We start from the raw sequence: 380,000 nt of genomic DNA, 5'->3' as shown, positions 1-380,000 counted from the left end.
ACGATGCGGACGCCGTTCAGTTCGAAGTCCACGCGCTGTTTCACACCACCGCCGGTGGAATTGTCGGGGACCGACGCGGCCGAAGTCTGCGGCACTGTTACCTTTTCCATGACCTATAGCTCCGATTTGTCTGACAGCGTATAGGCAGTGGCGCACAGGGACCAGAGGCAAAATGCTCCCACCGGCCCTACCGGCTTGCAAAAGCGGCGGCCGCGTCCCGCACAAGCTGCCGGGGCGGCGGCGCGCACGGCTTTCGTCATAACCTGCGATCGAAGAATTACCGCGGCCGGGCCATCGTTGGGGATTCCCACGGACCGTGCGATGCGCTAGATTCGGTTTTGGTTTTGTTCGCAGCCACCATCCCTGGTCAGAATGGCCCGCCTCATCGACCGTCCCGCCGAACATCAGGCCCGTTCCATCGCCCCCGGCACCGCCGCTCCACGGTGCGAGCATTGCGGGCGTCCGCACGGCCATACGTTGCGCTGCCTGCCGGACGGCCGCTGGCTGTCGCCTGACGGGATCTGGTTCAGCGACGAAGGCGACCCGGCCCCCTGGCCGGACGTGGTCGAGTATGCCGGGGTCCGAACCTCGCGCAGCATCGTCGGGCTGTACCGCCGCCGCGCCGCGGCCATCGAACGGTCCGCCGAGAAGGCGATGGAACGGCGGTGGCTGTGCCGGCGTTGTCATATGGTCACCGCGCGCGACGAGCATCGGCGCGTCACCCGGACCCGGTCCCTGATGCGCCTCGCGCTCGGCGACCTGTTCGAGGGAACCTACACCATCTGAAGGGCTGCTCGGCCCTTTTGGGGAAAGAAAGCCAGACATTCCATGCAGCACGGACATTCGACGCGCCGCGGGGCCGAGCCGCGGCGCACAGTGGGGGACTCCGCCTCGCGCCCCGCGAGGCCGGTCGATCCGGTCGTGATGGCTCTGAACCTGCTGAACGGTCCCCGCACCCGGGCGGCGCTTCTGAAGGCCGTTGAGGAACGGGTCAAGACGGACGCGGAGGAACGCCGCCGCTTCGCCGCCGCCGCCGGACGGGTGCAGGGCGCAACGGGCGAGCAGGCGCTGACCCTGGCGGTCGGCAATTACCTGCGCGACCTGTCCCGCCTTCCCGAGGCCGGGCGCAGCGGCCCCTATCTGTGGCTGGCCGAGACGGTCGCCATCCTGGCCGGCGGCGGGCGTCCGGGACAGCCGGCGTCCCTCCTCCGCGACCCGCGGGCCGAGGCGGAAGCGCTGTTCCGCCCGCGCGGAGCGGCTTCGGCCTGACGGAGGCTCTGGAAAACGGGAAAGGCCCGGCGCCGGAGATCATCCGCTGCCGGGCCGTTCCTTACCGGTCCAAGGGTGCGATCAGGCGATCGTGCCGTCGAACAGGGCCGGCTCGATGGCGTTCATCTTCGCCGTGTTCACCGCCCAGTCGTCGGTCATGATGCCGCCGGTGTCGCCCGAGCCGGGGCTCCAGGCCCAATAGGTGAAGCTGACGCCCTGGTCGCCCGCCGCCAGATCGGACTTGCCGTCGCCGTTGTAGTCGCCGTCCATGTACTTGACCATGGCGTCGAGCCACTGCTTGTCCTGGCTGGTCTCCAGCTTCGTGCCGAACTCGCCGACCAGGACCGGCGCGATGTCCTTCTGGACGATCCAGCCCCAGGCGTCCGTCCAGATGTCCTTCATGTTGTTCGGGTAGGCGGGGTCGTTGAACCAGCCGAAGCCGGCCATCGACGGCGGGTAGTCGTGGACGGAATAGACCAGCTTGTTGTCGATGTTGAAGTCGACCGGGTCGGTCTTCACGCCGTCCAGGTTGCCGCCCCACCAGTAGGTGCCCTCGGAGGAGTTCTCGACGCCCTCGACGATCAGCAGCCAGTTCGGGTTGACCGACTGGACGGCGTTGCCAATGCGCTCCGCCGCGGCCTTCCAGTCGGTGGCCTGGTTGCCGTCGCCCCAGGTGGCCTGGCCGTGCGGCTCGTTGTGCAGGTCGGCGGCGACGACCGACGGGTTGTCGGCGTAGCGCTGGGCCAGCATCTTCCAGTTCTCGATCATCTTCGATTCCGGGTACTGGTCGGTGTACCAGAGCCCGTTCTCATTGGCCGAGGCGCCGTCGCCGGAGCGGTGGTGGTCGAGGATGATCTTCATGCCGGTCTGATCGGCGTAGTCGATGATCTTGTCGAACACCTCGAGGCTGGTCTTGCCCTGAAGCTCCGGGTTCTTCGAATAGTCGATGCCGGTCGGCATGCGGCCGTTGTCCAGCATGGCGTCCGACCAGGGCAGGCGGATGGTGTTGAACCCCTGGTCCTGCATCTGGTCCATGATGTTCTTGTAGCTGTCCTGCCACAGGCCCTGCGGGGCGAAGGCGTAGCCCTCAGCACCGAACCAGTTGACGCCGGTCAGCTTCACGTTGTTGCCGGCGCTGTCGACGATCTGGCTGCCGTCGGTGTGCAGGTAGCCGCCGCTTGACCCGGCGCCGCTGTCCGTCGAAGGCGAGGTCACCGGGGCGGTCGGCGCGGCCGGGGTCGTGCCCGGCGTTGTGCTCGGGGCCGTGGAGGGCGCGGTGGCGGAGCCGGAGGTGAACAGGCCCTTGTCGGCGTCGACCACCAGCGTGCCGTTCCACCACAGGTCGGCCTGCCCCTTGATGACGTCCTTGCCGTCGAGCGCGCCCTTGTCGTAGCTGACCGCGGAGTCGGTCGGGGCGTATTCGTGGCCGTTGATGGTCACGTTGCCGATATGCAGGTTGCGGTCCTGGCCGTTCACCGTGGCGTCGTTGTCGTACTGGACCTGGATCTTGTGCGCCTGATCGGCGGCCAGATCGGTCTTGAAGGAAAAGTCCTTCGACTCCGTGCCGGCCGTGCCCTCGCCGATCGCCTTGCCGTCCGCCAGCACCGTGAAGTGCGCGTTCTGGCCCGCCGCGGCGGTGCCGCGGGCGTTGATGGTGATCGTCGAGGACCCGGTGGCGGCGGAGGCGTCGCTGCCGCCCGTGGCGGCGCTGTCGGCCTCCGGCGCGGCGGCGCTGCCGCCGGAATTGGCCGTATCGGAGGCGACGCCATAGAGCGAGGCCGGGGTCGAGAAGGTCAGCGCCCCGTTCCACCACAGGCCTTCCTGGCCGGCCATGGTCCCGCCGGCGTCGTCATGGCGCTCGTAGCTCGCGTCGGTCGGGCTCAGCGTGTGGCCGTTGATGACGATGGATTTGATGCCCAGGTCACGATTCGATCCGGCGTTCACGTCATCGTTGTCATAAACAACCTGGACTTTGTGCGCCTGACCAGAAGAAACGTCAACGTCGAATGTATAGGCTTTCGGCTCGGCCGAGCCCACCGACGCCTGACCAACATCCTTGCCGTCGATCATCAGACGAAAGTGAGGATTCACAGCGTCCGAAGAGGTGCCATAGGCGTTCACGACGATTTTGGACTTGGTCAAACCAGTGGAGGTCGTCGCCATTTGTCTATTCCATTGCGGTTTCGATGGCTGGACCCTGGCCCTTGGATAGTTAACGAGATACTAACAATTCCTTTAAAATAAATTAACCATTTGTGGCAAATAGGAGCGGCCGGCGGCAGGCTTTGCCTGATGCGGCGGCGCAACAGCAGGCCCGCACTGGCTTTGCGGCGGTGCGCCCCGGCCGTCGCCGCCGCCCGTTCGCAGGTCCGTTCGGCGGCCCTGCCCCAGCCTGGTCACAGGGGGGACGCCAGCCGGTTCACATCCGGGATGCGGCCGTCGTCCCGGTAGGGACAGCGCGGTGCGAGCCGGCGCGGAGTCCCGCCCTTCCGAAGTGTCAACCCGCGGGCGAAGCCGCGCGTGCTACACTGTGCGCCGTGACGGATGGTGGACGATGACGGTCATGAGGATTGTGGTGGCCCTGAGGATGGCGGCTCTGACGGCGGCCCTGGCAATCGCGCTTGCGGGCGCGCCGGGACAGGCGTCGCCGGTGCCCGCCGTGGGGCAGAGCGTGTCGCTGGTGACCACCAGCGGGTCGGCCACCTTCAAGCTGTGCCGCAACTGGGTGTTCACCCACACGTGCCGCGAGTATGGCAACGTCTCGGTGCCCGCGCGCATCGCGGCGGGCGATTCGTTTGAAATCACCTTCGGCAGCAACCCGAAGACGATGTGGTTCCGGGTCAAGGCCGTCCTGCTTCAGGACGGGCGCTGCCTGCTGATCCCCAAGCATGAGGACATGCCCGCCAAGGGCGGGGACGAGCCGGTGGATATGCTGATCGTGGACCCGTGCCGCGTCCTGAGGTGACGGTCCTGCGGTGAAGGCGCCCCCGGTCGCGGGCCGCCTTCCGCAGGACGGCAGCCTCAGCGCAGCGGGATGTTCATCTGGACGCTGAGGCCCGGAGTGGGCGCGTAGTAGACCGGCGGCGGCGGTGCGTAGACCACGCGCGGGGCCGGGGCGTAGTAGACGGGCGGCGGGCGGCGCATCACCACGACCGGCGGGGGCGGCTCGTAGATCACCACGGGGCCGTGGCCGCGGTGGTGATGCTTGTGCTTGTGCTTGCGCCAATGCTTGTGGTCGTCGGCCAGCGCCGGTGCGGCCAGCGCGACGGTCAGCACCAGGCTTCCCAGCGCCACACCCCATCCACGCTTGCCAATTCCACCTTTGCCTGAATGGCCCGCGCCTGAGTGGACGGACATTCCCTGCATCCTTTTTCTGCGATCGATTGACCCGATCCTAACAGCAGATCGTGCGCCCAAGCTCAGGCTCCAACCATCCGGGCTGGGACAAATTTCGGGCACCCCCTATTCCCCGAAGGAGGTGCCCCCTGGCGGAAATGACGGGTCGAAAACCGAACGAACGTCAGAGGTTGCGGCCATTCGATTTGGTGTTCGCAGTCGCCGAAACTGTGTCACACTGTCGCATGGTGAATGGCACCCGGAGCGTCCGTATGGAAAGCCGCCGTAACCAGCCGCAACGTCACATCGTTCTCGCCTCGCACCCGACCGGCGGCGCCAAGCCGCGCTACACCCCGGTCCACTGGGGCGCCCCCACCGCCGCGGAGCGCGGGCCGGTCGTTGCCTCCCTCTCCGACCCGGCGCAGCGCAACGCCATCGGCGCCCACGCCGGCAGCTACGCCGTCTACCGGGCGCTCGCCGTCGCGGCGGGGCAGCTCAGCGCCTACCATGTGCCGGACCTGACCAACACCGCTCCGGCGGAGCCGATCGGCCCGCACCCGCAATGGGGCGACCCGGACAAAATCGTCTCCATCGACCCCTTCGGCCATATGGTCAGCGACGCCTTCGGCGATCATCTGGCGCGCGGCGTCGACGTGCGCCCGACCATCGCCGTGACCAAGGCCCGCATCAAGATGCCGGAGCTGGTGGACGCCATGCGCGCCGGGCGGCTGGCGGCGGACGGCCAGATCCTGCTGCCCAGCGGCGACGCGCGCGTGACCAAGGTCGCCATCGAGCCGGTGTGGTTCCTGCCCGGCATCGCCAAGCGCTTCGGCATCACCGAGAGCGCGCTGCGCCGCGGCCTGTTCGAGCACACCGGCAGCATGTTCCCCGAACTGGTGACCCGCCCCGACCTGAAGGTCTTCCTGCCGCCGATCAACGGGCTGACCGTCTACATCCTGGGCGACGCGGCGGCGCTGACCGATCCGGCGCGCAAGGTCGCCTGCCGGGTGCACGACGAGTGCAACGGGTCGGACGTCTTCGGCTCCGACATCTGCACCTGCCGCCCCTACCTGACCCACGGCGTCGAGGAGTGCATCCGCACCGCGCAGGAGAACGGCGCCGGCCTCGTCATCTACAACCGCAAGGAAGGGCGCGCGCTGGGCGAGGTGACCAAGTTCCTGGTCTACAACGCGCGCAAGCGCCAGCCCGGCGGCGACCGGGCGGAGGCCTATTTCGAGCGCACGGAGTGCGTGGCCGGCGTCCAGGACATGCGCTTCCAGGAGTTGATGCCCGACGTCTTCCACTGGCTGGGGGTCACCCGCATCGACCGCATGGTGTCGATGAGCAACATGAAGTCCGACGCCATCCGCCGCGCCGGCATCGAGATCGTCGAACAGATCCCGATCCCCGACGAGCTGATCCCCGACGACGCCAAGGTGGAGATGGACGCCAAGAAGGCCGCCGGCTACTTCACCCCCGCCGTGCCGACCGCGGAGGAGCTGACCGTCGCCAAGGGCCGGGGGCTGACCGATTGAGCGCCCACGCCGACGATGATGCGGGGTGGCTGCTCTCCGCCGACGCGGTGCGCCAGCGCGCCCACGCGATCCTGGCGAAGGCCGGGCGCGGGGACCTCGCCCATTTCGAGCTTCGCCCGGAGCGGCTGCCCGATGCCGCCGCCCTGGTCGCCACGGTGACGCGGGAGTCCTACCCGGACCTGGACGTCCCCTACCACAGCCGCTGGCGGCATTTCGTGATGGAGGGCGACGACCGCTGGGCGGCGCTTGCCGCCGGACTGGACGTGGATGCGGACGAGGTCGCGCGCATCCGCTTCGACCTCGCGGTGACCAGCGTGCTGCTGGACGCCGGGGCGGGCGACCGCTGGCGCTACCGCGACGCGGCGGGGGTGGAGTTGGCCCGCTCCGAAGGGCTGGCCATCGCCAGCTTCGACCTGTTCCGCGCGGGCGGCTTCGCCGATGATTCGAAGAGAACGCCTCTGCGCGCCGACGCGGCGGCTCTCTCCGCCATGACCGAGACGGCGCTCGCCCGCGGCTTCCAGGCCGGGCCGGACAACCCGCTGGTCGGGCTGGAGGGGCGCGCGGCGCTGCTGCGCCGGTTGGGGAGTGCGCTGACCGCTGCACCCGACCTGTTCGGCACACGGGGGCGGGTCGGCACCCTCTACGACGCGCTGAAGGCGCAGGCCGTGGACGGGACGCTTCCCGCCACCGCCATCCTCGACGCGGTGCTGCGCGGGCTGGGGCCGATCTGGCCGGGCCGGATCGAGCGCGGCGGCGTCAATCTGGGGGATACCTGGAGCCATTCGGCGGTCGGCCTCGTCCCCTTCCACAAGCTGTCGCAATGGCTCAGCTATTCGCTGGTCGAGCCGCTGGAGGGGGCGGGCATCGCCGTCACCGGGCTGGACCGGCTGACCGGCCTGCCGGAATACCGCAACGGCGGGCTGCTGGTGGACAGCGGCGTGCTGGTGCCGAAGCATCCCCGCATCCTGTCCGACGAGCTGGAGGTCGGGGATGAGGCGGTGGTGGAGTGGCGCGCCCTGACCGTCGCCCTGCTCGACCGCCTCGCCGACGAGGTCCGCGCCCGGCTGGGCGTGCCCGCGGAGAGCTTCCCGCTCGCCAAGGTCCTCCAGGGCGGCACCTGGACCGCGGGGCGCCGGATCGCCCGCGAGCGCCGCCCCGGCGGCGGCCCGCCGATCCGCATCCGCAGCGACGGGACCGTCTTCTGATGTGACGTCAACCACCCGAAGGGTCGCCCATGCCCAACCCGACGTTGCCCATCCCGACACTCACCGTCATCGACCACCCTTTGGTCCAGCACAAGCTGACCCTTCTGCGGCGGCGGGAGACCCCCACCGCCCGGTTCCACGAGGTGATGCGGGAGGTGTCGCAGCTGATGGGCTATGAGCTGACGCGCGACCTTCCCCTTGAGGACCGCCCGGTGGAAACGCCGCTGGCCAGCTTCGACGCGCCGCTGCTGACCGGCAAGAAGCTGTGCCTCGTCTCCATCCTGCGGGCCGGGCAAGGGCTGCTGGACGGCATGCGCACGCTGCTGCCGTCGGCCCGCATCGGGCACATCGGCCTCTACCGCGACCAGGAGACGCTGACCCCCGTCGAGTATTTCTTCAAGGTGCCGGAGGACATCGAGGAGCGGCTGGTCATCCTCGTCGATCCCATGCTCGCCACCGGCCACACGGCCGTCGCGGCGGTGCACCGGCTGAAGGACGCGGGTGCGGCCTCGATCAAGCTGGCCGTCCTGGTGGCCGCCCCGGAGGGCTTGCGCAACTTCCACGACGCGCACCCCGACGTGCCGGTCTTCACCGCTGCAGTGGACGAGCGGCTGGACGAGAACGGCTACATCCTGCCCGGCCTGGGCGACGCGGGCGACCGGCTTTACGGCACCCGCTGAGAATCGTTGCCGCCCTTTTGGTCACATGCCACCCTGCCGACCCGTGAGAGCCGCAGCAGGGCTGACGCGCACGGAATGGCATTGCCGTTGCAACGCCTCTGCTGCACATCTGTGCCGAAACAGCAAAGCAGACGGAGGGGGTTCCCATGGGGAAGGTATTCGGCGTGGCGCGGCGCGCCGTCCTGTGCGGTGCGGCGGCGGCCGCCGTCGCGGCGATGGCTCTGCCCGCCTGGGCGCAGTCGAAGGTCAAGGTCGCCGGCATCTACACCGTGCCGATCGAGCAGCAGTGGGTCAGCCGCATCCACACCGCCCTGAAGGCCGCCGAGGCGCGCGGCGACATCGAGTATGTCTGGGCCGAATCGGTCGCCAACACCGACTATGAGCGCGTGATGCGCCAGTACGCCGAGGGCGGCCAGCAGCTCGTCTTCGGCGAGGTCTTCGGCGTCGAGCGCGCAGCCCGCGCCGTCGCCAAGGACTATCCCAAGACCGCCTTCGTCATGGGCTCCAGCTTCAAGCCGCAGGAGCCGAACTTCTCGGTCTTCGACAACTACATCCAGGAGCCGGCCTATCTGACCGGCATGATTGCGGGCGCGGTGTCCAAGTCGAACGTCATCGGCATGGTCGGCGGCTACCCGATCCCCGAGGTGAACCGCCTGATGAACGCCTTCATGGAGGGCGCCAGGGAGGTGAACCCGAACGTGAAGTTCATGGTCAGCTTCATCGGCTCCTGGTTCGACCCGCCGAAGGCCAAGGAAGCCGCCTTCGCCATGATCGACCGCGGCGCCGACGTGATGTACGCCGAGCGCTTCGGCGTGTCCGACGCCGCCAAGGAGCGCAAGGTCCTGGCCATCGGCAACGTCATCAACACCCAGCCGCAGTATCCGGACACCGTGGTCGCCAGCGCGCTCTGGCACATGGAGCCGTCGGTCGACCGCGCCATTGCCGCGGTGAAGGCCGGCAGCTACAAGGCCGAGGATTACGGCCCCTACAGCCAGATGGTCCACAAGGGCTCCAGCCTCGCCCCGCTCGGCACCTTCGAGGGCAAGGTTCCCGCCGACGTGATGGCCAAGGTGAAGGCCCGCGAGCAGGAGATCCTCGACGGCAAGTTCACCGTGAAGGTGAACGACAACGAGCCGAAGTCGACGATGTGATCCACATCTCCTTCTCCCCTCCGGGGAGAAGGTCGGGATGAGGGGGCGGCCGCAGGCCGGACACGCAAGCTCATTGCAGCGCTTGGACGCCCTGACGGGCGCCCCCTCACCCTAACCCTCTCCCCAGGGGGAGAGGGAACGTTGTTTTGCCTCCCGGCACCCCGCGGACATCCATGACATCACCCCCCATCGTCCTCCGCCTCTCCGGCATCACGAAGCGGTTCGGGCCGCTCGTCGCCAACGATTCCATCTCGCTGACGCTCCACAAGGGCGAGGTGCTGGCCTTGCTGGGCGAGAACGGCGCCGGCAAGACGACCCTGATGAACATCCTCTTCGGCCATTACGTCGCCGACGAGGGGAGCATCGAGGCGTTCGGCCAGCCGCTTCCCCCCGGCTCCCCCCGCGCGGCGCTGGCCGCCGGGATCGGCATGGTCCACCAGCACTTCACCCTGGCCGACAACCTGTCGGTGCTCGACAACATCGCCGTGGGCACGGAGTCGCTGTGGCGCCCGCGCTCCGACCGCGCCGCCGCCACGGCGAAGCTGCTCGACCTCGCCCGCCGCTTCGGGCTGGAGGTGCGGCCCGACGCGCTGGTCGGCGACCTGTCGGTGGGCGAGCGGCAGCGCGCCGAGATCCTGAAGGCGCTCTACCGCGACGCCCGCGTCCTGATCCTGGACGAGCCGACCGCGGTGCTGACCCCGCAGGAATCCGCCAGCCTGTTCGACACGCTGCGCCGCCTGACCGCCGACGGGCTGGCCGTGGTCTTCATCAGCCACAAGATGAACGAGGTCTTCGCGGCCAGCGACACCGTCGCCGTGCTGCGCGGCGGGCGCCTCGTCGCCACCCGCAGGACCGCCGAGACCGACCGCGAGGAGCTGGCCGAACTGATGGTCGGGCGCGCCCTGAAGCCGCCCACCCCGACCCCGCTGGAGCCGGGCGAGCCGGTGCTTGCGCTGTCCGGCGTGACCGTCGCCTCCGGCCACGGGCGCCCGCTGCTCGACGCGGTGGACCTGACCGTGCGCCGCCGCCAGATCGTCGGCATCGCCGGCGTGTCGGGCAACGGGCAGACCGCGCTGGCCGAGCTGGTCAGCGGCCTGATCCATCCGGATTCCGGCACCATGGCCCTGAAAGGCGAGCCCGCCAGCAGCGCCGGTCCGGCGGAGATGGTCCGCCGCGGCGTCGCCCGCATCCCGGAGGACCGGCACGCCGCCGGCCTCGTCGGCGCCATGGCGGTGTGGGAGAACCTGATCGCCGAGCGCTACCACGACCCCGCCTTCCAGCGCTTCGGCCTGATCCGCCGGGGGGCCGCCCGCGCCTACGCCGAGGAGGTGATCCAAGCGTTCGACGTGCGCTGTCCGGGTCCGGACGCCCGCACCCAGCTGCTGTCCGGCGGCAACATGCAGAAGCTGATCCTGGGCCGCACGCTGGCCCACGGGCCGGACCTGATCCTGGCGAGCCAGCCGACCCGCGGCCTCGACGTGGGCGCGGTGTCCTACGTCCACGGGCGGCTGCTGGAGGCCCGCGCCGCCGGGGCCGGGGTGCTGCTGATCTCCGAGGATCTGGACGAGATCCTGGCGCTGGCCGACGGCATCACCGTCGCCTATCACGGGCGCCTCACCCCCGTTCTGCCGCACGGCCGCGTGTCGGTCCGCCAGCTCGGCCTGCTGATGGCCGGGCATTGGGAGATTTTGCCGGAGATCGTCGATGCGGCTTGAACCGCGAGAGCATACCCCGCTGGCCGCCCGCCTGCTGGCACCCGTGGCGGCGGTGGCGGCGGCGCTGGCGCTCTGCGCGCTGCTGGTCGCCTGGACCGGCGCGCCGGTGCTGCGCGCCTACGGCCTGCTGCTGGAGGGGGCCGCCGGCTCCCGCTTCGCCCTGACCGAGACGCTGACCCGCGCCACCCCGCTGATCCTCACCGGCCTCGCCGCCGCCGTCGCCTTCCGCGCCAAGCTGTGGAACATCGGGGCGGAGGGGCAGCTCTACATGGGCGCTCTCGCCGCCGTCGTGCTGGGCGGCGGCATGCTGAACCTGCCGGCCTGGCTGCTGCTGCCGACCGTGATGATCGCCGGGGCCGCCGCCGGGGGCGCCACGCTGCTCGGCCCCGCCGTGCTGAAGGTGCGCTTCGGCGTGGACGAGGTGGTGACCACGCTGCTGCTGAACTTCATCGTCCTGCTGCTCGTCTCCATGCTGCTGGAGGGCGCGCTGAAGGACCCCATGGGCATGGGCTGGCCGCAGTCCGCCCCGGTCGTCGAGGCGGCGGAACTGCCCAAGCTGGTCGAGCGGACGCGGCTGCACACCGGCCTGCTGGTCGCGCTGGGCCTGTCGGCCCTGCTCTGGCTGATCGACACCCGGACCATCTGGGGCTACGAGAACCGGGCGGTCGGCGCCAACCCGCGCGCCGCGGCCTTCGCCGGCATGCCGGTGACCCGCGTCATGCTGCGCACCGCCCTGCTGTCCGGCGGGCTGGCCGGGCTGGCCGGGGTGATCGAGGTCTGCGGGCTGAAGGGCTACCTGACGCTCGACCTGTCGCCGGGCTTCGGCTACAGCGGCATCGTCGTCGCCATGCTGGCGCAGCTTCACCCGGTGGGCGTGGTCGGGGCGGCGGTCTTCATCGCCGGCATCTTCGTCGGCGCCGACGCCATGAGCCGCGCCATGCCGGTGCCCAACTACATCGCCGACGTGCTCGTCGCCACCAGCCTGCTCTGCATGCTGGTCGCCGGGCTGCTGACGCGCTACCGGCTGCGGCGGGGGTGAGCGCCATGGAGCTGTTCCAAACGATCCTCGACATCCTGGTCTCCGCCGCCTTCTGGACGGCAGTGCTGCGCATCGCCACCCCCTACATCCTGGGCACGCTGGGCGAACTGCTGTGCGAGCGGGCGGGCGTTCTGAACCTCGGCATCGAGGGCATCATGACGATGGGCGCCATGGCCGGCTGGATGGCCGTCTACCAGGGCGCCGACCTGTGGACCGGCGTGCTGGTGGCGGCACTCTGCGGCGGGCTGATGGGGCTGCTGCACGCCACCCTGACGGTGCCGCTGGGCCTGTCGCAGCATGTGGCGGGCATCGGCGTGACGCTGCTCGGCACCAGCCTGTCCTACTTCGTCTACCGCCTCGTCCTGCCGCAGGCGAGCACCCCGCCCACCGTCGAGCCGTTCCAGCCGTTGGACCTGCCCGGCGCGCTGGCCCAGACGCCGATGACCTACATGGCGCTGATCCTCGTCGCCGTCGTCGCCTACGTCCTCTACCGCACGCCGGTCGGTCTGGCGGTGCGCATGGTCGGCGAGAATCCGGCGGCGGCGGAGGCCCAGGGCCTCAGCGTCACCGCCGTCCGCGTCGGTGCGGTGGTGGCGGGAAGCGCGCTGATGGCGCTGGCCGGGGCCTTCCTCACCCTGTCGGCCTTCAACGCCTTCTTCTTCAACATGGTCAACGGGCGCGGCTGGATCTGCATCGCGCTGGTGGTCTTCGCCTCCTGGCGGCCCGGCAAGGCACTGCTGGGCGCGCTGCTGTTCGCCGCCTTCGACGCGCTGCAATTGCGGCTTCAGCAGGTGGCGGGGGGCGTCCTGCCCTACCAGCTGTTCCTGATGATGCCCTACCTGTTGAGCATCCTGGCGCTGGTGCTGGTGGCGCGCCGCGCCTCCTACCCGCGGGCGCTGATGATCCCGTACCGCAAAGGAGAACGCTGATGTTCGATCTGATCCTGCGCCGCGCCACGCTGCCCGACGGCCGCACCGGCATGGACATCGGCGTCCGCGAGGGCCGCATCGCCGCGGTGGAGAAGGACCTGCCCGGCCCCGCCGGGGAGGAGATCGACGCCACGGGCCGGCTGGTCACGCCGCCTTTCGTCGATTCGCACTTCCACATGGACTCCACGCTCAGCTACGGCCTGCCGCGGGTCAACCGCTCCGGCACGCTGCTGGAGGGCATCGCGCTGTGGGGCGAGCTGAAGCCGCAGCTCGTCCAGGACGCCATCGTCGAGCGGGCGCTGGCCTATTGCGACTGGGCGGTGGCGCGCGGCCTGCTGGCGATCCGCAGCCACGTGGACGTCTGCGACCCGCGCCTGCTGGCCGTGGAATCGCTGCTGGAGGTCAAGCGGCGGGTCGCCCCCTACCTCGACCTGCAGCTCGTCGCCTTCCCGCAGGACGGAGTCCTGCGCTCCCCCGGCGCGATGGACCTGCTGAAGCGCGCCCTCGACATGGGCGTCGACGTGGTGGGCGGCATCCCGCATTTCGAGCGGACGATGGCCGACGGCGCCGCCTCCGTGAGGCTGCTCTGCGAGATCGCGGCGGAGCGCGGGCTGCTGGTGGACATGCATTGCGACGAGTCGGACGACCCGCTGTCCCGCCATGTCGAGACGCTGGCCTACGAGACGCAACGGCTGGGGATGCAGGGGCGGGTGACCGGCTCGCACCTCACCTCCATGCATTCCATGGACAACTACTACGTCTCCAAGCTGATCCCGCTGATGGTCGAGGCCGACCTCGGCGTCATCGCCAACCCGCTGATCAACATCACGCTCCAGGGCCGTCACGACACCTATCCCAAGCGCCGCGGCATGACCCGCGTGCCGGAGCTGATGGGCGCCGGCCTGACGGTGGCGCTGGGCCACGACTGCGTGATGGACCCCTGGTACCCGCTCGGCTCCGGCGACATGCTGGAGGTCGCGCACATGGGCCTGCATGTCGGGCAGATGACCGGCTATGACGGGATGCTCGCCTGCTTCCGCGCGGTGACCGAGGCTCCGGCCAAGCTGCTTCACCTCGACGGCTACGGGCTGGAGGTGGGCTGCCACGCCGATCTGGTGGTGCTCCAGGCCGCCGACCCGGTGGAGGCGATCCGCACCCGCGCCACCCGCCTGTGTGTTCTGCGCCGCGGCGCCGTGGTCAGCCGCTGCGCCCCGGTGGAGGCGCGGCTCGCCCTGCCGGGCCGCCCGGAGTCGGTGTCCTTCACCCTGCCCACGGCGCGGGCCACCTAACGTCCCCCTCCCCTTCGGCGAAATGGGTTGAGAAGCCCCCCGGTCCGCGCGGCCGGGGGGCTTTTTCATGCCCGGCGCCCGCCCCTTCCCACTCCCCGGCATTTGCCGCGAAAGGTCCGGAGCGCGATTAGTTCGCCTAACGCACAAAAGGGCTTGCCAGGCATTTCGCATCTGGTATACGGTATCTCACATCCCATCGCGCTTCGGAAACGGAGTGCAAAACCAACGGTGCGGGCGTGTTTTGAAGAAAACATGACGGCGCCGGAAGGTTTCGGGTCCGGTGTCGGAGCGAATGCTTTCATGAGCGCAACAGTCGATTTCGCACAGCTTGTCATGGCCGCCGGGGACGCGATCGTCGTGTCCGACGCGGAAGGGGCCATTACTCTGTGGAATCCGGCGGCCGAGCGGATGTTCGGCTTCACGGAGGGCGAAGCGCTGGGGCAGTCGCTCGACATCATCATCCCGGAACGCCAGCGCCAGCGCCATTGGGACGGCTACGCCAACACCATGCGCACGGGCCGGACGCGCTACGGCAGCGAGGTGCTGCGCGTCCCGGCCCTGCACAAGGACGGGCACGCCCTGTCCATCGCCTTCACGGTCGCCCTGCTGACCGCGCCGGACGGCACGGTGACCGGAATCGTCGCCATCATCCGCGACGAGAGCAGCCGCTGGGCCGAGGAGCGCAAGCTCCGCCGACGCCTGTCGGAGTTGGAGTCCGCAAGTCCGTAACCCACAACCCATCCCGCCAGTTTGTCCGTGTTGTCCAGTGCTCAACAACGGCATCGCAATAAGTGAGAGGGAGTAAACGAGCCATGAGCAAGCCGCTCGAAGGGATCAAGATCATCGACTTCACCCACGTTCAGGCCGGCCCCGCCTGCACGCAGCTCCTCGCCTGGTACGGCGCGGACGTCATCAAGGTGGAGCGGCCGGGTTCCGGCGACGTCACCCGCAACCAGCTCCGTGACATTCCCGACGCCGACGCGCTCTACTTCACGATGCTGAACAGCAACAAGCGCTCGCTGACGCTGGACACCAAGACCCCGCAGGGCAAGGAAATCCTTGAGAAGCTGATCAAGGAATCCGACGTCCTCGTAGAGAACTTCGGGCCGGGCGCGCTCGACCGCATGGGCTTCACCTGGGAGCGCATCAACGAGCTGAACCCGGGCATGATCGTCGCCTCGGTGAAGGGCTTCAGCGACGGCCACCATTACGAGGACCTGAAGGTCTACGAGAACGTCGCCCAGTGCGCCGGCGGTGCGGCGTCGACCACCGGCTTCTGGGACGGCCCGCCGACCGTCAGCGCCGCCGCGCTGGGCGACAGCAACACCGGCATGCACCTCGCCATCGGCATCCTGACCGCCCTCATGGGCCGTTCGAAGACCGGCAAGGGCCAGAAGGTCGCCGTGTCGATGCAGGACTCGGTCATCAACCTCTGCCGCGTCAAGCTGCGCGACCAGCAGCGTCTCGACCGCGTCGGCTACCTGGAGGAGTACCCGCAGTACCCGCACGGCGAGTTCTCCGACGTGGTTCCGCGCGGCGGCAACGCCGGCGGCGGTGGCCAGCCGGGCTGGGTCCTGAAGTGCAAGGGCGCCGAGACCGATCCGAACGCCTACATCTACTTCACCATCCAGGGCCACGCCTGGGCGCCGATCTGCAAGGCCCTCGGCAAGCCGGAGTGGATCGACGATCCGGCCTACAACACCGCCCTGGCGCGTCAGGACAAGATCTTCGACATCTTCGCCTTCATCGAAGGCTGGCTGGCCGACAAGACGAAGTACGAGGCGGTCGACATCCTGCGCAAGTTCGACATCCCGTGCGCCCCGGTGCTGACCATGAAGGAAATCGCCGATTGCCCGTCGCTCCGCAAGAGCGGCACGATCGTCGAGGTCGATCATAAGGCCCGCGGCAAGTACCTGACGGTCGGCAGCCCGATCAAGTTCTCCGACATGACCGTCGAAGTGACCGGGTCGCCGCTGCTCGGCGAGCACTCCGACGAGGTTCTGGCCAGCCTCGGCTATACCCCGGAACAGATCGCCGAGTTGCACGCCAACAAGGTTGTCTGATCGGGTCCCCGACAGTCTGACGGCATGCCTTATGAAGACGGCGCTCCGAAAGGGGCGCCGTCCTTTTTTGTGCAGGAGCAGGTTTCTTGTCGGACAACGGGGGCTTCACGGATTGCCGCCGGAATCCCGACCCTTACCGCAGCCACTCCCTCACTTCGCGGATGCGCTGGTTGCCCTCCGGCGTGCGGGCGTAGGCCTTGCCGTACTGGGTTTCGTACTCACGCACGAAGCCCTGGCGCAGCAGCCCGTCCAGCACCGGGCGGACGATGGCCGGCTTCAGGTTCGCGGCCTTGGTGATCGTCAGGAACGAGGCCGGCAGAGCCGTCACCTCCGGCCCCGGCGTGGCGCGCAGGGTGTTGAGCGAAGTCCAGTCGACGGAGGTTGGTGAAATCATCGGCTACCCTCGATGCGGCGCGCGGTTGACTCTCTCTCGATACGACCTCAACTTCACTTGAGGTCAAGAGGTTCCGAACCCCAGGGGAGGCCCGGCGATGGCGATTCTCGATCCCGCCGACATCGACAAGGACCTTTCCGTGGGCGAGGTCGCGGAACGCTCCGGTGTGGCAGTGTCCACCATCCACTTCTACGAATCAAAGGGGCTGATCGCGAGCTGGCGGAGCAGCGGCAACCAGCGCCGCTTCCCCCGCGACGTGCTCCGGCGCATCGCCGTCATCAAGGTCGCCCAGCGCCTGGGCGTCCCGCTGGCCACCATCGCGCAGGCGCTGAAGACCCTGCCGGACGGCCGCACGCCCACCGCAGAGGACTGGAAACGCTTGTCCGCGGCCTGGAAAGCGGATCTGGACGAGCGCATCGCCGTGCTCACCAAACTGCGCGACGGGCTGGAGGACTGCATCGGCTGCGGCTGCCTGTCGCTCGGCGAATGCCCGCTGCGCAACCCCTGGGACGAGCTTTCGGAGAACGGTCCCGGCCCGCGCCTGCTCGATCCGCGGTGACCTCCGCGCTGTTTTGCCGCACCGCAGCATGACCTCCTCATCCGGCGCCGTCGCGGCAATAAAAAGGCCGTGCTGTTTCCAGCACGGCCAGTATCCGAGAGGCTCGCATAAAATGCGGAGCAACAACCCGCCCGATACAAAGGGTGATGAACCCTGTGTAAGAAGAATGATGCCCGAGTCTTCGTCGGGACGCAACAAGGGAATCGCGGGTTTCCACATTGCGGAAACAAAGTATTTGGCAAAAAAAAGACCGCGCCGTTGCGGGCGCGGTCAGTTTCTTCAGGGCAGCACTACGTGACAGGAAGGAAAACCGGGGTAACAGCCGCCTCGACCCAATCCGAAGGATTTGCGGATCGGGGCGGATCGCGCCTCCCGGCCGGCGCGAATTCGAATTCCGTTAGAGTGGCCTGGATCAGGCCCAGGCTCAGGCCAGACGATCAGGTGGGAAAGCGCCCGCCGATCTCGGCCGTCACCGCCGCGGCGGTGCGCTTGACCATCTCGCCGAAGGCCACGACGCGGGCGTCGTCCAGGCGCCGGTTGGTGCTCGACAGCGACAGGGCGCCGATGACGCGGGCCTGCTCGTCGTAGATCGCCGCGGCGACGCAGTGAAGGCCGCTGACCCGCTCCTCCTGGTCCACGGCGTAGCCGCGGTCGCGCGTCAGGATCAGCTCCCGGTGCAGCGCTGGGATCGACGACACGGTGGTCCGGGTGAACTGGCGCATGCCGCGCTGGGTCACGATGCTCTGCACCCGCGTGTCGGGCATGCCGGCGAGCAGCGCCTTGCCCACGGCGGAACAGTGCAGCAGCGTGCGGTCGGTGACGGGCAGCGCCGCCTGGGCGACGCGCGGACCGCCGACGCGGTGCAGATAGATGGCCTCGCCGTTCTCCTCGATCGCCAGATTGACGACCTCGCTGGTCTCCTCCATCAGCCGGCGCATGCGCGGGCGGGCGACGTCGAGCAGGCTGCGCGTCTTCAGGAAGCCGGTGCCGGTCATGTAGGCCTGCACCCCGACCGCCCAGCCGCGCTTGCCCTGGTCGAAGCGCACGTAGCGCTCCTCCTGCAGCGTGGTCAGCAGACGGTGCGCCGTGGAGGGCGAGAGATGCGCCGCCTCGGCCACCGCGGTCAGGCTCATCGGGCTGTCCGACTGGCCGAGGATGGTCATGATGCTCAGTGCCCGCGACAGCGACTGCACGAGATTGCCCTTCGCCGCACGGTCCACCGTCTCCGCGCGGCCTTCGGCCCGCGGGGCCGGGGGTGCCATCATCAGCGCTTGCGTCTTCATCGTCCCATCCCTCTCGAAATCGTCCGGCGCTGTTGCATCCGCGCCGTTTGCGTCCTCGGGTGTGGCGGCCCCCGGTTCTCCCTTGCGGGGAGCGGAGGCCGCCGGTTGGCTATGCCGCCGGCTCGATCCGGGCCGCGGCGAACTTGAACTCGGGAATCTTCCCGTAGGGGTCCAGTTTCGGGTTGGTCAGCACGTTGGCCGCCGCCTCGGCGTAGCAGAAGGGCACGAACACCAGCCCGGACGGGACGTTGTAGTCCGACCGCGCCTTCAGCTCGATGGTGCCGCGCCGGGTGGTGACCTTCATCCAGTCGCCGCCCTTGGCGCCCATCCGCCGCAGGTCCGCCGGGCTCATGTAGGCCACCGCCTCCGGCTCCAGATCGTCCAGAACCTGGGCGCGACGGGTCATCGACCCGGTGTGCCAATGCTCCAGCTGGCGCCCGGTGGTCAGGACCATCGGGAACTCGGCGTCCGGCTCCTCGGCCGGCGGGATCACGTCGGCGGGGACCAGACGCCCGCGGCCGGTGGCCGTGGGGAAGCCGTCGCCGAACACGATCTCCTGGCCCGGATCGTCCGCGGACAGGCTGGGGTAGGTGACCGAGCGCTCGCGCTCCAGCCGCTCCCAGGTGATGTTGTCGAGCGACGGCATCGCCCCCTTCATCTCCCGGAACACGTCGCGCGGATGCTCGTAGTTCCAGTCCAGACCCAGGCCGCGGGCCATGGCGTTGACGATCCACAGATCCTGCCGGGCCTCGCCCGGAGGCGGCAGGGCCTGGCGGCCGAGCTGGACCTGACGGTTGGTGTTGGTCACCGTTCCGGTCTTCTCCGGCCAGGCCGAGGCGGGCAGAACCACGTCGGCGTATTTGGCCGTCTCGGTCAGGAACAGGTCCTGCACCACCAGATGGTCGAGCTTGGCGAGCGCGTCGCGGGCGTGCTCCACGTCCGGGTCGGACATGGCCGGGTTCTCGCCCATCACGTACATGCCGTGCAGCGAGCCGGCGTGGATCGCGTCCATGATCTCGACGACCGTCAGGCCGCGCTTGGAGTCCAGCTTGGTGTCCCAGAAATCCTCGTAGAAGGCGTGGACCTCCGGGTCGTCCACCGGGCGGTAGTCCGGGAACATCATCGGGATCAGGCCGGCGTCGGAGGCGCCCTGGACGTTGTTCTGGCCGCGCAGCGGGTGCAGGCCGGTGCCGGGGCGCCCGATCTGGCCGGTGACCAGCGACAGGGCGATCAGGCAGCGCACGTTGTCGGTGCCGTGGGTGTGCTGCGACACGCCCATGCCCCAGAAGATGATCGAGCCCTTGGAGGTGGCGTAGAGGCGCGCGACCTCGCGGAGCTGGTCCGCCGGGATGCCGCAGACCGGCTCCATGGCCTCCGGGGTGTAGCTGGCGATGTGGGTGCGCAGCTCCTCGAAGTCCTGGGTGTGCTCGGCCACATACTGCGCGTCGTACAGCCCCTCGGTGATGATGACGTTCAGCATGGCGTTCAGCATGGGCACGTCGCGGCCCGGCTTGAACTGGAGCATGTGGCTGGCGTGGCGCTTCAGCACCTGCCCGCGCGGGTCCATGATGACCAGCTTGGCGCCGCGCTTGGCCGCGTTCTTGAAGAAGGTCGCGGCGACCGGGTGGTTCTCCGTCGGGTTGGAGCCGATGACGACGATCACCTCGGCGTCCTTGGCCGCCATGAAGGGAGCCGTCACCGCGCCCGACCCGATGCCCTCGATCAGAGCCGCCACCGAGGAGGCGTGGCACAGGCGGGTGCAATGGTCGACGTTGTTGGTGCCGAAGCCGACGCGCACCAGCTTCTGGAACAGGTAGGCTTCCTCGTTGGAGCCCTTGGCCGAACCGAAGCCGGCCAGAGCCGAGCCGCCCCGCTCGTCGCGGATCTTGCGCAGGCCGGCGGTGGCGACCTCCAGGGCCTCCTCCCAGCTCGCCTCGCGGAAATGGGTCAGCGGGTTGAGCGGGTCGATGTCCACGTCGTGCTTGGACACGCCCTCCTTGCGGATCAGCGGCTTGGTCAGACGGTGCGGGTGGTGGATGTAGTCGAAGCCGAAGCGGCCCTTCACGCACAGCCGGTTCTTGTTGGCGGGACCGTCGCGGCCCGTCACCGACAGCAGCTTCTCATCCTTGATGTTGTAGGTGAGCTGGCAGCCGACGCCGCAATAGGGGCAGACGCTGTCGACCTGGCGGTCCGGGGCGGCGGCGAAGACGCCGCTGTTCAGGTCCACCTGGGTCTTCGGCATCAGCGCGCCGGTCGGGCAGGCCTGGACGCACTCGCCGCAGGCGACGCAGGTGCTGTCGCCCATCGGGTCGGCGAAGTCGAAGACGATCGTCTCCTTGTGGCCGCGCAGCGCCATGCCGATCACGTCGTTGACCTGGACCTCGCGGCAGGCGCGGACGCACAGGTTGCACTGGATGCAGGCGTCGAGCTGCACCGCCATGGCCGGGTGGCTGAAGTCGGGCTTCGGCGCGTGCTCACGGCTGGGGAAGCGGCTGTCCGAGACCTCCAGACGGTCGGCCCAGCGCCAGAACTTGCTGTCGGGGTCGTGGGCCTCCTCCCGCTTCGGCTGGTCGGCGACCAGCATCTCGATGACCATCTTGCGGGCGAACTTGGCGTTCTCGCTGGCCGAGCGGACGCGCATGCCCGGCGTCGGATGGCGCACGCAGGAGGCCGACATGGCGCGCTCGCCGTCGATCTCGACCATGCAGGCCCGGCAGTTGCCGTCCGCGCGGTAGCCCGGCTCGTCGGCGTAGCAGAGATGCGGGATCTCGGTGCCCAGGCGGTTGGCGACCTGCCAGATGGTCTCGCCGGCGTGGGCTTCGACGAGTTCGTCGTCGAGGTGGAACAGGATGCGGTCGCTCATATCACCGGACCTCCCCGCGCAGATCGTCGCGGAAGTGCTTCAGCGCACTCTTGAGTGGGTTCATCGCGGCCTGACCCAGGCCGCAGATCGACGCCGTGCTCATCAGCCGGGCGAGTTCCGTCAGGAGCGGCTCGTCCCACACCGGCTGCTTGATGAGCGCCACCGCCTTCTCCGTGCCGACGCGGCAGGGCGTGCACTGGCCGCAGCTCTCGTCCTCGAAGAAGTCCAGCAGGTTGCGCACGACCTTGCGCATGTCGTCCTGGTCCGACAGCACGACCACCGCGGCGGAGCCGATGAAGCAGCCGTGCTGCTCCAGCGTGCCGAAGTCCAGCGGGATGTCGTCCATGCTGGCGGGCAGGATGCCACCCGACGCGCCGCCGGGCAGATAGCCCTTCAGCGTGTGGCCGTCGGCCATGCCGCCGCAATACTCGTCGATCAGCTCGCGGATGGTGACGCCGGCGGGGGCCAGCTTCACGCCCGGCTCCTTCACATGGCCGGAGACGGAGTAGCTGCGCAGACCCTTGCGTCCGTTGCGCCCGTGGCTGCCCCACCAGTCGGCGCCCTTCTCAAGGATGTCCCTGATCCAGAACAGCGTCTCCACGTTGTTGATGAGGGTCGGGCGGCCGAACAGGCCGACGACCGACGGGAAGGGCGGCTTGTGGCGCGGCAGGCCGCGCTTGCCCTCGATGCTCTCCAGCATCGCGGACTCCTCGCCGCAGATGTAGGCCCCGGCGCCGCGCCGCAGATGGATGCGGGTGTGCCCGGCAAGGCCCGCCTGCTCCACGCGGGCGATCTCATGCTCCAGCACCTCGCGGATGTGCGGGTACTCGTCGCGCAGGTAGATGTAGACGTCGGTCGCCTCGACCACCCAGGCGCCGATCAGCATGCCTTCCAGGAAGCGGTGCGGATCGTTCTCCAGATAGTAGCGGTCCTTGAAGGTGCCCGGCTCGCCCTCGTCCCCGTTCACCGCCATCAGGCGGGGGCCGGGCTCGTGGCGGACGAAGCGCCACTTGCGGCCGGTGGGGAAGCCGGCGCCGCCGAGGCCGCGCAGGTTGGCCCCTTCCAGCTTGCCGAGGATGTCGTCCACCGGGACGTTGCCGGTCAGACAGTCGGCGAGCAGGCGGTAGCCGCCCTCCGCCTTGTACTGCTCCAGGCTGACATAGGTGGGGAGCTGCGGGTGCGTCTCGCCGTTCTTGACGGCGGTCACCACGCTCTCGACGGTGGCGTTCTCGTGCAGGGCGTGGCCGATGGCCACCGCCGGGGCGTTGTGGCAGGCGCCCATGCAGGGCGCGCGCACCACCCGGACGTCCGGCCCCATGTCGGCGGCCCTCAGCTCGTCCAGCAGCTTTTCACCGCCGGCCATGCAGCAGGACAGGCTGTCGCAGACCCGGACGGTCACGGGCGGAGGGGCGTCCTCCCCGTCCATCACGATGTCGAAGTGGGCGTAGAAGGACGCCACCTCGTACACCTCCACCAGGGCCAGCCGCATCTCGTGGGCGAGCGCCGCGAGATGGCGGGCGTGCAGCCCGTGGTAAGTGTCCTGCAACAGGTGCAGATGCTCGATCAGCAGGTCCCGCTGCCGGGACCGGTCACCGAGAAGCGCCTGCACCTCCGCCAGGGCCGCCGGATCGACCTGCCGGCCCTTCGGCTGGGGCCGGGTGTTCCGGCGCCCCGAACCGGGATGGATGGCGCGCCTTTTCGTGTCGTCTTTGGCGACGATGGCCGTGTCCATGTCCGCCCTCCCCTCTCGTCTCAGGCTGATTCTTCGTAACGTTGGGATGTCGTGCAGTCTTTTTGGAACCGCCCCCCGGATTTGCCCGGGGGGCTTTGTTTTTATAATTTAGGAAGGCGTTACTGCTTGGGCCCCTTGCGGACGGCGCTGGTGGGGTTGAGGCTGCCGATGTTGCCGCTCTCCGACCCGGCGTTGGGGTCGATCACCGCGTTGATCAGCGTCGGCTTTCCGCTGTCCATCGCGGCGCTGACCGCGCGGTACAGCTCGTCCGGCGTCGTCACGTTGACGCCCTCGCCGCCGAAGGCCTCCATCATCTTGTCGTAGCGCGAGTCCGGAACGAAGACCATCGGCGACGGGTCCGACCCGCCCGTCGGGTTCACGTCCGTCCCCTTGTAGATGCCGTTGTTGTTGAACACCACGATGCACACCGGCAGCTTGTACCGGCAGATCGTCTCCACCTCCATGCCCGAGAAGCCGAAGGCGCTGTCGCCCTCCACCGCCAGGACCGGCTTGCCCGACTCCACCGCCGCGGCCACCGCGAAGCCCATGCCGATGCCCATCACGCCCCAGGTCCCGACGTCCAGGCGCTTGCGCGGCTGGTGCATGTCGATGATCCCGCGCGCCAGGTCCAGCGTGTTCGCCCCCTCGTTCACCAGCAGCGCCTCGGGCCGCTCCTGCACCACCCGGCGCAGCGCGCCCAGCGCTCCGTGGAAGTTCATCGGCGAGGCGTTGCTCATCAGCTTGGGCGCCATCTTGGCGATGTTCGCCTCCTTGCGCGCCGCCACGGCCCCCGTCCACTCCGCCGGCGGCGGCGTCCAGCCCTTCGCCATGCCGGCGGTCAGCGCCGACACGCAGGACCCGATGTCGCCGACCAGCGGCGCCACGATCGCCACGTTGCTGTCCATCTCGCGCGGCTCGATGTCGATCTGGATGAAGGTCTTCGACCCCGGCTCGCCCCAGGTCTTGCCCTTGCCGTGCGACAGCAGCCAGTTCAGACGCGCCCCGACCAGCACCACCACGTCGGCGTCCTTCAGAACCATCGAGCGCGCCGCCCCCGCCGACTGCGGGTGGGTGTCCGGCAGCAGGCCCTTGGCCATGCTCATCGGCAGGAACGGGATGCCGCTCTTCTCGACCAGCTCGCGCACCGCCTCGTCGGCCTGGGCGTAGGCCGCCCCCTTGCCGAGGATGATCAGCGGCCGCTTGGCGCCCTTCAGCACCTCCAGGGCGCGCGCCACCGAGTCCGGCGAGGGCAGCTGCGCCGGAGCGGCGTCGACCACCTTGACCAGCGAGCGCGCGCCCTCGGCGGCGTCCATCACCTGCGAGAACAGCTTGGCCGGCAGGTCGAGGTAGACGCCGCCCGGACGGCCCGACACCGCGGCGCGGATCGCGCGGGCCACGGCGATGCCGATGTCCTGGGCGTGCAGCACGCGGAAGGCCGCCTTGCACAAGGGCTTGGCGATGGCCAGCTGGTCCATCTCCTCGTAGTCGCCCTGCTGGAGGTCGACGATCTCGCGCTCCGAGGAGCCGGAGATCAGGATCATCGGGAAGCAGTTGGTGGTGGCGTTGGCCAGCGCGGTCAGGCCGTTGAGGAAGCCCGGCGCCGAGACGGTCATGCACACGCCCGGCTTCTTGGTCAGGAAGCCGGCGATCGCCGCGGCGTTGCCGGCGTTCTGCTCGTGGCGGAAGGAGATGACCCGCAGCCCCTCGCCCTGGGCCATGCGCAGCAGGTCGGAAATCGGGATGCCCGGCACGACGTAGAGGTTCTCGATGCCGTTGAGCTTGAGGGCATCGATGACGAGCTGGAAACCATCCGTCAGCGCCGGTTCCGCATCGGTGGCGGCCGTGGCTTGGTTGTTGAGGACTGTGACGGCTGACATAAGGGTTACTCCTCCCCGACTCTTATTCGGTTCACGATCGGTCAATCGAGAAAATCGCAGTGCTGTTCGACATGGCGGGCCAGCCCCAGCGTGTGCTCGCGCACCCGCCGCTCGGCGAGGTCGGCGTCGCGCCGGGTCAGGGCGTCGATGATGTCGCGGTGCTCGACGATGGACGTCTCGGCCCGGCCGCCGCGGCGCATGGTGACGCGGCGGATGGCCCGCATGTGGATGAAGAAGCGGTCGGTCAGGTCGGCGATGAGCGTGCAGCCCGAGGCCTGGATGATCGACTGGTGGAAGGCGACGTTGGCGTCGGAATATTCCAGCACGTGGTCGGCCAGCTCGCCTTCGGCGAAGCGGTCGAAGGTCGCGTGCAGGTCGGCCATGCCGCGCTCGTCGGCGCGCTCGACGAAGAGGCGGGCGGCCATGCCCTCCAGCGCGGCGCAGACGGTGATCATCTCGATGATCTCCGCCTTGGTCTTGCGGACCACGAAGATGCCGCGCCGGGGCATGGAGCGGATGAAGCCCTCCTGCTCGAGCAGCGCCATCGCCTCGCGCACCGGGGTGCGGCTGACGCCCAGCGCCTCGCAGAGCTGACGCTCGTCGAGGCGGATCTCGCTCGGCCCGCCGTAGATGTCCATCTGGGTGATGGCCTGGCGCAGCGCCTGGTAGGCCTTGGCCTTGAAGCTCATCCCCTGATCAAGGGGTGCGACCGAGAAACTCATCGTCTGCATGGCTGTTCCCGTCCCTGACTCTTCTTTCCCCTCGCGTGGGAGGGGCCCCCGGCTGAAGGGGTCTGGGCCGCGGTTTCGTTGCCCTGGAGAAGGGAAGCGGCTTGGATTGGTGATACGGTATACCAGATACCACTAGCCCGCAAGCGATTATGTTCGCTCAGCGAACTGTTTCACGAACGCACTGGGAATGGAGGGGAATGTCGCGCCGGGGTTGCGGAGGACCGAAGGGCGGCGAACCCGCCCCCGGCGTGCCCGCTTGCATCCCCCTGGCGTGCGTATGACGCGGGCGTCCCGCCGCCGCCGCCGCCGCCGCCGCCGCCGTCGGTGCGACGGCGCGCGGTCGGAAGGGGACTCCGCCTAGGGAGGATCGCCTCCGGGAGGTTACCCGGCGTTTTCCACCAGGAAGCGCCTGAAGGCCTCCACATCCAGCGGACGGCTGATCAGGAAGCCCTGGATGCGCGTGCAGCGCTGGCGGCGCAGCATGTCCGCCTGCTCCTCCGTCTCCACGCCCTCGGCGATGGTGTCGAAGCCCAGGCTGTCGGCCAGATTCACGATGGTGTTGACGATGGCCGGGTCGGTGGCCGACTGCACGATGTCGCGGACGAAGCTGCGGTCGATCTTGAGCGTGTTGATCGGGAAGCGCTTCAGATAGGCCAGGGAGGAATAGCCGGTTCCGAAATCGTCGATGGACAGGCGGATGCCGATTCCCTTCAGCCCATGCAGGATGGTCACCGCCTTCTCGATGTCGCCGATCATGGCGCCTTCGGTCAGTTCCAGTTCCAGGCGCTCCGGCGGCACGCCGCTGCGCTCCACCACGTCGCGGACGAAATTGACCAGCCGCGCGTCCTGGAACTGGCGCGGCGACAGGTTGACGGAGACCGACGCGATGTCCAGCCCCGCGGCCAGCCAGTCGGCCAGCCGGGTGCAGGCCTCCCGCAGGGTCCAGGCGCCGATCTCCCAGATCAGCCCCGTCTCCTCGGCCAGCGGGATGAACTCCGCCGGGCTGACGAGACCGCGGACCGGGTGGCGCCAGCGGATCAGCGCCTCCGCCCCGATCACCCGGTGGAAGCCGCGGTGCGGCATGTCCACCTTGGGCTGGAAATGCAGTTCGAACTCCTCGCCGGTCGCGGCGGCGCGGCGCAGGTCGCTTTCCAGCCCCAACGTGAAGCCGGTGCGCTCCCGCATGCCCGCCTCGTAGAAGACGAACTTGCATTCCGGGTTGCGCTTGGCGTGGTACATGGCGAGGTCGGCGTTGCGCAGAAGCTGGTCCGCCGTCTCCCCGTCGTCGGGGAAGAAGGCGACGCCGATCGACGCGCCGCAGAAGAGTTCCTGGTTGTGGACGGCGAAGGGCTCGCCCATCGAGTAGAGCACCTTCTCGACCAGCCGGGCGCCGGCGGCGCGGTCCACCGCATCGGGCGCCACGATCAGGAACTCGTCGCCGCCCAGCCGGCCCACCGTGTCGGACACCCGGGTGCAGTTGCGCAGCCGCTTGGCCACCAGTTTCAGCAGGTCGTCGCCGGCATGATGGCCCAGCGTGTCGTTGACCTGCTTGAAGCGGTTGAGGTCCAGGAAGGCCACGGCGACCTTGGTGCGCATGCGCTGGGCGCGGGCGATGGCCTCCTCCAGCCGCTCGCAGACCAGCCAGCGGTTCGGCAGGTCGGTCAGCCGGTCGAAGCTGGCCTGGTAGCGGATCTGGTGTTCCTGATATTTGCGCTGGCTGATGTCGGCGAGCGTCAGCACGTAATGCTCCAGCGCACCGCCCGGCGCGCGCACCGCCGTGACCGAGAGCGAGGCCGCGAAGGCGTCGCCGGAATGGCGGAAACTGGTCACCTCGCCCTGCCAGCGCCCCTCCGTGCGGGCGGTGCGCCAGATGTCGTCGATGAAGGCGCGCTCGTGCGAGCCGGGGGCGAAGATCACCAGCGGACGGTTGAGAAGCGCCTCCCGCTGGAAGTCGGTCATCACCTCGTAGGCCGGGTTGACCGCCTGCACCGACAGGTCGGGGTCCACGATCAGGATGCCGTCGGCCACGCTGTCGAAGACGGTGGCGAGCAGCCGGATCTTCTCCTCGTGCTGCTTGCGCTCGGTGATGTCCTGGACGGTGCCTTCGTAGTAGCGGATGCGGCCCTGCGTGTCGCGCACGCAGCGCGCGTTCTCCGAAATCCAGATGATCGAGCCGTCGTTGCGGAAGACCCGCGCCTCGAAGCTCTGCACGACGTCGCGCTCGGCCATCAGGCGGGCGAAGGCCTCGCGCTTGCCGGGATCGACGTAGAGCTGGCCGGCGATGTCGGTCAGATTGTCGATCAGGTCGCCCGGCGACCGGTAGCCGTAGATCCGCGCCAGCGCCGGGTTGACCCGCAAATAACGCCCGTCCACCGTGGTCTGGTAAATACCTTCGACCGCGTTCTCGAAAATACTTCTGTATTGCTCTTCCGTCTCTTGGCTCATGGACCGGGCCTCATCTGGCGCGAGAGCGTTGGCCTCAGGAAAAAGCATGCGAAGGACCTGAGCGGGCAATTGCGATGAGCGCCTCTTTTGCGCCGCAAAAAAGTAGAAGGCGGATCGCGACGCGCGTCAAGACGGTTCGTTTTATATTTTTCACAATTGCAACAAAAGAGGCATATGACCGCCGCCGCCCGCACGTTGCATCGTCACAGCGCCGGGTGGCGAAAAGGCCACAGAGTCGGTCCGGGGCATCGATTCGGGTCCTGATTCGGACCATCGGCAAACGAAAAGGGCCGGATCGCTCCGGCCCTCGCTGTGCGCGGGATTTCCGCCCTGTAAGAGGCGCCGCCGGCCTCAGTGCCCGTGCGTGCCCGTATTGGCGCCTTCCTTCAGGACGAAGTGGCGCGAGCAGTAGGGGCACTCGACCTTCCCCTCGGCGCCCAGCGTCAGATAGACCAGCGGGTGGCCGAGCGCGCCGCCGCCGCCGTCGCACCCGACGGTCAGGGTTTCGACTTCAATCGTTTCAATTGGCTGCATGGCAGACATCCTCCACTTTGACACACGCGCGCGTTAACGCCATCGTTAAGATGCCCACCGAATGAGGCACGCGCGCGGGGTCGGATCATACCCAACGCGCCGGACGGATCAAGTGATTGGACAGTGATCGACCCCGGGGATTCGGACTCGGGGCACGACCGGAAAGGCCCGTTTCGATTCCATGGTTGCGCACGCCCCTCTGAACGCCGCCGCCCTGCCCGCCGCCTTGCCCGCTTACGCCCTCCCCGCCTACGCCGTGGAGGTGCGCGGCCTCACCAAGACCTACCAGGCCTCTGGAAAGGCCGGCCCGAAACAAGCCCTTAAGGGCATCGACCTCGCGATTCCCCGCGGGGCGGTGTTCGGGCTGCTGGGGCCCAACGGGGCGGGCAAGTCCACGCTGATCAACATCATGGCGGGGCTGGTGAACAAGACCGGCGGCACGGTGTCGATCTGGGGAACCGACATCGACGCCCATCCGCGTCAGGCGCGGGCGTCGATCGGCGTGGTCCCCCAGGAACTGAACATGGACCCTTTTTTCACCCCGCGGGAAATGCTGGAGCTTCAGGCCGGCCTCTACGGCGTGCCGAAGGCCGAGCGCCGGACCGAGGAGCTTCTGGAGGCCGTGGGGCTGCGCGACAAGGCCGACGCCTACGCCCGCTCCCTGTCCGGCGGCATGAAGCGGCGGCTGATGGTGGCGAAGGCGATGGTGCACACCCCGCCCGTCCTGGTGCTGGACGAGCCGACCGCCGGGGTGGACGTGGAACTGCGCATCCAGTTGTGGGAGCATGTGCGCAAGCTGAACCGCGAGGGCTCGACGGTGCTGCTGACCACCCACTATCTGGAGGAGGCGCAGGAACTGTGCGACTCCATCGCCATCATCAACCACGGCGCGGTGGTGGCCTGCGAGCCGACCGCCACGCTGCTGCGCCGGGTGGACGCCAAGGCGCTGACCGTCCTGGTCGACCGTGACCTGGACGCCGTGCCGGCGGAGTTGGCCGCCTTCACCGCCGAACTGGCCGATCCGCGGCGCCTGATCGTGCGCTACCAGCCGAGCCGCCAGCGGGTGGACGGCATCCTGGCCGCGCTGGCCGGGGCGGGGCTGGGGGTCGTCGATCTCAGCACCGAGGAATCGGACCTGGAGGACATCTTCCTGCAATTGACCGGCGGCGCCCACGCCCGCAAGGAGATCGCGCACGATGCGGCGTAGGGCGGGCGGCCGGATGGCGAAACTGATCGTCGGGATCGGCCTTCTGCTGTCGGGCTGCACCGCGGCCTATCAGCCGATGGGCCTTCCCGTGACCCAGCCGGCGCTGACCGACAAGGCGCTGATCGCCGCCGACGGCTTCGAGCTGCCGCTGCGCCGCTGGCTGCCCGAGGACGGGGCGCCGCGCGCGGCGGTGCTGGCCCTGCACGGCTACAACGACTACTCCAACGCCTTCGACGGGGCCGGGCGCAGCCTCGCCGCGCGGGGGATCGCCGTCTACGCCTACGACCAGCGCGGCTTCGGCGCCACGCGGAACACCGGCATCTGGCCGGGCACCGACACGCTGGTGGCCGACCTGAAGACGGCGGTGTCCCAGATCCACGCCCGCCATCCCGGCCTGCCGGTCTATCTGATGGGCGAGAGCATGGGCGGTGCCGTGGTGCTGACAGCGATGACCGGCCCGAATCCTCCCACGGTGAACGGCACGATCCTGGTCGCCCCCGCCGTCTGGGGCCGCGACGCGATGGGCTTCTTCCCGCGGGCGCTGCTCTGGCTCAGCTACAACACGGTGCCGGGCATGGTGGTGCACCCGCCGAAGGAGCTGAAGATCCAGGCGTCCGACAACATCGAGATGCTGCGCGCGCTGGGCCGCGACCCGCTGGTCATCAAGGGCTCGCGCGTCGACACGCTGGATGGGCTGACCGACCTGATGGGCACGGCCCTGGCCGCCTGCGGCCATCTGTCGGTGCCGTCCCTGGTGCTCTACGGCGCCCACGAGGAGGTTCTGCCGAAGACCCCGGTCAACCGCGCGGTCGAGGAGTTCGAATCCGGCGGGCGGCATGTGGTGGCGGTGTATCCCGACGGCTGGCACATGCTGCTGCGCGACCTGAAGGGTCAGGTGGTGGTCAACGACATCGCCGCCTGGATCGAGAATCCCAAGCAGCCCCTGGCGAGCGGCGCCGACCGCAACCGCAGCCTCCTGGCCGCGAAGTAAGCGCGGATGGGCGGCCCCCGGCGGGGCGTGAAAAATGTCGAAAGGAGTGTTTGCACTCGGTCAGGCTTTTCGCTATGGTGCGCCTCCGCTGATGATGGACCCGTAGCTCAGCTGGATAGAGCGCTGCCCTCCGAAGGCAGAGGCCGATGGTTCGAATCCATTCGGGTCCGCCAGCGATTTCAAAGGCTTAGCCGCAATGCGGGCTAGGCCTTTTTCGTTTCATTTCAACTTTAGCAGCCATCATATTTTCGGTGCGTGAGCAGAGAGCTTTGCCGACGCCGTTGACAGAGCCAAGCCCGCCTCTTTCACTTGCATATAGAATAATTTTAGACCAATTTTGTTGAGTGTGGACTGGAGCGAACCACTTTGGCAGGTGGAAAACAAACCAGATGCCACACATCCCTTGCGCCACTGGATGTAGAACCCATGGATGTGGGCCATCGAACCCAGACTGGAGGTAAAGCCCATGGATGTGGGCCTTGAGACCAGGGGGCGAGCCAACAAGGGGCTATCGAGGGTATGCGTACGATGCCTAAGATAGGCCTATGATGTCGTGAACGGGAGGCTCATCCCGTTATCGACCTAGAACCGCAACCTTTAAGGTCTGCGGCGCCGTGGGCCTGAGGGCTCAACATGAGCATTCAGGTTAATGTCCAAGTGAAGGTCGACATTGCTGCAATCATTGCGGCCTTGGCTGTATTCTTCATTTAAGACCAAGGAGAGGCTGGGAAACCGGCCTCTCCTCCATCCCTTGTTAATCTGAAGATTTTTTAAGAACTTTGATTATCTAAGCAGTAGGGCAAAAATGACCCTATACAACTGTTGCGCCGGCTAAGCCAATTCTCGAATCACAGGGGGCGACTCCCGAGCGCCTTCCATCGCTTCGCCACCGGACCGGTCCTCTTTCTTCCCTCCCACCAAAAACGCGGCCGTGACCCCGGTCACCCCTCCCCAGACCACGTGGGCGGCCAGCATCAGGCCGTTGCGGGCGCGTGGATGCTGCGTCGCGGGCGTCAGGATGCGCATCGCCGGAATCCACCCCAGATAGCTGGCGCCCCAGACCGCGAGGCCGTAGCCGATTCCCGTCACCACCGCCGGCCCGCCGACTCGCCGCGCCACCACCGGATACAGCGCTCCGGCGGCGGCGCCGTAGCCGTAATGCAGGGCGAGCGTCAGATCGCGGCGCTCCGGCTCGTCCAGCGCGTCCATCAGCCCGGTCGGGCCGACGACCCGGTCCGTGATGAGGCGCGGCGGCAAGGGGTAACGGTCCTTCTCCGGCAGGGCGCGGAACATCGCGCGCATGGCCGCCGTCATGGCGACGGTGCCGGCCAGTCCGGCGATGGCTCCGGCGACAGAGTGGTTCATGGGAAATGGACCAAAGGTTGTTGTGGGGGGGGGCCACCGGTCAACAGGACCGTGCCTTTCAAGGTTCCTGGCAAGGCCCCCCGGCATCCATGGGCGGTGTCGCATGGCACCGGGGAAACCTCTTGCGCCGCCAAGCGTTGACGGACCAGGGCGTGGCATCAGGCAAGGGGCAGCACATGCGTCGCTTCCTGCGGGACAACGGGCTGTCGGTCGCCTTGTTCGGGCTGTTCCTCGTCTCGATCGTCGGGCAGGTGCTGGCCGGATGGCGGACCCTGGCGGAGGAGCTTCGCCTCCACGCCCAGCCGCCCGTCGGCTTCCTCGACTATCTGACCACCGGCCATTTCCTGTCGGCGACCTTCGAGAACTGGGAGAGCGAGTTCCTCCAGATGTCGGTCTATGTGCTCCTGACCGCCATCCTGGTCCAGAAAGGCTCCTCGGAATCCAAGAAGCCGGGGAAGGCGAATCCGGAGGACGAGGCGCCCGACCGGCGGCGCGACGATCCCGACGCGCCCTGGCCGGTGCACCGGGGCGGCCTGCTGCTGCGGCTCTACTCCCATTCGCTCAGCATCGCGCTGGTCAGCCTGTTCGTGATGTCCTTCGTCCTGCATCTGGCGGGCAGCACGCGGCGGTCGAACGAAGAGGCGGCGTGGCATCACCAGCCCGTCCGGACCATGGGCGAAACCCTCGCCGATCCGGAATTCTGGTACGAGAGCTTCCAGAACTGGCAGAGCGAGTTCCTGTCCATGGGGGTTCTGATCGTGCTCGGCATCTATCTGCGCGAACGCGGCTCCCCCGAATCCAAGCCGGTCGCCGCCCCGAACAGCGAAACCGGCGACTGAGAGTCCGGCCCTCCAAGACCGGCCTTCCGGCGGCGTCGGGCACGCTCGACTCTCGGGCCGCCTTCGGCCATGGTATCGCCCCGAAGGGAAGAGGCCGCACCATGTCCGACGAAAAGACCACCGACACGCTCCAGACCGTCACCGACGCCCCCGCTTCCGCCGGGGACGGCAGCGGCCTGTATCTGGTGGACGGGTCGGGCTTCATCTTCCGGGCCTTCCACGCCCTGCCGATGCTGAACCGCCCGGACGGCACGCCGGTGAACGCGGTGCTGGGCTTCTCCAACATGCTGCTGAAGCTGCTGGCCGACCTGAAGGCGTCCGCGGTGGCGGTGGTCTTCGATTCGAAGCGGCTGAACTTCCGCAACGAGTTCTATCCCGAATACAAGGCCCACCGCCCCGAGCCGCCGGAGGAGCTGAAGCCCCAGTTCGCCCTGATCCGCGAGGCGACGGAGGCCTTCTGCCTGCCCTGCCTGGAGCTGGAGGGCTACGAGGCCGACGACCTGATCGCCACCTACGCGCGGCTGGCCAACGAGGCCGGGCGCGAGGTCACCATCGTGTCGTCCGACAAGGACATGATGCAGCTCGTCCGCCCCGGCGTGCGGATGCTCGACCCGCTGAAGAACAAGCCCATCGGCCCCGACGAGGTGTTCGAGAAGTTCGGCGTCGCCCCGGACAAGGTGGTGGACGTGCAGGCGCTGGCCGGCGACAGCGTGGACAACGTGCCGGGCGTGCCGGGCATCGGCGTGAAGACCGCCGCCCAGCTCATCACCGAATACGGCGACCTGGAATCGCTGCTGGCCCGCGCCGGCGAGATCAAGCAGCCGGCCCGCCGCCAGAAGCTGATCGACTTCGCCGAGCAGGCACGGATTTCCCGCCGCCTCGTCCTGCTGGACGACCACGCCCCGCCGCCAAAGCCGCTGGAGGAGCTGCGCGTCCGCGAGCCCGACCACCAGAAGCTGATCGACTTCCTGCGCGCCCAGGGCTTCCGCACCATCGTCAGCCGCGTCGAGGCGGAGATGCGCAAGGACGGCACCATCGCCGACGGCGCGGTTCCCTCCGCCGCGCCGTCCTCGGCTCCGGCCAAGCCAGCCGCTTCCGCCGGCAGCACCGCCCCGGCGGCGGAGGCCGGCGCGCCGCGCAGCCGCCCCGCCCCGCCCACCGACGTCGAGCAGCGCTACGAACTGGTGCAGGATCTCGACGCGCTGGCCGTCTGGCTGGAGCGCGCCCGGACCACCGGCATCCTGGCCGTGGACACCGAGACCGACTCGCTGACCCCCGCCACGGCGACGCTGGTCGGCATCTCGCTGGCGACGGAGCCGGGGCTGGCCTGCTACATCCCCCTGGCGCATCAGGCCCCCAACGCGGCGGCCAGCGGGGAGCTGTCCTTCGAGACTCCGGAAGCGCCGAAGCAGATACCGGCGGAGGACGCTCTGAAGGCGCTGCGGGACGTGCTGGAGGACCCGGCGATCCTGAAGATCGGGCACAATTTCAAGTTCGACCACCAGCTCTTCGCCCGCCACGGCGTGCGCGTGTCGCCGGTCGACGACAGCATGCTGATCTCCTACGTGCTGGAGGGCGGCGCCCACGGCCACGGCATGGACGAGCTGGCGGAGCTGCATCTCGCCCACACGACCATCCCCTACAAGGAGGTCTGCGGCACCGGGAAGAACCAGATCACCTTCGACCGCGTGCCGCTGGACAAGGCGCTGGCCTACGCGGCGGAGGACGCCGACATCACCCTGCGGCTGTGGCGGGTGCTGAAGCCGCGGCTGGTCGACGAGCGGATGGTCACCGTCTACGAGACGCTGGAACGCCCGCTGGTCCCGGTGATCGCCGACATGGAATCCTGCGGCATCCGGGTGGACCGGGCGGCACTCGCCCGCCTGTCCCAGGACCTCGCCGTACGCATGGCCGAGATCGAGAAGGAGGTGCACCAGCACGCCGGGCGCAGCTTCAACATCGGCTCGCCCAAGCAGCTCGGCGAAATCCTGTTCGACGAGATGAAGCTCGGCACCGGCAAGAAGGGCAAGACCGGCGCCTACTCCACCGATTCCAGCGTGCTGGAGGAGCTGTCGGAGCAGGGCCACGTCATCGCCCAGCGCGTGCTCGACTGGCGGCAGCTGGCCAAGCTGAAGAACACCTACACCGACGCGCTCCAGGCGCAGATCGTCGAGGGGACGGAACGCGTCCACACCGCCTTCGCCATGGCGGCGACCAACACCGGCCGCCTGTCCTCGACCGACCCGAACCTGCAGAACATCCCCGTCCGCACCGAGGAGGGCCGCAAGATCCGCCGCGCCTTCGTGGCGGCGCCGGGGCACCGGCTGATCTCCATCGACTATTCGCAGATCGAGCTGCGGCTGGTCGCCGAGATGGCCGACATCGCCGCGCTGAAACAGGCCTTCCAGGACGGCATCGACATTCACGCGGCCACCGCCAGCCAGGTCTTCGGCGTGCCGCTGGACCAGATGACCTCGGAAATCCGGCGCAAGGCCAAGGCGATCAACTTCGGCATCATCTACGGCATCTCCGGCTTCGGGCTGGGCCGCCAGCTCGGCATCGCGCCGGGCGAGGCCAACACCTTCATCAAGGCCTATTTCGAGCGCTTCCACGAGCTGAAGGTGTGGATGGAGGCGACCAAGGCCTTCGCCCGCCAGAACGGCCATGTGGTGACGCTGTTCGGACGGCGCTGCTACATCCCCGGCATCCACGACAAGAACGCCGCCCGCCGCGCCTTCGCGGAACGGCAGGCGATCAACGCCCCGATCCAGGGCACCGCCGCCGACATCATGAAGCGTGCCATGGCCCGCGTGCCCGGCGCCCTGAAGGAGGCCGGGTTCGACGACGTGCGGATGCTGCTCCAGGTGCACGACGAACTGCTGTTCGAGGCTCCGGAGGATCAGGCCGAACGAGCCGCCGCCCTGGTGCGCTCGGTCATGGAAGGCGCCGCCGCGCTCGGCGTGCCGCTGGTGGCGGAGGCCGGCATCGGCGGCAATTGGGACGAGGCGCATTGAGGAGCGCCGGTCCCTCAAGGGCGAGAGGCGGGCGCGCGCTGGGACGGGACTGCGGCCATTGCGCGCTTGTGCATTCGGCCTAGCCCGTCTAGCTTAATTCCCTATCCAAAATGGGGAAGAACCGGGATATGCCGGCCGGGTTTCGGAGCATCGGACGCAGGCTGGGCCGCGCCGCCGTGATGGCGGGCGGCATGGCCTTGCTTCTGCAGCTTCTCGGCTGGGCCTTCCTGGTTCCGGTGGCCAACGCCGCGACCGGCGAAACGGTGATGATCTGCACGCCGCAGGGCATGGCCTCCATCGCCCTCCCCGACGGCCCGCCCCCCGATTCCCTGGTCCCGGACGGCAAGCCCACGCTGTCCATGGGCGAGGATTGCCCGGTCTGCGGGCTGGTCGTCGGTCTCACCGCGCCGCCGCCGCTTCTGACCGTGGTGCTCCCGGTCTCCGTCGTTGCCCACAGCTCCATCGGGTTGCCCGGCCAGCACATCGCCGCCGGCTGGTTCCTGTCGCGGCTGAAGGCCCGAGCGCCCCCGGCCCTCGTCTGACCGTCCCCGGCAAACGCCTTGTGGTCGCCGCACCCGGCTGTTGAGCCCAGCGGCGCGGCCTGCCCGGCCTTGCCCACCCCATCCCCTACGCCAGCCTCCGCACCGTCCCCCGCCGGTCCCGATCCCTTGCGCCGATCGTCGCGCGGATCGACGACCGGGCGGGGCGGCGAGGCTGCGCCGACCTCCACTCGTCCCCTTCGAGAACGAGCGCCGCCATGATTCGTCTTTCCGCCGCCACGTCCGCGGCGAACGCCCCCCGTTTGTCCAAGCGCCTTCTCGCCTCCACCGCCCTTCTGACGGCGGTCCTCGCCGCTCTCGGCGTGACGGCGGCGGCCCAGACACCGCTGGCCCTGCCCGCCGTCCCGGTCGAGACGGAAACCGCACCAGTCGCCACAGCGCCGGAGACCGGCCTGCTCCGGCCGCTCGGCACCGGCACGCTGGACGCCGCCGAGATCGCCGGCCGCCGCCTCGCCAGCGCGGACGCCGCGGCGCTGCTGCGCAGCCTGCCGGGTGTGTCGCTCTACAGCGCGGGCGGCTTCTCCAGCCTGCCGGCCCTGAACGGTCTGGCCGACGACCGCGTGCGCGTGCAGGTCGACGGCATGCCGATGACCGCCGCCTGCGCCAACCACATGAACGCGCCGCTGTCCTACGCCGACCCCTCGGTCATCGGCGCGATCGAGGCCATCGCCGGCGTCACGCCGGTCAGCAAGGGCGGCGACAGCATCGCCGGAACCGTGTCGGTGACCGGCAAGCCCGCCGTCTACGCCCAGCCCGGCGAGCCCCTCCACGGCGAGGGCAGCCTGTCCACCGTCTACCGGTCGAACGGCAACGGCACCACCCTGTCCGGCACCGCCACCGCGGCGACCGAGCGGTTCAGCCTGCGCTACTCCGGCGCCTGGAGCCGGGCGGACGACTACAAGGACGGCGACGGGGACAAGGTCCGCTCCACCCTCTACAACGTGCAGAACCACGCGCTGTCGGCCAGCGCGCGCAAGGACGGGCACGAGATCACCCTGTCCGGCGGCTACCAGTATTCGCCCTATTCCGGCTTCGCGAACCAGCGCATGGACATGACGCTGAACCGCGGCACCACCCTGAACGGCCGTTACAAGGGTGAATTCGACTGGGGCACGCTGTACGGCCGGGCCTTCTGGCAGCGCACCGTCCATGCCATGAACTTCCTGCACGACAAGGGCGGCGCCGACCGCGGCGGCATGCCGATGAACACGGAGTCGCACGAGATGGGCTACGCCGTCTCGGCCGAGGTGCCGCTGTCGGCGCAGGACACGCTGCGCGTCGGCAACGAGCTGGTCCGCTACCGCATCGACGACTGGTGGCCGCCGGTCGCCGGGGCGGCGATGATGTCGCCGCTGACCTTCGTGAACCTGAACGACGCCCGCCGCGACCGTCTGGGCACCTTCGCGGAGTGGGAGAAGCGCTGGACCCCGGCCTGGACCTCGCTGCTCGGCGTGCGCAACGACGTGGTGTGGATGGACAACGGGCCGGTCCAGCCCTACTCCTGGGCCAACCCGATCAGCATGGGCATGATGGGGATGGGGATGGGGATAGCGAACCCGGACGCGCCGGCCGCCGCGGCCTTCAACCGGCGCGACCGCTCCAAGACCGACGTGAACATGGACGCCACGGCGCTGCTCCGCTTCGCGCCCTCCGCGTCGGAACGCTACGAGCTGGGCTTCGCCCGCAAGACCCGCTCGCCCAACCTCTATGAGCGGTTCGCCTGGGGCACCGGGGGCATGTCCTCCACCATGATCGGCTGGTACGGCGACGCCAACGGCTATGTCGGCAACCCGGATCTCAAGCCGGAAACCGCCTACACGGTCGGCGCCACCGCCGCCTGGCAGGACGCCGAGGCCAAGCGCTGGTCGGTGAAGGTCACGCCCTATTATTCGCACGTCGAGAATTTCATCGACGCCGACCGCATCGGCACCCTGTCGAACGGCTTCGTCCAGCTGCGCTTCGCCAACCACGCGGCGGAGCTGTACGGCATCAACGCCGAGGGCCGCAGCATCGTCCACCAGGACGAGCGGCTGGGCGAGTTCACGGTGGGCGCCGTGGTCAGCTACGTCCGCGGCCGCAACCTCGACACCGGGCGCGACCTCTACCACATCATGCCGCTGAACGGGACGATCGACCTGGGCCACCGGCTGGGCGACTGGAGCAGCGTCCTGGAGTTCCAGATGGTCGGGCGCAAGTTCCTGGTCGATTCCGGGCGGAACGAGCCGGAAACTCCCAGCTACGCCCTGGTCAACCTGCGCACCAGCTACGTCTGGGGCAATCTGCGGGCCGACGTCGGGATCGAGAACCTGTTCGACGCCCACTATTACCTGCCGCTGGGCGGCGTCGATTACGGCGACTTCCGCGCCAGCGGCAACCGCCAGCCGATCGGCGCCCTGGCCGGGATGGGGCGGTCCTTCAACCTCGGCCTGACCATGGCCTTCTGATGGAGGGCGGTTGACGAGGCACCCCCGCCTTGCGCGCGATCCGCCTGCATGAGCGCCCCCAGCCGGCCCGCCGGCCACTGGGGGCGCTCGCCCTGTCCGGGACGCTGCACGCCGGCGTCCTGGCCGTCCTTTTGTCTGCCGCCGGCGCGGCCCCCGGCACGGTCACGGAGGAGACCGGCGCCGTCAGCCTGAACGACACCATAACGCCGGTGATCGAGGTGATGCTGGTGGCCTCCGAGGCGGACAGCGGCCCGCCGCCGGCAGCGGCCACCGAACCGGAGAGCGAACCGCAACAGGACCCTGTGCCGGAACCGGCCACGGAACCCGAGCCGGACGTGGCGCCCGAACCGGTGCCCCCGGTGGCGGAGCCGGCCCCGGAACCCGCGCCGGAGCCGCCCCCTCCTCCGCCACCCAAACCGCTGCCGAAGCCGGCCCCGAAGCCGTCCGTCAAGGCGGCGCCGAAACCGCAGGCGGCCCCCGTTCCGAACCCCTCCCCGACGCCGTCCGCTGAAACCGGAACCGGCCACGCCTCCGCCGCTGCGGTCGAGCCGGTCTCGGCCGGCCGGGGCGCGATGGTGGACTACGGGGCGCAGGTCTGGGCCTGGATCGGGCGGCACAAGCCGGAGAAGGTGGTCGGCGGCGGGCAGGCCACCGTCAAGCTGACCCTCGGTGCTGCGGGCGAGGTGCTCGACGCCTCCATCCTCACGTCGAGCGGCGACACGGCGCTGGACCGGGCGGCCTTGGCGGCGGTGCGCAAGGCCTCCCCCTTCCCCACCCCGCCGCCCGGCCTGACGGCGGAGGACCGCGTGTTTTCCGTGCCCTTCCTGTTCCGGCCGCGGTGACTCCCGCGTGCCGGAAGCGGCGGTCAACCCTGCCCACCCCCACTTCCCGTTTGCGCTTTGCGGCTCCACGTAGGATAAAGCGCCCCAATTCCCGAGATTTCCGACGGCGAGCACCCCCATGGGCTTCAATTGCGGCATCGTCGGCCTGCCGAACGTCGGCAAGTCGACCCTGTTCAACGCGCTGACCGCCACCCAGGCGGCCGAGGCGGCGAACTTCCCCTTCTGCACCAAGGAGCCGAACGTCGGCCGCGTCGGCGTGCCCGACCCGCGGCTGGACAAGCTGGCGGCCATCGCCAAGTCGCAGAAGATCATCCCGACCCAGCTCGAATTCGTCGACATCGCCGGCCTGATCCGCGGCGCCTCGAAGGGTGAGGGGCTGGGCAACCAGTTCCTCGCCAACATCCGCGAGGTGGACGCCATCGTCCACGTCCTGCGCTGCTTCGAGGACGACGACGTCACCCATGTGGAAGGCAACGTCGATCCCCTGCGCGACGCCGAGGTGGTCGAGACGGAGCTGATGCTCGCCGACATGGAGAGCCTGGAGCGCCAGCTCACCAGCCTCCAGAAGAAGGCCAAGGGCGGCGACAAGGACTCCAAGATCAAGGCCGATCTGATGGAGCGCGCGCTGAAGGTCCTCCAGGACGGCAAGCCGGCCCGCGTCGTCGAGGTCAGCGAGGAGGAGAAGCCGGTCTTCAAGCAGTTCATGCTGCTGACCGCCAAGCCCGTCCTCTATGTCTGCAACGTCGAGGAGGCCTCCGCGGCCACCGGCAACAGCCTGACCGTTAAGGTCGCCGAGAAGGCCAAGGCCGAGAACGCCGGCATGGTCGTCATCTCCGCCGCCATCGAGGCGGAGGTCGCCCAGCTCTCCGACGCCGCCGAGAAGCAGGAGTTCCTGGAATCCCTCGGGTTGGAGGAAACCGGCCTCAACAGGCTGATCCGCGCCGGCTTCCAGCTTCTCGACCTCATCACCTTCTTCACCGTCGGCCCGAAGGAGGCCCGCGCCTGGACCGTGCGCCGCGGCGCCAAGGCCCCGGAAGCGGCGGGCGTCATCCACACCGATTTCGAGCGCGGCTTCATCCGGGCCGAGACCATCGACTTCGACAGCTACGTCACGCTGGGCGGCGAGCAGGGCGCCAAGGACAACGGCAAGATGCGCCAGGAAGGCAAGGAATACGTCGTCAACGATGGCGACATCTTCCATTTCCGCTTCAACGTCTGATTGGAATTCCGTCAACCCCTTCTCCTGCCCAAGGGGGAAGGGGTTAACGCCTCCCAATCTTATCACCGTCGAGAAATCCGTTAACTCTTTCGTAAAACTGGAAAAACCGCTTAAATACCCCTGAGATATGGTTAACAAGCCTCGCTTCGGCTGTTAAGTCCACTGGAATGGGCGACAACCGAGGGCTGGACCGGAGGGGACATGGCGGTGAACCAGAACGCGACCATCGCGCCGGGTCCCGGCACCTTCTCCGACCGCGTGCGCGACGCCATCCGGCACGGCGAACTGCGCCTCGCCTTCCAGCCGCAGGCCGACACCCAGAGCGGGCGGCTGACCGGGTTCGAGGCGTTGTCGCGCTGGCGGCTCGACGACGGCACGGTGATCCCGCCCGACGTCTTCATCCCCATGGCGGAAACCAGCGACGCCATCAACATCCTGGGCGAATGGACGGTGCGCCGCGCCTGCGAGACCGCGGCGGGCTGGATGCAGAACGGCGTCGCCGACGTGCCGGTGGCCGTCAACCTGTCGGCGCGGCAGCTGCAGGACCCCGGCTTCGCCCGCACCGTTCTGGGCATCCTCGCCGAAACCGGCCTGCCCGCCGCCAACCTGAAGCTGGAACTGACCGAAACCGCCCTGTTCGAACACAGCGAGTCCTCGCGCGAGGTGCTGACGCAGCTGCGCGGCGCCGGGGTGCGGCTGGTGCTGGACGATTTCGGGACGGGCTACTCCTCGCTGTCCCTGCTGCGCCGCGTCCCGGTGGAGGCGCTGAAGATCGACAAGCACTTCACCCAGGCGATGGTGCAGGACCGCGACGCCGCCGCCATCGTGCGCGCGATCATCGACCTCGCCCACGCGCTGGGGATGCAGGCGATCGCCGAGGGGGTGGAGACCAACGAGGAGCTACTCTACCTGCGCGCCTACCGCTGCGACCGCATCCAGGGCTATCTGCTGGCCAGACCCCTGGACACGGAGCAGGTCCCGGACTTCATCCGGCGGCTCGCCGCGACGCCGACAGGCGGATGACCCGCTCCGTCTCGTCCCATTCGGTCAGTTCCGCGGCCTCGTCGATGGTGGCCCAGCGCGCCTCAAGGGCGTCGTCGGCGCAGACCGCCTCGCCCTCCGGGCTCTCCGCCGCCACCTCGACGATGGTGTAGTGGTAGTGGACGGCCCCCGTGTCGTCGAGGGTCATGGCGTCGACCACCGTGACCACCTCCGTCGGCACGACGTGCAGGCCGGTCTCCTCCAGCACCTCGCGCACCGCCGTTTCGAACACCGTCTCGCCCACCGACTGGGCGCCGCCGGGCAGGCTCCATTGCCCCATCCGCGGCGGACGGCCCCGGCGGATCAGCAGAACCCGGTCGCCGCGCCACACCACGGCGCCCACCCCCACCCAGGGACGGTCGGGGTATTCGCGGCCGGAACGGTCGGCGGGGGGTGTGGTGGACATGGCTGCTCCTCGTTGCGCTTGACCCGACGCTAACCCAGGCGGACAGTCGGATACCAGTGGCCAAGAAGCCGACCGCCCCCGCCACCCTGGACACCGAGCCCCGGACACCGCCATGAAGCTCAACGAGATCCGCACCTTCGTCGCCGTGGCCGAGGCCCAGTCGGTGCAGGAGGCCGCGCACCGGCTGGGGCTGACCCAGTCCGCCGTCTCGCGCCTGATCCAGCGGCTGGAGGCGGAGCTTGGCGTGCCGCTGTTCGATCGCCAGACCAAGCCGCTGGCCCTGACCCGCGACGGCGAGATGGCGCTGGCCCACGCGCACCGGGTGCTGAAGGCGGCGGATGAGCTGTCGGACGCCTTCGCCGGGGCCGCCCAGCCCCAGGGGCTGCTGCGGCTGGGGGTGGCCCACGTGCTGACCGCCATCGCCGCGCACCATCCGCTGGACCGGCTGCGCGCCGCCTTCCCCGGCCTGACCGTGCGCCTGCATTCGGACTGGAGCACGCCGCTGGTCGAGCAGGTGCGCAACGGCACGCTGGACGGCGCGCTGGTGCTGACCCACGACGCCCAGACGCCGCCCGACGACCTGGACGCCGTCTGCATCTCGCGCGAGCCGGTGCGGATCGTCGCCTCCGCCGAACTGGCCGGGCAGCGGGACTGGACCCTGCCGGCGATGAACGCGGTGGGCTGGGTGCTCCAGCCCGAGGGCTGCCAGTACCGGACCGCCATGGGCCGCGCGATGGCGCAGCACGGGCCGGCGCTGAACGTCACGGTGGAGGGGTTCGACCAGTCGCTGCTGCTGTCGCTGGTCGCCCGCGGCGTCGGATTCGGGCTGGCCCCGCTGCGGCTGATCGCCCCGACCCTGCACGCCGCGCAGGTGCGGCCGCTGGAGACGCCGGACTTCGCGCTGACCGTCGCGGTGTGGCTGCTGCGCGGCCGCTTCACCGGGCGCATCGGCCCCGTCTTCGACGTGCTGGAGGACAGCCTGCTGGACCTGCTGCCCCCGGCGGACGAGGCGCCCCTGCCGCTGCCCTGCCATTCCGCGGCCGAATAACCTTCTTTCCCATTGTGAATTTGATGCACGTCCGGGCTGCGCTTATCGTGTGACCCTGAAAAGACGCGGGCCAGCGTTGCCGCACCGGCCACAGCCCGCGCCGAGGGAGGATAAACTTGGACACCAGCAACCGGGCGGGCGGGGCGCCTTCGCCCCGCTCCTGGCGGACGCCGGGATTCGTCATCGCCTGCGGCTGCCTGATCGCCATGCTGGCGTTCGGCCCGCGGTCCAGCATGGGCCTGTTCACCGCCCCCCTGTCGGAGGCGCACGGCTGGGGCCGCGACGTCTTCGCCCTGTCGATCGCCATCCAGAATCTGGTCTGGGGCATCGGCACCCCCTTCGCCGGCGCGCTGTGCGACCGCTACGGCCCGGCGCTGGTCCTGGGGATCAGCGGGATTCTCTACGCGCTGGGGCTGGCGCTGATGCCCTACGCCGACACGCCGCTGATGCTGCATCTCAGCTCCGGCCTGCTGATCGGTCTGGGTCTGGCCGGGGCGTCCTTCGGCATCGTCATCGCCGGCTTCAGCCGCATCGTCCCGCCGGAGAAGCGGAGCTGGTCGATGGGCGTGGCCACCGCCGCCGGCTCGATGGGCCAGTTCCTGTTCGCCCCCACCGGCCAGGCCTTCATCGCCGCCTATGGCTGGCAGACGGCGCTGATCCTGTTCGGCGCCTCGATGATGATGATCCCGGTGCTCGCCTCCTCCTTCGCCGGGGCGGGCGGGGGGAAGAGCGCGCAGGCGGTCACCGGCGCCGACATCGGCTTCGCCGCGACGATCCGGCAGGCCTTCAAGCACCGCAGCTACGTGCTTCTCGTCACCGGCTTCTTCGTCTGCGGCTTCCAACTCGCCTTCATCACCACGCACCTGCCGCCCTACCTGACCGCCGCCGGCATCAGCCCCGGCCTCGCCTCCTGGGCAATGGCGCTGATCGGGCTGTTCAACGTGGTCGGCTCCTACATGTCGGGCGTGCTGGGCGGCAAGATGAGCAAACGCCTGCTGCTCTGCGCCAATTACACGCTGCGCGGCCTGGTCACGGCGATTTTCATCCTGCTGCCGGTCACCCCGGTTTCGGTGATCCTCTACGCCGCGGCGATGGGCCTGCTCTGGCTGTCCACCGTGCCGCCGACCTCCGGCCTCGTCGTCCTGATGTTCGGCACGCGCTATCTCGGCATGCTCTACGGCTTCGCCTTCCTCAGCCATCAGGTGGGCGGATTCCTCGGCGTGTGGCTGGGCGGCGTGCTGTACGAGCGCGTCGGCTCCTACGACGTGGTGTGGTGGGCCAGCGTGGCCCTGGCCCTGGCCGCCGCGGTGGTCAACTGGCCGATCGCCGAGAAGCCCGCCCCCGCCCTGGCGGCGGAAGCGAAGGCCTGAGGCGATGACCGGACCGGCGCCCGCCTCCTCCCCCGGCTTCGGCCACGGCTTCGCGCTGGCGCTCGGCGCGCTGGCGCTGGCCGTCTGGGCGGTGGTGACGGGGGTGGCGCTGAATCAGGCGGCGCTCAACGAGGAGGACGGCGGCACGGTGCTCGCCGTCTTCCCGCCGGGGACCCCGACCGCCGAGGCCTTCACCGCGGTGGTCCGCGCCGGCGGCCAGCCGGTGCGCCAGACCTGGATCCCCTTCGCCTGGGTCGCCCGCAGCGACGGCGACGGCTTCGTCGGGCGCCTCAAGGAGGAAGGGGCGGTCACCGCCTACGGCGAGCTGTCGGTCGGCCCGGCGCTGGGCGGCTGCGCGGTGGTCTCGCTGGACGACAAACGCCCGGTCGGCTTCCAGTTCAAGTGACGTCGGAAACCCGTCATCAAGCTGTAACGGGACCACAGTTCGGCTATTGACAACCCCCGCAAGGAAGAGCAGGCTATCTCTCAGAGCAACACTGGTTGAGGTGAAGACGCGGTGGGCACCGCATCAAGTTGGCCCAAAAGCCAGCTTCTCATCACAGCAAATGTTCCCGTAGCCAGGAGGGTGTGATCGTCATGAGTCCACCTGCGCTTACTTGAGGAAGCCGACCTGTTCGGCCACACATTTCTGAACATTGCCGTTGAGACGGCTCAACCATTGCGGATGTCCTGGCACAGCCGCTGAAACCCCCGCCCCCGCGCGGGGGTTTCGCTTTTTCGGTTCCCGGCGTGCACCTCGTTTCCTCTGCGATCTAAAGAAAAACCCCTCCCCCGCGGGTGCGGGAGAGGGGCGAAGGCTTCGTGTCGCTTCAAACGGGTCCGCAGACCCGGGAGTCACCGCAACAGCGGATCAGTACATGTGCTGACCGCCGTTGATCGACAGGGTCGAGCCGGTGATGAAGCCGGCGTCGTCGCCGACCAGGAACAGCACGCCGCGGGCGATCTCCTCGGCCTTGCCGAGACGGCCGACCGGGATGCGGGCGACGATCTTCTCCAGCACGTTGGGCGGCACCGCGCGCACCATGTCGGTGTCGATGTAGCCCGGCGCGATGGCGTTGACGGTGACGCCCTTGGCCGCACCCTCCTGGGCCAGCGCCTTGGTGAAGCCGTGGATGCCCGACTTGGCGGCGGCGTAGTTCACTTGGCCGTACTGGCCGGCCTGGCCGTTGACCGAGCCGATGTTGACGATGCGGCCGAAGCCGCGCTCGCGCATGCCGTCGATGACGTTGCGGCACAGGTTGAAGCAGGAGGTCAGGTTCGTCGCGATGACGTCGTTCCACTGCTGCGGGGTCATGCGGTGGATCACGCCGTCGCGGGTGATGCCCGCGTTGTTGACCACCACGTCCACCGGCCCGAGTTCGGCGGTGATCTTCGCGATGCCGTCCTTCACGGCGTCGAAGTCCGACACGTCGAACTTGTAGACCGCGATGCCCGTGCGGGCCGAGAATTCCTTCGCCTTCTCATCATTGCCGGCGTAGTTGGCGGCGACGACATAGCCGGCGTCCTTCAACGCGACGGAGATGGCTTCGCCGATACCGCGCGTTCCGCCCGTGACGATTGCAACTCGAGCCATTGGCTCCTCCCCCAAAGCTTGATGTTGGATTCTTTATCGGTTTCTGTAAGCGCACATACGAAACGGGCCGCACCCCGGAGGGAACGGCCCGCTTTTCATCAGCCCCGCTCGACGGTGAGGGCGATGCCCATGCCGCCGCCGATGCACAAGGTGGCGAGGCCCTTCTTGGCGTCGCGCTTCTGCATCTCATAGAGCAGGGTGGTCAGGACGCGGGCGCCGGAAGCGCCGACCGGGTGGCCGAGCGCGATGGCGCCGCCGTTGACGTTGACCTTGGAGGCGTCCCAGCCAAGGTCCTTGTTGACGGCCAGGGCCTGCGCGGCGAAGGCCTCGTTCGCCTCGATCAGGTCCAGGTCCTCGTGCTTCCAGCCGGCCTTCTCCAGCGCGAGGCGGGAGGCCGGGATCGGGCCGGTGCCCATGATCGCCGGATCGACGCCGGCGGTCGCCCAGGAGACGATGCGGGCCAGCGGGGTGAGGCCGCGCTTGGCCGCGTTCTCGGCGGTCATCAGGACGAGCGCGGCGGCGCCGTCGTTGATGCCCGACGCGTTGCCCGCGGTCACCGTGCCCTCCTTGGAGAAGGCCGGGCGCAGCTTGGCCAGCGATTCCGCGGTGGTGCCGTGCTTCGGATACTCGTCGTCGGCGACGATGATGTCGCCCTTGCGGCCCTTGATGGTGACCGGGATGATCTCGTCCTTGAAGCGGCCGGACTTCTGGGCGGCCTCGGCCTTCTGCTGCGAGGCGGCGGCGAAGATGTCCTGCTCCTCGCGGGTCAGCTGCCACTTCTGGGCGACGTTCTCGGCCGTCGTGCCCATGTGGTAGCCCTTGAAGGCGTCCATCAGGCCGTCCTTCAGCATGGTGTCGAGCATCTCGGCGGCGCCCATCTTCACGCCGTTGCGCAGATGCATGACGTGCGGGGCCTGGCTCATGCTCTCCTGGCCGCCGACGACCATGACCTCGGCGTCGCCGTTGCGGATCGCCTGATAGCCGAGCGCCACCGAGCGCAGGCCCGAACCGCAGAGCTGGTTGATGCCGAAGGCGGTGGCGGAGGCCGGGATGCCGGCGTTGACGGCGGCCTGGCGGGCCGGGTTCTGGCCCTGACCGGCGGTCAGGATCTGGCCCAGGATGACCTCGGTCACCTCCGCGGCGTCGGTCTTGGCGCGGCTCAGCGCCTCGCGGATGGCGATCTCACCCAGGTAATGAGCCGGCACGGTGCTGAGCGCCCCGTTGAAGCTTCCGATGGGAGTACGCGCTGCGCTGGCGATCACAACCTCGGTCATGTTGACGCTCCTCAGATTTTGTCAGTTTTATTATCGTGTCAGTGGGCCGCACGGAGTGGGAAAAACCTTATGCGCGGATTTCCCGCAATGCAAGACACCTGACTGGCTGCGGTTATCCTGCCGCACTAAGCCATTCGGCCAGGGGTCGCCAAACGCCTGTTTCGGCACCGGCGCTGACCACCATGCCAATATGACCGAGCGGCGGCCTGATCATTTGCGCGCTGCCGATTGATCTTGCCAAGGCCACGGCGGAGGACGGCGGAACGATGCGGTCGCGCTCCGGGATCAGCGCCAGGACCGGCATCCGCAGCCGCGCCGGCTCCACCGGCAGGCCGGCGACCAGCCATTCGCCGCGCGCCGTGTCGTTGCGGCCGTACCAGCCGGCCAGCGTGTCGCGGGCCACCCCGGCGACCAGCGGCACCCCGTCGTTCAGCCAGTCCTCCAACGACACGAAGGCGAGCGCGGCGCGGCTGTCCGGCTCCATGCGGGCGAACTGCGAGAATTTCTTCAGCGCCAGCAGCGGGTCGAGCTGGGCGAACAGCCCCTGCAGCACGTCCACCGGCAACTCCCCCCAGGCGTCGAGCAGCGGGCCGAAAGGCTGGAAGAAGGTGGCGGCGCGGCGGGCCATGGCCGCGTCCTCGGCGTGGAAGTCCCAGGGGGTGGCGAGCAGGCCGAGCGCCGCGACCTCCTTGGGGCGGCGCTGCGCCAGCGCGGTGGCGAGCAGCCCGCCCATGCAGTAGCCGACCACCGGAACCGGACGGCCCACCGCCTCCACCACCGCGGCCAGGGCCCGCTCCAGCCGCCCGGCGATGTAGTCGGTCAGGCTGTAGCGCCGCTCCCGCGGGCCGGGCGTGCCCCAGTCGATCAGGAAAGGGCGCAAGCCCTGCGCGGCCAGCCAGCGCATCAGGCTTTTGCGCGCCGACAGGTCGAGGATGTAATGGCGGTTGACCAGCGACGGCACGAACAGCACAGGCGTGCCGGTCGCCGGGCCGAGGGCGCCGTAGTCGAGCAGGCGGGACGCCCCTTCCGTCCACAGCACCGGCGGGTCGGGCAGATCGCGGCGGTAGGGGTGGCGGCGGTAGCGCTCGATCCCCGTCAAGGCGAGGGAGAGCTGGCGGCGGACCTCCCGGTCAACCGCCTGGGCGAACGCGTCCGCGTCGGCCGCGGCGATCCGCCGGCGCAGGTCCTCCGCCCGCTCCCGCAGATGCGGCTTCCATGGCAGCGAGCCGTTCCTCAAGTGCGGCAATCCGGCGGAGGAGCTGAGCAGTGTCGCCGCCACCGTCGCCAGATGCAGCGCCAGGGGCCGGGGCCCCAGCCGCGGGGTGGGGCGCGGGGGGATCGTGGCGTTGTCCCCGGTCACGCGGCTCTCCTTGGAAGGACGGCCCTTGGGAGGATGGCCCTTGAGAGGATGGCTGGGACGGGGCCGCCTGGAAGGGGGCCGGCATCGGATTCCAGCCGGTGCCCGGCGGGCTGGCGTAGGCGAAGCCGCCCGGCCCCAGGACGAAGGGCGCCATCGCCGCGGCGCCCTGCGCCATCATCTGGAACAGGCGGGCGGCGGCATCGGCCATCTCGGGATCGGCGGCGCAGGCCGCCCATTGTTCCTGCCACAGGTCGAGGTACCGTTGCGCGAGCGTTTCCAGGGACGGGCTGTCGGATTCGGACGATTCGGCCATGGCCGGGAGTATATGAGGGAGGCGGTGCGCTTGACCAGAGCCGCGAAGGACCGATCGAAAATGTCGCAAATCCTGAATTATCGGGAGGATATCCACCTGCGGTCGCAGCGCTGCGGCACAGCACTGGACAGGGTGCATTCCTTCGAGTAGTCCTTATATCTGGAACATTCCCGCCGCACGACCCTTCTTGAAAGAAACAGCGATGGCCGACAAGGAAGACCAGAAGTCCGCGACGATCACGATCAAGAAGTACGCCAACCGGCGGCTCTACAACACGGCGACCAGCAGCTATGTGACGCTCGACCATCTCTGTCAGATGGTCAAGGACGGCCTCGACTTTGTGGTCTATGACGCGAAGACCGGAGAGGACATTACCCGCTCCGTCCTGACGCAGATCATCGTGGAGGAGGAGAGCAAGGGCCAGAACCTGCTGCCGATCAGCTTCCTGCGCCAGCTTATCGGATTCTACGGCGACAACATGCAGTGGATGGTGCCGCGCTACCTCGAATATTCGATGCAGTCCTTCTCGCGCAACCAGGAGCAGATGCGCGACTATTTCCAGAACACGCTGGGCGGCATGTTCCCCTTCGGCCGGCTGGAGGAGGTCGGCAAGCAGAACATGGCGATGTTCGAACGGGCCATGCGCATGTTCTCGCCCTTCGGCGGCGCCGAGGACGGGCAGCCCGGCGAGCAGGCGATTCCGCCCCGCCCCGCTGCTCCCGGCCCGTCCGCCGCTCCGTCCAAGGGTCCGGCGGCGGTCGGCCACACCTACGAGGAACTGCAGAAGCAGATCGACGACCTGCAGAAGCAGATCGCCAGCATCGCCAAGCCGGCCCGTCCGGCGAAGCCCGAAGGGAAGTGAGCGGCGGCGCCGCCAATCGCATCGACGGCCATCGCATTCACGGCGTTGCAGCGCAGGGCGGGGAAAGTTCCCCGCCCTTTTCTGTTTTTTCGGCACCAGTGGCGCGCCCGGCTGTTTGTTCAACGGAACGGTCAGAGGAGGAACGCCATGAAGACCGAGCTGCAGATGACGATGGAACTGGAGGTTGCGGACATCCAGGACGCCCACCGGTTCGAAGAGAAGCTGCGCGGCTGGCTGCGCCACCAGAGTCAGGTGGTGTCGGTGTCGGCCACCCACAGCGGCGTCGGCAACGACGTCGCGTGGCGGGACGCCCGCCGGGCGGCCTTCGGCTCGCCGTTGCCCAATCCCTTCGCGCCGGGCCGCGGCCGCTGATGTCCGCAGGTTGATCGCCGCCGAGGCGCCCGTCCGGCTCCCCATCGGGACAGGGCGGGCGCACTCCGCCTTGAGAAGGCGCGTCAGCCGCGGAAGATGTGCGGCACCATCGCCGCGTCGGAGCCGACCCGCGGGTCCGCCGATTCACGGACCGACATGCCCAGGCACTTGTCCCCGATGATCCAGCAGTGCAGGAGCGCGTGGACGCCCTCCTCCTCGAAGATCGGCGGGGTTTCCAGCCAGACCCGCCCTCCCGGATACTCGGCGCCGCCGGTGTCCGAGATGGCCCGGCCGTGCGCCGTCATGCGCTGGGCCGCGTCGTCCAGCCCGAACAGGCTGCGCTCCGTCACCGCGTCGCAACCGGCCAGCTCCTCGGGGTCCAGCGCGGCGCGGCACAGGTTGGGATGGCGCGGGTAGAGCGCCCAGAGCGTCGCCAGCAGCCCATGGTTCGACATCGGCCAGCACCACAGCGGCGACAGCATGCTCATGCCGCCCATCCGCAGCTTCTGCAGGAAGGCGTCGTCGGCCAGCCCCTGCCAGGGGTAGATCTTCGCCAGCCAGGAGGCCGCCCGCCCCTCGTCGTCGATGAAGCGCTGGCCGTCCCAGCCCAGGCTCTGCAGCGGCAGTAGATGCGTGGCGATTCCGGCCTCCGCCGCGGTGGCGGCCAGATAGACCAGCTCGCTCTCGCGCATCGGGTCGGGGGTGGCGCAGGCGAGATGGACGAGGCCGCGGCCCGGCATGCCCGCCGCCAGCTCCTCCCAGCGCTCCACCAGCCCTTCGTGCAGGCCGTTGAACTGGTTGGCGTCGCCCATCAGGGCCTCGCGCCAGTTGCGCTGGATGATCGAGGCGGCGAACAGCCCCTCCGGCGTGTCGTAGTTGCAGGCCAGCAGCTTGACCGAATCGCGCCCGTCATAGGCCAGCGTCAGCCGCCCGATCAGCGCGCCGGCCCGCTCGTTCAGCCGGCCCGCGGCCCAATAGTCGTTCCAGGAGGCTTCCAGCAGCCGCGCCACGCCGCCGCGGACCCCCAGCCGGGCCAGCGCCCGCCCGTCCACCGTCGCGCGCAGCGCCTCGCGCAGCATGGTGTGCAGCTCGTCGGCGACGCTCTCGATCAGGTCGATCTGATGCGCGGAGAATTCGTACCGCACATCCTCGCGCCAGAAGGCGCCGGCGTTCATGGCGCGGACGCCGAAGGGGTATTTGCGGAGCCCCGGACGCCAATCCGCACGGGGTTTCATGACTGCTCTGCGCATCGTGTGCTTACCGGGCCGCCGGATTCAATCCATGGTTTTCCCCGCTGCGGCGCGCGCCGCGCGACCGTCCGGGATTCGGTGGGGGCGGATCATTGCGGCGCAAACGCGCCAACACAAGCGCCTTGCACGCCCGTCCCTCCGTTTTTCCACGCTTCCCCTCGCGGATCTCACAGGACGGGTGGGAACGCCCGTCAGTAAGCGCGGCCGGCCAGCCAAGCCGCGATGGCGTTCTCCATCGCCTCGGCGGTCGGATCGCCGTGCGCCGGGCCGCGTCCCACCATGGGAAGCCGGGCCGCCACGGCGATGTCCTCCGCCGGGGCGCCCGTCCCGACGAACAGGTCGCAGCGCCGCAGCAGGGCGCACAGCCCGTCGAAGCCCAGCCGCCCGACCGCGTTCAGGCAGGCGGCCCCCGTCTCCCCGGCGATGCGCGCCGCGGCCCCCCTGGCGGCCTCCTCGCCGACCAGGATCAGGGCGGTGTCGCCCCGCGCGGCGAGGCGGCGGCACAGCTCCGACAGGCTCCCGCTGCCGGCGGACGCGGACAGGCCGACCGCGCAGCGCCAGCGCGCCGCAACGCCCTCGGCCAGAAGCGCGGCGGCGGCCCGCTCGCCGGCGGGGGAGGCCCAGACCTCGGTGGCCGGGTCCGGCTCCCCGCCGGCGAGCGCGGCCAGCAGACCGGCGGGAGTCGTCGCGACGTGGGTCAGGAAGGCGTCGGCGTAATAGCCGCGCACCGGCCGGCCGACCTTGCAACCGAGGCGGAGCGGCGCCCCGCTGTCCTGCATCAGGCGGTTGGCGAAGCTGGCATCCTCGCCCCGGACTGGGTTGATCGTCAGGTCGAAGGCGCCGCTGAACTGCTGGCCGATCTCCTGGCGCACCGCGGTCACCAGCGCGTCGTCGGGCGCCCGCCCCTTCAGAGGCGGCAGGGTGACCCGCTGGTTGACGTAGGGGCAGAGGGCGAGCGCCGCCTCCGCGTCCGGCGTCGCGAAGACGGTGATCCGGGCCAGCGGCAAGGCCCGCCGCAGCTCCCTAAGGAAGCCGGATGCCCGCAGCACGGCGCCGCCCCCGTCCAGCAGGAACACGCCGACGTTCCGGATCAGGTCGCTCGGAAAGGGCGGCGGCTCGCCGGGGACGAGCGTGCGGCGGCGGACGGCGGGGCCGGAGTCCCGCAGCAGAGCCACCGCCGGGGCGGTGGAGGCGCCCCGCGCCGGCGGCACGAAGCCCCAGGTCCCCTCGGCGTCCGGCCGCGCCAGCGGCTCCACCAGGGCATGCTCGGCGCGGGCGACGGTCGCCGCGTCGGTCACCCAGGGGAAGAAATCGCGCAGCGGAAGGGTGCCGCCGCCGACCGACCGACCCGCCGCCTGCAGCGCGTCCCATTGCCGGACCGCGCCGTCGTAGCCGTAATAGACCTCCTTGAACGCGACCTGCTCCCGCGTCGCGTAGGCGAAATGCTGGAAGACCAGCCCGCCCGCCGCCGTCTCCTCGTGCAGGAAGGGGCTGGCCGCACCGAGTTCGACCTCGGATCCATCGGGCTGCGGGCGCACCAGCCGGGGCGGGACATGCGAATGCCAGACATCCCCCGGCCGATACCGCCAAGTGCGCAGCCATTCGTAGGCGCGGTAATTGCCGTATTGGTCCAGCCGGTCGAGGACCAGGGACGGGCCGACGAAGAAATGGCAGAGGTACAGCGCCGCCGTGCGCGACGGCGAATCGAGGAACATCCGGCGCGCACGGGTGATCTGCTCCGCCGTCCACAGCTCGTCCGCATCGACCTGCCAGAGCAGGCATTCCTCGGTCATGGCGGCCAGCGGCGCGGTCACCATCTCCACCTTGCCCTGCCAGAAGACGCCCGGCGGCTTGCGGTAGACCGACACGCGCCCGGGCTCCTCCGCGGCGATGCGGTCGAGATACTCCGAGGTGCCGTCGCTGCTGCGGCCGTCACGGTGAAGGTCCTGCGGGACGCGCCCGCCCCGCTGCGCGCACCAGGAGGAGTCGCGGACCTGCTCCGCCACCCCCTCCACAATGTGCCAACGCCAGGGAAAGGGCAGCTGGCGGAACACCTCCAGGTGATAGCGGATGAAGGGATCGCCGTTCAGCACGATGGTCAGGAAATGAACCGGTAGCATGCCCGCAATCCCGTCCTTCGCCCGTTGATCCGGCCTCGCGCAGTCCGCAGGACCTTGTCGGTTCCGCGGGAGCGGTGTCAAGGAAGCCATGCGATGGCGCGGACCGGCCGCCACCCCTCTTGACGGCGGGGGACCCCGCCCCTACCCTGGCGCCGGTTATGGTTCCCCGCGCCTTCCGGTCGCGGGGCTAAGAGGGAAGCCGGTGAGCCGCCCCGAAGGGGGAGACACGGCAAATCCGGCGCTGCCCCCGCAACTGTGAGCGGTGAGCGGCATCGTCCTTTCCGTGTCACTGGCGCCGCCTGCGGGAACGGGCGCCGGGAAGGCCGGACGGTGCCGCCTTGACCCGCAAGCCAGGAGACCTGCCGTAACCGAACGTACGTCCTCGGGCGGGGTGCCCCGGTGGTCGCTTGCCGATGTCCGGCCCGACGGCCGCCCGTCTTCCGCAAGCCGTCCCTCCGGTGCGCCCATCCAGGGGACCAAGGGGGTTGCGATGCCGGTGCCTGCCAGCAACGACGCCCCTCCCAACGCATGGCAGACTCGGAAAGGGCATAGAGCATGCACATCGAACCCGGCGTCGTCGACGGCGCCAAGATCGCTCTCAGCTACGCGACGGCCGCCGGCGGCTTCGCGATGGCCGGAAAGCTGGCGCACAACGACGTCCGCAACAACGGCGGGGTCGCGCCGCTGGTGCTGCGCAGCCTGATCGCCACCGCGCTGGTCTTCAGCTTCTTCGAGGTGTTCCCCCACCACCCCGTGGGCGTGTCGGAGGTTCACCTGATCCTCGGCTCGACCCTGCTCCTGCTGTTCGGCGCCGGTGCGGCCTCCATCGGCCTCGCCGCCGGCCTGCTGATCCAGGGCCTGTTCTTCGCGCCGTTCGACCTGCCGCAGTACGGCATGAACGTCACCACGCTGCTGGTCCCGCTGTGGGGCATCAGCCTGCTGGCGAAGCGGATCGTCCCCGACGCCACCCCCTATGTCGACCTGAAGTACTCGCAGGCGCTGGCCCTCTCCACCGCCTACCAGGGCGGCATCGTCGCCTGGGTGGCCTTCTGGGCCTTCTACGGCCACGGCTTCACCGCCGAGACCATGACGGAAGTCGCCTCCTTCGGCGCCGCCTACATGACCGTCATCATCGTCGAGCCGCTGGCCGACCTCGCCGTGCTGGCCATCGCCAAGGCGCTGCGCCGCCAGAGCCAGGGGCCGCTGTTCAACGTCCGCCTGCACCAGGGCGCCTGACCGGCCACTTGGACCGGATTGTTCGTGTGAAGGGCGGCGGGGATGACCCGCCGCCCTTTTCCGTTCAGATCACCAGCTCGCCCTTGCGGATCGCCGCGTAGCGGCGGTTCACCGCCCCCCAGTCGACGACGTTCCACCAGGCCGCCAGATAGTCGGCGCGCCGGTTCTGGTACTTCAGGTAATAGGCGTGCTCCCACACGTCGTTGCCCATCAGCACGGGCACGCCCTCCATGGCCGGGGAATCCTGGTTCGGACGGGCGGCGATGGCCAGCTTGCCCGACGACGGGTCGGCGGTGACGAAGACCCACCCGCTGCCGAACTGCCCGGCTCCCGCCGTGTTGAAGCGCGTCTTGAACTCGTCGAAGCCGCCGAAGTCGCGGGTGATGGCGGCCCCCACCTCGCCGTCCGGGGCGCCGCCGGCGTTCGGCCCCATGATGCTCCAGAACATGCTGTGGTTCGCGTGCCCGCCGCCGTTGTTGCGCACCGCCGTGCGGATGCTCTCCGGCAGTTCCGGCACGCGCTTCAGCAGGTCGGCCAGCGGCATCGACTGGAGGTCGCCGTGGTTGGCGAGCGCCTTGTTGAGATTGTCGACGTACGCCTGATGGTGCTTGCCGTGGTGCACGCTCATGGTCGTCGCGTCGATGTGCGGCTCCAGCGCGGCGGGGGCGTAGGGCAGCGGCGGCAGCGTGAAGCCCTTGCCGCCGGGGGTCTGGGCCAGGACGAAGCGCGGCGCCACCGCCAGCACCAGCGCGGCGGCTCCGGCGGACAGCAGAAGTTGGCGGCGATCCAGGCGAACGGACATGAGACCTCCCAATGTGTGTTTCGTGCCGAACAGCGGGGAAGCGACAGCCTCAGTGCGCCCCGCGCCTCACTCAACAGGGCAATGGGCGTACTCACTCGGTACCGGCGTACGGAACGCCGCCCGATTCTCAGATCCGGACTTTTCCCGCCGGCCCGGCGGACGCCGAGCGGGCCAAACCCATCGCCACGCTCCGCAAGCGCCCCAGCCGGAATCGCGAGGGTGCGGCCGCCGGCTTCCGGACCGGAGCGGCCGGAGCCGCTTCCGCCGTCTCGCGGATCCTGCGGGCGCGGCGCTCCCGCAGCAGCAGGCGCATCACCTCCTCCTCCGTGACCGGGCGTCCGGCCTTGGCCGAGGCGAGGCTGGCGGTGTCCTGGAGGGCGGCGACCTCGGCCAGCGTGCCGGTCAGCCCCTTGGCGGCGGCGGTGTCCAGCGCTTCGCGGTGAATGGCGAGAATGAACGGTTTCAGCGCGCGGTCGGGCGTTCCGTGCGGCGGTGTCGGCATGGCGGAAGGGCTCCGGGGATTCGTTCGATCGGGTGAGCCATCATCCAACCGATAACGCCGCGGCGGCAAAGACCCCTACGGATTAGCCCCGCCGCCCCGATTCGGGGAGACCGAAGCCGGACCGGCATCTGTGAAATTCGGAGAAGTTCGGGAAAAACCGGCATCCTGCCGGGAAGGGGAGAGTTGGTGGAGCCAAGGAGGATCGAACTCCTGACCTCTACAATGCCATTGTAGCGCTCTCCCAGCTGAGCTATGGCCCCACTATACTCTCAGACCAACACAAGAGGTGTTGGTGCGCTTGGAGGGACTCGAACCCCCACGGCCTTTCAGCCACTAGGACCTGAACCTAGCGCGTCTACCAATTCCGCCACAAGCGCATCGTCTACTCTTGCATCCCGCGTCTCTTGGGGTGACGCGGGAGCGCTGATATAGCCGTGCCGCCGCCGGGGCTCAAGCGAAATCGACATGGCCCCGTCACTTTTTTGCAGGACCGCGGGAGGTGGGCGGCCCTCCTACTCCGCCGCCCCGGCATGGCGCATCCGCCCGGTGCCGGCGGCCCTCGCCTCGCCGCCCATCCCGGCCAGCGCCTCCGCGGCGCCGCGGGCGATGTGCAGCGTGCGCTGCGGCAGCGGGAAGTCGATTCCCAGCTCGATGAAGCGCGCCTTCATGCGGCCGTTGAACTCCCGCCCGACGTTCCATTGCTGGATGGGCAGCGTCTTGATCCGCGCCTTGATGACCGCGGCCGACTCCTGGAAGGAATCGACCCCCAGCACCTCCAGCGGCTCCAGGATCAGCGGCGCGAAGCGCGGGTCCTTGCGCAGCTCGTCGCCGATGCCGTGCAGCACGGAGACCACGCGGTCGGCGTTCTCGTGATAGGGGATGGCCACGTCGAACACGTAGTAGCTGAAGTCCTTGGTCATGTTCGACACGCTGGTGACCGCGCTGAAGGGGATGGTGTGGACCGTCCCGTCGAAGTCGCGCAGGCGGATCGTGCGGATGTTCATCCCCTCCACCAGGCCGCCCTTGCCGCCGACATTCACCACGTCGCCGACCGAGATGGTGTCCTCGAACAGGATGAACAGGCCGGTGATGACGTCCTTGACCAGGGTCTGCGCGCCGAAGCCGACGGCAAGGCCGACCACGCCGGCGCCGGCCAGCAGCGGCCCGATGTTCAGCCCCAGCTCCGACAGGGTGATCAGGGTGACCAGGGTCAGCAGAACCACCAGCAGGGCGCTGCGCAGCAGCGGCAGCAGGGTGCGCACCCGCGCGCTGCGCTGGATCGCCCGCCCGTTGCGGTCCGTCGTCGCCAGATGGCGCTCGATCAGCCCGTTCGTCACCTCCCACACGGCGAGCGCGATGGCGCCGACCAGCAGGAGCGACAGGCCCGACGCCACGATGCGCAGGCCGATGGCCGTCTGCAGCCAGCCCCAGACGTCCAGCCCCCAGGCGTTCAGCACCACCAGCCCGCCCAGCACGGCCACCGCCCCGTGCAGCAGCCGCGCGGTGGGGGCGACGTAGCGGCGCAGCCGCCCCGCCGCCCAGGCCGAGTGTCCCCGCCGGCGGTCCATGCGCTCCAGAATCGCCGCGGCGGCGCGGGTGATCCCCCGCCCGATCAGCCGCGCGACACCGGCGACCACCAGCGTCACCGCCGTCGCCTGCACCACGAACAGCAGCCCGCCGCTGATCTCCAGCGCCCAGATGCCGAACAAAACGATGATGTAGAGGATGGCGATGGCGTGCCAGACGTCGGCCACGCGGCGGCCGGCGGCGCGCAGCATCCGCCCCGCCCCGGCGGCGCGGCGTCCGGGCGGAACCGGCGACACCACGTCGGACAGCGGCTGCGCCGCCGCGATCCCGCCGCGCAGGCGCGCGGCCACCGCCTCCCGGCTCTGCAGCACCAGCACCGCCAGCATGACGGCGACGACCAGACCGACCAGGGTCACCAGCGCGCTGTAGCTCTGCGCCGGCAGGCCGAGCCGCCGCGCCGCCTCGGCCAGGAACAGGCCGTAGAGCGTGGTGATGGCGATGGTCCGGCACCAGCGCAGCAGCCGCAGGGCCGAGCCGTCGCTCATCGGGATCAGCCGCAGGTTGGGCGAGGCCGGAGCGAGCAGCGCCCGGACGACCAGAAGAACGATCTGCACGAAGATGCTGGCGTTGAGGAAGGTGACGCCGAGGACCCGCACCACCGGCGGCGGGTCGAACAGAGCCAGCACGCCGAAGCCCGCGGCGGCAAAGGCCACGATGGGCGCCAGATCGAACAGCGACCGCACCAGCAGCAGCGGCACCTTGGCGAGGGTCGAATGGATGGGCCGGGCCGCCAGCATGGCGCGCGGGCGCCGCAGCGTGCGGATGGCGATCAGCCGGGCGCCCTGCCCGACCACCACCACCAGCACCAGCTCGGCGGCCAGCCAGCCCCAGGCGGCGCGCTGCGCCGGGTCGGACACCTGCCGCTCCAGCCAATGCAGCCCCTGCGGCGCGTTGAGCAGGGCGTCGCCGGCCAGCGCGGCCTCCTGCCCCAGCCCGTCGAGCCGGGTCGACAGCAGGGTGAGCAGGCGGGTGCCGATCCCGTCCGGTTCCGCCGGTGCCGCGGCGGCCTCCGCCTGCTCCAGGGCGCGGAGCTGGCCGAGCAGGGCGGCACGGCGCTCCGGGTCCTCCAGCGTCTGGCGCAGGCGGGCGATCTCCTCCGGATCGGGAGCCGCCTCGGCCTGGGCCGGCGGGGCGGGCGTCGGGATCTGCGCCGACGCCGGGGTGGCGATGCTCCCAAGCGCGGCGGTCAGCAGGAGAAGGAGGGCGAGAAGGCCGCGCAAGGCGCGGAGGCGGGCGGCGGGAAGCCGTGGGGCACGGTCGTCGGAAGTCATCGTCCTCTGGTGGTTCCGGTTTTCGGGAAAGACCTTTGGAGCGGTCCGGTTCACGGGTCCAACCCAGGCCAACAGCGCCGGGCGCAGTTTGTCTTGCAACGCAGCAACCGCGACATTTTGTCCGGCGGACCGCCCAGCCCGCCGTCCGCGCTTGCGCGACTATCTGATATATTAGTATATATCATGGCGAACACCGGAAGCGCCCGCGCCTTGCCGCGGCGGGCCGCCCGACCCGGCGCCCCCTTTCCAACCGGCCCTGGCCGGCGCCGCCCCCGATCCCATCCGGGGCCGCGAACACCAGCGGAGAACAGCATGTCCGTGAAGGTAGCGATCAACGGTTTTGGCCGCATCGGCCGTCTGGTTCTGCGGGCCATCTACGAGAGCGGCCGCAACGACGTGGAGGTCGTGGCGATCAACGACCTGGCCGACCTCAAGGCCAACGCCCACCTGCTGAAGTACGACAGCGTCCACGGCCGTTTCCCCGGCACCATCGAGACCCGCATCAACGAAGGCGGAGGCGGCGAGCTGATCGTCAACGGCCACTCGATCAAGGTCGTGCAGGAGCGTGATCCGGCCAAGCTGCCGTGGAAGGATCTGGGCATCCAGATCGCCATGGAATGCTCGGGCATCTTCACCAAGCGCGCCGACGCCGCCAAGCATCTGGAGGCGGGTGCCGAGAAGGTGCTGATCTCCGCCCCGGCCACCGACGAGGACATCACGGTGGTCTACGGCGTCAACCACGACCAGCTCAAGGCCGATCACCGCATCGTGTCGAACGCGTCGTGCACCACGAACTGCCTGGCCCCGGTGGCCTTCGTGCTGCACAACCTGATCGGCATCGAGAAGGGCTTCATGACGACGATCCACTCCTACACGGGGGATCAGCGCATCGTCGACACCAACCACAAGGACCTGCACCGCGCCCGCGCCGCGGCGCTGAACATGATCCCGACCTCGACCGGTGCCGCCAAGGCCGTGGGCAAGGTGCTGCCGGAGCTGAAGGGCAAGCTGGACGGCACCGCCATGCGCGTGCCCACCCCGAACGTCTCGGTCGTCGACTTCAAGTTCACCGCCAAGCGCGCCACCTCGGTCGAGGAGATCACCAAGGCGATCGCGGAGGCCGCCAACGGCCCGCTCAAGGGCATCCTGGGCGCCTACACCGAGGATCTGGTCTCCACCGACTTCAACCACGACCCGCACAGCTCGATCTTCGCGCTGAACGAGACCAAGGTCATCGACGGCAACTTCGTCCGCATCATGACCTGGTACGACAACGAGTGGGGCTTCTCCAACCGCATGAGCGACACCGCCGTCGCCATGGCCAACGCCAAGTAAGGGTGGAGCCGCATTGCCCCCACCCTAACCCTCCCCCGCTCTCGGCGGACCGAAGGTCCGCCTGCCGCGTCAGCGCAAACTATGGTTTGCGCGAGAGCTCCGCAGGGGAGGGGACGGACGCCCCTTCGCAGGAATCTCCCTCCCCTGTGTTAGTGGGGGAGGGCCGGGGTGGGGGCAAGACGGCTCCCATCCCCTCAAAAACTGAAATACCAGTTTTCAAAACCCGCTCTTTTGAAAACACCCTTTGAAGGAGCCGTGGCATGCCCCGGACCTCCGACCCGCCGACCGCGCGCATCGCCGCCCTGGAGCGCGACGCCGACGCCCTGCGGCGGGCCTTCCTGACCACGCCGGTCCTCACCCTGGACGACCACGGCCTGCACGCGCGCTTCGAAGCGTTCGGTCGAACCGCCCTCGCCCTCTTCCGGGAAACCGCCCCGCTGGCCGGTGGCGAGCAGGCCATCCAACGCATCGAGGCCGCCTACCACCGCGTCCACGAGGCGCTGCAAGCCGTTGCCACGCTTGCGCTTTCCGACACGGCGGCAGCGACTCCGGGGCACGGGAACGGCCGCGCCGAACCACCACCGCGGGACGTGCGACAGAGTGTCATCCGACGGGGTACGCAGTTCTCCTGACTTGCCTCGCAGCGCTGATATACTAGTATCCACTGCATCGACGGCGCGATCCTTGGACAGGCCCCACGGCCTCCGGACCGGCGCCGCCCCCGCTGGGGATGCGCGGCACGCTCCCCCCTTCCTGCGCCGCAACCGGCAGCCACCACCCCGGACTTTTCATCGACGGCCCAGTCGGACCGCCCCAGGAGTACCGACTATGAACATCAAATCCCGGATCGACCGCATTCCCGGCGGCATGATGATCCTGCCCCTGTTCCTCGGCGCCTGCCTGAACACCTTCGCGCCGAACACGGGCAAGTTCTTCGGGTCCTTCACCAACGGCCTGATCACCGGCACCCTGCCGATCCTGTCCGTCTGGTTCTTCTGCATCGGCGCCAGCATCAGCCTGAAGGCCACCCCGCTGGTCCTGCGCAAGAGCGGCGTGCTCGTCTCCGTGAAGATCCTCACCGCCGCCACCATGGGCATCGTCGCCTCCTGGTTCATCCCGCACGAGGGCGTCAGCTCGGGCTTCTTCACCGGCCTGTCGGTTCTGGCGATCATCGCCGCCATGAACGACACCAACGGCGGCATGTACATGGCGCTGATGCAGCAGTACGGCACCAAGGAGGAATCCGGCGCCTTCTGCCTGATGTGCCTGGAATCCGGCCCCTTCATGACGATGGCGACGCTGGGTCTGGCCGGTCTGGCCGCCTTCCCCTGGCAGACCATGGTCGGCGCCCTGCTGCCTTTCCTGATCGGCTTCGCGCTCGGCAACCTCGACCAGGAGTTCCGCAAGTTCTTCGGCCAAGCCGTGCCGGTGATGGTGCCCTTCTTCGCCTTCGCGCTCGGCAACAACCTGAACTTCGCGGTCATCCTGAACACCGGCCTGCTCGGCATCGTGCTGGGCCTCTCGGTCATCGCCATCACCGGCTTCACGCTGGTCGTCGCCGACCTCCTGCTGGCCAAGGGCAACGGCACCGCCGGCATCGGCGCCGCCTCCACCGCCGGAGCCGCCGTGACGGTCCCGCCGATCATCGCCTCCATCGAGCCGAGCTTCGCGCCGAGCGCCCCGGCCGCCACCGCCCTGGTCGCCACCAGCGTCGTCGTCACCTCGCTGCTCACCCCGATCCTGACCGCCTGGTGGGCCCGCCGGTTCGGCGTCCTCTCCCCGCGCTATCTGGCCGCCCAGAAGGCCGCCCAAGAGAACACCGAAGCGCAGGCCCTTCCGGCCCAGCCCGCCCCCGCCGAGTGACGGCGCCCGGCTGAGCGCCGTCCCACCCCGGACATAAGCCGGAGATTGCGGACCCCGCGATTTCCGGCTTGCACCGCGGCACTGATATACTAATATGCTCCCTCAGGACCGGCCGAGCCGGCGCAACAGGTGCAGCCGCAACAGGTGCAGCCATGGACATGCCGACCACCCCGACGCCCGACGCCAGCAACGACCGCACCGTCGCCCAGCGGAGCGCGGTGAAGCCCTCCCGCGGGCCGGCGCGGGGCGCCTCGACCATGGCGGCGATCCACCGGTCGCTGCGCGCGGAGATCGTGGAGATGCGCCGCAATCCGGGCGAGCCGATCGTCGAGAAGCACATCGCCGAAGCCTTCGGCGTCAGCCGCACCCCGGTGCGCGAGGCGCTGCAACGGCTGGCCGACGAGGGGCTGATCGAGATCTTCCCGCAGGTCGGCACCTTCGTCGCCCGCATCCCGGTCAACGCCCTGCCCGAGGCCATCATCATCCGCACCTCGCTGGAGGGCACCGCCGTCCGTTACGCGGCGCAGCGCGCCACCGGCAGCCAGATCGCCGGCCTGCGCGCCAACCTGCTGCTCCAGCAGGAGACGGTGGAGGACGGCGACCTAAACGCCTTCCACGAGGCCGACGAGCGGTTCCACGCCCTGATCGCCGAGATCGCCGGCTATCCCGGCCTGTGGAGCATGGCGCAGCAGGTCAAGGTGCAGGTCGACCGCTACCGCCGCCTGACCCTGCCGGAGCCGGGGCGCCTCACCCATGTGCTGGCCGAGCACGCGGCGATCGTGGACGCCATCGCCGACGCCGACCCGGCGCTCGCCGCCGACCGCATGGCCGTCCACCTCGACGGCCTGCTGACCTCCATCCCCCAGGCCCAGGGGGCGAACCCGTTCTTCTTCACTGGTCCCTGATTTGGCCCCTGAATTGGCCCCCCACCGGCCCCGAAAAACACAAACGAGGATACCGCCATGAAGATCACCGTCCGGCACGCGTCACACCAGGATGACGTCCGCAACTACGACACCACCAAGCTGCGCGACCATTTCCTCGTCCCGTCCATCTTCGAGGCGGACGACATCGTCCTGACCTACAGCCACATCGACCGCTTCGTGGTCGGCGGCGCCATGCCGGTGTCCGGCCCGCTGAAGCTGGAATCGGCCAAGGCCATCGGCTCGGCCAACTTCCTCGACCGGCGCGAGCTGGGCGCGGTCAACGTCGGCGGCCCCGGCCGCATCACGGTGGACGGCGCGGTGTTCGAGCTGGCCCCGCGCGACTGCCTCTACATCACCATGGGCAGCCTGGACGTCCGTTTCGAGAGCCTGGACCCGGCCAACCCGGCGAAGTTCTACCTGAACAGCGCCCCGGCCCACGCCCGCTTCGAGACGATGAAGATCTCCATCGAGCAGGCCAAGGCCGTGCACATGGGCGATCCGGCCCAGTCGAACGAGCGCACCATCTACCAGATGATCCACCCGGACGTCTGCCGCACCGCGCAGCTCGTGCTCGGCATGACCGTGCTGAAGCCGAACAACATGTGGAACACGATGCCGTGCCACACGCACGACCGCCGCTGCGAGGTCTATTTCTACTTCGACCTGCCGGAGCCGGCCCGCGTCTTCCACTTCATGGGCGAGCCCAGCGAGACGCGCCACATCGTCGTCGCCAACGAGCAGGCGGTGATCTCGCCGAGCTGGTCGATCCACTCCGGCGTCGGCACCCGCAACTACACCTTCATCTGGGCCATGGCCGGCGACAACCAGGACTTCACCGACATGGACTTCATCCCCATGGAAGACCTGCGCTGATCCCCGCGCGCCAAGAATAAGGAGCAAGACAATGGCTCAGGCACATCCCTTCGATCTCACCGGCAAGGTCGCCCTGGTGACCGGCGCCCACACCGGCATCGGCCAGGGCATCGCCCTGGCGCTGGCCCAGGCCGGCGCCGACATCGCCGCGGTGGACATCATCCCCCTGGACGAGACCAGGAGCCTCGTCGAGGCCACCGGCCGCCGCTTCCACGCCATGAAGGCCGACCTGACCAGCATCGCCCCGGTGCAGGGTCTGGTGGAGGAGGCGGTGGCCACGCTCGGCGGGCTGGACATCCTGGTCAACAACGCCGGGATGATCCGCCGCGCCGACGCCGTGGACTTCACCGAGGCCGACTGGGACCTCGTGATGAACATCAACATCAAGACGGTCTTCTTCCTCTGCCAGGCCTTCGGCCGCTACGCCATCGGCCAGGGCCGCAAGGGCAAGATCATCAACATCGCCTCCATGCTGTCCTTCCAGGGCGGCATCCGGGTGCCCTCCTACACCGCCTCCAAGAGCGGCGTGGCCGGCATCACCCGCCTGCTCGCCAACGAATGGGCGGGCAAGGGCATCAACGTGAACGCCATCGCGCCGGGCTACGTCGCCACCAACAACACGGCGGCGATCCGCGCCGACGAGCAGCGCAGCGCGGAGATCCTCGGCCGCATCCCGGCGGGCCGGTGGAGCGTTCCCTCCGACATGGGCGGCCCGGCGGTGTTCCTGGCCTCCGACGCGTCGGACTACGTCCATGGCACCGTCCTGCCGGTGGACGGCGGCTGGCTCGCCCGCTGAGGCGGGGCATCGCGTTCCGCTGACGACGGCCGGGCGCCCGCGATGGCGCCCGGCCTTTTTTCGTGATCGCCTGAGAGCGGGGCGGGGCCCTTGCCTACCGCGGCGGCGCGATCACCGCGACGGCGCCCGGCCGCACGCGGAAGCGCGCCGGGGTGTGGGTGGTGATGTCGCCGTCCGTGTTCACCGGACGGCGGTGGCGGGTGGCGATCTCCACCTCCTGCCCGTACCAGGCGTGGACGTTCTTCCAGTGCCCGTGCCGCCCGCGCCGGAAGTCCGGGTACAGCAGGGGCCACTCCCACCAGCCGCGCAGGTCGATGCTGTAGACGTCCAATTGCCCGTCGTCGGGGGCGGCGTTCTCCTGCACGGTCATGCCGCCGCCGTAATGGCGCCCGTTGCCGACGCCGATCTGCACCGACTTGACGCGGTGCCGCGTCCCGTTGATGCGGATCTCGGCGCGGAACGGCGCCATGCGCCGCGCCACGCGGAAGGCCGCCACGGCGTAGCCGAACACGCCCCAGCGCCGCTTCATCTCGCGCGTCAGCTCACGGGCCAGCTCGACGCTCAGGCCGATGCTGGCGACGTTGAAGAAGGCCACGCCGTTGACCTCGCCCAGGTCGATCCGGCGCACCGGACCGCTGACGGCGAGCTTCGCCGCCTCCCGCAGGTCCAGCGGGATGCCCAGCGTGCGCGCCAGATCGTTCGCCGTGCCCATCGGCAGGATGGCGAGCGGCAGGCCGGTGTCGGCCAGCGCCGGGGCCGCGGCGTTCAGCGTGCCGTCGCCGCCGCCGACGATCACCATGTCCACGGAGCCGGCATGGGCGCGGATCGCCTCGGCGATGTCCTCGCGCTCGCGGCAGTCGGCGCGGATCAGGGCGACGCCCGCCTTCGCGGCCTCCTCCCGGATGTCGTCGAGCGCGCGCTGCCCCTGGCGGGCCTTGCCGTTGACGATCAGCAGCGCGCGGCGCCGGTCGGCGCTCAGCGTCGGCCTCCCACCTCGTCCAGATGCTCCAGCAGGCTGGCCGGGTCCTCGTAGACGCGGAAGGCGCCGGCCCGCTCCAGCTCGTCCTGCCCGTAGCCGCCGGACAGCAGCCCGATGCTGAGCGCGCGGGCGCGCCGCGCCGCCAGGATGTCCCACACGCTGTCGCCGACCACGATGGCCGTTTCGACGGGCACACCGAGACGCTCCGCCGCGGCCAGGAACAGGTCGGGATCGGGCTTGGCGTATTTCACCTGATCGCGAGTCACCACCGGCACCTTCACCGGGTCGACGCCCAGAGCCTCCAGCCCGGAGCGCGCCGTCTCGATCCGCCCGCTGGTGGCGATGGCCCAGGGGATGCCCGCCGCCGTCAGGTGGGACAGCAGCTCCTGCGCGCCGGGCAGCGGGCGGACGCGCCCGGCCAGCCCGCGGAACGCCTCGGCGTGGCGGCGGCGCAGCCGCTCCAGAAGCTCCGGGCTGATGGCGAGGCCGGTCTCGCGCAGCAGCATGTTGGCGAACAGGCCGCCGCTCATGCCGATCTTGCGGTGGATGCGCCAGACCGACAGCTCGATTCCCTCATGGTCCAGCGCCTCCTGCCAGGCCAGCACATGCTGATAGACGCTGTCGATCAGCGTGCCGTCGAGGTCAAACAGGAAAGCCGTGTTGATGCGGTCCATGGCGTGAGTCCCCAAGGCTGAATCCCGCTCCGGCGGAGCCGGCCCCCAGTGAGTTGGTGGCAGCTCCGCTGCGCCGCAACGTCCCCCCGGTGGCAATTCTGCGCCGGCGCCGCGACCGGGATGCTGCGGAACTTCGGAGCCGGTTTCGCGTCAAGCTCATGCTGCCCGACGGGCGGCGCGACGAAACCATGGGCGCAACGGCGGACACAACGGCGGGGAGCGGACGGCCTTGGCACAGCGGGAGGACGCGGACGGAAATCGGCGCTGGTCCATCGACCGGATGACGCTCGGCCTCTGGCTGCTCGGGCTGCTGGCCGCCCTGGCCGTGCTGTGGGGCCTCGGCGCCGCGTCGCCCGTCCTCATCCCGCTGGCCGGGGCCTTCTTCGTGGCGGTCGCCGTGGCGCCGGTCGGGCGCTGGGTGCGCGACCGGGTGCCGCCGCGGCTGGCCCTGCTCGGCCCGCTCGCCGCCATGCTGACGGTGCTGCTGGTGCTGGCCGTCTTCGCCGGGGGCCTGTGGTTCGTCGGCCAGCGCGTGGCCGGCGAGGTGCCGCGCCACGCCGAGGAGCTGCAACGCCTCTGGGAGCAGGCGAACGGCTGGATCGACGGGCTGCGCGAGCAATTTCTCGGCGATTCCGGCGGCAACTCCGGCGGCAACTCCGACAACGGCGGCGGCGGGGCGGAGGCGCTGTCCGGCCTCGTCGCCTCGGTGCTGACGGCGGCGCGGGAGGCCGTCTCGACGCTGGTCATCGTCCTGTTCCTCGCCCTGCTGATGCTGGTGGAGGCACCGGTCTGGCGGGAGAAGATCGTGAAGACGCTGGGGCCGGAGCGCTGCGCCACCACCGTCACCGCGGTCGCCGCCATCGCCCAGCAGTTCCGCCGCTTCCTGCTGGTCAGCACGACGCTGGGCCTCATCACCGGGGCGCTCTACATCGGCTGGCTGTCGCTGTTCGGGATCGACTTCCTGTTCCTGTGGGGCTTCCTGGCCTTCCTGCTGAACTACATCCCGGTGATCGGCTCGGTGACGGCGGGGGCGATGCCCGTGCTGATGGCGCTGGCCCAGGGCGGCTCGACCACCGCCCTGATGGTCGCGGGCGGCCTGCTGGTGATCGAGCAGGTGATGGGCAACTTCATCGGGCCGCGGCTGGAGGGCCGGCAGCTCGCCATCTCGCCGCTGGTGATCGTCAGCTCGCTGCTGCTGTGGAGCTGGCTGTGGGGGGCCGCCGGGACCGTGCTGGCGGTGCCGATGACCGTCCTGATCGCCATCGCGCTCAGCCACATCGACGCGCTGCGCCCCTTCGCCTTCGTGCTCAGCGACAAGAGCGACCGCCGCCGCTTCGAGGCGCGCACGCGGCCCGAGTAACGCAGCGCTGTTTTTTCCGCTGTTTTTCTGGTGCCCCCCTCTCTTGACAGGTTTCCCGGCCCTCCCCACGTCTCCGGGACCTGTGATCCGGGCCCCTCTGGCGACTTAGACGTGGTCGCGATGTCGGATCTCTTCACCTGCTCTTGCGCCGACGGGCGTGACCGCACTTGGAGGGACTGAATGCTCCCATGGACCCGCGATCCCCAGACCTCTCCCACACCCTCCACAGCTTTCCGGCCCCCTCCGGACGCCACCGCCCGCCCGGCGGACGACGCGCCGGGGCGCGACCGGACCATCCCTCAAACCACCGAGAGCACGAGCACCGCCATGGACCAGACCGAACGCCAGATCATTGACGACCTCTTCGCCAAGCTGCGTCAGGCCGAGGCCCAGTCCGGCCCGCGCGACCCGCAGGCCGAAGCCCACATCCGCGACACCATCGCCCGCCAGCCGGGCGCGCCCTACCTGATGGCCCAGGCCATCGTCATGCTGGAGCAGGCGCTGGCCGCCTCGCAGAACCAGAACCAGGAGCTGGAGCGCCAGCTTCAGGAGCGCCCGGCCGCGGCGGCCGGCGGTGGCGGCATCTTCGGCGGCCTGTTCGGCGGCGGCGCCAAGCCGGCCCCGGCCCCGCAGCAGCAGCGCCCCGGCGGCTCGCCCTGGGGTCAGGCGCCCGGCGCCGCCCCGGCCTACGGCGACCCGCGCGTCGCGGCCTACGCCCAGCAGCCGCAGCGGGCCGGCGGCGGCTTCATGGCCGGCGCCATGCAGACCGCCATGGGCGTGGCCGGCGGCATGCTGATCGGCAGCGCGCTGTCCAGCGCCTTCTCCGGCGGCGGCGAGGCCATCGCCCAGGAGGCCCAGGGCGCCGTCGATCAGGTCGCCGAGGAGATTCCCAGCGAAGAGGATTCCTGGGGCGGCTTCGGCGGGGACGAGGAGTTCTGATCCCCGCGGGAACCGGCCGGGCGGCCTCTCCCCACCGCCCGGCCGGTCCCCGGCTTTCCTCCCCGTCTTGAGAGCGGACCGGAAATTATCGTTCGCGGTCCCGTCCGCGACACTTTCCCGACGCCGGACCGCTCCGGCGCTCATCTCCTTGCTTTTTGCAGGCCGGCAAACCATCCGCCTTGCCAGCATTTTCACGCGCATCTAGTTTCCTTCAAGAGAACGCCCCGTCGCCCGCCCACCCGATCAAGAAGGGGCGAAGCACAGGGCAAGGAAAAGCGGACCCGCCGTACCACCGCACGGCGCGCGGAACCCTTCCGCGCGCAACGCCCGAGCTTTGCGCATCGGTGGTTTCCGCTTTTCAAAAAGAAAAAAGATCAGGAGGAAACCGTGCCGCTGTTCGACCATCCCGATTTCGACGACCATGAGCAGGTGGTCTTCTGCTCCGACGCCGCGTCCGGCCTGCGCGCCGTCGTCGCCGTGCACGACACCGCGCTCGGCCCGGCGCTGGGGGGCTGCCGCATGTGGCCCTATGCCAGCGACGAGGAGGCCCTGCGCGACGCGCTGCGCCTGTCGCGCGGCATGACCTACAAGTCGGCCCTGGCCGGCCTGCCGCTGGGCGGCGGCAAGTCGGTCATCATCGGCAACCCGCGCACGGACAAGAGCGAGGCGCTGCTGCGGGCCATGGGGCGCCACGTCGAACGGCTGGGCGGACGCTACATCGTCGCCGAGGATTCCGGCACCGGGGTTCCCGACATCAAGACCATGGCGCTGGAAACCGCCCATGTCTCCGGCGTGGTGGAGAAGGCGATCGCGGGCGGCGGCACGCGCAGCGGCGACCCCTCCCCCTCCACCGCCTACGGCGTCTTCGTCGGGCTTCAGGCCGCGGTGCGCCATCGCCTGAACCGCACCGACCTGGAGGGGCTGACCGTCGCCATCCAGGGCGTGGGCAGCGTCGGCGGGCATCTCGCCCGCTATCTGGCCGAGGCCGGGGCGCGGCTGTGGGTCGCCGACATCGACGAGGCGCAGGCCCGGCGCGTGGCCGACCGCGTGGGCGCCACGCCGGTGTCCCCGGACGCCGTCTTCGATCTGGAGGTGGACGTCTTCGCCCCCTGCGCGCTGGGCGCCGTTCTGAACGACGGCACGATCCCGCGGCTGACCTGCCCGGTCGTCGCGGGAGCGGCCAACAACCAGCTCGCCGAGGCCCGGCACGGGCAGGCGCTGGCCGACCGCGGCATCCTCTACGCCCCCGATTACGTCATCAACGCCGGCGGGGTGATCGATGTGTATTACGAGCGCGCCGGCTACGACCACGGCCGCGTGATGGACCATATCGAGCGGATCGCCGACACGCTGACGGAGATCTTCGCCCGCGCCGACATGGAGCGCAAGCCGACCGCCGCCGTCGCCGACCGCATGGCCCGCCAGCGGGTGGGGCGCGCCCGCTGAATCAGGCTCAACGCCCCGAGGCCAGCACGGGGAAGGCGTCCAGGATGCCGGTCAGCAGGATCTGGACGCCGACACAGAGCAGCAGGAAGGCGAACAGCCGCGTCAGCACGCGGGCGCGGGTGTGGCCGAGCAGCTCCACCAGCCGGTCGGCGGAGCGGTAGGACAGCCAGATCAGCAGCGCGATGGCCAGCGCCGCCGCCGACACGCCGATGAAGAAGTTCGTCAGGCCGGCGGCGTCCGCCGGGCGGGTGGCGCCCAGCGCGATGGCGACGGAGATGGTGCCGGGGCCGGTGGTGAAGGGGATGGTCAGGGGGAAGAAGGCGGACTCCCTCGCGTCCTCCACCGGGGCGGCCTGCTCCTGCTTGCGGGCCTCCTGCGCTTCCGGCGCGCTCAGCAGCGCCCAGGCGCGCTCCGCCACGACGAAGCCGCCGGCGATCCGCAGCGCCGCCAGCGAGATGCCGAAGAAGTTCAGCACATAGGACCCCGCCCACAGGGCCGCCAGCATGACGATGGCGGAATAGACGGCGACCAGCGTGGCGACCTGCACCCGCTCGCCGTGGTTGCGCCCCGCCGTCACCTGGCTGAAGATCAGCGCCATGCCGATGGGGTTGACGATCGAGAACAGCGCCGTGAAGGCGAGAAGAAAGCTTTCGAACATGGGATGGGCCGACCTGTGCCTTGGCGGTTGGCGGGGCTCCCCGCCGTGGTACAGGCCGGCCCGTTCCTTGGCAAGGCGCCACGATTCCAGGACCGGCGCTGTTCAGGCAGGAAACGCCGCTCTTGCCGTTCGACGGGCAAGACGGCCACACTCCCCCCTGCGGGGAAGGCTTCTTGACGTGATGCCGGAGGAGTTGCGATGGGTCGGCGAACACGGCGGTGGGTTCTGGCTCTTCTGATGACCGGGCTGCTTCCGGCCCTGCCCGCGCGGGCGGAAACGCCGGCCCAGTTCCGGGCGGCGGTGTCGCAGATCGCCTACGCCGATCCGGGCACGGGCAAGACGGTGCCGATCCTGCTGCTCTACCCCACGCGCGATCACGTCCAGCCGATCCGGCGGGGTCCCTATCACCTCAACGTCGCCCCAGAGGGCGGGCCGGCGCTGGATTCCGTGCCGCTGGTGATGATGACCCAGGGGCCGGCGCGCAACGGGCTGGCGATGGTCAGCGTCGCCCTGTTCCTGGCGCGGCGCGGGATGATGACCGCCATGGTGACCCACCTCGGCGGCATGGAACCGGACGCGGACCCCCGGGCCGGCAAGGGCGACCGGATCGGCACCGTGCCGCTGTGGCCGGAATTGCCGCTGCAGCTCCGCGCGGCGCTGGACGCCGTGCTCGATTCCTCGCCCATGGGCTTCCGGGTGGACCGGCAGCGCATCGGCGTGCTCGGCTACGCGGCCGGTGGCCATGCGGCGCTGGCGGCGGCGGGCGGGGTCGCCGATCCGGGGCGGCTGGCCCAGGTCTGCGCCACCCATCCCGACGACCGCAGCCTCTGCCCGGCGGGCGCCAAGACCGCCGCCGCGACCTCGCCGAAGCGGCTGGAGGCCGCCACCGATCCCCGCATCCGGTCGCTGCTGCTGATGGACCCGGTCGGCGCGCTGTTCGGGGACGGCGCGCTGTCCCGCGTCACCGTCCCGGTCCGGCTGTACGAGGCGGAGAAGGGCGACGAGAGCGGCGCCCTCCAGGTGGCGCGGGTGCGCGGCCTGCTGCCCCGGCCGCCGGAATACGACCTCGTCCCCGGCGCCGGCCATTACGCCTTCCTGACGCCGGTCCCGGCCAGCGCCGCCGCCCGCTTCGGCGCGACGGTGCAGGACCCGCCGGGCTTCGACCGCGCCGGCTTCCACGCGCGGCTGAACGACGAGGTCCTCGACTATTTCCGGCGGACGCTGAACACCGCGCCCTGACCCGCAGGGGCCGGGAAGTCGCCCAACAGATGCCAACCATCAAGAAAAACGGAAACGCACCATGACGACGATGACCTTGAAGGACGCCCTGGCCGAGGTTCTGGACCCACGGGACCGGACCGTGGTGGATGTCGGCTGCGGCGACGGATCGCTGACCCGCCATTTCGCGGGGCTCGGCGCCCGGGCCATCGGCATCGAGATCAGCGAGGGCCAGCTCGCCCGCGCCCGCAAGGCGGAGCCGGTGGCCGGCGCCGACTACCGCGTCGGCAAGGGCGAGGCGCTGCCGCTGGAGGACGCGTCGGTGGACGCCATCGTCTACTCCAACAGCTTCCACCATCTGCCGCTGGCGGTCATGGCCGACGCGATGGCCGAGGCGGCGCGGGCGCTCAAGCCCGGCGGCACGCTGGTGGTGGTGGAGCCGATCGCCGACGGCGCCTATTTCGAGGTCATCCTGCCCATCGAGGACGAGACGGAGGTGCGCGCCGCCGCCTACGACACGCTGAAGCACCCGCCGCTGCCGCTGCAGGCGGTGGACGAGACGGTCTACGGCACGGTGGTGCGCTACCGCGACGCCGATCACTACCTGACCCACGTCACCGCCGTCGACCCGGCGCGGCGCGAGCGCCTGCCACCGGTGGAGGCCGAGGTTCGCCGCCGCTTCGCCGCCAACGGGCGGACCGACGCCGAGGGAATGACCGCCTTCGACCAGCCGATGCGGCGCATGGTCTTCCGGAAGCGGACGTAAGCACAGGGCTCCGAACTCAGGTTCATGGTCGGCTCACCCTGCATCGAATAACCCTCTCCCCTCAGGGGAGAGGGTGGCCCGGAGGGCCGGTGAGGGGGAAACGCCGCCGCTTTGCAGGGCTGATCCGGCCTTCGGCCGCCCCCTCATCCTAACCGTCTCCCCAGGGGGGAGAAGGAATGAACGTCGTCTCGATTGGCGTTGTTAACTGAGTTCGGAGCCCTGACGTAAGCACGGACCACTTGGCAGCGATACGGCGGCGTGCCAGCATGAGCGCCGCCGTTTGGTCACAGGCGCGCCACCGCGCGTCCGGGGCATAGTGGAGCGGCGTCACCCTTTCGAAGGTCGAAGACCATGCGCCGCTCCTCCTTGTCCCGCTCCGGCCTGCCCCGCTTCGGCCTGCCCCGCTTCGGCTTGTCCGCCGCCGTCCTGCTTCTCCCGGCGGCCTTGCTTCTGACCGGTTGCGGCGTGGTGGTCGCCACGGTGGACACGGCGGCCAGCGTCGCCGGGTCCGCGGTCAGCGTCGCGGGCGACGTGGTGTCGGCCACGGCCCATGTGGCGACCGCGCCCTTCCGCGGCGGCGATGACAAAGACGAATAGAGGCGACGCGTAAAAATCAGCGGCGGAACATCCGGCGCCACCAGGGGCGCTGCCGCCGCGCCAGTTCGGTCACCAGGACGCGGCACTGGTCGCGCATCGCCTCGTAGGCGGCGACCTCGGCCTCGCGGTCGCGGCGCAGGCCGTCCAGCGTGCCGGTCAGCCGCTCCAGCCGCTTTTCCAGATCGGCGCTGGTCCGGCGTTCCTGCTCCAACGCCGCCTGCGCCTCCTCGACGCGGCGGTCCGCCGCCTCGATGCGCTGACGGAAGCCGCGTTCCCGCACCTCCGTGTCGGCGATCAGCCGTTCCACGAGGTCGCCGATGCGCTTGCGCTCCGCCTCCCGGTCGGCCTGCAGCCGGTCCAGGGCCACCGCATGGGACAGGCGCAGGGCGGCGATCTCCGCGTTCACCGCGGACAGGCGGTCCTCCGCGTCCTGGAGCGCGCGGGCCATCCCCTGCTCGCGCGCCGAGGTCTCGGCGATCAGCGTCTCGACGAGCTGGTTGATGCGCTCGCGCTCCGCCTCGCGGTCGCCCTGGAGGGTCCCGATCTCCCCGGAGCGCGCCCGCTCCACCTGCCCGATGGCCTCGCGCCAGCGTTCGCGTTCGGACGCGTGCTCGGCGATCACCCGCAGCCGTTCCGCCCGTTCGCTGTCCGCCGCGGCCTCCGCCTTGGCGATCTGTTCGCCGAGCGTGGCGACCTGATCCCCGTAGACGCGCAGCAGTTGCGTGGTTTCCTCCGACGGCGCCTTCGCCGTGCGCTGACGCGTGGCCCGCTTGGCCGGTGCCGCGGGCGGAGGCGGCGTGTCCTCGGCGTTGGAGAGCGGCATTATCTCGGTCATCGCGGCTTATCCTGACAGTCGGGCCTGCAGCGCCACAGTAGCGCGTCCCGCGCGCCGCGCACAGGAACCTTTTTTCCATAGGCCAGGGCCAGAAGCGGCCCGGAAAAAACAAAGCCGAGAATTCATCTCGCATTTGCATGGATTTCGTCGGCAAATTTTCCAAAATCAGGTCTGTTAACGGGTTTTAAAACCGCTTTAACGCCGACTCCCGACTCTCGCCAAGGTATTAACACCAACGATTGACAGTACGGATTTCGATTGGTTTTTTGAATGATGTTTGCAGGCGCGAAAAAGACTTTTCCTAAAAAGCAAAACAATCGCCCTGGCCGATCCGATGCTGCGGAGAACCCCATGCGTGCTGTCCTGGTTGAACCGAACCCCCTGATCGCCGACGCGCTCGGCCGTCAGCTCGGCATGGGGAAGATCCGCTACGACCGCCAGGACTGGGCCGGGCTGGAGGAACTTCTGCAACAGCAGGGCGCCGAGGGGCTTGGCTACGACGCCATCGTGCTGGGCAGCGTCGACGACCCGGCGCGCTGCGTGGCGGCGCTGCGGGCGCATCAGGTCGGGGCGGCGATCCTCTGCCTGCTCGACCGGCGCTGCGTGGCGACGACGGTGGAACTTCTCCACGCCGGGGCCGACGACGTGCTGGTCAAGCCGGTGGTCAGCGCCGAGGTGCGGGCGCGCATCGAGGTGGCGCGGCGGCGCTCGCGCGGCCTGCTGAGCAACGCGGTGCGGGTGGGCCAGTTGACGGTGTTCCTCGACGGACGCGACCCGGAGGTCGGCGGCGAGCGGCTGCGGCTGAGCCAGCGCGAGCACGCCATCCTCGGCGTGCTGGCCGCCCACCACCGCCGCGTGGTCTCCAAGGAGCACATCTACGACGAGGTCTACGGCCTGTCCGGCGCCGACCCGCTCGACAAGGTCATCGACGTCTACATCTGCAAGCTCCGCAAGAAGATCGCCGAGGCCACCGGCGGCGCCCGCTACATCGAGACCGTCTACGGACGCGGCTACAAGTTCGAGGCACCGCCCGAGCATGAGGACCCTGCCCCGGCCCTGCCGGCGCGCCGGGCGCTGCCGGGCTACGTGGGGTTCGGCCGCGGGGTCGGCGAGGCGCGGCTGGCGGGGTGAGGGAGCGCCTGGGCCCCTCGCGTTTCCCTTTTTCGTCCGGCATGTCACATTTCGCGGGTGGGCGTTGTCATCCCCTTCGAGGCTACACTTTCGAAGGAAGCAACCATGGCCGTGAACACCGCCGCGATCGACCCTCAGTCCTCATGCCTGACGCTGATCAACGTTTACGAGGTCGAGCCGGAGAAGCAGGCCGCCTTGGCGAAGGCCCTCTCGGAATCGACCGAAAACACCATTCGCCACGAACCCGGCTTCGTATCGGTCTGCATCCACAGCAGCCTCGACGGGAAGAAGGTCGTGAACTACGCTCAATGGGCCTCCAGGGAGCACTTCGAGAACTTCATGAAGAAGCCCGAGACGCAAGAGCAAATCAGGCGTTTCGCCGGTCTCGCGACAGCGGTCGCGCCGAGCCTCTACACGGTCGACGCCGTTCACGCGGTGTAACGAAGGAACGGCAAGGCCGCAGGACCATGAGCGACATCCCCGCCGATCCATCATTCACTGCAATTCGCCCCCGCCTCATCCGTCTCGCATACCGGATGCTCGGATCGGTGGCGGATGCCGAGGACGTTGTTCAGGATGCCTATCTCCGCTGGCTGGCGAGCGACCGTGAGACGGTCCGTCAGCCGGCGGCCTTGCTGCACACCATCGTCACGCGCCTCTGTCTGAACGAACTGAAATCCGCGCGGCGCCGGCGCGAAACCTACATCGGGCCGTGGCTGCCGGAACCGATCGTCGACGCGGGGGAACTGGAGTCCATCGACGACATCACGCTTCCATTGATGATCGCGCTGGAGCGTCTGTCGCCGCTGGAGCGGGCGGCCTTTCTGCTGCACGATGTCTTCGGCATGGATTTTGACGATGTGGCCAGCGCCATCGGCCGTGAAACGGCGGCCTGCCGCAAACTGGCCAGCCGGGCGCGGGAGCATATCCAGGCGGCCCGCCCACGCTTCCTGGTGACGAAGGAACATGGGCTGGAGATCGCCGCCGCCTTCTTTGACGCGTCGCGCAACGGTGACATGGAGCGTCTGCGCCTGCTTCTCGCCGATGACGTCATTGCCAGCGCGGACGGCGGCGGCAGGGTGCCGGCCTCGCAGCGTCCACTGGTCGGAATCGGTGAGGTGATGGCGCGGCACGCCCAGCTTGCGCAGGAGTTCACCCGGTCCCCGTCCCGTCTCGTGCGCTATGCCATGATCGACGGGCTTCCCGGCTTCATGTCCGTCGAGGGCGGCGGGATCGTGCAGACCACCGCTCTGCACATCGAGCAGGGAAAGATTCTCGCGATCTACATCACCAGAAACCCGGACAAGCTGCAGCACCTGGACGGGCATCGTCAGGGAGCGCGGATCGAAACCGGGTGGAGCTGAGCCGGATCGGCGGCTTCAGCCAAGTCCCCCCGGTTCCGACGGGGGCTCACCCCGACCAGTCCGCGCTGAGAGCCTCCTCCTCCAGATCCAGCCAGGCCCCGGCCAGCGGTCCCACCGTCAGGTCGCCGCCCAGACCCGCGTCGCCCATGGCTCCGGCGAACCCGTCCTGCATGTCGGCCAGAGCCGCGGCGGACAGGCCGCCGCCGGTCTGCAGCGTCACGTCGAACCGCCGCCCCTCCCCCGCCGCGACGAGCTGCACCGCCCCCAGCGCCGGCAGCCGCATCTGCAGGACCAGCGCGCTTCCCGTCTGGAGGTCCGCCCCGTCGGAAATGGCGCAGAGCAGGCCGCGGCAACTGCCCGCCGCCGTGCCGTCCATCACCGGGATGCTCATCACCCGCCACTCCCGCCCGTCGGCGGTGCGGCGGTGGCGCGGCGCCAGCGCCAGATCGAGATCGTCCAGCAAGGCGCCGCCGTCGAGCTGCTCCAGCAACCGGCAGCGCTTCGGCCCCAGCCAGGCCCGCGCGCCGTTGGCGGTCGCCGCCAGGAAGAAGGCCAGCCCGAGGCCGAAGGTGGAATCGCAGCGCGGCAGCCCGCCGCGCAGCTCCTGCGCCGCCCGCGGGTCCAGCGCCTCGACCACAGCCAGCAGATGGCCGACCTCGGCGACCGCGTCCGGCATGAGCACACCCATCGGTAGACGACTCAGTAGACAACGGCGTCCGATTCGTCCGATTGCGGAAGGACGATCGCCCCGTCGTCGGCCATCGCCTTGGCGACCTGCACGATCTCCGCCTGCGCCTCGTTGACGTCGCGCATGCGCACCGGCCCCATGTTCTCGATCTCGTCCTGGAGGATCATGCGGGCGCGCTCCGACAGGACGGACAGGAAGTGGTCGCGCTGCAGCGCCTCCGCCCCCTTCAGCGCGATGGCGAGCTGGCCGGTGTCGCAGCGCCGGATCACCGCCTGGAGCGACACCCGGTCGAGCCGCAGCAGATCCTCGAAGGTGAACATGAGCTGGCGGATGCGGTGCGTCGAATCCGGCATCACCGCGTCCAGGTCGGTGAAGATGTCGGCCATGGTGTCGCGGTCGATGCGGTTGAAGATGTCGGCCATCCGCTCGTGCGTGTCGGCGCCGTGGGTGCGGGCGTAGTTGGCCATGAACTCGTTGTGCAGGATGGATTCGATGTCCAGCAGCACCTCGCGCTGCACGGACTCGATCTGGATCATCCGCTCGATCACCTCCAGCCGCAGCGCCGGGGCCAGCAGCGGCAGCACCTTGGCGGCGTGGTCGCTGCGCATGCGGGACAGGATGACCGCCGCCGTCTGCGGGTACTCGCCCGCCAGATAGGTGGCGAGCACGCCCTCGTTCACGTTGGACATCTTCTCCCACATGGTGCGGCCGGCCGGGCCACGGATCTCGCCCATGATCTCCGACACGCGGTCGTCGGGCAGGAAACGGGAGAGCATGCGCTCCGTGCTGTCGTAGGAGCCGACGACGGAGCCGGTGTTGGCGAAGCGCTCCGTGAAGCTGCGCAGCAGCGCCTCGACGAGGTTGGAGGTGACGTTGCCCAGGCTGGCCATGGCGCGGCTGACCATGCGGATCTCGTCGTCGTCCAGCTTCTCCATCAGGCGGGAGCCGCGTTCCTCGCCCAGCGCCAGGAAGATGACCGCGGTCCTCTCCGACCCGCTCAGGCTCTTGAAATTGTCTCGGATCTTGATCGGCATGCCCATTCTGGCACCTCAGAAGAAGCGGTCGGCGGTCAGGGTGGAGTGGTCGGAATCGTCGTCCCGCTCCAGGGGACGGTCGCCCTGCAGACGGTCGTGACGGAAGGCGTTCGCCAGGACGCTGCCGGCGACCAGCACCATGCGGTGCGGCACCAGCGGGTTGGGGTCGAGCGCGTTCAGAAGGGTGACGACGGCCGTCTCGTCGTCCACCGTGACGCCCCGCCTCCTGGCGAAGGCGGTCACGCTGTCGGCCATTCCCGACGCCCCGGCGGGGGGTGAGGCGGGCGGCGCCGACAGGCCGGCGGAGGGAACGGCGGGCAGCAGCCGGGGCTCGGTCATCGCGTCAGGTTCCCCCATAGGAGCGGATCAGGCTGTTGGCGATCAGGAACCAGCCGTCGGTCAGGACGAAGAAGATGATCTTGAAGGGCAGCGCGATCATCACCGGCGGCAGCATCATCATGCCCATCGCCATCAGCACCGCCGCCACCACCATGTCGATCACCAGGAAGGGCAGGAAGATCAGGAACCCGATCTCGAAGGCGCGGCGCAGCTCCGACAGCAGGAAGGCCGGGACCAGAACGCGCAGGTCGGCGGTGGCCGCCGTCTTCGGCTGCTCCGCCTCCGGCTTGCCGGTGAAGCCGGCGAAGGCCGACAGGTCCTTGTCCCGCACCTGGGAGGCCATGAAGTTGCGGAAGGGCTCGACCATCCGCTCCAGCCCCTGCTCCTGGGTCACCTGCTCGTTCAGCATGGGGCGCAGGCCGTCCTGCCACGCCGCGTCGAAGACCGGCCCCATGATGTGGAAGGTCAGGAACATGGCGAGGCTGATCAGCACCATGTTCGGCGGCGACTGCTGAAGCCCGAGCGCGGAGCGCAGCAGCGACAGCACGACGATGATCCGGGTGAAGGAGGTCGCCATGACCAGCAGGCCCGGCGCCACGCTGAGCACCGTCAGCAGGACGATGCCCTGGATGACGCGCCCGGACAGCGACCCGCTCTCCCCCGTGGCGCTGCCGAGCGCGCTGCCGATGGAGGACAGGTCCAGCCCGCTGCCCTGCGCCCAGGCCGCCGCGGGAAGCAGCGCGGCGAGCGCGGCGGGAAGGCCGTACAGGACCAGACGTCGGATCATGGCGGGAACCCGTGGATGCGGTGCCGAGGGGGTCAATCGATCGCCAGATCGGTGCGCACGATCTCGGTCAGCGTGACGCCGAGCCGCTGGTCCTCGACGATCACCACCTCGCCGCGGGCGACCAGACGGTGGTTCACCAGGACCTCCACCGGCTCGTCCACCTTGCGTTCCAGCTCCACCACGGCGCCGCGGCCGAGCTTCAGGAGCTGCGCCACCAGCATGCTGGTGCGGCCCAGCACGACCTGCACGTCCACCGGGACGTTGTAGATGGCGTTCATCGAGCCGCCGGCCGGTGCCGCGGCGGGAATGCCGGCAGCGTCCTTCTCGGCGGGCTTGGCGTCGTCTTCCAGGACGTCGAGATTCAGTGGGGCCATGATGCGGTGCTTTCCGTGTCGGTGAAGAGGTCATGTTCGGCGGACAGGGCGGCCAGCGCGCGGTCGCACAGGCCGGCGACGGCGCTCTCCACCGCCGCCGGGTCGTAGCGCAGACCCCCGGCCTCCCAGGCGGCATCGAGCCCGCCGGGCGGCAGGGACGGGTCGGCGACGACCTCCAGCGCGCCCTTGAAGCCAAGGGAATCCGGGTCGGCCAGCCGGGCGCGGACGGGGTCCGCCAGATCAGGATGGACGCGCAGCCGCAGCCGCGGCGACCCGCCGGCCAGCCGCAGGGCGTCCGCGGCGAGACGATCGGTTTCCGCAGCGCCGATCCGCTCCAGCAGCGCCGGGGCGAGGCGGCGGACGAGCGCCAGCATCACCGCCGACCCCTGCGCCTCGACCCCGCGCAGAGCGTCGGCGAAGCGGTCGTCCAGGGCGGCCAACTGCTCGTCGAGGTGGGAGAGCGCCCGCGCCAGCGCGGCGTCGGTGCGGGCGGCGGCCTCCGCCGCCCCCTCCCGCCGGCCCTGCTCCACGCCCTCGGCGAAGGCGCGGACCTCGGCGCCGTAGACGGCGGCCTGGAGGTGGCGTTCGGAATGGACGATCTCGTCCAACGGATCGACGGGGTCCGGTTCGGGGGCAACGCCGAACTCCGCCGCCGCCTGCGCTGCGGCCTGGGCCGTGCTGTCGAAGCGGAGGTCGAAGCGGTAGCGCGGGTAGCCCATCAGACCGCCTCCTCGTAGAGCCAGGAGCGCAGGATGTCGATCGCCTCATCGGGATACTGGTCGACGATGTCGCCCAGCCGGCGGATCGAGGAGGCGCGCACCCGGCCCTCCACCGTGCGCAGCTCGATGAGCTGGTCCATCGTCTCCTCGATGCCCGGCAGCGCCGCCGCCGGCTCGCCCGCGTCGGTGAGCTGGGCCGCCTGCATGGCGGGATCGCCGCCCATGGCCGGGCCGGTGAGCTGCGGCATCGCCGCCCCGGCCGCCAGCGCCGGCGTGGGCGTTTCCGCCGCCACCGGTTCCGGCGCCGGGAAGACGCGGCGGATCAGCGGGCGCAGCCCGAGCACGATCAGCAACCCGCAGAGCACCAGCAGGATCACCCACTGGATCAGCGTCATCACGTTGCGGCTGAGCGTGTCGACGATCTCCGCCATCGGCTCGCGGGCGCCCAGCTCGGGGGCGAGGTTGACGAACTCCAGGTTGTCGACGGTGACCCGGTCGCCGCGCGCCTCGCTGAAGCCCATGGCGGAGCGCACCAGCTCGGTGATGCGCTGCAGCTCCTCGGGCGAGCGGGCCTCGTAGCTGCGGGTGCCGTCCTGGGCCGTCGCCCAGGTGCCGTTGACCAGCACGGCGACGCTGACCCGGCGGATGTCGCCCGGCTCGATCACCGTTTCGCGGGCGACGTTGGAAATCTCGTAATTGACCGTCTCCTCCTGGCGCTTGGAGTCGGAGGAGGAGCGGTTGTTCTGGGACTGGGCGCGGACCTCGCGTTGCGGCAGGTTCTGCTCGGCGGTGACCGGCGGTTCGCCCGTGCTGTCCAGGCTGCGGTCCTGCTCCTGCACCGTCTGGGTGGAGCGGACGACCTGGCTGTTCGGGTCGAAGCTCTGGCTGCGCACGACCTCGCGCTTGGTTTCGACGTCGACAGCAACCTGAACGCGAACATTCCCCTGCCCCAGCCGCGCCACCAGCATCTGCTCGATGGCGCGGGAGATGCGCGTCTCGTGGCCGGCGCGCAGCCCGTCGACCTTCGCCGAGGACCGGGCGTCGCCGTCCTCCTCGGTCAGCAGCACCTCGCCGGAGGCGTCGAGCACGGTGACGGCGCTCGGCTTCAGGTTGGGCACGGCGGCGGAGACGAGGTGGCGGATGGACAGCGCCTGCCGCCGCTCCAGCGGCGCCCGGCCCCGCATGCGCACCACGATGGAGGCGGTCGGGGTGGGGGCGGCGCGCGAGAACTCCTCGCGGTCGGGAAGCACGATGTGGACCCGCGCCGCCTCGATGCCGGACAGCGTCTCGATGGTGCGGGCCAGTTCGCCTTCCATGGCGCGCAACCGGTTCATCCGCTGCATGAAGCTGGTGATGCCCAGCGGCTTGTCGGTGTCGAACAGCTCGTAGCCGATGCCGCCGCGCGACGGCAGGCCCTTCTCGGCCAGCAGCATGCGCAGCCGCGGCACCTCGGCCTCCGGCACCTGGACGGCGGTGCCGTCGAAGGCGGCGGACACCGGCACCCCCATGGCCTCCACCGCCTTGACGATGCGCCCGGCCTCCGCCGGTTCCAGCCCGGTGTAGAGCGGCGTCATGTGCGGCCGCGACAGCAGAACCGCCATGGTGGCGACCGCCAGGACGATGCCGACGCCCGTGCCGGCCAGCACCAGAAGGCGCGTGCGCCCAAGCGTCCGCAGATTGTCGATCAGTCCCGTCACGACACCCGCACCTTTAAAGTTTCCGAAAAGCGGGGACCGTAATGTTCACCCCGTGAGCCTTCACAACCTACCGGGATGACTTTTAAGCGGAGTAAAAGCCGCGAAGATAGACCGGAAGGAAGTCGCTAAAACTTGATCGTTTAAAACAGTCTCTCAAATTTTCGGTATTTTGGAGGCGCCGGCCGCGATGAATACAGATGCTGGAAAGGCAAGGACGGGAACGCCGGGCCGGCAGCGGATGTACGTCATCGTGCTGCCGCTGGCCCGGCTGGCGCTGGGGGCGGCCGCCCTGTGCGGCGTCGCCGCGGCGGGGTTCGGCGGCTACTGGATGGCCGTCGGGCCGGACGGCGTGGCGCGGCTGTTCGAGGGCACGCCCATCGCCGAGCCGGCGCAGGCGACGCTCGACATGCCGGAGCTGCTGGTGAACCTGCGCCCCGACACGCCGTCGCGCTTCATGAAGATCGGGGTGACGCTGGCGCTGGCGCCCAAGGACCGCGGGCGGGTGGAGCAGGCGATGCCCCATCTCGTCAACGCCCAGCAGGAGTTCCTGCGCAACATCGACCAGCACGACCTGCGCGGCTCCGCCGGTCTGCTGCGGCTGCGCGGGGAGCTGCGCCGCCGCTTCAACCTGATCCTCGGCCCGGACACGGTGTCCGACGTCCTGCTGCGCAGCCTTCTCACCCAATAGCCGACCCAGAGGAACGGATGAGCACTCCCATCGACACGGATGACGGCGACGAAAGCGGCGGCGGCGAATTCGGCGGCCATGGGGACGGTTCCGGGGACGACCTCGACTGGGGCCTGGACGGCGACTCCGGCGAGTCCGAGGCCGCCACCCTGATGGCCGACACCAAGGAGCTGAGCCAGGAGGAGATCGACCGGCTGCTGAACTTCGCCGTCGGGCCGCAGACCGAATCCGCCGGTCAGACCCGCGCCATCGAACGGCTGATCAGCACGACGACGGTCAACAAGGACCGGCTGCCGATGCTGGACGTGGTCTTCGACCGCATGGTCCGGCTGCTCAACACCTCGCTGCGCCAGTTCTCCTCGACCAGCGTGGAGGCCAGCCTGCTGCGCATCGACTGGCTGCGCTACAACGAGTTCCTCGACACCATCGAGCTTCCCGCCCTGGTCGGCGTCGCGCGGGCGGAGCAGTGGGACAACCACATCGTCGTTTCGGTCGACAGCGCGCTGATCTACTGCATGATGGACGTGCTGCTGGGCGGACGGCGCAGCCGCGCCCGGCGCATCGACGGGCGCACCTACACCTCCATCGAGCGCAAGATCACCGAGCGGCTGATCAAGGTCATCCTCCAGGATCTCAGCCAGTCCTTCGACCCGATCACGCCCATCGACTTCACCTTCGACCGGCTGGAAACCAACCCGCAATTCGCCACCATCACCCGCGCCACCAACGCGGTGATCCGCGTGCGCATCGCGGTGGAGGTGGAGCGCCGCGTCGGCCACGCCGAGGTGGTCATCCCCTACGCCACGCTGGAGCCGGTGCGCGGCAAGCTGGTGCAGACCTTCATGGGCGAGAAGTTCGGCCACGACACGGTGTGGGAAAGCCACCTGAAGGCCGAGCTGATGCGCGCCAAGCTGGACCTCGTCGCGGTGCTGCAGCAGACGCAGGTGTCGCTGGGCGAGGTGCTGAACTGGGAAAAGGGCACCTCGCTGAAGCTGCGCATCGACCCCGACGCGCCGGTGGTTCTGCAGAGCAAGACCACCCCCCTCTTCGCCGGCCACATGGGCCAGCGCAACGGCAACATCTCCGTCAAGATCGACACCGACCTGGAGACCAAGCAGGAGCTGATCGATGGTCTCATTCCTCATTGACGCCGTTCTGGCGGTCATGCTCGTCACCGCCACGGTGTTCCTGGTGATCGTCAACAAGCGGCTGAAGGTGATGCGCTCCAGCCAGGCCGAGATCGGCGCGCTGATCGGCACCTTCTCCAAGACCATCGACGAGACGGAGGCCTCGGTGCAGCGGCTGGTCGCCGCCGCGACGGAGGCCTCCGCCAAGCTGTCCGACGGGCTCGACCGCGCCAAGGGCGTGACCGAGGAGGCAGCGCTGGTGCTCGGCTCCTGCGAGCGGGCGTCCAAGCGCATCGAGGCGTCCGTGCAGGAGGCCCGCGCCCTGGTCCGCCGGCTGGAGGAGGGTCCGGCGCCGCGCCCGCGGCCCCGCCCGGTCCCGCCGCCCGCCGCCGCCGTGGCCACCGTCATGGAACCAGCGCCCGCCCCGCTCCCCTCGACGGCCAACGCCGCTCCCGCGCCGGACGCCGACGCGGCGGAGGACGAGGACGGCTTCCGCCCGATGCGCGTTGCCGCGCTGGCCGGGGCCGCGCTGGCCGGGGCCGCCGCCCGCCCGGCGGAAGGCTTGCCGCCTGTCGCGGAGGAGGACGCCGAATCCGTGGCGGAAGCCGGCGGCGCGCGGCAGCAGGCCGCCAACGCCTTCTACGCCCGGCTGCGGGCCATCGGACCGGAGCGCTGAGCCATGCTGCGCGTACTTCCCATCACGCTGGTGGCGATCCTGATGGTGCTGCCGCTCAAGCTCGGCTCGCTGATGGAAGGGCTGCCGGTGGTCGCCCAGCAGTTCGACCGCGAGTTCGGCAAGCATGAGCGCCCCTGGGCCAAGGACCTGAAGGCCGGTGCCGAGGCGTCGCCGGATGCCGTGCCGGAGCCGGCCCCCGCCCTGGCAAACCCCGCCATGGCGGCGCTGCCGATGACGCCGGCGGCCCCGCCCGCGGACGCCGCCCTGCCCGCGGCGAGCTGCACCGATCCGGTCCTGCGCGCCGCCATCGCGGAGCAGAAGGCCGACGTGACCGCCCGCACCCGCCATCTCGGCGAGGCGGAAGCGGTGCTGGCCGCCGCCGAGACCCGCGCGACCGTCCAGATCCAGAAGCTGAGCACCATCAAGCGCGACGTCGAGGCGCTGATGCAGCAGCGCTCCACCCTCCAGCAGGAGGACCTGAAGCGCATGGTGACGATCTACGAGACGATGAAGCCGCGCGACGCCGCGCGCATCTTCAACGACCTGGAAACCGACATCATCATCGACGTGCTGGACCGCATGGCCGAGCGCCGCTCCGCCCCGATCATCGCGGAGCTGGAGGACGGCAAGGCGCGCGAGGTCACCCGCCTCGTCCTGCAACGCCGCGCCCTGCCCGGCGACCGACCCCCGCCGCCCGCCCCGCTTCCCGTCCGCCTGATGCAGACGCCGACGAACTGAACCCGGCCCCGGCTGCCAGACACGCGGTTCTCCCAAAAAGAGACATCATGCCCAGCCTTCCCGACGTCATCGCCCCCCCACCGCCCCGCCCCGCCCGTTCCGCGGAGGGAACGGCGGCGCCGTCCTCCGGCGCGCCGGGCGAACGCGAGGCGTCCGGCACGCCCTTCGCCGACCTGCTGGACGACGCGGTGGGACGCGGCGGCGCCGGGGCCGAGGGCGAACCCACCGACCACGCCGACTCTTCCGCTCAAACCGGCGGCGCACCAGCCAGCGCCGATGCCGCCCTGGCGGCACTCCTGCCGCTGCTGACCGCACCGCCGCCCGCCACGGCGCCGGGAATCGCGGAGGCCGGCGCTTTGCCGGAATCTTTGCCGTCGACCGGCGGCCTGCCCGTGCTGCCGCCCGTTGCGGCTCCCCCGGCGGATGCCGCCGCGACACCGCAGCCGCCGGCGCCGGCCCAACCCGGTCCGCCGCAGCCGGCCGCGCCGCTGCCCCTGGCGCCCACCGCCGCGGCGACCCCGGGCACCATGCCGGACGGCACGACGCCGGAGGCCGCGACGGACACCGCGCCACCCGCCGCCCCGTCCGTTCCTCCGCCGGCTTCCGGCGCCAAACCGGACTCGGCCCCGCTGTTCCAGGCCAAGGATTCCGCGACGCCCGCCAAGACCGACGCGACGCCGGGCCCATCGCCCCAGCTTCAGCAGGCGATGGCCCAGGCGGGTGGCAACGCCGCGTCCAACGGCGGCACCGGCCAAAATCCGGGCCAGGGGCAAGGCCGCGGCAACCCGCCCGCCGGACCGGAAGCCTTGTCGGCGCTTTCCTCCCCGGCGGACCCCGCCGCTGCGGCCCCGCTGCCCTCCGCCCTGGCCCCGCCGGCGGCCCACGCGGCGGCCCACTACGCGGCGCATCCCGGCGAGAGCGCCGCGGCGCGGCTGCCCGCCGCCCAGGTGGCCGGCCAGCTGGTCCGCGTCGTCGAGGCCGGGGGCGGCGAGTTCCACATCGACCTGAAGCCGGAGGAGCTTGGCCCCGTCCGCGTCGTCGCCGAATTGAGCGGCGCCCGCGTCGCCCTGCACGTCCAGGCCGAAAGCCCGGAGACGCTGGCTCTGCTGCGCCGGGACATCCACCATCTGGAGCGCGCCCTGTCCGACGCCGGGTTCGAGCTGGACGGCGGCACCCTGAACTTCTCGCTGCGCGGCGACGGCGAGCCGCGCGGCTTCGCCTTCTCCGGCCAGGGCGACGGGACGGGCGGACGCCAGGACGGCACCGGACGGGCGGTCCGCCTCGCCGACCCCGCCACCGCCCTGCCGCCCGAACGCGCCGCCCGCCCCATCGACGGCCTCGTCGACATCTCCGTCTAGCCGCAAGGACCCGCCATGACCACGACCGCGGCCACCAACACGGCCACCGCAACCCCCTCCGCCGCCGCGAAGAAGCAGACGGTGGATTACGAGGCGTTCCTCAAGCTGCTGACCGCGCAGCTCCGCAACCAGGACCCGCTGTCCCCCATGGACGCCACCCAGTTCATGACGCAGCTCGCCCAGCTCTCCACCGTGGAACAGGGCGTGCGCACGAACGAGACTCTGGGGCAGGTGCTGGACACGCTGAAGAACAGCGGCATGCGGCTGGACATGGCCTATCTGGGCCGCAAGGTGGAGGCCGCGTCCGACCGCATCAGCCTGTCGGAGGGCAAGGCGGAGATGGCCTACGCCATCGACGGGGCCGCCGCGTCGGTGAAGATCGAGGTGGTGAACGACGCCGGGCAGGTGATCTACAGCGCCCCCGGCAGCCCGAAGACCGGCCGGCAGACCTTCACCTGGGACGGCAAGCGCAGCGACGGCGCCACCGCCGCGGACGGCACCTACCTCGTGCGCGTGACGGCGAAGGACAAGGCGGGCGCGTCGCTGACCACCGCCACCGTGACGACCGACACGGTGAAGGAGGTGCGCAGCGTCAACGGCGAGACGCAGTTCGTCCTGAAGGGCGGCGCCGTGGTGAAGGGCACGGACATCCTGTCCGCGTCCTGATGGCTTCACCGGATTGATTCAACAGCGGAAATGGCACGCAGGCCGGTGGGGGAAAGGCTGTTCCCCCGCCGGCCCGCGGCCGTTTTACGAGAACCAGGAGTCGTTGACGCCGGTCAGGCCGACCACGGTGATGGTGCTCTTGTCGGACAGGGTGAAGACGGTGTTCTTGCCGACGGTCTGGGCGCTCGCCTTGATGTCCGCGATGCTGATGCCGGCGATCGCGAAGCCGAGGATGTCCTCGTCCGGGTTGAACTCGAACACGTAATCGTTCCCGCCGCCGAGCGTGAAGGCGAAGATGTCCTTCCCCGCACCGCCGATCAGCCAGTCGTCACCACCGAAGCCCCACAGCACATCGTCGCCGGCACCGCCGAACAGCGTGTCGTTGCCGTCCTCGCCGACCAGGGCATCGTTGCCGTCGCCGCCGTCGATCAGGTCGTCGCCCGCACCGCCGCCGATGAGGTCGTTGCCCGCACCGCCGAGGATGGAGTCTTTGCCGTCCCCACCCACAAGGGTGTCGTTGCCAGCGTCGCCGGTCAGCAGGTCGTTGCCGTTCATGCCGAACAGAACGTCGTTGCCGTCGCCGCCGATGGCGGTGTCGTTGCCGTCCTCGCCCATCAGCCAGTCGTTGCCGGCGTCGCCGCTGAGCAGGTCGTTGCCGTTGCCGCCGCCGACCACGTCGTCGTCGTCGCCGCCCAGCAGCGTGTCGTCATCGTCGCCGCCGTGGAGGGTGTCGTTGCCCGCGTCGCCGGCCAGCAGGTCGCGCCCGGTGGTGCTGACCACCACGTCGTTGCCGCCGCCGCCACGGGTGGTGTCGTCGCCCGGACCGAGGTTGATCACCTGGGCGCTGTCGTCACCGATGGTCAGGCTGTTGCCCTCCCCGCCGGTGAAGGTGCCCTGGCCGACCAGCACCGCGAAGTCCACCTGGTTGAGGACGACCGAACCGCCGGGATTGCCGCCCATGTTGATGATGAGCGCTTCGCGCGGCGCCCCGGCGGTGGCGGTGCCGGTGATGGTGATTGGCCCCGGACCCGTCGGGGTCAGCGTGCGCAGCGTCATCGAACCGGTGACCGAGGCGGCGAAGGTCGCCACCTCGTTCCGGATCGCCGTGGTCCGGCTGTCCGGCAGCAGGGCGGCGAGCATGCCGGCGAAGACGCCGGCCATCTGGCCGCTCTCCACCGTGGACTGAGGGCCATAGGCGGTGAGGCGCCCGCCCGCCGCCACGTTGGCCTGAAGGAGCGGGGCGTTGCCCGAGTCCTGCATCAGCGCGACGGTCACCCCGTCCCGGTTGCCCTCCGGCACCGCCTGGGCGAGGCCGGTCTCGACGAAGGTAACAGCGACGCCAGTCGGGGCGCTCCCCGTCCGGGTCTGGACCACGACGCCGCTCACCGTCTCGTCGCCCACGGGCTTGGAAGCACCACCCGTGTTGCCGCCGCCGGTCGCCACGTCATCGTTGCGGATGGTGCCGGTCGCCGTGGCCGTCTGGATCGTGCCGCCGCTGGCGTTCGACAGGGTGACCGTGAAGGTCTCGTCGGACTCCACGGTCCGGTCGCCCTGGACGTTGACGGTGATGCGGGCCGTTTGCTCGCCCGCCGCGAAGGTGACCGTGCCCTGCGGCAGGGTGTTCCCGGCGAAGTCCGCCGCGTTGGCCGAGGAGGCGCCGCTGCCCGCCACCGCGTAGGACACGGTGGTGCCCCCGCTGGTGTCGCCCGTGCGGGTGACCAGGAAGGTCAGCGCCGTCGTGCCGTCGTTGCCTTCCAAGGCGCTGCCGTTCTCCGCCGCGATGGACAGCGACGGAGGATCGGACGGCGGCGGTGCCGTGTTCTTGATGACGCCCGTCGCCACCGCGGTGCCGAGGGTGGCGCCGGACGGGTTGGACAGCGTGACCGTGAAGGTCTCGTCCGCCTCGTTCAGCGCGTCCGTCGCGATGGCGATTTCCACCGTCTTCGTCGTTTCACCCGCCGCCAGGCTAATGACTCCGGTCGGGAAAGCACTGCCCGCGAAATCCGCCGCGGACGCCGCGTTCGGCCCGCTGCCCGCCACCGTGTAGGTGACGCTGACCGGGTCAAGCGCGTTGTCGCTGCGGGTGATGGTGAAGGTCGCCTTGGCGTTCGCCCCTTCCTGCACGATGGCCGTGGCCGCCGCGATGTCCAGGCGGGGAGTGAGCGCGCCGTCGTCGTTCTCGATCGTCACGGTCGCCCGCGGTGCCGCGATCACCGCCTGGGTGGCGGCTCCGGCCTGTTGCGACAGAGTGACGGCGAAGGCCTCGTCGGCCTCCGCCACCGCGTCGCCGGCCACCGCGACGGTGATCGTCGCGGAAGTCTGGCCGGCGGCCAGGGTCACCGTCCCGCCGGGGAGCTGCCCGCCGAAGTCCGCGGCATCCGCCGCCCAGGTGCCGAAGCCCGTCACGGCGAAGTCAAGCACCAGATCGGCGCTGGAGTCGCCCGTCCGGTAGACGTCGAAGACGACGTTCGTGCTGCCGCTGTTGCGCTCCGTCACCGTGGCGGTGCGGGCCGCGATGGTGATGACCGGAGCGGCAGCCGGGGCGTTCGACGTGTTGGACTGCTGCGTCGGAGCGTTGGTCTGCGTTGCTCCCTTCAGGAAGCTGGCGTCACCGGTCAGCGCCACGTCGAGCAGGGCCGCCTGCCGCAGCGCCGGATCGGTGATGCCGGCGGCGTCCAGCAGAGCCTCCGCCCGCTGGCGCAGCGCCTCGGGCAGGGTGTCCACCGACAGCACCTGCCGCGGGAAGCTGCGGTCGGTGTAGGTCGCCGTCGTCTCGCCCTGGCCGTAGTCGAACAGCGAGGTCTGCTGCGTGACCCGCCAGCCGTCGGCGTAGCTGCCGTACAGCACCGCATAGTCGATGGGCTGCGACAGCACCGTGCCGTCGGCCAGCGCCAGATCGTTGGAGGCGTCTCCGTCGAGGTTGCCCATCAGGCCCTCGATCGACCCCGCCGCACGGCTCGGCGACAGGTAGAGCTGAAGATCGACGCGGTCGGCCTCGACCGTGACGATGAGCTGCTCCTGGTTCGAGTAGACGATGGTGTAGACGTTGCCGGAGCGGAAGATGTGCCCGTCGCCCACGGCCATCGATCCGGTGGCATCGGAGATGTCGGTCGCCACCCCGTCGATGCGCAGCGGGTGGGCGGCGTCCTTGGCGTTGATGGACACCCGGACCGAACCGATCTTCGTCGCCACCGCCGTGTTGATCGACACCGCGTCGCCCAGCGCCGCGGTGCGCAGCTGCACGATCCGCTCGTCGCCCGACTTGGCGTTGACGTAGGTGAACTCGCCGACCGCCTGGAAACTGTAGTAGAAGCCGTCGAAGGTCACCAGATGCGGGTCGCCCCAGTTGGCGCCCGGACGGAAGCCCGGCGGCAGCGGCGGCGCTTGGTTGTCGTCGTTGAGGACGGTGCCGGTCGCCTGACGGTTGCCCAGCTTGATGTTGGAGCCGTCCGCCGGATTGGCCAGCGTCACCGCGAAGGTCTCGTTCGCCTCCGCCACGGCGTCGCCCAGCACGTCCACCGAGATGGTCTTGCTGGTCTCGCCCGCCGCGAAGGTGACCGTGCCGTCATAGGGCAGGAAGCCGCCCGCCAGATCGCCGGCGCCGACCGGGTTGCTGCCCGTGCCGGCCACCGTGTAGCCGACCGACACCGCGCTGGTCGTGTCGCCGGAGCGGGTGACCGTGAAGGTGAAGCGGGTGGTGCCGCTGTTGCCCTCCGCCTTCGACAGCTGGCCCGGCTCGATGGCGACGACCGCCGGCAGGGCGTTGGTCGCCGCGCCGCCGGTCATTTCGAAGCGCCACAGGCCGTTCACGCCCGTGTTGCCCGCCGTGGTGTCGAGGGCGAGCATCCCCGCCTCGCTGCCCGACTGCGGCAGGATGAACAGGCCGGACGCATCGCCGTTTCCGGCCGTGTAGCCGGCCCGCGCAACCGTGTTCCCGCCGGTCTGCGCCCAGTTGACAGACTCGTAGCGGAACTCCGCGTCGAAGTCCCCGGCCTTGCGCCCGGTGGCGCCGGCGGCGTTGGTCAGGACGAGCTGGAAGGCGTTGCGCGCGCCATCCGTGCCGCCATTGGCCGCCACGTCGTCCCAGGTGATGACGATGGTCCCGGTGACCGGGTCGAGATCGTAATAGACGCGGTTGGTGCCCTGCGAGGTGCCGCCCGGAGTCGCCGCCCCGGTGCCGCCCCGCGTGTCCACGTCGGACAGGAAGGGCGCGATCATCGCCGGGGCCGTCGCCGACAGCGCTTCGGCCGTCAGGCCGGCGGGCAGCGGCGCGTCGAAGGAGATGCTGCCGTTCGTGTTGATGTAGAAGCCGGTGTAGACCTTGCCGAAGACGTTGATGCCGTCGGCGAAGACCGACCGGATGTCGATGAAGGCGCTCGACCCGTCGTTGCTGCGGTCCAGTTCGTTCTCGCCGAAGCCAGCGGTGCCGCCCAGGCCGCTGAGCAGCCGCGCCCCGATGGCAGTGGCCGGCGTCAGATCGACCGTCTGGTCGGTGAAGCGCAGTTCCTCCACCGCGGTGATGCGGGCGACGCCGTCCGCCTTGGTGCCGCGGGCGTGGGTGACGGTGATCGTCCCGCCGTTGTTGACGATGTCGTAGTTCGCCTTCGCGTCGGTGAAGACCACCGCGTCGAGGCCGGCGCCGCCGTTGATGTCGTCGGTGCCACTGCTGGCCTGGAACAGGTCGTTGCCGTCACCGCCGTTCAGCGTGTCGTCGCCGGCCCCGCCGTTCAGCGTGTCGTCGCCGGCGTCGCCGGACAGCAGGTCTGCCCCGTCGCCGCCGCTCAGGCTGTCGTTGCCCTGGCCGCCGGACAGGCTGTCGTTGCCGCCGTTGCCGGACAGCCGGTCGTCGCCGGCCTGGCCCATCAGCCGGTCCGGCGTGTCGCCGCCGATCAGCGTGTCGGCATCGGCGGTGCCGGTCAGGTCGAGGCCGGTGGCCCGCACCAGAACGCCGGCGCTGCCCTCGGCCTCCTGCAGTTCGTGGAAACCGGCCAGCGTCAGGGTGGCGTCCACGACGCCGTCGCCGTTCGTGTCGAACAGCAGTTGGGTGGTGGCGCCGCCGGAAGTGACGAAGCGGAAGCCGACCTGGGCGCCGCCCGGCTGGGCCACGGTGCCGGTGAAGGGACCGCTGCCGACAAAGGTGAAGGGGATACCGGACAGGTCGATGCGGTCACCCGCGGCGAAGTCGGTGATGCGATCGCCGTTCGCCTCCGCCACGCTGGCGTAGCGGAAGGTGTCGTTGCCCTCGCCGCCGTTCAGCACGTCCTCGCCGGCACCGCCGGCCAACGTGTCGTCGCCGGCACCGCCATAGAGGAAGTCGGCGCCGCCGAGGCCGTCGAGACGATCATCGCCGGCCCCGCCGGTCAGCGTGTCGGACGCCGCCCCGCCGGCCAGCGTGTCCGCGCCGTCGCCGCCGGTGGCGGCGATGGCGGTCACGCGGACCAGGACGCCGCTGTTGGACGGATCGACGGCCAGCGCGTGAGTGCCGGCCAGATGGATGACGCGGTCCGCCACCCCGTCGCCGTTGATGTCGAACTGGAGATCGGTGGTCGCGAAGGCGCCCGTGCCCGAGTTGACGTAGTTCACCGCCACGCCGGTGCCGAAGCGCTGGGAGAGCGGCGTGGTGCCGAGGAAGCTGGCCGACAGGCCGGAAATGTCGATGCGGTCGCCGGTGGCGAAGTCGGTGATCAGGTCGCCGTCGATGTCGGTGGCGCGGGCGAAGACGAAGGTGTCGTTGCCGGCACCGCCCGTCAGCTCGTCACGGCCCTCCGACCCAACCAGCGTGTCGTCGCCCTCGCCGCCGGCCAACGTGTCGCTGCCGACACCGCCGGTCAGACTGTCGCTGCCGGCACCCCCGGTCAACGTGTCGCTGCCCTCGCCACCATCCAGTGTGTCGTTGCCGTCGCCGCCGTCCAGCCGGTCGTCGCCGCCAAGCCCCTCCAGCCGGTCGTCACCGCCCAGGCCGGACAGGCTGTCGGCGCCGTCGCCACCGGTCAGCGTCTCGGCAGCGGCCGTGCCCGTCAAGGTCCTGTTGGAGACACGGACCAGGATGCCCGTCCCGTCCTCCCGCAGGGCATGGGCGCCGGCCAGCTCGATCACGGAGTCCGCGATGCCGTCGCCGTTGCCATCGATCTCCACGCGGGTGCGCTGCTGGCCCTCCGCGCCGGTCACCGCGAAGCGGATCTGGGCCGGGCCGAGATTCACGGACGAGCCGGTGAAGGCGCCACCGCCGATGAAGGTGGCGTTGAGCGCCGACAGGTCGAGGCGGTCGCCGTCCGCGAAGTCGGTGATGCGGTCACCCGCGGCGTCGCCCACGGTCAGCACGCGGAAGACATCGTTGCCGGCACCGCCGGTCAGCGTGTCGGCCCCGTCGCCGCCCAGCAGCGTGTCGTCGCCATCGCCGCCGTCGAGCCGGTCGCGGCCCGCCCCGCCGGTCAGGCTGTCGCTTCCAGCCCCGCCGGTCAGCGTGTCGTCGCCGGCCCCGCCGGTCAGCGTGTCGGCGGCGTCCGTCCCTTCGAGACGCTGGTTGGCGGCGCGGACGAGAATGCCCGGCGCCTGCGGATCGACTTGGAGAACGTGCTCCCCGGTGATCTCGATGCTGCGGTCGGTCACGCCGTCGCCGTTCAGATCGATGTCGAGCAGCGTGTTGCGGAAGCCAGGCTCGCCCACCGCGGAGACGCGGATCTCCGCGCTCCCCGTGCCGCTGAAGACGGACGTGCCGATGAAGGCGGCGCCCAGCGCCGACAGGTCAATGCGGTCGCCGTCCGCGAAATCGGTGATGCGGTCGCCCGCGATGTCGTCCGCGGTGAAGACGAAGGTGTCGTTGCCGGCACCGCCTGTCAGACGATCGGTGCCTGCGCCGCCGACCAGCGTGTCGTCCCCGTCGCCGCCGGACAGCGTGTCGTTGCCGACACCGCCGGTCAGGCTGTCGTTGCCGCCCCCGCCGGACAGGCTGTCGCGCCCGGCGCCGCCCTCCAGCGTCTCGCCCGCGTCCGTCCCGGTGAGCACGAGGTCGTCCACGCGGACCAGGATGGCTGGGTCATTGGGCGTCGCAATCAGCGTGTGCGTGCCGGACAGGATGATCATCCGCTCGCCGATGCCGTCGCCGTTCATGTCGAAGACGAGCCGGGTCTCGGCCAGCGGGCCGCTGCCGACGATGACGGCGTTGACCTGGGCCGGGCCGGGCTGCGCGACGCTGCCGGTGAAGGCGGCGGTCCCGATGAAGGTGACGTTCACGTCGCGCAGATCGATGCGGTCGTTGGGACCGAAATCGGTGATGCGGTCGCCGTCGATGTGGCCGGCCCGGTTGAAGCGGAAGCTGTCCCGCCCGGCCCCACCGGTCATCAGGTCGCCGCCCGGGCCACCGTTCAGCGTGTCGTTGCCGTCGCCGCCCTCCAGCGTGTCGATGCCGTCGCCGCCGATCAGCGTGTCGTTGCCGGCCCCGCCGATGATCAGGTCGTTGCCGTAATCGCCGCTCAGCGTGTCGTTGCCGTCATCGCCGCTCAGCGTGTCCGGACCGGAGGCACCGGTCAGGCTGTCGTTGCCGGGCGTGCCGGTCAGGGACTTGCCGTATTCGGTGATGAGGACGCCCGGCGCCCCCGCCATCTCGACCAGAGGCACCACGCCGTTGAGCCACATGCCGACATCGGCCACGCCGTCACCGTTGGAGTCGAGAACGACGGTCGTGGTGTCCGCGCTGTAGTAGACGCGCAGTTCGGCGCGGCCCGGATTGGACACGCTGCCGGTGAACGCACCCTCGCCGAGGAAATGCGCGTTCAGCGCCGACAGGTCGAGGCGGTCGCCGGGGCCGAAATCGAGGATGCGGTCGTAATTCATCTCCGATGCCGAGCCGAAGACGAAGCGGTCGTTGCCGGTGCCGCCTTCCAGTATGTCGGCCCCATCGCCTCCGGTCAGCACGTCGTCGCCCGTGCCGCCTTCCAGCGTGTCCGCCCCGTCGCCGCCGATCAGCGCGTCGTCGCCGGCGCCGCCCTGGAGCAGGTCGTTGCTGCCCAGGCCCGCCAACGTGTCGTTGCCAGCACCACCCGACAGCGTGTCGCGGCTGGGACCGCCCGTCAGGCTGTCGTCGCCGTCGGTGCCGGTCACCGCCTGGGTCGGGATACGGACAAGCACGCCCGGCGCCTGCGGATCGACCTTGAGATCATGCTCGCCGGCGATCGTGAAGAAGGTGTTGAGCCAACCGAAGCCACTGCTGGACACCTCGATTCGGGTCACGCCGCCGGAAATGACCGAACGCACCTGGACCGGACCGCCGCCGTTCGGATAGAGGGTGAAATCCGCCGAGCCGATGTAAACCGGATTCAGCGCCGACAGATCGATGCGGTCGCCATCCGCGAAATCGGCGATGCGATCGCCCAGAATGTCGCTGGCGCTGGTGAAGCGGAAGGTGTCGTTGCCCTCGCCGCCAAAGAGCTGGTCGGAACCGGCCCCTCCGTCCAGCGTGTCGTCGCCCGCACCGCCGCGCAGCAGGTCCGCGCCGGCCCCGCCGAGAAGCAGGTCGTTTCCGGTTCCGCCGTCCAGGCTGTCGGCGCCGCCCAGACCGGACAGCGTGTCGTCGCCGGCCCCGCCGGACAGCGTGTCGCTGCCCGCACCGCCTTCCAGCGTGTCGTTGCCGCCGGTCCCGGTCCGGACCGTCTCCGGCGCCCGGATCAGCACGCCCGGCGTGCCCGGATCGACGATCAGGGCGTGCGCGCCCGACAGGGTGATCCGGCCGTCCGTGACACCGTCACCGGTCAGGTCGAAGTCGAGCTGCGTGTCGTCGCCCGACATGGTCAGGCGAACCTGCGGCGCTCCCTTCTGCTGGAAGTTGCCGGTGAAGGGCTGTTCGCCGATGTAGGTGACGTTCAGGGCGGACAGGTCGATGCGGTCTCCGGTGGCGAAGTCCGCGATGCGATCGCCGGCAAGCTGGCTGGCTTCGGTGAAGCGGAAGGTGTCGTTGCCCTCGCCGCCGATCAGCAGATCGGCACCGTCACCGCCGACCAGCGTGTCGTCGCCGGCCCCGCCGTCCAGAACGTCGCCGCTGCCCTGCCCGTTCAGGAGGTCGTTGCCGGCGCCGCCCCACAGGCTGTCGAAGCCCGCCCCGCCGGTCAGTGTGTCCGCCCCCTCGGTCCCGACGAGGGAACGGTCGGCGACGCGTACCAACACGCCCGGCTCGTTCGCAAGCTCCTCCAGAGCGTGGGCGCCGGTCAGCGTGATCGTGTGGTCGACCACGCCATCGCCGTTGCTGTCGAACTCCAGCACCGTGCTGCCGACGTCCGCCCGGAAGCGCGCCTGCGCCGGACCATAGTTGGGATAGCTGCCGGTGAAGGCCCGGTCGCCGATGAACTGGACGCCCATCTCGGACAGATCGATGCGGTCACCCGGACCGAAGTCGGTGATGACGTCGTTGCCGACGTCGCCGATCCCATCGAACCGGAAGACGTCGTTGCCGGCCCCGCCGGTCAGGATGTCGCGCCCGGTGCCACCGTCCAGCGTGTCGTCGCCGTCACCGCCGGACAGGCTGTCGGCGCCGCCCATGCCGCGCAGCAGGTCGTTGCCCGCCCCGCCGTTGATGGTGTCGAGCCCGGCCCCGCCGTTCACCTCGTCGTCGCCCGCCGTGCCGCTCAGCGTCCGGTCAGGCACCCGCACGAGGATGCCCGGCGCGCTCGCCAACGCCTCCAGGGCATGGATGCCGGTCAGGGTGACGGTGCGGTCGGACAGGCCGTCGCCGTTGCTGTCGATCTCCAGCACCGTGCTGCCGTTGAGGTCGGTGCGCAGGCGGACCGCCGCGGTGCCGTTCCCCGGAATACCGTCCTCGCCGACGAAAACGGCGTTCAGGGCCGTCAGGTCGATGCGGTCGCCCTGGGCGAAGTCGGTGATGGTGGTGTTGGAGGCCACCATGGTGCCGACGCCGGTTCCAACCGGTATGCTGACGATGCGGAAGGTGTCGTTGCCCGTTCCGCCGGACAGCGTGTCAAAACCGTTTCCGTCTTCCAGCAGATCGTCGCCCGCCCCGCCGGACAGGCTGTCGTTGCCGGCGAAACCGCGCAGCGTGTCGTTTCCGGCGCCGCCGGACAGCGTGTCGCGGCCCGCGGCGCCGTCCAGCGCATCGTCCCCCGCCGTGCCGGTCAGGGTCCGGTCGGGCACGCGCACCAGGATGTTCGGCGAATCCGCCAACTGCTCCAGGGCCACCCCGGTGGACAGGTTGATGTAGCGGTCGGCATAGCCATCGCCGTTGGAGTCGATTTCCAGCGTGGTGGACATGTTGTCCTGGCGCAGGCGCACCTGGGCCGGCCCCCGGTTCGATCCATTTCCGGTGAAGGCCCCCGTGCCGAGGTAGGTGGCGTTCAGGCCGGTCAGGTCGATGCGGTCACCCACCGCGAAGTCGGTGATGATGTCGGAGCTGAAGGTGGTGTAGCTGTTGGGCCCCTGCTCCGACACGAAGCGGAAGGTGTCGTTGCCCGCCCCGCCGGTCAGCGTGTCGCTTCCGGAACCGCCGTCCAGCGTGTCGTCGCCGTCGCCGCCGGACAGGCCGTCGTTGCCGGCCATGCCGAGCAGAAGGTCGTTGCCGGCGCCGCCGGCGATGGTGTCGCGCCCGGCGCCGCCGCTCAGCGTGTCGGCGTTCGCCGTTCCGGTCAGGGAACGGTCGGGCGCCCGCTCAAGAACACCGGGCGAACCATCCACCGCCTGCAACCCGTGCAGGCCGTTCAGCGTGATGGTGCGGTCGTAGAACCCGTTGCCGTCGCTGTCGATTTCCAGGACGGTGACGGTTGAGTCCTGGCGGAACCGCACCTGCGCCGCGCCCTTGTTGCCGTTGGTGCCGGTGAAGGCGGCGTCGCCGATGAAGGTCGCGCCCAGACCTGTCAGGTCGATGCGGTCACCGCTCGCGAAGTCGGTGATGATGTCGCCGGCGGCGTCGGTCAGGCTGGAGAAGCGGAAGACGTCGTTGCCGTCCCCGCCGGTCAGGCTGTCTCCGCCGGCCCCGCCGTCCAGCGTGTCGTCGCCGAACCCGCCGGACAGGCTGTCGTTGCCGGCCATGCCGAGCAGCAGGTCGTCGCCGTTGCCACCGTTGATGGTGTCGCGCCCGATGCCGCCGGTCAGCGTCTCGCTCTGATCCGTTCCCTCCAGGACCTGCTGGGGAACATGCTCGAAGACACCGGGCGACCCGGCCACCGGCTGCAACGCCGGCCCTCCGGACAAGGACAGGATACGATCAGACTGACCGTCGCCGTTGGTGTCGATCTCCAGAAGCGTCGCGCTGCCTTCGTAGCGGAGGCGGATCTGCGCCGGTCCGTTGCTTCCATAGGTGCCGGTGAAGGCGGATTCGCCGATGAAGACGGCGTTCAATCCGGTGATTTCCAACCGGTCGCCGGGAACGAAGTCGGTGATGACGTCGCCGTCGATGTCGGTGATGGCGAAACGGAAGGTGTCGTTGCCCAGGCCGCCGGTCAGGAAATCGGCCCCGGCGCCACCGTCCAGCGTGTCGTCGCCCTCACCGCCCACCAGACTGTCGTTGCCGGACAAGCCGCGCAGCAGATCGTTGCCGGCCCCGCCGTTGATGGTGTCGCGCCCGGCCCCGCCGGTCAGCGTCTCCCCGGCATCCGTTCCGGTGAGCGTCTGGTCCGCCGCCCGCTCGAGCACGCCGGGCGAGCCGGCCACCTCCTGGAGGGGAGGGGCGCCGTTCAGATAGATGTAACGGTCGGCGGAGCCGTTGCCGTCTTCGTCGATCTCCAGCGCCGTCTGCGCGCTGTACATGCGGACGCGGATCTGCGCCGGTCCTTTGTTCTGCGGGGTGCCGCTGAAGGCCGCATCCCCGATGAAGGTGGCCCCCAGCGCCGTCAGATCGAGCCGGTCGCCCACCGCGAAGTCCTCGATGACGTCGCCGTTGGCATCGTTCAGGCTGGCGAAGACGAAGGTGTCGTTGCCAAGCCCGCCCTTCAGGGTGTCGGTGCCGGCGCCGCCCTCCAGCGTGTCGTCGCCGTCGCCGCCCATCAGGCTGTCGTTGCCGCCAAGACCGCGCAGCCGGTCGTTGCCGGCCCCGCCGTCGATGGTGTCGCGCCCGGCGTCGCCGGTCAGCGTCTCGCCCGCCGCCGTGCCGAGGAGCGTCCGGCTCGGCACCTGCTCGAAGAGGCCGGGCGAATTGGCCACCTCCCGCAACGCCGGTCCGCCGCTCAACAGAATTCTGCGGTTGATGTTGCCGTCACCGTCGCTGTCGATGAGCAGCGTGGTGCCGCTGGGATCGGTGTACAGGCGGATCTGCGCCGGCCCCTTGTTCGGGTAGGTGCCGGTGAAGGCGGCTTCGCCGATGAAGGTGGCGCCCAGGGCGGTCAGGTCGAGCCGGTCGCCCTCAGAGAAATCGGTGATGGTGACGTTGCCGTAATCGGACGCCCCGGAGAAGAGGAAGGTGTCGTTGCCCAGGCCGCCGGTCAGTGTGTCGGACCCGTTCCCACCGTCCAGCGTGTCGTCGCCCGATCCGCCGTTCAGGACGTCGTTGCCGCCCAGCCCGCGCAGCCGGTCGTTGCCGGCCCCGCCGTTGATGGTGTCGGCACCGCCGTCGCCGTCCAGCACGTCGTTCGTGTCCGTGCCGGTGACGAGCAGGTCCGGCACCCGCTCCAACAGGCCCGGGGTGGACGCCACCTCCCGAAGCAGGGGCGAGCCGTCGATGTTGATGGTCCGGTCGGCGTTGCCGTCACCGTTGCTGTCCACCTCCAGAGCGTTTCCGAAGGTTGTGTTCAGGCGGACCTGCGCCGGCCCTTTGTTCGTGGGGCTTCCGGTGAAGGGACCGGTGCCGATGAAGACGGCGCCCAGGGGCCGCAGATCGATGCGGTCGTCGTGCGTGAAATCGGCGATCCGGGTGTTCGAATAGCTTGCGCCGACGGGAACCGGAGTGATGAGGAAGACGTCGTTGCCGGCCCCGCCGATCAGCGTGTCGCTGCCGGAGCCGCCGTCCAACGTGTCGTCGCCCAGACCGCCGTCCAGGCGGTCGCTGCCGGCATTCCCGCGCAGCAGGTCGTTGCCGGCCCCACCATTGATGGTATCGCCACCACCGCCCCCCTCCAGCGTCTCGCCCGCGTCCGTGCCGGTGAGCGTCAGGTCGGGCACCCGTTCGAACACGCCGGGCGAACCCGCGACCTCCTGAATTTGGAAAGAGCCGTTGAGGAAGATCTGACGGTCGGCGATGCCGTCGCCGTTGCTGTCCACCGCCAAGGTCGTGTCCGACTCCAGGCGGATCTGCGCCGGCCCCCTGTTGATGAAGTTGCCGGTGAAGGTCGTGTTGCCGATGAAGGTGGCGCCCAGCCCCGTCAGGTCGAGCCGGTCGCCCGAGCTGAAGTCGGTGATGGTGACAAAGCCATTGACGCCCGGCGTGGAGAGCAGGAAGGTGTCGTTGCCGGCCCCGCCGGTCAGCGTGTCGGACCCGACGCTGCCGTCCAGCGTGTCGTCGCCGTCACCGCCGCTCAGGCTGTCGTTGCCGCCCAGGCCACGCAGCAGGTCGTTGCCCGCGCCGCCGTTTATGGTGTCGCGCCCGGGACCGCCCTCCAGCGTCTCGCTCGCCTCCGTACCGGTGATGGACAGATTTGGCACCTGTTCGAACACGCCGGACGAGCCGGCCACCGGCTGCAATCCGGGCGCACCGGTTATGTAGACGGAATGATCGATCCAGCCGTCACCGTTGCTGTCGATCTCCAGCGTGGTGTTGGCCATGTCGGTGCGCATGCGCACCTGAGCCGGGCCATGGGCGGCGTTCGTCCCGGTGAAGGCCGCCTCGCCGATGAAGGTGGCGTTCCAGGCCGACAGGTCGATGCGGTCGCCCGCAGCGAAGTCGGTGATCCGCACCTCGTTGTAGCCCATGGTGGCCGGCTTGGAGATCAGGAAGGTGTCGTTTCCCAGGCCGCCCGTCAGCGTGTCGTTTCCAGTGCCGCCGTCCAGCGTGTCGTCGCCGCCGCCGCCGCTCAGGCTGTCGTTGCCGGCGAAACCGCGCAGCAGGTCGTTGCCGTCGCCACCGCTGATGGTGTCCGGACCGCCGGCGCCATCCAGCGTGTCCGCCGCGCCGGTGCCGGTGAGCGACTGGCCGGGCGTGGCCTCCAGCACGCCGGGCACGCCGTCGACCGGACGAAGGACGACGGAGCCGGTAACGTAGATGAACTGATTGGGGAAGCCGTCGCCGTCGCTGTCGATTTCCAGAACCGGGCCGGTGAAGTCGGCACGCGTGCGGACCTGCGCCGGCCCTCTGTTCTGCGGGGACCCGGTAAAGGCACCATCGCCGATGAAGGTCACGTTCAACGCCGACAGGTCGATGCGGTCGCCCAGCGTGAAATCGGTGATCCGGTCGCTGCTGATGTCGCTCAGGCTGGAGAAGCGGAAGGTGTCGTTGCCCGCACCGCCGGTCAGGACGTCGTAGCCGCCGTAACCGTCCAGCGTGTCGTCGCCGTTACCGCCCGTCAGCGTGTCGCTTCCCGAAGTGCCAGTCAGCTCGGACATCGAATACCCCGTTGGAAAGAAATTTCTTCTACTTTCCTCCTACCTTTGTGCGAACGTCATATCAACTTCTAGTTTTTCTAATGTTTTGCAAATCATCTTAAAATTAAAATTGTGTAATCCTGTATATTTTGTAGATGCCGCCGACGCTGCAAAGCACGCCATTAAGTGACACGGCGCACATACGACAAAATCATAAACTGCATTTAATCCCATTAAAACATCTTATGCGACAACATGTCGCACGTAAATTCCCGTAAAAACAAGATCTTAGAGATGGCGCCGCAATGCCATGAGAAAGATTCTCTCGCACCGACCATAGCCATTCTTCTTATGAGTAACCAGATCACGAGAAAAACAGCTTATGGATTACATTAGAATTTTAAAATCACACTCTGGGTCGAAAAATGACCCTGCGCATGTTATCATAGTAGATAATATTCGAAACGCCTGCGGCCCCTCCGTCGCGAGACGGAGAGGCCGGGGCCGAAAATCAACCCTTGGTGGTTCAGTTCGCTGAAACCGCTCCGGTCCAGCCGGGCTCGACACCCTTCATGTCGGGAAGCCGGTGGGCGATGCCCTTGTGGCAATCGATGCAGGTCCGCTCGCCGGTGAACAGGTAGGTCTCATGCATCTTGGCCGCCCGCGGGTTCTGGCGGGTGATGTCCATGGATTCCGCGCTGTGACAGTTGCGGCATTCCAGGGAGTTGTTGGATTTCAGCCGGTCCCATTCGTGGGTGGCCAGTTCCAGCCGCTTGTCCAGGAACTTCTCGCGGGTGTCGATGGTGCCGAAGATCTTGCCCCAGACCTCCTTCGACGCCTGCATCTTGCGGCCGATCTTGTGCGTCCAGTCGTGCGGGACGTGGCAGTCCGGGCAGGTCGCCCGCACGCCGGAGCGGTTGGTGAAGTGGATGGTCTGCTTCAGCTCCTCGTAGGGGTTGTTCTTCATCTCGTGGCAGGAGATGCAGAAGGCCTCCTTGTTGGTGACCTCCAGGGCGGTGTTGAAGCCGCCCCAGAACATCACGCCGGCCAGGAAGCCGCCGAGCGTCAGGAAGCCCAGGCTGAAATGCACGCTGGGCCGCGAGAAGACGCGCCAGAAGCGTCCGGCGAGACTCAGAAGGCCCTTCATTTGGCGCCTTCCTTTCCGCCGGCCTTTCCGCCCGCCAGGATGCTGTCGATGTCGCGGAAGCGGTTGCCGGTGATCGGCTGGGCGTCGGTCTGCGGCACGTGGCACTGGGTGCAGAAGTAGCGCCGCGGGCTGACCGCGCCCAGCGTCTGGCCGTCGCGGTCCTGGAAGTGGGTGACCGAGATCATCGGGGCCTGCGAGCCCTCGGTGTTCTTGCGGTCATGGCAGGTCATGCATTTGTTGATGTTCAGGTCGATCTGGTAGTCGCGGATCGCGTGCGGGATCAGCGGCGGCTGGTCGGCGTAGTTCCGCGCCCGCTTGTGATCGTCGGTGATCTCCTTCGCCATCGGGTCGGCGGGGATCTCCTGGGTGATCGGATGCGGGCCGGAGGGAACCTTCGCGGGGGCGGCCCCGTCCGCGGCGAACACGCCGGACACCAGAAGCGGCATGGCCGCGGCCAGCGCGAGGGCGGCAAAGGTGATGCGGGTCTTCATGGACGGGCTCCTCACGCGACAGGAATGATCTTGACCGCGCATTTCTTGAAGTCGGTCTGCTTGCTCAGCGGGTCGGTGGCGTCCAGCGTCACCTTGTTGATGAGCACCGTGTGGTCGAAGAAGGGCACGAAGACGAGGCCCCGCGGCGGCTTGTTGCGGCCCCGCGTCTCGACCCGCACCCGCACCTCGCCACGGCGGGAGGCGATGCGCACCTCCTGCCCGCGCCGCAGGTTCAGGTCCTTGGCGTCGTCGGGATGGATGAAGACGACGGCGTTGGGGAAGGCCTTGCGCAGTTCCGGAACGCGCAGCGTCATGGAGCCGGAGTGCCAATGCTCGACCACGCGGCCGGTGCAGAGCCAGAACGGGTAGTCCTTGTCCGGCGATTCCGCCGCCGGCTCATAGGGCAGCGCGAAGATGTTCGCCTTGCCGTCCTTGTTGCCGTAGAAGCGCACGCCCTCGCCCGCCGGAACGTAGGGGTCGAAGCCCTCGCGGTAGCGCCACTTCGTCTCCTTGCCGTTCACCACCGGCCAGCGCAGGCCGCGCTCCTGGTGGTACATGTCATAGGGGGCGAGGTCGTGGCCGTGGCCGCGCCCGAAGGTGGCGTATTCCTCGAACAGGCCCTTGTGGACGTAGAAGCCGAAGGCCTGCGATTCCCGGTTCTCATAGGCGGGGTCGCAGTCCGACAGCGGGAAGGCGTTGACCTGGCCGTTGCAGTACAGCACGTCGTAAAGCGTCTTGCCGCGGACCTCCGGCTTCTTGGCGATCAGTTCCTCCGGCCACACCTCCTCGATCGCGAAGCGCTTGGAGAACTCGATGATCTGCCAGAGGTCGGAGCGCGCCTCGCCGGGCGCGCCGACGAGCTGGTGCCAGACCTGGGTGCGGCGTTCCGCGTTGCCGTAGCCGCCTTCCTTCTCCACCCACATGGCGGTCGGCAGGATCAGGTCGGCGGCGAGCGCCGTCACCGTCGGGTAGGCGTCCGACACGACGATGAAGTTTTCCGGGTTCCGGTAGCCCAGATAGGTCTCGTTCGCCGTGTTCGGCGCCGTCTGCATGTTGTTGTTGCACTGGACCCAGTAGGCGTTGAGCTTGCCGTCCTTCAGCATGCGGTCCTGCTGGACGGCGTGGTAGCCGACCTTGTCCGGGATCGTGCCTTCGGGCAGCTTCCAGATCTCCTCGGCGTGCTTGCGGTGCTCCGGGTTGGTGACCACCATGTCGGCGGGCAGCCGGTGCGAGAAGGTGCCGACCTCGCGCGCCGTGCCGCAGGCCGAGGGCTGGCCGGTCAGCGAGAAGGGACCGCAGCCCGGCTGGCTGATCTTCCCGGTCAGCAGATGGATGTTGTAGACGAGGTTGTTGGCCCAGACGCCGCGGGTGTGCTGGTTGAAGCCCATGGTCCAGAAGGACATGACCTTCACCTTGGGGTCGGCGTACAGCTCGGCCAGCGCCTCCAGCCGGTTCTTCGGCACGCCCGACAGCTCGTGCGCCTTCTCCAGCGTGTAGGGCTCGACGAACTTGGCGAACTCCTCGAAGGAGATCGGGTCGGACTCGTTGGCCTTGGCGACGTTCTTCGCCTTCTGCTCCAGCGGATGCTCGGGCCGCAGGCCGTAACCGATGTCGTCGCGGCCGCGCTTGAAGTTGACGTGCCTGGCGATGAACTCCTGGTTCACCCGGCCCGTCTTGATGATGTGGTTGGCGATGTAGTTGAGGATCGCCAGATCCGACTGCGGCGTGAAGACCAGACCGATGTCGGCGAGGTCGAAGCTGCGGTGTTCGTAGGTGGACAGGACGGCGACCTTGCAGCCCTCATGGGTCAGCCGGCGGTCGGTGACGCGGGTCCACAGGATGGGGTGCATCTCCGCCATGTTGGAGCCCCACAGCACGAAGGCGTCGGCCTGCTCCATGTCGTCGTAGCAGCCCATCGGCTCGTCCATGCCGAAGGTGCGCATGAAGCCGACCACCGCCGACGCCATGCAGTGGCGGGCGTTGGGGTCCAGGTTGTTGGAGCGCAGGCCCGCCTTCATGAACTTGGAGGCGGCGTAGCCTTCCATGATCGTCCACTGGCCGGAGCCGAACATGCCCACCGCGGTCGGGCCCTTCTTCTTCAGGGTCTCCTTCCACTTGGTGGCCATGATGTCGAAGGCCTGGTCCCAGGTGATCGGGGTGAATTCGCCTTCCTTGTGGAACTGGCCGTCCTTCATGCGCAGCAGCGGCTGGGTCAGCCGGTCCTCGCCGTACATGATCTTGGACAGGAAATAGCCCTTCACGCAGTTCAGGCCGCGGTTGACCTCGGCCTTCACGTCGCCGTGGGTGGCGACGATGCGCCCCTCCTTCACGCCGACCATGACGCCGCAGCCGGTGCCGCAGAAGCGGCAGGGGGCCTTGGACCAGGTGAGCTTGGCGTCGGCACCGGCCGTCAGGGTGCCGGCCTCGGCGGTCTGGAGGGCGGCCGGCAGGCTCACGCCGGCCGCCGCCGCCGCGGTCACGGCGGCTTGGACCTTCAGGTAATCACGGCGGGTCAGGGACATAGGGGGGTGCCTCCTGGGGCGGGTCGTCTTGTCTTGGACGGACGTCAATGGGCGTGAGGGACGAGAGCGGTGTCGGCGGGCATCGGCTCCGCGCAGCGCTCGGCGTCCTCGTAGTGGTGGTAGACCAGCGTGGTGGTGTGGACGCCCGCCATCGCGTTGATGTCGGCGATGCGGTCCAGAACCTCGGCCTCGGTCGCGGTTTCCAGCGTGACGATGGCCTTGCCGTTCTCCGACGCGTGCCATTCGGCGCCGGCGAGCGCGCAAACCACCTCCTTCAGGGCGGCGGTGCGGTCCGGCGCGTGCTGGATGACGAGGCTGGAAATGTGCAGTTCGGGCATGGCCGCCTCACATCCCGCCGGAGTGGGACAGGATCTGGTACATCCAGACGGAGAAGCCGTAGGCCCCGACCAGACCGATCGCCAGGAACGGCCAGATCAGGATGGACAGGACGAAGAAGACCAGCCCCTCGAAGCGGCGGGTCGGAGCGGCGGTGTCGGCGGTGCGGGCGGGCGGCGCGTTCATGGCGGTCCCATGGATTGATCGAACGGTATCGCCGCGGAGCTTCATCCTTTCGCATGATGAGTGGCTTGACCGAGGTCAAGTCCCGGCACTGACTCCATCCCTAAGTACCGGTACTTTCGTCGTTCTGGACGTTTTGCCGCACACCAACGCAAAACCCCTTCCCCGCTGGGCGCGGGGAAGGGGCTGACGAAGCGAACCGGGGTGGGACGGATTACAGCCGGGTGTTTTCCTGGCGCATCAGGCGGTCGATCAGCACGCCGCGCACCAGATCGGGGCCGAGCTGCTCGGCGGCGGCCTGCTTCAGGGATCTGGCGACGGCGGCGGGATCGACCGACGGGCCGTCGAAGGCGCCCGCCCCCGCCATGCCGAACAGGGCCTGCAGCAGGGCGTTGCGCGCGTGGGGAAGATGGCGGCGCAGCAGATTGGATTGCTCGACGCTGCCCGTCTGCAAGGTGATCTGGGTCAGGATGAAGGCGTTGGTGCGGCCCTCCACCAGCACCGGCACCATCAGTTGGCCGACCTCCACATAGAAGGGGCCGGGACCGTCGGCGGGCAGGTCCGGCCCGGCGCCGGCCTGCTGCTCCGCCGCGGCCTTCTCGTCGGCGCCGAGCGTCAGCTGCAGGCGCCCGATGCCGTAGCCGACCGCCGCCGCCAGCGCGGCGCAGAGCACGAAGACCGAGTAACGGCTGGGTCCGGGGCGTTGCGGCATGGTCGCGTCTCCCCTCCGCTCAGAAGGGCATGATGATGTCGAAGACCTGCTGGCCGTAGCGCGGCTGCTGGACGTCGGTGATCTGGCCGCGCCCGCCGTAGGTGATCCGCGCCTCGGCGATCTTGTCGTAGTCGATGGTGTTCACGTTGGTGATGTCCTCGGGCCGGATGACCCCGGCGATGCGCATCTCGCGCAGCTCGTAATTCACCCGCACCTCCTGCCGGCCGGCGATCACGAAGTTGCCGTTGGGCAGCACCTCGGTCACCACCGCCGCGGCGCGCATGGCGATGCGCTCGTTGCGCTGGATCGTCCCGGTGCCGGAGGAGGAGGAGGAGCTGTCCATGTCGACGAGGCTGGACGGGTTCACCGCGTCGGGCAGCACGGCGGGCAGCCGCGACTCCAGCCCGAAGAAGTTCGGCACGCCCGCCGATTCGGCGTTGGAGCGCTGGCGCTGCGTCTGGTTCTGCAATTGCGCCTGATCGGCGATGTTGATGATGACGGTCAGCAGGTCGCCCACCTGCTTGGCCCGCGGGTCGCGGAAGAAGTCGCGGGACCCGGTGCGCCACAGCGAACTCGGCACCTGCTCGTTGGTGTTGGGGCGCGGCATCGGCATGGAGATGACGCGCGCCTCCGGCGCCATGGCGGGGTTGGAGATTTCCGACAGGCGCGGCGCCTGCCCCACGTCGGCCAGCCGCCCGCAGCCGGCGAGCGCCACCGTCAGGGCGAGGAAGGGAAGCAGGACGCGGCGGGGCGGAAGCGTGCGCATGGGGGGTGTCCTTGATTGGAGCCTGACGGGCGCAGAGGCGTGCCCCCACCCTACCTCCCCCGCTGGGCGGGGGAGGGACTGCCGCTGTCTTTCCCAACAAGCACTTGCTCCCTCCTCCGCCCAGCGGGGGAGGGTTGGGGTGGGGGTCTGGCTTGCCGGCGTTGGCGGCCATGCGTCTTCGCGGAACTGACGCTGGAAAAGCGCTTTCATGGCATGGCCTCGGGCGGCCCGGCGACCGTGACGGTCTGCGGCCCGGTGATGGTGCCGGTGACGACGATGTTGCTGGCGACGTTCATCACCCGCACCAGCTCCCCCACCCCGCCGTCCTGCAGGGCGCGGCCGCGCGCCATCAACTGCAGCGGCCCGTCCTCGTAGACGAGGCTGACCGGCTTGTTGCGCTGGACCACCAGCGGGGCGCCGACCGCGGAGGTCTGGATCAGCCGCCCGGCGGAGAGCTGGCGGCGGCTGGCCAGCCCGGCCAAGCTGTCGCGCGAAGTAATGACGGCGCCATTCAGCCGCTCCAGCGGCATCGGGATGGTGGTCAGGTCGCTGTCGGCGATCACCTCGCCGGGCAGGATGCGGCGCGTCGGCACCGGCACCTCGACCATGATGTCGGCCTTGGCCTTCACCTCGACGATGCGCCCGTTGCTGCTGACCAGCGCGCGGACCAGCCCGCCGCGCGGGTCGTAGGACAGGTCGCGCACCGCCTCCACCGGGCCGGAGAAGGGCACGGTCAGCACCACCGAGACCCGCGCGTCCGGCGGCACCGCCGGGCCGAGCGAGGCCGCCAGCTCCTGCGCCAGCAGCGCCTCCACGGCGCCCTCGCCGTCGGAGAGAGTGGCCGCCTGGGCGGGCGCGCAGAGCAGATGCAGGGCCAACGCGAAGCCGGTGAGACGCCGAACGGAACGCCGCATGGCGGTCACCGCATGTTGGAGAGGGTGGAGGCCATCTGGTCGCCGGCCTCGACCACCTTCGCGTTCATCTCGTAGGCGCGCTGGGCCGAGATGAGTTCGGTGATCTCCTGGACGACGTTGACGTTGGAGGATTCCAGATACTTCTGCCGGATCGTGCCGAAGCCCGCCTGCCCGCCGGTGCCGTCCTGCGGCTCGCCCGAGGCGGGGGTGGACCGGTAGAGGTTGTCGCCCATCGCCTCCAGCCCGGATTCGTTGACGAACACGGTCATCACGAGCTGGCCCAGCACGCGCGGGCGGGTCTGCCCGTCGACGAAGGCCTGCACCTCGCCCGACGCGTTCACGGCGATCTCCCGCGTGCCCTGCGGCACGGTGACCTCCGGCAGCACCGGGTGGCCGTCGCTGGTCACGATGGTGCCCTCCGGCGACAGCTTGAAGCCGCCGGCGCGGGTGTAGGCGGTCTCGCCCGCGGGCATGCGGATGTTGAAATAGCCGCGCCCCTCGATGGCGAGGTCCAGCTCGTTCCCGGTGGAGGTCAGGTTGCCGGTCGTGTTGATGCGGTTGACCGCCCCCGGACGCACGCCGAGGCCGACCTCGATGCCGGTCGGGATGATGGTGCCGGCGTCGGTGGACTGGCTGCCCTGGCGCCGCTCCGACTGGTACATCAGGTCCTGGAACTCGGCGCGCCCGCGCTTGAAGGCGGTGGTGTTGATGTTGGCGATGTTGTTGGAGATGACCTCGACGTTCAACTGCTGGGCCATCATGCCGGTCGAAGCGATGCTGAGCACGCGCATGGACGCAATCTCCTGATTTTAAGCGGATTTGCCGAGACGGTTGATGGCGGAGCGCAGCAGCTCCTGCCCGTCGTCCATCATGCGGGTGACCGACTGGTAGTCGCGCGTCAGCTCCATCATCCGCGACATCTCGGCGATGGACTGGACGTTGGACTGCTCCACCTTGCCCTGGATGATCCGGGCGTCGGGGGCCGCCAGCGGCTGGGCGTCCCCGGCGTCGAACAGCACGTCGCCGGTCTGGGCGAGCGCCTGCGGGCTCTCGAAGCGGACGACGCGCAGCCGGGCGATCATCTCGTTGTCGGCGGAGACCAGCCCGTCGGTGCCGATCTCCATCCGGCTGCGATCGGCCGGGATGACGATGGGCTGCTGGTTGTCGTCCAGATAGGGGAAGCCGCCGGCGTTCACGAGCTGCCCGTCGACGTCGCGCCGCATCCGCCCGTCGCGGGTGTAGCGCGGGCCGTCCGGCGTCTGCACCTGCAGCCAGCCGTCGCCGTCCAGCGCCACGTCGTAGGGGTTGTCGGTGGGCTTCAGGCTGCCGGCGGTGAAGTCGGTGTAGGTGGCGCGGTCGATGGTGAAGGCGATCTTGTCGGACGGCTTCATGCCGCCGCGCTCCATCGCCGCTTCGAACAGCATGCGCTCGCCGCGGAATCCCGCAGTGTTCATGTTGGCGATGTTGTTCGCCACGACATCGAGCTGCCGGCGCAACGCCACTTGCCGCGACAATCCGATGTAAAGGGGATTCTCCATCGCCGGACACCTTCCGTTTGAACGCCGCCTTAACCTAGGTGATGCAGTTTAAAGCCGGGTTTCAACCTGAGGCGCCGCGACGGGAACTGATCGGTGTCTTGGGGGATTTGATTCCGATTTAGATAAAATTTGGGGCAGTCGCGATGCATCCCTGCCGGACCCTGTCCATCTCCCTGGCCCTGCTGTCGGTCACCACCGCCCTGACCACGCCTCCCGCCGCGGCGGAGGCGCCGGCAGCGATCCCAGTCCACATCAATGTGCAGACGGGCGACCACGCCGACTTCTCGCGTCTGGCTCTGGTCAACGCGCAGGGCGCCCCGGCGGTCGATGTGGGGAGCTGCGGCGGGCGCATCGCCTTTTCGCAACCGGTCCCCTGGCCTCTGGAGGCGCTGAACGGCACCTATTCGCGGCGGCTGACCGGCTTCCAGACGGCGGAGGAGGGGCGCAGCCTGACGATGGAGTGGCCCTGCGGCGCCCGCGTCTCCGTGCGCCGGGAGCGGCGGATCACCTTCATCGACGTGGCCGACCCGCCGCGACCGGCGCGCAAGCCCGGCGCCCCGGTTCCAGCGTCCGCCGACACCACATTGCTCGCCGAGGCGCCCGGCGCGTCGGTGTTTCCGGTGATCGCGCCGCCGCCTCCCGAACCGGCGCCCGCCCCAACGGCCGCCACCCAGACAGCGCCCATCAGCCTCGCCGAGCGGCTGAACCCGGTCGCCAGCGCCCAGGCCCAGCCGGTCGTGCAGGCGCCGCCCATGGTGCAGGCACCGCCACCGGTCCAGCCGCAACCGGTCGCCAAGGCCCCGCCCCCCGCTCCGCCGCCGAAGCCGGAGCCCGCCAAGACGGTGGCCGCCGTGCCGCCAACGGCCATGCCGCCGTCAGCCGTGCCAACGTCAGCCGCGCCGCCGCCGGTCGCGGCTCCCGCCGTCCAGGCCGACCCGCCGATCCGCGCCTTCGACCTGGACGCCTGGGCCGGCGACGACTACCCCGCGCGCAAGCAGCATCTGGAGCAGCGCATCGCCGAGAGCCAGGGCCGCGCGCGGGTGGAGGCGCTGCTCGCCATGGCCCGCTTCACGCTGGCCCGCGCCCTGCCGGAAGAGGGCCGCGCCGCCCTGGACGCCGCGGAGAGCCTGACGCCGGGGCCGGACCAGCGCTACGAACTGCGCCTGCTGCGCGACGCCTTCCGGGCGCTGGACGGCACCGCCGACCCGGACGACAGCCAGTTCGTCCGCGCCCAACCCTCCCCCGCCGCCGCCGACCACCATGTCTGGCGCAGCGCCACCCTGGCCCCCAGCCGCTGGACCGCGGCGAAGTCGAGCCTGCCCATCGCGCTGAAACGGCTGCTGACCTACCCCGCCGACCTGCGCGGACGCCTGCTGACCCTGCTCGCCGAATCGGCGGGCGAGGCGGCGGACGGCGCGTCACTGAACCTGATCGTGCTGGAGATGATCACGCTGGACGGCATCGGCGCCACCGACGGGCGGCTCGACTTCTTCCGCGGTCGTCTGGCGGAGCTGCACAACGAGACGGCGGAAGCGCTAACCCACTACAAGCGGGCCGCCGCACTGCCGAACCTCTACGGGCACCGCGCCCAGGTGCGCTCCATCGAGCTGCGGCTGGCCAGCGGCGCGCTGGACGATCCCGGCGCCATCGCGGAGCTGGAAAGCCTGCGCTACGCCTGGCGCGGCGGCGATGTGGAGACGGACGCGCTGGCCGCGCTGGGCGCCGCCTACACCCGCGCCGGGCGGATCGACGCGGCGCTCGACATCTTCGGCCTGCTCGGCCGCCGCTTCGGCGCGACGGCGCGCGGGCGGGCGGCGCTGACCACAGGGCGCGGCCTTCTCGACGCGGTGATCGGCCATCTGGAGACGACTCCGGGCAGCGCGCTCGACGCGCTGTCCCTCCAGGTGCGCTATGGCCGCACGGTGGCGCTGACCGACGACGATGCCGGAACGCAGCAGCGCCGGCTGGCCCGGCTGCTGGCCCGCGGCGGCTTCACGCTGGAGGCCGCGCGCCTGCTCCACACCGTCGCCGAGACCGCGCGCGGCGCCGAGCGCGCGGCGGTCGGGCTGGAGCTGGCCCGCGTGCTGCTGGACGCCGGGCGCGGGGCGGAGGCGCTGGCCGTGCTGGACCACACCGCCGGTCCCGCGCCGGACGCCGCCGCCGACCCTCGGACTGCCAGGCGCCGCGCCCTGCTGCGCGCCGAGGCCTTCGTCACCGAGGGCGAGGCGATGCGCGCCTTCGACACGCTGCGCGGCCTGACCGGTCCGGAGGCGGCGCGCATCCGGGCGGACAGCCTGTTCCGGGCCGGCGAATGGGCGGCGGCCCGCGCCGCCTACGCCGAACTGCTGGGCGGGCCGGCCAGTGGACCCGGCGCGCCCCTGCCGGACGACATCGCCTTCCACGCGCTGGCCGCCTTCCGGGCGGGCGACGACGCGGCGGTCGCCGCCGCCGCGGAACGCCACGGCAAGGCGCTGGCCGGAACCCGCTGGGCCGGTCTGCTCGACGCCCTGGCCGTCCCGCCCGACCCGGCGGGCAAGCCGCTGTCCAGCGCCACCGTCAGCGGCCAGCTCGCCGCCGCCGACGCGTTGGCCGGCATGGTGCGCCGGTGGAAGACGCCCTGAAAGCTTCCGCCCAACACGACGGCTCCCTGAGCCCGATCCCCCTTTTCGGCCGAGCCGGAGGACTCACATCATGCGTTTGCTGTTCGGAATCGTCGCGGTCTTCCTGAGCGTGCTCGGCGGCTTCGCCGCCATGGGCGGGCGGATGGGCGTGCTGTGGCAGCCCGTGGAAATCGTCATCATCGTCGGCGCCGGCATCGGCGGCTACGTCATCGCCAACTCCATGGCGGTGCTGCGCGCCACCGTGCGCACCATCGGCGCGGTCGCCCGCGGGCGGCACACCAGCAAGGACGAGTATCTGGACCTGATCTCGCTGCTCTACGCCCTGCTGCGGCAGGCGAAGTCCAAGGGCGTGTCGAACATCGAGAGCGACATCGACAAGCCGGACGACAGCCCGATCTTCGCCCAGTACCCCTCGGTCTTCCGCCAGCCGCGCTGCGTCACCTTCCTGTGCGACTACATGCGCCTGATCGCGCTGGGCCAGGACAACCCGCACGACCTCGAAGCCCTGATGAACGAGGAGATCGAGACCATCGGGCGCGAGCTGAACCAGGTGCCCAAGGCGTTGCAGAATCTGGCCGACGCGCTGCCGGCGCTGGGCATCGTCGCCGCCGTGCTGGGCGTCATCAACGCCATGAGCGCGATCAGCGAGCCGCCGGAGGTGCTGGGCCACATGATCGGCGGGGCGCTGACCGGCACCTTCCTCGGCGTGCTGCTGTCCTACGGGCTGGTCGGCCCGATCGCCGCCGCCGCCCGCCATCGCCGCGAGGCGGAGCTGACGCTGTTCATCTGCGTGCGCGCGGCACTCGGCGCCTATCTGCGCGGCAGCCCCCCGCAGGTCTGCGCGGAGTTCGCCCGCAAGGTGCTGTTCGCCGACACGCAGCCGAGCCTCGCCGAGGTCGAGGTCGCCACCACCCTCTCCTCGCAGGCAAAGGCCCGCGAGGCGAGCCAGCCCGCCTGAGGCCCCGCCATGGCCCGCAAGCGCATCGAGCCGACAATCATCATCAAGCGCCGCTACGGCGAGGAGGAGGAGGAGCACAACAGCGCCTGGAAGCTGGCCTACGCCGACTTCGTGACGGCGATGATGACCTTCTTCCTGATCATGTGGCTGATGAACATCACCACGGTGGAGCAGCGCAAGGGCATCGCCGACTACTTCAACCCGGTGGCCCTGTCACAGTCCAACTCGGGCGCCGACGGCATGCTGGCCGGGCGGGCGGTGGACAAGACGGGATCGCTGTCCACCCCCAACGCGCCGGGGGAGCACAGCGTGCCGGTGGCCGCGCCGCCCGTCGTCGCCTCGCTGGGCGAGAGCGACCGCGAGCCCGCCGGGCGCAAGGACCCCATGCCCCACCCGCCCGGCGGCAAGAGCCAGTCGGAGCGGGACGCGCGGGCGGAGCTGGAGGCCCTGCTCGACCGCCAGACCGCGGCGCTCACCGAGCAGCAGGGGCTGGAGAAGGCCGAGCGCGACCTGCGCACGGCGCTGGAGACGATGCCGGAGCTGGGGGCGCTCGCCGGCAGCGTGGTCATCGAGCAGACCTCCGTCGGCCTGCGCGTGCAGCTCACCGATCAGGCGAAGGTGTCGATGTACAACGTCGGCTCCGCCCAGATGAACGAGCAGGGCCGCCGGCTGATGCGGCTGGTCGCCGGCGCCGTCGCGTCGTCGCCCAACCGCCTCAGCATCACCGGCCACACCGACGCGCTGGGCTATGCGGACGGGGCGAAGTACGGCAACTGGGAACTGTCCAGCGACCGCGCCAACGCCGCCCGCCGCGAGCTGATCGCCGCAGGCGTGCCGGCCCGGCGGATCGTCCGGGTGGAGGGCCGCGCCGACCTCGACCATCTCGACGCGGCCAACCCGCTGGCCCCGCAGAACCGGCGGATCAGCATCACCCTCCTGAAGGCCGCGGCGGGGGACTAGCTCAGGTCGGGCTGGTCTTCACCACCGGGCGGGCGCGGAGCAGCTGGACGGTGGTCAGGAAACCCAGCGCGGCGGCGGCGCTTCCCAGCAGGAAGACGCCGCCGTAGCCCACCTGGTCGGCGAGCAGCCCGGCCAGCGGTCCGGTCAGGCCATAGGCGACGTCCTGGAAGGCCGCGAAGGCGCCGAGCGCGGTGCCGCGGAGATGCGGCTCCACGAGATGGACGACCTCGCGGCCCATGGCGGGGAAGACCAGCGAGCAGCCGAGTCCGGTCAGGAAGGCGCCGGCCAGCGCGGTGACGGGATCGCCCGCGGTCCACAGCAGCGCCTGCCCGACCGCCTCCACCGCCAGCGACCCCATCGCCACGCGCAGGCCGCCGAAGCGGTCGGGCAGATGGCCCAGCGCGAAACGGACGAGCACGAAGCCGAGGCCGAAGGCGGTCAGGCCGAGCCCGGCGTAGGGCCAGCCTTCGCGGACGAAGTGCAGCGAGAAGAAGGCGCCGATGGCGGCGAAGCCGATGCCCTGGAGGCTGACGATGGCGCCCTGCCGCCAGATCCGCCCCAGCACGCTGCGGAAGGGCGGACGCTCGGCGTCGGGATGGGCCGGGGTGCCCTCCATGCGCCGGATCGCCAGAAGCCCGACGACGGGAAGCAGCACGCTGGCCGCCATGACGCCGGAAAAGCCGAAGCGGTCGAACAGCGCCAGCCCCAGCGGCCCGCCCGCCGCGAAGGCGCCATAGAGCGCCGCCCCGATCAGCGCCAGCACCCGGCCCGACCGCTGCGGGCCGACGATGCCGATTCCCCAGGCGACCACCCCGACACCGACGAGGCTTTCGCCGACGCCGACGAGCAGGCGGCCCGCCACCAGCACGGAAAAGGCCGCCCAGGGCGTAGCGGACAGGGGGGCGGCGGCCATCGAGACCAGCCCGCCGGCCGCATAGAAGGCCAAGCCCCGCCCGACCGCGGGCTTGGCGCCCCGGCGGTCGGAGACGGTGCCGGCGAAGCCGCGGCTGAGGATGGTGGCGAGGAAGGCGCTGCCGACGCCCAGCCCGGCCCAGACATTGCCCATCCCGAGATCCCCGGCCACGAACAGCGGCACCACGGGAAGGGACAGGGCGACACAGAGGTAGGAGACGAACAGGACGGCGGTCAGGACGATCAGGCGGCCTTGCGCCGGATCGCGCGCCGACGCCGGCCTTGTTTGGGGACCCATGGTGTTCTCCACACTGGTCCCCGCCGATGGCCGTGGTTCGGCAACGCGAACGCACTCCGATCGGCGAGGATCGTTGAGTGCGTTGGTTGACGTTGAACGCTTACGGCCAGCGTGGCTGGCGATGCGACACAGGGTACCGATCCCGCGGAGAAATGCAACAGGCCGCGTTGGCCTGGATGCCGTCACGGGCCTTGCGCCAAGCGCTGTCTTGGCCGGGCAGCCACCCTCACGGGCACGCCGCCCCGCTCACTCTACCCCTGGCGCTGGCCGATGGCGGCGGCGCTCTGGCAAAGAGCGATCCGGAAAGCCTGTTTCTCTGGCTGGATCTCGACTCGCCCCAGGACTCCACGGCCATCGCCGAAATGCTCTATGAGCGGGGCATCGGCGTGGTGTCGTCGGATGTCTTCATGATCGGCAAGACCAAGCCGAGCAATGGCATCCGCATCCACAAAGGCTCGGCCCGCAGCGACACCGGGTGGGACATTGCCCTCTCCCTGATCGCGACGTTGGTGCGCAAGCCGGACTAGCCATGCTGTCGTGGACGGGTCGTCGGCTGGCGGGTGTCGCGCACCCTGAAGGTCGCCGTGCCTCCGGACAATCCGGCGCGGTTCACGACGCGCCTCCCGCCTTGCGGCATGCGCATCGACAAAATCATCGCGGGCCATCAAGAAAAAGGCTGGCGGTCTTCAGGACCGCCAGCCTTTTTCATCACCTTTCCAGAGGGATCCCTTCAGACAGGACGCCTTCTCAGCCGAACCAGGCGGCGACGTTTCCGGTCTGGCCGAGGATGGTGATGCGGTTGCCCGCCCCGATGTCGAGGGTGGTGTTGCCGCCCTCCACCCGCGCCGAGCGGATCACCGCGCCGAGGTCGATGCTGGCGTCGTAGAAGGCCAGACGGTCGACCCCGACCTGGAAGTCCATCACCACCGACCCGCCCGAGGCCCGCCCGAAGGCGAAGACGTCCGCCCCGGCGCCGCCCCACAGCGTGTCCGCCCCGCCGTCGGCGAACAGCACGTCGTTGCCCGCCCCGCCGTTCAGCAGGTCGTTGCCCGCCCCGCCGAACAGCGTGTCGTTGCCGTCCTCGCCGAACAGCGTGTCGTCGCCGTCGCCGCCGCTGGCCAGGTCGTCACCCGCGCCCAGACCGATCAGGTCGCGGCCCGCCCCGCCCAGCGCCACGTCGTTGCCCGACCCGCCGCTGATCGTGTCGTCGCCGTCGTCGCCGATCAGGAAGTCGTTGCCCTCCCCGCCGAACAGCAGGTCGTTGCCCGACCCGCCGGCCAGCGTGTCGTCGCCCTCCTCGCCGGTCAGCGTGTCGTCGCCCTCCTCGCCGAACAGGATGTCCGCGCCCGTCCCGCCGAACAGCGCGTCGTTGCCGACGCCGCCGCCGAGCAGGTCGTTGCCCGACCCGCCGAACAGCCAGTCGTCGCCCTCGCCGCCCATCACCAGGTCGTCGCCCTCGTCGCCGTACAGCGTGTCGTTGCCGCCGGCGCTGGCGATCGTGTCGTTGCCGCCGCCGCCGTGCAGGATGTCGTCGCCGGCCCCCAGATACATGTACTGCTCGTGGTCGTCGCCGTAGACGATCTGCTCGCCGTCGCCGCCGACCAGCGTGGCGTTGCCGACCACCGCCGCGAACTCGACGTTGTCGAGCTGGATGGTCACCGGCCCGGCCAACGCCGTGGTGTTCAGCACCACCGCGGTCGGCGCCGTGCTGGCGACGCCGGTGCCGCCCAGCGTGTTGCCGGTCACCTTGGTCTGCACCGCCTGCCCGGCGGCCACCCCCGGCGCGCTGAAGTCGATGGTGCGCACCAGCAGCTGGGCCTGGGTGGACAGCACCGACAGGAAGCCCGAGCCGCCGCCGGTCAGGTTGCCGCGCGAGGCCGTGCCCTCGTCGGTGCGCGCCTCGATGGCGGCGATCAGCCCGGTCACCCCGGTCAGCGCCTGGGAGGCGGTCTGCCGCTCGGCGTTGCCCGTGGTGGTCACCGCCACGCCGGTGGAGACGCTGACCGTCAGGGTGGTCAGCGTGGAGACCTGCCCGGTCTGGGCATCGACCACCTGCTCGCGCACCACCGGCACGTCGGCCAGATCGGCGTTGGCGGTGCTGCTGTCCTCGACGCGGGTGCTGTTGCTGGCCGCGATGGTCACCGTGGTGGTGCGGCTGCCGTCGCTGCCGGTGGTGACCGAACCGCTGACGGTGGCGCCGTCCACCGTGGCCACCGGCGGCGGGGCGACGGGGGCGGGCTTCTCCACCGTGGCGGTGAGCTTCTGCGTCGTCGCGGTGAAGGGGACCGACGCGTTGCCCGCCGGGTCGGTCAGGCCGAGCGTGAGGGTGAGGGTGCCGTCGCCCAGGCTGGAGAGGTCCAGCCCGGTCACCTGGGTGGTCGGTCCGCTCATCACGCCGCTGCCCGTCACCTGGCCGCCGCCGGCCGAGGTGATCGTCCAGGTGAAGCTGGTCCCGGCCTCGCCGCCGCTGATGGTGAAGGCGGCGCTGGTCTGCTCGATGGCGTCGATGCTGTCGTCCTCGAACAGCACGGTGGCGGTGGGGGCGGTGGTGTCGATGGTCAGCGTCTGGGTGCCGGAGGCCGAGACGTTGCCGGCGGCGTCGGTGGCGGTGGCCGAGACGGGGTTGGCGCCGTTGGCGTTCAGGCTGAGCGTGCCGCTGACGGCGGTCGCGGTGGCGAGGTTGAGGCTCCAGGCGCCGCCGTTGGTGGCGGTGGTGGTGTAGGTGGCGCCGCCCACCGTGACGGTGACGGTGCTGCCGGCCTCGGCCGTGCCGGTGAGGGTCGGGGTGGTGCTGTTGCTCAGCGCCGTGGTGACGGTCGGGGCGTCGGGGTTGGTGGTGTCGATGGTCAGCGTCTGGGTGGCCGGGGCCGAGACGTTGCCCGAGGCGTCGGTCGCCGTCGCCGACACCGGGTTGGCGCCGTTGGCGTTGAGGCTGAGCGAGCCGGCGGTCGGCGTCGCGGTGGCGAGGTCGATGCTCCAGGTCCCGCCGTTCGTGGCGGTGGTGGTGTAGGTCGCCCCGCCCACCGTGACGGTGACGGTGCTGCCCGCTTCCGCCGTGCCGGCGAGGGTCGGTGTCGCGCTGTTGCTCAGGGCCGTGGTGACGGTCGGAGTGTCGGGCAGCGTGGTGTCGATGGTCAGCGACTGAGTGCCGGCCGAGGACGTGTTGCCGGCCGCGTCGGTCGCCGTCGCCGACACCGGGTTGGCGCCGTTGGCGTTCAGGCTGAGCGACCCGGTGGTCGGGGTCGCGGTGGCGAGGTCGATGGACCAAGCCCCGCCGGTGGCGGTGGTGGTGTAAATGGCGCCGCCGATGGTGACGGTGACGGTGCTGCCGGCTTCCGCCGTGCCGGCAACAGTCGGGGTGGTGCTGTTGGTCAGCGCCGCGCTGGTCACCGCCGGCGCGTTGGGCGCCGTGGTGTCGATGGTCAGCGACTGCGTGCCGGGGGCCGAGACGTTGCCGGCCGCATCCGTGGCGGTGGCCGAGACCGGGTTGGCGCCGTTGGCGTTGAGGCTGAGCGAGCCGTTGGTCGGCGTCGCCGTGGCGAGGTCGATCGACCAAGCCCCGCCAGTGGCGGTGGTGGTGTAGGTGGCGCCGCCGATGGTAACCGTCACCGTGCTGCCGGCTTCCGCCGTGCCGGCAACAGTCGGGGTGGTGCTGTTGCTGAGCGTCGTGGTGACGGTCGGGGCGGTCGGCGCGGTGGTGTCGATCACCAGCGACTGGGTGCCCGGCGCCGAGATGTTGCCGGAGGCGTCGGTCGCCGTCGCCGACACCGGGTTGGTGGCGTTGGCGTTGAGGCTCAGCGACCCGGCGGTCGGCGTCGCGGTGGCGAGGTCGATCGACCAGTTCCCGCCGGTGGCGGTGGTGGTGTAGGTGGCGCCGCCGACGGTGACGGTGACGGTGCTGCCGGCCTCGGCCGTGCCGGCCAGGATTGGCGTCGTGCTGTTGCTCAGCGCCGTGGTGACGGTCGGGGCGTTCGGAGCGGTGGTGTCGATGGTCAGCGACTGCGTGCCCGGCGTGGACGTGTTGCCGGCGGCGTCGGTGGCGGTGGCCGACACCGGGTTGGCGCCGTTGGTGTTCAGGCTCAACGAACCGTTGGTCGGCGTCGCCGTGGCGAGGTCGATCGACCAGGTTCCGCCGGTGGCGGTGGTCGTGTAGGTCGCCCCGCCGATGGTAACCGTCACCGTGCTGCCCGCTTCCGCCGTGCCGGTGAGGGTCGGGGTCGCGCTGTTGCTCAGGGCGGTGGTGACGGTCGGGGCGGTCGGCGCGGTGGTGTCGATCACCAGCGACTGGGTGCCCGGCGCCGAGACGTTGCCGGCGGCATCGGTTGCCGTGGCCGACACCGGGTTCACGCCGTTGGCGTTCAGGCTCAGCGACCCGGCGGCCGGCGTCGCGGTGGCGAGGTTGAGGCTCCAGGCGCCGCCGTTCGTGGCGGTCGTGGTGTAGGTCGCTCCGCCGACCGTGACGGTCACCGTGGCTCCGGCCTCGGCCGTGCCAGTAAGGGTCGGTGTCGCGCTGTTGCTCAGGGCGGTGGCGACGGTCGGAGCGTTGGGGTTGGTGGTGTCGATGGTCAGCGTCTGCGTGCCGGGGCCCGAGACGTTGCCGGCGGCGTCCGTGGCGGTGGCCGACACCGGGTTGGCACCGTTGGCGTTCAGGCTCAACGAACCGCTGGTCGGCGTCGCCGTGGCGAGGTCGATCGACCAGGTTCCGCCCGTTGCCGTCGTCGTGTAGGTGGCGCCGCCGATGGTGACGATCACCGTGGCTCCGGTTTCCGCCGTGCCGCCGATGGTCGGCGTGGTGCTGTTGCTCAGCGCCGCGCTGGTCACCGTCGGGGCGTTGGGCAGCGTGGTGTCGATGGTCAGCGACTGCGTGCCGGCCGAGGACGTGTTGCCGGCCGCGTCGGTGGCGGTGGCCGACACCGGGTTGGCGCCGTTGGCGTTCAGGCTCAGCGATCCGCTGGTCGGCGTCTCGGTGGCGAGGTCGATCGACCAGTTTCCGCCGGTCGCCGTGGTCGTGTAGGTCGCCCCGCCGATGGTAACCGTCACCGTGCTGCCCGCTTCCGCCGTACCGGCAACAGTCGGCGTAGTGCTGTTGGTCAGCGCAGCGCTGGTCACCGCCGGAGCGGTCGGAGCGGTCGTGTCGATGGTCAGCGACTGGGTGGCCGGCGTGGACGTGTTGCCCGCCGCATCGGTGGCGGTGGCCGACACCGGGTTGGCGCCGTTGGCGTTGAGGCTGAGCGAGCCGGTGGTCGGCGTCGCCGTGGCGAGGTCGATCGACCAAGTTCCGCCCGTCGCCGTGGTGGTGTAGGTGGCGCCACCCACCGTGACGGTCACCGTGGCTCCGGTTTCCGCCGTGCCGCCAATGGTCGGCGTCGCGCTGTTGCTCAGCGCCGCCGAGGTCACCGCCGGGACGTTGGGCGCGGTGGTGTCGATCACCAACGACTGCGCGCCGACGGTGGAGGTGTTGCCCGCCGCGTCGGTCGCGGTGGCCGAGACCGGGTTGGCGCCGTTGGCGTTGAGGCTGAGCGAGCCGGCGGTCGGCGTCGCCGTGGCGAGGTCGATCGACCAGTTTCCGCCGGTTGCCGTGGTGGTGTAGGTGGCGCCGCCCACCGTGACGGTAACGGTGCTGCCCGCCTCCGCCGTGCCGGCGATGGTCGGCGTCGTGCTGTTGCTCAGCGCCGTGCTGACGGTCGGAGCGTTGGGCGCCGTCGTGTCGATGCTCAGCGATTGCGTGCCGGCGGTGGAGCTGTTGCCCGCCGCGTCGGTGGCGGTAGCCGAGACGGCGTTGGCGCCGTTGGCGTTGAGGCTCAGCGAGCCGCTGGTCGGCGTCGCCGTGGCGAGGTCAATCGACCAGTTGCCGCCCGTCGCCGTCGTCGTATAGGTGGCACCGCCCACGGTGACGGTGACGGTGCTGCCCGCCTCCGCCGTGCCGGCGATGGTCGGCGTCGCGCTGTTGGTCAGGGCGGCCGAGGTCACCGCCGGAGCGTTGGGCGCCGTCGTGTCGATGGTCAGCGATTGCGTGCCGGCGGTGGAGGTGTTGCCCGCCGCGTCGGTCGCCGTCGCCGAGACCGGGTTGGCGCCGTTGGCGTTCAGGCTCAGCGAACCGGCGGTCGGCGTCGCCGTGGCGAGGTCGATCGACCAGTTGCCGCCGGTGGCGGTGGTGGTGTAGGTGGCCCCGCCGATGGTGACGGTCACCGTGGCTCCGGCCTCCGCCGTGCCGCCGATGGTCGGCGTCGCGCTGTTGGTCAGCGTCGCCGAGGTCACCGCCGGAGCGTTGGGCGCCGTCGTGTCGATGGTCAGCGACTGGGTACCCGGGCTGGACGTGTTGCCGGCGGCGTCGGTGGCGGTGGCCGAGACCGGGTTGGCGCCGTTGGCGTTCAGGCTCAGCGACCCGCTGGTCGGCGTCGCCGTGGCGAGGTCGATCGACCAGGTTCCGCCGGTGGCGGTGGTGGTGTAGGTGGCGCCGCCCACCGTGACGGTGACGGTGCTGCCGGCCTCCGCCGTGCCGGCGAGGGTCGGGGTCGCGCTGTTGCTCAGCGCCGTGGTGACGGTCGGAGCGTTGGGCGCCGTCGTGTCGATGGTCAGGGACTGCGTGCCGGCCGAGGATGTGTTGCCGGCCGCATCCGTGGCAGTGACCGAGATGGCGTTGGCGCCGTTGGCGTTGAGGCTGAGCGAGCCGCTGGTCGGCGTCTCGGTGGCAAGGTCGATGGACCAGTTTCCGCCGGTGGCGGTGGTGGTGTAAGTGGCGCCGCCGATGGTGACGGTGACGGTGCTGCCCGCCTCCGCCGTGCCGCCGATGGTCGGCGTCGCGCTGTTGGTCAGGGCGGCCGAGGTCACCGCCGGAGCGGTCGGAGCGGTGGTATCGATGGTCAGCGACTGGATGCCGGCCGAGGATGTGTTGCCGGCCGCATCCGTGGCGGTGGCCGAGACGGCGTTGGCCCCGTTGGCGTTGAGGCTGAGCGCCCCGGTGACCGGCGTCGCCGTGGCGAGGTCGATCGACCAGTTTCCGCCAGTAGCGGTGGTGGTGTAGGTGGCCCCGCCGATGGTGACGGTGACGGTGCTGCCCGCTTCCGCCGTGCCGCCGATGGTCGGCGTCGCGCTGTTGGTCAGCGCCGCGCTGGTCACCGCCGGGGCGCTGGGCGCGGTGGTGTCGATCACCAGCGACTGCGTCCCGGCGGAGGAGAGGTTGCCGGCATCGTCGGTGGCGGTGACCGACACGGCGTTCGTGCCGTTGGCGTTGAGGCTGAGCGAGCCCGCGGTCGGCGTCGCCGTGGCGAGGTCGATCGACCAGTTTCCGCCCGTCGCCGTGGTCGTGTAAGTGGCCCCGCCCACCGTGACGGTGACGGTGCTGCCCGCTTCCGCCGTGCCGGTGAGGGTCGGCGTCGCGCTGTTGCCCAGCGCCGCGCTGGTCACCGCCGGAGCGTTGGGGGCAGCGCTGTCGATGGTCACCGTCAGCGTGCTGGAGGCCGGCGACGTGCCGGTGGCGTCGCTCGCCACGGCGGTCAGGGAATGGGCACCGTCGCTGAGCGAGGCCGTCGTGACGGTCCACAGGCCATTGGCGTCGGCCGTCACCGTACCCAGCGCCGTCGCGCCTTCATACAGCACCACGGTGCTGAAAGCCTTGGCCAGGCCGGTGATCGCCGGAGCCGTGACGTTGGTCACCGTGTCCGTCGTCGAGCCGCTGTTGGACGCGGTCGTCAGTGCCAGACTCGCCGGGGACTGCGGAACGTTGCGGAACAGGGTGATGCTGGAGAAGGCGCCGACCAGGGCGTCGAGATCGCCATCGCCATCAATGTCCACGATGCTGGGCGCGCCCATCATCCCGGCGTTGCTCAGCCCGAAGGGGTTGGTGCCGACCAGCGTGAAGCTGGGCGCGGTCGCCGTGCCGACGTTGCGGTAGACCAGCGTGTCGCCGATTATATTGCCGACCAGGATGTCCAGGTCGCCGTCGCCATCGATGTCCACCATGGTCGGCGACGCCTGCGCCCCGGAATTGCCGAGGCCGAAGGGGTTGGTGCCGGCCAGCGTGAAGCTGGGCGCGGTCGCCGTGCCGACGTTGCGGTAGAACAGCAGGTCGCCGCTCTGGTTGCCGACCAGGATGTCGAGGGCGCCGTCGCCGTCGATGTCCGCGATGCTCGGCGCCCCCACCATTCCGACGTTGCTCAGCCCGAAGGGGTTGGTGGCCTCCAGCGTGAAGCTCGGCGCGGTCGCGGTGCCGACGTTGCGCAGGAACAGAAGGTTGCCGTGGTTGCCGCCGACCAGGATGTCGAGGTCGCCGTCACCGTCGATGTCCGCGAAGGCCGGAGCGGACATCGTCGTGCCGCTCAGCCCGAAGGGGGCGGTGGCGGCATCCAGGGTGAAGCTGGGCGCGGTCGCGCTTCCGACGTTGCGGTAGAACTGTAGGTTGATGCCGATGTTGCCGACCAGGGCGTCGAGATCGCCGTCGCCGTCGATGTCCACGAAGACCGGCTTGGCTTGCGGGTAGAGGCCGTTCAAGCCGAAGGGATTGGTGGCTTCCAGGACGAAGCTGGGGTCCTTCGGCACCGTCACAGCCTGACCGGTCAGCGCGCCCGCGGCGTTGCCCGCGGCATCCTCGGTCTTCGCGCCGGAGCCCGGCGGGGTGTAATCGACCGTGACGGTCTGATGGACGGAGGTCGCGCCGGCGTCGAGCGTCAGGGTGACCGTCTTGCCGCTGGTGGCGACGGCGGTGACCGTCCGCGCCACGCCGCCCACCATCACCGTGAAGGCTCCGGCCGGAGTCTGGGCGCCGTCCAGGAGCTCCGAATAGGTCAGGGTCAACTGCGTCCCGTTCAGCGTCGCCGAAGTGAGCGTCGGCGCCTTGGTGTCGATGGTCAGCGTCAGGGCCGTCGAGGCCGACGAGGTGCCGTTGACGTTGCTCGACCTGACGGTCAGCGAGTGTGTGCCATCGCTCAGCGACGCGGTGGAGAGCGTCCACAGGCCGGAGGAGGCGTCGGCCGTCACCGTGCCGATGGCCGTCGCGCCGTCGTACAGCACCACCGTCGACGAGGCGACCGCGGTTCCGACGATCGCCGGCGCCGTGACGTTGGTCAGCGTGTCGGTCGTCGAGCCGCTGTTCGAACCCGCCGTCAGCGTCGGCGCCGTGGGGGTGGCGGGCGGCGGAGCCGTGTTGCGGAAGAGGACCGTCTTGCCATCGGCTCGGCCGAGCAGCGCGTCGAGGTCGCCGTCGCCGTCGATGTCCGCGAAGGTCGGCTTGGCGTTGTCGGCAACGTTGCCCAGGCTGAAGGGGTTGGTGGCTTCCAGCGTGAAGCTGGGCGCCGTCGCCGTTCCAACGTTCCGATAGAGGACCGTGTCGCCATCCGCGTTGCCGATCAGCGCGTCGAGATCGCCGTCGCCGTCGATGTCCACGAGGATGGGTGTGGCGTTGTTTCCGGCATTGCCGAGGCCGAAGGGATTGGTGCTTTCCAGCGCGAAGGTGGGCGCCGTCGCCGTTCCGATGTTCCGATAGAAGAAAGTGTTGCCATCCGCGTTGCCGATCAGGGCATCGAGATCGCCGTCACCGTCGATGTCCACCAGGGACGGCGACGCGAAGCCCCCGGAATTGCTCAAGCCGAACGGATTGGTGCCCACCAGGGTGAAGCTGGGCGCCGCCGCCGTCCCGTCGTTGCGGTATACGACGATGTCGCCGCCCGCGTTGCCGGCCAGCAGGTCGAGGTCGCCGTCGCCGTCGATGTCCGCGAGGGCCAGCTTGGCGAAGGCGGGCATACCGCCGCCGACGGTGTTCAGGCCGAATGGATTGGTCCCCACCAGGGTGAAGCTGGGCGCCTCCGCCGTCCCGACGTTGCGATAGACGACGATGTTGGCGTACCAATCGCCGACCACCGCGTCGAGATCGCCGTCGCCGTCGATGTCGGCGAAGACCGGGGCGGACTGGCCGACGAAGCTGCCGAGGCCGAAGGGGTTGGTGGCTTCCAGGGTGAACTTGGGATCGCCGCCCACGCGAACCGGCTGGCCGTTCAGGGCGCCCGCGGCGTTGCCGGCGGCATCAACGGTCTTTGCACCGGAGCCCGGCGGGGTGTAGCTGACCGTCGCGCCCTCATAGAGCGAGGACGCTCCGGCATCCAGCGTCAGGGTGACCGTCCGGCCGGCGGTGGCGACCGCGGTGACCGTGCGCACCATCCCGCCCACCGTCACCGTGAAGGCGCCGGCCACCGGAGTCTGGGCGTTGTCCAGCGCCTCCGAATAGGTCAGGGTCAGCCGCTTCCCGCTCAGCACCGCCGAGGTCAGCGTCGGCGCCGTCGTGTCGATGGTCACGTTCAGCGTGGAGGACGGCAGCGACGCGTTGGTGCCGTTGCTCGCCACAGCGGTCAGGGAGTGCGCGCCTTCGCTCAGCGAGGCCGCGGTGACGGACCACAGGCCATTGGCGTCGGCCGTCGTCGTGCCAAGCGCCACCGCCCCATCGTACAGCACCACGGTCGTGCCCGCCTTGGCTTGGCCGGTGATCGCCGTCGCCGTGACGTTGGTCAGCGTGTCCGTCGTGGAACCGCTGTTGGACGCGGTGGTCAGCATGAGGTTCGCGGGCTGCAATGGCAGATTGCGGAAGAGGATGATGTTGTTGCCGGTGGTGTCACCGCCGGCCAGCACGTCGAGGTCGCCGTCCCCGTCGATGTCCACGAGACTCGGGACGGACTTGAAGGTGACGTTGCCCAGCCCGAAGGGATTGGAGCCCTCCAGCGTGAAGCTGGGCGCCGTCGCCGATCCCACGTTCCGGAAGAACAGCATGTCGCCGGCGAAATTGCCGATCAGCGCGTCGAGGTCGCCGTCGCCGTCGATGTCCTGGAAGGTCGGCTGGGCGTAGCTGCCGATGTCGGCCAGCCCGAAGGGGTTGGTGGCTTCAAGGGCGAAGCTGGGCGCCGCCGCCGTGCCGATGTTCCGGAAGAACAGCGTGTCGCCGTTAAGATTGCCGATCAGCGCGTCGAGATCGCCGTCGCCGTCGATGTCCACGAAGGAGGGGGTGTTGGCGGAGCCGACATTACTCAGCCCGAAGGGGTTGGTGCCCACCAGGGTGAAGCTGGGAGCCGTCGCCGTTCCGACGTTCCGGTAGACCACCGTATTGCCGTTGAAGTCGCCGATCAGCGCGTCAAGCGTGCCGTTCCCGTCGATGTCCACGAAGGTCGGGGCGGCGTTCATATCGAGCTGGCTCAACCCGAAGGGGTTGGTGCCAGCCAGCGTGAAGCTGGGCGCCGTCGCCGTTCCATCGTTCCGGTAGAAACGGATGGTGCCGTCGCTCATGCCGACCAGCGCGTCGAGGTCGCCGTCGCCGTCGATGTCGGCGAAGGTCGGGATCGACCAGGGTCCGGTGCTGTTGAGACCGAAGGGATTGGTGCCCTCCAGGACGAAGGAGGGATCGGCCACCTCCCGCACCGGCTGGCCGGTCAGCGCGCCCGCGGCGTTGCCCGCGGCGTCCGCGGTCTTCGCGCCGGAGCCCGGCGGGGTGTAATCGACCGTGACGGCTTGGTAGGCGGAGGTCGTCCCGACATCGAGCGTCAGGGTGACCGTCTTGCCGCTGGAGGCGACCGCGGTGACCGTCCGCGCCACGCCGCCCACCATCACCGTGAAGGCGCCGGCCGGAGCCTGGGCGCCGTTCAGCAGTTCCGAATAGGTCAGGGTCAGGGTCGTGCCGTTCAGCACGGCCGAGGTCACCGTCGGCGGGGTGGTGTCGGGCGTGGTGTTGGTGACCGGCCGGGCGGTGAAGCTGGCGGCATCGTCACCGATGGTGGACTGGATGGCGTTGGTGTCGTTGCCCGCGGTGGGGTCGGTGTAGGCGACGGTGACCGTGTCCGTATCGGTGACCGCCTGGGCGAGCGTCAGCGTCACCGTCTTGTTGGCGCTGTCCACGGCGACGTTGCTGACCGTGACCGTGTTGCCGCCGACCTTGACCTGGAAGGCGCCGGCCGCCGGCGGGTTGGCCGGGTCGAGGTCCTTGTCATAGGTCAGCACCAGCGTCGTGCCGTCGACCGTCGCGCTTTGCAGGACGGGCGGGTTGGCGACCGTCACCATGACGGAGCTGGAAACCGCCGAGTTGCTGTAGCTGATACCGATGGACTTCGAATAGACGCTGATCGGGAAGCTGCCCGAGGTGTCCGTCCCGGAAGACGTCACATCGAAGGTCAGCGTGAAGGTGGAGCCAAGCGCGACCAAACCGGCAATCGAGGGGGTCAGCGTGATGTTCGCCACGGTCCAGCCGTTGGGCGCGGTGACGCCGAACTCCACCATCGAGCCGATGATGGTCGCGGCCTGCGTGGCCGTCACGGTGAAGGACACCTGCTGTGGTGTGCCCGGCGTGAAGGTGACGGTCGGGTTCGTCGGCGTGACCGCCAGGAACGGAGTCCAGGTCTGTGTGTTTCCTATCGACACCGTGGCGACCTGATCGACCACGGTGGTGGCGTTGCCGGCCCCGCTGTCGGTGATGGAATGCAGGACCACGGACCGTGTCTCGGTGTAGCCCAGGGTCGCGCCGGACGTGCCCGTGTGCTTGTAGGCGATGCCGTCGACCAGCGTTCCCATGCCGCCGTTGTTCAGCGCCATGCCGCTCAGCGTGACCGTGGCGACACCGTTCGCCAGCGTCACCGCGTAGTTGCCGCCGCTGAAGCTGCCCGTCGTCCCGTTGCTCAGCGCGATGTCGGTGCCGCCGATGGTCAGGAATTCGACGCTGCCGGTGCCGGCGACGTTGTAGACCTTCAGCACCGCGCCGGAGAAGGTCTGTCCGCTGTCCACGGTGGACGCGGTCACCCCGTCGAACAGGTCGGTCCCGCTGCTGCCGGCGCCGGACAGAAAGCCCGAATTCTTGGTCGTCAGCGCCAAGGTCGGCGGGACGCCGTTCGGGTCGGGCGTGGTGTTGGTGGCCGACTGTCCGGTGAAGCCGGCGGCGTCGAGGCCGCCGCCGAAGGACTGGATGGCGTTGGCGTCGTCGCCCACGGTGGGGTCGGCGTAGGAAACGGTGACTGCGGCGCCGTAGGCGACCGGCTGGGCGAGCGTCAGCGTGACCGTCTTGGTCGCGGTGTCCACGGCGACGCCGCTGACGGCCACCGGGGACCCGCCGGCCAGGACGGTGAAGCTGCCCGCGGACGGAATGTTCACGGCGTCGAGCGCCGTGTCGTAGGTCAGCACCAGCGACGTGCCGTTGACCGCGGCGCTTTGCAGGACCGGCGCCGAGGGGGCGCCGATGTTGATGACGGCGGAGATGCCGGTGAGGGTGCCGATGTTGTCGCTGACGCCGCTGTCGGTGACGCTGGCCAGCGTGATGATGCGCTGGCCGTTGGACGGCGTGCCGGCGGCGTTGTTGTAGTAGAAGCCGTCCAGGAGGGACTGCATTTCGTTGGCCGACAAACGCAGGCCGCTGATCGTCACCGTCAAGGTGCTGCCGTTGAGCGTGGCGCCGCCGGTGACCCCGAAGGTGCCGCTCATCAAGCTGGCGCCGTCGGCCAAATTCATGATGGAGGACGAGCCCCCGGGGACTACGAAGATCAGGTATTCCGACATTCCGTCCAGGACGCCGGTCACGGTGAAGGTCAGACCGGTGAAGACCTGTCCCAGATCATTGGCGTTCGCCGTGACCGACGAGAACAGGTCCGCCGGGCTCGAGGAGTTGGTGAAGGTCGTCGCGTTGCCCGTCGCCGTCAGGCTCGGGGCGTTGACCGCGCGGGTGGCCGTGACCATGGTGGCGAAGCGGGTGTCGGGGAGATCCAGGCCCGACAGGTTCTGCAGGACGTTGGCGGTGTCGTTGCCGGCCGGGTCGCTGTAGGTGAAGCGGACGTAATCCCCCTGAGCGAGCGGGCTCACCGTGGTCAGGATCAACTTGTTGCCGGAGATGACCGCCGAGCGCAGATCGACCTTCGTGCTGCCCACGAGGATGGCGTCGGTGCCCAGGTCCAGCGGAAGGTAGCTGTCGACGGCGCCGAAACTGGAAAGCAGCAACGGACTCTGGGCGTCAAGGGTCTGATCGAACGTCACGATGATGACGTTTTCGCCGACATAGGCATCGATGGCCGTGACGGACGGCGGCGTGGTGCTCGGGTCGGGCGAATTGTTGGTGACCGACTGGCCGGTGAAGCTGGCGGCGTCGCTGCCGCCGGTGCCGGCCTGGATGGCGTTCGCGTCGTCGCCCGCGGTGGGGTCGGTGTAGGAGACGGCGACCGTGTCGCCATAGGCGACCACTTGGCCGAGCGTCAGCGTGACCGTCTTGTTCGCCCCGTCCACGGCGACGCCGCTGACGGTGACCGGCGTGCCGCCGACCGTGACGGTGAAGGCGCCCGGTGCCGGCGGGTTGGCGGAATCGAGCGCCACGTCGTAGGTGAGCACCAGCGAATCGCCGGTCACCGCGGCGCTTTGCAGGACCGGCGTGGGGGGGCGGCGGTGACGTTGACGGTTGCGGAGACGCCGGTGAGGCTGGCGGTGTGGTTGTTGCCGCCATCGTCGGTGACGCTGGTGACGGTGATGACGCGGCTGCCGGCGGTCACGTTGCCGGACATGGGGGACCCGTTGAAGGTGCCGCCGGTATAGTTGATGTAGGACAGGCCGTCGATCAGCGTCGCCAGTTGGGCGTTGGTGTGGTTCAGCCCGGTCAGGGTGACGGTTACCGTGGTGCCGTTGACAGCCACGTTGGCGAAGACGCCCAGCCCGGACCCGGTGATTCCCGGCAAGGGCGTCGGGCCGCCGCCGGCGACCGACAGGGCAAGGGGATTGCTGCCGATGCCGAGCAGCGCCTCGGCGTCGCTGACGTTGGTGATCGTCAGGGTCAGGCCGGTGAAGACCTGCCCCGTGTCGTTGGTGTCCGCCGTCACCCCGGAGAACAGATCGGCGCCCGAGACCGCCCCCTGGGTGAAGGTCGGCGTGCCGCCCGTTGCCGTCAGGGTGGGCAGGGTGAGCGGCGGTGCTCCGACATTGATGGTGGCGGCGATGCCGGTCAGGCTGGCGGTGTTGTTGCTTGCCCCGTCATCGGAGACGCCGGTGAGGGTGACGACGCGCTGGCCGTTGGACGGCGTGCCGGCGATGTTGTTGTAGGCGATGCTGTCGATGAACGACTGCATCTCGGCGGCCGAGTACTGCAGGCCGCTGATCGTCACCGTGGCGGTGCTGCCATTGAGCGTGACGCCACCGACAGCCGACCCGGTGAAGGGACCCGTCAAGGTGCCGGCGCCGGTCAGCGCGATGGTGACGGGGCCCCCCATCATCCCCGGTATGGTGAAGCCCAGCATTTCCGACGCGCCGTCGACGAGGCCCGTCACGGTCAGCGTCAGGCCGGTGAAGACCTGCCCCGTGTCGTTGGTGTCGGCCGTGACCGACGAGAACAGATCCACCGGGCTGGCGTTGAACGTCGTCGTGCCGCCCGTCGCCGTCAGTGTCGGAGTGGTGGTCGGACGGGCTCCATAAACCGTGACATTGTTCTGAAAGGTCGCGACATCGTCACCGGACAGCGATGCCTGGAGAACGCCGCTGGTCTGATTGCCGGTCGGGTCCTCATACTTGATGGTGAGCACGTCACCGTTGGTGAACGTCTCCATTGGAAGCGTCAGCGTCAGCGTGTTGCCGGAGATCACGGCGGCCGACAAGTTGGTCGCGGCACCGTTGATCTCCACGCTGCTCGGGGTCAGCATGTCGGAGGCGAAGTAACTCAGGTTCGGCTGGCTTGCGGCGTCCAGCGCCTGATCGAACGTCAGAACGATGGTGTTTTCACCGACGTAGGCGACGCCGCTCACGATGGTCGGAGCGGCCATCACCCCACGATACGATTCGAACCGCAGAGCGTCGGTGGTGACGGCGCCATGGCTCCAGTCGAGGTCCCAGTCGCCTCCCCGGTCCGCGGCACCCGTGGGCGTCCGCGAGGCCGCGATGTTGGCGCCCGTCGTCTCCCCCAGCGCACTCAGGAAGTCCGGTCCATGGCCGGCCGCCACGTTGCAGCCGTACAGCAGGATGTCGCCATCCGGGGCGAGGCTGGAGGCGATGGACGCAAGCTCCTCCACGCGGTGGGCCAGGGCGTTGCTGTCGAACCGGCCGGAGCCGAGCTGAAGGCCGCCTTCGAAGCCATGGCTGAGCACATGGATGGCACGAATGTCGCGGCGCCCGTCCAGCGCCCGCGCCATCGCCGCCATGCCGTCGCAACGGCTGTCGATCAGGAAGACCTCGATGCCGGCCGGAGTCTCGGCCTTCAGCGCCTGCCAGTCATCGAGCGCCGTGTCGATGAACGCGACCTCAAACCGCGAGGTCGTGGGAACACCCGCACAGCCCAGGATAGCGGGGTTGGGCTGGGACACGGTCGGATGAAGCATGGCGAGCATTCCTCGAAGGGGTTAGGCGCTTTGAGACCTCCTTTCGGCCTATACACACACAAGTTGCTTTAGTAAAATGCAGGGTTATAAATTCCGGAATTCGCCCCATGAATTTAAACCGTATCGATTTGAATCTGCTGGTTGTTTTCGACGCGATCGCGCGCACGGGTTCTGTGAAGGATGCGGCGCCGCAACTTGCGCTCAGCCAACCAGCGGTCAGTCACGCGCTGAACCGGCTTCGGGTGCTGATGGACGACCCGCTCTTCGTGCGCGCCCGCAACCGGCTGGTGCCGACGGAACGGGCACAATCGATGATTGGTCAAGTGGCGGACATTCTCCAATCCGTCCGCGTGCTGATGAGCACCAACGGATCGGACGTGGTCGAGGACAACCGCCATTTCCGGATTGGCATCAGCGATTTCGCCGCTCTGACCATCGTGCCCAGGCTCACCCGGAAGCTTCAGCAAATCGCCCCCAACGTGACGCTGGAATTGATCAACGTCGGTGAGGGCACCCTGAACCAATTGGCGGCTGGCGAACTCGACTGCACGTTTTGGGGCCTGCAGCCGCCGGAATCACCCTATCTCTCGCAATTTCTCTTCCATGACAGTTTCGTCGGGTTTTGCTGTGCCGATCATCCTTTGATGGAGTTGGTCGAGCAGGGGATTCCTCTTGATGAGTATTTGCGTTATCCGCACACCATTGCCCAGTTCCGCGCCTCAAGTTTGAGCCCGATCGATGTGTTTCTGAAGGGCATCGGACGTCACCGGACCATAGCCCTGCGCTCCCCAAGCTTCATGAGCAACATCACCGCCATCGTGGGGACGAGGATGATCGCAACCCTGCCGTCACTTCTGGAATCGATCGCCCTGTCGCAAGGCCTGTTGTCGTTCCCGTTGCCGTTCCTGATCCCGAATTTCAATTACTCGCTGGTCTGGCACCGCCGCACCGAAGCCGACCCTTCCGGCATCTGGCTGCGGCGTCTGCTGATGGAAATGCGCTGAGCGTGACCGCGTCGGTGAGCGGTTCCGGAACCTGAACACCGGCGTGGACGGCACCGGCCTTCGCCCCCGCCGGGCGTCGCGACTCCTCGCCTGGACCAAGCGCGCCACGATCCGAACGGACGTTCGATCAAGCGCTGGACGCCGCAAGCGCTCCGCCGACTCCGCCGGTCAGGCATGGCCTCGGTGAGTCGCGAAAAACGTCCGCCCGGTTCACGGATTCATGAAGCCGCCGTCCTGGGAATCAGGTGCAATCCGGAAAAAGGCCCAATGCCATGCCCAACATCACCTTCAACGTTGCGCAGCCCCCAGGAAGCAACGCGTGCGGCGCCTTTGCCTTGGCGGCTGCGCTCAGGGCCATCCCAGCCGTAGCCAACCTCAATTATCCCATCAAGCTTCGCCACAGACCGACCGATACAGGCCAATCGAACTGCCAGGTCGACATCGACGGCTATGAATGCGATGACAGCTTGGCGAGGAAAATATACAGGATAACCGGCGACCTTGAGTTGAACTTACCGGCACCCGCTGTTTACAAGGATTCCCCGGGGTTGGAAAACTCGCCGTCCGCGCTCGCCTATGTGGCCAGAATGTTCGGGAGGACGGTCACCGTCAATGTGATTGAGAATTCCGCGGCCCAATCAACCAACTGCCAACGCATTGCCACCATGCTTCTCACCGCCTGTCCGCAGGAGGTTGCGCGTTGCAGCGCGGACGCCACGGTCAACGCCCCGGGCCGCCCCACCACCGGCTTCCCTTATGCCGCCCCGGCCGCTGACGAGGTGCAACTGCTTTGCGTGCAGAACACCGCCGGCGGCATGCATTGGCTCACGCGCGGAGCAAACGGCTTCTACGATCCAGGCGACGCTTCCATCAACAACGGCTGGTCAATCGGCACCGATGGCACCATGTCGGCGCCCCTGGCCGGCTATGGCTTTACCGGGATTTGGATCGTGCTGAAGTAGGCCCATTGACCATGGAAGCCTGATCTCTCCAGCCGGCCGGCCGGCGGGAAGCCCCCGGCTCCCGCCGCTTGCTCCCCTGTCCGGCACCGTCCGGAAACGGCCCTCAGCGGGCCACGTACCAGTCCGTCCGGTGGTTGAAGGCGACGAAGGCGTTGAGCACCGCCGCCCCCAGCATCGAGGCCACCACCGCCTTCCCGTCGATCACGAAGACCGCCATGGAGAAGATCACCACGTCGAACATGGCCTGGAGCCAGCCGGCGCGGAAGCCCGTCTTCTCCTGGATGTAGAAGGCGAGAATGCCCACCCCGCCGCCGCTGGAGCCGTGGCGGAACAGGCCGATGACCCCGATTCCGATGCAGAAGCCCGCCAGAACCGCCGCCACGTAGGGGTGCAGCGCGTCGTAGCGGATCGCCTGCGGCGCCAGCGTGGTCAGCACCGAGATGCTCGTGACCGCCAGAAGCGACTTTGCGGTGAACCGCCAGCCGATGCGCGCCAGCGCCAGCGCGTAGAAGGGCAGGTTCACCACGAAGAACACCGGCCCGAAATCCAGCCCCGTGGCGTAGGCGATGACGAAGGACAGCCCCGCCGCCTGCCCGGTGATCAATCCGGCGGCATGCAGTATGGAAATCCCGAACGCGGTCATGATGATGCCGAACAGCTGCCCCTGCGCATTATCAAATGCGCTGTGCGACGCCCGTTTGGCTTCATTTGTTGCAGCGGCAGTGTTGGCGGGTACGGATACTGCACTTTTCCTGAGCACGCTGGGCACCTTCCAGACTTCATTCCTTTTCGACTGTACCATCAAAGACCAGACCAAGAATAGAGCGGCGTGGTTTCGTTCGCCACTCCCGCAATCCGTGGGCATCGCCGCTTCGCATCCCCGTCGTCCGGTCCCTCGCCGTCGATTCCGCCGGATGACGCCGGTCCTCCGCGGCGGGGACGGGGGCGCCGGGACACGGAATTGCACGGCAATGCATCCACCGTTGCGCCCATCACGCAAGAATCGGTCGCGGCGGAGCCACACGCTTTCCCCGCATCCCCCGCCACGGCGCAACCCAAGCGCACAAAAATCGCGCGGTCCGACGGATTCTTTCGCCGGATAGACCAATCTTGCGGGACGGCACATCGCTACAGTCGCACCGTCAGCCGTTCACACGCCTCATGGTCGCATGCGGCTGTGTGAATGATCGACGCCACCAGCGGCCGCCTTTGAAACCGGCCCCACCAGTGAGGAAAGACAATGGCATTTCCGACCGCCGTGAACGACCAGATCACCGATTCCGTCACCCAGGCCAACACCAAGGTTCTGGGCGACGCTCCGGCGATCGCCATGGGCAACCTGTTCCAGGCCACGGCCCAGGCGCTGGCCAACGCGGCCCACAACGCCACCAACGCCCAGCAGCAGTCCTACGTGACCGCGCAGGCCGCCACCACCCAGGGCGTGGCCACGCTCTACTCGATCGACACCGCCTCCACCGGCGTGGCGACGAAGAGCATCCTCAGCACCGGCGTCAAGGGCCTCGGCTCGTAAGCCGGACCCGCGCCGCCGTCGACGTTTCAAACCACCTGCGCCACCCCGCCTTCCATGACGGACGGCGGGCGGGCGGCAGGCAACCGAAGAGGACGAACAAATGGCTTTCCCGACCGCCGTGAACGACCAGATCACCGATTCCGTCACCCAGGCCAACACCAAGGTCCTGGGCGACGCTCCGGCGATCGCCATGGGCAACCTGTTCCAGGCCACGGCCCAGGCGCTGGCCAACGCGGCCCACAACGCCACCAACAACCAGCAGCAGTCCTACGTGACCATGCAGGCCGCCACGACGATGGGCGTCGCCACGCTCTACTCGATCGACACCGCCTCCACCGGCGTCGCCACCAAGTCGATCCTGGGGAGCTGATGAGCCGACCGGCCAGGACCGGGCGCCCGCGGGCATCCGGAACGGGCCGCCGGCCATCCATCCCGAACCATTCGCCAAGGAATAACGTCAGATGGCTTTCCCGACGGCAGTCAACAGCCAGATCACCGATTCCGTAGCCCAGAGCAACGTCCAGGTCGTTGGCAGCTCGCCGGCGATCGCCATGGGCAACCTGTACCAGGCCACCGCCCAGGCGCTGGCCAACGCGGCCCACAACGCGACCCTGGCGCAGCAGCAGATGTACGTCACGGCGCAGGCCGCCACGACGACGGGCGTCGCGATGCTCTACTCCATCGACACCGCGACCACCGGCGCCGCCACGTCGAAGCTCCTCGGCTGACCGGACGGCGGACGCGGCGCCCGCCGCCGTCCGCCGTACCGCCGCCGGCGCTTTGGCCTCGAACCAACGCAACATCTGATGTAAGGAGCAAACACGATGGCTTTCCCGACCGCCCTGAACAACCAGATCACGGACTCGGTCTCCCAGGTCAACACCAAGGTCCTGGGCGACGCCCCGGCCGTCGCGATGGGCAACCTGTTCGTCGCCACCAGCCAGGCGCTGTCGAACGCGGCCCACAACGCCACGAACAACCAGCAGCAGTCCTACGTGGTGATGCAGGCGGCCACCACGCAGGGCCTGTCGACCCTGTACTCGGTCGACACGGCCTCGACCGGCGTCGTCACCACCCAGATCCTGGGCCTCTCCTAAGGAGAGCCGGCGGGCCGCCCTCGGGACACCGGGGGCGGCCTCCGCCGCAGGTTGAAGCGCCCGGTCGCGCATAACCCCGTGTCCGCAGAAGCCAGTGGCAGGAGCCTGAAGGCAGGAGTGCGTGAATGCCGGACGGAAGCTCCGCCAGCCTTGCGGGATCGGTCGCGGCGAACACGGCGATACCGCTTGGCCTGGCCCCATCCCTGGCGATGGACATGACCTACGTCGCCATGGCCGACAGCCTCGGCCTGGCCATGCAGAACGCCGTCGCCAACCAGCAGCGCGCCCAGGTCATCACCGAGGCCGCGCTCGCCCAGGTCCTCACGCTGATCATCACCAAGGGAACCGCAAAATCATGAGCGACGAAGGCACCGTGAACACCCAGGTGATCGACGCGACGTCGGACATCGTCACGCTTCTGACGGGACAGTCCCCCGCGCAGTCGTTCGCCATGCTCGACGCCGTGATGGTCGAGACGCTCGGCATGGCGATGCACAACGCCGTGCACCGCCAGCAGAACGCCGGCATGGTCAATTCCGCCGCGGTCACCGCCGCCTGCGCCAAGATGCTGTCCGTGCCCTTCCCGACCACGCCCCCGCCGCCGCCCTCGGGCTCGTCCACCTCCGGCGGCAACGCGTCCCCCCTGCAGCCGCTGACCCCGCTGCTGACGACCTCGCTCACCACGCTGCCCTCCACGGTCACCGGGGGCGCCGGGAACAGCACCGTCGCCGGTGGCACCGGAAACGGCACCGTCACCGGCGGCACCGGGAACGGCACCGTCACCGGCGGCACCGGGAACAGCACCGTCGCCGGCGGCACCGGGAACGGCACCGTCACCGGCGGCACCGGGAACAGCACCGTCGCCGGCGGCACCGGGAACGGCACCGTCACCGGCGGCACCGGAAACAGCACCGTCACCGGCGGATCGTGATTGATCCCGCGCCCATCCCCCAGCGGCCGGTCTCCCAGGCCACAACGAGCGAGGAGCCTTCATGTCGGAGCCCACGAAGGTCAATGCCCAGATCATTGACGTCATAAACCAGACGCAGACGGCGACCATGAGCCAGCAGGTCGTCACCACCAGCGGCGCGGGAAAGGCCTATCAGGCGGTCGCCCAGTCCACGGCCATGGCCGTGCAGGACGCGACGGACACGCTGCGCAACGTCTCGACCATCGCCACCACGGCGATCGGCGTGGCGATGGCGCAGCTTCTGGCGACGGGCGACCCGAAATACGTCACCGCCCTGACCCAGGCCCAGGGAATGATGACGAGCGCCGCCAACGACTTCACCAGCATCGGTACCGCGGCCTCCACGGTCCTGAATAGCTTCCCGTCGAGCTGACCCTTACGCAGGTGTCCCCACCATGACCGTCTCTGTCGCCAACAAGATGATCCAGAACCGCGCCGGGCTCACCGACCTGGGGCGGCTTGCGCTCGCCTTCATCGATGGCGGGTCGGAGTGGCTCGACTGGGCCATCAGCAACGCCGGTCCGCGCTACGATTTCCCGGACGAGAGCACGCTCGTGGAGCAGGTCCAGCAGGGTCTTCACGCCACGCGGCTGGCCCTGCTGCCCAATCTGAAGCTGATGGTCAGCCCGGTGAAGCTGATGACGCTGGGGGTGGACAGCCTGCGCACGCTGGCCGATGCCGAATCCGGCGACACCAGCGCCACGGTGTCGGCCCAGGTCAAGCGCATCCTCGCCGACCATAACCTTCTGACGCAGGACGATTTTGCCGCCAGCGCGTCCTTCCTCTCGGGCCTGGGTGTCTCCGGGGCTCCGGTCTTCCAGTTCATGGGCTTCGACGAGCAGCTGGCCGTGCAGGAACTGCTCTACCGCAAGGAAAGCCAGGGGACGGCGAACCCAGAGCTTCAGAAGGAGGCGGCCGCCTTCGCGGTGGATCAGGCGCGCACCGTGCAGGAGTTCGCGGACTATTATCAGTTCTATCTGATCTACGTGAACCGGCTGGGCTCCCTGACCGCGACGCCCGACGACCGGAAGAAGCGGGCCGGCGGCGCGCTGGACACCATCCTGCCGCAGCTCTTCGGCTTTCTGGAATGCCCGCAGGTCGCCCCGCTGGCCGCCCCGGCGGAGGTGGCGCGGGCCGTCTCCAACTGGCAGAAGCGCGGCCGGCCGATCGGCTTCGCCCGCCTGTCGGACGGGGCGCTGCAGATCGTCCGCGACACCGCCTTCCGGGACGAGACCGGCGACGCGGTGCGCGTGCTGGTGGCCGCCTATCTGGCCGGGGCGCAGGCCCTGCTGTCGGCGACGCCGCCGCAGCGCGGCATCATGGGCCAGGATGGCGCGTCCTGCCTGTTCCCCATCTTCGGCAAGGGCAACCAGGCAGAAATCCAGATGGGATCCGGGGGGGTGATCTCGCTGCGCTGCTTTCGCCCCGATCCCCCCGCCGCCACCACAGCCGTCACCACCGCCGCCGCCTGACTCGCCTCAACGGGCGGCGACCGGGGCGGCCCCTTCTGCACCGCCCTGTGCACCGCCTTCTGCGCCGCCCACTGCGCCGCCCACGCCGATTGCCGCGGCGGCACCGCCGCCCACGCCGATTGCCACGGCGGCACCGCCGCCCACGCCGATTGCCACGGCGGCACCGCCGCCGACGCGGACGGGCCCGGCGGCAGGCGCACCGCAAAACCAAACCGGACGAAGGAGATCGAAGGATGGGCGTTTCCCAGCCACCCAGCAGCCCGCCCCCTGACGCGGCGCCCACTCCGGCGGCGCCGGATACGCCGGCTCCGGCGGCGCCTGCGGCGCCTATGGTGAATGCGGCGCCTGCGGCGCCTGTGGTGAATGCGCCGCCTGCGGCGCCCGCGATGAATGCGCCGTCGCCGGAGCCCGTGGCGGCGCCCGACACGGCGCCGTTCGAGGCGGGCACCAAGACGCCCGCCGAAATCGCCAGCGCGCTGCTCGACCACGCGGTGAAGAGCGTGAACGCCGCCGCCGAGCAGGCGCTGGCCGCCGTCGAACAGGCCATCCAGCTCGCCGGCCACGCGGTGGAGGCGATCCCCGGCCTGACCGCGCATCCCGGCGGCCACGCCGACGAACAGGGCGCGATGTCCCAGGCGAACGAGGCGATGTCGCAGGCGCTCCAGGCCGCCAGCGGGGCCGGCGCCGGCGGTCAGGCGATGCAGCAGGCCAGCGAGCAGCAGCAGAAGGCCGTCACCGCGGCCAACGAGGCGGCGCAGCAGGCCATGGCCGCGGCCAGCGCCCAGATCGCGCGGGCGATGAACAGCAAGGGCGACCCGGCCCTCTGACCCCGCCGCCACCGACCTGCCCGCTCCGGAGCGACCGCGACGCTGCGCGGTCCCCCGGCGCGCGCGGGTCGGGAGCGTTTCCGCCAGGTTCCGCCCCTGTCCCCAACCGAGCCGAAGGACATTCCGCATGCCGTCCCGCACGCGCCGGAGATTGATCGTTGTCGCGCCCGAAGCCCTGCCCTTCGCCCCGCCCGCCACCCCGGTGGAGGCGAGCATGGACGCGGTGGCCGCCGCCGCGACGCAGGCGCTGGGTCTGCCGGTCGCGCCGTCCTCCCAGCGCGACGCCGCGCACGGCTGGACCGCGGCCGCCGTGCACCCGCTCCAGCCCTCCCAATCCGCCTGGCTGCGGATGGTGCGCGGGTCCTCCTTCGGGATCGCCGCCACCGGCGAGCGCGCCGCCATCGAGACCGCCGCCATGGGGCGGCTGTTCGTGGCGGGCGAGGGAGCGCCGGCCCTGCTGGGCGTGCCGCCCGGAGCGGTCTACGAGGGCGAGCGCTTTCCCCTTCCCGACGACCGGTTGACGGCCGCCCGCCGCCTGCTGAAGCAGGCGCTGGCCATCGCCGGCGAGGCGAAGGACGGACAGCCCATCGGGTCCGACGCCATCTCGCGCCGGCTGCGCAGCGTCCGCGACATCCTGCTGCCGCTGATCGAGGCCTATGCCGGACCGGCCGAGGCGGGCGGCGCCTCCCTCCCACCGGGCCCCTTCCGGGAGGAGCGGCGCCAGCTTCGCGGTCTCGACCAGGACATGGCGGCGGCGCAGAGCTGGGACGCGGTGGAAGCCATCATGGCCGGTCTCGCCCGGATCATCGATGAGCTGGGCGAGGCGGCGCTGGCCGCCGGGGGCGTCCATCTCTCCTACGGCGCCGAGGCGGCCTGCCGCCTCCAGCTCGCCATCCGCTTCAAGGTCGCGTCCGACGGCCCGGTTCCAGCGGGCCGTCTGGCCGACGCCGACCGGGTGCTGACGCGCCTCCTCAACGGCGGCTATCCGCAATTGGCGGACTGGCTGTGCGGCCGCCTGCGGGCGCTGGCCCGGCAGGCGGCGGAGAGCGATCCGTCCGGAAACAGCCGCTTCATCGTCCTGGAGGACGGGCGCGCGGGGGCCCGCGGGTGGGCCGTCCGGATCCTCGTCAACCCCGGCCTGCCGGCCCCGGCCTGGTTCGCGCTGTTCCGGCGTCTGCACAACCTCCTCGTCATGGCCCTGTTCTCGCTGAAGCTGGAGCTGTACGGGCTGCTTTACCGGCTGGCCGGCGCGGCGCCGGCGGACAGTCCGTTGGCGGAAAGCCCGATGACGGACGGCGCCGACGAGGCGGCGGCGCGCGGCGGCGGGCGGGGAGTCCTGGAGTACGGGCGCAACGGCTGCGCCGCCGTGCTGGTCGACGTGACCATCCCGCGCCACGGCACCCTGGCCCTCCAACAGCAATGGCGGCGCTTCACCGGCGACGTCCGGCTCGAGGACGGGCTGCCGCGGCCGGGAGCGGCCTACCGCATCACCTCGGCCCTGCGGGCGGTCGATGCCCTGTGCCGTTCCGCGCCCCCACCAGGGAACGCCGCTCCGGCGCTGATCTCCCGGCTGAACGGCCTGCTCGCCGGGCAGGACCAGGCCACGGCGGACGGCATCGCGGCGATCCGCGCCCGCATCCGGGAAGGCGTCGTCCCGCTGTCCCTCAAGGCCATCGACGGGCTGGGCGACGCCACGGCGCGGCGCCTGCTCGTCGTGATCCTGGAACAGTTTTGCCAGGGCTACGGCCTCGCCACCGACAAGGCGCTGGCGACGGCCTTCGACCGCTGGTTCGCCGCCGCGGTTCCCAACTACGCGGATCTGGCCGACCTGCCCGCGACGGTGTCGGCGGCCATCAAGGCGGCCAAGGACAAGGGCGCCTGGAGCGACGAGACCACGCCCACCGCGGGCGCCGTGGGATTCGGCCTCTGGGTGTCGGCGGCCATGGAAAGCCATCTGGAGAAGCGCGCGTCCTTCCTGCGCGACCGCTTCGAAGAATCCAGCTCGCTGCTGACCTGCCTGACGTCCCTGCCCTCCCCGGAGGAGGCGCGGAACGGTCCGGGCGTCCAGCCGGTCATCCAGGGCCCCTGGGCCGCGGCGCTGCAGTTGGAGCAGGCCCTGCCACGCCAAGGGAACGGCGCGGCGTCAGCCCCCGTCGACATCCTGCTTCAGGACGGCGTGTCCGGGCGCCCGCCCGACGAGCTCCTCACCGCCGCCGCCTCGCGGATCGCGGATTGGCTGGCCGCCCAACGCAGCGGCTTCGCGCTGGTCCGCGACGGCGGCCGGCTGTCCATCGTCTGGAACGAGGAGGTGGATCTCGGTCTCCTGCGCTATGCGCCGGTCGGGGCCACGCTCGCGGTGACGGGGTCCGCGCCGGGCGGGGCGCCCCCTTCGCTGATCCGGGGTCTGCCGGTCGCCGCCCTGTCCGACACGATCCGCGCGGTCCGCGAGAGCCTGGCGCAGACCGACGACGGCGCCGTCCGCAGCCGGCTCGCCGCCACGCTGAACGCCCTGACCGCCATCAGCCTGCGCAGCGGAGCGCCGGACGGCGCCGATCCGTCGGTGACGGCGCTGCGCCAGGGCCGGTGCCGCCATCTGATGCTGAGCAGCGCGGAGCAGGCGCAGGGCTCCGCCGCCGACTACCCGCGGAGCTACTACCCCGACGATGCCGTCCGGATCGTCCTCGACGACAATCCGGTCGATGCGGCGCGGCGGCTGGGCCCGTCCCCGACCGGGGCGGAGGAGCGGCGGACCCTGGATCTGCTCGTCGTGAACCAGGGCAGCGGCGGACGGAGCGCCGACGGCGAGCCGCTGCTGTCCCCCGGAACCTGGACGGCGGAGACCCTGGCCGCCAGCGTCGTCGCGCCCCTGGAGGCGTCCGGATGGACGGCACGGACCGTGGTTCTGGATTTCCCCTTCTCGGCCCAGATGCTGGAGGTGTTCGCCCCGCTGTGCGCCGGCGGGGGCCGGATCGTCATGACGCTGGGCGACAGCCTGGAGCCGATCATGGACCGGGGGATGTGGGGCGCCGTGCGGCCGGCGCTGGACCAGGGCGACGCCGAGGCGATCCGCGACGCCATCGACAAGCGGGTCGCGGCCATGACCGCCGCCGCGGTTGGCCGCCTGCATCTGGACGACATCCTGACCGCGTCCGACGCGGCGATCCACGAGCATCTCGCCAGCCATCCCGAGGGACGGGATGCGGTGTCGGTCCTGCGCTGCCTGAAGCCGATCGGCGACGTCCTGCAGGACCCGGACACGCCGCTGGACCGCATCGACGCGGTGCTGCGGGCGCTGCGCGGCAGGCCGCTGCCCAGGAACGACTTCGCGGCGGAGGACCAGGCTCTGCTCGACGCCTTCCCGCGTTCCGTCAGCGGCATGACGGCGGACACGCTGGACCGCTTCCGCACCGTCCTGCGCCAGCGGGTGGAAAGCGTCCTGTCCGATCGCCGATTCCGGATCGGCCTGGACCCGGCGTGGCTGGCCGGGCGGCCCCTGTACGGATCGCAGCCCGACGCCCTGTGGACCCTTCTCGGCGACCGTTGGGCCAACATTCTGGCCCTTGACCCCGGCCTCTCCCAGGGACAGGCGCACTTTGCCGTGTTCCATGGCGAAACCAGCGAAATCAGGCTGGTCGGCATGGCCGGCTGACCAGCCTCCGGGTGAGCCGCCCGCCGATGGGCCGGGGACGGGGACGGAGAGCCCTTCCAACCTCGGACGAAAGCCCGCCGCACCGGAACGGTTCCAAACCGTTCCGGTGCGGCCTTGCCGGTGCGAAATCACACCGCCGGGCGTCCGCTTGACGACATCAGAGTTTCGGCACCGCCGGTTCGTAACACAGGAACCGGCCGATCTGCATGGCGTCCAACACCGGCGTCAAAGTCCCCTTCCCATCCGTAACAAGAGGCGTGATGAATTCATTCATCTTATCGACCACACCAGACAAATAATCCAATCCACTATCGTTCATGTTGCTCGAATTTGCAATATTAATAATTCTCTTTACCGCCGAAATGCCGGCGGTGACGCAGTTGAACTTGTTTCTATTTTCATCAAGGCTGTACCAGCCATACATCATTTTATTGACAGAATTATCAAACAGATTTGATTTGTTCTGCTTCAATTCGGTTATCTTCTCGTTGAACAGATCATAGGCGGCCTCTGAAACGGGGATCGAAACGACACGCTTGGCGCCGTCCAGGAACATCACCTCGTCATTGTACCATTTTCCAGGTATGGCCCCGCCTTCCTTCAGAGTCGATGTGCTGGCGAAGCTGGACAAAAGCGATGCCGGATTGAAACCGGCAACCGACCTTTGCACATGTCCGCCATCGATCATTTCTGAAAATATTGCAAAATGACCCGCGTAGATGGACGCGATGCCCTGAAGCGTGCTTTCGCAAGGCGCGGTCAATTTAAAATATTTATAGATCCGCCACAGACCGGAGGCCTGATATCCAAGATTCTCCTGGCAGTACTGAAGGAATTCCGTCATGTCGATTCCTTCGGCATTCTGGAAATCGAAGAACTTGTCGAGTTCCCTGTTTCCGGCCCGGAAGGCCGCCTTCTGGCTGACGACGGAAATAAAGCCAACACTGTAAAGCGCCATGATTCCACCCGTTCTGTGATGCCGGCCTGGAGCCGGCCAAGGAAAAAGCGAAGGAATGCCGTCGCCGATGGGCGCCCGGGCGCGGACGCCGGGCGACGAGCATTCCGGTACGCTTCGGACGTTTCGCCGGCGGGGGGCGTGACGGTCGCCCCTCCGGCCGGCTCACCGGTGAGCGGCGGCGCCGGTCAGGTTGCGCCGGTACTCGCGGGGGCTTTCCCCGACGAGGCGGCGGAAGCTCTTCTCGAAATGGCTGAGGTCGCCGTACCCGACGCTCATCGCCACCTCGGTGATCGGCAGCCGCCGATCGACGGCCAGAAGCTCGCGCGCCTTGTGGATGCGGATGCGGCCCAGCAGGCCCTTGAAGGAGGTCTGAAGCTCCGTCCGGAACAGGTAGCTGAGGTGGGACGGGCTGACATGCGCCTGCCGGGACAGCTCGTCCAGCGTGATCGGGTCGGCGAAGCGCTCGCCCAGGAAGACCAGCGCCTTGCGCAGGCCGCCGTGCAGCCGGGCCAGGGCGTCCTGGTCGCGGGTCAGCGCGCAGCGCACCCAGTGGTCGGCGGGCGATGCCGCCGGCGGGGCAACGGACGCGGCCTCCGGATGGCCGTTCGGGTGGTCCACCGGATGGCCCACCGGATGAATGCCGGACTCCGCGTCCGCCGGCAGGACGCCGCCGACCATCCAGGGGGCATGGCGGCGCACGTCGCCGTGGCGGATCGGCCGGCCTCCAGTCATCACCGCCAGCCGGGCGATCACCCGCTCCAGTTCGAACAGGTTCTCCGGCCAGGAATGGGCCTTGCACAGGGCGATCAGCTCGTCGGTCCGCGTCTCGTCGGCGCGCCCGCCGTGGCGGTCGAGGGCGGCGAGGACCAGCGGCTCGATGTCCGCCGGCCGGTCGCGCAGCGGCGGCACGGTGGCGCACAGGAAATCCAGCTCGGCGAGCAGCGGGCGGGAGAAGCGCCCCTCCTCGGCCAGCCGCCGCAGGTCGGCGGTGGTCGAGGCAATGACCCGCGGCCCCCCCATCCCATTGCCCGCCCCGTTGCCGGGCATCGTCCAACCGTCCGGCGCGTCGAGCCATTGGCCGAGCTGGGACGGCATGTGCTGGACGATCTGCCCTTGCAGGGCCGGCGTCATCTCGTCCACGCCGCTGAGGAACAGGGTGCCCCCGGCGGCCCGCGCGAACCAGTCGGCGGGCGTGCCCGCCGGGTCCGCCCCGTTGACCTGGACGAAGGGGCCGTCGCGCCGCGGCCCGCAGCCGTGGATCGCCGCGGCGAGCTGGGCCTTCTCCGTTCCGAACTCCCCGGTCAGCAGGACGGGCAGCGCGCTGTGGGCGGCCTGTTCCAGGAAGGCGTCCAGCTCGCGCAGCGCCGGGCTCATGCCGACCATCATCAGGGGCCGACCGAACCGCCGCTCCGCCCAGCGCCGCACCTCGTAGCGCTTGGCCAGATAGCCGCATTGGCGGGCGACGTCGTGCAGGATGGGCGCTTCGGGCGCGGCGCCGTCCGGCGCGCGGTCGAGGACCAGCCGCATCTCGCCGACCGGCGCGTCGGCGTAGGTGATGGGCACCACCACCGCCTCCGGATCGGCCGCGGCGTCGTTGGGGTCGCCGTCCTCCGTCCAGCGAAGGCGGCCGCCCGCCCGGTCCTGGGCGAGCACCAGCGTGCCCATGTCCTGGAGCCACAGCGCCCCGCCGCGCAGCGGCGCGCGGTCGGCCAGCCGGCCCATCAGCCCGCCGATCAGGTCCGGCAGGCTGCGGAAATCGGCCGAGGCCGGGTGCAGGATCTCGTCCAGCGAGCCACAGACCGGCAAGGTCATCGCACCGCCTCCTTGGTAAAGCCGTGCCGCTTCTTCCGCGAGCGCCGGACCTTGAAGACGAATGCATGCATCGCGGGGCCGCGATGGCGGTAATCGGATTGATAGGATCGAATCATGACCGGAATCACCTGCCGCCGTTTCGGACAATGGGTTCACAGCCAATCGACGTTTCATGGCGTCAGGGCGTGAAGACTTCGGCAGACCGGCTTTTTTTCCGGACAAAAGAATGGGCCGCCCGGCGTCCGGTGTCCCGGCGCCGGGCGGCCCTGTCAGGCCCGGATCAACGTGAAAGGATCAGCGCGAACGGACCAGCGCCACCGGCTTGCGCTCCGCCCCGGCCTCCGGCGCCCGCTCCGCGTCCTCGGCGTAGGCGCGGCCGTAATAGCTGTCGAGCAGAAGCTGCCGGATCTCCGCGACCAGCGGGAAGCGCGGGTTGGCGCCGGTGCACTGGTCGTCGAAGGCGGCCTCGGCGATGGAGTCCAGGCGGGCCAGGAACTCCGCCTCCGGCACCCCGGCGGCCTGGATCGAGGCCGGAATGTCCAGCGTGCGCTTCAGCTCCTCCACCCAGGCGACCAGCGTTTCCACCCGCTCATGGTCGCGGCTGCCGCCGAGGCCCAGATGCCGGGCGATCTCGGCGTAGCGGGCGACGCCCTTGGGCCGGTCGTACTGGCTGAAGGCGGTCTGCTTGGTCGGGATGTCGGCGGCGTTGTAGCGGATGACGTTGGCGATCAGCAGCGCGTTGGCGACGCCGTGCGGCAGGTGGAACTCCGCCCCCAGCTTGTGCGCCATCGAATGGCAGACGCCGAGGAAGGCGTTGGCGAAGGCGATGCCGGCCAGCGTGGCGGCGCTGTGCACCTGCTCCCGCGCCTTGGGGTCCCGGGCGCCGTTGGCGTAGGCGGAGGGCAGATGCTCCTTCAGCAGCTTCAGCGCCTGCAGCGCCTGCCCGTCGGTGTACTCGTTCGCCAGGACGGAGACGTAGGCCTCCAGCGCGTGGGTCACCGCGTCGATGCCCCCGGCGGCGGTCAGGCCCTTCGGCATGTCCATCACCAGATTGGCGTCGATGATCGCCATGTTCGGCGTCAGTTCATAGTCCGCGATCGGGTACTTGATGCCGGTGCGCTCGTCGGTCACCACGGCGAAGGGCGTCACCTCCGACCCGGTGCCCGACGTGGTCGGGACGGCGACGAACTGCGCCTTCACCCCCAGCTTCGGGAAGGTGTAGATGCGCTTGCGGATGTCCATGAAGCGCAGGGCCAGATCCTCGAAGGCGACGTCCGGCGCCTCGTACATCACCCACATGATCTTGGCCGCGTCCATCGGCGAGCCGCCGCCCAGCGCCAGGATGACGTCCGGCTGGAAGGCGTTGGCGAGCGCCAGCCCGCGCCGCACCACCGCCAGGGTGGGGTCGGCGGCGACCTCGAAGAAGGTCTCCACCGCGAGGCCCAGCCCCTTGAGGATGCGCACGGTCTCGTCGACGTGGCCGTTCTCGAACAGGAAGCGGTCGGTGACGATCAGGCAGCGCCTCTTCCCGCGCAGCTCCTCCAGCGCGAAGGGCAGGCAGCCGCGGCGGAAATAGATGGATTTCGGCAGCTTGTGCCACAGCATGTTCTCGGCCCGCTTCGCCACGGTCTTGCGGTTGATGAGGTGCTGCGGCCCGACATTCTCGGAGATCGAATTGCCGCCCCAGGAGCCGCAGCCGAGCGTCAGCGACGGCGCCAGCCGGAAATTGTAGAGATCGCCGATGCCGCCCTGCGAGGAGGGCGTGTTGATCAGGATGCGCGCCGTCTTCATCGCCTGCCCGAAATGGCGGATGCGCTCCGGCTGCTGGTCCTGGTCGGTGTAGAGGGCGGAGGTGTGGCCGATGCCGCCCAGCGCGACCAGCGCCGCCGCCTTCTCGCAGGCGTCCATGAAGTCGCGGGCGCGGTAGAGCGCCAGGGTCGGCGACAGCTTCTCGTGGGCGAAGGGCTCGTCCTCGGTCACCGCCTCGACCTCGGCGATCAGCACCTTGGTGTGATTGGGCACGCTCAGCCCGGCCATGGCGGCGATGGCGCCCGCCGACTGGCCGACGATGTCGGCGTTCAGCGCGCCGTTCTTCAGCAGAACCTTGCGCACCGCGTCGGCGTCCGCCGCCGACAGGATGTGGCCGCCATGGTGGGCGAAGCGGTCGCGCACCGCGTCATAGACGGCGTCCACGACGATGGCCGACTGCTCCGACGCGCAGACCACGCCGTTGTCGAAGGTCTTGGACATCAGGATGGAGGCGACGGCACGCTTGATGTCGGCGAACTCGTCGATCACCGCCGGGGTGTTGCCGGCGCCGACGCCGATGGCCGGCTTGCCCGAGGAATAGGCCGCCTTGACCATGCCCGGCCCGCCGGTCGCCAGGATCAGGTTGATGTCGGGGTGGTGCATCACCGCGTTCGACAGCTCCACCGAGGGCTCGTCGATCCAGCCGATGATGTCCGGCGGCGCGCCGGCCTCCACCGCCGCCTGGAGCACGATCCGCGCGGCCTCGCAGGTCGCCTTGCGGGCGCGGGGGTGCGGCGAGAAGACGATGCCGTTGCGCGTCTTCAGGCTGATCAGCGCCTTGAAGATGGCCGTCGAGGTCGGGTTGGTCGTCGGCACGATGGCGCAGATCAGCCCCACCGGCTCGGCGATCGTCATGATGCCGTATTCCGGGTCCTCCTCGAGGATGCCGCAGGTCTTCTCGTCCTTGTACTTGTTGTAGATGTACTCGGAGGCGAAGTGGTTCTTGACGACCTTGTCCTCCATCACGCCCATGCGCGTCTCGGCGACCGCCAGCTTCGCCAGCGGGATGCGCGCGTTGGCCGCGGCCAGGGCGGCGCTGCGGAAAATGCGGTCCACGGTCTCCTGCGGGAAGCCGGCGTAGAGTTTCTGCGCCTCCCGGACGCGAAGGACGAGGTCGTTGAGGTCTGCAAGCGTGGTGACGGGCATATCGTGTCGCCTCTGCGGTTGGCGCGCCGCCGGCCCCTTCGGGCCGGACAAGGAAACCGGATGCGGGCGGGCTGAAGCCCTTCTGGAACGGCATCCGGGGCACGCACGGAAATCGGTCATGGCCGGGCGGCGCTTCTGTCTCGTCCGCGCGGCAAGAGGACTATCCACCCATCGCGGGGCGCGCACCATGACTCAGGTCAAAACTGGTATGACCACTTTCGGAACGGAACCGGTCCCGCCCTCCCCCGCGGTGCGAACACTCTCTGTCGATCGCGTGACGAATTGCGCTGGACAAGCGCTCTGGTTCTTCCTATAAGACGGCCCCGCACGCAGCGGCGCCCAGGTAGCTCAGTTGGTAGAGCAGGGGACTGAAAATCCCCGTGTCGGCGGTTCGACTCCGTCCCTGGGCACCATTTTCCTCACAGCCTGGTTCGAGGAGATGGTGTTCCGGCCACACAGGCCGAACCCGAACGCTGCGCTTCATTCTCCCATTTCTTTGATTCGATCCGGCGTCTCGATGGCGCATTGCGAGCGTCTTCTGCGCGAGCGAAACCCAGCCGGTTCAAACGGACACGCACTACGGATGTCATCCGCGGCGATGGCCTTCTCCTGTCCCGATCGCCGATAGGAAGCAGAGATCTTCCCGATATTCCCGAAAAGTTGTACATAATCGCATAATACTCCGCGGGAAGGGAATTCCATGATCACTGCCGCTCAGCCGAGCCGCCGCACGTTCCTGGTCGGGGCGGGCCGGTTCGCCGCCGCCTCGGCGCTCACCAGCGTCGCCCCCTTTCCCGCATTCGCGGAATCCGGCGACCGCCGGATCGCGCCTTCGGCGCTCAAGGATCTGGCCGGGGCGGTCCAGGGCGGCGTCGTGCTGCCCGACGACCCGTTCTTCGGCGACTACGCCCGCCCCAACAACCTGCGTTTCCGGACGCTTCCGACCGCCATCGCGCGCTGCGCGAGCGAGTCGGACGTGCAGGCCTGCGTCGCCTGGGTGAGGAAGCACGGCGCCCGGTTCGCCGTGCGCAGCGGCGGGCACAACTACGCGGGCTTTTCCACTACCCCGGGCCTGCTCATCGACATGACGCCCCTCAGCGCCATCACCGCTCTGCCCGGCGGAGACGGGCTGGTCAAGGTGGGCGGCGGCGCCCTGAACGGCATGGTCTATCAGGCGCTCGAACGGCTGAACCGCACCGTCACCCACGGACGCTGCACCACCGTGGGAGCGGCGGGCTTCCTGCTGGGCGGCGGCATCGGCTTCAACATGCGCATGTTCGGCATGGGGTCTGACCTGCTGCACGCCACGAACATCGTCACGGCGGACGGCGCGCTGCACACCGACATCCAGGAGAGCGGAGACGGCAGCGACCTGTTCTGGGCCTGCCGCGGCGGTGCCGGCGGGAATTTCGGGATCAACACCTCCTTCACCCTGCGCACCTTCCCGGTGGAGACGGTCACCGTCTTCGACATCACCTGGACCACGGACGTGGACGAGGTGCTGCACAGCCTGCTGACGCGTCTGGCGGAGGCGCCGCCGGAGTTCGGCAGCAAGATCAGCGTCACCAAGCCGGCGCTCGGCAGCGGCGATCCGCGGCTCACCGTCTCCATCCTCGGCCAGTTGCACCCATGCGGCACGACGGTCGAGGCGATCATCGGCCCGGTCCTGGAAAAGGCGTCGAAGACGAAGATCGACCGGGACATGGCCTACTGGCCGGCGCAGGACCTGCTGAGCGAGTTCACCTACCCCTACTTCTATCAGGAGAAATCCTCCTACATGAGGGCGGCGGACATCACACCCGAGGCCATCGCCACCATGATCCGGCTCGCCCAGCGCATGCCGGGGACCAGCATGGCCAACGCCTTCAAGTTCTTCCAGGTCGGCGGCCGGGTCAACGCCACACCGGCGGACGCGACCGCCTACGTCCACCGCGGCTACGACTGGCTGTTCTCGTCCGAGGTGAACTGGTGGAACCGGAAGGACCCGAAATCCCTGGTGGACGAGAATCTGGCCTGGCAGGAGCGGTTCTACACCACCGTCAACGCGGCCACCAGGGCGGCGGGCGCCTTCCAGAACTTCCCCGACCCGTCCCTGAAGGACTGGTCGGGCGCCTATTACGGCGGCAACTACGCCCGGCTGCGGGGGGTGAAGACCGCGTACGACAAGACCGACCTGTTCACCTACCGGCAGGGCATCAAGCCCTTATGACAACGCTGCCGTGATGGCGTTGCCGGCCGGCCTTTGGCGCCGGCATCCGCCCTTCGGCGGAGAATCCCGGCGCCAAAGGCCCCCCTCGCCTGTTATCGTAGCGGGAAGCCTCTCGCGCCACGGGGTCCGGGCATGGAAGAAAAGCTGATCGCCTACATCGGCCGGTTGAAGGAGCAGATCGCCACCCTGCGCTCCGCCGACTTCACCACCCCGGAGGAACGGGTGTCCTGCGAGGCGGTGGCCGACAGCCTGGAACTGGTCGTGCGCGAGTTGACGGACCTCATCGAGATCCGCTGACCCGCATCCCGACGCTTTCAAAAACCCCGGCGCGCTCCAGCGCGACGGGCATCGCGTTGGGCGGCCACAGCGTGTCCGGGGCGAGGCCCAGCCAGCGGCACAGCGCGTGCCACGTGCCGGCGTGCGCCACCACGAGCGGGGGACGCCCGTCCGCCGGAACCGGCAAGCCGTCCAGCGCGGCGGCGACGCGGGCCTGGAAGGCGGTGAGGCTTTCACCGCCCGGCACTTCCTCGCGCAGGAGGTCCGCCGGGACGGCGCCCCCTTCCAGATCGCCCCAGCGCCGCTCCTCCAGACCCGGGACGACGGTCACCAGCAGGCCGAGCGCCGCGCCGATGACGCCGGCGGTCTCCAGAGCGCGCCGCTGCGGGCTGGAATGAATGGCGGCGACCGGGCTCCCCTGGGCGGCCAGCGCCGCAGCGGCGGCGTGGGCCTGCGCCAGCCCGCGCTCGGTCAGCGACACGTCGCGCGACCCGGCCAGCCAGCCTCCGACGTTGCTCTCCGTCTCACCATGCCGGCAGAAGACGAGACGGTTCAACATGCCGAGGCCGCCGACAGCGCCCCCGTCAGGTCGCCGAAGCGCTCCAGGATGCCGTCGTGCGGAAGGCTGTCGAGCGGCACCCGCGCGTAGCCGTAGCGCAGCACCAGCACCCGCGCCACCCCGGCGGCTCGGGCGGCGGCCACGTCATGCTCGTTGTCGCCGACGAAGACGGTCTCCTCCGGCCGGACATCCATCAGGGCGAGCAGGCCGAGCACCGGCTCCGGCGAGGGCTTGCGGCTGGGGAAGCTGTCCCCGCCGACCACCGCCGTGAAGCGGTCGGCGATGCCGAGGTCGGCGAGCAGCCGCCGGGTCGCCGCCATCGGCTTGTTGGTGCACACCCCGAGTTTCAGCCCGGCCGCGGACAGCGCCGTCAGCGTCTCCGCCACGCCGGGATAAAGCGCGCTGTGGGCGCTGGGGTCGGCCTCGTAAATGGCCAGGAAGCGGCGGGTGTGGGCCGCCGTCTCCTCCGCTCCGGGCAGGCCGCCGGTGGCGGTGAGGACCCGCTCCACCAGCTTGGCCACACCGTCGCCGATGAAGGAGCGCACCGCCGGCAGATCGACCGGCGGGCGGCCCAGCTCGGCCAGCAGGGCGTTGGAGGCGTGCATCAGGTCGGCGGCGCTGTCCACCAGCGTGCCGTCGAGGTCGAAGGCGACGGCACGGAAGGGAATGCGGTTGGAAAGGCTGGTCACCGGAATGCGACTCCTATCGGCGCAGGAAGCGGGCCTTGTCGGCCGCGAGGTCGAGGGTGATCGGGGTGTCGGTCGGCAGCAGCGCGTCGCCGGCCTGGTGCGGGGCGTCAACCTGAACCTGCTGCCCCCCGATGTCCACCGCGTAGCGGATCGAGGCGCCCAGGAACTCGCGGTGCCGCACCACGCCCACCAGCCGGACATGGCCGTGACGCGGCGGCCCGCCATCCTGGCGCCCATTCTCTTGGCGGATAAACAGGTTCTGCGGCCGGAACATCAGCTTGCCCTCGGCCCCCGGCTCCACGCCGTGCGGCAGCGGGATCGGCACGCCGCCGCCCGTGACGAAGGCCGTCCCGCCGCCGTCCACCGCGCGCACCTGCCCCTCCAGCACGTTGGCGGTGCCGAGGAAGCCGGCAACGAACAGATTGGCCGGGTGGTCGTACAGCTCCTGCGGGGTGCCCACCTGCTGGACGATGCCGTCCTCCATCACCGCGATGCGGTCGCAGATGGTGTTGGCCTCCTCCTGGTCGTGGGTGACGAAGATGGTGGTCAGCCCCAGCTTGCGCTGGAGGCTCAGCAGTTCCTGGCGCATCTGCACGCGCAGCTTGGCGTCCAGGTTGGACAGCGGCTCGTCCAGAAGCAGCACCTTCGGCTCGATCACGATGGTGCGGGCGAGCGCGACGCGCTGCTGCTGGCCGCCGGACAGCTGAGACGGGCGGCGGTCGGCCAGATGCTTCAGCCCGACGAGGTCGAGCGCCGCGTCCACCCGCCGCTCGATCTCCGCGCGCGGCACGCGCCGCTCCTCCAGCCCGAAGGCGACGTTGCGGCGCACCGTCATGTGCGGCCACAGCGCATAGCTCTGGAACACCATGCCGACGTCGCGCTTGTGCGCCGGCAGGCCCGAGATGTCGCGCCCGCCGATCGTCACCGCCCCGCGCTGCGCCGTGTTGAAGCCGGCGATCAGCCGCAGCAGCGTGGTCTTGCCGCAGCCCGACGGGCCGAGGAAGGCGAAGAACTCGCCCGGCTTGATGTCGAGATGGATGTCCTTCAGCACGCGGTGGCTGCCGTAGGACAGGTCCACGCCGTCGATGCGGACGCCGACGCTCTCCATCCCGGCGGCCAAGGAGGTGGGGGAGAATTGATGGTTCATGGTGGCGGTTCCCCTCAATGGTCCTGGCCGCGCTCGCGCCGGCCCCGCTCGATGATGACGTGCGACAGGTAGGTGCCCAGCCCGACGATGACGACGGCGAAGACGCCCAGCGCCGCCCCCGGACCGCGCCCGGCCGCCGACTGCATGTAGACGTAGAGGCCGTAGGCCAGCGGCGCGTCGCTCTGCGAATGGACGAGCATGATGGTCGCCGACAGCTCGACCGCCGCGGTGGCGAAGCTGGTGACGAAGCCGGCCAGGATGCCGCCCGACATCAGCGGCACGACCACGCGGCTGATGGTGCGCAGCTTGGTGGCGCCCAGATTCTCGGCCGCCTCCTCCAGCGAGTTGCTGACCTGCTGCAGGGCCGCCGTGCAGGCGCGCAGCGCGTAGGGCAGGCGGCGGATCGCCAGCGCGAAGACCAGGATCAGCCAGAAGCCGGACAGCGGCTGACCGGTGAAGGGCATGGGCACGTCGTAGAAGCTGCGCAGATAGCCGATGCCCAGCACCACGCCCGGCACCGCCAGCGCCGCCATGGCGATGTAGTCCAGCCATTGCCGGCCCGGCAGCTTGCTGCGCAGCACCAGATAGGCGATGGCCGTGCCGATCACCACGTCGAGCAGTGCGGCCAGCGAGGCGTAGAGCAGCGTGTTGGTGATGTACTGGCCGCTCTCCAGGAAGACGGTCCCGTAATGCTTCATCGTGAAGGCGTCGGGGAACGGGCTGAAGGACCAGATCGTCGCGAAGGACAGCAGGGTCAGGCCGATGTGCGGCGCCAGCACCAGCACCAGGATCAGCAGCACGACCGCGTAGGCCGCCACCAGCTCCAGCGGCTTCATGCGCCGCCGCGCCAGACCGCCGCCGCCGCGCTGGACGGTCGCGTAGTCCTTGCCCTTCATCGCCAGCGCCGACACCCAGAGGGCGAGCAGCGAGCAGACGATCAGCACCACCGAGATCACGTAGCCCATCGGGTCGGCGATGCCGATGGAGGAGATGCGCAGGTACGCCTGCGGCGCCAGCATGTCGTTGACGTTCAGCAGCAGCGGCGTGCCGAGGTCGTCGAACACCTTGATGAAGACCAGCGAGGCGCCGGCCACGTAGCCCGGCATGGCCAGCGGGAAGACGATGCGGCGGAACAGCCGGAAGCCGTGGCAGCCGAGGTTCTGCGCCGATTCCTCCATCGCCCGGTCGATGTTCTTCAGGCTGGCCGACAGGTTGATCAGGATGAACGGGAAGTAGTGGATGCTCTGGACGAAGATGACGCCGTTCAGCCCCTCCATGAAGGGGATGGTGATGCCGAAATGGTCGCGCAGCAGCAGGTTGACCGTGCCGTTGCGCCCGAACAGCAGCTGCATCGCGACCGCGCCGATGAAAGGCGGCATGATCAGCGGGATGATGCCCAGGCTCTGGATCAGCACGGCGCCGCGGAACTCGAAGCGCGTCGTCAGATAGGCCAGCGGCAGGGCCAGCGCGCTCGCCACCACCACCGACATGGCGGAGACGTAGAAGGAGTTCCAGAACGACCGCATGAACAGGTCGTTGCGGAAGAAGTCGGCGAAGTTGATCAGGGTGAAGGCCCCGGTCGTCTTGTCCTGGAAGGCGACGAAGATGACCTGGACGACCGGCACGACGAGGAACAGCAGCAGGAACAGCGCGATCAGCACAGCCGCCACCGCCGGCCCCGGCCGCACGCGCGCGATGCTTTCGCGCGTGAGCGCAAGAGACGTCATGGTTCAGCCCAATGGTATCGGGGGAGAAGGCGAGGCGGGGCGCCCGCGCGGGGCGCCCCTCCCGTCACGCGCGGATCAGCGGGCCAGCGCCAGGGCCTCTTCGGCCTTCTTGCGGGCGGCGGCGTAGTTGTCCTTGGCGAAGGCGGCCCACTTCTGCTCGACCTGCGCCTGACGCTCCGGCACGGCGTCGGTGGCGCTCTTGCGCTCCACCGTGAAGGCGCCGGCGAGCTGCGGGTCGGCGGCCTCCTGGGCGGTCACCGGCATGGCGGCGACGAGGTCGCGCGCCTCGGCCAGCAGCGCCTTGGCCTTGTCGTTGGGCTTCTTGGCCAGCGCGGCGTCGGCCTGATGGATGGCGCGGGTCGCCGCCTTCAGCCCGTCGAGCTGGAAGGTGATGAGCTGGTCGAACAGCGCGTCCACCACGTTGTAGCGGGCCTGCGACACCTCGACGTCGAAGTTCACCTGCGAGCCCAGCGAGGTGTCCTTGAACGGGTTCGGATAGTCGGCCGGCGCCTTCGCGTAGGTGGCCGGGTTGACCGGCAGGCGGCGGATCGCCGGCTGCAGCAGCACCTCCTGGCCCTCCGGCGACAGGATGAAGTCGACGAAGGTCTCGGCGGCGGCCTTGTTGGGGGCGTTCTTCACGATGCCGATGTTGGCCGGCACGATGGTGGTGACCGTCGGATAGACGAACTCCACCGGGAAGCCCGAGGCCTGGGACGACAGGGCGAAGAAGTCGATCACGATGCCGATGCCGAAGCTGCCGGAGTTCACGCCGTCCGGCACGCCGAAGCTGCGCTCGGTGATGGTGCGGTAGTTGCCGGCGATCTCCTTGTTGGTCCGCCAGCCCTTCTCCCAGCCCTCGCCCTGGAGGATGGTCTCGATGGTCAGGTGCGTGGTGCCCGAGCGCGACGGGGCGGAGATGGCGACATGGTCGTAATAGACCGGCTTGGCGAGGTCCGACCACTCCTTGGGGGCCGGCAGGTCGTTGGCCTTCATGTAGCGGCTGTTCCACATGATGCCGTAGCCAGACGCGGCGAAGCCGGCGTACATGCCCTCCGGATCGTTGATCGGATAGGCGCCGACCTTCTCCGGAATGCCCTCGACCTTCGGCTTGTAGGCCTGCAGCAGGTTGGCGCCCTTCAGGACCTCGAAGGCGTCGGGGGCGGAGGCCCAGAACAGGTCGGTGCCGTTGTTCGACGCCGTCTCCTGGAGATACTTCACGCCCGCGTTGGTGTTGCGGTTCAGGACCTCCAGCGTGACCTTCGGATAGGCCTTCTGGAAGGCCTGCTGGAAGGCGCTCGTCAGGTCCTTCGGGAAGGAGGTGACGACGACCAGCTTGCCCGACGGGTCCTGGGCGAAGGCGGCGGTGCTGGAAGCGAGCAGGACGGCCAGGGCGGCCGCGACGCCGTGCAGCGTGCGAGACATAGGATGGTTCCTCCCAATGTTTTTTCTGCGTGCTCCTTCAGCAATCCGCGTGCCAGACCGTTCGCAGGCGAATTCACTGGGGTCGCGCCGGAGGAATGGGTAAAGCCGGTAACATCGGGTGGGTGCGATGGGTAACGGCGGGAACGGGACGATCCAATCCCAGGGCTTCGTCACACCCCAGGGCGCATCGGAAATCCGCCCCGCCCGGCCACAAAGAAGATGGTGCGGCGGCCGAAAGCGTTACCGCCTTTCTTGGTATCCAGCCTCTCCTTGAATGTGTTCATCCGGCGCATTGGTAACCGCGCAAAATATTTAAAATAACCATCAACCACAAAACCCTGATAAGCCACTGAATAAAAACAAAACAACACACCATCCATCCAAAATCCCATCATATTCCAAAAAACATTGTCTCTTATCGAACAAAACCACGCGCCTTGACCGCTCAGACGCATTGCTATTTCACTTGATCATCCCCGCGATCGGTGATGCACGCAGGAAGAACCTTTTTGAAGGATTCCCCATGTCATGGCTTCACTCCATCGTCGATCAAGCTCCGGAAATCGCGTTATTTCTTTCCCTGGCCGGCGGTTATTGGATCGGTAAATTTCAGTTCGGCAAGTTTCAGCTCGGCGGCGTTGCCGGATCATTGCTGGTCGCCGTGCTGATCAGCCAGATCGGCGTGTCGATCGACAACGGCGTCAAAGCCGTTCTGTTCGCTTTGTTCATTTACGCGGTCGGCTTCGAAAGCGGACCGAAGTTCTTTCAATCGCTCGGCCGGCAGTCGATCCGGGAAATCATCCTGGCGGCGGTCCTGGCGGTCAGCGGTCTGGTCACCGTCGTGATCATGGCCCGCCTGACCGGCCTCGACAAAGGTCTGGCGGCGGGCATCGCGTCCGGCGGGCTGACCCAGTCGGCCATCATCGGCACCGCCAGCTCGGCCATCGGCAAGCTCGGGCTGCCGGCGGAGGAGGTGCAGCGCCTCCAGGGCAACGTCGCGGTCGGCTACGCCGTCACCTACATCTTCGGGTCGTTCGGGGCCATCCTGGTCTGCGTCAACCTGCTGCCGTGGATCATGAAGCGCGGCATCCGCGACGACGCCATCAAGGCGGAAACCGCGATGCTGGCCGGCGCCCATTTCCTGGCGCGGGGCGAGGAGTACGCCATGCCGCCCCTGGTCGGGCGCCTCTACCGCATCGAGCGGGCGGCCGGGCGGACGGTGGCGGAGGTCGAGGCGGACTCCGCCGACGGCCCCGTCAGCGTCGAGCGGGTGAAACGCAACAACGCGTTGATCGGGTTGCAGCCGGACCTGCGGCTGGAGGCCGGGGACGTCGTGCTGCTGGTCGGGAGACGGGCCGGGGTGGTCGGGCTCGCCGACACGCTCGGCCCGGAGCTTCAGTCCTCGCAGGGCATGGACCTCATCATGCTGGTGCGCGACGTGGCGATCACCAACCCCGCCTTCGTCCACCGCACCGTCGCCGAGATCCGCAAGACATCCTCGGCCAACCTGTACCACGGCGTCTATGTGACCGGCATCAAGCGGAGCGACCGGCCTTTGCCGCTCGCCCCCGACACGGTGATCGAAGCCGGCGACGTCGCCACGCTCTACGGCACCGCCGAGGACGTGCAGCGCGTCGCGACGTCGGTGGGGACGGAGGTCATCGCGAGCGACAAGACGGACTTCATCTACCACGGGCTGGGCCTGGCGCTGGGCCTGCTCGTCGGCCTCGCCGTCATCCGCATCGGCGACATCCCGCTGACTCTGGGCAGCGGCGGCGGCGCCCTGCTGGCCGGGCTGCTGTTCGGCTGGTACCGCACCCGCAACCTCGCCATCGGCAACATGCCGACACCGGCCTCCACGCTTCTGCGCGACCTGGGGCTGGCCGGCTTCGTCGCGGTGGTCGGCCTGCAATCCGGCCGGCAGGCCGTGAGCACCGTGGTCGAAAGCGGGTTGAGCATCTTCCTGGTCGGCGTGGTCGTGACGCTCGTGCCGATGATCCTGACCCTGCTCGTCGGGCGCTACCTGCTGCGCTACGACAACACGGCCATCTTCGCCGGCGCGCTCGCCGGATCGCGAAGCGCCAACCCCGCCTTCGGCGAGGTGCTCGACAAGGCGGGCAACTCCATCCCGACCGTTCCCTTCGCCATCACCTACGCGCTGGCGAACGTCTTCCTGACCCTTCTGGGGCCGCTGGTGGTGGCCTTCGTGTGATCCAGACGAGGAGATCCCCTGATGGACTCGATCGATTACAGCCGATACGCGAAGCTCAGTCCCTTCGAACTGAAGGACGAACTGATCAAGCTCGCCTCCGGCCGCGAGAACCGGCTGATGCTGAACGCGGGGCGCGGCAACCCGAACTTCCTGGCGACCCTGCCGCGCCGGGCCTTCTTCCGGCTGGGCCTGTTCGCCGTCGCCGAGGCCGAGCTGTCCTTCTCCTACATGCCGAACGGCGTCGGCGGCCTGCCGCGGATCGAGGGCATCGAGGGCCGGTTCGAACGCTACGTCTCGGAGCACCGCGACCAGGAGGGGGTGGTGTTTCTCGGCCGCGCGCTGAGCTACGTGCGCGACCAGCTCGGCCTGTCGGGCTCCGGCTTCCTGCATGAGATGGTGGAGGGGGTGCTGGGGGCGAACTACCCGGTGCCGCCGCGCATGCTGGCGATCAGCGAGGACATCGTCCGGCACTATCTGGTGAAGGAGATGGTCGGCGGCTTCCTGCCGCCCGGCAGCATCGACCTGTTCGCGGTCGAGGGCGGCACCGCCGCGATGACCTACATCTTCAACTCGATGAAGCAGAACGGGCTGGTCGAGCGGGGCGACAAGGTCGCCATCGGACTGCCCGTCTTCACCCCCTACATCGAAATCCCGGAACTCGACGAGTACGGGTTGACGGAGGTCGCCATCAACGCCGACCCGACCAAGGGTTGGCAGTACCCGGACTCCAAACTGGACAAGCTGAAGGACCCGGCGGTCAAGGTGTTCTTCTGCGTCAACCCCAGCAACCCGCCCTCGGTCAAGATGGACGACCGCAGCCTCGACCGCATTGCCGCCATCGTGAAGAACGACCGGAAGGACCTGATCATCCTGACGGACGACGTCTACGGGACCTTCGCGGACGATTTCCGGTCGCTGTTCGCCGTCTGCCCCGAGAACACCATGCTGGTCTATTCCTTCTCGAAGTATTTCGGAGCGACGGGGTGGCGGCTGGGCGTGATCGCCACCCACAAGCGGAATGTCTGCGACCAGCGGGTCGCCGGCCTGCCGGAGGAGCGGAAAGCCGCGCTCGACCGCCGCTACGGCTCGCTGGTGCCGGACGTGCGCGGCCTGCGCTTCATCGACCGGCTGGTCGCCGACAGCCGCACCGTCGCGCTGAACCACACCGCCGGGCTGTCCACGCCGCAGCAGGTGCAGATGGTGATGTTCTCGCTGTTCGCCCTGATGGACGAGCAGGACGGCTACAAGGCCGAGCTGAAGAAGGTCATCCGTCGGCGCGAGGCCGCCTTGTATCGCGAATTGGGCCTTCCGACGCTGTCCGACCCGAACGCGGTGGACTACTACACGCTCCTCGATCTGGAGGACATCGCGCTGAAGCTCTACGGCCCGGACTACGCGGCCTGGGTGAAGGCGAAGTTCGTTCCGAACGACATGCTGTTCCGCATCGCCGCGGAGACCGGCATCGTCCTGCTGCCGGGCAAGGGCTTCGGCACCCTGCAGCCGGCCGCCCGCGTCTCGCTGGCCAATCTGAACGAGTACGAATACGCGGCGATCGGGCGCTCGCTGCGCGGAATGGCCGACCAATCCTACGAGGAGTTCAAAAGGCAACAGCAGAATGGGAACGCGCCGAACGGCAAGACCAAGCCCAACTGACCGTCCCCGGCCACCAACGTTCCTTGGTCATCGTTCCTTGGCCCTCACTCCTCGGTGAAGTCGCCGCGGTGGAGGCCGTGGTGACGCATCTTCAGGTACAAGGTCTTGCGGGTGATGCCCAGCTTGTCCGCCGTCTCGCCGACCCGCCCGCCGCAGCGGGCCAGCGCGTCCTCGATGAGCTGCTTCTCGATGCGGTCCATCTGCCCGGCCAGGGGTTCGATCCCGCCGCCCCCTGCCCCGCCCGCCGGTCCGCCCGCCAGGCCGCCGCCCAGGCCGTTACCCAGACCGTCGCCCAGGCCCAGGGCCATGCGCTCGGCGACATTGCGCAATTCGCGGACGTTGCCCGGCCAGCCGTGGGCGGCCAGACGGGCCAGCGCCGCCGCGTCCACCGGGGGGGGCGGGCGGCGGGCGCGGGCCGCCGCGGCGTCGAGGAAATGGCGCAGCAGGAGCGGCACATCCTCCCGCCGTTCGCGCAAGGGGGGAAGCGGCACGGTGACCACGTTCAGGCGGTAGTAAAGATCTTCGCGGAACCGGCCCTCCCCCGCCTGCCGCAGCAGATCGACCTTGGTGGCGGCGACCACGCGCAGGTCCAGCGGAATGGGCCGGTTGCCGCCGACGCGCTCGATCACCCGCTCCTGCAGCACGCGCAGCAGCTTGACCTGGAGGTGCATCGGCATGCTCTCGATCTCGTCGAGGAACAGCGTGCCGCCGTCGGCGTGCTCCAGCTTGCCGATGCGCCGTCCCTGCGCCCCGGTGAAGGCGCCGGGTTCGTGGCCGAACAGCTCGCTCTCGATGATGGTGTCGGGCAGGGCGCCGCAGTTGAGGGCGACGAAATTCCCGGCCCGCCGTCGCCCGGCGTCGTGCAGGCTGCGGGCGACCAGCTCCTTGCCGGTTCCGGTCTCGCCGAACAGCAGGACGTCCACCTCCGCGTCGGCCAGCCCGGCCACGGCGGCGCGCAGCCGTTCGATGGCGGCGGACCGGCCGATGATGCGCGCCTCCAGCGAGCCGCCGCCGGCCAGCTGCGCCCGCAGGCTGCGGTTCTCCAGGACCAGCCGCCGATGCTCCAGCGCGCGGCGCACCACCTCCACGAGATGGCCGGGTTCGGCCGGCTTCTCGATGAAGTCGTAGGCGCCGCCGCGCACCGCCCGCATCGCCATGGCGATGTCGCCGTGCCCGGTCACCAGCACCACCGGCACCTCCGGGTCGGCGGCGCGCACCCGTTCCAGCAGGGCGAAGCCGTCCAGGACGGGCATGCGGACGTCGGTCACCACCACGCCCGGCCAGGACGGGCCGAGCCGGCCCAAGGCGTCTTCGGGCCGGGTCGTCGCCTCCACCGCGAACCCTTCCAGCTCCAGCGTCTGGCGGCTGGCGTCCAGCACCTCGTGGTCGTCGTCGATCAGAAGAACGGTCATGCGATGTCGCTCAGGCACGGGTCAGGGTCAGCAGGAAGACGGTTCCGCCGGGGCCGCTGTCGGCCACCGACAGGACGCCGCCGAAGTCCCGCACGATGTTGTAGGAGATCGAGAGGCCGAGGCCGAGCCCCGTGCCCACCGGCTTGGTCGTGAAGAAGGGATCGAACACCTGCCCGGCCACCGCGTCGGGAATGCCGGAGCCGCTGTCGCGCACCGTGATGCGCACGCTCCCGTCCGTCTCCTCCACGCCGATGGCGATGCGGCGCAGCGGGGCGTCGGCCACGGCGTCCAGCGCGTTGCTCAGCAGATTGACCAGCACCTGTTCCAGCCGCACCTCCTCCGCGCGGACGCGCAGCGGCTCGCCGGGGCGGCCCTCCGGCAGGTGCACGGCCACCTCCACGGCCTCCTCGCGCAGCCGGGTGTCGAACAGCGAGAGGGCGCCCTGCACCACCGGCGCCAGCTCGACCGCGCCCAGCCGGGTGTCGGGACGGCGGGCGAAGCGCTTCAGATGGTTGGTGATGTTGGCCATGCGGGCGGTCAGGTCGGCGATCTTGCCGAGGTTGCCCTCCGCCTCCGCGACCCGTCCGAGCGCGATCAGCTTGCGCCCGTTGTGGGCGTAGGAGCGGATGGCCGACAGCGGCTGGTTCAGCTCGTGCCCCACCCCGGCGGCGAGCTGCCCGAGCGCCGCCAGCTTGCCGGCCTGCACCAGCTCCGCCTGGGCGTCGCGCAGGTCGCGTTCGGCGCGCTGGTGCTCGGCGATGGCCCGCTCCAGCCGCGCGTTGGTGGTGCGCAGGTCGGCGGTGCGCTCCGCCACCGTGCGCTCCAGGATCTGCTGCGCCTCCACCCGCTCCGTCATGTCGGTCAGGGTGACGATGAAGCGCTGCTGCTGGCGGCGCCGGAAGGGGCGGATGCCCACCTGGACCGGCACCGGGCGACCGTCCGGCCGGCGCCCGGCGGTCAGGATGGAGAGGGACGGCACCGCCTCGTCCGGGGCCGCGCCGGCCTCGCGGAAGAAATCCTCCACGCGCCGCGCTCCGGCGGGGTCCAGCCGGTCCGCCAGACGCCCGTCCGCCGAACCGTCCGGCGCGGCGATCAGGGCGGCGGCCGGCGGGTTGACGAATTCGATCACCCCGTCGGCGTCGGTGGTCGCCAGCCCGGCCTGGGCGTTGTCGATGATGGCCTGGGCGTTGGCCTCCTCCACCGCGATGGCGGTGTCGCGGAAGACCAGCAGGGCCGCGGCCATCTGCGACAGCTCGTCGTTGCCGCCAAGCGGGATGTCCGCCTGGAGGTTGCCGGCGGCGATCTCGTGCGCCGCGCTGCCCAGCCGCGTCAGGCGGGAGATGATGCTGCGGTTGACGTACAGCCAAGCCACCAGCACCGCCACCAGCAGGCTGACCAGCGCGCTTGCCAGCAGGGCCGACCGTCCCTCGGCGATGGCCTGGGCCGACCGCGCGGCGGCGGCGCGGGAGGTGGTTTCCACCGACTGCACCTGCTGGGCGATCAGGCCGTTCAGCCGGGCCACCAGCTTCCGGTTCTCGGCCAGCAGGCCCTGCCCCCGGTCGGCCGCGGCCAGCTCCGCGCGGCGCAGCTCCGGGACGCTGCCCTCGCCGCGGGCCAGCTCCAGCAGGCGCGCGACGACCTGCGCCAGCGACACGCCGTCCGCCCAGTCGTCCAGGGTCGCCAGATCGCGCTGCAGCCGGTCGGCCGTCTCCTCCAGGAACCCGGCGTTGTCGTCCAGCGCCTCGGTGGTGGCCAGCGTCGCGGCCCGCGCGATCAGCCCGACCGCAAGGTTGCCGTTCGCCCCGATCTGCAGCACCGCCTCGCTGCGCCGGCTTTCCGCGCGCAGGACGCGGACCGCCTCGGCGGAGCGGGTGCCGGCCTCGACGAGGTCCAGCGCGCTCTGGATGTTGAAGCGGGCGTCGGTGACCAGCGGCTCGATCTCGTCGAGAAAGTCGGCGTGCAGCCAGCGCAGCCGCTCGATGCCCTCCTGGTTGCGGCGGGCCAGCGCCAGCCGGTGCCGCACGGTGGCGTCGAGGTCGGTCAGGTTGTGGCCGAGCGCGTCCGCCATCGGGCGCAGCCCGGGAACGCCGCGCTCCCCTTCCGCCGCCAGCGCGCGCAGCGCGGCGAGCCGGCGGCCCAGCGCGTCGCGGATCGCCCCAAGCTCCTGCTCCGTCTGGGCGTTGGCGAGGATCGGCGCGGTGGCGATGATGCTTCCGCCCTCCTCCGCCAGGCGCGCGGCAAGGCCCAGGGCGGGCAGATGGCTCTCCGCGAACTCGTCCAGCGTGCCGCCCAGCCGGTCGTAGGACAGCCAGCCCAGCCCGCAGGCGACCACCGACAGCGCCGCCACCGCGACGAAGGCCAGCAGCAGCCGCGCCCGGATGCCGAACCGCACGGGGCCGGGGGCCCGCTCGGCGACGGCCTCCACGCTCACGGCCACACCCCTTCGCCGCCGGCCACGCGCAGGATGATCAGCGCGCGTTCCGCCAGGGCCAGCGCCTCGTCCAAGCGCTGCCGGGAGAAGGCCCGCCACGCGGCCTCCAGCTCCGCCTGCCGGCTGGACACGGGCAGCCCGCGCGCCGGCCGGCGCAACGCCATGGAGAAGGCGGGGTCGGCGGCCTCCGCCGCGGAGACCGGGACGGCGGTGGCCGCCGCCCGCGCGGCGCGCAGCAGCTCCGCCGCGACCGGCTCGTGGGCCGCGGCGCCGTAGAGGGCGGACAGGCGCTCCTCCCCTTCGTGGATCAGCTGCCAGACCCGGTTCAGCGTCTTGACCCGGAAGGTCACCAGCTCGTCGAACAGCAGGTTCACCAGCTCGTAGCGGGCGCCGGACAGGGCGCGGTCGAACAGGAAGAGGTCGTCCCCCGTTTCCGTCCGGTAGGGGTCGGGATAGCCGGCGGGGGCCGCCGCGTAGGCGTCGGGCCGCACCGGCAGGCGCTGGATGTCCGGGCGGACGAGCAGCGCCTGACCGGCCGGGGACAGCAGGAAGTCGATGAAGGCCCCGGCTCCCTCCGGGTTCGGCGCGCCGCGCAGCAGGGCCACGCTGGCGGGAAGGAACAGGCTGTCGGCGGGATAGGCGAAGCGCAGGTCCTCCTCGTCCGACCCGGCGGACTGGCCGAGGAAGTCGATGCTCAGCCCGACGCCGAAGCGCCCCTTGGCGACGCCGTCGACCACGCCGTAGCTGCGCGCCGTCACGGTGGCGAGGTTGCCGGCGATCTCCAGCCACGTCGCCCAGCCGCGTTCCCACCCCTGCATCTGCAGAACGGTCTCGACCATCAGATGCATGGTGCCCGACCGCGACGGCGCGGTGATGCCGAGATGCCGGGCGTAGACGGGGCGGCGGAGATCCTCCCACCGCTTGGGCGCCGGCAGGCCGTGGCGATCCAGATAGCGCTGGTTCCACAGCAGCCCGTATCCCGACAGCGCGAAGCCGAGATAGGCGCCGTCCGGATCGTTGATCGGCTGGTTCCCGACGGTCGGCGGCGCCCCCGTCGGGCGGGCGGCGAGCGGCTGCAGGCGCTTGGCCGCCTTCAGCACCTCGAAGGCGTCGGGGGCGGACGCCCAGAAGACGTCCACGCCGTCGTCCGTACGCTCCTGCAGCTGGCTGATCGCGGCGGTGGTCTTGGTGTTGACGATGCGCAGGCGCCAGTCCGGGTGCGCGGCCTCGAAGGCCTCGCGCACCGGCTCGTAGAAGCCCGCGGGAAAGGACGTCAGCACCGTGACGGCGGTGCGGGTCTCCCGCCCGGCCGCGACCTCCGGCGGCAGGAACGGGAGCAGGAGAAGAGCGGCGACGAGACGCCCCGCGAAGGCACGCAATCCGGTCATGACGGGGGACACTGTGCGGCGGCCTTCGTCCGTTTGTCCAACGGTTCCGTCACACCCGCCCCTGCCGCGGGGGCGGCCGCCCCGCCCTCACGCCGGCTCGTAGAAGCGCGCCAGCTCCGACGCCGGGACCGGGCGCCCGATCAGATAGCCCTGGAGCTGGTTGCAGGATTCGTTCTTCAGCAGGGTCCGCTGCTCCTCCGTCTCCACGCCCTCCGCCGTGACGGCGATGTCCAGGCTCTTGGCGAGCGCCAGGATGGTGCGGATGATCGACAGGGACTCACGGTTCTCCGCCATCAGCTGGACGAAGGAGCGGTCGATCTTCAGCTTGTCGAAGGTGAATTTCTGGAGATAGCTGAGGCTGGAATAGCCGGTGCCGAAATCGTCGAGCGCGATGCGCACCCCGGCGGCCTTCAGCGCGGTCAGCGCGGCCAGGGCGCGCTCGGTGTCGTCGATCATCACCCCCTCGGTCACCTCGATCTCCAGCCGGTGCGGCGGCAGCCCCTCCTCCTCCAGGATGCCGAGGATGGTGGCCGGGAGGTCGGAATGGCGGAACTGGACCGGCGACAGGTTCACCGCCACCTTGACCGGATCGGGCCAGCTCCGGGCGTCCCGGCAGGCGGTGCGCAGAACGAACTCGCCGAGCTGCATGACCAGCCCGCTCTCCTCGGCCAGCGGCACGAACTCCGACGGCGGGATCATGCCGCGCTCCGGATGCTTCCAGCGCACCAGCGCCTCGAACCCCAGGACGCGGTGCGTCCGGCAATCCTCCAGCGGCTGGTAATGGACGCAGAGCGCGCCGTCGCTCAATGCTTGGCGCAGGTCGCGCTCCAGGCCGCGGCGGGCCTGCAGACGCTCGTCCATTTCCGCCTCGAAGAAGCGGAAGGTGCCCCGCCCCTCCGACTTGGCGCGGTAGAGCGCGGTGTCGGCGTGCTGGAGCAGCGCTTCCGCCCCGGCGCCGTCCTGCGGGAACAGGGCGATGCCGACGCTCGTCCCCACCACCATCCGCTGGCCGTCCAGCTCGGCCGGGGCGCCCAGCGCCTTCACCAGCCGGTCGGCCAGGGCCAGCGCCTCGCCCGGCTGGGCGATGCGGTGCAGGACGGCGAACTCGTCGCCGCTCAGCCGCGCCACCGTGTCGTGGCTGGGCACCGCCTCCAGCATGCGGCGGGCCATCTCCTGCAGCAGCCGGTCGCCCGCCGGGTGGCCCAGCAGGTCGTTCACCGCCTTGAAGCGGTCGAGATCCAGATAGAGCACCGCCACCCCGGTGTGCGCCCGCCCCGCGCTGGTCAGCGCGCCGTTCAGCCGGTCGAGGAACAGCGAGCGGTTGGGCAGGCCGGTCAGCAGGTCGTGGTGCGCCATGTGGCGGATGCGCTCCTCCGCCCGCTTGCGCTCGCGGATGTCGCGGACGGCGACGACGCGGGCCGGCCGGCCCTCGTGCGTGATGTCCTGCCCGTGCGCCTCGACCATCACCAGCGTGCCGTCGTCGTGCAGCAGATCCAGCTCCACCCGCTCGGAGGTCGGATGGGCCAGCTTGCGCTCGATGTCGGAGCGGCGGTTCTGCACCACGAAGCGCAGCATGGACTGGCCGATGAACGCGGCCGACGGCTTGCCCAGCAGCTCCGCCATGGCGCGGTTGACGTCGAGGACCACGCCGTCGCGGTGGATCACGATGCCTTCGGTGGTGGCGTCGGCGAGCTGGCGGAACCGCTCCTCGCTGGCCCGCAGCCGGGCCGCCTCGTTCGCCGTCCGCGCGGCCAGCCGCTGGTCGACGATGGCTCCGGCGAGGCCCAGCGCCATCACCACCGTGGCGGTCACCGCGATGGCGACCGCCAGCAGGCCCGGCTCCATGATCTGGTCGGACATGTCGTGCAGCGGGTCGGGGATCAGCGTGACGCCGGCCATGCCGGTGAAATGCAGCCCGCAGATGCCCAGCGCCAGCAGGCCCGCGCCGGCCGCCAGCCCCTTCAGCGACCCGATCCGCAGGGCGGCGGTGAAGCCCGCCCCGGCCAGCAGGACGCCCAGGCCCAGCGCCACCGCGACGTAGGCCGGATCGTAATGCAGGTTGGCCGGCACCTGGAGCGCCGCCATGCCGGTGAAATGCATGGCCGTCGCCGCGGCCCCGGCGACGGCGCCGCCGAGCGGAGCGGCCAGCCGCCCGCCGCCGATGGCGTGGCGGATGCCCAGCGCGGCGCCGCCGATGGCGATCAGGCTCGACAGGACCGTCAGGCCGACGTCGTAGCCCGTGGGCAGGCTCGTCCGGAAGGCCAGCATGGCGATGAAATGGGTCGCCCACACGCCGCCGCCGGTCGCCGTCGCGGCACCGGCCAGCCAGCCCCAGCGCGCCCGCCCCACCGCCGCCGCCGCGCGGCGGGCGAGGTTCAGGGACACCCAGGCACCGAATCCACAGACCGCCCCGGCCAGCAGCACAAGCCACAGATCGTGCTGCTGGGTTATGCAGGCATACACACGCATCATCCGGCGTTCATCCCGTTCCGGCGGCTTGGCGCCGCTTGATCCGATTACCTTAATCTTTTGGTACGTTAATAATCCTTTTTCGGATCTGGCCGGAGCGTGGAATAAGCATGCGTAAGTTGCACGGCTGCTACAGCCGATAGCGCAGCGCGTCCACCAGGGCGGCCAGGGCCGGGGGGATCTGCCGGCGGCTGGGGTAGTAGAGGTAATAGCCGGGGAAGGGCTTGCACCAGTCGTCCAGCACGCGGACCAGCCGCCCGGCGGCGATGTGCTCCGCCGCCTCGTCCTCGAAGATGTAGGCCAGCCCCCGCCCGTCCAGAACGGCGGCCATGATGACGTCCATGTCGTTGGACACCAGCGATCCCGACACCCGGACGTTCACCGGATGGCCGTCCTCCTCGAACTCCCAGACATAAAGGGCGCCGGACGAGGTGAAGCGGTAGTTGATGCAGTCGTGCCCGGCCAGATCCTGCGGGGCGCAGGGCACCGGACGCTGCGCGAAGTAGGAGGGCGCGCCGACGATGGCCGCCCGGATGTCCGGGCCGATGCGCACCGCGATCATGTCCTTCTCGACCTGCTCGCCCAGCCGGACCCCGGCGTCGAAGCGGCTGGCCACGATGTCGGTCAGGCTGCTGTCGATGGACAGCTCCACCTGCACCTCCGGATAGTCGGCGAGGAAGCCCGACAGAACGGGCCACAGCACCCGGACGGCGGCGTGCTTGCCGGTGGTGATGCGCAGCGTGCCGGCGGGCTTCTCGCGCAGTTCCCCCACCGCGGCCAGCCCGGCGGCGATGTCGTCCAGCGCCGGCCGCAGCGTGCGGAGCAGCCGCTGCCCGGCCTCCGTCGTGGACACGCTGCGGGTCGTCCGGGCCAGCAGGCGCAGGCCCAGCCGGTCCTCCAGCGCCTTCATGGCGTGGCTGAGCGCGGATTGGGACATGCCCAGCCGGGCCGCCGCCCGCGTGAAGCTCCCCTCCTCCGCCACGACGGCGAAGGCCGCCAGATCGCTGAGGTCGTTCCGGTTCATTCATGCACCAAATTCATAAGCTCAAGCGGATTGTACCGGCTATTCGGCTCGCAGCGAAGCGGTTAGGATGATCGTGGTCACGTTTGCGGGCCGAACGAACGGATAGGGCCGGCGCTTCCGCGGAAGACCAACTCCCACACTGGGATGTTTGCCACGCCCGCCGAACGGGACCACACTGAACACGGTCTTTTCGAAGCTGGGATTCACGCAGGAATTGCCCGCCGAAGGCCCGCATCATAATACCCGACAGGCAGAGTCGAGAGACAGGGATCATCCGATGATTCGTTTGAACATCAACGGGCAGGACCGGGACGTCGACGTGCCCGGCGACATGCCGCTTCTGTGGGTCCTGCGGGACGAATTGAACCTGACCGGCACCAAGTTCGGCTGCGGCATCGCCCAGTGCGGCGCCTGCACCGTCCATATGGACGGCACGCCGATCCGCGCCTGCCAGACCCCGGCGGAATCCGCCGCCGGCACCAAGATCACCACGATCGAGGGCGTGTCCGGCACGGTCGCCCAGGCCGTCCAGGCCGCCTGGCAGAAGCTGGACGTGGTGCAGTGCGGCTACTGCCAGTCCGGCCAGATCATGAGCGCCGTCGCCCTGCTGACCGACAACCGCAACCCCACGGACGACGACATCGACGCGGCGATGGACGGCAACGTCTGCCGCTGCGCCACCTATCCGCGCATCCGCGCGGCCATCAAGGACGCCGCCAAGGCGATGGGGGCCTGAGCCATGCTGAACCAGCTCATCAAGCAGGCGGCGGCCGACGTCGCCTCCCCCTCGCGCCGCGGCTTCCTGAAGGGGGCCGGCGGCGCCCTGGTGCTGGGCGCCATGCTGCCCCGGACGGGATTCGCCAGCGAGGCCGCCGCCCCCAAGGTCGTCGGCCCGGCGGACCCGCGCCCGCAGGCCTTCATCCGCATCGCCGCCGACGACACGGTCACCGTGCTGGTCAAGCATCTGGACAAGGGCCAGGGCATCATGACCGGCCTGACCACCATCGTCGCGGAGGAGCTTGACGCCGACTGGGCGCAGATGCGCGGCGCCTTCGCCCCGGCGGACGGCGCGCTCTACGCCAACCACTTCTTCGGCATCCAGGGCACCGGCGGCTCCACCGCCGTCGCCAACAGCTGGGACGAGCTGCGCATGGCCGGCGCCGCCGCCCGCGCCATGCTGGTCGCCACCGCCGCTGCGCGCTGGTCGGTCCCGGCCTCCGCCATCACCGTGGAAAAGGGCGTCGTCCGCCACGCCGCCTCGAACCGCAGCGCCCGCTTCGGCGAACTGGCGGAGGACGCGGCGAAGCTGCCCGTCCCGCAGAACGTCGCGCTGAAGGACGCCAAGGACTACAAGCTGATCGGCAACCCGTCGCTGCACCGGCTGGACCATGTGTCCAAGACCGACGGCACGGCGATCTTCGCCATGGACATCCGCCGCCCCGGCCAGGTGACGGCGGTGATGGCCCGCTCCCCCCGCTTCGGCGGCACGGTGAAGTCGGTGGACGCCGCGGCGGCGAAACAGGTTCCGGGCGTCCTGGAGGTTCTGACCGTGCCGAGGGGCGTCGCGGTCGTCGCCAGGAACACCTGGGCCGCCATGAAGGGCCGCGAGGCGCTGACGGTGGAGTGGGACGACGCCAAGGCGGAGATGCGCGGCACCGAGGAGATGCTCGCCGACTACCGCAAGCTGGCCGACCAGCCGGGCAACGTGGCCACCGACACCGGCGACGCGGCGAAGGCGCTGGCCGGCGCCGCCAAGGTGGTGGAGGCGGAGTTCGTCTTCCCCTACCTTGCCCACGCCCCGATGGAGCCGCTGAACGCGACCGTGGAGCTGACTCCCGACGGCGGCTGCACCATCTGGGCCGGCTCGCAGTTCCAGGGGGTCGAGCAGAAGGTCGTCGCCGCCATGCTCGGCTGCAAGCCGGAGCAGGTGGTCATCAACACCGTCTGGGCGGGCGGCAGCTTCGGCCGCCGCGCCACGACCGACGCCGACTACATCGCGGAGGCGGTGTCCATCGCCAAGGCCTATGGCGGCAAGGCGCCGGTCCATCTGGTGTGGACGCGCGAGGACGACATCCGCGGCGGCCGCTACCGCCCGCTGTTCCTGCACAAGGTGAAGGCCGGCCTGGACGCCGGGGGCAAGCTGGTGGCGTGGCGGCAGAAGATCGTCGGGCAGAGCTTCATGGAGGGCACCCCGTTCGAGGCCGTGATGGTCAAGAACGGCGTGGACGCGACCTCGGTCGAGGGGTCCTCGGACATGGCCTACGCCGTGCCGAACCTGTATGTCGATCTGCAGTCGCCGAAGTCCCCGGTCACCACCCTGTGGTGGCGCTCGGTCGGCCACACCCACACCGCCTACGCCAAGGAGGTGATGATCGACGAGCTGGCCGCGGCGGCGGGCAAGGACCCGGTGGCCTTCCGGCTGGAGATGCTGAAGGACCACCCGCGCCTCCAGGGCGTGCTGAAGCTGGCGGCCGAGAAGGCCGGCTGGGGCCAGCCGCTGCCCAAGGGCAAGGGCCGCGGCATCGCCGTGCATGAGAGCTTCAGCAGCTTCGTCGCCCACGTCGCCGAGGTCTCCGTGGACGACCAGGGCCGTATCACCATCGACCGCGTGGTCTGCGCGGTGGATTGCGGGCAGGTCGTGAATCCGAACATCGTCGAGGCGCAGATCTCCGGCGGCACCGGCTGGGCCATCGGCCACGCGCTGCGCGACGAGATCACGCTGACCGGCGGCGTGGTGGACCAGAGCAACTTCGACACCTACCAGCCGCTCCGCAATTCGGAGATGCCCCCGGTCGAGGTGCACATCCTCCCCTCCACGGCCCGTCCGACCGGCGTCGGCGAGCCCGGCGTGCCGACCGCCGCCCCGGCGGTGGCCAACGCGGTCTTCGCCGCCACCGGCAAGCGCCTGCACCACCTGCCCTTCACCCGCTCGGGCATGGTGTAAGCGCCGTCACGTTGGAGAAAGCCCCTCTTCCCATCCGGGGAGAGGGGCTTCTTTTTTCGGCTATCCGCATTTCGCGGTTGATCAAACCCTCAGCGAAGCAACGCCCCGGCCGCGACCTTATCTGGGGTTCGGAGTTATGGGCGCGCCGATCCGCAGCAGATTGCCGTCCGGATCGATGTGGGCAAACTCGCGCAGGCCATAGGGCGTGTCGGCAAGGGCGGTCAGACGACCATCGACTTTGGCGGCCTGCCACGCCGCATACAACGCGTCAGCGTCGTTGACGTAGAGATAGCAGGCCGCCGTTGAGCGTGCTGGTTCCAGGTCGGGAACCAACGCCAAGTGAAGGGTCACGTCGCCCCAGGCAAGAAAGCCGTAAATCGGTTCCTCGACCGTATCATTGTAGGCGGACGCCTCAAAGCCAAGACGCCGGTAATGGGCGAGCGCTGCGCGCACGTCCCGGACCGGCAAAATCGGCGTTACCCGTTCGAACTGAACAGCCATCGTGCTCTCATCCCCAGTCTCCAACCGTAACCCACGATGCAGGAGAGGCGCGGCGAAGCACAAGCCTGAGGGGTCCGACCTCAACGGGGCTTGGAAACGGACGAACGCGCCTTGCGGTTTGTTCGCGTCCTTTTTGCCCTCCAACCACGAAATGCGAACAGCCTTTTCTCACCGCTCGAACTTCGTCGCCATGATGATCGACGAGGTCGTCCGCTCGATGCCGTCGATGGCGCCGATGCGGTCGATCAGCGCGTCCATCTCCTCCATGGTTCCGGTCCGCACGACGGCGATCAGGTCGTGCGCGCCGCTGATGGCGTGGAGCGCCCGCACCTCCGGAATCCGCTTCAGCGCCTGGACCACGGCGGCGGTCAGCTTGGGCGACAGGTTGATGGAGACGTGGGCGCGGATCATCCGGCGCGCCGTCTCGTCCGACAGCCGCACCGTGTAGCCGGCGATCACGCCGCGCTCCTCCAGCCGCTGGATGCGGCTCTGCACCGTGCTGCGCGACACGCGCAGGCGGCGGGCCAGCGCGGCGGTGGGCTCCCGCGCGTTGTCCTGAAGCGCGTCGAGAAGATGCTGATCCAGCTCGTCCATCATATCGCCGGCCTTTCCGTCATTATGCCGACCATTGTCGGGCGTTTCGGCACCCTGCACCCTGCACATCGACAGGCCGTCCGGTCAAGATTGCGTCATAACGACGCAAACCAAGAAGCAGGGGGTATGGGACGATGCGCGACATTCTTCTGATGGGCGGCGGCAAGATCGGCGAGACCATCGGCGACTTCCTGAAAGCCACGGGCGATTACCGGGTGACCGTCGCCGACCGTTCGGCGGACGCGCTGGAGCGGCTGCCCGCCCACCCGCGGATGGAGACGCGCGTGGTGGACGCCGCCGATCCCGCCGACCTCGCCGAAGCGATGCGCGGCAAGTTCGCGGTGTTGAGCGCGCTGCCCTATCACCTGACGGTCGGCGTGGCGGAGGCGGCGCGGGACGCCGGCACCCATTACCTCGACCTGACGGAGGACGTGGCGAGCACGCGGCGCGTCAAGGAGCTGGCGGACGGCGCGCGCTCGGCCTTCATCCCGCAATGCGGGCTGGCGCCGGGCTTCATCTCCATCGTCGCCAACGACGTGGCCTCGCGCTTCGACACGCTGGACACGGTGCGGATGCGCGTCGGCGCCTTGCCGAAATACCCGTCCAACGCCCTGAACTACAACCTGACCTGGAGCACCGAGGGCGTCATCAACGAGTATCTGGAGCCCTGCGAGGCCATCGTCGAAGGCCGCCTCGTCTCCGTCCCGCCGCTGGAGGAGCGCGAGGAGTTCTCCCTCGACGGCGTGCTGTACGAGGCGTTCAACACCTCGGGCGGGCTGGGCACGCTGTGCGAGACGCTGGCGGGCAAGGTGCGGACGCTCAACTACCGCTCCGTCCGCTATCCGGGGCACCGCGACCTGATGAAGGCGCTGCTGCACGACCTGCGGCTGGGCAGCCGGCGGGAGCTGCTGAAGGACATCCTGGAGCACTCGATCCCGGCGACCCTCCAGGACGTCGTGCTGATCTTCGTGACGGTGACCGGGACGAAGCGGGGCCGGCTGCTCCAGGAGACCTACGCCAACAAGATCTACGGGCGGGAGATCGGCGGCACCTTCTACAACGGCATCCAGATCACCACCGCGTCGGGCATGTGCGCCGTGCTCGACCTGCTGGCCGACGGCACGCTGCCGCAGCGGGGCTTCGTCAAGCAGGAGGAGGTGCGCTACGCCGACTTCATCGCCAACCGCTTCGGGCGCAACTACGCGATGACCGACGCGGCGCCCCAGCAGGGATCGCAGCAGGGATCGCAGCGGGGGGAGGGGCGCGCCGCCTGAGCGGGCGCCCCACCCCCAACGGGCCGCGTCAGATCACCTCGCGGGCGCGGCCTTTGAAGACGGTGGCGGCGATCTTCAGGGCGTCGGGGGTGCCGCGGGCCAGCGCCTCCGTGAAGTGCAGGGCCTGCTTGGCCTGGACCTTCGGCGGCATCGGCGGCTCGTTGGTGTCGACGAGGCAGTCCACGACCACCGGTCCGGGATGTGCAAGGGCGGCGTCCAGCGTGGCGCCGCAGTCCTTCGGATCGGTGACGGTGAAGCCCTTGCCGCCGCAGGCCTCCGCGACCTTGGCGAAGTCGATGGGCTGGAGGTCGCAGACATACTCCGGGTTGCCCAGCATGGCGATCTGCTCCCACTTGATCTGGCCGAGCGAGTTGTTGTTGTTGATGATGACCTTGATCGGCAGCTTGTACTTCACCGCCGTGGCGAATTCGGCCATCAGCATGGAAAAGCCGCCGTCCCCGACATAGGCGACCACCTGCCGTCCGGGATGGGCGAGCTGCGCCGCGATGGCGTAGGGAACGCCCGGCGCCATGGTGGCGAGGTTGCCGGACAGGGAGTGCATCTGGCCGCGCCGCGCCGGGATCTGCCGCGCCCACCAGGTGGCGATGGTGCCGCTGTCGCAGGCGACGATGGCCGTGTCGGACAGGCGCTTGCCCAGCTCCCACGCGACGACCTGCGGCTTCATCGGCAGGTCCGGACGGGTGCCGCGCTCCTCCATCAGCCTCATCCAGTCCGCCTTGCCCGCCTGCGCCGTCTTCAGGAAGGAGCGGTCCTCGTGCCGCCGCACCCGCTCGGTCAGGATGTCCAGCGCCAGCCCGCAGTCGCCGACCAGCCCGGCCTCCACCGGATAGCGCAGGCCGATGCGCGCCGCGTCGATGTCGATCTGGATGGCGCGGGCCTGCCCCGGCTTCGGGTAATACTCGATGTAGGGGAAGGTCGAGCCGGCGATCAGCAGCGTGTCGCAGGTCTCCAGCGCCTCCTGCGAGGGGGCGGTGCCGAGCAGCCCGACCTGACCGGTGGTGAAGGGGCTGTCGTCCGGCACCGCGGCCTTGCCCAGCAGCGCCTTGACGATCACCGCCCCCAGCTTGTCGGCCAGCCGTTCGAGCTGGTCGGTCGCCTTCAGCGCGCCCTGGCCAGCCAGGATGACGATGCGCTTGCCGGCGTCGAGGATCTCCACGGCGCGGCGGGTCTGCGCCTCCGACGGGACGGGCAGCTGGGGGGCGAACAGGGCGGTGTTGTGGCCCTTCACGTTGCGCGGCGCCCGCATGTCGGCGCCGATGCCCTGCTCCTGCAGATCGACGGGGATGGTGATGTGCGACACGCCGCGGTGGGCGAGCGCGGTGCGGCAGGCGAGGTTGGCGATGTTGCGCACATGCGCCGCCCCCATGATGCGCTGGTTGTAGAGCGCGACGTCCTGGAACACCTTGTCCAGCTCCACATCCTGCTGGGTGTAGGTGCCGACGAGGTCGTGGTATTGCAGCCCGGTGATCGCCAGCACCGGCTGGTGGTCGAGCTTGGCGTCGTAGAGACCGTTCAGCAGATGCAGCCCGCCGGGGCCGGAGGTGGCGATGCACACGCCCAGCCGCCCGGTGAACTTGGCGTAGCCGCAGGCGGCGAAGGCCGCCGCCTCTTCGTGCCGGACCTGGATGAAACGGATCTCGTCCTGGCGGCGGCGCAGCGCCTCGACGATGCCGTTGATGCCGTCGCCGGGCATGCCGAAGATCGTGTCCACACCCCAATCCACCAGGACATCCACCAGGATGTCGGAAGCCGTGCTCGCCATGCGGGAGTCTCCGTCGCAAACGGTCGTGATGAAGTCGTTCGATCCTTCGGCAACCGGGCGGAGCCGGGACGGTTCCCCGAAAGGCGGGGCGGAATTGCCTCTTGACCTCAAGTTAACTTGAGGTCTTAGAGTGGTCGCAATGTATCTGGCATGCCAGCGACGCTCCGCACAGACCGGACGTCCGGACGCAGGCCGAAGTGCAGGACCGAACAACCACCCTGGCGGGCCAAAGAATGACGACATCCGGTCTAAGGGAGAGTGCGCAGCGGTCGCCGGCGACGACACGGTCGCTGCGCGTCCATCATATGGAGCGGGTGGCACCGCAGGTGCTGATGGTGGAATTGCGCGACCCGGACGGCGAGCCCCTGCCGCCCTACGAGCCGGGGGCGCACATCGACGTGCATCTGCCGGACGGAGCGGTGCGCTCCTACTCGTTGTGCGGCGATCCGGCGGATCGTGCCGCCTACCGGATCGCCGTACTCAATCAGCCGGGCGGGCAAGGGTCGCGCTTCATCCATGGGGATTTGCGGCTCGGCACCGCCGTCACCATCGCTCCGCCCCGCAACAACTTCCGCTTCGACGCCGCCCCGCGCTACCGGTTCATCGCCGGGGGCATCGGCATCACGCCCCTGCTGCCGATGATCCGCGAGGCGGCGCGCCGGGGAGCCGACTGGGACCTTCATTACTGCGTGCGCAGCGCGGCCGAGGCGCCGTTCCTCGCCGAGCTTCGCGAACTGGACAGCGACCGGGCGGTGGGCCGGGTGGTGGTGCACGCCGCGGACGAAGGCCGGCGGCTGGCGGTGGGCGACCTGCTCGCGGCGACAGCCGACGATGCCCTGATCTACTGCTGCGGCCCGCAGCGCTTGATGGACGCGGTCGCGGACGCCGCGCGGCCGTCGCAGGACGTGCGCTTCGAATGGTTCGCGCCGCGCTCGGATGCGGGGCGTGACGCGGCGCCGGACGGTCGCTTCGAGGTCGTCTGCGCCCGCTCCGGCGTGACCGTCACGGTGACGGAAGGGGTGAGCGTGCTCGACGCGCTCGACGCCGCGGGTGTTTCCGTCGCCTCGTCGTGCGAGCAGGGCATCTGCGGCACCTGCGAGACGGCGGTGCTGGAAGGGGAGCCCGACCATCGCGACAGCGTCCTGTCCGACGCCGAGCGCGCCGCCGGAAAGACGATGATGATCTGCGTGTCGCGCGCCCGCGGCGCACGCCTGGTCCTGGACATTTGAATCGGGCACATCGCAACGGAAGGACAGGGGGAATTTATGACCGAGGACGACCTGAAACGGCTGGGGCTGGCGCTGCTGAACAGCCCGGCCGAGGCCATCGCCTATTCCGACCAGAAAGGCATCATCCGCTTCTGGAACGCGGGGGCCGAGCGTGTGTTCGGCTTCACCGCCGACGAGGCGCTCGGCCAGTCGCTGGACATCATCATTCCGGACCGCCAGCGCCAGCGGCATTGGGACGGCTACGATCAGGTGATGAAGACGGGGGTGAGCCGGTACGGCAGCGGCGACCTGCTGTCGGTGCCGGCGACGCGCAAGGATGGAACCCGCATCTCGGTGGAGTTCACCATCGTGCCGCTGAAGGACGCGGAGGGGGCGATGCTGGGGATGGCGGCGGTCATGCGCGACGTCACCGCCCGGTTCGACGAAATGAAGGCCCTGCGCCGTCAGGCGGCCGGACGCTGAAGCGCCTGTTGCCGCCCGGGCTGTCAAAAGCGGAACCCTCCCGGACGGAGGCAGTTGAGAGGAGGCGATATTCTCAAGACATCAGCGTAGGGAGTGCGACATGCGCAATCTGATGATCGCGGCGTCGGCCGCGATGCTTCTGGCCGCCTGTTCGGGCATGGACGGCGGTGAAACAGGCAGCCGCGGCATGAACAGCGGCGGCTCCGGAAGCGGCCTCACCGGCGGCGGCACGTCCGGCAGCCAGGGCGTGGACGAGCCCAACGTCAACCCGAACGCGACCAGCTCCAGCCCCGGTCCCTACAGCGGCGGTTCTTACAGCGGGTCCGGCGTGAGCGAACCGCAAAGCCGCACGCGGTCGCCCAACGAGTCCGGCATGGACCAGGGCATGACCCGCCAATCCCTGCCGAATCGCTCGGGCACCGGGTGGTAACCCGCAACGGAACGGCCATCCTGCGGAATTCCGGCCCCCGACGCATAGGGTGAGCCGGGCCGGCCGCTGCGGGAACCCGCGGCGGTCCGCGAGGTTCCTACCCTGCCGGACGTGCCGGCGGGGTTTCGGAAGCGCAGGAGCGGTCCATGCTGAAATGGGCGTTGATCTTTTTCGTGGTGTCTCTGGTGGCCGGCGCGCTCGGCTTCACCAACGTGTCGTCAGCCACCGCGGGGGTCGCGAAGATCCTCTTCGGGATCGCGCTGATCATCTTCCTGATCTTCCTGGTGCTCGCCCTGCTGGCCGGCGAGGTGATCTTCTGAGTCGTCGGCGGGCCCCCCGTCAGCGGGAGCGGAGAATGGACAGCGCGCGGGCGAAGGCCTGATCGTTGGCGGCGTTGGGAATGCCGCCGGACGGCGGGGCGGACTGCCCGTCCTCCGCGGCCGGCTCGGCGATGGTCTCGTCGGGCTGGATGCCGATCTGGTGGATCGACTGGCCCGACGGCGTGTAGTAGCGCGCCGTTGTCAGCTTCAGCGCCCCGCTGTCGAAGGGGATGACGCTCTGGATGATCCCCTTGCCGAAGGTCGTCGTGCCGATCACCGTCGCGCGTCGATGGTCCTTCAGCGCCCCGGTCAGGATCTCCGCAGCGGAGGCCGACTTCGCGTTGACCAGCACCACCAGCGGCAAACCGTCCGTCTCGTCGCCGGGGGTGGCGGTGTAGGTCTTGTCGGCCCCGCGCCCCGGACCGCGGGCGGTCAGGATGGTTCCCTTGTCCAGGAAGGCGTCGGCCACGCGGACGCTCGCCTGCACCAGCCCGCCGGGATTGTCGCGCACATCGATGATGAAGCCGCCGATGTCCGGCCCGATGCGGTCGCGCAGCGAGCGGATGGCCGTGCTGACCCCGGTGGCGGTCTGGCGGTCGAAGCGGGCGATGCGGATGTAGCCCACCGTCCCGACGGCGGCCAGCCGGACCGAGGGGATGCGCAGCTTGCCGCGGACCACGCTGACCTCGAAGGGGTCGGGCATGCCGGCGCGCAGGACGGTCAGCGACACCGCCGCGCCTTCCGGCCCGCTCAGCATCTGCTTGACGGTCGCCAGCTCCGCCCCGCCCACCGGCTGCTGGTCCACCGCCAGGATGACGTCGCCGGAGCGCAGCCCGGCGGCCTCGGCGGGGGATTCGGGAACGGTTTCGGCGATGCGGACGCGGGTGCCGTGGGCCTCGTAGCGGATGCCCAGCCCGGCGAAGGCGCCGTCGTTCGACGCCTGCAACTGCCGGTATTCGCCGTCGTCCAGATAGGCGGAGTAGCGGTCCCGCCCGGCCATCGCCTTGATGGCGATGTCGACCAGCTCGTGGTCGGTCAGCGGTTCGACATACTGGCCCCGGATGGTGCGCAGCGCCCGGACGAAGCGGTCGATCTCCTCCGCTTCCGTGCTGTGGCCGTAGGGGGTGGAGTCGCCTGCGGCCTGCGCGCTCCGTCCGGTGGTCATGCCCCCCGGGATCGCGAGGAAGGCGCAAAGGGCGGCGGCGGTGACGAGGCGCAGCTTCACGGCGGCAATCTCTCGGGATCGGAGCGGCGATGCTTCGAAATTAGCCGTGAATTGGTTTATGTACCGTTAACCATAACCGGAGCGTGTTAGTTCTTGCCCGCGTCGACGGACCGCCGCCATGCCGGTTCCGACAGACGTTCGATGAGGAAGTCGGCGAGAACCCCGACCTTCGCCGGGCGCGTGCGGGCCGAGGGCGTGACGAAGTAGAGCCCGCCCTTCGGCAACGACCAGTCGGTCAGGATGGCGGTCAGCCGCCCGTCCGCCAGATGGTCCGCGGCCATGAACTCCGGAAGTTCGGCGATCGCCAAGCCCTCCAGCAGCATCGGCACCAGGGCGTCGGCGTTGGTGACCCGCAGCGGGCCGGACGGCGTCACGCTCTCCTCCTCGCCGGCGCTGTTGGTGAAGTGCCAGATGTCCTGCCGCCGCCGGTACGCGTAGCCCAGGCAATGGTGGTCCTTCAGGTCACGCGGATGCCGGGGCAGGCCGTGGCGGGCGATGTAGCCGGGGGCGGCAAGGACGACGGGGGCGACCGGGCACAGCCGCCGCGCCACCAGCGAGCTGTCCGGCAGCACGGCGATCCGCAGCGCGGCGTCGAAGCCCTCGCCCACCAGATCGACGGTCGCGTCGCTCAGATGCAGGTCGATGGAAATCTCCGGATAGAGGCGGAAGAAGTCCGGCAGCAGGGGCGCCACCCAGCGCAGCCCGAACGACATCGGCACCGCCAGACGGATCAGACCGCGCGGGCGGCTGGACAGTTCGCGCGCCGCGTTCTCGGCCGCCTCCGCCTCGTCGTAGAGGCGCATCGCGCGCTCGGCCAGGGAATGGCCGAAATCGGTCAAGGCCAGCCGGCGCGAGGTTCGGTTGAACAGCCGTCCGCCCAGCCGCTCCTCCAGCCGGCCGACCGCGCGCGACACCGTGGCGACCGACACCCCCATGGCGCGGGCCGCACCGGCGAAGGAGCGCTCCTCCACCACCTTGGCGAACATCGCCAGGCCTTCGAAATCCGGCAGCTTCGACATCGCCAATCCTGCAACGATGGTTTTCAGTCGTTTCTATTTCGATGCGTTCCGGACGTCGATAGCTTTGTGACCAGCCAATGACCCAAACCAAGGAGAATTCGGATGTCACGCAAGCTCGACGGCAGGATCGCCCTCGTCACCGGCGCCACCAGCGGCATCGGCCTCGCCGCGGCCAAGCGCTTCGCCGCCGAAGGCGCCGTCGTCTATCTCACCGGCCGCCGCCGGTCCGAACTGGAGGCCGCGGTCGCGGCGATCCGCGCCGCCGGCGGCACGGCGACGGGGGTGCAGGCCGACTCGTCCGATCTGGCCGATCTCGACCGGCTCTATGCCCAGATCCACAGCGAGGCGGGCCGCCTCGACGTGCTGTACGCCAACGCCGGCGGCGGCGGCATGCTGCCGCTGGGCGCCATCACCGAGGAGCAGTACGAGGACACCTTCAACCGCAATGTGAAGGGCGTGCTGTTCACCGTGCAGAAGGCGCTGCCGCTGCTCGGCCGGGGCGCGTCGGTGATCCTCGCCGGGTCCACCACCGGCAGCATGGGCACCGCGGCCTTCAGCGTCTACAGCGCCAGCAAGGCGGCGGTGCGCAACTTCGCCCGCAGCTGGATCCTCGACCTGAAGGACCGCGGCATCCGCGTCAACACCCTCAGCCCCGGTCCGATCCGGACGCCGGGTCTGGTCGAACTGGCCGGTCCGGACGCGGCGCAGCAGCAGGGCTTGGTGGATTATCTGGCGGCGCAGGTGCCGCTGGGCCGCGTCGGCGATCCCGACGAAATCGCCAAGGCCGCCGTCTTCCTGGCGTCGGACGACAGCAGCTTCGTCAATGGCGTGGAACTGTTCGCCGACGGCGGCATGGCCCAGGTCTGAGCCGAATGTGAGCGGGGAGCGACTTTCGCTCCCCCGCCCTTGGGCGAGAACCGCCCTTACGCCTGATCCAGGGTGATGCCTTCGATCAGGTCGCCCACGTCGTCGCAGCGGTCGGTGACGGCTTCCAGCAGTTCGTAGACCTCGCGGCGGCCCAGGAAGTCGATCATCTCCGGACGCTCGGCGATCAGGGACTTCATGGCGTCGCGCAGGATCTCGTCGGCCTCGTCCTCCAGGTCGGAGATCTGGCCGCAGATGTGCAGGATGCGGTCGGCGTGGACGGAGATCTTGGTCAGCAGCGGCATGACCTCGGACAGCAGGGCGGCCTGACGGCGGCCGATCGCCGCCATGCGCATCATCCGGTCGTCGAAGGTCTCGATGCCGTAGAGCGCGGCGAGGCGCGGCACCTCGTCCATCAGGTCGATGCAGTCGTCCAGCGCGTTGATCAGCGCCTGGATCTCCGACCGGTCGAAGGGCGTGATGAAGGCGCGGTGCAGCCCGCGCCCGGCGTCCTTGGCGACGCGGTCGGCGTCCTTCTCGATCCGCTTCAGCGTCGCGGTGCGGTCGGCGCGCTCCTCCGGACCGGCCTGCATGACGGCTTCCAGGGCGGCGGCGGCGTCGACGATGTGGCGGGCCTGCTCGATGAATTGCTCAATGACCCGCTCTTCCTTCGGCATCATGGAGCGGATGGCGCGCAGCAGCAGCATGGAAACGGTTCTCTCGGTCGGTTCTGCCGTTTCCTCTTAACGCCGGGCGTCATGAATTTGCAGCAAAAACGTCATACGGGCAGGGCCTGTCTGCCCTGACGAAGACGCCCCGTCCCGGCCCTCTCCCCTCCCCCGATCGGTCGAGAAGAGATTTTCGCTGTGTTTCCAATCGCTTCGGACGTGGCTCACGCCGTGTTGGCGGTGCGCGCGGAAGCGATCGCATCCGCGGCCTCGCAGGCCCCCAGCAGCCATTCCCGGAACGCCACCAGCGGCGGGTGGTGCGCGCGGGATGGCGGGTGGACGAGGTGATAGGCGCGGTCCGGGTTCCGGTAGGGCCGGTCCAGCGCCGGAACCAGCGCCCCGTCCCGCATCTCGGCCTGGACCAGAAGGGTCGGCAGCAGCGCCACCCCCAACCCGGTGATCGCCGCCTGGGCGGTGGTGGAGAACTGCTCGAAGAACATGCCGGCGCCCTCATGCCGCTCGATGCCCTGGGCGGCGAACCAGTCCCGCCAGGCCTCCGGCCGGCTGGTGGTGTGCAGCAGGGGCAGGGCCACGAGGTCCGCCGCCGCGCGGATCGGGTGGGCGGCCAGGAAGGACGGGGCGCAGAGCGGCAGGACCTCCTCCTCCATCAGCCGCTCGCACACGGCGCCGGGCCAGTCGGCGGCGCCGAAATGGATGGCGGCGTCCAGATCCTCTGACCGGAAGTCGAAGGGCTCCATCTTCGTCATGAAATGGATGATGACCTGCGGGTGGGCCGCCTGGAAGGCGGGCAGGCGCGGCACCAGCCAGCGCGTGCCGAAGGTCGGCAGGACGGCCAGCTTCAGCACGCCGCCCTGCGGCGCGGTCATGACCCTGAGCGTCGCCGCCCCCACGCGGTGCAGCGCCTCCCGCACCTCCGCCGCGTAGGATTCGCCGGCCGGGGTCAGGGTCACCCGCTGGTCGCGGCGCACGAACAGCGGGACGCCGAGCTGGTCCTCCAGCGCCTTGATCTGCCGGCTGACGGCGCCCTGGGTCAGCGCCAGCTCCTGCGCCGCGGCGGTGAAGCTGCCGGTGCGCGCCGCCGCCTCGAAGGCGGAGAGCGCGCTCATGGACGGGAGAAGGCGGCGTTGCAGACCCATGGGTCATGACTATAGCTCATGACCCGGGGAAAGAAAGTCGGTTGCGCGGGGCGGGGCCTGCCGCCAGATTGAGGAGGATTTGAACGCCCAGCCGAGGAACGAGCGCGCTATGAAGACCGGAGGCCAGTTGATCGTCGATGCGCTGGAGGCGCAGGGCGTCGAGCGCGTGTTCTGCGTGCCGGGCGAAAGCTACCTCGCCGTGCTGGACGCGCTGCACGACTCCCCGATCCGCACGATCAACGCCCGCCACGAGAGCGGTGCGGCCATGATGGCGGAGGCCGAGGGCAAGCTGACCGGCCGGCCGGGCATCTGCTTCGTCACCCGCGGCCCCGGCGCCACCAACGCCGCGCCGGGCGTGCATGTGGCGCAGCAGGACTCCACCCCGATGATCCTGTTCATCGGCCAGATCGAGCGCGGCATGCGCGGGCGCGACGCCTTCCAGGAGGTCGACTACACCCTCATGTTCGGCGGCATGGCCAAGTGGGTGGCGGAGATCGACAGCGCCGACCGCGTGCCGGAGATGGTCAGCCGCGCCTTCCACACCGCGCTCGCCGGCCGTCCCGGCCCGGTCGTGCTGGTGCTGCCGGAAGACATGCTGGTGGAGACGGCGGACGTCGCCGCCGCCCGCCCGGCCCAGCCGGTGGACAGCGCCCCCACCCCCGCCCAGGTCGCCGAGGTCGGGCGGCTGCTCGCCGGGGCGAAGCGCCCGCTGGTGATCGCCGGCGGCTCCCGCTGGACCGAGGACGCGGTGGCCTCGCTGCACGTCTTCGCCGAGACGTTCGCGCTGCCGGTGGCCGTCACCTTCCGCCGCCAGATGCTGTTCGACCACGCGCACCCGAACTACGCGGGCGACATCGGGCTGGGCATCAACCCGAAGCTGGTCGCCCTGGTGAAGGACGCCGACGTGATCCTGCTGCTCGGCGGCCGCTTCTCGGAGGTGCCGTCGCAGAGCTACGGGCTGCTCGGCATCCCGGAAACCGGCAAGACGCTGATCCACGTCCATCCGGGGGCGGAGGAACTGGGCCGCGTCTACAACCCCGACCTCGCCATCAACGCCACGCCGGGCGGCTTCCTCGACGCCGTCGCCGGGCTGGAGGCGCCGGCCTCCCCCGCCTGGGCCGGGCAGGCCGAGACCGCGCACGCCGCCTACACCGCCTGGAGCGAGCCGCCGGCCACGATCCCCGGCGACGTCCAGATGGGCGCCGTCATGTCCTGGCTGCGCGACACCCTGCCCGACGACGCCATCCTGACCAACGGCGCCGGCAACTACGCCACCTGGGTCCACCGCTTCTGGCGCTTCCGCCGCTTCGCCACGCAGGCGGCGCCGGTCTGCGGCTCGATGGGCTACGGCCTGCCCGCCGCCGTCGCGGCCAAGCTGCTGCATCCGGAGCGGGACGTGGTCTGCTTCGCCGGCGACGGCTGCTTCCAGATGACCGGGCTGGAGTTCGGCACCGCCGTGCAGGAGGGCGCCAACCTCATCGTGCTGGTCATCGACAACGGCATGTACGGCACCATCCGCATGCACCAGGAACGGGAGTATCCGGGCCGCGTGTCCGGCACCGCCCTGACGAACCCGGACTTCGCCGCGCTCGCCCGCGCCTATGGCGGCCATGGCGAGACGGTGGAGCGGACGGAGGAGTTCGCCCCGGCCTTCGAGCGCGCCCGCGCCGCCGGCCGGCCGGCCCTCCTGCACGTCAGGCTCGACCCCGAGGCCCTGACGCCGAACCGCAGCCTGTCCGACATCCGCGCCGCCGGGCGCCAGCGCTAACCAAAAGTCCCCTCTCCCCTCCGGGGAGAGGGTTAGGGTGAGGGGGTTGCGCTTTTGCCGGACCTCCCCGCCATGCGCCACCCCTCCACCGGTTGCCTTACCGAGGACCTTTTCCATGCAGCACCGCGATCTTCTCTCCCGCCTCGGCCTTGAGCTTCCCGCCGACGGGGCCGGCCTGTCCGTCCGCTCGCCCATCGACGGCGCCGCGCTGGGCGTGGCGCCGGTCACCCCGGCGTCGGAGATCCCGGAGGTGGCCGCCCGCGCCCAGCGCGCCTTCGAGGCGTGGCGCTCCGTCCCGGCGCCGCGCCGCGGCGAGCTGGTCCGCCTGCTGGGCGAGGAGCTGCGCGACGCCAAGGAGGATCTCGGCCGTCTCGTCACGCTGGAGATGGGCAAGATCTTCCAGGAGGGCCTGGGCGAGGTCCAGGAGATGATCGACATCTGCGACTTCGCGGTCGGCCTGTCCCGCCAGCTCTACGGCCTGACCATCGCGTCGGAGCGTCCGGGCCACGCGATGCGCGAGACCTGGCACCCGATGGGTCCCTGCGCGGTGATCTCCGCCTTCAACTTCCCCGTCGCGGTCTGGGCCTGGAACGCCGCCCTGGCGCTGGTCTGCGGCGACCCGGTGATCTGGAAGCCGTCGGAGAAGACGCCGCTGACCGCGCTCGCCTGCCAGCGCATCTTCGAGCGCGCCGTGGCCCGCTTCGGCGACGCCCCGGCGGACCTGCTGCAGGTCGTCAACGGCGGGCGCGAGGTCGGCGAGGCGCTGGTCGCCAGCCCGCTGGTCCCCATCGTGTCGGCCACCGGCTCGACCCGCATGGGCCGCGAGGTCGCGCTGAAGGTGGCCGAGCGCTTCGCCCGCCCGATCCTGGAGCTGGGCGGCAACAACGCCATGATCGTGGCGCCGTCGGCCGACCTCGACATGGCGGTGCGCGCCATCGTCTTCTCGGCGGTGGGCACCTGCGGCCAGCGCTGCACCACGCTGCGCCGCCTGATCGTCCACAAGGACGTGCGCGACACGCTGCTGCCGCGCCTCAAGGCCGCCTACGCCTCCGTTCCCATCGGCAACCCGCTGGAGTCCGGCGTTCTGGTCGGCCCGCTGAACGACAAGGGCGCCTATGAGGGCATGCAGCGCGCGCTGGAGCAGGCCAAGGCCGACGGCGGCGTGGTGACCGGCGGCGGCCGCGCGCTGGCGGAGCAGTATCCCGACGCCTGGTACGTGCAGCCGGCCATCGTCGAGATGCCGGGCCAGACCGACATCGTCCGCCACGAGACCTTCGCCCCGATCCTCTACGTCCTGACCTACGAGACGCTGGAGGAGGCCATCGCGCTTCAGAACGCGGTGCCGCAAGGCCTGTCCTCCTGCATCTTCACCACCGACATCCGCGAGGCCGAGAGCTTCCTGTCGGCGTCCGGCAGCGACTGCGGCATCGCCAACGTCAACATCGGCCCGTCGGGCGCGGAAATCGGCGGCGCCTTCGGCGGCGAGAAGGAGACGGGCGGCGGGCGCGAGTCCGGGTCCGACGCCTGGAAGGCCTACATGCGCCGCCAGACGGCCACGGTGAACTACTCCCGCGCCCTGCCGCTGGCCCAGGGGATCAAGTTCGAGATCGCCGGCTGATCCGCGCCATCGGCGTGAAAGAAGAAGGCCGCCCGTTCACCGGGCGGCCTTTTCTCATGGGAAGGGTCAGAAGGCTTCGCGCTGAAGCCGCCTTGCGGGTCGTTCGGGGGAGGTGTTGCGGCGCAGGTGCTCGGCAATGGGGGTGAGCTGTGCCAGAACCTGCTCGTGGGTCAGGCGGTCCCGGCGCAACACGGCCTGGACCACGGGATCGTTCAACAGTTCGGCAACGCGGCAGCGCCACGTCTGCTTGGGCAGTCCGTTCATTGCTGTTCTCGTTGCTTGTGGATGAAAAAACGCCGGCCCTCACCGGCAGGCGTACGGTACGCGGAGCATGTTACAGTTCGACGCATACGGCCCGTGATATTTCGGGTACCTGAACGTCCTGTGTACGTGCCTCCGGCATAGGGAACTCCTGGGAAAAGGGGCTGGTTCAGCCCCCCTTCGCCGCCTCCTTCACCACGTCCTTCGATGCCGCCTCGCGCGCCCGCACCTGCTCGCGGTGGAAAATGTAGATGCCGGCGGCGACGATCACCAGACCACCGGCGAGGGTCGAGGCGCTGGGCGGCTCCCCGAAGACCAGCAGGCCGTAGAGCACCGCCCAGATCAGCGTCGTGTAGCCGAAGGGCGCCACCGTCGCCGCGTCCGCCACCGAGTAGGCGCGGATCAGGCAGTAATGGCTGCACGCCCCCAGCGCGCCGAGCATGATCATCAGCGCCGCCCCCGTCAGGTCCGGCGTCGTCCAGCCGAAGGGCAGCAGCAGCCCGCAGAGCACCGTCCCGGCCATGCTGGTGTAGAAGAAGGTCGTCAGCGTGGAATCGCCGCCGCGCAGCAGCCGCGTGACGATCTGGTAGAGCGCGTTGCACAGCGCGGCGGCCAGCGGCAGCAGGATCGCCCACTGGAAGACGAGGCTGGCCGGGCCGATGATGATCATCGCCCCGATGAAGCCGCCGAACACCCCCAGGGAGCGCCGCCAGCCGACCTTCTCCTTCAGGAGCGGAACGGACAGGACGGCGACCAGGACCGGGGCCACGTTGGCGATCGCCGCCACATCGACGAAGGGCAGGATCTTGTAGGACACCGCCGCCAGCAGGGTCAGCACGGCCAGCAGCGTGGAGCGCAGGATCTGCATCCCCGGGCGCCGGGCGATGAGGTGGCTGGGGGAGCGCAGCGCCACCACGACGAAGGCGATGGCCAGATGCACCGCGAAGCGCGCCCAGGCGACCTCCGCGAAGGGATAGGTCTGCACGAGGACGCGCAGCGTCGCGTCCTGCGTCACGAACAGAAGCGTGGTGAGCAGCATCCAGGCGATGCCCGCCCGCCCGGAGGAGCTGGCGGAGAGCGCCTTTTCGGTGGCGGTCATCGGGCGGCGCTCATGGGGGAAGTCATGGGCGGGGCGTTCCTTCCTGTGGCGCGCCGGCCTTCTGCCGGACCGGCGCGCCACACCCTGCGCCCATGGGGCCGGACGGTCAAATGCGATGCTGGTATATCAGTACCGACCACCCTCAACACCGACCGCCGGTTGCGGCCGCGCCGGCCCTTGGCGACAGGCCGGCGCGGCGCGTGCCCGTCAGTGCTTGTGCTGCGTGCCGCCGGCCTGCGGCCCGCCGGCACCGCCGTGGGACGGCGCGGCGGACCCGGCGCTCTGCACGTCCACCTGGACGGTCACCGGCCCGGCCTTCTCGAAGGTCAGCGTCAGCGGGAACGCCTTGCCCGGAGCGAGCGGCTGCTTCAGGCCGAACAGCATGACGTGCAGGCCGCCGGGCTGCAGCGCGGTCGGCGAGCCGGGCGACACCTCGATGGCATCGACCTGGCGCATCTTCATGACGCCGTTGTCCATCAGGTGGGTGTGCAGCTCCGCCTTGTCGGCGACGGGCGTGCTGGCCGACAGCAGGCGGTCGCTGTCCGGGCCGTGGGTGCTCAGCACCATGTAGGCCGAGCCGTTCGGGGCCGAGGGCGCGGTGGCGCGCGCCCAGGGATGTTCGATGTCGACCGGCCCGGCCTTGAAACCATGGGCCAGCGCGGTGCCGGCGGTCAGGGCGATCAGCGCGGCGAGCGCCACGGCGTGCTTCTTCATGATGACGGTGTCCTGCAAAGAGAATGATGAGTCGAACGGTCACTTGGTCGGGGCAGGACGCGTCATCGGCGGGGCACGGGCGTTCGGGCGGAAAACGCTCCGGCGGCGGAGCTTGCGGGTCCGAAGGGGAAGCGCGCGCAACGCCCCGGACAGGCGCGGCGGCGGAACGGCGACATCCGCCGGGGTCAGCATCGCCGGAGGCGCGCAGCCAAGCTGGCAGCCCAGGCAATGCTCCAGATCGTGCTTGGGCTGATCGGGCGCGGAGGGCATCCGATCCGACGCCCCGTCCGGCCCGCACATCGACGCCGCCCAGAAGGACTGCGCGAGACCGGCGGACAGCATGGCGACCGCCTGCCCCGGCACCTGGGCCAGGATCAGCAGAAGGACGGCGGCCAGCGCCGCGGCCAGCCCGGATCGCCCGCGGGACGCAGGCGCCACAAGCGCGGCGGCGCCTCCCTCGCGATGCCCGCTCGCCCCGCCCGGCTCCCCGCAATGGAGAGGGGAGGCCGATGGCCGTGCTGACGTTGCTCCGTTCAAACCGGTTCCCATTCCACCCACAGGACGGATGACCGGTTGTAGGCGATGTGCGTGGAGCTTGTCGAGTTGCCGCCGTTCACCCGCCCAGGTTCACTCGCCCCGGTTCGCCCGCCCCGGTTCGCCGACCGGCGCGGCGTCAGGCCGAATCCCCGTCCAGCAGGGCGCGGACGGTGGTCTGCAAGGTGTCCACGCCGACCGGCTTGCTGAGCATCCGCGTGCCCGGTCCAAGGCTGTCCGGTTCGAGAGCGGCGTAATGCGCGTAGCCGGTCACGAACAGAACCTTCAGCCCGGGACGGAGCCCCCGCGCCAGGGTCGCCAGATCCCGCCCGGTCATTCCGGGCAGCCCGACGTCGGTGACCAGGAGGTCGATCGCCGCGTCGGACTCCAGGATCGCGATCGCCGACTCGGGTTCGGCGGCCTGCAGGACGTGGTATCCCTGCCCTTCCAGAGCCTCGACCCACAGCATGAGGACAAGGGCCTCGTCCTCGACGACCAGGATGGTTTCATCGTTGCGGGACCGGTCCTGCGGTTCCGCTTCCGCAGCGGGGGCCGCGCTGTCGGCGCCGTCCACACCGTCGTGCTGCGGAAGATACAGGCTGACGGAGGTGCCGCGGCCGGATTGCGACCGGATCGCCGCGTGCCCGCCCGATTGACGGGCGAAGCCGTAGAGCTGGCTCAGGCCGAGGCCGGTGCCCTGGCCGATCGGCTTCGTCGTGAAGAAGGGCTCGAAGGCCCGCTCCAGGACGTCCGGCGGCATGCCGATGCCGGTGTCGGTGATGCGGAGCAGGACGTAGCGTCCGGGAAGAATGTCCCCCTGCGGGTCGGAGACGGTCTCGTCGAGGACGGCGTTGCTCGTCTCGATGCGCAGGCGCCCGCCGTCCGGCATGGCGTCGCGGGCGTTGATGGCGAGGTTGAGCAGGGCGCTTTCGACCTGATTGGCGTCCGCCCAGGTCCGCCAGAGCCCGTCGGCCAGCACCGTCTCCACCCGGATCGACTCGCCGACGGATTGCTGGATCAGGCCGCTCATGGCGGCGACGAGGGCGTTCATGTCCAGGCTGCGGGGCATCAGCGGCTGGCGCCGGGCGAAGGCCAGAAGATGCCGGGTGAGCGCCGCGGCGCGGTCGCCGGCCGTGACGGCCATGGCGACGTGCCGCAGCAGCGGGTCGTCGGCACGCAGCGTGGTCTGCAACCTGTGCAGGTTGCCGAGCATGACCTGCAGCAGGTTGTTGAAGTCGTGGGCGATCCCGCCGGTGAGCTGGCCGACCGCCTCCATCTTCTGGGCCTGCTGCAACGCCTCCTCGGCCTTCCGGCGCTCCTGCATCTCGCTTTGCAGGGCCCGGGTCCGCTCCGCCACCCGGCTTTCCAACTCGTCGTTGGCCCGCTCGATGTCGGCCAGAAGCGCCCGGGTGCGGTATTGGCGCGAGCGGGTCCGCGCCGCGGACCGCGCCGCGCTTTGCAGCGCCTCGGCGTGCAGGGGCGGGTCCAGCAGCGTGACGTTGCCGAGCCGCTGGAGCTGGGCCCACCGCGCCTTGCTGGCCGACCGGTTGCCGCGCGCGGTGAGCACCAGAACGGGCAGATCCGACCAGGGCGGCTGGGCCTCCAATCGGGCGATCAGGGGCTCCATCCCCGCCCCCGGCAACGCGCCTTCGGAGAGGATCAGCGCCGTGACGTCCTGCGCCAGGCCGTCGCACAGGGCCGGCAGATCGGCGCAGATCCGCGCGGTCATGCCGACCTCGTCCAGCACGAGGCGGATGACCTCCGCGTCCCGGCCTTGCGGGGCGAACACGAGGATCGGGGCGTTCATGCGCTGCGGTCAGCCCGTCCCGCTCCGCCCGCGCAGCAGCGGGTCCGACGAACCGCCATAGCTGGGCACGCCGGTGAGCACGCCCTGGAACTCCAGAAGCTGCGGACCGACCTGCATGCCGTCGGGGAACAGGCGGAATTCACGGATCGCCAGCTCATGGATGCCGGTGCGCTTCTTGACCACCGAGATCGCCTTGAGCACCTCCCCCGCCGCCTCGAAGAAGCGCAGCAGGACCACCGTGTCGCTCATGAAGGACAGGTCCACCGGATTCTGGATGTCGCCGACGATGCCCTGCTGGGCGAGGATGAGGATGGTCACGACGCCCTGGTTGTTCAGATAGGACAGCAGCTCGTGCATCTGGAGGATGAGCGCCTGTTCCTCGGGCATCGTGCTGAGATAGGAATTCAGGCTGTCGATCACCACGACGCGCGCCTTCTCGTCCTCCACCTGACGGCGGACCTGCCAGACAAACTGGCCCGGCGACAGGCGCGACGGGTTCGCGCGCTCCCAGCCCAGTTCCCCTTTGCGCACCGCCTCCTCGATGTCGATGCCGAGCGCGGTGCTGCGCAGCGCCAGGGTCTCGAAGGATTCGTCGAAGGAGAAATAGGCGGCGTGCTCGCCGCGGCGCACCGCCGCCATGACATATTGCAGGGCGATCGACGACTTGCCCACGCCCGACGGGCCGACGAGCATCGTCGTCGTGCCCCGCGTCAGGCCGCCGCCCATCAGCTCGTCCAGCCCGCTCAGGCTGCTCGACGCCACGGTCGGCTCGAACCGGGTCTTGTGCTCGTCCGCGATCAGGCTCGGGAAGATCAGCACGTTGCCCGGCGTGATGGCGAAATCATGCCAGCCGCTCTGGTACTCGGAGCCGCGCATCTTGGCGATCCGCAGCCGCCGCCGCGCCGCGCCGTAGGAGCGCTCGATCTGCTCCAGGCTGACCACGCCGTGCATCAGGCTGTGCAGCTCCATGGAGCCGGTCTGGCTGGTCAGGTCGTCCAGCACCAGGGTGGTGCACTGGCGTCCCTGCAGATACTGCTTCAGCGCCAGGATCTGCCGCCGGTAGCGGAGCTGGTCCTGGGCGAGCAGGCGCAGCTCGGACAGGGAATCGATCACCACGAGGTCCGGCTTGTCGGCCTCGATCCGGTCGGTGATCAGGCGCATGGTTTCGCCCAGTTCCACCTCGGACGGATAGAGCACGCTCTGCTGGCGGTCGAGTTGCGCCTCCAGCGGGACGAGTTCGAAGATGCCGATGCCGTCCAGCGACCAACCGTGGCTTCTGGCCGAGGCGCGCAGCTCCGTCTCGGTTTCCGACAGGGTCACGTAAAGGCCGCGCCTGCCGTCGCACAGCCCTTTCAAAAGGAACTGAAGCGCGATGGTCGTCTTGCCGGTTCCCGGCGCGCCTTCCAGAAGATGAAGCCGCGCGCGCGGCAGCCCACCCCTCAGGATCAGGTCGAATTCTGGAATTCCGGTCAGGATCTTGTCCGTCTTGGTCGGCTCCGACACCCAGGTCTCCTCTTGGTCTGGCCCGCTGGCAGCGCCTTGCGCCACGCGCTGCCATGATGGTGAACGGCCCGAACGCCTGGACGGACGGACAAACGCGCAGCCTGGAGAACATCCGCGCCCCGTGGACGCGGCTCCGCCACCATCAACCCAATGCCGGGGCTCCTGTTCCTTTGTGCCTTCGGGATGCCGACCGTCGGAGATGCTTGCGCGTCACCGCGGGTTACCGCGATGTTGGGCGGTTGCCGCCCGAACGATGCATGGGCTTGACTTGGCCGGCCTTTACCGGGGCGGCCTTTACCGGCCCGCCCCCAGCACGCGGCGGCGCTTGGGGTCCGGACCGAGCGAGCGGATGAAGGGCGGCAGCCCGCCGGCGGACCGGGTGTTGAAGGCCGCCTTCGGCGTATCCTCCGCGCCCGCCGTCTCCACGACCATCTCTTCCGGAGCCACCGTGGGGCGGAAACCCCGGGCGATCCACAGCGCGAAGGCGCCGGACAGCAGAAGCAGCAGCGGCGGGACGGCGGCGCGCAGGGCCCAGGGCCACAGGACCTCCGCCCGGCGCGCCCAGCGCTCCGCCCAGAAACGCTCGGCGATCGCCCGCACGCGCTCCTCGCCGAGGTCCGGCGGGGCGGCCAGGGTGGTGCCGTCGGGGAAATCCGTCCGCGCCACGACTCCCCGCCGCACCCCGTCCTCCACCACCGCCTCGTCGGCGGTGTAGTGCTGCGGCAGGAAGGCGTCCCTCGCATCCGAATAGGCGTAAAGACCGGCGAACGGGTGGCGTCCGTGCAGATCGGCGGCGGCGAAGGCGGCGACCACCGCCCCCCACAGCAGGGCGGCGGCCAGCCAGCCCCGCCACAGGCCCTTGCTCCAGTTCATGTCCCGTTTCCCGTCTTCCCCAAGGAGGCGGAAAAACTAAAGACCCGGCCGGCGGGCAGCCAGGGTCAAAAACCGGCCTTCGCGAACCGGACCTTCACAAACCGGCCCTTTACAAACCGATGGTTCCCGGTCAGGCCGCGGGCTTCAGCAGTTCGCGCAGGATGTGCGGGGTGATCGGCTTGTGGACGAGGCGGAAGCCGGCGCCGCGGATTTCGGTGATGCGTTCGGGCGCGGTGTCGCCGGTCAGCACCACGGCGGGGATGCGCACGCCGCAGACGCCGTGGATGTCGCGGATCGCCTCGACCCCCGTCCGCCCCTCGCGCAGGCGGTAGTCGGCGATGATGAGGTCCGGCAGCCGGCCCAGCCCGTGCAGCAGGTCCACCGCCTCCTCCGCCGACACGGCGGCCACCACCTCGTAGCCCCACTGCTCCAGCAGGGTGCGCAGGCTGAGCAGCACGATGGCCTCGTCGTCGATGACCACCACCAGCCCCTGCCCGTCGTCGTTGGCGCGGTCGGGCGCGTTGCGGCGCAGGACGGCGCGGGCGCGCACGGAGGGAAGCTCCACCGAGAAGACGCTGCCCCGTCCGGGACGCGAGCGCAGGGCGATCGTGTGGCCGAGCAGCCCGGCCAGCCGCTTCACGATGGCGAGGCCGAGCCCCAGCCCCTTGGCGCGGTCGCGCTCGGGGTTGCCGATCTGGAAGAACTCCTCGAAGACGGCCTGCTGCAACTCCTCCGGCACGCCGACGCCGCTGTCGGCCACCTCGATGCGCAGCGCGCCGTTGCGGCGCCGGCAACCGACCACGACGCCGCCCCGCTCGGTGTAGCGCAGCGCGTTCTCGATCAGGTTGCGCAGGATGCGCTCCAGCAGCATCGGGTCGGTGCGCGCCCACAGCGAGGTCGGCACGACCCGCAGCCGGAGCCCCTGCCCGTCCGCCTGCGGCCCGTATTCCGTGGCCAGCCGGTCGAACAGCGGTCCCACCGCGCATTCGGTGACGCTGGGCTCCACCGCCCCGGCGTCGAGCCGCGACACGTCCAGCAGCCCGTCCAGCAGGAGCTTCAGCGCGTCCAGCGAATGGCCCATGCTGGTCACCAGCTCGTGGCCGGGATGGCCATGCAGCTTGTCGCCCAGCACCTGCGCGAAGAAATAGAGCGACTGCACGGGCTGGCGCAGATCGTGGCTGGCCGCCGCCAGGAACTGGGTCTTCGCCCGCTCCGCCTTCTCGGCGCGGGTCTTTTCCCGCCGGGCCTCGTCCGCTGCGGTGATCGCACGCTCCATCGCACGCTCCGCCGCCTCCTTGGCGGCGAGCAACGCCTCCGCCGCCGTCCTGCGGGCGGTGATGTCGCGCACGATGCCGGTGAAGCGCACCTCGCCGTCGGCCTTCCATTCGGCGACCGACAGCTCCAGCGGGAACACCGACCCGTCCTTGCGCTGGCCCGTCACCTCGCGCCCGATGCCGATGATCCGCCGCTCCCCCGTGCGGTGGTAGCGCTCCAGATAGCCGTCATGCGCGCTGCGGTCGGGATCGGGCATCAGCATGCTGACGTTGCGGCCCATCACCTCCTCCGCGGCGTAGCCGAAGATGCGCTCGGCGGCGCGGTTGAAGCCGTGCAGGACGCCGGCCCGGTCGATGACCACGATGGCGTCGACCGCCGTGTCCACGATGGAGCGGTAGCGCGCCTCCGCATGGGCGGCGGATTCGCTGGCGCCGACCAGCGCGGCGCTGGCCTCGGCCAGGACGCGGTGCAGATCGTCGATCTCGCGCACGGGCACGCCGCCGTCGTAGCGGATCGGCCGCCCCTCCATCAGGCTGGCGCCATGGGCGGCCAGTTCGCGGACGGGATGGGCGAGCCGCCGCGCGAAGACCGCCGCCGACGCCAGCGACACGCCCAGCAGGACCAAGCCCAGCCCCAGCGCCAGCACGACCGTGCGGTTCAGCGGGTTGAGCACGGCCTCCGTCGGCGTCGCGGCGACCAGGGTCCAGTCAGCGAGCTGCGTGCGGTGGAAGGCGCCGATGATCTCCACGCCGTCCAGCGTGGCGCCGCGGTAGTTGCCGGTGTCGGCCGTCCCGCGCGCCTTCAGGAACCAGTCCGGTACCCCCCGCCCCACATACTTCGCATGCTCGCGCGAGCGGGCGGCGATCCGGTTCTCGCCGTCGATGATCGCGGCGATCAGGCCGGACCGCGTCTCGAAGCCCTCCAGCAGGGTGCTCCACGTCTGCGGGTCGACCACCGCCGACAGGACGTAGCGCAGGCCGCCGTCGCGCAGCACCGGCACCATCACGGCGATCATCGGACGCTCGGCCGCCGTCGCGGTCACCAGATCGGACACCGCCGGCTGACGGGTCGCGGTCAGCCGCTGCATCGCGTCGCGCTGGGGCACGTCCGGCAGGGGGACGCCGTGCCGGACCGCCGTGTTGACGATCTGCCGCCCCGACGGCTCGATCAGCGCGATGCTGGTCCAGGACGGATGCTGCGTCAGCGCCAGCTTCGCCCGCTCATAGAAGCCGGCGGGATCGTCGGCGGCCAGAGTGTCCGTGCGGGACAGCGCCCGCAGCGCCTCGATGGTCGCCCCCAGTTCCCGGTCCACGATCAGGGCCAGCGCTTCCGCCGTGTCCGACATGTTGTCTTCGACGGCTTCCCGCTGTTGCTGCACCAGCCAGCCGATGAGCATGCCGCCGAGCAGGAGCATCGGCACCAACGTCACGAGCACAAGCCTCAGCAGGTACCCGTGCAGAGTCATCGGTTGCTGACGGAACACCGTCTTCAAAGGCATGGAGGGACAATCCGAAAGGTTCGGGGCACAAACAGATTATTGCATCTTGCTCCGCCCTTTCGTGCTTCGCCACCGGAATCTGAAACGATGGGATGAGACTGATTATATAGGCGTTACCCTGTTGGAATAATAAAGGGTCTGCCAAGCTTCCGTTCCACCCCCTTGGCTCGCTCCACAGTCATGGAGCCGCTTGGGTTCTCGGGTTGAACTTTTTATGCGCGGTCGCTTACTGAAAAATGCGCTGCCCTGTCCTTCACATACCCTGGTATGAGCAGAATTGACAGACCGATCCCTTGTGAAGATTTTGGGGATGACCGGTGTCGTCTGAGGCAAAGGCGGCGTGGGAGCCAAGTCCACTTGCGGATCGTCCGACGTGGCGGCGATCGGGGCGGAAACCACTGCCGGATGCGGCGGGATCGTCGGCGTCGCCGGAGGGGCGGCCAGGGCGGCGGCCTGCTGGTGGCGGGCGGTTTCCGCTTCCTTCTCCTTCTGATGGCGGCGATGGGCGATTTCGCGGGCGCGGATCTGCTGTTCCTGGCGCAGGGCCATGGCCAGCCGGCGCAGGGGCGCCGTTCCGCCGGTCACCGAAGCCTGGCCGGCGGCGGCGCGGAAGTCGCCGACCGTGGGAAAACGCCGGTAGCCGGAGCGGAAGGAGGACCAGACGCCGCGGAAACCGGCGATCCAGTCCTCGGCGGGCCAGCCGGCCATCTCGAGAATGTCGGCCTCCAGCATATCGGCGTCCGGAAGCTCCAGGCCGAAGCGGGCCGCCAGCTTCTCGATGCCGGTCAGCACATTCTCCACGCCGATGGCCGGGCAAGCGGTTTCAAGGGCGGCCTCCACCCGCTCGGCCAGCGCCCCGATCTCCTCCGGCGTGCGATCCGCGATCTCGAAGCGCAGGTCGGCGCGCTCAAGCCGGGCGAGCGAGGCGATCGCGCAGGGCAGAGAGGACGCCGGCGTTGCGGGCAGCCACGCCATGTCCGGCGTCGGCGGAGCGGCGCTGGCGGGAAAGCTCGGAGAGCTGGCGATCAGGGCTGTGACGGTCATTCTGGTCGCTCCGGTTGGAGGGGCGGCGGGAAGTGGTTTCAAAGGGGACGACGGTGCCTTCGGGCCGTTCGCCGTCCGGTGCCGCGGCGGGGGCGACCAGTTCGCGGGTCACCCATTTCCGCCAGGCGCCCGACGGGTCGGCCGGGCTGTAGCCGTTGCGGGCGTTGGCCTTGCGGCACCAGGACACGAACTTGCGGGTCACGGCGGCCGGATCGACCTCCGGACGGGTCTCCGCGGCCCAGGCCAGATCGGCGGCGTCCGGCTGCCAGTCCTCGGCGAGGGCGTCTTTCGCCGGGGTGTCTCGGTTCCTGATGCCTGATGCCCCAACCGATCCCCCCGCCCGGAAGGAGGAGGAGTTTTGAGAATCAGGATTCAGGGGATTCCCTGTCCTTAGGAGTCCGTCAGCCGGCTGACCGGTGGTGTCGGCGGGCCGACCGGAAGAGTCGGTGTCCTGCGCGCCCACCAGGGCATAGACCATGCCGCGGAAGCCGCGTTCGCGGCGGGCTTCCACCAGGGACAGGTCCGGCGCCTGCAGCTTCGTCAGCACGGCGGACAGCCAGGGGCGGCTCTTGCCGAGTTCGGCGGCCAGCTCGTCCTGGACCAGACCGGCGCAGACGCCGGCGGCGTCCGCACGCGCGTAGAGGCCGGAGAGCACCGCGATTTCCGCGGCTCCGACGCCGGGCACAGCGATCCATCGCCGGTACAAGGTCGTGTACGGGGTCATTGTCTTCCCATGATCCAGCGCTTCGATCCCGGCGGAAGACAAAGCGGGAGCGTCAGTGGAATCCGCGATTCCACTTGGTTTTCCGAACCTGCCCTGGCATCATGAAGTCGCCAAACCGCTGATGCGGGGTCCGGTTCTCCCGGTCTTCCATCGGTTTTCGACACTTCGGTGTGCACGAGGGCACAGGTCGCCAAACCTGTGCCCTTTGTGTTTCCGGAGGTCGTCTCCTCCTTTACGTCATCGTCGTCCCCTTCGGCGTGTCGCGGCGGTTCGGGACCGCCAGCCAAAAATCCTGGCCCAAAAATCCCGGCCCAAAAGCTATCGGTTCGGGCTTTGGTGAGCCCGTTACGCAAGATGTTGTCGTGGCCCCGACAGGCTGTCCACGATTCAAATACGTGCGTCGGAATCGCTCCGGTTGCGCCGATGCGGGAGCATGGAGTCAGTGGAATCAAGGCTTTGAGCCCCATGGAGCGGTGGCGGACGACGTCCGGGTGTCGCCGTTCTGCCGAGAAACCGGGCGGAAAACGTCGCCGTTCTGCCGAAAGATTCCAGCGCACGGGGCGGCGCGCCGGAGCGTCGGACTCCGCCGGATGTCGCCGTTCTGCCGAATAATCTGGTCTGTGGCCCATCGGTGACTCCGGGAATCGGCCGAGAATCGGACTCCGACTCGCGCAACCGAGTGTCGCCGTTCTGCCAATGTGCTCCCTCCGCGGCGGCCTTTGGACCCTCGGGATTCCGGAAAGAGTCAGGGAATCCAAGCCTTTCAGCGCCATTTTGCGGCTTGTCGGGAGTCCGGACCGTCAGAACGCGGACGCTTTCGGCAGGGAGACCCTCCAGCGGGGCACAGCGTCCGGGGAAACTGGCAGAACGGCGACATCCGCCCGTACGGTCACAGCGTCGTTTCCGGCCGGTGAGGAATCTTTCGGCAGAATGGCGACGTTGGCGCCTGCGTCGTGGAACATGCGGGGCGTATCGGGAATCATGACCGTAACCGCCAGCGGCGCGGCCGGGGAGACTGGGTGCATGGACGACCACAAGACCGACAAGGAAAACGCCGAACTGCTGGACCGTCCGGTCCAGCTGGCGCTGCGGCTGGATTCGCCGCTGCGCGGCGACGTGAACAACGACCGGGCCCTGATGGCCTATTCGCTGTTCGGCCTGTCCAAGGACAAGGTGGAAAGCCTTCCCACCTACGACGACGGCAAGGTGAAGATCGAGGTGCGCGCCCCGCGCGACGTCGGCGTCGCGACGATCTGGGACAAGTCGGTGCTGATCTACGCCGTCTCGCTCCTGCGCGAGAAGATGGCCGAGGGCAAGATGGGGCCGGAGGTGGGCAAGCTGCACTTCACCACCAGCGACCTCCAGCGCATCGTCGGCAAGACCGCCGGGGGCAGCGCCTACGACAAGATCGAAGGGGCGCTGGAGCGGCTGCAGGGCACGCAGATCAAGACCAACCTGGAGGCCGGGGGCGAGGGCGAAAGCGGCGCCTTCTCCTGGATCTCCGACTACAAGCTGCTGTACCGCCGCGGCAAGAAGGACGGCGAGCGGCAGGTCCGCGGCCTGACCCTGGTCCTGTCGAACTGGGTGGTGCGCGCCGCGCTGGGCAACAACCTGCTGACCTATTCGGAAGACTACTTCGCGCTGAAGCCGATCGAGAAGCGGCTCTACGAGATCGCCCGCGCCCATCTGGGCCACGGCAACGCCTTCTGGATGGCGCTGGAGCCGCTGCGCAAGCGGGTCGGCTCCGACAACGACCTGCGCAAGTTCAAGAACGCGCTCGGCCCTGTGCTGCAGGCCGACCGCATCCCCGGCTACGGCGTGCGCATCGTCGAGGCCGCGGAGTACAAGGAGCTGATGACGGCCCGCGGCGCCTCCATCGCCCGCGTGCTGAACGCCGACCTGCCGGTCATCTTCTGGCGCAAGGACGCCGGCGAGCCGGAGGGCTGGATCGACATTCCCAGGGTCGAGTTCGACGAGGTGGTCTGAGCCCCCTCCCCTGCCCTATTCCCCCAGCAGAAGAGCGCGGAAGGTCCGGGCGGCGTGGCTCAAGCCGCGCTCGCGGTGGCGCAGCAGGCGGAAGGGCCGCTCGGGCAGCGGAAAGGGCACGCGGTGCAGGTGCCCGGCCGCCAGCGCGCCGCGCGCCACCAGATCGGACAGGGCGGTGGCCCCCGCCCCGGCCGTGACCGCCGACAGAACCGCCTCGTTCGACGGCAGCTCAAGCGCCACCGGCAAGTCCTCCGGCGCCCCGCCCTGCCCGCGCACCGCCTCCTCGAACTCGGAGCGGGTGCCCGACCCGGCTTCGCGCAGGACCCAGGGGGAACGGTGCAGGTCCGCCGCCGGCAGGTCGCTCCGCCCGCGCCAGGGGTGACCGTCGCCAACCAGCAGCAGCAGGCGGTCGCCGGGCAGACGGTCCTGTTCGAGCAGCGGGTCCGTCACCTCCCCTTCCACCAGCCCGAGGTCGGCGGCGCCGTCCAGCACGGCCCTGGCGACCTGGGCGGTGTTGGCGGCCTTCACCGCGACGTCGACGTCCGGATGGCGCCGGTGGAACGCCACGAGCCGTTCGGGCAGCCAATAGCCGGTGATGGTCTGGCTGGCGTGGATGGCGATGCGCCCGCGCTTCAGCGCCGACAGGTCGGCCAGCATGCGCTCCGCCGCCTCGGCGCGGGCCAGCACCGCGGCGGCCTCGTCCAGGAACAGGCGACCGGCCTCCGTCAGCTCGATGCGGCGGCCCACCCGGTCGAACAGGCGGACGGCGTGCCGCGCCTCCAGGCTGGAGACCGCGGCGCTGACCGCGGACTGCGTCAGATTCAGGGAGGCCGCCGCCCGCGTCACATGCTCCTGCGTGGCGACCGCCACGAAGATGCGGAGCTGTTCGAGAGTCATCCGGTCCCCTGCCTGTCAATCGTTCGATAAATCCGAATGATTCATCCAGTATAATCCGTTGGTACGAACGGTCCAGAGGGCGCAGCTTCCCGGCATCGGAATTCGAGGACGCCATGCCGACCCCTGCTCTTTCATCGCCCCGCCGGTCCTTGGACGCCCTGTTGCCGGGGATTCTGCTCTGCTCCGGCGTGAGCGGCGCGGCGCTGGCTCTGCAAAGCCTGGAAGTGCGGATCTTCGGGCAGGCCTGGCTGGAGGCGCTGGTCCTGGCGATCCTGATCGGGGTGGCCTTGCGCAGCCTCTGGGCGCCGGGGCGGCGCTGGAAGGCGGGAACGGACTTCAGCGCCAAGACCCTGCTGGAGGTCGCGGTGGTGTTGCTGGGCGCCTCCATCGACCCGGACACGATCCTGGCGGCCGGGCCGGGGCTGGTGGCGGGGATCGCCGGGGTGGTCGCCCTGGCCCTGGCGGTCAGCTACGGCATCGGGCGCCTGCTCGGCCTGCCGCCGCGCATGGCGGTGCTGGTCGCCTGCGGCAACTCCATCTGCGGCAACTCGGCCATCGCGGCCACCGCGCCGGTGATCGGGGCGCACGGCGACGATGTGGCCGCGGCTATCGCCTTCACGGCGGTGCTGGGCGTTCTGGTGGTGCTGGGCCTGCCGCTGCTGGTGCCGCTGCTCGGGCTCAGCCCCATGCAGTACGGGGTGTTCGCCGGGCTGACCGTCTACGCGGTGCCGCAGATCCTGGCGGCGACCGCGCCGGTCGGCGCGCTGAGCGTCCAAATCGGGACGCTGGTGAAGCTGCTGCGCGTGCTGATGCTGGGGCCGGTGGTGGTGGCGCTGGCCCTGATGGCGAAGCCGGAGGGGGCGGCCCGGAAGGACGCCAAGGAAGGGGGCGCCAAGGTCCGTCCGCCCCTGCGCCGGCTGGTGCCCTGGTTCATCCTGGGCTTCCTGGCTCTGGCCGGGCTGCGGGCGGCGGGGCTGATCCCGGACGCCGCCCTGGCGGCCAGCCAGACCGCGGCGGGCATCCTGACGGTGCTGTCGATGGCCGCCTTGGGGCTCGGGGTGGATGTCCGGATGCTGTCGCGGGCGGGCTTGCGCGTCACCGCGGCGGTGGTTCTGTCGCTGGCGGCGCTGGGCGCCATCGGTCTGGGGTTGATCCGCCTGCTCGGGATCATGTGAGCGCGGATGGCGGAGCGTCGGGGCGGCAGCGCTTGCAGGGGCGGAAGCCCGCCGCCTCCGCCGCCGCGGCGTCCGGGTGGAACGCGACGTTCTCCCGCTTGGCCCGTCGCGATGGGCAGGACGGCCGGCAATAGACGCCGGTGGTGCGCACCGCATAGACGAAGCGTCCGTCACCGTCCCGGCGCATCACCGCCCTCCACATCATGTCTTCGTCCAGGGCATCCTCGTCCATGGTGTCCTCCCGGTCCTGCTGCCGTGATCGTCGCGGATGCTTCGACGGCGGGCCACCCGTTTCCTGCGCCACGCAAAAAGACGGCCGGCAGAGGTCTGCCGGCCGCGAGGTTCGGGGAGGGAGGGATGCGAAGCGGGGGAGCCTTACTTCTGGATGCCGGTGACCTGCTGCTGGGCCTTGTTGCCGATGCCGGCGGAGAGGTTGGAGACGGTGCCGAGGTTCTGGTTGAACAGGGCGCCCGGCGCGCCGAACTGCATGGCCTTGACCTGCTGCTGGGCGGTGTTGCCGATGCCGACCGCGCTGTTGCTGACGGTGCCGGCGTTGCTGTTGAAGCCGCCCAGGGCGAAGGGCGCCTTCACCCCGCCGCCCATCCCGCCACCGGTCTGCAGGCCGAAGACCTGCTGCTTGGCGGTGTTGCCGACGCCGGCGGCGAGGTTGGAGACGTTGCCCAGGTTGGAGGCGGTGCCGAAGGGCCCGGCCAGCCCGCCGCCCGCCTGGACGCCCATCACCTGCTGCTGCGCCTTGTTCTGGATGCCCGCGGCGGTGTTGGAGATGACCCCCAGGTTGCTGGCGTTGCCGAGCGGGATGCCGCCGGTCATCAGGTCGCCGGCGAAGGCCGGGCCAAAGGAGGCGGTGGAGCAGAGCAGGACGGCGGCGGCGGCGATCAGGGTGGTGCGGCGCATGGTATGGTTCCTTCCGGTGTCTGAGGAGTTGGTGTCTGGGGGAGTTGGCTGCCGGTTCCGTCTGCGTCTGGCCCCGGCCTGTCCGATGACCAGACCCTACGCCCCGCCGCCCTCCCCCGCTGTGGCCTGCGCCACACTGTGGGACAGCTTTTCCGAAAGGCCTTTTCTTCCGCCCGAACCGTTGAGGCACGGGGGATTTCCTGTACGATCCCCCGACGCCTTTTCCGGCACCCGCCCTTGTTCCGTGCGGGGCCACCACAACGATGCGAGACGGCGCAATGCTTCAGACACCCGACCGGTTGGACCCGGAGGTCGTGATCTTCGATTTCGACGGCGTCATCATCGACTCCGTGCCCACCAAGAACGGCGGTTTCGCCATCCTCTACGGCATCGACGATGCGGAGACGGAGGAGCGGATGCGCCAGACGATCTGGCGCAACGGCGGCCTCAGCCGGTTCAAGATGCTGGCGATCCTGGAGCGGGAGATGTTCGGGCGCGACCCCGGCCCGGCGGAGATCGACGATCTGGCCCGCCGCTACGCCGAGATCGTCGATCCGCGCGTTCCCGACTGCGCGCTGATCGCCGGCGCGGAGACGGTGCTGGACCAGTTGGACGGCACGCCCTGCCACCTCGTCTCGGGCACGCCGCACGAGGTGCTGATGGGCACCGTGCGCGCCAAGGGGCTGGAGCGGCATTTCCTCAGCATCACCGGCTCCCCCAACGTGAAGGCGGAGGTCTTCGCGCGCATCGTCGCGGAGGGCGGGCACGACCCGGCGCGGTCGCTCGCCATCGGCGATTCCCTGACCGAGCTGGAAGCCGCCCGCAAGGCCGGCATGGGCTTCGTCGGCGTGGTGTCGGAAGGGCTGCCGAACCCCTTCCCGCCCGACGTGACGGTGGTCGGCGACCTGCACGGGCTCGCCCAACGACTCTGAGCGGCGGATTTGCGGTAAACGGTCGCATCGGGGTATTGTTTATGGGGCCAACAATCCATAAATGATTATGGCATCCTATGACGAAAGGGAGGTCAGTATGCCCGTGCCGAAAGAGGCTGCCGAAGCCGCCCGTGACCGTTATCTGGCGATCCTCAGCGGGTACCCCGGTATGACCCGCGCCGAAGTCACGAAGCTGTCCGACGACTACGCCATCGCGGTCAATTTCGCGTCGGGCATCCCCGACGATCTTCCCAAGGATCTGGACGGCGTGCCGGTGATCGCACGCACCCAGTGACGCTTATCCGGTGACACGCAAACGAAACGCCCGGTCCAGACCATGGACCGGGCGTTTTGCGTGTCCGATATTTACGCCGGGTTGGATGGTGTGGTGGCGTCGGCGCGCTCGGCCTGCCCCTTGTTCATCGCCATCGCCATCATCTGGCTCGCCTGCGCGGTGCAGGTCGCGGCCAGCGTGCGCACCGTCTGGCCGCCTTCGACGAGAAGCCGGCTGAGCATCGGGCCGGGCGCTTCGAAGGTGCCGATGAACACCCGCTCCTCCTCCCCCTTGCCGGCGAAGCCGCGCTTGAACAGGTGGACGCCGGGGTTGGCCTGGGCGTTGACGCCATGCAGGTCGTAGCGCTTTCCGCCGCTGGCCTTCACCCATTGCATCGCCTTCCAATGGACGAGGAAGGCCGCGTTCAGCGGCAGTCCGGCCTCCGCGGTGGCCGAATTCTGCATCAGCGCCGTGTCGCCCAGCAGCGACACCACCACGCCGGCCACCGGTTCGCCGTTGTGGGAGGCCATCACGGCGTGCATCTTCATGCCGTCGGGCAGGGCGCGGTGGACCTTCGTCAGGGTGCGGCTGTCGAAGGCGCGGAAGCCCTTGCGGCGCTGCGTCTGGATGAACAGGTCGTCGATAGCGTCGAGAATCTCCGGCGAGGAGCCCTCGACGATCTCCAGCCCGGCCCCTTCGGCCTTGGCGAGGCCGCGGCGCCAGTGGCGGGACAGATCCTTGTGGATCGTCGCCTCGTCGCGGGTCAGGTCCATGATGAAGGTGCGGTACGGGGCCTTGGCGTCGCTGTGCCGCATGCCCAGCGCCTCCATGGCGGACAGCGCGCCGGCGCCCTCCCCTGCCCCGTCCTCGACGCGCGGCAGGACGCGCAGGAACAGCCCGCGCCGGACGCTGTACTCGGCCTTCATCGCCTCCATGATGGCCAGGAACGCCTCCGGATCGGCTTGGCGGCCCTTGGGACGCCACAGCGGCCCCCACATGACCAGCGCGATGCCGCCGATGCCCGGCACCCGACGGACCAGCAACTGCGCCGCGGCGACCGGCTGGCCGTCCCGGCGCAGCACGATGTGGCTGAGGTCGCGGTTGGGATGGGCGAGGCGCCCGAAATCCCAGGTCTGGAAGATGTTGGCGTCGTCGAATCCGTTCATGACGGCGTACCAGCCGCCGCGGTCCATACGGTCGATCTCGACAGCGGGTGAAGCGTCCAGGCAATCGCCCCCAAATGCGTCGGTGTGAATCTGGCGTTTCCCCAGCGAAGTCACGTCGAACCTCTCGCGTGGTTGGTCGAATGGGCGCAACCGGGGCAGGCGTGGAACCCCGCCCGTCCCGCATCCCTGGCCGGAGGCCAGAGCCGTCGGATCGTCAAAGGTCGAAGCTCCGCGGAAGGTCTTAGGCAGATCACGCGCGGCCTACGGTCTTTGCGATCGTCCACAAACAATAGGAGACGCACGGGAAAATCACACAAACCCTGATGGGTTCGCGCAAAATCCCACTGGATTATTCTCTGTGGCTAAGCGCTTTTTCTGGGGATTGTATGGGCTACGCCCGTATCGACGCGGATGCTGCGGCGCAATACGCCCAATTCGACGCCGGCGAGAGGGTTTTTGAGGATTCGGCTGTCAGAACATCGTCAGCTGGATGATGCCGTCCGCGCGGGCGTGGCGCTCCGCCGCGTTGGCGGCGGCGTCCTGGGCGCCCTCCTGCGACTGGGCGATGCCGACGGCGATGCGCTCCCCGGCCACCGACACGGTCCAGGTCCAGCGGCCATCGGTCCGCCACGACACGGCCAGTTCACAGCCATGCGCCTGACACACCAGTTGCCGCACCGACCAGTTCGCCGCCATTCGCGCAAACCCCATAGCCCCGGAACCGCCTCCGGCCCCGCATGCCTAGTTATGCACCGGAGCGGCCCCGTTCCGCCAGTGCCGGCTGCGGCGAGGCGGTGGGTAGACACCCATTGCGGGGGTTGGGACGACTTGATAGCTTCCCAGACGACTCCGGCAAATGGGGCGACGAGGGGGCAATGACCGGCGACGATTTGAAGCTGCTGCGCGAGAGGCGCGGCCTCACCCAGACGCAGATGGCCGCGTTCGTGAACGAACTGACCGGCCGCCGATACGACAAGCAGCGGCTCAGCAAGTGGGAGACGGGGCGCGAGCCCCTGCCCCGCGACGTGCTGGGCCGTCTGCTGCTGCTGTCCCTGGAGCAGCCGGCGACCGCGCCGCCGCGCGCCGGGACGACCATCGCCGTCGGCCTGCAGAAAGGCGGCACCGCCAAGACGGCGACCTCCATCAACGTCGCCTTCATGCTGGCCCGGTCGGGCAACCGGGTGCTGCTGGTGGACGCCGATCCGCAGGGCAACGCCACGGTGCATGTCGGCGTGCCGCAGACCGACGTGGTGGCGCTGACGGAGCAGGGCAGGGTGCTCTACCACGCGCTGATGGGCAAGGCGAAGCTGGCCGAGGTCATCCGCCCGACCAGCGTCGAGGGGCTGGACGTCGTGCCGTCGAGCATCGCGCTCGCCAGCGCCGACACCGAGCTGCCGGGCAACCTGACCAACGCCCAGACCGCCATGGCGGAGATGCTGGACGCGGTGCGGGGCGAGTATGATTTCATCCTGATCGACTGCGCGCCGAACCTGGGGGCGGTCACCATCAACGCGCTGACCGCGGCGGACTATGTGCTGATCCCCTGCCAGGCGGAGCCGCACGCCATCCTGGGCGTGAACGCCTTCCTGGACACGGTGACGAAGATCCAGCGGCGTCTGAACCCGAACCTGCGGATTCTGGGCGTGCTGCCGACCATGCTCAATCCCCGCCAGACCCAGGACCGCTCCTCGCTGGAGGACATCGGCCGGCTGTGGGGCGAGGATTACCGGGTCTTCCCGCCGGTGCCGCGCGCGACCATCTACGCGCAGGCCGCCGGGGCCAACGTCATCACGCTGGACGCCGACATCGGCGCGCCGGGCGTGGAAAGCTACGCCGCCATCGCCGGGGCCCTTCTGAAGGCCACCGGACGCGTCCGGGAGTCGTCCGATGCCGCCTAAGAAGCTGACCCGCCAGACCGCCGCCACAGTCCTGCAAGCCAAGAACACCGCCCCGGCCCTGGAGACCGACCGGCTGTTCGGGCTGACCGGCGCCCTGCCCCGGCTGATCGAGGCCGACGTCGCGGCCATCCGCACCGACCCCAACCAGCCGCGCACCGTCTTCGACGAGACCGCACTCGCCTCGCTCGCCGCCTCCATCGAGCGGCACGGGCTTCAGCAGCCGGTGCTGGTGCAGGAGACGGCGGAGAAGGGCGTCTACCGCCTCGTGGCCGGGGAGCGCCGCCTGCGCGCCCACCAGATGCTCGGCCGCCCGACCATTGCCGCCATCATCACCAAGGGCAAGGCGGAGGAGATCGCGCTGATCGAGAACGTCCAGCGCGTGGACCTGGACGCCATCGATCTGGCCCGTGGCCTGACCCAGCTCATCGACAGCCACGGCTACGCCCAGGCGGAGGTCGCCGCGGTGCTCGGCTGCTCGGAGGCCGAGGTGTCGAAGCGGCTGAAGGTGCTGGACCTGCCCACCGACATCCTCCGCGAATACCGGGAGAACCCCGACGCGGTGTCGCGCTCCGCCCTCGTCGAGCTGGCCTTCGTCGGCGACGAAGGGGAGGTGAGGCGGCTGTGGCAGTCGGCGCGCACCGGCGGGCTGACGGTGCAGTCGGTGCGCGCGGCGCGGGCGTCCAAGGCGCCGGGGTCGGCGGAGCCGATGCGGGTTCTGGGCCGCTCGATCAACCGCATCGAGAAGGAGCTGAAGGCCATCGACGCGGTCAGCAACGCGATGCAGAAAGAGCATCGGGAGCTGCTGCGGGACCTGCGGATGCGCATCGACGATCTGCTGGGGGAGTGACCGCTTTCGAAATCGAAAGCGTCTTTAGGTTGTGAGTTATTCGATAATTTAACAACCTATAAGAGCTTTCGAAGTCGAAACGCGGAATGCCCCAGGGCGTCACTGTTGGGCAGTCCTGCCCCCACCCCGACCCTCCCCCGCTGCGCAGGGGAGGGGGCAAAAAAATTCCCTCCCCTGCGTGAGCGGGGGAGGGTCAGGGTGGGGGCAAAGCCCCGACAAGTTTCAACGACGAAGCACCGCGTGACCGGCGCCGCGTCCCGCCTTACAGGGGCTGCTGCGGGCGCATGTCCGCCGGGTCGATGCCGGCGACCGCCACCGGCTTCTTCATGGCGTCGCGGCGGAAGGGCTCGCCCAGCTCCTGGTTCAGGATCACCTCGACGAAGGTGGTGACGCCGCGCCCCTGATCCTCGATGGCCTGGCGCAGGGCGGCGGTCACCTCGTCCTGGGTGCGCGCGGTGACGCCCTTCAGGCCGCAACCCTCGGCCACCTTGGCGTAGCTGAGCTTGGGGTTCAGCTCCGTCCCGACGAAGTTGTTGTCGAACCACAGCGTCGTGTTGCGCTTCTCCGCCCCCCACTGGAAGTTCCGGAAGATCACCATGGTGACCGCCGGCCATCCCTCGCGGCCGATGGAGGACATCTCGTTCATCGAGATGCCGAAGGCGCCGTCACCAGCGAAGCCGACCACCGGCGTGTTCGGGCAGCCGATCTTCGCGCCGACGATCGACGGGAAGCCGTAGCCGCAGGGGCCGAACATGCCCGGCGCCAGATACTTCCGCCCCTCCTCGAAGGTGGGGTAGGCGTTGCCGATGGCGCAGTTGTTGCCGATGTCGGTGGAGAGGATGGCGTCCGCCGGCAAGGCGGCCTGGATGGCCCGCCACGCCTGACGGGGCGACATGCGGTCGGACTCGCGCTCGCGCGCCTCGGCGTTCCAGCTCGTTCCGGGATCGTCATCCTCATGGTCGAGCGAGGAGAGCAGTTGCAGCCACGCCGACTTGGTCTGGTGGATCAGCGCCCGGCGCTCCAGCCGCCCCGCGTCCCCGGCGCCGGGGGCGAGCTGCGCCAGGATCTGCTGCGCCACCTGCTTGGCATCGCCGCAGATGCCGACCGAGACCTTCTTGGTCAGGCCGATGCGGTCGGGGTTGATGTCGACCTGGATGATCTGTGCGCCCTTGGGCCAATAGTCGATGCCGTAGCCGGGCAGGGTGGAGAAGGGGTTGAGCCGGGTGCCGAGCGCCAGCACGACGTCGGCCTTGGCGATCAGCTCCATCGCCGCCTTGGACCCGTTGTAGCCGAGCGGCCCGACCGACAGCGGGTGGCTACCGGGGAAGGCATCGTTGTGCTGGTAGCCGCAGCAGACCGGCGCGTCCAGCCGCTCCGCCAGCGCGATGCTGTCGGGAATGGCCCCGCCGATCACCACCCCGGCGCCGTTCAGGATGACCGGGAATTTCGCCTCCGAGAGCAGGCGGGCCGCCTTGGCGATGGCCTGCCGCCCGCCCGCCGGGCGCTCCAGCCGGACGATCTGCGGCAGCTCAACGTCGATCACCTGGGTCCAGAAGTCGCGCGGCACGTTGATCTGCGCCGGGGCGCAGCCGCGCCACGCCTTCTCGATGACGCGGTTCAGCACCTCGGCCATGCGGCTGGGGTCGCGCACCTCCTCCTGGTAGCAGACCATCTCCTTGAACATGGCCATCTGCTCGACCTCCTGGAAACCGCCCTGGCCGATGGTCTTGTTGGCGGCCTGCGGCGTCACCAGCAGCATCGGCGTGTGGTTCCAGTAGGCGGTCTTGATGGCGGTGACGAAGCCGGTCACGCCGGGTCCGTTCTGGGCGATGGCCATGGCCATTTCCCCGGTGACGCGGCTGTAGCCGTCGCAGATCAGGGCGGCGTTGGTCTCGTGCGCGCAGTCCCAGAACCGGATGCCGGCCTTGGGGAAGAGGTCGGAGACCGGCATCATGGCCGAACCGATGATCCCGAAGGCGTGCCGGATGCCGTGCATCTGAAGGACCTTCACGAACGCTTCCTCGGTGGTCATTTTCATGGTGCGCATCCTCGTTGCATGGATTGGGGAGTAGGGCGGCGGGGCGGTCAGCCGGCGATCACGCGCGGCATGGCCCGCTCGCCGGGGCCGGGAAGAATGGCGGGCCGGTGCACGGCGATGAGGGGGGCGTAGCCGTCGGCCCCCTCCGGCATCGGCATGGCGAACCAGCGGTAATGGCGCCCGCTCCAGACGAGCAGCCCTTGGCTCAAGCCGTGGCCGTCCACCGCGAAGCGGTCGATCAGGCGGCACGCGAGGCCGGCGGACAGCGGCTCGTAGACGACGCCGGGGCCGGAGCGGAACCCCACGCGAGGGCGGGAAGGCGAGCCGCAGATGTAGAGGCTCCGGGCGTCCATCGCCTTGGCGCGGGTCATCAGGAAGGCCAGGGTGGAGTCGTGATCGGTGTGGCCGTACGACATGTCTGCTCCTTTCCTATGGTGGTCGAGACGGCGGGCTCAGGCTTCCCCGGCGCCGTAGAAGAGGGTCACGGTGTGCTTCGCCTCGGCGAAGAAGAGCCAGCGCTCGGCGACCACCCCCAGCGCGGCGGCGGCGGCGGCCAGCAGCGCCAGCGTGCCGGACAGGGCGCCGGGACCGGCGACCAGCGCGCCGAGACTCAGCGCCGCTGGCAGGGCGAAGGCGGCGAGGCGGGTGATGACGCGCAGCCGGACGGCGTGGCGGCGCCCGACGCGGAAGCCCATTTCCTTGAGCAGGTAGTTGTCCTCGCTGTGCGGAGCGTCGAGCAGGCGGACCCGTCCGATGTGGCCCGATCCATTGTGACCGAGGCCGGTGGCCGTCTCCGCCGTGCTGACGGGGCGGGCGGTGGCGCAGTGGCGCCAATGCCCCTCCTTGGCCGCCCAGGCCAGCGCCACCGACGCCAGAGCCAGCAGGGAGGACCAGCCCGCCGCCTGCCCCGTCACGCCCAGGAGCGCGTTCAGCAGCAGCGCCCCGGTCATCAGCGACAGCGCCAGATAGGTGCGCGGCACCCAGGGATTGGCCCACTGGCGGATGGGCTTCAGCGAGGCGTAGATCATCGCCGTGCAATAGACGGTGACCGCCGCCATCGCCGCGGTGATCCAGCCGGCGATACCGGCGATGACGCCGGTGGCCGCCAGGGCGATCCAGGCGATGGCGAAGACGCCCGCCGGCAGGAAGGTGGCGACCGCCGCCACCCCTTCGCGCGACAGCCAGGAGCTGCGCCATTGCGACAGCGCCCGCCACGCCCGCTCCGGCCGGCCGAGATGGGCCAGCGAGGACAGCAGCCCGGCCACCACCAGCCCCAGGGCGAGGGCGAGGGCGGCGAGGCCGAACAGCGGGCTTTCCGGCAGCAGGCCGAAGGGCGCCAGCAGGCCGAGCAGGGCGAGCAGGCCATAGCCGGCGCCCGCCGCGCTGGTGAAGAAGATGATGGAGAAGGCCGGATGCATGGGAACCCTCCCTCAGCGCGCCAGGATGCGGTCGGCCCATTTCAGCAGGCCGTGGAGCGGCAGGTCGTCGTTGGCGCTGTCCTCGGCGACACGGTCGTCGAGCGCCAGGGCGGGCCGCGGCCGGGGCGGCAGGTACTTGTTGGTCGGCTGGTAGCCCAGCTCCGGCATCAGGTCGTAGCCGCCGCGCTCCGCCACCAGTTTTGAGACGGCGGAGGACGGATCGGCGAGGTCGCCGAAATGACGGGCGGAGGTCGGGCAGACCATGACGCAGGCCGGCACCCGCTCCGATTCCGCGATCGTCTCGTTGTGGATGCGGTCGATGCACAGCGTGCATTTCTTCATCACGCCGACGTCCTGGTCGAACTCCCGCGCGCCGTAGGGGCAAGCCCAGGAGCACAGCTTGCAGCCGATGCAAAGATCCTCGTTGACCAGCACGATGCCGTCCTCGGCCCGCTTGTAGGAGGCGCCGGTCGGGCAGACGGTCACGCAGGCCGGCTGTTCGCAATGCAGGCAGGAGCGCGGGAAGTTGGTGGTGCGCGCCCCGCAGCCGCTGTCACCGGTTCCCGCCTCGAAGCTGTGGATCCGGTTGAACCACACGCCGTCCGGGCCGGCGCCGTAGGCGTCGTAATCGGTCAGCGGCGCCATGTGCCCGCCGTCGTTCCACTGCTTGCAGGCGACCGCGCAGGCGTGGCAGCCGACGCAGGTGTCGAGGTCGATGACCAGCCCCAGCCGGGGGGCGCCGGGTTCGCGGTTCGGGAGGCTCGTCATGACCGGACTCCCCGAGACGTGGGACGGAAGGCGGCGCCGGTGCGCAGGATGGCGGGCGGCGGCTCGACGCCCGGCGGCATGGCCTGGGCGGGGAAGCGCGGCATCGTCTCGGCCCGCTCCTTCGGCGGCGCCTTCTCGACGCGGACGCGCAGGTCGTACCAGGCGGCCTGCCCGGTCACCGGGTCGGCGTTGGCGTGGCGGTAGCCGTCGCGCTCCGGCAGCAGCTCCGAGATCAGGTGGTTGAGCAGGAAGCCCTTGGTCCCCTCCGGCGCGTCGGTGGACAGGTTCCAGGCGCCGGAGCGCTTGCCGATGGCGTTCCAGGTCCACACCGTCCCGGCCTCCACCCCGTCCATCAGGCGGACCGGCACCCGGATGCGCCCGGTCGGGCTGGTCACCCAGGCCCAGTCGCCGTCGGCGAGGCCGAGCGTCTCCGCGGTGGAGCGTGCGATGTAGAGGCTGTTGCGCGCCAGGATCTGCCGCAGCCAGGCGTTCTGCGATCCCCAGGAATGGTACATGGGCATCGGGCGCTGGGTGACGGCGTGCAGGGGGAAGGCGCCTTCGTCCAGCCCGTCCTCCTCCAGCGGCGGGTACCAGAAGGGTAGGGGGTCGAAGTAGGTTTCCACCCGCCGCCGCTTGTCGGGAGGCGGCACCACCGCGCCGTGCCCGCGCGCGGCAAGGCGGAATTTCTGAAGCGGCTCGACGTAGAGCTGGAGGACCACCGGCTCCGGCTTGTCGAGGAAGCCCATGCGGGTGGCGGTTTCCAGATAGGCCTGGTTGGCGTGCTTGAAATAGTGCTGCTCCGGCGGCAGCTCGAAGCGCCAGAAGCAGCCGTTGCGGACGTAGCGGTCGAGCTGGTCCGGGTTGGGCGCGCCCTTGCCGGCCTCTTTCCCGTCGGCGCCGCGCCAGCCGGCCAGCGGGCCGATGCCGGGCTTGCGCTCGTGGTTGGTCATGTAGTCGGGATAGCCGCCGGGGTAGCGCGGGCTGCCGTCCTCCTGGACGAAGGCGGGCAGGCCGAGACGGGCGCCCAGCTCGATCAGCACGTCCTGGAAGGGCCGCACGTCGCGGTCGGGGGTCAGCACCGGCTGGCGGATGGAATCGCCGGGGCCGTGCGCGCTGCCGATCGGGCGGTCGAGCAGCGAGATGCAGTCCCACCGCTCCAGATAGGTGGTGTCGGCCAGCACGAGGTCGGCGTAGGCCACCATCTCCGACGCGTAGGCGTCGCAATAGACGATGAAGGGGATGCGGTGCTCGCCGGTGTCCGGGTCCTTGTCGGCCAGCATCCGCATCGTCTCGGACGTGTTCATCGACGAGTTCCAGGCCATGTTGGCCATGTACATGAACAGCGTGTCGACGCGGTACGGGTCGCCCTCCCAGGCGTTGGCGACCACCATGTGCATCAGGCCATGCACCGACAGCGGCGCGTCCCAGCTGAAGGCCTTGTCGATGCGCAGCGGCTCCCCGTCCTCGCCGACCAGCAGGTCTTCCGGCCCCATGGGATAGCCGAGCGGCATCCCGTGGATGGCCTTGCCGGGGCCGGTCTCGCCGCGCTTGCCGGCGGGCTTGGGGCCGGGCGGGGCGGGGCGGGGGTAGGGCGACTTGTAGCGCCAGCCCCCCGGCACGTCGATGGTGCCCAGCAGGATCTGCAGGATGTGGATGGCCCGGCAGGTGTGGAAGCCGTTGGAATGGGCGGAGATGCCGCGCATGGCGTGCATGGCGATGGGCCGCCCGACCATCCGCTCGTGGCGCCGCCCCGCCCAGTCGGTCCAGGGTTGCTCGATGGTCAGCGTTTCCTGGAAGGCGAGATGGGCCATCTCGGCGGCGATGCGGCGGATGGTGTCGGCGGGGACGCCGCAGCGCTCGGCCACCGCCTCCGGCGCGTGCTGCGGGTCGAGGTAGCGTTCGGCCAGCAGATGGAAGGAGGGCACGGCCCGCCGCCCGTCCGGCAGGGTGACGGCGCCGACCAGCGCCGGCCGGATACCGGCCGCGGTCGCCGGGACGGCGCGTTGCTCCACCGCGTCCCAGGCCAGCGGGGCGCCGTCGGCGTCGCGGGCGAACAGGCCGTCGTCGGGGGCGCCGGGGTCCTGGATGACCAGCCAGGGGGCGTTGGTGTAGCGGACCAGATACTCGGCGTCGATGCGGTCGGCGCGCAGCAGCTCGTGGATCAGGGCGAAGACGAACAGCCCGTCGCTGCCCGGACGGATGCCGACCCACTCGTCGGCGATGGCGGAATAGCCGGTCTTGATCGGGTTGACGGAGACGATCTTGGCGCCGCGCGCCTTCATCTTCGACAGGCCGATCTTGATCGGGTTGCTGTCATGGTCCTCGGCCACCCCGAACAGCAGCAGGTAGCGGGTGTGGTCCCAGTCCGGCTCCCCGAACTCCCAGAAGCTGCCGCCCAGCGTGTACATGCCCGCCGCCGCCATGTTGACGGAGCAGAAGCCGCCGTGCGCCGCGAAGTTGGGCGTGCCGAACTGCGCTGCCCAGAAGCCGGTCAGCGACTGGCTCTGGTCGCGCCCGGTGAAGAAGGCGAGCTTGCTGGGGTCGCTGTCGCGGATCTTCGACAGGCGCTCGGTCAGGATGGTCAGCGCCTCGTCCCACTCGATCTCGCGGAACTCGCCGGTCCCGCGCTCCCCGGTGCGCAGCAGGGGCTTGCGCAGCTTGGCCGGGGAGTTCTGGGTCATGATGCCGGCGGAGCCCTTGGCGCAGATCACGCCGTGGTTCACCGGATGGTCCTTGTTCCCCTCGATGAAGCGGAGCTGGCCGTCCTTGATGTGCACTTTGATGCCGCAGCGGCAGGCGCACATGTAGCAGGTGGTGTATTTGACCGTGTCGGAGACGGTCGGCGAGGGGGCGATGTCCTCGCGCGGCGACTGGTAGCGGTCGAGCCAGCCGCGCGCGTCCTCGGGCGCCGCCGGCCCGCTCCTTCGCTGGAACCCCTGGGTGAAGGCGAACCCGCGCGCACGCTGGCCGCCGACGTCGTCGATCTTCGCCATCCTGATCCGTTCCTTCCGGAATGCCTCCCCCGTTCCCTCCCGGCGGGGGCCGGGAGAGGGGGCGGCGCTGCCGTTCCGTTCTTCAAAAAGGCGGTTGCGCGCTCAGTCCGCGAGCCGCTGCGCGCCCGACCGTTTCGCGGCCTCGGCCATCAGCGCGTCGAGGGCCGCCGGCAGGTCGCCGGGCACGTCCACCACGACGGCCCCGGCGCGTTCCAGCGCGCCGTGCTTGGAGGCGTAGCTGCCGCGGTCGCCGGTCACGATGGCCCCGGCGTGGCCCATCTTCTTCCCCGGCGGGGAGGCGCGGCCGGCGATGAAGGAGACCACGGGCTTGTCCGTCTTCGCCACCAGCTCCGCCGCCTCCTCCTCCATGCTGCCGCCGATCTCGCCGACCAGCGCGATGGCGTCGGTGCCCGGATCGTCGATCAGGGCGGCCAGCGCGTCCTTGGTCGTGGTGCCGATCATCGGGTCGCCGCCGATGCCGAGGAAGGCCGACTGGCCATGGCCGCCGCGCACGAGGTTCAGGCAGACGAGCGTGCCCAGGCTGCCGCTGCGCGAGATGACGCCGACCCGGCCCGGCTGGAAGACGCGCGGGTTGAAGGCCGGCATGATGCCGACGAAGCCCTCGCCCGGCGTCACGATGCCGGCGGTGTTCGGCCCGATGATGCGGGTGCCGTGCTCCGCCGCCGCGGCGTGCATCTCCATCACGTCGTGGGAGGGGATGTGTTCGGTCAGGCAGACGACGGTCTTCGCGCCCGCCTCGATGGCGTCGATGGCGGCGGCCCTGGCGGCGGCGGGCGGGATGAACATCACCGACACGTCGAAGCCGCCGTTCGCCATCGCCTCCTTGGCGGTGGCGAAGATGGGCACGCCGCAATGGCTCTGCCCGGCCTTCTTCGGGTTCACGCCGCCGACCACGGTGGTGCCGTAGGCCTGCATCTGCTCGGTCCAGAAGGTGCCCTGCTTGCCAGTGATGCCCTGCACCAGGACCCGGTCGCTCTTGCGTACGATCATCGCGCGGCCTCCACGGCTGCCGAGATGGCGTCTTCCATCCGGTCGTAGGGTTCGATCCCCAATTCCTCCCGCACCATGCGCACGGCCTCGTCCTCGCCGGTGCCGTGGATGGAGAAGAAGACGGGGACGGTGGGGTTCAGCGTCTTCCAGGCCTGGATCACGCCGCCGGCCATCACGTCGGTGCGGGCGAAGGCCCCGCAGAAATTGACGACGAGGCTTTTGACGCCGGGGTTGGACAGCACGAGGTCCAGCGCCTCCGTCCCCTTGGTGTAGGCCTCGCCGCCGATCTCCAGGAAGTTGGACGGGCGTCCGCCGGCGTGGCTGACCACGTCCATCGTCGTCATGGTCAGCCCGGCGCCGTTCGCCAGGACGCCGACGTTGCCCTCAAGCTCGATGTATTTGAGGTCGAGCGCCCGCCCGCGCTCCTCCAGCGCCGACAGCGGTTCCTTCGCACCCAGCCCGGCGATGTCCGCCTGCCGGTAGAGGGCGGCATCGTCCACCGTCAGCTTGCAGTCCAGCGGCACGACGCGGCCGTCGGCGAGCAGGGCCAGCGGGTTGATCTCCAGAAGCTCGGCGTCGTGCTGGCGGTAGACGCGGTAGAGATCGACCAGCATCGCCGCCACCGGCACGGCGGCCTCGCCGAGGTCCAGCCCCAGCAGCAGGCGGCGCGCGTCCGCCGGGCCGAAGCCCTTGCGGATGTCCACCGCCATGCGGCGCAGGGATTCGGGGCGGGTCGCCGCGACCTCCTCGATGTCCATGCCGCCCTCGGTGGAGAACAGCACGAGCGGGCTGCGGCTGGCCGGGTCGTTCAGCACCGCGGCGTAGAATTCGCGGGCGATGGCCGCCTGCTCCTCGACCAGCACGCGGGCGACCGGGAAACCGCCGATCTCCATGCCCAGGATGGCCTGCGCGGCCGCCGCCGCCTCCTCCGGCGTGGCGGCCAGCCTGACGCCGCCCGACTTGCCGCGCTTGCCGGTCGGCACCTGCGCCTTGACCACCACCGGCCCGATGGCGCGGGCGGCGTCCTCGGCCTCCTGCGCGCTGGCGCAGAGGCGACCCTGTGGAACGCTCACCCCGGCGCGGGCGAGCACGGATTTTCCGGCCTGTTCCTCGAAGTTCATCGTCGCCTCCGTCAGCGTCCGTGGCGGGACCAGAAGGGGCCGAACAGGGCCTCTTCGCTCGGCTTGTCCTCCGGGATCGGGCGGACGAGGTGGGTGATGTTGACGAAGTGCTTCCAGCTCAGATTCTCGGAGATGGAGTTCTTCTGCCAGCTCCCGCAGCCCATCGAGAGGGTGAAGTTCAGCCCGCTGTCGAAGCCGCCTCCGTTGCCGAAGGTGTGGGCGAAGTTGACCAGCACGCGCACCACGTCCAGCTCGTCGGCCAACCGTTTGGCGTGCGCCTCGTCCCGCGTGTGGATGCCGCAGGAATGGCCGCGCCCCTGGTGGTCGAGGATCTTGCGCACCTGATCGACCGCCGCGTCGAAGTCGGGCACCCGGTAGACCGCCAGCACCAGCGACAGCTTCTCGCCGGAGAAGGGGTGCGCCTTGCCGACGCCCGTTTCCTCCACCAGGAAGAAGCGGGCCTCGCGCGCCTTGGGCGCCAGCTCGAACGCCTCGGCCAGGATGGCGGCGTCCTTGGCGATCAGCTTGCGGTTCAGCTTGCCGTTCTCCCACAGGCGGGACTGCACGCGCTCCCGCTCCTCCGCGCTGCACAGATAGCCGCCGGCCTTCTCAAGCGCCGCGATGGTCGCGTCGTAGACGGAGTCGAGGACGACGAGCGCGTTCTCCGACGAGCAGGAGGTGGAATTGTCGAAGGTCTTGGACGCGCAAATCTTGCGCGCGGCCTCCGCCAGATCGGCGCTCTCGTCCACGATGACCGGGACGTTGCCGGCCCCGACGCCGATGGCCGGGGTGCCGCTGGAATAGGCGCGGCGCACGTTGTCCTGCGATCCGGTGACGACGACGAGGTCGACCGCCTCCATCAGCGCCTGGGTCAGGCCCTTGGTGATGGGGGTGGGGATCATCTGCACCAGATCCTCCGGCACCCCGATGCGCGCCAGCTCGGCCCGCATCAGCTCGACCGTGCGGCCGGTGGCGGCGGAGCCCATGGGGGAGGGGGCGATGATGATGGCGTTGCGGCCCTTGACGGCCATCATCGCCTTGTTGACCGGCGTGGCCGCCGGGTTGGTGGAGGGGGTGACGGCGCCGACGACGCCCAGCGGCTTGGCGATCTTGACGATGCCCTTGGCGGTGTCCTCCTCGATCACGCCGACGGTGCGCACCCGCATCAGGTCGCGCAGCGTGCCGAAGGTCTTGCGCTGGTTCTTGGTGATCTTGTCGGCGACGTTGCCGAGGCCGGTGTCGGCCACCGCCAGCTCCGCCAGGGCGCGGGCGCGGCCCGGCTCGTAGATCGCCCAGGCGAGGGCGGCGACGGCGTCGTCCACCCGCTCCTGCGTGGCGTCGGCGAAGGCGCGCTGGGCGGCGCGGGCGCGGGCGACGAGGGCGGCAATGGCCTCCTGGTCGGCGCTGGCCGGCGTTCGGTCGAGCATGATGTTGTCCATGGTTGCTTGTCTCTCTCCCTGAAGGTTCGTTCTTTGGTTCGGACGGTCAGGCTTTGAGCACCCGCTGCGGCGGCTCCTTGGAAGCCGGACCGCCGTGGGTCGGATCGTTGGGGGGACGGCGGAGCAGGGGCTTGAGCGCCGGCCACATCGACCAGGCGAGGAAGATCGCGGACAGCGCCAGGATGGTGCCGCTGATCGGGCGGGTGAAGAACACCGCCATGTTGCCTTCGTAGTTGGCGAGCGAGGTGAGGAAGTAGCGCTCGCACAGCGGCCCCAGGATCACGCCCACCACCAACGGGGCCGGCGGGAAGTTGGTGCGCTTCATGACGTAGCCGACGACGCCGAAGGCGAGACAGACATAGACGTCGAAGAGGTTGTTGCGCACGCCGTAGGCGCCGACGACGCTCAGCACGATGATGAAGGCGCCGAGGATGGCCGGCGGCACGCGCATCAACGTGGAGAAGACCCGCGCCACGCCCATCGCCGCGACGATCATCAGCAGGTTGGCGATCAGCATGCTGGCGAAGATCGTGTAGACCAGCGTGGTGTTCGAGGTGAAGAGGAGCGGGCCGGGGTTCAGCCCGTGGATCAGCATGGCGGCCAGCATGATCGCCGTGGCGGCGCTGCCGGGGATGCCCAGCGTCAGCAGCGGGATCATGGCGGTGCCGGTGGTGGCGTTCTTGGCCGCCTCCGGGGCCGCCAGCCCCTCCTCCATGCCGGTGCCGAAGCGGTCGCCCTTGCCGCAGGCCTGCTTCTCCACGCTGTAGGCGATGACCGCCCCCACCGTGGCCCCGGCGCCGGGAATGACGCCGATGGTGCAGCCGACGCCGGTGCCGCGCAGGATGGAGGACTTGACCCGCCACAGGTCGGACAGGCCGACCTGCTTGCCGGGCTTCGTGGTGATGGAGCGGCCGCCGCCGGCCCGCTTGCAGATCAGGTCCACCACTTCGCCGATGGCGAAGAGGCCGATCATCACGACCGTGAAGTTGATGCCGCTCTCCAGGTCGGGGACGCCCAGCGTCAGCCGGGGCATGCCGTACATCGGATCGACGCCGACCGTGCCGATCAGCAGGCCGAGGAACATCGAGATCGCGCTCATCAGCGGCGCGTCCTTGGCGATGGCGATGACGCTGACGAGGCCGAGGATGGTGGCGGCGAAGAATTCCGGCTGGTCGAACTTCAGCGCGAAGCTGGCGAAGGGCGGGGCGCCGAAGGTGAGCAGCAACGCGCTGACCAGCCCGCCGAAGGCCGACGCGGTGATGGCGATGCTCAAGGCCCGCGAGGACAGGCCCTTGCGCGTCATCGGGTAGCCGTCCCAACAGCTTGGCAGCGAGGCCGGCGTTCCTGGGATGTTGATGAGGATCGAGGAGATCGAGCCGCCGAACACGCCACCCACATAGATGCCGCCGAGGAAGGACATCGCCGTGACCGGCGGCAGCAGGTAGGTGAAGGGCAGGGCGATGGCCATGGCGTTGACGAAGGAGATGCCCGGCAGCGCGCCGGCCACCACCCCGAGCATCAGGCCCGACACCAGAAAGACGAAATTGTACGGTTCGAGGGCGCCGGCGAAGCCACCGGCCAGATTGGCGAGGATATCCATGGGACGATCCCTCCGGTGGCCGGCTCAGTAGATGCCGAGCAGGCGGTAGAGCGCGACGGTGAAGCCGTCGAAGACGCCTTGGCCGCGGTTCAGCGGCATCTGCGCGAGCAGGACGAAGATGTAGAGGAGCGCCACGCAGCCGATGCCGGTGACGAGCGCCAGGGTCAGCGGGCGCCGGATGCCGCCGATCAGGCACCACAGGGCGACGAAGGCCGCGGTGGCGACCGGAAAGCCGAGTTGCGGCAGGGTGGCGCCATAGAGGACGACCAGCCCCAGCCCGATCAGCGCCCGCCCATGGGCGTAGCCTTCGTATTCCTCGTCGATCGGTTTTTGCTGGTGGACCGCGCGGCGCAGCGCCAGGAGTTCCTTGGCGATCCAGATCAGGGCGCACAGTCCGACTGCGCCCAGCATCAGCCGGGGCCATCCGGCCGGCCCGATCGGGTCCGGCAGGCTGGCGATCATGGTGTTGTCGCGCACGATGTGTTGCGAGAGAAGAAGCGACCCGGCGAGCAGGGCCGCGGGTGTCGCCAGCCGGCGAAGACCGTGGGACAGGGGAGTCACGGTTCCCTCCCTGATGAGCGGTGAAACGGATGGAGCGATTGCAGGCCCGTGACCGGACTCAGCCCGGCGATTGGCCGACGGTCTTGGTCGCGAACCGGTCCAGATAGCCCTTCACCGTCTCGTAGAAGGCCTTGACCTCCTCCTTGGCCTGGTCCGGCGTCACCAGCGTGTCGACGCAGGTGAAGGTGTCGGCGCAGAAGGCCTTCCATTCCGGGCTCGCCAGCACCTTGGCGGCGGCCTCGTGCAGCTTCTGCACGCGCTCGGGCGGCGTGCTGGCGGGCACCGCCAGCGTGCGGAAGTTCGGCAGGTCGCCGATCTCCAGCCCCAGCTCCGCCGAGGCGGGCACGTTGGGGAAGGAGGGATGACGCTGCTTGTCGAACACGACGATCGGGCGCAGGTCGCCGGACTTCAGGAACTGGGCGACGTCGCCCGGCTCCTCGTAGATCGCGTCGGTGTGGCCGCCGATGGGCGAGGCGTAGCGCTCCGACGGGCGGGCGAAGGGGACGTTGGTCACCGGCACGCCCTGGCTTCCCAGATATTTCAGCGTGATGTCGTCCTGGGTGCCGTAGCCGGAGGTGGCGACGCGCAGCTTGCCGGGGTTGGCCTTGGCGTGGGCGGCGAACTCCTCGTAGGTCTTGAAGGGGCTGTTCTTGGAGACGTAGAGCATCGACGGCGAGTTCTGCATCATCGCCACATAGACGAAATTGTCCGGCTTCGCCGTGCCCAGGCCCGACGCCCAGGAGGAGACGGACAGCGCGATCAGCGTGCCGACCGTGTAGCCGTCGGCCGGGTTGGTCAGGACGCGGGTCAGGCCGGCGTTGCCCGACGCCCCGGACACGTTGACGACGGGCATGGCGACGCGGAGATGCGGTTCGGCGAGGCGGGCGAACTGGCGCGCCATCAGGTCGGCGCCGCCGCCTGCCCCGAAGGTCGCGATGACCTCGATGGGGCGCGACGGGTAGTCGTCGGCGCGCGCGGCGCCGGATGAAAGGACGGGTGTCAGCAGCGCGGCCACCGCCGCGGTGAGCGTCAAGGCGTTGCGGAGCATTTGCATTCCCTCCCAGGATTTATTTTTGACCGTCAGGCGTGCAGGCCGGGTGCGGCGCCTCCCTTGGCTGCGGTGGTGGTGGGATAGGGCGCGCCCGGCGTGGCGGAGCGGCGCCCGGCGACGATCTGGGCGATGGCGGCGGCGGCGATGCGGGCCGCCGGCGGGTCGGCGCGCGAGGTGAGGACGATCGGCACCGCGGCACCCAGCACGATGCCCGCGGCGACCGCGTCCAGGAAATGCACCAGCGCCTTGAACAGGGCGTTGCCGGTCTCGATGTTCGGCACCACCAGGATGTCGGCGGCCCCGGCGCAGGGGTGGGACAGGTTCTTGATCCGCGCCGCCTCGGCGGACACCGCGAGGTCGAGCGCCAGCGGCCCGAACACCGTCGCCCCCGGCACCTCCTGCTGGCACAGGCGGGTCAGCCGGTCGGCGTCCATGCTGGAGGGCACGCGCTCCGTCACCTCCTCGGTGCAGGACAGCAGCGCCACGCGCGGGTCGTTGCCGCCGACCAGCCGCCACAGCTCCACGGCGTTGCGGATGATGTCCAGCCGGGTGGTCAGCGACGGTGCCACGTTGATCGCCGCGTCGGTGATGATCAGTTCGCGGCCCGAACCGGGAAGCGTCATGTGGAAGGCGTGGGTGAAGCGGCGCCCGGTGCGCAGCCCGCTTTTCGGGTGCAGGGCCGCGAGCATCAGCGTGTCGGTGTGGATGTGCCCCTTCATCAGCGCGCCCACGTCGCCGGAGCGGGCGAGCGCCACCGCGATCCGCGCCGCCGCGGCGTCGTCGCGCGCCGGAACCACGCAGGCGCCGTGGAGCGTCCAGCCGATCCGGCGGGCGCTGTCGGCGATGGCCGCCGGATCGCCGACCAGCACCGGCTCGATGAGGCCGAGGTCGGTGGCGCGCCGCGCGCTTTCCAGCGCGACCGGCGACCCCGCGGCGACCACCGCCGTGGGAACCGGCTCCAGGGCGGCGCTGCGCGCCATCAGCCGGGCCGGGCATCCGGCGGCGGTCGTTTCAAGCGTCCTTGCCATGGCGTCCGTCTTCCTTAAGGTGAGAGGGCCGGCTCGGCCGGGGCGGCGTCGATGCCCAGCGCGCGGGCCATGTCGCTCGCGGCGCGGTGCAGGACCGGCAGGCGGTCGGCCACCGATTCCCGCGACAGCCGGACCTTCGGCGCCTGCACCGCCAGGGCGGCGACCATCCGCCCGGCGCCGTCGCGGATCGGCACCGCCGCGCAGAAGACGCCCGGCATGTATTCCTCGTCGTCGAAGGAATGGCCGCAGGCGGCGATGCTGTCCAACTCGGCGCGGAACAGCGCGGGGTCGCACAGCGTCGCCGCCGACATCCGGGGCAGCGGCAGGCAGTCCAGCAGGCGCCGCCGCGGCAGCTCCGGCAGGAAGGCGAGGAACAGCTTGCCCATCGCCGTGCAGTGCAGCGGGACCCGAGAGCCGACGCCGAACTCCAGGCGCAACGGCCAGCCTTCGACCTCGACGCGGTCGAGATAGACGACGTCGCCGCCCTCCAGCACGCCGATGTTGCAGGTCTCCCCCAGTTCCAGGCTGAGCGCCCGAAGCCGGGCGTGCGACGGGGCCTGGGTCAGGGAGCTGCGCAGCGCGTTGAGCGCCAGGGTGCGCAGCTTGGGGCCGACGGTCACCAGCCGGCCGTCGATGGGGCGGGCGAGGAAGCCGCGCTCCTCCAGCATGGCGATCAGCCGGTGCGCGGTCGGCTTCGGCAGGGCCAGCTTCTCCGCGATGTCCTTGACGGCCATCGGCTGCCCCGCCCCGGCCACCGCGTCCAGCAAGGCCAGGACACGGTCGGCGAGGGGCCGGCGGTCACCAGAGTTGTTATCACCAGAGTTGGTGTCGGCAACGTCGTCGGTGGTCGGTTCGCGGGGCTCCCGCAACGGAGCGGAGCCCAAGGCGATCTTCCGCGTCATCGTTCCTCCCCGTGACTGGAAGCGTATCGCTCGGCCTCTTGGTCTCATTCAGCGATACGATTTGTATCATTAACTCACAGGACCCTGGGTCGCGCAAGCCCAAAAAGTTCGTGTACCCAATTATCCATGCATACGGGGGCATGTCCCGCCGGCATCCTGCGGCTCGGGCGATGAAACGTCCGGTTTTGAAGAACGATGGGGGTAGGGAGGCTATCCGAACTGCGCGGACAGGGCCTCGGCGCCGCGGCGGAGGATGGGCAGGACCTGCTCGACGCGGTCGTGCGACAGCCGGACCTTCGGGGCCTGCACGGCGATGGCCGCCACCGTCCGGCCCGTGGAGGACAGGATCGGCACCGCCACGCAGAACACGCCCACCACATACTCCTCGTCGTCGAGCGAGTAGCCGCGCGCGGCGATGCGCTCCAGCTCGGCGGCCAGCGCGTCCGGATCGGTGAGGGTGTGGGCGGTCTGCGCGGCGAAGGGACCGGCGGCGAGGAGGCGGCTCCGCATGGCGTCCGGCAGCGTGGCGAGGAACAGCTTGCCCATGGCCGTGCAGTGCATCGGCACGCGCGATCCGACGCCGAACTGGAGCCGCAGGGGCCAATGCTCGACCTCCACGCGGTCGAGATAGACGACGTCGCCGCCGTCGAGGACCCCGACGTTGCAGGTTTCCCCCAGCTCGGCGCTGACCGCGCGCAACACGGAGCGGACCGGCGCGCGGGACAGCGAGGCCCGCAGGATGCCGACCGCCAGCCGCGCCGCCTCGACGCCGATGATGACGTCGCGCGTTTCCAGGTCCCGCGCCAGAAGTCCCTTCTCGATCAGGCCGTTGACGAGACGGTGGGCGGTCGGCTTGGGCAGGCCGAGCGTCGCTCCGATGGTCTTGACCGCCAGCGGACCGGAGGCCGACGCGACCAGCTCCAGGATCGCGAAGGTCCGGTCGGTGGCGGCGGCCTTCGGCTTGGCCGCGTCGTCGGTGGCGTTGGCGTCGGGGGTCTGCATGCTGCGCGTCTTCAAGGTTCGCCTGCCCTGACGGTTGTGGCGTCTCATTGAGTGAGACGTGACGCATATAGACCGGCCGCTTTGCGCAGGCAATAGGCAACGGGCGCAGGTGCCGGGTGATTGCATTTGAAGTCCCCTCTCCCCTCCGGGGAGAGGGTTAGGGTGAGGGGGGTGCGCTTCTGCCGGACCTACCACCAAGCACATCCCCCTCACCGGCTCTCAGCGGATGCCGTAGACATCCGCCTGCCGCCGTCAGCGCTGGCCTTCGGCCAGCGCGAAAGGCCCTCCGGGCCACCTCTCCCCAGGGGGGGAGAGGGTTATAGAGGCCAAACGCCCGATCCATTCGCACACCGGCAGCCACGAGAAATGAATTTTTCATAGGCTGCCTTCAAAGCGGAAAAATTTTCTACATTGAAGCGACCTTCCCGCCAAAAAAGTAAAAAATTCTCATACGAACCATGCGATATTGAGAATCACTACAGGGGCTTCGCAAAAATTGCCGAAGCGTGAGTCTAAAAAGAAAACCACAAAGTAAAGTCCTAGCTGTTCTGGGTCTTTACATAAGAAAGAGGGACTTCCGTTGTCGACTTCATTTCCTCCATGGCGAACATTGACGAGACATCCTGAAGCTCGATGCGCTCGATAAGCTTTCGGTAGAAAGCGTCGTACGCCTTGATGTCCGGAATAACCACCCGCAGCAGATAATCGATTTCGCCGCTCAAGCGGTAGAGATCGACAACCTCCGGTATATCGGCCACCACGCGGCGGAACTCCTCCAGCCATTCCGCCGAGTGTTTGCTGGTTCGGACGGCCACGAAGACGGTCACGTCGACGTTCAGCTTGGCCCGGTCCAGCAACGCCACGCGGCGGCGGACATAGCCTTCCTGTTCAAGGCGTTGCACGCGGCGCCAGCAGGGGGTGGCGGACAGGCCGACCTGCTTGCCGAGGTCGGCGAGCGACAGGGTCGCGTCGGCCTGAAGGGCGGCCAGGATCTTCCGGTCGGTGGCGTCGATGGTCATCGGGGTTGCTCGGAGCCTTCACGGTTGGGACGGATGATTTTGCTCGTTTGGCCCGCCAGGAGAAAAGCTTTTTCGTTTTGAGGATTTTGCATGCACCCGCATGCCGCTACCGCGGGCAGACCGCCCGGCCTTTGAGCAGTCCAGCCTTTGAGCAGGCGGCCGCCACAACAGGGCCAGAACAGGAAAGATCAGGATGATGACCGACACCATCGCCACGGACAAAGCCCCCGCCGCCATCGGCCCCTACGCCCAGGCCCGCGTCGCCGGGGGGCTGCTGTTCGTCTCCGGCCAGCTGCCGATCGACCCGGCCACCGGGGCCTTCGCCGGCCCGGACGCGCCCACCCAGGCGGCGCGCAGCCTGACCAACATCGCGGCGATCGCCGAGGCCGCCGGAACCAGCCTGGCCAAGGCGGTGAAGATGACCGTCTACGTGACCGACCTCACCCAGTTCAAGGCGGTGAACGAGGTCTACGCCGGCTTCTTCCAGGCGCCGTTCCCCGCCCGCTCGACCGTCGAGGTGTCGGCGCTGCCGCTCGGCGCGTCGGTCGAAATCGACGCCGTCATCGCGCTTTGAGGGTGACATGACCGCTTCCGCGCAGACCGTGCCGTTTCAACCCGGCGCCGGTTCGATCCGTCAACCGTTCCGCCTCGATTACACCCCGCTGCCCGAGGCCACCGGCCGCGACTGGACCCGGCGTGCGATCGAGCTGCTGGAGACCGAGGCGGCGCGGTCGCCCGACACGCCGCTGCTGAAGCTCGACGTTCCCGAGCTGGCCGGGATCGACGTCTACCTGAAGGACGAGTCGACCCACCCCACCGGCAGCCTGAAGCACCGCGTCGCGCGGTCGCTGCTGCTGTTCGCCATCTGCAACGGGCGGATCGGCGAGGGCACGCCGGTGATCGAGGCGTCGTCGGGGTCCACCGCGGTGTCGGAAGCCTATTTCGCCCGGCTGCTCGGCCTGCCCTTCCACGCGGTGATGCCGCGCGGCACCTCGGACGAGAAGATCGCCGCCATCGAACTGCACGGCGGGCGCTGCCACTTCGTCGAATCCTCCAAGGCGATCTACGCCGAGGCGGCGGCGCTGGCGGTGCGGCTGGGCGGCGTCTATCTCGACCAGTTCACCTACGCCGAGCGCGCGACCGACTGGCGCACCGACAACATCGCCCAGTCGATCTTCGGCCAGATGCGCAGCGAGCGCCACCCGGTGCCCGACTGGATCGTGATGAGCGCCGGCACCGGCGGCACCGCCGCCACCATCGGGCGCCACATCCGCTACCGCCATCTGCCGACCCGGCTGTGCGTTCCCGACGCCGAGCATTCGGTCTTCTACGAGAGCTTCGTCAACCGCGACGCCGCGCTGACCTGCGAGCGCGGGTCGCGGATCGAGGGCATCGGGCGGCCCCGCGTCGAACCGTCCTTCATCCCCGAGGTCGTCGACCAGATGATCAAGGTGCCCGACGTGGCGTCGCTGGCGGCGATGCGGGTGCTGTCGCGGCGGCTGGGCCGGATGGTCGGCGGGTCCACCGGGACCAACTTCTTCGGGCTGTGCTGGATCGCCGGACGGATGCGCGACGCCGGGCGGGCCGGGTCGCTGGTGACGCTGATCTGCGACTCCGGCGAGCGCTACCGCAACACCTACCACGACGACGCCTGGATGGGGCGGGCCGGTTTCGACACCGCCGCCGACGAGGCGCGGATCGAGGCCTTCCTTCAGGGCGGCCCGTCCCTCTGATCCAAAAAAACAAGCGCTTTCAAAAAACAAAAATCGCCACCGCAAGACACTTGGCAGAAAAACAGGAGCATTCACCGATGGACGAGTTTCGCACACTTCTGCGCAACGCGATGAAGAGCCGCGCGATGGTCTATGAGGCGGCCTTCGACGAGATGCGCAAGGAGATCGGCGAGGAGAAGGCCCGGGAGATCATGGCGCGCACCATCTACCGCCGGGGTGCGGCCATCGCCCACAATTTCGCGCCGCACGCCCCGGCCGATCTGGCCGGCCTGCGCGACTCCTTCCTGAAATTCATCCCCGACGCCGAGGTCCAGTTCGGGCCGGAGGTCGTGCGCTGCACCGACGAGGTGCTGGAGATCCGCTTCCACACCTGCCCGCTGAAGGAAGCCTGGCTGGAGGCCAACCTGCCGGCGCAGACGGTGGAGACGCTCTGCGAACTCGCCGGAGCGGTCGACAAGGGCACCTTCGAGACCGCCGGCTTCGAGATCGAGGTCGACACCTGGAAGCCGGGCCGCAGCACCTGCTGCCACCTGACGATCACGCCGGGCGCCGCCGCCCCGGCCGCCGATCCGGCCGCCGCGCACTGACCGTCCAGCCTCGTCGACAGGGGAACCGATCATGAGGAAGCACACCGTTCTCGGCACCGCTCTGGGGGCCGTTCTGGGCGCCATGCTGGCCGCCACCGCCGGCGCCACCGCCGTCCAGGCCGCCGACCGCGAGATCGTCATCGGCTATCAGGCGCCGCTCAGCGGCGACCGCAGCCAGTATGGCGAGATGTTCCGCAACGCCGCCCAGATCAAGCTGGAGGAGTTCAACGCCTCGGGCAAGCTGGCCGGCGCCAAGGTCGCCATCACCTTCGAGGACAGCAAGGACGATCCCAAGGAGGCGCGCAACATCGCGCACAAGTTCCTCGACAATTCCAAGGTCGTCGGGGTGATCGGCGACTTCTCCTCCACCGTGTCGATGGCGGCGGGCGAGATCTACGCGGCGGAGAAGATGCCGCAGCTCTCCCAGACCGCCTCGCACCCGGATTTCACCAAGCTCAGCCCCTGGCAGTTCCGCAACATCACCACCCAGGCCTTCGAAGGCCCGTACAACGCCGACTGGATCATCGCGGCGGGCATGAAGACGGCGGCGGTGATCTACATCCAGAACGACTGGGGCATCTCGGCGCTCGACGGCTTCGTCAGCGGCTTCAAGGCCAAGGGCGGCAAGATCACCGCCACCGAGGCGTTCAACCCCGGCAACCGCGACTTCCGCTCCATCCTGACCAAGGTCGCCCGGCAGAAGCCGGACGTGATCTACCTCGCGATGTTCTACGAGGAGGGGGCCGCCTTCGCCCAGCAGCGCGAGCAGCTCGGCATCAAGATCCCGCTCTACGGCACCAGCTCCCTCTATTCGCCCAAGCTGATCGAGCTGGGGCGTGAGTCGGTGGAGGGGCTGCACCTCGCCACCACCTTCACGCCCGACAACCCCGACCCGGCGGTGCAGACCTTCGTGAAGGAGTACGCCGCGCGCTTCAAGACCGAGCCCGGCATGTTCGCCGCCCAGGCCTACGACGCGGTCGGCATCATGCTGGACGCCGTCGCCAAGGCCGGCCCGTCGGTGACCCGCGAGAGCCTGCGCGACGCGCTGGCCGCCACCACCGGCTATCCCGGCGTGACCGGCGCCACCAGCTTCGACCCCGTCACCCGCGAGCCGGCGAAGGCGCTGGCGAAGATGACGGTGAAGGATGGCCGCTTCCAGGTGGTGACCGGTCCCTGACCGGTCCCGTCTAAGGACGCCCTGGGGACGCCCCAGGGCTTTCCACACGATCCTCCTTTCGGGACACACGCCGTGGTGCGCGCTCCGCCGGGACCGGCGGGCGCGCTCCCCGAAGCCTGGAGCACGCCATGGTCTTCGATGTCTTCTTCCTTCAGCAGGTCATCAACGGCCTGTCCATCGGGTGCGTCTACGCCCTGATGGCGATCGGCTTCACGCTGATCTTCGGCGTCCTGAACGTCGTCAACTTCGCCCATGGCGAGGTCTACACCATCGGCGCCTTCGTCGGGCTGATGGTCATCACCGCGCTGGCCCCGCCGCTGCTGGCGGTGGTGCCGCTGGTGCTGGCGGTGGGTGCGGCGTCCGGCGTCGGGCTGGAGCGCATCGCCTTCCGCCCCTTCCGCCGCTTCACCGACGAGGCCAGCCAGAAGTCCCGCGCCATGCGCGAGGCGACGCTGCTCTCCTCGCTCGCCGTGTCGATCGTGACGCGCGAGATCATGATGCACATCTTCGGCGGCGACATGCAGGGCATCCCGTCCGGCTATCTGCTGCAGCAGCCGGTCGCCATCGGGCCGATCATGGTCGCCAGCGGCAGCCTGGTCATCTTCGCCACCTCCGCCGTCATGCTGGGCGCGCTGCAATTCCTGCTCTACCGCACCCAGACCGGTCTCGGCATCCGGGCCGTGTCCAACAACCAGCTCGGCGCCCGCTACGTCGGCATCAACACCGACCGCACCATCGTCACCACCTTCGCGGTCGGCTCGATGCTGGGCGCCACGGCGGGAATCCTGGTCGGCCTCTACGACGGCGCGATCTCGCCGCACATGGGCTTCGCGCCGGGCGTCAAGGCCTTCGTCGCCATGGTGATGGGCGGCCTGTCGAGCATCCCGGGGGCGGTCGCCTGCGCCCTGCTGCTCGGCGTGTCGGAAAGCATCGCGACCGAGTTCCTGTCGAGCGGCTGGAAGGACCTGATCACCTACAGCCTTCTGGTCATCACGCTGGTCTTCTTCCCGCAAGGATTGTTCGGACATGGACGTGAACGTGCCTGACGCCCGGCTGATGCCGGACACCCTCGCGCCGCCCGCCGCGTTTTCCGGGCGAGGCCGGCGGTTCGCCTGGACCCTCCTCCTTCTGGCGGTCGCCTTCGGCGCCGTGCCCGCCGCGATCGTCGGCACCGGGTCCAGCTACCTCGCCCAGATCGCCATCACGACGATGATCTTCGTGATCCTGTCGGCCAGCCTGAACCATGTGACGGGCACCGCCGGGCTGCTGTCGATCGGCCACGCCGCCTTCTACGGCATCGGCGCCTACGCGGCGGCGCTGCTGTCGACCAGGCTCGGCCTGCCCTTCGTCGTCACGCTGCCGGCGGCGGGGCTGATCGCCGCGCTGTTCGGCTTCCTGGTGGCGCTGCCGACCATGCGGCTGGTCAGCATCTACTTCGCCGTCGCCACGCTCGGCATCGGCGAGATGATCTACGTGGTCCTGCTGAACTGGGTGGACGTGACCCGCGGCCCGATGGGCATCCGCGGCATCCCGCCGATCTCGCTGTTCGGCTGGCAGGCCGACACGCTGCTCAGCCGCTATCTGGCGGTCGCGGTCATCGCCGTCGCCTGCGTCTGGGTGCTGCACCGGCTGACCCACTCCTACTACGGCAACGCGCTGCGGGCTCTGCGCGAGGACGACCAGTGCGCCGACAGCATGGGCATCAACGTGGAGCGGCTGAAGATCGAGTCCTTCGTCGTCGCCACATTCTTCGCCGGCATCGCCGGGGCGCTGCTCGCCCACACCTCCGCCTACATCGCGCCGGACAACTTCCGCTTCATGGAATCGATCCTGATCCTGGCGATGGTGGTGGTCGGCGGGCTGGGCAGCCTTCCCGGCGCGGTCGTCGGCGCCCTGTTCATGATCGTCCTGCCGGAGGCGCTGCGCGACATCGGCGATTACCGCATGATCGCCGTCGGGGCGACCATGTTCCTGTCCATCCTGCTGCTGCCCAAGGGCATGCTGGCCGAAGGCACCGCGCTGGGCTTCGTCCGCCGCTCCTTCTCCCGCGGCTGGGCCACCATCGCCGGCGGCACGCCCGTCGGCTGGAAGTGAGGCGGATCATGAGCAACACGCTTCTCTCCATCCAGGGGCTGACCCGGCGCTTCGGCGGCCTGCTGGCGGTCAGCGACGTCAGCGCGACCATCGCCAAGGGCGAGCTGGTCGGGCTGATCGGCCCCAACGGCGCCGGCAAGACCACCCTGTTCAACCTGATCACCGGCTTCACCCCGCCGTCGGACGGCACGGTGACCTTCGACGGGCAGGACGTCACGGGCCGCAAGCCCTGGCAGATCGCCCGCATGGGCATGGGCCGCACCTTCCAGAACCTGCGCGTCTTCCCGAACATGACGGTGTTCGACAACGTGTCGGTCGGGGCGGTCGGCGCCTTCGGCCAGTCGCCCTGGCGGGCGCTGGTCAACGGCGGCGCCCACAGCCGCGCGGTCAGCGAGCGGAGCTGGGAGGCGCTGGAGCGCGTCGGGCTGACCGCCCAGGCCGGGGACATCGCCGCCAACCTGTCCTACGGCAAGCGCAAGTACCTGGAGATCGCCCGCGCCCTGGCGACCGCGCCCCGCCTGCTGATCCTCGACGAGCCGGCGGCCGGCCTCAACGACACCGAGACGGCGGAGCTGGCCGACTTCATCCGCCGCCTGCACGCCGGCGGCGTCACCGTCCTGCTGGTCGAGCACGACATGGGGCTGGTGATGGGAAGCTGCAGCCGCGTCATCGTCCTGGCGTCGGGCCGCAAGATCGCCGACGGCACGCCGGAGGCGGTGCAGCGCGACCCCGCCGTCCTCGAAGCCTATCTGGGAGTGGAAGACGATGCCGCTTGACGGAGCACAGACCACCACCCGCCGCATCCTGGAGGTCCGCGACCTGACGGTGCGCATGGGGCCGCAGGAGATCCTGCGCGGCGTCTCGCTCGATGTGGCGGAGGGGGCCATCGTCGCCGTGCTGGGCGCCAACGGCGTCGGCAAGACCACGCTGATGCGCGCGCTGTCCGGCATCTACCGCACCACCGGTGGCGCCACCGTCTTCGACGGCGAGGACATGACCGACAGCCCCAGCCACGAGGTGGTGCGCCGCGGCCTCGCCCAGGCGCCGGAGGGGCGGCAGATCTTCGGCACCATGACGGTGCGGGAGAACCTGCTGCTCGGCGGGCGGACGCTGCGCCACGACCGCGCCGCCCGCATGGAGCGGATGCTGGAGCTGTTCCCCCGCCTGCGCGAGCGGCTGACCCAGAAGGCGGGATCGCTGTCGGGCGGCGAGCAGCAGATGCTGTGCATCGCCCGCGCCCTGATGTCGAAGCCCCGCCTGCTGCTGCTGGACGAGCCCTCGCTCGGCCTCGCGCCGATGGTGGTGAAGCAGATCTTCGACCTGCTGGTCCAGATCCGGAGCGAAGGCACCTCGATCCTGCTGGTGGAGCAGAACGCCCGCGCCGCGCTGCGCGTCGCCGATCACGCCTATGTCATGGAGGCGGGAAGGGTGACACTCTCGGGCAGCGCCGCCGATCTGGCCGCCGACCCGCGCGTGCGGGCGGCCTATCTGGGCGGCTGACGGAAAAAAAGGACCGCAGCGATGACCACCGACACCGAAAATGCCGCCCCCGCCCCGCTCCCCATCCTGGAGCGGCGGCGCATCGAGGCGGCCTTCGCCAAGGCGCTCTACGACCAGCTCCTGCCCGAGATCGGGCGGGAACGGGCGCGCGCCGTGCTGGCCCGCGCCATCGAGGTGATGGCCCGCGAGGCCGGCGCCGCCATGGCCGCCGAGGACCGCGCCACCCGCGGCACCGCCGACCTCGCCACCTTCCACGAGCGGCTGGCCCTGTGGACCGCCGGGGACGCCCTGCGGCTGGAGGTGATCGAGAGCGCGCCCGACCGGCTGGGCTTCAACGTCACCCGCTGCCGCTACGCCGAAAGCTACCGCGCCATGGGCGTGGAGGAGATCGGCGACATCCTGTCCTGCAACCGGGACGGCGAGTTCATGTGCGGCTACCGGCCCGACGTCCGCTTCACCCGCACCCAGACCATCATGCAGGGCGCCAGCCACTGCGACTTCCGCTACAGCCTGCCGGCGGGCGGACCCCAGGAGTCCCCGGAATGACCATCCCCGCGAACGTCCGCCCGCATCCCGCCGCCGAGGCCCTGGCCCCGGAGATGCGGCAGTGGCGGCACCATCTGCACGCCCATCCCGAAACCGCCTTCGAGGAGCACGAGACCGCCGCCTTCGTCGCGGACAAGCTGCGCGCCTTCGGGCTGGAGGTGACGACGGGGCTGGGACGCACCGGTGTGGTCGGCACGCTGAAGGGCCGCCGCCCCGGCACCCGCGCCATCGCGCTGCGCGCCGACATGGACGCGCTGCACATCCACGAGACCAACGGTTTCGCCCACCGCTCGGTCAATCCGGGGCGGATGCACGCCTGCGGCCACGACGGCCACACCACCATGCTGCTGGGGGCCACCAAGGTCCTGGCCGACGATCCCGACTTCGCCGGGACGCTGCACGTCATCTTCCAGCCGGCGGAGGAGAACGAGGGCGGCGCCCGCGAGATGGTCGCCGACGGGCTGTTCGAGCGGTTCCCGGTGGACGGCGTCTACGGCATGCACAACTGGCCGGGCCTGCCGCTGGGCCAGATCGCGCTGCGGCCGGGGCCGATGATGGGCAGCTACGACATCTTCGAGGTGACGATCCACGGCAAGGGCAGCCACGCCGCCATGCCGCATCTGGGCCACGACCCGATGACCGCCGCCGGCCATCTGCTGACCACCCTGCAGACCATTCCGGGGCGCAGCCTGCACCCGCTGGACAGCGCCGTGGTCTCCACCACCTGGATCACCGGCGGCGACACCTGGAACGTCATCCCGGCGGAGGTGACGCTGCGCGGCACCGTCCGCGCCTTCAAGGAGGGGGTGCAGGACGTGGTCGAGGCGCGGCTGCGCGCGCTGGCCGAGCACACCGCCGCCGCCTTCGGCTGCACCGCCAGCGTGCGCTACGAGCGGCGCTACCCGGCGACGGTCAACAGCGCCGCGGAGACCGCGCTGTGCGCCCGCGTCGCCGCGATGCTGGTCGGCGAGGAGAACATCGACCACGACCCGATGCCCTCGATGGGGGCGGAGGATTTCGCCTTCATGCTGAAGGAGCGGCCGGGCTGCTACGTCTGGCTGGGCAACGGGCCGACCGACGGCGGCTGTCTGCTGCACAACCCGGGCTACGACTTCAACGACGCCAACCTGGCCATCGGCGCCAGCTACTGGGTGGCGCTGGCCAAGACGCTGCTGGTGGAGGAGGGGACGCGATGAGCGCGCTTCTCAAGCCGCTGCCGGACGCGCCGCCGCCGGAGTCCCATTGGGCGGCGAGCGCCATCGCCGGCCCGGAGACCGCTCCGCTCGATGGGGCGCTCCGGGTGGACGTGGCGGTGGTCGGGGCGGGCGTCACCGGCCTGTCCACGGCGATCCATCTGGCCGAGCAGGGCGTCCGCGTGGCGGTGCTGGAGGCGCGCGAGCCGGGCTTCGGCGGGTCGGGCCGCAACAACGGCCAGATCATCCCGACGCTGTCGCGCCTCGACCCCGCCAACCTGACGGCGGCCTACGGCGAGGCCAAGGGATCGGCGCTGGCCCGCATGGTCGGCGGTTCGGCGGCGCTGGTCTTCGACCTGATCGAACGCTACCAGATGCGCTGCGACGGCGTGCAGAAGGGCTGGATCCAGCCGGCCCACCGGCCGGGCCGCATGGCGGCGGCCGAGCAGCGGGTCGCGCAATGGCGGGCGCTGGGGGCGGAGGTCGCGCTGCTCGACGCGGCGCAGACGGAACGGGCGCTGGGCACGCGCTTCTGGCACGGCGCCATGGTCGCCCCGACCGGCGGCCATGTGAACCCGCTGTCGCTGGCCCGCGAGATGGCGCGGGCGGCCCTCGGGCTCGGCGTTCTCCTCCACAGCGACACCCCGGTCGTGTCCATCGGGCGCGCCGGCACCGGCTGGACGTTGACCACGCCGCGGGGCAGCGTGACCGCCGACCGCGTCGTCCTGGCGACCAACGCCTACACCGACGATCTGTGGCCGGGGCTGCGCCGCTCCATCGTGCCGGTGCTGAACTTCCAGATGGTGACGGAGCCGCTGCCCGCCGCCCTGCGCGCCAGCGTGTTGCCCTCCGACATGGCGTGCAGCGACACCCGCGGCGACCTGCATTTCTTCCGCTGGACCGCCGACAACCGGCTGGTCTCCGGCTGCACGCTGGTGCGGTCGGCCGACGCCGAGCGGCGGGCGCGGGAGCGCACGCGCGAGCGCATCCGCCGCGTCTTCCCCCAGGCCGGCGACCCGGCCATCGCGCGGAGCTGGAGCGGCCATCTGGCGATGACCGCCGATTTCCGGCCCCACTTCCACGAGCTGGCGCCCGGCGTGACCGGGGCGGTGGGCTACAACGGGCGCGGCATGGCGCTGGGCACCGCGGTGGGCCGCGAACTGGCGCGTCACGCCATGGGGACGGGCGCGCCGGAGCTGGCCTTGCCCTTCACCCCGGTCAAGCCACTGCCCTTCCACGATCTGGTCACGCGCTTCTCGCGGCTCTACATGCTGCATCTGCGCCGGCTGGACCGCAAGGACTGAGGGGTGGGCGACAATCCCTCTCCCCAGAGGGGAGAGGGGATAGAGCAGGCGATGGCCTTGGGCGGAAACCTGCGGCGGTTGACAGTCCGGGGTGGCCCGGCCACTGTGGCGCCATCCCGAAGCGGCCCCACGCGGATTGCCCCGGCTCATGGCCACCGTCTCCGAAGCCCTGTCCATCGCGCTCGACCATCACATCGCCGGGCGCGTGGCGGAGGCGGAGACGCTCTATGGCCGGATCCTGGAGGCGGTCCCCGGCCATCCCGACGCCAGCCATCTGATGGGGCTGCTGCTCGCCCAGACCGGGCGGGTCGCGGCGGCGCTCGGCCATCTCGACGCCGCCGTGGCCGGCGATCCGGCATCAGCGACCCACCATCTCAACCGCGGCAAGGTGCAGGACGCGCTCGGGCAAACCGCGGACGCGGCGGCGAGCTGGCTCGCCACGCTGCGCCGGCAACCGGATCACGCGGAGGCGGCGGAGCGGCTGGCCCCGGCGCTCCGCGCATTGGCCGAGACCGCCTTTGATTCCGGCGCCCTGGCCTCCGCCGCGGCGATTTATGAGCGGGTGCTGGCCCTCGATCCGCAAAACCTCTCCGCCACCTTCGACGCGGCGATGGCCGCCAAGGGGCTGGGACGGCTGGACGAATCCGCCCGCTTGGCCGGACTCGCGGCCCGTCTCGACCCGACGCTGTTGCGCGCCCGCATGGCCGAGGCGGAGGCGCGGCAGGCGCTCGGCCAGACGGAGCAAGCCATTGCCGCGCTTCGTCCGGCACTGGCCCTGGACCCGGCGCAAGCGGGCGGCTGGGCCAGCCTGTGCCTGCTGCGGAGCGACTTGGGGCAGCGCGGCGCGGCGGTCGTCGCGGGTCGGCGCGCGGCGCTGGCGGCACCCTCCGACACCGGGCTGCTGGTCCGGCTCGCCGCCGCCCGGCAGATCGCCGAGAAGCCGCGCGCGGCGCTGGCGGCGGCGCGGCGCGGCCTGTCGCTCGACCCCGCCTCGGCGGAGTTGCACCTCGCCCTCGGCGCGGCGCTCGACGCGGTGTACGCCTTGGAGGACGCCGGGCGGTCGCTGGAGCGCGCCGGCCGGCTGCGTCCGGGCGACGCGGCGGCGCTGGCCGAGCGTGGTCGGCTGTGCGAGCGCGCCGGATTGGCGGAGCGGGCGGTGGCGCTGCTGCAACGGGCGCTGGCCATGCGTCCGGACGACGGGGACTCCTGGGTGGCGCTCGGCCGCGCCGCGCTGCGGCGGGGCGATGCGGCGAGGGCCGGCCGCGGCGCGCGTTGGGCGCTGCGGCTCACCCCCGGCCTCCCTGCCGGCCTGTTGCTGGCCGGCGCGGTCCGCGAGGCGCAGGGGGCCGACGGCGAGGCGCTGGCCCTCTATGACCGGGCGATCGCCGCGGCCCCGGGCGTCGGCACGGGCTTCTCGCGCCGGGCGATGCTGCTGCTGCGCCGGGCCGTGGGCGACGCCCCGCCGCCGCGCCAAGCGTCGGGCAAGCGGCGCCTGTCGGTGTCCACGCTCGGCCATGCCGGGCGGTTCGGCAACCAGCTTCTCCAATACGGGTGTCTGCGCGTCTGCGCGGAGCGGAACGGGATGGAGCTGGAAACGCCGGACTGGATCGGGCGCCATCTCTATGGTTTGGACGACCCGCTTCCCGGCCCGCCGCTGCCCAGCCTGCACGAGGAGGACTGCGGTGTTCCGGCGTTGCTGGACGGGCGGGTGCTGGCGAACGCGGACGGCCGCGACGTGGTCGGCTACTTCTGCGGCGACACCGCGCCTCTGGCCCCGCACCGCGCGCGGTTCCGCGCCCTCTTCACGCCGGTCGGGGCGGTGGCGGAGCGTGCCGCGGCGGCGCTGGACGGGTTGCGGGCGCGCGGGCGGACCCTGGTGGCGATCCATCTGCGCCGCGGCGATTTCGGACTGAACGACCGCTTCTGGATCGCGCCGGAAGGCTGGTATCTCGACTGGCTGGCCGAGACATGGCCGACGCTGGACCAGCCGGTGCTCTACCTTGCCACCGACGCGCCGGAGCTGGCGGAGCGCTTCGCCCGCTACCGCCCGGTCCTCGCCGGCGATCTGGGGGCGCCGTTGCCGGGGGCGGAGTTCTTCACCGACCACTGGATTCTGTCGCGGGCCGACCGGGTGGCCGTGTCCAACAGCTCCTTCTCGGTGACGGCGGCGATGCTGAACCCGGCGCTGCGCGCCGCCCTGCGTCCCGACCGAAAGACGGCGCGGCTGGTGCCCTTCGATCCCTGGAACGGGCCGGTTCTGCTTCCCTGACCGGCGTCAGCCGGGCCGGCGGACGTAGAGCGCGTCGCCCCAGCTGTGATGGTAGGGGCTGGTTTCGGCGACGCGGGCGAAGCCGTGGGCGAACAGGATGTCGTCCACATCGGCGGCGAGGCCGGAGCCCTCGTACAACTCCGCGTAGCTCACCTCGGTCACCACCGCGTCGAACCGGGCGAGCAGATCGCGGCAGCCGTTGAGAATGCGGCACTCCGACCCCTGCGCGTCGATCGCCAGCACGTTGAAAGCCTCCGGCGCGAGGCCGTTGGATGCCAGCAGGTCCGGCAGGGTCCGGGTCTCCACCTCGATGACCTCGTCGACGGTGATGTGGGGATAGACGGCCAGATGGCCGGTCGGCTCCAGCAGGGAGCTGGACTGGCGGCTCGACATGCGGGAGAAGCGCGCCCGCCCGGCCGTGTCGGACACCGCGGCGTTCAGGCAGACGACGTCGCCGTTGCCGGCGAACCGGGCCTGCAGCGTGGCGAAGGTCGCCGGGTCGGCCTCGACGAACAGGACGCGGGCGGCGCCGGCCTCCTTGTAGTTGGCGTATTCCTCCCCCTCATGGGCGCCGACATGGAGGATGCCGCGCGGCACGATTCCATGGCGGGGGAACAGCTCCTTGTAGCGGAACATGCCCTGGCTCCGCACGAACAGCCGGTTCCAGTGCCGGGGGGCGACCGCCATGTGCGTGCCGCCGCGCCCGTCCGCCGGCGGCGCGGCGCGGAACTCCAGATTGCGGTCGGCGAAGCGGAACAGCGAATAGCCGTGGGCTTGCAAGCGCGCGTAGAGCGCGGCCAGTTGCCCGCCGGCCTCGGCCTCCTCGAACTGGAGGAAGTCGATGCGGCGCAGGCGCAGCAGAGCGGCGGCGCCGTCCAGCACCGCCAGGGCGTCGCCGCAGCCGTCCAGAACCAGCCAGTCGATGTGGCGCGGCCCAACCGCATCGCACCACGCGTCGAGTTCCGGCGAGGAGGATGGTCGGGCAAGGCATGCCCGGCCGGCGGTGGCGTCCGTCCAACGCCCGGCACCGGTTCCGACCGCCACCAGGGTGGCCTCGGGCGGCAGGAAGGCTTTTTGAAGCGTGAAACCGGGAAGGGGGAGCGTTTCGTGCTTCATCTCAATCACCGTCCTGGGCCTGATGAACAGTCCCAAGGGATGATCGCGGCCGCTTCCCGTCGCCTTGGCACGGTCGCCATTGTGGAAGCGGACGCGGGGCGGGTCAACGGCGCCGCCCCGATCGCATTGGCTGCCGTATCAGGCCGCGCGGTGGAGGAAGCCCAGATGCTGCGGCGCCAGGGTGGAAGCCCATTCCTCCGCCGCATCCTGCGCCTCGCGGCGGGTGGCGAACCAGCGGGCGTCGGGGGTCCAGCTCAGCCCCTCATGCTCCGCGTGCCAGTTCCACCAGCCGTCGGTGGCCTCGCAGACCGTCAGCATCACGCCGAACGCGGATTCCAGGGCGCGGGCGCCGGTCTTAGCCTTTTCGTTATGCCAGTCCATAAGCGTTACTCCAGATGTCCTGCCTTTCGGCATAGCATAGTTCGGTAGACGAACAAAACCAAAAACGGAGGAGGCTGCTCGGGATTTCCGGTCCGGACGCTGCGTCCCCTCACTCCGGTAAGGACGCGAACGCCGTGGGCGGCGTGACTATTCCATGGCGCGCGCGCCGCGCGCGTTCGACGGCCCGATGTCCCAGCCGGACGGTCATGATTGCCAGTGCGATCCCCACGGCGTTTCCGGCCAGATCGGACAGGCTGGCCTCGCGTCCCGGGACGAAGGATTGCGCCACCTCGATGGCGGCGCCGAGCGCGAAGACCGCCAGCACCGCCAGGAGGGCGGCGCGCCGGCCGGCGCTGGCCAGGATGCCGAGCAGGGTCAGAAGCCCGAAGGCCCCGGTGTGCACCAGCTTGTCGAAGCCGTAAAGGCCGCTGGGCGCCAACTGCGGCTGCAGCGCGGCCCAGAAGGCGATCCCCATGAGCCCGAGAAGGGCGCAGAGCGCCAGCCGGCGCCAGACGAGGGGAAGTGGGCGGAACGTCATGACGGCCTCCTGCGACGAAGGCCATCCTGCGCGGAACAGTATCAAGAGCCGGTTAACCGCCGCCCGTCCGCGCTGTGACATCAGGCGGGCAAGGCTCGTTTCAGGAACCGGTCGCCAGCCCCATGGCAATGCCGCGCGCTTCGGTGAAGGCGGCGCGCTGCTGCACCAGCGTCCCGTCGGCGTAGACGCCCCAACCGCTCTGCGAGCCGGTGGCGTGGTAACGGATTTCGATCCGGCGGTGACAGTCCTGCATCACGAAGTGACAGGGACTGATCTTCTTCCACATGGACACCATCGGCATGTCGGGCACCCATCCAAGCGATGAATTACGATGACTGTACCAATGGCCGATTATGGTTGCCGTGATATTAACGAGACGGCGTCCGATTCCTGCGCAAAATGGGTAGAGACCTGTTCAGGCTGGGTTTTTCTGGGTTTCCGGGCATCCGGGAGCGCCCTGGACCGGCTTTCCGGGGAGGGGCATATGCCCGATGGGAGGACGTGCCTCGGACTTCATTGGTTAATATTCTACTAACGGACGGGTAGCCGGCCCGCCAACGATAGGGTAGGGTTGCTCATCTCAATCACCTTCGAGAGTGACTGGACGATGCAATCGGTCTCCATCTTTCTGATCGACGCCAACAAACTGTTCCGCGAAGGCATGAAGGCCCTCTTCTCGGAAGGGGAGTTCCGCATCACGAAAGAGGCCGCCAGTTTCAGCGACGTACCGCCGCCGGGCATGATGGAGGGCGACACGCCCGAACTCATCATGATGGACCCGGCTTCCGCCAACGGCACGGTCCAGGCCGTGACCGTCCTGCGGGAGCAGTATCCGAGCGCGCGGCTCGTCCTTCTGGCCAGCCACCTCGACGCCCAGGAAATGGCCAACGCCATCCAGGCCGGCGCCGACGCTTTCCTGATGAAGGACATCTCTCCGGCCGCGCTGGCGCAGTCGCTGCGTCTGGTGATGATCGGCGAAAAGGTCTTCCCGACCCACCTCGCCGCCCTCCTCATCACCGGCAAGGCCGGCGCCAACACCAGCGCCAACGGCCCGACCGCGGCCAAGGGCCTGTCGCAGCGCGAGACGCAGATCCTGGAGCGTCTGCTGCAGGGTGACAGCAACAAGATGATCGCCAATCATCTGAACATCACCGAAGCGACGGTGAAGGTTCACCTGAAGAGCCTGCTGCGCAAGATCAACGCCTCCAACCGCACCCAGGCGGCGATCTGGGCGCTGGAGAACGGCTTCGGCGGCAAGGTGGAAAAGCCGATGGAAGCCGTCGCCTAAGGTTCAGGACGCCGCGCCATCCCGGGACCCGGTGGCTTCGACGCCCGACCGCTGGAACGGTCAGGCTGGAAAAGTCAGAACGAAGCGGGTTCCGGGGCGGCCGCCCTGATCGGGGCGGTCGATCTCCAGCTTTCCACCCAGCTGGCGCACCAGACCGTGCACCAGCGTCATGCCCATGCCCTGGCCCGACCCGGCGGGCTTCACCGTGCCGGCGCCGTCCGGCAGGCCGGCCCCGTCGTCGGTCACCGTCAGCCGCCGGTCGTCTCCGCAGGCTTCGAACCGCACCGTCACCGTTCCCCGCTGCTGGGCGCCGAAGGCGTGCTTCAGGGCGTTCAGCACCAGCTCCGTCACGATCAGCCCCATGGACGAGGCCTGCGCGGCGGGCATCGGGATTCCGTGCGCGGCGTCGATGACCAGGGTGCAGCGGCCTGAATCGATGAAGGCGCCGGTCAGGCTTTCCCCCAGCCGTTGCAGATAGTCGGCCGCGTCGAGCGTGGCGAGGTCGTTGCGCGTCGCCTCGAACAGGCGGCGCTGCACCAGCGCCATCGCCTGGATGCGGGAGAAGGCCTGCTCCACCGCCTTGCGCGCCGCCGGGTCGGTGACCGTGGCGGTCTGCATCGACACCAGCCCGTGCAGAAGCTGGAAGCTGTTCATGATGCGGTGGCTCATCTCGTGGGCCACCAGCTCGCTGCGCCGGGCCTCGTCCAGGGCCGCGGCAAGGTCCTGCGCCGCCCGCTTTTCCGCGTCGATGTCGCTGACCACGGCGACCACGCCGGTGATCCGCCCGTCGCCGTCGCGCAGCGGGGCCGCCGACACGCGCGTCCAATGCTCCGTCCCGTCGGCGGCGCGGTGCAGGAAGTCCATGCCGGGCACCACGATCTCGCCCCGCATGGCGCGCGCGCCCGAGAAATCCTTGCGCTCGACCGGCCGCCCGTCGGGGTGGAAGGCGCGCCAGCGCTGCGCCTCCCGGTCGTCGGCGGAGGGCAGCGAGCCGTTGGTGTACTCGCGCATCAGCCGGTTGTTGCGGGTGGTGCGGCCCTGCGCGTCGTAGACGGCGACGCCGACCGGAAGATGCTCCAGCACGGAGGAGAGCAGCGCCTCGCTGGACTGGCGCTCCCGCTCCGTCCGGTCCCGCTCGATCAGCAGGGCGGCGGTGTGGGTCAGCAGATCCACCGATTCCAGGTCCAGCGGGCCGGGCGCGCAGGGGGTGGCGTGGTAGATGGTGAAGGCGCCCAGCACCGTGCCGCTGACCGCGCGGATCGGGGTGGACCAGCAGGCGGCGATGCCATGCTCCCGCGTCAGCGCGTGGTAGGGCGCCCAGCGCGGGTCCAGCGCGACATCCTCGACCACCACCCGTTCCCCGCTGTGGGCGGCCAGACCGCAGGAGGGGGCATGCGGACCGATCTCGAATCCGTCCACCACCCGCGTGTAGGTGTCCGGCAGGCCCGCCGCCACGCCGAAGCGCAGGGTGAGACCGCCCTCGTTCACCAGAAAGATCACCGCCCGCGCGCCGAACTGCTCGGCGCCCGCCCGCACCAGCAGAGCCAGCACCTCGTCCAGGCCGGCGCCGCCGATCGCCCGCTCCAAGGCGGTCTTCTGGGCAAGCAGCAGCCGCTCCGATCGCCGGACGCCGCCGATGTCCCTCTCCGCCCCATGAACGTCCACGATGCCGTCGCCTTTTGCGCCAGATGCCGCGCCCCGCGGGGACACGGCATGTTACGCGCCCACCCCCAGCCGCGCCAGAGAATGCGGCATGGCTTTGATCGGGCGCAGGGAGCTTGCGCGGAAATGTCCGCGTCAGTTGGTGTCTTCGGGATAGGGGGGCGAGGTGCGCCAGGAGAACAGCGTCATCGCCCGGTAGCTCTGCTCCCCCGAGAGTCCGTAGGCCGGCTCGGTCGAGGCGACCAGGGCGCCGGTCTGGTTGTCGTAGGCGAAGGCGGAGAATTTCGCGACCGCCTGGTTCTCGGTGGAGCTGTAGACCGACGCCTCCGGCAGGGTGATCGCGCCGGGCAGGGTGATCGGTGGAATGCCCAGCACCGTCTTGCTCTGGTTCACCGACAGGGCGCCCAGCCGGATCTCGATGATCGTGTCGGCGGCGGCCCGGTCGGTGACGAGGCGGATGCCCTGGCGCAGCAGCGATTCCTTGATCGCGCTGGCGGCGTATTTGGCGTCGGTGCCGTCGAAGTTGCCGGTGTCCAGAAAGGCCCGCTTGTCCGCCGGAAGATCCAGCCGCAGGCGGCCGGCGGCGTTGTCGGCGGCGCTGGAGATCAGGAGCTGTTCGGTGGCGGTCCGGGACGGAAGGCTTTCCTTCACATCGGTGCATCCGGCAGCCAGGGCCGCGGTGGCCGCCAGCGCTGCGATGATCGGTCTGTTGCGGGGCATTCGGGTCCTCGTGCTTTTCCCCTCCGGCTTCTCAGGTTCGCCCGGTCGGGGCAAGGGAGAGATTTGGGACCGGCCCTGCACAGCGCAAAACACGCAGGGCAGAAAAAAAGCCACGCATGGAAACCATGCGTGGCCTGAGTCTAGGGAGGAAACGCCCTATAGAGCGTGCTGCCGAGGCAGCAAAACAAAGATAGGGCCGGGGAAGCGTTCTGTCCAGGGGTTATGTAAACGTTTTCATCTCGACGATGCTTTCGCAGCGCTGTTACGCCGTCACCATGGTACTGGCCGGACGCTTCAGGACGCGCAGCGCCACCGCCGTCGTGACCGTCCCGGCGACCAGGGCCACGACGTAGCCCGCCAGATGGGTGACGGCGTTGGGGATGGGCAGGACGAAGATGCCGCCGTGCGGGACCTTCAGCTCCGCCCCGATGCCCATGGAGATGGCGCCGGTCAGCGCCGCGCCCAGCACCAGCGCCGGGATGACGCGCAGCGGGTCGCGGGCGGCGAAGGGGATGGCGCCCTCGGTGATGAAGGCGATGCCCAGGATGCCCGCGGCGTTGCCGGCCTCCCGCTCCTCCCTGGTGAAGCGGTCGGCGAAGAGCTTGGTGGCGAGCGCGATGCCCAGCGGCGGCACCATGCCGGCGGCCATGGCGGCGGCCATCGGGGTGTAGACCTGGGAGGCGATCAGGCCGGTGGAGAAGGCGTAGGCGGCCTTGTTGACCGGCCCGCCCATGTCGAAGGCCATCATCGCGCCGATCAGCAGGCCGAGCAGGATCGCGCTGCTGCCCTGCATGCCCTTGAGCCAGGCGCTCAGCGTCGCCAGGGCCTCCGCCACCGGAGCGCCGACCACGTAGATCATGGCGAGGCCGGTGATGAGGGAGCCGAGAAGCGGCAGGATCAGCACCGGCTTCAGCCCCTCCAGATTCTTGTGCAGCCGGATGTTGCGGTTGAGGAAGCTGGTGGCGTAGCCGGCGATGAAGCCCGCGACGATGCCGCCGAGGAAGCCGGCGCCGAGATTGGCGGCCAGGATGCCGCCGACCATGCCCGGCGTGATGCCCGGCCGGTCGGCGATGGAGAAGGCGATGTAGCCGGCCAGCGCCGGAACCATCAGCGCGAAGGCGCCCTTGGCCCCGATCTGGAACAGCGCGTTGCCCAGCGTGCCCTGCTGGCTGTCCTCGAACACGTAGATGCCGCCGAGCGCGAAGGCGATGGCGATCAGCAGGCCGCCGGTCACCACGAAGGGCAGCATGAAGGACACGCCGGTCATCAGATGCTTGTAGGGGCCGCTGCGCTGCGCCGCCGCGTGCTCCGCCTTGGCAGCCTTGCCCGCCGCCACGCCGTCGGCCAGCGCCGGGGCGGCGCCGTGGGGCTGCGCCTCGGCCAGGGCGCGTTCGACCAGGGCGCGGCCGTCGTTGATGGCGGGCTTGGTGCCGCTCTTGAAGACGCGCTTGCCGGCGAAGCGGGCGAGGTCGACCTGCGTGTCGGCGGCGATCAGCACGACGTCGGCCTCGCGGATCTCCTGCTCGGTCAGCGTGTCGCGCGCCCCGACCGAGCCCTGGGTCTCGACCCGCACGGCGTGGCCCAGCGCCTGGGCGGCCTGCTGGATGCCCTCCGCCGCCATGAAGGTGTGGGCGATGCCGGTGGGGCAGGAGGTGATGGCGACGATCTTCTTCGCGCCCGTTTGCGCCGGGGCTTGGGCCGGGGCGGACGCGAGCGCCTGTTCCAGCACGGCCCGCGCGTCGCGCAGCACGGCGTCGAGCGCCGCGGCGCTGCGCTTCAGCCCGGCGAAGCGCTCCTCGCCCAGATCGCCGGAGCCGACGAGAATGACCCCCTGCGCGCCCTGCGCCGCCCCGGTGGGCAGCGTGTTGCGGACGCCGAGGCTGGAGCGCACCTCCACCTGGATGGTGTGGCCGAGCGCCGCCGCGGCCTTGCGCAGCGCTTCGGCGGCCAGGACGGCCTGGGTGCTGAGATCGCCCGCCGCGATCACGGCCAGCATGTTCGCCATGGTTTCCTCCCGAGCGGTCGCCCGCTCCCCGTTCATTGAAGCGTTGTGAGTTCGACCCGCTCGGCCAGCGCGCGGACCGCGTCCGCCCCCGGCAGGTTGGGTCCGAAGCAGCCGAGCTTCGCCGTGGCGAAGGCCACGGACAGGCGGGCGACACCTTCCAGCGACAGATCCGCCCCGAAGGCGGCGATCAGCCCCGCCACCATGGCGTCGCCGGCCCCCACCGTGCTCAGCGCGTTGACCGCCGGCAGCCGGGCGTGCAGCGCCGGGCCGTCGGCCACGAACAGCGCGCCGTCCGCCCCCAGCGAGACGACCACGACCGCCACGCCGCTGCGGTGCAGGCCGCGCGCCGCCTCCAGAAGGTCCGCGGTGGCGGGCAGGGGCGTGCCGGCCCAGGCCTCCAGCTCGTGCCGGTTGGGCTTGATGCAGAAGGGCAGGTCCGGGGCGGCCAGCGCCGCCGCCAGCGGCGGGCCGCTGCTGTCCAGAACCACGCGGGCGCCCTGGGCGCGCAGGTCCGCCGTCAGCGTCGCGTAGCTGTCCGCTGGCAGCCCGTCCGGCAGGCTTCCCGCCAGCAGGACCGGCGTGCCGGGCAGGACCAGCTCGCGCAGGGTGCGGCGCACGCGGTCCAGCGCCTCGGCGTCGGCGGTCAGGCCGGGCAGGTTGAGGTCGGTGGTGTCGGCGGCGGCGCGGTCGGCGATCTTCACGTTGACCCGCGTCTCGCCGGGCAGCCGGACGAAGCGGTCGGCGATGCCCTTGGCGGCGAACAGCGCCTCGAAGGCGGCGGCGTTGCCGGCGCCCAGCAGGCCGGTGGCGACGACGGGCGTGCCCCAGTCGGCGAGGCAGCTCGCCACGTTCACGCCCTTGCCCCCGGCGTTGCGCCGCACGGCGCCGGCCCGGTGCACATGGCCGGGGCGCAGCGCCTCCACCGTGATGGTCTGGTCGATGGCCGGGTTCAGCGTGACGGTGACGACGGGCCGGATGTCTGCTTCGGGCGTGTTCATGCCTCATCTCCGTCGAGCGCGCGCACCGCGTCGGCGGTCTCGCACTCCAGCGCCCGCCGCGCGGATTCCTGCAGGGCGGAGAGGTCGCTGCCGCGCAGCCGGTCCTTCACGGCGGGGATGTCGCGCGGCGTCATGGACAGTTCCCGCACGCCGAGCCCGGTCAGCAGCGCCGCGCCGAACGGGTCCCCGGCGATGCCGCCGCAGACGCCGACCCAGCGGCCGTGCCGTTCCGCCCCCTCCACCGTCATGCGGATCAGCCGCAGCACGGCGGGGTGCAGGCTGTCGGCCTCCGCCGCCAGTTCGGGGTGCTGGCGGTCGATGGCCAGCGCGTATTGGGTCAGGTCGTTGGTGCCGATGGAGAAGAAATCGACATGGCGGGCCAGCACGTCGGCCTGGATGGCCGCCGCCGGAACCTCGACCATGATGCCCAGCGGCACGGCGGGGGCGTCCAGCTCCGCCCGGATGCGCTCGCAGGCGGCGCGCAGGGCCTGCACCTCGCCCAGCGCCGTGATCATCGGGAACATGATCGACAGGGCTCCGCCGTCCTTGGCCCCACCGTCCTTGGCGGCGCGGTAGAGGGCGCGCAACTGCGTCTCCAGCAGTTCGGGCTTGCGCAGCAGCAGGCGGGCGCCGCGCACGCCGAGGAAGGGGTTCTCCTCGTGGGGAAGCTGGAGGTGCGGCACCTGCTTGTCGCCGCCGATGTCGAGCGCGCGGACGATCAGCGGACGGCCCTCCAGGGCGGTCAGCATGCCGCGGTAGGTCTCGTACTGCTCGTCCTCGCCGGGGGCGTCGCCGCGCTCCAGGAACAGGAACTCGGTGCGCATCAGCCCGACGCTCTCCGCGCCTTGCGACAGGGCGACCGCCACTTGGTCGGGGCGGTTGACGTTGGCGCCGATCTCCACCTCGTGGCCGTCGCGGGTACGGGCGGGCAGGCCGCGCCGGGCCTCCTCCTCGGCCTTGCGGGCCTCCTCCCGCGCGATCCAGGCGCGGGCGTCGGCGGTGTCGGCCTCGGCTGGGGACAGGTGCAGGCGCCCGGTCTGCCCGTCGAGGATGGCCGGGGTGCCGTTTGCCAGCTCCATCAGCGCGGCGCCGCCCGCCACCATCGCGGGAAGCCCCAGCGTGCGGGCCAGGATGGCGGTGTGGGAGGTCGGGCCGCCCTGCGCCGTCGCCAGCCCGATCACCCGCGCCATGTCGAGCGCCGCCGTGTCGGAGGGCGACAGGTCCTCGGCGATCAGGATGCAGGGGGTGTCCGGCAGGTCCGGCGCCCCGCCGGCGCGCAGCGCCGGGTCGATGCGCGCCAGGACGCGCTGGCCGACGTCGCGCAGGTCGGCGGCGCGCCCGGCCAGCACGGGGTTGTCGAGCGCGGCCAGCCCGGCGGCGGTGCGCTCCACCGCCTGATGCCAGGACCAGGCGACGCCGTGCCCCTCGACCATCAGCTGGCAGGCCAGCGTCACGAGGTCGGTGTCGTTCAGGATCTCCGCCTGGGCGGTGAAGATCGCCGCCTCCGACGGCCCAAGCCGGCGGGCGGTGTCGTCGGCCAGCGCCTTCAAGGTCTGGCGGGTCAGGCTCAGCGCCTCGTGCAGGCGGTCGCCGCCCTCGATCAGCGGGACCGGCTCGTCGGGCACGGTCACCGCGGCGCGCGGCAGCACATGCACCGGGCCGATGGCGAGGCCGGGGCTGGCGGCGATTCCCGGCACGGCGGGCAGCGGGTTCGGCGGCGTCCAGCCGCGCGCGGGCGCGCGGGCCTTCTGCGCCGCGGCGGCGGCGTCCGCCTTCTCCCGCGCGGTCAGCCGGGTGATGGTCGCCTTCATGCGGGCGAGCGCCGCCACGGCGTCCTCGCCCTCCGCCGAGACGACCACGCTGTCGCCGGCGCGCAGGCCGAGCTGGAGCAGCGCCACCAGCGCCTTGGCGTCGGCCACCAGATCGCCGTGGCGGACCTGGATGCGGGCGGCGGACGCGCGCGCCGCCTCCACCCAGGCGGTGGCCGGGCGGGCGTGCAGGCCGGTGGGGTAATCGACCACCCAGTCGAACCGCTCCGCCAGGTCGCCGCCCGGCGTGGCCGGGGCGGTCACGGGCGCGTCCTCGCCGAGGGCGGCGGCGAGGGCGGCGGGGTCGGTGACGGTGAACAGGGCGGTCAGCCGCGCCTCGTCCTGCATCAGCCGGGTCAGGCGGCGCAGCACGGCGATGTGGGCGTCGGACTGGGCGGCGATGGCGACCACCAGATGGGCCGTCTGGCCGGGATTCCATTCGATGCCGCCCGGCACCTGGAGGACGGCGATGCCGTTGCGGCGGACCATGCCGCGGTCCTCGACCATGCCGTGCGGGATGGCGACGCCGTGGCCGAGGAAGGTGTTCGCCACCGCTTCCCGGCGCAGCATGCTGGCGGCGTAGGCCGGATCGATGCAGCCGGCGGCGATCAGGAGCTGGGCGGCCTCGCGGATCGCCTCTTCCTTGCCGGCCGGGCTGGCGTTCAGTCGCAACAGATCAGGCCGCAGCAGATCGGTGGGCGTGAGCGTGAGGGTGGCGTTGGTGTCGGGGGCCATGGCGGGTCCGTCTCCTCCGTTCGGTTTGGCGCCGGGCGGTCTTGGGTGTCGTCCTTGCAGCGCTGTTATTGAAAACGATTACATCTGGATCTGTCAACGGAGTTCGCATTGAATCCGCCGACTCCTTCGGGCAGACTGTGCCGTATGGGGCGGGTGGATGGCCCTAAGGGATGGAAACGATTTCAAAAGCAGTTTCAAGACGGATCGGTGACCGCATCATCATGAGCGACAGCGTCAAAGCCACCAGCATCAAGGCCATCGGTATCAAGGATGTCGCCCGCGAGGCCGGGGTCTCGGTCGCCACGGTGTCGCGGGTGCTGAGCAACGGCCCGGTCAGCGACGCGCTGCGCGCGCGGGTGGAGGACGCGGTGCGGGCCACCGGCTACCGCCCGAACCTGTCGGCGCGGCGGCTGCGCTCGCAGCATTCCCAGACCATCGGGCTGATCGTCTCGGACATCCGCAACCCCTTCTTCACCGCGGTCAGCCGCGCGGTGGAGGACGCCGCCTTCCAGGCCGGCATGCGGGTGATCCTGTGCAACACCGACGAGAACCCGGAGCGGGAGGCCATGTACCTGCGGCTGATGCAGGAGGAGCGGGTGACCGGCCTGATCTTCGCGCCGACCCGCGCGACGCTGGCCCAGCTCGACCGGACCGACCTGGATTTCCCGGTGGTGCTGATCGACCGCAGCGCGCCCGCCGGGCGGTTCGATTCGGTGGTGCTGGACAACCTGCAGGCCGCCGCCCTTCTGGTCGATCACCTGCATAAACAGGGCTACCGCCGCATCGCCGGCCTGTTCGGCAACACCAGCACCACGGCGGTGGAGCGCCACGCCGGCTATCAGGCGGCGCTGGCCGCCCATGGGCTGCACGCGGAGGCGCGCTTCGTCCCTCCGACCGCCGAGGCGGCGGAGGCGGAGATCGCCCGCTGGCTGGCGGAGGCGCGGCGCTCCGGCGCCATGCCGGACGCGGTGATGGTCAGCAACAGCCTGCTGCTGATGGGGGTGGTGAAGGCGACGCGGACGCTGGGACTGACGATTCCCGGCGATCTGGCGGTGGCCGGTTTCGACAACGAGCCCTGGACGGAGCTGGTCGGCCCCGGCCTGACGGTGATCGAACAGCCGGTCCATGAAATCGGGCGGGCCGCCATGACGCTGCTGTTCGAACGGCTCGACGATCCGGAGCGGGCGACGCGCAAGGTGGTGCTGTCGGGGACCTGCGTGGCCCGGGGATCGACGGGGGTGGGGTGAGGGGGGAGTGGTTGCGGCGGTGCCCCCACCCAAACCCTCCCCCGCTGCGCAGGGGAGGGCTTAAACTCCTCCCCCTGCGAAGCGGGGGGAGGTCGGGAGGGGGGCACCAAGGCAACTGCTCTCCAACAACAAAACCTATCCCCGCTTCCTCTTCCCCGGCGCCCGCACGGGGTCCGGCACCGGGGCCAGCATCCCGGCGCTGACGAAGCTGCTGATTTCCGTGATGATCTCGTCCGGGTCGCCGGGGTTGCAGATGCCCGGCGCCAGCTCCTCCAGACGGTGGGTGTCGGAGAAGGCGTAGAGATAGGCGCCGATCATCAGCGTCATCCGCCAGTAGACGTCCCGCTCCGACAGATGCGGCAACGCCTCCTTCAGAGCGGCGGCGAAGATGCGGGTCGAGGCGTCGTAGGCCTCGTTGCGCAGCTTGTAGGAAATCTCCGGCGGCTCGGTGTGCAGCCGGGCCTGGAGCCGCATGAAGGTGCGGCCCCCCTCCGTCTCGCGCATGGCCAGCGCCGGCATCAGGAAGGCGTAGACGATGTCGCGCACCGGCGGCGGCGCAGGCCCGCGGCGCAGCGCCTCCAGCCGCTCCATGCGCTCGTCGGCGATCTTCCGGCCGCGGCGCAGGAAGACCTCCTCGAACAGCCCGTGCTTGGACCCGAAATAATAGCTGATGAGGGCCTGGGTCACCTCGGCCCGGTCGGCGACGTTGCGCAGGCTGGTGCCGGCGTAGCCGAGGTTGGCGAACTCCAGCTCCGCCGCGTCCAGGATCTGGTCGCGCACGTTGCTGGTGCCCTCCGGACGGCCCGGGCCGGCGCGGCGGCTGCGCGGGGGACGGCCCCGCGCCGGACCGTTCTCCGGCGCGGTGTCGGCGACGGGCGCGCCGTCCTGGACTTTGCTCATCGGTCGGCTCATCTCACTCCCGGCGGCACTCTTCGGATGGAAAGTCTAACATGGTGCAACGCCTGATCCTCTTTTCAACCCCGGCTGCGTCTCACAAGGCGAGAACGCGCTCCGCCGGCACCACGTCGCCGTATTTCTGGCCGATGTCGAACAGATTGGCCTCGTGCGGCGCCAGGGCGCGGTCGCCCACGCAATCGGCCATGACGACCGGGCGGAAGCCATGGCACATGGCGTCCACCACGCTGGCCCGCACGCAGCCGCTCGTCGTCGCTCCGGCGATCAAAAGAGTCTCGACGCCGCGCTGTGTCAACCACGGCGCCAGCCCGGTCCCGAAAAAGGCCGACGGCACCGTCTTGCGCACCACAAGCTCCCCCGGTACCGGAGTCAGCTCCGGCACGATGGCGCTGATGGCGGCGTGCTCGGTCAGGGTCTGCATGCCCGGCACCTTGATGGAGAAGACGTTCCCGTCCGACCCGTCGTCGGCGTAGACGATCCGGCTGTGGGCGACGAACCAGCCGCGCTGCCGGGCCTTCGCCAGCACCTGCGCCGTGCGGGCGATGGCCGGCGCGATGTTGCCGCCGCCGAACACCGCCGGGTCGGCAAAGCCGTTGACGAAATCGACGATCAGCAAGCCGATCTGGCCCTGGATGCCCAGCGACCGGCCGAAGCCCTGCCGCTCGTAGACGGCCTGTTCCGAAACACTCATGCCAGTTCCTTTCCGGCCAGCAGCTTGCCCTCGCGGACGACCTCGCGCCCGTCCAGGCGGACGGTGCAGTTCCGCATGGGAATGTCGATGTGGCAGGCGGTGGTGCGCGACCCGCCCGCCTCGTTGTTGGGGCCGAGCGAGAAGAGGAAGTTCCCGGCGAAGGCCCGGGCGTCCATGCCCAGCGTCTGCTCCCGGTCGTAGAGGCCGAGCGTCGACCAGCGCGCCCGCTTCTGCGTGCCCCAGCCGATGTGGGAAATGGCGTAGGCCTCCGGGTCGGCGAAGGCGTCCATGTAGTCGTTCAGCAGGTCGGCGTCCAACCCGCCGGTGATGGCGGTGACGTAGCCCCTCTCCACCGTCATCTCGATCTGCGAGGTCAGGTAGGACTTCATCGGCAGGAGGATGTCGCCCTTGTCGAGGACGATCCGCCCGCCCGCCTGCCCCTCGTTGGGGAAGGTGAAGCCGAAGCCGCTCGGCCAATGGTCCCAGCGCCCCGGCTCGTCGACGAAGCCGTATTCCTGCACCGTCGGGAATTCGCCGATGGGCAGGCGCAGGTCGGTGCCGGCCTGGGAGGTGACGTGCATCTCCTTGGCCGCCTTCAAAAGCGCCGTCGCCTCGCCGACGGTCGCCTTGTCCTCCAGGCTGGGCAGCAGGCGGACCAGCACCTCCGGCGGCTCGACGGCGAGGAGAATTTTCGTGCCGCTCTCCAGGATCTCCATCTGCTCCGGCGAGAAGAGGAGGGTCATCAGGTCCAGCACCAGATCGCTTTCCTTCAGCGCGGCCATGGCGGCGCGGTTGCCGGTCAGCGGGGTGGTGCCGAGATAGGCGAGGCTGTCGCGGCTGTGGGCGTGCTCCGCGTTGACCGGCGGCAGGTCCAGCCGATTGACCCGCGCCCCCAAATTGGTTGCGGCGATCAGGGCGGTGCGCAGGGTCTGCGGGTGGGTGCCGTCGCTGGTCAAGACGGTGACCACCTCCTGCGGCTTCAGCTTCGACAGGGTCAGAACATGGGTCCAGGCGCGGACCATATCGGCGTCACTGACGGGCATGATGCGTGTCCCTTTCCGGTTGAGCGGTCAGACGGCGGTGCCGAGGAAGGTGCCGAAGGCGCGGTAGAAGCCCTCCGCGTCGTCCCAGGGGATCATGTGCCCGGCCCCCTCGACGCGGGTGACGGCCAGCTCGGGCTGGAGGCTGCGGATCTCCGCCTCCTCTTCGGGCCGGATGACGTCGCCGCGCCCGGCGGCGATCAGCAGGGCCGGGCAGGGGATGCGCGGGAAATCGGCGTGGATGTCGTCGGTCTGGAAGTCGTTGAAGGCGGTGACGATGGCCCGCTCGTCGCAGGTGTGCAGCCATTCGGCGCGCAGGCGGAGCTGCTCGTCCGTCCAGGTCGGGCAGAAGGGCCGCATCGCCTCCAGGTCGGCGCCCTCGCGCATCAGGCGGATGGAATCCACGTACCAGGGCAACTGCGCCGGGTAGGGACGGCGGCCCGGCCCCGAGACCGGCGGATCGACCATGACCAGCCGCGCCGGGGCGGCGCCATGGCGGCTGACCGCGCGCAGGCCGATGCGCGCACCCATGGAGTGGCCGACCAGCGCGTAGTCGCGCAGGCCCAGCGCCGCGGCGAAGGCCGTCACGTCGGCGGCCATGGCGTCCAGCCCGTAGTCGAGCGCGTCCGACGCCTCCGACAGGCCGCGCCCCCGCACGTCGAGCACGTAGGTGTCGAAGCTGCGCCCGAAGCGCTCTGCCACGAAGCCCCAGGTGACGGCGGGGCTGGTGATGCCCGGCACGATCACCACGGGACGGGTTTTCCCCTCGCCGCCGTAGCGCAGATAATGCTGGCGGATGCCGTTGGCGCGGACGTTCGCGCCGTAGCGGTAAGTGCTGCTGGTCATGGAAACCCCCGCTCAGTAGGCGCCGGAGAGCAGGGCGCCGGCCCCCGGAACGCGCGTCGGCAGGCCCAGCGCCTTCAGCTTGGCGTAGGTGGTGGCGACGGCGGCGCTCAGCACCGGCTTGCCGGTCATCGCCTCGACCTGCGCGATGGCGGGCAGCGAGGGCATCTGGACGCAGGCCGACAGCACCACGGCGTCCACCCCGGCGGTGTCCATGCCGGCGACGATCCCCGGCAGGCGGGACGGGTCGTGGCGTCCGACCTCCAGATTGTCGGGGATCTCCAGCGCGCGCCAGTCGATGACCTGCACGCCCTCATGCTCGATGTAGTCGACGACGAGCTGGGCCAGCGGCTTCATGTAGGGAGCGACCAGGGCGATACGCTTGGCGCCCAGCACGTGCAGGCCGTCGACGAGCGCGCCCGCGCTGGTGATGACCGGGGCGGCCCCGCCATTCTCCACGGTGCGCCCGTGCAGCCGCTCCTGCGAGACGCGGTGATAGCCCTTGCCCATGCTCATGATGGCGACGAGGCAGGCGTAGCCCAGCACGTCGACGCGGGCGTCCGACAGCTCCAGCGCGCAGCGGTCGGACTCGGCGTCCATGGCGGCGAGTTCCTCCTTCTTCACCGTCTTCATGCGCATGCGGCTGGAATGGAAGGTGAAGCGGGTGCCGTGCGCCAGCGCGTGGGCGGTCAGCATCGCCGGGATTTCCGTCTCCATGGTCGTGTTGGAGGAGGGGACGATCTGGCCGATGCGATAGGTCTTGCTGTTCATGGTCGGTCCTTGGAGATGTCTTCTGGCGGCTGGCTCTCGTTGCTGCCCTTGCCCCCACCCCGGCCCTCCCCCGCTGCGCGGGGGAGGGAGAATCAGGCGAAGCGGCGGCAGTCCCCTCCCCTGCGCAGCGGGGGAGGGTTAGGGTGGGGGCATCACGCGACGAGGCGCGGCTTGTCGGAGAGGTTCGGGCGGAAGGCGCGGGCGTCGTACTGGTAGACCCAGTTGGCCTGGATGCCGGTGGCCTGCGGGTTGAAGAGTCCGCGCAGCCAGTACATGAAGTCGCGCTTCGCCTGGGCCAGCGGGGAGGGCAGGTGGTAGGTCCGCCCGCGCTCCCGCGCCTCCAGCTGGACGCGGCTGGTGCGGGGAAGCCGCTCCGCCTCGTAGTCGCGCAGCGCAGACGCCACGTCGCTGCCGTGCCCCTTCAGGGATTCGGCCAGCACATAGGCGTCCTCGATCGCCATCGCGGCTCCCTGCGAGAGGAAGGGCAGCATGGGGTGTGCTGCGTCGCCCATCAGCGTGATGCGGCCCTTCGACCAGCTCGTCATCGGGTCGCGGTCGAACAGGCCCCATTTGTAGACCTGGTCCACCTTGCTGAAGAGCGTCTCCACGTTGCGGTGCCAGCCGCGGAAGGCGCCGAGCATCTCCTCCTTGCTGCTGGGGGCGTTCCAGGACTCCTCCACCCACTCCTTGGTTTCGGCGACCGCCACGATGTTCACGGCCTTGCCGCCGCGCACGTAGTAGGTCACGACGTGGCTGTGCGGCCCGAACCAGAAGGAGGCGTCGGGGCTGACGTAATCCACCACCCCGCCGGTCGGCACCACCGCGCGGTAGCACATGTGGCCGGTGAAGCGCGGCGCCTCCGGCCCGAACAGGGCGGAGCGCACGACGGAGCGCACGCCGTCCGCGCCGACGATCAGGTCGGCCTCGAACTCGCTGCCGTCGCTGAAGCTGGCGACCGCCGTGCTCTTGTCCTGGCGCACGCCGGTGCAGCTCACCCCGAAGTTGGCGACGCTCTCCGGAACCAGCGAGGCCAGGATGGCGTGCAGGTCGGCCCGGTGGATGTGGATGAAGGGAGCGTCGTAGAGGACCGGGCAGGTCTCGATCAGCGGCGTGCGGAAGCTCTCCCGCCCGCTGCGCCAGTTGCGCCCGACCAGCGACTGCGGCAGGAAGCCGGCGGCCAGCATCTTGTCCAGAAGCCCCAGCGACTTGATGACCTTCACCGCGTTCGGCGTCATCTGGATGCCGGCGCCGATCTCGCCGAAGCCCGGCGCCCGCTCGAACAGGCGGACCTCGAAGCCGCGCTGGAGCAGGCTGCCGGCCAGCGCGACGCCGCCGATGCCGCCGCCGACGATGCCAATTCGCATGTTGGTTCGCACTCTTGCCTCCTGAAGGACGGCGACCGAGAATTGTTCGGTCGTTCGTTTAATTGTTCGTAACGCGGCCTTTCGCCGTCGCTGTGGCCTTCAGCCGCCCAGATAGGCGCGCAGCAGGTCGGGGTCGCCGCGCAGCTCCGCGGAGGGGCGGCTGGCGGTGATTCGGCCCGTCTTGACCACATAGGCGCGGCTGGCGACGCCCAGCGCGTTGTGGATGTTCTGCTCGACCAGCAGGACGGTGACGCCGTGGGCGTTGACGGAGCGCACCACGTCGAAGACCTCGTCGGCCATCTTCGGGCTGAGGCCGAGGCTGGGCTCGTCCAGCATCAGCAGCCGCGGCTCCGACATCAGCGCGCGGGCGATGGCGAGCATCTGCTGTTCGCCGCCGCTGAGCGTGCCGGCCATCTGGCGCGACCGCTCGCGCAGGCGTGGGAAGCGGTGGAAGGCCATGCCGATGCGCCGCTGCACCTCCTCGCGCGAGCGGCAGAGATAGGCGCCGAGCGCGATGTTCTCCTGCACCGTCATGTTCGGCCAGACGTGCCGTTCCTCCGGGCAGTGGGCGATGCCGGCGGCGACGATGCGGTCGGCGGGCAGGTTGGCGATGGACTTGCCGTTCCAGACGATGGTGCCGGAGCGCGCCTTCAGCAGACCGGAGATGGCCCGCAGGATGGTGCTCTTGCCGGCGCCGTTGGCGCCGATCAGGGCGACCGTCTCGCCGGCCCGCACGTCCAGCGACACGCCGTGCAGCGCGGCGGTGGAGCCGTAGGCGACGTGCAAGCCCTCCACGGCGAGGACCGGCGCGTCGGCGGCCCGCGCGATGGCGGAGGGGGAGGGGGATTCGGAGAGCAGCGTCATGCGGCGGCCTTTCCGAGATAGGCCTCGGCGACCTGCCGGTTCTCCAGGATCTCGGCGGGCCGGCCCTCGGCCAGCTTGCGGCCGAAGTTGAGGACGACGATCCGGTCCGACACCGACATGACCAGATCCATGTTGTGCTCCACGATCAGCAGCGCGTCGATGCTGCGCCCGACCAGCGTCTTCAGCACCGCGCCGAAGGTCCCGGCCTCGTGGCTGTTCAGCCCGGCGGCGGGTTCGTCCAGCATCAGCAGGCTGGGCTTGGCGGCCAGCGCCACCGCGACCTCCAGCAGGCGCAGCTCGCCGCAGGACAGCAAATGCGCCGGGGCGTTCATGCGCTGGGCCAGACCCATCGTCTCGACGATGGCGGCGGCGCTCTCCCGCGCCTCCCGCTCGGCGCGGCGCACCGCCTCGCCGGGGAAGAAGGTGGCGAGGAGGGATTGCCGGCTCGCCATGTAATGGCCGGTCAGCACATTCTCGAAGACGGTCAGCCGCTTCATGACGTTGGTCTTCTGGAAGCTGCGGACGAGGCCGAGGCGGGCGATGGCGTGGGGCTTGCGGTTGGTGATGTCCTGCCCCTTGAAGCGCACCCGCCCGTTGCTCGGCGCGTAGAAGCCGGTCAGCATGTTGAAGCAGGTGGTCTTGCCGGCGCCGTTGGGGCCGATCAGGCCGACGATCTCGCCGGGCTGGATGTGGAAGCTGAAGTCCTTCACCGCGGTGATGCCGCCGAAGGTCATGGTCAGGTCGTCGGCGCGCAGCAGCGGCTGCCGGTCGGCCGTCGGCTCGGTTGTCGCCGTCATACGGTGCGCTCCTTCGCGGCGTTGAGGGTCGGCTTGGCGGCCTGCTGCTCGCGGCGCTGGGCGATGAAGCCCATCAGGCCGTTGGGCAGGAACAGGACGATGGCCATGACGATCAGCCCGAACAGGGTGAGGCGGAGTTCCTGCACCTCGCGCAGATATTCCTCCAGCACCGTCACGATCACCGCGCCGGCCAGCGGGCCGATCAGCGTGCCCTTGCCGCCCAGCAGCACCATGATGATCATCGTCGCCATGAAGGCGAAGCGGAACACCTCCGGCCCGACGAAGGAGATGTAGTGGGCGTAGAAGCCACCGGCCAAACCGGCCAGGAAGGCGCCCAGCACGAAGGCCTGCATCGCCGTGCCGAAGGGATCGACGCCGATGGACTGCGCGACGTAGCGGTTCTCGCGCACCGCCACCGCCGCCCGGCCGGCGTTGGAATAGACGAAGCGGTAGGAGAGGTAGAGCGCCACCGCGGCGATGGCCAGCACGATCAGGAAGAAGCCGGCCTTGTCGGTGACCGCGACGTCCCCGAACAGGTTCTGGCCGACGCCCGCCAGCCCCATCGGGCCGTTGGTCACCGCGATCCAGTTGTTGGCGACGATGCGCAGCACCTCGGCGAAGGACAGGGTGACGATGACGAAGTAGGGGCCTTGCAGCCGCAGCGTGATCGCCCCGATGGCGAAGCCGAAGACGGCGGAGACCAGCCCGGCCAGCGGGATCGTCACCCACATCGGCATCCCGGCCTGGGTGGACAGCAGCGCCGCCGTGTAGGCGCCGGTGCCGAGGAAGGCGGTGTGGCCCAGCGAGAACTCGCCGACATAGCCGACCACCAGATTGAGGCTGCTCGCCAGCACCGCGTAGAACAGCGCCATGATGGCGAGGTGCAGGATGTACTGGTCCGTCACCGCGAAGGGCAGAAGCGCCGCCCCGGCCAGAAAGGCCAGCAGGATGTTGCGTTCCAGGGTCATGTCAGGCCCTTTCCGTGCGGATCGAGAACAGGCCCTGGGGCCGGAACAGCAGGATCAGGATGACCAGGACGAAGCCGATCACGTCCACCATGCCCATGGAGACGTAGCCGCCCCACATCGCCTCGGCGACGCCCAGCAGCAGGCCCCCGGCGATGGCCCCGGCGAAGCTGCCCATGCCGCCGAGGATCACCACGACGAAGCTCTTCAGGCTGATCAGCCCGCCGACCGACGCCTGGGCGGAGTAGATGGAGGCCAGCAGCATCCCCGACAGCGCGGCCAGCGTGCAGCCCAGCGCGAAGGTGGCGGCGTAGACGTGGCCGGTGCGGATGCCGGCGAGGCTGGCGGCCATCGGGTCCTGGAAGGTGGCGCGCATCGCCGCCCCCAGCCGGGTCCGGCGGATCAGCAGATGGGCGCCGACGATCAGCGCGATGCCGACGGCCACGGCGAGCAGGCGCAGCTTGGTCACCGCGATCGGGCCGAAGAACAGCGGCCCTTCGGCCACCGCGCCGGCCACCTTCATGGGCGCCGGGCCGACCAGCAGGAGCGTGCCGTTGACCAGGAAGATCGACAGGCCGATGGTCAGCAGGATGCCCGGCTCCTCACCCTGGCCGCGCACCCGCTCGATCAGGAAGCGGTCGACCAGCCAGCCGACGGCGGCCATGAAGGCGGCGACCACGATCAGGCCGCTGAAGAAGTCGAGGCCCAGGTAATTGGTGACGAACCAGCCGCTGACCCCGCCCAGCATGTAGAATTCGCCATGGGCGAAGTTGACCACGCGCATCAGGCCGAAGATCAGCGTCAGGCCGAGGGCGGAGAGCGCGTAGAACACGCCCATCACCAGCCCGTTGGCCAGGAACTGCGGAAAGAGATCCATGACGTTCTCGCAAAAGCAGGCCCGCACAAACCGTGCGTTGGATCGGTGCGCGCCGCGGGGACGGTGCCGTTGGGACCATCACCGCGGCGCGTCCGCCGGTCAGTGCGGCGCGTCCACCGGGGTGGAGGCGATCACCTTCGGCTCGCCCTTCTCGATCCGCACCAGCACCGCGTCGAAGCCGTAAGCCTGGCCCTTGTCGGTGAACTTGTAGACGCCGTTCGGCGCCTCGTAGCTGGTCTTGGCGAGCGACGCCCGGATGGCCTCGGCGTCGGTGCCGCCGGCCCGCTCGATGGCCTGTCCGGCGATGTTCAGGGCGTTGTAGCCGGCGGCGCCGTACTTGCCCGGCTTGATGCCGTACTTCGCCTGGTATTTCTGGACGAAGGTCTGGTTGCGCGGGGTGTCCATGCTGGAGGCGTAGGGGACAGCGGCGTGAATGCCCTCCGCGGCCTCGCCGGTCAGGTTGATGAAGTCCGCGGTGGCCCAGGAGCCGACGCCGAACACCTTGGTGTCCAGCCCCATCTCGCGGATCTGCTTGACCAGGATGGAGCCGTCCTGCGTCTCGGCGGCGACGAACACGCCGTCCGGCTTGGCGGCGCGCAGCTTGGTCAGCAGGGTGAAGAAGTCGGTGGCGCCGTGGTCGAAATACTCGGTCAGCACCGTCTTGACGCCCAGCGCCGTCAGGTCGCGGGAGAACTCCTCGACCCCGCCGCGGCCCCAGTCGTCGTTGACGCCGATGTAGGCGACCTTGGTCAGCTTCAGGTCGTTGGCGAGGATCTTGGCGAAGGCTTCCGCCATCAGCGCGTCCGTCTCGGCGGCGCGGAAGAAATAGGGGTTGCCCTGTTCCGTCAGGCTGGCCTTCGACGACACTCCGGTGATCAGCGGCAGCTTGTATTTCTGGGCCACCGGCATGATCGCCGCGGTGGCGGAACTGCAGAAGGCGCCGACCAGCGTGACGACCTTGTCCTTCTGCACCAGCTTCTCGACGGCGTTGACCGAGTTGGCCGGGGTGCACTGGCCGTCCTCGACGATCAGTTCGATCTTCTTGCCGAGGACGCCGCCTGCGGCGTTCATTTCCTCGACGGCGAGCCGGGCGCCTTCCACCACGGACTTGCCGTTGTAGGCGACCGATCCGGTCAGCGGCTGGACCAGCCCGATCCTGACCGTGTCCTGCGCCTGCGCCGGAACCGACGCGGCGACGCCGGTCAACAGCAGGCCGCCCAGTACCACGTTTCTCATCTCTCCCTCCGCGTTCGACGGTGATGTCGCGATGACGGCGAATGACGATTCCCTGTCGGCGCCCCGCCGCTCTCGGCGTGGGCGCGTCGGCCCGTTGCGGGAACGCGCGCCGTTGGATGCGGCAACCGTTCCCGTGTTTTATTATACGGCCAATTAATTATGCAGGGATGCTAACGGTCGCGTCGCGGCGCTGTCAATCGCTTTTCCGACGAAGACGGTTGGGGATTTTTTGCGGCGGTGTTTTGCGCGCGGTCGGCGCGCTCCTCAGCGGAGCGCGTCGAGCGTGTCGGCGTTGGGGCAGAGCCGGGCGTGGTCCGGCTGCGCGCACCCCTCGGCCAGCAGGCGGCGGCAGGTGCGGGCGCTGCGGCAGAGCGCGCAGACGCGCTGCAGATCGTTCAACAGGTCGGGGCGGTCCTGTTCCACCGCGGCGCCGTCGACGCCGTGCAGCGCCATCGCGGCGGGAAGCAGCGCGCCGACATGGCCGGCGCGCAGGACGGCCGGCGCGGTCAGGTCGGTCAGCCCGGCGTCGGCCAGCACGCGGTCGCGGTCCTGCGGGGCCAGCGCCTGGAGCGCGTTCAGGGAGCGGACGCCGCGCCAGCCGCGCAGGAGCGTCGCGCACAGGCCCTCTTGCGGCGCGGGGGCGGGGGTGGTCATGGGAATCTCCGAAGCGGGTTATTAATCGTTCGATTAATATTCCCGGTCGGAGCCCCCGACGCCTTGATGTGGATCAGCCGCGCACGGTTTTCATCACAAGGCCGGACGTGTCCCGACGCAGCGCACGGCGTAGCGCCGGAAGCCGAATCCGGACTCGCCCTCGCACCGCTCCACCACGAAGGCCGCGCGCCTTGTGACGACGCGGCTTCCCGTGGCGAGCGGGGCGTCGTGCGCCAGCTCCAGCATCATGCGCTGCTGGCGCTGCGGGTGGGACAGCAGCAGGGCGCGGGCCTTGCCCAGCCGCCGCCCCTCGGCGTCGCGGCAACGGGCCGGGACCTCGAACATCCAGAAGGCGAGCGCGGCTTCGGACATGAGCGGAGTCCTCTTGGGAGGGGAAGATGTTCGGGTGTCGACGGTGCCCCCACCCCGGCCCTCCCCCGCTTTCGCAGGGGAGGGAGACCGTCCCCTCCCCCGCCCAGCGGGGGAGGGTTAGGGTGGGGGCGAGTCCGCCGCCTTACGCCGCGACCGGAATCGGCTTCGGCAGCAGCGGGCTATCGACCTCCTGCACCACGCCGTCGCGCAGCGAGAAGGCCGGGACGATCATCTCCGGCGCGGTCACCCGCTCGCCGCTGTTGTCGCTGAGCTGCCAGCGGCCGGCCTTGACCTCCAGAACCGCCACGTCGGCGGCCATGCCCGGAGTCAGCGCGCCGATCTCGTCGGCCATGCCCAGCATGGCGGCGGGGTTGCTGGTCACCGTCTTCAGCACGTCGCCCAGCGCCATGCCGAGCGTCAGAAGCTCGGTCATCGCGTGGGTCAGGCTGAAGGGGGCGACGCCGTAGAAGGGGTTGGCCTCGCGGTCGCCGCCGGCACCCGTGACCGGGGCCTTCACGTTGTAGCCGTGCAGGTCGGCGCCCAGCGTGTAGGGCAGGATGCCCGCCGCCAGCGTCCGCCGCGCCATCTCGAAGCTGAAGTGCGAGCCGTGGCCGACATCGACGGTCAGGCCGCGCTCCAGCGCCTTGTAGATGACCGGGTGCACCTCGCCGGTGCGGGTCGAGATGAAGCCGCCGGGGTGCCGGGTGAAGGGGTGGGCCAGGATGTCGCGCTGATCGAGCAGCGGGACCAGCTCCTCCACCAGCATGTCGGGGTCGACGGCCTCGCCGCCCTCCACCTCCGGCCAGAGCTGGCCGAGATGGACGTAGAGCGGCACGCCGATGCCGTCGGCGATGCGCTTGGCCTGCTTGATGACGTCGAGACCCCAGCGCGAGGCGCCGCCGACTTCGGCATGGGCCTTGATGCCCTTCACGATGTCGCGGTTCTCGCGCCCGACGCGGATGGTGGCGTCCACATCGACGCAATCCGGGCGGTAGAGCTGCGGGTAATAGTGGCCCTCCAGCCCGCCGACCAGATAGGCCGACAGGAAGCACAGCGTGCGCGAGCGCGCCGGCTCGGCGATGAAGCGGCGGAAGGCCGGCAGGGTCATCAGGCTCGGCCCGCCCTGATCGACCAGCGTCGACACGCCGGAGCGCACGCCCACCATGTCCGGGTTCAGCCCGAAGCGGCCGGTGACCTTTTCGAAGACGTGCGCGTGGGTGTCGATCAGGCCCGGCGTCACGAGCTTTCCGGAGACATCGAGGATGGTGTCGGCGGCATCGTCGGGCAGACGTTCCGCCACCGCCGCGATGCGGCCCTTCGCGACCGCCAGATCGCCGACCAGATCCAGCCCGTTGGCCGGATCGAGAATCCGTCCGCCGCGGAGCACGAGGTCGAACGTGTGCGTCTCTGACATAACCCACCTTCTTGCGCTGATTTTTATCTGGCCGTCCCTTCAGCAAGGGCCATGCCAGGGCGGGGCGGGTTTGTCGGGGCGCACAAAACTTCAGCATGCTGACGAATGACCGTCCGTTGGGCAGTCGGTGGTCAAAATACGCACAATACGGCATACCACGGCATGCGCCCGCCGCCCTCCGGCGCGCCGTTTTCCGCAGTATACTGATGATTCAGGGTCGGGCGGCATGGCGTGGCACCCTGCCGCCGATTTGTGCACGAACGCAGCCGCCAAGGGGGAAACCAGGGGTTTTGAAGGGTTTCAGGGGAGCATGGCGGCCGTCGCGGCAGGGCATGCGCCGGCGATCCACAAGCGTCGGTAGATCGTCAGTATACTGATTAATGCCCGCGTGACAGGCAGAGGTTGCGCACGAATGAGGCGGAGGGCCTTGGCGCCCGGAGTTCGCGATTATTGATTGTTTTTCAATGTAATGGCGTGCGCTTTCCAGGAACCGCGCGGCCCTTCCTTCACTCCGTTTGCCCAACATTGGGGCGATTTCCGGCCCGGACGCCGTGCCGCGCCGTCCCTCCCGGCAAACCGAAATGCGCAGTGTTCTGCCGGTTGGCACGGCGTTCGCAAAGGGATGGGAAACCAACGGAAAAAGTCGGATATCCATAAAAATGAGAGGGTTTCTGCATTTGTGGCGGGGCATCCCGTGACCGGGCTGGGGATCGCGGCGGTGCCGCAGCTTCCCATTCTCGGCGGCGGGCTGCTGCTGGCCGGCGGTTTCGCCGGGCTGGCGGCCGGCCTGATGGGGGTCGGCGGCGGCATCGTGATCGTGCCGGTGCTCTATCATCTCTTCACCGCGCTGGGCGTGGACGAAGCCGTGCGCATGCACGTCGCGGTCGGCACCTCGCTCGCCACCATCATCGCCACCTCGCTGACCTCGCTGCGCGCCCACCGTCGCCGCGGCGCCGTGGACGGCGAGCTGCTGCGCGCCTGGGGGCCGGCGATCTTCCTCGGCGTGCTGGCGGGAACGGCGGTGGCCGGCGTGGTGCGCGGCCCGGTGCTGACGGCGGTGTTCGCTGCGATGGCGGTTCTGGTCACGCTGCACATGCTGTTCGGCAAGGCCGACTGGCGCATCGCCGACGGGCTGCCGAGCGGCGCGCCGCGCCAGGGGTTGGCCGGCGGCATCGGCATGATGTCCGCCATGATGGGCATCGGCGGCGGCACGCTCAGCGTCCCCATCCTCACCCTGTTCGGCTACCCGATCCACCGCGCGGTCGGAACGGCGGCGGCGCTCGGCTTCATCATCGGCGTGCCGGGAACGGTGGGCTTCGTGCTGACCGGCTGGAACGTGCCGGGCCGCCCGGATTTCAGCCTGGGCTACGTCAACCTGCTGGGGCTCGCGCTGATCCTGCCGGCCTCCATGGCGATGGCGCCGCTTGGCGCGCGGCTCGCCCACAGCCTCGACACCCGCGTCCTGCGCCGCGTCTTCGCCCTGTTCCTCGGGCTGACGGCGGCGCGGATGATCTACGGCCTTCTTCCCTGAGGTTCCCATGCTGAACACGCCGCGCAGCCGCCGGGGAATGGTCACCTCCCCGCATCATCTCGCCAGCCAGGCCGGCCTCCAGATCCTGCGCGACGGCGGCACCGCCGTCGAGGCGGCGGTCGCGGTCGCCGCGGCGCTGGCCGTCGTCTACCCGCACATGACCGGCATCGGCGGCGACGGCTTCTGGCTGATCGCCGAGCCGGGGCGCGACCCCGTCGCCATCGACGCCTGCGGCGGGGCGGGCAAGGCCGTCTCGCTCGACCTCTACCGGCGCCGCGGCCACGCGACGGTGCCCTGGCGCGGGCCGCTGGCGGCGAACACGGTCGCCGGCACCATCGACGGCTGGCGCGAGGCGCTGGCGGTCAGCGCCGGCTGGGCCGACCCGCTGCCGCTCGCCCGCATCCTGGAGGAGGCCATTGCCCACGCCGAGCAGGGCATCCCGGTCACCGCCAGCCAGGAGAGGCTGACCCGCCAGAAGCTGCACGAGCTGAAGGACGTTCCCGGCTTCAAGGACACCTTCCTGCCGGGCGGCGCCGTGCCGCTGGAAGGCTCCACGCTGAAGCAGCCGGCGCTGGCCGCCACGCTGCGCCGGCTGGCGGCGGAGGGGCTGGACAGCTTCTACCGCGGGCCGCTCGCCGCATCCATCGCGGCGGATCTGGAGCGCGCCGGGTCGCCGGTGGACGCGGCGGATCTGGCCGCTCACGCGGCGCACCGCCGCCCGGCCCTGTCGGTCGGCGTGCGCGGGGCGCGGCTGTTCAACCACCCGCCGCCGACGCAGGGTCTGGCCTCGCTGATGATCCTCGCGCTGTTCGACCGGCTGGGCGTGACGGAGGGCGAGGGCTTCGACCACATCCACGGACTGATCGAGGCGACCAAGCAGGCCTTCCTGGTGCGCGACCGCGAGGTCGGCGACCCGGCCTACATGGGGCGGGAGGCGCAGAGCTTCCTCGACGCCGCCGTGCTGGACGGTCTGGCGGCGAACATCGACCGCGCCCGCGCGCTGCCCTGGCCGCATGTCGCCAAGCCCGGCGACACGGTGTGGCTGGGCGTGATCGACGGGCAGGGCCGCGCCGTCAGCATGATCCAGAGCGTCTATTTCGAATTCGGCTCCGGCCTCGTCCTGCCGGAGACCGGGATCACCTGGCAGAACCGCGGCGCCTCCTTCCGTCTGGCGGAGGACGGCTGGAACGCGCTGGCGCCGGGGCGCAAGCCCTTCCACACGCTGAACCCGGCGATGGCCCGCTTCGACGACGGGCGCGGCATGGTCTACGGCACCATGGGCGGGGAGGGGCAGCCGCAGACGCAGGCCGCCGTCTTCTCCCGCTACGCGATGTTCGGGCAGGGCCTGCAGGCCGCCGTCACGGCGCCGCGCTGGCTGCTCGGCCGCACCTGGGGCGAGGACAGCGTGACGCTGAAGCTGGAAAACCGCTTCGACCCCGCCCTGGTCGCCGCCCTGCGCGACGCCGGGCACGAAGTCGAGCTGCTCGATCCTTACACGAGCACCATGGGGCATGCGGGCGCCATCGTCCGCCATGCCGACGGAACGCTGGAGGGGGCGACCGATCCCCGCAGCGACGGCGCGGTCGCCGCCTGGTGAATCCACCGGGTGACCACCACCAAGTGACCGCCGCCTACTGACGGTTCAAATCAAAAAGAGGGGGCTAGACGACATGCGGACGATGAAGACCACGGCGTTGCTGCTGAGCGCCGCGCTGCTGGCGCCGGGCGTGGCCTTTGCGCAGGAGACGATCAAGATCGGCGTGACCCAGCCGCTGACCGGCGCGGTCGCCGCGTCGGGCAACTACGTCGCCAACGGCGCGCGGGTGGCGGAGGAGATCGTCAACGCCAACGGCGGCGTTCTCGGCAAGAAGATCCAGCTGATCATCGAGGACAACAAGAGCAATCCGAAGGAAGCCGTCGCCTCCGCCGAGAAGCTGATCGTGCGCGACAAGGTCCCGGTGCTGATGGGCGCCTGGAGTTCCACCTTCACCCTGGCGGTGATGCCGAAGCTGGTGGAGTACGGCGTGCCGATGGTGGTGGAGACCTCCTCCTCGACCAAGATCACCACCTCGGGCAACCCGTGGGTCTTCCGCATCGCCCCGACCTCCGCCATGGAGGCCAAGTCCTTCGCGGAGAAGCTGGACCACTTCCAGCCGGCCATCCAGAAGGCCGATTTCCTAGCGGTGAACAACGACTTCGGCCGCGGCTCGGCCGACGAGTTCCGCAAGATGCTCCAGGCCAAGGGCGTCAAGATCGGCGTCACCGAGACGATGGCGCCGGAGGCCACCGACCTGTCGGCCCAGCTCTCCAGCATCAAGCAGTCGGGCGGCGACACGCTGTTCGTCACCACCGGCGTCGAGCAGATCACCCTGATCCTCAAGCAGGCGGCGGAGCTGCGCCTGCCGCACCGGGTCATCACCAACGGCGGCTCCTCCTCCCCCGACCAGCTCATCGCGCAGGCGGGTGCCGCGGCGGACGGCGGCTACTTCACGCTGTTCTTCGCCCCCTGGTTCCCGGAGAAGGCGGTGCACCCGACGGTCGCCAAGACCTTCGTCGATGGCTGGAACAAGAAGGGCTACGACTTCGCCGGCCTGACCGAGGGCTACCGCGGCTACGACGGCATCATGACCATCGTGGAAGCCATCAAGACGGCCGGCAAGGCCGAGCCGCAGGCCATCCGCGACGCGCTGTGGACCGTCAAGCTGGACGGCGTGAACGGCGACATCGCCTTCAAGAAGGACGGCCCGGAGGGCAAGGAAAGCGGCCAGAACGAGGCCAACGTCTATGTCGTCCAGGTGAAGGACGGCAAGGTGACGATGCCGTAAGGCCCTCCTTTCAAACGCCCGCGCCGCAGGCGTGGGAAGGGTGAGGGTGCTGCCGAGAAGCAGGCACCAATCCTCGGGCGACCCTCACCCGTCGCCTTCGGCGTCACCCTCTCCCGGGACGGGAGAGGGGAAGTAAGGAGACACGCGGTGGAAGCTCATCTGCAGCACCTTTTGAACGCCGTGGTCCTGGGGGGGACCTACGCGCTGCTGGGAATCGGCCTGACGCTGATCTTCGGCATCATGCGCGTGGTCAACTTCACCCATGGCGAGCTTTACACCTTCGGCGCCTACATGGCCTACATGCTGGCCGGGATGATGGGGCTGAACTTCTTCATGTCCCTGGCGATGGCCGCCGTGTTGGGCATGGCGCTGGGCGCGCTGATCGAATTCACGCTGCTGCGCCCGCTGAAGGGCGCGGACATCGACACCACCATGCTGGTGATGATCGGCGCCGGCATCGCCATGCAGGCCGGCGAGCAGCTGGTCTGGGGCGGTGTGGCGAAGTCCGTGCCCAGCCCCTTCCCGACCGAGCCGGTGGTGATCGGGTCGGTGTCGGTGGGCATGAACCGGCTGTTCGTCCTGGGCGTGGCGCTGCTCCTGCTCGGCGGCTTCTACCTGCTCATCAACCGGACGAAGCTCGGCGTGGCCATGCGCGCCACCTTCCAGGACCCGGACACGGCGGCGCTGATGGGCGTCAACCGCGGGCTGATGTACACGCTGACCTTCGCGCTCGGCTCCGGCCTCGCCGCCACGGCGGGGGCGCTGCTCGGCCCGATCTTCGTGGTCACCCCGACCATGGGCGATCTGGTGGCGCTGAAGGCCTTCGCCATCGTCATCCTGGGCGGGCTGGGCAACATCCCCGGCGCCACCATCGGCGGCTTCGTCCTGGCGCTCGCCGAGGAGTTCGGCGCCGGCTACCTGTCGTCGGGCTACCGCGACGCCATGGGCTTCCTGCTGATCATCGCCGTGCTGATCGTGCGGCCTCAGGGTCTCTTCGCCATGAAGGAGCGGATCGGATGACGACGCGTCTCCTCCCCTGGCTGTTCGTGCTGGTCATGGCGGTCGGGCCGCTGTGGCTGGGCGACCAGTACATCCTCTACGTCCTGACCTCGACCGGCATCTTCATCATCGGGGCGATGAGCCTGAACCTGCTGCTCGGCTACACCGGGCAACTCAGCCTCGGCCACATCGCCTTCTTCGGCATCGGCGCCTACACCAGCGCGCTGCTGTCGCTGGGCTTCGACCTCGACCTCGGCGGGGCGGAGCCCTTCGTGCTGGGGCCGCAGCCGGTGTGGGTGGCCTTCCTCGGCGGCATCCTGGTGGCGGCGCTGTTCGGCTTCCTGATCGGCAAGCTCGCCTTCCGGGTGCGCGGGGCCTACTTCGTCATCGTCACCATCAGCTTCGCCCAGGTCATGCGCATGGTCGCGCTGAACTGGGTGGATTTGACCGAAGGGCCGATGGCGCTGAACAACATCCCGCCGCTGTCGGTCTGGCTGCCGTGGGACGGGGTGATCCCGCTCTACAGGAAGGAATACAACTACCTTCTGGTGCTGGCGGTCGCGGTGGTCTGCTTCCTGGTGATCCAGCGGCTGGTGCAGTCGCGGGTGGGCCGGGCGCTGGTGGCGCTGCGCGAGAACGAGTCGCTGGCGCGCTCGGTCGGCATCGACGTGACGCGCTATCTGGTCGTCGCCACGGTGATCGCGGCGGGCATGGCCGGGGCCGCGGGTGGCCTCTACACCCACTACATCCGCATCGTCGATCCGGACGTCTTCATGTTCATCTACACGGTGACCATGGTCATCATGGTGGTGACGGGCGGCAAGGGCACGCTGGCCGGACCGATCGTCGGCGGCCTCGCCTTCGGCATCCTGCCCGAGGTGCTGCGCGAGGTGGCGCGGCCCGAGGTGCAGTGGATCATCTACGGCGTCGCGATGATCGTGGTCGTCTTCTTCCTGCCGCAGGGCATCGTCCCGGCGGTCAAGAACTGGTTCGCCGGCCGCCGCAAGCGCGTCGCCGCCACGGCGCTGGGCCTGCGCAAGGAGACCTCGGCATGAGCCTTGCCCTCGATGAATCCGCCGCGCCGATCCTCGAGGTTCGCGAGGTCGCCGTTCATTTCAGCGGCCTGATCGCCATCGCCTCGATGAGCTTCGCCGTGCCGGAGGGGGAGATCGTCAGCCTGATCGGCCCCAATGGTGCTGGCAAGACGACGGCCTTCAACGTCATCACCGGCTTCCTGAAGCCGACCGGCGGGAACGTGCTGTTCCGCGGCACCGACCTGACGCGCCTGTCCTCCAACCGCATCGCGGGCTTGGGCGTCGTGCGCACCTTCCAGCGCACCAGCATCTTCGCCGGCTGCACCGTCTTCGACAACGTGCTGACCGGGATGCACCGGCAGGGCCGGGCGGAGACCTGGGGGGCGCTGCTGCGGCTCGCCTCGGTGCGGGTGGAGACGGAGCGGATGCGGGCGGCGGTGGCGGAGATCCTGGCCTTCGTCGGCCTGTCGCACCGCGCCGACGAGCTGGCCGGCAACCTCGCCTACGGCGAGCAGCGGTTGCTCGGCATCGCCATCGCGCTGGCCGCCGACCCGAAGCTGCTGCTGCTGGACGAGCCCGCCGCCGGGCTGAACCCGTCGGAGACGGAGGCTTTCATGGGCGTCGTCCAGCGCATCCGCGACCGCGGCGTGACCATCCTGCTGGTGGAGCACGACATGCGCATGGTCATGACCATCTCCGACCGCGTGGTGGTTCTGAACCACGGGCGCATCATCGCCGAAGGCCCGCCGGAGGTCATCCGCGCCAACCCGGACGTGATCCAGGCCTATCTGGGCCAGGGGGTGAAGCATGCTAAAGGTTGAGGGGATCACCGTCTGCTACGGCCAGATCCCGGCGCTCCGCAACGTCTCGCTGACGGTGGAGGAGGGGGAACTGGTCACCCTGATCGGCGCCAACGGCGCCGGCAAGACCACGACGCTGCGCGCCATCAGCGGCCTGCTGCCGCTGGCCTCGGGCCGGATCACCTTCGAGGGGCGGGAGATCGGCAACGCAGCACCCCGCACGGTGCTGGCGCTGGGTGTGGCCCACTGTCCGGAGGGGCGGCGCGTCTTCCCCCACCTGACGGTGCGCGAGAACCTGGAGATGGGCGCCTATCTGCGCCGCGATCATCAGGCGGTGAGCCAGGACATGGAGCGGCTGTTCCACCGCTTCCCCCGCCTGAAGGAGCGGCTGAACCAGCCCGCCGGCACCATGTCGGGCGGCGAGCAGCAGATGCTGGCCATCGCGCGGGCGCTGATGTCGCGCCCGAAGATCGTGCTGTTCGACGAGCCGTCGCTCGGCCTCGCCCCCAACCTCGTGGAGCGCACCTTCGAGATCGTGTCGGACATCCGCCGGGAAGGGACGACCGTGCTGATGGTCGAGCAGAACGCCTACGCCGCGCTCGACATGTGCGACCGCGCCTACCTGCTGGAGAGCGGGCAGGTGATGGAGCAGGGCACGGGGCAGGCCATGCTCGCCAACGACCACATCCAGCGCGCCTATCTGGGCGGTTAAGAAAAAAGAGAGGGTCAGGGAATGGGAGAGGTTTCCACCACCGGCTCGGGCGCCGGTTCCGGTGTGGGCGCCAGGGTCCGCCGCAAGGAGGACGACCGGCTGCTGCGCGGGCGGGGCCGCTTCGTCGGCGACATCGCCCTGGTCGGCATGAAGGAATTGGCCTTCGTGCGCAGCCCGGTCGCCCATGCCACCATCACCGGCATCGAGATCCCCGAGGAGCACCGCGGCGCCGTCTTCACCTGGGCGGATCTGGCGGCGGGCGGCGTCAAGCCGATCCGCGCCGTCTCGGGCCTGCCCGGCTTCAAGGTGTCGGAGCAGCCGGCGCTGGCCGACGGCAAGGTGCGCTTCGTCGGCGAGCCGGTGGCCGTCTGCGTCGCCGCCACCCGCGCCGAGGCCGAGGACATCGCGGCCTCCGTCTTCGTCGATTACGCCGAGCTGCCGGTGAATTCCGACATGCTGGAGGCGGTGACGCCGGGCGCGCCGAAGGTGCACGACCACTGGCCGGACAACGTGTTCCTGGAGACCAACGTCGGCGGGAACATCGCGGAGATCGCCGCCACCGCCCCGGTCAAGGTGTCGCGCACCATCCGCACGGCGCGCCAGTGCATGGTGCCGCTGGAGGGCAAGGGCGTGGTCGCCCATTGGGACCGCCACGTCGAACAGCTCGTCCTGACCACCTCGACCCAGATGCCGCACATCGTGCGCGCCGGCCTGTCGGAATGCCTGGACCTCGACCAGGGGCTGATCCGCGTGGTGGCGCCGGACGTCGGCGGTGGCTTCGGCTGGAAGGGCCTGCTCCAGCCGGAGGAGATCGTGGCCGCCTGGATCGCCATGCGGCTCGACCGCCCCGTCCGCTGGACCGAGGACCGGCGGGAGCATCTGGTCGCCGCCGCCAACGCCCGCGAGCATCATTACGAGATCACCGCCTACGCCGACGCGCGCGGGCGGCTGCTGGGGATCGAGGCCGACGCCTGGGTCGATGCCGGGGCCTACTCCGTCTATCCCTTCTCGGCCTGCCTGGAGGCCGCACAGGTCGGCAGCATCCTGCCCGGCCCCTACGATTTCGCGCATTACCGCTGCCGCACCTTCTCCGTCTGCACCAACAAGCCGCCCATCGTCCCCTACCGCGGCGTGGCGCGCACCGGCGTGTGCTTCGCCATGGAGCAGATGATCGACGCCGTCGCCGACGCCGTGGGGCGGGAGCCGTGGCAGGTCCGGCTGGAGAATCTCGTCCCGCCGGAGAAGATGCCCTTCGACAATGTGACGAAGAAGCATTTCGACAGCGGCGACTATCCCGAATCCGTCCGCCGCGCCGTCGCCGCCATCGAGCTGGAGGGCTGGCGCGCCCGCCAGAAAAACGGAGAGCCGGATGGTCGGCTGATCGGCGTCGGCTTCGCCACCTATTGCGAGCAGTCGGCCCACGGCACCGCCGTCTATCACGGCTGGGGCATCCCCATGGTGCCGGGGCACGAGCAGGCGCAGGCCCGCATCACTCCGGACGGCGGGCTGGAACTGCGCGTCGGCGTGCAGTCGCACGGCCAGAGCATGGAGACCACCTTCGCCCAGGTCGCGCACGAGGTGCTGGGCATCCCGCTGGAGAAGATCAAGCTGGTGCATGGCGACACCGGCCTGACGCCCTATTCGACGGGCACCTGGGGGTCGCGCAGCATGGTCATGGCTGGCGGCGCCGTCGCCACCGCCTGCCGCACGCTCGCCGAGCGGCTGTGCCGGATCGGCGCGCACCTGATGCAGGCCGGTCCGGACGGGGTGGTGCTGGAGGGTGGTGCGGTGAAGGCCGGGGCCGCCGCGGTGACCATCCGCGAGATCGCCCACACCTGGTACCGCGCGCCGCAGCTCCTCCCCGCCGACGTCGACCGGGGCGGGCTGGAGGTCACCGCCGGCTACAAGCCGGGCAGCGACCACGGCACCTTCTCCTACGCCACCCACGCCGTGGCGGTGGCCGTGGACCCGGAGATCGGGCAGGTCGAGATCCTCGATTACGTGGTGGTCGAGGACGCCGGGACCATGGTCAACCCGATGGTCGTCGACGGCCAGATCTACGGCGGCGTCGCCCAGGGCGTCGGCACCGCGCTCTACGAGCGGATGCCCTACGACGCGGAGGGCCAGCCGCTCGCCTCCACCTTCGCGGATTACCTGATCCCCGGATTCACCGAGGTCCCGCACGTGAGGATCATCCACATGCTGACGCCCTCGCCCTACACCGAGTTCGGCGTGAAGGGCATCGGCGAGGGCGGCGCCATCGCCCCGCCGGCCGCGATCTGCAACGCCATCAACGACGCGCTGAAGCCGCTGGGAGTCATCGTGACGAACGCGCCGATGACGCCGGAGGTCATTCTCTCCGCCATCGCGGGCCAGCGGGGTGCGGCATGAAGGCGGTCGATTTCGACTACGCGCAGCCGGCGACGCTGGACGAGGCGCTGGCGCTGCTGGCGCGCGAGGACGTCATGGTGCGGCCCGTCGCCGGCTCCCAGTCGCTCGGCCCCATGCTGAACCTGCGGCTGGCCCAGCCGGAGCTGCTGGTGGACATCACCCGCATCGCCGAGCTTCAAACGATCCGCCGGGAGGGCGACCGGCTGGTCATCGGGGCCTGCGTCACCCACGCGCGGCTGGAGGACGGCGATTACCCGGACGTGACGCGCGGCGTGCTTCCCAGCGTGGCGGCGGTGATCGCCTACCGCGCGGTGCGCAACCGCGGCACCATCGGCGGCAGCCTCGCCCACGCCGACCCGGCGGCGGACTGGGTCAACGTGTTGACCGCGCTCGGCGCCGACGTGGTGATCGCCGGCGCGGGCGGGCGGCGCAGCGTTCCGATGACCGACTTTATCCTGGGTGTCTTCGAGACGGCCCTGCAGCCGGGCGAGATCGTCGCGGAAATCCATGTGCCCGCCCTCTCCGACCGGGCGCGCTGGGGCTACTACAAGGTCTGCCGCAAGACCGGCGAGTTCTCCCACGCCACCGGGGCGGTGCTGATCGACCCGGCCCGCGGCATCCAGCGCTTCGTCGCCGGGGCCACCTCCGGCAAGCCGGTGGTGATCGACGGCCCGGCCCTGTTCGCGGGCGGCTGCACGGAAGCGGCGATGGCCGCGCATCTCGCCGGCAGCCCCGCCGCGGACGACCCCATCGCCCTTCGGACCCACACCGTCGCGCTGAAGCGCGCCATCGCGCAGGTGATATCATGAGCGCCCACGCCAAAACCATTTCCCTGACCGTCAACGGCAAGCGGGTCGAGGCCAGCGTGCCGCCGCGCCAGCATCTCGGCGACTTCCTGCGCGAGCGGGAGCTGCTGACCGGCACCCATCTGGGCTGCGAGCATGGTGTGTGCGGCGCCTGCACCATCCTGATCGACGGCGAGCCGGCGCGCTCCTGCATCACCTTCGCGGTGGCCTGCGACGGGCGGTCCGTGACCACGGTGGAGGGGCTGGACGACGATCCCGTCGCCACGGAGCTGCGCGAGGCCTTCTCCGCCGAGCACGGGCTCCAGTGCGGCTTCTGCACGCCGGGGATGCTGGTGGCGGCGCGCGACGTGGTGCTGCGCCGCCCGGACGCCGACAACCCGGCGATCCGCACGGCGATGAGCGGCAACCTGTGCCGCTGCACCGGCTATGTCGGGATCGTCAACGCCATCCGCCGCGTCATCGACGCGCGCAACACGAACGCGGGGTAAGCCCATGCCGACCATGACCCAGACCCTTGCCGTCAATTTCCCGCGCGCCCGCGTCTGGCCGCTGCTCGGCGACGTGGAGCAGGTGATGTCCTGCATGCCCGGCGCCTCGCTGACCAAGCCGCGCGAGGGCGACCGCATCTTCGGGCAGATGCGCGTGAAGCTCGGCCCCATCGCCGCCGTCTTCGCGGGGGAGGGCACGCTGGCGATGGACGAGGCGACCCACACCGGCGTCATCCACGGCCAGGGCACGGACCCCAAGAACAACTCCCGCGCCAAGGCCGACGTGACCTTTTCGGTTTTGGAAGAGGGTGCGGGGACGCGCATCGACCTGACCGTCGATTTCACCCTGACCGGCGTGCTGGCCCAGTTCAGCCGCGGCGCCATCGTTCAGGAGATCGCCAACCGCCTGACCGCCGAGTTCGCCCGCAACCTGGAAGCCAAGCTGGCGGCGAGCGCACCGGCGGAGGTGATGGCGGCTGCGTCTTCGGACACGGCGGCCGCCCCGGTTCCCGAGCCTGCCGCCGAGTCCGCCCCCGAACCGACCCCCGAGCCGGCCCCCGAGCCAGCCAAGGAACTGAACGCTGGCAATCTGCTGTGGGTGATGCTGAAAGACTGGCTGCGTGGCCTGTTCGGCGGCCGCTCTCTGCAAAACAACCACAGCCGTTCCCGATAATCCCTCTTCCGCCCCGGGAGAGGGAGTGCCGTGCCGTTTCCGAACGTGAGATTGACCACCGCATCATGCCGAACGATCCTCTGAACGCCTTCGTCCCCTACGGCCGGACCGAGGTCGCCAGTGCCGCAAGCGGCCCGCTGGCCGGGCTGCGCTTTGCGGTGAAGGACCTGTTCCACATCGCCGGCCTGCCCACCGGGGCCGGCAACCCGGACTGGCTGCGCACCCACGAGGTTCCGCGGGAGACCGCCCCCGCCGTGCAGCGGCTGTTGGACGCCGGGGCGCGCGTCGCCGGCAAGACCCTGACCGACGAGCTGGCCTGGAGCCTGGCCGGCGAGAACGCCCACTATGGCACGCCGGAGAACCCGCAGGCGCCGGGCCGCATCCCCGGCGGCTCCTCCAGCGGGTCGGCCTCCGCGGTGGCGGGCAGGGCGGTGGATTTCGCCATCGGGACGGACACCGGCGGGTCGGTCCGCCTGCCGGCGAGCTATTGCGGTCTCTACGGGATCCGGCCCACCCACGGGGCGGTTCCGCTGGACGGCTCCGTTCCCCTGGCGCCGAGCTTCGACACCGTGGGCTGGTTCGCGCGCGAGGCGGCGCTGCTCCGCCGCGTCGGGGCGGTGGTGCTGCCCCCGGCGTCCGCCCCGGCGCTCCGCCGCCTGCGGGTCGCCGAGGACGCCTTCGCCGTGGCGGGGGAGACGGTGCGCGCCGCCCTCACCCCGGCCTTGGAGCGGCTGCGCGAGCGGTTCGGGGGTGCGGAGACCGTGACGCTGGCCCCGGAGGGGCTGGATCGATGGCGCCCGGTCTTCCAGACGCTCCAGGCCGCCGAGGCCTGGGCGGCGCACGGCGCCTGGATCGCGGCGACGAAGCCGACCTTCGGCCCGGGGGTGCGCGATCGCTTCGCCGCGGCCGCCACGCTCGATCCCGCCCTGGCCCGCGCGGCGGCGGAGGCGCGGGAGGGCATCCGGCGGCGAATGGACGCCCTTCTGGGAACGGACGGGCTCATCATCCTGCCCAGCGCGCCGGGCATCGCGCCGCTGCGCGGCTCGTCGGGGGCGGCGGTGGACGCGGAGCGCGGTCGGGCGCTGGCGATCCTCTGCCCCGCCGGTCTGGCCGGTCTGCCGCAAGTCTCCATTCCCGCGGCGCGGCTCCAGGGCTGCCCGCTCGGCCTGTCGCTGATCGGCCCGCGCGGCAGCGATTCGACGCTTCTGGCCATCGCCGAGGACCTCTTCGCATGACGCTTGAGATCAACATCCCCGAGGTGGTGGCCGAGGTCACCGCCGCCTTCGAGCGCTACGAGCGCGCGCTGACCGGCAACGACGTGGCGGTCCTGGACGAGCTGTTCTGGAACCACCCGGCGACCCTGCGCTACGGCGTGGGCGAGAACCTGTACGGCTACGACGCCATCGCCGCCTTCCGCCAGGGCCGCCCGGCGGCGGGGCTGGACCGGAGCTTGCGCAACACCGTCATCACCACCTATGGCCGCGACATGGCGACCGCCAACACCGAATTCACGCGCCCTTCCACCGAGCGCGTCGGGCGGCAGAGCCACACCTGGGTCCGCATGCCGGAGGGCTGGCGGATCGTCGCGGCGCATGTGTCGCTGATGGGCTAGGCGCCACCGTCTTCCGGCCCGGTTGCCGATCCTCCGGCCCGCCGCCATCCTCTCTGGAAGTCAATTTTCCAAACCCGCTCCGACGGACCGCCCGCGATGACATTAGACGACCCCCTGATCGAAGAGGCGTACCGCGTCCTGGCGGAGCGTCCCGGATTCCTCATCCGCCGCCTGCACCAGATCCACGTCGCCATGTTCATGGAGGAGTGCGCGGAGTTCAACATCACCCCCGTCCAGTACAGCGTGCTGACCGCCCTGGCGGAACGCCCCGACCTGGATCAGGTGACGCTGGGTGCCCAGATCGGCATCGACCGCACGACCACGGCGGGCGTGCTGGCGCGGCTGGCCGAGCGCGGGCTGATCCAGCGCCGGGCCAGCCCGGTGGACAAGCGCATGAAGCTGGCCGCCATCACGGCGGAGGGCCGGAAGCTGCTGCGCCGCATGGACAAGAAGGCCCAGCGCGCCCACGACCGCACCATCGCGCCCCTGCCGAAGGAGGACCGGGCGGTCTTCCTGCGCTACCTGCTGCATCTGGTCGACGCCAGCAACGGCTACGGCCGCGCCCCGCTGCATTTGCCGTAACGGCACCGTAAACACCGAGAGAGTTGGGGATACACGCGATGAACGACGCCACTTCGCGGGCCGTGGAGCGGATGCTGGCCGCCGTTCCGGTGTGGACGGAAACCGGAACCGCCGGGGAGCGGATCGGGCTCGACCGCCACACGCTGCTGCACGCCGGGCCGCCCTTCGCCGATCCGGCGGAGATCTGCCCGCCGATCCTCAACGCCGCCGCCGCGGCGCTGCTGTTCGAAGGTGTGGCCGGCGGCGTGGAGGAGGCCCGTGCCATGGTCTTGAGCGGCGCCGTGACGCTGCGCCCGGCGCAGGACATGGGCGTGGTCACCCCGCTGGCCGCCGTCGTGTCGCGGTCGATGTGGCTGCATGTGGTGGAGGATGCGGGCGGCTCCGGCGCCCGCGCCTACAGCCCGCTCAACGAGGGCGGCGGCCCCGCCTTGCGCTTCGGCATCGTCAGCGGGGCGGTGGTGGAGCGGCTGCGCCTGCTGCACGGCGCGGTCGGCCCGGCGCTGGCCGGGATCGGGCCGGTGGAATTGCGTGGCATCGCCTGCGAGGCGATGGGGCAGGGGGACGAGTTGCACGGGCGCGTCGGGGTGGCTTCGGCGCTGCTGACCGAGACGCTGGTGTCGCGGCTGGGCGGGACCGGCGCGGTCTGCGCCTTCCTGAAGGAGGCCGGGCAGTTCTTCCTCAACCCCTGGATGGCCGCCTGCAAGGCGATGATGCTGGCCGCCGACGGCGTGCCGGGGGCGGCGCTGGTCACGGCGGCGGGTGGCAACGGGGTGCGCTTCGGGCTGCGCCTGTCCGGCATGATGGGCGAGGGCTGGGCGAGCGCGCCGGTGGCCGCCCCGCAAGGGCCGGACATTGGTACTCCCCGCCCGCGCCTGCCGGCGATCGGGGACAGCGCCGTCATCGACGCGCTGGGCTTCGGCGCGCTGGCCCTCGACGCCGCCCCGCTGCTGCGGGCGGAGCTGGGGGCAGCGGCCGAAACGGCCATCGCGGCGGCGGACCGGCTGCTCTGCGCCGACCATCCCGTCCACGGGCGGCGCGTCGGGCTGGACGCCCGCGCCGTGCTGCTGGGCGGCCCGGTGCCCCCCGTCTGTCTGGCCGCCCTGCACGCGGCGGGGGAGGACGGGATCGTCGGGCGCGGCCTCGCCTGGCATCCGCCCTCCTGCCACGCCGAGGCGGTGGCGGCGGTGCACCGGTTGAGCCGCGCCGATTTTCCGGACGCCTCCACCTCCTGCGCGTAACGTCAGCGGGGGCGCGAGCCTGTCGGCGTCACACCCCGGCCGTCAGCTCCGGCACCGCCTTGAAGAGGTCGGCGACGAGGCCGTAGTCGGCGACCTGGAAGATCGGCGCCTCCTCGTCCTTGTTGATGGCGACGATGACCTTGCTGTCCTTCATGCCGGCGAGGTGCTGGATGGCCCCGGAAATGCCGACGGCGATGTACAGCTCGGGCGCCACGATCTTGCCGGTCTGGCCGACCTGGTAGTCGTTCGGCACGAAGCCGGCGTCCACCGCCGCGCGGCTGGCCCCGACCGCCGCCCCCAGCTTGTCGGCCAGCGCCTCCAGCAGCTTGAAGTTGTCGCCCGACTGCATGCCGCGGCCGCCCGACACCACGATCTTGGCCTGGGTCAGCTCCGGACGCTCCGATTTCGTCAGCTCCTGGCCGACGAACCTGGCCGAGCCGGCGTCGCCCGTCCCGGCGATGCTCTCGACCGTCGCCGAGCCGCCCGTGGCGGCGGCCGCCTCGAAGGCGGTGGTGCGCACCGTGACGACCTTGATCGGGTCGGCGGACTTCACCGTGGCGATGGCGTTGCCGGCGTAGATCGGCCGCTCGAAGGTGTCGGCGGAGACCACCCCGGTGATGTCGGAGATCGCCGCGACGTCGAGCAGCGCGGCGACGCGCGGCAGCAGATTCTTGCCCTCCGACGAGGCGGCGGCCAGAAGATGCTCATACTTTTCGGGGCCGTAGCCCTTGGCCAGACCGACGACCAGCGGCGCGACGTTCTCCGGCAGCGGGTGGGCGTAGGCCGCGTCGTCGGCCAGCAGCACCTTGGCCACCCCGGCGATCTTGGACGCCGCCTCGGCGACGGCCTGGGCGCCCTGGCCGGCGACCAGCACGTGGATGTCGCCCTGAACCGAGCTGGCGATCTTGGCGGCGGCGCCGACCGCGTTCAGCGTGGCGGCCTTCAGCGCGGCGTTGTCGTGTTCGGCGATGACGAGAATGGACATGTCAGATCATTTCCCCTTTAGAGCCGGTGGGCCCTTCAGATCGCGCGGGCTTCGTTCTTGAGCTTGTCGACCAGGGCGGCGACGTCGGCGACCTTGACGCCGGCCTTGCGCTTGGCCGGCTCGGCGACCTTGAGCGTGGTCAGGCGCGGCGCCACGTCGACACCCAGCGCGTCGGGGGCCAGCGTCTCGATGGGCTTCTTCTTGGCCTTCATGATGTTGGGCAGCGAGGCGTAGCGCGGCTCGTTGAGGCGCAGGTCGGCGGTGACGACCGCCGGCAGCGTCAGCTGCACCGTCTCCAGGCCGCCGTCGATCTCGCGGGTCACAGTGACCGCGCCCTCGCCCGGCGTGACCTTGGAGGCGAAGGTGCCCTGCGGCCAGCCCAGCAATGCTGCGAGCATCTGGCCGGTCTGGTTGCAGTCGTCGTCGATCGCCTGCTTGCCCAGGATGACCAGCGTCGGGCCTTCCTTGTCGACGAGCGCCTTGAGCACCTTGGCGACGGCCAGGGGCTGCGTCTCGGCGTCGGTCTGGACCAGGATGCCGCGGTCGGCGCCCATGGCGAGGCCGGTGCGCAGCGTCTCCTGCGCCGCCGTCGGGCCGACGGTGACCACGATGACCTCGGTCGCCGTGCCGGCTTCCTTGAGGCGGACGGCCTCTTCGACGGCGATCTCGTCGAAGGGGTTCATGCTCATCTTCACGTTGGCGGTCTCAACGCCGGAGCCGTCCGCCTTGACGCGGATCTTGACGTTGTAATCGACCACCCGCTTGACCGGGACGAGGATCTTCATCGGATGCGGTCCTTGTTTGGCCGGGCCGCGCTCAGGCGCGCAGGATCTTGCCGGGGTTCATGATGTTGTGCGGATCGAAGGCGCGCTTCAGCGTCGCCATCATGTCCAGCTCGACCGGGGACTTGTAGCGCGGCATCTCGTCGATGCGCAGCCGCCCGATGCCGTGCTCGGCGGAGATGGAGCCGCCAAGGTCGACCACGATGTCGTGGACGATGGCGTTGACCGTCGCAAGCTTCGCCTTCCATTCGGCCGGGTCGCCGCCCTCCGCCTGGATCGGGTTGAAGTGGATGTTGCCGTCGCCGAGATGGCCGAAGGCGAAGGGGCGGATGCCCGGGCATTCCCGCTCCAGCGCCGCGTTGGCGCGGTCGAGGAAGCGCGCCACGCGGGAGATCGGCACCGACACGTCGTGCTTGAAGGACACGCCCTCGCGCTTCTGGCCTTCCGGAATGCCCTCGCGGATGCGCCACAGCGAATCGGCCTGGGCCTTGGAGGCGGCGACGACGCCGTCCAGCACCTCCCCGGCCTCCATTCCGGCTTCCAGGATGCCTTCCAGCATCTCGGCCAGACGGTTGCCGCCGTCCTGGTCGGCCAGCTCGACCAGCACGTACCAGGGATAGCGGTCGCGCAGTGGGTCGGGCACGTCCGGCACATGGCGGCGGGCCACGTCGATGCAGTCGCGCTGGATCAGCTCGAAGGTGATGATGCGGTCGCCGGCGACACCCTTGGCGCGGGTCAGCAGATCGACGGCGTCGCTGGGCGCCGACACCGCGACCAGCGCCGTGGCGGTGGCGCGCGGCAGCGGCGACAGCTTCAGCACCGCGGCGGTGACGATGCCCAGCGTGCCCTCCGACCCGATGAAGATCTGCTTCATGTCGTAGCCGGCGTTGTCCTTGCGCAGCCCGCGCAGCCCGTCCCAGATCCGCCCGTCGGGCAGCACCACCTCCAGCCCGGCGACGAGGTTGCGCATGTTGCCGTAGCGCACGACCTGCACGCCGCCGGCGTTGGTGGCGATGTTGCCGCCGATCTGGCAGGAGCCCTCGGCGGCGAGGCTCATCGGGAACAGACGGCCGATGTCGCGCGCCGCGTTCTGGATGTTGGCGAGGATGCAGCCGGCCTCGACCGTCATCGTGTCGTTGTCGATGTCGATCTCGCGGATGCGGTTCAGCCGGTTGGTGGAGAGGACGATCTCCGTCCCGTCGGCGTGCGGCTGGCTGGCCCCGGTCAGGCCGGTGTTGCCGCCTTGGGGCACGATGGGGGTGCGCGTCTCCGCGCAGATGCGCACCACGGCGGCCAGCGCCTCGGTGCTGTCGGGAAGCACCACGGCGGGGGAGCGGCCGACCCAGCCGTCGCGCCAGGATTCCATGAAGGGCTGCATGGTGCCGGGATCGGTGATCAGCCCGCGGTCGCCGACGATGGCGTGGATCGGGGCGAGCACGGCCGTCGCGAAGTCCGGCCGCCCGGTGTTCAGGGTGTCATTGGACAAGAAGGCTCTCCCTGGGCTTCGGTTCGGCGTCACAGCGCGCGATAGGCCGTCTTGATGATGGTGTAGAACTCGATGGCGGAGCGTCCCTGCTCGCGCGGGCCGTAGCTCGACATCTTCCGGCCGCCGAAGGGGACGTGGTAGTCGACGCCGGCCGTCGGCAGGTTCAGCATGGTCATGCCGGCCTGGATGTTGGCCTGGAAGTGGCGGGCGTGCTTCATCGAGTTGGTGATGATGCCCGACGACAGGCCGTAGTCGGTGTCGTTGGCCACATGCAGGGCCTCCTCGTAATCCTTGACGCGGATGACGCTGGCGACCGGGCCGAACACCTCCTCCCGGTTGATGGTCATGGCGTTGCTGGTCTCGGTGAACAGGGTCGGTGCCAGGAACCAGCCGCGCGTCGGCCGGTCCAGCCGCCCGCCGCCGGAGGCCAACTGCGCGCCTTCCTTCAGGCCGGTGTCGATGTATTGCAGGTTCTTGGTGAGCTGGAACTCGTCGATGACCGGGCCGATCTGCGTCTCCGGCAGCAGGGCGTGGCCGACGCGCAGCGCCGCCATCCGCTCCGTCATCGCGGCGACGAAGGCGTCGTGGATCGAATCCTCGACGATGAAGCGGCCGGTGGCGGTGCAGCGCTGGCCGGCATGGAAATAGGCGCTGTTGACGCCGATCTCGGCGGCGCGTTCCGGGTCGGCGTCGCCCAGCACGACCAGCGGGTTCTGGCCGCCCAGCTCCAGCTGGACACGGATCATGCGCTCCGCGCAACGCACGGCGATGCGCCGCCCGGTGTTGACCGAGCCGGTGAAGGACACCGCGTCCACCGCGTCGACCACGGCGGCGCCGACGTTCGGGCCGGCGCCGATCACCAGATTGAACAGGCTGCTGGGCATGCCGTGGGCCTCCAGCGCCTCCGCGATGAGGCGGGTGACGGCGATGGAGATGCCGGGGGTCTTCTCCGACGGCTTCCAGATCACCGCGTTGCCGAAGGCCAGCGCCGGGGCGATCTTCCACATCGGCGTGGCGACCGGGAAGTTCCAGGGCGTGACGAGGCCGATGACGCCGACCGGCTCGCGCGTCACGTCGACCTCGACCCCCGGCCGCACCGAGCCCAGCGTCTCGCCGGGCGCCCGCAGCGCCTCGGCGGCGAAGAAGCGGGCGAGGTGGGCGGCGCGGGTGATCTCGCCCAGCGCGTCGGGAATGGTCTTGCCGCCCTCGGTCGCGGCGATGCGCGCCAGCTCGTCCTTGCGGTCGAACAGCGCGCGGGAGATGGCGTCGAGCACCAGCGAGCGCTGCTCCACCGTGGCGGCGCGCCATTGCGGCTGGGCGGCGCGGGCCGCGGCAACGGCCTCCGTCACGTCCTCGGCGCCGGCGAGCGAGTAGGAGCCGGCCAGCTCGTCCAGATTCGACGGGTTGAAGATGTCGAGCCGCTCGCGGCCCGGACGCCAGGAGCCGGCGATGAAGTTGGTGATGCGATCGGAAGCGGGGGACATGTCGTTTTTTCTCCGGGGGACGTTCTTCAGTGGCGCTGGTCCTTGCCCCCACCCCGGCCCTCCCCCGCTGCGCAGGGGAGGGTGATTTTCGCGAAGCGGCGGCAGTCCCCTCCCCTGCGTGAGCGGGGGAGGGCCAGGGTGGGGGCACGTGCGCTCAGTCGGCGCGCGCCACCCGCTCCTTCAGGGCGGTCAGCGCCCACAATGTTTCGATGGTCGGCACCGGCACGCCGCGGCGTCGGGCCAGCTCCAGGACGGTGGTCACGATGGGGTCGATCTCCATGCTCCGCCCCGCCTCGAAATCCTGGAGCATCGACGGCTTGTGGCCCGGCACGCCGCTGCCCCGGCTCAGCCGATCGTCGATGTCGTCGGGCAGGGCGACGCCCCAGGCATGGGCGACCTCCAGGCATTCGCGCATCAGCCGGCCCTGGACGGCGGCCATGCCGGGGGCCTGCTCCATGGCGCCCATGGTGGCGCCGGTCAGCACGCTGGTCGGGCCGACCGCCATGTTGAGCATCAGCTTGCTCCACAGCGGCACGCGGATGTCGGCGGGCAGGCGCGCGGTGGCGCCCGCCGCGTTGAAGGAGTCGGCCAGCGCCGCCAGCTTTTCCGAGTGGTCGCCGGGCCGGGGGGCGCCGAAGGCCAGCACCGGCAGGGCGGTGTGGGCGACGACGCCGGGCTCGACGATGCGGGCGGGCAGCACCTCCATCACGCAGGCGGCGACCCGCTCCGGCCCGATGGCCGACCAGATGGCGCCGCCGGGATCGACCACCTCCAGCGGCTCCGGCGTCACGCCGTCCCCGGCGCCGTACAGGTACCACCAGGGAATGCCGTTCTGCGCAGCCACCACCAGCGTGTCCGGCCCGCACAGCGCCGGGAAGGACGGGGCCAGGGCCGGCAGCCCGTGCCCCTTCACCGTGACGATCACCACGTCCTGCGGGCCGAGGTCGGCGGCGGAATCGCTGGCCCGCGGCCGGCTGGTCAGCGTCCCCTTGGGCGTCTGCACGGTCAGCCCGCCGTCGCGGATCGCCGCGAGATGGGCGCCGCGGGCCAGCAGCGACAGCTCGTGCCGGCCCGTGGCGGCGAGATACCCGGCCAGCGCGCCGCCAACGGCGCCGGCTCCTACGACGGCGATGCGCATGTCGTTCTCCCTTCCTCAGTCTCGATCACTTGAATTCCAGCGGCGGCAGGTCGTCGTCGAGGTCGCCGCCAAGGCCCTTGAACTGCTCCTCGATCTGCTTGTCGTCGAGCTTGGTGGCGGTCGACTTGTAGTGCATGACCATCTGCGGGAAGGCGATCACCAGAGCCACCATGACGAGCTGGATGACGACGAAGGGCACCGCACCCCAGTAGATCTGGCTGGTCAGGACGGGGGCCGTCTCCTTCTTCGTGATGCGGTCGATGTAGGGCACCTTCGGCGCCACCGAGCGCAGGAAGAACAGCGAGAAGCCGAAGGGCGGGTGCATGAAGCTGGTCTGCATGTTCACCGCCAGGATGACGCCGAACCACACCAGGTCGATGCCCAGACGGTCCGCCGCCGGGGCCAGCAGCGGGATGACGATGAAGGCCAGCTCGAAGAAGTCGAGGAAGAAGGCCAGCAGGAAGACCATCACGCTGACCGCGATCAGGAAGCCCATCTGGCCGCCGGGCAGGGAGACCATCAGCTCCTCGACCCAGATGTGGCCGTTGACGCCGTAGAAGGTCAGCGAGAACACCCGCGCGCCGATCAGGATGAACAGCACGAAGGACGCCAGCTTGGCCGTCGCGTAGGTGGCCTGCCGCACCATGTCGAAGTTCAGGCGCTTCTTCATGGCCGCCAGCGCCAGCGCGCCGACGGCGCCCATGGCGCCGCCCTCGGTCGGGGTGGCGAGGCCGATGAAGATGGTGCCCAGCACCAGGAAGATCAGCGCCAGCGGCGGCACCATGACGAAGGTCGCCTGCTCCGCCATGCGGGAGATCAGGCGCTTGCCGGTCGCCCGCTCAACCACCGCCACCGTCAGGGCGTAGAGCGCGCCCGCCGCGATGGAATCGCCGATCAGGGCCAGGGTGGTCCACCCGTTCACCGTCAGCCACGCCGCCCCCGCGGTCAGCGCCGCCGTGGCGACGGACTGCAGGACGAGGCGCTGCGCGCCGAAGCCGCGGTTGAAGGCGGCCGCCAGGAAGGCGACCAGCACCGCCACCGACAGCAGCAGCACGACATAGTCGGCGCCGGACTTCACGTCGGTGCGGCCCATCACCCAGGTGGCGACCGCGCCCGAGAACAGGGCGAGCAGGCCGAGCTGCCAGACGCCGCGCGCGCCGTTCGGCTCGCGGTGGGCGATGGCCTCCGGCGGCAGGCCGGGGGCGGCCTTTGGCCAGATCATCGAGACGACGAAGACGTAGAGCGCGTAGAGGCCAGCCAGCAGCAGGCCGGGAATGAAGGCGGCCTCGTACATGTCGCCGACCGAGCGGCCGAGCTGGTCGGCCATGACGATCAGCACCAGCGACGGCGGGATGATCTGGGCCAGCGTGCCCGACGCCGCGATGACGCCCGACGCCAAGCGGCGGTCGTAGCCGTAGCGCAGCATGATCGGCAGCGAGATCAGGCCCATCGAGATCACCGACGCGGCCACCACGCCCGTCGTCGCGGCGAGCAGCGCGCCGACGAAGATCACCGCGTAGGCCAGACCGCCGCGGATCGAGCCGAACAGCTGCCCGATGGTGTCGAGCAGATCCTCGGCCATACCGGACCGCTCCAGCACCAGACCCATGAAGGTGAAGAAGGGCACGGCCAGCAGCACGTCGTTGTTCATCGTGCCGTAGACGCGCTCGGGCAGCGCCTGGAACAGGTCGGGGCGGAACAGTCCGATCTCGATGCCGATCAGGCCGAACAGCAGCCCGTTGGCGGCCAGCGCGAAGGCCACCGGATAGCCCAGCAGCAGCATGCCGACCAGCGTGGCGAACATGATCGGCGCCATGTTGTGGCCGAACCAGCCGCGCCAGCCGTCCTGTTCGGCCAGCGCCGCGGCGCCGGGCACCGGCAGCACGTAGAGCGCCACGGCGACCACCGCCAGCAGCACCAGGGAGATGACGGACAGCCGGACGGCGCGCGGCGAAGGGGTGGGGGAGGTCGTGCTCATCGCGCGGTCACCGGCTGGGAAGGGTGTCGGGGTGGGTGGTGCGCTCGCGTTCGGCCGCCAGCAGGCGTTCCGCCTCGGCCTCGGCCGCCGCCTGATGGCCGCCGGCCCGGTGGTTGTCGTCCTCCAGATGGCCGGACATGATCGCGGCGCGCTTGGCCAGCTCGGACAGGCCCTGGATGAACAGCACGGTGAAACCCAGCGGAATCAGCATCTTCGCCGGCCATTGCGGCAGGCCGCCGGCGTTCATCGACTGCTCCTCGATCGCGTAGGAGGCGATGGCGAAGGGCCAGGAGGTGACCAGCATCACGAAGCTGAAGGGCAGCAGGAAGGTCAGATGGCCGAACAGGTCGATGGTGTCGCGGGCGCGCTTGCCGAGCTGCGCGTTCACGATGTCGATGCGGATGTGCTCGTCCTCCTTCAGCGTCCAGGGGGAGCAGAGCAGGAACACCGCGGCGAACAGCACCCATTGCAGTTCGAGCCACGAATTCGAGCTGATGTCGAACATCTTGCGGACGACGGCGTTGACGGCCGACACCAGGATGGCCAGCACGATCAGCCAGGATATCGCCTTGCCCAGCCGCGCGGTGACCGCGTCGACCAGCCGGCAGGCCCCGACCAGGGCCGTCATGAAAGGGGAAGCGTTGGGGCTCGGCATGGTGGGCAGGCCCTCCCGAAAAAGCCGGTCGCGCGGAACGCGACGATGCCACGGCCGGGGGACGGTGGCCCCGCCCCCCGGACATGGTTGAAGGACGTGCCGGATCAGCGCCGGGCGAGGCGGAGGACGGCGCTGTCGTAGGCGTATTCCGACGCCTGGTTCCACAGGTTCGAGTCCGTCTGGAAGCGGCGGTAGCTCTCGTAGAACTTCTTGAAGGTCGGGTTCTTGTCCGACAGCTCGTCGTAAAGCTCCAAGGCCGCCTTGTGGCTGGCCTGCAGCACGTCCTGCGGGAAGGCGCGCAGCTTGGCGCCCTTCTCCACCACGCGCTTCAGCGCCGCCGGGTTCAGCACGTCGTAGCGCGCCACGCTGTCGACGTTGGCGAGCGCCGCCGCCGAGGTCAGCGCCGCCTGGTAATGCTTGGGCAGGCTGTTCCAGCGGTTCGTGTTGATGAAGAAGTGCTGGAGCGAGGTGCCGTCCCACCAGCCAGGGTAGTAGTAGTTCGGCGCGATCTTGTAGAGGCCGAGCTTCTCGTCGTCATGGGGTCCGTTGAACTCGGCGGCGTCGATGGTGCCGCGCTCCAGCGCCGGGTAGATGTCGCCGCCGCTGACCTGCTGCGGCACGACGCCCAGCTTGGACAGGATCTGGCCGCCCAGGCCGGAGATGCGGAACTTCAGCCCCTTCAGATCCTCGACCGTCTTGATCTCCTTGCGGAACCAGCCGCCCATCTGGGAGCCGGTGTTGCCGCCGGCGAGCGCCTTCAGGTTGTGCCCGGCGTAGAACTCCTCCAGCAGCTTGCCGCCCTCGCCGTGGTAGAACCAGGCGTTCTGCTGGCGGGTGTTCAGGCCGAAGGGCAGGCAGCAGCCGAAGGCGAAGCTCGGGTCCTTGCCGACATAGTAGTAGGACGCGGTGTGGGCCATCTCCACCGTGTCGTTGCTGGCGGCGTCGAGCGCCTGGAGCGCCGGGACCAGCTCGCCGGCGGCGAAGACCTGGATCTGGAACTTGCCGTCCGTGGCCTCGGCGACGTTCTTCGCCAGCACCTCGGCGCTGCCGTAGAGCACCTCGATGTTCTTCGGGAAGCTGGACACGCAGCGCCAGCGGATCGTCGGCTCCGACTGGGCGATGGCCGGGGCGGCGAGGGTGGAGGCGCCGGCAACGACGGCGGCACCCTTGAAGAATTGACGGCGCTTCATGTGGATCTTCCTCCCGAGATTTTTGTGGCCGAGATTTTTGTTGCCCGGACGACGCGATGCCGGTCCGAGGACGCTTGGTCCCCGGTCGGTGGCCGGGGAGGGTGTGGTGACCCTGACAGTGGATCAGGCGACCGCACAGCGGAATGCGTTTTGCCGGCATATCAGCCATAAGCGCGGCAAGCCATCAGCGGTACGAACGGTTTCGCCCGAAACCCACGGCGGCCCGCCCCGAACGGTGCGGGCGCGGACGGTTTGCTATGCCCGCAATGAATATCTGCTACAGGCACGCCATGCGCTCCGCACCGCGCGATGGGTCGATAAGCTGGAGGCAACTGGTCTCCGACCGCCATCAAACCGACGGATGTTCAATCGCATGAACGGTGTGCGCCATGTCTAGGCTGTCCTCTCCGCTCAACGCCGCCGGAGCCGCCTATCTCGAAGCGTTGCAGGAACGCTTCCGCGAGGACCCCGCGTCGGTGGACGTGAGCTGGCGCGCCGTCTTCCAGATCCTGGACGAGCTGGGCGCCGTTCCCGCGGGGATGCCCGCCGGGGCGCCAGCGGGCGACCCGACGGTTCCGCTGCGCCAGGAGGAGATCCGCCAGCGCGGCCACGCCGCCGCCGCCCTCGACCCGCTGGGCCGGGCCGCGCCATCGGTCGCCGCGTCCGAGGACGCTGCAACCGCGCGCCTGCGCCGCCTCTACCAGGGCACGCTGACGCTGGAGACCGCGCACATCGACGACCCGGCCCTGCGCTCCTGGCTGCGCGACGCCTATGAGGGGGCGGAGACCGCTCCGCCCGCCGAGGCGCGCCGCCGCGCGCTGGCCCTGCTGACCGCGGCGGAGGAGTTCGAACGGCTGCTCGCCGTCCGCTACCCGACCAAGAAGCGCTTCGGGGCGGAGGGCATGGAGACGCTGATCCCGCTGCTCGACCGCATCCTCGCGGCGGCGGCGGCGGCGGGCGTCACCGAGGTGCAGGTCGGGACCATGCACCGCGGCCGGCTCAGCCTGATGGCCAACGCGCTGGGCAAGCCGCTGGTCGAGCTGTTCGCCGGGATCAAGGGGATGCACCCCTTCCTGGCCGACCCGCCGGTTCCCGCCGACGTGCCCTACCACATGGGGGTGGAGAGCACCCTGTCCTTCGGCGAGCGGTCGCTGGCCCTGACCCTGTCGCCCAACCCGTCGCATCTGGAGGCGATCAACCCGGTCACGCTGGGCCGTGCGCGGGCCCGGCAGGACCTGGAGCGGGCGCAGGGCGGTGAGGCCAAGCGCGTGCTCTGCGTGCTGCTGCACACCGACGCCAGCGTGATCGGCCAGGGCAGCGTGACGGAGGCGCTGCAACTGTCCGGCGTTCCCGGCTTCACCGTCGCCGGCACCATCCACGTCATCGTCAACAACCAGATCGGCTTCACCACCGAGCGGGAGGAGGCGCGGACCTCGCTCCACTGCACCGGCCTGTGGAAGGCGGTGGACAGCCCCATCCTGCACGTCAACGCCGACGACCCCGACGCCGCGCTGCGCGCCGCCGACCTCGCCGTGGCCTTCCGGCAGGCGCACGGGCGCGACGCGGTGATCGACCTCGTCGGCTACCGCCGCAACGGCCACAACGAGATCGACGAGCCGCGCTTCACCCAGCCGCTCGACTACAAGGCGATCGACGCCCACCCGCCGGCCCGCGCCCTCTACGCGCAGCGGTTGGCCGCCGACGGGCTGGTCGGCCCGGAGGAGGCCGAGGCGCTGGCCGCCGGGCACAAGGTCCGCTTCCAGGAGGCGCTGGCCGCGGCCTCCGACCACCGGCCGAACCACGACGGCTTCCCCGGCGGGCGCTGGGCGCCCTTCGCCCCGGCGGGCACGGTTCCCGCCGAACCGGACACCGGGGTTGCCGACGACCGGCTGCGTGGGCTGCTGGCGGCGCTGGCCGCCATTCCCGACGGGCTCGCCGTGGACCGCAAGGTGGAGCGCGTCATCCGCCGCCGCGCCGAGGAGCCGCTGGACTGGGCGACCGGCGAGGCGCTGGCCTTCGCCACGCTGCTGGCCGAGGGGACGCCGGTGCGGCTGACCGGCCAGGACGTGGTGCGCGGCGCCTTCTCGCACCGCCACTTCGCGCTGACCGACACCGTCACCGGGCGCCGCCACGTCAGCCTGAGTCACCTGGGTGTGGAGCAGGCGCGCTTCGACGTGGTCAACAGCCCGCTGTCGGAATACGCCGTGCTGGGCTTCGAATACGGCTACAGCCTGGAGCGGCCCGACGCGCTGGTGATCTGGGAGGCGCAGTTCGGCGACTTCGCCAACGGCGCGCAGATCATGATCGACCAGTTCATCGTCAGCGCCGAGGACAAGTGGCGCCAGCCCTCCGGCCTCGTCATCCTGCTGCCGCACGGGCTGGAGGGGCAGGGGCCGGAACACTCCTCCGCCCGGCCGGAGCGCTTCCTCCAGATGGCGGCGCGCGACAACATCCGCGTCGCCCACCCCTCCACCCCGGCCAACTACTTCCACCTGCTGCGCCGGCAGATGCTGCGCCGCGACCGCAAGCCGCTGGTGGTGCTGAGCCCGAAGACGCTGCTGCGCCTGCCCGCCGCCGTGTCGACTCTGGCCGACTGCGCGCCGGGCACCGCCTTCCAGCCGGTGATCGCCACCGCCGGGGCGCGGGTCGAGCGCATCCTGCTGTGCAGCGGCAAGCTGGCCTACGAGCTGGAGCGCGAACGGGCCGAGCGGGGGGCCGAGGCCGTGGCGGTGGTCCGGCTGGAAATGCTGTACCCTCTGCCCGACGCCGCGCTGTCGGCGCTGTTCCGCCGCTGGCCGGGCGCGTCCTGCGCCTGGGTGCAGGAGGAGCCGTGCAACCTGGGCGCCTGGACCTATCTGGACCGCCGTCTGGAGGCGCTGCGCGCCGCCGCCGGCTGCGCCGAACCGCGCGTCGCCTGCGTGGCCCGCGACGAGGCGGCCTCGCCCGCCGGCAGCTTCCACGGCGACCACGAGGCCGACCAGCGCCGGCTGGTCGAGCAGGCCTTCGCCGGGATCGCCGCGTCCCTCCCGCCCCGCGAGACGATCGCGGCGGACTGACGCCCCGGCCCTGGAATCCCTCTCCCCTCCGGGGAGAGGGAAGGGTGAGGGGGCAGCCTGGGCTGCAAGCCCGCGCCAGGGGATTGCCAAGGGGCAGCATGCCCCTTGGCGGTGCGCCGCAGGCGCACCGGTCCCCCTCACCCTCCCCACGCCTGCGGCGCGGGTCCCCTCCCTCTCCCCGGAGGGGCGAGGGCTATAGTGGCCGAATGCGAGTGCCCTGCTTCCTCCAAAGGAGGACAGACGGGCTGACCCGAACAACAAGAACCGAGGAAACGCGCCATGTCGTCCACCCCAACCTCCAACGGCCCGCTTCCGCTCTCCGGCCTTCCGGCCGACCTGCTGTCCACCACGGCGGCGGCGCTCGACGCGGTGGCGCGGCTGGCCGAGGCCGCCGAGCGCGGCGTCGCCGCGCTGGTGGCGCCGGACGGGCGCGTGGACGCCGCCGCGCTCGACCGCCATCAGGTGGCGGCGCACGGCTTCGCCTGGGTGGCGACCTACGCCGAGGCGCTGCGCCAGATGCAGGGCTGGGCGGAGCGGCTGGACCGCGCCGGCCGGCTGGGCGAGCTGGAGGCCTGCATGCTCCAGGCCGCCTTCGGCGAGTATCTGGCGCAGCTCGACGGCGGTCTGGCGATGAGCCAGGGCGAGATCGTCCGCCCCGCCGATTTCGGGCTGGACGACGCGGAGCGGGCCGCCTTCCGCACCGACGCGGTGCGCCGGCTGATCGCCGCCGGCAACGCCTCCGCCCTGCGGCTGCGCATCGCCGAACGGCTGGCCGACGCGCTGCACGGCGGCGGCTTCGGCGAGGCGGCGCTGGAGGACGAGGCGCTCGACATGGTGCGCGAGCAGTTCCGCCGCTTCGTCGCCGACGTGGTGGAGCCGCACGCCCACGAGTGGCACCTGAAGGACGAGCTGATCCCGATGCCGGTCGTCGAGCAGATGGCCGAGATGGGCGTCTTCGGCCTGACCGTGCCGGAGGAGGATGGCGGGCTCGGCATGGGCAAGCTCGCCATGTGCGTGGTGACGGAGGAGCTGTCGCGCGGCTACATCGGCGTCGGCTCGCTCGGCACCCGCGCGGAGATCGCCGCCGAGCTGATCCGGCTGGGCGGCACCGCCGAGCAGCGGGCACGCTGGCTGCCGCGCCTCGCGTCCGGCGAGATCCTGCCGACCGCCGTCTTCACCGAGCCCAACACCGGGTCCGACCTGGGCAGCCTGCGCACCCGTGCGGTGCTGGACGGCGACACCTACCGCGTCACCGGGGCGAAGACCTGGATCACCCACGCCAGCCGCTCCGACCTGATGACGCTGCTGGTGCGCACCGACCCGGACGCCCCCGGCTACCGCGGCCTGTCGATGCTGCTGGCCGAGAAGCCGCGCGGCACCGAGGCGGACCCCTTCCCGGCCGAGGGCATGAGCGGCGGCGAGATTCCGGTTCTCGGCTATCGCGGCATGAAGGAGTACGAGATCGGCTTCGACGGCTTCGCGGTGCCGCGCGAGAACCTGCTGGGCGAGGTCGAGGGCCAGGGCTTCAAGCAGCTCATGGCGACCTTCGAATCCGCCCGTGTGCAGACCGCCGCCCGCGCCGTCGGCGTGGCGCAGAACGCCATGGAGCTTGGCCTGCGCTACGCCCAGGAGCGCGTCCAGTTCGGCCGTCCGCTGGCCGCCTTCCCGCGCGTCGCCGGCAAGCTCGCCTGGATGGCGGTGGAGACGATGATCGCCCGCCAGCTCACCTACTTCGCCGCGCGCGAGAAGGACAGCGACCGCCGCTGCGACATCGAGGCCGGCATGGCCAAGCTGCTGGCGGCGCGCGTCGCCTGGTCGAACGCCGACAACGCGGTGCAGATCCACGGCGGCAACGGCTACGCGGTGGAATATCCGATCAGCCGTGTGCTGTGCGACGCCCGTATTCTGAATATTTTCGAAGGGGCGGCGGAAATCCAGGCCCAGGTTGTGGCGCGCGGCCTGCTCACCCGGCGCAATTGACCGCGAGACACGGCGGAGGACCGGGCAGGACTGACCTGCCAGGACTCCGCTTGTGTCATACCGGCGTATTCGCTATCCGACCCGGAGGCCGAACGACGAGACCTCTCCCGCGATGGAACTTCTGGAACTGCGCTACTTTGTTCAGGTGGCCGACCTTGGCAGCTTTTCCAAGGCGTCGGTCAAGCTTGGCATCACCCAGCCGGCGCTCAGCCGGCAGGTGCAGAAGCTGGAGCACGAGCTGCGCACCAGCCTGTTCTACCGCCATGGGCGCGGCGTCTCGCTGACCCAGCAGGGGCGCAAGCTCTACGACGTGGTGCGCCATCTGCTGGGCGCCCTGTCGGAGATCAAGGAGGAGATCCAGGACCAGTCGGAACGGCTGACCGGGTCCGTCACGCTGGGCCTTCCGCCGTCGATCTGCGCCACGCTGGGGGCGCCGCTGGCCCGCCGCTTCCACGAGAACTACCCCGACGCCACGCTGCGCATCCACGAGGTGTTCAGCGGCACGCTGCTGGAATGGGTCGAGGGCGGGCGCCTGGACCTCGCCGTGCTCTACGACGCCCGGCGCGGGCGCAGCATGCTGTCCTCGCCGCTGCTCGTGGAGAATCTGCTGCTGGTCCAGTCCGCAAAGGACGCGGTGGCCGGCGAGGACGGGCCGGTCGAGGTGGAGACGCTAGGCGGTCTGCGCTTCGTGCTGCCGGGGCTGGAGAACGGCCTGCGCCGGGTGGTGGACGCGGCGGTGCGGCGGGCCGACATCGACCTGCAGGTCGACATGGAGATCGATTCCGTCACGGCCATCAAGCAGCTGGTGGAGGAGGGCATGGGCTCGACCATCCTGCCCTTCGGCGCCGTCCACCGCGAGGTGCGGCAGGGCCGGCTGATCGCCCGCGAAATCAGCTCGAAGGACATGCACGCCATGCTCGTCACCGCGACGCCGCTGCACCAGCCGGTGTCGAAGGCGACGCGCGCCCTGCTGCGGCTGATCCACGCCGAGGTGGCGAAATGCGTCGCCAACGGCGTGCTGAAGGGCAAGGTCGTCGCCCCCGGCAGCGCGGGGGAGAACAGCGCCCCCTGACTCGATGGTCATGACGCGATGGTCATGACCCGCTGTGCGTGACACGGCTGCGCGGGCTGATAGCAGCTATGACGGATGGTCCATAGCACGGCCGGTGCGGCGCGGATAGCCTCCCCATCACCACATAATCCCTTGGGGAGGAAACAAGAATGACGAAGCGTCTGGACGGCAAGGTCGCCCTGATCACCGGTGCGGCGCAGGGGCTGGGCCTCGCGATGGCCGAGACCTTCGTGCGCGAGGGCGCCCGCGTCGCGGTCGTGGACATCAACGGCGACGCCGCCAAGGCGGTCGCGGAACGGCTGGGCGAGTCCGCCATCGGCATCGCCGCCAACGTGACCCGCATGGCCGATGTCGAGATGACCATCGCCGCCTCCGTCGAAAAGTTCGGGCGGCTGGACATCCTGGTGAACAACGCCGGCTCCACCCACGCCAACGGCCCGTTCGAGAACGTGACGGAGGAGGAGTTCGACCGCGTCTTCGCGCTGAACGTCAAGTCGATCTACCTCTATTCCAAGGCGGTGGTCGCGACCATGCGGGCGCAAAAGTCCGGCGTGATCCTGAATCTCGGCTCCACCGCCGGCCTGCGGCCGCGTCCGGGTCTGGTCTGGTACAACGCGACCAAGGGTGCCGTGCACAACATCACCAAGTCGCTGGCGCTGGAGCTGGCGCCGGACAACATCCGCGTCTGCGCCCTGGCCCCGGTCGCCACCGAGACGCCGCTGCTCGCCACCTTCATGGGCGGCGACACCCCGGAGAAGCGCGCGCGCATGATGGGCATCGTGCCGCTGGGCCGCCTGGGCCAGCCGACCGACGTCGCCAACGCCGCCCTCTACCTCGCCTCGGACGAGGCGGCCTTCCTGACCGGCGTGGTGCTGGAGATCGACGGCGGGCGCTGCGTGTAAGGATCGCATCGGCCTTTGCCCCCACCCTAACCCTCCCCCGCTGAAGCAGGGGAGGGAGAATGGTCCCCTCCCCTGCGTCAGCGGGGGAGGGTTAGGGTGGGGGCACCCGTCCACAACGTTGTTTCCATCTGGATCGAGACTCCCATGTCCTCGCTTCTCTCCGATCTGCGCGTCGTCGAGGTGTCGGCCTTCATCGCAGCGCCATTGGGCGGCATGACGCTGGCCCAGCTGGGCGCGGAGGTGATCCGCATCGACCCGATCGGCGGCAACATCGACTACCGGCGCTGGCCGGTGGCGCCGAACGGCACCAGCCTCTACTGGACCGCGCTGAACAAGGCGAAGCGGTCGGTGACGCTGGCGCTCGACCGGCCGGAGGGGCGGGAGATCGCCCAGGCGATCATCACCGCCTCGGGCGAGAACGCGGGTTTCCTGCTGACCAACCTGCCGGCCAGCGGCTGGATGGGCTACGAGGCGCTGTCGGCCAAGCGCGACGACCTGATCATGCTGCGGCTGACCGGCAACCCGGACGGGTCGGCGGCGGTCGACTACACCGTCAACTGCGCCAGCGGCTTCCCGATGGCGACCGGGCGGGGCGGTGAGCCGGTGAACCATGTGCTGCCGGCCTGGGACGTCGCCGCCGGCCTCTATCTGGCGACCGGCCTGCTGGCGGCGGAGCGGCACCGCCGCCGCACCGGGCGGGGCCAGGAGGTGACGGTGGCGCTGGCCGACGTGATGCTGGCGACCGTCGGCAACCTCGGCTACCTCGCCGATGTCCGGGTGAACGGCGCCGTGCGACCGCCGATGGGCAACGACCTCTACGGCGCCTACGGCCGCGATTTCGCCACCGCCGACGGGCGGCGGGCGATGGTCGTCGCCATCTCCAACCGCCAGTGGAAGGCGCTGGGCAAGGCGACCGGGCTGACCGAGCGGCTGGCGATGATCGGCCCGCTGATGGACGTCGACATGAACGACGAGGGCGGGCGGTTCGTGGCGCGCGACGCCATCTCCGCCGTGCTCGCCCCCTGGTTCGCGGCGCGCACCCTGTCCGAGGTGGAGAGCGCCTTCGCCGGGGCGGGCGTGCTGTGGGGTCCGTACCGGGACTTCGGCCAGCTGGTGGCGGAGGACGCGCGCTGCTCCACCGCCAACCCGCTGTTCCGCGAGGTCGAGCAGCCCGAGGTCGGGCCGCTGCTGGTTCCCGGTTCGCCCCTTGGCTTCCCCGGCCTGGGCGAGCGCACCGACCACCGCCCGGCGCCCATCCTGGGGCAGGACACCGACGCGGTGCTGGCCGACCTGCTCGGCCTGCCGTCCGTCGAGATCGGCCGCCTGCATGACGCCGGCATCGTCGCCTGACCACCGATGCAGCGCGAGGGGTGAGACAACCGGCGCGCGGGCGTGTTGGTGAGGCTTACGGCGGGCCGCATCGGCCCGCCCCATGCCGGAGGATGACGCGATGGGCGACAACCGCAACCCCGACTCCCAACCGCAAGCCGAGAACGACCGCGCGACCGGCAAGCCCGACGACCAGCCGGTAGCGACCAAGGAGGAGATGACGAAGGCCCAGGAGGACGCCGCGCGGGAGCGCGCGGACAAGGGCGGCTATCAGTGATCGGCGGCTATCAGTGATCGGCGTCTGATGGCCTGCGTTTGACGGCCGGCGCCGTCCGCTCCCGCTGATGGGCAACGGTCCGCGAGTTTGCCCCCGGGCAAAGACGGCGCCGCTCTCCCGCGTCATGGTCCCTTCCGGTCATCACTTCCGGAAGGACAGCGGACATGACGGAAACGGCCGCGCCGACGACGGTGGTCGCCGCGGATGGCGCTGCGGACGGGGAGGCCGCCGACTGGGGGCCTCTCTCCAGCCTGCCCGGCAACCCCATGATGTGGATTCTCATCCTGGGGGAGCTGGCGGCCTTCGGGGCGATGTTCATCGGCTTCGCGGTGACGCGCGCCCTCGACCCGGCGACCTTCGACGCCTCGCAGGCGCAGCTGGACCGTCTGCTCGGCGGCGTGAACACCATGGTCCTGGTCACGAGCGGCTGGCTGGTCGCGGTCGCCGTGCGGCGCCGGGCCTCGGGCCGCTCCCATCGCGCGGCGATGCTTGGCGCGATGGCCCTCGGCGGGGTGTTCCTCGCCATCAAGGCGGTCGAGTACGGCGACAAGATCGGCCGGGGCCTCACGCTGGAGACCAACAGCTTCTTCCAGCTCTATTATTTGCTGACCGGCTTCCACGCGATGCACGTCGCCGCGGGGATCATCATCCTGGGCATCGTCACGTGGTGGGACAGCCTGGAGAATCTGGAGACCGGGGCCGCCTTCTGGCACATGGTGGACCTGATCTGGGTGCTGCTCTACCCCATCGTCTATCTGCTGAGGTGAGACGATGGCGATCCTGACACGCACCTGGATGCTTCTGATGGTCCTTACCGCCGTCTCAATGTGGGCCGGGCATGGCGAGGGTGCCGGCGGTCTCGGCCCGCTCGGGGTTGGACTCGTCCTCGCCGCGGCCACCGTCAAGGCCGACCGGATTCTCACCCATTACCTGGACCTTCGCCGCGCCGACGGCGGCTGGCGGGCGGGGTTCCGGATCCTGCTCACCCTGCTGGGGGCGGCGATTTTCGGGATTTACGCTCTTTATCCGATGATCGGCGCGGCTCTGCGTTGAGAGGCGGTTCGCGCCAGTCGCCGGGCCGCGCCGTCGGAGATCGATGGTCCGAACCTTACTCGTAGCGGATGCTGACCGCCGAGGCCGCCTTCAGCGCCCGTTCGCGCGCGTCGTCGGTGTCGGTGCCGGCGGCGAGCGCCACGCCCATGCGGCGGTTCTTGCGGGTCGTCGGCTTGCCGAACAGGCGGACGTCCACGTCATGCTCCGCGCTGCCCACGCGCATGGCGTCGGCCAGACCCTCGATGGCGAAGCGCTCCGCCTCGCGGTCGGCCAGGATGACGGCGGAGGCGGACGGGCCGCGAACGTGGATCGCCGGGATCGGCAGGCCCAGGATGGCGCGGGCGTGCAGGTCGAACTCCGACAGGTTCTGCGACAGCAGGGTCACCATGCCGGTGTCGTGCGGGCGCGGCGACAGCTCGGAGAAGACCACCTCGTCCCTGGTGACGAAGAATTCGACGCCGAAGATGCCGTAGCCGCCGAGATTGTCCACGACCTTCGCCGCCATGTCCTTGGCGTCGTCGAGCAGCGCCGCGGGCATCGGCACCGGCTGCCAGGATTCCTGATAGTCGCCGCGCTCCTGCCGGTGGCCGATCGGCTCGCAGAACAGGATGCCCTCGCGGGTGCGGACGGTCAGCAGGGTGATCTCGTACTCGAAGGGCACGAACTCCTCGACGATGACCTTCCGGCGGTCGCCGCGCATGTTGGCGACGGCGTAGGTCCAGGCGGCCTCAAGCTCCGCCGCGGTCCGGACGGTGCTCTGCCCCTTGCCGGAGGAGGACATGACCGGCTTGACGACGCAGGGCAGGCCGGTGTGCTCCGCCCCGGCGATCACCTCCTCCAGGCTCTCGGCGTAGCGGTACTTGGAGGTGCGCAGCCCCAGCTCCACCGCGGCGACCTCGCGGATGCGGTCGCGGTTCATCGTCATGGTGGCGGCGCGGGCGGAGGGGACGACGGTCAGGCCGGCGTCCTCGAACTCGTGCAGCACCTCGGTGCGGATGGCCTCGACCTCCGGCACGATGAAGTCGGGCGTGTGCTTGGCGATGGCCGCGCGCAGGGCGTCCGCGTCGAGCATGGAGAAGACCTCCGCCGCGTCGGCGACCTGCATCGCCGGGGCGTTGGCGTAGCTGTCGCAGGCGATGACCTCGCAGCCGAGGCGCTTGGCGGCGATGACGAACTCCTTCCCGAGTTCGCCCGAGCCGAGAAGAAGGATTTTGGCCGTGAACATGTGCGGACTCCCGTGACGCAAACCCGTGACGCAACTGCCCGCGGAGCTTTACCGCAACGCGGCCCATGCGTACATGGCCGACTGCATGCGTTATTGCAGACTTCCCCAGCGCCGGGTGGAGGGCTCGGCCAGCGCCCACCGCCACTGGCCGTCCTTGGCCCGGCAGACGGTTGTGACGTTGAGGTCCGGCGCGTCGTCGAGCGTGAAGACCACGTCCTTGCAGGGGATCGCCTCGCCGAAGCCGCGCGCCACCTGCACGGTGCCGGTCTTCCCGCTCAGCGGCAGCTTCTCCTCCACCGTCCAGGTCGCCGACTGGCCGACGGCGAGCGGGCCGGCGGCGCGGGCGACGGCGTTGTGGACGTTGTCGGTGATCCGCCGCTCCGCGTATTTCACGCCCTGGTCGATGCCGTAGCTGGCTCCGGCGCCGGCGATGATGCCCAGCACCGGGTTGCCGGTGGCCGAACCGACCGTCGCCGCCACGCCCGCCGTGGTCACCCCCGTGACCGCCGAGCCGAACCCGGCGCAGCCGGACAGCGCGAGCAGGGCGGCGGTGGCGAGGGCGGCGCGGTGGAGCGGGGATGCGGTCATGGAGCGGCACGGGGGTGGTGAGCGGACCGCCGCACCCTATCCGTTCGGATGGGGAGGCCGCCCGTGGCCAAAGCGTGACCTTCGCGGGGCTGTTCGGCGCGCTTGCCCTATGGACGGTGGCGGGCGCAGACCCCATGCTTTGGATGACGAGGCTATTCCATGTGGCCAAAGTAACCCTCTCCCCTCTGGGGAGAGGGTGGCCCGGAGGGCCGGTGAGGGGGATGCGCGTGTCGCTGCGTTCGGCAAAAGCGCAACCCCCTCACCCTAACCCTCTCCCCGGAGGGGAGAGGGGACTATAAGTGCAGATACATGGGGTGGCGGTGTGAACAGTGGCGTGGGCAGGCGTGGATGGATGGCGGGCGTGGGGGCCGGGCTGCTGCTCGCCCTGCTGGCCGGGCCGGCGGCGGCGGAGCGGACCGTCACGGACTCCTCCGGGCGCCGCGTCGCCGTGCCGGACCGGGTGGAGCGTGTGTTCCCCGCCGGGCCGCCGGCCTCCGTCGTCGTCTACATGCTGGCGCCCGACAAGCTGCTGGGCTGGACGCGGGCGATCAGCCCGCCGGAGCGGCCCTTCCTGCCCGACCGCTACGCCGACCTGCCGGAGCTGGGGCGGCTGACCGGGCGCGGCAACACCGTCAATCTGGAAACCGTGGTGGCGGCGAAGCCGGACGTCGTCGTCGATGTCGGCAGCACCGCCCCGACCTTCGTCTCGCTGGCCGACCGGGTGCAGGAGCAGACGCGGGTGCCGACCCTGCTGATCGACGGGCATCTCGCCGAATCCGCGCGCACCTTCCGCACGCTCGGCGCGCTGATGGGCGTGGCGGAGCGGGGGGAGGAACTGGCCCGCTACGCCGAGCGGACGCTGAACGACGTGCGCCGCCGCTTCGACGACGTGCCGGAGGGCAGGCGTCTGAAGGTCTACATGGCGCGCGGGCCGCGCGGCCTGCAGACCGGCATCCGCGGCTCCATCAACGTCGAGGCGCTGGACGTCGCCGGGGTGCGCAACGTCGCGGCGGAGAAATTGGGCAGCGGCGGGCTGGTCAACGTGTCGATGGAGCAGGTGCTGGCCTGGCAGCCGGACGCCATCGTCACCATCGACCGCGGCTTCTACGAGAGCGTGTGGACCGACCCGCTGTGGCAGGGGGTGAAGGCGGTGCGCGACCGGCGCGTCTACCTCTCGCCGGGCTTGCCCTTCACCTGGATCGATTCCCCGCCCGCCGCCAACCGCCTGCTCGGCCTGCGCTGGCTGGGCGCCGTCCTCTATCCGGAGCTGTTTCCGGAGGATCTGCGCGAGGAGACGCGACGTTTCTATGCCCTCTTCTACCACCGGGAGCCCACCGCGGAGCAGATCGACGCCCTCCTCGCCGGCAGCCGCCCGCCGGGGTGAGGTGCCCTTCGCGCTGACTCTGGGCGGGGTGGCGGCGCTGCTGGTCGCCGCGGTCTGCGTCGCCTTCAGCACCGGCGCCTATCCCGTCGCGCCGGGGGAGCTGGCCGGGCTGCTCGCGGCCAAGCTGGGGCTCGGGAGCGCCGCCGTCGCTCCGGCGGTGGAGACGGTGATCTGGGACATCCGCGGCCCGCGCGTGCTGACCGCCATGCTGGTGGGGGCCGGGCTGGCCGCCTCGGGAGCGGCGTACCAGGGGCTGTTCCGCAACCCGCTGGTCTCGCCGGACATCCTCGGCGTGTCGTCGGGGGCGGCGCTGGGGGCGGTGCTGGGCATCTTCGCCTCGCTGCCGGTCCTCGCCATCCAGGGCATGGCCTTCGCGGGCGGGCTGCTGGCGGTGGGGGTGGTGCTGGCCGTCGCCTCGGCCATCCGCGGGCGGGACCCGGTGCTGGTCCTGGTGCTGGGCGGCGTGGTGATCGGGGCGCTGCTGGGCTCCGGCGTGGCTCTGCTGAAGTATCTGGCCGATCCCTACAACCAGTTGCCGGCGATCACCTTCTGGCTGCTCGGCAGCCTGTCGGCGGTCAACCGCGGCGACCTCGCGGCGCTGGTGCCGCCGGTGGCGGTGGCGCTGCTGCCGCTGGTCCTGCTGCGCTGGCGGCTGGACGTGATGACCCTGGGCGACGAGGAGGCGACGGCGCTCGGCGTGCCGGTGCGGGTGGTGCGGATCGTGGTGATCGCCGCGGCGACGCTGATGACCGCCGCCGCCGTGTCGGTCAGCGGCATCGTCGGCTGGGTCGGGCTGCTGGTGCCGCACCTCGCCCGGCTGATGGTCGGCCCGGCCTTCGTCCGGCTGCTGCCCACGGCGGTGCTGCTGGGGGCGGCCTATCTGCTGGCGGTGGACACGCTGGCGCGCAGCCTGGGCCCGGTGGAATTGCCGCTGGGCGTCCTGACGGCGGTGATCGGCACGCCGGTCTTCCTCTGGCTGCTCGCCTTCGGAAAGCGCGGCTGGTCATGAGCGCGCGGCTGTCGGTGGAGGATCTCGCCTTCGGCTACGGCGAGCGGGTGGTCGGCGCCGGGGTCGCCTTCACCGTGGCGGCGGGGGAGGTGCTGTGCCTGCTCGGCCCCAACGGCGGCGGCAAGACGACGCTGTTCAAGACGCTGCTCGGCCTGCTGCCGCCGCGCGGCGGGCGGGTGCGGGTCGATGGCGAGGACACCGCCGGCTGGTCGCCGCGCCGCCGGGCGCTGGCCTTCGGCTACGTCCCGCAGGCGGGGGCCGGGCAGTTTCCCTTCACGGTGCGCGAGATGGTGCTGATGGGCCGCACCGCACACCGCGGCGCCTTCAGCGCCCCCGCCGCGTCCGACCACGCCGCCGCGGAGGCCGCGCTGGAACGGCTGGGCATCGGGCATCTGGCCGAGCGCGACTGGCTGCGCATCAGCGGCGGCGAGCGGCAGATGGCCCTGATCGCCCGCGCGCTGGCCCAGGCGCCGCGCGTCCTGGTGCTCGACGAGCCGACCGCCAGCCTGGACTTCGGCAATCAGGTGCGCGTGCTGGAGCAGGTGCGGCGGCTGGCGGACGGCGAGGGGGGTGAGGGGCTGACGGTCGTCTTCTCCACCCACCACCCGGAGCAGGCCTTCGCCATCGCCGACCGGGTGGCGCTGCTGCACGGCGGGCGGCTGGCCCGCTTCGGCACGCCGGAGGCGGTCATCACCGCCGCGATGATGCGCGAGGTCTACGGGACGGAGGTCGAGGTGGTGGCCGTGGGGGCGGACGGGATGCGGGTGTGTCTGCCGGTCGGGCTTAAGAGGCCGGGCTCAGGTCCGGTAGGACGGGGAGAGCCGACCCGCCGCCGGTGACTTCGCGTAACGCAGCGCGACCAGCCCCAGGAGGATCGCGGCGTAGACGAAGGGCGGGTACTGCCAGCCCTTGACCAGCATGACGTAGTGGACGCAGCCCGCCGCCCCGGCGATGAACACCGCCTTGTGCAGCGCCTTCCAGCGCCGCCCGCCGAGCCGCCGCACCATCCCGTTGGTCGAGGTCGCGGCCAGCGCCGTCAGGATCACGAAGGCGCCCATGCCGACGGTGATGTAGGGCCGCTTCACGATGTCCTTCCACACCGCCGCCCAGTCGAAGAACTGGTCCACCCCCACATAGACGGAGACGTGCAGCAGCGCGTAGAAGAAGGCGAACAGCCCGATCATCCGGCGGAAGCGCGCCAGCCCCGCCTGACCCGTCAGGATGCGCAGCGGCGTGACGGCCAGCGCGACGAGCAGCAGGCGCAGCGCCCACAGCCCGCTTTGCCGCACCGCCTCGGCCACCGGCTCGGCCCCCAGCCCGCCGCTCAGCCCCAGCCAGACCATCCAGCCGAGCGGCACGAGCCCCAGGGCGAACACCGCCGGCTTCGCCCAGCGCGAGGACAGCGCCAGGGCGACCGGTCCTTTCGACACCGCGGCCATCTCAGTAGTTCTTTCGCAGGTCCATGCCGGCGTAGAGCGACGCCACCTCCTCGCCATAGCCGTTGAAGGCCAGCGTCTTGCGGCGGGAGAACTCGCCGACGCGGCGCTCCGTCGCCTGGCTCCAGCGCGGGTGGTCGACCTCCGGGTTCACGTTCGAATAGAAGCCGTACTCGCGCGGCTGCGAGCGGTTCCAGGAGGTCGGCGGCTGGTCCTGCGTCAGGGTGATGCGGACGATCGACTTGATCGACTTGAAGCCGTACTTCCACGGCACGACCAGCCGCACCGGCGCGCCGTTCTGGTTGGGCAGCGTCTCGCCGTACATGCCGACCGCCAGGATGGTCAGCGGGTGCATGGCCTCGTCCATGCGCAGCCCCTCGACATAGGGCCATTGCAGCACCGGGTATTTCAGGCCGGGCATCTGCGAGCGGTCGGCCAGCGTCTGGAAGGCGACGTACCTGGCGTTGCCGGTCGGGTCGACGCGCTTCAGCAGCTCGGCCAGCGGGAAGCCGACCCAGGGGATGACCATCGACCAGCCCTCGACGCAGCGCAGGCGGTAGACGCGCTCCTCCAGCGGGAAGGACAGCAGGTCCTCGATGCCGAAGGTGGTGGGCTTGCCGGCCTCGCCGTCCACCGCGATCTCCCACGGGCGGGTGCGCAGCGTGCCGGCGTTCTCGGACGGGTCGGTCTTGTCCGTCCCGAACTCGTAGAAATTGTTGTAGCTGGTCGCCGACTTCATCGGAGTCTGGGCGTCCATCTTGGGGTCCTTCGGGCTGACCGTCAGCGGAGCCTGGAACGGCGCGGCCAGCGCCGGACCCGACAGGCCCCCCGTGCCGCCGAGCGCCAGGGCCGCCCCACCCGCGATGCCGCCGGCGATGATGGAGCGCCGGGACAGGAACAGGCCGCGGGGCGTCACCTCACTCTCGCTGGCTTGCGACGCGCTCCGGACTTTGATGAGCATGAACCCTCTCCACAGGAAAGCCGCCGGGAGGCGACAGCGCCCCCCGTCCCTCATCTAGCCTTGGTCGCCGGTCCCGGCAAATCAAGCGCGGGACACGAGTTCGTGAGCGTGACGTGAGGTCAGCGTTCCGGAATCGCCGTGACGGCGCCGCTTTCCGAGGATTGGAGGATCGCCTCGATCAGCCGGTGGACCTTCAGCGCCTCCCGCCCGGACACGCGCGGCTGGGCGCCGCGGTCGAGCGCGTCGAGGAAATCGGCCAGCACGGCGCGGTGGTGGGCGTTGGAGAAGGCCATGGGATCGGCCCCGCCACCCAGCGTGCCCGCCGTCTCCCCCGCCTGCACCGTTTCGCCGGAGCGCAGCTGCACCTCCAGCCGGTCGCCGGTCAGCAGGGCGGAGCCAGCGGTTCCAGCGATCTCGATGCGTTCCGGATAGCCGGGATAGGCGGCGGTGGTGGCGTCCACCGTGGCGAGCAGCCCGCCGTCGTAGCGCAGGGCGGCGCACACCACGTCCTCGGTGTCGATGGGGCGCAGGCCGCTGGTGTTGGCGAAGGCGGCGACCTCCCGCGGCAGGCCGAGCAGGCTGACATAGAGGTCCAGCGTGTGGATGGCCTGGGTCAGCAGCACGCCGCCGCCGTCGCGCGCCTTCATGCCGCGCCCCGGCTGGGCGTAGTAGGCGTCGTCGCGCCACCAGCGCACCACGACGGAGGCCGACAGCGGTCGGCCCAGCGTGCCGGCGCGCAGCAGCTCCGCCAGCCGTTCCGCGGCGGCGCGGAAGCGGTGCTGGAGCATGACGCCGAGCGTCAGCCCGGCGCGCTCCATGCTCTCCACCACGGCGCGGCAGCCGGCGGGGGTGGCGTCGAGCGGCTTTTCGAGCAGGACATGCTTGCCGGCGGCGGCGCAGCGGGCGACGAGGTCGGCGTGGGTGTCCGGCGGGGTCAGAAGCAGCACGGCGGAGACGGTGGGATCGTCGAGGATCGCCTCCGCCCGGTCCACCGCCGGCAGGCCGAAGCGCGCCGCGAAGGCGGCCCGCCGCTCGGCCGACGGGCTGAAGCAGCCCGCCACCTCCACCCGGTCCGCCAGATCCAGCAGGCTCTGGGCGTGCGGCGTCGCCGCCATGCCCAGCCCGATCACGCCGACGCGGCGCCGCCCCGCCACCACCATGGCGGTCAGCCCTGGGCCAGGGCGGAGGCCTCGCGGGCCAGCCGCTCGATCTCGGACCAGCGGCGCTCCTTCACCGCGTCGGCCGGGGTCAGCCAGGTGCCGCCGAGCGCGAAGACGTTGGGGAGCGACAGGATCTCCTTCACATGCTCCGCCTTGAGGCCGCCGGTCGGGCAGAAGCGGATCTCCGGCATCAGCGGCGCCATGCCGCGCAGTGCCGGGGCGCCGCCGTTCAGCATCGCCGGGAAGAACTTCAGCTCGCGGAAGCCGTGCTCCATGGCGATCAGCGCCTCGGCCACCGTGGCGATGCCCGGCAGATAGGGCAGGCCGGCGGTCTTGGCCGCTTCGGCCAGACGGTCGGTCAGGCCGGGGCTGACGACGAAGCGGGCGCCGGCGTCGCGGGCCTGGGCGAACTGCTCCGGCCGGATCAGCGTGCCGAGGCCGACCAGCGCGCCCGGAACGCGGGCGGCGATGGCCTCCGCGCAGGCGAGTGCTGCGGGGGTGCGCAGCGTCACCTCCAGCGTGGTCAGGCCGCCGGCGACCAGCGCCTCGGCCAGGGCGACCGCGGTGTCCGGCTCGTCGAGGACGAGGACCGGGACGATGCGCGGGCCGGACAGGGAGGGTTCAAGACGCGGGTGGGTCATGTCAGGGCCTCGGCAGGAGAGAAATAGAGTGGGGTGGCGTGCCGCATGTCGTCGATGGTCAGCAGCAGGCCGTCGATGTGGTCGCCGAGCGCCTTCACCGCGCGGTCGGGGTCATGGTCCGCGATGGCGGCGACGATGGCCTCGTGCTCGGCGATGACGGTCGCCAGGCGGCCGGGATAGGGAAGGGTCAGGTGGCGGCAGCGGTCGATCTGCACCTTCACCTGCTGGGTGATCGGCCAGAAACCGGGATAGCCGGCGATGTCGGCGATCAGCGCGTGGAACGCCTCGTCCGCCTGATGGAAGCCGTCGGCGCAGCCCGAGGCGTCGACCTCGCGCTGGCGCTCCAGATTGGCCTGGAGGGCGGCGACCTGGCTGCGGGTGGCGCGTTCCGCCGCGAAGCGGACGGTCGCCTGCTCCAGCGTCTTGCGGATCAGGTTGGCTTCCGGCAGGTCGGCGATGGGGATGCGGGCGACGAAGGTGCCCGATTGCGGAAAGACCTCCACCAGCCCCTCGTCGGCCAGCCGCAGGACGGCTTCGCGCACCGGGGTGCGGCTGACGCCGAAGGCTTCGGCCACCAGCTTCTCCACGATCGGGTCGCCCGGCTTGCGGGCCAGCGACACGATGTCGGCCCGCAGGTCGCGGTAGATGGCCGCCGCCGCCGTGGTCCCGCGCTGCGACGCGCGGGGCGGCTTGACGGCCGCGGCGGGAGCGATGGCGGCTTGGCCCGAGAGGACTTGGTCTGGTGGCATGGAGGGTCCCTCCGTCAGGGGATCAGCCGTCCAGCACCGACGCCATGGCGTCGCGCGGGATGACGGCGCCGCGATGCTGGATGACCACGGCGGCGATGCGGTGGGCGGAGCGCGCCGCCTCCACCGGGCCGAGGCCCTTCAGACGGGCGCTGAGGTAGCCGGCGCTGAAGCTGTCGCCCGCCGCCGTGGTGTCCACGACCTTGGCGACCTTCTCCGACGGCACGGTCTCCTCAAGGCCGGGGGCGGAGACGATGCAGCCCGGCTTCTCCAGCTTGAGCACGATCTCCGTCACCCCGGCGCCGCGCACGCGGGCCATGGCGCTGTCGGCATCGGCGTCGCCGTAGAGGCCGCGCAGGTCCTCGACGCCCGGCAGGGCGATGTCGGTGCGCCGGAGCATCGCGTCATAGGCGCGCTGCGCCGTCTCGCGGTCGGGCCACAGGCGGGGGCGCCAGTTGGTGTCGAAGGCGACGCGGCCGCCGCGCTCGCGCAGGCGGTCGAGCATGGGAAACAGCACCTCCCGCCCCCGCTCGCCCCAGATGGCCAGGCTGATGCCGGACATGTAGAGCAGATCGTAGCCTTCCAGATCGGCGACCAGCGCCGGGCTGTCGGGCAGGACGAACAGGTCGCGGGCCGGCGCGGAATCGCGCCAGTAGAGGAAGCGCCGCTCGCCGCTGTCGTCCGTCTCGATCATGTAGAGGCCGGGGACGCGGTTGGGAACGCGCAGCACATGGCCGGTGCCGACCCCCTCGGCCTCCCAGGTGGCGATCATGGCGTCGCTGTTGCCGTCGTCGCCCAGCGCCGTCACGTAATCCGTTGCCACGCCCAGCCGCGCCATGTAGACGGCGGTGTTCAGGGTGTCGCCGCCGAAGCCCATGGTGAAGGTCCCGTCGGGACGGCGCACCATTTCGATCATGCATTCGCCAAGGGCCGCAACCCGGCGTGCGGACTCACCCATCGCCATCCCCCGTCCGGCGGTCCGATCCGCCGGTCTGTGCTAAAGAGTTCGAACAACACGGGTTTTTAGTCCCGTGCCTCCCGAGGGCAAGTATACTAATATATCAATGTCCGAGGCAAGGCTTTTCGGGCCTTGGTCACGGGGTGGACGCTGCGGCGTTTTGCTGCTGCTTCTTGCGCAGCCGCTCGCGATGGGCGGTGTAGAGACCGCTGGCGATGATGATTCCGGTGCCCAGGAAGGTCCAGTGGTCGGGCAGCGCCCCGAAGATCAGGAAGCCCAGCAGCGTGGACCAGACGATCTGCACATAGGAGCAGGGGGCCAGCACCGACGCCTCGCCGAAGCGGTAGGCCTGGACCATCAGCCATTGCCCCATGGTGGAGACCAGCCCGATCAGGGCGCCCAGCGCCACCTCCGTTGCGGTCGGCATGGTGAAGTTGAAGGGCAGCAGCACGGTCAGGACGGCGAGGCCGGTCAGGGCGGACCAGATCAGGGTGGTGGTGGGATGCTCCTGCCCGGTCATTTTGCGGGTGATGACCACGCCGGTCGCCCAGCTCATCGCCGACAGGATGGGGAAGATGGCCGCCGGCTGGAAGGCCGCCCCGCCGGGCCGGATGACGATCAGCACGCCGAGCAGCCCGACCAGCACCGCCGCCCAGCGGCGCGGCCCGATCTTCTCGCCCAGCACCAGGATCGACAGCACGGTGACGAAGACCGGGGAGACGTAGCTGGTCGCCGCCGCCTCGGCCAGGGGCAGGTAATGCATGCCCATGATGAAGAACAGCGCCGACCCCAGCATCCCCAGACCGCGCAGCACCTGGAGAGCGGGGCTGGCGGTCTTCATCACCGGCGGGCCGCCGCGGATCATCAGCGGCAGCAGCAGCGTGGTGAAGCCGACGTAGCGCATCCAGCCGATCTCGATGGAGGGCAGCGTCTGGGCCAGATACTTCGCCGTCGCGTCGGAGCAGGAGAAGAAGAAGACCGCGGCGACGACCATCAGAATGCCGCGCACGGGATCGTCGCGGCGCTCGCGGCCGTGGGACGGCACGGTCTGGGCGGCGGACACCCCTTCCGGGGGTCGGGAGCAGTCGGGCATGGCCGGAGGGCGTTTCCAGGCAGGAGGGCAGCAAGCGGACGGTCGGCCCGGGTCTCTGGCCCGGCTAACCGTCAGGTTACTGATATATCATGCCTGGGAACAACGGTGCGGAGCGTCATGGCAGCCATACGGTCGGCCCTACGGATGTCATGGCGCGGGACCGCGGATCAGCCGTCGCCGCGGTCCGTGCCGACCGGGCCGCGCAGGGCCGAGGTGACGGCGGGCGCCGGGCGCAGCAGGGGCGTCGGCGGGGTGATCGGCAGATCCATCAGGCCGCGGCGGGCGGCGTTGCGCTCCAGCTCGTAATCGGGATCGGGGAAGCGCTGCAGGAGCGTCTCGTAGGTGTCGCGCGCCGCGGCGGGGCAGCCCAGGATGCGGAACGCCTCCCCCTGCCGCAGCAGGGCGCCGGCCTCCGTCCCGCGGTGGTAGGAGGCGAGGCTGGCCGCCACGGCGAACCACCGGTCGTAGGCGGTCCACAGCGCCTCCACCGTCGGCCCCTCGCACCGCCCGGCCTCCACCGCCGCCTCCAGCGCCTGTCGGTAGGCGGTGTCGGGCGCCGGGCTGGTCATCGCGCAGCCGCCCGCCAGCAGGAGGACGCCCGCCAGCGCGGTTCCGGCAATCGCCTGTCTGTTGCGGGTCGGCATCGCTTCCTCTCCCCCGTTTCGCATCCTCTCGCCACCAGTGAAATACAGCCGGATTAAAGCCCGGTTCAAGCCGGTGAGAGGGCGTGTGCGGAGGTGCGGCGTTGCGGACAACTCGGGAGGAAAATGCTTCGAATTTCGAGGCAAAGAGCAGCCAAGAATCTACGCCTTAACGGATATTAAAAGTCATATAAAAGCAGGCCGTAACATTATCCCTTGAGGTAAGCCGGATGGTTGACTCGCGGTACAGGAAGGCTATTACCTGAGGGTGTGAGAAAATAAAGCACTCGGAATTAAGGAAAATTTTAAGTGCCTTGTCGTCCCGCCCTCTAGTTGAAACCCCTGTTGCGGAGAATCCCATGCGCGCTGTCCTGGTTGAACCAAATCCCCTGATCGCCGACGCGCTCGGCCGTCAGCTCGGCATGGGGAAGATCCGCTACGACCGCCAGGACTGGGCGGGGCTTGAGGAGCTTCTGCAGGAGCAGGGGGCCGAGGGGCTCGGCTACGACGCCATCGTGCTGGGCAGCGTCGACGACCCGGCGCGCTGCGTGGCGGCGCTGCGGGCGCATCAGGTCGGGGCGGCGATCCTCTGCCTGCTCGACCGGCGCTGCGTGACGACGACGGTGGAACTTCTCCACGCCGGGGCCGACGACGTGCTGGTCAAGCCGGTGGTCAGCGCCGAGGTGCGGGCGCGCATCGAGGTGGCGCGGCGGCGCTCGCGCGGCCTGCTGAGCAACGCGGTGCGGGTCGGCCAGTTGACGGTGTTCCTCGACGGGCGCGACCCGGAGGTCGGCGGCGAGCGGCTGCGCCTGAGCCAGCGCGAGCACGCCATCCTCGGCGTGCTGGCCGCGCATCACCGCCGCGTGGTCTCCAAGGAGCACATCTACGACGAGGTCTACGGCCTGTCCGGCGCCGACCCGCTGGACAAGGTCATCGACGTCTACATCTGCAAGCTCCGCAAGAAGATCGCCGAGGCCACCGGCGGCGCCCGCTACATCGAGACCGTCTACGGACGCGGCTACAAGTTCGAGGCACCGCCCGAGCATGAAGAGGCCGCTCCGACCGCCGCACCCGCCGCCGCCCGCCGCTTCCCGGCCATCCCCTTCGCCGCCTCCGGCCTGCACCCCGGCTGTCTCGTCGCCGCCGAGTGACGGCGCCACATTTTGCCGAGTGACCGCGTCGCATTTTAAAGTCCCACCCTGCGTTCCGCTTCCGACATTTTGAAAGACGCCATGGCCGCGGCCCTTCGGGGCACGGCGGCTGAGCCGCTGTGCGCGGTCGCTGCATTTTTATAAAATGCGCGATTACTTTTAAAAGATGCCCATCTTTGAAAGACGGGTTCGTTCCCCTGAAAAGGCTGCGGTTTTTTACTCCGGTTTAAACGGGGTCGGTCACAGTCGAATGGTCGGTTGCGCGCCCATAAAAACCAAGTGGGAAGGCCCGCGCAGCCCGGCCCCAGCGTCAGAAAGGCGCTCTGCATCTCGCGAATGGAGATACACATGGCCTCGATCATGACCAACACCTCGGCGATGACCGCGCTGCAGACGCTGCGCCGCGTGACCGACGATCTGGCGACCACCCAGGATCGCATCTCGACCGGTCTCAAGGTCAACAACGCCAAGGACAACGCCGCCTACTGGTCGATCGCCACGACCATGCGCGCCGACGTCGCCGGCTTCAAGGCGGTGAAGGAATCGCTGGAACTCGGCACCGGCACCACCAACACCGCGTCGGTGGCGTCCAAGAACATCGTCGAGAACCTGCAGACGCTGAAGGCCCGCGTCATCGCCGGCCAGACCAACGGCGTCGACAAGTCGCTGATCCAGAACGACATCGACCAGCTGGTCAAGCTGGTGAAGGGTGCCGCCGCCGACGCCTCCTTCAACGGCGACAACCTGCTGCGCGTGTCCTACTCGAACGACGGCACGGCCAAGGACAAGAACGTCGACATCCTGGCCTCGCTGAGCCGCAACGCCGGCACGGTCGATCCGAGCTACATCAGCTTCCAGCGTCAGGACATGCAGGTCTCCTCGATCGTCGGCAAGGCCACGATCGAGCAGCAGGTGGACTCGACGAAGGCGCTGAAGGCCCAGGTCGGCATCGCGCTGGGTGCTGCGGGCGACACCTTCATCGACGGCCAGAATCTCGGCCTCGACAAGCTGGCCCTGAGCTACACCGCGGAAGACGGCACGACGACGAAGATCTCCGTCGACCTGTCGGCGATCACCTACGACACCGACAAGGCGACCACCCAGACCAACATCCTGACGGCGGTGAACGCGGCCTTCGACGCCCAGATTGGCACCGCCGGCGCCCTGGTGGCGGCGTTCGACGCCAACGACAACCTGACGCTGACGGTGGCCGACGACGACACCAACGGCAGCTTCACCGCCAAGCTGAAGGGCCTGTGGGTCAGCAGCAAGGAAAGCGACGCCTTCGGTGGCCTCGCCGAGCTGACCCAGATCGACGTGGTCAACAACGCCGAGCAGTCGCTGGTGGCGATCAACAGCCTGCTCGACAAGGCCATCGGCAAGGCTGCGGTCATCGGCTCCATCGAGAACCGCGTGTCGGTGCAGAACGACTTCGTGTCGAAGCTGACCGACTCGATGAACAAGGGCATCGGCGCCCTGGTGGACGCCGACATGAACGAGGAATCGAGCCGCCTGCAGGCCCTCCAGGTCCAGCAGCAGCTCGCCACCCAGGCGCTGTCGATCGCCAACCAGGGTCCGCAGAACATTCTCTCGCTGTTCCGCTAACCCGGTCCGGCCGGCGTCCCTCTCCCGAGGGGGCGCCGGCCTCTTTTTCCTTGCCCGATCCAGCTCCCTTTTCGCTGCCCCAGCCCCCTTCCGGCGCCCCCGTGCGCGTTGCATAAGGTGCGACCATGAGCATCGCCGCCTACCAGCAGACGATGGCCGAGTGCGAAGACCCGCGCCGCATCGAATATCTGGTCTTCCTCCGCATCACCCTGGATCTGGAGGCCAACCGCGACGCCGGCTGGCGGTCGGCGGCGCTGAAGGACGCGCTGTGGCGCAACCTGGAACTCTGGAACACGCTGCGCGCCGACCTTCTGGAGGACGGCAACGCGCTGCCCGAGGCGCTGCGCGCCGGGCTGGTCTCGCTGTCCTTCTCGGTGGCCCGCCAGACGACCCAGGTGCTGCGCGGCGAGGCCGACGCGGGCGTCCTGATCGACATCAACCGGTCGGTCATGCGCGGCCTGCAGGGCGTGGCCCGCACGGAGGCTCCCGCTCCGATGGAGGCGTCCTATGGCGCTTAAGCTCCGCCTCAAGCCCTGCGAGCGGGTGGTCATCAACGGCTGCGTCGTGCAGAACGAGAACCGCCGCTACACCCTGACGGTCAGCAACTTCGCGCAGATCATCCGCGGCAGCGACATCATGCAGGAGGACGAGGCCGACACCCCGGTCCGCCGCGCCTATTTCGTGATCCAGAGCATGCTGCTGGACCCCCAGGCGGCGGAGCAGTACGGCAGCGTCGTCGCCGGCATGATGGCCAAGCTCTACACCGCCTTCATGCATCCGGAGATGCAGGACCGCATCATGCAGGCGATGCGCAACGTCAGCGACCGCGACTACTACAAGGCGCTGGCCTGCCTGCGGCCCGTGATGGCCTACGAGGACTCCCTGCTGAGCGCCCAGCGGCCGGCGCGCGACGACCGTGTTCCCGAAAGCCGCGCGCCCCAAACCCACGCGGAGGCCTGACCGCCATGCCCGCCCCCATCCAGGGACTGACCGGCGGCGTGTCCGGCGTCAACGGCGAGCGCGGCACCGCCAGCGCCGACCTGATCGCCGAGGCCCGCCAGCGCCAGGCCGACCGGCTGCGCGCCGCCCAGGCCGAAGCCGTCAAGGCCACCGAGGTGGTCGAGGAAGCCCGCGCGTCGGCGGAATCCGACAACCGCCGCCGGCCCGATCCAATCTTGCCCGACCCCATCCCACCCTACCGCGTCAACCTCGACCCCGGCACGGGCCGGCTGTCCACCGAGGTGCTGGACACCCACACCGGCGAAGTGATCCTGCGAATCCCGCCCTCCTACGCCGACCCGGCGGAGGACGCGGCGGAGGAGAGCGGGCGGTCGAAGGGGCCGGAGGTCAAGGCATGAGCACGCTCCAGGACTATCGCCAGATCGTCCGCAACCAGGACCGCTACGACGCGATGATCCGCTCGCGCCCCGACGTGAAGCGCAACATCGCCTATTTCGAGGCCAACATCGGCAAGATCGCCAGCGCCGAGGAGCTGCTGAAGGACGACAAGCTCTACCGCTTCGTCATGGTGGCCTTCGACCTGGAGAGCCAGACCTACGCCCGCGCCCTGATCCGCAAGGTGCTGGACCAGGGGGTGAAGGACCCGGAGGCGCTGGCCAACCGCATGAACGACGCCAAGTTCAAGGAGATGGCCACCGTCCTGTCCTTCAAGGAGACGGGCGGCGCCACGCTGAAGGAGCCGGCGATCGTCAAGGCCATCGTCGACCGCTACGTCGACGTGTCGCTGGAGGTGAAGGCGGAGGAGAGCAACCCCGCCGTCCGTCTGGCGCTCTACTTCGACCGCAAGGCGCCGCGCATCACCAACTGGTATCAGGTGATGGCCGACCGCGCGCTGCAGAAGGTCGTCTTCACCGCGCTCGACATTCCCGAGCAGTCGGCGCTGGGCGACCTCGACCGGCTGGTCGACAAGCTGAAGAAGCGCTTCGACATCGCCGATTTCAAGGACCCGGCCAAGCTCGGAAAGTTTCTCGACCGCTTCTCGGCCATGTACGACCTGAAGAACGGCGGGCCCGCGGGAGCCTCGACAAACCTCCCCTACATCGGGCCGATCAACAGCCGCGGACGCTCCTCGATCATCGCCATCGACCCGTCCATCACCATGTCGCTGCTGAACTTCCCGCGCTTCTGAGCGGCGGGATTTCGGCGGGCGGAACCTCGGGAGACTGGCTGTGCAGCCGAGCCGACAGGCCAGGCCGCCGGGCGCGTGGCCGCACGTCGTGGCCCTGCTGCCCGGCCCGGACGACCGGGACGAGGACACGGCCCGCGACTCCCTTCATATCCTGCCGATGACCATCCTGCCGCTGGAGACTCCGGGCCTGCGCCGGGCGCGGCTGATCAAGAACGTCCGGCTCCAGACGGTGGTGGAGCTGTTCAACGACGTCCACGCCGGCAGCGGGCAGGTGATGCCCAGCCAGTTGCCGCTGCATTTCGGCAACCGCTCGCCGGAGCTGGACCGCGACCTGCTGATGATCGGGCAGATCGCCCAGGCCGCCAGCTTCGACGTCTATTCCCTGCGCATCGAGCTGCGCCGTCTGAAGATCGCGGTGGACGAGCACGCCGCCCTGCGCCTGTCGCAGCGCCGCCGCGAGCAGCTGACCCGCTACATGCGCGTCTTCACCCGCCCGCTGATCGAAAGCGTCTACGGCAGCGACGACGTGCAGGTGCAGAATGTCGAGGACCTGATCCGCCTGTTCGCCGAACCCGATCTGGCGGAGGTGCGCCGCCGGCTGACCCTGATGGCCGACCGGCTGGACATCGCCATGGCCGACATCCCGGCCTTCCTGGAGGAGTACGGCGACATCTTCCTGTCGCTGGCCTATTTCAAGCAGTGCCTGGACGAGATCGTCCCCGACGTGCAGGCCTTCCTCGCCTGGATGGACGCGGTGCGCGGCTTCAGCGAGGTCCGCCGCGACGCCCGCCACGCCCGGATGCTCGACGAGGTGGGGCGCGACCTGACGGAGATCGCCGCCTCCATCACCGGGCGGTTCGAGAGCTTCGACAACCGCTCCAAGGACTTCTGGCGCAACATCAACGCCCAGAGCTTCCGCAGCATCCGCGACCTGATCACCAATCATCACGTCACCATCGGCGGGGTGCTGTGCGGGCTGGCGGTGAAGATGGCCCTGTGGAAGGCCCGTTTCTCCAGCGGCGGCGGCCCGGTCCGCCGGCTGGAGTTCATCCGCTCCGAAATCCTGCCGGGCCTGTCCCACATCCGCTCCCTGGAACGCTCGGCGCGGAGCGGGGGGCGGTAAGGCCCCCCGATCTTCCAATTTTCTGGCCCCCTTACCGGCGCCGCGCGGCGACCTGGAGGGCGGTGGCCGCCGCGGCGACGGCGATGCCCAGGCCGGTCACCGCGGCCCAGCCCCCGGCGTTCCAGGCCAGCGTCGCCGCACTCGACCCCAGCGCGCCGCCCAGGAACATGCCGCCCATGAAGATGGTGTTCAGCCGGGCGCGGGCTTCGGGGCGCAGGGCGTAGACGATGTGCTGGTTCGACACCAGCGCCGCCTGAACCGCGAAGTCGAGCAGGATCACCCCGGCGACCAGCCCGACGACCGACGTCCACATCCCGAAGAGCAGCCAGGAGGCGAGCGTCAGCACGGTGCCCAGCAGGATCACCCGGTGCGGCCCGCTGCGGTCGGCGATCCGCCCGGCCATCGGGGCGGCCAGGATGCCGACCGCGCCGACGATGCCGAACAGGCCCGCCGCGTCGGCGCCCAGGCCGAAGCGCGGCTCGGCCAGACGCAGCGCCAGGATGGTCCAGAAGGCGGTGAAGGCGGCGAACAGCAGCCCCTGGGTGACGGCGGCCAGCCGCAGGGCCGGGAACTCCCGCCACAGATGGACCAGCGAGCGCATCAGCGCCGGGTAGCGCAGGCTGGTGTCGGGCGATGTCGCGTTCGGATGGCTGCCCGGCAGCATGACGGCCATCAGCGCGGCCGCGCCCAGCGCCAGCGGCACGGCCAGCCAGAACATGGCGCGCCAGCCCTCGTGCGTCCCGACGAAGCCGGCCAGCGTGCGGCTGAGCAGGATGCCGGTCAGCACCCCCGACATGACGGTGCCGACCGCCGCCCCGCGCCGCTGCGGCGAGGCGAGATGGGCGGCGAAGGGCACGATCTGCTGCGCCACCGTCGCCGACACGCCGAGCAGCAGCGAGGCGACGACCAGCAGGGCGGGTCCCTGCGCCAGCGCCGTCGCGACCAGCGCCGCGGCGAGCAGCAGGAACTGCCCGACGATCAGCCGCCGCCGCTCCACCAGATCGCCCAGCGGCACCAGCAGGAGCAGGCCGGCGGCGTAGCCGAGCTGCGTGGCGGTCGGGATCATGCCGGTCAGCGGGCCGGGCAGGTCGCCTTCGATCAGGCCCAGCATGGGCTGGTTGTAGTAGATGTTCGCGACGGCCAGCCCCGCGGCGGTCGCCATCGCGAAGGTCAGCCCGCGCCCGAGCCGCGTCTGTTCCGGTGTGTGAGTCGATGCGTGGGGCATTGTGTCGGTGATGCTCATGACAGCGGTCCTTTTGCAACATCCCCTCTCCCCAGAGGGGAAAGGGCTACTGAGCCCAAGGCGATGATTTCTGAAACGGACCCTATCGCACTTTCATAATTCGCATCAGTCATGCAGAATGAATGGCCTGTATGTCGGAATGTGAAGCAATGGACCTCGCCGGACTCGCCGTTCTGGTGGAAGCCGCCCAGGCCGGCAGCCTTGCCGGGGCCGCCCGGCGGCTGGGCATCTCGCCGCTGATGGCGACCCGGCGGCTGGCCGCGCTGGAGGACGCCATGGGGGCGCGGCTGATGCAGCGGACCACCCGCTCCCTCGCCCTGACGCCGGAGGGGGAGGCAATGCTGCCCTTCGCCCAGGCGATGCTGGAGAACGAGGCGGCGGCGCGGGCCAGCGTCCGCCCGTCCACCGCCGGGGCGTCGGGGCTGCTGCGGCTGACCGCTTCCGCCGCCTTCGGGCGCAAGGTGGTCGTGCCGGTGGTCGCGGAGTTCCTGAAGGACAACCCGCAGGTCTCGGTCGATCTGCTGCTGACCGACACGGTGGTGGACATCGTCGGGCAGGGCATCGACCTCGCCATCCGCATCGCGCGTCTGAAGGACAGCGCGCTGATCGCGCGGCGGCTGGCCGACAACCCGCGGGGACTCTACGCCACGCCCGGCTATCTGGCGGCGCGCGGCGCACCCGCCGCCGTCGCGGATCTGGCGGAGCACGAGTGCCTGTGCCTGTCCGGCACGACCCATTGGAGCTTCGCGGGCGACGGGCGGGAGCGGCGCATCCGGGTGCGCGGGCGCTTCACCGCCAACTCCATCGAGGGGTTGCGGGACATCTGCCTCGCCGGGCTCGGCATCGCCGTCCTGTCCGACTGGGACGTACGGGAGGAGGTGGCGCGCGGCGCGCTGGTCGCGCTCCGCCTGTCCGACGGGGCGTTGGAGCCGCTGGCGGTGTGGGGCGTCCACCCCTCCGCGCGCTTCGTGCCGCCGAAGGTGCGGCTGTTCATGGACGCGCTGGCGAAGGCGCTGCGCTGAGCGGGGTCAGAGCCGGACCGCCGGGCGGTCCGCCGGCTGGGTGGCGTGCAGTTCGTAGAGCTTCGCCAGGATTTGCGGGGCGGGCTGCTCCGGCTTGGCCGTTGGCGTGTCCGCAGCGGCATCGGTGCCCGGCGCCTTGCGGGCGAGCGCCTCCGCCAGCACCGCCGGGGACGGGCGATGGTCTGCCGGCGGCTCCCGCGCCGGGCCGGCGAGGAAGGGCAGGGGCGGGGCGTTGGCCGGCGCATCCTTGGCCGGAGCCTGCGTCTCCTCCGTGACGCCCTCCGCCAACGTGACGAGATGGCCCAGCGGGTCGTCGCCGGTCACCGCCTCGAAGGCGGCCATGGCGGCGCTGCCCAGCAGGCCGATGGGGCCGCCGAACAGGAAGCCGCCGGCCAGCCGCGCCGGCAGGCCGATCCCGTCGCCGGTGGCGTGGCGGTAGACCTGCGACACCCCCGGCAGGTGCTGCAACGGATTCACCGCGTCCAGCAGGTCTCCGAAATCCAGGCCGAGGTCCGCCGTCTCCTGTTTGGTCGGGGCCTTCACGGCGTCCCGTGTGGGGGTGGTGGGGGCAAGCGCGCGGGCGGCGAGCGCGGTGGCGTTGGTCATGGAGTGACTCCCGTGGGAACGGCGAGGATGCGGTCGAGGATTCGGAAGGAGTCGAGGGACGGCGTGGCGTCGTCCTTGCCCTGGCGCAGGAACTCCTCCAGCGCCGGGTTCAGCGCGACGGCGCCGTCCACCTCCGCGTCGGTGCCCTGCTTGTAGGCGCCGATGCGCACCAGCTCCCGCATGTTGTCGTAGGTGGCGGCGAGGCTGCGGGCGCGGCGCAGCAGGGCGTTCTGCTCCGCCGTGTGGCAACCGGGCAGCAGGCGCGACACGCTGCGCAGCACGTTGACGGCGGGGTAGCGACCCTGCTCGGCGATGCGGCGGTCCAGCACGATGTGGCCGTCGAGGATGCCGCGCACCGCGTCGGCGATCGGCTCGTCATGGTCGTCGCCGTCCACCAGCACGGTGAAGATGCCGGTGATGTCGCCCTGGCCCTCCTGTCCCGGCCCGGCGCGCTCCATCAGCTTGGGCAGTTCGGCGAAGACGCTGGGCGGGTAGCTCTTGGCGGTCGGCGGCTCCCCGGCGGCCAGCCCGATCTCGCGCTGGGCCATGGCGAAGCGCGTCACGCTGTCGATCAGGCAGAGGACGTGCAGGCCGCGGTCGCGCAACTCCTCCGCCACGGTCAGGCAGAGATGAGCGGCCTGCCGGCGCATCAGCGGCGGCTCGTCCGAGGTGGCGACGACAACGACGGAGCGGGCGAGGCCGTCCGCGCCCAGATCGTCCTGGATGAACTCCTGCACCTCGCGTCCGCGCTCCCCGACCAGCCCGATCACGATGGCGTCGGCCCCGGCGTGGCGGGCGACCATCGACAGCAGGGTGGATTTGCCGACGCCGGACCCGGCGAAGACGCCCATGCGCTGGCCCCGGCAGATCGGCGTGAAGACGTCGATGGCGCGCACGCCGGTGTCCATCTTCGCCCCGACGCGGCGGCGCGCGTAGGCCGGCGGCGGTGCGGCGCGCAAGGAACGGGCGTGATGGCCGTTGCGCAACGGTCCGTGCCCGTCGATGGGCTCCCCCAAGGCGTTGACCACGCGGCCCAGCCAGCCGGGGCCGGGGCGCAGCGTGAAGGCGGTGTCGTCGGTGACGGCGGTGCAACCCTCCGCCACGCCGTCCAGATTGTCGAAGGCCATCAGCAGGGTCCGCCCCTGGCGGAAGCCGATGGTCTCGCACAGCAGGCGCTGGCCGCGCGCCGTCTCCGCCCAGCATTTGTCGCCCACCGCCAGGACGCGGCGCAAGCCCTCCACCTCCAGCGTCATGCCGGCGGCGCTGCGGATCTCGCCGCGCCAGGAGCGGGTCGGCATCCGCTCGATCTCGGACAGGAGGTTGGAAAGCACACGCATGACCGGGTCGTCTCCGCCGTGTCGGAACGGAGCGATCCTGGCACAGGGATTTTAAATCCGGTTTTAAACGCCGGGGGTCATCTTGGCCTTGCCTTGGTTTCCGGCTTTGCGATAGGGCCGTTCAAATGGATTTTAGCAATATTTCGGTGTTCCGTCTGAGCGGCGCGCGCCTCGATTACTTGGCGGAGCGGCAAAAGCTGATCGCCGCCAACGTCGTGAACGCGAACACGCCCGGCTATCAGCCGAAGGACCTGAAGCCCTTCGCGGCGCTGATGGACGGCCAGCAAGCGGTGGCGCCCACGCTCACCTCGCCGATGCACCTGACCGGCTTCAACCCGTCCGGCGCGGTGCAGGAGGCGCGCAAGCCCGAGCAGTGGGAATCCACGCCCGACGGCAACGCCGTGTCGCTGGAGCAGGAGATGACCAAGGGCAGCGAGACGCGCGACGCCTTCGCCCTGACCGCCGGCCTGTTCCAGCGCAACCTGCAGATCCTGCGCGCCGCCTGGCGCGCCGGCTGACGACTTCGGAGTCCCCTCCCATGCTCACCGATCCCCTGGCCGCGACGATGCGGATCGCCAGTTCGGGCCTGCAGGCGCAGGGCACCCGGCTGCGCGTGGTGGCCGAGAACATCGCCAATTCCGATTCCACCGCCATGACCGCGGGCGGCGATCCCTACCGCCGCAAGACCGTCTCCTTCGCCACCACGATGGACCGCGCCGCCGGGTCGGAGATCGTGAAGGTCAAGCAGATCGGGCGCGACCGCAGCGACTTCCAGCTCGTCTACGAACCCTCGCACCCCGCCGCCGACGAGAAGGGCTACGTCAAGCGCCCGAACGTCCAGCCGCTGATCGAGATGATGGACATGCGCGAGGCCAGCCGCTCCTTCGAGGCGAGCGTCAACGTCATCGAGCAATCGCGCAGCATGATGAGCCGCATGATCGATCTTCTGCGCGGCTGAGGAGACCCCAAGCATGATCGAACCCATCGGCCGCGCCGCCGCCGCCTACGGCCTCCACCGCGCGCCCCTGGCCCAGCCGGCGCCCGCCGCGTCGCTCGCCACCCCGCCCGCCACGTCCGCTGCGGCATCGCCGTCCGCCGAGACGGCGGCCTCGGCGTCTTCGGCGGCGGAGAGCAGTTTCGGCGCCTTCCTCGACCGTCAGGTGTCGCAGGCGGTGGAGACGCTGAACGAGGGCGAGCGCATGTCCGTCGCCGCCATCGCCGGCAAGGCCGGCACGCACGAGGTCGTGCGCTCCGTGCTCGCCGCGGAGATGACCGTGCAGACGGTCGTGTCGATCCGTGACCGCATGGTCCAGGCGTATCAGGACGTGATGCGGATGGCGATTTGAGCGCATTCGCTCGGAAGTCTTGCCCCCACCCCGGCCCTCCCCCGCTGGGCGGGGGAGGGCCGGGGTGGGGGCAGTTCCCTCCCCCGCCCAGCGGGGGAGGGTTAGGGTGGGGGCAACACCCCCCCAGGAGACCCCCATGAACGAAGCCGACGTGCTGGAAGTCCTGCGCACCGGCATCTGGACGATGCTGCTGATCGCCGCCCCGCCGCTGGTCGTCGCGGTCCTGGTGGGCGTGGCGATCTCGCTCGTCCAGGCGCTGACCCAGGTGCAGGAGATGACGCTGACCTTCGTGCCGAAGATCGTCGCCATCCTGGTCACCACCGTGCTGGCGCTGCCCTTCATGTACGGCGCGCTGACCACCTACGCCGACCGGCTGGGCAGCCTGATCGTCTCGGTGCGGTGACATGCGCCGGCTGGCCGGACTGGCGGCGCTGCTCCTGGCCGGAAGTCTTCTGGCCGGAACCGCGACCGCCGCGGAGGTGAAGCCGCCCTCGTCCCAGATCGGCACTTGGTCCACCGCCCTCTACGCGCCGCGCGTCCCGCCCGCGCGCGGCCTGCCGCCGGAGGCCGCCTGCATCGACGCCATCCTGGCGGCGGAGCGCGAGGCGGGGGTGAGCGACCACATGCTGCTCGCCATGGGCTTCACCGAGGCCGGGCGGATGACCGCCGACCGGCTGTTCACCGTCTGGCCCTGGACCGTGAACACCGAAGGCGCCTCCCGCTACTTCCCGACGCGGGAGGAGGCCATCGCCTTCGTGCGCGCGGCGCAGGCGCGGGGCACGCGCTCCATCGACGTCGGCTGCCTCCAGGTGAACCTGAAATGGCATCCCGACGCCTTCCCCGACCTGGAGACCGCCTTCGACCCGCGCGCCAACGCCCGCTACGCCGCGCGCTTCCTGGGCGACCTGCACCGCGCGGAGGGATCGCTGGACGCCGCCATCGCCCGCTATCACTCCGCCCAGTCGGAGCGTGGGGCGGCCTACCGCGAGCGGGTCGGCGGCAACCGGCGCTGGGTGGCCGGCGCCATGGATTACCTGAAGACGCTGGCCGCCGGCCCCCAGGCCGCCAATTCCCAAGCCGCCCCCGGCGCGCTGCCCGCCTGGGGCAAGGCCGAGCTTGGCCGCCTGTCCTTCCTGTCCAGCCTCTACGCCAACGCGGCGGTGAAACCCCTTCTGCCGGGCGCGGACTGACCCCGACGTAAAAGCCGGTTTTACCGCGGGGCGCTAGCGTACCAACGGTGCCGCACCCTGGAGTTCCCGCATGGCTTTCACGGACACCTTCCGGAACCGGATGACCAGCCTCGGCGATGCCGGGCTGGCGAACCGCGACGTTCTGTTCGCGCTGGCCATCGTGCTGGTGCTGGCCGTGCTGTTCCTGCCGGTGCCGACCTGGTTCCTCGACCTCGGGCTGGCGCTGTCGCTGGCGGTCAGCGTGCTGATCCTGATGGTCTCGCTGTGGATCTCCCGGCCGCTGGACTTCTCGTCCTTCCCGACCGTGCTGCTCGTCGTCACGGTGCTGCGGCTGGCGCTGAACATCGCGTCCACCCGCCTGATCCTCAGCCACGGGCACACCGGCCCGTCGGCGGCCGGCCATGTGATCGAGGGCTTCAGCCAGTTCATCATGGGCGGCAACTTCGTGATCGGGGTGGTGATCTTCGCCATTCTGATCGTCATCAACTTCGTGGTCATCACCAAGGGCGCCACCCGCATCGCGGAGGTCGGCGCGCGCTTCACGCTGGACGCCATTCCCGGCAAGCAGATGGCCATCGACGCCGACCTGTCCGCCGGCATGATCGACGACGTCGAGGCCCGCCGCCGCCGCAAGGAGCTGGAGGACGAGAGCACCTTCTTCGGCGCCATGGACGGCGCGTCGAAATTCGTGCGCGGCGACGCGGTGGCCGGGCTGGTCATCACCGCCATCAACGTGCTGGGCGGCATGGCCATCGGCATGGCGCAGCAGGGCATGTCCTTCGAATCCGCGGCATCGGTCTACACCATCCTGACGGTGGGCGACGGTCTGGCGACGCAGATCCCGGCGCTGGTCGTCTCGCTGGCCGCCGGCCTGCTGGTGACCAAGGGCGGCAACGTCGGCTCCGCCGATCAGGCGGTGCTCGCCCAGCTCGGCGGCTATCCCAAGGCGCTGATGGTGGCGGGCGGGCTGCTCTGCACGCTGGGCGTGACGCCGGGCCTGCCCGCCGCCCCCTTCGTCCTGCTCGGCGGCGGCTTCGGCGCGGCGGGCTGGTACGCGATGCGCGGCAAGATGCGCCGCGCGGCACTCGCCCGGCTGGAGGAAAGCCGCAAGGCCCCGACCGCCCCCGCCGAGGAGGCGGTGGAGGACATGCTGAAGGTGGACGAGGTGAAGGTGGAGGTCGGCAACCATCTCGTCCCGCTGATCCTCAACAAGAACGGGCCGCTGACCGGCAAGGTGAAGACGCTGCGCAAGCGCTTCGCCAAGGAGTTCGGCTTCATCCTGCCGTCGGTGCGCATCAAGGACAGCAGCTTCCTGCCGCCCAAGGGCTACGTCGTCAGCGTCATGGGCGTCGAGGTGGCGAGCGGCGAGGTGCGGCCCAAGCAATTGCTCGCCATCGACCCGTCCGGTGGGGCGGCCCCCGACCTGCCCGGCGAGGCGACGCGGGAGCCGACCTTCAACCTCCAGGCCCGCTGGATCGACCCGGCCCGCCACGAGGAGGCCATCGCCAAGGGCTACACGGTGGTCGACCCGGAAAGCGTCATCACCACCCACCTGACCGAGGTCATCAAGGACCATCTCTCGACCCTGCTGACCTTCGCCGCCATGCAGAAGCTGCTGGACGGTCTGGGGCGGGAGTACCAGAAGCTGATTTCCGACATGGTGCCGTCGCGCATCACGCTCGTGGTGGTGCAGCGCGTGCTCCAGGCGCTGCTGGCGGAGCGGGTGTCGATCCGCAACCTGCCGGCCATCGTCGAGGCCATCGCCGAGGCGGTCAACTGGACGCGCAACATCACACTGGTCACCGAGCATGTGCGGGCGCGGCTCGGCCAGCAGATATGCCAGTCGCTGACAGCACCCGACGGCTTCGTCCCGGTCATCGTCCTGACCCCGCGCTGGGAGCAGGCGCTTCAGCAGAGCGTCATCGCCGAGGGCGAGGACCGCCGCTTCGCCATGCCGCCGACCCAGGTGCAGGAGTTCCTGACCGCGCTGCGCATCACCATCCAGAAGCACGCCACGCCCCAGGTGTGGCCGGCCCTGCTGGTCGGGGCGGAGGTGCGGCCCTTCGTGCGCTCCCTGCTGGAGCGGGTCAGCCCGATGACCCCGGTCATCAGCCACGCCGAGCTGCACCGCAAGGTGTCCGTCAAGACGATCGACCAGGTCTGAAGGGCGGGGAAGGAAAAAACAGTGATGGACACGCTCGCCGACCTGCTCAGCCTGGAGGTCTACCGCGCCTTTCTGGTCTTCGCCCGCGTCGCCGCGGCGGTCAGCCTGCTGCCCGGCTTCGGCGAGCTGGCGGTGCCGCCGCGCGTCCGGCTGTGCATCGCGATTCCCGTCGCGCTGGCGCTGACCCCGACGGTGCCCGGCCTGCCCGACCGGCTGCCGCCCGACGCCGCGGTGATGCTGGAGCAGATCTTCGCGGAGACGGTGGCCGGCGCCTTCCTCGGGCTGGGGGCCAAGCTGTTCCTGGCGTCGCTCCAGGTCGCCGGCAACATCGCCGCCCAGGCGATGGGCCTCGCCAACCCTTTTGGCACCGACGCGGCGGGGTTCGAGAGCGGGTCGATCCTGTCGGGCACGCTGGTGATCGCCGGGCTGGCGCTGCTGTTCGCGCTCGACCTGCATTACCTGATGATCGACGCGCTGGTGCGCTCCTACGGAAGCTGGCCAGCGGCGACGCTGCCCGATCCCGGCATGGTGGCGGGCCGCTACGCGCAGCTCGTCGGGGTCACCTTCCGGCTGGGGGTGCAGATGGCCGCCCCCTTCCTGGTCTTCGGCATGATCGCCAACATGGCGCTGGCCCTGGTCAACCGGGTGATGCCCTCCATGCCCGTCTATTTCGTCGCCACCCCGGCGATGGTCGGCGGCGGGATGCTGGTCTTCCTGGTGACGGCGGGCGCCATGGTCACCGCCACGCTGGCCGCGCTGGCCGGCTGGCTCGGCGGGCGATGAGAAGGGGGCGGTGAGGAGGCGGCGATGTCCGACAGCCAGGACGAGGACCAGAAAACCGAGGAGCCGACCGAAAAACGGCTGCGCGAGGCGATGGACAAGGGCGACGTCCCCCGCGCCCGCGACGTCGGTCTGGCCGCCACCATGGCGGCGGCCTGGCTGATCGCCGCGGCGGGCGGGCCGCTCGCCGCCTCCCGCATCGCCGAGGTGCTGCTGCCGCTGATCGAGAATCCGAACGACATCCGGCTCGACGGTGGTCCCTACGACGTGATGAACAGCCTGCGCTGGCTGATCGGCGGGGTGGCGGTGGCGATGCTTCCGGTGCTGGGCCTGCTGGTCGGCGGGGCGGTGGTGTCGGCGGTGGGGCAGGGGCCGCTGCTGGCGGCCGGCGACCGCATCCGGCCCAAGCTGTCGCACCTGTCGCCGTTCAGCGGCTGGCGCCGTATCTTCTCGCGCCACGCGCTGGTCGAATTCGTGAAGAGTCTCGTGAAACTGGCGATCATCGCCTGCGCCGTCTGGTTCGCCGTGGCGCCCTACATCGATTGGACGGAGGGGATCGTGGGCATGGAAGTTGCGGCGCTGCCCGACCTGCTGCGGGACCTGACCCTGCGGCTGCTGCTGGCCGTCCTCCTGGCGACGGTGGTGATGGCCGCCGTGGACGTGCTGTGGAACCGGCTGGAATGGCGGCGCCGCCTGCGCATGACCTTCCAGGAGCTGAAGGACGAGTTCAAGCAGACCGAGGGCGATCCCCATCTGAAGGCGCGGCTGCGCGAAATCCGGCGCGACCGGTCGAAGCGCCGCATGATGGCGAACGTGCCGCGCGCCACGGTGGTCATCGCCAACCCGACCCACTTCGCGGTGGCGCTGGAGTACGACCGGGCCAAGATGCCGGCGCCGGTCTGCCTCGCCAAGGGGGCCGACCTCGTGGCGCTGCGCATCCGCGCGGTGGCGGAGGAGAACGGCGTGCCGGTGATCGAGAACCCGCCGCTGGCCCGCGCCCTCTACGCCGCGTCGGAGGTCGACGCGGTGATCCCGCTCCAGCATTACCAGGCGGTGGCGGAGGTGATGATGTATGTGCTGCGCCTGAAGAACGGAGGGGCCGCGCAGCCGGCGCAACGGGCGTGATCGGGCGGGCGTAGTGGAGCGGGCGCCGGATGGTTTGGAAATCAGCTTAATGTCTTCTCAACGGGTTTGGCGGTAGACGAAGGAACTCTTCCCCTTTCGCGGCGCATCACGGCAATGAGCGACGGCGACGACCTGTTCGAGATGTACCGCTCCGACCGCGCCGCCTCCGGCGCGCTGAAGGGGGAGGCGCTGGCCACCGCGCTGGCCGACAACGTGCGGCGCAGCTTCGCCGAGATGGACCGGCTGATCGCGGAGGTGACCCAGGCGCTGGCCCAGGCCCGCTACGCGCTGCGCCTCGCCCCCGCGGTTGTGGACCGTGGCAGCTACGTCCAGCACGACCGCTCGTCCGAGAGCTTCCGCGATTACCTGCGCCTGTGGAGCCACCGCCGCGCCGAGGCGGGCAGCGGCGGGATGCATTGGGAAGCGAAGATCCTGGTCACCGACAGCCGCCGCCGCACCGCGGAACTCGGGCTGGGCGTGACCGTCGAGTGGCCGACCGGCGACCGCGCGGCCGATTGCGCCTTCGTGGAGTTCTGGACGACCGGCCAGGGCGTCAACCTGCCCTCCGAGGGCCGCAACTTCCAGCGCGCCCTGGTCGCCTGCCTGCGGCGGCTGGAGGAGGCGGGGCAGATCACGCCCGCCGTCAAGCGCTGATCCGAGAGCCGGACCGCTACCCCCTATAATCCCCTCTCCCCCCTGGGGAGAGGGTTAGGGTGAGGGGGATGCGCGTGGCGGATCGTCCGGCACAAGCGCAACCCCCTCACCGGCTCTCAGCGGATGCCAGAGGCATCCGCCTGCCGCCGTCAGCGCTGGCTTTCAGCCAGCGCGAGAGGCCCTTCGGGCCACCCTCTCCCCGGAGGGGGGAGGGCTATGACGGCCGGTGGCGATAGACAACCGTGGTCACGAACGGACCAGCGCCTCGACCTCGCGGATCGCGGCGTCGGCGGGAATGCGCTCCATCTCGCGGCCGCCGAAGGCGGAAGCCGTCAGCACCGCGCCCCGCGTCACCTTGGGGCGCAGCTTCTCCGCGATGGTCGGGCCGTAGAGGGTCAGCAGCGGCACGTCGGCGAGGCCGAACAGGTGGCTGGTCCCGCTGTCGTTGGCGACCGCCGCGGCGCAGCGCCGGGTCAGCGCGATGGTGCGCACCGGGGAATAGCGCGGTTCCGCCAGTTCGGCGTCCTGGAGCGGGAACAGCGCCTGCGGCAGGGCGGCGCGCAGCTCGGGCAGCCAGTCCAGCTCCGCCGGGCCGAGAATGAAGACCGGCACCCGTCCACCGGCGACCTGGGCGCGGGCCAGTTCCACGAAGCGGTCCAGCGGCCAGCATTTTACCCGTTTGCCCGCCCCCGGCGCGATGGCGACGTAGCCCGGTCCATCGGGCAGGACGGCGCGCGCCTCGGCCTCGGCCTCCGCCGGGATGGGGACGGCCATGTCCAGCGGGGGGCGGCGCCCGCCGGCGACCTCCAGCAGGTCGAACAGGCGGTCCAGCACATGGCGCGGCTCCTTGTAGCCGGGCGGCGGGCGGCGGTCCGACAGGCGGTAGCCGGCGCAGGCCGAGACGAACAGGTCGTGCCGCAACCGCCGCGCCAGCAGCGTCCGCCAGGGCAGGGCCTGGGTGTCCAGAACCAGGGAGAAGCGATCCTTGATGGGCATGGGCTTCAGCAGGCCGAGCGGGCTCCGGCCGATGCCGGTGTCGGCGCGGAACTCGTCGATCAGGCCGTCCATCATCGGGCGCAGCGTCGTCGCCAGATGGGTGCCCTCGGTGGTGATCCAGGTGATCCGATGGTCCGGGAACAGCCCCCGCAGGGCGCGCACGAAGGGAATTTTGATGAGCGCGTCGCCGATCAGCTCGCCATGGGTGAAGACGGCGAGCGACGGGGAGCCGGCGCGGTCGGTTGCGGGCATGCGGAAGCCTTAGGAAGATGCGGCCAAGCGGACGGCGGACTATAGCGGCCCGCATCCGGCGGCGGAACCCTCCGCAAAGCCATCGTCCGTACATCCCCTCTTCCCTCTGGGGAGAGGGCTATGATGGGTCGGGTCTACAGCTCGGCGTTCAGGCCCGACGCCGACAGCTCGACCGGGCGCACCGCGTGGCCGGAGGGGGCGTAGAGGCCGTCGCTGGCCGCCTTCTCCAGGGCTACGAGGAGGCTGCGGTTGATCGACAGCACGGCCTTGCGCATGGCGACCAGCCCCGCCGCGTTGTCGTTGATGGCGCGGTCCAGCCGCTCCACCCGCTCCAGGATCATCGCGCGCAGGTCGTCGTTCAGCCGCAGCGTGCCCGACTGCGCCTGGGTCATGATGCCGCCCAGACGATCGGCCATCGCCTGCTTGCGCCGGGCGTAGACCTCCAGCCCCTCCAGCTCGCCGGCGGCGAGCGCCGCCGTCTCCTCGTCCAGCAGGACGCTCAGTTCCGCCACGGTGTCGAGGAACTCCGTCATCACCACGGCGGTCGGCCCGTCGGCCAGCGCCGGGATCTCGGGCTCCGGGGCGGCGACGGGGGCGGCGTCCGCCTCCGGCTTGGCGTCGGGGGCGAATTCGCGGATCAGGTCCTTGAAACGGCGGCTCATCCCTTGGTTCCTTCGCTCGTCTGGCCGTAGAGGCGGGCCACGTCGGCCTCGACCATGCGGCCGATGCCCAGCGTGCCGGCCTCCGCGATGGCCTTGCCGTATTCCTGGAGCATGAAGCTGCGCCATGTCCGCTCGCCCTGGCCGCCGCCGAAGGCGCTGCCGGTCTCCACCCCGGCGAACATGGATTCCAGCATCTGCCCGACCATCAGCGCCTCGAACTCCTGCCCGGCCTTCCGGGCGGCGAGGTCGGGGGCGGCGGGTTTCGCGGCGGGAGCCGCCTTTGAAAGGGGAGGGATGTCCATCGCGTCGTCGTCCAGCCGGAGGGGTCAGATGATTTCCAGATCGGCGTGCAGGGCACCCGCCGCCTTGATCGCCTGGAGGATGGCGACCATGTCGCGTGGCCCGACGCCCAGCGCGTTCAGCCCGTTGACGAGCTGTTGCAGGCTGACGTTGCCGCCGATGGTCACGAACTGGCGCCCGTTGCCCTCCTGCACCTGCACGTCGGTGCGCGGCACCACCACCGTCTGCCCGTCGGAGAAGGGCTGCGGCTGCGACACCTGGGGCGTCTCCACCACGCGGACGGTCAGGTTGCCCTGGGTGATGGCGACGCGGCTGATGCGCACGTCGTCGCCGATGACCACGGTGCCACTGCGCTCGTCCACCACCACCCGCGCGATGCCGTCCGGGCGCACGGTGAGCTGCTCGATGTCGCCGATCAGCCGGGCGACCGCGCCGCTGTAGCGGGGCGGGATGCGCACATCGACGGTGGTCGCGTCCAGCACATGGACGGCGCTGCTGCCCAGCCGCACCGCCACCGCGTCGGCGATGCGGTTGGCGGTGGTGAAGTCGGGGTTGCGCAGCGCCATGCGGACCGCGGTCGTCTCGTCCAGCGCGAATTTCAGCTCCCGTTCGACGATGGCGCCGTTGGCGATGCGGGCGCTCGTCGGCACGCCCTTGGTCACGTTGGCCGCCACCCCGCCCGCGGAGAAGCCGCTGACCGACAGCGACCCCTGGGCCACGGCGTAGGCCTGCCCGTCGGCGCCCAGCAGCGGCGTGACCAGCAGCGTGCCGCCGAGCAGGCTGGTGGCGTCGCCCAGCGCCGACACGGTGATGTCGATGGTCGTGCCCTGGCGGGCGAAGGGCGGCAGCGAGGCCGTCACCATCACCGCCGCGGCGTTGCGGGTGCGCAGAACCTCGTCGCGGGTGTTGATGCCCAGCCGCTCCAGCATGCCCTTCAGGCTCTGCTCGGTGAAGGGCGTGTTGATGAGCCGGTCGCCCGAACCGTTCAGCCCGACCACGAGGCCGTAGCCGATGAGCTGGTTGCGGCGCACCCCGTCGAAGGTGACGAGATCCTTCACCCGCGTCTGGGCCAGCCCCTCCCCCGCGAAGGCGGCGGCGGACAGCAGGCAGGCCGCGGCCAGCGCTGCCATGCGGAAGGCTCGGCGGATCGGACCGTGCTTCATCGAACCGTCTTTCGTCGTCCGTAGGGGCTCGCCGCCTACAGGTAATTGGTCAGGCTCATCCGGGCGATGCGGGCGGTGGCCGCCGCGGTCGCCTCGATCTGCACTTCGAGCTGGTTCATGCGCAGGCTGGCCTCGGCCGGATCGACGCTTTCCATCGCGTCGAGCTGGTCGTTGAGGATGCGGAGCTGCGTGGTGTTCATCGCCGCGATGTCGTCGAGCTGCGCGCGGTGGATGCCCAGCTGCGCCGTGGCGTCGCGCACCCCCTCGATGCCGCCCGACACCTTGGCGACCGCGGCCTCCATGTAGGGCTTGTAGGCGTCCAGCGGCAGTTGGCTGGTGTCGACGCTGGCCAGCATGTAGAGGCCCTGGAGCAGGTCCCGCATGGCCGGGTCGTTGCCCTGGATGCCGTAGGGGATCTCGGTCGAGCGGTCGGGCCGGGCGCTGAGGCGCGGCGCGGTCGAGGGCGCCCCCTGGTAGAACCCGCCCTCGAAGCCGAGCGGCGAGGCCGACGGTGCGGCGAACAGGTCGTCCAGGGCCGCCACGGCGGCGGCGGTCTCGGCGGGAGTCTGCGGCGAGGACGTGCCCCCGGTGGCCGCGGCGATGGTGTCCTGCACGATCTGGATGGGGGAGGGCAGGCCGGACTCGTCGCCCTGCACGGCGCGCATGGGGGCGGCCTTCACCTCCACCCCGCCGAACAGGTAGCCGTTGCCGGAGGAGGCGTTCAGCATCCCCACCACCTGCTCCAGCATGGCGCGGGCCCGCACCTGGAGCGAACTGCCGGTGGGCGAGGGCTGGCCCAGCCCGACCGAGGCGGCGGCCAGCACGTCCTGCCCGGCGGACAGGATGTTGGTCAGCGCGCTGTCCATGGTGCCCAACCGTCCTTGCAAAAGAGCAGTGGATTTCAGGGTCTGGTCGGTCTCGTCATACAGGTTGCGCAGCGCGATCGCCTGTCCGGTGCGCGCACCCAGCGCCTTGGCGACGTCGAAATGCTTGCCGCTGGCGATCTCGTCGTTGTTGCGCAGCCGTTCGAGCTGAAGCTCGGTGTTCGCGGTCTGCAGACGCTTGGAAAGGCCGAGGGTGGAGACGGCGTTGTAGAGCATGGCGTCAGTTCCGGATCTGGAGCAGCGTGTCGAGCATCCGCCCGGCGGCCTGGAGCACCTGGGCGCTGGCGCCGTAGCTCTGCTCGATCAGCAGCAGCTTCTGCATTTCGTCGTCCACATTCACGCCGTCGCGGTTGAGACGCGCCGATTGCAGCGCGTCGGCGCTGATCTTGCGGGTCTTCATCTCGGACTCGGCGGTGGTGCGGTAGCCCTGCTGGGTGGAGACCATGCCGGTGGCGTAGTCGCCCAGCGTGGCCGAGGAGGGCAGGTCCGCCGCGGCGAAGCTGCGGGTGGCCGAGAAGACGTTGAGGAAGCGGTCGATCTGCGTGGTGTCGCCCGACGCCAGCGGAGCGCCCGCCTGGACGCCACTCTGCACCTTCCAAGGGTTGCCGCGCACGCTTCCGTTGACGGCGATGCGCGATGCCAGCCCTTCCGTCGTGCCGTAGGCGGCGCCGGCGTCGGTGAACAGGCCCGGCTGGGTGGGGTCGGCCTCCGCCGCCTGGAACTGCTGCACGATGCCCGCCGCCAGGTCGTCGAGCTGGGCCAGCGCCCGCGGCATGTCCTGATGGGCGGTCTGGACATAGCCCATGATGCGCCCGCTCTGGATGTCCTGATCGGGGTTGTCGGAGATGATCTTACCGCCGGCCACCAGATCGCCGCCGACGATTTGAAGCGGCTGGGCGCCCGCCGGCAGCTCGCGGTCGAGCAGCGTCTGGCCGTTGCGGGTCATCACCACCACCTCGCCGCTCTCGCGGGTGTGGGTGCGGATGCCGATCTCGTTCGACACCTGATCGAGCAGCCGGTCGCGCTCGTCCATCAGGTCGCCGGTTTCGGCGCCCTTGGCCTTCTGGGTGGCGATGGCGCTGTTCAGCTCCCCGATGCGGACGAGCGAGCGGTTGACCTCGTCGACCGAGGACTGGAGCCGCGCCTTGGCGTCGTTCTGCACGGTGATGGCCGCGGCGGCGGTGTCGTGCAGGCGGCGCACCAGCGATTCCGCGGAATCCACCACGGCGGTGCGCGCCGCCTCGTTGTCCGCCTGGTTGCGGAGCTGGCTGAAGGATTGCTGGAGCTTGGCCAGCGCGGTGGAGACGGACCGCTCGTCCTGCGGCTGGCCCAGCGCCGTGGCGTAGTCGGCCAGCGCCGAGGCGCGGGTTTCCTGCGCGGTGTAGCGGCTCTGCTCGAACCGGGCGTCGCGGATCAGGAACTCGTCCACGCTGCGCAGCACGCCGTCGACGCGCACGCCCTGGCCGCGCCCGCCGCTGATCGCGGTGGAGACGGCCAGATCCTTGCGGACGAAGCCCGCGGTGGTGGCGTTGGTGATGTTGTGCGACACCAGCGCTGCTTGCTGCTGGGTCGCGCGCAGCCCGGACAGGGCGGCGCTGAGGGCCAGTTGGAGGCTCATGGCGGGCTATCCCCTTTCCCGTCCGTCAGCGCTTCAGGCGGGTGGTTTCGTCCACCATCTCGTCGGCGGTGCGCACCAGCGTGGCGTTGGAGGAGTAGGCGCGCTGCGTCTCGATCAGCGACACCAGCTCCTCCGCGATGTCGACGTTCGACTGCTCCAGCGCGTAGCCGGCGACCGAGCCGGCGGTGCCGCTGTTGCCGTTGCTCAGCGTCATCGTGCCGCTGTCGATGCCCAGCGTGTAGGTGTTGCCGTCCTGCGGAACCAGCCCGCCGGGGTTGACCACGTCGGCGACCGGCACCTGATAGAGCGGCTGGCGGGCGCCGTTGTCGTAGACGGCCCACAGCGTGCCGGCCTTGTCGATGTCCACGGTGCTGACGCGGCCGGCGCGGGCGCCGTCGCCCATGAACTGCGGCACGTAATCGCCGTTGAGCTGCGTCAGGTTGCCGACGGTGACGTTGACGGTGTCCGGCGTCGGGTTGGCCGGCGAGGTCAGCGTGATCTGCGGCAGGGCGCCCGCCGGCAGGCCGGCGTTGGCGCCGGTGGTGTTGAAGGTGACGGTGCTGGTGGACAGCGTCGCGGTGTAGCCGGCGGGCGGCGTGACCGACAGCGTCCATTCGTTCGGGTTGGCCGTCTTCGTCCAGGTCATCGTGACGTCGAGCGGGTTGCCGAGCCCGTCATAGAGGCTGGTGGACGTGTCGAAGCTGGTGCCGTCCGTGGCCTGCGCCGGCAGGTTGCCGGAAAAGCTCATCTGCGACGTCTTGCTGCCGCCATAGGCCAGCCCGGCGATCGAGACGGCGCTCAGCCCGTCGAAGCTGCTGCGGTTCACCGCGGGCAGGCTGCCGTCCGGTCCCAGCTTCCAGGCCTGGAGATACTGGCCGGCGCTGTTGCGCAGGAAGCCCTGGTCGTCGGGCAGGAAGCTGCCGGCGCGGGTCAGCGCGTAGCCGGGCGAGGTTCCGCTGTTGCCGGCGTTGTCGGCGACGACAAAGAAGCCGCGCCCCTCGATGGCCATGTCGGTGGCGGACTGGGTGCCCTGGATGGTCCCGTCCTTCAACACCTGATAATGCACGTTGGAGCGCACGCCGCCCGCGGCGTAGCTGCTCGTCGCGCCGGAGGAGGTCATCAGCGTCGAGAAGTCGACCGCGGCGCGCTTGTAGCCGATGGTGGCGGAGTTGCTGATGTTGTCCGAAATGGCGGCCATCCGCGAGCTTTGTGCGGACATGCCGCTCACACCGGACCGCATGGCGCTGAACAGGCTCATCGGGAGATCCTCATCTCAAATCGGTTGGGCCGGAAGCGAGCCACGGGATTCTCCGCGATGGACTTCGGAAGGGAGAGTACAGGGCGGCTTTTAAAGCGGATTTAAAGAGCGTTTTCAGGCGTTTACTTAAAATTTTCCGCTCTTTTGCGCCGGATGCCCGCCGGGCCGGCGGCCGGGCGCGCCCGTCCTTCCCAAAGGAGAAGGGTGAAACCGAGCTGCGATTGCGGGGGCGGCGAACGGATGCCGCATTGCGCGGATCGACAAATCCGGTCACTGTTGGACCGGTTGTCCTCCATCCATCGAGTGTCCAGAGTGAGCGAAGAGCAAAAGCAGCAGGTTACGGCGGTCGTCAAATGGTACAAGGCCGACAAGGGCTTCGGCTTCGTCCGCTTCGCCGACGGAAGCGGTGAGGCGTTTCTGCATTCCCGGGTTCTCGCCTCACTGGGCGAGGTGTCGCTGACCGAGGGCACCGGCCTCGTCTGCGACATCGCCGAAACCCCGAAGGGGCCGCAGGTCGTGGCCATCCATTCCATCACCCCCGCCGATCCGGCGGAGGCCAAGCCGGCCCGCGCGCCGAAGCAGCGCCGGCAGCGCCAGCCCGACGCCGGCGACCCCCAGGCCGCCCGTCCCGCCGCCCCGGCCGCCGTCCGCGAGCCCAAGCCGCGGCGCGAGCGGTCGGCCCCGGCCCTGATGCCGGTGCCCACCGGTGAGATGATCTACGGCACCGTGCGCTGGTACAATCTGGACAGCCAGTCCGGCCTGATCGACCCGTGGGACGACGAGACGGGCATCGGCGTCTATTTCGACCGCGCGATCCTGCGCCAGTCCGGTCTGGAAGTGGTGGCCGACGGCGAGGACGTGCGTTTCGTCGCCGTGCCGGGCGACGGCGGCCCGACCGCGCTGCGCGTCGAACTGGTGTGAGCCGACGCGAGTCAGGCGCCGCCGGGGTCTCCGCCCGGCGGCGCCTGACTCAAACCGTGACCCCGGCTGACGCGATCAGCGGGGGGTGAAGGACCGCGAGGGACGGCGCTCCACCACCACCGGCGGGCGCTGGTCCATGCCGCCGGAGGGGCGGGACGGGTAGTGGCCGCGGGATTCGGAGGATTCGATCCGCCCGGCGGCCTCGCGCACCTCGAAGATGCGGCGTTCGACCGGCAGGCTCTCCGCCAGGACGATGACGGTGTTGAGCGAGATCCGGTCGATCGCCGGCTCCATCCGGTCGGCGCGCAGCCGGCCGGCCTGCACAAGCTCCTCCACCTCGGCTTCCGAGCACTTCAGCCAGGCCGCCGCCTCGGCGATGGAGAGTGACTGGTCGCGCATCGAAGTAGCTCCAAGACTAAGGGTGGTGGACAGGAAACCGGCTTACGAATAGGGGTGTACCCGATTTCCGCGCCGAACAACAGGGCGGCGAAGGGGCGTCCCGCCACAAGACGCCCCCGATGCGCCTCTTTTACTCCTTCGTGACGCTCCGGCAGCGCTGCTGGAGCAGGGCGACGGCCTGGGCGGCCTCGTCGCCCTGCAGCGTGAAGGCCCGCTCGTCCAGCAGCCGCCCGTCGGCGTTGAAGGCGCGGACGAACAGGCCGTGCGCCGTGCCGGTCACCACGGCGTCCACCACGGCGTCCGCCGTCTCGTCGCTCGCCACGTCGATGAAGGAGGCGAGTTCCGCCAGTTCCCCACCGTCCGTCCAATCGGCCTCGGCGATCAGGTCCAGCAGGTCGTTCAGCCCGCCGGCCGGCTCGCAGCGCTGGACGCGCGGGTCGGCGCCCTGGATGGCCGCGGTGAAGCGGGCCAGCGCTTCGCGGATGCGGGTTTCCTCCGCCGGGTCGAGTTCGGGCTCGCCGTCCTCGCCGATGCGGGCCAGCCCCAGGAAATCGGGAACCGCGTCCTCGCCGGCCGCCTCGACGGCTTCCGCCTCCTCCTCGATCAGCCCGACGACGCCGACCAGCCGGGTTCCGGCGTCCGCCGGATCGGCCAGAAGGTCGGCCTCGCGGACGAAGCGCAGCGCCGCGTCGGTCGAGTCCAGCAGGCGCAGCAGCAGGGTGCGGCGGTCGGCGGCCTCCAGATAGACCAGGGCTTCCGGCTCCAGCCAGACCGGCAGCAGGCGGGTGTCGGCGGCGGTCTCCAGCAGGCCGGTGGAGTCCAGCGCCTCCTCGATGGCCTCCGCCGCGGGCGGCTGCGACAGGTCGCCGGACACTTCCACCGCCAGCCAGAAAAGGGTGGCGATCATGTCGTCGCCCTGGGAGTCGGTGCGGCGGACGGATTCGGCGATGGTCTCCACCTCGTCCAGGAACTCCGGCTGCTCCTCCTCGCGCAGTTTGCCCAGCGCGGCCTCCAGGACCGCCTGGCGGCCCCCGTCCAGCGTCTCGTCGAGCAGTTCGTCGAAGCGGCGGTCGCTGTTGCGCCAATAGCGGACCAGGCGGTCCGCCGGCGTGCCCGTGAAGGTTCCGGAGGCCGGCTTGTCCGCGCCGTTCCGCCCGTTGCCTGTCCTTGCCATGCTGCCTCTCCTGACTGGTCCGCCGGCGCCATCGGGCGCGGGGGTGACGATACGGGCAGTGACCGTAGTGGCCGGAGGGCGCGCTGGCAAGCTGTCGTCTTGCGCTTTCAGGCCACTCGACAGCGGCGCCCGTCCTGCGGCAGGCTGGGGCCCGCAATCAAAAGCCGGAGGGCAGGGCCCGTGACGACACGCGATGAGACCGAGGTCCTGCTGGCGGAGCTTCGCCAGGGCTTCGGCGTGGCCTCGAACAGCGAGCTTCTGCACCTGCTCGCCGCGTTGGGGCGGGTCGTGCTGGACGAATCCAGCCGCGACGAGCGCGGCCGCCGCGTGCTGAAGATCGTCGGCAAGGGCGGGCGCGAACGCCAGATCGTGATTTCGGAATAAAGGGAGGACGCCCTTCCCCGCAACGCTGCGGGGAAGGGCGTTCCCGTCAGCTCGCGCGGACGCGCTGGAGGAAGCCGGACAGCTCGCGGTTGAGCGCGTTGGCGCCGTCGGCGAGGTCGTGGGCCTTGTCGAGGAGCGTGCGGGCGGCGGTGCCGCTGCGGTCGGCGGCGGCGTTGACGCCGGCGATGGTCTGCGTCACCTCGGTGGTGCCCAGCGCCGCCTGATGGACGTTGCGGGCGATCTCCTTGGTGGCGGCGCTCTGCTGCTCCACCGCCGCGGCGACGGTGGCGCCGATGGTGCCGACGCGGGTGACCACCTGGACGACCGCCTGGATCTCCTGCACGGCCTCGCCGGTCGCGCTCTGGATGCCGGCTGCCTGGGCGGCGATCTCGCCGGTGGCGCGGGCGGTCTGGGCGGCCAGCGCCTTCACCTCGTTGGCGACGACGGCGAAGCCCTTGCCGGCCTCCCCGGCGCGCGCCGCCTCGATGGTGGCGTTGAGCGCCAGCAGGTTGGTCTGGCTGGCGATGTCGTTGATGAGATCGACGACGCGCCCGATGCTCTGCACGGAGTCCGCCAGCCCGCCGATCTGCCCGTTGGCGCGCTCGGCCAGCGTCATCGCCTCGCGGACGATGTTGGTGGATTCGGTGATCTGGCGGGTGATCTCCTCGATGGAGCTGGTGAGCTGCTCCGACGCCGCGGCGACCGTCTCCACGTTGGCCGAGGTCTGCTCGGTCGCGGCGGCGACGCTGGTGGCGAGGCGGTTGGTCTCCTCCGCCGTGGCCGACATGCTGCGGGCGCTTTCCTCCATTTCGGTGGATTCCGCCACGAAGCGGCTGACCACGCTGCCGACGGCCCCCTCGAAGCTGCTGGCGATCTCCTCAAGGGAGCGCTTGCGGTCCTCCTCGGCGCGGCGGGCGGACTCGATCTGCTCGGCCTCCAGCCGGCGCTTGGCGGCGGCGTTCTCGCGGAAGACCTCCACCGTGCGGGCCATGGCGGAAATCTCGTCGCGGCCGCCCGACGGGACGGTCACGTCGAGGTCGCCGGCGGCGATGCGCTCCATCCCGCCCTGAAGGGTGAGCAGGCGGCGCACCACCATGCGGCGCACGAAGACCAGGACGACCAGCGCCGACAGCAGCAGGCTGACCACGCCGACCCCGATCTGCAGGATCGTGCCCTTGGACAGGGCCTTCTCGCTGTCCTCGGCGGCGGTGGTGATGGCGCCCTCCTGCGTGTGCACGAGGTTGACCACGGCCATGGACAGCGTTTCGGACAGGCTGAGGTTGGCGGTCAGCAGGTCCCGTTGCGCCTTCAGGATCTCCAGCTCGGCCAGACGGGTGGGGATCAGCCCGTTCGGCTCGATCGAGAGGGTTTCGATCGCCTTCAGCGGTTCGGCCATCGCCTCGCGCGAGGCTTCGGGCAGCTGTCCGGAGTTGGCGGTCATCGTGGTCACGAGGATGCGCGTCTGCGCCTCGATGATCGACAGCCGGTTTTCGTCGGAGCTGGCGGCGGCTTCGGTCAGCAGGCCGCGGACGGTGGTGGCGCCGTCGTCGATGCCGCGGACGATGGCGAGCTGCTCCTCGGTCTGGAGATACTCCTCGCCGGCCTTCAGCCGCTCCTCCGCCGGGCGGGTGTCGTCCCGGAAGGCGGCGCGCTGCATGTCCACGCCACTGCCATGGATCGACTTCCAGGGGGCCACGAGCTGCGACAGGCGCCGCGTGGCGGTGATCACCTGCTCCAGCAGGTCGGCGCGGCGGTCGCTCAGCCCGATCCGCTTGTCCGCCGCCTGATCGAGCAGCGTGACGTTGGCGAGCAGGGCCTGGGCGGCGTTGCTGGCGGCGGCGGTTTCGGACTGTCCCCCGGCGTGGGACGCGGCGTTGGCGCTGTTCTGCTCCAGTTCGGCCAGATCGCGCAGCTCACGTTCGAAGTCGTGCCGCTCCGCGGCGATGCGCGCCGCCAGATCCGCCTTCTCCTCCTTGCTGGTGACGGAGCGGAAGGCGGGGGCCAGCGCGTCGATGCGGCCGGCGTGCTGGGCCGCCCGCAGGGCGCCGAGCGCGGACGGCACGGCCTCCGCGGTGATGACCTGCAGCGTCCGGCCGAAGCCGGCGTATCCGGTCAGCGCCACCCCGATGGCGACGAGCGTGCAGCACATCACGGCGCCGACACCGGTGAACAGGCGCCCCTGAACGCCCCCCAGCCGGCTTGGACGCACCACCATATCCTGGGCCCTATCCTGGGCAATTCCTAACGGTTTGGACATGTCATCCCTTCCCCAACGGCGGTCTTGCTTCTCTTGGCGCCGCCGCACGCCGTCCGCGGCAGGCCTTGTCCTCACTTCCCGTCAGCCGAGCCAGGCCGTGTGGGCCAGAACCTCGTTCGAGCCCCGCCAGACCATGTCGAGCGCAACATAAGTGATGATCGCAAGACCGATCCAACCAATCCAGCGATGTTTGTGCAGAACACGTGCAATTACGTTCGCGGCGGCGCCCATCAACGCCACCGAGAGCAACAGGCCGAGAACAAGCACGGTCGGATGCTCCTTGGCAGCACCGGCGACGGCCAGCACATTGTCAAGCGACATCGACACGTCGGCCACCACGATCTGCCAGACGGCGGCGCCCACCGAGACGGTGCTGGCGGCGGCCACCGCCGCGTTGCTGCTGAAGGAGGCCGTTCCGGGCAGGACGTCGGGGGCGTTCAGCGCCTCCTCCGGCGTGACCTCGTCGGCGCCCTGGGAGCGCAGTTCGCGGAACATCTTCCAGCAGACCCAGAGCAGAAGCACGCCGCCGGCCAGCGTCAGGCCGATGATGGCGAGGAGCTGCGTGGTCATCAGCGCGAAGATGATGCGCAAGACGATGGCCGCGCTGATGCCCCACAGGATGACCCGGCGCCGCTGCTCCGCCGGAACGGCGGCCGCGGCCATGCCGACCACGATGGCGTTGTCGCCGGCCAGAACGAGGTCGATGGCGACCACCTGCCCGAAAGCGACGAGTTGCGGCCAGAGTTCGGCGGTCATCATGATTCGTCTCCATTGCAGCGGGGCGCCCGGTGATCGGAGCGCCCCGCGGTATCCTTGCTGTGCGGTTGGGGGCGCCCGGTCAGCGCATGAGGAGATGCGGAAGCCAGAGGGAGAAGGTGGGGACGTAGGTGACGAGGAGGAGGGTGACGAAGAGCGCGCCGTAGAAGGGTGTGATGGAGCGCATGACCTCGCCGACGGAGACCTCGCCGATGGCGCAGCCGATGAACTGGGTGGTGCCGACCGGCGGGGTGTTGAGGCCGAGCGCGCAGTTGATCAGCATGACGATGCCGAACTGCACCGGGTCCATGCCGTACTGCATGGCGATGGGCAGGAAGATCGGCGTGCAGATCAGGATCGTGCTCGCCATGTCCATGAAGGTGCCGAGCAGGAACAGGATGATGTTGATCAGCAGGAAGATGACCAGCGGGTTGGTCGAGATGCCGGCCATCAGCTCGCCGGTGATCTCGGCCACCTGATAGAGGCCCATGATGTACTGGAACATCGTGGAGACGCCGATCAGCAGCAGGACGACGCCGGTCGTCTTGACCGTCTTGGCGGCGGCGGCCAGGAAATGGTCCCAGGTCAGCGTGCGGTAGACGAAGGTGGTGAGCAGCAGCGCGTAGATCACCGCGATGGAGGCGGACTCGGTGGCGGTGAAGACGCCCGAGGTGATGCCGGCCAGGATGATCACGACGATGAGCAGGCCGGGTGCGGCAGCGGCGAAGGAGCGGCCCAGGATGTGCCAGCCGGGGAAGGTGCCGGCGGGGTAGCCGCGCTTGACGGCGACGTAGTAGGCGGCCCCGAGGTTGCAGACCATCAGCAGCAGGGCGGGGACGATGCCCGCCGCGATCAGCGCGCCGATGGAGGCTTTGCCGCCGGCGGCCAGCGCGTAGATGATCATGTTGTGGCTGGTCGGCATCAGCGCGCCGACGAGCGCGGCGTGGGTGGTCACGTTGACGGCGTAGTCGGCGTGGTAGCCTTCGCGCTTCATCATCGGGATCATCACCGCACCCATGGCCGAGACGTCGGCGACGGGGGAGCCGGCGACGCCGCCGAACAGGGTGCAGGCGACGACGTTGGACATGCCGAGGCCGCCGCGGATGTGGCCGACCATGTTCTTGGCGGTGGCGACGATCTTGTCGGCGACGCCGCCGTGGAGCATCAGCTCGCCGGAGAAGACGAAGAAGGGAATGGCGAGGAAGGAGAAGACGTTCATGCCGGACATCATCTGCTGGAAGATGACGGCGACGGGGAGGCCCTCGTAGAGGATGGTGCAGAGCGCCGACAGGCCGATGGCGAAGGCGACCGGGATGCCCAGGACGAGGAAGCCGAAGAAGCTGATGGAAAGGATGGTCAGTTCCATGATGGTGCGACCTCCTCGCCGCGGATGATGGCGACGACGTGTTCGATGGCGAAAAGCACGATCAGGACGCCGGAGAGCACGAGCGGGATGTAGCGGACGGCTTCGGAGACGTGCAGGTTGGGGATGTAGTAGGCGGCGACGGAGGTGCCGAGCACCCAGCCGTTGTAGGCCATGCAGGCGCCGAAGACGCCGACCAGGGCGTAGATGACGATCTCGACCTTGCGGCGGATGACGTCGGGCAGCATGACGAGGAAGGACTCCAGGCCGATGTGTCCGGCGTCGCGGACGCCGACGGCGGCGCCGATGAGGGTGACGTAGAGGACCAGCACGATGGCCAGGCTCTCCGCCCAGGTCGGCGAATCGTTCAGCACGTAGCGGCCGAAGACCTGATAGAACACCACCCCGACGATGGCCATCAGGCCGACCATCGCCACGCACATCCCCGACCACGCCAGCCGGGCGTTCATCCGCGTCAACAGGCGCGGGGCGGCGAGGGGGCGGGCCTCTTCCAATTCAAGTTCGATGCTCATGATGCCGTCCTTCCCGCGGGACTGCGGCGCCGGCCGGGCTTGGCCGGCGCCGCGGCCGCGCGTGCCTTACTTCGTGTCCTGGATGCGCTGGACGAGGCCCTGCAGCTTCGGCGTGTTCGCGAACTTGGCGAAGACGGGCTTCATCGCGTCGATGAATTCCTGCTTGTTCTTCACGTCGCTGATCTGGGAGCCGGCCTTCTCGACGATGGCGCGGGACGCTTCCTCGCGCTCCGTCCACAGCTTGCGCATGTAGGGGACGGAGTCCTTGGCGGCCTTGCGGATGGCGGCCTGGTCGTCCTTCGACAGGCGGTCCCAGGTGACCTTGGAGAAGACCAGCACCTCCGGCGCCATGGCGTGCTCGGTGCGGGTGAAGTATTTGGCGGCCTCGAAGTGGCGCGAGGATTCATAGGACGGGTAGTTGTTCTCCGCCGCGTCGATGATGCCGGTCTTCAGGCCGGTGTAGACCTCGCCCATCGGCATCGGCGTCGGGTTGGCGCCCAGCGCCTCGATCATCGACACGAACAGGTCCGACTGCTGGACGCGGATCTTCATGCCCTTCAGGTCGGCCAGCGAGGACACCGGCTTCTTGGAATAGAGCGAGCGCGAGCCGCTGTCGTAGAAGGCCAGACCGATCAGCCCCTGGCTTTCCATGGCGGCCAGGATCTCGTCGCCGATCGGGCCGTCCAGCACGGCGTGCATGTGGTCGGTGTCGCGGAAGATGAAGGGCAGGGCGACGACCATCGTCTCCGGCACCACGTTGTTCAGCGGCGCGACGTTGATGCGCATCATGTCGAGCCCGCCGATCTTGATCTGCTCGATCGTGTCGCGCTCGTTGCCCAGCGCGCCGTTCGGATAGACCTTCACGCCGAGCTTGCCGTTGCTGCGCTCGCTCAGCAGCTTGCCCATGTATTTGACCGCCTCGACGGTCGGGTAGTCGCCGGGGTGGATGTCGGCCGACCGGAAGTCGCGGGCCGAAACCGGGGCGGCGAGCAGCGCGCCCGCGGCGCAAGCGGCCAGCAGCGCCATGCCGAGGCGACGGAAGGTGTTCTTCATGGACCGTACTCCTGCCTTAGGAGAAGTGTCTGTTGGAGCGGAGGCGGGTCATCGGCCCGCCGGAAATGGACAAACGAAGGGGGCTTGTGTTCAGAAAAAGCCCTGGCCTTTCGACTGTGCGCCTCGAATAACAGCGCTGCGAAAGCGGGGGCAAAAAATAATCCCGAAGGGGATGGGGCGCAAAATCCCGGCGCCATCGGCGTCTGCCGACGGGGTGAAGCTGGGCGGTCTTTGTCCTTTGCTCCGAAACGCCCGCGGCGTTCTTCCGCGCGGCCTTCCGTCAGTTGTCCGGTGAGCGGAGACGCCGGTTGTTCAAGTCGGCGTCAGGTCCCGCTGGGCTAGTTATATTAATATATCAGCTATCGAGGCAAGCACAAAACGGGGGGCGGAACGCGCGACGCCAAAATGTCGCAAGCCGGGTGGGGATTAAAGCCGGGGCGGGGTTTGACGCCCCGCGGCGGTGGGCGCGTCGGTGAAGTAAAGCGGTGCGGCGGCGCGCAGTTCGTCGATGGCCAGCCGCAACCCGTCGAGATGGGCGCCGAGCGCCAGGACGCTCGCCTCGCGGTCGTGGGCGGCGATGGCCTCCACGATGGCGTCGTGCTCGGCGATGACCTTCGCCATCTGGCCGGGGACGGGCAGGGTCAGGCGCCGGCAGCGGTCGACCTGCACCTTCACCTGCTCCACCAGCGCCCAGAAGCCGGGGAATCCGGCGATCTCGGCGAGCAGGGCGTGGAAGCTCTCGTCGGCCTCGTGGAAGCCGTCGCGGTCGCAGGCGGCGCAAAGGTCGCGCTGCATCTCCAGCGCCGCGCGAAGCTGAGCGATGTCGCCAGCGTTGGCGCGGACGGCGGCCATCCGCACGGTGGCCTCCTCCAGCGCCTTGCGGATCACCCCGGCCTCCGGCAGGGCGGCGACCGGGATCAGGGACACATAGGTGCCGGACTGCGGGAAGACGTCGATCAGCCCCTCGTCGGCCAGCCGCAGCACCGCCTCGTGCACGGGGGTGCGGCTGACGCCGTAGGCCTGGGCGATCCGGGCCTCGGCGATGGGCTCGCCGGGTCGTCGGCGCATCCCCAGGATGTCGTTCCGCAGATCGCGGTAGATGGGAGAGGCGGAGCGCGGCGCGGGCCGGACCGTGGCAAGCCGGCGCTGCCGCGGCGGGGCGGCGGTGAGGGAATCCGATGGCATGAGCCACCTCGTCGGGCGGGCGGGTCGCGCGGACAGTGAGCCGGCGCCCCGCAGGAAACCATGAAAGCTAATATATTAGTGTTTGCGGCCGGTGCTGAGTGGCAAATCGTGGGACAGGGCGGGCGAAGTGTCGCAGGTCCCCGCCTCGGCCCGGCGGCGCGTCTCGCGGATCAGGATCAAGAGGCCGCTGGCGATGACGATGGCGGCCCCGGCGAGCACATGAGTTCCCGGCCAGTCGCCCCAGAACAGCCAGCCGAACAGGCAGGCCCAGAGGATTCCGGCGTAGTTGAACGGGCTGATGACCGCCGCCGGGGCCAGGGCGTAGGCGCGGGTGGCGAAATACTGGGCGCCGCCGCCGACCAGCCCCATCGCCGCCATCAGCGCGAAGCCCTCCGCCGTCGGCATCGTCCAGACGAAGGGCAGGGCGAAGGCGCTGAGCAGCGTGGAGAAGGCGGTGAAGTAGAAGACGGTGGTGACCGGCGCCTCCGTCCGCCCCAGCTGCCGCATCGCCATCATGGCGAAGGCGTAGGCGACGGCGGCGCTCAGCCCGACCAGCGCGCCGGTGTTCAGCATGCCGCTTCCCGGCTGCACGATGACCAGCACCCCGGCGAAGCCCACCGCCACCGCCCCCCAGCGGTAGGGGCCGACCCGCTCCCCCAGCACCGGCACCGACAGCGCGGTCAGGAACAGCGGGGCGGAGAAGGACAGCGCCACCGCGTCGGCCATCGGCATCAGATGATAGGAGAGGAACAGCAGGACCATCGAGGTCAGGCCAATCGCCGCCCGCCAGAAATGGCCGCCCAGATGCTCCGTGCGCAGGCTGCGCCAGCCGCCGGCGCGGGCCAGCATGGCGGCGGCGGGCAGCAGGGCGAAGGCGTTGCGGAAGAAGGTCACCTCGGCCAGCGGGTAGTCCGCCGCGAGATGCTTCGCCAGAGCGTTCAGCACCGCGTAGAGGAACACCGCCAGCAGCATGGAGACGATGCCGCTGCGCGCCTGGAGATGGCTGGGGATGGGCTGGGCCATGGTTGCCCCGGGGGGTGAGGGAATGGGTTGACCTTGCCCCCACCCCGGCCCTCCCCCGCTTTCGCAGGGGAGGGAGAAAGATCCCCTCCCTTGCGAAGCGGGGGAGGGCCGGGGTGGGGGCAAAACGTCTGCCTTCAATGCGCCGTGCGGCGGCTCGGGCGGCGGTAGATGAACCAGTAGACGGCGCCGACCAGCACCGCTCCGCCGAACCAGTTGCCCAGCGTCACCGCGGCGAGGTTCAGCAGGAACTGCCCCACCGGGATGACCGGCGCGGCCCGTCCCAGATCGGCCCAGAAGGAGGCCGGGGCGCCCCATTCGATCAGCAGGCCCAGCGGCACGAAATACATGTTGGCGACGCAGTGCTCGAAACCGGCGGCGACGAAGGCGCTGACCGGGAAGACGATCGCCATGATCTTGTCGGTCACGCTGCGCGCGCCGAGCGCCAGCCACACCGCGAGGCAGACCAGGACGTTGCACAGGATGCCCAGGAAGAAGGCCTGTCCGGCGGGCAGCCCCGCCTTGGCGGTGGCGAAGTAGAGCGCCGAGGCGCCCACCGCCCCATGGCCGAAGGCGTATTGCCCGGACAGGAAGACCAGCAGCGCCGTGCCGGCGGCGCCGACGAAGTTGCCGAGCCACACCATGGTCCAGACCTGGAGCATCCGCCCGGTCCTCACCCGCCCGCTGGCCCAGGCCATGACCATCAGCGCGTCGCCGGTGAAGAGCTGCGCGCCGCCGACGATGACCAGGATCAGCCCCAGCGAGAAGACCAGACCGCCAAGCAGCCGGGTCACCCCGTAGGGCAGCATGCCCTCCGCCCCCGACATGGCGACGGTGGCGAACAGCCCGCCCAGCGCGATGAAGGCGCCGGCCAGGACGGCCAGGGCGAACAGCGTCGCGGCGTCGTAATTGGCCTTCTTGACGCCCAGATTCTCCGCCGTGAGCGCGATGGCGTCGGGCATCAGCGCGTCCAGGGAGGACGCGGGCGGGGCGGCAGGGGAGGCGACCGGGGAGGCCTCCGGAAGGGAATGCGTGTCCATGGGATTGCTCCTCATTTCATACGGCGTCTCACACGGCCTTGAGGCCCTGCGTCCGGAAGATGCCGCGCACCCGCTCGGTCAGCTCCGGCGGGGGAGGTTCGGTGTTGGCCAGCGCGTAGGGCAGGCCGAGCTGCTTCCATTTGAACTCGCCCATCTTGTGGAAGGGCAGGATGTCCACCCGCTCCACCACCTCCAGGCCGGCGGCGAATTCCGCCAGCCCTTCGATCTCGTCGAGATGGTCGGTCAGGCCGGGAACCAGCACGTAGCGCAGCCAGATCGGCTTGCGCAGCGCGGACAGCCGCTCGGCGAACTCCAGGGTCGGGCGCAGCGGCACGCCGGTGACGGCGCGGTAGGTCGATTCCTTGAACGCCTTGATGTCCAGCAGCACCAGATCGACGTCGGCCAGCAGATGGTCGTCGGCGTGGCTGCCGAGGAAACCCGAGGTGTCGAGCGCGGTGTGCAGGCCGAGCTGCTTGGCGCCGCGGTAGATGGCCGCGCAGAATTCCGGCTGGACCAGCGGCTCGCCGCCGCTGATGGTCAGGCCGCCATGGGCGCGGTGCAGGAAATCGGCGTAGGTGGCGATGTCGGCCAGCACGTCGGAGGACTGGGCCGGCGACCCGTCATGCATGTGGCGGGTGTCGGGATTGTGGCAGTACTGGCAGCGCAGCGGGCATCCGGCCAGGAACAGGACGTAGCGCAGACCCGGCCCATCGACCGTTCCGCCCGTCTCCACCGAATGGACCCAGCCGCGGACCGATGCGCCCGTCCCGGCGGCGTGCGCGGGGTGGGGGGTAATCGGGCTGAGCATGAGGCACCTCGTGAATGGGCGCCGGTGCCCGCTTCATTGCGGCACCGGCGCTGTGTGCCATCCTATGTCACGCCCCGGCGTCGGCCATGACCGGGGTCAATTGATCTGACCGGGATTCCTGCGCGTTTTGCGTGTAACCGCCCGACGGAAGGACGGGCCGCTCCACCCAGGCGATGCGCAGGATGTTGGTCGAGCCCGGCATGCCGAAGGGCACGCCCGCGGTGATGACCAGCCGCTGCCCGTCCTCCGCCAGACCGTGGGCGTAGGCGATGCGGGTCGCCTTGTGCACCATGTCGGAGAAGTTCTGGATGTCCTCGGTCAGCACGCTGTGCACGCCGTAGGCCAGCACCAGTCGGCGCGAGGCGGCGACGGTCGCGGTCAGGCAGAGGATCGGCACCTCCGGCCGCTCGCGGGCGGCGCGCAGGGTGGTCGAACCGCTGGTGGTGTAGGTGACGATGGCCGCCGCGTGGATGGTGTGGGCGACCTGCCGCGCCGCCGCGGTGATGGCGTCGGCCGCCGTCTCCTGCGGGTCGGCGTGCTGGGCGTCCATCATGGTGCGGTAAAGGTCGTCATGCTCGACCCGGCGGGCGATGCGGTCCATCATCGACACCGCCTCGACCGGGTAGGCGCCCGACGCGGTCTCCGCCGACAGCATCACCGCGTCGGCCCCGTCGAAGACGGCGGTGGCGACGTCCGACGCCTCGGCGCGGGTGGGGGCCGGGGCTCCGATCATCGATTCGAGCATCTGGGTGGCGACGATCACCGGCTTGCCGGCCTTGCGCGCCTCGCGGATGATGCGCTTCTGGATGCTCGGCACGTCCTCCGGCGGCATCTCCACGCCGAGATCGCCGCGGGCGACCATGACGCCGTCCGACAGCTCGACGATGCGCTCCAGATGCTGGATGGCCAGCGGCTTCTCCAGCTTGGACATCAGGGCGGCGCGCCCGGCGATCAGCTTGCGCGCCTCCGCCACGTCCTCGGGCCGCTGCACGAAGGACAAGGCCACCCAGTCCACCTCCTGCTCCAGCGCGAAGACGAGGTCGGCGCGGTCCTTCGTGGTCAGGGGCGACAGCGGCAGCAGCACGTCGGGCACGTTCACGCCCTTGCGGTCGGACAGCTTCGTTCCGGCCACGACGACGGTGTCGGCGTGGTCCGGGCTGCAATCGACGATGCGCAGCCTCACCTTGCCGTCGTCGAGCAGCAGGTCAGTGTCGGGGCGCAGGGCGGCGAAGATCTCCGGATGGGGCATGCCGACGCGCGTCGCGTCGCCCGGCTCGGTGGAGAGGTCGAGGCGGAAGGGCTGGCCCACCGTCAGCTCCACCGAACCGGCGGCGAAGCGGCCGAGCCGCAGCTTCGGCCCCTGTAGGTCGGCCATGATGGCGATGGGCCGCTCCAGCTCGCGCTCCAGGGCGCGGATGGCGCGCACGCGGGCGCCGTGGTCGTCGTGCGAGCCGTGGCTGAAGTTCAGGCGGAAGACGTCCACGCCCGCCTCGAACAGCGAGCGGATCATCTCCGGCGAGGAGGAGGACGGACCCAGCGTGGCGACGATCTTCGTCTGCCGGAAGCGGCGGATCGGGGTGGTGGCGGTCATATCGAAACGGGCTCCGCAAAAGAGGGCGGGGACGGCGCGCGCGGCGCGCGGGCGTTCATCGGTAAGACCGCCGCGCCAGAGCCGGCGTGACGGTGCGGCGCGCGGCGGTCGGTGCGGTTCTCGGGGATGCGCTCGCGGCAGGGGCGGGCCTGGGCCGGCCGGGCTGCGCGTCTGTCCTTCACAAAATAAAATACTAGTATATCAGATTGAAAGGCAAGCCCGTTTCGCAGGGCGGAGCCGCCTTTCGGCCAAAATGCCGCAGGGGATCATTGGGTGGAATGGCCGATGGAGGGGTCGGTGGCGTAAGGCTTTCCGCCGAGAGGGGCAACGTTGGACCCGCTTCGATTTTGGATTATTTTAGGGACGCGACGTGCTTTAAGACCACTTCGGTGTGTTGGCATGGAATAAGCCAAAGGATCGGCAAATCATCGACCCGTCCGGATGCGCGGAACAGGTTTGAGGAGCGCCGGAACAATGACGATGGTGGCCGAATGACGGGAGCGGTGCGGCAATGATCGGTGGCGTAGACTTGAGCAATTGCGACCGGGAGCCGATCCATCTCGTCGGGTCCATCCAACCGAGCGGATTTCTGATCGCGCTGTCGACCGACTGGATCGTCAAGCACGCCTCGTCCAACATCGGGGCGTGGCTGGGTGTGGAGCCCGACGCGCTGCTTGGGCTTCCCCTGGCCGAGGTGATGGACGAGGAGGCGCTGCACGCCATCCGCGGGCGGCTTCAGCTCTCCCTGATCAACGGGTCGGTGGAGCGCGCCTTCCGGGTGACGCTGTCGCCCGGCGCGCTGCCGCTGGATGTCGCGGTCCATCTGTCCGGCCAGTCGATCATCGTCGAGGCGGAGCCGAGCGAGACGGACAGCGAGTTGGACGTCGGCTCGATGGTCCGCGCGATGATCGGACGCCTCCAGCGCACCCCCGACTTCGACTCCTGCTGCCGCGAGGCGGCGCGGCAACTGCGGTCGCTGACCGGCTTCGACCGGGTGATGATCTACCGCTTCGACCGCGACGGCGCGGGGGAGGTGATCGCCGAATCCGCGGTGCGCGGCATGCCTTCCTACCTGGGGCTGCGCTACCCGGCGTCGGACATCCCGAAGCAGGCCCGCGCGCTGTACGAGCGGAACTGGCTGCGCTGCATCAACGATGTGGACGCCCCGCCCGCGGCCATCCTGCCGCCCATCGGGCCGGAGGGCGAACCGCTCGACCTGTCGATGAGCGTCCTGCGCAGCGTGTCGCCCATCCATTGCGAGTATCTGCGCAACATGGGCGTCACGGCCTCGCTGTCGGTGTCGATCCTGCGCCGGGGCAAGCTGTGGGGCCTGTTCGCCTGCCACAACATGGTGCCGCGGCGCCTGTCGCTGGAGCGGCGCACGGCGGCGGAGCTGTACGGCCAGATGTTCTCCTTCCTTCTGGAGGGCGTGGAACGCGACCGGGAGGAGGCCTACGAGGCCAAGGCGCGCCTGCTCCACACCCGCATCATGGCGGTGATGGCGGACGGCGCCTCCTCCATGGAGAATTTGGAGCGGCTGCGCGGCGAGGTCGGCCATTACATCCGCAGCGACGGCTTCGCCATCGTGCTGGGCGGCCAGACCCTTCTGGACGGCAGCACCCCGACGCCGGAGGAACTGCTCGGGCTGGTGCGCATGCTCAACCGCACGCACGCCAGCCGCGTCTTCGCCACCAGCGAGATCGCGCAGGTCCATCAGCCGGCGCTGGATTTCGCGGAACGCGCCGCCGGCATGCTGGCCATCCCGGTATCGCGCAAGCCGCGCGACTACATCATCTTCTTCCGTCGGGAATCGGTCCGCACCGTCACCTGGGCCGGCAACCCGGACAAGCCCGTGGAGCCCGGCCCCAACGGGCAGCGCCTGACCCCGCGCAAGAGCTTCGAGGCGTGGAAGGAGACGGTTGTCGGCCAGTCGGAACCCTGGACGGAGGCCGACCTGCGCATCGCCGACTCCCTGCGGATCACGCTAATGGAGGTGGTGCTGCGGCTGGCCGATCAGGCGGAGGAGGAGCGCCGGACGGCCCGCGAGCGGCAGGAGCTGCTGATCGCCGAGCTGAACCACCGGGTCCGCAACATCCTCAGCCTCGTCCGCGCCCTGCTGGCCCAGAGCCGGGCCGGGGTGACCCGCGTCGAGGAGTTCGCCGAAATCGTCGGCGGGCGCATCCAGGCGCTGGCGCGGGCGCACGACCAGCTGACGGCGGAGAACTGGAAACCCTCCCCCCTGCGTCCCCTGATCGCGGCGGAGGTCGACGCCTATCTGGGCAGCCGGGCCGAGCGGGTGGTCCTGTCGGGGCCGGAGGTGCTGCTGTCGCCGCCGGCCCTGTCGGTGATGGCGCTGATCATGCACGAGCTGGTGACCAACGCCGCCAAATACGGCGCCTTCGCCGACAGCGGCGGCCGGGTGAAGGTCCATTGGAGCCTGGACGACCGGGACGCCCTGGAGCTTTGTTGGGAGGAAAGCGGCGGCCCGCCCGTGCAGGCGCCGACGCGTCAGGGCTTCGGCACCACCATCATCGAGCGCTCCGTCCCGCACGAGCTGAAGGGCGAGGCGACGGTGACCTACGCCCTGGCCGGGCTGAAGGCGCGCTTCGCCATCCCGACCATCCATGTCAGCCTGGCGCCGGAACGACCGGCGGCGGTGATCGAGGCGGCGGTGACGCCCTGCGCGGCGGCGGACGTCCCGCTGGGCGGGACGGTGCTGCTTTTGGAAGACAACATGATCATCGCCATGAGCGCGGAGGACATGCTGTTGAAATTGGGCGCCGAGCGGGTGGAGACGGTGGCGAGCGTCCGTCAGGCGCTGGTCGCCATCGCCGACGACCCGCCGGACATGGCGCTTCTCGACGTCAATCTGGGAACCGAGACCTCCTTCCCGGTGGCGGAGCGGCTGCGCGAGCTGGGCATACCCTTCCTGTTCGCCACCGGCTACGGCGAGGCCGCGATCTTTCCGGAGGAGTTCCGCGACGTGCTGATCCTGCGCAAGCCCTACGATTCGGAGCAGGTGCGGCGGGGGCTTCAGGCGGTGCGAGGTATTTAGCCGGTCGAGCCGATGTTCGGGAGTCTCGGGAGCAACAGGGTCTTCACGGATTGCACGGATTTAAGCACGGATTACACAGATTTATTTTCTGGTTTTCTCAGAGAACGCCGTTTGAGAAGCCAAAACTGAGCAAGCATTAAAGGGAATCCGTGTAATCCGTGCTTAAATCCGCGAAATCCGTGTAGAATTTGTTGTCCTCCAACAGGCCACCCCTTCCCCGTTTGCCGCCCCCACCTCGACCCGGCCGTGTCCTCACGCGGCGGTGCCGGTCTGGCGGGTCAGGGCTTCCTGGAGCAGGCGGGCGGTGACCGGCTTGAACATCACGCCGATCCCGTGCCGCTCGGCCTCCTGCATCACGTCCGGGCCGGAATCGCCGGTCAGCAGGACGGCGGGGACCGGCGTCCCGGCCAGTTCGCGGACCTTCAGGATGGCCTCGGTGCCCACCTTGTGCTCCCGCAGGCGGTAGTCGGCGACCATCACGTCGGGCCGCCGCCCCGCCGCCCGCAGCCGCTCCAGCGCCTCGTCGGTGGAGGAGGCGACGATGGTGTCGTAGCCCCAGTCCTGGAAGATCGAGCGCAGCCCCATCAGGACGATGGCGTCGTCGTCGATCAGGACGGCCAGCCGCCCGCGCTCCGGCTCGCGGGACGAAGGAGCCGGGGCCGGGCTTTCCGCGGCGTCGCCGAGCGGCACGGAGATGCGGAACACCGACCCCTTGCCGAGTTCGGAGCGCACCTCCACCGGATGGCCGAGCAGGGCCGACAGCTTCTGCACGATGGCGAGGCCGAGGCCGAGCCCCTGGTTGCGGTCCCGCTCGGGATTGCCGACCTGATAGAACTCCTCGAAGATCCAGGACATCTGCTCGCCGGAGATGCCGATTCCGGTGTCGCGCACCTGGATGCCGGCGTGGCCGTCCAGGGGGTGGCACTCCAGGCGGATCACCCCGCGCTCGGTGTAGCGGATGGCGTTCTCCACCAGATTGCGGACCATGCGCCCCAGCAGGTTGCGGTCGCTGCGCACGGTCAGGTCGTGGTGGTTGACCACCTGGAGATCCAGACCCTTGGCCGCGGCGACCGGGGCGTAGGAGGACCCGATGTCGTCGAGCAGCGGCTTGACGGGAATGTCCTCGATCCGCGGCTCGATCACCCCGGCGTCCAGTTGCGAGACGTCCAGCAGGCTGTCGAGCAGGCCCTTCAGCGTCTCCATCCCGCGTTCCAGCATCGCCAGGGCGTCGCGCCCGCGCGGGGAGTGGACATGGCTGTGCAGCGCCTCGGCGAAGAAGAACATGGACTGCATGGGCTGGCGCAGGTCGTGGCTGGCGGCGGCCAGGAAGCGGCTCTTGGAGCGGTCGGCCTGCTCCGCCGCCTCGCGGGCCATGCGGCTGTCATGCACGTCCACCGCGGTGCCGACCCAGGCGATGATCTGATCGTTCTGGCGCATCGGGTTGATCCGGCAGACGTGCCAGCGGTAGGTCCCGTCGTGGCGCTGCATGCGCACGTCGAATCCGTAGGACTCGCCCGCGGCGATGCCGCGCTCGCGGCAGTCGATCAGTCGCGGGTAGTCGGCGGGGTGGATGTAGGACCAGCGCTCCCCCTGCTCCAGGCTGCGGCCGGTGTAGGAGCGCCAGGCGGCGTTGTAGTATTCCCGGCCGCCGTCCGGCCGGTTGATCCACATCATCACCGGTGTGTTCTCGACCAGTTCGCGGAAGCGGGTCTCGCTCCGCCGCAGGGCTTCCTCGCCGGCCTTGCGCTCGGTGATGTCGGTCAGGGTGACGACGGCCAGCGTGATGCGGCAATCGGGATCGCGCACCGGCTCGGCGTCGGCCAGGCAGGTGATGGGACCGGTGGGGGTGTCGCGGCGCAGTTCCTCCTGCCGCACCACCGCGCCGTCGCGCAGGGCGCGGACCAGCGGCAACTCCGAAGACCGCTCGGGACCGCTTGTGAAGGGGCGGGGATAGTCCTCGATGCGGTCGATCCGGTCCAGCGGCTGGCCGATCAGGCGTTCCGCCGCGCTGTTGTGCAGGATCACCCGCCCGGTGGGCGCCTCGGCGACCACCACGCCGGCGCGCAGATGCTCCAGCACCGCCTTCAGCAGCGACCGTTCCGTCTCGCGCTGCCGGGTGAGGCGCCCGATGGCCCAGGCGGTCCCGGTCAGGGTCAGCAGGAGGATGAGGGAGAAGGGAAACCACGACCACAGCGCGGCCACATCGACGGTGCGCAGCGCGGCCGCCCGGTCGATCCCCACGGCGATGGCGAGGCCGCTGCCGTTGGCGCCGGGCGGCGAATAGGCGGTGACGCGGGGCACCCCGTCCAGCCCTTCGGTCAGCGCCGTCGTGGTTTCGCTGCCGCTGAGGAACAGGCCGAGCCGCTCCGGAAGCGGTTGGCCGACGATTCCCTGAAGGTCCGGCACGCGGACGAGGACGGTGCCGCCGCGGTCGGCCAGAAGGACCGTCACGTTCGGCGGCAGGGGCTTGCGCGCCTGATACTGGCGCAGCCAGTCGAGGTCGAGCAGGGCGGTGACGACCGCCGGTTCGGTCCCATCGCTTTGGTCACCGCTCTGGCTGCCGCCCCGCGCGTAGGGCAGGGCGAAGGGCAGGACGCGGAGGCGCGGCCCCTCGGTGGCGACATACTCCCCCACCGAGAAGAGGCCGGTGGAGAGGGCCTGCCGGATCTGCGGCTGGTCGGCGCTTCCGGTTCCGACGGTCCGCCGGTCGGTGGAGCACAGGACGGCCCCCGACCGGTCGGCGAAGCCCAGCGTCAGATAGCTGGGCAGGCGCTGGCGAAGCCGCTCCATCGTCTCCTGGCAGGACGGGCCGGCGATGTCCGCCTCCGCCAGCGTGGCCAGGATGTGCTCGATGTCGTCGACGATCCGCTGCTGTTCGGTCTGGATCAGGTCGAGCAGGCGCAACGCCTCCTGACCGAGTTCGGCCTCCCGCTCCGCCCGCAGCCGGGTGTGGGAATAGACCTCGAACCCGATCAGCGGGGCCAGGGTGAAGACGAGCAGGAGAAGCCAGCGGACCATGGACACGATCGACCGTCCCGGCACGAGGGCCGTTGGGATGAAGGAAGCGATCGTGTGAACCCTAACATACCGAGGTATGTTGCAACGCCTGTCCTTCGGTCCTAACGCTTTCCTGCGCCCGGCCGCGCTTGCCTCAGCCCAAGGTCAGTGCTCCGCCGTGGGACGGGCGCCCGTCAGGAAGAGGGTGACGGCCCGTCCGACGTAACGCTCCACCTCCTCCATCGAGAGGGATTGCTCCGGCAGGATCAGGCGGCGCAGCAGGATGTTGCCGGTGATCATGCCGATGAAGCCGCGGGCGGCGGCCTCCGGCTCCGCGACGGTCAGGGCGCCGGCGGCGGTCTGCCGGGCCAGATAGTCGGCCAGCCGCCGCTGGGCGGTTTCCGGGCCGATGCGGAAGAAGGCTTCGGCAATGTCGGGGATGCGTCCGCCTTCCGAGACCAGCACGCGGACGATGGCCATGGTGCGGTCGTCGAACAGCGCCGCGACGAGGTGCAGGGCGAAGCGGGTCAGCCCGTCCTCCGGCGCGGCCCGCTCGTCGGCCTGGATGGCGGCCAGCCCTTCCTGGATGCGGGCGCTGTTCTCCTCCATCATCGCGCGGAACAGCCCCTCCTTGTCGCCGAAATGCTCGTAGAGGGTGGCGCGGGAGCCGCCGGCCCGGCCGATGATGTCGGTCAGCGTGGTCTTCTCGAAGCCCTTCTCGACGAACAGCGCCGCCGCCGCGTCGAGCAGGGCCTGCCGGCGCGCCCGACCGCGCGGGCCGACCGTGGATGAGTCCTTGTCCGTTGTCCTGTCTGTCAATTCCCTGGCGTTTCCCCGGTGCATCGGTTTTTTTCCTTAGGCGCTGGCAGCGATTGCCCCCTCCCTAGCCCTCCCCCGCTTCGCAGGGGAGGGGACTGCCCCCGCTTCGCGGAAGGCACCCTCTCCCGCGAAGCGGGGGAGGGCCGGGGTGGGGGCAAGACCGCCACCAGCGCGCGCATCGTCGCGGGAGCTATGACCCGTGCCGCCCCCGCTGGCAAGACGGCAATACGCCGCTCTCCATCCTGGTCAGGGCCGCGTCCCCGCGAGGAACAACCGCACGGACTGACGGACGTAACGCTCCAACTCCTCCATCGAGACGGGCTCGTCCGGAAGGATCAGCCGCTTGGTCAGCAGGTCGCCGACCACCATGCCGATGAAGGCGTGGGCGGCTCCTTCCGGATCGTCGATGCGCAGGCGGCCGGCCTCGGACAGTTCGCGGAAACAGTCGGCGAGCCAGCCGATGGTCTTCTCCGGGCCGACCTGGAAGAAGGCCTGGGCGATGTCGGGGATGCGCCCGCCCTCCGACACCAGGATGCGCAGGATGGCGGTGGTCTCCGGCATGGTCAGCGTGCCGGCGATGTGCAGGCCGACGCGGTACAGAGTCTCCTCGAGCTCCTCGGCCATCGCCGGCGCGCCGGCGGCGCGCATCGCCGACATCTCCTCCAGCACGCGGTCGCAGTGCCGCTCCATCACCGCGCGGAACAGCCCCTCCTTGTCGCCGAAATGCTCGTAGAGCGTGGTGCGCGACCCACCGGCCTGCCGCAGGATGTCGGACAGCGAGGTCAGCGCGAATCCCTTCTCGACGAACAGCGCCGCCGCGGCGTCGAGCAGCGCCCGGCAACGCGCCTGGCCGCGCGGGCCGCAGCCGGGCGTGTCGAAGCTGTTGATGCCGAGGCCGGCGATTCCGCCCCCGGCAATTCCGCCCCCAGCAATTCCGCCATGGAACGGTGTGGATGCCCCCTTGTCGGGCATTGCGGTTCCCCCTTGCGCGAACGGTCGTTCTGAATGTATCGTCCGGTACAGTGTACTGTATGAGACAGTACGAATAAAGGGGTCATTTCGCACCGTCCGCGCCCACCGGCCCTTGCCGCCGGTCCCCGACGCCGGACGGAACGCGGGACACCCCGGGCTCATTAGGACATTTCATCGCCGCATCACGGCGTTTTCACGAGGAACGGATGTTCAACAGGAACGCATTTCTCTCTCTTGCCGTGGCGGCCTCCCTGACCGTGGTGCTGGGCGCCTGCCAGGACAAGAAGCACGCCGCCGGGGGGCAGCCGGCGCCCGGCCCGGCGGAGGTCGCGGTGGCGACCATCCAGCCGCAGAGCCTGTCCGTCACCACCGAACTGCCGGGCCGCACCGCGGCCTTCCGCGTGGCGGAGATCCGCCCGCAGGTCAGCGGCATCGTGCTGAAGCGCTTCTTCACCGAGGGCAGCGACGTCAAGGCGGGCGACCAGCTCTACCAGATCGACCCGGCCACCTACGAGGCCAACCTCGCCGTCGCCCAGGCCGACATCCAGAAGGCGGAGGCCAATCTGCAGGCCGCCCGCAACAAGGCGGCCCGCTACAACGACCTCGTCAAGAACAGCGTCGTCAGCAAGCAGGACTACGACGACGCCATGGCCGCGCTGAAGCAGAACGAGGCGCAGCTCGCCGCCGCCAGGGCCGCCCACAATCTGGCGCGCATCAACCTGGACTACACCAAGGTCTTCGCCCCCATCTCCGGCCGCATCGGCAAGTCCGCCGTGACGGAAGGCGCGCTGGTCACCGCCAACCAGGCGACGGCGCTCGCCACCGTCCAGCAGCTCGACCCGATCTATGTGGACGTGACCCAGACCGCCTCGCAGCTCATGCAGCTTCGCCAGGACATGGAGAGCGGGCGCATCCGCCCGGCCGAGCCCGGCAAGATCCCGGTCTCGCTGTTCCTGCACGCGGCGGAGGCCCCTTATCCCCAGCGCGGCGAGCTTCAGTTCTCCGACGTGTCGGTCGATCCGGGCACCAGCTCCGTCCAGCTCCGCGCGGTGTTCCCGAACCCGAACCTGAATTTGCTGCCCGGCCTGTTCGTGCGCGCCCGCGTCGAGCAGGGGGTGGCCGAGAACGCGCTGGCCGTGCCGCAGGAGGCGGTCCAGCGCGGTCCGGACGGCTCGGCGCGCGTCTGGGTGGTCGGCGACGACAACAAGGTCAACCCGCGCACCATCAAGACCGAGCGGGCGATCAACAACGCCTGGCTGGTCTCCGACGGCCTGAAGGCGGGCGAGCGCATCGTGGTCGAGGGGCTCCAGAAGGTGAAGCCGGGGGGCGAGGTGAAGCCGGTGGCGGCGCAGAGCGCCGTGGCGGCCCTGCCCGGCCCGCAGGCGCGCTGAGACCGAGGACCGATCCATGTCGAAATTCTTCATCGACCGGCCCGTCTTCGCCTGGGTCATCGCCATCGTCATCATGCTGGCGGGCGGTCTGGCGATCCTGGGCCTGCCCGTCGAGCAGTACCCGAAGATCGCCCCGCCGACGGTGTCCATCACCGCCAGCTATCCCGGCGCGTCCGCGAAGACGCTGGAGGACACGGTCACCCAGGTCATCGAGCAGAAGATGACCGGGCTCGACCACTTCCGCTACATGTCCTCGAACAGCGATTCGTCGGGCAACGTCACCATCACCCTGACCTTCGAGCCGGAGGCCAACCCGGACATCGCCCAGGTCCAGGTGCAGAACAAGCTCCAGCTCGCCGTGCCGCTCCTGCCGCAGGAGGTGCAGCAGCGCGGCCTCCAGGTGTCGAAGGCCGGCAACGACTTCCTGATGGTCGCCGGCTTCGTGTCCAGCGACGGGCGGCTGACCCAGGGCGACATCGCCGACTATGTGGCCTCCAACCTCCAGGACACGATCAGCCGCGTCGAGGGCGTGGGCGACATCACCGTGTTCGGTCCGCAGCACGCCATGCGGATCTGGCTGGACCCCGACGCGCTGAACAGCCACCAGCTCACCACCATCGACGTCACCAACGCCATCAAGGCGGAGAACGCGCAGGTGTCGGCGGGCCAGCTCGGCGGCGCCCCGGCGGTGCCCGGCCAGCGCATCAACGCCACCATCATGGCGCAGTCGCGCATGCAGACGCCGGAGGAGTTCGGCGCCATCCTGCTGCGCGTCAACCCCGACGGCGGGCAGGTGCGGCTGCGCGACGTCGCGCGCATCGAGATCGGGCAGGAAACCTACGAGATCACCGCCCGCTACAACGGCAAGCCGGCGGCGGGCCTGGGCGTCAAGCTGGCGACCGGGGCCAACGCGCTGGACACCGCCGCCGCCGTGAAGGCGCGCATCGCGGAGCTGTCGGCCTTCTTCCCCGAAGGGCTGGAGGTCATCTACCCCTACGACACGACGCCCTTCGTCGAGCTGTCGATCCACGAGGTCATCAAGACGCTGATCGAGGCGATCATCCTCGTGTTCGCCGTGATGTACCTCTTCCTTCAGAACTTCCGGGCGACGCTGATCCCGACCATCGCGGTTCCCGTGGTGCTTCTCGGCACCTTCGGGGTGCTGTCGCTGTTCGGCTTCTCGATCAACACGCTGACCATGTTCGGCATGGTGCTGGCCATCGGCTTGCTGGTCGACGACGCCATCGTGGTGGTGGAGAACGTCGAGCGCGTGATGAGCGAGGACGGGCTGCCCCCGCGCGAGGCGACCCGCAAGTCGATGGGCCAGATCACCGGCGCGCTGATCGGCATCGCCCTGGTGCTGTCCGCCGTGTTCGTCCCCATGGCCTTCTTCGGCGGCTCCGCCGGGGCCATCTACCGCCAGTTCTCGCTGACCATCGTGTCGGCGATGGCGCTGTCGGTGCTGGTCGCCCTGGTGCTGACCCCGGCGCTCTGCGCCACCATCCTGAAGCCGGTGGCGAAGGGCCACGGCCACGCCAAGCGCGGCTTCTTCGGCCTGTTCAACCGCGGCTTCGACGCCAGCAGCCGGGTCTATCTGCGCGGCGTGCGCGGGGCGGTGTCGCGGCTCGGGCGCTACGGCATCGCCTACGCGCTGATCGTCGGCGGCCTGGCCTACCTGTTCCTCCAGATGCCCTCCTCCTTCCTGCCGCAGGAGGACCGCGGGACCATGTTCGTGCTGTGGTCGGCCCCGCCGAACGCCAGCATCGAGCGCACGCTGGAGACCACCAAGCAGGTCGAGACCTATTTCCTGGAGAAGGAGAAGGACAGCGTCGAGGGCCTGTTCACCATCGCCGGCTTCAACTTCGCGGGCCGCGGCCAGAACGCCGGCATGGCCTTCGTCCGGCTGCGCGACTGGAGCGAGCGCGAGTCCGCCGACCGCAAGCCGACGGCCATCGCCGGGCGCGCCATGGGCGCCCTGTCGAAGGCCAAGGACGCGGTGGTCTTCGCCTTCATGCCGCCCTCGGTTCCGGGGCTCGGCAACGCCACCGGCTTCGACCTTCAGCTGGTGGATCGCGGCGGCGTCGGGCACGACCGGCTGATGCAGGCGCGCAACCAGCTGCTGGGTCTGGCGGGGCAGAACCCCAAGCTGGTCGGCGTCCGCCCGAACGGCCTGGAGGACACGCCGCAGTTCAAGCTGACGGTGGACCGCGAGAAGGCCAGCGCGCTGGGCCTGTCGCTGACCGACATCAACACCACCCTGACGGCGGCGTGGGGCTCCTCCTACGTCAACGACTTCATCGACCGGGGGCGCGTGAAGCGCGTCTATCTCCAGGCCGACGCGCCCTACCGCATGCAGCCGAGCGACGTCGACCGCTGGTACGTGCGCAACGGCATGGGGCAGATGGTGCCCTTCTCCGCCTTCACCACGGCGCAATGGACCTACGGGTCGCCGAAGCTGGAGCGCTACAACGGCATGTCCTCGCTCAACATCCAGGGCTCCGCGGCGCCGGGCATCAGCTCCGGCGAGGCGATGCAGGAGATGGAGGCGATGATGGCCAAGCTCCCGCCGGGCGTCGGCTATGAATGGACCGGCCTGTCCTACGAGGAGCGGTTGAGCGGGTCGCAGGCCCCGGCGCTCTACGCCCTGTCCATGCTGATCGTCTTCCTCTGCCTGGCCGCGCTCTACGAGAGCTGGTCGGTGCCGGTGTCGGTCATCCTGGTGGTGCCGCTGGGCGTCATCGGCGCCGTGCTCGCCGCCACGCTGCGCGGCCTGCCCAGCGACGTCTACTTCCAGGTGGGCCTGCTGACGACGATCGGTTTGTCGGCGAAGAACGCCATCCTGATCGTGGAGTTCGCCAAGGCGCTGTACGACGAGGGCATGGAGTTGAAGGACGCCGCCATCGAGGCGTGCCGCCAGCGCCTGCGCCCGATCATCATGACCTCGCTGGCCTTCGTGCTGGGCGTTCTGCCGCTGGCGACCAGCAGCGGCGCCGGCTCGGAAAGCCAGAACGCCATCGGCGTCGGCGTGATGGGCGGCATGATCTCCGCCACCGTGCTGGCGATCCTCTTCGTCCCGGTCTTCTTCGTCGCGGTCTACCGCCTGTTCGGCAGCAAGCGCGCCGGCGCCCAACCCCTGCAGGGTGCCGAGCCGGTGCACGCCGGAGACTGACGGTTCGGCTGCGGCTGGAAGCGGAAGGCCCGGTCCCGGAAACGGGGCCGGGCTTTTTGCTGGTTCTGTCTTCTTGGCCCTGCTTTGGTGGGCAAGTTTTGTGGGTTGTGCTTTGTCCTTGCCGGGGGGATCATCCAGCCTCATATTTCCGTCATATGATACCGTATGGAGGGACCATGATCCGCGCGGAAATGGTGGCCGAGGTTCTGGGTGGAGAGCGGCTGATCGGGCGTCCCGTCCATTCGCTGGCCGATCTCAGCGATGCCGTTGACGAGGGACTGCCCAAGTCGACGCTCGGCACCGTCGTCAAGCGCGTCACCCGCGATCCCCGGCATCGCCGCTCCATCATGTACGGCATCGTGCCGGAGGCCACCTACAAGCGGCGCCGTGATCGGCTGAGCCGGGATGAGAGCGAGCGGACGGAGCGCTTGGCCCGCATCACCGCCCACGCGCTGAACGTTTGGGGTGTGGAGGCGGACGCCCAGGATTTCCTGGCGGCGCCGCACCCGATGCTGGGCGGTCGCACGCCGGTGGAGGCGGCGGTGACGGACCTTGGGGCGCGGCAGGTCGAACAGATCCTCGCGGCCATCGAATATGGGCTTCCCGTGTGATCGCCTTCCGGATTGCCGGTGCCAACCATCCGGTGTTCGACGGAACCGGTGCCGAGTTGCACGGCGGGCGTTGGAACTCGCGCGGGCGCCGGGTGATCTATGGTGGCGAGTCCTTCGCCATCTGCATGCTGGAGCGGCTGGTCTACACCGCCATCGGCCGCGCTCCGGTCAGTGACCGTTTCGTTTCGATGGCCATTCCGGACGATGTCGTCGAAACCGTCGATCCGGCCCATGTGCCCGGCTGGGACGAGCCCGGCTGTGCGGCGGCGGGCGCCTACGGCGACCGGTGGTTCGACGAGGGTCGTACCGCGGTTCTTCTGGTGCCGTCCGCCGTCACGGCGATCGACCGCAACATCATCATAAACCAGCGCCATCCTGACGCCGCACGCATCGCCGTTTCCGCGGAGCAGCCGGTGCGGTGGGACCCGCGCCTGTTCTCCCGTCCCCGTTGAAGCGGATTGCAATCCGCTTTGGGCCGCTTTGGGCCGCTTTGGGCCGCGACGGCTGTTCCGAAAACCATCGATCCGCGGCGAAACGGCGCATGCTGTGCGCCCCCGCCCGGAGCGGCTTGCCCTTAAACTAATATACTAGTATTTATTGTTCCCGGGGGTGGCGGCTGAGCGCCAGCTTGTGGCGGTCCAGCCGCTCCCGCAGGGCGTCGCCTTTGCGCAGCGCCACGGCAATCGACAGTATGTCGCCGAGGACCAGATGGCTGATGCGCGACGTCATGGGCGAGTGGATGTCGAAGTCTTCCGCGACGTCGGCGAGCAGGCTGACCGTGGCGAGCTGCGCCAGCGGCGAGCCGGAGCGGGTGATGGCGACGACCGTGGCCCCGGCGGACAGCGCGTTCTGCACAGCCTCCAGCATGTCGCGGGTGCCGCCCGAGCTGGACACCGCGACCACCGCGTCGCCGGGGGCGAGCGACAGGGCCGACACGAAATAGACGTGGGCGTCGCTGTAGGCGACCGTGGGGATGCCCAGCCGGAAGAAGCGGCGCTGGATGTCCTGCGCCACCGTGCCGGAATTGCCGGAGCCGTAGAACTCGATCCGCCGCGCCCCGGCCAGAAGGTCGGCAGCGCGGTCCACCGATTCCGCCGACAGGTTGTTGCGCACCTGCATCAGGGTCGCCAGGGTGCGGTCGAACACCTTGCCCGCGATGCCCGCCGCCCGGTCGTCCGGGTTGACCTCCTGGTCGATGAAGGGCATGCCGGCCGCGATGTCCTGCGCCAGCTTGATCTTGAATTCGCGGAAGCCGCTGCAGCCCAGGGCGGAGCAGAAGCGGGCGATGGTCGGCTCGCTGACTCCGGCGCGTTCGGCCATGTCGGCCATCGACAGGGTGATGACCTCGCCCGGCTGGGCCAGCACGCAGTCCGCCAGCTTCCGTTCCGAAGGACGGAGCCCGTCGCGCACCGCCATGATCCTCGCCAGCATCGGCCTGTCCCTCTGTTCCGTCCGTCCGCCATCGTAGCACGGATAGTAAAACTACATCGTGCGATAGAAGGGCGCTATCGGCAGCGCTGTCCCACATACCGGGACCGCCGACGATGCGGCGTTCCGTCACAGTAACTTCATCAAAGAACGTTGAAATTCAACCGCTTTTGCCTTGCGCGCCGCTCCGTTCCGGTTTATGTAGCAAAACTACAAAATGACGTTCGGCCCTGCCGGCTTCACAGCCCGATGCCGCTTCACCGCCTCCCGCCCCGCGCTGGGTCCGGCGGTCTTCCGACCCCTCCACTGGGGGGCCTCCAGGGTCGATCAGCGACGCGGCGCGTGCCGCCCAGACGCCTTTTCGTGAGGAGACATCATGGACACCCTGCTGAGAGACGGACTCGTCGAGACCCCGGAACAGCAAGCCGAGCGCCCCTGGCGCCGCTTCGTTCCGGGCGTCTGGCAGCAAGAGGTCAACGTCCGCGACTTCATCGTCCGCAACGTCCACCCCTACGCCGGGGATTCACGTTTCCTGACCGGCCCGACCGGGCGGACCAGAGCGCTGTGGGACAAGGTCACCGCCCTGCTGAAGGAGGAGCGCGCGGCCAAGGGCGGCGTGCTCGACGCCGACACGGATGTCTTCGGCTCGATCACCGCCCACGCGCCGGGCTACATCGACCGCGAGCTTGAACTCGTCGTCGGTCTGCAGACGGACAAGCCGCTGAAGCGCGCGATCATGCCCTTCGGCGGCTGGCGCATGGTCAAGAACGGGCTGGAGGCCTATGGCTTCACACCCTCGCCCAAGCTGGAGGAGGTCTTCCCCGGCCTGCGCAAGTCGCACAACGACGGCGTCTTCGACGTCTACACCGAGGAGATGCTGCGCTGCCGCAAGTCGGGCGTCATCACCGGCCTGCCGGACGCCTACGGCCGTGGGCGCATCATCGGCGACTACCGCCGGCTGGCGCTCTACGGCGCGACCTTCCTGATCAAGGACAAGAAGGCGCAGTACAAGAGCCTGGAAGTCGACCGCATCGACGAGCACACGCTGCGCCTGCGCGAGGAGATCACCGAGCAGATCAAGGCGCTGAGGGAGCTGGCCGCCATGGCCAAGTCCTACGGCTTCGACGTGGCGCGTCCGGCGGCCAACGCCCGCGAGGCGGTGCAGTGGACCTACCTCGCCTATCTGGCGGCGGTGAAGGAGGCCAACGGAGCCGCCATGTCGCTCGGCCGCGTGTCGAGCTTCCTCGACGTCTACATCGAGCGCGACCTGCGCGACGGCCTGCTGACCGAGGAGGAGGCGCAGGAGCTGATCGACCAGTTCGTGACCAAGCTGCGCATCGTCCGCTTCCTGCGCACGCCGGAATACGACCAGCTCTTCTCGGGCGACCCGACCTGGGTGACGGAGTGCATCGGCGGCATGGCGCTCGACGGGCGCACGCTGGTGACGAAGAACAGCTTCCGCATGCTCCAGACCCTGAACAACCTCGGGCCGGCGCCGGAACCGAACCTGACCGTTCTGTGGTCGGAAAGCCTGCCGGAGGGCTTCAAGGCGTTCTGCGCCGAGACGTCGATCAAGACCTGCTCGGTTCAGTACGAGAACGACGACCTGATGCGGCCCTTCTGGGGCGACGACTACGGCATCGCCTGCTGCGTCTCGGCCATGCGCATCGGCAAGCAGATGCAGTTCTTCGGCGCCCGCGCCAACCTCGCCAAGACGCTGCTCTACGCCATCAACGGCGGCCGTGACGAGGTGTCGGGCGAGCAGGTCGGCCCGGCCTTCGCGCCGATCACCGGCGATGTGCTCGACCACGACACGGTGGTGGCGCGGCTGCTGCCGATGATGGAATGGCTGGCGCGCGCCTACATGAACACGCTCAACGCCATCCACTTCATGCACGACAAATACATGTATGAGCGGCTGGAGATGGCCCTGCACGACCGCGACGTGCTGCGCACCATGGCCTGCGGCATCGCCGGGCTGAGCGTGGTCGCGGACAGCCTGTCGGCGATCAAGCACGCCACGGTCAAGGTGGTGCGCGACGAGCGCGGTCTCGCCACCGACTTCGTGATCGAGGGCGACTATCCGGCCTTCGGCAACAACGACGACCGGGTCGACGGCATCGCGGTGTGGCTGGTCGAGACGTTCATGGGCCTGCTGCGCAAGCAGAAGGCCTACCGCGACGCGGTGCCGACGCAGTCGGTGCTGACGATCACCTCGAACGTGGTCTACGGCAAGAAGACGGGCAACACGCCGGACGGGCGCAAGGCCGGCCAGCCCTTCGCGCCGGGGGCCAACCCGATGCACGGGCGCGACCGCAAGGGGGCCATCGCCTCGATGGCGTCGGTGGCCAAGCTGCCCTACGCGCACGCCCAGGACGGCATCAGCTACACCTTCACCATCGTGCCCGGCGCGCTGGGTCCGACCGAGGGCGAGCGGGTGGCGAACCTCGTGGGCATGCTCGACGGCTATTTCGGCCAGGGCGGCCACCACATCAACGTGAACGTCTTCGACCGCGAGACGCTGCTGCACGCCATGGACCATCCGGAGCTGTACCCGCAGCTGACCATCCGGGTGTCGGGCTACGCGGTGAACTTCATCAAGCTGACCCGCGAGCAGCAGATGGACGTCATCAGCCGCACTTTCCACGGCGCGCATTGAGAAGCGTCTGAGTCGCGACGCATTGCCCCCACCCTGACCCTCCCCCGCTGACGCAGGGGAGGGGACAAATCTCCCTCCCTTGCGCAGCGGGGGAGGGAAGGGGCCCGCGGCGAAGCCGTGGGAAGGGTGGGGGCGCGTCGCGACCATTCCCCTGAAGAATCCACCCTCCCACACAAGGTCCATCCTTCCCCATGAGCGCCATTACCGAAATCCACGCCCGCGAGATCCTCGACAGCCGTGGGAACCCGACCGTCGAGGTGGACGTCCTGCTCGAATCCGGCGCCTTCGGCCGCGCCGCCGTCCCGTCGGGCGCCTCGACCGGCGCGCACGAGGCGGTGGAACTGCGCGACGGCGACAAGAGCCGCTACGGCGGCAAGGGCGTGCTGAAGGCCGTGGAGTCGGTCAACGGCGAGATCTTCGACGCCATCGCCGGCCTCGACGGCTCCAACCAGCGCGCCCTCGACCTCGCCATGATCGAGCTGGACGGCACCCCCAACAAGGGCCGGCTCGGCGCCAACGCCATCCTCGGCGTCTCGCTCGCCGTCGCCAAGGCCTCGGCGGAAGAGGCCGCCCTGCCGCTGTTCCGCTACGTCGGCGGCGCGTTCGCCAACCTGCTGCCGGTGCCGATGATGAACATCATCAACGGCGGCGCCCACGCCGACAACCCGATCGACATCCAGGAGTTCATGGTCATGCCGGTCGGCGCCGAGAACGGCGCCGAGGCCATCCGCATGGGCGCGGAGATCTTCCAGGCGCTCAAGAAGAAGCTCAAGGACGCCGGCCACAACACCAACGTCGGCGACGAGGGCGGCTTCGCCCCCAACCTCGCCTCCACCGAGGACGCGCTGGGCTTCGTGATGAAGGCCATCGAGGCCGCCGGCTACAAGCCGGGCGACGACGTCATGCTGGCCATCGACGCCGCCTCGACCGAGTTCTTCAAGAACGGCAAGTACGAGCTGGCCGGCGAGGGCAAGTCGCTGGCGCCGGAGCAGATGGTCTCCTACTGGGCCGATCTGGTCGGCCGCTACCCGATCATCTCGATCGAGGACGGCATGGCCGAGGACGACTGGGAGGGCTGGAAGGCGCTGACCGACGCCATTGGCGGCAAGGTGCAGCTGGTCGGCGACGACCTGTTCGTGACCAACCCGGCGCGTCTGGCGGACGGCATCAAGAAGGGCGTCGGCAACTCGATCCTGGTCAAGGTCAACCAGATCGGCACGCTGTCGGAGACGCTGGAAGCCGTGGACATGGCGCACAAGGCCGGCTACACGGCGGTCCTGTCGCACCGTTCGGGCGAGACCGAGGACAGCACCATCGCCGATCTGGCGGTCGCCACCAACTGCGGCCAGATCAAGACCGGCTCGCTGTCGCGCTCCGACCGTCTGGCCAAGTACAACCAGCTGATCCGTATCGAGGAGATGCTCGGCGCAGCATCCCGCTTCGCCGGGCGCGGCATCCTCAAGGCGTAACGGCCCCCGGTGAAAGGCGGACTGCGGCAAAGTGTCCGGCGATGCCGGATTTGCTGCGCCGCATCGCCTCTTGCGCTAATATATCAGTATACAAAAAGACGCTCACAGAAGAAGACGGCAAGACGCGCTTCCCCTTTCAGCAAGGCGCGCGCCGGGAGGGATCGGCTGAAACGGGCAGCATCATGCCTATTTCTCTTATCCGGAGTGTTCTGCAATGACTGCCAATGGTGAAGCCAGCGGCGACCTACCCATGGCCCCGGTCGAGGCGGTCCCGGTCGAAAACGTCACCTTCGACGAGATCGCGATCGGGCAGTCCGCCAGCATCGCGCGGCAACTGACCGTCATGGATGTCGAGCTGTTCGCCACCGTCTCCGGCAACATCGATCCGGTTCATCTGGACGCGAAATTCGCCGCCGACAGCCGCTTTCAAAAGGTGATCGGGCATGGCATGTGGTCCGGCGCGCTGATTTCCGGCGTGCTGGGGACCCGGCTGCCCGGTGCCGGCACCGTCTACGCCGGCCAGGACCTGCGGTTCCGACGCCCGGTCGGGCTGGGCGATGTCGTCACCGCCACCGTGACCGTTCGCGAGAAGCGGGCCGACACGAACATCGTCGTCTTCGACTGCCTGTGCACGAACCAGGACGGCGAGGTCGTGGTGACCGGCACCGCGGAGGTGGTGGCGCCGACCCGCAAGGTCCGCCGCGTGGCCCACGCGCTGCCGCAGATCCAGATGATCCGCCACGACAAGCACGACGCGCTGCTGCGCAAGTGCGACGGGCTGGAGCCGGTCGCCACGGCGGTCGCCCATCCCTGCGACGAAAGCTCGCTGAAGGGCGCGGTGGAGGCGGCGGAAGCCGGCCTGATCGACCCCATCCTGATCGGCCCGGCGGCGAAGATCCGCGCGCTGGCCGCCGCCCACGGGCTGGACATCGCCCGCTACCGTCTGGTGGACGTGGAGCACAGCCACGCCGCCGCCGCGGCCGCCGTCGCGCTGGCCCGCAACGGCGAGGCCGAAGCGGTGATGAAGGGCAGCCTGCACACCGACGAGCTGATGGCCGAGGTCGTCCGCAAGGAGACCGGCCTGCGCACCAGCCGCCGCATCAGCCACGTCTTCGTGATGAACGTGCCCACCTACCCGCGGGCGCTGCTGATCACCGACGCGGCGATCAACATCTACCCGACGCTGGAGGACAAGGTCCACATCGTCCAGAACGCCATCGATCTGGCGAAGGTGCTGGGCGTCGAGACGCCGCGCGTCGCCATCCTGTCGGCGGTGGAAACCCTCAACCCGAAGATCGCGACCACGCTGGAAGCGGCAGCACTCTGCAAGATGGCCGACCGCGGCCAGATCACCGGCGGCATCCTCGACGGGCCGCTGGCCTTCGACAACGCCATCAGCGCCGAGGCCGCGCGCATCAAGGGCATCAAGTCCCCCGTCTCCGGACAGGCCGACATCCTGCTGGTCCCCGATCTGGAGGCCGGCAACATGCTGGCCAAGCAGCTCTCCTTCCTCGCCAACGCCGACGCGGCGGGCATCGTTCTGGGCGCGCGGGTTCCGGTCATCCTGACCAGCCGCGCCGACAACGTCCGCACCCGCCTCGCCTCCTGCGCCGTGGCGGCGCTGGTGGCCGCCGCGCGCCGTCCCGCCCTCGCGCTCAACGCCGCCGCTCCCCTGGCTGCCCCCCTGGCAGCGGAGTGAGGATCACACCATGTCGCACCGTGACGCCTGTCTCGTCATCAACGCGGGCTCCTCCAGCCTGAAATTCTCCGTCTTCTGCGGCGCCGGAAAGCACGATCTGGAGGCGGTCCTGACCGGCCAGATCTCCGGCATCGGCACCGCCCCGCGCTTCGAGGCCAAGGACGCGGCCCGCCGCGTCCTGGCCGACGGCATCCTGGACGAGGTCGGCCCCGGCGACCGCGCCGGTCTGCTCGGTTTCCTGCTGACCTGGATGCGGCACGAGCTGCGGGACGTGCGGCTGGTCGCCGCCGGCCACCGGGTCGTGCATGGCGGCACCCGCTTCGACGCGCCGGTCCGGCTGACCCCGGCGGTGCTGGCGGAGCTGGAGGCCCTGGTGCCGCTGGCTCCGCTGCACCAGCCGCACAACATCGCGGCGATGACCGCGCTGGCCGAGGTCTATCCGGAGCTGCCGCAGGTCGCCTGCTTCGACACCGCCTTCCACAGCACGCGGCCCTGGCAGGCCCAGATGTTCGCCCTGCCGCGCGAGCTGACCGACGAAGGCGTGCGCCGCTACGGCTTCCACGGCCTGTCCTACGAGTACATCGCCCAGCGCCTGCCGCAGATCGCGCCGGAGCTGGCCGAGGCCCGCGTGGTCGTCTGCCATCTCGGCAGCGGGTCGAGCCTGTGCGGCATGCGCGCGGGCCGCAGCGTCGACACCACCATGGGCTTCACCGCGCTGGACGGCCTGCCGATGGGCACGCGCCCCGGTTCCATCGACCCCGGCGTGCTGATCTATCTGATGCGCGAGAAGGGGATGGGGCCGGACGAGCTGGAGCGGCTGCTCTACCACAAGTCCGGCTTGCTCGGCGTGTCAGGGGTCTCCAACGACATGCGCGCCCTGCTGGACAGCGAAAACCCGCAGGCGGCGGAGGCCGTGGAGCTGTTCTGCTTCCAGGTCGCCAAGCAGGCGGCGGGGCTGGCGGCGGCCATGGGCGGGCTGGACGCGGTGGTCTTCACCGCCGGCGTCGGCGAGAACTCCGCCCCGGTGCGGGCGCGGGTGGCGGAGAAGCTGGGCTGGCTCGGCGTCCACCTCGACGGGGCGGCGAACCGCGCCCGGGCCACGCGCATCTCGGCCGGCGACAGCCGCGTCCCGGTCTTCGTCATCCCCACCGACGAGGAGCGGATGATCGCCAGCCACACGCTGGACATCCTGGCGCGCAGCGCGGTGCACCCGCCCCTGGCGGCCTGATGGTGTGAGGAGCGTTTCAACGGAAGGAGGAAGGGGCTGCCCGGTCACTTCCCCCTTTTCGTGCACGATCGCGGAAAAAACGATGGATCAGGTCAGGAAGCCGGCCTCCGCCAGCGTCTCACGCGCCCGATCGAGCGGGACCCGCCAAGTCCGGTCATGCGGCCACACCGCTTCCCAAGGTCCCTGGATTTCGCCCATCACATAGCCGTAGCGCACGCCCCGAAGGTTGGAGAGGCGGCGGAAAAGCCAGTTCATGTAACAGTCCATCTGGAGTTCGCACACCAGGGTTCCTGGACGGCAGAACACGAGATTGGTCAGCCCGGCACCGTGTGGCCCGACCACATGGGTGGCTTCGGCGAAACTGCGGATCTGGTCGGCGAGCGACAGGCCGTCGAGGTCCAGAATCTCGTAGCCGGCGCCCGCGAGCAGGGCGATGACCTCCGCTTCGTTCTCCAGGCGGCGCTTGGGGGAGCGGGTTCGCTGGATGTAGAGCCGCCGGTGCGGGGCCGCGGCGCCGACGCTTGCGACCAAACGGTCGAACGCGGCCAGCATGTCCGGGTGCGGATAGTAGCCGAAGCCCGAGAGGTTGGGGATCAGCACCAATTCCTCCACCAGGACGCTTTCCGCCGTCGCGATGGCATGGGCGCGTATCGGCCGGTCGCCGGCCAAGCGGACGAGCGTGTCGGTTTGGAAGGCGTGCTCCAGGGGCGGCACCAGGATGAGGTCGTCCCGATACCGGTCCGGCAATGGCGGCAGGCGGGACACGGCGTCGATTTGCCAGTGGTAGTAGTTGAAGGCACCCGCGGCCAGAAGATGCACGGCCCGACCCGCAACGCGCCGGACGCTGGCGCTTTGAAGCGTCGTGAACCCGCTTTCGGGATCGACCTCCATCCCGTGGTCCGGAGGGTGGACATGCTGGAGCGTTTCCGCGACCAGCCGGTTGGCCAGCATGGTCACTCCGGCGGTCGAATGAACGCAGGCGTCCCGCAGGCGGTACAGCCTTACCGGAGCCGGACGGTACATGGTTTCCCGCCACGCTCCGGCGAAGGGATGCTCGACGATGCGGCGATCCGTGAAGTCGCCGTCACCGAAGGCAAGCGGGAGGATCGGCACCTCGTGTTCCGGCAGCAGAGGCTCCGATTCCACCAGGGGACGGCCCGCTTCGTCCTCAAGGCCCAGCGCCTCCAACTCGCGCAGCGTGATCTGAAGCGGCGTCGCCATCCCAACGCTTCCCCTGTTCAGCGGCAAAAACAGCCTTCCCAAACTCCGAGGCGATCAATGCACGCTCAGAGCCAGGTCAGGAAGCCCCTGATCTCATCAATGACGAGCGCCTCTCTCTCACGGTGCGGTACATGGCCGGTGTCGGGGAGAATCCGCGCGGTTCCCCGCCCGGCGGCGATCCTTTCGGGGTGGGCCCTGGAGCCGTACTCGTCCTGGTCGCCGTGCAAGGCCAGAACCGGGCAGCGCACCGCCGCGAGCGCCGCATCCAGCGTCCAGCCCGCGAAGCCGGGCGACAGCCACGTCTCGGTCCAGGCGTCCAGAACCCACCGGGCCTTGTCGCCGTGATACTTCGCCAGCCGCGCCATGTTGGCCGGGTCCTGGAAATCACGCTTGGCGTCGCGGATTCCGGCAAGGGTCCTTTCTTCCACGAACGCCTGTGCGGCGATGGTCACGAGGGCGCGGCACCGCTCCGGAAAGCGGGCCGCCGTCTCGACCGCCATGCCGCCTCCGACGCTGTGCCCGCAGGCGACGAACTCCGTCACCCCAAGCCGGTCGCACAGCGGCGGGATGCCCGCGTGCGCCTCCGCGGCGACGAAGTCCAACGCAAGCCGCCCCGGATGGGCGTCCGAACGCCCGAAGCCGAGCCGGTCGTAGGCGATGACGCGGCGGTTCGTCCCGGCCGCCAGCCGCTGCGGGAAACCGCGCCACAAGTCCACGCTGCCGAGGGAGTCGTGGAAGAGGATGATCGGCGGAGCGCCGGCGGTTTCCGGGGTCCAGCTCTTCGCGAAGAGGCTGCCCTCCGCGGTCCGGATCGTCCATTCGATCTCGGTCACGGGTGAGTCGTGCTGTGTCGGCATGGCGGCTGGCGTTATGGCGGTTGGCGTTGCGGTCCCGGGGACATCCGTTATGCCGTGAAGTTCCAAGGAACGCCCGCGGAAAGGTGTCGAAGCCGCCTTTGCGCCCAGCCGGGCCCCCCATCGCCGGAGATCCCCCCTCCTTCAGGGAAGGGGGATGGCATCGGCGATCCGTCAGTTGCCGAGCTTGTTGGTATCGAGCACGATCATCGCCACGCCGATCTTTTCCTTGCTGGCCGGATCGAGCACGGGAACGCTGACCTCGGTCAGCATGGCGTTGGTCTCGGCGTCCTTCTCCGGGTCGGTCATGTAGAGGTCGGAGCCGCCGCTGTAGACCTTCTGCCACTTCGGCTCGTCGCCCTGCCAGTAGTCGGAGGTGCCGCCGGTCTGGGCCACGTTCAGGCCGCGGTTGTCCATCAGCAGGATTTCCACGATCCGGCCGTTGCTCTTGTCCGTCACCTCCTTCAGCCGCTTGGTCACGGCGTTCGCGGCGATCTTGTCGTAGGTGGGATTGGCGGACTTGGCCTTGGCCGCCGCCTTCCAGTCGTTGTCCATGGCGTCGATCTTGGCCTGATCGAGGCCCTTGTGCTCGGTGTTCTGGGCCTTGACGGCGTCGACGATCGCCGGGTCGGCGAGCCAGGTCTGGGCCTGCGGGCTCACTGTCTTGCGGACGCTGGCTTCCAGGGCGGGATCGGCGGCGTAGGCCGGCAGGGTGCCGAGCGTGGCCAGGACCGCCGCGGTGGAGAGCAGCAGGGAAAAGCGTTTGGACATCGATTCCTCCCATGAATGATCCGCCCGCGGGCTGCCTTGGCGGCCTGTGCTCCGTGGGCTCAAGACCATAGGTCCCCCGTCATCCCGGCGGTCAGAGGAATGCGCCGCTTATTTCGTTTGGCGGAAAATTGGTCATACCAACCATAATTTCCCTTGAACGGGTTCCGGTGGTCGGGCCGTGCCGCCGCATCATCCGGCCCTTGCAACGCCCCATCCCCGACAGCGCGCGGTCCCCACCGCTGCCCCTTGTCAGGCCCGGTTCGCAATGGCATACTAGTATGCAAGTTGACGCGATGGACGCCATGACCGACACGCCGACCTCCTCCGCCCCCACCGACATCCGCGGCCCCCGCCTGCACGGGGTCTACGACGCCCTGCGCGCCGCCGTGCTGTCGGGGGAGATCCGCCCCGGCGAGGGGATTTCGGAAACCCGTGTGGCCGCCCGCTATGGCGTCAGCCGCACCCCGGTGCGCGAGGCCTTCCGCCGGCTGGCCGACGAGGGGTTCCTGCGCATCGTGCCGCAGGTCGGCACCTTCGTGGCGCCGATCCAGCTCGCCGCGGTGTCGGACAGCCAGTTCATCCGCGAGACCCTGGAATGCCGGACCGTCCGTCTGGCCGCCGAGCGGGCGGAGGCGGCGGACGTCGCCTCGCTCAGCCGGCTCCTCGACTCGCACCGAGCGGTGATGTCCCCCGACCGCCATTCCGAGTTCTTCGCCCTCGACGAGGCCACCCACGCCGAACTGGCCCGCATCGCCGGGCGCCCGGCGGTGTGGGACCTGCTGGTCGCCGTCAAGGCGCAGCTCGACCGCGTGCGCTTCCTGTCGCTGCACAGCGAAGGCTGGGCGGCGAAGATCGTCGGCGAGCACCAGAGCATCGTGGACCGCGTCGCCGCCCGCGATCCCGACGGCGCGGAGGAGGCCATGCGCGCCCACCTGCGCACCGTCTTCGCGGCGGTGGACGAGATCGCCCGAACCAACAGCCACTTCTTCGAGACCTGAAAGCCGTCATGCGGAGTGTTCCATGCGCTTGAGCCCCGACACGCTGCCCTCGCTGCGCCCCGGCGTGCAGCGCCCCGGCTATGACCGTGCCGCCTTGGCCACCGGCATCGTCCATCTGGGCATCGGCGCCTTCCACCGCGCCCATCAGGCCGTCTACACCGACGCCGCCCTGGCCCGGTCCTTCGGCCCCTGGGGCATCGCCGGGGTCAGCCTGCGCAGCCCCGACACGCGCGACGCGTTGGAGCCGCAGGGCGGCCTCTACACCGTGGCCGTGCGCGACGCCGCCGGCGAGCGGCTGCGGGTGGTCGGCTCGGTCACCCAGTTGCTGGTCGCTCCGGAGGACCCCGCCGCGGTGCTGGAACTCCTGACCCGGCCCGCCGTCCGCATCGTCACCCTGACCGTCACGGAGAAGGGCTATTGCCACGACCCGGCGACCGGCGCGCTGAACGAGGCCCATCCGGACATCGTCCACGACCTCGCCAGTCCGGAAAGCCCGCGCAGCGTGCCCGGCTTCCTGGTCGAGGCTCTGATCCGCCGCCGCGCCGCCGGGGTGGCGCCCTTCACGGTGCTGAGCTGCGACAACCTGCCGAGCAACGGCGACACCGCGGCGGGTCTGCTGCGCCGCTACGCCGAGCTGCGCGACCCCGCGCTGGGGGCGTGGTTCGCCGAGAACGTGGCCTGCCCGAACAGCATGGTGGACCGCATCGTGCCGGCGACCACCGACGCCGACCGCGACCGCGTGTCGGACGGGCTGGGGCTGCGCGACTCCTGGCCGGTGGTGACCGAGCCCTTCAGCCAGTGGGTGATCGAGGACCGCTTCCCCACCGGGCGCCCGGCCTGGGAGCTGGAGGGGGCGGAGCTGGTTCCCGACGTCCATCCCTATGAGACGATGAAGCTGCGGTTGCTGAACGGCAGCCACTCCACGCTCGCCTATCTCGGCTACCTCGCCGGCTACGAGACGGTGTCGGACACCATGGCCGATCCGGCCTTCGTTCGCCTGATCCGCGGCCTGATGGACGAGGAGGCCGGTCCGACCCTGCACATGCCGCCGGGCGCCGATCTCGGCCATTACAAGGACGCGCTGATCGAGCGCTTCCGCAACCCGGCCCTGCGCCACCGCACCTGGCAGATCGCCATGGACGGCACGCAGAAGCTGCCGCAGCGGCTGCTCGGCACCATCCGCGACCGGCTGGCCGCCGGAGCACCGATCGACCGGCTGGCGCTGGGGGTGGCGGGCTGGATGCGCTACGTCTCCGGCACCGACGAGGCCGGCCGCCCCATCGACGTGCGCGATCCCATGGCCGCCCGGCTCGCCGAGCTGGCGGCGGAGGCCGGGCCGGTCGCCGACCGTCTGGCGCCCGCCCTGTTCGGGCTGAGCGCCGTCTTCGGCGACGACCTGCCGCGCGACCCGCGCTTCACCGGCCCGGTGACCGACGCGCTGCGCCGGCTCTACGCCGAGGGCGCCCGCGCCGTCGTGCAATCGGTCGCACCGGCGGCGGGCTGAGGCGCCCCCACCAATCCCATCGAGACATGCCGGAAGCGGCACAGCACTCTTCTTCAAGGAGCAGACCATGGAACAGACTTGGCGTTGGTTCGGCCCGGACGATGTGATCCGGCTCAACCACATCCGTCAGACCGGCGCCACCGGCATCGTCACCGCCCTGCACCAGATCCCCTACGGCGTGGTCTGGTCGGTCGAGGAGATCGAGGAGCGCAAGGCGATGATCGCCGCCGACCCGTCGCTGGGCCTGCGCTGGAGCGTGGTGGAAAGCCTGCCGGTCCATGAGTCCATCAAGATCGGCGAGGGCGACCTGACCCCGCTGTTCGACAACTACCGCCAGTCGCTGCGCAACCTCGCGGCCTGCGGGGTGACGACGGTCTGCTACAACTTCATGCCGATCCTCGACTGGACCCGCACCGACCTCGCCGCGCCGGTGCCGGGCGGCGGCACCTCGCTGCGCTTCAACGCCTTCGAGCACGCCGCCTTCGACGTCTTCATGCTGGAGCGTCCGGGCGCCGAGGACGACCATTCGCCGGAGGTGCTGGCCCGCGCCCGCGCCTGGTTCGACAAGGCGTCGGAGGGCGACAAGAAGACGCTGCTCGCCAACATCATGGCCGGCCTGCCGGGCGCCTTCGACCGCTACGACATCCCGGGCCTGCGCAAGATGCTCGACCGCTACAAGGACATGAGCCACGGCGCGCTGCGCGAGACGCTGGCCCGCTTCCTGCGCGAGGTGATCCCGACCGCGGAAGAGGTTGGTGTCCGCATGTGCATCCACCCCGACGACCCGCCGCGCCCGCTGATGGGCCTGCCGCGCATCGTCAGCAACGAGGACGACCTGGACTTCATCGTCAACGTCATCGATTCCGAGGCCAACGGCATCACCTTCTGCACCGGCTCGCTCGGCGCCGGGGCCAAGAACGACGTGCCGGCGATGATCAAGCGCTTCGCCCCGAAGGTCACCTTCGCCCATCTGCGCAACGTGAAGAAGGACCCCGACGGCTCCTTCCAGGAAGCCGAGCATCTGGGCGGCGACGTCGACATGGTGTCGGTCGTCACCACGCTCCTGGAGGAGCAGA

General features: G+C 69.9%; 325 protein-coding genes, 4 tRNA genes, 1 pseudogene and 1 riboswitch (2 of these 331 cut by a window edge). Of the genes and pseudogenes, 160 read left to right on the top strand and 170 right to left on the bottom strand.

The genetic code is table 11. The annotated features are described in order from the left end of the window. Positions 1 to 110: the 5' end (the start) of a hypothetical protein gene (locus TSH58p_RS20760; RefSeq protein ID WP_109469391.1), read on the bottom strand. The gene continues 268 nt to the left of window position 1, outside the view; the window shows 110 of its 378 coding nt (coding positions 1–110); its start codon is at positions 108 to 110; the stop codon falls past the left edge of the window. Positions 111 to 372: 262 nt separating this feature from the next. Between TSH58p_RS20760 and TSH58p_RS20755 the strand changes: the two genes are divergently transcribed. After that, on the top strand, positions 373 to 786 hold the full coding sequence (locus tag TSH58p_RS20755) for a hypothetical protein (RefSeq protein WP_109469390.1): 414 nt from the start codon (positions 373 to 375) through the stop codon (positions 784 to 786). Positions 787 to 828: 42 nt separating this feature from the next. Beyond that, complete coding sequence (locus TSH58p_RS20750) at positions 829 to 1,269, top strand: hypothetical protein (RefSeq protein ID WP_109469389.1); 441 nt, start codon at positions 829 to 831, stop codon at positions 1,267 to 1,269. Between the two features lie 81 nt (positions 1,270 to 1,350). Here TSH58p_RS20750 and TSH58p_RS20745 read toward each other — a convergent pair whose 3' ends face one another. After that, positions 1,351 to 3,432, bottom strand: coding sequence for a cellulase family glycosylhydrolase (locus TSH58p_RS20745; protein WP_109469388.1), 2,082 nt, complete (start codon positions 3,430 to 3,432; stop codon positions 1,351 to 1,353). Positions 3,433 to 3,856: 424 nt separating this feature from the next. Here TSH58p_RS20745 and TSH58p_RS20740 point away from each other — a divergent pair, with 424 nt between their 5' ends. Further along, a complete protein-coding gene (locus tag TSH58p_RS20740; protein WP_247874348.1) occupies positions 3,857 to 4,234 on the top strand; it encodes a hypothetical protein in 378 nt (125 codons plus the stop codon). A 56-nt stretch (positions 4,235 to 4,290) separates the two neighbouring features. Here the strand turns inward: TSH58p_RS20740 and TSH58p_RS20735 are convergent, their stop codons facing one another. Next, complete coding sequence (locus TSH58p_RS20735) at positions 4,291 to 4,563, bottom strand: hypothetical protein (protein WP_247874347.1); 273 nt, start codon at positions 4,561 to 4,563, stop codon at positions 4,291 to 4,293. A gap of 314 nt (positions 4,564 to 4,877) precedes the next feature. Between TSH58p_RS20735 and TSH58p_RS20730 the strand changes: the two genes are divergently transcribed. From TSH58p_RS20730 to frc, 10 genes are all read left to right on the top strand, one after another. Continuing rightward, on the top strand, positions 4,878 to 6,140 hold the full coding sequence (locus tag TSH58p_RS20730; RefSeq protein WP_109469385.1) for a GTP cyclohydrolase II: 1,263 nt from the start codon (positions 4,878 to 4,880) through the stop codon (positions 6,138 to 6,140). After that, positions 6,137 to 7,345, top strand: a complete 1,209-nt coding sequence (locus tag TSH58p_RS20725; RefSeq protein WP_199230271.1) for a URC4/urg3 family protein — start codon at positions 6,137 to 6,139, stop codon at positions 7,343 to 7,345. The genes TSH58p_RS20730 and TSH58p_RS20725 overlap by 4 nt, the downstream gene beginning before the upstream one ends. 29 nt (positions 7,346 to 7,374) lie before the next feature. Next, positions 7,375 to 8,025, top strand: a complete 651-nt coding sequence (gene upp, locus TSH58p_RS20720; RefSeq protein WP_109469384.1) for a uracil phosphoribosyltransferase — start codon at positions 7,375 to 7,377, stop codon at positions 8,023 to 8,025. 146 nt (positions 8,026 to 8,171) lie between these two features. Continuing rightward, the gene (locus tag TSH58p_RS20715) at positions 8,172 to 9,176 is read left to right on the top strand and encodes a BMP family protein (RefSeq protein WP_109469383.1); all 1,005 of its coding nucleotides are present in this window, start codon (positions 8,172 to 8,174) and stop codon (positions 9,174 to 9,176) included. A gap of 173 nt (positions 9,177 to 9,349) precedes the next feature. Next, positions 9,350 to 10,891 (top strand): ABC transporter ATP-binding protein, encoded by a 1,542-nt coding sequence (locus TSH58p_RS20710; protein ID WP_109469382.1) that lies wholly within the window; start codon positions 9,350 to 9,352, stop codon positions 10,889 to 10,891. Further along, entirely contained in the window at positions 10,881 to 11,930 is a 1,050-nt protein-coding gene (locus tag TSH58p_RS20705; RefSeq protein ID WP_109469381.1) for an ABC transporter permease, read from the top strand. The genes TSH58p_RS20710 and TSH58p_RS20705 overlap by 11 nt, the downstream gene beginning before the upstream one ends. A gap of 5 nt (positions 11,931 to 11,935) precedes the next feature. After that, on the top strand, positions 11,936 to 12,859 hold the full coding sequence (locus tag TSH58p_RS20700; RefSeq protein WP_109469380.1) for an ABC transporter permease: 924 nt from the start codon (positions 11,936 to 11,938) through the stop codon (positions 12,857 to 12,859). Further along, positions 12,859 to 14,148: an amidohydrolase family protein gene (locus tag TSH58p_RS20695; RefSeq protein WP_109469379.1), complete on the top strand. Its 1,290-nt coding sequence runs from the start codon at positions 12,859 to 12,861 to the stop codon at positions 14,146 to 14,148. The genes TSH58p_RS20700 and TSH58p_RS20695 overlap by 1 nt, the downstream gene beginning before the upstream one ends. A 300-nt stretch (positions 14,149 to 14,448) precedes the next feature. Further along, the gene (locus TSH58p_RS20685; RefSeq protein WP_109469377.1) at positions 14,449 to 14,877 is read left to right on the top strand and encodes a PAS domain S-box protein; all 429 of its coding nucleotides are present in this window, start codon (positions 14,449 to 14,451) and stop codon (positions 14,875 to 14,877) included. Between the two features lie 83 nt (positions 14,878 to 14,960). Beyond that, on the top strand, positions 14,961 to 16,211 hold the full coding sequence (gene frc, locus TSH58p_RS20680; RefSeq protein WP_109469376.1) for a formyl-CoA transferase: 1,251 nt from the start codon (positions 14,961 to 14,963) through the stop codon (positions 16,209 to 16,211). 133 nt (positions 16,212 to 16,344) lie between these two features. Here frc and TSH58p_RS20675 read toward each other — a convergent pair whose 3' ends face one another. Further along, entirely contained in the window at positions 16,345 to 16,605 is a 261-nt protein-coding gene (locus TSH58p_RS20675; RefSeq protein WP_014200106.1) for a hypothetical protein, read from the bottom strand. Positions 16,606 to 16,702: 97 nt separating this feature from the next. Here TSH58p_RS20675 and soxR point away from each other — a divergent pair, with 97 nt between their 5' ends. After that, positions 16,703 to 17,164, top strand: coding sequence for a redox-sensitive transcriptional activator SoxR (gene soxR / locus TSH58p_RS20670; protein WP_109469375.1), 462 nt, complete (start codon positions 16,703 to 16,705; stop codon positions 17,162 to 17,164). 437 nt (positions 17,165 to 17,601) lie between these two features. On the opposite strand, the gene TSH58p_RS20660 is transcribed toward soxR, so the two are convergent. From TSH58p_RS20660 to TSH58p_RS20630, 7 genes are all read right to left on the bottom strand, one after another. Beyond that, the gene (locus TSH58p_RS20660; RefSeq protein WP_051140212.1) at positions 17,602 to 18,447 is read right to left on the bottom strand and encodes an IclR family transcriptional regulator; all 846 of its coding nucleotides are present in this window, start codon (positions 18,445 to 18,447) and stop codon (positions 17,602 to 17,604) included. A gap of 109 nt (positions 18,448 to 18,556) precedes the next feature. After that, positions 18,557 to 21,310: a formate dehydrogenase subunit alpha gene (gene fdhF / locus TSH58p_RS20655; RefSeq protein WP_109469374.1), complete on the bottom strand. Its 2,754-nt coding sequence runs from the start codon at positions 21,308 to 21,310 to the stop codon at positions 18,557 to 18,559. Position 21,311: 1 nt separating this feature from the next. Further along, on the bottom strand, positions 21,312 to 23,042 hold the full coding sequence (locus TSH58p_RS20650) for an NADH-ubiquinone oxidoreductase-F iron-sulfur binding region domain-containing protein (protein WP_109469373.1): 1,731 nt from the start codon (positions 23,040 to 23,042) through the stop codon (positions 21,312 to 21,314). Between the two features lie 119 nt (positions 23,043 to 23,161). Next, positions 23,162 to 24,919 carry an oxalyl-CoA decarboxylase gene (oxc, locus tag TSH58p_RS20645; protein WP_109469372.1) on the bottom strand — a complete coding sequence of 586 codons (1,758 nt, stop codon included), beginning with the start codon at positions 24,917 to 24,919 and terminating at the stop codon, positions 23,162 to 23,164. A gap of 41 nt (positions 24,920 to 24,960) precedes the next feature. Further along, positions 24,961 to 25,650, bottom strand: a complete 690-nt coding sequence (locus TSH58p_RS20640; RefSeq protein WP_109469371.1) for a GntR family transcriptional regulator — start codon at positions 25,648 to 25,650, stop codon at positions 24,961 to 24,963. 381 nt (positions 25,651 to 26,031) lie between these two features. Further along, the gene (locus TSH58p_RS20635) at positions 26,032 to 28,095 is read right to left on the bottom strand and encodes a bifunctional diguanylate cyclase/phosphodiesterase (protein ID WP_109071888.1); all 2,064 of its coding nucleotides are present in this window, start codon (positions 28,093 to 28,095) and stop codon (positions 26,032 to 26,034) included. 351 nt (positions 28,096 to 28,446) lie between these two features. Next, a complete protein-coding gene (locus TSH58p_RS20630) occupies positions 28,447 to 28,629 on the bottom strand; it encodes a zinc-finger domain-containing protein (protein WP_247874237.1) in 183 nt (60 codons plus the stop codon). 181 nt (positions 28,630 to 28,810) lie between these two features. Here TSH58p_RS20630 and TSH58p_RS20625 point away from each other — a divergent pair, with 181 nt between their 5' ends. The 3 genes from TSH58p_RS20625 (at position 28,811) to TSH58p_RS20615 (ending at position 31,000) form a co-directional block, all read left to right on the top strand. Beyond that, positions 28,811 to 29,836, top strand: a complete 1,026-nt coding sequence (locus TSH58p_RS20625) for an ABC transporter ATP-binding protein (RefSeq protein ID WP_109071886.1) — start codon at positions 28,811 to 28,813, stop codon at positions 29,834 to 29,836. 13 nt (positions 29,837 to 29,849) lie between these two features. Continuing rightward, entirely contained in the window at positions 29,850 to 30,827 is a 978-nt protein-coding gene (locus TSH58p_RS20620; protein ID WP_109071885.1) for an alpha/beta hydrolase, read from the top strand. A 96-nt stretch (positions 30,828 to 30,923) separates the two neighbouring features. Continuing rightward, positions 30,924 to 31,000 (top strand) — tRNA-Arg (locus TSH58p_RS20615). Positions 31,001 to 31,658: 658 nt separating this feature from the next. Here the strand turns inward: TSH58p_RS20615 and TSH58p_RS20610 are convergent. Beyond that, a complete protein-coding gene (locus tag TSH58p_RS20610; protein WP_199230213.1) occupies positions 31,659 to 32,192 on the bottom strand; it encodes a hypothetical protein in 534 nt (177 codons plus the stop codon). Positions 32,193 to 32,368: 176 nt separating this feature from the next. Between TSH58p_RS20610 and TSH58p_RS20605 the strand changes: the two genes are divergently transcribed. From TSH58p_RS20605 to TSH58p_RS20575, 7 genes are all read left to right on the top strand, one after another. Beyond that, positions 32,369 to 33,031, top strand: coding sequence for a DUF6766 family protein (locus TSH58p_RS20605; protein WP_109071884.1), 663 nt, complete (start codon positions 32,369 to 32,371; stop codon positions 33,029 to 33,031). A gap of 101 nt (positions 33,032 to 33,132) precedes the next feature. Next, on the top strand, positions 33,133 to 36,045 hold the full coding sequence (gene polA / locus TSH58p_RS20600) for a DNA polymerase I (protein WP_109071883.1): 2,913 nt from the start codon (positions 33,133 to 33,135) through the stop codon (positions 36,043 to 36,045). A 128-nt stretch (positions 36,046 to 36,173) separates the two neighbouring features. After that, positions 36,174 to 36,587 (top strand): DUF2946 family protein, encoded by a 414-nt coding sequence (locus tag TSH58p_RS20595; RefSeq protein WP_247874236.1) that lies wholly within the window; start codon positions 36,174 to 36,176, stop codon positions 36,585 to 36,587. A gap of 215 nt (positions 36,588 to 36,802) precedes the next feature. After that, complete coding sequence (locus TSH58p_RS20590; protein ID WP_109071882.1) at positions 36,803 to 39,049, top strand: TonB-dependent receptor; 2,247 nt, start codon at positions 36,803 to 36,805, stop codon at positions 39,047 to 39,049. 29 nt (positions 39,050 to 39,078) lie between these two features. After that, entirely contained in the window at positions 39,079 to 39,891 is an 813-nt protein-coding gene (locus tag TSH58p_RS20585) for an energy transducer TonB (protein ID WP_109071881.1), read from the top strand. A gap of 118 nt (positions 39,892 to 40,009) precedes the next feature. Then, the gene (gene ychF / locus TSH58p_RS20580) at positions 40,010 to 41,110 is read left to right on the top strand and encodes a redox-regulated ATPase YchF (RefSeq protein WP_109071880.1); all 1,101 of its coding nucleotides are present in this window, start codon (positions 40,010 to 40,012) and stop codon (positions 41,108 to 41,110) included. A gap of 201 nt (positions 41,111 to 41,311) precedes the next feature. Continuing rightward, entirely contained in the window at positions 41,312 to 42,133 is an 822-nt protein-coding gene (locus TSH58p_RS20575) for a bifunctional diguanylate cyclase/phosphodiesterase (protein ID WP_109071879.1), read from the top strand. Here TSH58p_RS20575 and TSH58p_RS20570 read toward each other — a convergent pair. After that, positions 42,096 to 42,557, bottom strand: a complete 462-nt coding sequence (locus TSH58p_RS20570) for an NUDIX hydrolase (RefSeq protein WP_109071878.1) — start codon at positions 42,555 to 42,557, stop codon at positions 42,096 to 42,098. The two genes, TSH58p_RS20575 and TSH58p_RS20570, sit on opposite strands and share 38 nt — an antisense overlap. A gap of 112 nt (positions 42,558 to 42,669) precedes the next feature. Here TSH58p_RS20570 and TSH58p_RS20565 point away from each other — a divergent pair, with 112 nt between their 5' ends. The 3 genes from TSH58p_RS20565 (at position 42,670) to TSH58p_RS20555 (ending at position 45,381) form a co-directional block, all read left to right on the top strand. Beyond that, complete coding sequence (locus TSH58p_RS20565) at positions 42,670 to 43,605, top strand: LysR family transcriptional regulator (protein ID WP_109071877.1); 936 nt, start codon at positions 42,670 to 42,672, stop codon at positions 43,603 to 43,605. Positions 43,606 to 43,721: 116 nt separating this feature from the next. Then, on the top strand, positions 43,722 to 44,975 hold the full coding sequence (locus TSH58p_RS20560; RefSeq protein ID WP_199230212.1) for an MFS transporter: 1,254 nt from the start codon (positions 43,722 to 43,724) through the stop codon (positions 44,973 to 44,975). A 4-nt stretch (positions 44,976 to 44,979) separates the two neighbouring features. Next, positions 44,980 to 45,381: a hypothetical protein gene (locus TSH58p_RS20555; protein WP_109071876.1), complete on the top strand. Its 402-nt coding sequence runs from the start codon at positions 44,980 to 44,982 to the stop codon at positions 45,379 to 45,381. Positions 45,382 to 45,846: 465 nt separating this feature from the next. Here the strand turns inward: TSH58p_RS20555 and phbB are convergent, their stop codons facing one another. The 3 genes from phbB to TSH58p_RS20540 all read right to left on the bottom strand — a co-directional run bounded on the left by phbB (position 45,847) and on the right by TSH58p_RS20540 (position 49,203). Next, on the bottom strand, positions 45,847 to 46,569 hold the full coding sequence (gene phbB / locus TSH58p_RS20550) for an acetoacetyl-CoA reductase (RefSeq protein WP_109071874.1): 723 nt from the start codon (positions 46,567 to 46,569) through the stop codon (positions 45,847 to 45,849). A 98-nt stretch (positions 46,570 to 46,667) separates the two neighbouring features. Beyond that, entirely contained in the window at positions 46,668 to 47,843 is a 1,176-nt protein-coding gene (locus tag TSH58p_RS20545; protein WP_109071873.1) for an acetyl-CoA C-acetyltransferase, read from the bottom strand. 112 nt (positions 47,844 to 47,955) lie between these two features. Next, positions 47,956 to 49,203, bottom strand: coding sequence for an alpha/beta fold hydrolase (locus TSH58p_RS20540; protein ID WP_109071872.1), 1,248 nt, complete (start codon positions 49,201 to 49,203; stop codon positions 47,956 to 47,958). 515 nt (positions 49,204 to 49,718) lie between these two features. Between TSH58p_RS20540 and phaR the strand changes: the two genes are divergently transcribed. Next, positions 49,719 to 50,378, top strand: coding sequence for a polyhydroxyalkanoate synthesis repressor PhaR (phaR, locus tag TSH58p_RS20535; RefSeq protein WP_109071871.1), 660 nt, complete (start codon positions 49,719 to 49,721; stop codon positions 50,376 to 50,378). 147 nt (positions 50,379 to 50,525) lie between these two features. Beyond that, on the top strand, positions 50,526 to 50,750 hold the full coding sequence (locus TSH58p_RS20530) for a hypothetical protein (RefSeq protein ID WP_109071870.1): 225 nt from the start codon (positions 50,526 to 50,528) through the stop codon (positions 50,748 to 50,750). Between the two features lie 83 nt (positions 50,751 to 50,833). Here TSH58p_RS20530 and TSH58p_RS20525 read toward each other — a convergent pair whose 3' ends face one another. Then, a complete protein-coding gene (locus TSH58p_RS20525) occupies positions 50,834 to 51,985 on the bottom strand; it encodes a glutathionylspermidine synthase family protein (protein WP_109071869.1) in 1,152 nt (383 codons plus the stop codon). Positions 51,986 to 52,191: 206 nt separating this feature from the next. After that, positions 52,192 to 54,120, bottom strand: a complete 1,929-nt coding sequence (locus TSH58p_RS20520) for a hypothetical protein (protein ID WP_109071868.1) — start codon at positions 54,118 to 54,120, stop codon at positions 52,192 to 52,194. Positions 54,121 to 54,262: 142 nt separating this feature from the next. Next, a riboswitch (cobalamin riboswitch) is annotated at positions 54,263 to 54,502 on the top strand. Positions 54,503 to 54,675: 173 nt separating this feature from the next. Here TSH58p_RS20520 and TSH58p_RS20515 point away from each other — a divergent pair. Beyond that, a complete protein-coding gene (locus TSH58p_RS20515; RefSeq protein ID WP_109071867.1) occupies positions 54,676 to 55,356 on the top strand; it encodes an energy-coupling factor ABC transporter permease in 681 nt (226 codons plus the stop codon). 64 nt (positions 55,357 to 55,420) lie between these two features. Here TSH58p_RS20515 and TSH58p_RS20510 read toward each other — a convergent pair whose 3' ends face one another. The 5 genes from TSH58p_RS20510 to TSH58p_RS20490 all read right to left on the bottom strand — a co-directional run bounded on the left by TSH58p_RS20510 (position 55,421) and on the right by TSH58p_RS20490 (position 59,518). After that, the gene (locus TSH58p_RS20510; RefSeq protein WP_109071866.1) at positions 55,421 to 56,158 is read right to left on the bottom strand and encodes a superoxide dismutase; all 738 of its coding nucleotides are present in this window, start codon (positions 56,156 to 56,158) and stop codon (positions 55,421 to 55,423) included. 127 nt (positions 56,159 to 56,285) lie between these two features. Next, positions 56,286 to 56,660 carry a hypothetical protein gene (locus TSH58p_RS20505; protein WP_109071865.1) on the bottom strand — a complete coding sequence of 125 codons (375 nt, stop codon included), beginning with the start codon at positions 56,658 to 56,660 and terminating at the stop codon, positions 56,286 to 56,288. A gap of 184 nt (positions 56,661 to 56,844) precedes the next feature. Beyond that, a tRNA-Ala gene (locus TSH58p_RS20500) sits at positions 56,845 to 56,920 on the bottom strand. A gap of 30 nt (positions 56,921 to 56,950) precedes the next feature. Further along, positions 56,951 to 57,037 (bottom strand) — tRNA-Leu (locus tag TSH58p_RS20495). A gap of 135 nt (positions 57,038 to 57,172) precedes the next feature. Continuing rightward, complete coding sequence (locus tag TSH58p_RS20490) at positions 57,173 to 59,518, bottom strand: mechanosensitive ion channel domain-containing protein (RefSeq protein ID WP_109469370.1); 2,346 nt, start codon at positions 59,516 to 59,518, stop codon at positions 57,173 to 57,175. A 312-nt stretch (positions 59,519 to 59,830) separates the two neighbouring features. Between TSH58p_RS20490 and gap the strand changes: the two genes are divergently transcribed. From gap to kduD, 6 genes are all read left to right on the top strand, one after another. After that, positions 59,831 to 60,853 (top strand): type I glyceraldehyde-3-phosphate dehydrogenase, encoded by a 1,023-nt coding sequence (gap, locus tag TSH58p_RS20485; RefSeq protein ID WP_109469369.1) that lies wholly within the window; start codon positions 59,831 to 59,833, stop codon positions 60,851 to 60,853. A gap of 260 nt (positions 60,854 to 61,113) precedes the next feature. Further along, entirely contained in the window at positions 61,114 to 61,485 is a 372-nt protein-coding gene (locus TSH58p_RS20480; RefSeq protein WP_109469368.1) for a hypothetical protein, read from the top strand. A 196-nt stretch (positions 61,486 to 61,681) separates the two neighbouring features. Further along, the gene (gene kdgT, locus TSH58p_RS20475) at positions 61,682 to 62,716 is read left to right on the top strand and encodes a 2-keto-3-deoxygluconate transporter (protein WP_109469367.1); all 1,035 of its coding nucleotides are present in this window, start codon (positions 61,682 to 61,684) and stop codon (positions 62,714 to 62,716) included. Positions 62,717 to 62,868: 152 nt separating this feature from the next. Continuing rightward, entirely contained in the window at positions 62,869 to 63,621 is a 753-nt protein-coding gene (locus TSH58p_RS20470; protein WP_109469366.1) for a GntR family transcriptional regulator, read from the top strand. Positions 63,622 to 63,678: 57 nt separating this feature from the next. Then, positions 63,679 to 64,515 carry a 5-dehydro-4-deoxy-D-glucuronate isomerase gene (gene kduI, locus TSH58p_RS20465; protein ID WP_109469365.1) on the top strand — a complete coding sequence of 279 codons (837 nt, stop codon included), beginning with the start codon at positions 63,679 to 63,681 and terminating at the stop codon, positions 64,513 to 64,515. 31 nt (positions 64,516 to 64,546) lie between these two features. Continuing rightward, positions 64,547 to 65,311, top strand: coding sequence for a 2-dehydro-3-deoxy-D-gluconate 5-dehydrogenase KduD (kduD, locus tag TSH58p_RS20460; RefSeq protein WP_109469364.1), 765 nt, complete (start codon positions 64,547 to 64,549; stop codon positions 65,309 to 65,311). Between the two features lie 94 nt (positions 65,312 to 65,405). Here kduD and TSH58p_RS20455 read toward each other — a convergent pair whose 3' ends face one another. Both TSH58p_RS20455 and TSH58p_RS20450 read right to left on the bottom strand, forming a co-directional pair. Then, on the bottom strand, positions 65,406 to 66,290 hold the full coding sequence (locus TSH58p_RS20455; RefSeq protein WP_109469420.1) for a lipid kinase: 885 nt from the start codon (positions 66,288 to 66,290) through the stop codon (positions 65,406 to 65,408). After that, on the bottom strand, positions 66,287 to 66,964 hold the full coding sequence (locus TSH58p_RS20450; protein WP_109469363.1) for an HAD family phosphatase: 678 nt from the start codon (positions 66,962 to 66,964) through the stop codon (positions 66,287 to 66,289). Before TSH58p_RS20450 ends, TSH58p_RS20455 begins: the two co-directional genes overlap by 4 nt. A 229-nt stretch (positions 66,965 to 67,193) precedes the next feature. Here TSH58p_RS20450 and TSH58p_RS20445 point away from each other — a divergent pair, with 229 nt between their 5' ends. The 3 genes from TSH58p_RS20445 to TSH58p_RS20435 all read left to right on the top strand — a co-directional run bounded on the left by TSH58p_RS20445 (position 67,194) and on the right by TSH58p_RS20435 (position 70,709). After that, positions 67,194 to 68,324, top strand: a complete 1,131-nt coding sequence (locus tag TSH58p_RS20445) for an AI-2E family transporter (RefSeq protein ID WP_109469362.1) — start codon at positions 67,194 to 67,196, stop codon at positions 68,322 to 68,324. Between the two features lie 180 nt (positions 68,325 to 68,504). After that, positions 68,505 to 69,263 carry a DUF2076 domain-containing protein gene (locus tag TSH58p_RS20440; RefSeq protein ID WP_247874356.1) on the top strand — a complete coding sequence of 253 codons (759 nt, stop codon included), beginning with the start codon at positions 68,505 to 68,507 and terminating at the stop codon, positions 69,261 to 69,263. 387 nt (positions 69,264 to 69,650) lie between these two features. Continuing rightward, positions 69,651 to 70,709: a Glu/Leu/Phe/Val dehydrogenase dimerization domain-containing protein gene (locus tag TSH58p_RS20435; protein WP_109469360.1), complete on the top strand. Its 1,059-nt coding sequence runs from the start codon at positions 69,651 to 69,653 to the stop codon at positions 70,707 to 70,709. A 7-nt stretch (positions 70,710 to 70,716) separates the two neighbouring features. Here the strand turns inward: TSH58p_RS20435 and TSH58p_RS20430 are convergent, their stop codons facing one another. Then, positions 70,717 to 71,367 carry a MarC family protein gene (locus TSH58p_RS20430; RefSeq protein ID WP_109469359.1) on the bottom strand — a complete coding sequence of 217 codons (651 nt, stop codon included), beginning with the start codon at positions 71,365 to 71,367 and terminating at the stop codon, positions 70,717 to 70,719. Between the two features lie 237 nt (positions 71,368 to 71,604). Between TSH58p_RS20430 and TSH58p_RS20425 the strand changes: the two genes are divergently transcribed. From TSH58p_RS20425 to TSH58p_RS20415, 3 genes are all read left to right on the top strand, one after another. Beyond that, positions 71,605 to 72,606, top strand: coding sequence for a hypothetical protein (locus TSH58p_RS20425; protein WP_109469358.1), 1,002 nt, complete (start codon positions 71,605 to 71,607; stop codon positions 72,604 to 72,606). 61 nt (positions 72,607 to 72,667) lie between these two features. Next, positions 72,668 to 73,351 carry a bifunctional 2-polyprenyl-6-hydroxyphenol methylase/3-demethylubiquinol 3-O-methyltransferase UbiG gene (locus tag TSH58p_RS20420; protein WP_109469357.1) on the top strand — a complete coding sequence of 228 codons (684 nt, stop codon included), beginning with the start codon at positions 72,668 to 72,670 and terminating at the stop codon, positions 73,349 to 73,351. Positions 73,352 to 73,702: 351 nt separating this feature from the next. Then, positions 73,703 to 73,948 (top strand): hypothetical protein, encoded by a 246-nt coding sequence (locus TSH58p_RS20415; protein WP_109071481.1) that lies wholly within the window; start codon positions 73,703 to 73,705, stop codon positions 73,946 to 73,948. Positions 73,949 to 73,964: 16 nt separating this feature from the next. Here TSH58p_RS20415 and TSH58p_RS20410 read toward each other — a convergent pair whose 3' ends face one another. Beyond that, positions 73,965 to 74,783 carry a hypothetical protein gene (locus tag TSH58p_RS20410; RefSeq protein ID WP_109071480.1) on the bottom strand — a complete coding sequence of 273 codons (819 nt, stop codon included), beginning with the start codon at positions 74,781 to 74,783 and terminating at the stop codon, positions 73,965 to 73,967. 351 nt (positions 74,784 to 75,134) lie between these two features. Between TSH58p_RS20410 and TSH58p_RS20405 the strand changes: the two genes are divergently transcribed. The 3 genes from TSH58p_RS20405 to TSH58p_RS20395 all read left to right on the top strand — a co-directional run bounded on the left by TSH58p_RS20405 (position 75,135) and on the right by TSH58p_RS20395 (position 77,278). After that, a complete protein-coding gene (locus TSH58p_RS20405) occupies positions 75,135 to 75,914 on the top strand; it encodes a response regulator transcription factor (RefSeq protein ID WP_109469356.1) in 780 nt (259 codons plus the stop codon). Between the two features lie 105 nt (positions 75,915 to 76,019). Continuing rightward, on the top strand, positions 76,020 to 76,355 hold the full coding sequence (locus tag TSH58p_RS20400; protein WP_109070332.1) for a putative quinol monooxygenase: 336 nt from the start codon (positions 76,020 to 76,022) through the stop codon (positions 76,353 to 76,355). 26 nt (positions 76,356 to 76,381) lie between these two features. Then, positions 76,382 to 77,278, top strand: a complete 897-nt coding sequence (locus tag TSH58p_RS20395; protein ID WP_109070333.1) for a sigma-70 family RNA polymerase sigma factor — start codon at positions 76,382 to 76,384, stop codon at positions 77,276 to 77,278. 46 nt (positions 77,279 to 77,324) lie between these two features. Here TSH58p_RS20395 and TSH58p_RS20390 read toward each other — a convergent pair whose 3' ends face one another. From TSH58p_RS20390 to fliF, 7 genes are read right to left on the bottom strand one after another with little or no spacing between them, the layout of a single operon-like run. Further along, complete coding sequence (locus TSH58p_RS20390) at positions 77,325 to 77,966, bottom strand: hypothetical protein (RefSeq protein ID WP_109070334.1); 642 nt, start codon at positions 77,964 to 77,966, stop codon at positions 77,325 to 77,327. 11 nt (positions 77,967 to 77,977) lie between these two features. Further along, complete coding sequence (locus tag TSH58p_RS20385; RefSeq protein ID WP_348981591.1) at positions 77,978 to 79,000, bottom strand: flagellar motor switch protein FliG; 1,023 nt, start codon at positions 78,998 to 79,000, stop codon at positions 77,978 to 77,980. Positions 79,001 to 79,015: 15 nt separating this feature from the next. Next, complete coding sequence (locus TSH58p_RS20380) at positions 79,016 to 79,339, bottom strand: hypothetical protein (RefSeq protein ID WP_247874057.1); 324 nt, start codon at positions 79,337 to 79,339, stop codon at positions 79,016 to 79,018. A 4-nt stretch (positions 79,340 to 79,343) separates the two neighbouring features. Then, positions 79,344 to 80,126 carry a flagellar type III secretion system pore protein FliP gene (gene fliP / locus TSH58p_RS20375; protein WP_109070337.1) on the bottom strand — a complete coding sequence of 261 codons (783 nt, stop codon included), beginning with the start codon at positions 80,124 to 80,126 and terminating at the stop codon, positions 79,344 to 79,346. Between the two features lie 32 nt (positions 80,127 to 80,158). Further along, positions 80,159 to 80,500: a flagellar motor switch protein FliN gene (gene fliN / locus TSH58p_RS20370; RefSeq protein WP_109070338.1), complete on the bottom strand. Its 342-nt coding sequence runs from the start codon at positions 80,498 to 80,500 to the stop codon at positions 80,159 to 80,161. After that, positions 80,488 to 81,219, bottom strand: a complete 732-nt coding sequence (locus TSH58p_RS20365; RefSeq protein ID WP_109070339.1) for a FliH/SctL family protein — start codon at positions 81,217 to 81,219, stop codon at positions 80,488 to 80,490. The genes fliN and TSH58p_RS20365 overlap by 13 nt, the downstream gene beginning before the upstream one ends. Further along, the gene (gene fliF / locus TSH58p_RS20360) at positions 81,219 to 82,916 is read right to left on the bottom strand and encodes a flagellar basal-body MS-ring/collar protein FliF (protein WP_109070340.1); all 1,698 of its coding nucleotides are present in this window, start codon (positions 82,914 to 82,916) and stop codon (positions 81,219 to 81,221) included. The genes TSH58p_RS20365 and fliF overlap by 1 nt, the downstream gene beginning before the upstream one ends. 238 nt (positions 82,917 to 83,154) lie before the next feature. Between fliF and fliL the strand changes: the two genes are divergently transcribed. Genes fliL through TSH58p_RS20330 form a run of 6 tightly spaced genes read left to right on the top strand, consistent with a single transcriptional unit; the run spans position 83,155 to position 88,169 of the window. Continuing rightward, positions 83,155 to 83,604 carry a flagellar basal body-associated protein FliL gene (gene fliL / locus TSH58p_RS20355; RefSeq protein WP_247874058.1) on the top strand — a complete coding sequence of 150 codons (450 nt, stop codon included), beginning with the start codon at positions 83,155 to 83,157 and terminating at the stop codon, positions 83,602 to 83,604. A 17-nt stretch (positions 83,605 to 83,621) separates the two neighbouring features. Continuing rightward, positions 83,622 to 84,752, top strand: a complete 1,131-nt coding sequence (gene fliM, locus TSH58p_RS20350; protein ID WP_109070341.1) for a flagellar motor switch protein FliM — start codon at positions 83,622 to 83,624, stop codon at positions 84,750 to 84,752. Then, complete coding sequence (locus TSH58p_RS20345) at positions 84,733 to 85,407, top strand: DUF6468 domain-containing protein (protein WP_109070342.1); 675 nt, start codon at positions 84,733 to 84,735, stop codon at positions 85,405 to 85,407. The genes fliM and TSH58p_RS20345 overlap by 20 nt, the downstream gene beginning before the upstream one ends. A gap of 3 nt (positions 85,408 to 85,410) precedes the next feature. After that, the gene (locus tag TSH58p_RS20340) at positions 85,411 to 86,145 is read left to right on the top strand and encodes a MotE family protein (protein ID WP_109070343.1); all 735 of its coding nucleotides are present in this window, start codon (positions 85,411 to 85,413) and stop codon (positions 86,143 to 86,145) included. A gap of 47 nt (positions 86,146 to 86,192) precedes the next feature. Then, positions 86,193 to 87,503 (top strand): flagellar hook-length control protein FliK, encoded by a 1,311-nt coding sequence (locus TSH58p_RS20335; protein ID WP_109070344.1) that lies wholly within the window; start codon positions 86,193 to 86,195, stop codon positions 87,501 to 87,503. 15 nt (positions 87,504 to 87,518) lie between these two features. Beyond that, a complete protein-coding gene (locus TSH58p_RS20330) occupies positions 87,519 to 88,169 on the top strand; it encodes a flagellar hook assembly protein FlgD (protein ID WP_109070345.1) in 651 nt (216 codons plus the stop codon). Between the two features lie 84 nt (positions 88,170 to 88,253). Here TSH58p_RS20330 and TSH58p_RS34165 read toward each other — a convergent pair whose 3' ends face one another. The 11 genes from TSH58p_RS34165 to flgF all read right to left on the bottom strand — a co-directional run bounded on the left by TSH58p_RS34165 (position 88,254) and on the right by flgF (position 111,229). After that, positions 88,254 to 102,641 carry a Calx-beta domain-containing protein gene (locus TSH58p_RS34165; RefSeq protein WP_109070346.1) on the bottom strand — a complete coding sequence of 4,796 codons (14,388 nt, stop codon included), beginning with the start codon at positions 102,639 to 102,641 and terminating at the stop codon, positions 88,254 to 88,256. 505 nt (positions 102,642 to 103,146) lie between these two features. Next, positions 103,147 to 103,767, bottom strand: coding sequence for a NapC/NirT family cytochrome c (locus tag TSH58p_RS20320; RefSeq protein WP_109070347.1), 621 nt, complete (start codon positions 103,765 to 103,767; stop codon positions 103,147 to 103,149). Continuing rightward, the gene (locus tag TSH58p_RS20315) at positions 103,764 to 104,258 is read right to left on the bottom strand and encodes a nitrate reductase cytochrome c-type subunit (protein WP_109070348.1); all 495 of its coding nucleotides are present in this window, start codon (positions 104,256 to 104,258) and stop codon (positions 103,764 to 103,766) included. Before TSH58p_RS20315 ends, TSH58p_RS20320 begins: the two co-directional genes overlap by 4 nt. 11 nt (positions 104,259 to 104,269) lie before the next feature. Further along, positions 104,270 to 106,780 carry a nitrate reductase catalytic subunit NapA gene (gene napA, locus TSH58p_RS20310; protein ID WP_109070349.1) on the bottom strand — a complete coding sequence of 837 codons (2,511 nt, stop codon included), beginning with the start codon at positions 106,778 to 106,780 and terminating at the stop codon, positions 104,270 to 104,272. Positions 106,781 to 106,824: 44 nt separating this feature from the next. Next, positions 106,825 to 107,118, bottom strand: coding sequence for a chaperone NapD (locus tag TSH58p_RS20305; protein ID WP_109070350.1), 294 nt, complete (start codon positions 107,116 to 107,118; stop codon positions 106,825 to 106,827). A 7-nt stretch (positions 107,119 to 107,125) separates the two neighbouring features. Then, positions 107,126 to 107,302: a periplasmic nitrate reductase, NapE protein gene (locus TSH58p_RS20300; RefSeq protein ID WP_109070351.1), complete on the bottom strand. Its 177-nt coding sequence runs from the start codon at positions 107,300 to 107,302 to the stop codon at positions 107,126 to 107,128. Positions 107,303 to 107,513: 211 nt separating this feature from the next. Continuing rightward, positions 107,514 to 108,011: a hypothetical protein gene (locus TSH58p_RS20295; protein ID WP_109070352.1), complete on the bottom strand. Its 498-nt coding sequence runs from the start codon at positions 108,009 to 108,011 to the stop codon at positions 107,514 to 107,516. A 19-nt stretch (positions 108,012 to 108,030) separates the two neighbouring features. Then, the gene (gene flgH, locus TSH58p_RS20290) at positions 108,031 to 108,777 is read right to left on the bottom strand and encodes a flagellar basal body L-ring protein FlgH (RefSeq protein WP_109070353.1); all 747 of its coding nucleotides are present in this window, start codon (positions 108,775 to 108,777) and stop codon (positions 108,031 to 108,033) included. A 206-nt stretch (positions 108,778 to 108,983) separates the two neighbouring features. Then, positions 108,984 to 109,691 (bottom strand): flagellar basal body P-ring formation chaperone FlgA, encoded by a 708-nt coding sequence (flgA, locus tag TSH58p_RS20285; RefSeq protein ID WP_247874059.1) that lies wholly within the window; start codon positions 109,689 to 109,691, stop codon positions 108,984 to 108,986. A gap of 5 nt (positions 109,692 to 109,696) precedes the next feature. Further along, positions 109,697 to 110,482, bottom strand: a complete 786-nt coding sequence (flgG, locus tag TSH58p_RS20280) for a flagellar basal-body rod protein FlgG (RefSeq protein ID WP_109070355.1) — start codon at positions 110,480 to 110,482, stop codon at positions 109,697 to 109,699. An 18-nt stretch (positions 110,483 to 110,500) separates the two neighbouring features. Beyond that, on the bottom strand, positions 110,501 to 111,229 hold the full coding sequence (gene flgF, locus TSH58p_RS20275; RefSeq protein WP_109070356.1) for a flagellar basal-body rod protein FlgF: 729 nt from the start codon (positions 111,227 to 111,229) through the stop codon (positions 110,501 to 110,503). 143 nt (positions 111,230 to 111,372) lie between these two features. Between flgF and TSH58p_RS20270 the strand changes: the two genes are divergently transcribed. The 3 genes from TSH58p_RS20270 (at position 111,373) to TSH58p_RS20260 (ending at position 115,768) form a co-directional block, all read left to right on the top strand. Next, positions 111,373 to 113,850: a hypothetical protein gene (locus tag TSH58p_RS20270; RefSeq protein WP_282183618.1), complete on the top strand. Its 2,478-nt coding sequence runs from the start codon at positions 111,373 to 111,375 to the stop codon at positions 113,848 to 113,850. Positions 113,851 to 113,920: 70 nt separating this feature from the next. Next, positions 113,921 to 114,808, top strand: a complete 888-nt coding sequence (gene motA / locus TSH58p_RS20265; RefSeq protein WP_109070357.1) for a flagellar motor stator protein MotA — start codon at positions 113,921 to 113,923, stop codon at positions 114,806 to 114,808. Positions 114,809 to 114,817: 9 nt separating this feature from the next. Further along, positions 114,818 to 115,768, top strand: coding sequence for a flagellar motor protein MotB (locus TSH58p_RS20260; RefSeq protein ID WP_109070358.1), 951 nt, complete (start codon positions 114,818 to 114,820; stop codon positions 115,766 to 115,768). 1 nt (position 115,769) lies between these two features. On the opposite strand, the gene TSH58p_RS20255 is transcribed toward TSH58p_RS20260, so the two are convergent. Further along, positions 115,770 to 116,978: an arabinose transporter gene (locus TSH58p_RS20255; RefSeq protein WP_109070359.1), complete on the bottom strand. Its 1,209-nt coding sequence runs from the start codon at positions 116,976 to 116,978 to the stop codon at positions 115,770 to 115,772. A 152-nt stretch (positions 116,979 to 117,130) separates the two neighbouring features. On the opposite strand from TSH58p_RS20255, the gene TSH58p_RS20250 reads away from it, so the two are divergent. Then, complete coding sequence (locus TSH58p_RS20250; RefSeq protein WP_109070360.1) at positions 117,131 to 117,505, top strand: hypothetical protein; 375 nt, start codon at positions 117,131 to 117,133, stop codon at positions 117,503 to 117,505. 220 nt (positions 117,506 to 117,725) lie between these two features. On the opposite strand, the gene TSH58p_RS20245 is transcribed toward TSH58p_RS20250, so the two are convergent. Beyond that, on the bottom strand, positions 117,726 to 131,330 hold the full coding sequence (locus tag TSH58p_RS20245; protein ID WP_109469355.1) for an Ig-like domain-containing protein: 13,605 nt from the start codon (positions 131,328 to 131,330) through the stop codon (positions 117,726 to 117,728). Continuing rightward, positions 131,327 to 133,279 (bottom strand): DUF4347 domain-containing protein, encoded by a 1,953-nt coding sequence (locus tag TSH58p_RS20240; protein WP_162600071.1) that lies wholly within the window; start codon positions 133,277 to 133,279, stop codon positions 131,327 to 131,329. The genes TSH58p_RS20245 and TSH58p_RS20240 overlap by 4 nt, the downstream gene beginning before the upstream one ends. 107 nt (positions 133,280 to 133,386) lie before the next feature. Between TSH58p_RS20240 and TSH58p_RS20235 the strand changes: the two genes are divergently transcribed. After that, the gene (locus TSH58p_RS20235) at positions 133,387 to 134,283 is read left to right on the top strand and encodes a LysR family transcriptional regulator (protein ID WP_109072254.1); all 897 of its coding nucleotides are present in this window, start codon (positions 133,387 to 133,389) and stop codon (positions 134,281 to 134,283) included. Between the two features lie 272 nt (positions 134,284 to 134,555). Continuing rightward, positions 134,556 to 135,245, top strand: a complete 690-nt coding sequence (locus TSH58p_RS33245; protein ID WP_146205955.1) for a hypothetical protein — start codon at positions 134,556 to 134,558, stop codon at positions 135,243 to 135,245. 103 nt (positions 135,246 to 135,348) lie between these two features. On the opposite strand, the gene TSH58p_RS20225 is transcribed toward TSH58p_RS33245, so the two are convergent. Continuing rightward, positions 135,349 to 136,047: a YitT family protein gene (locus TSH58p_RS20225; RefSeq protein WP_256380067.1), complete on the bottom strand. Its 699-nt coding sequence runs from the start codon at positions 136,045 to 136,047 to the stop codon at positions 135,349 to 135,351. 438 nt (positions 136,048 to 136,485) lie between these two features. On the opposite strand from TSH58p_RS20225, the gene TSH58p_RS20220 reads away from it, so the two are divergent. From TSH58p_RS20220 to TSH58p_RS20165, 10 genes are all read left to right on the top strand, one after another. Next, a complete protein-coding gene (locus tag TSH58p_RS20220) occupies positions 136,486 to 136,776 on the top strand; it encodes a RebB family R body protein (protein WP_014200159.1) in 291 nt (96 codons plus the stop codon). Between the two features lie 100 nt (positions 136,777 to 136,876). Beyond that, on the top strand, positions 136,877 to 137,146 hold the full coding sequence (locus TSH58p_RS20215) for a RebB family R body protein (RefSeq protein WP_014200160.1): 270 nt from the start codon (positions 136,877 to 136,879) through the stop codon (positions 137,144 to 137,146). Between the two features lie 91 nt (positions 137,147 to 137,237). Continuing rightward, positions 137,238 to 137,504 carry a RebB family R body protein gene (locus tag TSH58p_RS20210; protein WP_014200161.1) on the top strand — a complete coding sequence of 89 codons (267 nt, stop codon included), beginning with the start codon at positions 137,238 to 137,240 and terminating at the stop codon, positions 137,502 to 137,504. A 96-nt stretch (positions 137,505 to 137,600) separates the two neighbouring features. Continuing rightward, positions 137,601 to 137,873 (top strand): RebB family R body protein, encoded by a 273-nt coding sequence (locus TSH58p_RS20205; protein WP_014200162.1) that lies wholly within the window; start codon positions 137,601 to 137,603, stop codon positions 137,871 to 137,873. Between the two features lie 125 nt (positions 137,874 to 137,998). Then, the gene (locus tag TSH58p_RS20200; RefSeq protein WP_109072645.1) at positions 137,999 to 138,232 is read left to right on the top strand and encodes a RebB family R body protein; all 234 of its coding nucleotides are present in this window, start codon (positions 137,999 to 138,001) and stop codon (positions 138,230 to 138,232) included. Further along, positions 138,229 to 138,804 (top strand): RebB family R body protein, encoded by a 576-nt coding sequence (locus TSH58p_RS34155; RefSeq protein WP_247895535.1) that lies wholly within the window; start codon positions 138,229 to 138,231, stop codon positions 138,802 to 138,804. Before TSH58p_RS20200 ends, TSH58p_RS34155 begins: the two co-directional genes overlap by 4 nt. 61 nt (positions 138,805 to 138,865) lie before the next feature. Further along, positions 138,866 to 139,216: a hypothetical protein gene (locus tag TSH58p_RS20185; RefSeq protein ID WP_014200165.1), complete on the top strand. Its 351-nt coding sequence runs from the start codon at positions 138,866 to 138,868 to the stop codon at positions 139,214 to 139,216. A 22-nt stretch (positions 139,217 to 139,238) separates the two neighbouring features. Then, positions 139,239 to 140,315 (top strand): hypothetical protein, encoded by a 1,077-nt coding sequence (locus TSH58p_RS34585; RefSeq protein ID WP_109071955.1) that lies wholly within the window; start codon positions 139,239 to 139,241, stop codon positions 140,313 to 140,315. Positions 140,316 to 140,701: 386 nt separating this feature from the next. Continuing rightward, positions 140,702 to 141,142, top strand: a complete 441-nt coding sequence (locus TSH58p_RS20170; RefSeq protein ID WP_109071957.1) for a hypothetical protein — start codon at positions 140,702 to 140,704, stop codon at positions 141,140 to 141,142. Between the two features lie 127 nt (positions 141,143 to 141,269). Continuing rightward, positions 141,270 to 144,791, top strand: coding sequence for a hypothetical protein (locus TSH58p_RS20165; RefSeq protein WP_146205932.1), 3,522 nt, complete (start codon positions 141,270 to 141,272; stop codon positions 144,789 to 144,791). Between the two features lie 157 nt (positions 144,792 to 144,948). On the opposite strand, the gene TSH58p_RS20160 is transcribed toward TSH58p_RS20165, so the two are convergent. The 3 genes from TSH58p_RS20160 to adhE all read right to left on the bottom strand — a co-directional run bounded on the left by TSH58p_RS20160 (position 144,949) and on the right by adhE (position 150,516). Next, complete coding sequence (locus tag TSH58p_RS20160) at positions 144,949 to 145,749, bottom strand: hypothetical protein (protein WP_109071959.1); 801 nt, start codon at positions 145,747 to 145,749, stop codon at positions 144,949 to 144,951. Positions 145,750 to 145,911: 162 nt separating this feature from the next. Further along, positions 145,912 to 147,561: an AraC family transcriptional regulator gene (locus TSH58p_RS20155; RefSeq protein WP_199230216.1), complete on the bottom strand. Its 1,650-nt coding sequence runs from the start codon at positions 147,559 to 147,561 to the stop codon at positions 145,912 to 145,914. 294 nt (positions 147,562 to 147,855) lie between these two features. After that, the gene (adhE, locus tag TSH58p_RS20150) at positions 147,856 to 150,516 is read right to left on the bottom strand and encodes a bifunctional acetaldehyde-CoA/alcohol dehydrogenase (protein WP_109071960.1); all 2,661 of its coding nucleotides are present in this window, start codon (positions 150,514 to 150,516) and stop codon (positions 147,856 to 147,858) included. A gap of 337 nt (positions 150,517 to 150,853) precedes the next feature. Between adhE and TSH58p_RS20145 the strand changes: the two genes are divergently transcribed. The 3 genes from TSH58p_RS20145 to TSH58p_RS33235 all read left to right on the top strand — a co-directional run bounded on the left by TSH58p_RS20145 (position 150,854) and on the right by TSH58p_RS33235 (position 153,022). Beyond that, a tRNA-Phe gene (locus TSH58p_RS20145) sits at positions 150,854 to 150,929 on the top strand. A gap of 287 nt (positions 150,930 to 151,216) precedes the next feature. Continuing rightward, the gene (locus TSH58p_RS20140) at positions 151,217 to 152,725 is read left to right on the top strand and encodes an FAD-binding oxidoreductase (RefSeq protein WP_109071961.1); all 1,509 of its coding nucleotides are present in this window, start codon (positions 151,217 to 151,219) and stop codon (positions 152,723 to 152,725) included. Between the two features lie 132 nt (positions 152,726 to 152,857). Further along, the gene (locus tag TSH58p_RS33235; protein WP_014199676.1) at positions 152,858 to 153,022 is read left to right on the top strand and encodes a hypothetical protein; all 165 of its coding nucleotides are present in this window, start codon (positions 152,858 to 152,860) and stop codon (positions 153,020 to 153,022) included. Here TSH58p_RS33235 and TSH58p_RS20135 read toward each other — a convergent pair. From TSH58p_RS20135 to TSH58p_RS20110, 6 genes are all read right to left on the bottom strand, one after another. Beyond that, positions 153,006 to 153,560, bottom strand: coding sequence for a histidine phosphatase family protein (locus TSH58p_RS20135; RefSeq protein ID WP_109071962.1), 555 nt, complete (start codon positions 153,558 to 153,560; stop codon positions 153,006 to 153,008). The genes TSH58p_RS33235 and TSH58p_RS20135 overlap by 17 nt on opposite strands. Beyond that, on the bottom strand, positions 153,554 to 154,249 hold the full coding sequence (gph, locus tag TSH58p_RS20130; protein WP_109071963.1) for a phosphoglycolate phosphatase: 696 nt from the start codon (positions 154,247 to 154,249) through the stop codon (positions 153,554 to 153,556). The genes TSH58p_RS20135 and gph overlap by 7 nt, the downstream gene beginning before the upstream one ends. A gap of 13 nt (positions 154,250 to 154,262) precedes the next feature. After that, positions 154,263 to 155,396 carry an ABC transporter ATP-binding protein gene (locus TSH58p_RS20125; RefSeq protein WP_247874242.1) on the bottom strand — a complete coding sequence of 378 codons (1,134 nt, stop codon included), beginning with the start codon at positions 155,394 to 155,396 and terminating at the stop codon, positions 154,263 to 154,265. A gap of 14 nt (positions 155,397 to 155,410) precedes the next feature. Beyond that, entirely contained in the window at positions 155,411 to 157,123 is a 1,713-nt protein-coding gene (locus TSH58p_RS20120; protein ID WP_109071965.1) for an iron ABC transporter permease, read from the bottom strand. Positions 157,124 to 157,198: 75 nt separating this feature from the next. Further along, the gene (locus TSH58p_RS20115; RefSeq protein ID WP_109071966.1) at positions 157,199 to 158,545 is read right to left on the bottom strand and encodes an ABC transporter substrate-binding protein; all 1,347 of its coding nucleotides are present in this window, start codon (positions 158,543 to 158,545) and stop codon (positions 157,199 to 157,201) included. A gap of 170 nt (positions 158,546 to 158,715) precedes the next feature. Beyond that, the gene (locus TSH58p_RS20110) at positions 158,716 to 159,000 is read right to left on the bottom strand and encodes a hypothetical protein (protein WP_146205933.1); all 285 of its coding nucleotides are present in this window, start codon (positions 158,998 to 159,000) and stop codon (positions 158,716 to 158,718) included. A gap of 68 nt (positions 159,001 to 159,068) precedes the next feature. On the opposite strand from TSH58p_RS20110, the gene aspT reads away from it, so the two are divergent. Together aspT and TSH58p_RS20100 are read left to right on the top strand one after the other, a co-directional pair. Continuing rightward, on the top strand, positions 159,069 to 160,757 hold the full coding sequence (gene aspT / locus TSH58p_RS20105) for an aspartate-alanine antiporter (RefSeq protein WP_109071968.1): 1,689 nt from the start codon (positions 159,069 to 159,071) through the stop codon (positions 160,755 to 160,757). A 21-nt stretch (positions 160,758 to 160,778) separates the two neighbouring features. Then, positions 160,779 to 162,410 (top strand): bifunctional aspartate transaminase/aspartate 4-decarboxylase, encoded by a 1,632-nt coding sequence (locus TSH58p_RS20100; protein WP_109071969.1) that lies wholly within the window; start codon positions 160,779 to 160,781, stop codon positions 162,408 to 162,410. Positions 162,411 to 162,454: 44 nt separating this feature from the next. Here the strand turns inward: TSH58p_RS20100 and TSH58p_RS20095 are convergent, their stop codons facing one another. The 5 genes from TSH58p_RS20095 to TSH58p_RS20075 form a co-directional block, all read right to left on the bottom strand. Continuing rightward, positions 162,455 to 163,822, bottom strand: coding sequence for a sigma-54 dependent transcriptional regulator (locus tag TSH58p_RS20095; protein WP_109071970.1), 1,368 nt, complete (start codon positions 163,820 to 163,822; stop codon positions 162,455 to 162,457). A gap of 10 nt (positions 163,823 to 163,832) precedes the next feature. After that, on the bottom strand, positions 163,833 to 166,253 hold the full coding sequence (locus TSH58p_RS20090; RefSeq protein ID WP_109072002.1) for an ATP-binding protein: 2,421 nt from the start codon (positions 166,251 to 166,253) through the stop codon (positions 163,833 to 163,835). Further along, complete coding sequence (locus TSH58p_RS20085) at positions 166,250 to 167,641, bottom strand: ABC transporter substrate-binding protein (RefSeq protein ID WP_109071971.1); 1,392 nt, start codon at positions 167,639 to 167,641, stop codon at positions 166,250 to 166,252. Before TSH58p_RS20085 ends, TSH58p_RS20090 begins: the two co-directional genes overlap by 4 nt. Before the next feature lie 87 nt (positions 167,642 to 167,728). Further along, on the bottom strand, positions 167,729 to 170,113 hold the full coding sequence (locus TSH58p_RS20080) for an EAL domain-containing protein (RefSeq protein ID WP_109071972.1): 2,385 nt from the start codon (positions 170,111 to 170,113) through the stop codon (positions 167,729 to 167,731). A gap of 127 nt (positions 170,114 to 170,240) precedes the next feature. Next, a complete protein-coding gene (locus TSH58p_RS20075) occupies positions 170,241 to 171,134 on the bottom strand; it encodes a LysR family transcriptional regulator (RefSeq protein ID WP_109071973.1) in 894 nt (297 codons plus the stop codon). Positions 171,135 to 171,411: 277 nt separating this feature from the next. Here TSH58p_RS20075 and TSH58p_RS20070 point away from each other — a divergent pair, with 277 nt between their 5' ends. Together TSH58p_RS20070 and TSH58p_RS20065 are read left to right on the top strand one after the other, a co-directional pair. Beyond that, positions 171,412 to 171,870: a (2Fe-2S)-binding protein gene (locus tag TSH58p_RS20070; RefSeq protein ID WP_014199673.1), complete on the top strand. Its 459-nt coding sequence runs from the start codon at positions 171,412 to 171,414 to the stop codon at positions 171,868 to 171,870. A gap of 3 nt (positions 171,871 to 171,873) precedes the next feature. Beyond that, the gene (locus tag TSH58p_RS20065) at positions 171,874 to 174,078 is read left to right on the top strand and encodes a xanthine dehydrogenase family protein molybdopterin-binding subunit (RefSeq protein ID WP_109071974.1); all 2,205 of its coding nucleotides are present in this window, start codon (positions 171,874 to 171,876) and stop codon (positions 174,076 to 174,078) included. Between the two features lie 117 nt (positions 174,079 to 174,195). Here the strand turns inward: TSH58p_RS20065 and TSH58p_RS20060 are convergent, their stop codons facing one another. Next, a complete protein-coding gene (locus tag TSH58p_RS20060; RefSeq protein ID WP_109071975.1) occupies positions 174,196 to 174,579 on the bottom strand; it encodes a VOC family protein in 384 nt (127 codons plus the stop codon). Positions 174,580 to 174,747: 168 nt separating this feature from the next. After that, a complete protein-coding gene (locus tag TSH58p_RS20055; RefSeq protein ID WP_040138311.1) occupies positions 174,748 to 175,176 on the bottom strand; it encodes an Lrp/AsnC family transcriptional regulator in 429 nt (142 codons plus the stop codon). A 131-nt stretch (positions 175,177 to 175,307) separates the two neighbouring features. On the opposite strand from TSH58p_RS20055, the gene TSH58p_RS20050 reads away from it, so the two are divergent. Next, entirely contained in the window at positions 175,308 to 176,447 is a 1,140-nt protein-coding gene (locus TSH58p_RS20050; protein WP_109071976.1) for a saccharopine dehydrogenase family protein, read from the top strand. A gap of 28 nt (positions 176,448 to 176,475) precedes the next feature. Here the strand turns inward: TSH58p_RS20050 and TSH58p_RS20045 are convergent, their stop codons facing one another. Then, a complete protein-coding gene (locus tag TSH58p_RS20045; RefSeq protein ID WP_109071977.1) occupies positions 176,476 to 178,230 on the bottom strand; it encodes a thiamine pyrophosphate-dependent enzyme in 1,755 nt (584 codons plus the stop codon). A 233-nt stretch (positions 178,231 to 178,463) separates the two neighbouring features. On the opposite strand from TSH58p_RS20045, the gene TSH58p_RS20040 reads away from it, so the two are divergent. From TSH58p_RS20040 to TSH58p_RS20025, 4 genes are all read left to right on the top strand, one after another. Then, positions 178,464 to 179,459 carry a PDR/VanB family oxidoreductase gene (locus tag TSH58p_RS20040; protein ID WP_247874243.1) on the top strand — a complete coding sequence of 332 codons (996 nt, stop codon included), beginning with the start codon at positions 178,464 to 178,466 and terminating at the stop codon, positions 179,457 to 179,459. A gap of 36 nt (positions 179,460 to 179,495) precedes the next feature. Further along, positions 179,496 to 179,921, top strand: coding sequence for a PAS domain S-box protein (locus tag TSH58p_RS20035; protein WP_109071978.1), 426 nt, complete (start codon positions 179,496 to 179,498; stop codon positions 179,919 to 179,921). Positions 179,922 to 180,021: 100 nt separating this feature from the next. Further along, positions 180,022 to 180,351, top strand: coding sequence for a hypothetical protein (locus TSH58p_RS20030; protein WP_109071979.1), 330 nt, complete (start codon positions 180,022 to 180,024; stop codon positions 180,349 to 180,351). A gap of 146 nt (positions 180,352 to 180,497) precedes the next feature. Continuing rightward, positions 180,498 to 180,671, top strand: a complete 174-nt coding sequence (locus TSH58p_RS20025; protein WP_109071980.1) for a DUF1328 domain-containing protein — start codon at positions 180,498 to 180,500, stop codon at positions 180,669 to 180,671. Between the two features lie 19 nt (positions 180,672 to 180,690). On the opposite strand, the gene TSH58p_RS20020 is transcribed toward TSH58p_RS20025, so the two are convergent. Both TSH58p_RS20020 and TSH58p_RS20015 read right to left on the bottom strand, forming a co-directional pair. Next, on the bottom strand, positions 180,691 to 181,896 hold the full coding sequence (locus TSH58p_RS20020) for a S41 family peptidase (RefSeq protein WP_109071981.1): 1,206 nt from the start codon (positions 181,894 to 181,896) through the stop codon (positions 180,691 to 180,693). A gap of 86 nt (positions 181,897 to 181,982) precedes the next feature. Beyond that, positions 181,983 to 182,915 (bottom strand): LysR family transcriptional regulator, encoded by a 933-nt coding sequence (locus tag TSH58p_RS20015; RefSeq protein WP_109071982.1) that lies wholly within the window; start codon positions 182,913 to 182,915, stop codon positions 181,983 to 181,985. A 102-nt stretch (positions 182,916 to 183,017) separates the two neighbouring features. Between TSH58p_RS20015 and TSH58p_RS20010 the strand changes: the two genes are divergently transcribed. Further along, the gene (locus TSH58p_RS20010) at positions 183,018 to 183,782 is read left to right on the top strand and encodes an SDR family NAD(P)-dependent oxidoreductase (protein ID WP_109071983.1); all 765 of its coding nucleotides are present in this window, start codon (positions 183,018 to 183,020) and stop codon (positions 183,780 to 183,782) included. Positions 183,783 to 183,838: 56 nt separating this feature from the next. Here TSH58p_RS20010 and TSH58p_RS20005 read toward each other — a convergent pair whose 3' ends face one another. After that, positions 183,839 to 184,486 (bottom strand): DUF47 domain-containing protein, encoded by a 648-nt coding sequence (locus TSH58p_RS20005; protein WP_035682258.1) that lies wholly within the window; start codon positions 184,484 to 184,486, stop codon positions 183,839 to 183,841. A 185-nt stretch (positions 184,487 to 184,671) separates the two neighbouring features. Then, on the bottom strand, positions 184,672 to 185,604 hold the full coding sequence (gene gcvA / locus TSH58p_RS20000; RefSeq protein ID WP_109071984.1) for a transcriptional regulator GcvA: 933 nt from the start codon (positions 185,602 to 185,604) through the stop codon (positions 184,672 to 184,674). 109 nt (positions 185,605 to 185,713) lie between these two features. Here gcvA and TSH58p_RS19995 point away from each other — a divergent pair, with 109 nt between their 5' ends. Together TSH58p_RS19995 and TSH58p_RS19990 are read left to right on the top strand one after the other, a co-directional pair. Continuing rightward, the gene (locus TSH58p_RS19995; RefSeq protein ID WP_109071985.1) at positions 185,714 to 187,372 is read left to right on the top strand and encodes a thiamine pyrophosphate-binding protein; all 1,659 of its coding nucleotides are present in this window, start codon (positions 185,714 to 185,716) and stop codon (positions 187,370 to 187,372) included. A 115-nt stretch (positions 187,373 to 187,487) separates the two neighbouring features. Continuing rightward, positions 187,488 to 188,990 (top strand): aldehyde dehydrogenase family protein, encoded by a 1,503-nt coding sequence (locus tag TSH58p_RS19990; protein ID WP_109071986.1) that lies wholly within the window; start codon positions 187,488 to 187,490, stop codon positions 188,988 to 188,990. A gap of 66 nt (positions 188,991 to 189,056) precedes the next feature. On the opposite strand, the gene TSH58p_RS19985 is transcribed toward TSH58p_RS19990, so the two are convergent. From TSH58p_RS19985 to TSH58p_RS19940, 10 genes are all read right to left on the bottom strand, one after another. Next, positions 189,057 to 189,254, bottom strand: coding sequence for a hypothetical protein (locus TSH58p_RS19985; protein ID WP_109071987.1), 198 nt, complete (start codon positions 189,252 to 189,254; stop codon positions 189,057 to 189,059). A gap of 166 nt (positions 189,255 to 189,420) precedes the next feature. Beyond that, complete coding sequence (locus TSH58p_RS19980) at positions 189,421 to 190,350, bottom strand: DMT family transporter (protein WP_109071988.1); 930 nt, start codon at positions 190,348 to 190,350, stop codon at positions 189,421 to 189,423. A 207-nt stretch (positions 190,351 to 190,557) separates the two neighbouring features. After that, positions 190,558 to 191,064, bottom strand: a complete 507-nt coding sequence (locus TSH58p_RS19975; protein WP_199230217.1) for a copper chaperone PCu(A)C — start codon at positions 191,062 to 191,064, stop codon at positions 190,558 to 190,560. 39 nt (positions 191,065 to 191,103) lie between these two features. Beyond that, entirely contained in the window at positions 191,104 to 191,502 is a 399-nt protein-coding gene (locus TSH58p_RS19970) for a DUF2946 family protein (protein WP_247874244.1), read from the bottom strand. Positions 191,503 to 191,737: 235 nt separating this feature from the next. Continuing rightward, entirely contained in the window at positions 191,738 to 193,405 is a 1,668-nt protein-coding gene (locus tag TSH58p_RS19965) for an ATP-binding protein (protein ID WP_109071991.1), read from the bottom strand. 9 nt (positions 193,406 to 193,414) lie between these two features. Further along, positions 193,415 to 194,908 carry an ATPase domain-containing protein gene (locus TSH58p_RS19960; protein WP_109071992.1) on the bottom strand — a complete coding sequence of 498 codons (1,494 nt, stop codon included), beginning with the start codon at positions 194,906 to 194,908 and terminating at the stop codon, positions 193,415 to 193,417. 294 nt (positions 194,909 to 195,202) lie between these two features. Beyond that, positions 195,203 to 195,781 carry a hypothetical protein gene (locus TSH58p_RS19955; RefSeq protein ID WP_109071993.1) on the bottom strand — a complete coding sequence of 193 codons (579 nt, stop codon included), beginning with the start codon at positions 195,779 to 195,781 and terminating at the stop codon, positions 195,203 to 195,205. A 130-nt stretch (positions 195,782 to 195,911) separates the two neighbouring features. Further along, entirely contained in the window at positions 195,912 to 198,554 is a 2,643-nt protein-coding gene (locus TSH58p_RS19950) for a PAS domain S-box protein (RefSeq protein ID WP_109071994.1), read from the bottom strand. Positions 198,555 to 198,656: 102 nt separating this feature from the next. Beyond that, positions 198,657 to 199,580, bottom strand: a complete 924-nt coding sequence (locus TSH58p_RS34145; RefSeq protein WP_247874246.1) for a hypothetical protein — start codon at positions 199,578 to 199,580, stop codon at positions 198,657 to 198,659. Continuing rightward, positions 199,462 to 200,322, bottom strand: a complete 861-nt coding sequence (locus TSH58p_RS19940; protein WP_109071996.1) for a hypothetical protein — start codon at positions 200,320 to 200,322, stop codon at positions 199,462 to 199,464. Before TSH58p_RS19940 ends, TSH58p_RS34145 begins: the two co-directional genes overlap by 119 nt. A gap of 1,023 nt (positions 200,323 to 201,345) precedes the next feature. On the opposite strand from TSH58p_RS19940, the gene TSH58p_RS19930 reads away from it, so the two are divergent. Continuing rightward, the gene (locus TSH58p_RS19930) at positions 201,346 to 202,308 is read left to right on the top strand and encodes a replication initiator protein A (protein WP_109071997.1); all 963 of its coding nucleotides are present in this window, start codon (positions 201,346 to 201,348) and stop codon (positions 202,306 to 202,308) included. A 15-nt stretch (positions 202,309 to 202,323) separates the two neighbouring features. Here the strand turns inward: TSH58p_RS19930 and TSH58p_RS19925 are convergent, their stop codons facing one another. After that, positions 202,324 to 203,205 (bottom strand): LysR substrate-binding domain-containing protein, encoded by an 882-nt coding sequence (locus tag TSH58p_RS19925; RefSeq protein WP_109071998.1) that lies wholly within the window; start codon positions 203,203 to 203,205, stop codon positions 202,324 to 202,326. A 113-nt stretch (positions 203,206 to 203,318) separates the two neighbouring features. Here TSH58p_RS19925 and TSH58p_RS19920 point away from each other — a divergent pair, with 113 nt between their 5' ends. After that, a complete protein-coding gene (locus tag TSH58p_RS19920; protein WP_109071999.1) occupies positions 203,319 to 204,380 on the top strand; it encodes a YeiH family protein in 1,062 nt (353 codons plus the stop codon). 10 nt (positions 204,381 to 204,390) lie between these two features. On the opposite strand, the pseudogene TSH58p_RS34140 reads toward TSH58p_RS19920, so the two are convergent. Next, positions 204,391 to 204,612: pseudogene (locus TSH58p_RS34140) on the bottom strand (Ada metal-binding domain-containing protein); the annotation flags it as partial. Between the two features lie 143 nt (positions 204,613 to 204,755). Beyond that, on the bottom strand, positions 204,756 to 205,295 hold the full coding sequence (locus TSH58p_RS34135) for a hypothetical protein (RefSeq protein WP_247895544.1): 540 nt from the start codon (positions 205,293 to 205,295) through the stop codon (positions 204,756 to 204,758). Between the two features lie 278 nt (positions 205,296 to 205,573). Here TSH58p_RS34135 and TSH58p_RS19910 point away from each other — a divergent pair, with 278 nt between their 5' ends. Together TSH58p_RS19910 and TSH58p_RS19905 are read left to right on the top strand one after the other, a co-directional pair. After that, positions 205,574 to 206,227, top strand: coding sequence for an HAD family hydrolase (locus TSH58p_RS19910; protein WP_109068423.1), 654 nt, complete (start codon positions 205,574 to 205,576; stop codon positions 206,225 to 206,227). A gap of 97 nt (positions 206,228 to 206,324) precedes the next feature. Continuing rightward, the gene (locus TSH58p_RS19905) at positions 206,325 to 206,522 is read left to right on the top strand and encodes a hypothetical protein (protein ID WP_035683083.1); all 198 of its coding nucleotides are present in this window, start codon (positions 206,325 to 206,327) and stop codon (positions 206,520 to 206,522) included. A 71-nt stretch (positions 206,523 to 206,593) separates the two neighbouring features. Here the strand turns inward: TSH58p_RS19905 and TSH58p_RS19900 are convergent, their stop codons facing one another. Next, a complete protein-coding gene (locus TSH58p_RS19900; protein WP_247873863.1) occupies positions 206,594 to 207,694 on the bottom strand; it encodes a GNAT family N-acetyltransferase in 1,101 nt (366 codons plus the stop codon). 444 nt (positions 207,695 to 208,138) lie between these two features. Beyond that, on the bottom strand, positions 208,139 to 208,363 hold the full coding sequence (locus TSH58p_RS19895; RefSeq protein WP_014200230.1) for a hypothetical protein: 225 nt from the start codon (positions 208,361 to 208,363) through the stop codon (positions 208,139 to 208,141). A 179-nt stretch (positions 208,364 to 208,542) separates the two neighbouring features. On the opposite strand from TSH58p_RS19895, the gene TSH58p_RS19890 reads away from it, so the two are divergent. Further along, on the top strand, positions 208,543 to 209,565 hold the full coding sequence (locus tag TSH58p_RS19890; RefSeq protein ID WP_109068425.1) for an AAA family ATPase: 1,023 nt from the start codon (positions 208,543 to 208,545) through the stop codon (positions 209,563 to 209,565). Beyond that, positions 209,555 to 210,412 (top strand): ParB/RepB/Spo0J family partition protein, encoded by an 858-nt coding sequence (locus TSH58p_RS19885; protein WP_109068426.1) that lies wholly within the window; start codon positions 209,555 to 209,557, stop codon positions 210,410 to 210,412. Before TSH58p_RS19890 ends, TSH58p_RS19885 begins: the two co-directional genes overlap by 11 nt. A gap of 262 nt (positions 210,413 to 210,674) precedes the next feature. Here the strand turns inward: TSH58p_RS19885 and xsc are convergent, their stop codons facing one another. From xsc to TSH58p_RS19810, 15 genes are all read right to left on the bottom strand, one after another. Continuing rightward, positions 210,675 to 212,450 (bottom strand): sulfoacetaldehyde acetyltransferase, encoded by a 1,776-nt coding sequence (gene xsc / locus TSH58p_RS19880; protein WP_109068427.1) that lies wholly within the window; start codon positions 212,448 to 212,450, stop codon positions 210,675 to 210,677. Between the two features lie 47 nt (positions 212,451 to 212,497). Next, the gene (locus tag TSH58p_RS19875; protein WP_109068428.1) at positions 212,498 to 212,866 is read right to left on the bottom strand and encodes a hypothetical protein; all 369 of its coding nucleotides are present in this window, start codon (positions 212,864 to 212,866) and stop codon (positions 212,498 to 212,500) included. 36 nt (positions 212,867 to 212,902) lie between these two features. Further along, positions 212,903 to 213,868 carry a DmsC/YnfH family molybdoenzyme membrane anchor subunit gene (locus TSH58p_RS19870; RefSeq protein ID WP_109068429.1) on the bottom strand — a complete coding sequence of 322 codons (966 nt, stop codon included), beginning with the start codon at positions 213,866 to 213,868 and terminating at the stop codon, positions 212,903 to 212,905. A gap of 12 nt (positions 213,869 to 213,880) precedes the next feature. Further along, positions 213,881 to 214,636, bottom strand: coding sequence for a 4Fe-4S dicluster domain-containing protein (locus TSH58p_RS19865; RefSeq protein WP_109068430.1), 756 nt, complete (start codon positions 214,634 to 214,636; stop codon positions 213,881 to 213,883). Continuing rightward, positions 214,633 to 217,629, bottom strand: a complete 2,997-nt coding sequence (locus TSH58p_RS19860; protein ID WP_109068431.1) for a molybdopterin oxidoreductase family protein — start codon at positions 217,627 to 217,629, stop codon at positions 214,633 to 214,635. Before TSH58p_RS19860 ends, TSH58p_RS19865 begins: the two co-directional genes overlap by 4 nt. 102 nt (positions 217,630 to 217,731) lie before the next feature. Next, on the bottom strand, positions 217,732 to 218,640 hold the full coding sequence (locus TSH58p_RS19855) for a CoA-binding protein (protein WP_109068432.1): 909 nt from the start codon (positions 218,638 to 218,640) through the stop codon (positions 217,732 to 217,734). Further along, complete coding sequence (locus TSH58p_RS19850) at positions 218,637 to 219,761, bottom strand: succinate--CoA ligase subunit beta (RefSeq protein WP_109068433.1); 1,125 nt, start codon at positions 219,759 to 219,761, stop codon at positions 218,637 to 218,639. Before TSH58p_RS19850 ends, TSH58p_RS19855 begins: the two co-directional genes overlap by 4 nt. A gap of 11 nt (positions 219,762 to 219,772) precedes the next feature. Further along, complete coding sequence (locus TSH58p_RS19845) at positions 219,773 to 221,200, bottom strand: aldehyde dehydrogenase family protein (RefSeq protein ID WP_109068434.1); 1,428 nt, start codon at positions 221,198 to 221,200, stop codon at positions 219,773 to 219,775. Between the two features lie 46 nt (positions 221,201 to 221,246). Then, a complete protein-coding gene (locus TSH58p_RS19840; RefSeq protein ID WP_109068435.1) occupies positions 221,247 to 222,800 on the bottom strand; it encodes a tripartite tricarboxylate transporter permease in 1,554 nt (517 codons plus the stop codon). Between the two features lie 24 nt (positions 222,801 to 222,824). Then, complete coding sequence (locus tag TSH58p_RS19835; RefSeq protein WP_109068436.1) at positions 222,825 to 223,361, bottom strand: tripartite tricarboxylate transporter TctB family protein; 537 nt, start codon at positions 223,359 to 223,361, stop codon at positions 222,825 to 222,827. 58 nt (positions 223,362 to 223,419) lie between these two features. After that, positions 223,420 to 224,409 carry a tripartite tricarboxylate transporter substrate binding protein gene (locus tag TSH58p_RS19830; protein ID WP_109068437.1) on the bottom strand — a complete coding sequence of 330 codons (990 nt, stop codon included), beginning with the start codon at positions 224,407 to 224,409 and terminating at the stop codon, positions 223,420 to 223,422. Between the two features lie 32 nt (positions 224,410 to 224,441). Continuing rightward, on the bottom strand, positions 224,442 to 225,440 hold the full coding sequence (locus TSH58p_RS19825) for a bifunctional enoyl-CoA hydratase/phosphate acetyltransferase (protein ID WP_109068438.1): 999 nt from the start codon (positions 225,438 to 225,440) through the stop codon (positions 224,442 to 224,444). A gap of 14 nt (positions 225,441 to 225,454) precedes the next feature. Then, a complete protein-coding gene (locus tag TSH58p_RS19820; RefSeq protein ID WP_109068439.1) occupies positions 225,455 to 226,342 on the bottom strand; it encodes an IclR family transcriptional regulator in 888 nt (295 codons plus the stop codon). A 210-nt stretch (positions 226,343 to 226,552) separates the two neighbouring features. Next, the gene (locus TSH58p_RS19815) at positions 226,553 to 227,344 is read right to left on the bottom strand and encodes an IclR family transcriptional regulator (RefSeq protein ID WP_247873865.1); all 792 of its coding nucleotides are present in this window, start codon (positions 227,342 to 227,344) and stop codon (positions 226,553 to 226,555) included. Positions 227,345 to 227,883: 539 nt separating this feature from the next. Then, positions 227,884 to 228,357: an Lrp/AsnC family transcriptional regulator gene (locus tag TSH58p_RS19810; protein WP_040138335.1), complete on the bottom strand. Its 474-nt coding sequence runs from the start codon at positions 228,355 to 228,357 to the stop codon at positions 227,884 to 227,886. 202 nt (positions 228,358 to 228,559) lie between these two features. On the opposite strand from TSH58p_RS19810, the gene TSH58p_RS19805 reads away from it, so the two are divergent. The 12 genes from TSH58p_RS19805 to TSH58p_RS19750 all read left to right on the top strand — a co-directional run bounded on the left by TSH58p_RS19805 (position 228,560) and on the right by TSH58p_RS19750 (position 240,766). Beyond that, positions 228,560 to 228,937 (top strand): Rid family detoxifying hydrolase, encoded by a 378-nt coding sequence (locus TSH58p_RS19805; RefSeq protein ID WP_040138336.1) that lies wholly within the window; start codon positions 228,560 to 228,562, stop codon positions 228,935 to 228,937. Positions 228,938 to 228,944: 7 nt separating this feature from the next. Next, a complete protein-coding gene (locus TSH58p_RS19800; RefSeq protein WP_109068440.1) occupies positions 228,945 to 230,096 on the top strand; it encodes a PLP-dependent cysteine synthase family protein in 1,152 nt (383 codons plus the stop codon). 77 nt (positions 230,097 to 230,173) lie between these two features. Continuing rightward, complete coding sequence (locus TSH58p_RS19795; RefSeq protein ID WP_109068441.1) at positions 230,174 to 230,683, top strand: L-2-amino-thiazoline-4-carboxylic acid hydrolase; 510 nt, start codon at positions 230,174 to 230,176, stop codon at positions 230,681 to 230,683. A 31-nt stretch (positions 230,684 to 230,714) separates the two neighbouring features. Beyond that, a complete protein-coding gene (locus TSH58p_RS19790) occupies positions 230,715 to 231,860 on the top strand; it encodes an ABC transporter substrate-binding protein (RefSeq protein WP_109068442.1) in 1,146 nt (381 codons plus the stop codon). 128 nt (positions 231,861 to 231,988) lie between these two features. Further along, positions 231,989 to 232,906: a branched-chain amino acid ABC transporter permease gene (locus tag TSH58p_RS19785; protein WP_109068481.1), complete on the top strand. Its 918-nt coding sequence runs from the start codon at positions 231,989 to 231,991 to the stop codon at positions 232,904 to 232,906. Beyond that, entirely contained in the window at positions 232,887 to 233,954 is a 1,068-nt protein-coding gene (locus TSH58p_RS19780) for a branched-chain amino acid ABC transporter permease (protein WP_109068443.1), read from the top strand. Before TSH58p_RS19785 ends, TSH58p_RS19780 begins: the two co-directional genes overlap by 20 nt. Positions 233,955 to 233,962: 8 nt before the next feature. After that, a complete protein-coding gene (locus tag TSH58p_RS19775) occupies positions 233,963 to 234,730 on the top strand; it encodes an ABC transporter ATP-binding protein (RefSeq protein WP_094307113.1) in 768 nt (255 codons plus the stop codon). Continuing rightward, positions 234,720 to 235,454 carry an ABC transporter ATP-binding protein gene (locus TSH58p_RS19770; protein WP_109068444.1) on the top strand — a complete coding sequence of 245 codons (735 nt, stop codon included), beginning with the start codon at positions 234,720 to 234,722 and terminating at the stop codon, positions 235,452 to 235,454. Before TSH58p_RS19775 ends, TSH58p_RS19770 begins: the two co-directional genes overlap by 11 nt. A 21-nt stretch (positions 235,455 to 235,475) precedes the next feature. Next, positions 235,476 to 236,000, top strand: a complete 525-nt coding sequence (locus TSH58p_RS19765; RefSeq protein ID WP_109068445.1) for an L-2-amino-thiazoline-4-carboxylic acid hydrolase — start codon at positions 235,476 to 235,478, stop codon at positions 235,998 to 236,000. Next, positions 235,997 to 237,196, top strand: coding sequence for a M20 aminoacylase family protein (locus tag TSH58p_RS19760; protein ID WP_109068446.1), 1,200 nt, complete (start codon positions 235,997 to 235,999; stop codon positions 237,194 to 237,196). Before TSH58p_RS19765 ends, TSH58p_RS19760 begins: the two co-directional genes overlap by 4 nt. Beyond that, entirely contained in the window at positions 237,193 to 238,497 is a 1,305-nt protein-coding gene (locus TSH58p_RS19755) for an FAD-binding oxidoreductase (RefSeq protein ID WP_109068447.1), read from the top strand. Before TSH58p_RS19760 ends, TSH58p_RS19755 begins: the two co-directional genes overlap by 4 nt. A 148-nt stretch (positions 238,498 to 238,645) precedes the next feature. Then, positions 238,646 to 240,766, top strand: a complete 2,121-nt coding sequence (locus TSH58p_RS19750; protein WP_109068448.1) for a tetratricopeptide repeat protein — start codon at positions 238,646 to 238,648, stop codon at positions 240,764 to 240,766. 6 nt (positions 240,767 to 240,772) lie between these two features. On the opposite strand, the gene TSH58p_RS19745 is transcribed toward TSH58p_RS19750, so the two are convergent. The 4 genes from TSH58p_RS19745 to TSH58p_RS19730 form a co-directional block, all read right to left on the bottom strand. Further along, entirely contained in the window at positions 240,773 to 241,882 is a 1,110-nt protein-coding gene (locus TSH58p_RS19745) for an FkbM family methyltransferase (protein ID WP_109068449.1), read from the bottom strand. Between the two features lie 138 nt (positions 241,883 to 242,020). Next, positions 242,021 to 242,263: a hypothetical protein gene (locus TSH58p_RS19740; RefSeq protein ID WP_040137885.1), complete on the bottom strand. Its 243-nt coding sequence runs from the start codon at positions 242,261 to 242,263 to the stop codon at positions 242,021 to 242,023. 109 nt (positions 242,264 to 242,372) lie between these two features. Beyond that, on the bottom strand, positions 242,373 to 242,801 hold the full coding sequence (locus TSH58p_RS19735) for a VanZ family protein (protein ID WP_109068450.1): 429 nt from the start codon (positions 242,799 to 242,801) through the stop codon (positions 242,373 to 242,375). Positions 242,802 to 242,901: 100 nt separating this feature from the next. After that, positions 242,902 to 243,102: a hypothetical protein gene (locus TSH58p_RS19730; RefSeq protein ID WP_014200194.1), complete on the bottom strand. Its 201-nt coding sequence runs from the start codon at positions 243,100 to 243,102 to the stop codon at positions 242,902 to 242,904. Between the two features lie 306 nt (positions 243,103 to 243,408). Here TSH58p_RS19730 and TSH58p_RS19725 point away from each other — a divergent pair, with 306 nt between their 5' ends. Then, positions 243,409 to 244,089, top strand: coding sequence for a response regulator transcription factor (locus tag TSH58p_RS19725; RefSeq protein WP_109068451.1), 681 nt, complete (start codon positions 243,409 to 243,411; stop codon positions 244,087 to 244,089). Between the two features lie 60 nt (positions 244,090 to 244,149). Here the strand turns inward: TSH58p_RS19725 and TSH58p_RS19720 are convergent, their stop codons facing one another. From TSH58p_RS19720 to ptsP, 5 genes are all read right to left on the bottom strand, one after another. Beyond that, positions 244,150 to 245,754 (bottom strand): sensor histidine kinase, encoded by a 1,605-nt coding sequence (locus TSH58p_RS19720; protein WP_109068452.1) that lies wholly within the window; start codon positions 245,752 to 245,754, stop codon positions 244,150 to 244,152. A 132-nt stretch (positions 245,755 to 245,886) separates the two neighbouring features. Further along, the gene (locus tag TSH58p_RS19715; protein ID WP_109068453.1) at positions 245,887 to 246,471 is read right to left on the bottom strand and encodes a DUF6655 family protein; all 585 of its coding nucleotides are present in this window, start codon (positions 246,469 to 246,471) and stop codon (positions 245,887 to 245,889) included. 262 nt (positions 246,472 to 246,733) lie between these two features. Continuing rightward, positions 246,734 to 248,476 (bottom strand): fructose-specific PTS transporter subunit EIIC, encoded by a 1,743-nt coding sequence (locus TSH58p_RS19710; RefSeq protein ID WP_109068454.1) that lies wholly within the window; start codon positions 248,474 to 248,476, stop codon positions 246,734 to 246,736. Positions 248,477 to 248,508: 32 nt separating this feature from the next. Further along, positions 248,509 to 249,474, bottom strand: a complete 966-nt coding sequence (pfkB, locus tag TSH58p_RS19705; RefSeq protein WP_109068455.1) for a 1-phosphofructokinase — start codon at positions 249,472 to 249,474, stop codon at positions 248,509 to 248,511. Beyond that, the gene (gene ptsP, locus TSH58p_RS19700; RefSeq protein ID WP_109068456.1) at positions 249,471 to 252,017 is read right to left on the bottom strand and encodes a phosphoenolpyruvate--protein phosphotransferase; all 2,547 of its coding nucleotides are present in this window, start codon (positions 252,015 to 252,017) and stop codon (positions 249,471 to 249,473) included. Before ptsP ends, pfkB begins: the two co-directional genes overlap by 4 nt. Positions 252,018 to 252,238: 221 nt before the next feature. Between ptsP and TSH58p_RS19695 the strand changes: the two genes are divergently transcribed. Next, the gene (locus TSH58p_RS19695) at positions 252,239 to 253,264 is read left to right on the top strand and encodes a LacI family DNA-binding transcriptional regulator (protein WP_109068457.1); all 1,026 of its coding nucleotides are present in this window, start codon (positions 252,239 to 252,241) and stop codon (positions 253,262 to 253,264) included. A 135-nt stretch (positions 253,265 to 253,399) separates the two neighbouring features. Here TSH58p_RS19695 and TSH58p_RS19690 read toward each other — a convergent pair whose 3' ends face one another. The 14 genes from TSH58p_RS19690 to TSH58p_RS19620 all read right to left on the bottom strand — a co-directional run bounded on the left by TSH58p_RS19690 (position 253,400) and on the right by TSH58p_RS19620 (position 266,067). Next, the gene (locus TSH58p_RS19690; protein ID WP_109068458.1) at positions 253,400 to 254,164 is read right to left on the bottom strand and encodes a TetR/AcrR family transcriptional regulator; all 765 of its coding nucleotides are present in this window, start codon (positions 254,162 to 254,164) and stop codon (positions 253,400 to 253,402) included. A 91-nt stretch (positions 254,165 to 254,255) separates the two neighbouring features. Next, a complete protein-coding gene (locus TSH58p_RS19685) occupies positions 254,256 to 254,870 on the bottom strand; it encodes an isochorismatase family protein (protein WP_109068459.1) in 615 nt (204 codons plus the stop codon). After that, complete coding sequence (locus TSH58p_RS19680) at positions 254,867 to 255,913, bottom strand: 2,5-dihydroxypyridine 5,6-dioxygenase (protein ID WP_109068460.1); 1,047 nt, start codon at positions 255,911 to 255,913, stop codon at positions 254,867 to 254,869. Before TSH58p_RS19680 ends, TSH58p_RS19685 begins: the two co-directional genes overlap by 4 nt. 27 nt (positions 255,914 to 255,940) lie before the next feature. Further along, positions 255,941 to 256,756, bottom strand: a complete 816-nt coding sequence (locus tag TSH58p_RS19675; protein WP_109068461.1) for an alpha/beta fold hydrolase — start codon at positions 256,754 to 256,756, stop codon at positions 255,941 to 255,943. Positions 256,757 to 256,768: 12 nt separating this feature from the next. After that, the gene (locus TSH58p_RS19670; protein WP_109068462.1) at positions 256,769 to 257,524 is read right to left on the bottom strand and encodes an Asp/Glu racemase; all 756 of its coding nucleotides are present in this window, start codon (positions 257,522 to 257,524) and stop codon (positions 256,769 to 256,771) included. 152 nt (positions 257,525 to 257,676) lie between these two features. Then, complete coding sequence (locus tag TSH58p_RS19665; protein WP_109068463.1) at positions 257,677 to 258,888, bottom strand: FAD-dependent monooxygenase; 1,212 nt, start codon at positions 258,886 to 258,888, stop codon at positions 257,677 to 257,679. Between the two features lie 99 nt (positions 258,889 to 258,987). Beyond that, entirely contained in the window at positions 258,988 to 259,752 is a 765-nt protein-coding gene (locus tag TSH58p_RS19660) for an ABC transporter ATP-binding protein (RefSeq protein WP_109068464.1), read from the bottom strand. Further along, the gene (locus TSH58p_RS19655; RefSeq protein WP_199230032.1) at positions 259,749 to 260,549 is read right to left on the bottom strand and encodes an ABC transporter ATP-binding protein; all 801 of its coding nucleotides are present in this window, start codon (positions 260,547 to 260,549) and stop codon (positions 259,749 to 259,751) included. Before TSH58p_RS19655 ends, TSH58p_RS19660 begins: the two co-directional genes overlap by 4 nt. Beyond that, positions 260,546 to 261,517 carry a branched-chain amino acid ABC transporter permease gene (locus TSH58p_RS19650; RefSeq protein WP_109068465.1) on the bottom strand — a complete coding sequence of 324 codons (972 nt, stop codon included), beginning with the start codon at positions 261,515 to 261,517 and terminating at the stop codon, positions 260,546 to 260,548. Before TSH58p_RS19650 ends, TSH58p_RS19655 begins: the two co-directional genes overlap by 4 nt. A 1-nt stretch (position 261,518) precedes the next feature. Then, positions 261,519 to 262,391 carry a branched-chain amino acid ABC transporter permease gene (locus tag TSH58p_RS19645; protein ID WP_014200179.1) on the bottom strand — a complete coding sequence of 291 codons (873 nt, stop codon included), beginning with the start codon at positions 262,389 to 262,391 and terminating at the stop codon, positions 261,519 to 261,521. 99 nt (positions 262,392 to 262,490) lie between these two features. After that, positions 262,491 to 263,627 (bottom strand): ABC transporter substrate-binding protein, encoded by a 1,137-nt coding sequence (locus TSH58p_RS19640; RefSeq protein WP_109068466.1) that lies wholly within the window; start codon positions 263,625 to 263,627, stop codon positions 262,491 to 262,493. 264 nt (positions 263,628 to 263,891) lie between these two features. Further along, positions 263,892 to 264,281, bottom strand: a complete 390-nt coding sequence (locus TSH58p_RS19630) for a hypothetical protein (protein ID WP_109068467.1) — start codon at positions 264,279 to 264,281, stop codon at positions 263,892 to 263,894. A 93-nt stretch (positions 264,282 to 264,374) separates the two neighbouring features. Further along, a complete protein-coding gene (locus TSH58p_RS19625) occupies positions 264,375 to 264,653 on the bottom strand; it encodes a hypothetical protein (protein ID WP_109068468.1) in 279 nt (92 codons plus the stop codon). A gap of 142 nt (positions 264,654 to 264,795) precedes the next feature. Then, positions 264,796 to 266,067 (bottom strand): amidohydrolase/deacetylase family metallohydrolase, encoded by a 1,272-nt coding sequence (locus tag TSH58p_RS19620; RefSeq protein WP_109068469.1) that lies wholly within the window; start codon positions 266,065 to 266,067, stop codon positions 264,796 to 264,798. A gap of 694 nt (positions 266,068 to 266,761) precedes the next feature. On the opposite strand from TSH58p_RS19620, the gene TSH58p_RS19615 reads away from it, so the two are divergent. The 15 genes from TSH58p_RS19615 to TSH58p_RS19550 all read left to right on the top strand — a co-directional run bounded on the left by TSH58p_RS19615 (position 266,762) and on the right by TSH58p_RS19550 (position 281,758). After that, entirely contained in the window at positions 266,762 to 267,598 is an 837-nt protein-coding gene (locus TSH58p_RS19615) for a sulfite exporter TauE/SafE family protein (protein ID WP_109068470.1), read from the top strand. A 7-nt stretch (positions 267,599 to 267,605) separates the two neighbouring features. After that, complete coding sequence (locus tag TSH58p_RS19610) at positions 267,606 to 269,195, top strand: gamma-glutamyltransferase family protein (RefSeq protein WP_109068471.1); 1,590 nt, start codon at positions 267,606 to 267,608, stop codon at positions 269,193 to 269,195. Positions 269,196 to 269,268: 73 nt separating this feature from the next. Continuing rightward, on the top strand, positions 269,269 to 270,423 hold the full coding sequence (locus tag TSH58p_RS19605) for an ABC transporter substrate-binding protein (protein WP_109068472.1): 1,155 nt from the start codon (positions 269,269 to 269,271) through the stop codon (positions 270,421 to 270,423). A gap of 147 nt (positions 270,424 to 270,570) precedes the next feature. Next, the gene (locus tag TSH58p_RS19600; RefSeq protein ID WP_109068473.1) at positions 270,571 to 271,443 is read left to right on the top strand and encodes a branched-chain amino acid ABC transporter permease; all 873 of its coding nucleotides are present in this window, start codon (positions 270,571 to 270,573) and stop codon (positions 271,441 to 271,443) included. Continuing rightward, positions 271,440 to 272,477, top strand: coding sequence for a branched-chain amino acid ABC transporter permease (locus TSH58p_RS19595; protein ID WP_109068474.1), 1,038 nt, complete (start codon positions 271,440 to 271,442; stop codon positions 272,475 to 272,477). Before TSH58p_RS19600 ends, TSH58p_RS19595 begins: the two co-directional genes overlap by 4 nt. Next, positions 272,474 to 273,277 carry an ABC transporter ATP-binding protein gene (locus TSH58p_RS19590; protein WP_109068475.1) on the top strand — a complete coding sequence of 268 codons (804 nt, stop codon included), beginning with the start codon at positions 272,474 to 272,476 and terminating at the stop codon, positions 273,275 to 273,277. Before TSH58p_RS19595 ends, TSH58p_RS19590 begins: the two co-directional genes overlap by 4 nt. Next, positions 273,264 to 273,968, top strand: a complete 705-nt coding sequence (locus TSH58p_RS19585) for an ABC transporter ATP-binding protein (RefSeq protein WP_109068476.1) — start codon at positions 273,264 to 273,266, stop codon at positions 273,966 to 273,968. Before TSH58p_RS19590 ends, TSH58p_RS19585 begins: the two co-directional genes overlap by 14 nt. Positions 273,969 to 273,989: 21 nt before the next feature. Continuing rightward, positions 273,990 to 276,359 carry a xanthine dehydrogenase family protein molybdopterin-binding subunit gene (locus TSH58p_RS19580; protein ID WP_109068477.1) on the top strand — a complete coding sequence of 790 codons (2,370 nt, stop codon included), beginning with the start codon at positions 273,990 to 273,992 and terminating at the stop codon, positions 276,357 to 276,359. Continuing rightward, positions 276,356 to 277,168 carry a xanthine dehydrogenase family protein subunit M gene (locus tag TSH58p_RS19575; RefSeq protein ID WP_109068478.1) on the top strand — a complete coding sequence of 271 codons (813 nt, stop codon included), beginning with the start codon at positions 276,356 to 276,358 and terminating at the stop codon, positions 277,166 to 277,168. Before TSH58p_RS19580 ends, TSH58p_RS19575 begins: the two co-directional genes overlap by 4 nt. Continuing rightward, positions 277,165 to 277,653, top strand: coding sequence for a (2Fe-2S)-binding protein (locus tag TSH58p_RS33655; protein WP_199230033.1), 489 nt, complete (start codon positions 277,165 to 277,167; stop codon positions 277,651 to 277,653). The genes TSH58p_RS19575 and TSH58p_RS33655 overlap by 4 nt, the downstream gene beginning before the upstream one ends. Before the next feature lie 4 nt (positions 277,654 to 277,657). Beyond that, positions 277,658 to 278,326, top strand: a complete 669-nt coding sequence (locus TSH58p_RS33650; protein ID WP_199230034.1) for an SRPBCC family protein — start codon at positions 277,658 to 277,660, stop codon at positions 278,324 to 278,326. A 65-nt stretch (positions 278,327 to 278,391) separates the two neighbouring features. After that, positions 278,392 to 279,561: an amidase gene (locus tag TSH58p_RS19565; RefSeq protein ID WP_109068479.1), complete on the top strand. Its 1,170-nt coding sequence runs from the start codon at positions 278,392 to 278,394 to the stop codon at positions 279,559 to 279,561. Then, on the top strand, positions 279,558 to 279,938 hold the full coding sequence (gene hpxZ / locus TSH58p_RS19560; RefSeq protein WP_035682152.1) for an oxalurate catabolism protein HpxZ: 381 nt from the start codon (positions 279,558 to 279,560) through the stop codon (positions 279,936 to 279,938). Before TSH58p_RS19565 ends, hpxZ begins: the two co-directional genes overlap by 4 nt. Before the next feature lie 96 nt (positions 279,939 to 280,034). After that, complete coding sequence (locus TSH58p_RS19555; protein ID WP_094307009.1) at positions 280,035 to 280,520, top strand: MarR family winged helix-turn-helix transcriptional regulator; 486 nt, start codon at positions 280,035 to 280,037, stop codon at positions 280,518 to 280,520. Between the two features lie 38 nt (positions 280,521 to 280,558). Continuing rightward, the gene (locus TSH58p_RS19550) at positions 280,559 to 281,758 is read left to right on the top strand and encodes a DUF1116 domain-containing protein (RefSeq protein WP_109068480.1); all 1,200 of its coding nucleotides are present in this window, start codon (positions 280,559 to 280,561) and stop codon (positions 281,756 to 281,758) included. A gap of 28 nt (positions 281,759 to 281,786) precedes the next feature. Here TSH58p_RS19550 and TSH58p_RS19545 read toward each other — a convergent pair whose 3' ends face one another. The 8 genes from TSH58p_RS19545 to TSH58p_RS19505 all read right to left on the bottom strand — a co-directional run bounded on the left by TSH58p_RS19545 (position 281,787) and on the right by TSH58p_RS19505 (position 291,456). After that, complete coding sequence (locus tag TSH58p_RS19545) at positions 281,787 to 282,743, bottom strand: electron transfer flavoprotein subunit alpha/FixB family protein (protein WP_109469353.1); 957 nt, start codon at positions 282,741 to 282,743, stop codon at positions 281,787 to 281,789. A gap of 35 nt (positions 282,744 to 282,778) precedes the next feature. Beyond that, complete coding sequence (locus TSH58p_RS19540; RefSeq protein ID WP_109469352.1) at positions 282,779 to 283,528, bottom strand: electron transfer flavoprotein subunit beta/FixA family protein; 750 nt, start codon at positions 283,526 to 283,528, stop codon at positions 282,779 to 282,781. A 31-nt stretch (positions 283,529 to 283,559) separates the two neighbouring features. Beyond that, entirely contained in the window at positions 283,560 to 285,011 is a 1,452-nt protein-coding gene (locus TSH58p_RS19535; RefSeq protein WP_247874110.1) for an FAD-binding oxidoreductase, read from the bottom strand. A gap of 29 nt (positions 285,012 to 285,040) precedes the next feature. Further along, positions 285,041 to 286,495, bottom strand: coding sequence for an aldehyde dehydrogenase family protein (locus TSH58p_RS19530; protein WP_109070854.1), 1,455 nt, complete (start codon positions 286,493 to 286,495; stop codon positions 285,041 to 285,043). A 154-nt stretch (positions 286,496 to 286,649) separates the two neighbouring features. Continuing rightward, the gene (locus tag TSH58p_RS19520; RefSeq protein WP_109070853.1) at positions 286,650 to 287,633 is read right to left on the bottom strand and encodes a ketopantoate reductase family protein; all 984 of its coding nucleotides are present in this window, start codon (positions 287,631 to 287,633) and stop codon (positions 286,650 to 286,652) included. Positions 287,634 to 287,658: 25 nt separating this feature from the next. Further along, positions 287,659 to 289,449 carry a TRAP transporter large permease subunit gene (locus TSH58p_RS19515; protein ID WP_247895546.1) on the bottom strand — a complete coding sequence of 597 codons (1,791 nt, stop codon included), beginning with the start codon at positions 289,447 to 289,449 and terminating at the stop codon, positions 287,659 to 287,661. A gap of 169 nt (positions 289,450 to 289,618) precedes the next feature. After that, entirely contained in the window at positions 289,619 to 290,239 is a 621-nt protein-coding gene (locus TSH58p_RS19510) for a TRAP transporter small permease subunit (protein ID WP_014199614.1), read from the bottom strand. A 131-nt stretch (positions 290,240 to 290,370) separates the two neighbouring features. Next, positions 290,371 to 291,456 carry a TRAP transporter substrate-binding protein gene (locus TSH58p_RS19505; RefSeq protein WP_109070851.1) on the bottom strand — a complete coding sequence of 362 codons (1,086 nt, stop codon included), beginning with the start codon at positions 291,454 to 291,456 and terminating at the stop codon, positions 290,371 to 290,373. Between the two features lie 389 nt (positions 291,457 to 291,845). Between TSH58p_RS19505 and TSH58p_RS19500 the strand changes: the two genes are divergently transcribed. From TSH58p_RS19500 to TSH58p_RS19470, 8 genes are all read left to right on the top strand, one after another. Beyond that, positions 291,846 to 294,512 carry a 2-oxoglutarate dehydrogenase E1 component gene (locus tag TSH58p_RS19500; RefSeq protein ID WP_109070850.1) on the top strand — a complete coding sequence of 889 codons (2,667 nt, stop codon included), beginning with the start codon at positions 291,846 to 291,848 and terminating at the stop codon, positions 294,510 to 294,512. Positions 294,513 to 294,791: 279 nt separating this feature from the next. After that, positions 294,792 to 296,492 carry an acyl-CoA dehydrogenase family protein gene (locus tag TSH58p_RS19495; protein ID WP_109070849.1) on the top strand — a complete coding sequence of 567 codons (1,701 nt, stop codon included), beginning with the start codon at positions 294,792 to 294,794 and terminating at the stop codon, positions 296,490 to 296,492. A gap of 112 nt (positions 296,493 to 296,604) precedes the next feature. Then, positions 296,605 to 297,564, top strand: coding sequence for a LysR substrate-binding domain-containing protein (locus tag TSH58p_RS19490; protein ID WP_109070848.1), 960 nt, complete (start codon positions 296,605 to 296,607; stop codon positions 297,562 to 297,564). Between the two features lie 149 nt (positions 297,565 to 297,713). Then, entirely contained in the window at positions 297,714 to 298,466 is a 753-nt protein-coding gene (locus TSH58p_RS19485; protein ID WP_109070847.1) for a glucose 1-dehydrogenase, read from the top strand. Between the two features lie 144 nt (positions 298,467 to 298,610). Then, a complete protein-coding gene (locus TSH58p_RS19480) occupies positions 298,611 to 299,816 on the top strand; it encodes a CoA transferase (RefSeq protein ID WP_109070846.1) in 1,206 nt (401 codons plus the stop codon). An 82-nt stretch (positions 299,817 to 299,898) separates the two neighbouring features. Beyond that, positions 299,899 to 300,072 (top strand): hypothetical protein, encoded by a 174-nt coding sequence (locus tag TSH58p_RS33230; RefSeq protein ID WP_158282624.1) that lies wholly within the window; start codon positions 299,899 to 299,901, stop codon positions 300,070 to 300,072. A 164-nt stretch (positions 300,073 to 300,236) separates the two neighbouring features. Next, positions 300,237 to 300,839 (top strand): cytochrome c oxidase subunit 3 family protein, encoded by a 603-nt coding sequence (locus TSH58p_RS19475; RefSeq protein WP_109070845.1) that lies wholly within the window; start codon positions 300,237 to 300,239, stop codon positions 300,837 to 300,839. A 4-nt stretch (positions 300,840 to 300,843) separates the two neighbouring features. Next, positions 300,844 to 301,125 (top strand): cytochrome C oxidase subunit IV family protein, encoded by a 282-nt coding sequence (locus TSH58p_RS19470; protein WP_109070844.1) that lies wholly within the window; start codon positions 300,844 to 300,846, stop codon positions 301,123 to 301,125. Positions 301,126 to 301,180: 55 nt separating this feature from the next. Here the strand turns inward: TSH58p_RS19470 and purT are convergent, their stop codons facing one another. Both purT and TSH58p_RS19460 read right to left on the bottom strand, forming a co-directional pair. Then, positions 301,181 to 302,350 carry a formate-dependent phosphoribosylglycinamide formyltransferase gene (gene purT, locus TSH58p_RS19465; protein ID WP_109070843.1) on the bottom strand — a complete coding sequence of 390 codons (1,170 nt, stop codon included), beginning with the start codon at positions 302,348 to 302,350 and terminating at the stop codon, positions 301,181 to 301,183. 90 nt (positions 302,351 to 302,440) lie between these two features. Further along, entirely contained in the window at positions 302,441 to 302,938 is a 498-nt protein-coding gene (locus tag TSH58p_RS19460; protein WP_109070842.1) for a hypothetical protein, read from the bottom strand. A gap of 352 nt (positions 302,939 to 303,290) precedes the next feature. Here TSH58p_RS19460 and TSH58p_RS19455 point away from each other — a divergent pair, with 352 nt between their 5' ends. Genes TSH58p_RS19455 through TSH58p_RS19445 form a run of 3 tightly spaced genes read left to right on the top strand, consistent with a single transcriptional unit; the run spans position 303,291 to position 306,170 of the window. Continuing rightward, complete coding sequence (locus tag TSH58p_RS19455; protein ID WP_109070840.1) at positions 303,291 to 304,322, top strand: iron ABC transporter substrate-binding protein; 1,032 nt, start codon at positions 303,291 to 303,293, stop codon at positions 304,320 to 304,322. Next, a complete protein-coding gene (locus TSH58p_RS19450) occupies positions 304,246 to 305,331 on the top strand; it encodes a FecCD family ABC transporter permease (RefSeq protein ID WP_371732447.1) in 1,086 nt (361 codons plus the stop codon). Before TSH58p_RS19455 ends, TSH58p_RS19450 begins: the two co-directional genes overlap by 77 nt. Next, positions 305,328 to 306,170 carry an ABC transporter ATP-binding protein gene (locus TSH58p_RS19445; protein ID WP_109070838.1) on the top strand — a complete coding sequence of 281 codons (843 nt, stop codon included), beginning with the start codon at positions 305,328 to 305,330 and terminating at the stop codon, positions 306,168 to 306,170. Before TSH58p_RS19450 ends, TSH58p_RS19445 begins: the two co-directional genes overlap by 4 nt. Here the strand turns inward: TSH58p_RS19445 and TSH58p_RS19440 are convergent. The 8 genes from TSH58p_RS19440 to TSH58p_RS19405 form a co-directional block, all read right to left on the bottom strand. Beyond that, positions 306,129 to 306,770 carry a sulfite oxidase heme-binding subunit YedZ gene (locus tag TSH58p_RS19440; RefSeq protein WP_109070837.1) on the bottom strand — a complete coding sequence of 214 codons (642 nt, stop codon included), beginning with the start codon at positions 306,768 to 306,770 and terminating at the stop codon, positions 306,129 to 306,131. The two genes, TSH58p_RS19445 and TSH58p_RS19440, sit on opposite strands and share 42 nt — an antisense overlap. A gap of 1 nt (position 306,771) precedes the next feature. Continuing rightward, positions 306,772 to 307,728 carry a protein-methionine-sulfoxide reductase catalytic subunit MsrP gene (gene msrP / locus TSH58p_RS19435; RefSeq protein ID WP_109070836.1) on the bottom strand — a complete coding sequence of 319 codons (957 nt, stop codon included), beginning with the start codon at positions 307,726 to 307,728 and terminating at the stop codon, positions 306,772 to 306,774. Positions 307,729 to 307,847: 119 nt separating this feature from the next. After that, positions 307,848 to 308,888 carry a Gfo/Idh/MocA family protein gene (locus tag TSH58p_RS19430; RefSeq protein ID WP_109070835.1) on the bottom strand — a complete coding sequence of 347 codons (1,041 nt, stop codon included), beginning with the start codon at positions 308,886 to 308,888 and terminating at the stop codon, positions 307,848 to 307,850. 5 nt (positions 308,889 to 308,893) lie between these two features. Further along, the gene (gene eda, locus TSH58p_RS19425; RefSeq protein ID WP_014199635.1) at positions 308,894 to 309,529 is read right to left on the bottom strand and encodes a bifunctional 4-hydroxy-2-oxoglutarate aldolase/2-dehydro-3-deoxy-phosphogluconate aldolase; all 636 of its coding nucleotides are present in this window, start codon (positions 309,527 to 309,529) and stop codon (positions 308,894 to 308,896) included. Then, positions 309,526 to 310,278, bottom strand: a complete 753-nt coding sequence (locus TSH58p_RS19420) for a GntR family transcriptional regulator (RefSeq protein ID WP_109070834.1) — start codon at positions 310,276 to 310,278, stop codon at positions 309,526 to 309,528. Before TSH58p_RS19420 ends, eda begins: the two co-directional genes overlap by 4 nt. 22 nt (positions 310,279 to 310,300) lie before the next feature. Then, on the bottom strand, positions 310,301 to 311,233 hold the full coding sequence (locus TSH58p_RS19415) for a sugar kinase (protein ID WP_109070855.1): 933 nt from the start codon (positions 311,231 to 311,233) through the stop codon (positions 310,301 to 310,303). A gap of 136 nt (positions 311,234 to 311,369) precedes the next feature. Beyond that, positions 311,370 to 312,326 (bottom strand): DMT family transporter, encoded by a 957-nt coding sequence (locus TSH58p_RS19410; RefSeq protein ID WP_109070833.1) that lies wholly within the window; start codon positions 312,324 to 312,326, stop codon positions 311,370 to 311,372. Positions 312,327 to 312,493: 167 nt separating this feature from the next. Continuing rightward, positions 312,494 to 312,970, bottom strand: a complete 477-nt coding sequence (locus TSH58p_RS19405) for a hypothetical protein (RefSeq protein WP_109070832.1) — start codon at positions 312,968 to 312,970, stop codon at positions 312,494 to 312,496. Positions 312,971 to 313,326: 356 nt separating this feature from the next. Here TSH58p_RS19405 and TSH58p_RS19395 point away from each other — a divergent pair, with 356 nt between their 5' ends. From TSH58p_RS19395 to TSH58p_RS19365, 7 genes are all read left to right on the top strand, one after another. Then, the gene (locus TSH58p_RS19395; RefSeq protein WP_109469350.1) at positions 313,327 to 314,118 is read left to right on the top strand and encodes a response regulator transcription factor; all 792 of its coding nucleotides are present in this window, start codon (positions 313,327 to 313,329) and stop codon (positions 314,116 to 314,118) included. Between the two features lie 348 nt (positions 314,119 to 314,466). Then, positions 314,467 to 315,723 (top strand): flagellin, encoded by a 1,257-nt coding sequence (locus TSH58p_RS19390; protein WP_109072450.1) that lies wholly within the window; start codon positions 314,467 to 314,469, stop codon positions 315,721 to 315,723. Positions 315,724 to 315,848: 125 nt separating this feature from the next. After that, a complete protein-coding gene (flaF, locus tag TSH58p_RS19385; protein ID WP_109072449.1) occupies positions 315,849 to 316,241 on the top strand; it encodes a flagellar biosynthesis regulator FlaF in 393 nt (130 codons plus the stop codon). Further along, positions 316,231 to 316,683 carry a flagellar biosynthesis repressor FlbT gene (locus TSH58p_RS19380; protein WP_109072448.1) on the top strand — a complete coding sequence of 151 codons (453 nt, stop codon included), beginning with the start codon at positions 316,231 to 316,233 and terminating at the stop codon, positions 316,681 to 316,683. The genes flaF and TSH58p_RS19380 overlap by 11 nt, the downstream gene beginning before the upstream one ends. A gap of 5 nt (positions 316,684 to 316,688) precedes the next feature. Next, positions 316,689 to 317,081, top strand: coding sequence for a hypothetical protein (locus TSH58p_RS19375; protein WP_109072447.1), 393 nt, complete (start codon positions 316,689 to 316,691; stop codon positions 317,079 to 317,081). Continuing rightward, entirely contained in the window at positions 317,078 to 317,872 is a 795-nt protein-coding gene (locus TSH58p_RS19370; protein ID WP_109072446.1) for a DUF1217 domain-containing protein, read from the top strand. Before TSH58p_RS19375 ends, TSH58p_RS19370 begins: the two co-directional genes overlap by 4 nt. An 88-nt stretch (positions 317,873 to 317,960) precedes the next feature. Then, positions 317,961 to 318,995 (top strand): hypothetical protein, encoded by a 1,035-nt coding sequence (locus tag TSH58p_RS19365; protein ID WP_109072445.1) that lies wholly within the window; start codon positions 317,961 to 317,963, stop codon positions 318,993 to 318,995. 31 nt (positions 318,996 to 319,026) lie between these two features. Here the strand turns inward: TSH58p_RS19365 and TSH58p_RS19360 are convergent, their stop codons facing one another. Then, complete coding sequence (locus TSH58p_RS19360) at positions 319,027 to 320,238, bottom strand: MFS transporter (protein ID WP_109072444.1); 1,212 nt, start codon at positions 320,236 to 320,238, stop codon at positions 319,027 to 319,029. A gap of 149 nt (positions 320,239 to 320,387) precedes the next feature. Here TSH58p_RS19360 and TSH58p_RS19355 point away from each other — a divergent pair, with 149 nt between their 5' ends. Next, the gene (locus tag TSH58p_RS19355) at positions 320,388 to 321,260 is read left to right on the top strand and encodes a LysR family transcriptional regulator (protein ID WP_109072443.1); all 873 of its coding nucleotides are present in this window, start codon (positions 320,388 to 320,390) and stop codon (positions 321,258 to 321,260) included. 6 nt (positions 321,261 to 321,266) lie between these two features. Here TSH58p_RS19355 and TSH58p_RS19350 read toward each other — a convergent pair whose 3' ends face one another. Beyond that, a complete protein-coding gene (locus tag TSH58p_RS19350; RefSeq protein WP_109072442.1) occupies positions 321,267 to 321,866 on the bottom strand; it encodes a hypothetical protein in 600 nt (199 codons plus the stop codon). Further along, positions 321,863 to 323,203, bottom strand: coding sequence for a flagellar protein export ATPase FliI (fliI, locus tag TSH58p_RS19345; RefSeq protein WP_109072441.1), 1,341 nt, complete (start codon positions 323,201 to 323,203; stop codon positions 321,863 to 321,865). The genes TSH58p_RS19350 and fliI overlap by 4 nt, the downstream gene beginning before the upstream one ends. 146 nt (positions 323,204 to 323,349) lie before the next feature. Between fliI and TSH58p_RS19340 the strand changes: the two genes are divergently transcribed. The 9 genes from TSH58p_RS19340 to TSH58p_RS19300 all read left to right on the top strand — a co-directional run bounded on the left by TSH58p_RS19340 (position 323,350) and on the right by TSH58p_RS19300 (position 330,462). Beyond that, entirely contained in the window at positions 323,350 to 323,721 is a 372-nt protein-coding gene (locus tag TSH58p_RS19340; protein ID WP_109072440.1) for a flagellar basal body protein, read from the top strand. 20 nt (positions 323,722 to 323,741) lie between these two features. Further along, positions 323,742 to 324,161 (top strand): flagellar basal body rod protein FlgC, encoded by a 420-nt coding sequence (gene flgC / locus TSH58p_RS19335; protein ID WP_041814269.1) that lies wholly within the window; start codon positions 323,742 to 323,744, stop codon positions 324,159 to 324,161. A gap of 13 nt (positions 324,162 to 324,174) precedes the next feature. After that, positions 324,175 to 324,549, top strand: coding sequence for a flagellar hook-basal body complex protein FliE (locus TSH58p_RS19330; protein ID WP_109072439.1), 375 nt, complete (start codon positions 324,175 to 324,177; stop codon positions 324,547 to 324,549). A 136-nt stretch (positions 324,550 to 324,685) separates the two neighbouring features. Continuing rightward, positions 324,686 to 324,952 carry a flagellar biosynthesis protein FliQ gene (fliQ, locus tag TSH58p_RS19325; RefSeq protein ID WP_035682228.1) on the top strand — a complete coding sequence of 89 codons (267 nt, stop codon included), beginning with the start codon at positions 324,686 to 324,688 and terminating at the stop codon, positions 324,950 to 324,952. Position 324,953: 1 nt separating this feature from the next. Further along, positions 324,954 to 325,739: a lytic transglycosylase domain-containing protein gene (locus tag TSH58p_RS19320; RefSeq protein ID WP_109072438.1), complete on the top strand. Its 786-nt coding sequence runs from the start codon at positions 324,954 to 324,956 to the stop codon at positions 325,737 to 325,739. A gap of 70 nt (positions 325,740 to 325,809) precedes the next feature. Continuing rightward, the gene (flhA, locus tag TSH58p_RS19315; protein WP_109072437.1) at positions 325,810 to 327,903 is read left to right on the top strand and encodes a flagellar biosynthesis protein FlhA; all 2,094 of its coding nucleotides are present in this window, start codon (positions 325,810 to 325,812) and stop codon (positions 327,901 to 327,903) included. Between the two features lie 24 nt (positions 327,904 to 327,927). Then, positions 327,928 to 328,686 (top strand): flagellar biosynthetic protein FliR, encoded by a 759-nt coding sequence (locus tag TSH58p_RS19310; protein WP_109072436.1) that lies wholly within the window; start codon positions 327,928 to 327,930, stop codon positions 328,684 to 328,686. A gap of 24 nt (positions 328,687 to 328,710) precedes the next feature. Next, the gene (flhB, locus tag TSH58p_RS19305; RefSeq protein ID WP_109072435.1) at positions 328,711 to 329,808 is read left to right on the top strand and encodes a flagellar biosynthesis protein FlhB; all 1,098 of its coding nucleotides are present in this window, start codon (positions 328,711 to 328,713) and stop codon (positions 329,806 to 329,808) included. Between the two features lie 114 nt (positions 329,809 to 329,922). Beyond that, the gene (locus TSH58p_RS19300; RefSeq protein ID WP_109072434.1) at positions 329,923 to 330,462 is read left to right on the top strand and encodes a hypothetical protein; all 540 of its coding nucleotides are present in this window, start codon (positions 329,923 to 329,925) and stop codon (positions 330,460 to 330,462) included. Positions 330,463 to 330,708: 246 nt separating this feature from the next. Here TSH58p_RS19300 and TSH58p_RS19295 read toward each other — a convergent pair whose 3' ends face one another. The 7 genes from TSH58p_RS19295 to TSH58p_RS19265 all read right to left on the bottom strand — a co-directional run bounded on the left by TSH58p_RS19295 (position 330,709) and on the right by TSH58p_RS19265 (position 337,595). Continuing rightward, positions 330,709 to 331,710, bottom strand: coding sequence for a glycosyltransferase family 9 protein (locus TSH58p_RS19295; protein WP_109072433.1), 1,002 nt, complete (start codon positions 331,708 to 331,710; stop codon positions 330,709 to 330,711). Between the two features lie 134 nt (positions 331,711 to 331,844). Further along, positions 331,845 to 332,372 carry a flagellar protein FlgN gene (locus tag TSH58p_RS19290; RefSeq protein WP_109072432.1) on the bottom strand — a complete coding sequence of 176 codons (528 nt, stop codon included), beginning with the start codon at positions 332,370 to 332,372 and terminating at the stop codon, positions 331,845 to 331,847. Then, complete coding sequence (locus tag TSH58p_RS19285) at positions 332,369 to 332,674, bottom strand: rod-binding protein (RefSeq protein WP_109072431.1); 306 nt, start codon at positions 332,672 to 332,674, stop codon at positions 332,369 to 332,371. Before TSH58p_RS19285 ends, TSH58p_RS19290 begins: the two co-directional genes overlap by 4 nt. Positions 332,675 to 332,698: 24 nt before the next feature. Further along, a complete protein-coding gene (locus TSH58p_RS19280) occupies positions 332,699 to 333,835 on the bottom strand; it encodes a flagellar basal body P-ring protein FlgI (protein ID WP_109072430.1) in 1,137 nt (378 codons plus the stop codon). Positions 333,836 to 333,870: 35 nt separating this feature from the next. Then, entirely contained in the window at positions 333,871 to 334,935 is a 1,065-nt protein-coding gene (locus TSH58p_RS19275; protein WP_109072429.1) for a flagellin, read from the bottom strand. Between the two features lie 4 nt (positions 334,936 to 334,939). Beyond that, on the bottom strand, positions 334,940 to 336,337 hold the full coding sequence (gene flgK, locus TSH58p_RS19270; RefSeq protein ID WP_109072428.1) for a flagellar hook-associated protein FlgK: 1,398 nt from the start codon (positions 336,335 to 336,337) through the stop codon (positions 334,940 to 334,942). Positions 336,338 to 336,362: 25 nt separating this feature from the next. After that, positions 336,363 to 337,595 (bottom strand): flagellar hook protein FlgE, encoded by a 1,233-nt coding sequence (locus TSH58p_RS19265; RefSeq protein ID WP_109072427.1) that lies wholly within the window; start codon positions 337,593 to 337,595, stop codon positions 336,363 to 336,365. Between the two features lie 312 nt (positions 337,596 to 337,907). Between TSH58p_RS19265 and TSH58p_RS19260 the strand changes: the two genes are divergently transcribed. Beyond that, complete coding sequence (locus TSH58p_RS19260; protein ID WP_109072426.1) at positions 337,908 to 338,516, top strand: cold-shock protein; 609 nt, start codon at positions 337,908 to 337,910, stop codon at positions 338,514 to 338,516. A 75-nt stretch (positions 338,517 to 338,591) separates the two neighbouring features. On the opposite strand, the gene TSH58p_RS19255 is transcribed toward TSH58p_RS19260, so the two are convergent. Together TSH58p_RS19255 and TSH58p_RS19250 are read right to left on the bottom strand one after the other, a co-directional pair. Beyond that, positions 338,592 to 338,915, bottom strand: a complete 324-nt coding sequence (locus TSH58p_RS19255; RefSeq protein ID WP_109072425.1) for a hypothetical protein — start codon at positions 338,913 to 338,915, stop codon at positions 338,592 to 338,594. Positions 338,916 to 339,045: 130 nt separating this feature from the next. Continuing rightward, positions 339,046 to 340,089, bottom strand: coding sequence for a hypothetical protein (locus TSH58p_RS19250; protein ID WP_109072424.1), 1,044 nt, complete (start codon positions 340,087 to 340,089; stop codon positions 339,046 to 339,048). 180 nt (positions 340,090 to 340,269) lie between these two features. On the opposite strand from TSH58p_RS19250, the gene TSH58p_RS19245 reads away from it, so the two are divergent. Next, the gene (locus tag TSH58p_RS19245) at positions 340,270 to 340,473 is read left to right on the top strand and encodes a hypothetical protein (protein ID WP_094306568.1); all 204 of its coding nucleotides are present in this window, start codon (positions 340,270 to 340,272) and stop codon (positions 340,471 to 340,473) included. A gap of 46 nt (positions 340,474 to 340,519) precedes the next feature. On the opposite strand, the gene TSH58p_RS19240 is transcribed toward TSH58p_RS19245, so the two are convergent. The 10 genes from TSH58p_RS19240 to pyk all read right to left on the bottom strand — a co-directional run bounded on the left by TSH58p_RS19240 (position 340,520) and on the right by pyk (position 352,079). Next, on the bottom strand, positions 340,520 to 342,688 hold the full coding sequence (locus TSH58p_RS19240) for a methyl-accepting chemotaxis protein (RefSeq protein ID WP_158282660.1): 2,169 nt from the start codon (positions 342,686 to 342,688) through the stop codon (positions 340,520 to 340,522). A gap of 123 nt (positions 342,689 to 342,811) precedes the next feature. Further along, positions 342,812 to 343,489, bottom strand: a complete 678-nt coding sequence (locus TSH58p_RS19235) for a TerC family protein (protein ID WP_109072422.1) — start codon at positions 343,487 to 343,489, stop codon at positions 342,812 to 342,814. A gap of 79 nt (positions 343,490 to 343,568) precedes the next feature. Next, positions 343,569 to 344,852 carry a TRAP transporter large permease gene (locus TSH58p_RS19230; RefSeq protein WP_109469349.1) on the bottom strand — a complete coding sequence of 428 codons (1,284 nt, stop codon included), beginning with the start codon at positions 344,850 to 344,852 and terminating at the stop codon, positions 343,569 to 343,571. Beyond that, the gene (locus TSH58p_RS19225) at positions 344,843 to 345,382 is read right to left on the bottom strand and encodes a TRAP transporter small permease (protein WP_109469348.1); all 540 of its coding nucleotides are present in this window, start codon (positions 345,380 to 345,382) and stop codon (positions 344,843 to 344,845) included. The genes TSH58p_RS19230 and TSH58p_RS19225 overlap by 10 nt, the downstream gene beginning before the upstream one ends. Before the next feature lie 66 nt (positions 345,383 to 345,448). Then, positions 345,449 to 346,435: a TRAP transporter substrate-binding protein gene (locus tag TSH58p_RS19220; RefSeq protein WP_109072220.1), complete on the bottom strand. Its 987-nt coding sequence runs from the start codon at positions 346,433 to 346,435 to the stop codon at positions 345,449 to 345,451. Positions 346,436 to 346,861: 426 nt separating this feature from the next. Further along, positions 346,862 to 347,620 carry a GntR family transcriptional regulator gene (locus tag TSH58p_RS19215; RefSeq protein ID WP_109072219.1) on the bottom strand — a complete coding sequence of 253 codons (759 nt, stop codon included), beginning with the start codon at positions 347,618 to 347,620 and terminating at the stop codon, positions 346,862 to 346,864. 75 nt (positions 347,621 to 347,695) lie between these two features. Beyond that, positions 347,696 to 348,643 carry a DMT family transporter gene (locus TSH58p_RS19210; RefSeq protein WP_109072218.1) on the bottom strand — a complete coding sequence of 316 codons (948 nt, stop codon included), beginning with the start codon at positions 348,641 to 348,643 and terminating at the stop codon, positions 347,696 to 347,698. A 134-nt stretch (positions 348,644 to 348,777) separates the two neighbouring features. Continuing rightward, complete coding sequence (locus TSH58p_RS19205) at positions 348,778 to 349,680, bottom strand: formate/nitrite transporter family protein (RefSeq protein WP_109072217.1); 903 nt, start codon at positions 349,678 to 349,680, stop codon at positions 348,778 to 348,780. Positions 349,681 to 349,708: 28 nt separating this feature from the next. Next, complete coding sequence (gene pflA, locus TSH58p_RS19200) at positions 349,709 to 350,488, bottom strand: pyruvate formate-lyase-activating protein (protein ID WP_109072216.1); 780 nt, start codon at positions 350,486 to 350,488, stop codon at positions 349,709 to 349,711. A gap of 67 nt (positions 350,489 to 350,555) precedes the next feature. After that, positions 350,556 to 352,079, bottom strand: coding sequence for a pyruvate kinase (gene pyk / locus TSH58p_RS19195; RefSeq protein ID WP_109072215.1), 1,524 nt, complete (start codon positions 352,077 to 352,079; stop codon positions 350,556 to 350,558). Positions 352,080 to 352,590: 511 nt separating this feature from the next. Between pyk and TSH58p_RS19190 the strand changes: the two genes are divergently transcribed. Further along, positions 352,591 to 355,134 (top strand): HWE histidine kinase domain-containing protein, encoded by a 2,544-nt coding sequence (locus tag TSH58p_RS19190; protein ID WP_109072214.1) that lies wholly within the window; start codon positions 352,591 to 352,593, stop codon positions 355,132 to 355,134. 252 nt (positions 355,135 to 355,386) lie between these two features. On the opposite strand, the gene TSH58p_RS19185 is transcribed toward TSH58p_RS19190, so the two are convergent. The 3 genes from TSH58p_RS19185 to TSH58p_RS19175 form a co-directional block, all read right to left on the bottom strand. Further along, the gene (locus TSH58p_RS19185) at positions 355,387 to 358,152 is read right to left on the bottom strand and encodes an ATP-binding protein (RefSeq protein WP_109072213.1); all 2,766 of its coding nucleotides are present in this window, start codon (positions 358,150 to 358,152) and stop codon (positions 355,387 to 355,389) included. 144 nt (positions 358,153 to 358,296) lie between these two features. Further along, complete coding sequence (locus tag TSH58p_RS19180; protein ID WP_247874260.1) at positions 358,297 to 358,950, bottom strand: TetR/AcrR family transcriptional regulator; 654 nt, start codon at positions 358,948 to 358,950, stop codon at positions 358,297 to 358,299. A 246-nt stretch (positions 358,951 to 359,196) separates the two neighbouring features. Beyond that, the gene (locus TSH58p_RS19175) at positions 359,197 to 359,922 is read right to left on the bottom strand and encodes a TetR/AcrR family transcriptional regulator (RefSeq protein ID WP_109072211.1); all 726 of its coding nucleotides are present in this window, start codon (positions 359,920 to 359,922) and stop codon (positions 359,197 to 359,199) included. 206 nt (positions 359,923 to 360,128) lie between these two features. On the opposite strand from TSH58p_RS19175, the gene TSH58p_RS19170 reads away from it, so the two are divergent. The 4 genes from TSH58p_RS19170 to TSH58p_RS19155 all read left to right on the top strand — a co-directional run bounded on the left by TSH58p_RS19170 (position 360,129) and on the right by TSH58p_RS19155 (position 365,545). After that, complete coding sequence (locus tag TSH58p_RS19170) at positions 360,129 to 361,313, top strand: efflux RND transporter periplasmic adaptor subunit (protein ID WP_109072210.1); 1,185 nt, start codon at positions 360,129 to 360,131, stop codon at positions 361,311 to 361,313. Between the two features lie 16 nt (positions 361,314 to 361,329). Further along, positions 361,330 to 364,482 (top strand): efflux RND transporter permease subunit, encoded by a 3,153-nt coding sequence (locus tag TSH58p_RS19165; protein WP_109072209.1) that lies wholly within the window; start codon positions 361,330 to 361,332, stop codon positions 364,480 to 364,482. 176 nt (positions 364,483 to 364,658) lie between these two features. After that, complete coding sequence (locus TSH58p_RS19160) at positions 364,659 to 365,093, top strand: antitoxin Xre/MbcA/ParS toxin-binding domain-containing protein (RefSeq protein WP_109072208.1); 435 nt, start codon at positions 364,659 to 364,661, stop codon at positions 365,091 to 365,093. Continuing rightward, positions 365,090 to 365,545 carry an RES family NAD+ phosphorylase gene (locus tag TSH58p_RS19155; protein ID WP_109072207.1) on the top strand — a complete coding sequence of 152 codons (456 nt, stop codon included), beginning with the start codon at positions 365,090 to 365,092 and terminating at the stop codon, positions 365,543 to 365,545. Before TSH58p_RS19160 ends, TSH58p_RS19155 begins: the two co-directional genes overlap by 4 nt. A gap of 142 nt (positions 365,546 to 365,687) precedes the next feature. On the opposite strand, the gene TSH58p_RS19150 is transcribed toward TSH58p_RS19155, so the two are convergent. Beyond that, entirely contained in the window at positions 365,688 to 366,524 is an 837-nt protein-coding gene (locus TSH58p_RS19150) for a MurR/RpiR family transcriptional regulator (protein ID WP_109072206.1), read from the bottom strand. 373 nt (positions 366,525 to 366,897) lie between these two features. Between TSH58p_RS19150 and pflB the strand changes: the two genes are divergently transcribed. The 5 genes from pflB (at position 366,898) to TSH58p_RS19125 (ending at position 373,576) form a co-directional block, all read left to right on the top strand. Continuing rightward, positions 366,898 to 369,180: a formate C-acetyltransferase gene (pflB, locus tag TSH58p_RS19145; protein WP_109469347.1), complete on the top strand. Its 2,283-nt coding sequence runs from the start codon at positions 366,898 to 366,900 to the stop codon at positions 369,178 to 369,180. A 191-nt stretch (positions 369,181 to 369,371) separates the two neighbouring features. Next, positions 369,372 to 370,649 carry a phosphopyruvate hydratase gene (gene eno, locus TSH58p_RS19135; RefSeq protein ID WP_109469345.1) on the top strand — a complete coding sequence of 426 codons (1,278 nt, stop codon included), beginning with the start codon at positions 369,372 to 369,374 and terminating at the stop codon, positions 370,647 to 370,649. Between the two features lie 41 nt (positions 370,650 to 370,690). After that, complete coding sequence (locus TSH58p_RS33225) at positions 370,691 to 370,867, top strand: hypothetical protein (RefSeq protein WP_162600070.1); 177 nt, start codon at positions 370,691 to 370,693, stop codon at positions 370,865 to 370,867. Beyond that, positions 370,864 to 372,348 carry a bifunctional enoyl-CoA hydratase/phosphate acetyltransferase gene (locus tag TSH58p_RS19130; RefSeq protein ID WP_109469344.1) on the top strand — a complete coding sequence of 495 codons (1,485 nt, stop codon included), beginning with the start codon at positions 370,864 to 370,866 and terminating at the stop codon, positions 372,346 to 372,348. Before TSH58p_RS33225 ends, TSH58p_RS19130 begins: the two co-directional genes overlap by 4 nt. A 10-nt stretch (positions 372,349 to 372,358) precedes the next feature. Beyond that, positions 372,359 to 373,576: an acetate/propionate family kinase gene (locus TSH58p_RS19125; protein WP_109469343.1), complete on the top strand. Its 1,218-nt coding sequence runs from the start codon at positions 372,359 to 372,361 to the stop codon at positions 373,574 to 373,576. 87 nt (positions 373,577 to 373,663) lie between these two features. On the opposite strand, the gene TSH58p_RS19120 is transcribed toward TSH58p_RS19125, so the two are convergent. The 3 genes from TSH58p_RS19120 to TSH58p_RS19110 form a co-directional block, all read right to left on the bottom strand. Further along, positions 373,664 to 374,797, bottom strand: a complete 1,134-nt coding sequence (locus TSH58p_RS19120) for a DUF563 domain-containing protein (RefSeq protein ID WP_109469342.1) — start codon at positions 374,795 to 374,797, stop codon at positions 373,664 to 373,666. 65 nt (positions 374,798 to 374,862) lie between these two features. Next, complete coding sequence (locus tag TSH58p_RS19115) at positions 374,863 to 375,654, bottom strand: alpha/beta fold hydrolase (RefSeq protein ID WP_109469341.1); 792 nt, start codon at positions 375,652 to 375,654, stop codon at positions 374,863 to 374,865. 171 nt (positions 375,655 to 375,825) lie between these two features. Further along, positions 375,826 to 376,422: a PDC sensor domain-containing protein gene (locus TSH58p_RS19110; RefSeq protein ID WP_109469340.1), complete on the bottom strand. Its 597-nt coding sequence runs from the start codon at positions 376,420 to 376,422 to the stop codon at positions 375,826 to 375,828. A gap of 302 nt (positions 376,423 to 376,724) precedes the next feature. Between TSH58p_RS19110 and TSH58p_RS19105 the strand changes: the two genes are divergently transcribed. The 3 genes from TSH58p_RS19105 to uxuA all read left to right on the top strand — a co-directional run. After that, entirely contained in the window at positions 376,725 to 377,420 is a 696-nt protein-coding gene (locus tag TSH58p_RS19105; RefSeq protein WP_247895543.1) for a GntR family transcriptional regulator, read from the top strand. A 22-nt stretch (positions 377,421 to 377,442) separates the two neighbouring features. Beyond that, complete coding sequence (locus TSH58p_RS19100; protein ID WP_109469338.1) at positions 377,443 to 378,924, top strand: mannitol dehydrogenase family protein; 1,482 nt, start codon at positions 377,443 to 377,445, stop codon at positions 378,922 to 378,924. A gap of 67 nt (positions 378,925 to 378,991) precedes the next feature. Next, positions 378,992 to 380,000, top strand: partial view of a mannonate dehydratase gene (gene uxuA, locus TSH58p_RS19095; protein WP_109469337.1) — the 5' portion only. Its footprint extends 188 nt past the window's final position; the window shows 1,009 of its 1,197 coding nt (coding positions 1–1,009); the start codon lies at positions 378,992 to 378,994; its stop codon lies beyond the right edge, outside the window.

It is taken from the genome of Azospirillum sp. TSH58 (assembly GCF_003119115.1).
Classification (GTDB): domain Bacteria; phylum Pseudomonadota; class Alphaproteobacteria; order Azospirillales; family Azospirillaceae; genus Azospirillum.
Note: the sequence above shows the minus strand (reverse complement) of the source record. Positions and strands in the feature narration are given on the sequence as shown.

What these genes read in the sequence shown, in the direction of transcription:
- TSH58p_RS20755 (WP_109469390.1), top strand. Translation starts at nt 373, where the DNA reads ATGGCCCGCCTCATCGACCGTCCCGCCGAACATCAGGCCCGTTCCATC.
- TSH58p_RS20750 (WP_109469389.1), top strand. Translation starts at nt 829, where the DNA reads ATGCAGCACGGACATTCGACGCGCCGCGGGGCCGAGCCGCGGCGCACA.
- TSH58p_RS20745 (WP_109469388.1), bottom strand. Translation starts at nt 3,432, where the DNA reads ATGGCGACGACCTCCACTGGTTTGACCAAGTCCAAAATCGTCGTGAAC.
- TSH58p_RS20740 (WP_247874348.1), top strand. Translation starts at nt 3,857, where the DNA reads ATGGCGGCTCTGACGGCGGCCCTGGCAATCGCGCTTGCGGGCGCGCCG.
- TSH58p_RS20730 (WP_109469385.1), top strand. Translation starts at nt 4,878, where the DNA reads ATGGAAAGCCGCCGTAACCAGCCGCAACGTCACATCGTTCTCGCCTCG.
- upp (WP_109469384.1), top strand. Translation starts at nt 7,375, where the DNA reads ATGCCCAACCCGACGTTGCCCATCCCGACACTCACCGTCATCGACCAC.
- TSH58p_RS20715 (WP_109469383.1), top strand. Translation starts at nt 8,172, where the DNA reads ATGGGGAAGGTATTCGGCGTGGCGCGGCGCGCCGTCCTGTGCGGTGCG.
- TSH58p_RS20710 (WP_109469382.1), top strand. Translation starts at nt 9,350, where the DNA reads ATGACATCACCCCCCATCGTCCTCCGCCTCTCCGGCATCACGAAGCGG.
- TSH58p_RS20705 (WP_109469381.1), top strand. Translation starts at nt 10,881, where the DNA reads ATGCGGCTTGAACCGCGAGAGCATACCCCGCTGGCCGCCCGCCTGCTG.
- TSH58p_RS20700 (WP_109469380.1), top strand. Translation starts at nt 11,936, where the DNA reads ATGGAGCTGTTCCAAACGATCCTCGACATCCTGGTCTCCGCCGCCTTC.
- TSH58p_RS20695 (WP_109469379.1), top strand. Translation starts at nt 12,859, where the DNA reads ATGTTCGATCTGATCCTGCGCCGCGCCACGCTGCCCGACGGCCGCACC.
- TSH58p_RS20685 (WP_109469377.1), top strand. Translation starts at nt 14,449, where the DNA reads ATGAGCGCAACAGTCGATTTCGCACAGCTTGTCATGGCCGCCGGGGAC.
- frc (WP_109469376.1), top strand. Translation starts at nt 14,961, where the DNA reads ATGAGCAAGCCGCTCGAAGGGATCAAGATCATCGACTTCACCCACGTT.
- TSH58p_RS20675 (WP_014200106.1), bottom strand. Translation starts at nt 16,605, where the DNA reads ATGATTTCACCAACCTCCGTCGACTGGACTTCGCTCAACACCCTGCGC.
- soxR (WP_109469375.1), top strand. Translation starts at nt 16,703, where the DNA reads ATGGCGATTCTCGATCCCGCCGACATCGACAAGGACCTTTCCGTGGGC.
- TSH58p_RS20660 (WP_051140212.1), bottom strand. Translation starts at nt 18,447, where the DNA reads ATGAAGACGCAAGCGCTGATGATGGCACCCCCGGCCCCGCGGGCCGAA.
- fdhF (WP_109469374.1), bottom strand. Translation starts at nt 21,310, where the DNA reads ATGAGCGACCGCATCCTGTTCCACCTCGACGACGAACTCGTCGAAGCC.
- TSH58p_RS20650 (WP_109469373.1), bottom strand. Translation starts at nt 23,042, where the DNA reads ATGGACACGGCCATCGTCGCCAAAGACGACACGAAAAGGCGCGCCATC.
- oxc (WP_109469372.1), bottom strand. Translation starts at nt 24,919, where the DNA reads ATGTCAGCCGTCACAGTCCTCAACAACCAAGCCACGGCCGCCACCGAT.
- TSH58p_RS20640 (WP_109469371.1), bottom strand. Translation starts at nt 25,650, where the DNA reads ATGCAGACGATGAGTTTCTCGGTCGCACCCCTTGATCAGGGGATGAGC.
- TSH58p_RS20635 (WP_109071888.1), bottom strand. Translation starts at nt 28,095, where the DNA reads ATGAGCCAAGAGACGGAAGAGCAATACAGAAGTATTTTCGAGAACGCG.
- TSH58p_RS20630 (WP_247874237.1), bottom strand. Translation starts at nt 28,629, where the DNA reads ATGCAGCCAATTGAAACGATTGAAGTCGAAACCCTGACCGTCGGGTGC.
- TSH58p_RS20625 (WP_109071886.1), top strand. Translation starts at nt 28,811, where the DNA reads ATGGTTGCGCACGCCCCTCTGAACGCCGCCGCCCTGCCCGCCGCCTTG.
- TSH58p_RS20620 (WP_109071885.1), top strand. Translation starts at nt 29,850, where the DNA reads ATGGCGAAACTGATCGTCGGGATCGGCCTTCTGCTGTCGGGCTGCACC.
- TSH58p_RS20610 (WP_199230213.1), bottom strand. Translation starts at nt 32,192, where the DNA reads ATGAACCACTCTGTCGCCGGAGCCATCGCCGGACTGGCCGGCACCGTC.
- TSH58p_RS20605 (WP_109071884.1), top strand. Translation starts at nt 32,369, where the DNA reads ATGCGTCGCTTCCTGCGGGACAACGGGCTGTCGGTCGCCTTGTTCGGG.
- polA (WP_109071883.1), top strand. Translation starts at nt 33,133, where the DNA reads ATGTCCGACGAAAAGACCACCGACACGCTCCAGACCGTCACCGACGCC.
- TSH58p_RS20595 (WP_247874236.1), top strand. Translation starts at nt 36,174, where the DNA reads ATGCCGGCCGGGTTTCGGAGCATCGGACGCAGGCTGGGCCGCGCCGCC.
- TSH58p_RS20590 (WP_109071882.1), top strand. Translation starts at nt 36,803, where the DNA reads ATGATTCGTCTTTCCGCCGCCACGTCCGCGGCGAACGCCCCCCGTTTG.
- ychF (WP_109071880.1), top strand. Translation starts at nt 40,010, where the DNA reads ATGGGCTTCAATTGCGGCATCGTCGGCCTGCCGAACGTCGGCAAGTCG.
- TSH58p_RS20575 (WP_109071879.1), top strand. Translation starts at nt 41,312, where the DNA reads ATGGCGGTGAACCAGAACGCGACCATCGCGCCGGGTCCCGGCACCTTC.
- TSH58p_RS20570 (WP_109071878.1), bottom strand. Translation starts at nt 42,557, where the DNA reads ATGTCCACCACACCCCCCGCCGACCGTTCCGGCCGCGAATACCCCGAC.
- TSH58p_RS20565 (WP_109071877.1), top strand. Translation starts at nt 42,670, where the DNA reads ATGAAGCTCAACGAGATCCGCACCTTCGTCGCCGTGGCCGAGGCCCAG.
- TSH58p_RS20555 (WP_109071876.1), top strand. Translation starts at nt 44,980, where the DNA reads ATGACCGGACCGGCGCCCGCCTCCTCCCCCGGCTTCGGCCACGGCTTC.
- phbB (WP_109071874.1), bottom strand. Translation starts at nt 46,569, where the DNA reads ATGGCTCGAGTTGCAATCGTCACGGGCGGAACGCGCGGTATCGGCGAA.
- TSH58p_RS20545 (WP_109071873.1), bottom strand. Translation starts at nt 47,843, where the DNA reads ATGACCGAGGTTGTGATCGCCAGCGCAGCGCGTACTCCCATCGGAAGC.
- phaR (WP_109071871.1), top strand. Translation starts at nt 49,719, where the DNA reads ATGGCCGACAAGGAAGACCAGAAGTCCGCGACGATCACGATCAAGAAG.
- TSH58p_RS20530 (WP_109071870.1), top strand. Translation starts at nt 50,526, where the DNA reads ATGAAGACCGAGCTGCAGATGACGATGGAACTGGAGGTTGCGGACATC.
- TSH58p_RS20525 (WP_109071869.1), bottom strand. Translation starts at nt 51,985, where the DNA reads ATGAAACCCCGTGCGGATTGGCGTCCGGGGCTCCGCAAATACCCCTTC.
- TSH58p_RS20520 (WP_109071868.1), bottom strand. Translation starts at nt 54,120, where the DNA reads ATGCTACCGGTTCATTTCCTGACCATCGTGCTGAACGGCGATCCCTTC.
- TSH58p_RS20515 (WP_109071867.1), top strand. Translation starts at nt 54,676, where the DNA reads ATGCACATCGAACCCGGCGTCGTCGACGGCGCCAAGATCGCTCTCAGC.
- TSH58p_RS20510 (WP_109071866.1), bottom strand. Translation starts at nt 56,158, where the DNA reads ATGTCCGTTCGCCTGGATCGCCGCCAACTTCTGCTGTCCGCCGGAGCC.
- TSH58p_RS20505 (WP_109071865.1), bottom strand. Translation starts at nt 56,660, where the DNA reads ATGCCGACACCGCCGCACGGAACGCCCGACCGCGCGCTGAAACCGTTC.
- TSH58p_RS20490 (WP_109469370.1), bottom strand. Translation starts at nt 59,518, where the DNA reads ATGACTTCCGACGACCGTGCCCCACGGCTTCCCGCCGCCCGCCTCCGC.
- gap (WP_109469369.1), top strand. Translation starts at nt 59,831, where the DNA reads ATGTCCGTGAAGGTAGCGATCAACGGTTTTGGCCGCATCGGCCGTCTG.
- TSH58p_RS20480 (WP_109469368.1), top strand. Translation starts at nt 61,114, where the DNA reads ATGCCCCGGACCTCCGACCCGCCGACCGCGCGCATCGCCGCCCTGGAG.
- kdgT (WP_109469367.1), top strand. Translation starts at nt 61,682, where the DNA reads ATGAACATCAAATCCCGGATCGACCGCATTCCCGGCGGCATGATGATC.
- TSH58p_RS20470 (WP_109469366.1), top strand. Translation starts at nt 62,869, where the DNA reads ATGGACATGCCGACCACCCCGACGCCCGACGCCAGCAACGACCGCACC.
- kduI (WP_109469365.1), top strand. Translation starts at nt 63,679, where the DNA reads ATGAAGATCACCGTCCGGCACGCGTCACACCAGGATGACGTCCGCAAC.
- kduD (WP_109469364.1), top strand. Translation starts at nt 64,547, where the DNA reads ATGGCTCAGGCACATCCCTTCGATCTCACCGGCAAGGTCGCCCTGGTG.
- TSH58p_RS20450 (WP_109469363.1), bottom strand. Translation starts at nt 66,964, where the DNA reads ATGGACCGCATCAACACGGCTTTCCTGTTTGACCTCGACGGCACGCTG.
- TSH58p_RS20440 (WP_247874356.1), top strand. Translation starts at nt 68,505, where the DNA reads ATGCTCCCATGGACCCGCGATCCCCAGACCTCTCCCACACCCTCCACA.
- TSH58p_RS20430 (WP_109469359.1), bottom strand. Translation starts at nt 71,367, where the DNA reads ATGTTCGAAAGCTTTCTTCTCGCCTTCACGGCGCTGTTCTCGATCGTC.
- TSH58p_RS20425 (WP_109469358.1), top strand. Translation starts at nt 71,605, where the DNA reads ATGACCGGGCTGCTTCCGGCCCTGCCCGCGCGGGCGGAAACGCCGGCC.
- TSH58p_RS20420 (WP_109469357.1), top strand. Translation starts at nt 72,668, where the DNA reads ATGACGACGATGACCTTGAAGGACGCCCTGGCCGAGGTTCTGGACCCA.
- TSH58p_RS20415 (WP_109071481.1), top strand. Translation starts at nt 73,703, where the DNA reads ATGCGCCGCTCCTCCTTGTCCCGCTCCGGCCTGCCCCGCTTCGGCCTG.
- TSH58p_RS20410 (WP_109071480.1), bottom strand. Translation starts at nt 74,783, where the DNA reads ATGACCGAGATAATGCCGCTCTCCAACGCCGAGGACACGCCGCCTCCG.
- TSH58p_RS20405 (WP_109469356.1), top strand. Translation starts at nt 75,135, where the DNA reads ATGCGTGCTGTCCTGGTTGAACCGAACCCCCTGATCGCCGACGCGCTC.
- TSH58p_RS20400 (WP_109070332.1), top strand. Translation starts at nt 76,020, where the DNA reads ATGGCCGTGAACACCGCCGCGATCGACCCTCAGTCCTCATGCCTGACG.
- TSH58p_RS20395 (WP_109070333.1), top strand. Translation starts at nt 76,382, where the DNA reads ATGAGCGACATCCCCGCCGATCCATCATTCACTGCAATTCGCCCCCGC.
- TSH58p_RS20390 (WP_109070334.1), bottom strand. Translation starts at nt 77,966, where the DNA reads ATGGGTGTGCTCATGCCGGACGCGGTCGCCGAGGTCGGCCATCTGCTG.
- TSH58p_RS20385 (WP_348981591.1), bottom strand. Translation starts at nt 79,000, where the DNA reads ATGCCGATCAAGATCCGAGACAATTTCAAGAGCCTGAGCGGGTCGGAG.
- TSH58p_RS20380 (WP_247874057.1), bottom strand. Translation starts at nt 79,339, where the DNA reads ATGACCGAGCCCCGGCTGCTGCCCGCCGTTCCCTCCGCCGGCCTGTCG.
- fliP (WP_109070337.1), bottom strand. Translation starts at nt 80,126, where the DNA reads ATGATCCGACGTCTGGTCCTGTACGGCCTTCCCGCCGCGCTCGCCGCG.
- fliN (WP_109070338.1), bottom strand. Translation starts at nt 80,500, where the DNA reads ATGGCCCCACTGAATCTCGACGTCCTGGAAGACGACGCCAAGCCCGCC.
- TSH58p_RS20365 (WP_109070339.1), bottom strand. Translation starts at nt 81,219, where the DNA reads ATGGGCTACCCGCGCTACCGCTTCGACCTCCGCTTCGACAGCACGGCC.
- fliL (WP_247874058.1), top strand. Translation starts at nt 83,155, where the DNA reads ATGTACGTCATCGTGCTGCCGCTGGCCCGGCTGGCGCTGGGGGCGGCC.
- fliM (WP_109070341.1), top strand. Translation starts at nt 83,622, where the DNA reads ATGAGCACTCCCATCGACACGGATGACGGCGACGAAAGCGGCGGCGGC.
- TSH58p_RS20345 (WP_109070342.1), top strand. Translation starts at nt 84,733, where the DNA reads ATGGTCTCATTCCTCATTGACGCCGTTCTGGCGGTCATGCTCGTCACC.
- TSH58p_RS20340 (WP_109070343.1), top strand. Translation starts at nt 85,411, where the DNA reads ATGCTGCGCGTACTTCCCATCACGCTGGTGGCGATCCTGATGGTGCTG.
- TSH58p_RS20335 (WP_109070344.1), top strand. Translation starts at nt 86,193, where the DNA reads ATGCCCAGCCTTCCCGACGTCATCGCCCCCCCACCGCCCCGCCCCGCC.
- TSH58p_RS20330 (WP_109070345.1), top strand. Translation starts at nt 87,519, where the DNA reads ATGACCACGACCGCGGCCACCAACACGGCCACCGCAACCCCCTCCGCC.
- TSH58p_RS34165 (WP_109070346.1), bottom strand. Translation starts at nt 102,641, where the DNA reads ATGTCCGAGCTGACTGGCACTTCGGGAAGCGACACGCTGACGGGCGGT.
- TSH58p_RS20320 (WP_109070347.1), bottom strand. Translation starts at nt 103,767, where the DNA reads ATGAAGGGCCTTCTGAGTCTCGCCGGACGCTTCTGGCGCGTCTTCTCG.
- TSH58p_RS20315 (WP_109070348.1), bottom strand. Translation starts at nt 104,258, where the DNA reads ATGAAGACCCGCATCACCTTTGCCGCCCTCGCGCTGGCCGCGGCCATG.
- napA (WP_109070349.1), bottom strand. Translation starts at nt 106,780, where the DNA reads ATGTCCCTGACCCGCCGTGATTACCTGAAGGTCCAAGCCGCCGTGACC.
- TSH58p_RS20305 (WP_109070350.1), bottom strand. Translation starts at nt 107,118, where the DNA reads ATGCCCGAACTGCACATTTCCAGCCTCGTCATCCAGCACGCGCCGGAC.
- TSH58p_RS20300 (WP_109070351.1), bottom strand. Translation starts at nt 107,302, where the DNA reads ATGAACGCGCCGCCCGCCCGCACCGCCGACACCGCCGCTCCGACCCGC.
- TSH58p_RS20295 (WP_109070352.1), bottom strand. Translation starts at nt 108,011, where the DNA reads ATGCCGCAACGCCCCGGACCCAGCCGTTACTCGGTCTTCGTGCTCTGC.
- flgH (WP_109070353.1), bottom strand. Translation starts at nt 108,777, where the DNA reads ATGCGCACGCTTCCGCCCCGCCGCGTCCTGCTTCCCTTCCTCGCCCTG.
- flgA (WP_247874059.1), bottom strand. Translation starts at nt 109,691, where the DNA reads ATGCGGCGTTCCGTTCGGCGTCTCACCGGCTTCGCGTTGGCCCTGCAT.
- flgG (WP_109070355.1), bottom strand. Translation starts at nt 110,482, where the DNA reads ATGCGCGTGCTCAGCATCGCTTCGACCGGCATGATGGCCCAGCAGTTG.
- flgF (WP_109070356.1), bottom strand. Translation starts at nt 111,229, where the DNA reads ATGGAGAATCCCCTTTACATCGGATTGTCGCGGCAAGTGGCGTTGCGC.
- TSH58p_RS20270 (WP_282183618.1), top strand. Translation starts at nt 111,373, where the DNA reads ATGCATCCCTGCCGGACCCTGTCCATCTCCCTGGCCCTGCTGTCGGTC.
- motA (WP_109070357.1), top strand. Translation starts at nt 113,921, where the DNA reads ATGCGTTTGCTGTTCGGAATCGTCGCGGTCTTCCTGAGCGTGCTCGGC.
- TSH58p_RS20260 (WP_109070358.1), top strand. Translation starts at nt 114,818, where the DNA reads ATGGCCCGCAAGCGCATCGAGCCGACAATCATCATCAAGCGCCGCTAC.
- TSH58p_RS20255 (WP_109070359.1), bottom strand. Translation starts at nt 116,978, where the DNA reads ATGGGTCCCCAAACAAGGCCGGCGTCGGCGCGCGATCCGGCGCAAGGC.
- TSH58p_RS20250 (WP_109070360.1), top strand. Translation starts at nt 117,131, where the DNA reads ATGCAACAGGCCGCGTTGGCCTGGATGCCGTCACGGGCCTTGCGCCAA.
- TSH58p_RS20240 (WP_162600071.1), bottom strand. Translation starts at nt 133,279, where the DNA reads ATGCTTCATCCGACCGTGTCCCAGCCCAACCCCGCTATCCTGGGCTGT.
- TSH58p_RS20235 (WP_109072254.1), top strand. Translation starts at nt 133,387, where the DNA reads ATGAATTTAAACCGTATCGATTTGAATCTGCTGGTTGTTTTCGACGCG.
- TSH58p_RS33245 (WP_146205955.1), top strand. Translation starts at nt 134,556, where the DNA reads ATGCCCAACATCACCTTCAACGTTGCGCAGCCCCCAGGAAGCAACGCG.
- TSH58p_RS20225 (WP_256380067.1), bottom strand. Translation starts at nt 136,047, where the DNA reads ATGGTACAGTCGAAAAGGAATGAAGTCTGGAAGGTGCCCAGCGTGCTC.
- TSH58p_RS20220 (WP_014200159.1), top strand. Translation starts at nt 136,486, where the DNA reads ATGGCATTTCCGACCGCCGTGAACGACCAGATCACCGATTCCGTCACC.
- TSH58p_RS20215 (WP_014200160.1), top strand. Translation starts at nt 136,877, where the DNA reads ATGGCTTTCCCGACCGCCGTGAACGACCAGATCACCGATTCCGTCACC.
- TSH58p_RS20210 (WP_014200161.1), top strand. Translation starts at nt 137,238, where the DNA reads ATGGCTTTCCCGACGGCAGTCAACAGCCAGATCACCGATTCCGTAGCC.
- TSH58p_RS20205 (WP_014200162.1), top strand. Translation starts at nt 137,601, where the DNA reads ATGGCTTTCCCGACCGCCCTGAACAACCAGATCACGGACTCGGTCTCC.
- TSH58p_RS20200 (WP_109072645.1), top strand. Translation starts at nt 137,999, where the DNA reads ATGCCGGACGGAAGCTCCGCCAGCCTTGCGGGATCGGTCGCGGCGAAC.
- TSH58p_RS34155 (WP_247895535.1), top strand. Translation starts at nt 138,229, where the DNA reads ATGAGCGACGAAGGCACCGTGAACACCCAGGTGATCGACGCGACGTCG.
- TSH58p_RS20185 (WP_014200165.1), top strand. Translation starts at nt 138,866, where the DNA reads ATGTCGGAGCCCACGAAGGTCAATGCCCAGATCATTGACGTCATAAAC.
- TSH58p_RS34585 (WP_109071955.1), top strand. Translation starts at nt 139,239, where the DNA reads ATGACCGTCTCTGTCGCCAACAAGATGATCCAGAACCGCGCCGGGCTC.
- TSH58p_RS20170 (WP_109071957.1), top strand. Translation starts at nt 140,702, where the DNA reads ATGAATGCGCCGTCGCCGGAGCCCGTGGCGGCGCCCGACACGGCGCCG.
- TSH58p_RS20165 (WP_146205932.1), top strand. Translation starts at nt 141,270, where the DNA reads ATGCCGTCCCGCACGCGCCGGAGATTGATCGTTGTCGCGCCCGAAGCC.
- TSH58p_RS20160 (WP_109071959.1), bottom strand. Translation starts at nt 145,749, where the DNA reads ATGGCGCTTTACAGTGTTGGCTTTATTTCCGTCGTCAGCCAGAAGGCG.
- TSH58p_RS20155 (WP_199230216.1), bottom strand. Translation starts at nt 147,561, where the DNA reads ATGACCTTGCCGGTCTGTGGCTCGCTGGACGAGATCCTGCACCCGGCC.
- adhE (WP_109071960.1), bottom strand. Translation starts at nt 150,516, where the DNA reads ATGCCCGTCACCACGCTTGCAGACCTCAACGACCTCGTCCTTCGCGTC.
- TSH58p_RS20140 (WP_109071961.1), top strand. Translation starts at nt 151,217, where the DNA reads ATGATCACTGCCGCTCAGCCGAGCCGCCGCACGTTCCTGGTCGGGGCG.
- TSH58p_RS33235 (WP_014199676.1), top strand. Translation starts at nt 152,858, where the DNA reads ATGGAAGAAAAGCTGATCGCCTACATCGGCCGGTTGAAGGAGCAGATC.
- TSH58p_RS20135 (WP_109071962.1), bottom strand. Translation starts at nt 153,560, where the DNA reads ATGTTGAACCGTCTCGTCTTCTGCCGGCATGGTGAGACGGAGAGCAAC.
- TSH58p_RS20125 (WP_247874242.1), bottom strand. Translation starts at nt 155,396, where the DNA reads ATGAACCATCAATTCTCCCCCACCTCCTTGGCCGCCGGGATGGAGAGC.
- TSH58p_RS20120 (WP_109071965.1), bottom strand. Translation starts at nt 157,123, where the DNA reads ATGACGTCTCTTGCGCTCACGCGCGAAAGCATCGCGCGCGTGCGGCCG.
- TSH58p_RS20115 (WP_109071966.1), bottom strand. Translation starts at nt 158,545, where the DNA reads ATGTCTCGCACGCTGCACGGCGTCGCGGCCGCCCTGGCCGTCCTGCTC.
- TSH58p_RS20110 (WP_146205933.1), bottom strand. Translation starts at nt 159,000, where the DNA reads ATGCGTCTGAGCGGTCAAGGCGCGTGGTTTTGTTCGATAAGAGACAAT.
- aspT (WP_109071968.1), top strand. Translation starts at nt 159,069, where the DNA reads ATGTCATGGCTTCACTCCATCGTCGATCAAGCTCCGGAAATCGCGTTA.
- TSH58p_RS20100 (WP_109071969.1), top strand. Translation starts at nt 160,779, where the DNA reads ATGGACTCGATCGATTACAGCCGATACGCGAAGCTCAGTCCCTTCGAA.
- TSH58p_RS20095 (WP_109071970.1), bottom strand. Translation starts at nt 163,822, where the DNA reads ATGACCGTTCTTCTGATCGACGACGACCACGAGGTGCTGGACGCCAGC.
- TSH58p_RS20085 (WP_109071971.1), bottom strand. Translation starts at nt 167,641, where the DNA reads ATGACCGGATTGCGTGCCTTCGCGGGGCGTCTCGTCGCCGCTCTTCTC.
- TSH58p_RS20080 (WP_109071972.1), bottom strand. Translation starts at nt 170,113, where the DNA reads ATGATGCGTGTGTATGCCTGCATAACCCAGCAGCACGATCTGTGGCTT.
- TSH58p_RS20075 (WP_109071973.1), bottom strand. Translation starts at nt 171,134, where the DNA reads ATGAACCGGAACGACCTCAGCGATCTGGCGGCCTTCGCCGTCGTGGCG.
- TSH58p_RS20070 (WP_014199673.1), top strand. Translation starts at nt 171,412, where the DNA reads ATGATTCGTTTGAACATCAACGGGCAGGACCGGGACGTCGACGTGCCC.
- TSH58p_RS20065 (WP_109071974.1), top strand. Translation starts at nt 171,874, where the DNA reads ATGCTGAACCAGCTCATCAAGCAGGCGGCGGCCGACGTCGCCTCCCCC.
- TSH58p_RS20060 (WP_109071975.1), bottom strand. Translation starts at nt 174,579, where the DNA reads ATGGCTGTTCAGTTCGAACGGGTAACGCCGATTTTGCCGGTCCGGGAC.
- TSH58p_RS20055 (WP_040138311.1), bottom strand. Translation starts at nt 175,176, where the DNA reads ATGATGGACGAGCTGGATCAGCATCTTCTCGACGCGCTTCAGGACAAC.
- TSH58p_RS20050 (WP_109071976.1), top strand. Translation starts at nt 175,308, where the DNA reads ATGCGCGACATTCTTCTGATGGGCGGCGGCAAGATCGGCGAGACCATC.
- TSH58p_RS20045 (WP_109071977.1), bottom strand. Translation starts at nt 178,230, where the DNA reads ATGGCGAGCACGGCTTCCGACATCCTGGTGGATGTCCTGGTGGATTGG.
- TSH58p_RS20040 (WP_247874243.1), top strand. Translation starts at nt 178,464, where the DNA reads ATGACGACATCCGGTCTAAGGGAGAGTGCGCAGCGGTCGCCGGCGACG.
- TSH58p_RS20035 (WP_109071978.1), top strand. Translation starts at nt 179,496, where the DNA reads ATGACCGAGGACGACCTGAAACGGCTGGGGCTGGCGCTGCTGAACAGC.
- TSH58p_RS20030 (WP_109071979.1), top strand. Translation starts at nt 180,022, where the DNA reads ATGCGCAATCTGATGATCGCGGCGTCGGCCGCGATGCTTCTGGCCGCC.
- TSH58p_RS20025 (WP_109071980.1), top strand. Translation starts at nt 180,498, where the DNA reads ATGCTGAAATGGGCGTTGATCTTTTTCGTGGTGTCTCTGGTGGCCGGC.
- TSH58p_RS20015 (WP_109071982.1), bottom strand. Translation starts at nt 182,915, where the DNA reads ATGTCGAAGCTGCCGGATTTCGAAGGCCTGGCGATGTTCGCCAAGGTG.
- TSH58p_RS20010 (WP_109071983.1), top strand. Translation starts at nt 183,018, where the DNA reads ATGTCACGCAAGCTCGACGGCAGGATCGCCCTCGTCACCGGCGCCACC.
- TSH58p_RS20005 (WP_035682258.1), bottom strand. Translation starts at nt 184,486, where the DNA reads ATGCTGCTGCTGCGCGCCATCCGCTCCATGATGCCGAAGGAAGAGCGG.
- gcvA (WP_109071984.1), bottom strand. Translation starts at nt 185,604, where the DNA reads ATGGGTCTGCAACGCCGCCTTCTCCCGTCCATGAGCGCGCTCTCCGCC.
- TSH58p_RS19995 (WP_109071985.1), top strand. Translation starts at nt 185,714, where the DNA reads ATGAAGACCGGAGGCCAGTTGATCGTCGATGCGCTGGAGGCGCAGGGC.
- TSH58p_RS19990 (WP_109071986.1), top strand. Translation starts at nt 187,488, where the DNA reads ATGCAGCACCGCGATCTTCTCTCCCGCCTCGGCCTTGAGCTTCCCGCC.
- TSH58p_RS19985 (WP_109071987.1), bottom strand. Translation starts at nt 189,254, where the DNA reads ATGAACGGACTGCCCAAGCAGACGTGGCGCTGCCGCGTTGCCGAACTG.
- TSH58p_RS19980 (WP_109071988.1), bottom strand. Translation starts at nt 190,350, where the DNA reads ATGACCGCCACCGAAAAGGCGCTCTCCGCCAGCTCCTCCGGGCGGGCG.
- TSH58p_RS19975 (WP_199230217.1), bottom strand. Translation starts at nt 191,064, where the DNA reads ATGAAGAAGCACGCCGTGGCGCTCGCCGCGCTGATCGCCCTGACCGCC.
- TSH58p_RS19965 (WP_109071991.1), bottom strand. Translation starts at nt 193,405, where the DNA reads ATGAACGCCCCGATCCTCGTGTTCGCCCCGCAAGGCCGGGACGCGGAG.
- TSH58p_RS19955 (WP_109071993.1), bottom strand. Translation starts at nt 195,781, where the DNA reads ATGAACTGGAGCAAGGGCCTGTGGCGGGGCTGGCTGGCCGCCGCCCTG.
- TSH58p_RS19950 (WP_109071994.1), bottom strand. Translation starts at nt 198,554, where the DNA reads ATGCCTTTGAAGACGGTGTTCCGTCAGCAACCGATGACTCTGCACGGG.
- TSH58p_RS19940 (WP_109071996.1), bottom strand. Translation starts at nt 200,322, where the DNA reads ATGACCCCGTACACGACCTTGTACCGGCGATGGATCGCTGTGCCCGGC.
- TSH58p_RS19930 (WP_109071997.1), top strand. Translation starts at nt 201,346, where the DNA reads ATGGACGACCACAAGACCGACAAGGAAAACGCCGAACTGCTGGACCGT.
- TSH58p_RS19925 (WP_109071998.1), bottom strand. Translation starts at nt 203,205, where the DNA reads ATGACTCTCGAACAGCTCCGCATCTTCGTGGCGGTCGCCACGCAGGAG.
- TSH58p_RS19920 (WP_109071999.1), top strand. Translation starts at nt 203,319, where the DNA reads ATGCCGACCCCTGCTCTTTCATCGCCCCGCCGGTCCTTGGACGCCCTG.
- TSH58p_RS34135 (WP_247895544.1), bottom strand. Translation starts at nt 205,295, where the DNA reads ATGCGCCGCACCACCCTGATCGCCGCCGCCGCCGTCCTGCTCTGCTCC.
- TSH58p_RS19910 (WP_109068423.1), top strand. Translation starts at nt 205,574, where the DNA reads ATGCTTCAGACACCCGACCGGTTGGACCCGGAGGTCGTGATCTTCGAT.
- TSH58p_RS19905 (WP_035683083.1), top strand. Translation starts at nt 206,325, where the DNA reads ATGCCCGTGCCGAAAGAGGCTGCCGAAGCCGCCCGTGACCGTTATCTG.
- TSH58p_RS19900 (WP_247873863.1), bottom strand. Translation starts at nt 207,694, where the DNA reads ATGGACCGCGGCGGCTGGTACGCCGTCATGAACGGATTCGACGACGCC.
- TSH58p_RS19895 (WP_014200230.1), bottom strand. Translation starts at nt 208,363, where the DNA reads ATGGCGGCGAACTGGTCGGTGCGGCAACTGGTGTGTCAGGCGCATGGC.
- TSH58p_RS19890 (WP_109068425.1), top strand. Translation starts at nt 208,543, where the DNA reads ATGACCGGCGACGATTTGAAGCTGCTGCGCGAGAGGCGCGGCCTCACC.
- TSH58p_RS19885 (WP_109068426.1), top strand. Translation starts at nt 209,555, where the DNA reads ATGCCGCCTAAGAAGCTGACCCGCCAGACCGCCGCCACAGTCCTGCAA.
- xsc (WP_109068427.1), bottom strand. Translation starts at nt 212,450, where the DNA reads ATGAAAATGACCACCGAGGAAGCGTTCGTGAAGGTCCTTCAGATGCAC.
- TSH58p_RS19875 (WP_109068428.1), bottom strand. Translation starts at nt 212,866, where the DNA reads ATGTCGTACGGCCACACCGATCACGACTCCACCCTGGCCTTCCTGATG.
- TSH58p_RS19870 (WP_109068429.1), bottom strand. Translation starts at nt 213,868, where the DNA reads ATGCATCCGGCCTTCTCCATCATCTTCTTCACCAGCGCGGCGGGCGCC.
- TSH58p_RS19865 (WP_109068430.1), bottom strand. Translation starts at nt 214,636, where the DNA reads ATGACGAGCCTCCCGAACCGCGAACCCGGCGCCCCCCGGCTGGGGCTG.
- TSH58p_RS19860 (WP_109068431.1), bottom strand. Translation starts at nt 217,629, where the DNA reads ATGGCGAAGATCGACGACGTCGGCGGCCAGCGTGCGCGCGGGTTCGCC.
- TSH58p_RS19855 (WP_109068432.1), bottom strand. Translation starts at nt 218,640, where the DNA reads ATGATCGTACGCAAGAGCGACCGGGTCCTGGTGCAGGGCATCACTGGC.
- TSH58p_RS19850 (WP_109068433.1), bottom strand. Translation starts at nt 219,761, where the DNA reads ATGAACTTCGAGGAACAGGCCGGAAAATCCGTGCTCGCCCGCGCCGGG.
- TSH58p_RS19845 (WP_109068434.1), bottom strand. Translation starts at nt 221,200, where the DNA reads ATGGACAACATCATGCTCGACCGAACGCCGGCCAGCGCCGACCAGGAG.
- TSH58p_RS19840 (WP_109068435.1), bottom strand. Translation starts at nt 222,800, where the DNA reads ATGGATATCCTCGCCAATCTGGCCGGTGGCTTCGCCGGCGCCCTCGAA.
- TSH58p_RS19830 (WP_109068437.1), bottom strand. Translation starts at nt 224,409, where the DNA reads ATGCTCCGCAACGCCTTGACGCTCACCGCGGCGGTGGCCGCGCTGCTG.
- TSH58p_RS19825 (WP_109068438.1), bottom strand. Translation starts at nt 225,440, where the DNA reads ATGGCAAGGACGCTTGAAACGACCGCCGCCGGATGCCCGGCCCGGCTG.
- TSH58p_RS19820 (WP_109068439.1), bottom strand. Translation starts at nt 226,342, where the DNA reads ATGACGCGGAAGATCGCCTTGGGCTCCGCTCCGTTGCGGGAGCCCCGC.
- TSH58p_RS19815 (WP_247873865.1), bottom strand. Translation starts at nt 227,344, where the DNA reads ATGCAGACCCCCGACGCCAACGCCACCGACGACGCGGCCAAGCCGAAG.
- TSH58p_RS19805 (WP_040138336.1), top strand. Translation starts at nt 228,560, where the DNA reads ATGACCGACACCATCGCCACGGACAAAGCCCCCGCCGCCATCGGCCCC.
- TSH58p_RS19800 (WP_109068440.1), top strand. Translation starts at nt 228,945, where the DNA reads ATGACCGCTTCCGCGCAGACCGTGCCGTTTCAACCCGGCGCCGGTTCG.
- TSH58p_RS19795 (WP_109068441.1), top strand. Translation starts at nt 230,174, where the DNA reads ATGGACGAGTTTCGCACACTTCTGCGCAACGCGATGAAGAGCCGCGCG.
- TSH58p_RS19790 (WP_109068442.1), top strand. Translation starts at nt 230,715, where the DNA reads ATGAGGAAGCACACCGTTCTCGGCACCGCTCTGGGGGCCGTTCTGGGC.
- TSH58p_RS19785 (WP_109068481.1), top strand. Translation starts at nt 231,989, where the DNA reads ATGGTCTTCGATGTCTTCTTCCTTCAGCAGGTCATCAACGGCCTGTCC.
- TSH58p_RS19780 (WP_109068443.1), top strand. Translation starts at nt 232,887, where the DNA reads ATGGACGTGAACGTGCCTGACGCCCGGCTGATGCCGGACACCCTCGCG.
- TSH58p_RS19775 (WP_094307113.1), top strand. Translation starts at nt 233,963, where the DNA reads ATGAGCAACACGCTTCTCTCCATCCAGGGGCTGACCCGGCGCTTCGGC.
- TSH58p_RS19770 (WP_109068444.1), top strand. Translation starts at nt 234,720, where the DNA reads ATGCCGCTTGACGGAGCACAGACCACCACCCGCCGCATCCTGGAGGTC.
- TSH58p_RS19765 (WP_109068445.1), top strand. Translation starts at nt 235,476, where the DNA reads ATGACCACCGACACCGAAAATGCCGCCCCCGCCCCGCTCCCCATCCTG.
- TSH58p_RS19760 (WP_109068446.1), top strand. Translation starts at nt 235,997, where the DNA reads ATGACCATCCCCGCGAACGTCCGCCCGCATCCCGCCGCCGAGGCCCTG.
- TSH58p_RS19755 (WP_109068447.1), top strand. Translation starts at nt 237,193, where the DNA reads ATGAGCGCGCTTCTCAAGCCGCTGCCGGACGCGCCGCCGCCGGAGTCC.
- TSH58p_RS19750 (WP_109068448.1), top strand. Translation starts at nt 238,646, where the DNA reads ATGGCCACCGTCTCCGAAGCCCTGTCCATCGCGCTCGACCATCACATC.
- TSH58p_RS19745 (WP_109068449.1), bottom strand. Translation starts at nt 241,882, where the DNA reads ATGAAGCACGAAACGCTCCCCCTTCCCGGTTTCACGCTTCAAAAAGCC.
- TSH58p_RS19740 (WP_040137885.1), bottom strand. Translation starts at nt 242,263, where the DNA reads ATGGACTGGCATAACGAAAAGGCTAAGACCGGCGCCCGCGCCCTGGAA.
- TSH58p_RS19735 (WP_109068450.1), bottom strand. Translation starts at nt 242,801, where the DNA reads ATGACGTTCCGCCCACTTCCCCTCGTCTGGCGCCGGCTGGCGCTCTGC.
- TSH58p_RS19730 (WP_014200194.1), bottom strand. Translation starts at nt 243,102, where the DNA reads ATGCCGATGGTGTCCATGTGGAAGAAGATCAGTCCCTGTCACTTCGTG.
- TSH58p_RS19725 (WP_109068451.1), top strand. Translation starts at nt 243,409, where the DNA reads ATGCAATCGGTCTCCATCTTTCTGATCGACGCCAACAAACTGTTCCGC.
- TSH58p_RS19715 (WP_109068453.1), bottom strand. Translation starts at nt 246,471, where the DNA reads ATGCCCCGCAACAGACCGATCATCGCAGCGCTGGCGGCCACCGCGGCC.
- TSH58p_RS19710 (WP_109068454.1), bottom strand. Translation starts at nt 248,476, where the DNA reads ATGGCGAACATGCTGGCCGTGATCGCGGCGGGCGATCTCAGCACCCAG.
- pfkB (WP_109068455.1), bottom strand. Translation starts at nt 249,474, where the DNA reads ATGAACACGCCCGAAGCAGACATCCGGCCCGTCGTCACCGTCACGCTG.
- ptsP (WP_109068456.1), bottom strand. Translation starts at nt 252,017, where the DNA reads ATGGCCCCCGACACCAACGCCACCCTCACGCTCACGCCCACCGATCTG.
- TSH58p_RS19695 (WP_109068457.1), top strand. Translation starts at nt 252,239, where the DNA reads ATGAGCGACAGCGTCAAAGCCACCAGCATCAAGGCCATCGGTATCAAG.
- TSH58p_RS19690 (WP_109068458.1), bottom strand. Translation starts at nt 254,164, where the DNA reads ATGAGCAAAGTCCAGGACGGCGCGCCCGTCGCCGACACCGCGCCGGAG.
- TSH58p_RS19685 (WP_109068459.1), bottom strand. Translation starts at nt 254,870, where the DNA reads ATGAGTGTTTCGGAACAGGCCGTCTACGAGCGGCAGGGCTTCGGCCGG.
- TSH58p_RS19680 (WP_109068460.1), bottom strand. Translation starts at nt 255,913, where the DNA reads ATGCCCGTCAGTGACGCCGATATGGTCCGCGCCTGGACCCATGTTCTG.
- TSH58p_RS19675 (WP_109068461.1), bottom strand. Translation starts at nt 256,756, where the DNA reads ATGACCAGCAGCACTTACCGCTACGGCGCGAACGTCCGCGCCAACGGC.
- TSH58p_RS19670 (WP_109068462.1), bottom strand. Translation starts at nt 257,524, where the DNA reads ATGAACAGCAAGACCTATCGCATCGGCCAGATCGTCCCCTCCTCCAAC.
- TSH58p_RS19665 (WP_109068463.1), bottom strand. Translation starts at nt 258,888, where the DNA reads ATGCGAATTGGCATCGTCGGCGGCGGCATCGGCGGCGTCGCGCTGGCC.
- TSH58p_RS19660 (WP_109068464.1), bottom strand. Translation starts at nt 259,752, where the DNA reads ATGACGCTGCTCTCCGAATCCCCCTCCCCCTCCGCCATCGCGCGGGCC.
- TSH58p_RS19655 (WP_199230032.1), bottom strand. Translation starts at nt 260,549, where the DNA reads ATGACGGCGACAACCGAGCCGACGGCCGACCGGCAGCCGCTGCTGCGC.
- TSH58p_RS19650 (WP_109068465.1), bottom strand. Translation starts at nt 261,517, where the DNA reads ATGACCCTGGAACGCAACATCCTGCTGGCCTTTCTGGCCGGGGCGGCG.
- TSH58p_RS19645 (WP_014200179.1), bottom strand. Translation starts at nt 262,391, where the DNA reads ATGGATCTCTTTCCGCAGTTCCTGGCCAACGGGCTGGTGATGGGCGTG.
- TSH58p_RS19640 (WP_109068466.1), bottom strand. Translation starts at nt 263,627, where the DNA reads ATGAGAAACGTGGTACTGGGCGGCCTGCTGTTGACCGGCGTCGCCGCG.
- TSH58p_RS19630 (WP_109068467.1), bottom strand. Translation starts at nt 264,281, where the DNA reads ATGACCACCCCCGCCCCCGCGCCGCAAGAGGGCCTGTGCGCGACGCTC.
- TSH58p_RS19625 (WP_109068468.1), bottom strand. Translation starts at nt 264,653, where the DNA reads ATGTCCGAAGCCGCGCTCGCCTTCTGGATGTTCGAGGTCCCGGCCCGT.
- TSH58p_RS19620 (WP_109068469.1), bottom strand. Translation starts at nt 266,067, where the DNA reads ATGTCAGAGACGCACACGTTCGACCTCGTGCTCCGCGGCGGACGGATT.
- TSH58p_RS19610 (WP_109068471.1), top strand. Translation starts at nt 267,606, where the DNA reads ATGCTGAACACGCCGCGCAGCCGCCGGGGAATGGTCACCTCCCCGCAT.
- TSH58p_RS19605 (WP_109068472.1), top strand. Translation starts at nt 269,269, where the DNA reads ATGCGGACGATGAAGACCACGGCGTTGCTGCTGAGCGCCGCGCTGCTG.
- TSH58p_RS19595 (WP_109068474.1), top strand. Translation starts at nt 271,440, where the DNA reads ATGACGACGCGTCTCCTCCCCTGGCTGTTCGTGCTGGTCATGGCGGTC.
- TSH58p_RS19590 (WP_109068475.1), top strand. Translation starts at nt 272,474, where the DNA reads ATGAGCCTTGCCCTCGATGAATCCGCCGCGCCGATCCTCGAGGTTCGC.
- TSH58p_RS19585 (WP_109068476.1), top strand. Translation starts at nt 273,264, where the DNA reads ATGCTAAAGGTTGAGGGGATCACCGTCTGCTACGGCCAGATCCCGGCG.
- TSH58p_RS19580 (WP_109068477.1), top strand. Translation starts at nt 273,990, where the DNA reads ATGGGAGAGGTTTCCACCACCGGCTCGGGCGCCGGTTCCGGTGTGGGC.
- TSH58p_RS19575 (WP_109068478.1), top strand. Translation starts at nt 276,356, where the DNA reads ATGAAGGCGGTCGATTTCGACTACGCGCAGCCGGCGACGCTGGACGAG.
- TSH58p_RS33655 (WP_199230033.1), top strand. Translation starts at nt 277,165, where the DNA reads ATGAGCGCCCACGCCAAAACCATTTCCCTGACCGTCAACGGCAAGCGG.
- TSH58p_RS33650 (WP_199230034.1), top strand. Translation starts at nt 277,658, where the DNA reads ATGCCGACCATGACCCAGACCCTTGCCGTCAATTTCCCGCGCGCCCGC.
- TSH58p_RS19565 (WP_109068479.1), top strand. Translation starts at nt 278,392, where the DNA reads ATGCCGAACGATCCTCTGAACGCCTTCGTCCCCTACGGCCGGACCGAG.
- hpxZ (WP_035682152.1), top strand. Translation starts at nt 279,558, where the DNA reads ATGACGCTTGAGATCAACATCCCCGAGGTGGTGGCCGAGGTCACCGCC.
- TSH58p_RS19555 (WP_094307009.1), top strand. Translation starts at nt 280,035, where the DNA reads ATGACATTAGACGACCCCCTGATCGAAGAGGCGTACCGCGTCCTGGCG.
- TSH58p_RS19550 (WP_109068480.1), top strand. Translation starts at nt 280,559, where the DNA reads ATGAACGACGCCACTTCGCGGGCCGTGGAGCGGATGCTGGCCGCCGTT.
- TSH58p_RS19545 (WP_109469353.1), bottom strand. Translation starts at nt 282,743, where the DNA reads ATGTCCATTCTCGTCATCGCCGAACACGACAACGCCGCGCTGAAGGCC.
- TSH58p_RS19540 (WP_109469352.1), bottom strand. Translation starts at nt 283,528, where the DNA reads ATGAAGATCCTCGTCCCGGTCAAGCGGGTGGTCGATTACAACGTCAAG.
- TSH58p_RS19530 (WP_109070854.1), bottom strand. Translation starts at nt 286,495, where the DNA reads ATGTCCCCCGCTTCCGATCGCATCACCAACTTCATCGCCGGCTCCTGG.
- TSH58p_RS19520 (WP_109070853.1), bottom strand. Translation starts at nt 287,633, where the DNA reads ATGCGCATCGCCGTCGTAGGAGCCGGCGCCGTTGGCGGCGCGCTGGCC.
- TSH58p_RS19515 (WP_247895546.1), bottom strand. Translation starts at nt 289,449, where the DNA reads ATGGCGCCGATCATGTTCGCCACGCTGGTCGGCATGCTGCTGCTGGGC.
- TSH58p_RS19510 (WP_014199614.1), bottom strand. Translation starts at nt 290,239, where the DNA reads ATGACGGCCCTGGTCGGGGCCTGCCGGCTGGTCGACGCGGTCACCGCG.
- TSH58p_RS19505 (WP_109070851.1), bottom strand. Translation starts at nt 291,456, where the DNA reads ATGAAGCGCCGTCAATTCTTCAAGGGTGCCGCCGTCGTTGCCGGCGCC.
- TSH58p_RS19500 (WP_109070850.1), top strand. Translation starts at nt 291,846, where the DNA reads ATGTCTAGGCTGTCCTCTCCGCTCAACGCCGCCGGAGCCGCCTATCTC.
- TSH58p_RS19495 (WP_109070849.1), top strand. Translation starts at nt 294,792, where the DNA reads ATGTCGTCCACCCCAACCTCCAACGGCCCGCTTCCGCTCTCCGGCCTT.
- TSH58p_RS19490 (WP_109070848.1), top strand. Translation starts at nt 296,605, where the DNA reads ATGGAACTTCTGGAACTGCGCTACTTTGTTCAGGTGGCCGACCTTGGC.
- TSH58p_RS19485 (WP_109070847.1), top strand. Translation starts at nt 297,714, where the DNA reads ATGACGAAGCGTCTGGACGGCAAGGTCGCCCTGATCACCGGTGCGGCG.
- TSH58p_RS19480 (WP_109070846.1), top strand. Translation starts at nt 298,611, where the DNA reads ATGTCCTCGCTTCTCTCCGATCTGCGCGTCGTCGAGGTGTCGGCCTTC.
- TSH58p_RS33230 (WP_158282624.1), top strand. Translation starts at nt 299,899, where the DNA reads ATGCCGGAGGATGACGCGATGGGCGACAACCGCAACCCCGACTCCCAA.
- TSH58p_RS19475 (WP_109070845.1), top strand. Translation starts at nt 300,237, where the DNA reads ATGACGGAAACGGCCGCGCCGACGACGGTGGTCGCCGCGGATGGCGCT.
- TSH58p_RS19470 (WP_109070844.1), top strand. Translation starts at nt 300,844, where the DNA reads ATGGCGATCCTGACACGCACCTGGATGCTTCTGATGGTCCTTACCGCC.
- purT (WP_109070843.1), bottom strand. Translation starts at nt 302,350, where the DNA reads ATGTTCACGGCCAAAATCCTTCTTCTCGGCTCGGGCGAACTCGGGAAG.
- TSH58p_RS19460 (WP_109070842.1), bottom strand. Translation starts at nt 302,938, where the DNA reads ATGACCGCATCCCCGCTCCACCGCGCCGCCCTCGCCACCGCCGCCCTG.
- TSH58p_RS19455 (WP_109070840.1), top strand. Translation starts at nt 303,291, where the DNA reads ATGGCGGGCGTGGGGGCCGGGCTGCTGCTCGCCCTGCTGGCCGGGCCG.
- TSH58p_RS19450 (WP_371732447.1), top strand. Translation starts at nt 304,246, where the DNA reads ATGCCCTCTTCTACCACCGGGAGCCCACCGCGGAGCAGATCGACGCCC.
- TSH58p_RS19445 (WP_109070838.1), top strand. Translation starts at nt 305,328, where the DNA reads ATGAGCGCGCGGCTGTCGGTGGAGGATCTCGCCTTCGGCTACGGCGAG.
- TSH58p_RS19440 (WP_109070837.1), bottom strand. Translation starts at nt 306,770, where the DNA reads ATGGCCGCGGTGTCGAAAGGACCGGTCGCCCTGGCGCTGTCCTCGCGC.
- msrP (WP_109070836.1), bottom strand. Translation starts at nt 307,728, where the DNA reads ATGCTCATCAAAGTCCGGAGCGCGTCGCAAGCCAGCGAGAGTGAGGTG.
- TSH58p_RS19430 (WP_109070835.1), bottom strand. Translation starts at nt 308,888, where the DNA reads ATGGTGGTGGCGGGGCGGCGCCGCGTCGGCGTGATCGGGCTGGGCATG.
- eda (WP_014199635.1), bottom strand. Translation starts at nt 309,529, where the DNA reads ATGACCCACCCGCGTCTTGAACCCTCCCTGTCCGGCCCGCGCATCGTC.
- TSH58p_RS19420 (WP_109070834.1), bottom strand. Translation starts at nt 310,278, where the DNA reads ATGCCACCAGACCAAGTCCTCTCGGGCCAAGCCGCCATCGCTCCCGCC.
- TSH58p_RS19415 (WP_109070855.1), bottom strand. Translation starts at nt 311,233, where the DNA reads ATGGGTGAGTCCGCACGCCGGGTTGCGGCCCTTGGCGAATGCATGATC.
- TSH58p_RS19410 (WP_109070833.1), bottom strand. Translation starts at nt 312,326, where the DNA reads ATGCCCGACTGCTCCCGACCCCCGGAAGGGGTGTCCGCCGCCCAGACC.
- TSH58p_RS19405 (WP_109070832.1), bottom strand. Translation starts at nt 312,970, where the DNA reads ATGCCGACCCGCAACAGACAGGCGATTGCCGGAACCGCGCTGGCGGGC.
- TSH58p_RS19395 (WP_109469350.1), top strand. Translation starts at nt 313,327, where the DNA reads ATGCGCGCTGTCCTGGTTGAACCAAATCCCCTGATCGCCGACGCGCTC.
- TSH58p_RS19390 (WP_109072450.1), top strand. Translation starts at nt 314,467, where the DNA reads ATGGCCTCGATCATGACCAACACCTCGGCGATGACCGCGCTGCAGACG.
- flaF (WP_109072449.1), top strand. Translation starts at nt 315,849, where the DNA reads ATGAGCATCGCCGCCTACCAGCAGACGATGGCCGAGTGCGAAGACCCG.
- TSH58p_RS19380 (WP_109072448.1), top strand. Translation starts at nt 316,231, where the DNA reads ATGGCGCTTAAGCTCCGCCTCAAGCCCTGCGAGCGGGTGGTCATCAAC.
- TSH58p_RS19375 (WP_109072447.1), top strand. Translation starts at nt 316,689, where the DNA reads ATGCCCGCCCCCATCCAGGGACTGACCGGCGGCGTGTCCGGCGTCAAC.
- TSH58p_RS19370 (WP_109072446.1), top strand. Translation starts at nt 317,078, where the DNA reads ATGAGCACGCTCCAGGACTATCGCCAGATCGTCCGCAACCAGGACCGC.
- TSH58p_RS19360 (WP_109072444.1), bottom strand. Translation starts at nt 320,238, where the DNA reads ATGAGCATCACCGACACAATGCCCCACGCATCGACTCACACACCGGAA.
- TSH58p_RS19355 (WP_109072443.1), top strand. Translation starts at nt 320,388, where the DNA reads ATGGACCTCGCCGGACTCGCCGTTCTGGTGGAAGCCGCCCAGGCCGGC.
- TSH58p_RS19350 (WP_109072442.1), bottom strand. Translation starts at nt 321,866, where the DNA reads ATGACCAACGCCACCGCGCTCGCCGCCCGCGCGCTTGCCCCCACCACC.
- fliI (WP_109072441.1), bottom strand. Translation starts at nt 323,203, where the DNA reads ATGCGTGTGCTTTCCAACCTCCTGTCCGAGATCGAGCGGATGCCGACC.
- flgC (WP_041814269.1), top strand. Translation starts at nt 323,742, where the DNA reads ATGCTCACCGATCCCCTGGCCGCGACGATGCGGATCGCCAGTTCGGGC.
- TSH58p_RS19330 (WP_109072439.1), top strand. Translation starts at nt 324,175, where the DNA reads ATGATCGAACCCATCGGCCGCGCCGCCGCCGCCTACGGCCTCCACCGC.
- fliQ (WP_035682228.1), top strand. Translation starts at nt 324,686, where the DNA reads ATGAACGAAGCCGACGTGCTGGAAGTCCTGCGCACCGGCATCTGGACG.
- TSH58p_RS19320 (WP_109072438.1), top strand. Translation starts at nt 324,954, where the DNA reads ATGCGCCGGCTGGCCGGACTGGCGGCGCTGCTCCTGGCCGGAAGTCTT.
- flhA (WP_109072437.1), top strand. Translation starts at nt 325,810, where the DNA reads ATGGCTTTCACGGACACCTTCCGGAACCGGATGACCAGCCTCGGCGAT.
- TSH58p_RS19310 (WP_109072436.1), top strand. Translation starts at nt 327,928, where the DNA reads ATGGACACGCTCGCCGACCTGCTCAGCCTGGAGGTCTACCGCGCCTTT.
- flhB (WP_109072435.1), top strand. Translation starts at nt 328,711, where the DNA reads ATGTCCGACAGCCAGGACGAGGACCAGAAAACCGAGGAGCCGACCGAA.
- TSH58p_RS19300 (WP_109072434.1), top strand. Translation starts at nt 329,923, where the DNA reads ATGAGCGACGGCGACGACCTGTTCGAGATGTACCGCTCCGACCGCGCC.
- TSH58p_RS19295 (WP_109072433.1), bottom strand. Translation starts at nt 331,710, where the DNA reads ATGCCCGCAACCGACCGCGCCGGCTCCCCGTCGCTCGCCGTCTTCACC.
- TSH58p_RS19290 (WP_109072432.1), bottom strand. Translation starts at nt 332,372, where the DNA reads ATGAGCCGCCGTTTCAAGGACCTGATCCGCGAATTCGCCCCCGACGCC.
- TSH58p_RS19285 (WP_109072431.1), bottom strand. Translation starts at nt 332,674, where the DNA reads ATGGACATCCCTCCCCTTTCAAAGGCGGCTCCCGCCGCGAAACCCGCC.
- TSH58p_RS19280 (WP_109072430.1), bottom strand. Translation starts at nt 333,835, where the DNA reads ATGAAGCACGGTCCGATCCGCCGAGCCTTCCGCATGGCAGCGCTGGCC.
- TSH58p_RS19275 (WP_109072429.1), bottom strand. Translation starts at nt 334,935, where the DNA reads ATGCTCTACAACGCCGTCTCCACCCTCGGCCTTTCCAAGCGTCTGCAG.
- flgK (WP_109072428.1), bottom strand. Translation starts at nt 336,337, where the DNA reads ATGAGCCTCCAACTGGCCCTCAGCGCCGCCCTGTCCGGGCTGCGCGCG.
- TSH58p_RS19265 (WP_109072427.1), bottom strand. Translation starts at nt 337,595, where the DNA reads ATGAGCCTGTTCAGCGCCATGCGGTCCGGTGTGAGCGGCATGTCCGCA.
- TSH58p_RS19255 (WP_109072425.1), bottom strand. Translation starts at nt 338,915, where the DNA reads ATGCGCGACCAGTCACTCTCCATCGCCGAGGCGGCGGCCTGGCTGAAG.
- TSH58p_RS19250 (WP_109072424.1), bottom strand. Translation starts at nt 340,089, where the DNA reads ATGGCAAGGACAGGCAACGGGCGGAACGGCGCGGACAAGCCGGCCTCC.
- TSH58p_RS19240 (WP_158282660.1), bottom strand. Translation starts at nt 342,688, where the DNA reads ATGGTGGTGCGTCCAAGCCGGCTGGGGGGCGTTCAGGGGCGCCTGTTC.
- TSH58p_RS19235 (WP_109072422.1), bottom strand. Translation starts at nt 343,489, where the DNA reads ATGATGACCGCCGAACTCTGGCCGCAACTCGTCGCTTTCGGGCAGGTG.
- TSH58p_RS19230 (WP_109469349.1), bottom strand. Translation starts at nt 344,852, where the DNA reads ATGGAACTGACCATCCTTTCCATCAGCTTCTTCGGCTTCCTCGTCCTG.
- TSH58p_RS19225 (WP_109469348.1), bottom strand. Translation starts at nt 345,382, where the DNA reads ATGAGCATCGAACTTGAATTGGAAGAGGCCCGCCCCCTCGCCGCCCCG.
- TSH58p_RS19220 (WP_109072220.1), bottom strand. Translation starts at nt 346,435, where the DNA reads ATGAAGAACACCTTCCGTCGCCTCGGCATGGCGCTGCTGGCCGCTTGC.
- TSH58p_RS19215 (WP_109072219.1), bottom strand. Translation starts at nt 347,620, where the DNA reads ATGCCATCGGATTCCCTCACCGCCGCCCCGCCGCGGCAGCGCCGGCTT.
- TSH58p_RS19210 (WP_109072218.1), bottom strand. Translation starts at nt 348,643, where the DNA reads ATGGCCCAGCCCATCCCCAGCCATCTCCAGGCGCGCAGCGGCATCGTC.
- TSH58p_RS19205 (WP_109072217.1), bottom strand. Translation starts at nt 349,680, where the DNA reads ATGGACACGCATTCCCTTCCGGAGGCCTCCCCGGTCGCCTCCCCTGCC.
- pflA (WP_109072216.1), bottom strand. Translation starts at nt 350,488, where the DNA reads ATGCTCAGCCCGATTACCCCCCACCCCGCGCACGCCGCCGGGACGGGC.
- pyk (WP_109072215.1), bottom strand. Translation starts at nt 352,079, where the DNA reads ATGACCGCCACCACCCCGATCCGCCGCTTCCGGCAGACGAAGATCGTC.
- TSH58p_RS19190 (WP_109072214.1), top strand. Translation starts at nt 352,591, where the DNA reads ATGATCGGTGGCGTAGACTTGAGCAATTGCGACCGGGAGCCGATCCAT.
- TSH58p_RS19185 (WP_109072213.1), bottom strand. Translation starts at nt 358,152, where the DNA reads ATGGTCCGCTGGCTTCTCCTGCTCGTCTTCACCCTGGCCCCGCTGATC.
- TSH58p_RS19175 (WP_109072211.1), bottom strand. Translation starts at nt 359,922, where the DNA reads ATGCCCGACAAGGGGGCATCCACACCGTTCCATGGCGGAATTGCTGGG.
- TSH58p_RS19170 (WP_109072210.1), top strand. Translation starts at nt 360,129, where the DNA reads ATGTTCAACAGGAACGCATTTCTCTCTCTTGCCGTGGCGGCCTCCCTG.
- TSH58p_RS19165 (WP_109072209.1), top strand. Translation starts at nt 361,330, where the DNA reads ATGTCGAAATTCTTCATCGACCGGCCCGTCTTCGCCTGGGTCATCGCC.
- TSH58p_RS19160 (WP_109072208.1), top strand. Translation starts at nt 364,659, where the DNA reads ATGATCCGCGCGGAAATGGTGGCCGAGGTTCTGGGTGGAGAGCGGCTG.
- TSH58p_RS19150 (WP_109072206.1), bottom strand. Translation starts at nt 366,524, where the DNA reads ATGCTGGCGAGGATCATGGCGGTGCGCGACGGGCTCCGTCCTTCGGAA.
- pflB (WP_109469347.1), top strand. Translation starts at nt 366,898, where the DNA reads ATGGACACCCTGCTGAGAGACGGACTCGTCGAGACCCCGGAACAGCAA.
- eno (WP_109469345.1), top strand. Translation starts at nt 369,372, where the DNA reads ATGAGCGCCATTACCGAAATCCACGCCCGCGAGATCCTCGACAGCCGT.
- TSH58p_RS33225 (WP_162600070.1), top strand. Translation starts at nt 370,691, where the DNA reads ATGCCGGATTTGCTGCGCCGCATCGCCTCTTGCGCTAATATATCAGTA.
- TSH58p_RS19130 (WP_109469344.1), top strand. Translation starts at nt 370,864, where the DNA reads ATGACTGCCAATGGTGAAGCCAGCGGCGACCTACCCATGGCCCCGGTC.
- TSH58p_RS19125 (WP_109469343.1), top strand. Translation starts at nt 372,359, where the DNA reads ATGTCGCACCGTGACGCCTGTCTCGTCATCAACGCGGGCTCCTCCAGC.
- TSH58p_RS19120 (WP_109469342.1), bottom strand. Translation starts at nt 374,797, where the DNA reads ATGGCGACGCCGCTTCAGATCACGCTGCGCGAGTTGGAGGCGCTGGGC.
- TSH58p_RS19115 (WP_109469341.1), bottom strand. Translation starts at nt 375,654, where the DNA reads ATGCCGACACAGCACGACTCACCCGTGACCGAGATCGAATGGACGATC.
- TSH58p_RS19110 (WP_109469340.1), bottom strand. Translation starts at nt 376,422, where the DNA reads ATGTCCAAACGCTTTTCCCTGCTGCTCTCCACCGCGGCGGTCCTGGCC.
- TSH58p_RS19105 (WP_247895543.1), top strand. Translation starts at nt 376,725, where the DNA reads ATGACCGACACGCCGACCTCCTCCGCCCCCACCGACATCCGCGGCCCC.
- TSH58p_RS19100 (WP_109469338.1), top strand. Translation starts at nt 377,443, where the DNA reads ATGCGCTTGAGCCCCGACACGCTGCCCTCGCTGCGCCCCGGCGTGCAG.